Source organism: Bacillus sp. HU-1818, from assembly GCF_022695965.1.
Taxonomy (GTDB): Bacteria; Bacillota; Bacilli; order Bacillales; family Bacillaceae; genus Bacillus; species Bacillus atrophaeus.
On record NZ_JAAPBE010000002.1, the window covers coordinates 1 to 461373 of the forward strand.

At 42.9% G+C, this 461373-nt stretch carries 460 protein-coding genes, 4 tRNA genes, 26 pseudogenes, 4 riboswitches and 1 other annotated feature (1 of these 495 only partly in view); of the genes and pseudogenes, 331 read left to right on the plus strand and 159 right to left on the minus strand.

The annotated features are described in order from the left end of the window. Positions 1–225 precede the first annotated feature (225 nt). From gyrA to dnaA, 7 genes are all read right to left on the minus strand, one after another. Positions 226–2691: a DNA topoisomerase (ATP-hydrolyzing) subunit A gene (gyrA, locus tag GXP75_RS05295; RefSeq protein ID WP_214919273.1), complete on the minus strand. Its 2466-nt coding sequence runs from the start codon at positions 2689–2691 to the stop codon at positions 226–228. Between the two features lie 227 nt (positions 2692–2918). Then, positions 2919–4835: a DNA topoisomerase (ATP-hydrolyzing) subunit B gene (gene gyrB, locus GXP75_RS05300; RefSeq protein ID WP_061571948.1), complete on the minus strand. Its 1917-nt coding sequence runs from the start codon at positions 4833–4835 to the stop codon at positions 2919–2921. 56 nt (positions 4836–4891) lie between these two features. After that, positions 4892–5137 carry an extracellular matrix regulator RemB gene (gene remB / locus GXP75_RS05305; RefSeq protein WP_061668866.1) on the minus strand — a complete coding sequence of 82 codons (246 nt, stop codon included), beginning with the start codon at positions 5135–5137 and terminating at the stop codon, positions 4892–4894. Positions 5138–5154: 17 nt separating this feature from the next. After that, entirely contained in the window at positions 5155–6267 is a 1113-nt protein-coding gene (gene recF, locus GXP75_RS05310) for a DNA replication/repair protein RecF (protein WP_061571949.1), read from the minus strand. 15 nt (positions 6268–6282) lie between these two features. Next, positions 6283–6498, minus strand: coding sequence for a ribosome maturation protein RlbA (gene rlbA, locus GXP75_RS05315; protein ID WP_003326035.1), 216 nt, complete (start codon positions 6496–6498; stop codon positions 6283–6285). 135 nt (positions 6499–6633) lie between these two features. Continuing rightward, positions 6634–7770, minus strand: coding sequence for a DNA polymerase III subunit beta (gene dnaN, locus GXP75_RS05320; protein WP_010790563.1), 1137 nt, complete (start codon positions 7768–7770; stop codon positions 6634–6636). Positions 7771–7951: 181 nt separating this feature from the next. Next, positions 7952–9292 carry a chromosomal replication initiator protein DnaA gene (gene dnaA / locus GXP75_RS05325; protein WP_003326038.1) on the minus strand — a complete coding sequence of 447 codons (1341 nt, stop codon included), beginning with the start codon at positions 9290–9292 and terminating at the stop codon, positions 7952–7954. A 629-nt stretch (positions 9293–9921) separates the two neighbouring features. Here dnaA and rpmH point away from each other — a divergent pair. The 8 genes from rpmH to noc all read left to right on the plus strand — a co-directional run bounded on the left by rpmH (position 9922) and on the right by noc (position 17427). Next, positions 9922–10056 (plus strand): 50S ribosomal protein L34, encoded by a 135-nt coding sequence (rpmH, locus tag GXP75_RS05330; RefSeq protein ID WP_003178075.1) that lies wholly within the window; start codon positions 9922–9924, stop codon positions 10054–10056. A 159-nt stretch (positions 10057–10215) separates the two neighbouring features. Beyond that, positions 10216–10563, plus strand: a complete 348-nt coding sequence (gene rnpA / locus GXP75_RS05335; protein ID WP_061571950.1) for a ribonuclease P protein component — start codon at positions 10216–10218, stop codon at positions 10561–10563. Between the two features lie 154 nt (positions 10564–10717). Further along, positions 10718–11503, plus strand: coding sequence for a YidC family membrane integrase SpoIIIJ (gene spoIIIJ / locus GXP75_RS05340; protein WP_072053271.1), 786 nt, complete (start codon positions 10718–10720; stop codon positions 11501–11503). Next, a complete protein-coding gene (jag, locus tag GXP75_RS05345; protein ID WP_242556289.1) occupies positions 11500–12123 on the plus strand; it encodes an RNA-binding cell elongation regulator Jag/EloR in 624 nt (207 codons plus the stop codon). Before spoIIIJ ends, jag begins: the two co-directional genes overlap by 4 nt. A 313-nt stretch (positions 12124–12436) precedes the next feature. Then, positions 12437–13816 carry a tRNA uridine-5-carboxymethylaminomethyl(34) synthesis GTPase MnmE gene (mnmE, locus tag GXP75_RS05350; RefSeq protein ID WP_013390720.1) on the plus strand — a complete coding sequence of 460 codons (1380 nt, stop codon included), beginning with the start codon at positions 12437–12439 and terminating at the stop codon, positions 13814–13816. Between the two features lie 18 nt (positions 13817–13834). After that, entirely contained in the window at positions 13835–15721 is a 1887-nt protein-coding gene (gene mnmG / locus GXP75_RS05355) for a tRNA uridine-5-carboxymethylaminomethyl(34) synthesis enzyme MnmG (protein WP_061571951.1), read from the plus strand. A 13-nt stretch (positions 15722–15734) separates the two neighbouring features. Next, a complete protein-coding gene (gene rsmG, locus GXP75_RS05360; protein ID WP_003326045.1) occupies positions 15735–16454 on the plus strand; it encodes a 16S rRNA (guanine(527)-N(7))-methyltransferase RsmG in 720 nt (239 codons plus the stop codon). A 121-nt stretch (positions 16455–16575) separates the two neighbouring features. Further along, positions 16576–17427 (plus strand): nucleoid occlusion protein, encoded by an 852-nt coding sequence (gene noc / locus GXP75_RS05365; protein WP_061571952.1) that lies wholly within the window; start codon positions 16576–16578, stop codon positions 17425–17427. Between the two features lie 48 nt (positions 17428–17475). Here the strand turns inward: noc and GXP75_RS05370 are convergent, their stop codons facing one another. Beyond that, complete coding sequence (locus GXP75_RS05370) at positions 17476–17916, minus strand: PH domain-containing protein (protein ID WP_242556290.1); 441 nt, start codon at positions 17914–17916, stop codon at positions 17476–17478. Between the two features lie 241 nt (positions 17917–18157). On the opposite strand from GXP75_RS05370, the gene soj reads away from it, so the two are divergent. Together soj and GXP75_RS05380 are read left to right on the plus strand one after the other, a co-directional pair. Further along, positions 18158–18919, plus strand: a complete 762-nt coding sequence (soj, locus tag GXP75_RS05375) for a sporulation initiation inhibitor protein Soj (protein WP_003326048.1) — start codon at positions 18158–18160, stop codon at positions 18917–18919. Further along, the gene (locus tag GXP75_RS05380; RefSeq protein WP_003326050.1) at positions 18912–19751 is read left to right on the plus strand and encodes a ParB/RepB/Spo0J family partition protein; all 840 of its coding nucleotides are present in this window, start codon (positions 18912–18914) and stop codon (positions 19749–19751) included. Before soj ends, GXP75_RS05380 begins: the two co-directional genes overlap by 8 nt. Positions 19752–19786: 35 nt before the next feature. Here the strand turns inward: GXP75_RS05380 and yyaC are convergent, their stop codons facing one another. Continuing rightward, positions 19787–20401 carry a spore protease YyaC gene (gene yyaC / locus GXP75_RS05385; RefSeq protein WP_010790554.1) on the minus strand — a complete coding sequence of 205 codons (615 nt, stop codon included), beginning with the start codon at positions 20399–20401 and terminating at the stop codon, positions 19787–19789. Positions 20402–20490: 89 nt separating this feature from the next. Between yyaC and GXP75_RS05390 the strand changes: the two genes are divergently transcribed. From GXP75_RS05390 to GXP75_RS05425, 8 genes are all read left to right on the plus strand, one after another. After that, entirely contained in the window at positions 20491–21495 is a 1005-nt protein-coding gene (locus GXP75_RS05390) for a YkvI family membrane protein (RefSeq protein WP_106044823.1), read from the plus strand. Between the two features lie 131 nt (positions 21496–21626). Continuing rightward, entirely contained in the window at positions 21627–21833 is a 207-nt protein-coding gene (locus tag GXP75_RS05395) for a DUF951 domain-containing protein (RefSeq protein WP_003326053.1), read from the plus strand. A 49-nt stretch (positions 21834–21882) separates the two neighbouring features. Next, the gene (locus tag GXP75_RS05400; RefSeq protein ID WP_242556291.1) at positions 21883–23886 is read left to right on the plus strand and encodes a molybdopterin-dependent oxidoreductase; all 2004 of its coding nucleotides are present in this window, start codon (positions 21883–21885) and stop codon (positions 23884–23886) included. 126 nt (positions 23887–24012) lie between these two features. Then, positions 24013–25113 (plus strand): redox-regulated ATPase YchF, encoded by a 1101-nt coding sequence (ychF, locus tag GXP75_RS05405; protein ID WP_214919279.1) that lies wholly within the window; start codon positions 24013–24015, stop codon positions 25111–25113. Positions 25114–25225: 112 nt separating this feature from the next. Next, positions 25226–25513 carry a 30S ribosomal protein S6 gene (rpsF, locus tag GXP75_RS05410; RefSeq protein ID WP_003326056.1) on the plus strand — a complete coding sequence of 96 codons (288 nt, stop codon included), beginning with the start codon at positions 25226–25228 and terminating at the stop codon, positions 25511–25513. A 39-nt stretch (positions 25514–25552) separates the two neighbouring features. After that, on the plus strand, positions 25553–26068 hold the full coding sequence (gene ssbA, locus GXP75_RS05415) for a single-stranded DNA-binding protein SsbA (RefSeq protein ID WP_003326057.1): 516 nt from the start codon (positions 25553–25555) through the stop codon (positions 26066–26068). A gap of 43 nt (positions 26069–26111) precedes the next feature. Beyond that, entirely contained in the window at positions 26112–26351 is a 240-nt protein-coding gene (rpsR, locus tag GXP75_RS05420; RefSeq protein WP_003326058.1) for a 30S ribosomal protein S18, read from the plus strand. Positions 26352–26481: 130 nt separating this feature from the next. Next, positions 26482–27321 carry an MBL fold metallo-hydrolase gene (locus GXP75_RS05425; RefSeq protein WP_242556292.1) on the plus strand — a complete coding sequence of 280 codons (840 nt, stop codon included), beginning with the start codon at positions 26482–26484 and terminating at the stop codon, positions 27319–27321. Positions 27322–27419: 98 nt separating this feature from the next. On the opposite strand, the gene GXP75_RS05430 is transcribed toward GXP75_RS05425, so the two are convergent. Together GXP75_RS05430 and GXP75_RS05435 are read right to left on the minus strand one after the other, a co-directional pair. Beyond that, a complete protein-coding gene (locus GXP75_RS05430; protein ID WP_396022445.1) occupies positions 27420–28088 on the minus strand; it encodes a GntR family transcriptional regulator in 669 nt (222 codons plus the stop codon). 88 nt (positions 28089–28176) lie between these two features. Next, a complete protein-coding gene (locus GXP75_RS05435) occupies positions 28177–29097 on the minus strand; it encodes a DMT family transporter (RefSeq protein WP_242556293.1) in 921 nt (306 codons plus the stop codon). 188 nt (positions 29098–29285) lie between these two features. On the opposite strand from GXP75_RS05435, the gene GXP75_RS05440 reads away from it, so the two are divergent. The 5 genes from GXP75_RS05440 (at position 29286) to GXP75_RS05460 (ending at position 32831) form a co-directional block, all read left to right on the plus strand. Continuing rightward, the gene (locus tag GXP75_RS05440; RefSeq protein WP_242556294.1) at positions 29286–30044 is read left to right on the plus strand and encodes an exodeoxyribonuclease III; all 759 of its coding nucleotides are present in this window, start codon (positions 29286–29288) and stop codon (positions 30042–30044) included. A gap of 118 nt (positions 30045–30162) precedes the next feature. After that, the gene (locus GXP75_RS05445) at positions 30163–30729 is read left to right on the plus strand and encodes a bifunctional transcriptional activator/DNA repair enzyme AdaA (RefSeq protein ID WP_242556295.1); all 567 of its coding nucleotides are present in this window, start codon (positions 30163–30165) and stop codon (positions 30727–30729) included. Next, complete coding sequence (locus GXP75_RS05450; protein WP_242556296.1) at positions 30729–31247, plus strand: methylated-DNA--[protein]-cysteine S-methyltransferase; 519 nt, start codon at positions 30729–30731, stop codon at positions 31245–31247. Before GXP75_RS05445 ends, GXP75_RS05450 begins: the two co-directional genes overlap by 1 nt. Before the next feature lie 193 nt (positions 31248–31440). After that, positions 31441–32391, plus strand: a complete 951-nt coding sequence (locus tag GXP75_RS05455) for a transcriptional regulator CcpB (RefSeq protein ID WP_242556297.1) — start codon at positions 31441–31443, stop codon at positions 32389–32391. Between the two features lie 59 nt (positions 32392–32450). Next, entirely contained in the window at positions 32451–32831 is a 381-nt protein-coding gene (locus GXP75_RS05460; RefSeq protein ID WP_214919290.1) for a VOC family protein, read from the plus strand. A gap of 43 nt (positions 32832–32874) precedes the next feature. Here the strand turns inward: GXP75_RS05460 and GXP75_RS05465 are convergent, their stop codons facing one another. Continuing rightward, the gene (locus GXP75_RS05465; RefSeq protein WP_242556298.1) at positions 32875–34221 is read right to left on the minus strand and encodes an MFS transporter; all 1347 of its coding nucleotides are present in this window, start codon (positions 34219–34221) and stop codon (positions 32875–32877) included. A gap of 202 nt (positions 34222–34423) precedes the next feature. Further along, positions 34424–36487, minus strand: a complete 2064-nt coding sequence (locus tag GXP75_RS05470; protein ID WP_242556299.1) for a thioredoxin domain-containing protein — start codon at positions 36485–36487, stop codon at positions 34424–34426. A 413-nt stretch (positions 36488–36900) separates the two neighbouring features. Between GXP75_RS05470 and GXP75_RS05475 the strand changes: the two genes are divergently transcribed. After that, a complete protein-coding gene (locus tag GXP75_RS05475; RefSeq protein ID WP_061669410.1) occupies positions 36901–37212 on the plus strand; it encodes a magnetosome magnetite crystal formation protein family in 312 nt (103 codons plus the stop codon). A 124-nt stretch (positions 37213–37336) separates the two neighbouring features. On the opposite strand, the gene GXP75_RS05480 is transcribed toward GXP75_RS05475, so the two are convergent. The 3 genes and pseudogenes from GXP75_RS05480 to GXP75_RS21480 form a co-directional block, all read right to left on the minus strand. After that, complete coding sequence (locus tag GXP75_RS05480; protein WP_242556300.1) at positions 37337–38746, minus strand: HAMP domain-containing sensor histidine kinase; 1410 nt, start codon at positions 38744–38746, stop codon at positions 37337–37339. 1 nt (position 38747) lies between these two features. Next, positions 38748–39458, minus strand: coding sequence for a response regulator transcription factor (locus GXP75_RS05485; protein WP_214919340.1), 711 nt, complete (start codon positions 39456–39458; stop codon positions 38748–38750). A gap of 256 nt (positions 39459–39714) precedes the next feature. Further along, a pseudogene (locus GXP75_RS21480) lies at positions 39715–39919 on the minus strand (DUF255 domain-containing protein); the annotation flags it as partial. Between the two features lie 75 nt (positions 39920–39994). On the opposite strand from GXP75_RS21480, the pseudogene GXP75_RS21585 reads away from it, so the two are divergent. The 4 genes and pseudogenes from GXP75_RS21585 to GXP75_RS05505 all read left to right on the plus strand — a co-directional run. Continuing rightward, positions 39995–40066: pseudogene (locus GXP75_RS21585) on the plus strand (hypothetical protein); the annotation flags it as partial. Positions 40067–40319: 253 nt separating this feature from the next. Then, positions 40320–40970 (plus strand): ArsR/SmtB family transcription factor, encoded by a 651-nt coding sequence (locus tag GXP75_RS05495; protein WP_214919342.1) that lies wholly within the window; start codon positions 40320–40322, stop codon positions 40968–40970. A 165-nt stretch (positions 40971–41135) separates the two neighbouring features. Then, entirely contained in the window at positions 41136–42419 is a 1284-nt protein-coding gene (locus GXP75_RS05500; protein ID WP_214919362.1) for an MFS transporter, read from the plus strand. 273 nt (positions 42420–42692) lie between these two features. After that, complete coding sequence (locus GXP75_RS05505) at positions 42693–43571, plus strand: YitT family protein (protein ID WP_242556302.1); 879 nt, start codon at positions 42693–42695, stop codon at positions 43569–43571. Between the two features lie 151 nt (positions 43572–43722). On the opposite strand, the pseudogene GXP75_RS21590 reads toward GXP75_RS05505, so the two are convergent. The 9 genes and pseudogenes from GXP75_RS21590 to GXP75_RS05550 form a co-directional block, all read right to left on the minus strand. Further along, a pseudogene (locus GXP75_RS21590) lies at positions 43723–43896 on the minus strand (DUF255 domain-containing protein); the annotation flags it as partial. Positions 43897–43973: 77 nt separating this feature from the next. Continuing rightward, positions 43974–44711 carry a MerR family transcriptional regulator gene (locus tag GXP75_RS05515; RefSeq protein WP_214919344.1) on the minus strand — a complete coding sequence of 246 codons (738 nt, stop codon included), beginning with the start codon at positions 44709–44711 and terminating at the stop codon, positions 43974–43976. 198 nt (positions 44712–44909) lie between these two features. Beyond that, positions 44910–45575, minus strand: a complete 666-nt coding sequence (locus GXP75_RS05520) for a GntR family transcriptional regulator (protein WP_242556303.1) — start codon at positions 45573–45575, stop codon at positions 44910–44912. A gap of 134 nt (positions 45576–45709) precedes the next feature. Then, positions 45710–46765 (minus strand): tartrate dehydrogenase, encoded by a 1056-nt coding sequence (locus tag GXP75_RS05525; protein ID WP_242556304.1) that lies wholly within the window; start codon positions 46763–46765, stop codon positions 45710–45712. Positions 46766–47060: 295 nt separating this feature from the next. Then, positions 47061–47864: a hypothetical protein gene (locus tag GXP75_RS05530; protein WP_242556305.1), complete on the minus strand. Its 804-nt coding sequence runs from the start codon at positions 47862–47864 to the stop codon at positions 47061–47063. Positions 47865–47887: 23 nt separating this feature from the next. Next, positions 47888–48295 carry a hypothetical protein gene (locus GXP75_RS05535; RefSeq protein WP_242556306.1) on the minus strand — a complete coding sequence of 136 codons (408 nt, stop codon included), beginning with the start codon at positions 48293–48295 and terminating at the stop codon, positions 47888–47890. Continuing rightward, a complete protein-coding gene (locus GXP75_RS05540) occupies positions 48243–49868 on the minus strand; it encodes a ribonuclease YeeF family protein (RefSeq protein ID WP_242556307.1) in 1626 nt (541 codons plus the stop codon). Before GXP75_RS05540 ends, GXP75_RS05535 begins: the two co-directional genes overlap by 53 nt. Before the next feature lie 17 nt (positions 49869–49885). Then, positions 49886–50164 carry a YwqI/YxiC family protein gene (locus GXP75_RS05545; protein WP_242556308.1) on the minus strand — a complete coding sequence of 93 codons (279 nt, stop codon included), beginning with the start codon at positions 50162–50164 and terminating at the stop codon, positions 49886–49888. A 15-nt stretch (positions 50165–50179) separates the two neighbouring features. Further along, positions 50180–50566 (minus strand): YwqH-like family protein, encoded by a 387-nt coding sequence (locus tag GXP75_RS05550; protein WP_223254995.1) that lies wholly within the window; start codon positions 50564–50566, stop codon positions 50180–50182. 510 nt (positions 50567–51076) lie between these two features. On the opposite strand from GXP75_RS05550, the gene GXP75_RS05555 reads away from it, so the two are divergent. Both GXP75_RS05555 and GXP75_RS05560 read left to right on the plus strand, forming a co-directional pair. Beyond that, on the plus strand, positions 51077–51820 hold the full coding sequence (locus tag GXP75_RS05555) for a VCBS repeat-containing protein (RefSeq protein WP_242556745.1): 744 nt from the start codon (positions 51077–51079) through the stop codon (positions 51818–51820). Positions 51821–51976: 156 nt separating this feature from the next. Then, positions 51977–52471: a GNAT family N-acetyltransferase gene (locus tag GXP75_RS05560; RefSeq protein ID WP_242556309.1), complete on the plus strand. Its 495-nt coding sequence runs from the start codon at positions 51977–51979 to the stop codon at positions 52469–52471. A gap of 127 nt (positions 52472–52598) precedes the next feature. Here GXP75_RS05560 and GXP75_RS05565 read toward each other — a convergent pair whose 3' ends face one another. Beyond that, the gene (locus GXP75_RS05565) at positions 52599–53909 is read right to left on the minus strand and encodes an MFS transporter (protein ID WP_214919364.1); all 1311 of its coding nucleotides are present in this window, start codon (positions 53907–53909) and stop codon (positions 52599–52601) included. Between the two features lie 457 nt (positions 53910–54366). Between GXP75_RS05565 and GXP75_RS05570 the strand changes: the two genes are divergently transcribed. Then, complete coding sequence (locus tag GXP75_RS05570; RefSeq protein WP_003326091.1) at positions 54367–54813, plus strand: DUF6376 family protein; 447 nt, start codon at positions 54367–54369, stop codon at positions 54811–54813. 45 nt (positions 54814–54858) lie between these two features. Here GXP75_RS05570 and GXP75_RS05575 read toward each other — a convergent pair whose 3' ends face one another. After that, positions 54859–55788 (minus strand): manganese-dependent inorganic pyrophosphatase, encoded by a 930-nt coding sequence (locus GXP75_RS05575; protein ID WP_242556310.1) that lies wholly within the window; start codon positions 55786–55788, stop codon positions 54859–54861. 209 nt (positions 55789–55997) lie between these two features. Between GXP75_RS05575 and GXP75_RS05580 the strand changes: the two genes are divergently transcribed. Next, entirely contained in the window at positions 55998–56381 is a 384-nt protein-coding gene (locus GXP75_RS05580; RefSeq protein ID WP_003326094.1) for a winged helix-turn-helix transcriptional regulator, read from the plus strand. A 30-nt stretch (positions 56382–56411) separates the two neighbouring features. Here GXP75_RS05580 and GXP75_RS05585 read toward each other — a convergent pair whose 3' ends face one another. Then, positions 56412–56900, minus strand: a complete 489-nt coding sequence (locus GXP75_RS05585) for a spore coat protein (RefSeq protein ID WP_061571978.1) — start codon at positions 56898–56900, stop codon at positions 56412–56414. 144 nt (positions 56901–57044) lie between these two features. On the opposite strand from GXP75_RS05585, the gene GXP75_RS05590 reads away from it, so the two are divergent. The 4 genes from GXP75_RS05590 (at position 57045) to rplI (ending at position 60853) form a co-directional block, all read left to right on the plus strand. After that, a complete protein-coding gene (locus tag GXP75_RS05590) occupies positions 57045–57197 on the plus strand; it encodes a hypothetical protein (RefSeq protein ID WP_242556311.1) in 153 nt (50 codons plus the stop codon). A 262-nt stretch (positions 57198–57459) separates the two neighbouring features. Then, a complete protein-coding gene (locus GXP75_RS05595; protein WP_242556312.1) occupies positions 57460–58389 on the plus strand; it encodes a YybS family protein in 930 nt (309 codons plus the stop codon). A gap of 38 nt (positions 58390–58427) precedes the next feature. Continuing rightward, entirely contained in the window at positions 58428–60407 is a 1980-nt protein-coding gene (gdpP, locus tag GXP75_RS05600) for a cyclic-di-AMP phosphodiesterase GdpP (protein WP_214919355.1), read from the plus strand. Continuing rightward, positions 60404–60853, plus strand: a complete 450-nt coding sequence (rplI, locus tag GXP75_RS05605; RefSeq protein ID WP_003326099.1) for a 50S ribosomal protein L9 — start codon at positions 60404–60406, stop codon at positions 60851–60853. The genes gdpP and rplI overlap by 4 nt, the downstream gene beginning before the upstream one ends. A 45-nt stretch (positions 60854–60898) precedes the next feature. On the opposite strand, the pseudogene GXP75_RS05610 reads toward rplI, so the two are convergent. Next, a pseudogene (locus tag GXP75_RS05610) lies at positions 60899–61710 on the minus strand (mannosyltransferase YkcB-related protein); the annotation flags it as partial. Between GXP75_RS05610 and GXP75_RS05615 the strand changes: the two are divergent. Further along, positions 61692–62054, plus strand: coding sequence for a hypothetical protein (locus GXP75_RS05615; protein ID WP_242556313.1), 363 nt, complete (start codon positions 61692–61694; stop codon positions 62052–62054). The pseudogene GXP75_RS05610 and the gene GXP75_RS05615 sit on opposite strands and share 19 nt — an antisense overlap. A 372-nt stretch (positions 62055–62426) precedes the next feature. On the opposite strand, the gene GXP75_RS05620 is transcribed toward GXP75_RS05615, so the two are convergent. Together GXP75_RS05620 and GXP75_RS05625 are read right to left on the minus strand one after the other, a co-directional pair. Next, on the minus strand, positions 62427–63641 hold the full coding sequence (locus GXP75_RS05620; RefSeq protein ID WP_242556314.1) for a CynX/NimT family MFS transporter: 1215 nt from the start codon (positions 63639–63641) through the stop codon (positions 62427–62429). Between the two features lie 78 nt (positions 63642–63719). Further along, the gene (locus tag GXP75_RS05625) at positions 63720–63854 is read right to left on the minus strand and encodes a YycC family protein (RefSeq protein ID WP_003326103.1); all 135 of its coding nucleotides are present in this window, start codon (positions 63852–63854) and stop codon (positions 63720–63722) included. A 118-nt stretch (positions 63855–63972) separates the two neighbouring features. Here GXP75_RS05625 and GXP75_RS05630 point away from each other — a divergent pair, with 118 nt between their 5' ends. Further along, entirely contained in the window at positions 63973–64182 is a 210-nt protein-coding gene (locus GXP75_RS05630) for a hypothetical protein (protein WP_242556315.1), read from the plus strand. Between the two features lie 63 nt (positions 64183–64245). On the opposite strand, the gene GXP75_RS05635 is transcribed toward GXP75_RS05630, so the two are convergent. Beyond that, on the minus strand, positions 64246–64446 hold the full coding sequence (locus GXP75_RS05635) for a DUF2188 domain-containing protein (protein WP_087941851.1): 201 nt from the start codon (positions 64444–64446) through the stop codon (positions 64246–64248). A 163-nt stretch (positions 64447–64609) separates the two neighbouring features. On the opposite strand from GXP75_RS05635, the gene dnaB reads away from it, so the two are divergent. From dnaB to GXP75_RS05700, 14 genes are all read left to right on the plus strand, one after another. Further along, positions 64610–65974 (plus strand): replicative DNA helicase, encoded by a 1365-nt coding sequence (dnaB, locus tag GXP75_RS05640; RefSeq protein ID WP_010790516.1) that lies wholly within the window; start codon positions 64610–64612, stop codon positions 65972–65974. A gap of 112 nt (positions 65975–66086) precedes the next feature. After that, positions 66087–66500, plus strand: a complete 414-nt coding sequence (locus GXP75_RS05645) for a VOC family protein (RefSeq protein ID WP_242556316.1) — start codon at positions 66087–66089, stop codon at positions 66498–66500. A gap of 232 nt (positions 66501–66732) precedes the next feature. After that, a complete protein-coding gene (purA, locus tag GXP75_RS05650; RefSeq protein ID WP_003326108.1) occupies positions 66733–68025 on the plus strand; it encodes an adenylosuccinate synthase in 1293 nt (430 codons plus the stop codon). A 219-nt stretch (positions 68026–68244) separates the two neighbouring features. Next, positions 68245–68320, plus strand: a tRNA-Lys gene (locus tag GXP75_RS05655). Between the two features lie 7 nt (positions 68321–68327). After that, positions 68328–68399 (plus strand) — tRNA-Glu (locus GXP75_RS05660). An 82-nt stretch (positions 68400–68481) separates the two neighbouring features. Beyond that, positions 68482–68558, plus strand: a tRNA-Asp gene (locus GXP75_RS05665). A 35-nt stretch (positions 68559–68593) separates the two neighbouring features. Further along, positions 68594–68666, plus strand: a tRNA-Phe gene (locus GXP75_RS05670). Positions 68667–68705: 39 nt separating this feature from the next. Next, entirely contained in the window at positions 68706–68840 is a 135-nt protein-coding gene (locus GXP75_RS21375; protein WP_262982895.1) for a hypothetical protein, read from the plus strand. Between the two features lie 206 nt (positions 68841–69046). Next, a complete protein-coding gene (gene walR, locus GXP75_RS05675; RefSeq protein ID WP_003326111.1) occupies positions 69047–69754 on the plus strand; it encodes a cell wall metabolism DNA-binding response regulator WalR in 708 nt (235 codons plus the stop codon). A 6-nt stretch (positions 69755–69760) separates the two neighbouring features. Beyond that, the gene (walK, locus tag GXP75_RS05680) at positions 69761–71596 is read left to right on the plus strand and encodes a cell wall metabolism sensor histidine kinase WalK (RefSeq protein WP_214915412.1); all 1836 of its coding nucleotides are present in this window, start codon (positions 69761–69763) and stop codon (positions 71594–71596) included. Continuing rightward, positions 71586–72950 (plus strand): two-component system activity regulator YycH, encoded by a 1365-nt coding sequence (yycH, locus tag GXP75_RS05685; protein WP_242556317.1) that lies wholly within the window; start codon positions 71586–71588, stop codon positions 72948–72950. The genes walK and yycH overlap by 11 nt, the downstream gene beginning before the upstream one ends. Continuing rightward, positions 72937–73782, plus strand: a complete 846-nt coding sequence (locus tag GXP75_RS05690; protein ID WP_150224003.1) for a two-component system regulatory protein YycI — start codon at positions 72937–72939, stop codon at positions 73780–73782. Before yycH ends, GXP75_RS05690 begins: the two co-directional genes overlap by 14 nt. 14 nt (positions 73783–73796) lie before the next feature. After that, the gene (locus GXP75_RS05695; protein ID WP_003326116.1) at positions 73797–74591 is read left to right on the plus strand and encodes an MBL fold metallo-hydrolase; all 795 of its coding nucleotides are present in this window, start codon (positions 73797–73799) and stop codon (positions 74589–74591) included. An 81-nt stretch (positions 74592–74672) separates the two neighbouring features. Further along, positions 74673–75869, plus strand: coding sequence for a S1C family serine protease (locus GXP75_RS05700; RefSeq protein ID WP_242556318.1), 1197 nt, complete (start codon positions 74673–74675; stop codon positions 75867–75869). A 140-nt stretch (positions 75870–76009) separates the two neighbouring features. Here GXP75_RS05700 and GXP75_RS21485 read toward each other — a convergent pair. Further along, a pseudogene (locus GXP75_RS21485) lies at positions 76010–76111 on the minus strand (PepSY domain-containing protein); the annotation flags it as partial. Between the two features lie 78 nt (positions 76112–76189). On the opposite strand from GXP75_RS21485, the gene GXP75_RS05705 reads away from it, so the two are divergent. From GXP75_RS05705 to GXP75_RS05730, 6 genes are read left to right on the plus strand one after another with little or no spacing between them, the layout of a single operon-like run. After that, positions 76190–76393, plus strand: coding sequence for a hypothetical protein (locus tag GXP75_RS05705; RefSeq protein WP_242556319.1), 204 nt, complete (start codon positions 76190–76192; stop codon positions 76391–76393). A 57-nt stretch (positions 76394–76450) separates the two neighbouring features. Next, the gene (locus GXP75_RS05710) at positions 76451–77455 is read left to right on the plus strand and encodes a ThiF family adenylyltransferase (protein WP_242556320.1); all 1005 of its coding nucleotides are present in this window, start codon (positions 76451–76453) and stop codon (positions 77453–77455) included. Next, complete coding sequence (locus GXP75_RS05715) at positions 77452–78771, plus strand: periplasmic substrate-binding domain-containing protein (protein ID WP_242556321.1); 1320 nt, start codon at positions 77452–77454, stop codon at positions 78769–78771. Before GXP75_RS05710 ends, GXP75_RS05715 begins: the two co-directional genes overlap by 4 nt. Positions 78772–78789: 18 nt before the next feature. Further along, the gene (locus GXP75_RS05720; protein ID WP_214915420.1) at positions 78790–79983 is read left to right on the plus strand and encodes an MFS transporter; all 1194 of its coding nucleotides are present in this window, start codon (positions 78790–78792) and stop codon (positions 79981–79983) included. A 24-nt stretch (positions 79984–80007) separates the two neighbouring features. After that, positions 80008–81633 carry an ABC-F family ATP-binding cassette domain-containing protein gene (locus GXP75_RS05725; protein WP_242556322.1) on the plus strand — a complete coding sequence of 542 codons (1626 nt, stop codon included), beginning with the start codon at positions 80008–80010 and terminating at the stop codon, positions 81631–81633. Between the two features lie 13 nt (positions 81634–81646). Beyond that, positions 81647–82366 (plus strand): cupin-like domain-containing protein, encoded by a 720-nt coding sequence (locus tag GXP75_RS05730; RefSeq protein WP_214915424.1) that lies wholly within the window; start codon positions 81647–81649, stop codon positions 82364–82366. Positions 82367–82432: 66 nt separating this feature from the next. Here the strand turns inward: GXP75_RS05730 and GXP75_RS05735 are convergent, their stop codons facing one another. Continuing rightward, a complete protein-coding gene (locus GXP75_RS05735) occupies positions 82433–83818 on the minus strand; it encodes a sigma-54 interaction domain-containing protein (protein ID WP_061571995.1) in 1386 nt (461 codons plus the stop codon). A 228-nt stretch (positions 83819–84046) separates the two neighbouring features. Here GXP75_RS05735 and rocD point away from each other — a divergent pair, with 228 nt between their 5' ends. From rocD to GXP75_RS05805, 14 genes are all read left to right on the plus strand, one after another. Continuing rightward, positions 84047–85252 carry an ornithine aminotransferase gene (gene rocD / locus GXP75_RS05740; RefSeq protein ID WP_061571997.1) on the plus strand — a complete coding sequence of 402 codons (1206 nt, stop codon included), beginning with the start codon at positions 84047–84049 and terminating at the stop codon, positions 85250–85252. A 233-nt stretch (positions 85253–85485) separates the two neighbouring features. Further along, the gene (locus tag GXP75_RS05745; RefSeq protein ID WP_242556323.1) at positions 85486–86889 is read left to right on the plus strand and encodes an amino acid permease; all 1404 of its coding nucleotides are present in this window, start codon (positions 85486–85488) and stop codon (positions 86887–86889) included. A gap of 73 nt (positions 86890–86962) precedes the next feature. Next, entirely contained in the window at positions 86963–87853 is an 891-nt protein-coding gene (gene rocF, locus GXP75_RS05750; protein WP_010790498.1) for an arginase, read from the plus strand. A 53-nt stretch (positions 87854–87906) separates the two neighbouring features. Beyond that, positions 87907–88377: a GNAT family N-acetyltransferase gene (locus GXP75_RS05755; RefSeq protein WP_242556324.1), complete on the plus strand. Its 471-nt coding sequence runs from the start codon at positions 87907–87909 to the stop codon at positions 88375–88377. A 221-nt stretch (positions 88378–88598) separates the two neighbouring features. Next, positions 88599–89348: a hypothetical protein gene (locus GXP75_RS05760; RefSeq protein WP_242556325.1), complete on the plus strand. Its 750-nt coding sequence runs from the start codon at positions 88599–88601 to the stop codon at positions 89346–89348. Positions 89349–89410: 62 nt separating this feature from the next. Beyond that, positions 89411–90586, plus strand: coding sequence for a hypothetical protein (locus GXP75_RS05765; protein ID WP_242556326.1), 1176 nt, complete (start codon positions 89411–89413; stop codon positions 90584–90586). 50 nt (positions 90587–90636) lie between these two features. Then, entirely contained in the window at positions 90637–90813 is a 177-nt protein-coding gene (locus GXP75_RS05770) for a hypothetical protein (RefSeq protein WP_242556327.1), read from the plus strand. A 107-nt stretch (positions 90814–90920) separates the two neighbouring features. After that, positions 90921–92138: a formaldehyde dehydrogenase, glutathione-independent gene (gene fdhA, locus GXP75_RS05775; protein WP_242556328.1), complete on the plus strand. Its 1218-nt coding sequence runs from the start codon at positions 90921–90923 to the stop codon at positions 92136–92138. Positions 92139–92323: 185 nt separating this feature from the next. Then, entirely contained in the window at positions 92324–92494 is a 171-nt protein-coding gene (locus tag GXP75_RS05780) for a CxxH/CxxC protein (protein WP_063638403.1), read from the plus strand. A gap of 80 nt (positions 92495–92574) precedes the next feature. After that, complete coding sequence (gene rlmH / locus GXP75_RS05785) at positions 92575–93054, plus strand: 23S rRNA (pseudouridine(1915)-N(3))-methyltransferase RlmH (protein WP_242556329.1); 480 nt, start codon at positions 92575–92577, stop codon at positions 93052–93054. 163 nt (positions 93055–93217) lie between these two features. Beyond that, positions 93218–95152, plus strand: coding sequence for a hypothetical protein (locus GXP75_RS05790; RefSeq protein WP_242556330.1), 1935 nt, complete (start codon positions 93218–93220; stop codon positions 95150–95152). Between the two features lie 75 nt (positions 95153–95227). Next, entirely contained in the window at positions 95228–96124 is an 897-nt protein-coding gene (locus GXP75_RS05795) for a pentapeptide repeat-containing protein (RefSeq protein ID WP_242556331.1), read from the plus strand. After that, positions 96121–96843: a hypothetical protein gene (locus GXP75_RS05800; protein WP_242556332.1), complete on the plus strand. Its 723-nt coding sequence runs from the start codon at positions 96121–96123 to the stop codon at positions 96841–96843. Before GXP75_RS05795 ends, GXP75_RS05800 begins: the two co-directional genes overlap by 4 nt. Further along, entirely contained in the window at positions 96830–97225 is a 396-nt protein-coding gene (locus GXP75_RS05805) for a hypothetical protein (protein ID WP_242556333.1), read from the plus strand. The genes GXP75_RS05800 and GXP75_RS05805 overlap by 14 nt, the downstream gene beginning before the upstream one ends. A 670-nt stretch (positions 97226–97895) precedes the next feature. On the opposite strand, the gene fbp is transcribed toward GXP75_RS05805, so the two are convergent. Further along, positions 97896–99821, minus strand: coding sequence for a fructose-1,6-bisphosphatase (gene fbp / locus GXP75_RS05810; RefSeq protein ID WP_242556334.1), 1926 nt, complete (start codon positions 99819–99821; stop codon positions 97896–97898). Positions 99822–100340: 519 nt separating this feature from the next. Here fbp and GXP75_RS05815 point away from each other — a divergent pair. Both GXP75_RS05815 and GXP75_RS05820 read left to right on the plus strand, forming a co-directional pair. Next, positions 100341–100970, plus strand: a complete 630-nt coding sequence (locus GXP75_RS05815; protein ID WP_242556335.1) for an ATP-binding cassette domain-containing protein — start codon at positions 100341–100343, stop codon at positions 100968–100970. A 20-nt stretch (positions 100971–100990) separates the two neighbouring features. Continuing rightward, the gene (locus GXP75_RS05820) at positions 100991–101713 is read left to right on the plus strand and encodes a peptide ABC transporter permease (protein WP_242556336.1); all 723 of its coding nucleotides are present in this window, start codon (positions 100991–100993) and stop codon (positions 101711–101713) included. Between the two features lie 108 nt (positions 101714–101821). Here the strand turns inward: GXP75_RS05820 and GXP75_RS05825 are convergent, their stop codons facing one another. Beyond that, positions 101822–101983 (minus strand): hypothetical protein, encoded by a 162-nt coding sequence (locus GXP75_RS05825; RefSeq protein WP_242556746.1) that lies wholly within the window; start codon positions 101981–101983, stop codon positions 101822–101824. Positions 101984–101991: 8 nt separating this feature from the next. Then, positions 101992–102264, minus strand: a pseudogene (locus tag GXP75_RS05830) (Pathogenicity island protein); the annotation flags it as partial. Positions 102265–102641: 377 nt separating this feature from the next. Next, a riboswitch (glycine riboswitch) is annotated at positions 102642–102722 on the plus strand. A 149-nt stretch (positions 102723–102871) separates the two neighbouring features. Here GXP75_RS05830 and GXP75_RS05835 point away from each other — a divergent pair. Continuing rightward, positions 102872–104224: an amino acid permease gene (locus tag GXP75_RS05835; RefSeq protein ID WP_242556338.1), complete on the plus strand. Its 1353-nt coding sequence runs from the start codon at positions 102872–102874 to the stop codon at positions 104222–104224. A 394-nt stretch (positions 104225–104618) separates the two neighbouring features. Here GXP75_RS05835 and ahpF read toward each other — a convergent pair whose 3' ends face one another. From ahpF to GXP75_RS05865, 6 genes are all read right to left on the minus strand, one after another. Beyond that, positions 104619–106148 carry an alkyl hydroperoxide reductase subunit F gene (gene ahpF / locus GXP75_RS05840; protein ID WP_242556339.1) on the minus strand — a complete coding sequence of 510 codons (1530 nt, stop codon included), beginning with the start codon at positions 106146–106148 and terminating at the stop codon, positions 104619–104621. A gap of 13 nt (positions 106149–106161) precedes the next feature. Then, entirely contained in the window at positions 106162–106725 is a 564-nt protein-coding gene (gene ahpC / locus GXP75_RS05845) for an alkyl hydroperoxide reductase subunit C (RefSeq protein ID WP_003326173.1), read from the minus strand. A gap of 424 nt (positions 106726–107149) precedes the next feature. Next, complete coding sequence (gene gnd, locus GXP75_RS05850; protein WP_242556340.1) at positions 107150–108553, minus strand: decarboxylating NADP(+)-dependent phosphogluconate dehydrogenase; 1404 nt, start codon at positions 108551–108553, stop codon at positions 107150–107152. Positions 108554–108576: 23 nt separating this feature from the next. After that, positions 108577–109923 carry a gluconate permease GntP gene (gene gntP / locus GXP75_RS05855; protein WP_242556341.1) on the minus strand — a complete coding sequence of 449 codons (1347 nt, stop codon included), beginning with the start codon at positions 109921–109923 and terminating at the stop codon, positions 108577–108579. 23 nt (positions 109924–109946) lie between these two features. Further along, positions 109947–111488 carry a gluconokinase gene (gene gntK, locus GXP75_RS05860; RefSeq protein WP_242556342.1) on the minus strand — a complete coding sequence of 514 codons (1542 nt, stop codon included), beginning with the start codon at positions 111486–111488 and terminating at the stop codon, positions 109947–109949. Next, positions 111481–112212: a GntR family transcriptional regulator gene (locus GXP75_RS05865; RefSeq protein ID WP_150224029.1), complete on the minus strand. Its 732-nt coding sequence runs from the start codon at positions 112210–112212 to the stop codon at positions 111481–111483. Before GXP75_RS05865 ends, gntK begins: the two co-directional genes overlap by 8 nt. Positions 112213–112481: 269 nt before the next feature. Here GXP75_RS05865 and GXP75_RS05870 point away from each other — a divergent pair, with 269 nt between their 5' ends. From GXP75_RS05870 to GXP75_RS05885, 4 genes are all read left to right on the plus strand, one after another. Next, positions 112482–113597, plus strand: a complete 1116-nt coding sequence (locus GXP75_RS05870; RefSeq protein ID WP_242556343.1) for a CdaR family transcriptional regulator — start codon at positions 112482–112484, stop codon at positions 113595–113597. A gap of 120 nt (positions 113598–113717) precedes the next feature. Further along, a complete protein-coding gene (locus tag GXP75_RS05875; protein ID WP_242556344.1) occupies positions 113718–114983 on the plus strand; it encodes a GntP family permease in 1266 nt (421 codons plus the stop codon). Between the two features lie 32 nt (positions 114984–115015). Further along, positions 115016–116164: a glycerate kinase gene (locus GXP75_RS05880; protein WP_242556345.1), complete on the plus strand. Its 1149-nt coding sequence runs from the start codon at positions 115016–115018 to the stop codon at positions 116162–116164. A gap of 109 nt (positions 116165–116273) precedes the next feature. Then, positions 116274–117305 (plus strand): polysaccharide pyruvyl transferase family protein, encoded by a 1032-nt coding sequence (locus tag GXP75_RS05885; protein WP_242556346.1) that lies wholly within the window; start codon positions 116274–116276, stop codon positions 117303–117305. Between the two features lie 56 nt (positions 117306–117361). Here GXP75_RS05885 and GXP75_RS05890 read toward each other — a convergent pair whose 3' ends face one another. Together GXP75_RS05890 and GXP75_RS05895 are read right to left on the minus strand one after the other, a co-directional pair. Continuing rightward, positions 117362–117772, minus strand: a complete 411-nt coding sequence (locus GXP75_RS05890; RefSeq protein WP_242556347.1) for a hypothetical protein — start codon at positions 117770–117772, stop codon at positions 117362–117364. 14 nt (positions 117773–117786) lie between these two features. Continuing rightward, complete coding sequence (locus GXP75_RS05895) at positions 117787–119250, minus strand: lipase (protein WP_242556348.1); 1464 nt, start codon at positions 119248–119250, stop codon at positions 117787–117789. A 61-nt stretch (positions 119251–119311) separates the two neighbouring features. Between GXP75_RS05895 and GXP75_RS05900 the strand changes: the two genes are divergently transcribed. Both GXP75_RS05900 and GXP75_RS05905 read left to right on the plus strand, forming a co-directional pair. After that, positions 119312–119812, plus strand: coding sequence for a DUF1433 domain-containing protein (locus GXP75_RS05900; protein WP_242556349.1), 501 nt, complete (start codon positions 119312–119314; stop codon positions 119810–119812). Positions 119813–119839: 27 nt separating this feature from the next. After that, positions 119840–120343, plus strand: coding sequence for a DUF1433 domain-containing protein (locus GXP75_RS05905; RefSeq protein WP_242556350.1), 504 nt, complete (start codon positions 119840–119842; stop codon positions 120341–120343). 36 nt (positions 120344–120379) lie between these two features. Here the strand turns inward: GXP75_RS05905 and GXP75_RS21380 are convergent, their stop codons facing one another. Further along, the gene (locus GXP75_RS21380; protein WP_277990685.1) at positions 120380–120514 is read right to left on the minus strand and encodes a hypothetical protein; all 135 of its coding nucleotides are present in this window, start codon (positions 120512–120514) and stop codon (positions 120380–120382) included. Between the two features lie 184 nt (positions 120515–120698). Here GXP75_RS21380 and GXP75_RS05910 point away from each other — a divergent pair, with 184 nt between their 5' ends. The 4 genes from GXP75_RS05910 to GXP75_RS05925 all read left to right on the plus strand — a co-directional run bounded on the left by GXP75_RS05910 (position 120699) and on the right by GXP75_RS05925 (position 124692). Continuing rightward, positions 120699–121394, plus strand: coding sequence for a glyoxalase (locus tag GXP75_RS05910; protein ID WP_242556351.1), 696 nt, complete (start codon positions 120699–120701; stop codon positions 121392–121394). Positions 121395–121685: 291 nt separating this feature from the next. Continuing rightward, positions 121686–122261: a transcriptional regulator YxaF gene (gene yxaF / locus GXP75_RS05915; RefSeq protein ID WP_061572024.1), complete on the plus strand. Its 576-nt coding sequence runs from the start codon at positions 121686–121688 to the stop codon at positions 122259–122261. 90 nt (positions 122262–122351) lie between these two features. Beyond that, positions 122352–123365: a quercetin 2,3-dioxygenase gene (locus tag GXP75_RS05920; protein WP_242556352.1), complete on the plus strand. Its 1014-nt coding sequence runs from the start codon at positions 122352–122354 to the stop codon at positions 123363–123365. 109 nt (positions 123366–123474) lie between these two features. Beyond that, on the plus strand, positions 123475–124692 hold the full coding sequence (locus GXP75_RS05925; RefSeq protein ID WP_242556353.1) for a DUF418 domain-containing protein: 1218 nt from the start codon (positions 123475–123477) through the stop codon (positions 124690–124692). 67 nt (positions 124693–124759) lie between these two features. On the opposite strand, the gene GXP75_RS05930 is transcribed toward GXP75_RS05925, so the two are convergent. After that, positions 124760–125218 (minus strand): RDD family protein, encoded by a 459-nt coding sequence (locus GXP75_RS05930; protein ID WP_061572027.1) that lies wholly within the window; start codon positions 125216–125218, stop codon positions 124760–124762. A gap of 428 nt (positions 125219–125646) precedes the next feature. Between GXP75_RS05930 and GXP75_RS05935 the strand changes: the two genes are divergently transcribed. Beyond that, positions 125647–126066 (plus strand): DUF5391 family protein, encoded by a 420-nt coding sequence (locus GXP75_RS05935; RefSeq protein ID WP_242556354.1) that lies wholly within the window; start codon positions 125647–125649, stop codon positions 126064–126066. A gap of 160 nt (positions 126067–126226) precedes the next feature. Here the strand turns inward: GXP75_RS05935 and GXP75_RS05940 are convergent, their stop codons facing one another. Next, entirely contained in the window at positions 126227–127564 is a 1338-nt protein-coding gene (locus GXP75_RS05940) for an aldehyde dehydrogenase family protein (RefSeq protein ID WP_214915580.1), read from the minus strand. 142 nt (positions 127565–127706) lie between these two features. On the opposite strand from GXP75_RS05940, the gene GXP75_RS05945 reads away from it, so the two are divergent. Next, complete coding sequence (locus GXP75_RS05945) at positions 127707–128867, plus strand: TetR/AcrR family transcriptional regulator (RefSeq protein WP_242556355.1); 1161 nt, start codon at positions 127707–127709, stop codon at positions 128865–128867. 80 nt (positions 128868–128947) lie between these two features. Here the strand turns inward: GXP75_RS05945 and GXP75_RS05950 are convergent, their stop codons facing one another. Continuing rightward, positions 128948–129769 (minus strand): SDR family oxidoreductase, encoded by an 822-nt coding sequence (locus tag GXP75_RS05950; protein ID WP_242556356.1) that lies wholly within the window; start codon positions 129767–129769, stop codon positions 128948–128950. Positions 129770–129886: 117 nt separating this feature from the next. Between GXP75_RS05950 and GXP75_RS05955 the strand changes: the two genes are divergently transcribed. After that, positions 129887–130138: a hypothetical protein gene (locus GXP75_RS05955; protein ID WP_242556357.1), complete on the plus strand. Its 252-nt coding sequence runs from the start codon at positions 129887–129889 to the stop codon at positions 130136–130138. Between the two features lie 193 nt (positions 130139–130331). Continuing rightward, on the plus strand, positions 130332–132212 hold the full coding sequence (gene htpG / locus GXP75_RS05960) for a molecular chaperone HtpG (RefSeq protein ID WP_214915590.1): 1881 nt from the start codon (positions 130332–130334) through the stop codon (positions 132210–132212). Positions 132213–132252: 40 nt separating this feature from the next. Here htpG and GXP75_RS05965 read toward each other — a convergent pair whose 3' ends face one another. The 5 genes from GXP75_RS05965 to GXP75_RS05985 form a co-directional block, all read right to left on the minus strand. After that, on the minus strand, positions 132253–133641 hold the full coding sequence (locus tag GXP75_RS05965) for a sugar porter family MFS transporter (RefSeq protein ID WP_242556358.1): 1389 nt from the start codon (positions 133639–133641) through the stop codon (positions 132253–132255). A 135-nt stretch (positions 133642–133776) separates the two neighbouring features. Beyond that, entirely contained in the window at positions 133777–134265 is a 489-nt protein-coding gene (locus tag GXP75_RS05970) for an HPP family protein (RefSeq protein WP_223827886.1), read from the minus strand. Positions 134266–134418: 153 nt separating this feature from the next. Continuing rightward, the gene (locus GXP75_RS05975; RefSeq protein WP_242556747.1) at positions 134419–135003 is read right to left on the minus strand and encodes a CGNR zinc finger domain-containing protein; all 585 of its coding nucleotides are present in this window, start codon (positions 135001–135003) and stop codon (positions 134419–134421) included. A 324-nt stretch (positions 135004–135327) separates the two neighbouring features. Next, the gene (locus GXP75_RS05980) at positions 135328–136260 is read right to left on the minus strand and encodes an aldo/keto reductase (RefSeq protein ID WP_061572035.1); all 933 of its coding nucleotides are present in this window, start codon (positions 136258–136260) and stop codon (positions 135328–135330) included. A 92-nt stretch (positions 136261–136352) separates the two neighbouring features. After that, positions 136353–137114, minus strand: a complete 762-nt coding sequence (locus GXP75_RS05985) for a DeoR/GlpR family DNA-binding transcription regulator (RefSeq protein ID WP_214915598.1) — start codon at positions 137112–137114, stop codon at positions 136353–136355. 429 nt (positions 137115–137543) lie between these two features. On the opposite strand from GXP75_RS05985, the gene iolA reads away from it, so the two are divergent. The 10 genes from iolA to fba all read left to right on the plus strand — a co-directional run bounded on the left by iolA (position 137544) and on the right by fba (position 148852). Next, on the plus strand, positions 137544–139007 hold the full coding sequence (iolA, locus tag GXP75_RS05990) for a methylmalonate-semialdehyde dehydrogenase (protein ID WP_214915622.1): 1464 nt from the start codon (positions 137544–137546) through the stop codon (positions 139005–139007). Between the two features lie 72 nt (positions 139008–139079). Continuing rightward, entirely contained in the window at positions 139080–139895 is an 816-nt protein-coding gene (gene iolB / locus GXP75_RS05995) for a 5-deoxy-glucuronate isomerase (protein WP_214915625.1), read from the plus strand. 26 nt (positions 139896–139921) lie between these two features. Continuing rightward, on the plus strand, positions 139922–140905 hold the full coding sequence (gene iolC, locus GXP75_RS06000) for a 5-dehydro-2-deoxygluconokinase (RefSeq protein WP_242556748.1): 984 nt from the start codon (positions 139922–139924) through the stop codon (positions 140903–140905). A 27-nt stretch (positions 140906–140932) separates the two neighbouring features. Continuing rightward, entirely contained in the window at positions 140933–142846 is a 1914-nt protein-coding gene (gene iolD / locus GXP75_RS06005; RefSeq protein WP_242556359.1) for a 3D-(3,5/4)-trihydroxycyclohexane-1,2-dione acylhydrolase (decyclizing), read from the plus strand. 16 nt (positions 142847–142862) lie between these two features. After that, on the plus strand, positions 142863–143759 hold the full coding sequence (iolE, locus tag GXP75_RS06010; protein ID WP_214915634.1) for a myo-inosose-2 dehydratase: 897 nt from the start codon (positions 142863–142865) through the stop codon (positions 143757–143759). Between the two features lie 17 nt (positions 143760–143776). Continuing rightward, positions 143777–145081 carry an MFS transporter gene (locus GXP75_RS06015; protein WP_242556360.1) on the plus strand — a complete coding sequence of 435 codons (1305 nt, stop codon included), beginning with the start codon at positions 143777–143779 and terminating at the stop codon, positions 145079–145081. Positions 145082–145106: 25 nt separating this feature from the next. Continuing rightward, positions 145107–146141, plus strand: coding sequence for a bifunctional inositol 2-dehydrogenase/D-chiro-inositol 1-dehydrogenase (iolG, locus tag GXP75_RS06020; protein ID WP_242556361.1), 1035 nt, complete (start codon positions 145107–145109; stop codon positions 146139–146141). Positions 146142–146163: 22 nt separating this feature from the next. Next, positions 146164–147033 (plus strand): sugar phosphate isomerase/epimerase family protein, encoded by an 870-nt coding sequence (locus tag GXP75_RS06025; RefSeq protein ID WP_242556362.1) that lies wholly within the window; start codon positions 146164–146166, stop codon positions 147031–147033. A gap of 88 nt (positions 147034–147121) precedes the next feature. Next, positions 147122–147958 carry a 2-keto-myo-inositol isomerase gene (iolI, locus tag GXP75_RS06030; protein ID WP_242556363.1) on the plus strand — a complete coding sequence of 279 codons (837 nt, stop codon included), beginning with the start codon at positions 147122–147124 and terminating at the stop codon, positions 147956–147958. A 21-nt stretch (positions 147959–147979) separates the two neighbouring features. Next, entirely contained in the window at positions 147980–148852 is an 873-nt protein-coding gene (gene fba, locus GXP75_RS06035) for a class II fructose-1,6-bisphosphate aldolase (protein ID WP_219946874.1), read from the plus strand. Between the two features lie 122 nt (positions 148853–148974). On the opposite strand, the gene GXP75_RS06040 is transcribed toward fba, so the two are convergent. Further along, positions 148975–149946, minus strand: coding sequence for an iron-hydroxamate ABC transporter substrate-binding protein (locus GXP75_RS06040; RefSeq protein ID WP_242556364.1), 972 nt, complete (start codon positions 149944–149946; stop codon positions 148975–148977). A 189-nt stretch (positions 149947–150135) separates the two neighbouring features. Here GXP75_RS06040 and GXP75_RS06045 point away from each other — a divergent pair, with 189 nt between their 5' ends. The 6 genes from GXP75_RS06045 to GXP75_RS06070 all read left to right on the plus strand — a co-directional run bounded on the left by GXP75_RS06045 (position 150136) and on the right by GXP75_RS06070 (position 155466). Continuing rightward, entirely contained in the window at positions 150136–150537 is a 402-nt protein-coding gene (locus tag GXP75_RS06045; RefSeq protein ID WP_106035113.1) for a hypothetical protein, read from the plus strand. 142 nt (positions 150538–150679) lie between these two features. Further along, entirely contained in the window at positions 150680–151369 is a 690-nt protein-coding gene (locus GXP75_RS06050; protein WP_106044494.1) for a response regulator transcription factor, read from the plus strand. After that, positions 151366–152343, plus strand: coding sequence for a sensor histidine kinase (locus GXP75_RS06055; protein ID WP_242556365.1), 978 nt, complete (start codon positions 151366–151368; stop codon positions 152341–152343). Before GXP75_RS06050 ends, GXP75_RS06055 begins: the two co-directional genes overlap by 4 nt. 127 nt (positions 152344–152470) lie before the next feature. Continuing rightward, the gene (locus tag GXP75_RS06060) at positions 152471–153244 is read left to right on the plus strand and encodes an ABC transporter ATP-binding protein (protein ID WP_003326221.1); all 774 of its coding nucleotides are present in this window, start codon (positions 152471–152473) and stop codon (positions 153242–153244) included. Continuing rightward, complete coding sequence (locus GXP75_RS06065) at positions 153219–155102, plus strand: FtsX-like permease family protein (protein WP_242556366.1); 1884 nt, start codon at positions 153219–153221, stop codon at positions 155100–155102. Before GXP75_RS06060 ends, GXP75_RS06065 begins: the two co-directional genes overlap by 26 nt. A 13-nt stretch (positions 155103–155115) precedes the next feature. Beyond that, positions 155116–155466, plus strand: coding sequence for a YxeA family protein (locus GXP75_RS06070; protein WP_242556367.1), 351 nt, complete (start codon positions 155116–155118; stop codon positions 155464–155466). Between the two features lie 47 nt (positions 155467–155513). Here the strand turns inward: GXP75_RS06070 and GXP75_RS06075 are convergent, their stop codons facing one another. Together GXP75_RS06075 and cotNE are read right to left on the minus strand one after the other, a co-directional pair. Further along, complete coding sequence (locus GXP75_RS06075; RefSeq protein ID WP_242556368.1) at positions 155514–155867, minus strand: hypothetical protein; 354 nt, start codon at positions 155865–155867, stop codon at positions 155514–155516. Between the two features lie 321 nt (positions 155868–156188). Continuing rightward, positions 156189–156554, minus strand: a complete 366-nt coding sequence (gene cotNE / locus GXP75_RS06080) for an inner spore coat protein CotNE (protein WP_214915690.1) — start codon at positions 156552–156554, stop codon at positions 156189–156191. Positions 156555–156682: 128 nt separating this feature from the next. On the opposite strand from cotNE, the gene GXP75_RS06085 reads away from it, so the two are divergent. From GXP75_RS06085 to yidA, 3 genes are all read left to right on the plus strand, one after another. Next, complete coding sequence (locus tag GXP75_RS06085) at positions 156683–157111, plus strand: DUF3255 family protein (RefSeq protein ID WP_214915692.1); 429 nt, start codon at positions 156683–156685, stop codon at positions 157109–157111. Beyond that, entirely contained in the window at positions 157108–157638 is a 531-nt protein-coding gene (locus tag GXP75_RS06090) for a hypothetical protein (protein ID WP_214915694.1), read from the plus strand. The genes GXP75_RS06085 and GXP75_RS06090 overlap by 4 nt, the downstream gene beginning before the upstream one ends. 69 nt (positions 157639–157707) lie before the next feature. Then, positions 157708–158520 (plus strand): sugar-phosphatase, encoded by an 813-nt coding sequence (gene yidA, locus GXP75_RS06095; protein WP_214915702.1) that lies wholly within the window; start codon positions 157708–157710, stop codon positions 158518–158520. Between the two features lie 108 nt (positions 158521–158628). Here the strand turns inward: yidA and GXP75_RS21385 are convergent, their stop codons facing one another. After that, entirely contained in the window at positions 158629–158754 is a 126-nt protein-coding gene (locus GXP75_RS21385; RefSeq protein WP_277990686.1) for a hypothetical protein, read from the minus strand. Between the two features lie 259 nt (positions 158755–159013). Between GXP75_RS21385 and GXP75_RS06100 the strand changes: the two genes are divergently transcribed. From GXP75_RS06100 to GXP75_RS06135, 8 genes are all read left to right on the plus strand, one after another. Further along, complete coding sequence (locus GXP75_RS06100) at positions 159014–160000, plus strand: choloylglycine hydrolase family protein (RefSeq protein ID WP_214915704.1); 987 nt, start codon at positions 159014–159016, stop codon at positions 159998–160000. A gap of 118 nt (positions 160001–160118) precedes the next feature. Then, a complete protein-coding gene (locus tag GXP75_RS06105; protein ID WP_214915706.1) occupies positions 160119–161027 on the plus strand; it encodes an ROK family protein in 909 nt (302 codons plus the stop codon). A gap of 12 nt (positions 161028–161039) precedes the next feature. Further along, positions 161040–162161: an ethanolamine utilization protein EutH gene (eutH, locus tag GXP75_RS06110; protein ID WP_242556369.1), complete on the plus strand. Its 1122-nt coding sequence runs from the start codon at positions 161040–161042 to the stop codon at positions 162159–162161. 181 nt (positions 162162–162342) lie between these two features. Next, the gene (locus tag GXP75_RS06115; RefSeq protein ID WP_214915710.1) at positions 162343–163188 is read left to right on the plus strand and encodes a DUF1206 domain-containing protein; all 846 of its coding nucleotides are present in this window, start codon (positions 162343–162345) and stop codon (positions 163186–163188) included. Positions 163189–163330: 142 nt separating this feature from the next. Further along, positions 163331–164269: a DNA-binding transcriptional repressor DeoR gene (locus GXP75_RS06120; RefSeq protein ID WP_061668958.1), complete on the plus strand. Its 939-nt coding sequence runs from the start codon at positions 163331–163333 to the stop codon at positions 164267–164269. Positions 164270–164371: 102 nt separating this feature from the next. Then, complete coding sequence (deoC, locus tag GXP75_RS06125; protein ID WP_214915712.1) at positions 164372–165049, plus strand: deoxyribose-phosphate aldolase; 678 nt, start codon at positions 164372–164374, stop codon at positions 165047–165049. A 103-nt stretch (positions 165050–165152) separates the two neighbouring features. After that, on the plus strand, positions 165153–166334 hold the full coding sequence (locus GXP75_RS06130; protein ID WP_010790428.1) for a NupC/NupG family nucleoside CNT transporter: 1182 nt from the start codon (positions 165153–165155) through the stop codon (positions 166332–166334). 28 nt (positions 166335–166362) lie between these two features. Further along, positions 166363–167664, plus strand: coding sequence for a pyrimidine-nucleoside phosphorylase (locus tag GXP75_RS06135; protein ID WP_150224065.1), 1302 nt, complete (start codon positions 166363–166365; stop codon positions 167662–167664). 47 nt (positions 167665–167711) lie between these two features. On the opposite strand, the gene GXP75_RS06140 is transcribed toward GXP75_RS06135, so the two are convergent. From GXP75_RS06140 to hutP, 6 genes are all read right to left on the minus strand, one after another. Then, the gene (locus GXP75_RS06140; protein WP_277990714.1) at positions 167712–169100 is read right to left on the minus strand and encodes an amino acid permease; all 1389 of its coding nucleotides are present in this window, start codon (positions 169098–169100) and stop codon (positions 167712–167714) included. Between the two features lie 101 nt (positions 169101–169201). Continuing rightward, positions 169202–170176 (minus strand): formimidoylglutamase, encoded by a 975-nt coding sequence (gene hutG, locus GXP75_RS06145; protein ID WP_242556371.1) that lies wholly within the window; start codon positions 170174–170176, stop codon positions 169202–169204. Beyond that, the gene (gene hutI / locus GXP75_RS06150) at positions 170169–171434 is read right to left on the minus strand and encodes an imidazolonepropionase (RefSeq protein WP_003326243.1); all 1266 of its coding nucleotides are present in this window, start codon (positions 171432–171434) and stop codon (positions 170169–170171) included. The genes hutG and hutI overlap by 8 nt, the downstream gene beginning before the upstream one ends. 12 nt (positions 171435–171446) lie before the next feature. Then, positions 171447–173105 carry a urocanate hydratase gene (gene hutU, locus GXP75_RS06155; protein ID WP_242556372.1) on the minus strand — a complete coding sequence of 553 codons (1659 nt, stop codon included), beginning with the start codon at positions 173103–173105 and terminating at the stop codon, positions 171447–171449. A gap of 13 nt (positions 173106–173118) precedes the next feature. Next, positions 173119–174639: a histidine ammonia-lyase gene (gene hutH / locus GXP75_RS06160; RefSeq protein ID WP_214915721.1), complete on the minus strand. Its 1521-nt coding sequence runs from the start codon at positions 174637–174639 to the stop codon at positions 173119–173121. A 112-nt stretch (positions 174640–174751) separates the two neighbouring features. After that, the gene (gene hutP / locus GXP75_RS06165) at positions 174752–175198 is read right to left on the minus strand and encodes a histidine utilization transcription antiterminator HutP (RefSeq protein ID WP_242556373.1); all 447 of its coding nucleotides are present in this window, start codon (positions 175196–175198) and stop codon (positions 174752–174754) included. A gap of 101 nt (positions 175199–175299) precedes the next feature. Between hutP and GXP75_RS06170 the strand changes: the two genes are divergently transcribed. From GXP75_RS06170 to GXP75_RS06255, 18 genes and pseudogenes are all read left to right on the plus strand, one after another. After that, positions 175300–175584 carry a hypothetical protein gene (locus tag GXP75_RS06170; protein ID WP_242556374.1) on the plus strand — a complete coding sequence of 95 codons (285 nt, stop codon included), beginning with the start codon at positions 175300–175302 and terminating at the stop codon, positions 175582–175584. A 5-nt stretch (positions 175585–175589) separates the two neighbouring features. Next, a pseudogene (gene deoA / locus GXP75_RS06175) lies at positions 175590–175736 on the plus strand (pyrimidine-nucleoside phosphorylase); the annotation flags it as partial. A gap of 97 nt (positions 175737–175833) precedes the next feature. Continuing rightward, positions 175834–176964, plus strand: a complete 1131-nt coding sequence (locus tag GXP75_RS06180; protein ID WP_242556375.1) for a hypothetical protein — start codon at positions 175834–175836, stop codon at positions 176962–176964. Positions 176965–177035: 71 nt separating this feature from the next. Continuing rightward, positions 177036–177266, plus strand: coding sequence for a hypothetical protein (locus GXP75_RS06185; RefSeq protein WP_199679966.1), 231 nt, complete (start codon positions 177036–177038; stop codon positions 177264–177266). A 70-nt stretch (positions 177267–177336) separates the two neighbouring features. Beyond that, positions 177337–178755, plus strand: coding sequence for an arabinan endo-1,5-alpha-L-arabinosidase AbnB (gene abnB, locus GXP75_RS06190; protein WP_242556376.1), 1419 nt, complete (start codon positions 177337–177339; stop codon positions 178753–178755). A 343-nt stretch (positions 178756–179098) separates the two neighbouring features. Next, positions 179099–179464, plus strand: a complete 366-nt coding sequence (locus GXP75_RS06195) for a YwqH-like family protein (RefSeq protein WP_061572069.1) — start codon at positions 179099–179101, stop codon at positions 179462–179464. 11 nt (positions 179465–179475) lie between these two features. Further along, complete coding sequence (locus GXP75_RS06200; RefSeq protein ID WP_214915736.1) at positions 179476–179745, plus strand: YwqI/YxiC family protein; 270 nt, start codon at positions 179476–179478, stop codon at positions 179743–179745. Positions 179746–179764: 19 nt separating this feature from the next. Then, a complete protein-coding gene (locus GXP75_RS06205) occupies positions 179765–181465 on the plus strand; it encodes a ribonuclease YeeF family protein (RefSeq protein ID WP_242556377.1) in 1701 nt (566 codons plus the stop codon). A gap of 9 nt (positions 181466–181474) precedes the next feature. Continuing rightward, positions 181475–181756, plus strand: a complete 282-nt coding sequence (locus tag GXP75_RS06210) for a hypothetical protein (protein ID WP_242556378.1) — start codon at positions 181475–181477, stop codon at positions 181754–181756. A gap of 510 nt (positions 181757–182266) precedes the next feature. Next, positions 182267–182498 (plus strand): annotated as a pseudogene (locus GXP75_RS06215) (T7SS effector LXG polymorphic toxin); the annotation flags it as partial. Between the two features lie 446 nt (positions 182499–182944). After that, positions 182945–183877: a DMT family transporter gene (locus GXP75_RS06220; RefSeq protein WP_242556379.1), complete on the plus strand. Its 933-nt coding sequence runs from the start codon at positions 182945–182947 to the stop codon at positions 183875–183877. After that, positions 183834–185084 carry an ATP-grasp domain-containing protein gene (locus GXP75_RS06225; RefSeq protein ID WP_313897117.1) on the plus strand — a complete coding sequence of 417 codons (1251 nt, stop codon included), beginning with the start codon at positions 183834–183836 and terminating at the stop codon, positions 185082–185084. Before GXP75_RS06220 ends, GXP75_RS06225 begins: the two co-directional genes overlap by 44 nt. A 9-nt stretch (positions 185085–185093) precedes the next feature. Beyond that, the gene (locus tag GXP75_RS06230) at positions 185094–185690 is read left to right on the plus strand and encodes a type 2 periplasmic-binding domain-containing protein (RefSeq protein WP_214915757.1); all 597 of its coding nucleotides are present in this window, start codon (positions 185094–185096) and stop codon (positions 185688–185690) included. Then, positions 185671–186897, plus strand: a complete 1227-nt coding sequence (locus GXP75_RS06235) for a DUF6421 family protein (RefSeq protein ID WP_214915759.1) — start codon at positions 185671–185673, stop codon at positions 186895–186897. Before GXP75_RS06230 ends, GXP75_RS06235 begins: the two co-directional genes overlap by 20 nt. Positions 186898–186911: 14 nt before the next feature. Next, positions 186912–188219, plus strand: coding sequence for a valine--pyruvate transaminase (locus GXP75_RS06240; protein WP_242556381.1), 1308 nt, complete (start codon positions 186912–186914; stop codon positions 188217–188219). 290 nt (positions 188220–188509) lie between these two features. Further along, positions 188510–189573 (plus strand): annotated as a pseudogene (locus GXP75_RS06245) (PTS transporter subunit EIIB). Positions 189574–189590: 17 nt separating this feature from the next. After that, the gene (gene bglH / locus GXP75_RS06250; protein ID WP_242556382.1) at positions 189591–191000 is read left to right on the plus strand and encodes an aryl-phospho-beta-d-glucosidase; all 1410 of its coding nucleotides are present in this window, start codon (positions 189591–189593) and stop codon (positions 190998–191000) included. 102 nt (positions 191001–191102) lie between these two features. Next, complete coding sequence (locus tag GXP75_RS06255; protein WP_242556383.1) at positions 191103–191549, plus strand: universal stress protein; 447 nt, start codon at positions 191103–191105, stop codon at positions 191547–191549. Positions 191550–193029: 1480 nt separating this feature from the next. Here GXP75_RS06255 and GXP75_RS06260 read toward each other — a convergent pair. Beyond that, positions 193030–193761, minus strand: a complete 732-nt coding sequence (locus GXP75_RS06260) for a 2OG-Fe dioxygenase family protein (protein WP_214915781.1) — start codon at positions 193759–193761, stop codon at positions 193030–193032. Between the two features lie 174 nt (positions 193762–193935). Between GXP75_RS06260 and GXP75_RS06265 the strand changes: the two genes are divergently transcribed. From GXP75_RS06265 to GXP75_RS06325, 13 genes and pseudogenes are all read left to right on the plus strand, one after another. After that, on the plus strand, positions 193936–194679 hold the full coding sequence (locus GXP75_RS06265) for an SDR family NAD(P)-dependent oxidoreductase (protein ID WP_214915784.1): 744 nt from the start codon (positions 193936–193938) through the stop codon (positions 194677–194679). A gap of 66 nt (positions 194680–194745) precedes the next feature. Then, entirely contained in the window at positions 194746–195672 is a 927-nt protein-coding gene (locus GXP75_RS06270) for a DMT family transporter (protein WP_214916625.1), read from the plus strand. Positions 195673–195859: 187 nt separating this feature from the next. Next, positions 195860–196924 (plus strand): pectate lyase family protein, encoded by a 1065-nt coding sequence (locus GXP75_RS06275; RefSeq protein ID WP_242556384.1) that lies wholly within the window; start codon positions 195860–195862, stop codon positions 196922–196924. A gap of 160 nt (positions 196925–197084) precedes the next feature. Continuing rightward, positions 197085–197347, plus strand: a pseudogene (locus GXP75_RS21595) (hypothetical protein); the annotation flags it as partial. 227 nt (positions 197348–197574) lie between these two features. Then, positions 197575–198174 carry a hypothetical protein gene (locus GXP75_RS06285; protein ID WP_242556386.1) on the plus strand — a complete coding sequence of 200 codons (600 nt, stop codon included), beginning with the start codon at positions 197575–197577 and terminating at the stop codon, positions 198172–198174. Between the two features lie 396 nt (positions 198175–198570). After that, positions 198571–199320, plus strand: coding sequence for a hypothetical protein (locus tag GXP75_RS06290; RefSeq protein ID WP_242556387.1), 750 nt, complete (start codon positions 198571–198573; stop codon positions 199318–199320). 16 nt (positions 199321–199336) lie between these two features. Beyond that, positions 199337–199623: pseudogene (locus GXP75_RS06295) on the plus strand (DNA-binding protein). A gap of 86 nt (positions 199624–199709) precedes the next feature. Next, positions 199710–200126, plus strand: coding sequence for a YxiG family protein (locus GXP75_RS06300; protein WP_242556388.1), 417 nt, complete (start codon positions 199710–199712; stop codon positions 200124–200126). Further along, positions 200123–200449 (plus strand): annotated as a pseudogene (locus GXP75_RS06305) (DNA-binding protein); the annotation flags it as partial. The gene GXP75_RS06300 and the pseudogene GXP75_RS06305, both read left to right, overlap by 4 nt. Before the next feature lie 39 nt (positions 200450–200488). Continuing rightward, positions 200489–200974 carry a hypothetical protein gene (locus tag GXP75_RS06310; protein WP_242556749.1) on the plus strand — a complete coding sequence of 162 codons (486 nt, stop codon included), beginning with the start codon at positions 200489–200491 and terminating at the stop codon, positions 200972–200974. Positions 200975–200991: 17 nt separating this feature from the next. Continuing rightward, positions 200992–201480 carry a DUF2716 domain-containing protein gene (locus GXP75_RS06315; RefSeq protein WP_242556389.1) on the plus strand — a complete coding sequence of 163 codons (489 nt, stop codon included), beginning with the start codon at positions 200992–200994 and terminating at the stop codon, positions 201478–201480. Positions 201481–201508: 28 nt separating this feature from the next. Further along, positions 201509–201805 (plus strand): YxiJ-like family protein, encoded by a 297-nt coding sequence (locus tag GXP75_RS06320; RefSeq protein ID WP_242556390.1) that lies wholly within the window; start codon positions 201509–201511, stop codon positions 201803–201805. 15 nt (positions 201806–201820) lie between these two features. Continuing rightward, positions 201821–201949: pseudogene (locus GXP75_RS06325) on the plus strand (hypothetical protein); the annotation flags it as partial. 213 nt (positions 201950–202162) lie between these two features. Here the strand turns inward: GXP75_RS06325 and GXP75_RS06330 are convergent. Together GXP75_RS06330 and GXP75_RS06335 are read right to left on the minus strand one after the other, a co-directional pair. Continuing rightward, on the minus strand, positions 202163–202684 hold the full coding sequence (locus tag GXP75_RS06330) for a DUF2812 domain-containing protein (protein ID WP_242556391.1): 522 nt from the start codon (positions 202682–202684) through the stop codon (positions 202163–202165). Further along, positions 202681–203022, minus strand: coding sequence for a PadR family transcriptional regulator (locus GXP75_RS06335; protein ID WP_242556392.1), 342 nt, complete (start codon positions 203020–203022; stop codon positions 202681–202683). Before GXP75_RS06335 ends, GXP75_RS06330 begins: the two co-directional genes overlap by 4 nt. Positions 203023–203187: 165 nt before the next feature. Here GXP75_RS06335 and GXP75_RS06340 point away from each other — a divergent pair, with 165 nt between their 5' ends. Further along, positions 203188–204330: a rhamnogalacturonan acetylesterase gene (locus tag GXP75_RS06340; protein WP_242556393.1), complete on the plus strand. Its 1143-nt coding sequence runs from the start codon at positions 203188–203190 to the stop codon at positions 204328–204330. Between the two features lie 35 nt (positions 204331–204365). Here the strand turns inward: GXP75_RS06340 and GXP75_RS06345 are convergent, their stop codons facing one another. Beyond that, positions 204366–205178, minus strand: a complete 813-nt coding sequence (locus GXP75_RS06345) for a pentapeptide repeat-containing protein (protein WP_242556394.1) — start codon at positions 205176–205178, stop codon at positions 204366–204368. A gap of 208 nt (positions 205179–205386) precedes the next feature. Here GXP75_RS06345 and mce point away from each other — a divergent pair, with 208 nt between their 5' ends. Further along, complete coding sequence (gene mce, locus GXP75_RS06350; RefSeq protein WP_214915813.1) at positions 205387–205803, plus strand: methylmalonyl-CoA epimerase; 417 nt, start codon at positions 205387–205389, stop codon at positions 205801–205803. A 78-nt stretch (positions 205804–205881) separates the two neighbouring features. Then, positions 205882–207327: a DEAD/DEAH box helicase gene (locus GXP75_RS06355; protein WP_242556395.1), complete on the plus strand. Its 1446-nt coding sequence runs from the start codon at positions 205882–205884 to the stop codon at positions 207325–207327. 165 nt (positions 207328–207492) lie between these two features. On the opposite strand, the gene GXP75_RS06360 is transcribed toward GXP75_RS06355, so the two are convergent. Further along, on the minus strand, positions 207493–208737 hold the full coding sequence (locus GXP75_RS06360) for an MFS transporter (protein ID WP_106044548.1): 1245 nt from the start codon (positions 208735–208737) through the stop codon (positions 207493–207495). A 249-nt stretch (positions 208738–208986) separates the two neighbouring features. Here GXP75_RS06360 and GXP75_RS06365 point away from each other — a divergent pair, with 249 nt between their 5' ends. The 3 genes and pseudogenes from GXP75_RS06365 to GXP75_RS06375 all read left to right on the plus strand — a co-directional run bounded on the left by GXP75_RS06365 (position 208987) and on the right by GXP75_RS06375 (position 211559). Next, the gene (locus tag GXP75_RS06365; RefSeq protein ID WP_106044549.1) at positions 208987–209670 is read left to right on the plus strand and encodes a hypothetical protein; all 684 of its coding nucleotides are present in this window, start codon (positions 208987–208989) and stop codon (positions 209668–209670) included. Between the two features lie 77 nt (positions 209671–209747). Beyond that, positions 209748–210003: pseudogene (locus GXP75_RS06370) on the plus strand (PRD domain-containing protein); the annotation flags it as partial. A gap of 449 nt (positions 210004–210452) precedes the next feature. Beyond that, positions 210453–211559, plus strand: coding sequence for a hypothetical protein (locus GXP75_RS06375; protein ID WP_242556396.1), 1107 nt, complete (start codon positions 210453–210455; stop codon positions 211557–211559). A gap of 62 nt (positions 211560–211621) precedes the next feature. On the opposite strand, the gene citH is transcribed toward GXP75_RS06375, so the two are convergent. Next, the gene (citH, locus tag GXP75_RS06380; RefSeq protein WP_061572097.1) at positions 211622–212908 is read right to left on the minus strand and encodes a citrate transporter CitH; all 1287 of its coding nucleotides are present in this window, start codon (positions 212906–212908) and stop codon (positions 211622–211624) included. Positions 212909–213182: 274 nt separating this feature from the next. Here citH and GXP75_RS06385 point away from each other — a divergent pair, with 274 nt between their 5' ends. The 3 genes from GXP75_RS06385 to GXP75_RS06395 all read left to right on the plus strand — a co-directional run bounded on the left by GXP75_RS06385 (position 213183) and on the right by GXP75_RS06395 (position 216455). Further along, a complete protein-coding gene (locus GXP75_RS06385; protein WP_242556397.1) occupies positions 213183–215252 on the plus strand; it encodes a catalase in 2070 nt (689 codons plus the stop codon). 87 nt (positions 215253–215339) lie between these two features. Continuing rightward, positions 215340–215627: a hypothetical protein gene (locus GXP75_RS06390; protein ID WP_242556398.1), complete on the plus strand. Its 288-nt coding sequence runs from the start codon at positions 215340–215342 to the stop codon at positions 215625–215627. A gap of 150 nt (positions 215628–215777) precedes the next feature. Continuing rightward, complete coding sequence (locus GXP75_RS06395; protein WP_061572099.1) at positions 215778–216455, plus strand: DUF3298 and DUF4163 domain-containing protein; 678 nt, start codon at positions 215778–215780, stop codon at positions 216453–216455. A gap of 55 nt (positions 216456–216510) precedes the next feature. Here GXP75_RS06395 and GXP75_RS06400 read toward each other — a convergent pair whose 3' ends face one another. Then, positions 216511–217704 (minus strand): NupC/NupG family nucleoside CNT transporter, encoded by a 1194-nt coding sequence (locus tag GXP75_RS06400; RefSeq protein WP_106044554.1) that lies wholly within the window; start codon positions 217702–217704, stop codon positions 216511–216513. Positions 217705–217831: 127 nt separating this feature from the next. Next, positions 217832–217933: riboswitch (purine riboswitch) on the minus strand. A 532-nt stretch (positions 217934–218465) separates the two neighbouring features. On the opposite strand from GXP75_RS06400, the gene GXP75_RS06405 reads away from it, so the two are divergent. The 6 genes from GXP75_RS06405 (at position 218466) to GXP75_RS06430 (ending at position 224789) form a co-directional block, all read left to right on the plus strand. Further along, the gene (locus GXP75_RS06405) at positions 218466–219350 is read left to right on the plus strand and encodes a methyltransferase domain-containing protein (protein ID WP_396022454.1); all 885 of its coding nucleotides are present in this window, start codon (positions 218466–218468) and stop codon (positions 219348–219350) included. Positions 219351–219613: 263 nt separating this feature from the next. Further along, the gene (locus tag GXP75_RS06410; protein WP_242556400.1) at positions 219614–221059 is read left to right on the plus strand and encodes a GntP family permease; all 1446 of its coding nucleotides are present in this window, start codon (positions 219614–219616) and stop codon (positions 221057–221059) included. 24 nt (positions 221060–221083) lie between these two features. Further along, positions 221084–221785: a CoA transferase subunit A gene (locus GXP75_RS06415; protein WP_242556401.1), complete on the plus strand. Its 702-nt coding sequence runs from the start codon at positions 221084–221086 to the stop codon at positions 221783–221785. A gap of 17 nt (positions 221786–221802) precedes the next feature. Continuing rightward, positions 221803–222465: a 3-oxoacid CoA-transferase subunit B gene (locus GXP75_RS06420; protein ID WP_242556402.1), complete on the plus strand. Its 663-nt coding sequence runs from the start codon at positions 221803–221805 to the stop codon at positions 222463–222465. Positions 222466–222476: 11 nt separating this feature from the next. After that, positions 222477–223262, plus strand: a complete 786-nt coding sequence (locus tag GXP75_RS06425; protein ID WP_214915839.1) for a 3-hydroxybutyrate dehydrogenase — start codon at positions 222477–222479, stop codon at positions 223260–223262. A gap of 129 nt (positions 223263–223391) precedes the next feature. Beyond that, positions 223392–224789 carry a sigma-54 interaction domain-containing protein gene (locus tag GXP75_RS06430; protein ID WP_242556403.1) on the plus strand — a complete coding sequence of 466 codons (1398 nt, stop codon included), beginning with the start codon at positions 223392–223394 and terminating at the stop codon, positions 224787–224789. Positions 224790–224843: 54 nt separating this feature from the next. Here the strand turns inward: GXP75_RS06430 and GXP75_RS06435 are convergent, their stop codons facing one another. The 5 genes and pseudogenes from GXP75_RS06435 to GXP75_RS06455 form a co-directional block, all read right to left on the minus strand. Continuing rightward, positions 224844–225983 carry a 5-methyltetrahydropteroyltriglutamate--homocysteine S-methyltransferase gene (locus GXP75_RS06435; RefSeq protein ID WP_242556404.1) on the minus strand — a complete coding sequence of 380 codons (1140 nt, stop codon included), beginning with the start codon at positions 225981–225983 and terminating at the stop codon, positions 224844–224846. 74 nt (positions 225984–226057) lie between these two features. Next, positions 226058–226144, minus strand: a riboswitch (SAM riboswitch). A gap of 81 nt (positions 226145–226225) precedes the next feature. Continuing rightward, entirely contained in the window at positions 226226–226702 is a 477-nt protein-coding gene (locus GXP75_RS06440; RefSeq protein ID WP_242556750.1) for an LURP-one-related/scramblase family protein, read from the minus strand. Between the two features lie 158 nt (positions 226703–226860). Further along, positions 226861–227102: pseudogene (locus tag GXP75_RS06445) on the minus strand (hypothetical protein). Between the two features lie 1063 nt (positions 227103–228165). Continuing rightward, a complete protein-coding gene (gene pepT, locus GXP75_RS06450; protein ID WP_061572111.1) occupies positions 228166–229398 on the minus strand; it encodes a peptidase T in 1233 nt (410 codons plus the stop codon). Positions 229399–229447: 49 nt separating this feature from the next. Further along, a pseudogene (locus GXP75_RS06455) lies at positions 229448–229549 on the minus strand (LuxR C-terminal-related transcriptional regulator); the annotation flags it as partial. A gap of 130 nt (positions 229550–229679) precedes the next feature. On the opposite strand from GXP75_RS06455, the gene galE reads away from it, so the two are divergent. Further along, positions 229680–230699 carry a UDP-glucose 4-epimerase GalE gene (galE, locus tag GXP75_RS06460; protein ID WP_214915845.1) on the plus strand — a complete coding sequence of 340 codons (1020 nt, stop codon included), beginning with the start codon at positions 229680–229682 and terminating at the stop codon, positions 230697–230699. Between the two features lie 72 nt (positions 230700–230771). Here the strand turns inward: galE and GXP75_RS06465 are convergent, their stop codons facing one another. Continuing rightward, positions 230772–231311 (minus strand): DUF4352 domain-containing protein, encoded by a 540-nt coding sequence (locus tag GXP75_RS06465; protein WP_141292156.1) that lies wholly within the window; start codon positions 231309–231311, stop codon positions 230772–230774. A 410-nt stretch (positions 231312–231721) separates the two neighbouring features. After that, a riboswitch (guanidine-I (ykkC/yxkD leader) is annotated at positions 231722–231824 on the plus strand. Between the two features lie 69 nt (positions 231825–231893). Here GXP75_RS06465 and GXP75_RS06470 point away from each other — a divergent pair. The 5 genes from GXP75_RS06470 (at position 231894) to GXP75_RS06490 (ending at position 236024) form a co-directional block, all read left to right on the plus strand. Beyond that, positions 231894–232730: a YitT family protein gene (locus GXP75_RS06470; protein WP_003326319.1), complete on the plus strand. Its 837-nt coding sequence runs from the start codon at positions 231894–231896 to the stop codon at positions 232728–232730. Between the two features lie 34 nt (positions 232731–232764). Further along, positions 232765–232956, plus strand: a complete 192-nt coding sequence (locus tag GXP75_RS06475) for a hypothetical protein (protein ID WP_242556405.1) — start codon at positions 232765–232767, stop codon at positions 232954–232956. Beyond that, positions 232953–233846 (plus strand): PucR family transcriptional regulator, encoded by an 894-nt coding sequence (locus GXP75_RS06480; protein WP_214915848.1) that lies wholly within the window; start codon positions 232953–232955, stop codon positions 233844–233846. The genes GXP75_RS06475 and GXP75_RS06480 overlap by 4 nt, the downstream gene beginning before the upstream one ends. A 117-nt stretch (positions 233847–233963) precedes the next feature. Then, on the plus strand, positions 233964–235064 hold the full coding sequence (gene msmX, locus GXP75_RS06485) for a maltodextrin ABC transporter ATP-binding protein MsmX (protein ID WP_242556406.1): 1101 nt from the start codon (positions 233964–233966) through the stop codon (positions 235062–235064). Positions 235065–235175: 111 nt separating this feature from the next. Next, positions 235176–236024 carry a polysaccharide deacetylase family protein gene (locus GXP75_RS06490; protein WP_242556407.1) on the plus strand — a complete coding sequence of 283 codons (849 nt, stop codon included), beginning with the start codon at positions 235176–235178 and terminating at the stop codon, positions 236022–236024. Between the two features lie 13 nt (positions 236025–236037). Here the strand turns inward: GXP75_RS06490 and GXP75_RS06495 are convergent, their stop codons facing one another. Both GXP75_RS06495 and cimH read right to left on the minus strand, forming a co-directional pair. Continuing rightward, positions 236038–236238 (minus strand): hypothetical protein, encoded by a 201-nt coding sequence (locus GXP75_RS06495; protein WP_003326324.1) that lies wholly within the window; start codon positions 236236–236238, stop codon positions 236038–236040. Positions 236239–236368: 130 nt separating this feature from the next. Beyond that, positions 236369–237706, minus strand: coding sequence for a citrate/malate transporter CimH (gene cimH / locus GXP75_RS06500; RefSeq protein ID WP_242556408.1), 1338 nt, complete (start codon positions 237704–237706; stop codon positions 236369–236371). Positions 237707–238292: 586 nt separating this feature from the next. On the opposite strand from cimH, the gene cydA reads away from it, so the two are divergent. The 5 genes from cydA (at position 238293) to GXP75_RS06525 (ending at position 245063) form a co-directional block, all read left to right on the plus strand. Further along, the gene (gene cydA, locus GXP75_RS06505; protein WP_242556409.1) at positions 238293–239699 is read left to right on the plus strand and encodes a cytochrome ubiquinol oxidase subunit I; all 1407 of its coding nucleotides are present in this window, start codon (positions 238293–238295) and stop codon (positions 239697–239699) included. Continuing rightward, positions 239683–240699, plus strand: coding sequence for a cytochrome d ubiquinol oxidase subunit II (cydB, locus tag GXP75_RS06510; protein WP_242556410.1), 1017 nt, complete (start codon positions 239683–239685; stop codon positions 240697–240699). Before cydA ends, cydB begins: the two co-directional genes overlap by 17 nt. Then, positions 240699–242402 carry a thiol reductant ABC exporter subunit CydD gene (cydD, locus tag GXP75_RS06515; protein ID WP_242556411.1) on the plus strand — a complete coding sequence of 568 codons (1704 nt, stop codon included), beginning with the start codon at positions 240699–240701 and terminating at the stop codon, positions 242400–242402. The genes cydB and cydD overlap by 1 nt, the downstream gene beginning before the upstream one ends. Further along, positions 242399–244126, plus strand: coding sequence for a thiol reductant ABC exporter subunit CydC (cydC, locus tag GXP75_RS06520; protein ID WP_242556412.1), 1728 nt, complete (start codon positions 242399–242401; stop codon positions 244124–244126). Before cydD ends, cydC begins: the two co-directional genes overlap by 4 nt. Positions 244127–244220: 94 nt before the next feature. Further along, on the plus strand, positions 244221–245063 hold the full coding sequence (locus tag GXP75_RS06525) for an NAD(P)H-hydrate dehydratase (protein ID WP_061572122.1): 843 nt from the start codon (positions 244221–244223) through the stop codon (positions 245061–245063). A 33-nt stretch (positions 245064–245096) separates the two neighbouring features. Here GXP75_RS06525 and GXP75_RS06530 read toward each other — a convergent pair whose 3' ends face one another. After that, positions 245097–246449 carry a purine-cytosine permease family protein gene (locus GXP75_RS06530; protein WP_088118246.1) on the minus strand — a complete coding sequence of 451 codons (1353 nt, stop codon included), beginning with the start codon at positions 246447–246449 and terminating at the stop codon, positions 245097–245099. A 244-nt stretch (positions 246450–246693) separates the two neighbouring features. Here GXP75_RS06530 and sigY point away from each other — a divergent pair, with 244 nt between their 5' ends. From sigY to GXP75_RS06560, 6 genes are read left to right on the plus strand one after another with little or no spacing between them, the layout of a single operon-like run. After that, positions 246694–247230 (plus strand): RNA polymerase sigma factor SigY, encoded by a 537-nt coding sequence (sigY, locus tag GXP75_RS06535; protein ID WP_061572124.1) that lies wholly within the window; start codon positions 246694–246696, stop codon positions 247228–247230. Beyond that, positions 247223–247543: a YxlC family protein gene (locus GXP75_RS06540; RefSeq protein ID WP_061572125.1), complete on the plus strand. Its 321-nt coding sequence runs from the start codon at positions 247223–247225 to the stop codon at positions 247541–247543. The genes sigY and GXP75_RS06540 overlap by 8 nt, the downstream gene beginning before the upstream one ends. Then, the gene (locus GXP75_RS06545; protein ID WP_010790347.1) at positions 247540–247728 is read left to right on the plus strand and encodes a hypothetical protein; all 189 of its coding nucleotides are present in this window, start codon (positions 247540–247542) and stop codon (positions 247726–247728) included. Before GXP75_RS06540 ends, GXP75_RS06545 begins: the two co-directional genes overlap by 4 nt. Before the next feature lie 2 nt (positions 247729–247730). Next, on the plus strand, positions 247731–247919 hold the full coding sequence (locus GXP75_RS06550; protein WP_150224125.1) for a PLD nuclease N-terminal domain-containing protein: 189 nt from the start codon (positions 247731–247733) through the stop codon (positions 247917–247919). A 9-nt stretch (positions 247920–247928) separates the two neighbouring features. Next, positions 247929–248819 (plus strand): ABC transporter ATP-binding protein, encoded by an 891-nt coding sequence (locus tag GXP75_RS06555; protein ID WP_242556413.1) that lies wholly within the window; start codon positions 247929–247931, stop codon positions 248817–248819. Beyond that, on the plus strand, positions 248816–249592 hold the full coding sequence (locus GXP75_RS06560; protein ID WP_214915879.1) for an ABC transporter permease: 777 nt from the start codon (positions 248816–248818) through the stop codon (positions 249590–249592). Before GXP75_RS06555 ends, GXP75_RS06560 begins: the two co-directional genes overlap by 4 nt. On the opposite strand, the pseudogene GXP75_RS06565 reads toward GXP75_RS06560, so the two are convergent. Continuing rightward, positions 249589–250242, minus strand: a pseudogene (locus GXP75_RS06565) (MFS transporter); the annotation flags it as partial. The gene GXP75_RS06560 and the pseudogene GXP75_RS06565 sit on opposite strands and share 4 nt — an antisense overlap. A 60-nt stretch (positions 250243–250302) precedes the next feature. Continuing rightward, positions 250303–251946 carry a catalase KatX gene (gene katX / locus GXP75_RS06570; protein ID WP_242556415.1) on the minus strand — a complete coding sequence of 548 codons (1644 nt, stop codon included), beginning with the start codon at positions 251944–251946 and terminating at the stop codon, positions 250303–250305. A 129-nt stretch (positions 251947–252075) separates the two neighbouring features. On the opposite strand from katX, the gene GXP75_RS06575 reads away from it, so the two are divergent. From GXP75_RS06575 to licH, 7 genes and pseudogenes are all read left to right on the plus strand, one after another. Then, positions 252076–252666 (plus strand): DNA-3-methyladenine glycosylase, encoded by a 591-nt coding sequence (locus tag GXP75_RS06575; RefSeq protein WP_242556416.1) that lies wholly within the window; start codon positions 252076–252078, stop codon positions 252664–252666. Between the two features lie 31 nt (positions 252667–252697). After that, positions 252698–252855, plus strand: a pseudogene (locus tag GXP75_RS06580) (hypothetical protein). 173 nt (positions 252856–253028) lie between these two features. Then, on the plus strand, positions 253029–254960 hold the full coding sequence (gene licR, locus GXP75_RS06585) for a transcriptional regulator LicR (RefSeq protein ID WP_242556417.1): 1932 nt from the start codon (positions 253029–253031) through the stop codon (positions 254958–254960). 127 nt (positions 254961–255087) lie between these two features. Beyond that, a complete protein-coding gene (gene licB / locus GXP75_RS06590; protein ID WP_003326349.1) occupies positions 255088–255396 on the plus strand; it encodes a PTS lichenan transporter subunit IIB in 309 nt (102 codons plus the stop codon). Between the two features lie 15 nt (positions 255397–255411). Beyond that, positions 255412–256770: a PTS lichenan transporter subunit IIC gene (gene licC, locus GXP75_RS06595; protein WP_150224129.1), complete on the plus strand. Its 1359-nt coding sequence runs from the start codon at positions 255412–255414 to the stop codon at positions 256768–256770. A gap of 18 nt (positions 256771–256788) precedes the next feature. After that, positions 256789–257121: a PTS lichenan transporter subunit IIA gene (gene licA / locus GXP75_RS06600; protein WP_242556418.1), complete on the plus strand. Its 333-nt coding sequence runs from the start codon at positions 256789–256791 to the stop codon at positions 257119–257121. Continuing rightward, positions 257118–258446 carry a 6-phospho-beta-glucosidase LicH gene (gene licH / locus GXP75_RS06605; protein ID WP_242556419.1) on the plus strand — a complete coding sequence of 443 codons (1329 nt, stop codon included), beginning with the start codon at positions 257118–257120 and terminating at the stop codon, positions 258444–258446. Before licA ends, licH begins: the two co-directional genes overlap by 4 nt. Before the next feature lie 142 nt (positions 258447–258588). On the opposite strand, the gene GXP75_RS06610 is transcribed toward licH, so the two are convergent. From GXP75_RS06610 to GXP75_RS06635, 6 genes are all read right to left on the minus strand, one after another. Beyond that, the gene (locus GXP75_RS06610; RefSeq protein WP_242556420.1) at positions 258589–259680 is read right to left on the minus strand and encodes a branched-chain amino acid aminotransferase; all 1092 of its coding nucleotides are present in this window, start codon (positions 259678–259680) and stop codon (positions 258589–258591) included. 220 nt (positions 259681–259900) lie between these two features. Beyond that, a complete protein-coding gene (gene dltD, locus GXP75_RS06615; protein ID WP_214915893.1) occupies positions 259901–261079 on the minus strand; it encodes a D-alanyl-lipoteichoic acid biosynthesis protein DltD in 1179 nt (392 codons plus the stop codon). Continuing rightward, on the minus strand, positions 261079–261315 hold the full coding sequence (gene dltC / locus GXP75_RS06620; protein WP_010790335.1) for a D-alanine--poly(phosphoribitol) ligase subunit 2: 237 nt from the start codon (positions 261313–261315) through the stop codon (positions 261079–261081). Before dltC ends, dltD begins: the two co-directional genes overlap by 1 nt. Before the next feature lie 17 nt (positions 261316–261332). Further along, positions 261333–262520 carry a D-alanyl-lipoteichoic acid biosynthesis protein DltB gene (dltB, locus tag GXP75_RS06625; RefSeq protein ID WP_242556421.1) on the minus strand — a complete coding sequence of 396 codons (1188 nt, stop codon included), beginning with the start codon at positions 262518–262520 and terminating at the stop codon, positions 261333–261335. Further along, on the minus strand, positions 262517–264028 hold the full coding sequence (dltA, locus tag GXP75_RS06630; protein ID WP_214915895.1) for a D-alanine--poly(phosphoribitol) ligase subunit DltA: 1512 nt from the start codon (positions 264026–264028) through the stop codon (positions 262517–262519). Before dltA ends, dltB begins: the two co-directional genes overlap by 4 nt. 15 nt (positions 264029–264043) lie before the next feature. Then, positions 264044–264193: a teichoic acid D-Ala incorporation-associated protein DltX gene (locus GXP75_RS06635; RefSeq protein ID WP_003326361.1), complete on the minus strand. Its 150-nt coding sequence runs from the start codon at positions 264191–264193 to the stop codon at positions 264044–264046. Positions 264194–264438: 245 nt separating this feature from the next. Between GXP75_RS06635 and GXP75_RS06640 the strand changes: the two genes are divergently transcribed. From GXP75_RS06640 to ywaC, 4 genes are all read left to right on the plus strand, one after another. Next, complete coding sequence (locus tag GXP75_RS06640) at positions 264439–265104, plus strand: potassium channel family protein (RefSeq protein WP_214915898.1); 666 nt, start codon at positions 264439–264441, stop codon at positions 265102–265104. 157 nt (positions 265105–265261) lie between these two features. Then, a complete protein-coding gene (locus GXP75_RS06645) occupies positions 265262–265411 on the plus strand; it encodes a hypothetical protein (RefSeq protein ID WP_242556422.1) in 150 nt (49 codons plus the stop codon). Then, the gene (locus GXP75_RS06650; protein ID WP_106044584.1) at positions 265395–266330 is read left to right on the plus strand and encodes a 1,4-dihydroxy-2-naphthoate polyprenyltransferase; all 936 of its coding nucleotides are present in this window, start codon (positions 265395–265397) and stop codon (positions 266328–266330) included. The genes GXP75_RS06645 and GXP75_RS06650 overlap by 17 nt, the downstream gene beginning before the upstream one ends. 219 nt (positions 266331–266549) lie before the next feature. Next, entirely contained in the window at positions 266550–267182 is a 633-nt protein-coding gene (gene ywaC / locus GXP75_RS06655) for a GTP pyrophosphokinase YwaC (RefSeq protein ID WP_010790330.1), read from the plus strand. A gap of 89 nt (positions 267183–267271) precedes the next feature. On the opposite strand, the gene tyrS is transcribed toward ywaC, so the two are convergent. Together tyrS and GXP75_RS06665 are read right to left on the minus strand one after the other, a co-directional pair. Continuing rightward, a complete protein-coding gene (gene tyrS, locus GXP75_RS06660; RefSeq protein ID WP_214915903.1) occupies positions 267272–268516 on the minus strand; it encodes a tyrosine--tRNA ligase in 1245 nt (414 codons plus the stop codon). A 47-nt stretch (positions 268517–268563) separates the two neighbouring features. Then, positions 268564–268778: a binding site (T-box leader), on the minus strand. Next, entirely contained in the window at positions 268775–269218 is a 444-nt protein-coding gene (locus GXP75_RS06665) for a MarR family winged helix-turn-helix transcriptional regulator (RefSeq protein ID WP_396022455.1), read from the minus strand. It overlaps the preceding feature by 4 nt. Positions 269219–269441: 223 nt before the next feature. On the opposite strand from GXP75_RS06665, the gene GXP75_RS06670 reads away from it, so the two are divergent. Beyond that, positions 269442–270581 carry a response regulator aspartate phosphatase gene (locus GXP75_RS06670; protein ID WP_242556424.1) on the plus strand — a complete coding sequence of 380 codons (1140 nt, stop codon included), beginning with the start codon at positions 269442–269444 and terminating at the stop codon, positions 270579–270581. A gap of 38 nt (positions 270582–270619) precedes the next feature. Here GXP75_RS06670 and GXP75_RS06675 read toward each other — a convergent pair whose 3' ends face one another. Continuing rightward, the gene (locus GXP75_RS06675; protein WP_242556425.1) at positions 270620–271996 is read right to left on the minus strand and encodes a M28 family peptidase; all 1377 of its coding nucleotides are present in this window, start codon (positions 271994–271996) and stop codon (positions 270620–270622) included. A 165-nt stretch (positions 271997–272161) separates the two neighbouring features. Between GXP75_RS06675 and GXP75_RS06680 the strand changes: the two genes are divergently transcribed. Together GXP75_RS06680 and GXP75_RS06685 are read left to right on the plus strand one after the other, a co-directional pair. After that, entirely contained in the window at positions 272162–272881 is a 720-nt protein-coding gene (locus tag GXP75_RS06680; protein ID WP_242556426.1) for a YwaF family protein, read from the plus strand. Positions 272882–272996: 115 nt separating this feature from the next. Further along, complete coding sequence (locus tag GXP75_RS06685) at positions 272997–273857, plus strand: glycosyltransferase family 8 protein (RefSeq protein WP_242556427.1); 861 nt, start codon at positions 272997–272999, stop codon at positions 273855–273857. A 112-nt stretch (positions 273858–273969) separates the two neighbouring features. Here GXP75_RS06685 and GXP75_RS06690 read toward each other — a convergent pair whose 3' ends face one another. The 3 genes from GXP75_RS06690 to GXP75_RS06700 form a co-directional block, all read right to left on the minus strand. After that, the gene (locus GXP75_RS06690; RefSeq protein ID WP_010790321.1) at positions 273970–274812 is read right to left on the minus strand and encodes a PRD domain-containing protein; all 843 of its coding nucleotides are present in this window, start codon (positions 274810–274812) and stop codon (positions 273970–273972) included. A gap of 51 nt (positions 274813–274863) precedes the next feature. Next, the gene (locus GXP75_RS06695) at positions 274864–276234 is read right to left on the minus strand and encodes a sucrose-specific PTS transporter subunit IIBC (RefSeq protein WP_214915917.1); all 1371 of its coding nucleotides are present in this window, start codon (positions 276232–276234) and stop codon (positions 274864–274866) included. A gap of 551 nt (positions 276235–276785) precedes the next feature. Next, the gene (locus GXP75_RS06700; protein ID WP_242556428.1) at positions 276786–278735 is read right to left on the minus strand and encodes a minor protease Epr; all 1950 of its coding nucleotides are present in this window, start codon (positions 278733–278735) and stop codon (positions 276786–276788) included. Between the two features lie 262 nt (positions 278736–278997). On the opposite strand from GXP75_RS06700, the gene celB reads away from it, so the two are divergent. Beyond that, complete coding sequence (celB, locus tag GXP75_RS06705; protein WP_013390690.1) at positions 278998–280350, plus strand: PTS cellobiose transporter subunit IIC; 1353 nt, start codon at positions 278998–279000, stop codon at positions 280348–280350. A gap of 57 nt (positions 280351–280407) precedes the next feature. Here the strand turns inward: celB and GXP75_RS06710 are convergent, their stop codons facing one another. Further along, positions 280408–280791, minus strand: a complete 384-nt coding sequence (locus GXP75_RS06710) for a glyoxalase GlxA (protein ID WP_003326381.1) — start codon at positions 280789–280791, stop codon at positions 280408–280410. Between the two features lie 122 nt (positions 280792–280913). Between GXP75_RS06710 and GXP75_RS06715 the strand changes: the two genes are divergently transcribed. Then, positions 280914–282101 (plus strand): class I SAM-dependent rRNA methyltransferase, encoded by a 1188-nt coding sequence (locus GXP75_RS06715; protein ID WP_003326382.1) that lies wholly within the window; start codon positions 280914–280916, stop codon positions 282099–282101. A gap of 38 nt (positions 282102–282139) precedes the next feature. Here GXP75_RS06715 and GXP75_RS06720 read toward each other — a convergent pair whose 3' ends face one another. Both GXP75_RS06720 and GXP75_RS06725 read right to left on the minus strand, forming a co-directional pair. Then, positions 282140–282337 (minus strand): YwbE family protein, encoded by a 198-nt coding sequence (locus GXP75_RS06720; RefSeq protein WP_003326383.1) that lies wholly within the window; start codon positions 282335–282337, stop codon positions 282140–282142. A gap of 153 nt (positions 282338–282490) precedes the next feature. Further along, positions 282491–282683, minus strand: a pseudogene (locus tag GXP75_RS06725) (LrgB family protein); the annotation flags it as partial. A gap of 491 nt (positions 282684–283174) precedes the next feature. On the opposite strand from GXP75_RS06725, the gene GXP75_RS06730 reads away from it, so the two are divergent. From GXP75_RS06730 to GXP75_RS06740, 3 genes are all read left to right on the plus strand, one after another. Beyond that, positions 283175–283972 carry an ABC transporter permease gene (locus GXP75_RS06730; protein WP_242556429.1) on the plus strand — a complete coding sequence of 266 codons (798 nt, stop codon included), beginning with the start codon at positions 283175–283177 and terminating at the stop codon, positions 283970–283972. Positions 283973–284678: 706 nt separating this feature from the next. Beyond that, positions 284679–285374, plus strand: a complete 696-nt coding sequence (locus GXP75_RS06735; protein WP_242556430.1) for an ABC transporter permease — start codon at positions 284679–284681, stop codon at positions 285372–285374. Positions 285375–285386: 12 nt separating this feature from the next. Then, a complete protein-coding gene (locus GXP75_RS06740) occupies positions 285387–286028 on the plus strand; it encodes an ATP-binding cassette domain-containing protein (protein WP_242556431.1) in 642 nt (213 codons plus the stop codon). A gap of 84 nt (positions 286029–286112) precedes the next feature. Here the strand turns inward: GXP75_RS06740 and GXP75_RS06745 are convergent, their stop codons facing one another. After that, positions 286113–286790, minus strand: a complete 678-nt coding sequence (locus GXP75_RS06745; protein WP_242556432.1) for a CidB/LrgB family autolysis modulator — start codon at positions 286788–286790, stop codon at positions 286113–286115. Beyond that, complete coding sequence (locus GXP75_RS06750; RefSeq protein ID WP_003326391.1) at positions 286772–287158, minus strand: CidA/LrgA family holin-like protein; 387 nt, start codon at positions 287156–287158, stop codon at positions 286772–286774. The genes GXP75_RS06745 and GXP75_RS06750 overlap by 19 nt, the downstream gene beginning before the upstream one ends. Positions 287159–287265: 107 nt before the next feature. Between GXP75_RS06750 and cidR the strand changes: the two genes are divergently transcribed. From cidR to GXP75_RS06770, 4 genes are all read left to right on the plus strand, one after another. Further along, a complete protein-coding gene (gene cidR / locus GXP75_RS06755) occupies positions 287266–288171 on the plus strand; it encodes a cidABC operon transcriptional activator CidR (RefSeq protein ID WP_242556433.1) in 906 nt (301 codons plus the stop codon). Between the two features lie 6 nt (positions 288172–288177). Further along, positions 288178–288993, plus strand: coding sequence for a hydroxyethylthiazole kinase (gene thiM, locus GXP75_RS06760; RefSeq protein ID WP_242556434.1), 816 nt, complete (start codon positions 288178–288180; stop codon positions 288991–288993). Beyond that, positions 288993–289661: a thiamine phosphate synthase gene (gene thiE / locus GXP75_RS06765; RefSeq protein ID WP_214915930.1), complete on the plus strand. Its 669-nt coding sequence runs from the start codon at positions 288993–288995 to the stop codon at positions 289659–289661. The genes thiM and thiE overlap by 1 nt, the downstream gene beginning before the upstream one ends. 202 nt (positions 289662–289863) lie before the next feature. Next, positions 289864–290469: a DsbA family oxidoreductase gene (locus GXP75_RS06770; RefSeq protein WP_003326397.1), complete on the plus strand. Its 606-nt coding sequence runs from the start codon at positions 289864–289866 to the stop codon at positions 290467–290469. 51 nt (positions 290470–290520) lie between these two features. Here the strand turns inward: GXP75_RS06770 and GXP75_RS06775 are convergent, their stop codons facing one another. From GXP75_RS06775 to GXP75_RS06790, 4 genes are all read right to left on the minus strand, one after another. Then, a complete protein-coding gene (locus GXP75_RS06775) occupies positions 290521–292062 on the minus strand; it encodes a solute symporter family protein (protein ID WP_242556435.1) in 1542 nt (513 codons plus the stop codon). Further along, positions 292059–292373 (minus strand): DUF485 domain-containing protein, encoded by a 315-nt coding sequence (locus tag GXP75_RS06780; RefSeq protein ID WP_214915935.1) that lies wholly within the window; start codon positions 292371–292373, stop codon positions 292059–292061. The genes GXP75_RS06775 and GXP75_RS06780 overlap by 4 nt, the downstream gene beginning before the upstream one ends. 116 nt (positions 292374–292489) lie before the next feature. Continuing rightward, positions 292490–293167 (minus strand): glycosyltransferase family protein, encoded by a 678-nt coding sequence (locus GXP75_RS06785; RefSeq protein WP_214915937.1) that lies wholly within the window; start codon positions 293165–293167, stop codon positions 292490–292492. Beyond that, positions 293164–293853 (minus strand): class I SAM-dependent methyltransferase, encoded by a 690-nt coding sequence (locus GXP75_RS06790; RefSeq protein WP_214915940.1) that lies wholly within the window; start codon positions 293851–293853, stop codon positions 293164–293166. The genes GXP75_RS06785 and GXP75_RS06790 overlap by 4 nt, the downstream gene beginning before the upstream one ends. A gap of 18 nt (positions 293854–293871) precedes the next feature. Here GXP75_RS06790 and GXP75_RS06795 point away from each other — a divergent pair, with 18 nt between their 5' ends. Next, complete coding sequence (locus tag GXP75_RS06795) at positions 293872–294033, plus strand: hypothetical protein (protein ID WP_242556436.1); 162 nt, start codon at positions 293872–293874, stop codon at positions 294031–294033. A gap of 101 nt (positions 294034–294134) precedes the next feature. Here GXP75_RS06795 and GXP75_RS06800 read toward each other — a convergent pair whose 3' ends face one another. Further along, complete coding sequence (locus tag GXP75_RS06800; RefSeq protein WP_214915943.1) at positions 294135–294296, minus strand: anti-repressor SinI family protein; 162 nt, start codon at positions 294294–294296, stop codon at positions 294135–294137. Between the two features lie 370 nt (positions 294297–294666). On the opposite strand from GXP75_RS06800, the gene GXP75_RS06805 reads away from it, so the two are divergent. The 4 genes from GXP75_RS06805 to galT all read left to right on the plus strand — a co-directional run bounded on the left by GXP75_RS06805 (position 294667) and on the right by galT (position 298576). Continuing rightward, entirely contained in the window at positions 294667–295311 is a 645-nt protein-coding gene (locus tag GXP75_RS06805) for a TetR/AcrR family transcriptional regulator (protein WP_214915946.1), read from the plus strand. An 84-nt stretch (positions 295312–295395) separates the two neighbouring features. Then, positions 295396–295779 carry a GtrA family protein gene (locus GXP75_RS06810; RefSeq protein WP_242556751.1) on the plus strand — a complete coding sequence of 128 codons (384 nt, stop codon included), beginning with the start codon at positions 295396–295398 and terminating at the stop codon, positions 295777–295779. A gap of 77 nt (positions 295780–295856) precedes the next feature. Beyond that, complete coding sequence (locus GXP75_RS06815; protein ID WP_242556437.1) at positions 295857–297029, plus strand: galactokinase; 1173 nt, start codon at positions 295857–295859, stop codon at positions 297027–297029. 2 nt (positions 297030–297031) lie between these two features. Further along, entirely contained in the window at positions 297032–298576 is a 1545-nt protein-coding gene (galT, locus tag GXP75_RS06820) for a UDP-glucose--hexose-1-phosphate uridylyltransferase (RefSeq protein WP_242556438.1), read from the plus strand. A gap of 121 nt (positions 298577–298697) precedes the next feature. On the opposite strand, the gene GXP75_RS06825 is transcribed toward galT, so the two are convergent. After that, positions 298698–298943 carry a GlsB/YeaQ/YmgE family stress response membrane protein gene (locus GXP75_RS06825; RefSeq protein ID WP_003326408.1) on the minus strand — a complete coding sequence of 82 codons (246 nt, stop codon included), beginning with the start codon at positions 298941–298943 and terminating at the stop codon, positions 298698–298700. Positions 298944–299452: 509 nt separating this feature from the next. On the opposite strand from GXP75_RS06825, the gene qoxA reads away from it, so the two are divergent. Genes qoxA through qoxD form a run of 4 tightly spaced genes read left to right on the plus strand, consistent with a single transcriptional unit; the run spans position 299453 to position 303394 of the window. Next, on the plus strand, positions 299453–300418 hold the full coding sequence (gene qoxA, locus GXP75_RS06830; RefSeq protein WP_088118530.1) for a cytochrome aa3 quinol oxidase subunit II: 966 nt from the start codon (positions 299453–299455) through the stop codon (positions 300416–300418). 27 nt (positions 300419–300445) lie between these two features. Further along, positions 300446–302395 (plus strand): cytochrome aa3 quinol oxidase subunit I, encoded by a 1950-nt coding sequence (gene qoxB / locus GXP75_RS06835; protein ID WP_061572167.1) that lies wholly within the window; start codon positions 300446–300448, stop codon positions 302393–302395. 14 nt (positions 302396–302409) lie between these two features. After that, positions 302410–303024, plus strand: a complete 615-nt coding sequence (gene qoxC, locus GXP75_RS06840) for a cytochrome aa3 quinol oxidase subunit III (RefSeq protein ID WP_003326411.1) — start codon at positions 302410–302412, stop codon at positions 303022–303024. A 1-nt stretch (position 303025) separates the two neighbouring features. Next, entirely contained in the window at positions 303026–303394 is a 369-nt protein-coding gene (qoxD, locus tag GXP75_RS06845; protein WP_010790299.1) for a cytochrome aa3 quinol oxidase subunit IV, read from the plus strand. A gap of 49 nt (positions 303395–303443) precedes the next feature. Here the strand turns inward: qoxD and ywcE are convergent, their stop codons facing one another. Then, positions 303444–303704 carry a spore morphogenesis/germination protein YwcE gene (ywcE, locus tag GXP75_RS06850; RefSeq protein WP_150224151.1) on the minus strand — a complete coding sequence of 87 codons (261 nt, stop codon included), beginning with the start codon at positions 303702–303704 and terminating at the stop codon, positions 303444–303446. A gap of 253 nt (positions 303705–303957) precedes the next feature. Here ywcE and GXP75_RS06855 point away from each other — a divergent pair, with 253 nt between their 5' ends. The 4 genes from GXP75_RS06855 to GXP75_RS06870 all read left to right on the plus strand — a co-directional run bounded on the left by GXP75_RS06855 (position 303958) and on the right by GXP75_RS06870 (position 308716). Further along, the gene (locus GXP75_RS06855) at positions 303958–305115 is read left to right on the plus strand and encodes a GNAT family N-acetyltransferase (RefSeq protein ID WP_242556439.1); all 1158 of its coding nucleotides are present in this window, start codon (positions 303958–303960) and stop codon (positions 305113–305115) included. 219 nt (positions 305116–305334) lie between these two features. Further along, positions 305335–306519 (plus strand): FtsW/RodA/SpoVE family cell cycle protein, encoded by a 1185-nt coding sequence (locus tag GXP75_RS06860; protein WP_214915957.1) that lies wholly within the window; start codon positions 305335–305337, stop codon positions 306517–306519. A 102-nt stretch (positions 306520–306621) separates the two neighbouring features. Then, a complete protein-coding gene (nfsA, locus tag GXP75_RS06865) occupies positions 306622–307371 on the plus strand; it encodes an oxygen-insensitive NADPH nitroreductase (RefSeq protein WP_003326417.1) in 750 nt (249 codons plus the stop codon). A gap of 343 nt (positions 307372–307714) precedes the next feature. Next, positions 307715–308716 (plus strand): LLM class flavin-dependent oxidoreductase, encoded by a 1002-nt coding sequence (locus GXP75_RS06870; RefSeq protein WP_010790294.1) that lies wholly within the window; start codon positions 307715–307717, stop codon positions 308714–308716. Between the two features lie 3 nt (positions 308717–308719). Here GXP75_RS06870 and GXP75_RS06875 read toward each other — a convergent pair whose 3' ends face one another. Next, positions 308720–309016, minus strand: coding sequence for a hypothetical protein (locus tag GXP75_RS06875; protein ID WP_239813961.1), 297 nt, complete (start codon positions 309014–309016; stop codon positions 308720–308722). A 55-nt stretch (positions 309017–309071) separates the two neighbouring features. Next, complete coding sequence (locus tag GXP75_RS06880; RefSeq protein WP_242556440.1) at positions 309072–311492, minus strand: S8 family peptidase; 2421 nt, start codon at positions 311490–311492, stop codon at positions 309072–309074. A gap of 520 nt (positions 311493–312012) precedes the next feature. On the opposite strand from GXP75_RS06880, the gene GXP75_RS06885 reads away from it, so the two are divergent. Further along, a complete protein-coding gene (locus GXP75_RS06885) occupies positions 312013–312333 on the plus strand; it encodes a hypothetical protein (protein WP_214915966.1) in 321 nt (106 codons plus the stop codon). Positions 312334–312361: 28 nt separating this feature from the next. Next, positions 312362–313192 carry a PRD domain-containing protein gene (locus tag GXP75_RS06890; protein ID WP_242556441.1) on the plus strand — a complete coding sequence of 277 codons (831 nt, stop codon included), beginning with the start codon at positions 312362–312364 and terminating at the stop codon, positions 313190–313192. A 43-nt stretch (positions 313193–313235) separates the two neighbouring features. On the opposite strand, the pseudogene GXP75_RS06895 reads toward GXP75_RS06890, so the two are convergent. After that, positions 313236–313481: pseudogene (locus tag GXP75_RS06895) on the minus strand (formate/nitrite transporter family protein); the annotation flags it as partial. A 28-nt stretch (positions 313482–313509) separates the two neighbouring features. Here GXP75_RS06895 and GXP75_RS06900 point away from each other — a divergent pair. The 5 genes and pseudogenes from GXP75_RS06900 (at position 313510) to GXP75_RS06920 (ending at position 317307) form a co-directional block, all read left to right on the plus strand. Then, entirely contained in the window at positions 313510–313662 is a 153-nt protein-coding gene (locus tag GXP75_RS06900; RefSeq protein WP_242556442.1) for a hypothetical protein, read from the plus strand. A gap of 91 nt (positions 313663–313753) precedes the next feature. Beyond that, positions 313754–315139 (plus strand): sucrose-specific PTS transporter subunit IIBC, encoded by a 1386-nt coding sequence (locus GXP75_RS06905; protein WP_242556443.1) that lies wholly within the window; start codon positions 313754–313756, stop codon positions 315137–315139. Then, positions 315136–316575 (plus strand): sucrose-6-phosphate hydrolase, encoded by a 1440-nt coding sequence (locus tag GXP75_RS06910; RefSeq protein ID WP_242556444.1) that lies wholly within the window; start codon positions 315136–315138, stop codon positions 316573–316575. The genes GXP75_RS06905 and GXP75_RS06910 overlap by 4 nt, the downstream gene beginning before the upstream one ends. A gap of 12 nt (positions 316576–316587) precedes the next feature. Continuing rightward, a pseudogene (locus GXP75_RS06915) lies at positions 316588–316701 on the plus strand (acetyltransferase); the annotation flags it as partial. Between the two features lie 357 nt (positions 316702–317058). Beyond that, positions 317059–317307, plus strand: a complete 249-nt coding sequence (locus GXP75_RS06920; RefSeq protein WP_061572178.1) for a hypothetical protein — start codon at positions 317059–317061, stop codon at positions 317305–317307. Between the two features lie 30 nt (positions 317308–317337). Here the strand turns inward: GXP75_RS06920 and GXP75_RS06925 are convergent, their stop codons facing one another. Further along, entirely contained in the window at positions 317338–318150 is an 813-nt protein-coding gene (locus GXP75_RS06925) for a bifunctional hydroxymethylpyrimidine kinase/phosphomethylpyrimidine kinase (protein WP_242556445.1), read from the minus strand. 143 nt (positions 318151–318293) lie between these two features. On the opposite strand from GXP75_RS06925, the gene GXP75_RS06930 reads away from it, so the two are divergent. From GXP75_RS06930 to GXP75_RS06950, 5 genes are all read left to right on the plus strand, one after another. Beyond that, positions 318294–318632, plus strand: a complete 339-nt coding sequence (locus GXP75_RS06930) for a PadR family transcriptional regulator (RefSeq protein WP_061572180.1) — start codon at positions 318294–318296, stop codon at positions 318630–318632. Then, positions 318625–319260 (plus strand): hypothetical protein, encoded by a 636-nt coding sequence (locus tag GXP75_RS06935; protein WP_214915975.1) that lies wholly within the window; start codon positions 318625–318627, stop codon positions 319258–319260. Before GXP75_RS06930 ends, GXP75_RS06935 begins: the two co-directional genes overlap by 8 nt. A gap of 54 nt (positions 319261–319314) precedes the next feature. Beyond that, positions 319315–319851 (plus strand): hypothetical protein, encoded by a 537-nt coding sequence (locus GXP75_RS06940; RefSeq protein WP_242556446.1) that lies wholly within the window; start codon positions 319315–319317, stop codon positions 319849–319851. Between the two features lie 72 nt (positions 319852–319923). Continuing rightward, the gene (locus tag GXP75_RS06945; RefSeq protein ID WP_214915977.1) at positions 319924–320730 is read left to right on the plus strand and encodes a glycosyltransferase family 2 protein; all 807 of its coding nucleotides are present in this window, start codon (positions 319924–319926) and stop codon (positions 320728–320730) included. Positions 320731–320745: 15 nt separating this feature from the next. Next, positions 320746–321426, plus strand: coding sequence for a uracil-DNA glycosylase (locus tag GXP75_RS06950; protein ID WP_242556447.1), 681 nt, complete (start codon positions 320746–320748; stop codon positions 321424–321426). A gap of 30 nt (positions 321427–321456) precedes the next feature. On the opposite strand, the gene GXP75_RS06955 is transcribed toward GXP75_RS06950, so the two are convergent. Then, on the minus strand, positions 321457–322827 hold the full coding sequence (locus GXP75_RS06955) for an aldehyde dehydrogenase (RefSeq protein ID WP_242556448.1): 1371 nt from the start codon (positions 322825–322827) through the stop codon (positions 321457–321459). Between the two features lie 45 nt (positions 322828–322872). Between GXP75_RS06955 and GXP75_RS06960 the strand changes: the two genes are divergently transcribed. From GXP75_RS06960 to GXP75_RS06970, 3 genes are all read left to right on the plus strand, one after another. After that, the gene (locus GXP75_RS06960; RefSeq protein ID WP_242556449.1) at positions 322873–323313 is read left to right on the plus strand and encodes a YwdI family protein; all 441 of its coding nucleotides are present in this window, start codon (positions 322873–322875) and stop codon (positions 323311–323313) included. An 18-nt stretch (positions 323314–323331) separates the two neighbouring features. Then, positions 323332–324651: a purine/pyrimidine permease gene (locus GXP75_RS06965; protein ID WP_061572187.1), complete on the plus strand. Its 1320-nt coding sequence runs from the start codon at positions 323332–323334 to the stop codon at positions 324649–324651. Positions 324652–324713: 62 nt separating this feature from the next. Further along, the gene (locus GXP75_RS06970) at positions 324714–325085 is read left to right on the plus strand and encodes a DUF423 domain-containing protein (protein ID WP_003326444.1); all 372 of its coding nucleotides are present in this window, start codon (positions 324714–324716) and stop codon (positions 325083–325085) included. A 44-nt stretch (positions 325086–325129) separates the two neighbouring features. Here the strand turns inward: GXP75_RS06970 and gerQ are convergent, their stop codons facing one another. Then, entirely contained in the window at positions 325130–325681 is a 552-nt protein-coding gene (gene gerQ / locus GXP75_RS06975; RefSeq protein WP_242556450.1) for a spore coat protein GerQ, read from the minus strand. A 377-nt stretch (positions 325682–326058) separates the two neighbouring features. Here gerQ and GXP75_RS06980 point away from each other — a divergent pair, with 377 nt between their 5' ends. From GXP75_RS06980 to bslB, 8 genes are all read left to right on the plus strand, one after another. Then, on the plus strand, positions 326059–326829 hold the full coding sequence (locus tag GXP75_RS06980; protein WP_242556451.1) for a glycosyltransferase family 2 protein: 771 nt from the start codon (positions 326059–326061) through the stop codon (positions 326827–326829). Positions 326830–326833: 4 nt separating this feature from the next. After that, positions 326834–328261: a capsular polysaccharide export protein, LipB/KpsS family gene (locus GXP75_RS06985; RefSeq protein ID WP_242556452.1), complete on the plus strand. Its 1428-nt coding sequence runs from the start codon at positions 326834–326836 to the stop codon at positions 328259–328261. Positions 328262–328310: 49 nt separating this feature from the next. After that, the gene (locus tag GXP75_RS06990; RefSeq protein WP_242556453.1) at positions 328311–329177 is read left to right on the plus strand and encodes a GNAT family N-acetyltransferase; all 867 of its coding nucleotides are present in this window, start codon (positions 328311–328313) and stop codon (positions 329175–329177) included. A 105-nt stretch (positions 329178–329282) separates the two neighbouring features. After that, complete coding sequence (locus GXP75_RS06995) at positions 329283–330020, plus strand: sugar phosphate nucleotidyltransferase (protein WP_063638182.1); 738 nt, start codon at positions 329283–329285, stop codon at positions 330018–330020. 2 nt (positions 330021–330022) lie between these two features. Then, positions 330023–330973, plus strand: a complete 951-nt coding sequence (gene rfbB, locus GXP75_RS07000) for a dTDP-glucose 4,6-dehydratase (RefSeq protein WP_242556454.1) — start codon at positions 330023–330025, stop codon at positions 330971–330973. A 19-nt stretch (positions 330974–330992) separates the two neighbouring features. Continuing rightward, on the plus strand, positions 330993–331841 hold the full coding sequence (rfbD, locus tag GXP75_RS07005; protein WP_242556455.1) for a dTDP-4-dehydrorhamnose reductase: 849 nt from the start codon (positions 330993–330995) through the stop codon (positions 331839–331841). After that, on the plus strand, positions 331838–332293 hold the full coding sequence (locus GXP75_RS07010; RefSeq protein ID WP_214916002.1) for a dTDP-4-dehydrorhamnose 3,5-epimerase family protein: 456 nt from the start codon (positions 331838–331840) through the stop codon (positions 332291–332293). Before rfbD ends, GXP75_RS07010 begins: the two co-directional genes overlap by 4 nt. Positions 332294–332630: 337 nt before the next feature. Beyond that, positions 332631–333092, plus strand: a complete 462-nt coding sequence (gene bslB, locus GXP75_RS07015) for a biofilm surface layer hydrophobin BslB (protein WP_239813981.1) — start codon at positions 332631–332633, stop codon at positions 333090–333092. A 37-nt stretch (positions 333093–333129) separates the two neighbouring features. On the opposite strand, the gene GXP75_RS07020 is transcribed toward bslB, so the two are convergent. Next, on the minus strand, positions 333130–334335 hold the full coding sequence (locus GXP75_RS07020; RefSeq protein ID WP_242556456.1) for a multidrug effflux MFS transporter: 1206 nt from the start codon (positions 334333–334335) through the stop codon (positions 333130–333132). A gap of 236 nt (positions 334336–334571) precedes the next feature. Here GXP75_RS07020 and GXP75_RS07025 point away from each other — a divergent pair, with 236 nt between their 5' ends. After that, positions 334572–335801 carry an MFS transporter gene (locus GXP75_RS07025; protein WP_277990691.1) on the plus strand — a complete coding sequence of 410 codons (1230 nt, stop codon included), beginning with the start codon at positions 334572–334574 and terminating at the stop codon, positions 335799–335801. Positions 335802–335831: 30 nt separating this feature from the next. Here the strand turns inward: GXP75_RS07025 and hemQ are convergent, their stop codons facing one another. Next, on the minus strand, positions 335832–336596 hold the full coding sequence (gene hemQ / locus GXP75_RS07030) for a hydrogen peroxide-dependent heme synthase (RefSeq protein ID WP_003326461.1): 765 nt from the start codon (positions 336594–336596) through the stop codon (positions 335832–335834). A 266-nt stretch (positions 336597–336862) separates the two neighbouring features. Between hemQ and pta the strand changes: the two genes are divergently transcribed. Then, positions 336863–337834 carry a phosphate acetyltransferase gene (gene pta / locus GXP75_RS07035; protein ID WP_010790267.1) on the plus strand — a complete coding sequence of 324 codons (972 nt, stop codon included), beginning with the start codon at positions 336863–336865 and terminating at the stop codon, positions 337832–337834. On the opposite strand, the gene GXP75_RS21390 is transcribed toward pta, so the two are convergent. Together GXP75_RS21390 and GXP75_RS07040 are read right to left on the minus strand one after the other, a co-directional pair. Next, positions 337812–337940, minus strand: coding sequence for a hypothetical protein (locus tag GXP75_RS21390; protein WP_277990692.1), 129 nt, complete (start codon positions 337938–337940; stop codon positions 337812–337814). The genes pta and GXP75_RS21390 overlap by 23 nt on opposite strands. Positions 337941–338045: 105 nt before the next feature. Continuing rightward, on the minus strand, positions 338046–339035 hold the full coding sequence (locus GXP75_RS07040; RefSeq protein WP_242556457.1) for a YeiH family protein: 990 nt from the start codon (positions 339033–339035) through the stop codon (positions 338046–338048). A gap of 112 nt (positions 339036–339147) precedes the next feature. On the opposite strand from GXP75_RS07040, the gene cysL reads away from it, so the two are divergent. The 3 genes from cysL to GXP75_RS07055 all read left to right on the plus strand — a co-directional run bounded on the left by cysL (position 339148) and on the right by GXP75_RS07055 (position 342077). Beyond that, positions 339148–340035, plus strand: coding sequence for a cysJI operon transcriptional regulator CysL (gene cysL, locus GXP75_RS07045; RefSeq protein WP_035175337.1), 888 nt, complete (start codon positions 339148–339150; stop codon positions 340033–340035). Positions 340036–340093: 58 nt separating this feature from the next. Then, a complete protein-coding gene (gene lipL / locus GXP75_RS07050; protein ID WP_242556458.1) occupies positions 340094–340939 on the plus strand; it encodes an octanoyl-[GcvH]:protein N-octanoyltransferase in 846 nt (281 codons plus the stop codon). A gap of 247 nt (positions 340940–341186) precedes the next feature. Next, complete coding sequence (locus GXP75_RS07055; protein ID WP_242556459.1) at positions 341187–342077, plus strand: carboxylate/amino acid/amine transporter; 891 nt, start codon at positions 341187–341189, stop codon at positions 342075–342077. Positions 342078–342161: 84 nt separating this feature from the next. On the opposite strand, the gene zapB is transcribed toward GXP75_RS07055, so the two are convergent. Next, on the minus strand, positions 342162–342941 hold the full coding sequence (zapB, locus tag GXP75_RS07060) for a cell division protein ZapB (protein WP_013390682.1): 780 nt from the start codon (positions 342939–342941) through the stop codon (positions 342162–342164). 237 nt (positions 342942–343178) lie between these two features. Between zapB and GXP75_RS07065 the strand changes: the two genes are divergently transcribed. The 3 genes from GXP75_RS07065 to GXP75_RS07075 all read left to right on the plus strand — a co-directional run bounded on the left by GXP75_RS07065 (position 343179) and on the right by GXP75_RS07075 (position 345402). Next, complete coding sequence (locus GXP75_RS07065; RefSeq protein WP_003326475.1) at positions 343179–343400, plus strand: YuzB family protein; 222 nt, start codon at positions 343179–343181, stop codon at positions 343398–343400. Positions 343401–343565: 165 nt separating this feature from the next. Then, positions 343566–344867 carry an HD domain-containing protein gene (locus tag GXP75_RS07070; RefSeq protein ID WP_150224175.1) on the plus strand — a complete coding sequence of 434 codons (1302 nt, stop codon included), beginning with the start codon at positions 343566–343568 and terminating at the stop codon, positions 344865–344867. A gap of 34 nt (positions 344868–344901) precedes the next feature. Then, positions 344902–345402 carry a YwgA family protein gene (locus tag GXP75_RS07075; protein ID WP_003326477.1) on the plus strand — a complete coding sequence of 167 codons (501 nt, stop codon included), beginning with the start codon at positions 344902–344904 and terminating at the stop codon, positions 345400–345402. Between the two features lie 102 nt (positions 345403–345504). On the opposite strand, the gene GXP75_RS07080 is transcribed toward GXP75_RS07075, so the two are convergent. Continuing rightward, positions 345505–346884 carry an amino acid permease gene (locus GXP75_RS07080; protein ID WP_242556460.1) on the minus strand — a complete coding sequence of 460 codons (1380 nt, stop codon included), beginning with the start codon at positions 346882–346884 and terminating at the stop codon, positions 345505–345507. 582 nt (positions 346885–347466) lie between these two features. Here GXP75_RS07080 and GXP75_RS07085 point away from each other — a divergent pair. Further along, positions 347467–347883 (plus strand): MarR family transcriptional regulator, encoded by a 417-nt coding sequence (locus GXP75_RS07085; protein ID WP_061572205.1) that lies wholly within the window; start codon positions 347467–347469, stop codon positions 347881–347883. A 52-nt stretch (positions 347884–347935) separates the two neighbouring features. Here the strand turns inward: GXP75_RS07085 and GXP75_RS07090 are convergent, their stop codons facing one another. After that, positions 347936–348124 (minus strand): 2-hydroxymuconate tautomerase, encoded by a 189-nt coding sequence (locus tag GXP75_RS07090; RefSeq protein WP_003326481.1) that lies wholly within the window; start codon positions 348122–348124, stop codon positions 347936–347938. 108 nt (positions 348125–348232) lie between these two features. On the opposite strand from GXP75_RS07090, the gene GXP75_RS07095 reads away from it, so the two are divergent. The 3 genes from GXP75_RS07095 to GXP75_RS07105 all read left to right on the plus strand — a co-directional run bounded on the left by GXP75_RS07095 (position 348233) and on the right by GXP75_RS07105 (position 349757). Beyond that, complete coding sequence (locus tag GXP75_RS07095) at positions 348233–348892, plus strand: site-2 protease family protein (RefSeq protein ID WP_003326482.1); 660 nt, start codon at positions 348233–348235, stop codon at positions 348890–348892. 12 nt (positions 348893–348904) lie between these two features. Then, the gene (locus GXP75_RS07100) at positions 348905–349426 is read left to right on the plus strand and encodes a YwhD family protein (RefSeq protein WP_242556461.1); all 522 of its coding nucleotides are present in this window, start codon (positions 348905–348907) and stop codon (positions 349424–349426) included. Positions 349427–349508: 82 nt separating this feature from the next. After that, positions 349509–349757: a hypothetical protein gene (locus GXP75_RS07105; RefSeq protein ID WP_242556462.1), complete on the plus strand. Its 249-nt coding sequence runs from the start codon at positions 349509–349511 to the stop codon at positions 349755–349757. Between the two features lie 40 nt (positions 349758–349797). Here GXP75_RS07105 and GXP75_RS07110 read toward each other — a convergent pair whose 3' ends face one another. Beyond that, positions 349798–351873 carry a transglycosylase domain-containing protein gene (locus GXP75_RS07110; RefSeq protein ID WP_214916018.1) on the minus strand — a complete coding sequence of 692 codons (2076 nt, stop codon included), beginning with the start codon at positions 351871–351873 and terminating at the stop codon, positions 349798–349800. 204 nt (positions 351874–352077) lie between these two features. On the opposite strand from GXP75_RS07110, the gene speE reads away from it, so the two are divergent. Continuing rightward, on the plus strand, positions 352078–352908 hold the full coding sequence (speE, locus tag GXP75_RS07115; protein ID WP_003326486.1) for a spermidine synthase: 831 nt from the start codon (positions 352078–352080) through the stop codon (positions 352906–352908). 60 nt (positions 352909–352968) lie between these two features. After that, on the plus strand, positions 352969–353841 hold the full coding sequence (gene speB, locus GXP75_RS07120) for an agmatinase (RefSeq protein ID WP_214916641.1): 873 nt from the start codon (positions 352969–352971) through the stop codon (positions 353839–353841). A 44-nt stretch (positions 353842–353885) separates the two neighbouring features. On the opposite strand, the gene GXP75_RS07125 is transcribed toward speB, so the two are convergent. The 9 genes from GXP75_RS07125 to GXP75_RS07165 all read right to left on the minus strand — a co-directional run bounded on the left by GXP75_RS07125 (position 353886) and on the right by GXP75_RS07165 (position 360241). Next, positions 353886–354443 (minus strand): hypothetical protein, encoded by a 558-nt coding sequence (locus tag GXP75_RS07125; protein ID WP_242556463.1) that lies wholly within the window; start codon positions 354441–354443, stop codon positions 353886–353888. Next, positions 354436–355083, minus strand: coding sequence for an ABC transporter ATP-binding protein (locus GXP75_RS07130; protein WP_242556464.1), 648 nt, complete (start codon positions 355081–355083; stop codon positions 354436–354438). Before GXP75_RS07130 ends, GXP75_RS07125 begins: the two co-directional genes overlap by 8 nt. 2 nt (positions 355084–355085) lie before the next feature. Continuing rightward, positions 355086–355883: a hypothetical protein gene (locus GXP75_RS07135; protein ID WP_242556465.1), complete on the minus strand. Its 798-nt coding sequence runs from the start codon at positions 355881–355883 to the stop codon at positions 355086–355088. 9 nt (positions 355884–355892) lie between these two features. Beyond that, positions 355893–356567 (minus strand): hypothetical protein, encoded by a 675-nt coding sequence (locus GXP75_RS07140; RefSeq protein WP_035175329.1) that lies wholly within the window; start codon positions 356565–356567, stop codon positions 355893–355895. Then, positions 356554–357342: a hypothetical protein gene (locus GXP75_RS07145; protein WP_214916026.1), complete on the minus strand. Its 789-nt coding sequence runs from the start codon at positions 357340–357342 to the stop codon at positions 356554–356556. Before GXP75_RS07145 ends, GXP75_RS07140 begins: the two co-directional genes overlap by 14 nt. Before the next feature lie 149 nt (positions 357343–357491). After that, a complete protein-coding gene (locus GXP75_RS07150; protein ID WP_061572213.1) occupies positions 357492–357971 on the minus strand; it encodes a hypothetical protein in 480 nt (159 codons plus the stop codon). 255 nt (positions 357972–358226) lie between these two features. Beyond that, entirely contained in the window at positions 358227–358346 is a 120-nt protein-coding gene (locus GXP75_RS07155) for a PhrC/PhrF family phosphatase-inhibitory pheromone (RefSeq protein ID WP_242556466.1), read from the minus strand. Next, positions 358330–359472: a response regulator aspartate phosphatase gene (locus GXP75_RS07160; protein WP_150224182.1), complete on the minus strand. Its 1143-nt coding sequence runs from the start codon at positions 359470–359472 to the stop codon at positions 358330–358332. The genes GXP75_RS07155 and GXP75_RS07160 overlap by 17 nt, the downstream gene beginning before the upstream one ends. A gap of 214 nt (positions 359473–359686) precedes the next feature. Beyond that, positions 359687–360241 (minus strand): YdhK family protein, encoded by a 555-nt coding sequence (locus tag GXP75_RS07165; protein ID WP_242556467.1) that lies wholly within the window; start codon positions 360239–360241, stop codon positions 359687–359689. A 283-nt stretch (positions 360242–360524) separates the two neighbouring features. Between GXP75_RS07165 and GXP75_RS07170 the strand changes: the two genes are divergently transcribed. Together GXP75_RS07170 and GXP75_RS07175 are read left to right on the plus strand one after the other, a co-directional pair. Next, positions 360525–361880, plus strand: a complete 1356-nt coding sequence (locus tag GXP75_RS07170) for a YncE family protein (RefSeq protein WP_242556468.1) — start codon at positions 360525–360527, stop codon at positions 361878–361880. Between the two features lie 39 nt (positions 361881–361919). Then, positions 361920–363296: a YncE family protein gene (locus GXP75_RS07175; protein ID WP_242556469.1), complete on the plus strand. Its 1377-nt coding sequence runs from the start codon at positions 361920–361922 to the stop codon at positions 363294–363296. 6 nt (positions 363297–363302) lie between these two features. Here GXP75_RS07175 and GXP75_RS07180 read toward each other — a convergent pair. The 5 genes and pseudogenes from GXP75_RS07180 to sboA form a co-directional block, all read right to left on the minus strand. Next, positions 363303–364003 (minus strand): annotated as a pseudogene (locus tag GXP75_RS07180) (bacteriocin biosynthesis protein AlbG). Further along, positions 364000–364530: pseudogene (locus GXP75_RS07185) on the minus strand (M16 family metallopeptidase); the annotation flags it as partial. The pseudogenes GXP75_RS07185 and GXP75_RS07180, both read right to left, overlap by 4 nt. Further along, positions 364530–365191 (minus strand): annotated as a pseudogene (locus GXP75_RS07190) (bacteriocin biosynthesis protein AlbD); the annotation flags it as partial. The pseudogenes GXP75_RS07190 and GXP75_RS07185, both read right to left, overlap by 1 nt. 18 nt (positions 365192–365209) lie before the next feature. Continuing rightward, a pseudogene (gene albA, locus GXP75_RS07195) lies at positions 365210–366427 on the minus strand (subtilosin maturase AlbA); the annotation flags it as partial. A 131-nt stretch (positions 366428–366558) separates the two neighbouring features. Continuing rightward, complete coding sequence (sboA, locus tag GXP75_RS07200) at positions 366559–366690, minus strand: subtilosin A (RefSeq protein WP_003222002.1); 132 nt, start codon at positions 366688–366690, stop codon at positions 366559–366561. 312 nt (positions 366691–367002) lie between these two features. Between sboA and GXP75_RS07205 the strand changes: the two genes are divergently transcribed. The 4 genes from GXP75_RS07205 (at position 367003) to GXP75_RS07220 (ending at position 371246) form a co-directional block, all read left to right on the plus strand. Next, positions 367003–367431: a YwiB family protein gene (locus GXP75_RS07205; protein WP_214916036.1), complete on the plus strand. Its 429-nt coding sequence runs from the start codon at positions 367003–367005 to the stop codon at positions 367429–367431. Beyond that, positions 367428–369098 carry an arginine--tRNA ligase gene (gene argS / locus GXP75_RS07210; RefSeq protein ID WP_061669076.1) on the plus strand — a complete coding sequence of 557 codons (1671 nt, stop codon included), beginning with the start codon at positions 367428–367430 and terminating at the stop codon, positions 369096–369098. Before GXP75_RS07205 ends, argS begins: the two co-directional genes overlap by 4 nt. 132 nt (positions 369099–369230) lie before the next feature. Continuing rightward, positions 369231–370418 (plus strand): nitrate/nitrite transporter, encoded by a 1188-nt coding sequence (locus GXP75_RS07215; protein WP_242556470.1) that lies wholly within the window; start codon positions 369231–369233, stop codon positions 370416–370418. A gap of 111 nt (positions 370419–370529) precedes the next feature. Then, on the plus strand, positions 370530–371246 hold the full coding sequence (locus GXP75_RS07220; protein ID WP_214916042.1) for a fumarate/nitrate reduction transcriptional regulator Fnr: 717 nt from the start codon (positions 370530–370532) through the stop codon (positions 371244–371246). Positions 371247–371285: 39 nt separating this feature from the next. On the opposite strand, the gene GXP75_RS07225 is transcribed toward GXP75_RS07220, so the two are convergent. Continuing rightward, positions 371286–372005, minus strand: a complete 720-nt coding sequence (locus GXP75_RS07225) for a YwiC-like family protein (RefSeq protein ID WP_242556471.1) — start codon at positions 372003–372005, stop codon at positions 371286–371288. Between the two features lie 142 nt (positions 372006–372147). Between GXP75_RS07225 and GXP75_RS07230 the strand changes: the two genes are divergently transcribed. The 8 genes from GXP75_RS07230 (at position 372148) to GXP75_RS07265 (ending at position 383402) form a co-directional block, all read left to right on the plus strand. Further along, positions 372148–372624 (plus strand): cyclic nucleotide-binding domain-containing protein, encoded by a 477-nt coding sequence (locus tag GXP75_RS07230; protein ID WP_242556472.1) that lies wholly within the window; start codon positions 372148–372150, stop codon positions 372622–372624. Between the two features lie 139 nt (positions 372625–372763). Next, positions 372764–376450 (plus strand): nitrate reductase subunit alpha, encoded by a 3687-nt coding sequence (locus GXP75_RS07235; RefSeq protein WP_242556473.1) that lies wholly within the window; start codon positions 372764–372766, stop codon positions 376448–376450. Beyond that, positions 376440–377903 (plus strand): nitrate reductase subunit beta, encoded by a 1464-nt coding sequence (gene narH / locus GXP75_RS07240; RefSeq protein WP_242556474.1) that lies wholly within the window; start codon positions 376440–376442, stop codon positions 377901–377903. The genes GXP75_RS07235 and narH overlap by 11 nt, the downstream gene beginning before the upstream one ends. 25 nt (positions 377904–377928) lie before the next feature. After that, entirely contained in the window at positions 377929–378483 is a 555-nt protein-coding gene (gene narJ, locus GXP75_RS07245) for a nitrate reductase molybdenum cofactor assembly chaperone (RefSeq protein WP_242556475.1), read from the plus strand. Continuing rightward, positions 378480–379172 (plus strand): respiratory nitrate reductase subunit gamma, encoded by a 693-nt coding sequence (gene narI, locus GXP75_RS07250; protein ID WP_242556476.1) that lies wholly within the window; start codon positions 378480–378482, stop codon positions 379170–379172. The genes narJ and narI overlap by 4 nt, the downstream gene beginning before the upstream one ends. Before the next feature lie 316 nt (positions 379173–379488). After that, positions 379489–380991, plus strand: coding sequence for a cardiolipin synthase (cls, locus tag GXP75_RS07255; protein WP_242556477.1), 1503 nt, complete (start codon positions 379489–379491; stop codon positions 380989–380991). A 90-nt stretch (positions 380992–381081) separates the two neighbouring features. Beyond that, complete coding sequence (locus GXP75_RS07260) at positions 381082–382806, plus strand: ABC transporter ATP-binding protein (RefSeq protein ID WP_242556478.1); 1725 nt, start codon at positions 381082–381084, stop codon at positions 382804–382806. A 71-nt stretch (positions 382807–382877) separates the two neighbouring features. Further along, positions 382878–383402, plus strand: a complete 525-nt coding sequence (locus GXP75_RS07265) for a dihydrofolate reductase family protein (RefSeq protein ID WP_242556479.1) — start codon at positions 382878–382880, stop codon at positions 383400–383402. Positions 383403–383465: 63 nt separating this feature from the next. On the opposite strand, the gene GXP75_RS07270 is transcribed toward GXP75_RS07265, so the two are convergent. From GXP75_RS07270 to cls (GXP75_RS07280), 3 genes are all read right to left on the minus strand, one after another. Further along, entirely contained in the window at positions 383466–383738 is a 273-nt protein-coding gene (locus GXP75_RS07270) for a hypothetical protein (protein ID WP_003326516.1), read from the minus strand. 106 nt (positions 383739–383844) lie between these two features. Further along, positions 383845–384807, minus strand: coding sequence for a UV DNA damage repair endonuclease UvsE (uvsE, locus tag GXP75_RS07275; protein WP_242556480.1), 963 nt, complete (start codon positions 384805–384807; stop codon positions 383845–383847). Between the two features lie 12 nt (positions 384808–384819). Beyond that, positions 384820–386019, minus strand: coding sequence for a cardiolipin synthase (cls, locus tag GXP75_RS07280; RefSeq protein WP_242556481.1), 1200 nt, complete (start codon positions 386017–386019; stop codon positions 384820–384822). A 153-nt stretch (positions 386020–386172) separates the two neighbouring features. Here cls (GXP75_RS07280) and GXP75_RS07285 point away from each other — a divergent pair, with 153 nt between their 5' ends. From GXP75_RS07285 to pyrG, 4 genes are all read left to right on the plus strand, one after another. After that, positions 386173–388302: a (Fe-S)-binding protein gene (locus GXP75_RS07285; RefSeq protein WP_242556482.1), complete on the plus strand. Its 2130-nt coding sequence runs from the start codon at positions 386173–386175 to the stop codon at positions 388300–388302. Next, entirely contained in the window at positions 388299–389438 is a 1140-nt protein-coding gene (locus GXP75_RS07290) for an acyl-CoA dehydrogenase (RefSeq protein WP_214916072.1), read from the plus strand. Before GXP75_RS07285 ends, GXP75_RS07290 begins: the two co-directional genes overlap by 4 nt. Positions 389439–389637: 199 nt before the next feature. Then, positions 389638–390171 carry a DNA-directed RNA polymerase subunit delta gene (rpoE, locus tag GXP75_RS07295; protein ID WP_214916074.1) on the plus strand — a complete coding sequence of 178 codons (534 nt, stop codon included), beginning with the start codon at positions 389638–389640 and terminating at the stop codon, positions 390169–390171. A gap of 272 nt (positions 390172–390443) precedes the next feature. After that, positions 390444–392051, plus strand: coding sequence for a glutamine hydrolyzing CTP synthase (gene pyrG, locus GXP75_RS07300; RefSeq protein WP_003326522.1), 1608 nt, complete (start codon positions 390444–390446; stop codon positions 392049–392051). A 78-nt stretch (positions 392052–392129) separates the two neighbouring features. Here pyrG and GXP75_RS07305 read toward each other — a convergent pair whose 3' ends face one another. Further along, entirely contained in the window at positions 392130–392651 is a 522-nt protein-coding gene (locus GXP75_RS07305; protein ID WP_242556483.1) for a DUF2529 domain-containing protein, read from the minus strand. Between the two features lie 164 nt (positions 392652–392815). On the opposite strand from GXP75_RS07305, the gene spo0F reads away from it, so the two are divergent. The 11 genes and pseudogenes from spo0F to GXP75_RS07360 all read left to right on the plus strand — a co-directional run bounded on the left by spo0F (position 392816) and on the right by GXP75_RS07360 (position 403354). Next, a complete protein-coding gene (gene spo0F, locus GXP75_RS07310; protein WP_010790218.1) occupies positions 392816–393190 on the plus strand; it encodes a sporulation initiation phosphotransferase Spo0F in 375 nt (124 codons plus the stop codon). A 180-nt stretch (positions 393191–393370) separates the two neighbouring features. Further along, entirely contained in the window at positions 393371–394228 is an 858-nt protein-coding gene (locus GXP75_RS07315; RefSeq protein ID WP_003326525.1) for a class II fructose-bisphosphate aldolase, read from the plus strand. A 110-nt stretch (positions 394229–394338) separates the two neighbouring features. Further along, positions 394339–394977 (plus strand): fructose-6-phosphate aldolase, encoded by a 639-nt coding sequence (gene fsa / locus GXP75_RS07320; RefSeq protein WP_003326526.1) that lies wholly within the window; start codon positions 394339–394341, stop codon positions 394975–394977. A 356-nt stretch (positions 394978–395333) separates the two neighbouring features. Next, entirely contained in the window at positions 395334–396623 is a 1290-nt protein-coding gene (locus GXP75_RS07325; protein ID WP_242556484.1) for a UDP-N-acetylglucosamine 1-carboxyvinyltransferase, read from the plus strand. A gap of 32 nt (positions 396624–396655) precedes the next feature. After that, complete coding sequence (glpX, locus tag GXP75_RS07330; protein WP_061572235.1) at positions 396656–397621, plus strand: class II fructose-bisphosphatase; 966 nt, start codon at positions 396656–396658, stop codon at positions 397619–397621. A 214-nt stretch (positions 397622–397835) separates the two neighbouring features. Next, positions 397836–398011, plus strand: a pseudogene (locus GXP75_RS07335) (hypothetical protein). A 22-nt stretch (positions 398012–398033) separates the two neighbouring features. Beyond that, positions 398034–399317, plus strand: a complete 1284-nt coding sequence (gene rho / locus GXP75_RS07340; protein WP_003326529.1) for a transcription termination factor Rho — start codon at positions 398034–398036, stop codon at positions 399315–399317. Positions 399318–399445: 128 nt separating this feature from the next. Further along, positions 399446–399646, plus strand: a complete 201-nt coding sequence (gene rpmE / locus GXP75_RS07345) for a 50S ribosomal protein L31 (protein ID WP_003326530.1) — start codon at positions 399446–399448, stop codon at positions 399644–399646. A 91-nt stretch (positions 399647–399737) separates the two neighbouring features. Next, positions 399738–400334 carry a thymidine kinase gene (locus GXP75_RS07350; protein WP_061572236.1) on the plus strand — a complete coding sequence of 199 codons (597 nt, stop codon included), beginning with the start codon at positions 399738–399740 and terminating at the stop codon, positions 400332–400334. A gap of 278 nt (positions 400335–400612) precedes the next feature. Then, entirely contained in the window at positions 400613–402310 is a 1698-nt protein-coding gene (gene malS, locus GXP75_RS07355) for an oxaloacetate-decarboxylating malate dehydrogenase (protein WP_061572237.1), read from the plus strand. An 84-nt stretch (positions 402311–402394) separates the two neighbouring features. Beyond that, positions 402395–403354, plus strand: a complete 960-nt coding sequence (locus GXP75_RS07360; RefSeq protein ID WP_061572238.1) for an AEC family transporter — start codon at positions 402395–402397, stop codon at positions 403352–403354. 34 nt (positions 403355–403388) lie between these two features. Here GXP75_RS07360 and racA read toward each other — a convergent pair whose 3' ends face one another. Beyond that, positions 403389–403949 (minus strand): chromosome-anchoring protein RacA, encoded by a 561-nt coding sequence (gene racA, locus GXP75_RS07365; RefSeq protein WP_242556485.1) that lies wholly within the window; start codon positions 403947–403949, stop codon positions 403389–403391. A gap of 122 nt (positions 403950–404071) precedes the next feature. Beyond that, positions 404072–404455: an SMU1112c/YaeR family gloxylase I-like metalloprotein gene (gloA2, locus tag GXP75_RS07370; RefSeq protein ID WP_214916082.1), complete on the minus strand. Its 384-nt coding sequence runs from the start codon at positions 404453–404455 to the stop codon at positions 404072–404074. 128 nt (positions 404456–404583) lie between these two features. On the opposite strand from gloA2, the gene prfA reads away from it, so the two are divergent. The 3 genes from prfA (at position 404584) to GXP75_RS07385 (ending at position 406997) form a co-directional block, all read left to right on the plus strand. Then, positions 404584–405654 (plus strand): peptide chain release factor 1, encoded by a 1071-nt coding sequence (gene prfA / locus GXP75_RS07375; RefSeq protein WP_061570932.1) that lies wholly within the window; start codon positions 404584–404586, stop codon positions 405652–405654. 1 nt (position 405655) lies between these two features. Next, positions 405656–406522 (plus strand): peptide chain release factor N(5)-glutamine methyltransferase, encoded by an 867-nt coding sequence (gene prmC, locus GXP75_RS07380; RefSeq protein ID WP_242556486.1) that lies wholly within the window; start codon positions 405656–405658, stop codon positions 406520–406522. A 187-nt stretch (positions 406523–406709) separates the two neighbouring features. Next, a complete protein-coding gene (locus tag GXP75_RS07385; protein ID WP_061570930.1) occupies positions 406710–406997 on the plus strand; it encodes a DUF5316 family protein in 288 nt (95 codons plus the stop codon). A 29-nt stretch (positions 406998–407026) separates the two neighbouring features. Here the strand turns inward: GXP75_RS07385 and GXP75_RS07390 are convergent, their stop codons facing one another. Then, a complete protein-coding gene (locus GXP75_RS07390; RefSeq protein ID WP_003326540.1) occupies positions 407027–407392 on the minus strand; it encodes a UPF0715 family protein in 366 nt (121 codons plus the stop codon). A gap of 164 nt (positions 407393–407556) precedes the next feature. On the opposite strand from GXP75_RS07390, the gene spoIIR reads away from it, so the two are divergent. The 18 genes from spoIIR to GXP75_RS07480 all read left to right on the plus strand — a co-directional run bounded on the left by spoIIR (position 407557) and on the right by GXP75_RS07480 (position 421756). Continuing rightward, the gene (spoIIR, locus tag GXP75_RS07395; RefSeq protein ID WP_242556487.1) at positions 407557–408243 is read left to right on the plus strand and encodes a stage II sporulation protein R; all 687 of its coding nucleotides are present in this window, start codon (positions 407557–407559) and stop codon (positions 408241–408243) included. Positions 408244–408312: 69 nt separating this feature from the next. After that, positions 408313–408756 (plus strand): GNAT family N-acetyltransferase, encoded by a 444-nt coding sequence (locus tag GXP75_RS07400; protein ID WP_214916093.1) that lies wholly within the window; start codon positions 408313–408315, stop codon positions 408754–408756. A gap of 155 nt (positions 408757–408911) precedes the next feature. Then, entirely contained in the window at positions 408912–409952 is a 1041-nt protein-coding gene (locus GXP75_RS07405; protein ID WP_242556488.1) for an L-threonylcarbamoyladenylate synthase, read from the plus strand. Positions 409953–410029: 77 nt separating this feature from the next. Further along, positions 410030–410587, plus strand: a complete 558-nt coding sequence (locus tag GXP75_RS07410; RefSeq protein WP_242556489.1) for a manganese efflux pump MntP — start codon at positions 410030–410032, stop codon at positions 410585–410587. 76 nt (positions 410588–410663) lie between these two features. Continuing rightward, positions 410664–411119 (plus strand): low molecular weight protein arginine phosphatase, encoded by a 456-nt coding sequence (locus GXP75_RS07415; protein WP_214916099.1) that lies wholly within the window; start codon positions 410664–410666, stop codon positions 411117–411119. An 89-nt stretch (positions 411120–411208) separates the two neighbouring features. Further along, the gene (gene rpiB / locus GXP75_RS07420; RefSeq protein WP_003326546.1) at positions 411209–411658 is read left to right on the plus strand and encodes a ribose 5-phosphate isomerase B; all 450 of its coding nucleotides are present in this window, start codon (positions 411209–411211) and stop codon (positions 411656–411658) included. A 12-nt stretch (positions 411659–411670) separates the two neighbouring features. Then, positions 411671–412213, plus strand: coding sequence for a TIGR01440 family protein (locus GXP75_RS07425; RefSeq protein WP_106044659.1), 543 nt, complete (start codon positions 411671–411673; stop codon positions 412211–412213). Between the two features lie 192 nt (positions 412214–412405). Next, complete coding sequence (gene glyA / locus GXP75_RS07430) at positions 412406–413653, plus strand: serine hydroxymethyltransferase (protein ID WP_003326549.1); 1248 nt, start codon at positions 412406–412408, stop codon at positions 413651–413653. Between the two features lie 134 nt (positions 413654–413787). Beyond that, positions 413788–414417, plus strand: a complete 630-nt coding sequence (upp, locus tag GXP75_RS07435) for a uracil phosphoribosyltransferase (protein ID WP_003326550.1) — start codon at positions 413788–413790, stop codon at positions 414415–414417. Positions 414418–414848: 431 nt separating this feature from the next. Then, the gene (gene atpI / locus GXP75_RS07440; protein WP_003326551.1) at positions 414849–415232 is read left to right on the plus strand and encodes an ATP synthase subunit I; all 384 of its coding nucleotides are present in this window, start codon (positions 414849–414851) and stop codon (positions 415230–415232) included. A 7-nt stretch (positions 415233–415239) separates the two neighbouring features. After that, positions 415240–415974 carry a F0F1 ATP synthase subunit A gene (gene atpB, locus GXP75_RS07445; protein ID WP_010790202.1) on the plus strand — a complete coding sequence of 245 codons (735 nt, stop codon included), beginning with the start codon at positions 415240–415242 and terminating at the stop codon, positions 415972–415974. Between the two features lie 45 nt (positions 415975–416019). Further along, entirely contained in the window at positions 416020–416232 is a 213-nt protein-coding gene (gene atpE, locus GXP75_RS07450) for a F0F1 ATP synthase subunit C (RefSeq protein ID WP_003151167.1), read from the plus strand. A gap of 134 nt (positions 416233–416366) precedes the next feature. Further along, positions 416367–416885, plus strand: a complete 519-nt coding sequence (gene atpF, locus GXP75_RS07455) for a F0F1 ATP synthase subunit B (protein WP_061570923.1) — start codon at positions 416367–416369, stop codon at positions 416883–416885. Continuing rightward, the gene (locus GXP75_RS07460; protein WP_150224625.1) at positions 416882–417427 is read left to right on the plus strand and encodes a F0F1 ATP synthase subunit delta; all 546 of its coding nucleotides are present in this window, start codon (positions 416882–416884) and stop codon (positions 417425–417427) included. The genes atpF and GXP75_RS07460 overlap by 4 nt, the downstream gene beginning before the upstream one ends. A 16-nt stretch (positions 417428–417443) precedes the next feature. Continuing rightward, positions 417444–418952: a F0F1 ATP synthase subunit alpha gene (atpA, locus tag GXP75_RS07465; protein ID WP_003326555.1), complete on the plus strand. Its 1509-nt coding sequence runs from the start codon at positions 417444–417446 to the stop codon at positions 418950–418952. 76 nt (positions 418953–419028) lie between these two features. Then, positions 419029–419889 (plus strand): ATP synthase F1 subunit gamma, encoded by an 861-nt coding sequence (atpG, locus tag GXP75_RS07470; protein WP_003326556.1) that lies wholly within the window; start codon positions 419029–419031, stop codon positions 419887–419889. 23 nt (positions 419890–419912) lie between these two features. Next, positions 419913–421334, plus strand: a complete 1422-nt coding sequence (atpD, locus tag GXP75_RS07475) for a F0F1 ATP synthase subunit beta (RefSeq protein WP_003326557.1) — start codon at positions 419913–419915, stop codon at positions 421332–421334. 23 nt (positions 421335–421357) lie between these two features. Then, positions 421358–421756, plus strand: coding sequence for a F0F1 ATP synthase subunit epsilon (locus GXP75_RS07480; protein ID WP_003326558.1), 399 nt, complete (start codon positions 421358–421360; stop codon positions 421754–421756). A 37-nt stretch (positions 421757–421793) separates the two neighbouring features. Here GXP75_RS07480 and GXP75_RS07485 read toward each other — a convergent pair whose 3' ends face one another. Continuing rightward, positions 421794–422264, minus strand: coding sequence for a hypothetical protein (locus GXP75_RS07485; RefSeq protein ID WP_061570921.1), 471 nt, complete (start codon positions 422262–422264; stop codon positions 421794–421796). A 193-nt stretch (positions 422265–422457) separates the two neighbouring features. On the opposite strand from GXP75_RS07485, the gene GXP75_RS07490 reads away from it, so the two are divergent. The 18 genes from GXP75_RS07490 to GXP75_RS07575 all read left to right on the plus strand — a co-directional run bounded on the left by GXP75_RS07490 (position 422458) and on the right by GXP75_RS07575 (position 437289). Continuing rightward, a complete protein-coding gene (locus tag GXP75_RS07490) occupies positions 422458–422688 on the plus strand; it encodes a DUF1146 family protein (protein ID WP_003326561.1) in 231 nt (76 codons plus the stop codon). Positions 422689–422820: 132 nt separating this feature from the next. Beyond that, positions 422821–423561 carry a YwmB family TATA-box binding protein gene (locus GXP75_RS07495; protein ID WP_214916105.1) on the plus strand — a complete coding sequence of 247 codons (741 nt, stop codon included), beginning with the start codon at positions 422821–422823 and terminating at the stop codon, positions 423559–423561. Between the two features lie 33 nt (positions 423562–423594). After that, on the plus strand, positions 423595–424905 hold the full coding sequence (gene murA, locus GXP75_RS07500) for a UDP-N-acetylglucosamine 1-carboxyvinyltransferase (protein ID WP_003326563.1): 1311 nt from the start codon (positions 423595–423597) through the stop codon (positions 424903–424905). A gap of 212 nt (positions 424906–425117) precedes the next feature. Continuing rightward, positions 425118–426149, plus strand: a complete 1032-nt coding sequence (gene spoIID / locus GXP75_RS07505; RefSeq protein WP_214916107.1) for a stage II sporulation protein D — start codon at positions 425118–425120, stop codon at positions 426147–426149. Between the two features lie 456 nt (positions 426150–426605). Beyond that, complete coding sequence (locus tag GXP75_RS07510; protein WP_242556490.1) at positions 426606–427289, plus strand: vWA domain-containing protein; 684 nt, start codon at positions 426606–426608, stop codon at positions 427287–427289. Positions 427290–427618: 329 nt separating this feature from the next. Further along, positions 427619–428299: a vWA domain-containing protein gene (locus GXP75_RS07515; RefSeq protein WP_061570917.1), complete on the plus strand. Its 681-nt coding sequence runs from the start codon at positions 427619–427621 to the stop codon at positions 428297–428299. A 111-nt stretch (positions 428300–428410) separates the two neighbouring features. After that, positions 428411–428581: a hypothetical protein gene (locus tag GXP75_RS07520; RefSeq protein ID WP_003326568.1), complete on the plus strand. Its 171-nt coding sequence runs from the start codon at positions 428411–428413 to the stop codon at positions 428579–428581. A gap of 101 nt (positions 428582–428682) precedes the next feature. After that, on the plus strand, positions 428683–429471 hold the full coding sequence (gene fdhD / locus GXP75_RS07525; RefSeq protein ID WP_242556491.1) for a formate dehydrogenase accessory sulfurtransferase FdhD: 789 nt from the start codon (positions 428683–428685) through the stop codon (positions 429469–429471). Positions 429472–429488: 17 nt separating this feature from the next. After that, positions 429489–430514, plus strand: coding sequence for a GTP 3',8-cyclase MoaA (moaA, locus tag GXP75_RS07530; RefSeq protein ID WP_242556492.1), 1026 nt, complete (start codon positions 429489–429491; stop codon positions 430512–430514). Positions 430515–430754: 240 nt separating this feature from the next. Then, positions 430755–431888, plus strand: a complete 1134-nt coding sequence (locus GXP75_RS07535; RefSeq protein ID WP_150224617.1) for a response regulator aspartate phosphatase — start codon at positions 430755–430757, stop codon at positions 431886–431888. 246 nt (positions 431889–432134) lie between these two features. Then, positions 432135–432614: a hypothetical protein gene (locus GXP75_RS07540; protein ID WP_242556493.1), complete on the plus strand. Its 480-nt coding sequence runs from the start codon at positions 432135–432137 to the stop codon at positions 432612–432614. 73 nt (positions 432615–432687) lie between these two features. After that, positions 432688–432879, plus strand: a complete 192-nt coding sequence (locus GXP75_RS07545) for a CsbD family protein (RefSeq protein ID WP_214916117.1) — start codon at positions 432688–432690, stop codon at positions 432877–432879. 312 nt (positions 432880–433191) lie between these two features. Beyond that, positions 433192–433362, plus strand: coding sequence for a P-loop NTPase family protein (locus GXP75_RS07550; protein WP_242556494.1), 171 nt, complete (start codon positions 433192–433194; stop codon positions 433360–433362). 276 nt (positions 433363–433638) lie between these two features. Continuing rightward, positions 433639–433956 (plus strand): urease subunit gamma, encoded by a 318-nt coding sequence (ureA, locus tag GXP75_RS07555; RefSeq protein ID WP_242556495.1) that lies wholly within the window; start codon positions 433639–433641, stop codon positions 433954–433956. Further along, a complete protein-coding gene (ureB, locus tag GXP75_RS07560) occupies positions 433953–434327 on the plus strand; it encodes an urease subunit beta (protein ID WP_061570912.1) in 375 nt (124 codons plus the stop codon). Before ureA ends, ureB begins: the two co-directional genes overlap by 4 nt. After that, positions 434324–436033 carry an urease subunit alpha gene (ureC, locus tag GXP75_RS07565; protein WP_242556496.1) on the plus strand — a complete coding sequence of 570 codons (1710 nt, stop codon included), beginning with the start codon at positions 434324–434326 and terminating at the stop codon, positions 436031–436033. Before ureB ends, ureC begins: the two co-directional genes overlap by 4 nt. A gap of 141 nt (positions 436034–436174) precedes the next feature. Further along, positions 436175–436579, plus strand: coding sequence for an Rrf2 family transcriptional regulator (locus tag GXP75_RS07570; protein WP_242556497.1), 405 nt, complete (start codon positions 436175–436177; stop codon positions 436577–436579). A gap of 68 nt (positions 436580–436647) precedes the next feature. Then, positions 436648–437289, plus strand: coding sequence for an NAD(P)-dependent oxidoreductase (locus GXP75_RS07575; protein WP_242556498.1), 642 nt, complete (start codon positions 436648–436650; stop codon positions 437287–437289). 47 nt (positions 437290–437336) lie between these two features. Here GXP75_RS07575 and GXP75_RS07580 read toward each other — a convergent pair whose 3' ends face one another. After that, the gene (locus tag GXP75_RS07580; protein WP_003326579.1) at positions 437337–437726 is read right to left on the minus strand and encodes a DUF5362 family protein; all 390 of its coding nucleotides are present in this window, start codon (positions 437724–437726) and stop codon (positions 437337–437339) included. Between the two features lie 140 nt (positions 437727–437866). On the opposite strand from GXP75_RS07580, the gene GXP75_RS07585 reads away from it, so the two are divergent. Next, the gene (locus GXP75_RS07585) at positions 437867–438631 is read left to right on the plus strand and encodes a MerR family transcriptional regulator (RefSeq protein ID WP_061570908.1); all 765 of its coding nucleotides are present in this window, start codon (positions 437867–437869) and stop codon (positions 438629–438631) included. 53 nt (positions 438632–438684) lie between these two features. Here the strand turns inward: GXP75_RS07585 and cls (GXP75_RS07590) are convergent, their stop codons facing one another. Then, positions 438685–440133 carry a cardiolipin synthase gene (gene cls / locus GXP75_RS07590; RefSeq protein ID WP_106044670.1) on the minus strand — a complete coding sequence of 483 codons (1449 nt, stop codon included), beginning with the start codon at positions 440131–440133 and terminating at the stop codon, positions 438685–438687. A gap of 243 nt (positions 440134–440376) precedes the next feature. Between cls (GXP75_RS07590) and GXP75_RS07595 the strand changes: the two genes are divergently transcribed. Then, positions 440377–440823 carry a DUF5392 family protein gene (locus GXP75_RS07595; protein ID WP_239814051.1) on the plus strand — a complete coding sequence of 149 codons (447 nt, stop codon included), beginning with the start codon at positions 440377–440379 and terminating at the stop codon, positions 440821–440823. Between the two features lie 373 nt (positions 440824–441196). On the opposite strand, the gene pseI is transcribed toward GXP75_RS07595, so the two are convergent. From pseI to GXP75_RS07640, 9 genes are all read right to left on the minus strand, one after another. After that, positions 441197–442246 (minus strand): pseudaminic acid synthase, encoded by a 1050-nt coding sequence (gene pseI, locus GXP75_RS07600; protein WP_242556499.1) that lies wholly within the window; start codon positions 442244–442246, stop codon positions 441197–441199. Between the two features lie 84 nt (positions 442247–442330). Continuing rightward, entirely contained in the window at positions 442331–442915 is a 585-nt protein-coding gene (pseH, locus tag GXP75_RS07605; protein ID WP_106044672.1) for a UDP-4-amino-4,6-dideoxy-N-acetyl-beta-L-altrosamine N-acetyltransferase, read from the minus strand. Positions 442916–442930: 15 nt separating this feature from the next. Continuing rightward, positions 442931–444019: a UDP-2,4-diacetamido-2,4,6-trideoxy-beta-L-altropyranose hydrolase gene (pseG, locus tag GXP75_RS07610; RefSeq protein WP_242556500.1), complete on the minus strand. Its 1089-nt coding sequence runs from the start codon at positions 444017–444019 to the stop codon at positions 442931–442933. A gap of 15 nt (positions 444020–444034) precedes the next feature. Continuing rightward, positions 444035–444793: a glycosyltransferase family protein gene (locus tag GXP75_RS07615; RefSeq protein WP_242556501.1), complete on the minus strand. Its 759-nt coding sequence runs from the start codon at positions 444791–444793 to the stop codon at positions 444035–444037. Positions 444794–444804: 11 nt separating this feature from the next. After that, positions 444805–446001 carry a UDP-4-amino-4,6-dideoxy-N-acetyl-beta-L-altrosamine transaminase gene (pseC, locus tag GXP75_RS07620; RefSeq protein ID WP_242556502.1) on the minus strand — a complete coding sequence of 399 codons (1197 nt, stop codon included), beginning with the start codon at positions 445999–446001 and terminating at the stop codon, positions 444805–444807. Positions 446002–446015: 14 nt separating this feature from the next. Continuing rightward, positions 446016–446960, minus strand: a complete 945-nt coding sequence (locus GXP75_RS07625; RefSeq protein WP_242556503.1) for a dTDP-glucose 4,6-dehydratase — start codon at positions 446958–446960, stop codon at positions 446016–446018. A 19-nt stretch (positions 446961–446979) separates the two neighbouring features. Further along, positions 446980–447984: an SDR family NAD(P)-dependent oxidoreductase gene (locus GXP75_RS07630; protein ID WP_061570899.1), complete on the minus strand. Its 1005-nt coding sequence runs from the start codon at positions 447982–447984 to the stop codon at positions 446980–446982. A 455-nt stretch (positions 447985–448439) separates the two neighbouring features. Next, positions 448440–448970 carry a DUF5362 family protein gene (locus GXP75_RS07635; RefSeq protein WP_242556504.1) on the minus strand — a complete coding sequence of 177 codons (531 nt, stop codon included), beginning with the start codon at positions 448968–448970 and terminating at the stop codon, positions 448440–448442. After that, entirely contained in the window at positions 448967–449458 is a 492-nt protein-coding gene (locus GXP75_RS07640) for a GNAT family N-acetyltransferase (protein ID WP_087941775.1), read from the minus strand. Before GXP75_RS07640 ends, GXP75_RS07635 begins: the two co-directional genes overlap by 4 nt. Positions 449459–449603: 145 nt before the next feature. Here GXP75_RS07640 and spoIIQ point away from each other — a divergent pair, with 145 nt between their 5' ends. Together spoIIQ and GXP75_RS07650 are read left to right on the plus strand one after the other, a co-directional pair. Continuing rightward, complete coding sequence (spoIIQ, locus tag GXP75_RS07645; RefSeq protein ID WP_061669117.1) at positions 449604–450512, plus strand: stage II sporulation protein SpoIIQ; 909 nt, start codon at positions 449604–449606, stop codon at positions 450510–450512. A gap of 144 nt (positions 450513–450656) precedes the next feature. Next, entirely contained in the window at positions 450657–451079 is a 423-nt protein-coding gene (locus tag GXP75_RS07650; RefSeq protein ID WP_003326595.1) for a VanZ family protein, read from the plus strand. A gap of 39 nt (positions 451080–451118) precedes the next feature. On the opposite strand, the gene GXP75_RS07655 is transcribed toward GXP75_RS07650, so the two are convergent. After that, positions 451119–451700, minus strand: coding sequence for an undecaprenyl-diphosphatase (locus GXP75_RS07655; RefSeq protein WP_003326596.1), 582 nt, complete (start codon positions 451698–451700; stop codon positions 451119–451121). A gap of 192 nt (positions 451701–451892) precedes the next feature. Between GXP75_RS07655 and ftsW the strand changes: the two genes are divergently transcribed. Continuing rightward, entirely contained in the window at positions 451893–453047 is a 1155-nt protein-coding gene (ftsW, locus tag GXP75_RS07660; RefSeq protein ID WP_214916648.1) for a putative lipid II flippase FtsW, read from the plus strand. Between the two features lie 45 nt (positions 453048–453092). Here ftsW and GXP75_RS07665 read toward each other — a convergent pair whose 3' ends face one another. After that, entirely contained in the window at positions 453093–453443 is a 351-nt protein-coding gene (locus GXP75_RS07665) for a P-II family nitrogen regulator (RefSeq protein ID WP_003326598.1), read from the minus strand. A gap of 18 nt (positions 453444–453461) precedes the next feature. Continuing rightward, a complete protein-coding gene (locus GXP75_RS07670) occupies positions 453462–454670 on the minus strand; it encodes an ammonium transporter (protein WP_242556505.1) in 1209 nt (402 codons plus the stop codon). Positions 454671–454991: 321 nt separating this feature from the next. On the opposite strand from GXP75_RS07670, the gene GXP75_RS07675 reads away from it, so the two are divergent. The 4 genes from GXP75_RS07675 (at position 454992) to GXP75_RS07690 (ending at position 459182) form a co-directional block, all read left to right on the plus strand. Beyond that, the gene (locus tag GXP75_RS07675; RefSeq protein WP_214916162.1) at positions 454992–455450 is read left to right on the plus strand and encodes a hypothetical protein; all 459 of its coding nucleotides are present in this window, start codon (positions 454992–454994) and stop codon (positions 455448–455450) included. Positions 455451–455668: 218 nt separating this feature from the next. Next, entirely contained in the window at positions 455669–456190 is a 522-nt protein-coding gene (locus tag GXP75_RS07680; protein WP_242556753.1) for an isochorismatase family protein, read from the plus strand. Beyond that, the gene (locus tag GXP75_RS07685; protein ID WP_242556506.1) at positions 456190–457551 is read left to right on the plus strand and encodes an MFS transporter; all 1362 of its coding nucleotides are present in this window, start codon (positions 456190–456192) and stop codon (positions 457549–457551) included. Before GXP75_RS07680 ends, GXP75_RS07685 begins: the two co-directional genes overlap by 1 nt. Before the next feature lie 158 nt (positions 457552–457709). Then, positions 457710–459182 (plus strand): NCS1 family nucleobase:cation symporter-1, encoded by a 1473-nt coding sequence (locus tag GXP75_RS07690; RefSeq protein ID WP_242556507.1) that lies wholly within the window; start codon positions 457710–457712, stop codon positions 459180–459182. A 40-nt stretch (positions 459183–459222) separates the two neighbouring features. Here the strand turns inward: GXP75_RS07690 and GXP75_RS07695 are convergent, their stop codons facing one another. Together GXP75_RS07695 and GXP75_RS07700 are read right to left on the minus strand one after the other, a co-directional pair. Continuing rightward, positions 459223–460419, minus strand: a complete 1197-nt coding sequence (locus GXP75_RS07695) for an MFS transporter (RefSeq protein WP_061570890.1) — start codon at positions 460417–460419, stop codon at positions 459223–459225. A 20-nt stretch (positions 460420–460439) separates the two neighbouring features. Further along, positions 460440–460856: a MarR family winged helix-turn-helix transcriptional regulator gene (locus GXP75_RS07700; protein WP_061570889.1), complete on the minus strand. Its 417-nt coding sequence runs from the start codon at positions 460854–460856 to the stop codon at positions 460440–460442. 225 nt (positions 460857–461081) lie between these two features. On the opposite strand from GXP75_RS07700, the gene GXP75_RS21495 reads away from it, so the two are divergent. After that, positions 461082–461192 (plus strand): protein usd, encoded by a 111-nt coding sequence (locus GXP75_RS21495; protein WP_072053239.1) that lies wholly within the window; start codon positions 461082–461084, stop codon positions 461190–461192. A gap of 14 nt (positions 461193–461206) precedes the next feature. Then, positions 461207–461373 carry the 5' portion of a sporulation transcriptional regulator SpoIIID gene (gene spoIIID / locus GXP75_RS07710; RefSeq protein WP_003221804.1) on the plus strand. It continues 115 nt past the right edge of the window, so only the first 167 of its 282 coding nucleotides appear in the window; its start codon is at positions 461207–461209; its stop codon lies off the right edge, out of view.

Below are 461373 nucleotides of genomic sequence, written 5' to 3' on the forward strand. Positions count from 1 at the left end.
TGCCGCTCTTGAAGCGACCATTTAATCATAACATTTTGAGCTGTCTGGGTCAATACTTTTTTTAAAAAAGTTTTTGACGTTTTTGACGTTTGTGCCTTTCTTAAAAGACAACAGAATGAATTATATCATACTTATTCAGACTGTCAAAGACTTTTTTTATTTCTTTTAGAATCTTGTATATCTTTTTATAAAAAAAGAGGCAGCCTTTGATCGGCTGCCTCTTTTTTATTCTTCTTCCGTCTCATCTTCTTCTTGAGTCTCGTCATTCTTTTCTACTAATGCTACTGTGGCCACATGTTCTTGTTCGCCCATACGGATGAGACGAACCCCTTGGGTTACACGGCCTGTAATAGAGATATCTTCAATATCCATTCTGATCAGCACGCCGCTTGCTGTGATGATCATCAGGTCTTCTTCCCCTTTAGTCGCCTTCACCGTAACCAATCGGCCATTGTTTTCTGTAATCTTACATGTTTTAAGTCCCTTGCCTCCGCGGCTCTGGGTTCTGTAATCTTCAGCCGGAGTACGTTTACCGTATCCGTTTTCTGTCACGATGAGGACATGGGAGTCATCTTCTAATATTTCCATTCCGACAACTATATCATCATCAGTCAGTGTTATTCCTTTAACGCCTGCCGCAGTACGTCCCATCTCTCTTACGTCAGATTCCGGGAATCGAATAAGCAAGCCATTCTTCGTACCGATAATGATTTGTTTTGTGCCGTCTGTGAGACGGACAGCCATCAGCTCATCGTCTTCACGGAGTCCTAAAGCGATAAGACCGTTGTTTCGAATATTAGCGAATTGAGAAAGAGTTGTGCGTTTTGAAATCCCGTGTTTTGTAGTGAAGAATAAGTAAAGCTTCTCATCAAATTCACTTACCGGGATAATTGCGTTAATCCATTCGCCCTTCTCCACTTCAAGCAGGTTAATAATCGGAATTCCTTTTGCAGTTCGTCCGAATTCAGGGATTTCATACCCTTTTGAGCGATAGACTTTCCCCTTATTGGAGAAGAAGAGTATCGTATCATGGGTAGAAGTCGAAATCAGATGCTCTACAAAGTCATCTCCATTCGTCCCCATTCCCTGCACACCTTTACCTCCGCGTTTTTGACTGCGGTAGGTTGAAGCTGGGAGTCGTTTAATATAGCCATTATGTGTCAGCGTAACGACTATATTTTCTCTTTCTATCAGATCTTCATCTTCAATTGTTTCAAGACCTGCTGTCACAATTTCTGTACGTCTCTTATCATTGAAACGCTCTTTTATCTCTGTCAGCTCTTCACGGATAATCTCTAGCACTTTTTCTTCGTTAGCTAAGATTTCTTTTAGCTCTGCAATTAGTTTAACAAGTGATTGATATTCCTCTTCAATCTTTTCACGTTCCAAGCCGGTTAAACGCTGCAATCTCATATCGAGAATGGCTTGAGCCTGCTTTTCGGTCAGTGAGAACTGTTCGATTAAGCCATTTCTTGCAATCTCAGCCGTTTGAGAATTCCGGATGAGGGAAATGACTGCATCAAGGTGATCAAGGGCTATTCTTAACCCTTCTAAGATATGGGCTCTTGCTTCTGCTTTTCTAAGTTCGTAAGCAGTTCTTCGTCTGATTACCACTTTTTGATGATCAAGATAATGCACCAGACACTGCTTTAAATTTAATACCTTCGGCTCGCCGTCAACAAGTGCCAGCAGGTTAATCCCGAAGGAAGTTTGCAGGGCCGTTTGTTTGTACAGATTGTTCAGGATAACATGCGCGTTGGCATCTCGTCTGATTTCAATGACAATCCGCATACCGTTACGGTCAGACTCATCACGCAAATCAGTTATTCCTTCAATTTTCTTATCCCTGACAAGATCAGCAATCTTCTCAATTAGACGCGCTTTATTCACCTGATAAGGGAGTTCTGTTACTAAAATTCTTTCTTTCCCTGACGGAGTTTCTTCAATTTCTGCTTTTGCTCGAATCGTAATAGAACCTCTTCCGGATTCATATGCCTTGCGGATTCCGCTTCTGCCTAAAATTTGTCCGGCAGTCGGGAAATCCGGTCCAGGAATGAATTCCATCAGCTCTTGGATTGTTATGTCCTTGTTCTCGCTTACGGCAAGCACTCCGTCAATAATTTCTCCAAGCTGGTGCGGCGGTATATTTGTAGCCATTCCGACTGCAATACCGGCTGCTCCGTTTACAAGCAAGTTTGGGAATCTTGACGGCATGACAACAGGTTCTCTCTCTGAACCATCATAGTTATCTTGATAATCAATCGTGTCTTTTGTAATGTCTCGCAGAATTTCCATGGCGATCTTAGACATTCTGGCTTCGGTGTACCGCATCGCAGCGGCTGAGTCTCCGTCTACAGAACCAAAGTTTCCATGACCGTCGACAAGCATATAACGGTAGTTGAAGTCCTGCGCCATCCTGACCATGGATTCATATACTGCGGAATCCCCGTGAGGGTGGTACTTACCGATAACTTCTCCGACAATACGCGCAGATTTTTTATACGCCTTGTCACTGGTCATTCCCAGATCATTCATCGCATACAAAATCCGTCTGTGAACCGGTTTTAAACCGTCACGGACATCCGGAAGAGCCCGGGATACGATAACGCTCATTGCATAATCCAAGAAGGATGTACGCATTTCCTGACTGATATTTATTTCACGAACTTGCGGTGTATTTTGTTCACTCATTAAAAAAACCTCCCTGAAGTATCACATGAAATTATGTGGGAGTAGATCGTCCATTATGATCTTCAATACGATTTCACTATTCTCCATTATATCAATAAACTTATGTTTATACACATTAAATTGCTAGAATATACGGGTTTTGCAAGAATTGCCTGAATATATGTCCCTACCAGAGGGCCTCTTGAGAAAAAAGCCTTATTTCTTATTGGAAACAAGGCTTTCTCATATTAGATATCAAGATTTTTCACGTATCTTGCATTGGCTTCAATGAAGTTTCTGCGCGGTTCTACTTTATCACCCATCAGCATCTCAAACGTTTCGTCCGCATCCATCGCATCTTCCAATGTGACTTGCAGAAGCGTTCTTGTATCAGGGTCCATCGTTGTTTCCCAAAGCTGAGTCGCATTCATTTCTCCAAGACCTTTATAACGCTGCAATCCCGGCTTCGGTGTTTGGGGAAGTGTGCTTAACACTTCCTCAAGCTGCTTATCATTGTAAGCATATTCAACTCTTTTCCCTTGCTGAACTTTATAGAGCGGCGGCTGTGCGATATAAATATAGCCGTTCTCAATAATTTGACGCATATATCTATAAAAGAAAGTCAATAACAATGTTCTGATATGCGCGCCGTCAACATCGGCATCTGTCATAATGACGACTTTATGGTAACGGGCTTTTTCAAGATTGAAATCTTCGCCTATGCCGGTTCCGAGCGCGGTGATCATCGAACGAACCTCATTATTTGAGAGAATTTTATCAAGTCTCGCTTTTTCTACATTCAGAATTTTACCTCTGAGCGGCAGAATCGCTTGGAAATGACGGTCGCGTCCTTGTTTTGCTGAACCGCCCGCAGAGTCTCCCTCTACGATGTACAGTTCAGAAATACTCGGATCTTTTGATGAACAGTCTGCCAATTTACCCGGCAAGTTTGAAATTTCAAGCGCACTTTTTCTTCGTGTCAGCTCACGTGCTTTTTTTGCCGCCATACGTGCTCTGGCAGCCATAAGGCCTTTATCAATCACTTTTCGTGCAGAATCAGGGTTTTCAAACAAAAATGTTTCGAGCGCTTCTGAGAATAGCGCATCTGTAATTGTCCGAGCTTCAGAGTTGCCAAGCTTCGTTTTGGTTTGGCCCTCAAACTGCGGGTCGGGATGTTTGATGGAAATAATCGCTGTTAAGCCTTCCCTAACATCATCTCCGCTTAAATTCGGATCACTTTCTTTGAAAATACCTTTTTTTCTGGCATAGTCATTGATTACACGGGTCAGACCTGTTTTAAAGCCTGCTTCATGTGTACCGCCTTCGTATGTGTTGATATTGTTGGCGAATGAATAGATGTTGCTTGTATAGCTGTCGTTGTATTGCAAAGCGACTTCAACCGTAATTCCGTCCTTCGTGCCCTCAATGTAAATTGGTTCCTCATGAACGACTTCTTTCGAACGGTTTAAATACTCAACATAGCTTTTAATTCCGCCTTCATAGCAGTATTCATTTTTTCGCTCTTTTTCTTCGCGTTTATCTTCAATCGTGATCTTAACGCCCTTTGTTAAGAATGCAAGCTCACGGACACGGTTAGAAAGCAAATCATAATCATATTCCGTCGTTTCGGTAAAAATCTCAGGATCCGGAACAAAGTGAGTAATGGTTCCGGTTGTATCTGTATCACCAATCACTTCAACATCAGCCATAGGAACCCCGCGTTCATATGCCTGGTAATGAATTTTTCCGTCACGGTGAACGGTCACATCCAAGGTCGTTGAAAGTGCGTTTACAACAGAGGCACCCACACCATGCAATCCTCCGGACACTTTATAACCGCTTCCGTCAAATTTACCGCCGGCGTGCAGCACCGTCATGATAACTTCAACCGCAGGACGGCCCATTTTTTCCTGAATGCCGACCGGAATACCGCGGCCATTATCTCTTACAGTAATGCTGTTATCTTTCTCAATCTCAATATTAATTTCTGAACAATAACCGGCCAGGGCTTCGTCTATACTGTTATCGACAATTTCCCATACCAAATGGTGAAGGCCTTTGCTGTTTGTTGACCCGATATACATTCCCGGTCTTTTACGAACAGCTTCCAATCCTTCTAATACCTGTATCTGATTTTCATCATAACTATTTTGCTGCTGTTCCATAGCCACGCACATTCACCTACACTTTTCTTAAACAATATATTTATTTTAAAGATCCGCTAAGAATCTATTTCTAACATAAATTGCGCACGTTTTTTCAGTGTGCTGGAAGATAAGGGGGAGTAATATATATTCTGTATTGTGACTACAATAGACTTTGGTGTGCCGTTTACGGACGGCACTACTTTTTGTTTCTGTTTAGCAAGAAACTCTTCGACAATCGGCGACATGTTTACTTTATAATCAAAAATGCCGACGATGTCCCGTGTGGAAACGACAAAGTCATCACCCAGATGAATATACAATTGCTCACCTCATTTCTTCACTTCACTAACGCACCGTTTTGCACACGGAACATTCCTGCTTGATGTAAGGTTTCGTGATCAATGCCATCTACACTTGTCGTAGTGACAAACGTTTGAACACGGCCTTGAATCGTATGAAGCAAATGCGACTGCCGATAGTCATCCAGCTCACTCAGCACATCATCCAAAAGTAAGATAGGGTATTCTCCGATTTCTTCATGAATCAAGTCAATTTCCGCCAGCTTGAGTGACAATGCCGTTGTCCGCTGCTGCCCCTGAGAACCATATGTTTGCACATCGCGTCCGTTCACATAAAAAAGAACATCATCCCGATGAGGTCCCGACAGCGTTACACCACGCTCAATTTCTTTTTCTCTTAGCTTTGAAAACGCCCTTTGGTAACTATCTCCTATTTTCGACAAGTCTTCGGGATCTGATACCTCAAGAGCCGTCTGATACTTCAGCGTCAGTTCTTCAAGCCCTCTTGAAATCCCCGAATGGATCGGCTGCGCCCATTTTTCAAGCTGCGCTGTAAATTGCAGGCGTTTTACGACAACCTTTGCTGCTGCCTCGATCAGCTGTTCAGTCAGAACGTCGAGCATTGTCCGATCAGTCTGTTTCCTGCTTTGCAGCTGTTTCAAAAAATGATTTCTTTGCGTAAGAATTTTCTGGTACAGAGAAAGATCGTACAAATAAACTGGAGATACCTGGCCGATTTCCATGTCAAGAAACCGCCGTCTTACTTGCGGACTGCCCTTTACGAGATTTAAGTCCTCGGGCGCGAACATAATTGTATTCAGCGCTCCTACATACCGGCTCAGTTTTTGCTGTTCGATATGATTGACCTTGCCCTTTTTCCCCTTCTTGGAAATGACAAGCTGCATTGGGATCGGCCCGTTTTGCTTCATCACTCTTCCTTCTATTTTAGCATAGTCTTTGTCCCACCGTATAAGTTCTTTGTCATTTGACGTGCGATGTGATTTCGCCATCGACAAAACATAGATCGCTTCCATGAGATTTGTCTTCCCTTGAGCATTCTCACCAATGATGACATTCACTTTATTTTCAAATTGTAGTTCGGCACGCTCGTAATTACGATAAGACGTTAATTCCAAATTTTGGATATACAAACAATGTCACCTGCTTTAATTGACGACTTGAAATGAACCAAATCCTTCAATCGCCACCACATCTCCAACATACAGTTTTCTGCCGCGGCGGTTATCGGGTTCATTGTTAACGAATACCTCATGCTCGCTCAAAAACCATTTTGCCATGCCGCCTGACTGAATAACATCAGCTAATTTCAAGAATTGGCCAAGCGTGATCATTTCTGTATCAATGGAAATTGGATTTGCCATTATATCGACCTCTTTCAAATATCACTAATATCTAATTGTACTAAAAAATAACGAAATAGGGAAAGGGAAAACTTGTAGGAGCAGGTTCTGAATAGAAAAGCTGCCGGATCGGACCGGCAGCGGGATTGTTTTGAATTAATAGGTTCTGACTGGCAGGATAAGCTGTACGATCGTTTCATCATTCGGCGTGCGAATCAGAAACGGTCTCATAGCTCCTGTAAAGCTTACACGAATTTCTGCTCCTTCAAGCACCTTTAATGCATCCAACATATATTTTGGGCTAAAAGAAATATTTAATTCTTCACCCTCGATTTGATCTGCCAAAACGGCCTCAACCACTTTACCGATCTCAGGAGAGTTAGATGAAATCTCGATGGATTCAGCAGGTTTTGCAGAAAGCTTAACCACGTTGTTCCGTCCTTCTCTTGCCAAAAGGGATGCACGATCAATCGCTTGGAGAAATTCTTTTGTATTCACAATGATTTCTGTTTTGCTCTCTTGCGGAATCAGACTTGTCGTGTCGGGATAGTTTCCGTCAAGAAGTCTTGAGAAAAACAAGACATTTTTCGCTTTAAACAGCACTTGCGTTTCTGTGATCACGATATCTACAAGTTCTTGATTGTCGTCCAGAATTTTACTTAATTCAGTTAAGCTTTTTCCCGGGATGACTACGTTGTATGAGCTGTCTTCAGGAATATCGAGCTTCGCTTTTCTTAATGCAAGGCGGTGGCTATCCGTAGCGATGCATAATAATTCACTGTTTTCAACTTTCCAGTTTACACCTGTCAAGATTGGGCGTGTTTCTGAGGTGGACACTGCGAATACCGTTTGACGAATCAGGTTTTTTAATAAATCAGTCGGAATTTGAATGGCATGATGTTCTTCGATCTGCGGAAGATGAGGATATTCATCTGCATCCAGACCATTTAGGTTAAATTCAGCTTTTCCAGAACGGATAATGGTTAAATACTGATTTTGCACTTCAATCTCCACAGTGGACATCGGTAGTTTCTTTACAATTTCACTGAAAAAACGGGCTTGCAGCACAATACTGCCGGGCTGTTCTATCGTGATGATTTCTTTATCCCCTTCTTCTTTCGGGATAAAGGATTCGATTGAGATATCGGAATCACTTCCTGTGAAGGATACTCCTTCATCGGATGCAACAATCTTAATTCCTGTAAGAATGGGAATCGTCGTTCTGGATGATACTGCTTTTAATACATCCTGGACACTTTCAACTAAACGATCTTTTTGAATCGTGAACTTCATGTTTATCCTCCTAACGGATAATAATATATATATTTTAAAAATAGTAGAAGTACTAGTAGGGCCTGTGGATTTGTGGATAAGTTGTGAAAAAGACAGGAAACACAGCCTATCCACATGTGGACAGACTGTGTATGACTTAAGAAAAGTTATTCACACTTTCCCGGGTTTATCCTCGGGCCTATTATTTAAGCTGCTCTTTAATTTCTTTTACATGCTGCTGAAGCTGCTCATCATCAAGCATCATTTTTGATATTTTTTCATGTGCATGAATGACAGTTGTGTGATCACGCCCGCCAAATTCTTCCCCGATTTTAGGCAAGGAAGAGTCGGTCATCTCCCTTGAGAGATACATTGCGATTTGCCTTGGGAACGCAACGGACTTTGTACGTTTTTTTGCTTTAAAATCTTCGAGCTTTATATTAAATTGCTGACCTACGATCCGCTGAATTTCTTTTATGGTAATCACTTTCGGTTTTGACGATGGAATGATATCTTTCAATGCCTCCGCAGCCAGATCAGCGTTTATATCTTTATTGATTAAGGACGAATACGCTACAACCCGTATAAGCGCCCCTTCAAGTTCCCGAATGTTGCTGTCGATTTGATTAGCGATGTAAAGCATCACCTCATTCGGAATATCAAGCCCCTCAGCTTTCGCTTTTTTTCTCAAAATGGCAATCCTTGTTTCAAGATCAGGCGGCGTAATATCCGTAATCAGTCCCCATTCAAAACGAGAGCGTAAGCGATCTTCAAGTGTCGGGATCTCTTTTGGCGGTCTGTCACTGGAAATAACGATTTGTTTGCTTTCTTCGTGCAGCGTGTTAAACGTATGGAAAAACTCTTCTTGGGTTTGTTCTTTTCCCGCTAAAAACTGAATATCATCTATCAAAAGTACATCGACATTTCGATAGCGGTTGCGGAAATCGACAGCTTTATTATCACGAATAGAGTTGATGAATTCGTTTGTAAATTTCTCAGAAGACAGATAAACCACTTTGGCAGAAGGATTATGATCTATGACATAATGGCCGATCGCATGCATTAAGTGCGTTTTTCCCAATCCGACGCCCCCATATATAAATAAGGGGTTGTACGCTTTGGCAGGTGCTTCAGCTACAGCTAGAGAAGCGGCATGAGCGAAACGGTTTCCAGATCCGATGACGAATGTGTCAAATGTATATTTAGGGTTGAGCATATTTTGAGGAAAATCAGACGGTTCTTCTTTTGCCACCTTTTTTATTGGAGGTTTTGGCATAAAGTCTTCTTCGTCTTGATTTTGAGGTATGACAAACTTAATGCTCAATTCTTCCCCGGTTAATTCATATATAGTATCTGCAATGAGATGCAAGTATCTGGACTCAAGCCAGTCTCTGGCAAATTCATTTGGAGCGGTGATTGTCAGTGTATCTCCTTGCAGTGCGTGTGCTTTAGTAGATTTCATCCAAGTCTCAAAACTTGGCTTGCTTAATTTTTTTTCAATTTGAACCAAGGCTTGATTCCAAAGGTCTAATATATTCTCCATTTTCCGGCACGTCCCTCCTTTTCTTTGAATTGGGCCAGCTGATTTCTGTTATAGAACACAAAAAAAGAGCAAATGGCGCATACCATTCGTACACATTAAATGTTGAAAACATATAATATAGTAGATAAATAGCTTTTCGACAATTTTCACAGCTTGTGGACAACATTCTACACACCCTGTGTGAAAACAGTCCACATCTTATCCACAGTTTGTGGATAACGGAAAAAGCTGAGTTCAATAATTAAGAGTTAAAACACAAATATAATATCAAAATAAACGAGAGCTTGCAATGGGTCTCATAATCTTATCCACAAACTGTACAAGTTGTTGAAAAATTATTGTCCACAACAGTTAGCAATGTGAAAATGTTGTCGATAACACCTGTGGATATTAAAAATGCGTCAAAAAGATATCCACATAGGGTTTTGAGCCTCAAAAAAGTTGGAGATTCATATTTTTTTCGCTAAATTAAGGAATATGAAAAATAAGGTTTCGAAAGTTAGAAAGGTGTGTTATCCTATTATGGTTGCAAGAAACAAAAGTATTAGTGAAGTTGACAATGAGTAGGTAACGCAAATATAATAAGTAAGACTGTCTTTAACAGCTATTCCTCGAGGGAGGTGTCATAAATGAAAAGAACATTTCAACCGAATAACCGTAAACGCAGTAAAGTTCATGGCTTCAGAAGCCGTATGAGTTCTAAAAACGGACGTCTAGTATTAGCACGCCGCCGCCGTAAAGGCAGAAAAGTATTATCAGCTTAGGCCACTGAATAATGTCAGTGGTCTTTTTTCACGTTAAGAGGGAAAGAAGTTCTATGCGGCGCTGTCAGCTGGAGATATTTTTCTCTGGCTTTCAGACGGCCCATATTCTAAATACAGAAATAAAAGTTTTCCGCCAGCCAGTATCGGAGTGAGTCAAAAATGAAGAAGCGAAATCGTTTAAAGAAAAATGAAGATTTTCAAAAGGTGTTTAAGCATGGAACGTCAATGGCAAATCGCCAGTTTGTTTTATATGTGCTTAATCAGCCGGAGGCCGATGAGTTTCGGGCGGGGCTTTCAGTTAGTAAAAAAATCGGAAACGCAGTCGTTCGCAATCGTGTGAAACGTTTAATCCGGCAAGTTTTACAGGATGAGAAAGACAAACTGAAGCAAAAAGACTATATCATTATTGCGAGAAAACCTGCGAGTCAGCTGACCTTTGAGGAAACTAAAAAAAGTTTGCAGCACTTGTTCAGAAAATCCTCTTTATACAAGAAATCTTCAAAATAGTTATTTCCACTGTTATTTGTAGTGTTTTAAAAGCGCTTCCTTCTGGTTGGACTGAAAAATCAACACCATTTAAAACTGAAAGATGCTAAAATACATACAAGTGTGTATTTTTTAGGAGAGTACCTTTGTTATTAAAGATTGATTATAGGAGGAAATGTTGTTGAAAAGGAGAATATGGTTACTACTTAGTATGGTCGGCATGTTAGTGCTTTTAGCTGGGTGTTCGAGTGTAAAAGAGCCGATCACTGCAAATAGTCCGCATTTCTGGGACAAGTACGTTGTGTATCCATTGTCTGAGGTCATCACGTATGTTGCTAAACTGACAGGAGACAACTATGGACTTTCAATTATCATTGTCACAGTTTTAATCCGTTTATTAATTTTGCCGCTGATGATCAAGCAGCTCAGAAGCTCAAAAGCCATGCAGGCATTACAGCCTGAAATGCAGAAGCTTAAAGAAAAATACAGCTCAAAAGATCAAAAAACGCAGCAGCAGCTTCAGCAGGAAACAATGGCTCTTTTTTCTAAGCATGGAGTAAATCCATTAGCGGGTTGTTTCCCAATTTTAATTCAAATGCCGATTTTAATTGGTTTCTATCATGCAATTATGAGAACACAGGCAATATCAGAGCATAGCTTCCTATGGTTTGACTTAGGAGAAAAAGATCCTTATTATATTCTCCCGATCGTAGCAGGTGTTGCCACATTTGTGCAGCAAAAGCTTATGATGGCTGGCAATGCGACGCAAAATCCGCAAATGGCGATGATGCTTTGGATTATGCCGATTATGATCATCGTATTTGCTATCAGCTTCCCGGCAGCTCTATCTCTTTATTGGGTAGTCGGAAACCTGTTTATGATTGCGCAAACTTTCCTCATTAAAGGACCGGATCTTAAAAAAGAACCGGAACCGCAAAAAGCGGGAGGAAAGAAAAAGTGAGGAAGGTGACTGCTGCTGGGCAAAATGTCGATGAAGCAGTACAATCCGGCCTTAAAGAGCTTCAATTAACAAAAGATCAAGTTGAGATCACCGTTATAGATGAAGGAAGTAAAGGCTTTTTAGGGATTTTCGGGAAAAAGCAGGCACTGGTGGAGCTTACTGAAAAACTGGACCCTGTTCAGGAGACGAAGGCTTATCTGGAACAGGTTTGCGAAACCATTGCCGGTCCGTCACATGTTATGATCAACGAAAGCAAGAAGACAATTACCTTTCAGATAAAGGGTGATAAAGCTGCGCTGCTGATAGGGAAAAGAGGCCAAACCTTAAATGCCCTTGAAACACTGACACAGCTTGTTTTAAACCGCTATTCAGATCAATACTGGCATGTGGTGGTTGATGCGGAAAATTACCGGTTAAAAAGAAAAGATACTTTGCGCCAGTTGGCGGTTCGTTTGGCCGATCAAGTGCTCAAAACGAAAAAGGCGGTTTATTTAGAGCCAATGCCGTCCAGCGAAAGGAAAATCATTCATGACGCCCTTTCAGGTTATGCAAAGCAGATTCATACGTACTCAACAGGTGAAGGCCAGTATCGCCACCTCGTTATTTCCCATAAAAAATAGCATAAAACCGAAGCCCGGACAAAACTGGGACTTCGGTTTTTTTGCGTTGAAAAACTTGTTTTTCCTATATAATATCACGTTTTTGCCGTTTAAGTTTTTCCTTTTTAGGTGTATGCTGTTGATAAAAAGGAAAGTTAGGAAATAAAATTAATTGTTATTCACATGTGGATAAGTTAAAGTAGTAAGGGATGAATTTCTTTGTCTGTGGATAACGAAATCTTCCACTTCAAACCAAACTATGTTATCTTTAAGTTTTGGCATAATAATATATTTTTTATATAGATGATAGAAAAGATAAAGAGAGGTGAACAGCATGGATACGATTGCGGCGATATCGACACCAATGGGAGAAGGCGCAATTGCGATTGTTCGATTGAGCGGACCGGAAGCTATACAAATCGCTGACAGAATGTATAAGGGACCGAAGGGGAAAACGATCAGTTCGGCAGAATCTCATACCATTCATTATGGTCATATTGTTGACAGAAGTACGCAGCGGGTCGTTGAAGAGGTCATGGTATCGGTTTTAAGAGCGCCGAGAACATTTACACGAGAAGATGTAATTGAGATCAACTGCCATGGAGGAATTGTTACGGTCAATCAGGTTCTTCAGCTCGCTTTAAGAGAGGGAGCAAGATTAGCCGAGCCTGGTGAATTTACAAAACGGGCGTTTTTAAACGGACGAATTGACCTTTCACAGGCTGAAGCCGTTATGGACTTGATCAGAGCAAAAACAGACCGGGCCATGAATGTCGCCATGAATCAAATGGAAGGCCGGCTGTCTGCACTCGTCCGCCGTTTGCGCAATGAGCTTTTGGAAACTCTCGCCCATGTTGAGGTAAATATAGATTATCCAGAATACGATGATGTTGAAGAAATGACGCATCAGCTTTTAATTGAGAAGGCAAGCTCCGTCAAGAAGGAAATTGACGCATTGCTGACGACTTCCGAGCAAGGAAAAATTTTGAGAGAAGGACTCTCTACTGTCATTATTGGCCGTCCGAATGTAGGGAAATCATCACTTCTCAACAGCTTGGTCCATGAAACCAAAGCGATTGTCACAGATATCCCGGGAACCACAAGGGATGTTATTGAGGAATATGTCAATGTAAGAGGAGTTCCTCTTCGCCTAGTTGATACCGCAGGAATTCGTGAGACTGAGGATATTGTTGAAAAAATAGGTGTTGAGCGTTCACGACAGGTTTTGAAGGAAGCAGACCTGATTTTACTTGTGCTTAATTATAGTGAAGAACTTTCTGAAGAAGACGTGAAGCTGTTTGAAGCGGTAAAAGGAATGGATGTTATTGTTATTCTGAATAAGACGGACCTTGAGCCTAAGATTGATGCAGATCGTGTTAAGGAGCTGGCAAACGGCCGTCCTGTCGTCACGACATCTCTTTTGAAGGAAGAGGGAATTACCGATTTAGAAGAAGCGATCCAATCACTGTTCTTTACCGGAACGATTGAAAGCGGCGATCTCACCTATGTCAGCAATACCCGCCATATTTCTATTTTGCATGAGGCGAAACGTGCAATTGAAGATGCACTTAATGGCATTGAACAGGATGTTCCTATCGACATGGTGCAAATTGATCTTACAAGATGCTGGGAGCTGCTGGGCGAAATCATTGGTGATGCCGTCCACGAAAGCTTAATTGACCAGCTCTTTTCACAATTTTGTTTAGGGAAATAAAAAGGAGGAACAAAAATCATGGGGTATGAAGCAGGCCAATACGATGTGATCGTTATTGGCGCCGGGCATGCCGGTGTTGAGGCTGCCCTCGCATCAGCGCGCCAAGGTGCCAAAACGCTTGTGTTAACCATCAACCTTGATATGGTTGCTTTTATGCCATGTAACCCGTCTGTCGGCGGCCCCGCGAAAGGGATTGTCGTCCGCGAAATTGATGCGCTTGGCGGAGAAATGGCTAGAAATATAGATAAAACGCATATTCAAATGAGAATGCTGAATACGGGAAAAGGTCCGGCTGTCCGCGCTTTGCGTGCGCAAGCGGATAAATTCCAATATCAGCATGAAATGAAAAATACGCTTGAAAAAGAACCAAATTTAACACTGCTTCAGGGAATTGCGGAACGTTTAATCATTGAAGACGGAGAATGCCGCGGAGTTGTAACGCAAACCGGTGCGCATTATCGGTCTAAAGCTGTTGTGCTGACAACTGGAACATATTTAAGAGGAAGAATTATTTTAGGTGATTTGTCTTACTCAAGCGGTCCGAATAATCAACAGCCTTCTATTAAACTTTCTGAGCATTTGGAAGAGCTGGGATTTGATCTTGTTCGTTTTAAAACAGGAACACCGCCGCGTGTCAAAGGCGACTCGATTGATTACAGCAAAACTGAGATACAGCCGGGAGACGAAGTGCCCCGCGCTTTCTCATATGAAACTGTGGAGTATATTACAGACCAACTGCCATGCTGGCTGACATATACAAGTCCTGAGACTCATGAGATTATTGACAACAACCTGCATCGTTCACCGATGTATTCCGGTATGATTAAAGGAACAGGTCCGAGATATTGCCCGTCAATTGAAGATAAAGTGGTTCGGTTTAATGATAAGCCGCGTCACCAGATCTTCCTTGAGCCAGAAGGCAGAAATACGCAAGAAGTCTATGTCCAAGGTTTATCGACAAGTCTTCCGGAGGACGTGCAGCAAAGAATGCTTTCAACGATTCCGGGACTGGAAAAGGTTCAAATGATGAGAGCGGGCTATGCAATCGAGTATGACGCGATTGTACCGACACAGCTGTGGCCGACGCTTGAAACGAAAAAAATCCCTAATCTGTTCACGGCAGGACAAATCAATGGAACGTCTGGTTACGAGGAGGCGGCAGGCCAAGGAATCATGGCAGGCATAAATGCAGGACGGAAGGCTCTTGATCGAGAAGAAGTCATTCTCAGCCGTTCTGATGCGTATATTGGCGTTTTAATTGATGACCTTGTGACAAAAGGAACAAATGAACCTTACCGTCTTTTGACATCCCGCGCTGAATACAGACTGCTGCTGCGTCATGATAATGCCGACCTTCGTTTAACAGAAATCGGCCATCGCATTGGATTGATTTCAGATGAGCGGTTCCAGTCGTTCCAAACGAAAAAAGCGGCAATCGAAGCAGAGAAAAAGCGTTTGTATTCTGTGATCATCAAGCCGTCTGAAGAAAATCAAAAGTATATCCGTTCTCTTGGCGGAAGCGAATTGAAAGACGGAGTGCGCGGCACAGACTTGATGAAGCGTCCTGAAATGAACTACGAATCTGTCACCAAACTTGCGCCGGCTGAAACACCGGTAGCGCCGGAAGTGGCAGAACAAGTAGAAATTCAAGTGAAATATGAAGGATATATTGAAAAGTCACTTCAACAGGTTGAAAAGCTTAAAAAGATGGAAAATAAAAAAATTCCGGATCGAATTGATTATGATGCGATTAAGGGAATTGCAACCGAAGCCCGTCAAAAACTGAAAGAAGTAAGACCTCTATCTGTTGCTCAGGCTTCCCGTATTTCTGGTGTAAATCCAGCGGATATTTCAATTCTTTTGGTCTATTTAGAGCAAGGACGCATTGCGAAGGTAGCCGAATAGAAAGGATGACGGCATGAATATTGAAGAATTCACGTCTGGCTTGGCGGAAAAAGGGATTTCCCTTTCTTCCCGTCAGCTGGAACAATTTGAGTTGTATTATGAGATGCTTGTCGAGTGGAATGAAAAAATCAATCTGACTTCCATAACAGAGAAAAAAGAAGTGTACTTGAAGCATTTTTATGATTCGATTACAGCGGCTTTTTATGTTGATTTTAAACAAGTAAACACAATTTGTGATGTCGGCGCGGGAGCGGGTTTTCCGAGCTTGCCGATTAAAATTTGTTTTCCGCATCTCCAAGTATCCATCGTTGATTCATTAAACAAGAGAATTACGTTTTTGGAAAAGCTGGCTGAAGCTTTACAACTAGAGAATACATCATTTTATCACGACAGAGCGGAAACTTTCGGACAGCGCCAAGATCTTCGAGAAAGCTATGATATCGTGACGGCTCGGGCTGTAGCGAGGCTTTCCGTATTAAGCGAACTTTGTCTTCCTCTTGTAAAGAAGAATGGTTTGTTTGTTGCGTTAAAGGCGGCTTCTGCTGAAGAAGAGCTGAAGGCGGGGAAAAAAGCAATCACAACGCTCGGAGGAGAACTTGAGCAAGTCCATTCCTTTAAGCTTCCGTTGGAAGAAAGCGACCGGAACATCATCGTAATGAGAAAGAAAAAAAATACACCTAAGAAATACCCAAGAAAACCCGGGACTCCTAATAAATCGCCAATTGAAGGGTAGTTTAGACAGCATAATGTGACAATACCCTCATCATTTCTTCAAAATTGATGAACATACAGCAGGAAAAGCCATGAGAAAATAGAATTATAAAAATGGTAGTTTTTAAAGGTGGTGTAGGTACATGAAGCATTCATTCTCTCGTCTCTTCGGGCTTGGTGAGAAAGAAGAGGAACCGGAGATTGCTGACCATGATACAAACAAAGAAGAGATTCTGGAAATACCGGTAGATGCTATCGTTCCCAACCGTTTTCAACCACGCACCATTTTCTCAGATGAAAAAATCCAAGAATTAGCTATGACTATTCATACACACGGCATTATTCAGCCGATCGTCGTCAGGCATACAGAAGAGGAAGGCCAATATGAACTCATTGCGGGTGAACGCCGCTGGAGAGCGGTACAAACCCTTGAATGGGTGAAAATTCCCGCTATTATCAAGGATTTTTCTGATACGGAAACAGCATCTGTTGCACTGATTGAAAACTTGCAAAGGGAAGAATTGTCTTCTATTGAGGAAGCGCACGCCTATGCAAGGCTTTTAGAGCTTCATGATTTAACACAGGAAGCATTAGCGCAGCGTCTGGGAAAAGGACAGTCTACGATTGCAAATAAACTTCGGTTATTGAAGCTGCCTGAACCGGTTCAGGATGCGATCATGCAGAAGAAAATTACGGAGCGCCATGCCAGAGCGATGATTCCGCTGAAACAGCCTGAGCTCCAAGTCACACTGCTCTCAGAAATTATTGAAAAAAGCCTGAATGTTAAGCAGACGGAAGACCGAGTGGTTAAAATGCTTGAACAAGACCAGCGAAAACCAAAACCGAGACGCAAAGCGTTCAGCAGAGATACAAGAATCGCAATGAATACAATTCGCCAATCGTTGTCTATGGTTGAGGACAGCGGAGTGAAATTAAATACCGAAGAAGAAGAATTTGAAGAATACATCCAATTGACGATCCGAATTCCAAAGTAAAAAACTCTCCTGGTTAACAGGAGAGTTTTTTTAGTAAAAGGAAGTAAATTACTTTTTGTGATATTCTACAATAATATCAGGATTCTTTTCTATGAGCTTTTCTATAAATTGATTTTGTACCATAGGGGAAATGACCAAGTGTCCAAAACCCCCTCTGTAATAAATGGTGATAGCCTTCCGAGAGCCAATAAGGCGAAATCCGGAAAACAGCTTGTTTTTTTGAATCACCCTATCAATCAAATGATAAGGAATTTTACTCCTGATGAGCCCGGCTTTAATATAAAGATGATGTTCGTCCAGTACATATTTTAAATCAATAAAACTCCAAAGAATGATCACGTTGAGGAATGTCATTATGCTAAAAATCGTCCAGCTCCATCCGCCGGAATTTCCAAGTATAAAAGGGACAAAAGCATCCGCTTGAATCAGCAAGACAAGAAAAGCCATAATGAGCGATACAGGCAGATCACGTTTTGTTTTAAAAACCATATATACACCGCCTATCTGTCTTCTATGTAACTTCTTCTTTTTAAATCATCAAAATCCCTTTTTCAGGTCAAAAAAACTTAGAAATGAAAGAATGTATAAGAGGGAGCATAGTGTTTATAATGAAATTTCCGAATATATCCTTTCGGAAGAAACAAAAAAATGAAAAAAGTGAAACGCTTTATTCTTTTTTTGTTAAAATAGAGACATGACAGTACATGTTCATGTGAAAGTAGGTGACATCGTGGGGAAAATCATAGCAATTACGAACCAAAAAGGCGGGGTCGGTAAAACAACGACTTCAGTCAACCTTGGAGCGTGTCTAGCTTACATAGGAAAAAGGGTTCTGCTAGTAGATATTGATCCGCAAGGGAATGCAACAAGCGGATTAGGGATTGAGAAAGCCGATGTAGATCATTGTGTGTACGATATTTTAGTAGATGATGCAGATGTAATAGATATAATTAAACCGACTTCAGTGGAGAACTTGGATGTAATTCCCGCGACAATACAGCTTGCGGGGGCAGAAATTGAATTAGTCCCGACCATCTCAAGAGAGGTCAGATTAAAAAGAGCGTTAGAAGCAGTGAAGCAAAACTATGACTATATTATTATTGATTGCCCGCCGTCATTAGGTTTGCTGACAATTAATGCGCTAACCGCTTCAGATTCGGTCGTTATTCCTGTTCAATGCGAATACTATGCTCTTGAAGGTTTAAGCCAGTTATTAAATACAGTACGGCTGGTGCAAAAGCACTTAAATACTGATTTAATGATTGAAGGCGTGTTACTGACGATGCTTGATGCCAGAACAAACCTGGGTATTCAAGTTATAGAAGAGGTTAAGAAGTATTTTAGAGATAAAGTATATCAGACGGTAATTCCTCGAAATGTCCGCCTGAGCGAGGCACCGAGTCACGGTAAGCCCATCATTTTATACGATCCGCGATCAAGAGGTGCGGAAGTATATTTAGATTTAGCAAAGGAAGTGGCTGCGAATGGCTAAGGGTCTTGGAAAAGGGTTTAACGCGTTGTTTAATGTGTCTGAAGAGACGGTTGAGGAAATCAAAATTAGCGAATTGCGTCCTAATCCTTATCAGCCCAGAAAAACCTTTGACGATGAATCATTAGCTGAATTAAAGGAGTCTGTATTGCAGCATGGAATCCTTCAGCCTATCATTGTCAGAAAATCTTTAAAAGGCTATGATATTGTCGCTGGAGAACGGCGCTTCCGTGCGGCAAAGCTTGCCGGTTTAGATACAGTGCCTGCCATTGTACGCGAATTATCAGAGTCATTGATGAGAGAAATCGCGTTACTGGAAAATCTTCAGCGTGAGGACTTGTCACCGTTGGAAGAAGCTCTTGCTTACGATTCTCTGCTTAAGCATTTAGATGTAACGCAAGAACAACTGGCGAAACGTCTTGGAAAAAGCAGACCTCATATTGCCAACCATTTACGATTGCTGACCCTGCCAGAGGAAATTCAGCAGCTCATTGCCGATGGGACACTTTCAATGGGGCACGGCAGAACATTATTGGGACTGAAAAATAAAAATAAGCTTCAACCATTAGTTCAAAAAGTGATAGCAGAACAGCTCAATGTCCGCCAGCTTGAACAGATCATTCAACAACTAAACCAGGATGTTTCACGTGAAACAAAGAAAAAGGAACCTCCGAAAGATGCTGTTTTAAAAGAAAGAGAATCTTATTTACAAGATTATTTTGGAACGACAGTCAATATAAAAAGACAAAAGAAAAAAGGCAAAATAGAAATTGAATTTTTCTCTAATGAAGATCTTGACCGCATTCTTGATCTTTTGGCAGAAAAAGATTCTTGAGCAAAGAAACCATCTTCATATAGAGATGGTTTTTTTTATAGCCGTCCTGTAAGCTTCTGAAACGGATTGAGCCGCTCTTGTCTCCACTCTGTCCGGTCTGTTAAACTCAGTCCTTCAGCAAGCACTGTTGCCATACTCATGACCAAATGGAGACGGGTGTTTTGCAGGACAAAGTACTCCATAAATCCGCTCACATTGACTATTCCGTTGATATGAAGATGCCCAACCTCAGGTAAATCTTTTTGCACACCCGCTCCGGGTTTCAAAGGCCCCTCTCCAATTTGGAATGAACCAACGCTTTTTACACGGCCCAAACACGCATCGACCGCGATAACGAATGGATTTTTATGTAGTTTATGAATCTCACTGAGTTTGTCTTTCATGTTAACAGCATGAACAGGATCGGATAGTGTTCCGTAAACGTGTAATCTGTTCAATTGCAGTTGTCTCAGCTTCATCCCCACAAGCGGGCCTAATGAATCGCCGGTGGAACGGTCTGTCCCTATACATACCACAACAATGGGTCTGCCGGCAGCTTTGCGTAAGGCCGCGGCGAGAATGGTTTGAATTTGTTTTGCTGCTGTTGAATCCGTATGTGAAACATATTGCTTTACTCGTTCCTGAGAAAAAAGCCCGCCTTTTCGATTCATAGGTTTCACTTCCTTGTCATAGTAGTAACAGTATACGGAAACAAGCTGAAATCTATACCTATGAGGTGATAAAGTTGTGGAAGGCCGGGATGAGGTGGATGCTGCTCATTTTAGGAAGCTTAATCGGCGCCGGATACGCTAGCGGTCAAGAAATATGGCAGTTTTTCGGCGTGGAAAGCGGACTTGCTATTTTTTTATTTACAGTGATGTTCAGTCTCTCGGCTTACGTCGTTATGAAAATAAGCTATAAGGTTCAATCGACGCATTTTCTGCCCGTTCTCGAACATTTAATGGGCCCGCTGCTGGCCAAGATTTATGATGTGCTTATTGTGTTCTATTTATTTTCGACTACAACCGTGATGATTGCGGGCGGCGGAGTTACGCTTCAAATGTACAAGCTTCCCTTTTGGGCGGGTGTCGCATTGCTTTGCGGCGTAACTGTTTGTTTGTTTTTTTGGGATATTAATGGGATCTTATCTGTGAACACAGTTCTCATCCCCATCCTCGTGGCTGGTTTGCTGTATGCGTTATTTTCTTTTCAGACAACCCATCATCATACGTGGACGATTGATTTGACCCGGCAATATAATTGGCCGGCAAGTATCACCTTTACGTCTCTGAACATTCTTTCGGTTGTAGCCATCTTATCTTCTGTAGGCAAGGACATGAAAGGGTTGGGAGAAGCGAAGATCGCTAGTGTGGCAAGCGGTCTGATTTTTGGGATTATTTCATTTGTGTATAATGAAACGTTAGTCGAGCTTGCCGGAAGTCTTTCACAATATGAAATTCCGCTTTTTGCTGTGCTTGAGGGCGCACCTTATCCCTTATTTTTATGTATGACTGCGGTATTGTGTTTAGCGATCTATACGACGACAGTTGCGGGAGTATTTGGGCTGTCGAGCCGGCTGCTTGCATTTGTCAGGCTTCCGAGATGGATGGTTGTCTTTCTTCTCTTAGCCGCGATGGTTCCTTTTACATCTTTCGGTTTTTCTGACTTAATTGCTTTTTTATACCCGATTTATGGATTATTGAACCTTTATTTATTAGTTTGTCTATTATTATACCCTATTTTAAGTAAGTGGAAAAAAATATAAAATTATATTAAAAATGTGAAATAGTTATCGTATCCTACAGGGATTTTTTTCTTTTCAATGATGATGATTGCTCTTATCATCTGTTTTTTTGTACAATAGAAAAAGCAGTCTATGAAAAGAGGTGAATGGTCTTGGCGGATAAAGACTTTGGCCTGAATGATGTTGTTGAAATGAAAAAACCTCACCCGTGCGGAGCGAACAGATGGAAAATTATACGGATGGGGATGGATATTCGAATTAAGTGTGAGGGATGCTCCCACAGTGTAATGATTCCGAGAAAAGAATTCGAAAGAAAATTAAAAAAAGTATTAGTCAAGCATGAGGAGCCTACTTCATAGAAAGGCTGTCACTCATGCTTTTTCATATAGTACGTAAGGAGAGACGCCGATGAGCAAAGTGCATCAATCAGCTTGTCCGCTGAATTGCTGGGATAGCTGCGGATTTTTGGTGACTGTCGAGAATGAAAAGGTGAAAAAAGTGGACGGAGATCCTCATCACCCGATAACCGAAGGGAAAATCTGCGGACGCGGGAGAATGCTTGAAACGAAAACGAATGCGCCTGAACGGCTCCGTTATCCGATGAAAAAGCAAAACGGTGAGTTTGTGCGCATCTCTTGGTACCAGGCATTGGATGAAATTGCGGACAGGATGCAAAAGATTAAGGAGACAGCGGGAACAACGGCAGTTTTGCATAGTCATGATTATGCAAATAACGGACTTTTAAAAGCGCTGGATCAGCGTTTTTTTAATGGTTACGGCGGTGTAACCGAAATTGTCGGAAGTATTTGCTGGGGCTCGGGGATAGAGGCGCAGAGCTGGGATTTTGGCCGCTCTTACGGCCATGGCCCTCTGGATATATACAATAGTAAGCATGTCATTGTTTGGGGGAGAAATGTGTCCCGAACCAATATGCACTTATATCATCATTTGCAGCAGGTCAAAAAACAGGGCTCGACTCTCACGGTAATTGATCCGATTTTCAACCCGACTGCTAAGCTTGCAGACCGGTACATTTCTGTAAAACCCGGTATGGACGGGTGGCTTGCGGCTGGTGTATTGAAAATTCTAATTCAATCAGGGAAAACAAATGAGGATTTCATTCGTAATCATTCATTCGGTTTTGATGAGGTGGCATCCTTGCTGGCATCTGTTTCTTTGGAAGAGATTATTATAAAAACTGAAACATCAATAGAAGAGCTTCAGTATTTGGCGGATATTTATGCCGATGGACCGACGGCCACGTTTATGGGGCTCGGAATGCAGCGTTATAAAAACGGCGGCGGAACGATCCGTTGGATTGATGCCCTTGTTGCGGCTAGCGGTAATGTCGGAATTAAGGGAGGCGGCGCAAATTTCGGAAATGTCCAAATTGGAGAAAGCTTTGCGAAGCCGAAGTTGACTCTTCCGGAATTAAAAACTCAATCCCGAACGTTTTCAATGATGACACAGGCAGAAGAGATCTTGACGGCAGCCGATCCTGCAATCGAAATGATAATCGTAACGTGCGGCAATCCGCTTACACAGGTGCCAAATACCAATAAGGTGAAGGAAGCTTTTGAAAAAGTGCCGATGTCGGTAGCCATTGATTCGATTTTGACTGATACCGCGAAGCTTTGTGACTACGTCCTGCCGACGGCAACCGTGTTTGAGGAAGAGGATATTTATTATTCAAGTATGTACCATCATTTTGTGCAGTATGGAAAAAAGCTTGTTGAACCGCAGGGAGAAGCAAAGTCTGACAGCTGGATCTGGGCCGAGCTTGCCAAGCGACTTGGATTTGGAGAGCTTTTTGAGTATAGCACGGAAGAATTTTTGCAAATGGGCTTGTCCTCTTTAGAAAAAGAGGGCGTGGCACTTGAGCGGTTGAAAGAGAAAGGGCATCTTCCCCTCCCTGTGAAAGAAGTGCCGTGGGATGATTATAAGTTTTTGACTCCGAGTGGAAAGTTTGAATTTGTTTCATCTGCGGCAGAGAAAAAAGGCTATAGCGGTCTGCCTAAATTGGACGTGCCTGAAGAATCTGCATTTCATGACAGCCGGCTTGCTGAAAAATACCCTTATACCCTTTTGTCGATTCATCCGCAGCGTTCAAACCATTCCCAACACGTACCGTTTATTGAAAAGATGCAGCATATACAGGTTGATATTTCTCCTGATATTGCTGACGAACAGGCGGTGCAGGATGGTGATGTTGTAGTGGTATTTAATGAGCGGGGACATTTGGAAGGAAAGGCTAAGATTATGAAACAGGCCCACCCGAAAACAATCAATATAGATGAAGGCATGTGGTCGGCATTCGGAGGCTCGGTCAATACGCTCACTAAGGATACAAATTCTGATAATGGAATGGGAAGTACGCTTTTTGACTGTCTTGTAGGCATGAAAAAAGCGTAATCAGAGGAATTGAGGGGGTCAAAAGGCTTTTTTGCCAGCTTGTCTTTTCCAGTGAACCTCCTTATAATTGCTCTAGGTTCAAAAAACGTTAACACAATGATGGTTTTATATAGAGGAGATGAAAGAATGGCTTTAACAGCTGGAATTGTTGGTTTGCCTAACGTCGGGAAATCAACGTTGTTTAATGCGATTACACAGGCCGGCGCAGAATCTGCCAACTACCCGTTCTGTACGATTGACCCGAACGTCGGGATTGTAGAAGTGCCGGATGAACGCCTTCAAAAGCTGACAGAACTGGTTAACCCGAAAAAAACAGTGCCTACTGCTTTTGAATTCACGGACATTGCCGGGATTGTAAAAGGTGCATCTAAAGGTGAAGGATTGGGAAATAAATTTCTTTCTCATATTCGCCAGGTTGACGCGATCTGCCACGTTGTACGCGCTTTTGCGGATGATAATATTACACACGTTTCAGGAAAGGTAGATCCGATTGATGATATCGAAACGATCAACCTTGAATTGATTCTGGCTGACATGGAGACGGTTGAGAAACGAATCGTTCGCGTCAGCAAACTTGCAAAGCAAAAAGACAAAGATGCGGTTATTGAATTTGATATTTTAACAAAGCTGAAGGAAGCGTTTGAGCAGGAAAAACCGGCGCGCTCAGTGGAATTCACGGAAGAACAGAATAAACTTGTGAAGCAGCTTCACCTTCTTACATCTAAACCGGTACTATATGTGGCGAACGTCAGTGAAGATGAAGTAGCTGATCCGTCCGGAAATGAATATGTTGCTAAAATCCGTGAATATGCTTCAGGAGAAAAAGCAGAAGTCATCGTGGTTTGTGCAAAGATCGAGTCTGAAATTGCAGAACTTGAAGGCGATGAAAAGCAAATGTTCCTTGAAGAGCTTGGAATTGAGGAGTCAGGCCTTGATCAGCTGATTAAAGCGTCATACTCATTGCTTGGCTTGGCAACGTATTTTACAGCAGGCGAGCAGGAAGTAAGAGCCTGGACGTTCAAAAGAGGTATGAAGGCGCCTGAGTGTGCAGGAATCATCCATACTGACTTTGAACGGGGATTTATCCGCGCTGAAACGGTGGCGTATGATGACCTTCTTGACGGAGGCAGCATGGCAGCTGCGAAGGAAGCAGGAAAAGTCCGTCTTGAGGGGAAAGAATACACTGTGAAAGACGGAGATGTCATTCATTTCCGATTTAATGTATAAGCCAGAGTTGTAATAGGACAAGAGCTTTGGTATAATATAAAATTGTGAGTAATAGAATTATTGCTCCTTGCCCATTTAATGGGCCGCTTAGTCCAAAAGGAGGTGCAAACAGATGAGAAAGTACGAAGTTATGTACATTATCCGTCCAAACGTTGATGATGAGTCTAAAAAAGCAGTTGTTGAACGTTTCAACAATGTTTTGACTTCTAACGGTGCGGAGATCACTGGAACAAAAGATTGGGGTAAACGCCGTCTTGCTTACGAAATCAATGATTTCCGTGAGGGTTTTTACCAAATCGTAAATGTTCAGTCTGATGCTGCGGCAGTTCAAGAATTTGACCGTCTAGCTAAGATCAGTGACGATATCATTCGCCACGTTGTTGTAAAAGAAGAAGAATAAGCTAATTGAAATATATAATGTTAAAGGGTGGTCTTTCTTATGCTTAACCGAGTTGTATTAGTCGGAAGACTGACAAAAGACCCAGAGCTTCGTTATACGCCTAACGGTGCGGCTGTTGCCACGTTTACTCTTGCGGTGAATCGTACGTTTACGAATCAGTCAGGAGAACGTGAGGCCGATTTCATTAATTGTGTCACTTGGAGAAGACAAGCCGAAAACGTTGCAAACTTCCTTAAAAAAGGAAGCCTTGCAGGCGTGGATGGCCGTTTACAAACAAGAAATTACGAAAACCAGCAGGGACAGCGCGTCTTCGTGACCGAAGTTCAGGCTGAAAGTGTTCAGTTTCTTGAGCCGAAAAGCGGCGGCGGTTCTGGTTCAGGTGGATACAACGAAGGAAATAGCGGAGGCCAGTACTTTGGCGGAGGCCAAAATGATAATCCATTTGGCGGAAATCAAAACAATCAGAAACGAAATCAAGGGAACAGCTTCAATGATGACCCATTTGCCAACGACGGCAAACCGATTGACATCTCAGATGATGATCTTCCGTTCTAATGTGAATATCGCTTAATTTCAAAAGGAAAGGAGGGAAATGACAATGGCAGGAGGACGCAGAGGCGGTCGCGCGAAACGCCGTAAGGTTTGTTACTTCACTTCTAACGGCATTACGCACATCGACTACAAAGACGTAGATCTTCTTAGAAAGTTCGTTTCTGAGCGAGGTAAAATTTTACCACGTCGTGTAACTGGAACAAACGCTAAGTATCAACGTAAACTTACAGCAGCAATCAAACTTTCTCGTCAAATGGCATTACTACCATACGTAACTGGTGAGTAAGCTGAGACGTTTAAAGAGCAAGGACCTTAGGGTTCTTGCTCTTTTTTTCAAAAGAAAAACAACAGATCTTCACAGATAATATGTTTTAAAGGAATGAAAGCAATCTGATGTAGAAAGGTGCTATGATTTCATGAAACTATCTGTATTAGTGGATAATAATACTTTTATTGATCGATATTTTTTAGGGGAACCGGCATTATCTTTCTTTATTGAAGAGGGTAATAAGCGTATTCTATTTGATACTGGATATTCTGATATCTTTATTAAGAATGCTGAAAAAATGAATATTGATTTATCGGATTTAGATTTTGTTGCCTTATCACATGGACATGTAGACCACACTTGGGGATTAACTCATTTAATTAGACTGTACATGGAAGCTAAAAATGAGAATATGATACATAAAACGCCTGCAGTTATAGGACACCCATTAGTGTTCGAAAGTAAATTATTTGATTCTATAGGTGAGATAGGAAGTATCTTATCTCATGAAAAGGTAAATAAACACTTTCCTGTCCGTTTATCTAAAGAACCAGTATGGCTGACTGATCAATTGGTATTTTTAGGAGAAGTTAAAAGGAAATTTGATTTTGAAGGCAAAGGTGCGATAGGGAAAATTGTGACTGAACAAGGTGAAGTTGAGGATCTTGTACAGGATGATACAGCCTTAGTATATAAGTCATCCGAAGGGCTGGTTATTATTGTAGGCTGTGCGCATTCCGGAATTTGTAACATTATTGAATATGCTAAAGAAGTATGCCAGGAAGAAAGAATAGCTGATATTATTGGAGGATTTCATTTGTTGGATCCTCCAAAAGAACAGTTGGAGAAAACGGTACAATACATAAAAGAAATTAAACCTGCAGATCTTCATCCTTGTCATTGTACTGATTTAGCCTCTAAAGTAGCACTTTCAACAGTAGCCGATATAAAAGAAGTTGGAGCAGGATTAAAATTGGAGTATTTGTAGCTTTTTGAAAAGCTCGATGATTTTATTTAAGATCCGCAAAAGCAGCATGTGTTCAATCCCATGCTGCTTATTTGAATGAGAGCACCTTATCAAAATTCTTATTGCTCATTATTCAATTGAATGTGGTCTAAGCTGTTCTTCCAGTTCGCTTTGATTGCTTTGATGGCGAGATTTATTTTTTGGTTTCTAATGGCATCTATTATTTGCAGATGTTCATTATAGGATGTATGCATGGCATCATTTTGGCTGAAATAATACATTTCGATTCTTTGTATTTTCGTTTTGAGGCTGATCAGCATCTTTTGCAGCTCTGAGTTATTGGATAGTTGAATGATTTTATCATGAAAAGCATTATCTGCCTCAAGTGCAGTAAACCTATCTCCTGATTCCATGGCATGATGCAAATGTTCATTAAGCTGTTCCAGCTCTTCTAAATCTGCTGATGTCATGTGAGGAAATGCTTTCTCCATAGCCAAGCTCTCTAGTGTCCATACAATTGAATAGATATTATATGCATCATTTAAGTCAATTGGAGATACTAATGTCCATCTATTGGCTTTAGTCACCACAAGTCCATCATTTTCTAATTTAAGTAAAGCTTCTCGAATGGGGGTACGGCTGATTCCCAGCGTCTCTGATAAATCTTGATCTCTTAATTTTGCCCCGGGTTCAAGTTTGCCTGTGATGATCCAATCTCGCAGCGTGTTGTATACTTCATCCTTCATAAACGTCCGTTTTAATTTTGGCTCATTCTTATTAATAGTCAATGTTCAGCACCTCTTCAAAAGGGAGAATTAATATGTAATATACCACATTGAGCCTGAGTTGACAGCGCCGGGTGGAAAGGGTAAAAGCTTATTTAAGTTTTCTTTCTTTGATAGATAAGATCATGATTGTACTTAGAATACAGCATGTTCCTAACCACTCTGATATTCCAAAGGTTACATGCAGCCATATAACTGATAAAAAGGCTGCCGATAATGGTTCTGCACATGCTATGAGACTAGTTTCAGAAGCCGTTAGATATTTTAAGCTTTCTAAGTAACAATAAAAAGCTGTGAGTGTTCCAAATAGGACAATAAATATAACTGTGGCATACGCTGACACAGACCATTGCCCTTCAAACTTCCAAGGCGGATGAATCAAACTTAAACCTAATCCCCCTATTAACATCCCCCATCCTACTACAATAGCAGCTCCCCATTTCGCAAGCAGTTTGTGCGGGTGGAGTGTATAAAAAGCAAGTGCAAACGCTGAGCTAAGGCCCCAAAAAAGCGCCCATCCAGAAATGGAAAGACTATGAATATCGCCATGGGTAACAAGAAAAAATGTTCCTATAATAGCTAAAAATACAGCGATTAACTCTTTTACAGTAGGGAGGCGCTTTGAACGAATAGCCACATAACATGTAATGAGGGCAGGAGCTAAGTATTGGAGCACAGTAGCTGTCGCTGCATTTCCATGCTGGATGGCGGCGAAGTAGGTATATTGAACAGACAACATGCCTAGAATACCAAATAAAACTAGATTTAGCCCATCCGTTTTATCCTTCCATACTGCCCATATTCGTTGTTTTTCTTTTCGATAAGCAAGCCCTAATAATAGAATGCCTGATAATAATAAACGTACGACAGTTAACCACTCTACATTAAAGTGTTGTTGTTGGAAGAGATATTGAGCGACAGTTCCTGATACTCCCCATAAAATGGAGCCTGTAAGTACAAGTGCAATTCCTTTTGTTCGTGAGTGCGATAGTGCTGCGTGTTCACCATTCATATTTTTCCCTCGCCAATCTTGTTTTTTTATCGATGTCTATTAGAAAATCTGCAATAAGATTGAATGATTAGTAAAGTGTAATATATTATATACTATATTATAAATGTCAGTCAAAGACAGATTGATTTCACTGTGATAATTTTAAAGATAACGATTTTGCAGCAGCGAATCAGCCAGGGGGAGTACAAATGAAACTGATGTCATGGAACGTAAACGGGCTGCGTGCCCTTTTGACAAAAATGAATTTTAACAGCTATCTGGAAGAAGAGAACGTTGATATTTTCTGCCTGCAGGAAATCAAATTACAAGATGGACAGATTAAGTTAGAACCAGAGGGCTATCATGTGTATTGGAATTACGCTGAGAAAAAAGGATATTCCGGAACAGCGATTTTTACCAAAAAAAAGCCGCTTGCTGTTACGTACGGCTTAGGAATAAAAGAGCACGATCAAGAGGGCAGATTGATCACGTTGGAATTTGAGAACATGTATGTCATTACGGTATATACACCGAATGCAAAACGCGGATTAGAGCGTATCGACTATCGCATGGAATGGGAAGATGCTTTTTTATCCTATATAAAAGCATTAGATGTGAAGAAGCCTGTCGTGTTATGCGGTGATTTGAATGTTGCGCATCAAGAAATCGATTTGAAAAACCCTAAAGCAAACCGAAAAAATGCCGGTTTTTCTGATCAGGAAAGAGAAAGATTCAGTCAGATGTTAGAGGAAGGATTCATTGATACATTCCGCTACTTACACCCCAATCAGGAAGGGGCATATTCTTGGTGGTCCTACCGCATGAATGCGCGGGCCAAAAACGTTGGCTGGCGTCTAGATTATTTCATAGTGTCAGAAAGGCTCAAAAAGCAGATCAGGGGCGCAAAGATCTGCAATGAAGTGATGGGTTCCGACCATTGCCCGGTTGAGCTGACGATTGATCTTTAATCCGGAAGACCCTTTCAAGATAAAGGGTCTTTTTTTCATCTTTGTAATCTTGCTCATACATCCCAAAATCCGTACATACGTGCTGATTTTGTCTATACTGAAGGTGGAGGTGATTCATATGGCAGAAAAAACGAACCTGCCGGATGAGAAGTGGAACGCCATTGTAAACAATGATTCGTCCTATGATGGAGCATTTTATTATGCTGTAAAAACAACCGGCATTTTTTGCCGCCCATCTTGCAAGTCCAGAGTTCCCAACAAGGAAAATGTCCGGATTTTTCAAACGGCTGAGCAGGCATTGGCGAAAAAATTCAGACCTTGTAAGCGGTGTAAACCAAACGGATTGCGTTTACCGGATGAAGATTGGGTCACACAAATAAAAGAGTTCATAGACCGCAGCTATAGTGAATCACTGACATTAGATAAGCTAGCCGATATGTGCCATGGCAGCCCTTATCATTTACAGAGGACTTTTAAGAAAGTGGAAGGGATCACCCCTATAGAATATATACAAAAAAAGCGCATAGCAACGGCTGCTCAATATCTGGAGCTTACTGACCAGTCAATCATGGAGATCGGATTAGCAGTAGGCATACCTAACACAGCCCATTTTGCAACCTTGTTTAAAAAAAGGACGGGGTACACGCCGACTACATACAGGCAGATCTCTAAGGAGGTAACATAATGCAAGCGAAGCAACACACAATCATTTATTGGAAGTTATTTGTATGTAATCAATGGAATTTATACATGGCAGCTACATCAAAAGGGCTTTGCTTCGTCGGATCACACAACAAAGACTTTGACGAACTTGCGCTTTGGGCTGAGAAAAAATTCCCCCAGCACACACTGGTGCAAGACGATAAAGTATTACATCCCTATGTGGCAGAGCTGGAAGAGTATATAAAGGGTGGCAGAAAAGAATTTACGATGCCGATTGATGTGCAGGGAACGCCGTTTCAATTGGCGGTATGGAATGCCTTGCGTGAGATTCCTTATGGTGAAACTTACTCGTATTCAGACATCGCTGAACGCATACAAAAACGGGATTCAGTACGCGCAGTCGGAACAGCTATCGGCGCCAATCCCGTACTGATTACGGTCCCCTGCCATAGAGTCATAGGGAAAAACGGAAAATTAACCGGCTTCAGAGGCGGTTTGGAGATGAAAAAACAATTGCTGAGTTTGGAAAAAGGAGGATAATGGTAAGAGTGAGAGAATAATATAAAACCAAACGTGTTTATGTGAGCCAGAATAGTTTTTCACCTTAATATTTTTCCTGTGAAGGCAGATCCGAATGGGTCTGCCTTAATCTAATTGCCATTCTTCTTCAGCGGCAGGAGAACCCAAGGCGATCAAGGAATAATTACATAACCAATGTTTTGGAGGAGTCGAGTTGGCGAATATAAAAGATATTGCGAAAATGGCGAATGTATCCGTATCTACTGTTTCAAGAGTGTTAAATCAACATCCGTATGTGGCTGAAGAGAAAAGGCTTGCTGTCCGGCAGGCGATGGAAGAATTAGATTATACACCGAACCGGACCGCTATTGACTTGATTCGCGGAAAAACGAATACCATCGGTGTCATCCTGCCTTATAGCGACCATCCTTGTTTCGATAAAATAGTGAACGGTATAACAAAAACAGCTTTTGAACATCAATATGCTACGACGCTTTTGCCGACAAAATATAATGCCGGGATTGAAAAAAAGTATCTGGAGATGGTGAGAACAAAAAAAATAGACGGATTAATCATCACCTCCAAAGCAAACACATGGGAAGAGATTTTACCTTATGCAGAATATGGCCGTATTATTGCTTGTGAATATACTAATCAAGCAGAAATTCCGTGTGCTTACAATGATAGAAAATCTGCTTATATAGAAGGTTTTCAATACTTGAAAAAACGGGGTCACGAAAATATTGCTTTTACTTGTGTTCGGGAGGCTTCACAGAGCCCAAGCACAGCTGATAAAGTAAGTGCTTTTGAGTCTGTTTACGGGCCGTTGGAAGAGCACAATATACTGGCTGGCTGCAATCATATGACGGACGGAGAAAAGGCCGGAGGTTATTTTCATAATCTGAATAGAAAACCGACTGCGATTTATGCAAATAGTGATGAAATTGCAGCCGGAATTCACTTATATGCACAGAAACACAATTGGTCTATCCCTGAAGAGCTTGAGATTATCGGAGAAGGCAACCTCTCCGTCAGCCAGGTGCTGCATTTTTCATCACTGGATTTGAATCTTGAGCAGTTAGGAGAAGCTGCATTTTCCTTATTTCTGAAAGATACTCCCGCAAAAATAAAAATCCCGCACCAGCTTGTTGGAAATAAAACTTGAACTGAAATGCTTTTCATACCTTATAACTAAATAGAGACCATCAAATAAGGAGGGACAACATGCATATTGAACATGTGGCCATATGGGTCAGAGACTTAGAGCGTATGAAGGCGTTTTACGAGAAGTACTTTAAGGCAAAATCAAATTCGCTTTATCATAATGAGAAAAAGGATTTCAAATCATATTTTTTAACGTTTGATAATGGGGCAAGGCTGGAGATTATGAAGAAAGGCAATATTGATTCAAAACCTTCGGAAACAGCATTAGGATGGGCTCATCTTGCATTTTCAACTGGCAGTGAAGCAGAAGTGGACAACCTTACCCAAACCCTGACAAAGGACGGCTATCGACTCGTAAGCGGCCCTCGCGTGACGGGTGACGGCTACTATGAAAGTGTGATTGAAGACCATGAAGGGAATCTGATCGAAATTACAACATAAAATCTCGAAAAAACAGCACGGCTTTTGCCTGTGCTGTTTTTTATTACACTTGCTGTGAATTCGTTTTGGGACCAAAGAAGATTAATAAGACGGAGCAAGCCAGCCAGCAGCCGCCAATAAATAAAAAGACGCTCACATAGCCGAGCTGTACAGCAATAAAACCAACGAGTAACGAGCCGAATATATTGGAAAAACGGCCAAGCCCATAAGCTAACCCGCTTCCTGAAGAGCGGAACTCCGTCGGATAAGGTTCAGATGTATAGGCATATAAATTCGAGGTGAAAACCCGTTCGGTAATGTTTACAACAAAACCAAATATGATAATCATCAGCGGAATAAATGTCATGCCATACAACAATCCCGCTATAGCGGTCAGGAATGCGCTGGCGGCTAAAATCCATTTTCGCTGAAAGGTTTCTGATATCATCGAACCAATGAGTGCGCCTAGCGGGGCGCCGACGGAGTGAAGCACGTTGTACCACAGCGTTTTTTCCATTGTGATGCCATTGCTTTTCAGCAAGCTTGGAACCCATGATGCAAATCCATAGAAGCCAAACGTTTCGAAAATCCATACAGCGGATAAGACGATCGTGATTTTTAAATTTCTCCCTTTAAATAAGCCTAAGTAGCCCGCTTTTTGAACGGTCTGAACAGGTGCTGCTTCTTTTGGCACAGGCAACGGGCCTTTTTCTTGTTCAACACGTGCTTCGATTCGTTTCATAATCGTATCTGCTTTGCCATATTCGCCGCGATTCTCGTGCCAGCGGGGCGACTCTTCCAGCCTGCGGGTGGATAAAAAATAAATAAGTCCAGCTGCTCCCCACACAAACACAAGTCTCCATCCCCACGGTCCTAAGGGGATGACAAATGCTGATACGACGTTAGTAATCGGAACCCCTATTAAACCGATCATAGCGCAAAAAGAGATGTACTTTCCCCGCACATCGGAAGGGAAAAACTCAGCTAAATAACTGTTCGTCACAATCATAGCCGAAGCAACGCCAAGCCCTGTCAGAAAGCGGAAAGCAATGAGGGACGGTATGTCCCATGCAAGGGCATTTAACAAAGATGAGACAGAAAAGATGAATACGAACCAATTTAATGCTTTCTTCCTTCCGATTCGATCCGCCAAGCGCCCGCCTAATGAAGCGCCTAAAAACATGCCTAAGAACGAAGCCGCTGTCACGTTGGCAATCGTGCTTAATTTGATTCCCCAATGCTCAATCAGCGCCGGTGCCACATTACTGAGTGTAAATAAGTCGGCCAGATCAAAGAAATACACAATGCCGAGAGCGGTAAGCACTTGATAATGGACACGTGAAATCGGGAGACGATCTAGACGATTCGCTACATTTGAAAATGGTTGAGTGTGATTTTGACCGAAATTCATAGTAAACCCCCTTTGTATAAGAAAAAAGTTAGAAAAAACAGAAAATAATCCGCCTAGCTATATTATAAATGTCTTTTTTTATCTGAAACAGAGTTTAAATCACTAGATAAAAGGCATTTTTAAAAAGAGTCTATTTCAAATACTCCGGGGCGGGGAGCCTGTTACTGTTGCAGTCAATAGAACAAAGAAAGCAGCAAGGAAATTAATCCTTGCTGCTTAATGTTTTTATAGCTTCTTCTATATCTGTTGTCGGCTGCTGGCAAGCGAAATTTTCACAAATATAGACGGTCGTTTTTCCGTCGATGATGCGATAATCAGATGCAAATGGTGCAATGTCTTTACATTGATCCGGATGTTCTGCCACTAAGACTGAAAAATTCGGTTGAAACGCCTGCTGCAGAGCGGATATGATGTGCTGGCGCTGGCTGTCGTCTTTACGGCCGAAAATAACAATCTCTTTTTTAGGCATCATATGGGTTAGCACACTTTGCATAAAGAAGGAGTGGCCGCTTGGATACGCCTCGACATCCCGTTTGAAAGCGGAGAACATTTTTTCTGCTTTTTCAATCAGGGATAATTCGCCTGTCAGATGGCCAAGCCGCAAAAGCTGTACGGCCGCGACGCTATTTCCGGAAGGCACAGCGCCATCGTACACTTCTTTTTCTCTGACAAGTAACGCTTCCGCATCGTGCCCTGTAAAATAAAAACCGCCATGCTTCTGATCCCAAAACAAATCAAGCATTTTTGCCGATAGGTCTTTTGCTTTTTGCAGATAGGCCAGGTCATAGCCGGCTTCATAAAGCTCAATGTAGGCCCATAATAAAAAGGCATAATCATCAATAAATCCTTTATTTTTCACTTCGCCGTCACGATAGCGAACCATGACGCGCCCGTCTATGATTAATTCTTTTTCAATAAAGGCAGCGGCTGCCTGAGCCATATTGAGGTATTCCGGTGCTTGGAATACTTTTGCCGCTTTTGCAAGACCCGCAATCATAAGCGCGTTCCACGAGGTCAGCACTTTATCATCAACGTGGGGATACGTTCTTGTTTCTCGCTTTTTCAATAGTTTTTGCCTTGCTTCCCCGAGTTGTTTATTGATTTCTTGTTCATTTAAATCAAATTCTGCTTTTACCCTGTCTAATTTCGTATGAATCAAATTGGGAATATTGTGGCTTTCGAAATTACCTGATGAGGTGATATTGTAAACGGCACAATACAGCTCGCCAAGCTCATCTCCTAATGTTTCGATGATTTCATCCTTAGACCACACGTAATATTTCCCTTCTACTCCCTCTGTGTCCGCATCTAAAGCTGAGTAAAAGCTTCCGTCCTCATGCGTCATTTCCCGTTGAATAAACGAGATGATCTGCTCGACAATGTGTTGATAGCGGCTGTTTTGTGTAACTTGATACGCTTCTGTATAAGCTGTCAGCAATAACGCATTGTCATACAGCATTTTTTCAAAATGGGGAACAAGCCATTCGTCATCGGTCGAGTAGCGGGCAAACCCATAGCCTACATGGTCATAAATTCCTCCATTCGCCATACTGTCCAGCGTCTTGGTGACGTTATAGAGGGCGTTTTCCTGACCGGTGTATTGATGATAGCGAAGAAGATACATGAGCATATGGGGCATCGGAAACTTAGGAGCTTGGCCGAACCCGCCATAAACGGTATCAAACCCGCTCATCAGCTGCTGGAACGTACGATGGAGCGCCTCTTTCGTCAACGTTCCATGTCCCTCGGGCGTTTTGATTTGCAAATGGCTGGAAGCATTCTCAGCAATCTCTTCTACGTGCTCGCGATCATTGGCAAACGTGTTTGAAAGATGTTCGAGAACGTCAATAAATCCAGGACGGTTGAACTTGCTCGTCTTCGGAAAATAAGTTCCGGCATAAAACGGCTTCTGATCAGGCGTAATAAACACATTTAACGGCCAGCCGCCCTGTCCGGTCATCAACTGACAAATTCTCATATAAACAGAATCAACATCCGGACGCTCTTCCCGGTCTACTTTAATGGCAACAAACCGCTCATTTAACAGGCGGGCAATTTCCTCGTCTTCAAAGCTTTCGTGGGCCATCACGTGGCACCAATGGCAAGTCGAATAGCCGATGCTGACCAGAACCGGCTTGTTTTCACGTTTTGCTTTTTCGAAGGCTTCTTCTCCCCAAGGGAACCAGTTTACTGGGTTGTGGGCGTGTTGAAGTAAGTATGGTGATTTTTCATTGATTAATCTATTGGGTTTACTTTTGTTTGGCATGGGATCACCTTCTTTCGATTCGATTTCTTTTAACTCCTAATTAATTTATACAAAATTATAAAGAAATATTAGTAATGAAATCTTAACTTCCGATGTTGAATTCATTCAAAAATTCACAATTTTAATTTTCGATATTCTCTTCGATTGTATTATTTATTTTTAGTTTCTTCAAGAAAGTGCAATTTCACTTGAGGTTCGCAACTAATATCATGTCAAAGGCCACGAAAATATTAATGATATAGTATTTTTAAGGTTTATGTAAGGTTACTATTAAAATGGGGTAAGGTTTGGGTTGTACAATATGATTGTAGAGCTTAGAAAGGGGAATTATTCGATCCTTAAGCTTTCAATGACGTTATATTATGAGAAAACTAGGGGACTATTACCTGAATAAAAAGATAGAGGTGAGACATTTGAAAGAAAATAGAGTTTTATCTTCACTATGTTATTTTAGTATATTTTTTGCGCCGTTTTTATTTCCAATTATCGTATACTTTCTGAGCCAGGGAGATGTGAAATATCATGCAAAAAAATCTTTATGGACTCATCTAATACCTTATATTATTTTTGCCATTGGTATTGCTGGATCGGGATTACTGGGAATAAACGGTTGGAATCATAGCGGACCTGTTCTTGTAGCTACTTATGTTATTTCTCTTATTATTGGGATCTATTTTTTCGTATGGAATATAGTCAAAGGAATAAAGGTATTAGCAGAACGCTAAAGGTATAAATAAAAGCAAACAACGGTTCTGTTTTAAACCAGAACCGTTTCTTTGTGTTGTCCTACAATAAGATGTTGTATCTACGAAAATCATTCTAATTATAATTTGATATTGTTCATACTGCTTATAATTTTATATTTATACTTGTGCCTTTACCAACGGTACTGTTAATAACAATTTCTCCGTCATGTTTCTGTATAATATCTTTGGCTATAGCCATTCCAAGACCAGATCCTTTATGCAACGTTCCAGTGTTTGTTCCTCTAAAGTAGCGGTCGAAAATTTTATCAACTTCTTTCTTTTCAATACCTTTGCCATTATCTTTTATTGTAATATGAGTCCGTTCTTTCTTTTCAAGGTGTACAACTATTTTTACATTACTATCATTATGAACAAGAGCATTCAGAATTAAATTACTAATTGCTCTCCTCATCAAAATAATGTCGAGACTTATTGGTATATTCTCTTGACTAGCATTAAATTCAATGGTCTTATCAGCATATCTGGAATCATTTAAAATATCTATTAAAGTGTCTCGTATCAATGATACAAGATTGATGTTTTTTCTATTTAAGGTTAAATCATTATTTTTCAATCTTGTCGTTAGGTTTAAGTCTTCCATTACTTCTTTAATATAAAGTGATTTGCTTTCAATAATTTGTGCGTAATCTCTTATCACATCTAACGAAAGATCGTAATCTTTATCTTTTATTATTTCAGCATAACCTTGTATAGATGCTAAGGGGGTCTTAATATCATGAGAAATATTGCTAATCCACTCTTCCCTCATTTGATCTAATTTATTTTTTTCCCTTTTATTTATTGTTAGTTGATGTGATAAGTGATTTACATTATAGAAAACATCTTTATAGAGCCCTTTCGGTTCATAATTAATATTGTAATCTTTATTTGCCAGCCTTTGGATCCCATCAATTATTGTATTTAGTGGACGTGTAAGTTGTCTGCTAAAAAGATACCCAATGATTAAAGCAATAGCCCCATCAATCAATAATATAGTCATTGTTTTTGTTTTAATATTCTGTATAACTTGCTTGGTTTCGTAGGAGATAATAACTTTCCTAATTGAAGGATCCTTGAAGCCAATAAAGTAACTATATTCTTGTTCGGAAATTTTTTTTCCACCTGCAAAAATAGTCGATAATAATTTTTTATCCATATATTTGTGCATATCCACAATTTCTATAGGAGTGTATTCTTTTTTTAAGCCTTGAGGCTGTCTGTAGCTATATAGTTCTTCGCCTTTTTTATCTAAAATTTGAACCCATGCATTACGATCTTTTAGAGCTTGTTTACCTTCCCTGCTGATTGTCACCTCACCATTTGTCACTGTTAAATATTTCTGAAATGATCGTGTAAAGGTTTCGGCAGAATTTTCATTCTCATGGCCAATTGAGGTATTAAAATTCGCCTGGGCAAATAGCCATACCAAAAGGGCAGACAAATTAATTAAAACAATGAGTATAGCAACTACTATGACGGAAACCATGTATCTCCCCGTTAATCGCCATTTCATATTATGCATCCTTTTCAACAAATTTGTAGCCCAAACCTTTCACAGTTACTAAATAGTCTGGTTTTGAAGGTATTGTTTCTATTTTCTCTCGGAGCCTGCGGATGTGTACCATGATCGTATTATCAGATCCAAAAAAATCCTCTCCCCATACAGCATTATAGAGTGTTTCTTTACTAATCACCATATTAGGATTTTGTAAGAAATACTTCATTAACCTTAACTCCTTAGGTTTTAATTCAACAGGTTCACCATTCTTTGTTAGTTCGGCTTTTCGTTCACTTAACTGAAACGGCCCCACTTTTATTATGTTATCTGTTATTCCTTTAGACTGTGAGTAATTGGCTCTTCGTAATTGTGCTTTTACACGATAAGCCACTTCTTTAGGACTAAACGGCTTGGTAATATAATCATCCCCGCCAATGGCAAGCCCTACAATTTTGTCGGTTTCTTCCCCTTTTGCCGACAAAAAAATAATAGGTATATTAGATAGTTCTCTTATTTGCTTACATACATCGTAGCCTTCTCCATCTGGCAGCATTATATCTAATAAAACAATATCAGGTTGTTTTTGTTGAAATTGAGTAAAGCCATCTTTCGCAGTTGAAGACGTAATCACGTTTTCAATTCCCTCTTTTACTAAGACTGTCTTTATAAGCCTCAAAATTTCTTGTTCATCATCAATAATTAAAACTTTATTGTTATTTAGTGACATTACATTATCACCTCTCAAAAATAAATATATCTGCACATTGATTATACCGAAACGTACTTAGTATGGAAAAATTAATCCTCTATATTCATCAATTTAAGTATTCATTGGTTGGGTACTTCAATAGGTATTTTTTGGGGGTAGGTGGAACAGCAGTAATTAATAGTGAAACCGAATAACCAATTAATTTGTTAGGCCTGTTGATATTTGATATTAGACTCAATTGTTTAGAGTGTGTATATAATTTTTTGTAATGGGTGAAGTTGTTATGTACTTGGTATAAACAGGAGATCTTACGCCACCAATGGCATGTCGAATAGCCGATGCTGACCTGAACCGGCTTGTTTTCGCGTTTTGCTTTTTCGAAGGCTGCTTCTCCCTGGGGGTACCAATTCACAGGGTTATGGGCGTGTTGAAGTAGACTTCTCGGCGATTAATCTATTGGGTTTATTGTGAGTGGGCATGGGATCACCAAATAAATTCAACTTTGTTGTTCTCAAATGCTCTGTCACTTACTCCCAGCTTCTTTATAAGCCTGTGGAGGAACTCATGTGAAAAATAATTCCAAAATTGGAGATTTTTCAATTATAAAAATACAAAAAAGGTGCTAATAAGAGAAGATTGAAAATAAAGTTAACATAACTTCTTTTATTAAGTAGGCAAGAAAAACATAAAAACAATACTTTGGAATGTTTTGTTTTTTATGTGAAACTAAATATAAAAAAATGCAGTGGCACTCAGACTAAATGAGGTTTAATGTAATATAAGCGAAAAATGGCTCTGTTTCACTGTTGACAATTTATTTTTCCAACTATACAATTCAACTATTCAATAAAACACTTGAATAGTTTGGGGTGGATTTTCATGAACGAAAGAAATTTAAAGGATTTATTATATCAAGAATTCTCCAGAATAGGGAAAAGCCTTTCCAGTCCAAGACGTTTGGAAATTCTTGATGTATTGTCTCAAGGCCCAAAGTCTGTAGAAGCTTTAGCAAAAAGTACAAATATGTCTATCGCTAATGTGTCTCAACATTTAAAAACGCTTTTCAATTCAAGAATGGTGAAATATAAGAAGGAAGGCAATTATGTCATATATGAACTGGCTGACGAAATAATTGCTGATTTTTTAACATCACTCCATGCTTTATCAGAGAAACAACTTGTTCAGGTTCAGCAGATCAAACAAGAATTCTTAAATGACAAGCTTGGCATGGAAGGGGTAACTCTTTCAGAATTAAAAGAACGAATGGAAAAGGGCGAGGTTTTATTGTTGGATGTAAGACCGGCTGAAGAATATGAAAAAGCCCACATACCCGGTGCTATTTCTATTCCGATTGAAGAATTAGAAAATAAACTTTCTTCTTTACCGCCTAATTGTGAAGTCGTTGCATATTGCAGGGGACCTTACTGTTTAATGTCGGCAGAAGCAGTGGAAATTCTGAAGGCTAATGGTATTCATGCATTTCGCTTGGAGGAAGGCGTTAGAGATATAACTGAACAGTGGAATAGATAACTTTTACTAATGGAGCATTAGTAAGACTGCATGCAATCCTATCGTTATTCATTTCTAAAATGATTTCTAATGTCCGATTTCTACTATGAATCTTGTAGTGTTCTGACAAAGTGGTTAGTTTTAATCAACAAGATAGACAAATACTCAAATGAAGGGTGTTTAATAATGATAAGTGGGTCAGAGGATACAATTAAGAGTTACATAGATTCTCCAAGCAAATTAAAAAAACTATATAAACAAGTATTGATCGTAGTAAGTATATCACAAATTTTTGGTGGTGCAGGTCTGGCCGCTGGGATTACTGTAGGTGCCCTTATTGCTCAGCAAATGCTCGGAACTGATGCTTATGCGGGGGTACCGACAGCTTTATTTACTTTAGGATCAGCGGGAGCAGCCTTATTTGTAGGCAGACTTTCTCAGCGTTATGGACGCCGTACAGGACTAGCGACTGGTTTTATATTAGGTGGACTCGGTGCAATAGGCGTTGTTATTGCAGCCATGGTGAATAGTGTGATTCTTCTATTTGCTTCTCTGCTGATTTATGGTGCGGGTACAGCAACAAATTTACAAGCCCGTTATGCGGGAACTGATTTAGCAAATGAGAAACAGCGAGCAACTGCTGTTAGTATGACGATGGTTATGACAACATTTGGGGCAGTTGCAGGTCCGAATCTAGTAAATGTAATGGGTGAATTTGCTGCTCTTATTGGTGTTCCTTCGCTTGCAGGCCCATTCATTTTAGCGGCAGCAGCATATATCTTAGCGGGCATTGTGCTTTTTATTATGCTGCGCCCAGATCCATTAGATATTGCAAAACGGATCGCAGCTTATAAACAACAAAATGGGCATGAAAATGATTCAAATCCAGCAGATCAAAAAAACAATAAAAGAGGCCTTGCGGTCGGTGCCACAGTTATGGTTCTGACACAAATCGTTATGGTTGCCATAATGACGATGACACCTGTTCATATGAAACACCATGGTCATGGTCTAGGTGAAGTAGGGATCGTAATTGGTTTTCATATCGGTTCAATGTATCTGCCTTCACTTGTAACAGGAGTCCTTGTTGATAAAATTGGTCGTACAGCTATGAGTATTGCCTCAGGTTTTACACTATTATTAGCTGGTTTGGTCGCCGCATTAGCTCCAAGTGATTCAATGATTCTTTTAGTGATTGCTCTTTCTTTACTTGGATTGGGATGGAACTTTGGCTTAATCAGCGGTACTGCTCAAATTGTGGATTCTACAGAGTCTTCAACTCGGGCAAAGGTTCAAGGTACACTTGATGTTTTGATTGCATTAGCAGGGGCTTCTGGCGGAGCTCTTTCGGGGATGATGATGGCTAATACAAGTTATGCTGCACTATCTCTGACCGGGGGGTTATTATCCTTAGTTCTTATACCAGTTGTCATTTGGTCCACAAGTAATAAAGTGAAAAATAAAGGATAGTCGAAAGGCTATTCTTTTTTTGTATTTATGGTAAATACATAAGCTTAATCACTTTCAAGAGATCAGAAATTTTTACTCTATTTGCAGAACTGAATCATCAGGTACAATTTGAATGTTCAGAGCCATAAATGGTTACCTTATCTTTAAGATCTGCAAATCCTCGGTTCAATATGTATCAGCAGCTTTTGATAACTAAATAAAAGTTTGTTTTTAATTGAAAATATCTATTATGGTATATTTAAATAAGATAAAAAATTTGAGATGAGGAATGATATGAATACAATCGAAAAGCAAAAACGCAAGAAATTTAAAGTAAAAAAGATCGTACAAGTCATAATGGTCATTATTGGCGGGATTATAGCGGCCTATGGATTAGAAACAGTATTGATTCCAAACAGTGTATCTGATGGAGGGGTGACCGGTCTTAGTATTGTCGGTTCACAACTATTTAATTTGCCGCTTGGCATCTTGATTGCAGCGATAAACATTCCGTTTGTCTGGTTAGGATATAAGCAAATTGGGAAAAGCTTTGCATTATTATCAATTATCGGAATTGCATCACTTGCCGTTGGCACCATTTTTTTTCACCACACTCCAGCTATCATAGAGGGCGATACCTTGCTAATAACCGTTGTTGGCGGGATTATCCTTGGATTGGGAATGGGGTTGGCGTTGCGAAATGGCGGCGCATTAGATGGAATTGATATGCTTGCCGTGCTGTTATCCCGAAAATTACCGTTTGGAACGAGCGATCTCATTCTATTTTTAAACATTTTTGTGTTTATTTTTGTTTCTACTGTATTCGGCTTACAAGGAGCATTACTTTCAGTCATTGCTTACTACATTGCGTCCAAAGTCATTCATGTTGTTGAGGAAGGCTTAAGCGGTTCTAAAACCTTTCAAATCATTACAACCCAGCCTGAATTAATGGTAGAAACAATACGTGATGAATTAGGCCGAAGCGCCACATATAAAGAAGCTTACGGGGGTTTTTCCCACGAGAAATTTAAAGAGATCACATGTGTCATCAATCGTTTAGAAGAAACCAAACTAAAGGAAATTATTAATGATATTGATAAAGAAGCCTTTGTTACCGTATATGACGTAGCTGAGGTGAAGGGCGGCAATTTTAAAAAGCATAATATTCATTAGAAAAAATACAATTTATAACTAAAATCAGAGTTACCGTTTTAACGGTAACTCTTTATCTTTTAAAGAGTGCGGTGTAAGAAATGTAAGATATCTGATTGTAATTCTTTCGCCTTCCAATCGGCCCACCTATAAGACTATCAACCGGCTACTCTAACACCTGCCACCAGTGACAAATCGAATAGCCGATGGACGGAATTGTTTTCTCGTTTTGCTTTTTCGAATGCTTCTTCTCTCCAAAGGTGCCAGTCTACGGGGGTGTGGGCGTATTGGAGTGAATATGCAGATTCTCAGCGATTAATCTATTGGATTTACTGTTATTTGGCATGGGATCGTCTTTTTTTATGACATTCAATTTGGAATAAAACGAAGAGTGGCAATGAAACCACCCTCAATTTTAATCATCTAAAGATTCTCTGAAACGAAAACCAAGTAATAGGCTAATCCTCTTTGTTGTTCTTCTAACATTCCTCTATGAAAATCGTCTTGCGTGAAAAACTTTGTTTGCTGTACGTAATCTTCTTTAGTAATCGGATGTCCGTTATGATTTAGGAACTTGAGATGTTGTTTTACATGTTCCTGCACAGCAGGGTCATTATACGTAACTCCGTTTTTTAAGAAATTCGCCATACCATCTAGAAAATGTTTTGCTTCTATAGCCATTTTGTTCATTTCATCAGCATTGATGGAATCGGTATTTAATTCAAAATCATATTTTTCTTTTAAATAGTTATTTTGCTCACCTAATGATTGTTTCCATTCTTCTGCGGTTTCGAATCCTTTGAACATTAACTTATTGTCCATGCGCTCACCTCTTCTTGTGTAATCTACAGACGTTTTGACTGTTTCAATTAATTGCTGATACTTTTCAATCTTCTTATCGAACAATCTTTTCTGTTTTTCCAAAGTACTGGATCTGTCGGAGTCTTCATCTAATAACGTTTTTATTTCTAACAAAGGGATATCTAATTCTCTGTAAAAAAGTATTTCTTGTAACCTTTTTAGTTCGTCTGCTCCGTAATACCGATAGCCGGCATCGCTTATTTCTTTAGGGATAAGTAATCCAATTTTGTGATAGTGATAAAGAGTTTTAATGGTAACATTTGCGATGTGGGATAGTTCTTTTACAGTTAATCTCATCATGTCCTCCTTTCATGTTTCACTATGAGGGGTGACCTTAGGGCAGAGTCAAGGTTATTTGATCTAAGGGAAAAGGAGACTTTCATGGGCAGGGGAGTTTAACAAAAAACCTAATATACCTATACATAAGAAGAATGGATGGCTAATAATCATGACAGATAAAAAAAGGCCATCCGAAAATCGGAAGGCCTTTTGTGAAAATTATTCTTCATGATTGTGAGATAAAACTTCAACTAAATGATCTAGATCTAATTGCAGATGGTGAACCATTGCTTTTGAGGCCTGTTCCTCATTTCTCTGTTTCATGTGATGAAAGATTTGTTGATGTTGTTCAAGGATATGTTCTGCTCGTTTTTCTCCTTCAAAATTCAATATACGGAAATAATAAATTAACCCTTTTAAATCATTAAGTTGTTTTCGTAAAAGGTTATTTTGAGTATATTGTATGATTAATTCATGGAACCTCTCATTTAATTCTATAATGACGTTTTGTTCCATTGATTGGAGAATCGCTTCTTCTGTTTTTTGAAGTATATTTTCGATATTTTCTAATTCTTCAGCGGATGCAATTCTTGTCGTTAATCCTGCAGCGAATGATTCCAATGCCATGCGGCAAAAATAGATTTCTTCCACGTCTTTTATTGTCGGTTTATAAACCATGACTCTTGTGTCGATGACTACAAGTCCTTCTTTCTCCAGGACCCTAATCGCTTCCCTTAAAGGACTTTTACTGACACCAAGTTCCTTGGCCATTTTTGCTTCAACAATTCGTTCTCCAGGTTTTAATTTTCCTTCAAATATCATTCGCTTAATAGCGTGATAAGATTGTTCATAAAACGGTTTTGGTTTTTCAAGCACGTTTCTCATCCTCTGTCCATTCTCTTATCGTATATATTATCACACACGATGCTGCATTGATAAAGGTGGGTAAGAGAACAGTTTGGTTGCTTTCGTAGGTTTTGAGAGAGAATAACTCATCCGCATAATTATTCCCCTATTTCTTACTTTGCTTTCAGTCTTGTCATCATTTCTTGTGTGACTTCCTTTGTAGTACACTTCCCGCCAATGTCTGGGGTGACATATCCATCTTTCAATAAGCTCTCCATTACATCCAACAATACGCTTCCCAATTCTTCTTCACCAAAGTGATCCAAAAGCATTTTGGCTGTCCAAATTTGTCCCAGCGGATTAGCTATACCTTTACCGATAATATCTGGAGCTGAGCCATGAACTGGTTCAAACATAGAAGGATACTTTCCATTCACGTTAATGTTAGCTGCTGGAGCGATCCCAATGCTTCCCATAATGGCTGCGCCTATATCAGTTAAAACATCGCCAAATAAATTACTGGCCACGATAACATCAAATCTTTCCGGATGGGTAACGAAAAAGGCTGCTAAAGCATCGATATGCTGGGAATCAGAGTTAACCTCGGGGTAATCCTTTGAAACAAATTCGAAAACCTCATCCCAAAAAGGCATGGAGTGGAAGATTCCGTTTGACTTGGTTGCACTGGTAACATGTTTTTTGCGTTTTTTAGCCAATTCAAAGGCGAAACGCATCGCTCGTTCTGTTGCTTTTCGTGAGAATACAGCATTTTGGATGGCAATTTGGTCTTCTCCTTGATAAATCCTTCCGCCAATAGAGCTGTATTCTCCCTCACTATTTTCTCTAACGACAATTAAGTCAAAATCTTTTGGATTGACCAAGGGAGACTTTAATCCGCTAAATATTTTGGCAGGACGAATATTAATAACCTGTTCAAACTCACGGCGGATTTTAATTAATAATCCCCAAAGTGAAATATGATCGGGAACAAGCTTTTTATTTCCTACAGCACCAAGAAAAATAGCATCGAATTGGGACAACGTGTCCAAGCCATCTTCCGGCATCATCGTCCCATTTTCCAAGTAATATTCGCAACTCCATGGAAAATCAGTAAACTCGAATGTTAAACCGCCATGAATTTCTGCTAAAGTGTCTAAAACTTCTTTGGCTGCTGGTACTACTTCTCTTCCTATCCCATCTCCTGGAAGTGACGCAATGTTTAATTTCAATGTGAAGACCCCTTTGTCATTTTTTAAACGGTATCCGGTCGACCGTATACTTTTTAATTATCTCAGGAACTATATGGCATGACAAGTCTTACTAAATTGAAGGTTGGATCCAAAAAAAATTATATATTTTATGAGCGAAATTCAAGTGTTAACTCAAAGCGTCAATGCCAGAAAGAATGGTGTTAGATATAGTAACTTCGGTAATATCGCCCCGCTTATTTAACTTTTAAACTTGCACAAAAAAAGAAAGCACCTTTATTGTAGATGCTTTTGATCAATTCTTCTTACTCCAGTATTAAGTATTTTGAATAGAGGGAATATTCCCGATATCTTTTAGCAAGGCGTACCACTGTTCAAGCGTTTGTAATGAAATATGGACGGGCTTTTCCATATCTTCCTTGTACTCAGCAACCCAAATACCATGAGTAGATGGAATAAAGAACATAACATTTTGTAAAAATGGATTATCATCTAAATGAGGAATGTAAAAGTTCGATATATTATTTAGCGCCCATTCATTTGATTCAAGATCTGTTATCAATTGATTGAAACTTTCTTCTTCATCAATTGAAAAAGAGCTTTTTTTCCGAACTTTTTCTGTCATATCTTTATTACTTAGCCAGTCAAAACACTTATCTGAGAGACGTAATTCTAGAGGGAGAAGCTCTTCATTAACCGAAAAATGATAATAGTCTTTGATCAGGTCAGCAATTTCATGTTGCTCAGCATAGGCAAATTCATGGATTATATCGCGGTCAATAATATGGAAAAGCCATATTTCTTTTTCGAGATAATGCAGCATTAGAACATTTTTGTTTTTAAGATTAGAGCAACGGATCATTTGTTTTGAATTCACATAGGAATTAATAAATTTTTGCATTTCTTCACTTAAAGGATTCTCATCCTTTGCGCTTTTTTCTTCATCCCAATATTGTTTTAAAATGAGTTGGTTAACAGTTGCATCTGCTACTGCATCCCATTCTTTTTTTGATTTCTTTCCTAATGAAGCTTCTGCAATTCCTTTGGCTACACCGGGAAAATCACATAAAGTTACAAGTATCGCAAGTTCTTCAGATGTACAAGTCATTAGATGTTTCATTTTTGTTCACATCCTTGATAGGTTTAAACTCTAAAAATAGTATGTAGAATAAAAGATAAAATATAATAAATGATAATACTTAAAATTCCACCGCCAACAAGGAAAATCAAAAAATATAGTTTTCTAAGAAACCAATTATATTTGTAAAGTCGCTTGTAAACAAAGTATCCAGAGCCCATGAAAAGACCAGTACCAAAATTCACAACTTTTTGGAATAGTTTTGAGGGGTCTCTGAAAGTTCCCCATTCATAATAATTCATCATGATATTACCTAGTAGTAATATAGAAAGTCCATAGGCAAATTGAATACTAAAGATGCCTAGCATTAGGTATTCTGCATATTTCACAAAAATTTCGGCAGACATAGTTCCTCCAATCCTAATTAAACCAACTTTTAATAGAGTTATAGCTACTTTTAATTCCTTTTTCAATAGAGCCAGCAACTTTTCCACCGGCATCTTTAATTGTGTCACCATATTTAGAACTGATTACAGCCCCTGCTACTCCACCTATAGCTCCGCCTACAATTACTCCAACAGGACCACCAACACTTCCTATTGTTGCTCCAATTTCAGCTCCAGCAGCAATAGTCGTGAAATCAGTGAGCGCACCGGCTACAGCCCGTCCCGTTTTTTCAACCTTAGTTTTTTTGGAATTTCCCGGGTCTGTAAACTCAGTTAAATTAGAACCAACGGTTATTACATTACCAATAATAGGAACTCCCTTTCCTAAAGATGTAAGCCCCTTAGCTTTGGCTGCAGACTCCATTATACCAGTTGTACCTACTGATGTCCTTGTCGCAATCCTTCCGCTAAATTCTTTCCCGTCTATAAAGCCGTGCTGATTTTTTGGGAACCCAACAAGATGTTTGAACAACATAGATGGACTATCATACGAAGCTACAATTTTTTGTGTTTTTTTCATTAAATAGTTTCTTGGATTAGAATTTGAGATGTCTTTAAGCTTACTAGCAATTTTTGAACTGTGATTTCCCTGAGATGTCCATGAGGAATGGGTCATAATTTGAAATTTGTATTGGCCTTTGATTTTCTGCCATTTAGTTGGTGTTTTTCCCGGATAATATATTTTAAGTTTTCTTGACCAAGCAATTGATGCTGCTGCATTTGTAACGTGAAATCCAAGTAATGCTTTGTCGCCAATATCTAATGGTGTTCCGATTGTTTCAAAATAACTGAGGATTTCATGCACTGTGCTTGATTTGCTGGTATCCTGCTTATCCGGTTTGGTTAATGACTCTTCCGCTTTTTCTTCTAACCGCCCAAGCATTTTCCCCATCGGCGTGTCGCCGGGACTTTGCAGGTTGCTCTGCAATACGCTGTTGGTTTGGTTGATATTTGTAAAGTTCTGAGGTTCCAATATCGCGCCGCTCTTATACCCGGAAATCCCAATCTTCGGCCCGGTATACATCTGTTCCAGCTGCTCAATGTACTGCTTCATCGTGTCCAAATCCTGTTCCGCTGTTTTGAGTGCATTTGTTTGTTCGCGGTCAAAGGTGTGTAATTTTTCTAACGTTTCGCTGATTTGTCTTGTTGCTTTTTTAGCGTTGTCGTTTACAGCGGTATCGTCAAGGGCGGGCAGGGTGACGATGTGACCAACGGTATCGGCTGTTTGGTTGGCCTTTTCGGTGAGTCTTGCTGTTAACGATTCGGCTTGGCTGACCCCGTCTGTTAGTTCGTTTTCGAGAAAGCTTTGTGAGATAAAGCCGTTTTGGGCCGGTTCCAGGGATTCAAGAGCGTTTTTCATCTTTTCTAAAATTCCTTTATAGTCGGAGATAAAAGATTCATAAAAAAGAAGAAAAGTGGTGTGGCATTCTTCGTAAAAGGAGCGGATTGCCTCACCGCCTTTTCCTTCTAAAGCATCATCGAGTGCGGTAACGCCTTTGACGCTTTCTTTGACTTTGTTGATGTCTTCAGACTGGCTTTTTAATTCAGTCAATGTTTTGTCAATGCCATTATGAAATGCTTGAACATCAAGTGTTTTCAATATGCAGAACCTCCCTTTTATTTGGATTTTATAGACGCTGACAGCTTTTCGTCTGCGTCTTTCATCATATTGACGGCCTGTTCAGTTTGGGCAATTTGTTTTGAAAGAGCCGATGCGTAAGCTTTTGTCAGGTTTTGCAAATCAGTATTCATATTTTCGATTTTTTTGATGACGTCGAGATGGTTCTGGCCGTTGATAGCTGTCGGTATGTTCGGCTTGATCGCATGTGAGGATTGATTGAGCTTAGAGAGTGCTTGTTTGACTTTACTGGTATTGACTTTAATTTCTTGGCTCATTGATTTGACTCCTTTTTAATGACGGGCTTCTTTCTCCTCTTTTTCCAATCTTTCAATTGTTTTTTTTAGTGAACTGATATCTTGGCTGAGTGACTGAATTTCGTCTTCTATCGAGGAAATGCGCTCATTTATCTTGTCTAATAGATGATCAAATTGTTTGCCTTCAATATCGTCGTAGGCTGATTTCATATCGTTTCTGATGTTTTTAAACGAATCGGCTAGACTGCCCTGCCATGTATTCGTTGAGAATTCAGGTTTTTTTATGGTGCTTTTTGAATCGGTAAATTCCTCTTTTATACTTTTTAACTCGGATTTGCAGGCCTTCAGTTGGGTTATCTGCTCTTTTTTTGCGCTTAATGTGCCTTGCATTGCATATAATGAAGCCTTTTCCATCAACAACATGTGCCGGCACCTCCTATAATTTTGGTTCAAATGACCTGTTGGTAATCGGATTTATACAGACTATATTAATGTTACAACATGGAATAAATGAGTTAAATAGGATAAATGTACCGAAAAGAGGAATGGGTTGCCAGTGATAGTGTTTGATAACAAATAGTATGTCGAAGATTCGGTTACTTATAAGTTACTGCCTAGTTCAATGAGATCGGTTCTTAAAACCTTTTTTAGAGGTTATGCTTTTCGACGTTAATCCTCGACTTCATCCATCTAAACTTAGCTCTCAAGGTTATTCCTGACAATCAATGCATATATTCTTATATTGAGACTAACAAAGGTAGGTGATCTGAATTGGACCCGTATTTTCACAGAAAAGCGATTCAAGAGGCGAATGATCTTGATTATTGGTCTTATCTGGCTGATGCGCAGGTAAGAGCGGGAATCATCGGTCCATCATTGCAAACGGTTGATAAAGCGTTGTGGTATCCCAATCCGTATGCTTCAAGGCATGTACTGCAATCGAATCTCCAGTCTGTTTCCTCACCCTCAAGAGTCCCGTATAGATCTTCAATTGTGGCTGCAAAGCGTGGTGACATTAATGGTGATGGTGTCATTGACAATGTTTTTCTTACCGCAAATAAAACGCCTGACAGTCCTTTTTGGAAAAATGTCACGTTGGTTATCCGGGATGGAAGGACAAATCGCGATCAGCAAATCTCTTTTAAAAATAACGCCGGATACAATCCGACACTCTTTCTTGGTGATTTTACAGGAAACAAGGCGGATGATATTTTAGTGGCCATTGATACGGGGGGAAGCGGCGGTGCTGTTTATGCGTATGTCTTTTCTTCTATTAATGGTCAAATGAGGCAAATTTTTAATTCGGACGCATTTAATGAAGACTTCAAGTACAATGTGGCTTATCAAAATCAATACAAAGCGGCTGTGATCAGTTATAAACTAAATGAAACGTATATTCTCGATCTTACTTACAAAGGCAGGGAATATCTAACTGAAATTTATAACAAGAATGGCGTTTTGAAAACGCCGATAGAAGGCTGGGTCAATCCTTTGTCCGGCTTGTATCCGGTTGATTTCAACAGAGACGGCACATACGATCTCGAAGCGTACCAGAGGATCGCGGGAAGGTACAATGCGGATTCACTTGGGTTTGTACAGACCGTGCTGAAATGGAACGGGCGGGCATTTAGTGTTGATCGGCAGAATGTGTCAATCCTTGGCGGTGACGTTAGCTAATAGATCGTCTGTTTACATTTGTAACCATTCTGGCAAAAGGACCGACTAAAAATATAGCTAGAAACCAGGCTGACATCAGCCTATTCCAAACCGCATGATTACTCCTCATATGAAAGTTTCTTTTTTATCATTCGACTTGCCAAAGGAGGCAAATGAGTGCAGCTTGAAACAGATCGCTTATTATTGAAAACACTTGACCTTAACCTGATCGAGGCTGCAGCTAAGCGTGACTTATTGGGAATCGAAGCATTGGGATACAAAACCAATGGTGAATGGCCTGAGCCCGATTTCTTCGAAGCTTTACCTTTTTTTCGAGAGCTTCTTCTGAAAAATAACGGGACAAAAGGGTTCGACTCCTGGATTATTGTGATGAAGGATACGAAAGAGATAGTCGGCGGTATAGGCTTTTTAGGCAATCCAGACTCTAACGGTATGATTGAAATGGGTTTTGCTATTAATAAAAGCCACCGTCGCAAAGGTTATTGTATTGAAGCTGCCCAAACATTGTTAAAGTGGGCTTTGAACCAGATTGAGGTAACAGCTATCAAGGCTAGATGTGAAATTGAAAATACCGCTTCTGAAAATGCACTTGAAAAGTTAGGATTTAAAATTGAGCGCAATGATTCTGAATTTCTTTACTGGAAATATTGAAGGCAGATGTTGATGGAATTCAATTAATGGGTGGTTATATGAATCTTCCATCGTATTATTGTTTCCTTACGGTTAGCTTTTTTGTTCAATTTGTACCAAAAAGAGAGCCGCTTATTAAGCGGGCTCTCTATTTCAACTGAATTCTTTTCACTTCACCGAGTACAAACACATAAAATACCAATCCGATCAAGAGGACAGCTCCGGCCACAAGAAAACTGAGCGTGAAGGAGCCGGTTACATCTAATAAATAACCTGTCAGTGATGCGGCGATGATTCCGCCGAATAAATTGTTTGCCAAGTTGACCATGGAGCTCAGCATGGAGACAGATCCGATAGGGGCAAGTTCTGCCGATATGGACCAGCCGATCGGAGCCGTTGCCGAAATTCCCGCAAGGCCGATGGAAATACAAACAATGGCGATCGTAATGTTATCTGTAAAAAGGGCGCCTAAAAAGAAGAAGCCTAAGCCCATGCCGATCACAATAATGGTTTGATACACTTTTGTATTCTGATATCCCTTTTTGATGAAATAGTCGACAAGCCAGCCGCCGACCGCAATACCGGAAATGGTTGAAATCAGCCATGGAACGGCGGTGAATAAGCCGGATGACATCAGATCCATGCCATAAGTGTGCTTGAAAAATGTCGGCAGCCACGTAAGTAACAGGTTAAATGTATAGCCGTAACCTGTAAAACCAATCATCAGGCCCCATACTTTTCGATTCGTAAACAATGCTTTCAAAAGGGGTCCTGTTTTATAAGGAATTTGCTCGGATGTAATGGTATTGTGCTTTTGTATATAATTTAACTCGCCGCTGGAAATGCGTTTATGCCGTTCTGGCTGCTCATAATACCACCAGAACAGCATCGTAAACAGCACATTCACGATACCAATTGTTAAAAAGGCGACTCTCCAATCAAAGGTCGTGACGAGAAAGGCAACTAATGGAGCGCCGAGCACATTTGAAAATTTGGCGGCTGAATCAAACAATGAATTCGCCAGTCCTCGTTCACTTGGAGGAAACCATAATGCGGTGGCCTTGGATGCAGCGGGAAAGGCAGAAGCACTTGTCAGTCCGATAAGAAAACGGACAATATACAAAAGCAGCTTTCCCTGCAAAAAAGCAAGAAATATCGTTAAAATGCTCCAAATTGTCATTCCCACGCGTGTGACCCACGCAACGCCAAACTTGTCTAATAAACTCCCGACGGGAAGCTGCATGACTGTGTATGAATAAGTGTAGATCGAAAAGACAATGCCAAGTTCGGTTGCCGATAAATGAAATGAATCTTGTATAGCAGGCGCGGCAACGGATATGGCCACACGGTCAAAGTAATTTAGAATAATAATGCCGCTGAGTAATGATGAAATATACCATCTGGTATGACCAGGCCGTTTCACATGCTCCTGACTCATGTTGAAAACCTCCTCTGCAATAGCATGTTCTCCGCGAGTGAATTACATTCAGATGAAAGACTCCTTAGTTTCCTTACCACATGCCTTAAAAGAATAAACAGAGCCGGAATTTGACGCAGGATGCTCTGTCCCTTACAATGAAAGTAATAAAAATGAATACTCCAAAGGGGAGTAGCTGTTACAGTAAAGTCGTCATTACAGGATGGAAGTCCTCGGCTTTGCTGGCAATTCTATTGTTAGCGAGACCTTTGCCAAATATGATTTGGTGAAGGTCTTTTTGTTTAAAAACTTCACCAAATCGGTGGAGTTTTTTTCATTTTTAAAAGGGAGAGGAGAATGTTGATGTCTAAACTGTCAAAATTGATGAAAAGCGATTTGGTGAAAAAAGGCCTGCCTTTAGCGAAGGAAAAACTGATTCCGTTATTAAAAGAAAAGCTGAAAGATAAAAATAAAAAGAAGTAATAAGGAGGCTGAAGCGATGAAAGCTGTACTGACCGTTTTGGCGGGAGTATCCCTTTTAGGAGCCGGCGGCTGCGGAGCGCTGGACAATTTGAATGATGGACTGTCTTATGCGAATGAGGCGGCCGGATATGTCACAGAAGTCAAAACGCTTGCTGAAGAAGCACCTGCGCTTGCAGAACAAGCCGTAACTGATGCAGATGCCAAAAAGGAACTCGAAACGCAGCTAGAGTCCATACAAAAAGCGGCAGCCGAGTTTGATAAACTAACACCGCCTGATGCGGCGGCTGATATTCATGACACCATCACACAGCAGAATGAAAAACTGCAAGAAAGTGCGGCCGAGCTGTTGAGCATGACGGAGGAAGGCAAAATAACAGTTGAAAAATTGGAAGAGACAGAACTGGTGCAAAGCGCGCAGCAAATCAGCGGTGTGATGAATCAGATCGAAAAACTTGGTGAATAGAACGTAAAAAAGCATCCCGGTTAATCTTACCGGGATGCTTATCAATTATTCGGAAATGGCGTCTGTTAAAACAGGTACGACTTGTTTTTTTCGGGAAACGACGCCTTTTAGTAAGGCCGTATTGTTTTCTAATGTCACGTTAAAAGCTTTTTCCACTTTATCCGTCTGATCACCGATAGCAAGAGCAAGTGAATCATTTTCCAAAATGTCTGTAATGACTAAAAGGAAGAGATCCAAGTTTTTCTCAGCGATGACTTTAGAAAGGGCAGCTTCTAATTCCGGCTGGCGCTTTTTGACATCTTCAATATCAACTGTATTGACCTGTGCGATTTCAACTTTTTTGCCGCCAAGATTGAATTCTTTCGCATCAAGAGTGATGAGTTCTTCTACTGTTTTCTTGCTTAAATCAGCGCCCGCTTTAAGCATGTTAAGGCCGTATTCTTCTGCATTTACTCCTGCGATTTCCGCAAGCTCTTTAGCCGCAGCTACATCTTGCTCCGTGCAGGTAGGAGATTTGAATAGAAGCGAGTCTGAAATGATTGCTGACAGCATAAGTCCTGCGATTTCTTTTTCGATTGTTACGTTATTTTCTTTATATAACTTGTTCAAAATGGTTGCCGTACATCCGACAGGCTCCGCTCTGTAGTAAACGGGTTCGCTTGTTTCAAAATTCGCAATGCGGTGATGGTCGATGACCTCAAGAATTTGAACGTCTTCAATATCCTTGATGCTTTGCTGGCGTTCGTTATGGTCTACCAAAATGACGCCGTTCACTTCATTAGCCGCTGTTTCAACAAGACGAGGGCTTTCTTTCTTGAAATAATCAAGCGCGTATTTTGTTTCTTCATTGACTTGGCCGAGTCTGACAGGCTCAGTGTTGAAACCTAGCTTGTTTTTTAAGTCTGCGTACGCAATGGCTGAACAAATTGTATCTGTGTCTGGGTTCTGGTGTCCGAAAATAAGTATTTTTTCCATGATAGCTCCTTATCCTTTTTAAGTAGTGTAAACATTCTTTATATAGTTTAACACGGATGGCAGTAGGTGTAAGCATTGAAAACCTCAAAAATTGATGCGAAAAAGGAGCTTTTTGATTGTATGCGGAATGAAACATGTGTAAAATATTGGGCAGTTAAGTCACTAAATCGTATGTAGTATCAAAAAAGGTACTATGGGAGGGTGCGGGAATGAGTTCAGAAAACAAAATATACCCGAACAAAGAAGGCTGCCCGGTTGAATTTACACTTGATGTAATTGGAGGTAAGTGGAAGGGAATTCTTTTTTATCACATGATAGATGGGAAGAAACGCTTTAACGAATTCCGAAGAATTTGCCCCAATATTACGCAGAGAATGCTTACACTTCAGCTTCGGGAGCTTGAAGCGGACGGAATTGTGCATCGAGAGGTGTATCATCAGGTGCCTCCTAAGGTGGAATACTCACTTACAGAATTCGGGAGGACCTTGGAGCCGATTGTGTTACAAATGAAAAAATGGGGCGACACCAACAGAGAGGCGCTTGAAGCGTATCGCTCAGCTGGAATGCTCAAGGACAATACAAGTCAGAAGTAAGCAGCAAAGGGAAATCCTTTGCTGCTGTTTTTATTTCATAGAAATGGCTCTTCGTGCATTCTTTACATCATTTTTCAATAAATCTGCCAGGTTGTACGCGGGGTAATAACCGTGCTCATACATATAATTGAACACCTGCTCATGCCATTTAATGGCCGCGTTTAATTGTTTTACAAGCACGATTCTTAACTGAGGTGTAGCGGTTTCTGTAATCGCGATCGCATAGCTGCGAACGGAGGTTTTGGCAAAACCGAGCAAATCTCCGCTGTAAAACGGTGTATCTGCTCGCTCTTCCTCTTCATCATCCCGATTGTAAATAGGTGCTTGGGGAAAGAAAGCAAGCAGTTCTTTTAAATTCTGTTCAATTGCTTGAATAGAAAAGCTGTAAAGCTGTTTTAAACGGGAATCCGTCACTTCTCGAATCATTTTTTTCAGTTTTATAAGGCCGTTTGTTTGAAAAGCCACCAATTCATGAATTTCCAACGTTTCGTGCCAAGCCAGTGTTCTGCGTTCATCCATGTAAGTATCTCCTTCATCAGTTAATTTCTATATCAGCATATGCCCCGGGTATGATGTGGTTACTGATGTTTCGAAGTTTATAAAAAGGGAATTTACATTGATATAGGAAACCACTTGTGAAAATCATAATAGAGGTGATCATATATGTTGGAGATGATAAAGAACTTTTTCTTGTTTACAGGCGGTATTCTTCAAGCAACCACTCTTCTAGTCGTCATTCTAATCTTCATATACGTTAGAAAAACGAAAAAGAAAAACAAAGATAGTTCCGGATTTATGGATGATAAACATTTATAATATTGGTTCAGCGGGCATTCTTCATGAGAGGATGTCTTTTATTTTTAATCGGCTATAAATGTTTCACATGAAACATGAGGAAGACCTGGCCTGATTTTACTTGCCTTTTCAACTTATGTTAAAATGTAAAGGTGATTTTAGAGATGATATGAAAAAGAAACTTGGTGCGAAAAAGAAATTTTGCGGCGTCAAAAAGAGCAGTCGTTTAAGCTGCTCTTTTCTATTCGTATGTTCATGATTAATCGAGGTATGAGGTGACTAAGTGAAACAAACAAGAGCATTAATGGAAGGTGCTATCCTAATCAGTCTTTTTACTATCATCACGTTAATGGTCGTTTATATTCCAATCATCGGATCCATTCTTCTGTTTGCATTGCCGCTGCCCGTTATTCTCTACACTATTCGGCATGGGTTGAAATTGGGGTTGTGGATGGGCGTTGTCAGTCTTCCGGTGGTATTTATTGTCGGTTCATTTAACGGGCTTATCGTTGCTTTTATGTCAGCGTTTGCCGGGATTGCCATGGGATACTTTTTTAAAAAGAAAGAGCCAGGGCATGCTATTGTATCCGGCGCCCTCATTTACATGCTGTGCATTGTCTTCTATTTTGTGATAAGCATTCAGTTTTTGGGGATCAATATGATTGATGAAGCTATGTCTCAATATCGCCAATCATTGTCTATGACCGAATCGTTCTTAAAGAATACCGGTAATGGGGATCAGCTGGAGCAGCAAATGAAACTGATGGAAGAACAATTAGGTACGGTCCAATATCTTTTTCCAACAGCTATTGTCATGTTAGGGGCTATTTTTTCTTTCCTCAGTTATCTTATCGCTAAGCCGCTCTTAAGGAGATTTTCCCCCGATATTCCCAAGTTAAAGCCTTTTAGAGAGTTGAAACTCCCGCAAAGTATCATGTGGCTGTATCTTTTAATCATTATTTTGTCTTTTATGCCTTTAGAAAAGGGCCAAATGCTGTATTCTGTCGCTTTGAACGGGGGATTTATACTAGGCATATTAGTCTTTATTCAGGGCTTGTCGTTTATATTTTTCTATTGCCATATGAAAAAATATCCTAAAGCAGTTGGGATCATTGTGATCATCTTGGGGCTGCTGTCGCCGATTTTTATGGCGGTGATTCGCCTGTTGGGCATTATTGACATAGGCTTTAACATAAGGAATAAGGTGAAGTGAAAAATGAGTTTTACTCACATGGTGGGGAGTTGATAGAAATGCCAAGCTTTTACGAAAAACCGTTATTTCGGTATCCCATCTATGCGTTGATTGCTTTGACAATCATCACAATCCTCATCAGCTTTTATTTTAACTGGATGATCGGAGCCGCCGGTATTTTGCTGCTCGCAGTCATTTTGTTTTTTATAAAACGCGCGGATTCTCTTATCAGAAAAGAGATTGACGGTTATATTTCCACGCTATCTTATAGGTTGAAAAAAGTCGGTGAAGAAGCATTGATGGAAATGCCCATCGGGATCATGCTTTTTAATGATCAATATTACATTGAATGGGCGAATCCGTTTCTTTCTTCTTGTTTTAATGAAAGCACTCTTGTGGGGAGATCGCTTTATGATACGTGCGAATCCGTCGTGCCGCTTATTAAACAAGAGGTTGATTCGGAAACGGTTACACTAAATGACCGGAAATTTAAAGTGGTAATCAAACGAGACGAGCGCCTGCTGTATTTCTTTGATGTGACTGAGCAGATACAGATCGAAAAACAATACGAAAATGAAAGAACTGTATTGGCATACATTTTTCTCGATAATTACGATGATGTCACACAGGGCTTGGATGATCAAACGAGAAGTACGATGAACAGCCAAGTGACTTCACTGCTGAACAACTGGGCGCAAGAGTACGGTATTTTCTTAAAGAGAACGTCTTCTGAACGATTTATCGGTGTGTTGAATGAACATATTTTAACCGAGCTTGAGGGAGCTAAGTTTTCCATTCTTGATGAGATTCGCGAGAAGACATCGGTGCACAGTGTTTCACTGACATTAAGCATCGGGGTCGGGGCTTCGGTCTCTTCTTTGAAAGAACTTGGTGACTTGGCGCAGTCGAGTCTGGATCTGGCGCTGGGACGCGGCGGAGATCAGGTAGCGATTAAGATGCCGAATGGCAAGGTGAAATTTTACGGCGGCAAGACCAATCCGATGGAGAAGCGTACAAGGGTGCGCGCCCGTGTGATTTCCCATGCGTTAAAGGAAATCGTATCTGAAAGCAGCAATGTGATTATTATGGGCCACAAGTTCCCGGATATGGATTCAATCGGCGCTGCCATCGGCATATTAAAGGTGGCTCAAGCGAACAGTAAAGACGGTTTTATTGTGATTGATCCAAATCAAATCGGTGCAAGTGTTCAGCGTTTGATAGAAGAAATTAAAAAATATGAAGAGCTTTGGTCGAGATTTATTACGACTGAGGAAGCGATGGAGCTTGCTAATGATGATACGCTGCTTGTGATTGTTGATACGCATAAACCTTCGCTAGTCATGGAGGAGCGACTGGTCAACAAGATTGAGCATATCGTGGTCATCGACCATCATCGCAGAGGGGAAGAGTTCATAAAGGATCCTCTGCTCGTTTATATGGAACCGTACGCTTCCTCTACTGCTGAATTGGTGACTGAGCTTCTTGAATATCAGCCGAAGCGTTTAAAAATCAATATGATTGAAGCAACAGCCCTATTAGCTGGTATAATAGTGGATACAAAGAGCTTTTCGCTTCGCACTGGCTCCCGTACATTTGACGCCGCTTCTTACTTAAGGGCGAAAGGCGCGGACACGGTGCTCGTGCAGAAGTTCCTCAAGGAGACCGTTGATTCTTATATTAAACGGGCGAAGCTGATTCAGCATACATCTCTTTATAAAGACAGCATTGCCATTGCGTCTCTTCCTGAGAATGCGGAGGAGTATTTTGATCAAGTGCTTATTGCGCAGACGGCTGATTCGCTGTTGTCCATGAGTGAGGTTGAGGCTTCATTTGCGGTAGCAAGGCGGGATGAGCAAACGGTGTGTATCAGTGCGAGATCGCTTGGCGAAGTCAATGTTCAAATTATTATGGAGGCTTTGGAAGGCGGAGGACATTTAACAAATGCGGCGACCCAGTTGTCCGGCATTTCTGTGTCAGAAGCGCTGGAGCGGCTGCGAAGTGCAATTGATGAATATTTTGAAGGAGGCGTTCAGAGATGAAGGTTATTTTCTTACAAGATGTAAAAGGTAAAGGCAAAAAAGGCGAAGTGAAAAATGTAGCAGACGGTTATGCTCATAACTTTCTCCTTAAAAAAGGCCTCGCTGTAGAAGCTAACGCATCAAACATCAGCGTATTGAACGGACAGAAACAAAAAGAGAAAAAAGAAGCGATTGCAGAGCTTGAACAGGCGAAGGATTTAAAAGAAAAGCTAGAAAACCTGACTGTTGAGCTTAGCGCTAAATCAGGAGAAGGCGGCCGTTTGTTTGGATCTGTAACAAGCAAACAAATCGCTGAACAGCTTCAAAAAGACCACCAAATCAAAGTGGATAAACGAAAGCTGGAATTAAGCGATGGTATCCGCGCTTTAGGATATACAAATGTTCCGGTGAAACTGCATCCAGAGGTGCAGGCTGTACTAAAGGTACATGTAAAAGAGCTAGTATAATAGATAAAGAGGCTTGGGATAACTCCAAGCCTCTTTTTTATGTCATCAAGATGTCACTTCATATAGTGTTTGCTGATTTTGGCTGCCGCCAGGACCGCCAATCATGCCTTGCTGTATTGACCTGCTTGTACTGCTTGAAGAACTGCTGTAATCATCGGAAGAAATCATGGTTCCGTTTTTCTTGATCCATGAGACAAGTTCACTATTGCCTGAGTTGTCGCTGCTCAGAAGGAAGTATTTCACTTTGCCTTCTTTTAGAAGTTTTTTCAGTTCAGACACCGTCAAAATCGGGTCTGTGCCGTTAAAGCCGCCGAGTGCCATGACAGATTCGTCTGTATTAATAATGTATGGCGCGGCGGTTACCGTCGTCAGCGTGGCGAATAAGTATTCTTCGCCTGTATTATTCTCCTGAAGGTAGGAAAGCAGCCCGGTGTCGACCTCGGAGGTGAACATGCCGCCTCCGCCTGAAGAGTTTTTCAGCTGCGGTCCAGATTCAGGAAGGACGCTGTTGCCTCCGTATAGGAGCGGAGTTGTAGACCAGTAAATCGGTGCGAGCAGCAGAACGCATAAGCTGATGATGGTCAGCTGCTTACCGAATGGATGATTTCGTTTGAGCAAGGGGAGCGCAATGGTTAATCCAACCCCCAGGAGTCGTTGCTGTTTGTACAAGTGATACATTGCATACCAGCCGATTCCGGAAAGTACGGCAATCGGAGGAGCCAGCATAATCAAGTAATACTGGTGGAAAAATCCTGCGATGCTGAAGAAACCGGCAACAGGCACGAGCCATGCAGACCGATTAATGCGAATGGAAGCATCCAGCTGATCTGCCCGGAAAGTGCTGACTGGAAGAGACGGAAGCGAGTATGTTGAGGAGTTAACTAAAAGTGAAGTAAATAAACCTGTGGAACAAATGATAACAACAATGGGTTTAGGTATAAACTATAAAACATATAAAATTAGTAATTCGAAAATAAAGAAATTGAGTAATGCTGTGGGCATAAATTCTGGATTTTGGGCTACATCTGCAGCTATAGCTAAAATTTTTGCTAAAAGTCCAACTGCACTTACATTAATGTTGGGTGCAGTACCACTGTTGGGTATGGGTGCTATAAATGCTTGTAATTCTAAAGGAAAAGGTATTATTATTACAAAAATGGGTTCAGGAGCGACAAATACATACTCCTGTAGATCTCAATAAAAAAACAGTGTGGGCGTAAGCTCACACTGTTTTTTATTGTTTTTTTGATTTGTTTTTTTTGATATATTTCGATATGAATTCACTAACAAAAAAAACTATTAATCCTGTTATTAATAACAAAAGTGAATTTATCTTTATACCCTTGTTAAAAAAATCAAGAATACTATTTATTAATAAAAATCCAGACCAGTAAATAAATGAACAATAAAAAGCTATATTAGTACTCGTTTTATCTTTATTTTCACTTGGCTTAAAAAACAATAAACTATTCTCCCTTTTTATATTCAAAGAAAGTTTCTCACGTTCTTTTACTTTGTTTGGTTTTTAGCATAACACTTTATAGAGTGTATCTGTGCCCAAAAACTGTTTGCTCTAAGCTGAATGTCTCTGTTGTTCTTTTTGAAGGATGTATTTATTGCGTCCCGCACCCAGTCCTGCGGCTCCCATTACTGCCAAAATGATCATCAAAAGAATAATCGGCAGTGTCCATGAATGGGTTTGGTCATAAAGGAATCCGATGAAGATGGGACCGATTGCTGCTAATAAGTAGCCCAATGACTGTGACATGCCTGATAATGCGGCCGCCTGATGGGCATTTTCACTGCGCAGCCCGATCAGCGTAAGCGCCAAACTGATGCTTGAACCTTGCCCGATCCCAATGATAATCATCCATATGACAAGCATCACATGGTTTCCGCCCGTCAGCAGTCCGCATAAGCCAATAAAGTAAACTGACGTCAGCCCTGCAACGATTCCCCGCTGCTGTTTCACGCGGTCTGCCAAAATAGGGGTTAAGAATGTGGTTGGCAGACTGGCGAATTGCATAAGAGACACCATCCATCCGGAGGTTGCCGGGTCCATGCCGTGCGAACGAAGAATTTCCGGAAACCAAGCGATGCTGCTATAAAATAAAAAAGACTGTAAGCCCATAAAAATCGTGACATTCCAAGCCATTTTAGATGTCCAGATCGGCTGCTGATTTGGTTGGAGCGAAATGGTCTGATTCGCCGTATCCCGGTGGCGAAGCTGCGGTATCCAAATGAGAAGCGCAAGAAAAGCAAGGCCGCCCCAAAGCAAAAATGATTGTTTCCAGCCGCCTGAAAGCTGGCTTGCAAGAGGCACACTGACCCCAGAAGCCAAGCCCGCAAAAATGCTCATGGAGGTTGTATAAAGGCTGATCATAAGCCCCGACTTTTCCGGGTATTTATGCTTGATTAAGCTTGGCAATAGAACATTGCCGATTGCGATGCCCACGCCGATCAGGATCGTCCCCGCGAATAATGCGGAGGTCATGCTGGCGGACCGTATGATAATACCGATGAAAAGCGTCAACATGCCTATCCATAAGGTGCGTTCATTGCCAAACCGCTGACCTAGTTTAGGGGCAAGCGGAGACAGAATCGCAAAAGACAGCAAAGGCAGAGCTGTCAAAAAACCGGCCAGTCCATTCGACAAGTGTAACTCTGTCCGGATCGAACTGATGACCGGTCCGACAGACGTAATAGCCGGTCTTAGGTTAAACGCTATAAAAATAATGCCTGAGATCAGCCAAAAGTTTCGGATGGTATGTGTTGTTGTATTTGGCAAAATAGCTGCTCCTCTTTATACATATAAAAAATATAATTTCGTAAAATGAAAGTGATCATACATTGTTATGTCTTGTTATTATTCCTTTTCCTGTAACTCGGCCAATTTCGCAAGCAGTATATGCTGAGGCATATGCATGATTTGCTCCAGCGGCAGATTCAAGGATTCTGCGAGCTTTTGCGCGGTATCAGCTGAAATTTGCAAAGGCTTCATACGATCACTCCTCTCTTTTGTCCATTGTACTAGAATAGGGGACTGTACGTAAGAATATATCACAGATGAATGGAGTATAAGAAAGCTGCCCTTTATAACTGAATGAAGGAGGATTCTTATGCATTTGCCATTATCATTATTAAAACAAACGCTTTATGAACATCAACAGAAAGCAGAGAGCCCATGTACGTGTGAGGATTATGTTGTCATGAGGCATAAGCTTCTGGAGCTGAGGCGAAAATTCGCATCCTATGAGGAATGGGAGCTTTATCAAAAAGCTTCTGATCTTGTGCTGCGGGCAGATTTAGACAAACATTTTATCGAATAATGAGCCCGGTAAACTGAAAACCCTTCGCGCTGGGAAGGCGAAGGGTTTTCAGCTCATGACAGATTAAAATGAGCGTTCTTCTTCTACATTTTTGTGTTGATCGTAGATGACAAGCTTTGCCGGACTGTTGTCTTTTGCCATTTGTGATGCTTTTTCAATCGCGGCATCCTTTGAAGTATACAAAGCTGTAGGCGCCACATTTTCTACTTTGATAAACCAGCCATCTACATCGACATTTGGTGTAACCGCATATTCTTTCATGATGATCCCTCCATTATCATTTATTTTTTGATTTCCCATAGGCGCTTCTGCTGAAACATCCCAGCATGCAGTTGACAAAAAAAGGAGTATGAGATAGTTCTATTTTTTTTTTGTATAAATGGTAAAATGGAGTTTGGATATTTTTTATGAAAGGACGGTGCTTAGCATGACAGACCTTCTGAATGATCGGCTGCCGCCGCAAAATATAGAAGCCGAACAAGCCGTGTTAGGTGCTGTTTTTTTGCAGCCATCTGCTTTAACACAGGCTTCTGAAGTATTAATTCCAGATGATTTCTATAGAATGTCTCACCAGAAAATATATAATGCCATGCTCGTGCTCGGAGACCGCGGTGAACCGGTTGACTTGGTTACGGTGACCTCAGAGCTTGCGAATACGGATTTATTAGAAGAGGTTGGAGGCATTTCCTATCTCACGGATATCGCAAACTCGGTTCCGACAGCGGCTAACATAGAATACTACGCGAAAATCGTTGAGGAAAAATCGATTCTCCGCAGACTGATCAGAACGGCGACAACCATCGCGCAAGACGGCTATACGCGTGAGGACGAAGTCGAGGATTTATTAAGCGAAGCTGAAAAAACGATTATGGAAGTGGCGCAGCGCAAAAATACGAGCGCCTTCCAAAATATTAAGGACGTGCTTGTCCAAACGTATGATAATATCGAGCAGCTTCACAATCGCAAAGGTGATATTACCGGCATTCCTACAGGGTTTGCGGAGCTTGACCGGATGACAGCGGGATTTCAGCGAAATGACTTGATTATTGTTGCCGCGCGTCCGTCGGTGGGGAAAACCGCTTTTGCTTTGAATATCGCCCAAAACGTGGCCACCAAGACCGATGAGAGCGTTGCGATCTTCAGTCTTGAGATGGGAGCCGAGCAGCTGGTTATGCGTATGCTCTGTGCGGAAGGCAACATCAATGCCCAAAACCTTCGGACAGGAAATCTGACTGAAGAGGATTGGGGCAAGCTGACGATGGCGATGGGAAGTCTGTCCAACAGCGGAATATACATTGACGATACGCCGGGTATCCGGGTCAGTGAAATTCGCGCCAAATGCAGACGTTTGAAGCAGGAAAACGGTCTTGGCATGATCCTGATCGACTATTTGCAGCTCATTCAAGGGAGCGGCCGTTCAAAGGATAACCGCCAGCAAGAGGTATCTGAAATCTCCCGTGAGCTGAAATCAATTGCCAGGGAGCTGCAAGTCCCTGTTATCGCACTGTCTCAGCTTTCAAGGGGAGTGGAACAGCGTCAGGATAAACGCCCGATGATGTCTGATATTCGTGAATCGGGGAGTATCGAGCAGGATGCTGATATCGTCGCATTCTTATACCGTGATGACTATTATGATAAAGAGTCAGAGAACAAAAATATTATTGAAATCATTATCGCAAAACAACGTAACGGCCCGGTAGGCACGGTTTCGCTTGCATTTGTAAAAGAGTATAATAAGTTCGTCAATTTGGAACGGCGCTTTGATGACGCCGGAGTTCCGCCTGGCGCGTAAACCCCAAGAGTTAATCTTGGGGTCTTTTTCATTCAAAAGTCTGAAAGAAATAAAGCCGTTCTACCGATGGGGGATTCAAGCCCATTCCATATAATGAAATGAAAGGAGTGATGTGGGGATGGAATTTTCCCAGTTTAATGCGGCGCAAATTCGCATCGCAAGACCAACCGGCCAGATTAATCAAATGAATCGTTTTTACGAAGAGGGACTTGGTTTGAAAAGAATTGGCGGTTTTTCTAAGCATAACGGTTATGATGGCGTCATGTTCGGGCTGCCCCATGCCCAATATCATTTGGAATTCACTCAACATACTGAAGAAGCAAGCACCGCTCCTGTTCCTCATGCAGACAGCTTACTTGTGTTTTATCTCCCCAACCTTGAGGAAGTCACTGGCATCACCTCAAAATTAAAGAAAATGGGCTATCGGGAGGTTGAATCTGAAAATCCTTACTGGAGCAACGGCGGCGTGACAATTGAAGACCCGGATGGCTGGCCAATTGTCTTTATGAATACAGAAGGTATTTGATAACAAAGAGTCCGGTCGATCCGGACTCTTTTTATATGAAGATATAAATATTTCATGAGCTTTTGTTCATAATTTCACGAGAAAACGCTTTTAAAAGCATTTAAAGCGAACAAATATAGATTCTTTATAATATAACGTTCGGATTTACAATTGACTTTCTGTTTCTTCACTGATAAACTTAATTTGTTTGAATAAGGATATCGTTTTGAAAGGTTAACGGAGGTGCACGGATATGTCTTCAGTAGTTGTAGTAGGTACGCAATGGGGCGATGAAGGAAAAGGTAAAATTACGGATTTCCTCTCAGAAAATGCAGAAGTGATCGCACGTTATCAAGGCGGAAACAATGCAGGACATACAATTAAGTTTGATGGAATTACGTATAAGCTTCACTTAATCCCGTCAGGAATTTTTTATAAGGATAAAACGTGTGTGATCGGAAACGGAATGGTTGTTGATCCAAAAGCATTGGTCACAGAACTTGCGTATCTTCACGAGCGTAACGTCAGTACAGATAACCTGAGAATCAGCAACAGAGCTCACGTCATTCTGCCATATCATTTAAAACTTGATGAAGTGGAAGAAGAACGAAAAGGAGCAAACAAAATCGGTACGACGAAAAAAGGGATCGGTCCCGCTTATATGGATAAAGCCGCCAGAGTCGGCATTCGTATCGCAGACCTTTTGGATCGTGACGTATTTGCAGAAAAACTGGAACGGAATCTTGCGGAGAAAAACCGTCTGCTTGAAAAAATGTATGAAGCGGAAGGCTTTAAAATAGAAGATATTTTAGATGAGTATTATGAATATGGCCAGCAAATTAAGCATTACGTTTGTGATACGTCTGTCGTTTTAAATGACGCGCTTGACGAAGGCCGCCGCGTTTTATTCGAAGGCGCACAAGGGGTCATGCTTGATATTGACCAAGGTACGTATCCATTTGTTACATCTTCTAATCCTGTTGCCGGGGGAGTTACAATCGGTTCAGGTGTAGGCCCGACAAAAATTCAGCACGTCGTCGGTGTTTCAAAAGCTTATACAACCCGTGTCGGCGATGGTCCATTCCCGACTGAGCTGAAAGATGAAATTGGTGATCAAATCCGTGAAGTCGGCCGTGAATACGGAACAACGACAGGCCGCGCCCGCCGCGTCGGCTGGTTTGACAGTGTAGTTGTCCGCCACGCGCGCCGTGTCAGCGGAATCACAGACCTTTCACTGAACTCAATCGACGTATTAACAGGAATTGAAACGTTGAAAATCTGTGTGGCATACCGCTACAAAGGCGAAGTCATTGAGGAATTCCCTGCAAGTCTGAAAGCTCTTGCAGAATGTGAGCCGGTTTATGAAGAAATGCCGGGCTGGACGGAAGATATTACAGGAGTGAAAAATCTCAGCGAGCTTCCTGAGAATGCGCGCCATTACCTTGAGCGTGTATCACAGCTCACAGGGATCCCGCTTTCCATTTTCTCTGTCGGACCGGATCGTTCACAGACAAATGTGATCCGCAGCGTATATCGCGCCAACTAATTGCCAAAAAGCCTCTCTTACGAGAGGCTTTTTTTCTTGGGAAATTGAGTTGTTTTTTGTCTTGAAAAAAAATAATAGAATAAAAAATAAAAAAGTTATTGCCACTTCTATTTATTCTGTGATATTATAAATCTCGTTGTTACGGGAATTGCTTCAATAGAGTACAGTGAAGAATTTGATTCAAGTTGAATGCTCTATGGTAAAACTCCGACGTATCAAGAGCCATTAGCTCAGTTGGTAGAGCATCTGACTTTTAATCAGAGGGTCGAAGGTTCGAGTCCTTCATGGCTCACCATTTGTAAGGCCCGTTGGTCAAGCGGTTAAGACACCGCCCTTTCACGGCGGTAACACGGGTTCGAATCCCGTACGGGTCATTGATTTACTTTAGCGTTATTGCTAAACTCCTTATTTGTCCATGAGGGCTGACACGACAGCTCTCGGGGCAAATTACTGTAAGGTCCGGTAGTTCAGTTGGTTAGAATGCCTGCCTGTCACGCAGGAGGTCGCGGGTTCGAGTCCCGTCCGGACCGCCATTTTACTTTACATAGTAGAGAAAAATAAAACATTTGGCTCGGTAGCTCAGTTGGTAGAGCAACGGACTGAAAATCCGTGTGTCGGCGGTTCGATTCCGTCCCGAGCCACTTACCAAACGCATCTGCAATTGCAGGTGCGTTTTTTCTGTGAGTTTAAGAAAAGAAATACGAGCGGATGATATAATAGAAGAAAAAGGGAGAACCGGCCTTTCAGCCGGTCCAAAAGAAGAAGACGTCAATAATTTAGACGGTGACTCTTCTGTTGAGGTTTCATTTAAATGAGAAATTTTAAATGAAAATAAAAAACGTGACAAAAGATATACATCTGTTGAAGAATGTGTTTTTTTCTTAAACCTTTAATTTTTTTATCTTTTGACCTTAAACCGTTATAATAGACAAGGACCCGGTCTTTCTTAGCGGGCTTATGTAATGAAACGATTGTTATACAGATGAAATGAAGTTAATTCGGCAGGAGGAAAATCAAGATGATGGATAAAAAGATCCTTGTAGTGGATGATGAAAAACCGATTGCAGATATATTAGAGTTTAATTTAAGAAAAGAGGGCTATGAAGTACATTGTGCCTATGACGGAAATGAAGCCGTTGAAATGGTCGAAGAAATTCAGCCTGATTTGATTCTTTTAGATATTATGCTTCCGAATAAAGACGGCGTAGAAGTGTGCCGGGAAGTGAGAAAGAAATATGACATGCCGATCATTATGCTGACGGCAAAGGATTCAGAAATTGACAAGGTCATCGGGCTAGAACTCGGGGCTGATGATTATGTGACAAAGCCGTTCAGCACACGTGAACTTTTGGCGCGGGTAAAAGCGAATCTGCGACGTCAGCTGACGACTGCACCGGCAGAGGAAGAATCCTCTTCCAATGATATTCACATCGGTTCTCTGGTGATTTTCCCTGATGCATATGTGGTGTCAAAAAGAGAAGAAACGATTGAATTGACTCACCGTGAGTTTGAGCTGCTGCACTACTTAGCGAAGCACATCGGTCAAGTAATGACCCGTGAGCATTTGCTTCAAACGGTTTGGGGCTACGATTACTTTGGCGATGTCAGAACGGTTGATGTGACAGTCCGGCGTCTTCGTGAAAAAATTGAGGACAACCCAAGCCATCCAAATTGGATCGTGACAAGACGTGGCGTGGGTTATTACTTAAGAAACCCAGAACAGGACTAATACTCCATGAATAAGGTTGGTTTTTTTCGGTCGATCCAATTTAAGATTACATTGATGTATGTACTCCTAATTATCGTAGCTATGCAAATTATTGGTGTGTACTTTGTTAAGCAGGTAGAGAAGTCACTGATTGATTCCTATGAAACCTCTCTTAATCAGCGGATTGATAACCTCTCCTATTATATAGAGCAGGAATATAAGAGTGACAATGACAGCACAGTTATTAAAGATGATGTCAACCGTATCTTGAACGATTTTACAAAGAGTAATGAGATAAGGGAAATCAGTTTTGTCGACAAAAGCTATGAAGTTTTGGCTTCCTCTAAACCGTATGGAGAGGAAGTAGCGGGCAAACAAACGACAGACCCGATATATAAAAGAATTTTTTCTATGAAACAGTCTTACAGCAGAAAATACTATGACCCGAAAAGCAAAATCAGGGTTCTTATTTCGGCAAAGCCGGTGATGACAGAGAATCAGGAAGTTGTCGGAGCGATATATGTAGTAGCCAGTATGGAAGATGTCTTTAATCAAATGAAGACGATAAACAAAATACTGGCATCCGGTACAGGACTGGCTCTTGTTCTGACGGCTCTGCTCGGCATTTTTCTGGCAAGGACCATTACCCATCCGCTTTCAGACATGCGAAGACAGGCAATGGAGCTTGCGAAAGGGAACTTCTCCCGAAAGGTCAGAAAGTATGGACATGATGAGATTGGGCAGCTTGCGACGACATTTAATCATCTGACAAGAGAATTGGAAGATGCTCAAGCGATGACTGAGGGTGAGAGGAGAAAGCTGTCTTCTGTTATTGCTTATATGACAGACGGCGTCATTGCGACAAATCGAAATGGAGCTATTATTCTCTTAAACAGTCCGGCTTTGGAGCTTTTAAATGTTTCACGTGAAACAGCCTTAGAAATGCCAATCACGTCCCTGTTGGGGATTCATGAGAATTTCACTTTTGAGGATCTGGTAGAACAGCAGGAATCTATGCTGCTTGAAATTGAGCGTGAAGAACAAACGACTGTGCTTCGCGTGAATTTCTCTGTTATTGAACGGGAGCATGGCAAAATTGATGGATTAATCGCTGTTATTTATGATGTAACCGAGCAGGAAAAAATTGATCAGGAGCGCAGAGAATTTGTGGCGAATGTGTCCCATGAACTGCGTACGCCGCTGACGACGATGCGGAGTTATTTAGAGGCGCTTGCAGAAGGCGCATGGGAAAATAAAGACATTGCGCCGCGCTTCTTGATGGTGACCCAGAACGAAACAGAGCGCATGATCAGACTCGTAAATGATCTGCTTCAGCTTTCTAAGTTTGACAGTAAGGACTATCAATTTAATCGCGAATGGATTCATTTCATCCGATTTATTTCTCTGATTATTGACCGTTTTGAAATGACAAAAGAGCAGCATGTTGAATTTATCCGCCAGCTGCCGGATAGAAGCCTATATGTAGAGATAGACCAAGATAAAATTACGCAGGTACTCGATAATATTATTTCGAATGCCTTGAAATATTCACCAGAAGGCGGACATGTGGCGTTTTCTGTAAATGTGAATGAAGAGGAAGAATTGCTCTATATCAGTGTCAAAGATGAAGGAATCGGTATACCGAAGAAAGACATGGAAAAAATCTTTGAACGTTTTTACAGAGTGGATAAAGCGAGAACGAGAAAGCTTGGCGGAACCGGCTTGGGGCTTGCCATTGCGAAGGAAATGGTTCAGGCGCATGGCGGCGACATTTGGGCCGACAGCATAGAGGGTAAAGGAACGACTGTGACATTTACTCTTCCATATAAAGAAGAACAAGAGGATGATTGGGATGAAGCGTGAAAATATAAAAACCATAATACTTTCCATACTCGTGATCATCAGTCTTGTTTTTACGTGGAGCATCTGGACGTTTCAGCCAAACTTTATGGAAGGCTCGACATCGACAAAATCTACGGTGCGTGAGAAATATAAGATCGAGAAGGTTAGCCAAAAACTGTCTGAAGTAGTGAAGCCGCGGGAAATATTCATCCATGATAACGGTGCCCACTACAAAGTGGATGATTCAGATCTCTATAATGAAATCTGGAACGACTTGCCTCGCTGGGATGTAAAGGCAATTAAAGATATTTCAGACCAATATGATAAGCCAGGATTTAAAAACTGGCTTTATGGGAGAAATGGCTCAGCTTCTAAGCTGGACCTCCAATTCAGCGATACGATACCTATTGATATTTTTCAGCAATTGTTTAAATGGTCGAATCAGACTTTTGAGTATAGTTCCTTTGACCATATCGTTATTCCTTTTAATGAAAATAAAACGAACAAGAAAATATATCTTGCGTCCTACAGCAAGCAGCTGATTCTTGAAATCACCGTCGATTCGGCTAATTATCGCAACATTATGAGTGACCTTTACAGTAAGAAATCAAGCATGCCTTCATACAGTTTGTTTTCACTCGGAACGAAGAAGGAATTTTTACTGCCGAACAAATCAATTGAAGTGGAAAGTAAAGAATTTATAACAGAGACGATTGATACGAACATCTTTAAGCAAGTGCTGTTCAGTGAACCGAATACGGTTAGGAAGGATTCAAATTACAACCGTAATGTGCTGACAGACGGAGTCAGCCGTTTAGAAGTAAGCACCAGCCAGCGGCAAATTCAATTCCAGCATCGCAATCTGACGCAAAGCACCTCCTTCCAAACAGGGGAGTTAATCAAAAAGAGTCATAAATACTTAGAAGATACAGGCAGCTGGACGGATGATTATCAGTTTTTTAATATCAACGACAGCCAGCAGCTGACCTTCTATATGTTTATGAACCAGCTGCCGATTATTAATAGTGAGTCCAAACCGTTCGGCGCAGCGCCGGTAATGACGCTGCAATGGGCCAGTGATGATATTCTCAGCTATAAACGGCCGAATTATATTCTTGGCACCAATCCTATTAAAACGGGCACAGCTGATCTGATGAGCGGCAGCGAAGTGAAAAATTTGCTGGAGAAACAACACGTATATGATATCGACGATATTGATCAAATTTTCCCTGCGTACCAACTAGTTGCGGCCTCCTCAAATGATGAACCGATTGTAGAGCTGAAGCCGGTGTGGTGTATGAAAATTAACGGGAAAACTGTGCCGATAACGAAAGACTTATTAACGAAGGAGGGGGCAACTAGTGGAGTGGAATAAGACAAAGTCAATCTTCATCATTGCCTTCCTCGTTCTCGATATTTTTTTGGGCTACCAGTTTTTTGAAAAGCGTTCAAGCAGTGAGTACGACGTGATTAAAAACTCAAGTGTGCAAACTGACATGAATGAAGATCATATTACCTATGGCACACTATCTGACAACGCAAAGGAAGGTTCTCGCATTACAGCGAATCAGAAATCTTTTACTAAAGAAGAGATAGAATCGCTTAAAGGCCAAAAACCTAAGATGGACATGCCGAGTGACAAGCATAAAGTGACGAAATTAAAAATGGAGTTTACCAGCCCTATCGCTCTCTCAAAGGATAGTGTGGAAGATGATGCAAAGGCGCTTGTCTCCTCAGAAATTCAAGATGGGGAAGAATATAAGCTTTGGAAAGTAGATAAGGATAAAAAACAAGTGGTTTTCTTCCAAACATATCAAGGGAAATATGTTTATCAGGAAAACGATGACGCTTCAGAAATGATTGGACAAGTGATTTTGCACTTAAATGACAAAAATGAAGTCGTTTCCTATGAACAATCAACCCTCGATACGTTTAAAGAGATCCAGAAGGAAAGCCTGATCTCTGAATTGGATGCTGTTGAATCATTGTATTATCAAAATCTGTTAAAGGCCCACAGTACGGTAAAAACGGTGAAGTTCGGATATATCGCCCAATACCCGCTGACAAGTACGCAAGTGTTGGCGCCGGTTTGGAGAATTACAGTGGAATACGAAAAGACCGTAGATGGAACGAAGAAGAAGGTTCAAGAGAATTTTACGGTGAATGCAATGGACAGCAGAGTGTTTGATTCTAGTCAAATAAAGTAATGGAGTGAGATATAATGAGCTTGCAATTTAGCGTACTTGCGAGCGGGAGTACGGGAAACGCGTTTTACTTGGAAACAGACGATCACGCGTTTTTGGTAGATGCCGGATTGAGCGGGAAAGCCATGGACGGCTTGATGGCGCAAATCGGACGGAACATGGATGATTTGGACGGAATTTTTGTCACTCATGAGCATAGCGACCATATTAAAGGGCTCGGCGTTGTAGCCAGAAAGTACAAGCTCCCCGTCTATGCAAATGAGAAGACATGGAAAGCAATGGAGAATCAGATTGGCAAATTAGACAACGGGCAAAAGTTCGTCTTTCCGATGGAAACGGTGAAATCGTTCGGCGGACTTGATGTAGAATCGTTTGGTGTTTCTCATGATGCTGCGGAGCCGATGTTCTATGTGTTTCATTATAATGGCCGAAAACTTGCTTTAATGACAGATACGGGGTACGTCAGCGACAGAATGAAGGGCATTATCCGCTCGGCGAACGCGTTTGTGTTTGAAAGCAACCATGACGTCGGCATGCTGCAAATGGGAAGGTACCCGTGGAGCATTAAACGCAGGATATTAAGCGATGTCGGGCATGTGTCCAATGAAGACGCGGCGCTCGCCATGACGGACGTTATTGGAGACGAGACATCGCGTATCTATTTGGCGCATTTGAGTCAGGACAACAACATGAAAGAACTCGCCAGAATGTCAGTCCAGCAGACATTGGCGTCTAAAGGGTATGTCACAGGCGAAACCTTTGAATTATTTGATACTGATCCAAAAAAACCGACACCGCTATGCGCTGTGTAATTTTTCATCAGAATCATGATTATTATGATCCGTTCTAACCTACACTATAACCATATTTATGTTCTCTGAAAGGATTTGAATATGGTGGATTATAATCGTGACGATGAAAATTATGTTCCCGATCGGCCAAGGAGAGGCAAAAGAGGATATTTCCTTTCAAGCCTGATCGGCGTCATTGTCGGAGCTGTTTTGATGGCGCTTATGATGCCGTACCTGTCAAATTGGGGTTCTGAAACAGGAGAAACAAATCTCGGCGAGAACACCCAAGAACCGGTCCGAACAGTAAATGTAAGTGTGAATAATGCTGTCACAAAGGTTGTCAGCAATGTGTCTGAGGCTGTCGTCGGCGTAGTGAATATCCAGAAAACCGACTTTTGGGGAAAAAGCGGCGAGGCAGGCAGCGGTTCAGGCGTCATTTATAAGAAAAATGGGAATACCGCTTATGTAGTGACCAACCACCATGTGATAGAAGGCGCTTCTCAAATCGAAATCAGCCTGAAAGACGGATCGCGGGTGGCAGCAGAGCTTATCGGCAGCGACCAGCTGATGGATCTTGCGGTATTAAAGGTGAATAGCAATAAAATCAAGGCGGTCGCGCAGTTTGGCAACTCGGATAAAGTGAAGTCTGGAGAACCTGTCATCGCGATTGGAAACCCGTTAGGCCTTGAATTTGCCGGTTCGGTGACACAGGGTGTCATTTCAGGAACTGAGCGTGCTGTGCCGGTAGATTCTAATGGCGACGGCCAGGCGGATTGGAATGCGGAGGTTCTGCAAACCGATGCTGCGATTAACCCGGGAAACAGCGGTGGCGCTTTACTGAATATCGACGGGAAAGTGATCGGCATTAATTCAATGAAAATCGCTGAGTCAGCGGTAGAGGGCATCGGCCTTTCCATTCCTTCAAAGCTTGCCATACCTGTGATCGAGGATTTAGAGAAATACGGAGAAGTGAGGCGTCCTTATCTCGGAATTGAAATGAAATCACTGAGCGACATTGCCAGCTACCATTGGGAGGAAACGCTGAAGCTTCCTGAACAGGTAACGTCAGGCGCAGTGGTAATGGGCGTATCCACATTATCGCCTGCCGGTAAAGCCGGGCTTAAGGAGCTTGATGTGATTACTGAGTTTGACGGTGAAAAGATAAGCGACATTGTCGATCTTCGTAAGCAGTTGTATCAGAAAAAAATCGGTGATCGGGTAAAGGTGAAGTTTTACCGGGCCGGTAAAGAAAAATCTGCGGAAATTCAGCTAACTGAAGCGGATAAATTAGGACGATAAAAAAACAGTCTGGCGAAAACGCCAGGCTGTTTTGCTGTTTTATGAAAAGAACTGAACACGGGTCACACGTATTCAGGTAAAGAGGTATTTCAAAGCAGACATGGAGTATTTGAGTAAATGTTACACGTGAAACGGCTGATTTAGCTACAAATGCTTCCGTTCTCAGCGTTTACTTTGACTATTTGCTCTTTATGGTTTTGCGCAGTGATTTTAATGATGTAGATGTATGTTCCATTTTGTTTTGATGCCCAGTGACAGACCAAACAGGCCTTTCCCTTACATAGGAAAGAAACGTTCCAGACGATCTTATATAGTAAATTATGAGTATAAATAAAGAGGGTAAAAAGATAGGAAACAAGCTCTTGAGTCTTTCATATTATATTTTAAAAATTCTGAAAAGTGTGTTGATAATCCCTTCATTTGATATTATTATGAAATTGTTGGAAGCGGGGAGGTGTAAAACGATGAAGATTGAAGAACTTGATCTTGATACTGAAACTGCAAACTTGGTGCACCGTTGCTAGTTGAAAGCGACTCCCCTCTTTCTGGGGAGTTATTATCTTTTTGGGAGGTATAAAAAGATGCTAACCGACAGCAAACGAATGACATTCAAAGATGGCGTGCTGGTTTTAACCTATTCTACTCATATCATCATTCAATATCAAAAGGCGATTAAGCTTGAACCTTCGGATAACATTCTGAAAGTAATCGATAAGTTAAAAACCGGATGCTATGAAAAAGAGATATGTGAATTGCTGGGAGAAGCTGATGGGATTCGGCTGGTCAGTGTATTACAGGGAATGGGTGCGCTGATAGAGGTGTGGGAGAACCAATATAAGGACCGCATAGTAGAGAAGCAGCTTTATTATTTGGAGCAATTCGGAGAAAATCCTAATGACATCCAAAAGAAACTGGATCATAGTACTGTTGTGATCTTGGGGCTTGGCGGAGTAGGTTCTGTCATTCTCCAGCATTTGGTTTCAGCCGGGGTGCAGCGTTTTATATTAATTGATTATGATGATGTATCTATACATAATTTGAACAGACAATTTGTTTATAACCGCTCTTCTGTCCGGAAGCCGAAAGTGGCCGAATGTCAGCAGTATATCTCTGGCATCAACAGCAAAGCAGAAGTGTCAGTATTTCATAAAGAGATCAAAGCAATGCCAGATCTCGATTTTCTGAACACATATGGCATTGATATATTTGTAAATGCTGCCGACAAACCAATTGAAATATCAGAATGGGTGTATGGTTATTGCAAAAAGCGAAACATCGCATTTATAACTGGAGGTGTCGGTATTTCCAGCGGACAATGGGGACCGCTTTTGACACCTGAATCATATCAGGCAGGCATAAGTTATGAAAAACATAAACACAAAGATCTTATCAGTATTTTTCCGTCTGAACCAATAAAGGGGTCATTGGGTGCGACAAATAGTATTATTTCATCATTCATGTCACATGATATTATTTCCTATTTGGCAGGAAACGCCCCTAAATCGGTCAATACAAACATCAGTTTACACTTTGATGAATTGAAAATTATAGAGACAAAACTGAATACAAAGGAAAGCGTTTCATGAAAAGGCTGAATCGTGCAGCAAGAAATGCTGACGAGCCGCTTAAAATAGAAATCGACAGCCTGCCCATTCAATTAAATCCTTTGATCACAAGCGATTATACCAGCAAGTTTATTTCCAGCATAATGTATGAATCCTTGCGCCACGGTTATAATTGCCGCATTACACACCAGCAGCATCAAATATATACTGTAAAGCTTCATCCTCATTATATCGGAGATGCAGAAAAACTCATTCACACCATAACATTTCATTTGATAAAAGAGAACCAAAGCCCGCATCTCACAAGTTTCCTATGCATTAAAAACGCGATACCTTTTGTCAAAGGGCTTATGCCGTTTGAGGAATTGGGACTGAAAGTGATGAACAAAAGAGAGTTTGAAGTCACCTTGGATGAACCATTTGAAGCTTTTCAAACCGTTTTGCAAAGCAGTTTTCTTATCCCTTCGGAACAAAATGGCGACGCTGTGGCAAACGGGCCCTACCGGCTGATTCATAAAGATGAAAAGAGGCTTGAATTTGAACGAAATCCGGAATATCAAATAACCCCGGCGGATCAAAATACCATCCGGTCCATTCATTTTGTCTTCAATGACAATTTAACAAAAAGCATTGAACTCTATGAAAACTGTAAAATTGACGTCACCTGCCATACTCAGTTCCACCATACAAATATGGATTATCGGACTTATATTGATTTTAAAGAAAGCAGTCTGCCCATGCTGTTCACGTTAAAGGTGAAAGACGGCATGCTGCTGCGATTCATTAAAAATAATCTGAACAAGCAGCAGTTGGCGCAAGACTTGAGGCACATTGTCATTCCGACAGACTCGCTGCTGGGAGTGAGCAGCAATATAAGAGAGAAACCTGAAGAAATAGAGATCGTAAGAAAAGAACCTGTCCGTATCGTATATGCTGATTATTATCCGAACGGTGAAATCATGGAGAAAGTCGCTGATATTGTAAGGCAAAGCGGAATTGATGTTGTGATTCAAAAAGTCTCAACATTTCATGAGTATTATCATTTGGATAAAAAGATATTTGATATTGAGCTTCACCTTTTTCTTCCAAACTATCTGCATTATATGAGTTATTTGAAATATTTTATTCATGATATTCCAGAAAAAAAGGTGAAGATGGACATCATTGAGTTCGCCAAACATAAAAAAAAGAAGGAACTTTATGGTTTATTCGAGAATACAACACAATATTACCCAATTTGTTTTGGGAAAAGTCTGTATTTGCAAGATCCATGCATAGAAGGTTTTTATTTGAATCCGGACGGCCTCCTTTCTGTTCATGATTTGAAATGCAGATAGCTGGAAAGGGGTATTGAATTGAGAAATCGCAACTTGTTATACTTCTCAGGTTTTTTTGGGAACTTTTTTTTTGAAAGAGGAATATGGATTTTATATTTAACAAGCTTACATTATTCATTATTTCTCGTTGGCATTTTGCAGTCCGTATTAAATCTGGCTATGTTCTTATCGGAGATTCCGACCGGTATCATATCAGATAAAATCGGCAGGAAAAAATCGCTGCTGCTGGGACATTCCTTCATTATTATTTATTTAGCCATGTTTTTGCTGTTCCATGATTTTTGGATTTTATTATTGGCACACATTATATATGGTGTAGGATTAACCTTTATTTCCGGGACTGACCATGCTTTTTTATATGATTCCTTAAAAACAAATGGAAAAGAAAAGTTTTATGGCAAGTCGATCGGAACCTATAACGGTTTAGTTATTGTCGGATTGGCTATCGCCATGGGCGCCGGCGGATATTTGCAAGAACATTCATGGTCCTATGTCTTTATCGCGGGTATTCTGACACAGCTGATTGCAATGGCTGTTATTACTCAATTAAAGGAAATCCAATTTACGGACAGCGATGATCAGATGCAATCGGTAGGATCCATTGTGAATGAAGTGAGAGACTTTTTCAGACTCAACCGGGCTTTTAAATATTTGGTTACGTCTGTCTCCGTCTTTTTTGCCATTACGTCTGTTTTTTATATGTACGGGCAAGATTTATTAAGCCAAGAAGGCATCTCCGTACGTGATATATCTATTATTTTTGCGGGCTTATCTCTATTGCAGGCGATGTTTTCATTTTTATCGTCCAAGCCGGCAGAGAAATTCACTCCGAGACGTGTGTTAATCACGACATTTTGTATCATCGGAGTCCTGTATCTCTTTATTCCATTGAGCAGCATCTATATTACTGTAGCGGCTTTTGTTCTGATTAATGCGTTGTATGACATTATCGATCCTGTATCGAGCCAAGTGATTAATAATGAAATCCCATCCAAAACAAGGGCTACGCTGCTTTCCATTATCAGCTTAATGACATCGTTCATTATGTTTATCGCGTTCCCGCTTATCGGTTTCTTATCAGATTACTTCGATACTGTGTTGCTGCTGACTGTTATCGGTGTGTTATCCATCTTATTGTCGCTGTTTATGCTTATCAGCTTTTATAAACAAAAAGCCAATATTTCCGTCCAACAAGAAAAAGTGGAGCTTTAGCGCTTCACTAAAGGATGATGATCATTGTTAAATGTCCATAATCTTACGGTAAATCTTGCGGGAGATTGTATTTTTCAAAACGTTTCATTTTTTATTAATGAAGGAGAAAAAATACTCATCGCCGGTCCAAACGGTTCAGGAAAAAGCACTCTTTTCAACGTACTTGCCGGGAATCTGGAGCCGGAGGAAGGGAATATCGCCATCAACAAAGGGGCGACTGTCGGTTTATTAAAGCAAATTGCAGAGCCGAAGGAAGACATGACGCTGTATCAATATCTGGAGACGTCATTTGAATCTCTCATGGAGATACAAAACGAGATGAAAGCCATTGAAGTGAAATTATCTGAGGCGCTGAGCGACCGCGAACTGACGAATCTCCTGGAGAAATACAGTAAATTAACAGAAATTTTTGAAAGAAATAACGGATACCAAATGCATACCATCATTGATGATGTTTGTAACGGGCTCAGCATAAGCCACTTGAAGGATCAGCCTTTCTCGAGTTTAAGCGGAGGCGAAAAAACAAAGGCAGGGCTAGCAGAGATCTTAATCCGCAATGATGACATCATTTTATTAGATGAACCGACCAACCATTTAGATGTACATGCGATTGAATGGCTGGAGAGTTTTATTAAAAAATCGGACAAAACCATTCTTTTTACAACCCATGATAAGACATTTGCGAATCAGGCAGCCATGAAGGTGCTGGAATTAGATGACAAAGAACTGAGGATTTGGCCGTATGGCTTTAATGAATTTTTGAAAAAGAAAGAGGAATTCATTGTTGCACAATTTGAAAAATACGAAGAACAGCAGAAGAAAATTCAAAAAATGAAAGAATCAATTGCACAGCTAAGAGACTGGGCTAACCGTTCCAATCCGCCATCGGTCGGTCTTCACAGACGGGCAAATAACATGGAAAAAGCATTAAAACGCATAGAAATAATTAATAAACCGGTAAAAACAGAGCAAAAGCTGAAAAATGCCTTTCAAGAAGCCGGCATCGGATCAAAAGACATTGTGTTCATTGAAAACGGCACCGTCGCGCAAGGATCTGCCATGTTATATGAGAATCTGAACCTGAATATTAAACATAAGGACAGAGTCGGAATTGTCGGCAGAAACGGTGTCGGGAAAACCACACTCATCAGATGCATCATCGGTGAGAAACAACTGGCGGACGGCACGATAAAGATAGGTGAGAATTTAAAGATAGGATATATTGACCAAAAGAGCCATGTAGGCGATTCTAACCAAACGATCGTTCAGTTCTTCAAAGAAAATCTGATGTCTGAGGAGGGGATGGCCCGGAATATTCTCGCGAAATACGGATTTTACGGTTCGTCTGTTTTTAAAAAGCTGTCCGTATTATCAGGCGGAGAAAGAATACGGTTAAAGCTGTCGATTTTAATGGAGAAGAAGTTAAATGTATTAATCTTGGACGAGCCGACCAACCATCTGGACATTGAATCTCAGGAAATTCTGGAAAACAGCCTGCAGCAGTTTCAAGGCACGGTTATTTGTGTATCTCATGATCGGCATTTATTGGAGAATTTCAATAAAATTTTATGGCTTGAAGACAAAAAAGTCACGGTATTTGTCGGTCCGTATAGCTATGCGAAAAACAAAAGGCGGTGTGCTGCCGAATAAAAGGGGTGTTTTGATGTTAATTGACAAGATCAGAATCGAAGACTTATCGTATGACCGGTTTTTAAGTGAATATGCTGACAAAAAACCTTTTATCTTGCTGGGTGCGATGGAAAATTGGGAGTGCAGGCAATGGACGTTAGACTTTATTAAAGAAAAGTATGGCGACAGAATCGTAACCATCAGAAAATCTGATATTGAAGGAGTCAAAACGTTTAAACAAGTCAGGCTCGCCAATTACATTGAGCATATTCACGACAATGAGGATCGTTGGTACTGTGATTGGAACTTTACGGCTCTTAATCAAAAGGATCTCGATCTTGTCTATTCATCCCCTGATTACTTTACTAAAGATACGTTAAGAGTAGATGATGAGACAGGCCAGGATTTTAAATGGTTTTTTCTCGGATCTGAACAAACAGGCACGCCGCTTCACCAAGACTTTAACAAAACGCATGCTTGGAATGCCGTCATCTTCGGCCAAAAGGATTGGGTGTTTTTCCATCCGGACGATACGCCGTATTTATATGAAGGGAATATCAACGTCTTTGATCAAGAGGATATGGAGCGGAAAACGCTCGTAAAGCAGGCAACACCGATATACTTTTCTCAAAAGCCGGGGGAAATCATTTATGCGCCCCGCAATTGGTGGCACCAGGTTGTAAATGCAGAACACACGTTAGCTGTGAGTGAGAATTTCTGGTTTAAACAAGAGCAGCTCATTCAACAGGGCTGATAAAGGATGAAAGGGCTGTGAATACTATGCAGCCCTTTTTTTGCGGGATAAAAGCGGTTTTGAATGCTACTCTTTGCCGTGCAGAGCAAATTTTTTCAGGCGGTATTGCAGGCTTTGTCTGCTGACGCCCAGCTCATTGGCCGTTTGCGAAATGTTGTAACTGTGTTTTCTTAAAATTTTCTCAATAATATATTTTTCAAAGCTTTCCATCTTCCCTTTCAGATCTGCCCCAGGCTGCGGATCAGCGGTATTTTCTGATGGCTTATCAGCGGGCTGGATTTTCATGCGGTATTGATACGGCAGATGGGCAAACGTAATCATTTCTTCGTCTGTTATAAAATTCATCGCCCCTTCGATCATATGCTCAAGCTCGCGAATATTTCCCGGCCAATCATATGAAAGGAAAAATTGTTTTACCTCTTCACTCAGGTCTTTTACATTCATTTGAAATAAGTGATTGTTCATCTGTATGAATTCCGAAGCGAGCAGCAAAATATCCTCTTTCCGTTCACGAAGCGGCGGGATAATCAGTGTGACCACACTCAGCCTGTAATACAAATCTTTACGAAGCCGCTCTCCGGCAATGGCGTCAATCGGATCTTCATTCATCGTGGCGATAATCCGGACATCAATCGGCGTATCCTGGACAGAGCCGATACGTCTGATTTTCTTTTCTTGAATGGCGCGAAGTAATTTCGCCTGCAAACTGAGATTCAGAGAATTGATTTCATCTAATAGAAGTGTTCCTCCATTGGCTTGTTCAAACAGGCCGGGCTGGTCAACCGCTCCTGTAAATGCCCCTTTTTTCGTTCCGAATAAAATGCTCTCGACAAGACTGTCAGGCAAGGCCGCGCAGTTTTGTGAAATGAACGGGCGGCCCGATCGCTGGCTGCCGTTATGTATGCTCTGGGCAAATAATTCTTTTCCGGTGCCTGTTTCGCCTGCAAGCAGCACAGACGAGGAGGTGCGGGTCGCGCGTTTCGCATTTTCGATGACCTCCTGAATCGCCGGGCTGTCGCCGAGAATGCTGTCAAACGTGTAGCTGTTCTGTTCTTTTCTGTGCATGTTCTCTCTGATCAGACGCTCCAGCTTCGTCACATCCTTTGCGATCTCTACCGCGCCTTTGATTTCGCCGTCCTTCACAATCGGGAAGGTGTGGTTGATCGTCGTAATTTCCTGGCCTTTATTATTGAAATAGCTTTGTTTCACGTTTTTAATCGTTTTTCCTTCCTGTAGAGCCTGTACAAGGGTGCTGTCCTGCTGATTCGAAAACATAAATACATCAGTCAGGTTTTTATGCAGGACGTCCTGTTCGTCCATATCTTCAATCTGCATCATTTTCTTATTGTAAATGACGGTGCTGCCCTTCTCGTCCACCACATGCAGACCGACATCGATTTCCTCCAGAATGCTTTCTAAAACCAGTGTGAAAAATTTGCTGTTTGTGTGCAGAAGAATCCCCCCTTATAATCGTCTTAACATTCATTATTTTAAAATAAATAATGAAGGAAATGCAAAAAAATTTTGCACTTATCCTTTCTACTGCCTGAAATTTTTGCAGGAAAACCGAGAATTTTGACGAAAAACCTCGTTCTTTCGGTTTGGCACGGAACTTGCATTTATAAAAAAGGGAAAGCAGCATAACATGTTGAATCACACATTACAGGGGGAATGAGTATTATGTCAGCTTTATCAAAATCTCAAGAAATCATCAGCCAAACTTCACATTTTGGGGCAAACAACTATCATCCGCTTCCGATTGTTATTTCTGAAGCACTCGGTGCATGGGTGAAGGACCCTGAGGGTAATGAATATATGGATATGTTAAGCGCTTATTCGGCTGTCAATCAGGGGCACAGACATCCGAAAATCATTCAGGCATTAAAGGATCAAGCCGATAAAATCACGCTCACTTCACGTGCGTTTCACAATGATCAGCTGGGACCGTTTTATGAAAAGACAGCCAAGCTGACGGGTAAAGACATGATATTGCCAATGAATACAGGAGCAGAAGCTGTTGAATCTGCCATCAAAGCGGCAAGACGCTGGGCTTATGAGGTAAAAGGGGTTGCGGACAATCAGGCGGAAATTATCGCGTGTGTCGGAAACTTCCACGGCCGGACAATGCTGGCGGTTTCTCTTTCTTCTGAAGAGGAATATAAACGGGGATTCGGCCCGATGCTTCCTGGGATTAAGCTGATTCCATACGGAGACGCAGAAGCGCTGCGACAAGCGATTACGCCGAATACAGCAGCCTTCCTATTTGAACCGATTCAAGGAGAAGCGGGGATTGTCATACCGCCTGAAGGCTTTTTACAAGAAGCGGCGGCTATTTGTAAGGAGGAGCAAGTGCTGTTTATTGCTGACGAAATTCAGACAGGGCTCGGCCGTACCGGCAAAACCTTCGCCTGTGACTGGGAAAACATTGTGCCGGATATGTATATCTTGGGGAAAGCGCTTGGCGGCGGCGTATTTCCAATCTCGTGCATTGCGGCGAACCGTGATATTCTGAATGTGTTCAACCCAGGCTCACACGGCTCTACTTTTGGCGGCAATCCGCTCGCTTGCGCTGTATCAATCGCCTCTCTTGAAGTTCTGGAGGATGAGAAGCTTGCTCAGCGTTCACTGGAGCTGGGAGACTATTTTAAAGCTGAGCTAGAGCAAATTGATAATCCGATGATAAAAGAAATCCGCGGAAGAGGACTTTTTATCGGGGTGGAACTGACAGAAGCTGCGCGCCCTTATTGTGAGCGATTGAAAGAAGAAGGATTATTATGCAAGGAAACGCATGAAACCGTTATCCGATTCGCTCCGCCGTTAATCATTTCTAAAGAGGATTTGGACTGGGCGATCGAAAAAATTAAACACGTGCTGAAAAAAGCATAAATCCGCTTAAGCTCGCGATATTCACAGCATCTGTATAAATTTTCAACGACAAATTAGCCACTCACTATTTGCGCAGCTTCAGTATTTTAGTATAATGTATCTTTATGTATTAAAATGAATTTGATATTAAATAGATAACAGATAGAGGCTCTTTGGACAGCAAACTGACATCAGCACGATAGGCGGGTGTTACAGCTTAGATCCAATACAAGTTGCTGAAAGGGTGCAGATATGTGAATACGAAACAACAAGAAGCAAATCAACTCAAAAGGACGATGAAATCACGGCATTTGTTCATGATTTCATTGGGAGGAGTCATAGGGACCGGTTTTTTCCTTGGAACCGGTTATACCATAAATGAAGCGGGGCCGCTCGGTGCGGTTCTGTCTTATTTAACAGGCGGTTTTATCATGTACCTGACGATGCTCTGTTTAGGAGAGCTCGCGGTCGCCTTGCCGGTATCAGGATCGTTTCAGACCTACGCGACAAAATTTATCAGCCCGGCCTTTGGTTTTGCGGTGGGATGGATTTATTGGCTCGGCTGGGCGGTTACGGTCGCTTTGGAGTTTCTGTCGGCGGGCCAGTTAATGCTCCGCTGGTTTCCGCATGTCGATGTGTGGGTGTGGTGCCTCGTATTCGGAGGATTGCTGTTCCTGCTGAATGCGTTGACCGCTAAAGCATTTGGTGAATCGGAATTTTGGTTCTCAGGCATTAAAATTCTCGTCATTTTACTCTTCATTTTTCTTGGCGGAGCTGCGATGTTTGGCCTTATCGACTTGAAAGGCGGACAAGAAGCGCCTTTATTCTCTCATTTTTATGAGGACGGGTTATTTCCTAACGGAATCCAGGCTATGCTGATTACAATGATTACCGTGAATTTCGCCTTCCAAGGGACCGAATTAATCGGGATCGCCGCGGGAGAAAGTGAAAATCCGGAAAAAACCGTTCCCCGGTCTATCAGACAGACCGTTTGGAGAACCCTGATCTTTTTCGTATTATCGGTTGCGATTATTGCCGGAATGATTCCATGGAAACAAGCCGGTGTCGTGGAAAGTCCGTTTGTCGCAGTATTTGACCAAATCGGAATTCCGTACGCGGCTGATATGATGAACTTTGTCATTTTAATCGCCCTGCTTTCAGTGGCCAATTCCGGGTTATTTGCATCCACGCGAATCATGTACTCCATGGCGAATGACGGACAGGCATTTGCGTTTTTAGGAAGAGCCAATAAACGGGGGATTCCGATGAACGCGCTTTTGGTGACATTGCTATTCGCCAGTCTTTCTCTGCTTTCAAGCGTTGCGGCTAAGGATACTTTATATATCTGGCTGTTGTCGATGGCGGGAATGAGTGCGCAGGTCGGATGGATCACCATTACGCTGTCCCAATTGATGTTCAGACGGAAATATATCCGTGACGGCGGAAAAGTAGAAGACTTAAAGTTTAAAACGCCGCTTTACCCGATTGTGCCGATTGTCGGTTTAACATTAAACACGATTGTTCTCATAAGCCTCGCTTTTGACTCAGAACAGCGTATGGCTCTGTATTGCGGCGTTCCTTTTATGGTGATATGTGTGGTTATTTATCATCTATTTATCAAAAAACGCCAGCAGGCAAATAAACAACTAGAAATCTAAATCATTTTTGTCCAAGTCATCTTTGCTGTTACCCGCACAGGACAACATCATATATGTTGAGGTGGAATTACAGATGAATAAGCAAATTTCAATTATTGGAATGCCAATGGATTTAGGACAAGCACGACGCGGAGTTGACATGGGGCCGAGTGCGATACGATATGCCCATCTTATCGAACGGTTATCAGAAATGGGTTATTCGGTTGAAGACCTCGGCGACATCCCGATCAACCGCGAAAACATTAAAAATGACCAAGAACTGAAAAACTTACATTCCGTACTGGCGGGAAATGAAAAGCTCGCCCAAATGGTCAACAATGTCATTGAAGAACAAAAATTTCCGATGGTCCTAGGCGGCGACCACAGCATCGCCATCGGCACGCTGGCAGGTACGGCAAAGCATTATGATAAGCTCGGCGTCATTTGGTATGACGCACACGGCGACTTGAATACGCTTGAAACATCACCGTCAGGCAACATTCACGGGATGCCGCTTGCTGTCAGCCTTGGCATCGGCCATGAGTCTTTGGTGAACCTGGAAGGCTACGCGCCGAAGATCAAACCGGAAAACGTCGTCATTATCGGAGCCCGTTCCCTAGATGAAGGAGAGCGCAAGTATATCAAGGAAAGCGGTATGAAGGTATACACCATGCATGAAATTGACCGCCTCGGCATGACAAAGGTCATCGAAGAAACCCTTGATTACCTGTCAGACTGTGACGGCGTCCACCTCAGCCTTGATTTAGACGGACTCGATCCAAGCGATGCGCCGGGTGTCGGCACCCCTGTCGTCGGCGGCATCAGCTACAGAGAGAGCCACCTGGCCATGGAAATGCTGTACGATGCGGGGATCATTACTTCCGCTGAATTTGTAGAAGTGAATCCGATCCTGGATCACAAAAACAAAACTGGAAATGCAGCAGTTGAGCTTGCTGAATCATTGCTGGGCAAAAAATTGCTATAAAAAGAAAACCTCCGTCTGCACGGAGGTTTTTTTACGAAATAGGAGGAGGAAGTATGCCGATCACATTGAAACCGATGGAGGAAAGAGAATTCCAGGCTTTCTGCGCGTATTCAAATCAACACTATGCGAAAGAAAAAGTAACAGCAGGTACATGGACAGAAGAGGAAGCAGATGAGAAAGCAAAGGCCGCCCTCCGCCAGCTTTTGCCGGACGGCTTACAAACCCGGCATCACCGCCACTGGACCATCACAAGCGATGAGACGGAATCCATCGGCTGGCTGTGGCTGTATATTGATCCGACTCATCCGCAGCGAGCAGCCTTTATCTACGGCTTTGGCTTGTATGAGCCATACAGGGGACAGGGCTTAGCCAAACAAGCGTTGGCCGCATTAGACGTCAAGGCGAAGGAGCTGGGCGTCAAAAAACTGTCTTTGCATGTGTTTGCCCATAATGAAACGGCACGGCGGCTTTACGAACATACCGGCTATACCGAAACAGATATCAGCATGAGCAAGGAACTATGATGGGAAGAGAGGGCTGCGTCAGAACAGTCCTCTCTTTTCTTTATGTCCTTTGTCAGACTATCTCTAAAGAATCATTTTTTGATTAGCCCATCTCGATTTATCCTGTGTACAAGAAATATTTTTAAAAAATTGTAAATTTAATAGACTATTTGTAATAATCTGATATTATAATGAATATATGGAACTTAATTTCCATTAAAACAATGAAAAGAGGCGATGTAATGAAAAGAAAATCGAAGGTTTATGGCGTGATTCTATCCTTCACTCTGGCTCTCACTCTCACCACACCACTGTCAAACGCGCAAGCCGCAAAAACGTCAGCAGACTTTCCTTATGCCGAAGAAATAGCTGCACTCCAGCCAGGCACCACTCCTGAAGAAGTCATCCAATCTGCAAAACAGCTCGCAAAACAAGAGAACGTAAAAACAGAAGCCATCCTCAAACAATTCCATCAAGAGATCACCGCTGACAAAGCCGAAGGAGACAAAATCGCCAAAAAAAGCTACTCGACCATGGGCGGCTCCTCAGGCTCGAAAAAACTGCCGAAAAGCTCCAAAGGGAACATTTATTATACCAACTCTTACACAGCCTACTATAACCACGGACATGTCGGAATGTATTCCGCCGCGGACAAAATTGTTGAATCTGTACCCGGTGACGGAGTCAGACAGATTGCCTACAACGCCAGAGATGTAGAGGATAACTCCATCGTGCAAAGCGTCAGCGTCACATCCTCCCAAAAAACAGCCGCAGCCGACTGGGCGGTATCCAAGGTCGGAGATGCGTACTCTTTTAACTTTATCAACAACAGAAACACAGGACATGACGGCGCGAAAAACTGTTCCAAATTATTATGGTCCGCCTTCTTGCTGAAAGCGGGTATTGATATTGACAGCAACGGAGGAGCCGGGGTGTATCCGCGTGACATCACAAGCTCCTCATATACAACAACCATTGCGACCATTAACTAAATAAACAGATGGAAAGCCTGAAAAGCGGTTCTTTTTGGGCTTTCCATCTTAAGGAGAGGGCAATGAAGAAAAAATCATGGTGGATCATCTTGCTCAGCATTGTCATCGCCGCGTCTGCCGCAGTCGCCATATACGCATCATCAGCCGAAAAAGGCTATATCGCCGTGAATAAAAAGGATCTGAAGCAGAAGGACTTTCTGGATGATAAGGACGCACTGCTTTACTTTTCAACCGCTGCTGATCAGGATACATTTGGCGGCGGAAAAAGCTATGCCCTATTTGCCGGCCAAAACGGCAGCCTGTCTTCTTTTAAGATGAGGGGGCTTGAACAAGGCTCTGCCGGCGTAAATGGCGAGAGTGTCATGCTGGAGGATAAAAAAACGATTTTCACAATTAAAAACGGGCTTACAGCCTATGACAGAACGTATCAGCATACAGGAGACAGCGCCGGTTATGTTGGAGACCAAAACGGCTTCTACACCCTGTATAACTCCGGATTTGACAAAGACGGCAATCACTACCGCTCAGAACTCTACCGCCAATTCAACGGGAAATGGAAAAAGGACGTCATCCCCTACTACATCCGCGCTTCCGGATTTGACGGCGATTCCATCTATGCGCTGATTCCGACGGATGATGAAAAAGGATACAAGATACTGAAAATACGAACTGACCAAAAAGACCTTACCTATGAAACGATAGCGGAATGGACCTACAAAGAAGGAACTTCGGTCGAATCCCAGCTCGCGGCTGATCAGGAATCGGTCCATTTTGTCGTACGGGGTGAAAAAGCGGACAATATCTATCAAATGGTCAAAGTCGATAAAAAAAGCGGCAAAGTTGAACTTTACGACATCGCCACATACAAAAACGACGAACAAGTTCTATACGACTCCATGCCGTTCAGCTTCAAAAAAAGCTTTTTCTCCTATCAAAAGCATCTTTATTTCATCGACGGCTTCGGCAAAGTCTATCAAATCAACTCCCAAACAGGTAAAAGCAAACCCGCCTTTACGCTTTCTCAAGAAAAAATGAAAGCCGATTTCAAAGAGGTTCACAGAAAAGGCGACAAACTCTATTTCTTCACATACACCTACAACAAACCCGCAAGCATTGAACAATATAGCTTGAAAACAGGGAAGAAGCTTAATGATAAAGAAATTGAAGATGTAAAAAAAGTCGTGACCTCGAAAAGCCATTTGAAGCTTTATGATTTTCAGGTGTTGAAGGGTTTTTGATAGAAAAAAGGAAATATAGAAAAAAGGAGATGATGGGAAGGAGAAATAACATGAGCAAAAAACGTGTCATACTGCTGGCAGCCATGATCACTCTGACCTCAACAGCCACCGTGTTTCTTTTAAATAGAGGAAAAACCGATTGGTTTGACATCATCGGCACAATTGTCGAATGTTTGGCATGCGTTTTGATTGCTTTGAAGATAGAGAAAAAAGAGAAAAAGCAGTGATGATAAAGGGAAAACGTGATCCCGGACCGAAAGCATCTGAAAAGCGGGATTGCCGATTTGGCAGAAATCCAAGCGAATTCTATTTTATATAAGTTCTAAAGGGAGGAATGGCGTTGTCAGCGAACAAAGCGGTTGTGTATAAAGGAAATGGAAACGTGGCGGTGGAAGACATCGGATATCCGGAATTAATTCTGAGGGACGGGCCCGGCGTTCCGAAAGCAAATGTCAATCGAAAATGTGAGCACGGCGTGATCCTGAAGGTCATCACCACCAACATCTGCGGAAGCGATCAGCACATGGTGAGAGGACGGACGACAGCGCCGGAAGGCTTAGTGCTCGGGCATGAAATCACCGGTGAGGTTATCGAAGCCGGCCGGGATGTTGAATTTATCAAAAAAGGCGACATCGTATCCGTTCCTTTCAATATTGCCTGCGGCCGATGTGTCATGTGCAAGACGCAGAAAACGCATGTCTGCCTCAACGTAAATCCGGATCGGCCGGGATCGGCTTACGGCTACGTTGATATGGGCGGATGGGTCGGCGGACAGTCGGAATACGTCATGGTGCCGTACGCCGATTTTCAGCTTTTGGTATTCCCGGATAAAGAACAGGCGTTAGAGAAAATTCTCGATTTAACGATGCTGTCCGATATTTTCCCAACCGGATTTCACGGCGCTTATACAGCGGGTGTCCAAACCGGATCAACAGTCTATATCGCGGGAGCGGGACCTGTCGGCTTAGCCGCCGCGCACTCCGCCCAGCTTCTCGGCGCTTCTACAGTCATTGTCGGCGATTTGAACGAAGATAGGCTGGCACAGGCGAGAAGCTTTGGCTGTGAAACCGTCAACGTGCAAAAACACGACCGCCTCGGTGAGCAAATTGAACAGATACTCGGCGAACCGACCGTTGATGCCGCCGTCGATTGCGTTGGATTTGAAGCATCGGGACACGGCAATCAAGGGGAAGCTCCCGCCGCGGTGCTGAACTCCATCATGGACGTCACCCAGGTCGGCGGAAGCCTTGGCATTCCGGGCTTATACGTGACCGAAGACCCCGGTGCAAAGGAAGCGGACGCCCAAAAAGGCTCATTAAAAATCCGATTTGGCCTAGGCTGGGCCAAAGCCCACACCTTCGTCACCGGGCAAACACCTGCCATGAAGTATAACCGCAATCTCATGAAAGCGATTCTGAGCGGCAGAGCGCAAATCGCAAAAGCCGTCAACGCCACCGTCATTTCACTGGACAACGCACCAAAAGGATACAGCGACTTTGACAAAGGAGCGGCGAAGAAATTTGTGATTGATCCGCATGGAACATTAAACTAAATCAAGAGGGAAAGCCGGACGTTCTGGGAACGCCGGCTTTTTTGTGAGAAAACGAATTCATCAACAGCTTTGCTTGTCGAATTGTGGATAAAACTCAGCCCGAAGCACTACTAACATGTGAATAAATAGGTTATATTGGGAAGAGAACATTTGCAGAATGCAAGAAAACATCGGAGGACTCAAAAATGAAAAATGCTTATTATTCTTGTGAAGAACACATCGAAACCGTGCTGGATATGTACATAGACGACCACGAACTCCCGCCCGAAATCAGAAAAATCGAACATACTAACAGTTTATCCACAGCCTGTGAATTATGTGGGGAGCCCGCAGTATATATAGTGGGGAACGAATGATCTTACACAAAATACAGAAAAGATATCCACAAATGTGGACAACATATATGAATAACTTGTTTCTAAGGTGGGGATGACCTGTGAATATCAATATTGTGACGATCGGAAAACTAAAAGAAAAATACCTCAAGCAAGGCATTGAAGAATACACAAAACGACTTTCGGCCTACGCAAAAATCGACATCATCGAACTACCGGACGAAAAAGCGCCGGAAAATCTAAGCGACCAGGACATGAAAATCATAAAAGAAAAAGAAGGCGACCGCATTCTATCAAAAATCAGCCCCGACGCCCACATCATCGCCCTCGCCATCGAAGGAAAAATGAAAACATCCGAAGAACTAGCCGATACAATAGATAAGCTGGCTACTTATGGAAAGAGCAAGGTCACCTTCGTCATCGGCGGATCACTCGGATTGAGTGACGCGGTGATGAAGCGAGCGGATGAAAAGCTGTCGTTCTCGAAAATGACGTTTCCTCATCAGTTGATGCGTCTCATACTAGTTGAGCAGATTTATCGGGCTTTTCGGATTAATCGTGGGGAGCCTTATCATAAGTAGATGGATATCGTCTGGGATTAAAACAGAATTATTAGATTAATATCAAAAACTTCAAATATAGTCCTAAGACGGCCTGGATTTTTAAGGGGAAAATACAAATTAGTAATAGATTTGATGAGTGTAATATAAATTTTAATATTTTTATTATGTGAGGGACCATTTAATGAATACTGACGTAGCTGGTGCCATCAGTGGATATTATAAGCAAATTTATGTGGCTATAAAAGAATTACTAAGTCTTAAGTTTGAAAATTCAGTTGTAGGAATAGAATGTGGTGCAGATGTTAGGGTTTTTCATTCGAATAAGAAAAGTGAATCTGTAGAAGTGAAATTTCATAAAAATAAAATTCCTTTATACTCCTATGAAATTTCAAAGACCATTTATAATTTTTACTGGCAGTCTTATGATGATATTAAACTAATTTTTTATTCGAATACTGAAAAGCCACGTTCAAATATATTAGAGAAAAATGGTGTTTTAAAAAAAACCTTTATATTACACTCTCTAATTAAGTACCATTTTAGTCTCAATAAACAAAATAAAGAAAAGGTCAGCAAGCACTTTAAACGGTGCGGCATCTCTTGTAATGAATGCACTACTTTCTATTGTAATAATTGTATTAATAACTTCGTGCGACAAAATATAGACTTTTATCCTTCAGCGTTTAAAGAACTAATAGATATAAATGAGAATGTAAATATTGATGAGTTTACATACAAAATACAATTTGTATTTGAAGATAAGGGTAAAATTGAATCTATCGCTTTTATAAAAGGTGAACTTTTAAAACTTCTTAAAGACAATTTCAAAAGATATACTCAAGGTCTTGATGATTTTATCTTAGAAGCTATTATTCAAAAAATAGCAATAAGTTTTTTTGATACAACTGTTTTTAATTCAATTATTAAAAATAAAGAAACACTAGATTATCATAATCACAAAAAGTTATCTAGAGAGAACGTAATTGAATTTATTAATAATTATACAGATTTTTTATACGAATACAAAACTGACGTTCTAGAGTTTAAAATTTTAGATCTAGTTGAAGAAGCGAATTTAGACAAAGAAAAAATATTATTTAAATTTAAACAAGAATATAATGAATATCTTATATCTAAAAAATTTATCCACATTTATAATTCATCATCAATTAAAGAATATTTAAAGAAAATTGGAATGAGATTTAAAACTGAAGCTAAAGGAAATGAAGTTGTTAAACGGTTTATCTTATACAATGAGGGCCTTGGATTAATCGCTTATCTAATGACATTAAAGATAAACCAACTATCAATTTTTGAAGACAAATTGTTTATTAGAGCAAATTTTGATAAGTTTTTATTCATTAAGAATGAGGGATACTATGAATATAAGTTTATATCTAAATATGTTAACAAAAACAAAAAAAGTGAAAATGAATTTTATCGATATGCACAGATCGGTGATATTTCTTTACTAGAGACTATATCAGAAAATTGTTTAACACCATCTATTAAAATAGATAGATTAGGTGATTTAATCACTTTAGATGAATACCAAAAAATAAATAAAATTCCCTCTGGTACTATTAGTAAACTTAAAGATGTAGTTTCAACAAATGCTAATATCTTAATAATATGTAATCCTAGTATTAATAAGAAACCATTTTTAAATGCTTTAATATCGTCTATTCCACATAATTTAAGTTCCTTAATTATAGCTGAAAATATAACTACGTTACCGGAAGTCGGATTGCAAAATCAATTTGTAATTGTTGATAGTCTCAAAGAAGACTATGAATCAAATATCGTCAAGTTATCTTCAATGGTAGGTATTAATGATAAATGTATTGCTTTAATTGATAATTACGAACTGGATCAAAATATTATTCACAAACATCAAGTTTTACTATTAAATAAAGCTAAATCTTTAATTACTATGTTGTATAGGAACCCTAAAAATTTTAGAGGGAAAATGACCTTTGAAGAAATAAATAAAGAATTATCGCTATTCAAAAAAAAGGATTTTAGCATGTTTGATTACTTCATTATTCTTGATAACTATTATGTGCAAAAAAACAAACAAGATGTTATTAGAATAATAGGTAAAAAAAAATACTAACTCAATTGAAGACAACTATTAGATGAGAGAGGTAAATTAAAAACTGAAAGATTTTTAATAAGGAGAGTTATTATAGTGTCGAGTTATAATTCTATATTGAGTTTACATGAATTAACACAAAGTCCAATTAACAGAAAAATAGAAATCTCAAATGAGGAGCAAGATGAATTAAAGTTAACTAACATAGAATTATTTAAAAGTAAACTTTTTAATTTAGGTTTAAAAAACTCTATTATTTCATCTAGCTCTATAAAACAAACTGAATTAGAAAAGTGTTATTTTAGGTATGCTAAGTTTGTAAATGTTGATTTTACTGGGTCTGAATTTATAAGTTGTGATTTATCAAATGCTAATTTTAATTCTTGTAATTTACGTTATGTATCTTTTAGAGATTGTAAACTAAATCTAAAGGAAATTATGGGATGCCTACCTTCTGAACCAAATTTAAAGGTGAGTTTACTTAAAGAGTTAAGAATGAATCAATTAGGATTGGGTGATAATAAATCTGCAGATGATTTGTTGATCAAAATAAATGATGCTGAAAAAGAGTTTTTATTAGAAAGAGTAAAGAGCAGCACAAGTTATTTTAGAGAAAGAGAAGATTTTAGTTCTAGAACAATTGCATTTTTTAAATATATTATGTTGCAATTAAATGATTTTATATGGGGTTATGGATTAAAAATAACACGATTATTTAGGTCAGCCCTAATTATATTGATATTTTTTGGATTATTTATATATTATGGAACAGGAAAAGAATATATTGGAGTCTATCCAGACGGAAATAAACTAATCAAATTAAACTTTTGGCAGTCAATTTACGCCAGTTACACTAACTTTACGACTGTTGGGTACGGGCAATTTACACCTTTAAAGTTCAATAGTATATTAATTTTTGCAATTGAAAATTTACTGGGTTTGATTTTTTTAGGTTTTCTTGTTTCAGGAGTTTATAGGAGGATAGCTAAGTGATTGAAAAAAATTTTTATTCTGGAATAACTGATTTGTTAAGTATTATACTTTTCGGTTCTAAAGCTAGGGAAGATGAAGATCAGTTTTCGGATGTGGATATTTTCTTGTTAGTAGAAGATATATGCAAAAAAAAAATGCAAGATATTATTACTATAGTTAAAGAGGAGTTGCCCTTTGAAAACATAGGAATATCTATTTATAAAAAAAGTATTTACAATAAAATGTTACAAGAAGGATCGATGTTTTTATGGCATTTAAAACTAGAAGGGAAAATTATTTATCAAAAAAATAATATAAATCTATATGGGGACTTAAAACCATTTAAGAAATTTGATGACAACTTGAATATATATAAGAATATTTATGAAAACACTAAAAGTAGTTTAGAGAAAAATGGGATAAACATTTTTGATTTATCTCAGTTATTTTTTGTATGTAGAAATTTGTGTTTATTAACATGTTTTAAGTTAGATGAACCTACGTTTGGTCGAACTAGTGTATATTTTAAACTCTCGGAATATATTGGATCACTACCATTAACATTTGAAAATTATAATTTTTTATCAAAGTGCAGATTAAATTACACAAGAGGCACCGGATTGGATTTTGAATATCCTGATAATAAAAAACTCTTAGTTATTTTAAAGCAGATAGAAACTTTATTAAAAGTTTGCGAAAAAATCATTAAAAATGGAGGAAACTATAGTGAACATAGATAAAATGGAGTGTTTTCTAAAAGAAATTAAAAAAGATAAATCAGTTATTTTTGAGTTTGAAAAAATCAGTAGCTTTGAAAGAGAGTTATTTTTGTCTATACAGTTAATTTTATTTGAAAGATACAATTACCACTTAGATGGGTTAACAAACACACACTTTAATACATTTTTTGACCATTTAAAAAAACGAGATATTGTTCTTGATACAAAAATAAAGGAAATAATTCATTATGCATTGAGTGTTTATTTAATATTGACAGATAGAAACGTTAGTCTTGGTTATAATGTTTTGCCTACTGACAATACTATCGAAGATGATGATTGGGAAAAAATAATTGTAAATATTGAGAGATATATTGAAAAATATAAATCTATAAAAATCTAATATAAGATTTAAATAGGTATTTTCTTAAATTGTATTTATTTTTTAAAAACCCAATTATTTTATATATTACATCATCGGTTGACATAAGGATGATCCGTAATAGTATCCAGAGGACAAAGATTGCTAGTATTGCAGGAATGATGATTTTTATACATTTCGGCCACCTTCCATAGTTAGTAACAATAGAGGGGAGTGGTCACCCTTTTCTTTATGAGAAGTAAGGTTTTTCTAATGAAACTTCTTCCGTTTGGTCATAAAATAAATCCTTCCTCTCCAGCAATCCTTTAACGTTTTATGACCATTATAAAGCTCAGCCCATTTGTTCAGCACAAATTTACTGGAAATTTGGTATTTTCTTGTGACTTCTCTTTGAGAATAGCGTCTGGATAAGAGTCCTTTACGGTAGCGTGTTTTAGTTTCGCAGTAACTTATGGTGTTTAGAACGTTCCTAGCTCTCAACGCTGGCTATGTCGTGCAATGTTCTCCATTCACAAATTGTTTCGGTGTGAATGCCGAATTATTACCCTAGTCACAGTCTGAAAGAATGTTTAGTTTTTCTCCTTCTGAATGCCATTGTCCATGAAAAAACTCCCCCAAGGCAAACAGATTTTTTAAATTCATCTGTCTACCTTTAGAGGAGCATATCATCATCTCTGAACTCTACATTCCCTCACTTCATATACCGATACTCCCGCAAACTTTCCAAAATAGCAACTTCCTGCAGCAATTCCTCACCAACATTCGTTTCCTTCACTTTCTTCCGCTCAAGCTCTTTATCCACCAATCGTTTCACCGTTAAGACGTCGGTTCCGGTGCTTAGGACTTCTGCCTTGGAGTTGAAGTGTTTATGGGCGACGAGCTGCATGCCGTAGGAGTTGTATAGCAGCGTGTAGCCTGCGATGCCTGTTGTGGATTGGTAGGCTTTGGAGAAGCCGCCGTCGATAACGATCATTTTTCCGTTTGCTTTGATTGGATCTTCTCCTTCGATTTCTTTTACGGGTGTGTGGCCGTTGATGATATGGCCATGATCTGGATTGAGGCCGAATTCTGCCAGGATGTTTCGGCAGGTTGCCTCGTCCTCACGTAAATAGTAATACGGGTTTTTCTTCTCTTTATGTGTTTCTTTTTCTTTAATGAAATACCGCTCAAATGTCGTCATGGCGCGTTTTCCGAAGAGGGAGGAGTACTCGCCTGTCCATAAATACCAAGCCATGTCTGTCGCAAGATCATCGGTTTCTTCCGGTTGGGCAAACGCTTCCCGTAAGAACCGCTCAAATACATCGAGCAGCTCACGGCCCGCATACGGTTTATCCTCAATCATCATCGTTTCCATATTGCCGTTTTCATCGACTGGAATACAGCCATGAATTAACAGGTTGCCGTTATATTTTAAATAAAGGCTGCCTTTTTTCATCATAAAATTCATATGGCGGCCCAGCTTTTCGGAATGCTGGACAGAGAATAGCAGCTTGTCTATAACTTCTGCTTCTTCTTCTAATAGCTGATCTGGCTGTTCCGGATTGATTGTCGCAAAGCAGGTGTTTTCCAGTTGATATGTTTTTCCATTCAGTGTAATTTCATTTTTATCATAATCAATCTTTTCCAGTAACAGCCGTTCCTCCATATTAAAGTTCGGCCGTCTCTTGATAATCGGGCTCTCAAGCTTGAATTGGATCATCGCAATCGCTTGATGAATTTTTGTGATTTGCTTAATTTCAGCTTCTGGTCTGTTTTCGTCTGCTTTTGGACGGAAAGATGGATTATCACCGTAATATTTTTCGGCAAGGTTAAGCAGCGGTCTCAGATTGATGCCGTAGACGTCTTCAATAATATCCAAGTTGTCATAGCGGGCACAGATGCGGATAATATTGGCCAGGCATACTTTGGAACCGGAATAGGCGCCTATCCAAAGGACATCGTGATTTCCCCACTGAATATCCACAGAATGATAGTTGATCAGTTCTTCCATAATCTTATCCGGCTGCGGTCCGCGGTCGTAAATATCGCCGACAACATGCAGATGGTCGACCACCAATCGCTGAATGCTGTAAGCAAGACCGGTGACCAGCTTATCGGCCTGGCCAAGTGCAATGATCTGATCTGCGATTTCAGAGTAATATTGTTCCTTGTTGGTGGATTCTTCTGTTTTGTATAACAGCTCCTCAGTAATATAAGCAAACTGAGTGGGCAGTGCTTTGCGTAATTTGGAGCGGGTATACTTGGAGGAGCAATTAGAAACGAGCTTAATCATTCTATTAATCGTTTCTTTATACCACTCGTTTAATGCTTTCTTCGTTTCAAAGTTATGTTTCATTAACTTCAGTTTGTCTTCCGGATAATAGACCAATGCTGCTAATTCATCAATTTCTCTATCATAAATGACACCGCTGAAAATATCGCGTATCTTCTCTTTTACTCTTCCTGAACCATTACGCAGCACGTGCTGGAATGCCTGGTACTCCCCGTGCAAATCACTGACAAAATGCTCAGTGCCTTTTGGCAGGTTCAGTATCGCTTTCAAATTAATGATTTCCGTTACCACTTTTTCTTCACAATCGTATTTTTGTGCGAGTAGATCTAAGTACTTGCTTTCCAAAATCGTCCATCCCCTTTTTAGAATAAACCCCTATTTATGAGCATTTGCATGATAAGGTGAATTTAAAAGTATGACATTATTTTTAATCATTGGACCCTTATACGATAGTAACGCATAACTCCTTTTAGAGACAATCAAAACGAGGGAAAGAGGCGCCGGGATGAGCGGGGATAAAGAAAAAGCAGAAAAAAGAGAGAAAGATTAAGGCAGCTAGAGCTAAAACAGTCTACGGAGGAGGTTATTTAGTCAAGGGCTTAGGCTGAAAGGTTCAGTATCCTCTTTATTCTTGTTATCAATATGTATTGATATGGTATTGACGATCCGTTTATTTGGCTTGTTTGTCAATTATCTTGTAAGGAGTTGCCTTGAGGAAACTGCCATTGTTGTACTTTGAATGTTATATATTGTAAACTAGAGTAAAAGATCTCCAAATTAATCATCAAAAAACATTTCTTACAGTTTCGAACCGGAAACGAAAGAGGCAACTTGAAAATTCAAATATTTCCTAGGAGTATGTATATGAATATAGCGAATTATACTTTAAAAGTGAAAGGTAAAACGTTACTTCAGGACACGGACTTACATTTTTCGAATGGGAAAATCAATCATATATTCGGAAAAAATGGAGTCGGTAAATCACAGCTTGCTAAAGACTTTTTATTAAATAATAGCAAACGAATCGGTAGAGATATTCGTCAAAATGTTTCTTTAATCTCTAGCTCGTCGAATATACCTCATGATGTTTCTAAGGACTTTTTATTACACTTTTTGAGCGAAAAGTTTGATTCAGAAAAGATAAATAAGATTGCGAGTTTACTTAATCTTGATAATATCGATGGTAAAGTTCTTATCAAAAACTTAAGTGATGGACAAAAGCAAAAGTTGAAATTGCTTAGCTTTTTGCTGGAGGACAAAAATATTATTGTTTTAGATGAAATAACGAATTCATTAGACAAAAAAACGGTTATGGAAATTCATCGTTTTCTGAAAAAGTATATCCAGGAGAACCCAGAGAAGATTATCATTAATATTACACACGATTTGTCTGATTTAAAGGCGATAGATGGGGATAATTATATATTTCATGATCAAAAAATCCATAAATATGATTCAGTGGAAAAGTTAATTGAAGTGTATATAAATGAGTAATGGAACAGTGGGGGCATAAGATGAAATTAGAGTTGAAAAAAAGTATGAGCAACAAAGTTTTTATTATATTAGGATCTATGGTCGTTTTTTTATTTTTACTGGGGTATTTTTTACTGGTTGGAATCGATAAAGTCAGCAATGTTACATCTGAGATGTTTTTCTTTAGCTCCTATACCGTTGCCACTCAATTTGGTTTGATGTTATTTTCATTTGTTATCGCTTTCTTTATTAATCGAGAGTATTCAAATAAAAATATTCTCTTTTATAAATTAATTGGAGAAAACATCTATACCTTCTTTTATAAAAAGATAGCTGTTTTATTCTTGGAATGTTTTGTGTTTATAGCGCTTGGTCTGCTCATCATATCGTTGATGTACCATGATTTTTCCCATTTTACATTAATGCTATTCTTATTTTCTGCAGTTATATTGCAGTATATTTTAATTATTGGAACCATAAGTATGTTATGTTCTAATATTTTAACTAGTATAGGTGTTAGTATCGTTTATTGGATTACTACAGTTATTTTAGTAGCAATAAGTAATAAAACGTTTGGTTTTTTTGCTCCTTTTGAGGCAGGTAACACTATGTACCACCGAATAGAAAAAGTGTTGCATTCTGATCATATGACACTTGGGATTAATGATATTGTATACATTATTTTATATTTAATATCAATCATTATCATAAACGTAATTATTCTTCGTTTTTCTAAAACTAGATGGGTCAAAATGGGTATTTAACAAAAGGAAGCTACTTCAAGTTGAAGTAGCTTTTTGTGTATACGATATCATCCAGATGACGTGCTGTGTGTTTGAGTTTTGTTAAGGTGGGGTGTCTTTTAGCTTTCATCAATTGTCTTTCCCCATCTTCATAAAGAGAAAGAAGATAATGAATACGATAAAGTAATTCATTGGATTCATAAAGATGCTCATATCGAGTGAAATCTGTAATAAAATCCATAGGACAAATATGGCTATTATTGAAGGAATGATAATTTTGTATAATTTGATCACCTTCTAGGGTCACCATTTTTGTCAGTTGAGCTTTTAGGGAGAACTTGCTCTTCGCCCGTTACGTGATCTTTTAGTGTAGCATTTCCATCAGCGTCAATATGAACATCTGCATGAACGAACGTCATCTTCAGCAGACTATCGTTGAGGTTTTCAACTTTGTATGTAGCTTGGGATTCTGCGGCATCTGCAGCATTAGGTAAAACCGGGAGGGCTAAGGCACCTACTAGGAATACCAAGGCTGCCAGTTTACCTGTGGTTAGCTTCATTATGCTTTGCATAATTTAGCCTTCTCCTTTGGTTGCCATACTAACAGAGACAATCCGCTTGTTAAACCCTTAAATTATTAAATAATGAAAAATGTGCTCATTCACGAATTGTTTCGGTGTGAATGCTATATTTTCTTTCTGAAAATATGTTTCGTTTTTCTTCTTTTGAGTCCCAATTTCTAGCCATGAAAAAACTCCCCCAAGGCAACAGATTTTTTTCGTTCATCTAAAACTATTTTTTGATTAAATACTTCTAATTATGAAATAAAAATCACCATTGACAAACCACCCAATCCCTATTAGAATAAAAAGTTATCTGATAGTTGTTGTTTCTATCGGAAAAATTCAATATGTAGCAAGCTATGATTGCTGTGGGTCACACTATAGCAGGAGCAGCTTCTGGAGAGACCGCGGAGATTCCGCGGCGCCGAAGGGTTCACAATCTCAGGCAAAAGGACAGAAGAGTACCGAATATGTATTTGGCATGCTGGATTGTCAGCTGCGCAAATATGATTTGTTATTCTTATGACCACGAGATTGGAGGACATCCAATCTCTTTTTTTATGGGCTTTTTTCATTGCTCGTCGTTTCACAATAAAGAGGTAAGGAGGAGTTTGATTTGGAACAGCGAGAATTAAAGAGGGACTTGTCCAATCGGCATGTGCAGCTCATCGCCATTGGCGGGACGATTGGCACCGGCTTATTTTTAGGCTCCGGTAAGGCGATTCAATTGGCGGGTCCTTCTATCATCCTTGCGTATTTCATTGTAGGTATTGCGCTTTTTTTCGTGATGCGGGCGCTGGGAGAACTGCTTTTATCTAAAGCGGGGTATCAATCGTTAACAGATATTGCCGAGGAGTATCTGGGACCGCGGGCATCGTTTGTCACCGGCTGGACGTATTGGTTTTGCTGGATTATGACGGCTATGGCGGATGTGATTGCCGTCGGTGTATATGTGAAATATTGGTTTGATATTCCGCAGTGGATCCCTGCACTTATCTGTCTACTCATTTTATTAGGACTCAATCTATTGACTGTCAAGATTTTTGGAGAATTGGAATTTTGGTTTGCTTTAATAAAGGTCATTACGATTCTCGCATTAATTGTGATTGGGGTTATTTTGCTGGTGATCGGCTTCAAGACGCATACAGGAACGGTTTCGGTTACAAATCTTTGGGAGCATGGCGGATTGTTTCCAAATGGATTTTCAGGCTTTTTGCTTTCTTTCCAAATGGTGATCTTTGCATATGTCGGTGTGGAATTAGTAGGTGTATCGGCAGCGGAAACATCGAATCCGAAAAAAAATATTCCATCGGCTATTAATAAAATTCCTTTGCGGATTCTATTTTTCTATGTCGGCGCGCTTATCGTCCTATTATGTATTAACCCATGGACGGAGTTGAATGCTGCAGAAAGTCCTTTTGTGAAAACCTTCAGCTTAGTCGGTATTCCGCTTGCTGCGGGAATCATTAATTTTGTCGTATTAACATCAGCGGCTTCTGCTTGTAACAGCGGGATGTTTTCAACAAGCCGGATTCTGTACAATTTAAGCAAAACGAAACAGGGCCCGGCCAATTTTGCGAAGCTGAATAAAAATCATGTGCCGAGTAACGCGTTATGGGTATCGGTTATTGTCCTCTCAGCGGGAGCTCTTTTAAGCAAACTGATACCGGAACAAGCTTTTGGCATCGTGACAACCATTAGCGCGATTTGTTTTATTTGGGTGTGGGGTGTGATTCTTGTTTGTCATATCAGATACAAGAAAACCCGTCCGCAATTACACTCAAGATCAACATTCAAAGCGCCATTTGCGCCGTTTATCAATTACGTTGTTCTGGCGCTGTTTGCTGTCATTCTCATAATTATGCTGTTTGCGGATGCAACTCGCCCGGCCTTGCTGCTGACTCCTCTATGGTTTGTTTTATTATTTATTTTATATTGGACTAGAGGGAGCAAAAAAAGAAGAACCTGATGAGTCATATTAAATGGTGATTCCATAAATCTCTAATCATTAACAAGCCGGTGTACTGCATGCAGTATGCCGGCTTTATCTTTGGTTAACCGCTTCTTTTTATAGGGATATATCTAATGTAGGGGATTATTGAGGACCTTGAACTTAATTTAATGAAACTGCAACGAATTAGAACCTATATTGATAGCGACCAATGGGCTGATTATAAGGATGAACGTGATATTTTTAAAAAGTAATGGATTACTTAGAACAGCAAGGATTTGTTAAGCTGGTGAGCAGAAGGCCAAAAGCTTATAAAATCAGCGAGGATTGTTTAGAAGCAATATTGGCTTCTTAATTCAACGCAGACATATCAAAAAAGCCGCCAATCAGGTAATATGGCGGCTTTTTTGTATTAGTTCCGGATCAAATAATCAAACGCTCCTAAAGCAGCACTTGCACCTGATCCCATCGAAATAATAATTTGGTTATAAGGACCGTCTGTACAGTCGCCGGCAGCGAATAAACCAGGAACGCTTGTTGCGCCGCGTTTGTCGACTACGATTTCGCCGATGCGGTTGCGTTCAACGGTTTCGTCTAACCATTCAGTGTTTGGCACGAGACCGATTTGGACGAATACACCTTGGAGTTCAACGTGTTTTTCTTCGCCTGTTTCGCGGTCTACGTATGTGATGCCATTTACGCTCTGGTCGCCTGTGATTTCTTTTGTTTGTGCATTTTTGAGTACAGTGACGTTTGGCAGGCTGTAGAGACGTTTTTGCAAGACTTCGTCTGCCTTCAGTTCCGGCGCGAACTCTAGCACAGTGACGTGATTGACAATACCTGCAAGATCAATCGCTGCTTCGATACCAGAGTTTCCGCCGCCGATAACGGCTACGTCTTTGCCTTCAAACAATGGGCCATCACAGTGCGGGCAGTAAGCGACACCTTTGTTTTTAAACTCTTGTTCACCAGGTACGTTGACATTGCGCCAGCGGGCACCTGTTGAAAGGATGACTGTTTTACTTTTCAGGACAGCACCGTTTTCGAGTTCAAGTTCGAACAGATCTTTTTTCTCAAGTCGTTTTGCGCGCTGAAGGTTCATGACATCAATATCATATTCCTTCACGTGCTCTTCAAGACTTGCAGCAAGCTTCGGTCCTTCAGTTGCTTTTACGCTGATGAAGTTTTCGATGCTCATGGTGTCGAGAACCTGTCCGCCGAAGCGTTCAGCGACAACACCTGTGCGGATACCTTTACGCGCCGTGTAAATGGCTGCACTTGCGCCGGCAGGTCCGCCGCCGACAACAAGAACATCGTAAGGATCTTTGTCAGCAAACTCAGATGCATCTGCGCCGCTGCCCATTTTCGCAAGAATCTCTTCGAGGGTCATACGGCCGCTTCCGAAAGTTTCGCCATTCAAGTAAACAGTTGGCACTGCCATGACGTTTTTGCTTTCGACTTCTTCTTTAAACGCCGCACCGTCAATCATGGTGTGTGTGATGTTCGGATTCAGCACGCTCATCATGTTTAATGCTTGTACAACATCAGGGCAGTTGTGGCACGTCAGGCTAATATAAGATTCAAAGCGGTATTCACCGCTAATATTCTTAATCTGATCAATGACTTTTTGATCAACCTTAGGTGCTCTTCCGCTCACTTGCAGCAATGCCAACACTAAAGAAGTGAATTCGTGTCCAAGAGGAATACCGGCGAAAGTGACACCAGTGTCTTCCCCGACGCGATTCACACTGAAGCTTGGCGTTCTGTTCAATTCAGCTTTTTCAACAGTGATTTTCGATGACATGGAAGCCAGCTCATCAATAAGAGCCAGCATATCCTTAGAAGTGTCATCTTCACCTGCGCTCACTTTGAGAACAATGTCATTCTCAATTAGCTGCATGTATTGATTTAATTGTGCTTTGATATTTGCTTCAAGTACCAATGGAATGCACTCCTTAGATTTTACCTACTAGGTCAAGGCTTGGTGTAAGTGTTTCAGAACCTTCTTCCCATTTAGCCGGGCAAACTTCACCTGGGTTTTGACGAACATATTGAGCTGCTTTTACTTTGTTTACTAGGTTGCTTGCGTCACGGCCGATACCGCCTGCATTGATTTCAACAGTTTGGATTACGCCATCCGGATCGATGATGAATGTACCGCGGTCAGCAAGACCTTCTTCTTCGTTAAGTACATCAAAGTTACGAGAGATCGTTTGAGATGGGTCACCGATCATAGCGTAAGTGATTTTGCCGATTTTTTCAGAGCTGTCATGCCAGCCTTTGTGTACGAAGTGAGTATCTGTAGAAACAGAGTATACTTCAACACCAAGTTCTTTTAGGGCTGCGTATTGGTTTTGAAGATCTTCAAGTTCAGTCGGACATACGAAAGAGAAATCTGCTGGGTAGAAGCAGAATACGCTCCATTGACCTTTTAGGCTTTCGTTTGTTACATCGATGAATTCACCGTTTTTGTAAGCTTTCGCTGCGAATGGTTGTACTTCTTTTCCAATTAGAGACATAATTTATGTTCCTCCTAAATGTGATTTTGAGAATATTAAAAAGCATAAAGTATAAACTTTAGCTTTCAATAATAATTCTAATTATATATGAATTATTAAATAACATTTATTTTTTGTCAAGGGGAAACACCTAGATTATTTTTGCTTTTTGTACTTATGATGGGGAAATGCTGGTAATGATTGGTCTATTTTGTTCTATTAAGGGTGATGAAATTAATCATGGCGTATTCTCAATTAGAAGTGATGTTGGGGTGTGAAATTGCAGTTTGATCACTCTCGACGTACTTGAAAATAAGAAAAAATGATCGAACGTGTCTTTGTCGAAGTGAAGTTTGGAAGAGAATTTTTTTTACCGTCATGAATTCAAAAAATCTGGAAAACTGGACCTTCAAAGTCCGGTTTTCCAGATTTTGTTACATGCTCTTCATGACCATTCCGTATGAAAAAAACCATCCATATCCGTCCGTTCATACGTATGAGCACCAAAGTAATCACGCTGAGCCTGCAATATATTCGCGTTGGAACGCCCTGTGCGGTAACCGTCGTAATAAGATAGAGCCGTACTCAAGCATGGGAACGAGATGCCGGCGTTGATTCCTTCACACACCACTTTTCTCAGGCCTGTTTGGTAGGCTTTGAGCTTTTCTGAGAAATATGGTGCGATGAGAAGGTTTGATAGGTCCGGCTGTTCTTGGAATGCTTCGCTGATGATATTTAGAAATTCTGCACGTATGATGCAGCCGCCGCGGAAAATAAGGGCGATGTCTTTTAACGGCAAGTCATATCCGTAAAGCTCGGACGTCATTTTGTATTGGGCAAAGCCTTGTGCGTAGGCGCATATTTTCCCCATGTATAAGGCTTGTCTCACGTAATCAATCCACAGGTTTTTATCGAAGTGCTTTTCTTCGGTCTCTGGACCGGCTAAGATTTGTTCTGCCGCAACCCGTTCATCTTTTAATGCAGATAGGTAACGGGCGAACAGTGACTCCGTGATAATGGATGACGGAATGCCGTTATCAATGGCTTGCATGCTCGTCCATTTGCCTGTGCCTTTTTGGCCTGCTTTATCAAGAATGACATCGATCAGCGGGGCGTCTGTCCGTTCATCTTTTTTCCTTAAAATCTCTGCTGTGATTTCGATTAAATAGCTTTTCAGTTCACCTTGATTCCATTCTTCAAAAATGTCAGCGATTTCATTAAGCGGCAGACGCAATGTGTCTCTTAGAAATGTATAGGCTTCTGCGATCAGCTGCATGTCTGCATACTCAATCCCGTTGTGCACCATCTTTACGAAATGTCCCGATCCTTTTGGTCCGATATACACACAGCAAGGGTCATCTCCTACTTGTGCTGCGATTTTAGTCAGGATGGGAGCGGCTTTTTCATAGACATCTTGATCTCCGCCAGGCATGATGGATGGGCCTTTTAAAGCGCCGACCTCGCCGCCGGAAATGCCAATTCCTAAATAGCCGATTCCCTTCTCTTTCAACTGATCATATCTTTGTTCCGTTTCGTTGTAGTGAGAGTTTCCGCCATCCATGATGACATCGCCTTTTTCAAGCAAAGGAATCAACGAATGGATCACGGAATCCACCGGTTTGCCCGCAGTCACCATCAGGAAGATTTTTCTTGGTGTTTCTAACGATTGAACAAAATCCTGAAGCTCATAGTACGGATTGACCGACTGTCCATCAAGCTTCTGTATGAGCCGGTCCGTTAAATCCCTCGTGTAATTATAGACGGCGACCCGTTCCCCTTTACTGGCCATGTTTAAGGCGATATTGCTGCCCATCACGCCTAAGCCTATGACACCAATTGTATTGAACATGTATTACATCTCCTTCATCAATTTCATACAAATACACTGAGTAATAGAATAAACCCTAATCCTGCAACTGAAATAATCGTTTCCAGTAATGTCCATGTTGCGAATGTTTCTTTCATGTTTAAACCAAAATATTCTTTGAACATCCAGAAGCCGGCGTCATTGACGTGTGAAGCGATGACGCTTCCCGCGCCGGTTGCAAGCACCACTAATGCAAGATTGGCATCGGACTGTCCCAGCAATGGAATCACAAGTCCCGTTGTGCTTAATGCGGCCACGGTGGCTGATCCTAAGGAAATACGCAGGATCGCCGCGATAAGCCAGGCAAGTAAGATAGGCGATAAAGCCGTTTCTTTGAATAAATCGGCTACGTAGTCGCCGACACCGCCGTTAATTAATACTTGTTTGAAGGCGCCGCCGCCTCCGATGATCAAGAGCATCATTCCAATTTGTGTGATGGCTGTTGAACATGAGTCCATCACGGTTTTGATTGGAATGTTACGCGCAATTCCCATCGTATAGACAGCTACTAATAAGGAGATGACCATGGCAGTCGATGCATTCCCAATCAAACGGATGAATGCCAGTGCGCCGTTATCCGCAAATCCTATTGTTTCTTGAAGCAAATCGATAATCGTAGCGATTGACATGATGATAATTGGAAGCATCGCTGTAAATACACTGATTCCAAAGCTTGGTGTCTCCTCAAGCTTGAATGTTTTTTGTGTGCCTAGTGACGAAATATTTCCGGTTTTTGCAAATGATTCAGGGACTAGCTTTTTAGCGAGCTTTGTAAACAAAGGCCCTGCGATAAGCACCGTCGGAACAGCAACGATGAAGCCGTACAATAACACCTCACCGATGTTTGCACCGTACTCTCCGGCGATTGCCGTCGGTCCTGGATGCGGAGGCAGGAAGCCATGTGTGACGGATAATGCTGCGACCATCGGAATACCGAGGAATAGAATAGAAATCTTTAATTCTCTTGAAATCGCAAATACAATCGGAATTAATAGAACCAAACCAACTTCAAAGAATAAAGCAATACCGATAATGAATGAGGCAATGACGACCGCCCATTGAATATTTTTTTCGCCGAATTTGTTGACGAGCGTCATCGCAATACGCTGTGCGCCGCCTGAATCTGCGATCAGCTTGCCCAGCATGGCGCCGAGTCCGAAGATTAATGCGATATGTCCAAGTGTTCCGCCTATTCCTTCTTCGATGGAGCTGACAATTTTATCAAATGGCATTCCAAGTGTTAACGCAACGCCGAACGAAACGACAATTAAGGAAATAAACGTATTTAATTTTAAGCCCATAATCAAAAATAGTAATGCTAAGATTCCAATTGCGACAATTATTAACGGCATGAATGACGCCTCCCCTTCATTATCTATTTGTGTGTGATTAAGCTTCTTTGATAATTTGCAATTTGTGTATATTCATTTTCTAATGCCCTAGATAAGTTAATGAATATCGGCATTAATGTTCTATACTCTTTGGCTGATTCTTCTTTTGGCGTATGTCTGTAAGTGCTGCCGACCATGTCAGACACGACATCAAACGACTCGATTTTTCCTGTGGCATACAGACCCAGGAGGCAGGCACCGAGACATGAGCTTTCGTAGCTTTCCGGAACGACTACTTCTGATTCGAATATATCCGACATCATTTGACGCCAAACCTCAGATCTTGCAAAGCCCCCAGTTGCTTGAATCCGTGTAACAGGACCGTCCATGCATTCTGTTAACGCTAAAAACACAGTGTATAAGTTGTAAATGACGCCTTCCAATGCCGCCCGTATCATATGTTCTTTTTTATGTGACATAGTCAGGCCGAAAAATGAGCCGCGTACATCAGGATTCCATAACGGAGCACGTTCACCGGCAAGATACGGGTGGAACAGCAGGCCGTCAGAACCCGGTCTGACGCGTTCAGCAATCTTAGTCAGCACATCATACGGATCAATTCCGAGTCTTGTCGCTGTTTCGATTTCTGAAGAAGCAAATTCATCCCTGATCCAGCGAAGAACGATTCCGCCATTGTTAACGGGTCCGCCGATGACCCAATGATTTTCCGTTAAGGCGTAGCAGAAAATTCTCCCCTTTTCATCCGTTTGCGGCTGGTCAATAATTGTCCGAATCGCACCGCTTGTCCCGATTGTGACGGCAATTTCGCCTTTTTTAATCGCGTTGACGCCGAGGTTAGACAACACGCCGTCGCTTGCGCCAATGATAAAAGGTGTTTTCGGGTCGATTCCCATCTGTTTCGCTAATTCCGGGTTGCAGTTATGAAAGATCTCGGTTGTTGGCACTAGTTTAGATAAATGATCCGTTGTAATGCCTGCGATTTTTAATGCTTCTTCGTCCCAATCCAAGTCTTTGAGATTCATCATCCCCATCGCTGAAGCTAGAGAATAATCCACGACATATTCATCAAATAGCTTTTTAAAAATATATTCTTTAATCCCTATATATTTTTTGGCTTTGGAAGCGATTTCAGGTCGGTCATTCGTGATCCAGGCAATTTTGCTTAACGGTGCCATGGGGTGAATGGGTGTCCCTGTCCGTTTGTAGACTTCATGCCCGTTCAATTCATCTTTAATCTTATGCGCCCAGCCTTCACTTCGGTTATCCGCCCACGTGATGCACGGCGTCAGCGGCTGATCGTTTTCATCCATGGCAATGACGCTGTGCATGGCGCTGCTGAATGAAATAAATGAGATCTTTTTTTGTGAATGCTGTTGCATGATTTTTGCGGTTGAGAGTATCACAGCCTGAAAAATCTCTTCCGGGTTTTGTTCAGCTGTCGATATGTCGGGTGTATGAAGCGGGTATCCGATACTTTCTTTTTGTATCACTACTCCATTTTCATTGAATAACACAGCCTTCGTACTTGTCGTACCGATATCTATTCCTAACATATAACTAGTCATTTTTTTGTTCAGCTCCTTCAGCCAGCATTTGTTGGGACAACCAAAGGTCGTCTACTTTCTCTTGAACATCATCAAAGTTCTGGTGCAGAGATTGAATCATCAGCGCCCTATCCTTTGTTTTGATCGCTTGAATATAAAGCTCATGGTTATCTAAAATCCTTGAGAAGTCTTCATATTTTTCCTTTAATCGCATGCGCATCGATAAAAGAATGAAGCTTTCCATCACAGGTTTTAGATTGTTCCATATCATCAGAATGTATGAATGGTCAATGGCGCGAACAATCGTTTCGTGAAATAAAACATCTTGATAAGAGAACTCATCCGCGTCCTCATATTTTATAGAGACTTTCATCATTTCAAGAATTTTACTAAGGTCTTTTACCAATAGATCCGTGTCTATTTTGACAAGCCGTTCAAATACAAACGTTTCTATGAGTAAACGCACATCATAAATTTCTGCTATTTCTTTTTCAGTTAAACCAATCACAACCGCTCCCATTCGTTCTAAACGGATGATTTTTTCAGATGCCAGTATTTTTAAAGCCTCGCGAACGGGCGACCGGCTCACTGAAAAGTCTGCGGCGATTGTATTTTCCGATAGAATGGTACCGCTTTCAATCAAGCCGGAAATAATACGCATCCTAAGCTCGCAAGCTACACGAACACCGGTTGAAGCTTTTGAGAGCCACTTTTCGGGATACAACAGATCCTTGGAGTCGAGCATAAACTCACCTTCCTACTAAAGGAGTATACTTGTATACAAGTATGATAACTTGAATTTTTCTATTATGCAAACACTTTCATTTCTAATTTTTCTTAAAAATTTTCCCATTTCATCATAGGTGGAGTGATGAAATTTGAAGGCAGAGGTCATTAAAAAGGCAGGCGTTTATTCAAGCTGTGATCTTCCATACATTCCGCGCCGCCTTATTTATTGTGCAACTTCACTATGGTAAATTGGAGAAAAGATGAAAAAGGAGGCGGGAAAGCAGCATGCAGTTTTTAACGTATGAGCTGGCTCAGGATATCGTTGAGCGTACAATGAACATTTTGAATAGAAATATAAATGTCATGGACGATAAGGGGGTTATCATAGGCTCGGGCGACAGCGAAAGGATTAATCAGCTCCATGATGGTGCTCTTCTCGTTCTTGAAAACGGTGAAGATATTGAAATAGATGAATCGAGGGCGGCCAAAATGAAGGGGGCAAGGCCTGGAATCAATTTACCTATACGATTTAGCAGCCAAATCGTTGGTGTTGTAGGTATTACAGGGGAGCCTGAGCAAATCCAGAACTATGCCCAGCTTGTAAAAATGGCGGCCGAACTGGTATTGGAGCAATCGTTTTTGCTGGAGAGAGTGCAATGGAAACAAAGGATACAGAGTGAGATTGTGAATCAGCTAATTTCAGAAGAAGGTTTGAATGAAGAATGGGTAAAAGAACGGGCCGGATTTCTTGGAATGAATCTAGAACAGCCTAGAATGGCCATCGTCCTGAAACCATTAAATTATACAGAAATAACGATTCAAAACATAATGAGGTCTATTCAATATGAAATCAGTAAATCTGATTTAATTGGAGTTACGTTTAATAATGAAATCGTCGTTCTGAAAACGGCAGCGGGTAAAGAAATCAAAAGAGAGTTATTGCCATTGGTAAAGCGGTTGTTAACAACATTGGATGGCGTGCGTATCGGAAGCGGAAACTTGGCTAAAGGCTTAAAAGAATTACGTTCTTCATTTTATCAAGCCAAAAGAGCAATTCTCATCGGAAGCAAACTTCAGCCTGAGGCGGGCTTTTACCATTACGAGGATTACAGATTAGAAGTTATACTGGCACAACTGGCTCAGGAAGAGCAGGACAAAAATGCCTTCTCCTTTTACCATCAGCTGTTGGATCAAGGTAAGAAGGGCGAACTGGTTAATACGCTTGAAGCCTATATAAAAGAGGGCGGAGAGTTAAACAAAATTGCAGAAAGTCTGTTTATCCATCGAAATACCCTAAGGTACCGCCTTGAGAAAATAAAAGAATTGACAGGCAAAGATCCGCGAAATATAAAGGACTTGATTGAATTGTACATAGCAAAGCTCTTGTATGATATTAGCTGATTGTGCATATGCACAATGACACATCCTTATTTCATTCACTTATTTCATCACCTTTCACAATGTATTCATTTAAGTAAACGCTTACAATAAATACACAACAAACACGGTGGGGGAATGAGCATGGATGTTACCGTAAGTGCTTTAGGGGCCGTCAGTGCCTTACTCATTGCGATCATACTCATCTTGAAAAAAGTGCCGCCTGCATATGGGATGGTTGCGGGCGCTTTAATCGGCGGGTTGATTGGCGGTGTGGATATTACAAATACTGTTGCCTTCATGATGGAAGGCGCGAAAGATATCATCCCGGCGGTTTTGAGAATCATGGCTGCAGGTGTTCTGGCGGGCGTCCTGATTGAGTCAGGAGCGGCTTTATCGATTGCGGAAACGATTATCAAAAAACTTGGAGAATCACGTGCTCTGCTGGCATTATCGATAGCTGTGATGATATTAACGACTGTCGGAGTCTTCATAGACGTAGCCGTCATTACAGTGTCACCGATTGCTTTGGCTATTGCCAAACGCGCAAAGCTTTCTAAAACGGCTATTTTACTGGCCATGATTGGCGGCGGTAAAGCGGGAAATATCATGTCACCGAACCCGAATGCCATTGCTGCTTCTGATGCTTTTGGGGTTCCCCTTACATCTATGATGGCTGCGGGAATTATCCCCGCCATTTTCGGGCTGGCCGTTACATATTTCTTAGCGAAAAGGCTTGTTAATAAAGGCTCTTCAGTGGGGAACCAAGATACGGAAATGAAGGATCAAAAGATTCCATTATTCATAACAGCATTGATTGCGCCGCTTGTCACGATCATTTTGCTCGCATTGCGGCCATTATGTAATATCAGCATTGATCCGATGGTTGCCCTGCCAGCAGGCGGAATCATAGGAGCAATTGCCATGAAAAAGACGAAGAACATCAATGAATATGCCATTTCCGGTTTAAGTAAAATGTCCGGTGTCGCCATTATGCTGTTAGGGACTGGGACATTGGCCGGCATCATTTCCAACTCTGCATTGAAGGATGTCTTTATCAGTGCATTAAACTCGTCAGGACTGCCAGCATTTTTATTGGCTCCTGTGTCAGGCATATTTATGTCTGCCGCAACAGCTTCCACAACAGCGGGAACAGCGGTAGCAAGCGGTGTTTTCAGCAGCACCATCTTAGGATTGGGGATATCAGCGTTGGCTGGAGCGGCAATGATACATGCGGGCTCAACCGTGCTTGATCACCTGCCGCACGGAAGCTTTTTCCATGCTACAGCCGGAAGCGTTAATATGGACATAAAGGAACGCTTAAAACTGATGCCATATGAGTCTATAGTTGGTTTAACGCTCGCAATTATTTCAACTCTCATATTTGGCGTTTTTAAACTATTCGGTTAACGTGTCCTGCGACTATAGAGAGAGGTGATCGTATGAAGATAGTGATTGCACCAGATTCTTTTAAGGAAAGTTTATCAGCGTTGGAGGCTGCTCACGCCATAGAAAGAGGATTCAAATCGGTTTTTCCGGATGCTGTATACAGTAAGCTGCCGATGGCCGATGGCGGTGAAGGAACGGTTCAGTCACTGGTAGATGCGACAAACGGAAGCATGAAAGAACAGTTTGTCACGGGTCCGCTGGGTGAAACAGTGAAAGCATTTTATGGATTACTAGGAGACGGGAAGACAGCCGTTATCGAAATGGCTGCTGCATCGGGTTTGCATCTTGTGCCCGAAGAAAACAGAAATCCGTTAGTCACCTCCACAAGGGGAACGGGAGAATTAATATTAGCTGCCCTAGATTCAGGCGTAAAGCATTTGATTATTGGGGTTGGTGGAAGCGCTACGAATGATGGGGGAGCTGGAATGGTTCAGGCGTTGGGCGGAAGGCTTCTGGATCAATCAGGAAACAATATCGGTCCCGGAGGCGGTGCACTCTCGCAACTCGTTTCAATAGACGTGACCGGTCTTGATGCCAGATTAAAAGACGTGAAAATTGAGGTGGCCTGCGACGTAGATAACCCTTTAACAGGACCTAGAGGGGCTTCAGCTATTTTCGGTCCTCAAAAAGGCGCCACACCTGAAATGGTACATTTACTTGATCAGAATCTGTCCCGCTTTGCTGATATCGCAGAAAGAGCCCTTGGAAAATCCTGCAGAGATATAGAGGGCGCTGGCGCAGCAGGCGGTCTTGGGGCAAGCTTGCTGGCTTTCCTGGACGCTGACCTCAAAAGAGGAATTGATATCGTCCTTGAATTTGTCGGTTTTGAGGATGCAGTCAAAGATGCAGACCTTGTTATCACGGGTGAAGGGCGGATCGATAGTCAAACCATTTATGGAAAAACTCCGATCGGCGTGGCCAAAGCGGCTAAGAAATATGATGTGCCTGTCATTGGGCTTGCGGGATCATTATCCTTAGACAGCGATGTCGTGTATGAACACGGAATTGACGCCCTTTTCAGCATCGTTCCAGGAGTGATTACACTTTCTGATGCATTTGAACACGCCGCACATTATATGGAAAGAACAGCAAGGAACATTGCAGCATCTATGAAAACTGTCAGAAATGCAAATCGTATATAAAGCCCTTTATCCTTTATGCGTTTTTTAGTCAAACACACACACGCGCATACCGCTCCTCCTTTCGGGGTACAGAACAATAAGAGAATCAGCCCAGAAGGAGGACATCAGTATGACCGTACAAGAAATCAAAGGCATAAAACTAGTGAAAGGTATCGGTCCGAATGTTGAGCCGAAAGCCTTATTAAATGATAAACGAAAAGTGTTTCTGTTTGGTTCGCCAAGTTATACCAACATTGGGGATCAGGCAATTGCGTATGCAGAAGAGAAATTTATTAAGAACCATTTTCCTTACTATGAGTACATTGAAATTATGGATTATGCAACAGATGAAGGCATTGAATTGGTAAAGGAAATCATTCGTAAAGACGATATTGTCTGTTTTACTGGCGGGGGTAATTTAGGAAACCTTTACCTCGATATTGAGGAAGACAGAAGAAAGGTCTTTGCGGCTTTTAAAGATTATAAATCTATCTCTCTTCCGCAATCAGTGTACTTTGAAGATACGGAAGAAGGAAATAAAGAGAAGAAGAAAACGCAGAATGCTTATCATCAAAATTCGAATTTAACGATTGCCGCTCGTGAGACACAAACACTAGATGTGGTAAAAGAAACTTTCAATTCAGATGTGATTTTCACTCCGGATATGGTGCTGTCTTTAGATATAGAGCCGAGAGAGCTTGAACGGGACGGCGTTCTCTTTATTTTAAGAGCGGATAAAGAGAAAGTAACCGATGAAGATTTTGTATCTCAAATGATGAAATGGGCAGAGAAAACGACCTATGTGGAGCGAACGGATACCGTGCTGGATACTGTAGACACGATTGATTATGCCGAGCGCGAGAAACATTTTCTGGAGATGCTTGACCGCATTAGTTCTAGTAAATTAGTGATCACAGACCGCTTGCATGCGATGATTTTCTCGATTATTACGAAAACGCCTTGCCTTGTCTTTGGGAATAGCTATGGGAAAGCAAAACATTCTTATCGAGATTGGCTAGAGGGCTTAAACTTTATTGAATATACAGATAAGCAGGATATTGAGAAATTGGAACAGATGATAGATCGTTTGCTTCAAGCAGAGCCGAATGGCGTTGATGTAGCTCAGGACTTTCAACCGTTGATTGATTTTTTTAAAGAGTGATATGAAACATATAAAAAAGCAGACTGATTAGAGTCTGCTTTTTTCCAGTGAATTTTCTATAACCCAATCGAATTCACCAAACTCGATACATCAGAACGAACTTTATCGAATGAAAGGTGATCTTTCATTTTATGAGTGACACTGTCTATTGCTTTTCCAGACATATTGCCTTCAAGCGTTTCTCGTTTTGTTTTTATAGTGTGTCCGGTATCTGAAATATCTTCAAGTATAGAACCCAAACTCTTACGGTCTTCCGCAAATGCATATCTTAGTTGTTTATTTATTGAATTCATCATGGCTGTTTTTTGTTCTTGTCTTTTCTTCTCTTTAAAAGCGGCCAATTGTTCTGGTGTCATTTCAGATGTATCTGCATGAGCATTCGAAAAAATTGATGTCCTTAAGTGTTGACTCGTCACTCTTTGCATAAAACGATCTGCATCTGTAGGTTTTCTTTTCATAAAATCCATGTCTCTTTCTCTCCTTATGAAATCCCCATCCGACTGGCTGCTGCCAAATCTGCATCATGATACGCATGTCCCATATGCCCGAGATCATCTGCGACCATCCGAAGAAAGTGTTGTAAATTCAAGGCTGCATCCAATGCCTGATCATACTTTTCTTTTGAATAAAAAAGGTGGTGTGGTTTATTCAATTTGATCTTATTGATCAGATCATCAACATCAGAAACTGATAATTCATCGTAGTCACCAAAACCAATCATTCGTGTGTGCATGGTTCGGACTTCCTCAATCGAATCCTTGACTTTGTCATCAATTCTTTCAATCTGCCGTATAATTTTAGACCATTCCGTTTCAGCAATATGTTTCAACTGCGTGCTTGTATTCATCAATACATGTGATTTAATAAGAATAGAAACGCCTGTACTGGCTTTCAGGTTTGTTGATTTCATTTGCTTGAGCATTGCTAATGCAAAATCAGGATTGTTTTTTAAAACATCATCGACAGTTTGGACAGAGCCGTCTGAATTGAAGCTGTATCGGTCTAACCCGTGACTGCCAAGCAAAGCTTCAGCAAATAGTATGACATCAAGAGACTTATTTCCATATTGCTTTAGGCCATCTTCTAAAAATATAAATTGTTCAGGGAGACTCTTGCCTTGTATACCCTTGGGCAAAGCTTCATCGTACATCACTTTTACGTTCCCTATTTCAGAAGCATCCCGATTCAGCAAAGATAATCCATCATTTAGGTTAATATATTCTGTTAAACGGTTGCGGAATTCGCCTTTTAACGCTCTGGCCTTTACATCGTCAGGCAGGTTTTCGTATATGTTGGGATTCTCAAAAGTGACACCGCGTTCAATAAAGTCATTCATCACTACGGCGTAGCTTGCATTAGAACCGCCTAATGAGTGACCCGTTACTTGAATGTCTGCATTTTTAAAATCCTTATGTATTTTTTTTGCATATTGATCTGCCTGAATGACCTGGTTCTCTGTTCCGTCATTAAAAGGCTTTTTGCCCACCAAATAACTGGTGTCCATATGAAGCCAATCTTGGAGGATTTCATTTGAATATTCAGAAAGGCCTTTTGCTGAGTCATAGAAAGAACCATCTTCATCTTCAGGAATGTTGATTCCCTTTTTCTCTAATTCTTTAATGAGCTGTTCCCGCTTATCACGATATTGTTTTATTGTGTCTTGAAATTGGCCTAGGCTGATGGGTTCTGAACCGCGATATGCGATGATGGCGTTTTGGATTTTTTCAGGGTGTTTGCCTTGATGAGAATTACGATAATCCTCTCTAGTGACAAGGGTGAGCGCGTTAAGGCCTTTTTTTGTTTTTTTATAATCGATAACGTATAGCTTTTGCCTATTGCTAGTATAAATAATTTCACCAATATGATAGTTTTGAATATCGTAGGCAGCACTCGATATACGGTTGTAATCCTCATCCGTAATTTTAATAGACTTATTTTTAGCCAATTATGCCACTCCTAATCTTTATACATATCTTGTATAATAAAATAAAAAGGATGAATTGCCAATGATAACCATAAAGAAAATGTTATTTGCAGGAGTGATTGTAATAATCTTAATCGCAGGCGCCCTATATTTTAATTTTAATAAAGCCACTACAAAAGATACAACTGGAGGCAACAAAAATATGAACAGTGAAGAAAAAAGCGATCGAGAAAAAGCGGAAGAATATGCAGAAAAAATGAAACCGAAAGTAGAAGAGACATTAAGGAAAGAAGACATTCATCATTTTATAAAAACGATAACCTTTGAAAAAGATATAGAAATAAACCCGATGGGGAGAATCATTATAGATGGCTATGTAAACGGGGACCCGGAAAAGTTTCATTTTTCTGCTGATTTAATCTATAACTCAAACAAGGTTGATGGCATGAGTTTCTCTAAAGACTTAGGCGATCGTTTTGAAAACTGGGATGATTTTGATAGAGAGGTTAAAGAAGACTTTTTAAATAGTTTATCAAAAGAAGAGCGAGAACAATATTTAAAAGACATTGGAGAAATAAAATAAGTTTGCACATTTGGAAGGTCATAAAATATGAAAAAGCCAATGCCATCTAAATTACTTGCTTTTGCTATCGTGTTGTTAATCGTAATGATTAGCTCCATTTTTGAAATAGTAAAAACTTCAGACACTTCTGTAGATAAAAAATACATAACTAATAAAGAAAAAAGTGAACAAGTAAAAGCTGAAGCATACGTCGAGGAAATGAAACCAAAAATAGAAGAAGAGTTACGAAAAGAGGATATTCATCATTTTATAAAGGCTGTAACTTTTGAAGATAAAGTAAATATAAATCCGATGGGAAGAATTGTAGTGAACGGCTATATAAATGACAATCCAGATAAGTTTGACTTTTCCGCAGCCTTGATATACGAGTCAAATAAAGTTGATGGTATAAGCTATTCTCAAGATGTATCAGATCGCTTTAGAGATTGGAGCGAATACAGCAAAGAAGTAAAAGATAAATATATCAAAACTGCTTACCCTGATAAAAAAGAGCGTGAACAATACTTAAGAGACATAGGAGAATTAAAATAAACAGGCGAAATGCCTGTTTATTTTTATAATTACAGCTTATTTCTTCCGCTTCGCTAAACCCCAATCCGCCAGTCCGGCAACTACAGGCGCAGTAACAACCGGATGTTTCGCAGCCTTGACATAAAAACTCTTGGATCTGATCCCTCCTTTATTCGGCCCTACTTTGTTCAAGGGTTGGTATTTGCTGTTTTTCTATTATTCTTCTTATGTTAAAGCCTTTTAGTGTTAAGTGAATTGGAAATAAGAAGGGACTATATAAAGTCGCCTTCTTTTTTTCATTTGCAAAGCCGATCAATTGGATGGATATCTTAACCAGTGATATGATGGAAAAAAGAAGCAAATGGGAGGGGTATGAATGTTAATAAGCAAGGTGACTCTGTACAGTAATGATGTAGATCAAATGAGACATTTTTATGTTCATGAACTTGGATTTCCTTTAATAGAAAGCAGTGAAGACGCTTTTTCAATTAAAGCCGGCTGCAGTGAATTGGAAATCAGGAAAAGCCATTCTGATGAGGAACCTTTCTATCATTTTGCTTTTAATATCCCTCAGAATAAGTTTAAAGAAGCCAAAACATGGGCGAAAAGCAAAGTAACGTTACATAAAGAAGATGATGAGGATGAAGTTTACTTTGAACATTCAGATGCCTATTCACTTTATTTCTCAGATCCGTCTCATAATATAGTAGAATTTATAGCTAGAAATTCATCAGCGGCGAGTGAAGAACATTTTTCAGTTCAGTCTGTTCTCAATATTAGTGAAATTAATATCACAACAAATGATGTGATGTCAGCAGGGAAGGGTCTCATTCAGTTTGGGGTCCCGGTCAGATATGAAGAATCGCTTAAAGAAGATGGGTTGAATTTTATGGGAGAGTATGAGGAAGGGGCGTTTTTACTGTTAGGGCCTAGAGGACGCCGCTGGATTTTTTCAGACAAAAAAGCTGAAGTTTATCCGCTTTCCATTACCATCAATCAAGTGAAGAATATTGAAATAGACAGTGAGGGTGAGATAAGATTTACAGACTGCCGAGACATCCCGACAGCCTAAAAGGAGTAGTGTGGAGGTATCTCATACGGTTAAAAAAGAGTAGAGCATGGCGGTTTTCCATTTATCATCTTACCTGTTGTGCATGGGTCTTATCCCTGTCGAGCAGACAGATAAAAATCAGTGTGTTTCGGTACTCTATTGGAGCACACTGGTTTAATTTTTTCTGCAATCGTTCGTGATTTTAAAAACAAATATACCATCGACGAGGTTTTTATCTCTTTTTGACATTCACACGGTTCTTTTTTATATTATATAAGTCGCTCTTCACCATACCTAGGAGGGAATGTTTCAATGAGTAGCAGAGGAGATTCACGTGAGAAAATTCTTCATACGGCGTCACGCCTGTTTCAGCTGCAAGGATATCACGCGACCGGTTTAAATCAGATTGTAAAAGAAAGCGGTGCTCCGAAAGGGTCCCTTTATCACTTTTTTCCGAACGGAAAAGAAGAATTAGCGATTGAAGCGGTTACATATACAGGAAAGTGTATTGAAGATATCATTCGGCATAGTATGGACAAGATCACTGATCCTGTCGAAGCGATTCAGCTATTTATAAAAGAAACAGCGAGTCAGTTTGATAGTAAGGAGAGCATTCAGGGCATTCCAGTCGGTTTATTGGCAAGTGAGACAGCGTTAATCAGTGAACCGCTGCGTACGGTTTGCATGAAGGTTTTTAAAAGCTGGGAAGCGGTTTTCGCCGGAAAATTAATGCAAAACGGATTTGACGAAGAAGAAGCAAGCAAGCTGGGAACGCTGATTAATTCTATGATTGAGGGCGGTATTATGCTTTCCTTAACGAATAAAAACAAAGCCCCCCTTCTTCTCATTGCGGAGCAAATTCCCGTGCTGGTGAGAAAAAAAGGGTAGCATTTTGTTATCCTTCCCCCTACAATTATATAGAACGGTCTAGTCGTTTATATTTAAATATATAGACTGGTCTAAATTGGAGGAAACAAGATGAAAACTTTATTAAAACATTCATTACCTGAAGAAAAAATGCCTTATTTGCTTCGAAGCGGTGAAGGAGAGCGTTATCTGTTCGGCAGACAGGTTGCAACCATTATGGCAAATGGAAAGAGTACAGGCGATCTGTTCGAGATCGTGCTGCTTTCTGGAGGAAAAGGAGATCATTTTCCGCTGCACATGCACAAGGATACGCATGAAGGAATTTTTGTTCTTGATGGAAAACTTGAGCTTACACTTGATGGAGAAAACCATCTCTTGCTGTCCGGGGATTATGCGCAAATCCCAGCAGGAACGCCCCACAGCTATCGGATGCAGAGCCACAGAACCCGGTTTGTGTCTTACACGATGAAAGGGAATGCGGCGCGTATGTATTCTGTGATCGGAACGCCATATGACAAGGCTGAGCATCCGCCGCACGTGAGCGAAGAGGTGTCGAATGAGCGTTTGGCAGAAGCGGCTGCTGTTGCGGACATTACATTTATTGATGGTGAAAAGCCAGCCGGTGCGGCGAAGCTAGTGGAAAATAAGAAGGTTCCTGATGGAGCTGTCCCATATGTGATTGAGTCTGGCGAAGGAGAGCGCCTATTGACGGGTGATCAGCTACACCGTATTGTGGCGGCTCAAAGGAATACAGATGGGCAATTTATCGTTGTTTCATCTGAAGGGCCAAAAGGCGATCGCATCGTAGATCACTATCATGAACATCACACAGAGACCTTCTACTGCCTTGAAGGGCAATTGACGATGTGGGCGGATGGCGAAGAAATTCAGTTAAACCCTGGCGATTTCTTGCATGTTCCTGCCCATACGGTTCACTCCTACCGACTGGATTCGCATTATACGAAGATGGTGGGCGTATTGGTTCCAGGCTTGTTTGAGCCGTTTTTCCGTACGTTAGGTGAACCGTATGAAGATCACATTTTCCCAAGTGAACCTCAAGCTTTGCGATTTGATCGTGTCATGCAGAATATCGAAAAATTGGATTTGAAGGTTGTTAAACCATAAAAATGACAGTATTGTAAGGTTTAACTCCCAAACTGCCACCTAAATCGATTTTTCAGCACGCCTTTTTTTCATAACCTAAATGTATAGAAAAAAAGGAGCGTGTTGCAATTTGACTTCATTACAGCCAATCCTGAAAGATGAACGTATTCAGGTGCTTGATGTCTTAAGAGGAATAGCAATTTTCGGTATCTTATTTGTTAATTTGGCTCATTTCAGTTATCCGGATATATATTTATCTGTGCTTGGAAAAAATAACTTTTTTACAGAAAAGTGGTCTGATTTAGATTTCAGTGTCAGGATGATATTAGATTTATTGATCCAAACCAAGTTCATTTTATTGTTTTCGTTTTTATTTGGATTTGGCATGGTGGTGATGATGGAGAGATCGTTAAGAAAAGGACAGCGTTTTGTCCCGCTTTATATTAGAAGATTATTAGTATTGCTGATCCTTGGAACAATTCATGCGTTTTTGGTGTGGGACGGAGATATATTAACGCAGTACACCCTGCTTGGCTTTATCTTACTCTTATTTAGAAAAGCAAAGCCGAAAACGCTGGTGATATGGGCGGCCGCTTTGTATCTCATGTTTTCGATTCCTTTCTTGTTGTCGAGCTTTTCTCCTTCAGACGGACAGGAATGGAAGCAAGAGACGATTCAACAAATTGAACAAGAAGCGAAGCAAACGTTGCAGGTTTACAGCAGCGGCAGCTTTAAGGAAGTTGCTCAACAGCGGATTCATGATCGCATGGCCTATATGTCAATGAACGGCATGTTAACATATAACCCGCTTGTATTCTTTCTAGCTTCCATTCCGTATTTCAGTATGTTTTTGCTCGGGGCAGCAGCGGCGAAGGCAGGATTGCTGCATCAGCCTGAAAAGCATCGTCAGCCTTTAAAAAGAGTGTGGCTTGCAGGACTGGTAATAGGAGTTGGCAGCCATGTCTTGTACGGGCTGACCGAGAAGGAAGTCTTTATGCTGATCGGCGCGCCTTTTCTGATGTTTTTCTATGTCACAATGATCGTATATCTTTATCATATGACAAGATTCGCTAAGCCCTTGCAGTACTTTTCCGCCGTTGGAAGAACAGCGTTCACCAACTATCTCATGCAATCTGTCATCGGAACGTGGATTTTCTATCATTTCGGATTGGGTTTATACGGAAAAGTATATCCTGCTGCCGGTATCCTCGTGACAATAGCCATATGTTCTCTCCAAATGATTGTCAGCCATCTTTGGCTGCGAACATTCCGGATGGGGCCGTTTGAATGGTTGTGGAGAAGCGCCACGTATTTAAAATGGCAGCCGATTTTCAAGGAATCAAAATAATAGTTTAGTTACGTAAACACACAAAAGTCTAGACTCTTTTTGATGTCTAGACTTTTTATGTATTCCTTTATTTATAGACAACACGTGTTTGACAAATGATATCATGCAGCCCTTTTTTCTGTCCGAAGGCAACCATGATAAAACCGATATAAAAAATAATTCCAGATAATATGTATGCAAAGTAACGGCCGATTCCCTGTCCGATAGAAACCCGTCCGCCTTGTTCATTGACTACTTTAAGACCGAGGATTTTCTTACCGAGTGTACCTTGCATTTTGGAAGCTGTTAACAGGCCGTAATATAAGATTCCTAAAATGACAGAAATAATAATCATAGGCATTACTCCGAAGATCAAGTAGCTGATTGTATATTCTTCCTCTGTCATTCCGCCTGGGTTTGCTGATACCGCACCAACCACAAAAATGGAAGTAATGATAAATTGAATGATATAAGTTGGTATTCCAACTATAATAAAATCAATAATATAAGCTAAAAAACGAATCCAAAATCCTGCTGGTTTTTCCATGTATATTTTTCTCTCCTTTGAAGTAATCTGGAATAGTATACTTTGCAAAAAAGGTATTGGCAATATGATATGGTGATAAAATCCTAACATTCTTAAAAATGAGTCTTTTATCCTTGTTTTTCTACAATATAAATCTACCAGGGGTCGGTGATAGAAAATGTCTTTTACAACATTAAAAGAAATGATGGAACAGTGCCAGATGACGAGATGCTGTTTTTTAGATTCATATTTTACCAACCGAGCAGGGTTTTTACTGTTCGGTTTTCTTTTCTATAAATGTGATTTACCAAGGAGCATTGTGGTTAATATAGGAAAAATAATATAGATTATAATCCTTTTTTGTTTTATTATAACAGTAGTAAACTAATAGAATTTCAAATCATAAAAAGCTGACAGATTGATTTGAAGTCGAGAAAGGAAAGCAAAATATGAAAACAAAGAAAAACGGTATAATCGTGATGACCTTGGTTTCTGCGTTACTCTTCTGCTTGCTGATTGTCACCGCCTCACTCTCTCCTGTAGCGGATACAGGGCCTAAGGCTAATCAATTTAACACTTTAGGGATGTGGATGGCAGTGGGCACTATTCTTGTCTTTTATCTTTTCCCATTAATCGTTTACATGCTGGGTGTAAAGGCTATGAAGATTGTAATGGCAGTATTTTGCGCGATTGGACTGCTGATCAGTCTGTCGGTGATGGCCGTTATGATCGTGATGGGAGCTGTTGGAGATTATTCAATTTCTTCCTTAATGGGGGTCACTGTTTTTTGCATCGCAAGTTTAATTGTGAATGTGGTTTGGTTTTTTATCGCTTTCCGTTCACCATCAACACTCCAAAAAGCGCTATAACGAAAGCAGGCTATATCAGAGCCTGCTTTTAATTATGAAAGTTCCACAAATAAGGGACAGGTCAATTGGTCAAGATCAGAGTAACGCTTTTGGTCCGGCAAAATAGTAAAAAAGGCGCTCCCCGTTTAAAAAGGAGTGCCTTGTGTGATCGACTTATAAACTACTTAGCTGCTTGAATAAATACGCCTTTTTCATGTGAAAACTCTTTGAAACCGTACACGCCATGATAAGAGCCGATTCCGCTTGTATTGACACCGCCAAATGGCAGGTTCACGTCACTGAAATGAACGACGACATCATTCACAGCGGCATTTCCGGAAGTTGTATGCTGTAAGACGTTATCAATAAGTTCTTGATTGTGGCTGAATACGTACAAAGCAAGGGGTTTATCGCGGTCAGTAATGTAATCAATGACCTCGTCTATGTCTTCATAGTTGATCATCGGCAGGATCGGTGCAAAGATCTCTTCCTGCATGATCTTCATATCAGGCGTAACGTTTTTTAAAACGGTTGGTGAAATGGTGCGGTCGCTTGCATCAAATGTGCCGCCGAACACGACTTCCGCGCCTTTACTGATGGCATCGTCGAACAAGTCTTTCACGCGATGAAAGTTGCGGTCATTGACAATTTGCGTGAACTTATTTCGATCAACGGTATGATCATCCTCCATAAATCCGGCGTTGACAATCGTTTGTAAAAGGCCGGCAAATTGGTCTTGTACGTCCTTTTTAATGAAAATATAATCCGGCGCGATACATGTTTGGCCTGCATTCACAAATTTGCCGACCGCGATTTTTTTCGCCGCGTCCAGCATATCGTATTCACTGTCAATAATGGTCGGACTTTTTCCGCCAAGCTCCAGTGTGACGGATGCCAAATGCTTCGCCGCGGCTGTCATGACGATTTTTCCTACATTTGTGCTTCCTGTGAAGAAAATGTGGTCGAACGGCTGATCTAGCAGCTCAGTTGCAACCTCAACCTCCCCTTCAAATATCGCGACTTCTTTTTCATCAAACGCTTCACGAATCACTTTTGCGGCGATATGGCTTGTGTTCATCGTGAAGTCTGACAGCTTCACAATCGCGCTGTTTCCTGCTGCGATAGAAGCGGCAAGCGGCGCCATCGTCAGCATAAACGGGTAGTTCCACGGACCGAGGATTAACGTAACCCCTTTTGGTTCGTACATTAAAAGGCCGTTTGCATCCGGATGTAAAGAGGAACCAACTTCTTTTGGCGCCATCCATTTTTCCAGGTTGTCCATATTATCTTTAATGGCTTTTATCGTTCCTGCGGTTTCCGCTTTTTTGACCTCGTGATATGGTTTCCGTACGTCTTTGCGGATGGCTTCAATGATGTCTTCCTCGTGTGCGACAACCGCTTCGAGTAAACGGTTCAGTTTTTCTCTGCGCTGCTCAGCTGTTGAGGCACGCAACGCTTTTTGGTTATTTTTCTGTAATTGAAAGACACGTTGAATGTCGGTTTTTATTTGTTGATCCATCGTATATCCTCCTCTATTTGCTTTCTTATTGTCTCGCAACTATTATAAAGTGGTGTCATTTCTTAATGAAAGACAGTGGAAAAGCATTTATACGTTACCGTACATTTATAGAACATCTGTCTAATGAGAGGAGGTGTCTCTTATGCCGGATTCTGTGACGGCTGACATCAAAAAAGCACTGCTGGTTTTATTGAAGGAAAGAGATATTCGCCAAATCACAATGAAAGAAATAGCCGGGCACGCCAATGTGAGCCGAGGGACACTTTACCTTTATTACGGGGATAAATTTTCGATTTTTGAAGACATTGCAGAGGAAATGAAGGAAGGGCTGAGTCAAGCTCTGTATGATTCGCTGAAGAATAAGGATTACTTGAATTTGAACCGCAAGTGGCAAAAGGTGCACCCGACGTTATCGTTTGTCGATCAGCACAGGTCTTTTTTTCAGACGATGATGGACAGGGACAAAATGCCTTATCTCAATTTTCATCGATTCTTTAGAGATGTATTCCATCAGGATGTCATGCTGTCTCCGATCAATGCGAATCTGACGCCGATTGAGCAAGATATTTACGGGCACTACCGGGCTCTTTATACGTACGCGATCATTTTGTATTGGCTGAAAGAGGATCCTGCTGCTTCTGCGGAGGACGTCAGCCAACAAGTGTGGGACCTCGTTTCTCAAAAACGATTTTATTGGCTGTTTGGAAATCCCGCTGCGGTCAAGCAGAAGGAAGAAAAGCACACAGACCGGCGTATTGTCCGGACGAGACAAGCCTTACAAGAGGCCTTACTCGAGTTAATTGTGGAGAAAAAAGAGTATGCGGCGGTAACCATTTCAGACATTACCCGCAAAAGTAATATCCGCCGGGCAACCTTTTATGACCACTATGCGAATAAAGAGGAATTGTTAAAAACGATGATTCATCAATCATGCTCTGAGCTGGTTGAGATGTTTACGATTACAGCCAATCCGGAAACCTATTCCATGGCAGAAGCGGAAATGGCGCTTGTCCGGTTGTTTTCTGCTTTATCTGATCAGATGTCCATCATGCATTTTCTCGATACGGACTATGGAATTCCTGATTTGATACCTGAGATCTTCAGAGCATTAGAATCGTTTTACTTACACCAACAGGTCGATATTCATGCGGGCAAGAAACTCTATGCCTATTATGTCGCCGCTATGATAATCGGGCTGATCTTGTATCGGCTTCATGAAGGGAAAGAACATGCGCCGGAAGTGCTGGCTAGGGAGTTTCTGCAGTTTTTGGATGTGAAGAAATATAAGGTAATCCTGCTATAGTTCGCTGTGATCATATGCGAAATACAAGGAATAAAAAAAGACACCTGCAATCGGTGTCTTTTTCGCACTTTTTCTGCATCTTATTCCGTTTCTTCCTTCCATTTCTCATCAATCAGCATCTTCCCAGGCCATGTATACGCCATAATGCCGCCGTCTGCCGTAATGTCTTCCCCAGTTACATAAGAACTGTCATCTGAAGCGAGGAACAGCGCCACGGTGGCCATTTCCTTCGGCTTTCCTAAACGGCCGAGCGGTGTGATCCATTTGTTGGCTTCGCGGAATTTTTCGCCCATTTCTTGTTCCTTTGTGCCTGCCAGTTTGTCAATCAGCGGTGTTTCAATCGTGCCCGGCGAAATAGAATTGACGCGAATACCGTTTCTTGCATAGTCAATGGCCATCGCTTTTGTGAAATTGGTGATTCCGCCTTTTGCGGCATTGTAGCCGGAACGGTCAAGGTCCGCCGCCCTGCCTGACATGGAGGAGGTGTTGATGATGGAGCCTCCTTTTTCGAGCATAAGCGGAATTAAGTATTTGCTGCATAAAAACGTTCCGCGCAGGTCGACTGCGATAATACGGTCGAACAGTTCAACCGGGTATTCGTGCACTTTTCCGCCTTCCTGATCGACGCCGGCGTTGTTAAAGAGAATATCGATCGTGCCGTATGTGTCTTTCATTTGTTCGGCAAACGATTTTACATTGTCTTCATCTGACACATCGAGATGAAAGGCCTCTGCCTGCCCGCCATTTTTTCTGATGCTCTCGGCTGTTTCTTTCATTTGATCTTCATTGACATCCGCACAAATCACACGCGCGCCCTCATTGGCAAAAACCTGCACCGTTGCTTGTCCAATGCCTGTTGCAGCGCCTGTGATCACAGCGGTTTTGTTTTTAAGCCTTCCCATAAAGCAAGTCCTCCTTTTTCTATATGTCTTCCCGCTGTGTACAGTGATAAACATGCATGAAAAGAAATTCCAGCATATGTTAAGATGAACTAGGAATTGTTGGGAGGTTTATGTGTTTTGAAGGTACCGCATAAGAAGGAGCTCAAGTTTTATTGCTTCGTCATGATTCCGGTCGTGTTTGTTGTGCTGACTGTCATCTCTTTTTTATTGCAAGAGATTACATTTCCGGTTACAGCAAGCGCATTTCTGAATGCTTCATGGCATAATCTATTGTTTTTAGTGCCGTTTGGTTTGTTTTTCTACCCGGTCCATATATGGATGAAGCAGGAGTTTGGCCGATGGAATGACGCAGAAAAAAAGAGAGGATGATACACCCTCTCTTTTTTATCAGAATGATTGAGAAAAATTAGTGAAATCACATCCAACTAATGTTAAATTTACATATATAAGCATCTTCCCATGTATAAGAATAACATGATTGACAGTTGACACTATATGTGGTAAATAGATGGTGAAAAGAGTTTACATAACATCAAAGCAAGAATTAAAGGAGCGATCTATAGTGGCCAAAAAAGAATTTAAAGCGGAGTCCAAAAGACTGCTTGATATGATGATTAACTCCATTTACACCCAAAAAGAAATCTTCCTGCGTGAGTTAATCTCCAATGCGAGTGATGCGATTGATAAAATTTACTACAGAGCGCTGACGGATGATGCATTAACTTTCGATAAAGACAATTACTACATAAAAGTAGCGGCTGACAAAGGCGCGAGAACGCTGACCATCTCTGATACAGGGATTGGCATGACGAAAGATGAGCTTGAACAGCATCTCGGAATCATTGCGAAAAGCGGTTCTCTTGCGTTTAAAAAGGAAAATGAACTGAAGGACGGACATGATATCATCGGCCAATTCGGTGTCGGATTTTATGCGGCGTTTATGGTCGCCGATGTGGTGACGGTCGTCAGTAAGGCGCTTGGCAGTGAAGAGGCGTATAAATGGGAGTCTGCGGGTGCGGACGGCTACACGATTGAGCAGTGTGAGAAGGATTCCGTCGGAACAGACATTATCCTGAAGATTAAAGAGAATACAGAAGACGATAGCTATGATGAGTTTTTAGAAAACTACCGTTTAAAAGCCATTATCAAAAAGTATTCTGACTTCATTCGCTATCCGATCAAAATGGATGAGACTGTTAATAAGCCAAAAGAAGACAGTGACAATGAGTTTGAAGAGGTTCAGGAAGAACAGACGGTCAACAGCATGGTGCCGATCTGGAGAAAAAACAAGAGCGAGCTGACAGATGAGGACTATGAAACGTTTTATTCCGAAAAGCATTACGGCTTTGATAAACCGCTCACTCATGTGCACATCAGTGTTGATGGCGCCGTTCGCTATAACGCGATTTTATTTATTCCTGAAAATATGCCGTTTGACTATTATTCTAAGGAATATGAGAAGGGGCTGGAGCTGTATTCCAATGGCGTACTGATCATGAACAAATGCGCGGATCTGCTTCCGGACCATTTCAGCTTTGTGAAGGGTATGGTTGATTCAGAGGACCTGTCGCTGAACATTTCAAGAGAAATGCTGCAGCATGACCGCCAGCTGAAGCTGATTGCGAAAAACATCAACAAAAAAATCAAAAGCGAACTGCAAAGCCTGCTGAAAAATGACAGAGAAAAATATGAATCATTCTATCAATCTTTCGGCAGACAATTGAAATTCGGCGTGTACAATGAGTTCGGCGCTCATAAAGATGTATTGAAGGATCTCTTATTATTCTACTCTTCTAAGGAGAAAAAACTGGTCAGCTTAGATGAGTACGTATCCAGAATGCCGGAGGATCAGAAATATATTTATTACGCGTCCGGTGATTCGTATGAGCGAATTGAGAAATTGCCGCAAACAGAAATGGTAGCTGACAAAGGTTATGAAATTCTGTACTTTACAGAGGATATAGACGAGTTTGCGATCAAGATGCTGACCACTTATAAGGAAAAAGAGTTCAAATCCGTATCAAGCGGTGATTTGGGAATCGATACGGAAGAGGATCAAAAACAGTCCGAAGAAGAAGAGAACAAGTATAAAGATCTGTTTGAGGAAATGAAAAGCATTCTGTCTGGCAAAGTCAACAACGTCAGAGTGTCAAAACGCCTCAAATCCCATCCGGTCTGCCTTGCCGCTGACGGCGAAGTGACAATCGAGATGGAAAAAATCCTAAACGCGATGCCGGACAATCAAAATGTAAAGGCTGAAAAAGTGTTGGAAATCAACCCGAATCACGAAGTATTCAAAACACTGCAAGATGCATTTGAACAGGATAAAGACAAATTGAGCTTGTACACAAATCTTTTATATAACCAAGCGCTTCTGATTGAAGGTCTGCCGATCCAAGACCCGGTGGAGTTTACGAACAATATGTGCAAGGTTATGGTGTGACCATAAAAAAGGAATCGTCCAGAGACGATTCCTTTTTTGTTTACGATGTTCGCTCGTTAAGCATTTGATTTTGTCTGTTTTTCTTCTTATTAAAACGTTTTTTCAGACTTTCTTCAATTTCTTCTAGGCTTTTTCCTTTGGTTTCAGGAACCATGTAGAGGGCGAAGAAAAATGAGAGAAGACAAATGACTGAAAAGATGGCAAAGACCCATGCGATGCCCATTGCGCTGAGCATCAGCGGGAAGACCAGCGACACGATAAGGTTGGTTGCGGATAACACCAAAGTGGTGAAGCCCGTCGCGGCTCCGCGGGCTTTGGACGGGAAGAGTTCAGGCATCAGAACCCATACAACCGGACCCCATGTCGCCTGGTAAAACACGATATAAACCCCGAGAAATACGACGGTCAGCCAGGCTGTTGATGTAGAGAGTCCCAAAGACAGGAGCACAGCCGATAGTGCGGCCAGGCTCAGCGTAATCCCGATGCTTCCCCAGATCAGCAGTTTTTTGCGGCCGATGCGGTCTATTAGTATCATCGCTGTGATGCACATGATGACGTTAAGTACGCCGATTCCCATCGTGCCGAGCACTGATGCCGATGTGCCGAGACCAGCCTCAGTGAAAATGGTCGGCGCATAGTAGATTACCGTGTTAATCCCGACAGCCTGTTGGAAAACGGCAAGCCCGACGCCAATCAGAAGCATGGGGCGAATCCATTTTGCTTTCAGCAAGTCTAGTGTCGTTTCTTTTTTCTCTGACTCGCCTTGTTTCATTTCTGCCAGTTCCATTTCAATATCTTCTTGATGATCATGAGTGATTTCCATGATTTTTTTTGCTTCATCTTCACGCCCGCGCTTTACCAGCCATCTTGGCGATTCCGGCATAAATGCGATACCGATTAATAAAAGAACGGCCGGCACCGCAGCCAGACCGACCATCCAGCGCCATGCTTCAAACGGTGTGAAAAGATAATTCACGATATATGCGAGTAAAATACCCGTTACAATCATTAAATTGTTCATGGTTCCAAGTGTTCCGCGGATTTTCGTCGGCGCCATTTCAGAAAGGTACACGGGTACAAGTGCCGTTGAACCTCCCACAGCCAAACCGAGAATCACCCGAGACGCAATCAGCATGGTTATGTTTTGAGAAAATGCACAAACCAGCGCTCCAATGATAAAAATAATGGATAGAACAAATACAACCTTTCTCCTGCCCCAGCGATCTGAGCATGTGCCGCTTAAGGCAGCACCGAAAATCGCGCCAAGGAGAAGCATGCTGACAACCAATCCTTCTGTTAATGTCGTTAAAGGAATGTCATTGTTGATAAACAGCAGCGCTCCAGAGATGACGCCCGTATCGTATCCGTAAAGCAGCCCCCCTAAAGCACCGAAAAAGTAAATCATATATTTCCTTGTGTTTGTGTTCACAAATGTTCCTCCTCAGTCTTGAACCAATAGATAAATGTCTAATTTTATAAGTAATTGTTTAGTACCCTTTACCTATTAGACTCGAAACATTTGCAATTGAAAAAGTTTAATTTGTTTAATATTGCAGGGCCTTATTCATATCCAAAATGTAGGGTATTGTCGGTTCTCGCGCAAGTTATTCAGTAAGAGAGCGATAATCACGATGATGAAAGACCCTATCAGCACCGGAAAAACCAAATAACTCCAACTATACGCTCCCTGAATGACAACAATCGGATCTGCACCGGCGGGAGGATGAGTGGTTTTGGTCAGCATCATAAAGAAAATAGCGAGCCCTGCTCCTAATGCGAATGTCCATGGATGAGCACCGAATAAATGAAATACAATAAGGCCTGTCAGTGCAGAAATGAAGTGGCCGCCAATCACATTTCTGGGTTGTGATAAAGGTGCATTCCAAGCGCCAAATGCTAACACACAACTCGCTCCAAAAGGCGCCATTAACCATAGGCTTGATGTATAAGACGTTAATGAGGCTAATGCCAAAATGGTGATAAATCCGCCTATTAGACCTGTAGCAGCGTCCTTACCGTTTATCTTTAAAGGCGTTTTTCCTTTTCCTTTCATTTTCAAAAAATAGTTTGTTTCCAAAATTATCCCCTCCTGTATCTATAGAATAATCATTGAGAAATAACCTGTCAATTATTATTTTAGTGGTTAGTTTGATGCGTGAATATAAAAAAACTGTCCGATTGAAGGACAGCTTTCTGCTCGTTTATGTCATTTATTTGTTTTTTTCTGATGGCGTGAGACCTTTTGTCTGTTTCCGCATATCTTCATGGAGCACCATTTTCGTCTTCCGGTCTTATCGAGAAAAAGCAAAATACACTTTTCATTGGCGCATCGCTTCAACTGCTTTATTTCTTTTGTATGAATAAGCCATAATGCATCGTAAGCGATAAGAGAAAGAATCGCATCATCAATGTTTCCGGCAGGAATGCGCGCGAGCTTGTCATCAATGATTTCATAAGTAAAAGGAGCAGCTGCGATTTGGTCTTGCAGGAAAGAGACAAAAGACGGTGCAGGCTCCCCGCCCTCGGCAATGTTCTCGAAATGTTCTCTCAGTACGGAGCGGAATTGGAGAATCTTTTGTGATACATTTGAAAAATCTTCTTGGACTTTTTTTAACGCAGAGCGGTTTAGAAAAGGAGCTGCTTCTCCCATTTTGCCTAACCATTTCATTAGATCTTCTTCTGAATGGATAAGATCGTGCCGTTTATCATAGCTTATGATTTCGGTATTCACTAGATCGAGAGAAAGGTTGTGAGAGATAAGGGGAAATTCTATCTTTGCCAAAGTGATCATTCCTTTCTGAACCATTTTAAGTGCCAAAACCACACTCACGCAAGAAAATGTTCATGAAGGGAGCTCCGACAGACAAGAAGAAAGCTTTGATTTGTTGCTTGAGAGAGGGGAGTATGTTGCTGTAGACAGGCAGATTGAATTTGGTTTTTATTGATTCAGATCGTCGGTGCTTACGAGAAAAAGATCAGCGGCTAATAGCACGGGCAGCCTGCCGAAGTCCGCTCCGATGCCCCTCTTTCAAGGGTCTTCAATCACGCTGAAAAGAAAACAGAATGCCAAAACATAAAACCGTTTTGGCATTCTGTCATCAATCTGTTTTATGTCTTAAGCAAACAATTCATCAATAAATGAAATATCTTCTTTCGTCAGCTCAACGTTTGCTGTTTTCATATTATCTTTCAGCTGTTCTGCACGTTTTGCCCCCGGGATTAAAATATTAATTTCAGGTCTTGCAAGGTACCAAGCCAGTACCACATGGGCAATGCCGACATTGTGCTTTTCGGCAATTGGCGCCAGTTGATTGACTTTCTTGATATTTTCTTTGAAAAGGTCACCTTGGAAGTTCTCCTGTTCTCTCCGAAGGTCGCCCTCTGGGAACGTTGTGTCTTCTGTGTATTTCCCTGCCAGCAGTCCTGACACTAGAGGGAAGAACGGAACGAATGAAATGTTGTTTTCCATAATATACGGGAAGAATGTTGACTCTGCTTCACGGTTTAACAGATTGTACTCGCCTTGCAGCACATCGACATATCCGTCTTTATTGGCTTCCTTTAATTGCTCCAAAGAGAAGTTAGATACGCCGATCGCGCGGATTTTCCCTTCTTTTTTTAACTCATGCAGGGCTTTCACTGCTTCATCTTTCGGTGTATGGTCATCAGGAAAATGAATGTAGAAAAGGTCAATGTAATCGGTCTGAAGGCGTTTAAGCGCGTCTTCAACAGATTGTTTCAAAAATGCCGGTGAGTTATCAAAGACAAAGTCGTCACCTTCTTTTCTGTGGGCGGCTTTTGTTGCGATGATGACATCTTCTCGGTTATATTCACGAAGGACCTCGCCGATTAATTCTTCAGAGCGGCCTACCCCGTAAATGTAAGCGGTATCTAATAAATTCACGCCGTTACGAAGCGCTTCACGAATCAGTTCTTTCCCTGTTTCCTCATTTAAATCCGGATAAAGGTTGTGCCCTCCAACAGCATTTGTTCCTAAACCAATTGGAAATACTTGCAGGTCTGATTTGCCGATTCTTGTTTTTTGCATGGTTAAGCCTCCTAGAAAAATGAATGGATATATATGAAACTTTTCCGATGCGGCACTTTTATATTTATGCCCGGTCAAGTTCCCTTCTAATGTTAACTCTGTGCCAGATGAATATCAATTTGATGCTCTTTGCAAAACTTGTTATATTCCTCATCCAGCGGTTTCGATGTTACAATGCAATCCGCTCGCTTAAACGGTGCGTACGTCAGCAGAGTTGACTTGCCGAATTTAGAGTGATCAGCGAGTAAATACACTTCTTTTGCTTTTTCGGAGATTTTCTTTTTGATTTCATATTCCATCAAATCGGAATTGGTTAAACCGTGTGTGAGCGTGATTCCGGTTGATGACATAAAGGCTTTATTAATGTTGTATTTGTCTAATGTACCGGGATCATCAATTCCAACAAAGGATCTTGTTTTTCTCTTATAATTGCTTCCGATGATAAGCAAATTTACATTATTTAATGATGATGCAGCATTAATTACGTCTAAGCTATTGGTCAGAATCGTCACGTTTCTGCCCTGATCAAGCGTATCCATAATTGATTTGGTTGTTGTGCCCGAGTCGATGAAAATGAGATCTTGGTCTTCTATAAATCGTGAAGCGTAATGGCCGATCTTTGTTTTTTCATCTTGGTTTTGGATTGTACGGTTTTCAAAAGGAACGAGCGCTGATTTCTCAATTGACGTTACACCGCCGTATACTTTTTGGATGGCACCCTTTTCAGTTAATTTGTTGATATCGCGTCTGACCGTGTTTTTAGAGACATTGAAGACCTGGCATAGTTCATCTAACGAAACGGTGCCATTCGTTAAAATGTATTCCTCCATCTCCTGTATCCGCATCAGTTTCATACAAAAGTCTCCTTCTAATCTTAAATTAATTCAAATATATAACATAACCAAAAGTTAATCAATATTTACTTAAAAAATGGTAACACTCGTATATGTCTTTTGCAAGGACTCGTCTTACAGCCAAGTTTGGACTCAAAAAGTGTGATATAAAGAAATAATAAAAATAATGAAAAAATTAAGATAATATGGTTGACTTATGGGTATGGTGCAATTAGAATATAACCAAGAAATGATCAAAAAATACCCTGTTATTCTGGTTTCTTATAAGGTTTAATCCATGAGCAGCTAAGGGGTCTTTATGAAAGCGGTTAAATTAAGTTTTTTGGAAGAACGGGTAATGAATGAAAGATAATAGCAATCAATCATTTATACCATCCTCGCATCATTTATATAAGCGTTTGATGTTTACTATTTAAGGAGGCAATAAAGATGGCTGAAATTAGAAAACTAAAAAACTACATTAATGGTGAATGGGTTGAAAGTAAAACAGATAAATATGAAGACGTTGTCAATCCGGCAACAAAAGAAGTTCTGTGCCAAGTACCGATTTCTACTAAAGAAGATATAGATTACGCGGTTGAAAAAGCATCTCAAGCCTTTAAGAAGTGGTCAAAAGTAGCCGTGCCGCGCCGTGCAAGAATTCTATTTAACTACCAGCAGCTCCTCCAGCAAAATAAAGAAGAGCTCGCTCGTCTGATCACATTAGAAAACGGTAAAAACACAACTGAAGCGTTAGGCGAAGTCGGACGCGGTATCGAAAACGTTGAGTTTGCCGCAGGAGCGCCATCCTTGATGATGGGAGATTCCCTCGCATCAATCGCAACTGATGTAGAAGCTGCAAACTACCGCTACCCAATCGGAGTTGTCGGCGGAATCGCGCCATTTAACTTCCCGATGATGGTTCCTTGCTGGATGTTCCCGATGGCGATTGCATTAGGAAACTCATTCATTCTAAAACCGTCTGAGCGCACGCCGCTGTTAACCGAGAAGCTGGTCGAGCTTTTCGAACAAGCCGGACTTCCAAAAGGGGTCTTCAACGTAGTGCACGGGGCTCATGACGTAGTGAACGGCGTACTCGAACATCCGGAAATTAAAGCGATTTCATTTGTCGGGTCTAAACCGGTCGGCGAATATGTATTTAAAAAAGGAAGCGAAAACTTAAAACGCGTTCAAGCTTTGACCGGCGCGAAAAACCACACGATTGTCTTGAATGACGCTCATATGGAAGATACGATCACAAACATTATCGGCGCTGCATTCGGTTCAGCCGGAGAACGCTGCATGGCTTGTGCGGTTGTAACGGTTGAAGAAGGAATCGCTGATGAATTCATGGCGAAATTACAAGAAAAAGCGGCAAGTGTGAAAATGGGGAACGGACTTGATGACGGTGTGTTCTTAGGACCTGTCATTCGTGAAGATAATAAAAAACGCACGCTCAGTTATATTGAAAAGGGCCTTGAAGAGGGCGCGAGACTGGTTTGTGACGGCCGTGAAAACGTATCTGACGAGGGCTACTTTGTCGGACCGACGATCTTTGATAATGTGACAACGGATATGACAATCTGGAAGGACGAAATTTTCGCCCCTGTCTTATCTGTCATCCGTGTGAAAAATCTGAAAGAAGCAGTTGAGATTGCCAACGAGTCTGAATTTGCAAACGGCGCGTGCTTGTTCACATCTAATGCCAACGCCATTCGTTACTTCCGTGAGAACATTGATGCGGGAATGCTTGGCATCAACTTGGGCGTACCGGCGCCAATGGCATTCTTCCCATTCTCCGGCTGGAAGTCTTCATTCTTTGGCACATTACATGCGAACGGAAAAGACAGCGTAGACTTCTATACTCGTAAAAAAGTAGTGACAGCAAGATATCCGTCTCCTGATTTCATCTAATATATGAAGAGACCGAACAGCGCGGCTGCGCTGTTCGGGCCTATTTGAAAACCAATGAGGAGGTCACTTTATATGAGTTATTTATTGCGAAAGCCTCAAGCGAATGAGCTTTCTCAAGGCGTGAAGGTTGTACATGAAGTAACTACATCAAATTCAGATCTCGAATATGTTGAATTTAAAGTTGTGGACCTTGCACCGGGTTCCCGCTATACAGAGGAATTACAAAAAATAGAATGCTGCATTGTTGCGGTTACAGGCAAAATCACAGTCACTGATCACGATCAAACATTTGAAAGCATCGGCACACGCGACAGTGTATTTGAAAGAATACCGACGGACAGCGTCTATGTGTCAAACGATCAATCCTTTGAGATTACAGCGGTCAGCCAAGCCAGAGTGGCGCTTTGCTATTCTCCGTCTGAAAAGCGGCTGCCGACAAAGCTGATTAAAGCTGAAGATAACGGTGTTGAACACCGCGGAAAACGCTCAAACAAACGGATTGTGCATAACATTTTGCCTGATTCAGACCCGTCAGCAAACAGTCTGTTAGTTGTTGAAGTATATACAGACAGCGGAAACTGGTCGAGCTACCCGCCTCATAAACATGACCAAGACAATTTACCAGCAGAATCCTTTTTAGAAGAAACTTATTATCACGAAATGGACCCACCGCAAGGCTTTGTATTCCAGCGTGTGTATACGGATGACCGTTCAATTGACGAGACGATGACTGTAGAAAATGAAAACGTTGTCATCGTGCCGGCGGGCTATCACCCGGTTGGGGTTCCGGATGGATATACATCGTACTATTTAAATGTAATGGCAGGACCGGCAAGAAAGTGGAAGTTTCATAATGATCCCGATCATGAATGGATTCTGGAACGCTAACAATCAGTGAGGAGTGGCTGTTTACGATGAAGTATACGTTTAATGAAGATAAGGACTTTGATATTGTTGCCATCGGACGCGCATGTATTGATTTAAATGCGGTGGAGTACAATCGGCCAATGGAAGAAACGATGACGTTTTCAAAATATGTCGGTGGCTCACCGGCCAACATTGCGATCGGAAGTTCCAAGCTGGGCCTTAAAGCGGGTTTTATCGGCAAAATTCCTGATGACCAGCATGGAAGATTTATAGAATCCTATATGAGAAACACGGGCATTGATACGACACAAATGATTGTCGACCAAGAGGGACATAAAGCCGGCCTTGCCTTTACGGAAATCAAAAGCCCGGAAGAATGCAGCATTTTAATGTACCGGGATGATGTGGCTGACCTATACCTGAAGCCATCTGAAGTTGATGAAGCGTATATCGCAAAAGCAAAGATGCTGCTTGTCTCAGGGACGGCTCTTGCGAAAAGCCCTTCTCGTGAAGCTGTCTTAAAAGCTGTGAATCTGGCGAAAAAGCATCAGGTGAAAGTCGTATTTGAACTCGATTATCGCCCTTATACATGGAAATCAACTGAAGAAACGTCCGTTTATTATACATTGATTGCTGAACAATCCGACATCGTGATCGGCACACGTGATGAATTCGACATGATGGAAAACCGCATCGGAGGCAGCAACGGCGACACGATAAAATACTTATTTGAACATTCCGCAGACCTGGTCGTCATCAAGCATGGTGTCGAAGGGTCATACGCATATAGCAAATCTGGAGAAGTATTCCGCGCGAAAGCATACAAGACGAATGTCTTGAAAACATTTGGAGCTGGCGATTCGTATGCTTCAGCCTTTATCTATGGCCTTGTTTCAGGTAAAGATATCGAAACGGCATTGAAATACGGAAGCGCTTCTGCATCCATCGTTGTCAGCAAACATAGCTCATCAGAAGCAATGCCGACTGTAGCAGAAATCGAACAGCTTGTTGAGACTCAGCCATCATTTTAAAAAGAACGAATAAAGGTGGGATCGTTTGTGGGGAAGAAAATTCGCTTAACAACAGCACAAGCGCTGATAAAATTCTTAAACCAGCAGTATATCCATGTTGACGGGAAGGAAGAGCCTTTCGTTGAAGGAATCTTCACCATTTTCGGCCATGGAAATGTGGTAGGAATCGGTCAAGCGCTGGAACAAGATGCCGGCCATTTAAAAGTATTTCAAGGTAAAAATGAACAAGGGATGGCACACGCTGCCATGGCATACAGCAAGCAAATGCTGAGAAGAAAAATTTATGCAGTGTCGACATCTGTCGGACCGGGAGCGGCCAACTTAACGGCTGCCGCAGGTACGGCGCTGGCAAATAATATTCCTGTGCTTTTGATTCCGGCAGACACGTTTGCGACAAGACAGCCTGACCCAGTGCTGCAGCAAGTGGAACAAGAATACAGCGCGGCGATTACGACAAACGATGCATTGAAGCCGGTATCAAGGTATTGGGACCGCATTACGCGTCCTGAACAGCTTATGAGCAGCTTGATCCGCGCATTTGAAGTCATGACTGATCCTGCAAAAGCCGGTCCTGCAACGATTTGTATTTCACAAGATGTTGAAGGGGAAGCGTATGATTTCGATGAAAGTTTCTTCGTCAAACGGGTTCATTATATTGACCGGATGCAGCCGAGCGAGCGTGAATTGCAGGGAGCGGCGGAGCTGATCAAATCAAGCAAAAACCCTGTGATTTTAGTGGGCGGAGGCGCTAAATATTCTGATGCACGCGACGAATTAATCGCCATCTCTGAAGCATACAACATTCCATTGGTTGAAACGCAGGCAGGTAAATCCACCGTTGAAGCCGATTTTGCCAATAACTTAGGCGGGATGGGAATCACGGGAACACTCGCAGCCAATAAAGCGGCCCGCCAGTCAGATCTGATCATCGGAATCGGCACCAGATATACCGACTTTGCGACTTCCTCTAAGACTGCATTTGATTTTGATAAAGCGAAATTTTTGAATATCAATGTCAGCAGAATGCAAGCGTACAAACTGGATGCGTTCCAAGTGGTAGCGGATGCGAAAGTAACGCTCGGCAAGCTGCACAGCTTATTGGAAGGGTACAAAAGCGAATTTGGTTCAACCATTCAGGATCTTAAAGAAGAGTGGCTGGCTGAACGTGACCGGCTCAGCAAGGTGACATTTAAACGCGAAGAATTTGTGCCGGAAATTAAAAATCATTTTAATCAAGACGTGCTGAATGAGTACGCTGACGCTTTGGATACCGAGCTTCCGCAAACAACAGCGCTGCTAACGATTAATGAGACGATTCCCGAAGACAGCGTTGTCATCAGTTCAGCAGGCTCCCTCCCAGGAGATTTACAGCGCTTATGGCATTCTAATGTACCGAATACGTATCATCTGGAATATGGCTATTCATGCATGGGATATGAAGTGTCCGGCACACTCGGACTCAAATTAGCCCATCCGGACAGAGAAGTGTATTCGCTTGTCGGAGACGGCAGCTTCTTGATGCTTCACTCCGAATTAATCACGGCAATTCAGTACAATAAGAAAATCAATGTCCTGCTCTTTGACAACTCAGGATTCGGCTGTATCAACAATCTGCAAATGGATCACGGAAGCGGCAGCTATTATTGTGAGTTCCGCACAGACGACAATCAAATTTTGAACGTGGACTATGCAAAAGTGGCTGAGGGCTACGGAGCCAAAACCTACCGCGCCAACACGGCAGAAGAGCTGAAAGCAGCGTTAGAGGATGCGAAGAATCAAGACGTGTCAACTTTGATAGAAATGAAAGTGCTTCCGAAAACAATGACAGACGGCTATGACAGTTGGTGGCATGTCGGTGTTGCTGAAGTTTCTGAGCAAGAAAGCGTCCAGAAGGCATATGAAGCCAAAGAGAAAATGCTGGGGTCTGCGAAGCAGTACTAGAGGGGAGGACATCACGATGGGCAAAAAAGAGATTATATGGGGCATCGCTCCCATAGGATGGCGTAATGATGATATTCCTGAGATCGGAGCGGGAAATACATTGCAGCATTTGTTAAGTGATATCGTTGTCGCACGCTTCCAAGGTACGGAAGTAGGAGGGTTTTTCCCTGAACCCTCCATCCTCAATAAGGAGCTTGAGCTTCGAAACTTACGGATTGCCGGGAAATGGTTCAGCAGCTTTATCCTGCGCGACGGGCTTGATGAAACGGAGAAGGAATTTACCGCACATTGTGAATATTTGAATCAGGTGCACGCGGATGTCGCTGTCGTTTCTGAACAAACCTACAGTGTGCAAGGGTTGGAAAAAGACGTGTTTAAAGAGAAGCCTTACTTTACAGATGAGGAATGGGAGAGGCTTTGTGAGGGATTAAACCACCTTGGCAAAATCGCTGAAAAGTATGACCTAAAGCTTGTCTATCACCATCATCTCGGCACCGGAGTCCAAACAGCGGAAGAAGTAGACCGCCTTATGGACGGAACGGACGCAAAGCATGTACACCTTCTCTATGATACAGGCCACGCTTATATTTCGGACGGCAATTACATGACAATACTTGAAAAGCATATTGACCGGATTAAACATGTCCACTTCAAAGACGCAAGGGTAAACGTCATGGAGCAATGCAAAAAAGAGGGAAAATCTTTTCAGCAGTCCTTTTTACAAGGCATGTTCACTGTTCCCGGAGATGGATGCATCAATTTTGTAGAAGTATATCAAACCTTATTGAACAACGATTATTCCGGATGGATCGTGATTGAAGCTGAGCAAGATCCGGCTGTTGCAAATCCGCTTGAATATGCGCTTTTGGCCAGAAAGTATATTGATCGTCAGCTGCTCGATCTTGCAAACTGACTAGAGGGGGACCAAATATGAATAGTGCGAAGGCGGATTCGGCTTTTAATAAAAGGACCATCGCCGCAGCATTAGCAAACTATATTGATGCGGGTTCCATCGTGGCAGGATCAGCAGGTTTGTCAATGTGGGTCAGCTACCTGAAGCTGTCAGACAGCCAAATCGGATTGCTCGGCGCGTTTAGCGCAAACGCCATTTCAGCGGCAGTCGGCGCTTTGCTCGGCGGATATCTTGCGGACAAAGTGGGACGAAAAGCGGTCTACACAAACAGCATGTTAGTGTACGCGTTAGGGATTTGTTTGGTGCTGTTTGGAATGAATTTTCCCATGCTGTTAAGCGGTTACATGATTATCGGTATCTCCGTAGGTGCGGATATCACGGCATCGTGGACCATCATTGCGGAAAACGCGCCAAAGAGAAACCGAGCCAGGCATTGCGGTGTTGCACAGGTGGCTTGGGCTGCCGGAGCAGTAGTCGTCCTGATGCTGTCAGTGCTGGTCGGCGATTTAGGCCTGTTGGGAAATAAAATTGTGTTTGCTCATTTATTAGTGATTGCGTTGATCACTTATATATTAAGAATTCGATTGCCTGAATCTGAAGCTTGGAAAGGTCAATCAAAACAACCACAGGCTGAAGGTGCGGTCTTGGTGAATAAAACGTCTTATCTGAACTTACTCAAGCCTACATTCTTAAAGAAAATTATGTTCCTAATGGGTGTTTATCTGCTTTGGAATTTAGCAGCCGGGGTCATGGGATTTTTCATGCCTTATATATACCAGCAAGTCGGGGGCGTTTCTGCCAATATGGCAAATCTGCTGCAAATGGGTCTGTTTATTTTCACCGGACTGGGTGTTGCTTTTATCTTCATGCCTTTTGCAGATAAATACAGAAAAACTGTTTTTGGTATTTGCGCCTTTATGGCGGTCATCGGCTGGTCGCTGTTTCTGATGCCGGTTCAAGGCATACCTATTCTGCTCCTGTTTATCGTGGCTATGGGAATCAATAACGGAGCCGGGCAGCAAGCGAACTACCAATTATGGGCCAGCGAGCTGTTTCCAACCGAATACCGTGCTTCAGCGCAAGGATTGATGTTCTTTCTTGTTCGTATTTCGATAGGAGTTTGGAGCTTGTTTGTACCGATGATTATGACGAACTTCGGCATTGGCTTTATGGCTGCGATTCTCCTTGGATGTGTGACGGCTAGTATGATCATAGGGCTTGTTTTCGCACCGAATACGTCTGGCAAGTCGCTTGAAGAAATTCAAGAAGACCTTTATGGAACTCCTCCTGCCAAGCAAGGTAACGATAGAAAAATCATGTAATGACTATTAGAAGGAGTGACGATCAATGATTTTACGTATTGGTGTTATCGGAACTGGGGCAATCGGAAAAGAGCACATTAACCGCATCACGAACAAACTGGCTGGCGCGGAGATTGTGGCTGTAACGGATGTCAATCAAGAAGCGGCACAACAGGTCGTTCAAGACTATCAATTAAACGCAACTGTTTATCCTGATGATGACAGCCTCGTTGCTGATGAAAATGTAGACGCTGTCTTGGTCACAAGCTGGGGACCGGCTCACGAGTCCAGTGTTTTGAAAGCGATTAAAGCCAAGAAATATGTATTCTGTGAAAAGCCTCTCGCGACAACCGCTGAAGGATGCATGCGCATCGTCGAAGAAGAAATCAAAGTGGGCAAACGCCTTGTTCAAGTCGGCTTCATGCGCCGTTATGACAGCGGTTACGTAAAGTTGAAAGAAGCGATTGACAACCGTGTCATCGGTGAACCGCTGATGATCCACTGCGCGCACCGCAACCCGGCTGTAGCTGAAAATTATACGACTGATATGGCAGTGGTCGATACGCTCGTTCATGAAATTGATGTCCTTCACTGGCTCGTCAATGATGACTACGAGTCTGTTCAAGTCATCTATCCGAAAAAATCGAAAAATGCCCTGCCGCACTTAAAAGATCCGCAAATCGTAGTCATTGAAACAAAAGGCGGTATCGTCATCAATGCTGAAATCTTTGTGAACTGTAAATACGGCTATGACATTCAATGTGAGATTGTTGGAGAAGACGGCATCATTAAACTTCCTGAACCATCAAGCATCAGCTTGAGACAAGAAGGAAAATTCAGCACAGATATTCTGATGGATTGGCAGAGACGCTTTGTGGATGCGTACGATGTGGAAATCCAAGACTTCATTGATTCCATCCAGAAAAAAGGCGAAGTCAGCGGGCCGACGGCATGGGACGGCTATATTGCTGCCGTTACGACTGACGCGTGTGTAAAAGCCCAGGAATCTGGACAAAAAGAAAAGGTTGAATTGAAGGAAAAACCGGAATTCTATCAATCTTTTACAACGGTTGAAAACTAGAAATATTGAGGAGTGAAAAAATATGAAATTAGCATTGGATCCATCGATGTATCGAGATGATTTAACGTTGGAGGAAATGGTCTATAAAACGGCTGAGCTTGGTTATGAATATATCGAACTGTCGCCGCGCGAGGATTTTTGTCCATTCTATAAATATCCGAAAGTCGATTCAGCAAAGATCAAACAATTAAAGCGGCTTTTAAGAGATACAGGCGTTAAGCTTTCATCACTCCTTCCGCTTTACCACTGGGCGGGTCCTGAAGAAGACCGCCGCCAGGCTGCGGTGCGCAATTGGAAAAGGGCGATCGAAATTGCGGTTGAATTGGAAGTGGATTTAATGAACAGCGAATTCAGCGGTTCAAAATATGATCCTTTAACAAGTGAAGAAAAATTTATTAAATCCATGGATGAGCTCCTGCCCATCTTTGAAAAAGAAGGCATTAAACTCAATCTTCAAGCCCATCCATACGATTTTATCGAAACGCACAAAGGGGCAATGGATATGATCCGCGCGCTTGACCGGGTTTGGATCAACCTTGTCTACTCGACTGCGCATACGTTCTTCTATGATGACGGCAAAGGCGATATCGCGACCATGTTTGACGAAGCCGGCGACCGCCTCACACATGTTTTATTTGCAGATACTTTTAATCATAAAGCGGCTCATGGCCTGCGCTACATCGTCAATCCGCCTGACGCGAAAGTAACGGTTCACCAGCATTTGGACATTGGTCAGGGCGAGGTTGATTTTGATACGATTTTCAGAAAGCTGAGAGAGATGAAGTTCGACGGAATTGCGACGAATGCCGTGTTTGCTTGGGTCGACGAAAGAGCGGATGAATCAAGCCGATTGATGCTTCGGAAAATGAAAGAAGAATTAGGTCTGGCATAAGCTGAGCATTGGAGTTCGGCGGGGTGAGGCGAACAGCCATCCTGCCGAACTTCCTTCATATATCAACCAAGATAGGAGAATTGCAAAAATGAAACTATGCTTTAATGAAGCCACGACATTAGAGAACTCAAATCTCGCACAAGACTTAGAGCTATGCGAAAAGCATGGCTATGATTATATTGAAATCCGTACGATGGATAAGCTGCCGGAGTACTTAAAAGATCATTCATTATCAGATCTGGCTGAATTTTTCCAAACACATCATATCAAACCGCTTGCGTTAAACGCTCTAGTCTTCTTCAACAACCGTGATGAAAAGGGCTACAAAGACATCATTGAGGAATTTAAGGGCATGATGGAAACGTGCAAAACCCTCGGTGTGAAATATGTAGTGGCCGTTCCGCTTGTGACAGAGCAGAAAATCTTAAAAGAAGAGATCAAAAAGAGCTGTGTAGAGGTTCTGACTGAGCTTTCTGATATCGCCGAACCGTACGGCGTTAAAATCGCCCTTGAGTTTGTCGGACATCCGCAATGTACAGTCAATACGTTTGAACAGGCGTATGACATCATCAATACTGTCAGCCGCGACAATGTCGGGCTTGTCCTTGACAGCTTCCACTTCCATGCGATGGGTTCAAATATCGAAAGCTTAAAGCAAGCAGACGGCAAGAAAATCTTTATTTATCATATTGACGATACGGAAGATTTCCCGATCGGTTTCTTAACGGATGAAGATCGCGTATGGCCGGGCCAAGGGGCTATTGATCTGGACGCCCACTTATCCGCTTTAAAAGAAATCGGCTTTTCAGACGTTGTATCTGTTGAGCTGTTCAGACCGGAATATTATAAGCTAAGTGCAGAGGAAACCATTAAGATGGCAAAAGAAACAACGGTTGGTGCCGTGTCAAAATACTTCAAGATGTAAAGTGAGATAGGAGGGGTGAACGTGGCTTTAGTACCCATGAAGAACCTGCTGGCAGAAGCAAAGCGCAGCCAGTACGCAGTCGGGCAATTTAATATCAACGGCCTTCAATGGACAAAGGCGATTTTACAAGCGGCGGAAGAAGAACAATCTCCTGTGATCGCTGCGGCGTCTGATCGGTTAGTAGATTACTTAGGCGGATTTCATACGATTTCCGCTATGGTCCATGCGTTAATGGAAGAGTTGTCGATAACGGTCCCTGTTGCATTGCATCTTGATCACGGAAGCAGTGCGGAGCGGTGTAAAAAAGCGATTGACGCCGGTTTTAGTTCGGTGATGATTGACGGCTCTCATTCTTCAATTGATGAGAATATCGCCATGACAAGAGAAGTCGTTGAGTATGCCCGCCTGCACAATGTGTCGGTTGAAGCAGAGGTCGGTACGGTCGGCGGTATGGAAGACGGTCTCATTGGCGGGGTGAAATACGCAGATATCCATGAATGTGAGCGACTTGTGAAAGAAACCAATATCGATGCATTGGCAGCGGCGCTCGGCTCCGTGCATGGAAAGTATCAGGGAGAGCCGAAGCTTGGATTTAAGGAAATGGAGGAGATCGCCAAGGTAACGGACGTTCCGCTTGTTCTTCATGGAGCATCCGGCATTCCAAGAGATCAAATCACAAAAGCCATCCAGCTCGGACATGCAAAGATTAATATTAATACTGAATGTATGGTGGCTTGGACGGAAGAGACACGTAACATGTTTAACAAGAACACGGACTTTTACGAACCGCGTGTCATTCTGGCTCCCGGGGTTCATGCCGTTATGGAAACAGTCAAAAGCAAAATGAGAGAATTTGGCTCTTCAAATAAAGCGGCAAAGCAACAAGTGGGTTAAAACATTAAAAAAACGAACAGCGTCGCTATACATCGCACTCACTATGAATTGGTGAGTGTTTTCTTTTTACGAAAAAAACACCTTCTCAGCAATATCATCTGAGAAGGTGCGTGCCCTCTTTTTTACTTCTGATTTTCCTTCTCGCGCTTCACAAGCATATCAGCAATTAAATCAACCTGTTTGCTGACCGAAATCGGATCGTACGGGTAGTACGTATCAAAATCATTAATAAACACTCGATTCTTTTTCACGGCATCGAGGTTTTTCCAAATGGACGATTCTTTTAGCTTGTCGAGTGTTTTGCTTTCGCCTTTCGGATTGTAGTCCGTGATAAACATATAATCAGCGGCGTATTCAGGGATGACTTCTTGAGAGAGCTGTTTCATTTCTCCCGTTTTCATGATATCTTGTTCAATCTTTTTAGGGGCTTTTAAGCCAAGCGCATTGTATATCGCTTGTCCGCCTCGCCCGGCGTTGTCGTTGAAGGCCCAGAATTCGCCTTTATCTGTGTTTTCGTAAAGGCCGAACGTGGCATCTTTGTCAATCACGCCTGCGATCTTCTTCTTGGCAGCCGCCGCCTTTTTGTTGAAATCGGCCATAAATGACTTGGCTTCATTCTTTGCTCCGGCAATATCACCGAACAGCTCGACTGTATCTTCTACATTTTTGGCGGTGTTATAAGGAACGACCACAGTTGGAGCGATTTTCTTTAATTTATCAACATTCTTATCATTCATAACGACAATCAAGTCCGGCTGAAGCTCCATCACCTTTTCAACACTGATCGGATCACCGATATCTTTTACATCTTTCATCTGAGTTTTCAAAAATGGATTATCAAATGACCAAGACCCGGACCCGACGACATTTGCGCCGACTGAGAAAAATTCGCCAGCATAAAAATCAGTGACGATACGCTTCGGATGTACGGGGATTTTGACGTTCTCTTTTGTTGATTTATATGTTCTCATTTCTGTCTTTTCTTTGCCGGAAGCTGAACCGCCCGTGCTTTCTTTTGAAGCTGAGCCGCTACAAGCGCTGACAAACAAAAGCAGAAGAACCAGCATGCCTATAACTAATGTGTTCTTTCTCATAAAGAACCTCCCTATTATGTATTCCGATTGAGTAATAATGATAATCATTATCAACTATTAATATAGCAAGAAACCCCTTCTCCGTCTATCACTATTTTTAAGGCGGCGGGAACTTTTCCAGTTACGCAAGAAATGAAGATGACGTGCTTTGTTCTTTCCATTATTATAGGAAGAAAGGAGGAGTAAAATATGGGGATAACCAAACGAGGAGCAACGTGGGAATGGCTGAATAGCTGGTGGATGCTGTTTATTTTTATGCCTTTTGCCATTACCAGTTTTTTCGCCTTTTTATTTATTGGCATTAAGGTGAGAAATAGAAACTGGATTATGTATGGAATCATTTATTTTTTACTATTTGCGTTTGGCTTTGTGCTTCCCGATACCCCGGGGCTTATCATTGTGCTCCCTTTGTGGGCGGTGACAATTATTCACGGGTTCAAAGCGCGCCCGCTGTACTTAATTCAGCTCGACGTGTATAAAGATCATGTGGAGGCGCGGGAATTTGCGGCGGCAAGAAGTGAAGCCGAGAGCAAATTTAATGCACCAAAACAGCCTATTGAAGATATACATATTCGACATGACCATCATTAACAATAAGAAGCGGGTCCTTACTTGTGAAGGCCCGCTTACTTTGTGTTGCTTCAACAGTCCTTGAACCATTATGATGGGATCATTAATAGAAGTACTTCGGCGTCTCTGACAAGGCCGTCTATACAGGTTGGGAGTGTGTCATATGAAGAAAGTGATGATTGTAGAAGACAGTGAAGACATTCGGTCGCTATTGCAGAATTATCTGGAGAAATACGGATATCAAACGGTGGTGACATCTGATTTCACATCTGTCTTGGACCTGTTTTTGCGGGAAAAACCGGACGTGGTGCTGCTTGATATCAATTTGCCATCGTATGACGGATATTACTGGTGCCGCCAGATCCGCCAGCATTCGACCAGTCCGATTATTTTTATATCGGCCAGAAGCGGAGAGATGGATCAGGTGATGGCGATTGAAAATGGCGGAGATGATTATATAGAAAAACCGTTTTCCTATGATATTGTTTTGGCGAAAATCAAAAGCCAGATTCGCAGGGCTTACGGAGAGTACGCGGCAAAACAAGGGGAAAAAGTGTTGGAATACGAGGGCGTACAGCTCTTTGTAGAACGGTTTGAATTGCGTTATCAAGACCAAAAATGCGAGCTGTCAAAAAAGGAAAGCAAGCTGCTTGAGGTGCTGTTGGAAAGAGGAGAAAAGGTAACGGGAAGAGACCGGTTAATGGAAAAAACATGGGACACTGACATTTTTGTTGATGACAATACACTAAATGTGTACATTACCCGGCTGCGTAAAAAACTGCGCGATCTCCATGTGCCGATTTCTATAGAATCCGTGCGCGGCGAAGGGTATCAGCTGAGGGCTGGATCATGAAGTTGTTTTTACATGCACACGCGGTGTTAATCCTGCTTTTTCTCGTTCAAGGCTTCTTTGTGTTTTTTTACTATTGGTTTGCGGGTCTTCATTCTTTTTCTCATCTTTTTTATATATTAGGCGTGCAGCTGCTGATTTTGGCAGGGTATTTGGTGTATCGCTGGTACCAAGACCGGGGCGTCTATCAATGGATCGGCACTCATCAAAAGGATACAGACGTTCCTTATCTCGGTTCATCGGTGTTTTGTGCAGAGCTTTATGAAAAGCAGATGGAGATGAGCCATTTGCAGCATCAGAAGCTTCATGAAACAGAAGCCAAGCTGGAAGCACGGGTGACGTATATGAACCAATGGGTGCATCAAGTGAAAACGCCGCTTTCTGTCATTAATTTAATCATTCAGGAAGAGGACGAGCCTATTTTTGAGCAAATTAAAAAAGAGGTCCGGCAGATTGAGTATGGGCTGGAAACGCTGCTCTACTCGTCTAGGCTTGATCTGTTCGAAAGGGATTTCAAAATAGAGGCGGTCTCGTTATCCGACATTCTCCAATCCGTCATTCAAAACTATAAAAGGTATTTTATTCAGCATCGTGTTTATCCTAAAACCCATATACAGGCGGATGACATGATTTATACGGATGCCAAATGGCTGAGGTTCGCAATCGGCCAGGTGATTACAAACGCGGTGAAATATTCGTCGGGAGTGAGTGACCGGCTGGAGCTGAAGATCTTCCGGCGTGAAGACAAAACGGTATTGGAGATTAGAGATCATGGTGTCGGGATTCCTTCTCAGGATCTAAAGCGGGTGTTTGATCCCTACTATACCGGCGAAAACGGACGGCGCTTCCAAGAATCAACGGGCATAGGGCTTTACCTTGTCAAAGAGATTACAGGGAAACTGAATCATGAAGTGGAGATCAGCTCTGCTCCCGGAAAGGGAACGGCGGTTCAATTTATATTCCTTACAAAAGTGTAAGGTTACATTAAGAAAACGACATAGCACATTTTCATCCCCCTTGATAAGATTTGTTTACGAAACAGCTTAGCAGGGGGATTTTTTATGATGCCGCTGCACACTAAGAATAAACATAAGGAGGATTCTCATGGCGAATATGCTCGAGGTCAAACATATAAATAAAACCTATAAAGGACAAGTGTCCCATCAAGCTTTAAAACAAATATCGTTTTCAGTTGAAGAAGGGGGTTTCACGGCGGTTATGGGGCCATCAGGTTCCGGGAAAACAACACTCTTAAACATCATTTCAACGATTGACCGTCCGGATTCCGGTGATATCCTGATTCAGGGCGAGAACCCGCATCTTCTGAAACGGACAAAGCTTGCCCATTTCCGCCGCAGGCAATTGGGATTTGTATTCCAAGATTTCAACCTTCTTGATACGTTAACGATAGGCGAAAATATTATGCTGCCGTTAACGCTTGAAAAAGAAGCGCCGTCCGTCATGGAAAAGAAATTGCAGGAAATTGCTGAAAAACTGGGAATTGAAACGCTTTTGAATAAGCGCTCTTTTGAAGTATCGGGAGGACAGCGCCAGCGGGCAGCCATTGCGAGAGCGGTCATTCATAAACCGTCCCTGATTCTGGCTGATGAGCCGACAGGGAACCTTGATTCCAAAGCTTCAAAGGATGTTATGGAGACGATGCAAAGCCTGAATCAAAACGACAATATCACAGCCTTACTGGTCACCCATGACCCTGTAGCGGCAAGCTATTGCCAGCGCGTGATTTTTATTAAAGACGGAGCACTATTTAACGAAATTTACCGCGGCGAAAACCGCCAAGTATTTTATGAACAAATCCTAGATGTGCTGTCTATGCTGGGAGGAAACGCAAATGACCTTTCTTCAGTTCGCTTATAAAAATGTCACACGGAACAAAAGGGCTTATCTGGCGTTCTTTTTGAGCAGTGCCTTTTCCGTATTGATATTCTTTACCTTTGCCATGTTTCTTTTCCATCCGGCTCTAAAAGAAGGATATCTGAATAACATTGCCAAAAAGGGCTTAACCGCAGCCGAATGGATGATTTTTGTTTTTTCTATCTTATTTGTTCTGTATTCCATAAACGCCTTTTTGAAATCAAGAAATAAAGAATTCGGCATCCTGTTGATTCAGGGTATCACGCCGGGGCAGCTCAGAGTGCTGGTTACAGCGGAAAACATGATCATCGGCGCCCTGTCGGTCATTGCCGGAATTATCGGCGGTCTGATCTTCTCAAAAACGTTTTTTACAATCGGTGCTTATATTTTAGAAATGGAAGCTTTGCCGTTATATATGCCTTGGAAAGCACTGGGCATTACGGTTGGTGTATTTCTGCCCTTGTTTTTCCTTTTATCGCAAATCACGATCTTTTTCATCAGATCAAAAACGATTATTAAACTGATTAAGGGTACCGAAAAGATCAAACCTGAGCCAAAGCCGTCTATCATCTTGTCGATTTTTGGCATCGCGTGTCTTGGTGCCGGATACGGCATGGTGGTAAAAGGTAATGTTCACGGTCTCGAGCCTGTAATTATTTTGCTGCTAACCATCATTGGCACTTATTTTTTCTTCAGCCAGAGCAGCATTTGGATTTTACGCGCTTTGAAAAAGTGGAAAACCTTTTATTTGCGCGGGAAAAATGTCATTTGGATTTCTGATCTTGTATACCGGTTAAAAGATAATGCCCGCCTGTTTTTTATGGTGAGTATCATCTCAGCTGTTGCGTTTACAGCCACAGGGGTTTTGGTGAAGTACAAATCCACTGTCGGCTCAATGGATTCAGCTTATGAAATGGAGTATTTATCTTTTGGCGGCAATAAGAAAGAACAAACCCATCTGCAAGAGATTGAACATAATCTGGAAAAGGGCCATTTTCAATATGCAAGAGAAGATATAAAATCCTCTTACATTCGTTATAAGCAAGGGGATAGCTTTCCTCCAGTCATCATGATGGATGAAACGAAGTTAGCAAAACACTTCAACATCAGTTTGGACAAACTGAAAGACGGCGAGGGTATTTATTTCCCGAACACTTACGAGGCGAATTCGAAAAACGAAGTGCCGCATCAATTGAACCTGCTCAATCAGAAGCAGAAGCTTTCGAATCAAAAGCTGACGGTAAAAGAGGTGAAAGACCCTCTTATCTCAATTAACAGCATCATTGCAGTAAACGAAAAAACCTACAATGATCTGGAAAAACTAGGGGAGAGCACAAAGTTATTCGGTTACAAATTTGACGGCTGGAAAGACAGTCTGGGTATCAGCCAATCAATGAAAAACAGGTTTTACGGAGATTATTCGGATGTTAACTTTGATTTTGCAACAAAGGCCGAGACGTATTATGTCACAGTGCAGCTGCCAAGCTTGAGTTTATTTATCGGACTGTTCATCGCTATTGTCTTCTTTACTGCGGCTGGAAGCTTTTTGTACTTCCGCTTGTTTACTGACTTAGAGGAAGACCAGCAGCGTTATCGTTCATTGGCGAAAATCGGTCTGAGTGAAAAAGAGATGTCACAGAGCGTAACGATTCAATTAGCGATCTTATTCTTTTTCCCGTTTGCTGTCGCTGTTCTCCATACGCTGTTTGCCATGAAAACGTTGGAGGTAGATGGCTTCTCTGATGTGATGAAGCCGCTGTTTATGACGATCGGAGGATTCTTGGCTTTTCAAATTTTATTCTTCCTGATGGTTCGGACAAGCTACCTGAAAAAAATAAAAGGATTTTTAACGATAAAGTAAAGGTGATCATAAAATGAAAAAAGTACTGACGATCGTTGTGGCCTTGGGGGCTGTTGCGGCAATCTGCGGCTTTCTCTTCGTCCATAATGAGTTTACAGACAGATACAATCCACTCATTTCAAAACAAGATATGTATGTACAGATTAACCGAGATGGCAAACATCTTAGCCAAGGCGGTACTGAATATACGTTAGATGGATACAACAAGTCCGGCAAAAAAGATGAAGTCACCTTCTTTGCCGGAGGAGATCTTCGTAAGAACGCCTATTTAAAAGTAGATACAAAAGGAAAATATGTAAAGACTTGGGAAGAAGTTCAGCTTGATGACATGCCAAAAGAAGTAAAGTCAAAATTTGAAAAGTAAATAGGAAAAAGCGGCATAGTGATATCTATGCCGCTTTTTTGTATGTGCTACTGTTGGAAAGACTGCTGCTGAAATGGCGTGTTTTGCCCGAATGGAAGTGATGATACATTTGTATGCATCACAGATTTTTGTCCGTTCAGCTCCTGCTGCATTTGGTTGCACATGTTGACGATCTGCTGGCATTTTTGAATGGCCAAGTCATGGCCTTGCAGCGCTTGCTGAATGGTGTGGGCAGCTTGTTGTTCATGTGTTAGGATTTGCTGCAGCATTTGAATGTTTTGCTGCTCCTGATGAAGCATTTGACGATATTGATTGCTGCTTTGCTGTGTTTGCTGGATGAGCTGCTGTGCCGTTTGGCGGCACTGGTTAAGCTGTTGTAAACCATGTTGTGTATTATGCATAAGAAAAAAATCCTCCAATTGATCAATTGACATTTATCTTGTAATTGTCAATATTATGATGTGACTTGATCGGAAAGAAATTCGCTTAAAGAGTAAATTCAATTATTTCCCTTTTGTTGATCTGTCCCCTTCTTCTTTTGAAGGAATTAGTAAAAGATTGTATACTTGTAAACATCCTTTTTATACAACATGAGCGGCAGAAATGTATGTAACCGATCCGTCAGCATACGTATCGGCGATTGGTCCTTTTCATCAAAAACGATTTTGGAATACGACGCTCACAACGGGTTTGGAGAATCGTATTCCTCTTTTACATCATATTTAGAACCCGCCTTCACCCGGAGTGAATGGGATATTCAGTCTGTTTTCGACTGCGCGCAGACGCTGATTGAGTCTGTTTAAGCGGCGTGTATGGCGTTCAATGCCTTGGCTCAATTGGCTGATCTGCTCGTTCATCCGCGCAATTTCCCGATTTTGGCGACGGTCCTCATTTGTCAGGCGGGTTAATTCTCTTGTCTGCTGTTGGTTCTGCCTTTCCAGCGCAGCCACTCTTCTTTCCAGCGCTGACGGCTGTCTGTCGCTTTGAAATGGCTCATAAAGGTCTTGCTGTTCGTGAGGATTGTATTCATATTGGCCGTAGTAATTTTCCTGGGGGAACTGCGGGCCGTAATATTGATAAGGGTTCATGTAATCATTCTCCTTGGGAATTAAAATGTGGGTGATTTCCTTATACCTTATGTAGTCATTGGCATAGTGCCACGGCATTCGCCCAAAAACTGGGGTGTAATAAAGTTTTTTTAGAGGATGGTGATAAATTGAGGAATCAAAATAAGCATGGCAAAGGACTTGCCATCCTGCTGTTGATTGTTGCATGTGTGTTGGTGTCAGGCTGCCAGCAGAAGAAAGAGGACGAGACGCCTTTTTATTATGGAACTTGGGATGAGGGGCTGGAGCCGGGACCTATGGACGGTGTGAAAGCAGCCACTGTCACATTTACGAAAGACCAAGTGCTTGAAAAAGAAGTCATTGAAGGAAGAGGAGAGGTGCAATTGCCCTTCATGGCATACAAGGTGATCTCCCAAAGCACAGACGGTTCTATCGAGATCCAATACCTCGGTGCTTATTATCCTCTCAAAAGCACTTTGAAAAGGGGAGAAAACGACACGTTAATTTGGATTCAAAATGGAGAAACAAAAACGATGAAAAGAGTCAAATCGCCTGACGGCAAGGAGGGACAAAAATGAGAAATAAAGCAGCTGACCGACTGGTTTTAACAGGCGTTATTCTACATATTATTCAGTGGTTTTCTGTATTATGGGCATTTTTAAAAATTGAAAATTCATTCGGGCACTTTACAATCTATAATCCGAATGTCATCAACGGTTCGATGCAGTCTTTTTCGTTTATGCAGATGATGCGCTCATTGGTTTATTCGGGTGCAATGGTTAATTACGTGCTGTTTTTTATGTTTGCATTCCTAATCTTTTATTTATCGCTTAATGCTGTATTTATCGTTTTAGAGATCGCGGCTTATGTGATGATCAGGCGGAATCCATATTCATCATGGGCTTACTTTATAACGGCGATGGGCGTTAAGCTTGCGTGTATGAATATAACGGGAATCCCTTTCTTGGCTGGCGGTTTTATGCTGATGAAACAGAAAAAAGCAGACAGCAGCGAAACGGAGACAGGCAGAAAGAGGAGAAACCGCATACCTGTCAGAAAACAAGTCAGGCAAATGAAGAAAAGACGGAGAAAGTCATTTGTTTAAGTTGAATATCAAAAAGAAAAAGAGATATGATGAGACTATGGTCTGAAAAAGACACAAAGGAGATGCAAGATGTACAAATTAATCGCAATTGATATGGATGGAACATTACTGAATGATCATCATGAAGTGTCAGCGGAAGTCTGTGACGCATTACAGGCTGCAAAAGCCGAAGGGGTAAAAATTGTACTTTGCACCGGCCGGCCTATCGGAGGCGTACGCAGATACCTGGATGAATTGAATTTAATTGAAGAAGGCGACTACGTGATTGCCTATAACGGAGCGCTTGTGCAAAATACGCATACAAATGAAGTCGTAAATGAGCTGTCTCTGGGATATGATGATCTCAAATCCTTATATGAGCTTAGCTTAGAGCTGAATACACCGATGCATTTCTTTGACTCATCTCGCTTGTATACACCTAACCGTGATATCAGCGAATATACGGTATATGAGTCATATGTGACACAGGTGCCGCTTCATTATCGCAAGATCGAGGAAATATCAGAAGATATCGTCATCCCGAAAGTGATGTATATTGATAAGCCTGAGAATCTAAGTCATGTGATTTCATCTATACCGGAAGATGTGAAAGAAAAATATACAATGGTCAAAAGCGCGCCGTTCTTCTATGAAATTCTTCACCCTGAAGCCAGCAAAGGAAATGCCGTTCGGCAGCTGGCGAAACTGCTGGGCATTGAGCAGCAAGAGGTCATGAGTATAGGGGACAACGGCAATGATTTAACGATGATTGAATGGGCCGGCTGCGGCGTTGCCATGGCAAACGCGATTCCGGAAGTGAGAGAGGCTGCGGACTTTCAAACTCGTTCCAATAATGAACATGGCGTGGCGTATGCGATACATGAACTCGTTCTCAAAAAATAATGAAATGAAAAATCCAGCCGCGTGAAGGGCTGGATTTTTTTCGTTATCTTGGTTTCATTGTCCCTGTTCGATCAGTAATGACCTGCAAGCCTCTTTGGGGAATGGAGACTAATATTTCTTTCTCAGCTGCTCCGTCAATTTGAACGGAAGGACCAAGTGATTGATCACATAAATGCCATTAAATGGAGCCGCTTCGCTTTTTGCCAAAATGAATAAAACACTCGTTTTTCTCATAAATGAGTCTCCTTGTCCTTTCATTTTTGGAAAACAATTCAGAGCAGTACATTCGCCATTGAAGCTTGAATCTTCTTCTGTCTCTTCAAGTCAGCACATAAATATAGAATCAGCAGCATTGATATTTTTGCAGAATGTGCCAATGTCTGACTGAATCTTTTGACTAAAATGCCCGACATTCGTTATGCTGGTAAAATAATTAGTTTACCAAGTGTAGTATTGCAAGCCGAAAACATTACGCAAAAAGGGGATGGATCATATGTGTACAAGTCTTACATTGAAAACTGCTGACGGGAACCACTTATTAGCCAGAACGATGGATTTTGCCTTTCAGCTTGGCACAGACGTGATGCTTTATCCGCGTCAATACAGCTGGAAAAGTGAAGCTGATGGCAAGCAGCATAAGACGCAATACGCGTTTATCGGTATGGGGAGAAATCTTGGGAATATCTTATTTGCAGACGGTGTGAATGAAAAGGGTTTATCATGTGCGACGCTTTATTTTCCGGGTTATGCGGAATACGGGGAAATGACTCAGGAAGGTTCCTCACATATTGCACCGCATGAGTTCGTTACATGGGTGTTATCAAGCTGTGCGTCTTTGGAAGAGGTAAAAGAAAAGATAGCCACATTGACAATCGTTAAAAAGAAATTAGATTTATTGGGTATCGTTTTACCGCTTCACTGGATTTTATCAGACCGTACGGGACGCAGCCTGACAATCGAACCGACAGCAGATGGAATACAAGTCCATGACAATAAGCCGGGTGTGATGACCAACAGCCCTGACTTTCCATGGCATGTGACCAACCTGCGCCATTATATCGGAGTCAGACCGAAACAATTAGAAAGCAAAGTGATGGGCGGAATGACGTTGTCCGCGTTTGGCCAAGGGTCAGGAACTTCAGGGCTGCCTGGTGATTACACACCGCCTTCCCGTTTTGTCAGAGCCGTTTTTCTGAAAGAGCATTTGGAGCCGGCAGCCAGTGAAACGGAGGGGGTATCATCTGCTTTTCACATCTTGGCGAATATGAATATTCCAAAAGGCGCGGTTATTACCGATGATGGCGAAATAGATTACACACAATATACTTCTGTGATGTGTAATGACACAGGGAATTATTACTTTCATCACTATGACAATCGCCAAATCCATAAAGTATGTTTATATCATGAGGACCTCGACCGTGCTGAACCAAAAGTGTTTTCAGCTAAAGCGGAGGAGAGTATTCAAGAGCTTAATTAAAAAGCTGACTCCCGTATGTATGCGGGGTCAGCTTTTTTTAAGGAGCAAATTTGCAGGCTATTTTCTGTAGCTGTCGAATGTTTAACATACAAAAATACGACTTTAGGAGCATCCGGTTATGTACCTAGTATTCGATATTGGCGGAACATTTATCAAACACGCGGTGATGGATTCAGCCGGAACCATTATCTCAAAAGCAAAGCGCCCGACACCGAAAAAAAGCCTGAATGATCTTTTAACATGCTTATTTTCGGTCATTGAACCGCTGAAAAAACAAATCAAAGGGATTGCGGTAAGCTGTCCCGGCATGGTCGATACAAAGAAAGGCATGATTTATTATGGCGGTTTAGTGCCATGTCTGCACGAGGTAAATTTGGCGGAAACGCTAGAAAGCAAATTCGGCATCTCCGCGGCAGTTGAGAATGACGGAAAATGTGCGGCGCTGGCGGAGCTCTGGCTCGGAAGTGTAAAGCACGCGGGCAATGCTGTTGTGTTGGTCCTCGGCAGCGGTGTCGGCGGCGGCATCATCATCGGGGGAGAATTATATAGGGGTAGCCATCTGCTGGCGGGGGAAGTGAGCTATATCATGAACCAGTTCCATTCCCATCATCAGAAAGCGGTTTTTCTCGGACAGACGTGCTCTGCTGTCTCCATGATTCAGCGGATCGCGGCAAAGAAAGGCATTGCCAAAGAGGATTCTGACGGTGAGCAGGTGTTTGCCGATATCCTTGCCGGAGATCAAGAGGCTCTTGCGATATTTGAGACGTACTGTCTGGAGCTTGCAGCGCAAATATACAACCTGCAATATATCATTGATCCGTCGGTTGTGGCTATCGGCGGCGGCATCAGCGCCCAGCCTGCTCTTATTGAGAAACTGAACTGGGCGTTACAAGAAATCGCAGCCCAAAACCCCATGCACACGATCATTCCGAAAATCGTGCCATGCCGCTTTCAAAACGATGCGAACTTGTATGGTGCGCTGTACCATTTCTTCACCTTGCATGATAAAACGAACCAGTCGTATTAAAAAGGAGAAACCATGACTGTTAATGATGTGGTGATATTCATTCTGGCTGTATTTCTTTTTCTCGGAGCCGCCGATCATTGTTTGGACAACAAATGGGGACTTGGAAAACCGTTTGCAGAAGGGTTTATGGCAATGGGGCCGCTTGCGCTGTCCATGGTCGGGATCGTGTCGCTGGCGCCCGTGCTTGCCGCTGTGCTGATTCCTGTTGTGTCTCCAGTCTATTTAGCCATTGGGGCAGACCCGGCATCCTTCGCCAACACGATTTTGGCCATTGATATGGGAGGCTATGCGCTGGCAGAAGAAATGGCGAAAGATCCGGACGCAGGCGTGTTTTCATGGGTATTTCTAGGGACGATGATGGGGCCGGCGATTGTATTCACGATCCCGGTTGCCCTCGGTATCATAGAAAAAGAGGACCATCCGTACTTTGCGAAAGGAATTTTGATTGGGATAAGTACAGTACCGATTGGGTGCTTCATCGGCGGATTAGCGGCCGGTTTTGATATCGGTTTGATTCTAAAAAATTTGATCATCCCGATTGCTTTTTCTGCTGTCATTGCTTTCGGGTTATGGCGGTTTCCTGAATACGTGATCCGGATATTTCATGTATTCGGCAAGGCCGTTGGCATCGCGGCGATCATCGGACTTGCTGCAATCTCGATTGAGACATTGACGGGTATTGTATTGATTCCCCATATGACAAAAATCGAGACCGGCATACATACTGTAGGCACCATCGCCATTGTTCTGTCAGGGGCTTTCCCGATGGTTGCCTTTATAACGAAAACGTTCGACAAGCCGCTTGGGAAAATGGGGAGTCTTTTGAAACTGGATCAGGCGGCAACTGCGGGTCTGGTCGCTTCTCTGGCCCATCATATTCCGATGCTGATGCTAGTAAAAAAGATGAGTCCGAGAGGAAAAGTCATCAATGTGGCTTTCGCCGTGAGCGGCGCATTTGTACTGGGCAGCCATCTTGGTTTTGTGGCGGCGATGAAGAAAGAAATGGCAATTGCAATGATCATTGGAAAATTAGCCGGAGGTATATCGGCGGTCGCAGCCGCAGCCTGGGCGACCCCGTCATATCCAGCTCAAAAGAATGAAAATAGAAGCGGTGCCTCTCTCGGTCAAAGGTGAGACTGTCAGCCATTCCGGGACAGTCTTTTTGTTTTTAACAAGTGAAAGCGCACAAAAACCAGAGAAATCAGACACGTCTGGATTAAGACGCTGCGGGCCAGTGCGAAAAACGGTTTCAACTCCGGTCAATCGGGAATGAATAAGTAACTTAGTAAGCAAGTTTCCGAGAAAAGAGGGTTGGATGATCATGAATGCGAAAGAAAAAACAAAGCAGGGCGCTTCGAAAGTGAAGGATGAGTCAAAGCCTTGGGTAATGCGTTTTGGAAGGATTGGCTATTTTTCATTCGGAGGTGTATTTATCTTGCTCGGCATTCTGGCCTTTATGGCTGCCATCGGTGCCGGCGGTGACACGGAGGATTCCGCCGGAGCGCTTCAATCTTTGGCGCGTATGCCGTTTGGATCGGTCTTGCTTTGGCTGATCGGTATTGGATTGATTGGGTTTGTCATCTGGATGCTGCTGAGCGCATTTAAAGATTCGGAAGGCCACGGTAAAGGGAAACGCGGTCTTTCCCGGCGAACCGGAAATATCATCAGCGCCGTCATATACGGGTCCATTGCCTGGAATGCCCTGCGATTTGCGTTTGACCGAGGTGACGGCAGCAGTTCAGAACAAACATGGTCTGCCTATCTATTAGCCCAGCCGTTTGGTCAATGGCTTGTCGGCCTGGCAGGTGCGGGGTTTATCATTTATGGCATTGTCCAGTTTGTGAATGGCGTCCGTGCCGGTTTTATGCGTGATTTCCAAACCTCAAAAATGAATGAACAAGAAAAACGGATTGCCAGAAATACAGGGCGTGCCGGCAATATGGCGCGCGGTATCATTTTTAGCGCGATAGGCTTCTTCCTTATCAAAACAGCCATCACTTCTGACCCCGACGATACAAAAGGATTCGACGGGGCACTTGCTGAGCTGGCGTCGCAGCCGCATGGCAGAGTGATCCTCGGACTTCTTGCCGGCGGGCTTATTTTATACGGAATTTACGGAATGATGAAAGGGAGATATCAATATATGGACTTCAATCAATAAGAACAAAACCTCTCCGCTTCGGCTGAGGTTTTTTTTATATGGATGATTTGCTATGATGACTGCAGACATTAAACTTCTACAAAAAAGATCAGCTGGAATACTGACATGCGTAACTATACAATAGGAGTAGAGGAGGTGCGGAATGGACCGGGATAAACAACAATTAAGCATAGAAGCGGCCCGGCTCTACTATCAGTCGGATTATAGCCAGCAGCAAATCGCCGAGCAGCTTAACATTTCAAGGCCTACTGTCTCCCGATTGCTGCAATATGCGAAAGAAAAAGGATACGTCCAAATTCGTGTATTGGACCCGTTTGAGGACCTGGACGCGCTCGGCACGATGCTGGAGGAGAAGTATGGATTGCTGGAAGCGCATGTTGTGTTTTCTCCTACGGCTGACTACAGGACCATTACACATTACCTGAGCCATTACGGTGCAGAATATATGCATGACGTGATTAAAGACGGCGACATCGTCGGCGTCAGCTGGGGAACCACCATGTATCAGATCGCGCAAAACATGCAGCCTAAGCATGTGAAAGGTGTTGAGGTCGTTCAGCTGAAAGGCGGAATCAGCCATTCCCGTGTGAATACATACTCATCTGAAACGATTCAGCTCTTTGCCGAGGCTTTGCAGACGATGCCGAGATATTTGCCGCTGCCGGTTGTGTTTGATAACGCCGAGGTCAAAAAAATGGTGGAAAAAGACCGCCATATTGAACGGATTATTGAAATGGGCAAGCAGGCGAACGTCGCCCTGTTTACAGTGGGAACCGTTCGGGATGAGGCCTTGTTATTCAGGCTCGGCTATTTTAATGAAGAGGAAAAAGCGCTTCTCAAAAAGCTTGGCGTCGGAGATATTTGTTCTCGTTTCTTTGACGCGAACGGGGACATTTGCAGCAGCGCCATAAATGACAGGACAATCGGTGTACAATTGGCTGACTTGAGGCTCAAGGAACGATCCATTCTTGTAGCGGGCGGAAATAGAAAAATCGCCGCGATTCACGGGGCTTTGACAGGCAAATATGCCAATGTGCTGATCATCGACCAACACACAGCAAAGGCGCTGGCAGACCAATAATGCGTCCGTTTTGTGAAATATGAACAAAATTTCATTTACCAATTTACATATGTTCAAAAGTCAGTTATGCTAAAAATATCTTAAACAAAGGAAGTGCGATAAATGACTGCAAATCTAATTGATCATACAGCTTTGAAACCGCATACACAAAAAGCGGATATTGTGAAATTGATAGAAGAAGCAAAGAAATATCAATTCGCCTCCGTCTGCGTGAACCCGACGTGGGTGCAGTTAGCTGCAAAAGAACTCGCAGGAACCGGCGTTGATGTTTGTACGGTTATCGGATTTCCGCTTGGCGCCAATACAACAGAAACAAAAGCGTTTGAAACAAAGGATGCCATTTCAAAAGGAGCCACAGAAGTGGACATGGTGATTAACATCGCCGCATTAAAAGATGGGGAAAACGACTTTGTTGAAGCAGATATCCGCGGTGTCGTCGAAGCGGCTGCCGGAAAAGCTCTCGTAAAAGTTATCATTGAAACATGCCTTCTTACTGATGAAGAAAAAGAGCGCGCGTGCCGTTTAGCGGTAAAAGCAGGAGCGGATTTCGTGAAGACGTCAACAGGCTTCTCCACAGGCGGTGCAACTGCAGAGGATATCGCTTTGATGCGTAAAACAGTCGGCCCTGATATCGGCGTAAAAGCCTCAGGAGGAATCAGAACAAAAGCCGACGTTGACCAAATGACCGCAGCCGGAGCAAGCCGAATCGGTGCGAGTGCAGGTGTGTCCATTGTGAGCGGAGAGAACGGAAATAACGGAAATAACGGAGACAACTATTAATTCAAGCTGCGATGAGCGGAAAGCGGCAAGCTTTCCGCCATATCCTTTAGCTTCATTCTGAGCATTCATTTTTGTAAGCGAATACAAATAAAGGAGAAAACATATGAAGTACTTAATTGGGATCGTCGGCTTAATTGTGATTTTGGGGATTGCCTGGCTTGCAAGCAGCGGGAAAAAAAGAGTGAAATATCGTCCGATTATCGTCATGATTATTCTTCAATTTATATTAGGCTACATTCTCCTGAATACGGGTGTCGGAAACTTTCTCGTAGGAGGCTTTGCAAAAGGGTTTGGTTACCTGTTGTTATATGCTGCTGAAGGGGTTAACTTCGTATTCGGCGGTCTCGTGAATGTGAAGGAATACTCGTTCTTCATGAGTGTTCTCCTCCCGATCGTGTTTATTTCGGCTTTGATCGGAATTCTTCAGCACTGGAGAATCCTTCCGTTTATCGTAAAATATATCGGGCTCGCTCTGAGCAAGGTTAACGGAATGGGGAAGCTTGAATCCTATAATGCTGTCGCTTCAGCGATTTTGGGTCAATCGGAAGTTTTTATTTCCTTGAAAAAACAACTGGGCCTGCTGCCAAAGCAACGTCTTTACACACTGTGTGCATCAGCAATGTCGACCGTGTCGATGTCGATTGTCGGCTCTTACATGACCCTGCTTAAACCGGAATATGTGGTGACGGCGCTTGTATTGAATTTATTTGGCGGATTTATCATTGCGTCAATCATTAATCCTTATGAAGTAACGGATGAAGAGGATATGCTTGAGGTACAGGAAGAAGAAAAACAATCCTTCTTCGAAGTGCTCGGCGAGTACATTATGGATGGATTCAAGGTAGCGGTTGTCGTAGCGGCGATGCTCATCGGATTTGTAGCCATTATTGCGTTGATCAACGGCATTTTCAGCGCTGTGCTCGGTATTTCTTTCCAAGAATTGCTCGGATATGTGTTTGCGCCGTTCGCTTTCCTCGTCGGTATCCCATGGAATGAAGCCGTTAATGCCGGAAGCATTATGGCGACCAAAATGGTATCGAATGAGTTTGTTGCCATGCAGGCTCTTGCGCAGGATGGCTTAAACTTCAGCGGCCGTACACAGGCGATTGTGTCCGTGTTCCTTGTGTCATTCGCGAACTTCTCATCCATCGGAATTATCGCCGGAGCTGTAAAGGGTCTCCATGAAAAACAAGGAAATGTCGTGGCGCGCTTCGGCCTGAAATTATTATTTGGCGCTACACTCGTCAGCTTCTTAACAGCAACCGTTGTCGGACTGATTTACTGAACTTAATAGAAAAGGACTGGTGATTACAATGAGAATGGTAGATATCATCATAAAAAAACAAAACGGAAAAGAACTCACTTCGGAAGAAATTCAATTCTTCGTCAATGGTTACACGGACGGAAGCATTCCTGATTATCAGGCAAGCGCGCTCGCCATGGCGATCTTCTTCCAAGACATGACAGACCGGGAACGCGCCGATTTAACAATGGCGATGGTTAACTCTGGCGAAACGATTGATCTCTCAGCCATTGAAGGCATTAAAGTCGACAAGCACTCTACAGGAGGCGTCGGCGACACGACAACACTTGTGCTTGCACCGCTTGTCGCGGCGCTCGATGTGCCAGTCGCAAAAATGTCTGGCCGCGGTCTTGGACATACCGGAGGAACAATTGACAAACTGGAAGCCATTGAAGGGTTTCACGTGGAACTTTCGAAACAAGACTTTATCAATCTTGTGAATCGCGACAAGGTTGCCGTCATCGGCCAAAGCGGCAATTTAACACCTGCTGATAAAAAACTATATGCCCTTCGAGATGTGACTGGAACAGTTAATTCCATTCCTTTAATTGCCAGCTCAATCATGAGTAAAAAAATCGCTGCCGGAGCTGATGCCATCGTTCTTGATGTCAAAACTGGCGCAGGCGCATTCATGAAAACGGATGAAGATGCGGTGAACCTCGCAAAAGCGATGGTGCGGATCGGTAACAATGTCGGCCGCCAAACCATGGCTGTTATCTCTGATATGTCTCAGCCGCTCGGACTTGCGATCGGAAACGCGCTCGAAGTCAAAGAGGCAATCGACACGCTTAAAGGCGAAGGACCGGAGGATTTGAACGAGCTTGTCTTAACACTCGGAAGCCAAATGGTCGTCTTGGCGAAAAAAGCCGCTACGTTGGATGAAGCAAGAGAAAAACTGATAGAAGTCATGAAAAATGGCAAAGCCCTTGAAAAATTCAAAGACTTTCTCAAAAACCAAGGCGGTGACAGCTCAGTTGTTGATGATCCGTCAAAACTGCCGCAGGCTGCTTACAAAATTGACGTTCCTGCGAAAGAAGCGGGCGTTGTCTCCGAAATTGTCGCAGATGAGATTGGTGTCGCAGCGATGCTGTTAGGTGCAGGACGCGCCACAAAAGAAGACGAAATCGACCTGGCCGTCGGTATTATGCTCCGCAAAAAAGTTGGCGACAAGGTTGAAAAAGGCGAAGCGCTGGTAACACTCTATGCCAACCGCGAGAACGTCGATCAAGTGACGGAGAAAATCTATGAAAACATACGGATTTCGGAAAAAGGAGAGGCACCGAAGCTGATCCATACGTTGATTACAGAATAAGAGTGACAAACAGCACATCCCGGTTAGAAAGGGATGTGCTGTTTTTATTAAAGAATTTCATCAACCGGATATTCTTCTTGTCCGGCTTTTTTTGTTTGATTGAGAGTTCTTTTTCTGAAAAAGTGGATGAGATAGCATAGGAGAATACACGGGATTCCGCAAAAGAGTGCGATTCTCTGGTTGGGATCAAAAGCGAGACCTATACAAGAAGCAAAACATAAAATAAGAGCGGCGATGGGAACGAGAGGATAAAGCGGTGTGCGAAAGATTAAATCGTTTACATTCCCCCCTTTTTTAAGGAAGTTTTTCCGGAATAATATTTGCGACATCGCGATGCTCATCCATACAACGACACCTGCAAATCCGGCAATCGCTACCAGCACCACATATACCGTTCCGGGCGCCACAATACTTGAAATCAGAGATAAACAGGATACGGCCATGCTGATCATTAGGGCATTAAGAGGAATGCCTTTCTTTGTGATTTTTTTAAAACGGGAGCTGATCATGTTTTCATTAGCTAAAGACCACAGCATACGGGTTGAGGCGTACAGGCCTGAATTTGCCACGGACAGTAAGGCTGTTAGAATAACAAAGTTCATAATATCTGCGGCGTAAGGTATGCCGATTTCCGAAAATACTGCCACAAACGGGCTTTCAATCACTCCGGCTTCTTTCCATGAAATCAGCCCGGATAAGACGAAGATGGCGCCTATGAAAAAAATAACTGTTCTCCAAGCAACATTTCGAATCGATCGCGGTATGTCTTTTTCTGGGTTTGCGGTTTCTCCTGCCGTGATCCCGATCAATTCTGTTCCTGAAAAGGCAAAGCTCACGGATATCATGGCGATAAATACAGCGAGAAAGCCATTCGGAAACAATCCCCCATGACCTGTGAAATTTGAAAACATAGGAGCTTCAGCCGTCCCGTTTAATGAGATCAAGCCAAACATGGCGGCTCCTCCTAAAATGATAAATAAAAGGATGGTGACGATTTTTACACTGGAAAACCAAAATTCTGTTTCAGCGAATAATTTGACTGAAAACGCATTGGCTGCGAAAAGAATAGCCGCAAAAATCGTACTCCACATCCAAACGCTGCTATCAGGAAACCAGCGCTGCATGAGGATACCGGAAGCGGTAAACTCTGAACCTACCGTGACCACCCAATTCACCCAGTACATGATGCCGACCATAAAGCCTGTAGAAGGCCCGATGAATGTTGTGGCGTACTTTTGAAAGGAACCGGTCACCGGCATGGCAACCGATAATTCACCGAGACACTGCATGACAAGGTACATCATCAAGCCGCCGATTAAGTAAGCGAGGATCGTACCGCCGGGACCGGCTTGGCTTAACGTATACCCCGTACTGAGAAAAAGCCCTGTCCCAATGACACCTCCCAATGAAATCATAAATAAGTGCCTGCTTTTCATTGTGCGTTTCAACTGCTGGCCGCTGCTTTTATGAAGATCCACTATTCGGATTCCTCCTTTTGAATGAAATTTGTCTTACAGAAGAATGCTCCGGCAGCCATTTATATCTGCCGGAGATCAAGTTGACGGGCGAGCTTAATTCCTTTTAATGCGTGCAGCATCACGTGCGCTGCGGCTCTGCTGGTCATGTCTCGAAAATCGAGGGTAGGATCGACCTCAACAATTTCAATCCCGGCGACACGCGGATCTTGTGCTATATACCTGACAGCTTGAAGTAATTCGTCGGTATATAAGCCCCCGGGACCGATTGCCGGACAGCCTGGTGCATGGGATTGGTCCAAGACATCCATATCAACCGATATAAAAATTGAGTCTGTTCTTCTTTTAACGGTGTCCAAGACGTCTTTAATGGTTGGGACAAGCCCTTTTTCACGAATCATTCCCATCGTATGTATGTCCACGTTATGTTTCTTGGCGTATTCTTCATACGACAAGCTGTTGCTGAATTCTCTGATGCCCAGCTGAATCAGGTTTTGGCCTTCAATGATGTCTTCATCCAACAGCCGGCGGAAGGGAGTGCCGTTTGTCGGCCCTCCATCTTCTGTATTACGAACGTCATGGTGGGCATCAAATTGAAAAACGGCTGTTGTCCCTTTCAATTGTGCGATTGCTTTTATGGTGGAATAGCTGATGGAATTATCTCCCCCAAGTATAAGCGGCACCCAATCAGGGTGATCAGTAAGCAGTTCACTCATGGTGTGATAGATTTGCTCGTGTGATTTTACAATATCAGTCACATGAATATCGATATCCCCCAGGTCATAAAGAAGGTCTGATATGACATGTTCTCCAAGCTCCGCAGAATAGGCGGATGTACTGCCTAGAGCCTGGCGGATTGTGCCGGGGGCAAAAGAAGCTCCGGAATGGCTGATGGATGATTTAGAAAGAGGGACGCCTATCAGCGCCGGTCCCTTAATGACCTGGCCGTCCCATTTTTTCGTCAGGTCACTCATTTTGGTTACATCTCGATCTTTGAACGGTGAGCCGGCCTCTTTGAGAAAAGGATATTTATCCAAGAACCGCTCCCTCCCTGCTGATAACCAATTTGCCGTCTTTTATGACTTGATGCACGTGATTTACTCCATAGTGATACGGGATGTACATGTAATTCGGCGCTTCCCAGATGACGAGATCGGCTGTGCGTCCGGGTTTGAGCTGTCCCGCTTCTTCTCCTTTTCCAATGGCATATGCGGCATTAACTGTTACCGCATGCCATATTTCTTCAGCGGTCATTTTCAGATGAAGCGCGGCAATCGACATGATCAGCTGGATATTCTCAGTCGGTGAGCTGCCCGGGTTAAAGTCCGTTGCCAAGCTGACACGTACACCCGCATCAATCATGTCTCTTGCCCTGGCATATGTGTGTTTGCCAAGGTAAAACGTTGTGCCCGGCAAGAGGACGGCGATGGTTCCTGATTCAGCCATTTGCTGTATGCCTTCATCTGAGGCGCCCACCAAATGATCGGCTGAGACAGCTCTAAGCTCAGCTGCCAATTCAGCGCCGCCCAGCGGATCAATTTCATCAGCGTGGATTTTTAATCCAAATCCTTCTTCAGCCGCTTTTTTTAAATAACGGCGGGACTGGCTGACTGTAAAAACGCCCGTTTCTGTAAAAATATCAGCAAATGCAGCGAGCTCTTTCTCTTTTATTTCCGGCAAGAGCTCCAGCATCCGATCCAAAAATTCATCAGGGCTGTCCTTATCTTCAGGAGGAATGGCATGAGCACCCATGAACGTGGAAACAAGGTCAATGGGCTGGCTCTCATGCAGTTTTTTTGCCACGCGCAATTGTTTGAACTCTGTTTCTTTCTCCAAGCCGTAGCCGCTTTTCACTTCAGCCGTCGTTGTGCCGTAGGACAGCATTCTTTTCAGGTGAAAATGCCCTTTTTGCAGCAGCTCTTCCTCCGAAGCCTCCCGGGTGTGTTTGACAGTGGACAAAATACCGCCGCCCTGCGCCAGAATGTCCAAATAAGACATGCCCTGAATCTTAAGATTCAACTCTTTTTCGCGAGACCCTCCAAACACAAGGTGGGTATGCGGATCGACAAGCCCCGGTGTAACAAGCCTTCCCCCGCAGTCAATGATGTCGGCTGCCGCGTATTCAGCTTCAGCCCCTTTTTTTCCGGCAAATACAATTTTCTGATTGTCGATGCCGACGACAGCGTCTTCTATCACATGAAGATCCTGCATGCTCTTACCCGTGCGGGGACCGCTGCTTTCCATCGTTAAAAGCTGTCCAATGTTGATGAGAATCGTATCAATTTGTTTTGCCATGTCATCACTCCTTTATTTTTGCATCGGCACGATAATGTCCTGTTTTTTCGCTACTTCCACGGCACGCTCATATCCAGCGTCCGCATGGCGGATAATGCCCATTCCAGGATCACTTGTTAAGACCCGGGCGAGCCGTTCGTCGGCGAGCTCACTTCCATCGGCTACCGCCACCATACCGGCGTGAAGAGAATAGCCCATTCCAACGCCGCCGCCATGATGGAAGGAAACCCAGCTTGCACCTGCAGCCGTGTTTACAAGCGCATTGAGAACAGCCCAATCGCCGACAGCGTCACTCCCGTCTTTCATCGCTTCTGTTTCTCGGTTTGGAGAGGCAACAGACCCGCAGTCCAAATGGTCTCTTCCGATGACGACAGGCGCTTTTAGTTCCCCATTTCGAACCAATTCGTTAATGGCAAGGCCCATCTTTTTCCGTTCTCCGTATCCAAGCCAGCAAATACGCGACGGTAAGCCTTGGAATGCGACTTTTTCCTGCGCCATATTGATCCAGCGGTGCAGGGCTTCATTTTGCGGGAACAGTTCTTTCAATAACGCATCAGTACGGTAAATGTCTTCCGGGTCGCCGGAAAGTGCCGCCCAGCGGAACGGTCCTTTCCCCTCACAAAATAAGGGGCGGATGTATGCCGGAACAAACCCCGGAAAATCAAAAGCCTGATCCAGTCCTTCATCTTTTGCCACTTGCCGGATATTGTTGCCGTAATCAAACACAATGGAGCCCTTTTGTTGAAATGCCAGCATGGCTTCTACATGTTTTTTCATACTTTGCTTAGAGAGGCGCACGTAAAGGTCTGGATTTTCTTGCCGCAAGTGATCGGCGTCATCAAGCGAATAACCTTCAGGGACATAACCGATTAACGGATCATGGGCAGATGTCTGATCGGTGACGATATCAATGGTGACACCGCGGTTCAGAAGGGTATGGTGAACCTCTGCCGCGTTTCCGAGAAGGGCGATGGATAGAGGCTTACCTGCTTGCTTTGCCTCTTCTGCCCACGCCAGGGCTTCTTCAATGGAGGCTGTTTTTCGATCACAATATTTAGTTTCGATTCGCTTGTCGATGCGTTTTTCATCAACCTCGACAGCGATCACAACTCCGTCATTCATCGTGACAGACAGCGGCTGGGCGCCTCCCATCCCGCCAAGTCCGGCTGTCAGCGTCAACGTCCCTTTCAAGCTTCCTCCGAAATGCTGTCTCGCAAGCTCTGCAAAAGTTTCATAGGTTCCTTGCAAAATGCCTTGTGAGCCAATGTAAATCCAGCTTCCTGCCGTCATCTGTCCGTACATCATTAAGCCCTTTTTCTCAAGCTCATGAAAATGCTCCCAATTCGCCCATTTCGGGACAAGAACTGAATTAGCCAAAAGCACGCGCGGGGCCTGCGGATGGGTACGGAACATGCCGACGGGCTTTCCGGATTGAACGAGCAGTGTTTCGTCATTTTTTAACGTTTTCAAAGACCGTTCTATCGCGTGAAAAGCGTCCCAATCCCGCGCGGCTTTGCCGATCCCGCCATAAACAATGAGGTCTTCTGGTTTCTCAGCGACATCCGGATCGAGATTGTTTCGAAGCATGCGCAGCACCGCTTCTTGTTCCCATCCTAAACATTCAAGCTCTGTTCCCCGGTTGGACCGGATTGTTTTTTTTACATCAGTCATAAGTTTGTCCCCCTTAGTTTGTCATCAGTTCTTGATTCTGTTGATCCGGCAAAAAAGATTCCTTCTTCAGCCAATCATTCAAATGCTCAATGTCATAAGCAAAGACACGGTCTTGCTGAATGGATGGCACGACTTTTCTCATTTCGTGAAAAAGCTGTTTTGTGTAAGAGGCGGCGTTTTCTATGCCTCTGTATTCGACAGCCTGCATTGCGCAAATCGCTTCAATCGCAATCACTCTTCTCGTATTGGCAATGACTTGATAAGCATGCCTTGAAGCGATGGTTCCCATGCTGACGTGGTCTTCTTGATTGGCGGACGACGGAATAGAATCCACACTCGCGGGATGGGCCAGTGTTTTATTTTCAGAAACAAGCGAGGCCGCGGCATACTGCATGATCATCGCGCCGGATTGCAAGCCCGGCTGAGGACTTAAGAATGGCGGCAGGTCATTCAGCTGCGGATTCACAAGCCGTTCTATTCTGCGCTCCGCGATATTAGCGAGCTCTGCTGTTGCAATCTTTAGAAAATCCATTGCAAAGGCGATCGGCTGTCCGTGAAAGTTTCCGCCTGAAATGATTTTGTCACCGTCATTGAAAATGAGCGGGTTATCTGTGGCCGCGTTCATCTCAATCTCTAATTTTTCTTTGACATAGCCTAACGTCTGCCATGTCGCACCGTGCACCTGCGGAATACAGCGCAGTGAATATGCGTCCTGCACCCGCAATTCGCCTTGAGATGTCGTCAGTTTGCTGTCTGACAGGTAAAAGCGGATTCGTTCTGCCACATCAATCTGTTCCTGATAGCCGCGGGCTAAGTGAATATCTTCATCAAACGCATCCATAATTCCGCGAAGGCCTTCGATCGTTAAACTGGCAATCCGCTCTGATTGAAAGGCTAGTTTTTCAGCTTCAATGTAAGAGACGACACCCATAGCGGTCATGGCCTGTGTGCCGTTAATCAAGGCAAGCCCTTCTTTTGACGTCAGCGTGAGCGGCTGAATACCAGCTTTTTTCAACGCCTGCATCGTCGGCATCTGTTCTCCTTCAAAAAAGACCTCTCCTTGCCCGATCAGCGCAAGCGCCAGATGAGAAAGCGGAGCCAAATCCCCGCTCGCTCCAAGTGATCCCTGCTGGGGAATGACCGGATGGACACGTTTATTTAAAAACGCAAGCAAATGTTCAATCAGCTCAGCACGTACACCGGAAAACCCTTTTAACAGTGCATTGGCGCGTAAAAGCAGCATCGCCCTTGAAACAGACTCTGGAAAAGGATCGCCGACTCCGCAGGCATGAGAAAGGATTAAATTCAGCTGCAGGGCCGCCACGTCTTCTTTTTGAATCAGTACATCACTGAATTTGCCAAAACCAGTGGTAATGCCATAGATTGTCTTTTCTTTCTGAACAATCCGTTCCACCGCTGCTCTGCTTTTTTTCACACGTTCCATGCTTTCTGCGGAAGCCGCTGCCTCTTCAAAATCAAACAGCACACGAGATACGTCTGCCGTTGTCAGTGAGGAACCGTCTAATGTCACCATAAACCCAACTCCTTTGTCTTTACTTTGATAAAGCGCCCATACAAAAAGGGGCTATGCTGTGAAAATCTGATTTCACGCATAGCCCCCTATCGTCTAAGATCTATGGGCTGTTTCATATGTGATTAATTCCTACGCCGAATGTCTCATGCTCAAGTCCCTTAATAGGCGCTCCGATCGTTCCGTAAAGCGAGACGGCAATCCAATCGCCTTCCGCTTCACTTTCATAAGGATTTCCTCTCAGAACGGCGAATCTCAAACCAACCGTCCGAAGCAGCGATCCAAGCAGCATCTCACCCCTTGTCACACCATGTAAGGCCTCCATCGTCGCATGATAAAGCGCATGCGATTCACGATAACCCTCTGACTGAATGACACCGCCTTTTTTGGAAGCGGTTTCAATTGCGGCTACTACCTTATGCGCATCCATTGAGCCTACCTTCCCGAGACAGACTTTCCAGCCATCTAGCTCAAGCTCCCCGACCCGCTTACTTTCTTCAGACTCATTGAGCAGAAGAAGAACAGACAGGCGGCCGATGCGGCGTTCTTTGTGTAATGTCATATATGAATCACTCAATTCTGAAATATTCTGATAACTAGTAACTGAGTTTTATATTAAGTGTTTATGTCGCAGAAGTCAAAAGGTTTTTTACATTCTTTAGCATGGCAGATTGGTATCGTGATATAGAATCTTCACCATACAACATTCCAAAAGACAGCAGCATCAATGAACTGATCCATCACCCCGAGATTAATATCATTTTGAATCTGACCGTTCCTGAAATTCATGCGAAGCTTACAATAGCCGCGATGGAATCACCTATCCGTTTGAATGCGAAAACATCCGGCCGCGGTCTTGGACATATGGGAGGAACAATTGGCAAACTGGAAGCTATTGAAGGGTTTCTTTCACGTGGAACTTTCGAAACAAGACTATCAATCTTGTGAATAGCGACAAGGTTGAAAAAGGCGAACCTCTCGTTACGCTCTATGCCAACCGGGAAAAAGTCGTTGAAGTCATCTCGAAAGTATATGACAATATCCGTATCGCAGCGAAGGCGAAGGCGCCGAAGCTGATTCATACATTAATTAAGGAATAAAAAGATAAGACTAAAAAACAGATCGTGATTTGTAACGGTCTGTTTTTATTTTATTGTATAATTATGTTATTAATAAGGGTTAAAGGAGTTTTTTTGTTTGAATAGTTTAGACAGAATATTAACAATAGTCTCAGATCTTCGATTTTTCTATATTTTATTTATACCAGTGATAATTGAAAATTATTTTGCGCCTGATTTTCAGAGCAACTTTTTTGAGGCTCTCTTAAAATTATTTATTAATGTAATATTAATCCTGATTGTTTGTTTATTAATTTTTTTTCGTTGTAAATATATCTATACTATGTATACAACAAGTAACAAATTACTTGATTATTATTTTATTGATAACACTAAGGAGTACCAAAAAAAATTTAAAGAAATTAAACTTTCTATTACGACAACCTTTTTGGTTATTATTAATGTAATTATATTATATTTTCATCAAGATCATATATTTATGAAATACATTGAAGGCTTTTTGTGTTTCTATTTATTAATTACTTTTTTTAGGCACTTACAAAAAAGAAGTGAAAGTAATATTGAAAGAATAATAATTATTTTATTTAGACTAATATTCGAGCCACTGCTTCGGCTTTTATTAGTTCTGCAATTTTTTGAATACTTAGGTCAAATATCGGAAAAACTAAAAAATTCTATTCTTCCTTTTGTAATAGAAAATTTAAAAATTCACAATGGAAATCTGGTTATTTCAATCGAGGTTCTTATAAACACAATATTTTTTACATCAATACTTTTAGTTTTTTTGCTTGTATATATAGTTATCTTTCAACCGTCAATTAATTTGAATAAATACATAAATATTCTTAGCATGTTTAATTCAATTATTGTACTTGTTAATTTAGCTAATATGACTGTTAATATATTTGAATTTAATAAAATTCACTTAGAAGGGCTTTCAGTGCATGTTGCGATTATTAGTTTCCCTATAGTTACAAGTATTATGATAGTAAGGAATGTACTAGACCAACAAAAAAGAAAAAGAGAAAAAGTTGCAAAAAAATTGTTTATAAATGTGCTTAGAAAAATAAGTGACAAGCAAAAAAAGTCTAGTTTTAATATTGATACCTTAGTTTTAGAAATGAAAAAATGCTGTGTATTTGGTGGGGATAATTATATATTGTTGTTTTACAGTAATCCTAAAACAGAAAGTATTGTAAAAAGGCTAGAACATCAAAAGGAAGGAAATTCTTATATAAGAAACAAATAAAACTAATATATACCTCTCTTTAGATTGTGTCACTCGTTGAGAGTCAGAAGCATCTATGCTATTAATCCAGAATGTTTGGCCAAAGGATTCATTACGCCAATGGAAAAACAGAGGTGATTGAAGAAGGAGAAACCTCAAAAGGGTTGAACTATGAAGTAGAGGATATGCAAAATGCAGTCCTGCATCAAACAGGCAGCCAGACCATCAGTCTCTCCCTGGATGTCATGAGCATCATGGACAATGTAAGACAACAGTGGGGAATCACCTACCCGTTTGAATATGAAAACATCCGGCCTTCCTAAAGGGCCGGGTGTTCCTTCATAAAATGTAAACGCTTAAAAATTTTAAGAAAAAGAGAGGCGAACTGTTTAGATGTTGAACCGATTGTTCCGTGTATGTTTTCTTGGAGCCCTTATCATGGCTTTAACTCTGCCAAACCACGTCTATGCAAAAAAGGCTGAAAAACCAATTTTTAAAGAAGTAAGCGTCCATGACCCTTCAGTGATTCAGACAGATGGGATCTTTTACGTATTCGGCTCCCATTTAGCCTCCGCCAAATCAAAGAACCTCATGCAATGGCAGCAGTTGACCACAAGTGTAACGAACAAGAATCCTCTCATCCCGAATGTGTATGAAGAATTAAAAGAAACCTTCGAATGGGCGCAATCCGACACCTTGTGGGCCGCAGATGTCACACAGCTGGCAGACGGCAAATACTACATGTACTACAACGCCTGCCGCGGAGATTCACCACGATCGGCAATGGGTGTTGCCGTCGCTGACAACATCGAAGGCCCCTACAAAAACAAAGGCGTCTTTCTGAAATCAGGCATGGAAGGCACAAGCAATGACGGTACTCCATATGACGCAACCAAACATCCAAATGTCGTCGACCCCCATACCTTTTTCGACAAGGACGGCAAGCTATGGATGGTCTACGGCTCCTACTCAGGCGGTATTTTCATCTTAGAAATGAATCCAAAAACAGGCTTCCCGCTTCCGAACCAAGGCTACGGGAAGAAACTGCTCGGCGGTAACCACAGCCGAATCGAAGGCCCGTACATTCTCTACAACCCAGACACAAAATACTACTACATGTATCTATCATTTGGAGGACTTGACGCAACAGGCGGCTACAACATGCGCGTCGTCCGCTCCAAAAAACCAGACGGTCCGTACTACGATGCAGAAGGCCATAACATGATTGACGTTAAAGGAAAAGACGGCACCTTCTTCGACGACAAATCCATCGAACCGTACGGCGTTAAACTCATGGGCAGCTACTCATTCGCCACACAAAACGAAAAAGGAACCGGATACGTCTCGCCAGGCCACAACTCAGCGTACTACGATGAAAAAACCGGAAACTCCTATTTAATCTTCCACACGCGAGTCCCGGACAGAGGCGAAGAACACGAAGTCAGAGTCCACCAACTGTTCATGAACAAAGACGGCTGGCCGATTGCAGCACCGTATCGGTATGCGGGAGAAAAGCTGGAGAAAGTAAAGAAAAAGGATATCACAGGAAAATACCAAATCATTCAGCACGGAAAAGACATCTCAGCCGACATCAAAAAAACCATCAACATCCAGCTCAACAAAAACCACACCATTTCCGGGGAAATGACCGGGACTTGGGAGAAGACCGGGAAGAATGAAGCGGAAATCACGTTAGACGGCGTGAAATATGATGGATTGTTTGTGCGTCAGTGGGATTCTGTGAGAGAGAAGAATGTGATGACGTTTAGTGTGTTGAGTGGCAGCGGTGAGGCTGTTTGGGGATCTAAATAAGATGGAGAAGGCGCCTTCTATGGAAAGGCGCTTTTTTCAATTCGCACAAAACGTTTCCAGATTATAAATGTTTTATCACCTATATTGACTAGAAGAAACGGGGAAGGCAGAAAGCGAGAGAGAAGGGAGAAAGGGTATAAGACCTATATCTATAGTCCTTTTTTGTTGAATATCACTTCCGTTTATAGAGAATTGGCAGGTTTATGGAGATTTAGACCCTTTATATTTCTGTTTAACACAAACCCTTTTCCCTATTTATCCAATCTGACCCATCATGTAATATGAAAATAGTCTGTATTGTTAAGAATTAACACAGTTTGATAGAAACATGAGGGGTTGCGGCATGCATAGTGAAATGTTGTTACATTCGGTAAAAGCCGACTTACATGAAAAACAGGAACAGATCCATCAGTTAAAACGAGTGCTTCACGAAATCAGGCAAATCAAACATGATTTTTCTGAGGCTCAGCATCTCGTTCATCAGCCTCATCTTAACCGGAATGTATGGAGAGGAACACATGCTGAGCGGTTTGATGATATTCGTGAAGGAATGAGCAAATCGTATCAGCAAATCAAAAGCGAACAAGTCAGCGGAATCATCGAAAGCATAGAAGGAAAAATTCAGTCATTAGAGGGAGATATTTATTCCATAAGACGCCAAATCACAAGGATAGAGCATGAGATTGAGGAAGAAAAACATAAAAAGTGAGGTGATCGCAAATGGCACAGGAAATCAAAATGGTCTATGGAACCGTCACACAGGGACTCTCTCAGCTTAAGAACTCAGCTGAACTCAAGTCCTCCTTGCCCGGCCATATCTCAGGCAGAAACCATTTAGATGTTGTGAAATCAATCGAACAATTGAATGAGGACATCAAGAAACTCACTGAAACGTATGCGTCCGTTCTGGCCAAGCATATCGCACAAACGGAAAGTGCTGTAAACGCCATGAAGGAAACAGACGAGAACCTATCATCTTCCATGAAATAAAGCACGGGAGGACACAAGATTGAAAACATTAGATGTCCACGCTCTTCACGAGGGCATTCAGCATACCATTGAAAAACTAGACAAGCAAAAACAGCAGCTAGAGAAATTGGAAAAAAGCGTAGAGCATCTTGCTGGCATGAAGGATGCGTTAAAAGGAAAAGGCGGGGACGCTATCAGGACCTTCTATGAGGAGTGCCACAAGCCTTTTTTGCTTTTCTTCGGCATGTTTATTGACGAATACAAAAAAGTGCTGAAACAAACTCAGCATCGGATTTCCTCTGTAGAATCCGATTCCAATGGCATGATTGCGGAGGCTTTTCTATCGCACGATGCCAGACACGGGATCAAGCATGCTCGAGAAGTGACAGAGCAGCTGACAGACGCAGTAAATCGCCAGACATCAGCCATCGATCACATCGTCAGCCTGCCGACAGTCAATGACACCTTTTTTCGGATGGAAACAGAGCAGGCGGAACGGCACATCACAGACACCTTACATAAGCTCTTTCAATTTGACGGCCAGCAAACACAAGCACTAGAAACCGCAAAAACAGATTTTCAAACGATGAAAAAGTACATGGACCAGCTGCAAACGATGTACACAGGGCCAAAGATTGAGATCACAGGATACAAAAGCGGCTCCATTTTGAAATCACAGGAAGAAGAAAACATCAACCAAACCTTCGGCGCCATCAATCCGCAAATGAAACAGCCTGATGATTCACCGATGGAGTTGATGCTGAAGAAACTGGAGAAACATAAGCAATCAAACGTCGATACTGTGATAAAGGATGATAAACAACAGAAGATCGAGCGTGAGATTTATGGTGATGACAGTAACTTGACGGTACTGCAGAAAGAAGCAGCAGCCCACCCTAAAGTCTATGGAGACATCCGCGTGATAAATGATAAACTATATAATCATAAAGGGTTAAAAAAGATAGATACGATAGAAGTGATTGACGAGCTAGAAAGTGATACTGCAAGCATCGACTACGTCGGCGGCAAATATTATGTATATGAAACCGGTCAAATCGTACGAGAGTTCTACGCTGGAGGGAAAAAGCGGTTAGAAGAAGTTTCTTACATTCCAGAGGATAAAGTAGGCGGAGCTAAGCCACTTGATTCGTTTCTTGCCGGAACGCAGTACGAATTTATTGAGTGGGTAAGTCCTCAGGGTGCTGTTAAAAAGTTGGCTATTCGAGGCGGAAAACGTGTTGTCAAAACAGTTGCAAAGAATGAAATTAAGGGAGACGTTAAGAAGGTTGCTTCTAAGGGGACAGGTAAAAAATTTAGTAAAGATTATTCAACACGAATCGACAACAAGGTCAAAGAGGTCGAGAAAGTACCATTACCCGCCAGCCTTGCCAGTACGTTCAAAGATTCTCAATATAGAACTGTAATTACAAAAGAAAATATTAAAGTTTATAGAGCATTTGGTGGTTATGCAGATGCTGGAGGGACATTCGTTACTACAATCCCAGCTGGAAATAAAATCCAAACAAAAATTGATCTAGCGTTACTTCCAGAATGGAAAAATACGAGGAATTACGAAGCAGTAATAGAGGTACCTAAAGGAACAACATTGAATATCGGTAGAGCGGAAAAGCAGTATACTAAGTCAGGTAGTATATTACAAGGTGACGAAGACCAAGTTCTACTACCGTTAGATTATTCTTTAAAATGGATAAAAGAAATAAAACAAATACCTTCAAGATAGGAGTTTGTCATGAATAGCGAAACAGTCCAAAATCAAATCAAAAAAGTTATAGAATTAGTTTTAGAGAAAAAGAGACAGTGCGATCATAAATTCTTAGATACATTATTAAAAAGGCTAAGAGATACAAATAAAGCTTTAAATAATGAAAAATCTTTAGAAGTTATCAAAAAAAACAATACGATTAATGGGGCATTACGTGCTTACTTTGATACTAGCCTAGTTAAAAGTTATCAAGAACCTCTTGTAATTGAATTAGATAAATTAGAAGTTATGTTAAAGGAAAATGTATAGTGTTTTTAAATTAGCTGGGCAAGATATCTTTACATCTACTTCTTAGAAATTAGCTCTGTTAAAAAACTTAAACAAAATAACGAGAAAAATGAATATTATATAGAATTGCATGAAGAAATGATAGAAAAAGAATTTATGAGAGATATACAGATAATGAAGATCAAATTGTAAGAGATAAGTTAAATGAAATAGTAGAAGAGGAAAAATAGATGGAGGAATTCTGGAAGAAGTTTAGAAAAAAAGTTATGATTTTTTTCTCCCTATTTTTACTTTTTTCATGGACTCTGGCTATTTTCTTAATAGAAGGTTTTTCTTTACAAGAGAAATTAATAATGTATACAATTGGATTAATTATGATAATTTTTTGTTTAATGTTAGGTTTTATAGTAACAAATAAAATGCTCAATCGAAATTGAATTTTTCACCTCCAAAGGAGTGCCTTTGGAGTTTTTTTTATAAGTTCGTATCTACATTTTGAAATGAAAAGAATATCGAGAAACTCGCCAACGTATGCACCATCTGGCCAAGAAAAAACAGCAGCTGAAGAAATTAGAAAAAAGCGTAGAGCATCTTGCCGGCATGAAGGATTCGTTAAAAGGAAAAGGTGGGGACGCCATCCGGACCTTCTACGAGGAGTGCCACAAGCCTTTTTTTGCTTTTCTTCGGCATGTTTATCGACGAATACAAAAAAGTGCTGAAACAAACGCAGCATCGGGTTTCCTCTGTAGAGTCTGACTCCCATGATTCAAAATATACAGTAAAAGAACTAATTGAAGAATTTCTGGAAGATGTGAAGCAAATAGTTCTAAATTAAGTACGATTGAAAAATACCATCGTCTTGCTTGTGTTGATGCCATCCAACGCTAATTAAGAAATAGCAATATGTTTGAATGGGGTCTCAATCTATCAAAATGTAAAGGTTAAAAGATGTTTGATCATTGGTTGTTAAACACAAAGCACCTCAGGATTCGAAGGTAAGCCTGAACTTATTTAGTAAAAGAACGGCACTCAATCCGTTCTTTTTTCTTTTTCTGACATCTATGTAAAATTTATATTGACTGAATGTTGTAAAAAAGTTATAGTATTGCTTATTAATAATAGGTGGAAAATTAATTATTTTCTGATAAATATTACTTGCTTTTGAGTGTGGTTGACTACACAATCAGGGTGAAAAGGTGAAGGGGTCTTATGTCTAATCTCTTAAAGTATCGTGTGTATTTGCTTTTTTGTCTTGCGTGTTTAATAGGAGGAACGACGTGGGCTGTGCAGAAGGCGGGGTTGCAGGACAGTTTGCCGTTTTGGTCGGCGGGGATGCGGTTTTTGATCGCGAGTGTCTTGATTGCCGCTTTTCTTTTGATTCGCAAGCAATTTGTCGTGACGAAGGAATTGGTTGTTTTAGCGGTATTAAACGGCATTATGTATTTTTCTATCCCTTTTGGTTCAGTTTACTGGGCTTCTCAGTATTTGCCAAGCGGCTTAGTATCTATTTTAGCTGCAAGTATTTCTGTTTTTGCTCTGGTGATCAATCGAATTGTGAAGGGAACGCCCGCGACAGCCTTGCAGAAGTGGGGCATAGTGCTGGCCGTTATCGGGATGACAATTGTGTTTGGAAATCAGTTGTTTATTCAAGTGAATGTCATTGAAATTGTAGCGATGGCTGTGATTTTGTGTGCGATGGTCGGTTCTGCGTTTATTACCATTCAAGTTCAAAAAAGGATTCGGTCGCTCCCAGTTCTGAGTTTTAATTCAGTATCGATGTTAAGCGGGGGGCTTATTTTATTAATCAGCAGTTTATTGATAGAAGATGGCACTCGGACGTTTTCAAGCGTCAGTTTGTATGCTGTTCTGTATTTGGCTGTTGTGGGCTCTGTTTTAGGTTTTTGGATCAATATCTACCTCTTGAAGCATTGGCATATCTCAAAAGCAACGTCGCATTTATTTATTTCGCCAGTCATTGCTTTATATATCGGTTTTATCTTTTTACAAGAAGCCTTAAATCTGAATATCTATATCGGAACGTTTTTTGTCATAACTGGTGTGATGTGTATCAACCTGAGAAGAGAAAGGATTAAGAAGGATGACAACGTTACAAAAACACTTAGCAATCATGTGTCAAAATAAACAATTGCCTTTTATCTTTGAAGAAGCCGAAAACTTAGGTGTAAGGATCACTTTTTTTTATCCTGAGGATGAGGAGCATCCGGGACATCTCCCGGCAGTTGAGCGGTGTATTCCTCTTCCTATCTTTCAAGACGAAGCGTCTTCCATGGAAATCGTCAAAAAAGCAAATGAAGACGACCATTTTGACGGAGTCTTAACGCTTTTTGAACCGGCCTTAAACTTCACGGCAAAGGCGGCCGAGGAGCTCGGGCTTCGCCATTTGCCTTCACAGGTCATTGAAATTTGCCGTAATAAATATGCGACACGTCAAGTATTGAAGCGGCATCAGCTGAACACCCCTTTCTTTTATGAAATAAGTTCAGCGGCTGATATTGATGCAGGCGGGCTGACATTCCCTGTCGTTGTCAAACCGATTAACGGTTTTTCAAGCCAAGGGGTTGTCAGAGTAAATGACCAGGGCCAATTGAAGGAAGCGATCAGCAAGGTAGAAGCGATTAATCAAGGAGACTTAGGAAAATTTATTCAAGGCAATAGCGGCATCATTGTCGAGCAATTTATTGACGGGCCTGAATTTGTGATTGAAACGATGTCCATTCAGGGGAAAGTTCATGTGCTTTCCATTGGTTATAAAGGAGATTGTAAGGGGCCGTTCTTTGAAGAGGGTGTCTATATTGCGCCCGCCCGTTTAGAAGAGGAAAGCCGTCTTGCGATCACAGAAGAGGTGCGGAAGGCGGTATCCGCTCTTGGCATAGACAATGGCGCGGCTCATACAGAACTTCGTCTCGATCAAAGCGGGAAGCCTTTTGTGATTGAAGTAGCCCCCCGCATAGGCGGTTCGGGCATTTCCCACTTTATTGTGAAAGAGAGCACAGGCGTTAATTTTATGGAACTGATCATTCGAAACGCGTTTGGGCTGTTGTTTGAGGATGTGTTGGGCGGTCCGATTACGGCGTCAAAAACAGTCGGCAACTACATTATTCCTGTGCAGGGATCAGGTACGTTTGTGGAGGTTTCCGGTCTGGAAGACATTAAGCGCCAGTCTGAGGTGAAACGAGTATTCCAGTTCATTGAATCAGGCGCAGACATTTTGCCGTATCCGCATTTTTCCGGTTATCCGGGATTTATATTGACGAGCCATGATTCATATGAGGACTGTGACCGGTATTATCAAATGTTGGATAAAGAACTAACGATTCTTTATCAATAGGAGGCCAAAATGATTGTAACCGCGGAAGAAAAGAAATCAGTTACGCTGCAAAAGACAATTGTCCATACGTTAGGTCCCGAAGGCACTAATTGTGAAAAGGCCGGTTATCTTTGGCTTGAAAATCAGGGTCTGAAGGGTGAGGTACGGCTGTACGGCACTCTTGAGGAAGCGCTGATGCATGTGAAGGAGACGGAACATTCAGTACTTTTGGGGTGTGCTGTCTATCCGCTTTTACACAATGTCGTTTTTGAAAATCTGCTTGATATGGAAATTATCGATAGTTTTGTGATGCCTACCTATAGTATGGTTCTTGCCGCCAAACAGGGCATCGGCCATAAGGATATCGGAACAATTGCTTCCCACCCTGCGCCGGCTCATTTGGCGAAGCTTTTCAGCGATAATGTCCAATTAGTCAACAGCAATTCACAAGCCGCGCTGGATTGTTCGTCGGGCCATACAGATGCCTGCATTACCACACTCAAAGCCGCTGCGGAGAACCACTTACATGTTGTAAAAGACTTCGGCGAAGTGCCGATGTGCTTTACGATTCACGGGTTAAAGAATAAACCTGATATGGAGGATGACTATGCTGACAGTCACGAATGATCTAATTGAAACGGTAAAAACAAAAATTGTTCCTCTTGTACACGAAATTCAGCAGTACCAGCATTTCAAAGGACAGATTGAAAAACATGAGGACCGGGCAAAGCAGCTTCTTGTTGAACTGGTAAAAGACGCGAAAACGATCTGGCAATCGCTGCAGCTGGAAGAGGTCGGGGAAGCGTTTGAACAGGATGTATCTGATTGGATCAGCCGCGGTCTGAACGAAATGCCGTATTTTGACCGTACACTGACAGCATACCGTCCGCCAAATAATCATGAGACGACCTTTTTTCTGGCGCCGATTGTGACGCCAAACGGACCGCATAAGAAAGGCAGTTTTTTTGAAGCCTTTTTAGCGAGCCGAGAGGAGCCGGATATGATGATCCCGATTGAAGAAGAGCTGCCGCATCCGCAAAATGGCTGCCAATCATTAAAGCTCTTAGCAGGGTCAAAGGGATTCACCGAAGAAAAATGTATCGTATTTTTCCCGGAGAACGTCAAAACACGCGAGAAAATTACTTCTCAAACGTTTGCGATTTTCTATTTTAATAAATTTTATCAAATTTACAATGATGATACGCTGATCAGAGCACGTAATATATTTGAAAACATGACATTCAAGTCATCTGATATTAATCCTGAAGATACATATGAAGCGAGGGTGCTGTGGGGCTATCTGCATGACTATTATCACCACTGCGGAAATAAGCCTTTTAACAAACATATCCAAGCGAAAATGAACTTTTTTGCTGGAATATTAGAAGAAATTAAAGTAGATTGCCAGACGATCATCACTTTATTTGAGCGCAAATTTCCGTATTGGGAAGAAATCATTGAATTTGTCTTATTTGAACGGCTTCTGCGTTATCCGAGCCAGCATAATGCCGCGCAAAACTTTGATTCTGGCACAGGGTTTTTCTTATTCAGCTGGCTGATGGATAACAGCCAGTCGATTCAAAAAGGGCAAACCAAGCCTCTGTCTCTCGATCTTGAGCTATGTATCAATGATCTGAAAACACTGGTTGCCGAAATAGAAGAGCTGGAAGAAATTGAGGATGATTTGGACTATAAAAAGCAGGCCGAGCAATTTGTGAGACACTTCCTGCCTCCGGGCGCTGAGGGCGACCGCTTCAGCATTCCTGAACAGTATGTCATTTACAGCCGCAATGCCGCGATTGAGACGCCTTACTTAGTATTTAACCAAGATTAATAAAGAAAGCTGGAATGGAATTGAATCTAAAACTAAGTCAAATCGGACAAAAAATGAGCCGGAAAGTCGGAGTCAGGGCCATTATGGGAGACATACAGGAGGTGCTCGCCTCCGGCTCTGACCAATATACGAATCTGAGTGTGGGAAACCCAAGCATTCTGCCGGAAGTGACGGCAGTGTGGGAGTCTAAGCTGAAAGAGCTGCTTCTGGATGAAGCATTTTCTTCAATTATCAGCCAGTATGGGTCAAGCTACGGAACAGATGAGCTGATTGAGAGTGTCGTTCGATTCTTTAATAACGAATACGGCCTCACACTTGATCGGTCAAACGTGCTGATCACCGCCGGCAGCCAGAATTTGTTTTTTCTTGCCATTAATGCTTTTTGCGGAGTTGGAACAGACTCTAAATTGAAAAAGGCATTGATTCCGATGCTTCCTGATTACTCCGGTTATAGCGGTGTGGCGTTGGACGAGACGATGATAGAGGGCATTCCGCCAATCGTGTCTAAGCTGGATGACCACACATTTCGTTATGAATTAGACAAAGAGGCGTTTTTGGAAAAAATGTACAACGACCCGGATATCGGGGCTGTGGTTCTGTCACGGCCAAACAATCCATGCGGAAATATCCTTTCAGAGGAGGATATTGAAGCGATATCAAAGGTCTGCGGAGAGCTGAACATTCCGTGCCTTATTGATTCCGCTTATGCACCTCCATTTCCGGCTATCAATTTTGTTGAGATGGAGCCGGTGTTTCATGAATCTATTATTCACTGCCTGAGTATTTCCAAGACAGGCCTCGCCGGGGAAAGGGTTGGGATTGCGATTGGATCTGCCGCTTTTATTCAAGTTATGGAAGCTTTTCAATCGAATGCCTCCATTCATTCATCTAGGCTGGGCCAATGCATGGTGGCCGCCGCCATTAATGACGGAAGCCTTATGTCAGTATCCAAGACATCTATCAGGCCCTATTATAAGAAAAAATTTGCGGTGCTCGAAGAAGCGCTGATGAACGCCATGCCTCATGATAAAAAGTGGTTTTTACACAAAGGAGAAGGATCGCTATTCGCATGGATCTGGTTTGAAGACTTGCCGGTCGGTGACATGGAGTTATATGAAACATTGAAAGCGCATTATGTCATTGTTGTTCCGGGCTCTTCTTTTTTCCATAATAATACAAGCAAGCGAACAGACCATGAGCAGCGCTGTATCAGAATCAGCCTGACTGTTTCAGACGAAGAAATGAGAAAAGGAATTGAGACGTTAGCCGCTGTGGTATCAAGTATATATGACGCTCATAAAGAAAGCTTGAACATGATTTGACAGGAACAGATGATGTGAGAAACGTCATCTTTTTTGCTATGAAAGCGCTTACATAGTCAAACCCGCTACAAACCAATACAGCAATTCTCTAGGATTGCTACTGTGTAAACAGGCAAAACCTAAATTATGTCAGTGTGAGGGGCGACTCTCGTAAACTGCGTAATTTAGGTTTTTTTTATTTCAATGTTGGAGGTGATGCGGCATTTTATGTACTGACTCATATCAAAAAACCTGGAGAAAGGCGGCCACCTTCCATCCAGGTTATTCCCCAAAAAATAGGAGGTATACACATGGACTATCATAAAGTATCAAAAGAATATTACAACTTGTCGGCGGTGAGGAAAACATCCAGAGTGTGATCCATTGTATGACAAGGCTGCGTTTCAACCTTCATGACAATGCCAAAGCGGACCGGGGCCGTTTGGAGCAGATGGACGGCGTCATGGGCACGAACATCAGCGCGAACAATTCCAAATCATTATCGGACATAACGTGCCAAAGGTGTATAAAGCGTTATTAGAAAACAGCGGGCTCAGCGAGGAAAACACGAAGCGAGCATCAGGACAAAAAAAAGAATGTGCTGAGTGCCCTTTTTGATGTCGTTTCCGGAGTCTTTACACCGATTTTGCCGGCAGTTGCCAGAGCGGGGATGATTAAAGGGCTTCTCGCGTTAGCGGTGACATTTGGATGGATGGCGGAGACAAGCCAGGCTCACACCATTCTCACAGCTATAGGGGAACATTCTACTTCTTGCCGATGCTGCTTGCGGTGAGTGCGGCGAGAAAATTCGGAAGCAATCCGTATGTGGCGGCTGCCCGACAAACATTACTACTTTAATGGACATCACGGAGCCTGCGATGTACGGGGTAAATATGAGTCTGAAAAGACCGTTTGCGGCTGCTTTAATAGGCGGAGCATTTTACGGTGTGACGGGCGTTGCTTCTTATATTGTCGGCGGAAATGCGGGTTTCCAAGCATTCCGGTATTCATCGGATCAACGTTTTTGTATGCGGTGATAGGACTTGTGATTTCCTTCGCAGCGGGTACGGCTGCGGCGTATCTTATCGGCTTTGAGGATGTACAGGCGGATGGAAGCAATGAAACGGCACCGGAAATGAAAGTAGACGGTGAGATGATTCACAGTCCGATTAAAGGAGAAGTCAAAGCGTTAAGCGAAGTCAATGATAGTGTGTTTTCTGCAGAAATTATGGAAAAGGGCTTGCGATTGCCGGAAGAAGGGCTAGCCGCAGCTCCGGTGTCCGGCATTATCACCAACACAGATCAATATGCTGTCACAGCAGTGAAAGAAAGCGGCACAGTCAAAACAAATGAAGCGCTACTGGCGTTATCCTAAATATGAGGTGAAAAAACATGAGTGCACATGAAAAAAGATTTCCGGAAGGATTTTTATGGGGCGGCGCAGTTGCTGCCAACCAAGTTGAGGGAGCCTATAACCAAGGCGGCAAGGGACTTTCCACGGCGGACGTCTCCCCAAAAGGCATCATGTCCCCGTTTGATGAATCTAAGGATGCATTAAACCTTTATCATGCCGGCATTGATTTTTACCATCGCTATAAAGAGGATATCGCATTATTCGCTGAGATGGGTTTTAAAGCTTTCCGTACCTCCATTGCCTGGACAAGAATTTTTCCAAACGGTGATGAAGAAGAACCAAATGAAGAAGGACTGCAATTTTACGACAATGTCTTTGATGAACTGAAAAAACACAATATCGAACCTGTCATCACCATTTCTCACTATGAAATGCCGCTTGGCCTTGTGAAAAACTACGGCGGCTGGAAAAACCGTAAAGTGGTTGAGTTTTATGAGCGCTATGCCCGAACGGTTTTGAATCGTTATAAAGACAAAGTGAAGTATTGGATGACGTTTAATGAAATCAACGTTGTGCTTCATGCTCCGTTCACAGGCGGCGGTCTTGTGTTTCAAGAAGGAGGAAATAAGAAAAACGCAATGTACCAAGCGGCTCACCACCAATTCGTGGCAAGCGCGCTGGCGGTTAAGGCGGGACATGAAATTATCCCTGATTCACAAATCGGCTGTATGATTGCCGCCACAACAACCTATCCGATGACGCCAAAGCCGGAGGATGTGCTGGCTGCGCTTGAAAAGGAAAGAAGCACACTTTTCTTCTCTGACGTACAAGCAAGAGGCGCTTACCCAGGCTATATGAAACGCTTCTTTAAAGAGAATGATATCTCAATAGAGATGCATCCCGGGGATGAGAGGCTTCTGAAGGAACATACGGTTGATTACATCGGCTTCAGCTATTACATGTCCATGACAGCAAGCACCGACCCTGAGGATGTCGCGAAATCTGAAGGCAACCTGCTGGGCGGCGTCAAAAACCCTTATTTAAAATCATCAGAATGGGGCTGGCAGATTGACCCGAAAGGACTCAGAATTACGCTGAATACGTTATATGACCGTTACCAAAAACCGCTTTTCATCGTTGAAAACGGACTGGGCGCTGTTGATCAGATCGAAGAAGACGGTACCATTCAGGATGACTACCGAATCAACTATTTGCGCGATCATTTAATGGAAGCGAGAGAAGCCATCGCAGACGGCGTGGAATTAATCGGTTATACGTCATGGGGCCCGATTGATCTGATCAGTGCCTCAACTGCTGAGATGAAAAAACGGTACGGCTATATCTATGTCGATCGTGACAATGACGGAAATGGCACATGTAAGCGAATCAAAAAGAAGAGCTTCAACTGGTATCAGCAGGTCATCGCAACGAACGGAGAAAGTCTCTGACAACTTTATGAAAAAACATACACGGCAATTGACAATAACAGACAGCAGGCGGACAATAAAAGAGAAAGATGAACCACCCACAGTCCGAAAGGCGGGAAGCGTATGTTTAACAAAATGTTAGTTGCGATTGACGGGTCAGAAATGAGTGTAAAAGCCCTTGATGCCGCAGTGCATCTGGCAAAAGAACATCAGGCAGAATTAAGCATCCTTCATGTGGGGAGAGAAGCCGTCGTAGCGACTTCTTCTCTGACCGGGATTGTCTATGTACCAGAACATTTTATTGATGAAATCAGGCAAGAAGTCAAAAAAGAAGGCTTACACATCCTTGAGAACGCAAAAGCGAAAGCAGCCGAGAGCGGCGTTCAAGCCGAAATCATCTACGCGCAGGGAGAGCCGGCGCACGAGATTTTAACTAACGCAAAAGAGAAAGGCGTCAGCCTGATCATCGTCGGAAGCCGGGGCATCAGTGGACTGAAAGAAATGATGCTCGGAAGCGTCAGCCATAAAGTGTCTCAATTATCACCTTGTCCGGTTCTAATTGTTCGTTAGAAAAAGTGATTGGGTTTAATTTTTAAAATTGAGTAAAATCCGATTGCAATCTTTAAATTAAGATATCTTATAACCATCGATATAGAAGAGTGGACGATTTGTAATAATTAATCAGGAAAAAGCTGTAGAAGTTTAAGTAAGGAAATTAAATTCTAATTAGAGGGAGCTAATAAGCTCTCTTTTTTATTTCAAAACTATATATAATGAGTAAGACTAGTTACTATTATAAATTATATGAAAAATAGTAATCATGATAATAATACCAAGAGCTTTAAAATAATTTAAAGTCTAAATCATAATTAAAGTCACAAGTGAAATAACCAAAAAAATACAGTGTAAATTTACCTTTTTACCTGATGTAAATATATGTATAATAGGCATTGGCAAATATACAGGAGATTCGATATGAATAATAGTTCGATCTCCAAATATTGATGAACAAAGTTTCACACAACTTTAGATTGGTTAAATTTGATAAGCTATCTTGATGATATTGAAGAGGCAGATGATAATCATCCAATTATGAAGTTAATTATGGAAAATGAGCATTATTTGTAAATTTTTAAGAAGAACAATTATGATTTTGTTAATAAAATAATTAAAAAGATCCTGAATTATTTTAACAACAACAATAATGAGATTAGTAAAAAATGTAAATGAAATGAAGAGTTTAAAGAGAATTTCATTAAACAAGTAAGTAAATTTAGTAATATGTTATATAAAATAAGTTCAAAGTATAAGATTTTTTTAGACAATCAAACAGAAATAAAAAAACAAGCCGATACAGAGTTAGGATTTGATTCAAAACAATTTTTAGAAACTATTATAAAGGGTGAAAGAGATTGATAAACTATATGATTGGCGGGATTATATGTTTATTATTCGCGTATTTAATTGGTGTGAAAAAAATATTATTCCTATTAATAAATTACAATGACTTCACTTTTTTAGGTGATAAGGAAAAGTTATCAAAACGAATGGGAATTATACTATTTATAATTGGAGTATTCACTATATTCATGCCTTTGTTACTTATGGTTTTTGGTGTTTTAGTAAAAAGCATATATATAGCCATAATTATTGCTTTGGTCTTACTGGCATCTTTATTTATTGTAGTTCCATACTTTCAAATCAAATAAATGATTTCATTCGCTATAATATAGTTCAAGGGAGCTTAGAATTTATGCACAATCGGCATTGTAATGATCTTTGCGGGTATGGCTGCTGAAGAAAAGGATTTAGAAGAAGAATTTCAATCATAAAAGAAAAAAAGTAAAGGCCATAAAGGGCGCTAAGGCCGAGAAACTCTCGACAGCCTTTTTTGAATTTCAACCACACAATATAATGGATTAATTTCACCGTTTAAATCCCATATATTGTGTCTTGAGACAATAATAAATAAGAAAATGAGGGTTTCTTTGACATACATCTTCAAAACCCCCACTTTCTCTTTAAGCTGAGCACCTCTCGGGCGCTTTTTTTATCTATTAGAAAATGTAACCAATAATATATCACGATGTGCGCCATCTTCGTTGGCAGTGCCGACCGGTGTTACCGCATGAAAGACTTTTTGCCCGAGAGCGATCGTTTCAAGAGGGTTCGTCAGCCGCAGCACTTTATCAATTTGCTTGACAGACGGAGCAATCAAGTTATCCCCGCCGATGGCATCCTCGCTCAGTTTAAACAAATGGACGAATACAAGCGGTTCATCATCGCGGTGCAGCCAAATGGGAGAACTGTATGACGGCGCGTCAGGTGTCACATGATATCTGATTTGATGGAGCCCGACAATCACTTCTTTCTCCCAATCTACTAAATCGGTTTGGTGGGCAATTTCTACATTTGTATTAATCATATACTGCGTCACTGGATGCAGCAGAAATTCATTTGATATTTTCTCGAATTGTCTGACGGTTCCTCCGTCATCATAGTTATATTCTTTTGATTGAAAATATCCATTATCGGGGTCTAATTCAAGGGTGTCGGAGTTAGGGGCCAGAATATACCGGGAGTGCGCTCTATAACGGCCTCCTCCTTTAGGATCTGCTTTCAAAGCATCATATGTAAGCTGTAATTCGCGGACTGCGGTGTTTTCCGTTTTCTGCTGGTAGAAATCTGCTGGAATATACGAATAACCGTTTTCCGATAAAAAAGAAGCGTAGTTAAAAATGTCGTTTTTCACCTGTTTTTGCACGTCTGAAACCTGAACCATACTGATCTCTCCTTAAAAAGTAGATGATTTTTTCTGCAAAATCCTGTATGATAGAAAATGTGGAAAATAGAGGGTTAAATATAACTTTAAAATACTTGTAAAACATTGTCAAACTATAATTATAGTATTCAGATTATTGCAAATTGACAAAATGAAAAAAGGGTAGAATGTAAAATGGCGAAAAAAAAGAATATAATGATTACTGGGGCAAACAGCGGAATCGGCTTTGCGGCGGTGAAGCAATTTCTAGCAGATGGCTTTCAGGTTGTTGGAGCAGATATTCATACGAATAAAATGTCAGAATTTATTGTAAACAGCGGCTTTCACATGGAAGAAGCTGACTTGTCTGATGTTCAGCAGGCGGAATCTTTGATACCAAAGCTTGAACAAAGCCAACTGATTCCGGACATCTTAATCAATGCGGCAGGGATAAGGGAAATTACCCCTGTTCTTGAGTTATCAGCAGAATCATTCAAAAAAGTCATAGACATTAATCTGACGGCAGCCTTTATTCTTTCCCGGGATGCGGCAAGGCTGTGGTCCAAGTTTGGAAAACAAGGCTGTATTATCAATATCGCCTCTGTGTCCGGGCTGATGGCAGAGCCTGCGCGGGCTGCCTATGTGTCTTCCAAGCATGCGATCATCGGATTGACGAAGCAGCTCGCTATGGAATTTGGATCAAAGGGAATAAGGGTGAACAGCATATCACCGGGTGTCATCCAGACAGAGCTGACGGAAGAGTATTTTCAAGACGATGAAATGGTTCAGCTAATCAAAGATAACCATGCCCTCCATACGTGGGGGCAGCCGAGTGATATCGTTTCCTGTATGAAGTATTTAGCTTCTGATGAGGCGCACTTTATTACAGGTTCTAACTTTGTTATTGACGGCGGCTGGACGGCCGGCAAGAAACTATAATAAAAGGAAAAGCACCTTGCAGTTGGGGTGCTTTTCCAATACGTAACTGGAGGTAGAATACGTTTGATGCAGCAAGATCTCTCAATCACACCAAAACAAAAATCAACAGCCGTGCTGAAAATGGTCATCTCCATGGTGATTTTCGGTTCTATCGGCTTTTTTTCTGAACATACCAATCTGCCATCTTTTGAATTGGTCTTTGTCCGATGCCTGTGCGCAACCCTGTTTTTAGGCGTATGCTGGCTTGTTACGGGGCAGTTTAAAACCGAAAAGTGGAGCAGGAGAGAAGTGATTCAAACGCTGGCCTGCGGCTTCTTCCTCGTGTTTAACTGGGTATTTTTATTTAAATCATTTGAAGAAACGTCCGTTACCATTGCCATTTCGGTTTATCATCTGGCGCCGGTGCTGGTCCTGCTGCTCGGAAGCGTCATCTACCGGGAAAAATTAAATGTTATTTCTGTCAGCTCGATTATCATCTGTTTTTTCGGAACCGCATTAATTTCAGGCATCAATAAGGATATGTCATTCAGCCAGATGATGGGGTCCGGAATTATTTGGGCGGTACTTGCCGCGTTATTTTACGCTTTTACGACATTACTTGGGAAGGGCATTAACAATCTCAGTCCCTATGCCACGACCTTTTTGCAAACGGGATTGGGCGTTGTGCTGTTAATTCCGTTTATACACTTTGGACTCTTTTCCCATCTATCACAAGGTAATTGGACCATGGTGGTGTCGACGGGAATTATTCATACCGGGATCGTCTACTTGCTGTTTTTTGACAGCCTGCGGTTTCTGTCTACCAAATTTATTTCGGTTATCGTCTTTCTTGATCCGGCTGTCGCTATTATTTTGGACACCGCGTTCACCGGTTTTCGCCCTGATCTTTTCCAAACACTTGGCATTGTCCTGATCTTTGCCGGAATGGCGCTGACCCTTGTCAGAAAGCAGCGGCCGGCAAAAGCAGAAGCTAAGGCAGAGAACTCAATATAAAAAAGTTTGCAGCCAGCATGTGATGACAATCCGCTGGCTTTTTTGTGCTGCTTCAGATGCAAAGAGCAACTCTTACCTTCTATTATCATAATGTAAAATGACACCATTAGATCATGTAGTTAATATGATGTGAATGTATAATTTTCTTGTTGTATCATTTTCAAAATGACGGAAGGAGTTATTTATAGTGACAAAAAAAATGCGTTATCTTACTTTCTTTTTATCTGTGGGACTTGCACTTTGTTTGGCCTTCACAAGTTCCGCTCCGCAGCCGGCAAAAGCGGCAGCAAATTACCCCGATGTGATGCAGGGACTCACAGGGTTTGCCGGAAACGCAAAAGACCATAATGGCAAGTCGAAATCCGCAGTATCAGGAGGCCAGGGCGGTTCTGTCGTCTACGTCAATAACCTCAACGACTTAAGAACCCATGTCTCCGGCACTGACCGCAAGACAATCGTCATTACCGGCGATATCTCCTCATCTGGAAAAGCCACTGTGACGGTCGGCGCAAACAAAACCATTGTCGGCTCATACGTCAGCCATAGATTGACCAATATTTATATAACAACAGGCTCTAGCTCGAATAATGTCATATTCAAAAATCTCATTATCGGACATAGTGCTTCAATTACCGGAAATAACGACATTCCTATGTACATAGCGCATGGGCAAAATTACTGGATTGACCATGTAACCTTTGAAGGGCACAGCTACAATCCCAACAGCCACGATGATTTAGGGAAACTGCTTTATGTAGGGGCAAAAGCTGATTTTGTCACGCTGTCCAACTCTAAATTCACGGACCATCTGTACGGGCTTATCCTCGGTTATCCAAACGATGACAGCCAAGGAAAAAATTATATCGGGTACCCCCACATGACGATCGCCAACAACTACTTTAATAACGTCTATGTACGCGCGCCGGGACTCATGAGATATGGCTACTTTCATGCCAAAAATAATTATATGACCAACTTCAACCTAGGCTTCACCATTCACACAAAGGCAACCGTATATTCGGAAGCCAACTACTTCGGAAATGGGAACGAAAAAGGCGGAATGATTGATGACTACGGCACGGCGCAATTCAAAGACGTCGGCTCATTCCCAGCCCTCACAGCCCCAAAATCCCCGCTGACCGGCTGGAACCCGAGGACAAACTACAGCTACTCAGCCATGACAGCCCAAAACGCGAAAAACTACGCGCAATCTTATGCAGGGGCACAGAACTCAGCATTGGTTTATCCATAAAATAAGCAAGCCGGCACCTTATGGGGTGTCGGTTTTTTTGTGGGAAAGTTAGGTTTCAATACAGAATGATATTAATGAATATAGGTCTAATAACCCCCTTTCTTTAAATTAACCTTAAATAAATAGAAGAATATTGAATAAATATTTCAATAATATTACTGTTACAAAGGTGAACGATGAAAGCATGTCATACGATAAAAACGGCAACCGCACATCCAACGGCAGATTCACATATACGTGGGATGCGGAAGATAACCTAACCGCCGTTACGAAAAAAGGCGAAGAAAAGCCTTTCGCAACATACAAGTATGACCGAAGTATAATCCAAAAACTGTAAACGGAAAGGTCACAAACTACTTCTACGACGGAGACAGCCTGAACGTCTTGTACGACACTGACGCAGACAACAAACCTCTAAATTCAACAATTATTCTATAATGTAAGAAGAGCTTGTGAAAAAAATTTAAGAAGACAAGGATGGAAAAAATCAGTTCATCATGGTGGTGTTATTAGCATGAAGAAAAATGGGAATAAGTATTCTATAAGAAAACATGCTAATTCAAGGTCCTTATTCAACCGCAGAATATACGCCTAAAGGAAGAAAAAAATTCACACATAAAATCAGAATGCGACATTAAAGGAGAAATCAGATGAACCACTATTTTATTGATCATCCTAAGGAGTTAAAAGTCTATCAATCCATGATTAATTCCTTATGTCACGTAGATCTAACATTGCCCGAACAAGTTTTTAAACAAAGGAAAAAATATTATTTATTCGAGGAATTCCATTGGGTATTATCTGATGAAAGCTGGGAAATGTTACGAAGTTTAGCTCATCACTATCAGGATGAGTTTATATTAATGGCGGTGCTAGATAATCCTGATCAAATAAACCAGTTTTACGATGATTTTGAATACTTCAATTGGATAAAGATTCCCTTGCATATAACTGCAGAAGAATACCTTTCAATCTTAACAGATTATCCAAAACACAGTAAAAATGATTGTATCATGAATATTGCCTCTCGCGTTGTTTGGGCTTCACCGACTTTGAAGTGGGCGATTTATGGAGAGAGAGAATTTGAAATCTGTATTTTAGAGATCGATCATCCGGATGTAGGAAAACCGTTAGCATCTTGGAGACCGTTAGATGACGTTGTCTTAGATTGGATATCCGTTGTATTTTATGACCAAATCATACCGGATGAATTTAAGAATAAATTGATAAACAATTATGCATCATATTGAATCGGACTGTAAGTATATCCTAACAATATTATCATAAAAGCGTCATCGTCATTTCTAACAGTGGGAAAAACAGTTGCCAAATATCAATACGACACATGGGGAACGCGACAAAAACAGAAACAAGCGATGAAGTAAAAGACAAACCCGCTTTGCAAGTTATCAATATGATGAAGAGACCGATTTTTACGATTAATGGTCCGCTACTATGAGCCTGAAAATCGGCGTGTTTTTATCCTTGATCTAAAGTCCGGAGACCCAAAAGAACAAAAAGAACAAAATCTGGATTGAGGAAATAAAGGAGGACGATTCAAGTTGAAAAATAATTTCTTTATAGAAGATAAATATCAATTGAAACAGTTCAAACAATGAGTAAATCAAACATTTAAAACAAGTGAAATGTTTCCTGATCAAGTCTTTCATGAACAATACAAATATTTTTGGTTTCAAGAATTTTCCGCATTGTGGGGCGACGACATTTGGGACACTTTAAAGTTGCTGGCAAACTATTATTCTGATAATCAAATTCTTACAGCAGTTCTTGAAACGCCACCGGAAACTTACCGGACCTTTTCAGATTACTACAATTGGATATGGACTCCTTCTTCTTTAACAAAAGAAGAGTATTCTGAATTATTATGGACTGAACCCAATGGTGTCCGCCCAGGAGAAATAGGGTCCATTCAATTTACGACAACGACGGTTGTATGGTTATCTCCTTCTCAAAAGTGGGCTATATGGGGAAATATAGATCAAGAAATATGTATTCTTGGGCTTACGGACAGACAAGGAGAATTGGTGGGAGAGAATAACTGGAAAACATTAGATGATGATGTTTTAGAATTGCAAGAGCAGATTTATGAAGATGATATTATTCCTAATGAAGTGAAAAACAAAATTATCCAAAATTATCCAAAATTATCAAATGAGATAGCGTTTTTATGTAATAGAAAAGGGAAAAGAAAATTAGCTAAAAAACTCATGGAAAATATGAGGCATTTTTTAATAAAAGAAGTGAATGAAAAACTAAAAAGATGTGAGGAAAAAGGATTTACTTATCAGTCTGTTGAGGTAGAACAACGCGTGCAACCTATACATGTGCAATCTGTTTATTTCACACCAAATATGGTTGTGAACTCTTTTATGTAAAAAAACCTGTAAACTAATAACAAACTATTTAGTACTTTGAATACGGTGGAGATCATTTTGACAGAGCCAAAGCTAATAGAATGCATAAATAAAATTAAAATTGTCTTAAATGGACAAACAGCAAGAGAAGAAGTGTCAGATTGGGCGGGCACTTATGTTTATGCGGATGATCCAGAAGTAGAAGATGATAGAGTCTGGGATATGTTAATCCTTCTAAGCGGGATTGATTTGAAAGATTCTCCTGAAACTTATTTGCATTCAACAGATGATATAAATGATTGGATAAAACAATATATGGAGTAATGTTTTTGTTTTTTTCGGCTTGTTGGTTGTGCTTATAAAGGAGTTGCATTGGTAAATAGAATTCAGAGATTAGTTAGGAGATGGCAATGTACAATACGATTGAACAATGGATAGATTATATTGACGGGGGATGCAATGTTTTAAAGGTTGATTATCAGTTCTTTAAAAAAGAACTCTCACTCGATATTCAAGTTTTTGAAAACAACAATAAATATACTCATAACATTCTCTTTCAAAATGTAGCTTCTGTTTATTTTAATGGAGGTGATGGGGATATTCGATTGGAAAAGGTTATTCCGGAGGAGTTCAATTGGCAAATTTTCGAGATTAGTTATCACCCGGAAGGAATCGGAAACCTATCCAATCCTGTAATACCAGAGTATCAATCAAATGCTAATTTTCTCATTGACATAAACAGAAGATTGATAGCTGTAGAGGCTGAGACTGTTTCTTTTGATTCAAAACAATTTTATGCGCATAAAGTTTGGGAGCATGAACAATGAAAAAATTAAAAATGAATAAAATCATCAACAGGGACACCCAAGATTGTTTTTTCCATGCCGATGCACAGGGGCGTGTATACATTGGAAAAGGTGTGAAAGGTGATATGACCATTTCAATCTATGATCCTTCCGGTGATGTTCGGGATTTTAAAGTGAAAGAGCAGGTGGCTTACAACGATATTCAGCTCTTTCAACAATATGAAAATGGCTATGTCTTTGTTTATTACGAATCGTATGAGCCGAAGGTAAAGGTTTTTTCAGAAGAGGGAAGAGTGAAAAGTGATTTTCGCTTGCCTTCAGGAGTTTCCTGCTGTCTTTTGGATGAAAAACAACAGCTTTGGGTCGGTTTATGTGATGAAGGGATTTATCATGATGAAAATCCCAATGGACATAGTGTATGGTGTTTTTCGTTAGATGGTCAGCAGAAGGAAATACACATTGATAGAAAGCTCGAAGAAATGGATGCGCCGGCTGTAGATGATTGTTATGGGCTTGCAGAAAAAAACGGCTTGATTTACATGCTGTATTACGGAGATGCAGTCATTGCCGCATTTGATGAAACGGTCGTGAGACGGGTGTGGATTCTGTCGGATAAAGAGCCGGACTCAGAAGCATTTGATCAGCTCGCGATATCTGAAGAAGGTTTTTTGGTTGGGACGTTCAATTGTTACAGTGCAGACCTTAAGTCGTCTCTTTATTTGATTTCTACCGATGTGAGTCAAGAGATGAAAGAGATAACATGCTGTGACTCGAACGATGAAGCCCTAGACGTTCAACAGCTGAAACTGACAAGTAATGCTGTTTACGCAGTGACCTCTTCAGGTGTTTATAAGCAGGATATCCAATAAGGTGTAGGGATGATATTATGATGAATTGGCACGCTTTAAGTCAGACAAAACAAGACCGCATCTGGTCAGAAGTGAACAAACTTATAAAATGGAAGCCCGGAAGCAGATTTCACCACATCATCCCGCCTGAACCATATCGAGTGTTTGATATCTCAAGCGGGATGAGCAGTAAAGCCGGTTATGAAGATGTGAGCAGAGTGCTGAGTGATTTAGAGACTTCTATTTTAAAAGCATTTCAATTATGTACTGGAAAGAACGATGTAATGTACGCATTAGATTGGCAGCATGACGGGTATACCTTTAGTCCTCATCAGGCAATACCTAAGGATGAATTTGGCGACTGGCCCGTTCCGATATTTCCAGATGGAGACTATTATTTCTTTTTTCATCAGGGCTTTTCTTGGGGGCTTTTGGGTGATCCGTGGAAATGTACAATCACTGTGTTTGGTGAAGAGCTGTTGAAGGTGATAGATAAATATCCGCCTATCCTGTTTCAAAATAGATGAGTTCATGTGTCGGAGGGAGGTAATCAGCATGTTTCAAAAACTGAGAAAGAGGCAGCGAGAGCTTGAAGAACAGCCGTATCCTGATGAATTGTATGACTTTGAAGCGGAATTATATGAGTTTTTTATGCTTGTAGCAGGCAGTTTGGATTATATGCTGGCAAATCAAAAACTGCCTCGGCATCAACGGCGTTCGTTGGAGAAAAGCTTTTTTGAGTTGTATCCTGAAATACCGCCGGATATGATCAAAAACGATACCGATCTGTATCGACACATTTTATTGTATGAACAAGTTAGACAAGAGATTTGCAGTTCGCTATCTAACTAATAAAGGGGAATCCATATGAATATCAAACAATACGAGAAAATGAAACAGCATCTTTCTCACACGGATACAGGTCCATTTACATTAAAAGAGTTTTCTTTCTACACGAAAGAAGATGATCGTTATATTCATATTCCTGTGTTTGAATTAAAACTCTCAGCTCAAACCTGTGAAATCCATTTACGGTTTGAAGACATCAGTGCATCGAGACTGGATGATCTTGAATCCATCAATGAGGTTGAATTGGAGATTTTACCAACTGATGATCAATGGGAAAGACTCCGCTATTATGTGTATGATCAAGAAGACCAAATGAGTTTCTATTGCGGAGGATGGGATGTAATCAAGTGTGACAAGAAGTCACACTGATTTTCCCCACTTTCCAAGCTTTCTTGCTTTTGTTGCGGCATATGTCATGAGAAACGGGATAGTCACAATCAGGAAAAACAAAGGCACCCAATTTAATAATCCGGTTACATAATGGAGTGTAATGGACAAGAGAGTCAGGAAACTCAAGGTACAGGTGACGTTTCGAACGTCTTTTTCGCTTCTTTTATATTTCTCTCTCATGGTGGATTGATCACTGTATATCGGCGAAGTCCCGGGCTCAGCCGAAAAGATATGCATACCTTGTGAAGAGCAAACACGCTCCCATCCGGCCGCTTCAAACATCTCAGTGTATTCCGCCAAGCTTTCTTCCCCAATATCACGATAATCAATACTGTACGTCACATTTTGCGGCGCAGCTTTTCTAAGCTTATACCCCATAAACGCAAAAGAATCGAGCACCCAGCCCTTGCTGGCCATATCACTGAGTTTCTTCATATCTTTTTCTTCTGAAAAAGCCAAGCCGTCGGACATCATATATTTTTTCTGTTTCATGACTGATCCCCTTTCAATTGTTGAAAAGCGCGTTCACCGTGTTCCGCCATCACTTTTCTGCGCTGCATTTCTTTTTTGAGTAATTCTTGGCCGTGCAGGGTTGTCTGGTACACTTTTCGGCGCGGGTTGTCATTGTTGACAAGCTCAATGATCTCTTCCTGCAACAGTTTCTTTAACAATGTATACAGGGTAGCTGGGCCGATCGTAAAGGAGTCATCGGTCATGTCCTCAATCTCCTGCATGATCGAATATCCGTGTTTTGGTTCCAGCAATGTTAAGACAATATAATAGGCTGGATCGGTAAGCTGATTCATTTCCTGTGGACGTTGCTTTGGCAAGCGGTCACCTCATTTCTTATATCAATTAATGATATATCACTTATTGATATAATAAAATCTTCCTTTTCTTTTGTCAATGCAATTTTTTTCTGCATTCAGTCATCATAAAGAAACACTCACCGAGTATGCATTAATGAATGCGTTGTCATAGAGGGGGGATTCTTAATGAAAAAATGGATAGCGGCGGGTTTTGTGTTGATGTTGTGTTTCAGCGGGGCGGAGAGTTTGAAGGCGTCAGAGCCGAAGGTATATCAGTTTGACTTTGGAAGCGGTTCGGTTGAGCCTGATTACATTGGGGTAAGGGCGTCTGACCGTTATAACCCGTCAAAGGGCTACGGTTTTCAAACACCGGAGAATATGAAGAATGTGGCGGCATCCGGGACTGGTGTGAAGAGTGATGCGGTTCAGTTTTTGGCGTATGGGTCGAAAAGCGATAATACGTTTAATGTGGATCTCCCGAATGGCCTTTATGAGGTGAAGGTGACGCTAGGCAATACGGCGAGGGCAAGCGTGGCGGCGGAGGGTGTGTTTCAGGTCATCAATATGACGGGAGACGGTGCGGAGGATACGTTCCAAATTCCTGTCACCGACGGGCAGCTGAATCTGCTGGTGACAGAGGGAAAAGCAGGCACCGCTTTTACGCTGAGCGCCCTGAAAATCAAGAAATTGTCTGATCAGCCGGTGACGAACCGAACCATTTATGTCGGCGGCGATTCGACGGTGTGCAATTATTATCCGCTCAACAGCAGCAAGCAGGCGGGCTGGGGGCAGATGCTGCCGCAATTCATTAACAAGAATGCTTTTCAGGTGAGGAATATGGCGTCCGGCGGTCAGTTTGCCAGAGGTTTTCGGGATGACGGGCAATTAGAGGCCATTCTGAAATATATCAAACCGGGTGATTATTTTATTCTGCAGCTTGGCATTAATGACACGAATCCAAAAAACAATGAAACAGAAGCGGAATTTAAAGAAATCATGCGGGACATGGTGCGGCAGGTGAAGGCAAAAGGGGCTGAGGTCATTTTATCGGCGCCGCAGGGCAGAGCGACTGATTTCAACGCGGCAGGTGAACATACCGCCTTAAACAGGTGGTACAGAGCGTCTATTTTAGCATTGGCAAAAGAAGAACAGACAGCGCTGATTGATCTCAACGTTCTCAGCTCCTCCTATTTTACATCCATAGGGCCGGAAAAAACGCTCGCGCTTTATATGGACGGAGATACGCTGCATCCGAACCGCGCAGGCGCCGGTGAACTTGCGCGCATTGTTGCTCAGGAATTGAAAAAACTAGGAGTGAACGGATTTTAGTGTGTTTGTCAATCAATCCAATACGATCCTATCCATTAACTCAGCCAATGCTCCGGGGTATTTATATAAAAAGGCAGTTTAGTTTGTCTATTGCCTTTTGCTGAATTGATTTGAGACTGAGTAAGAAATATAGCGCCAGTTAAGTTTGCGCCGCTTAAATCTGCATCTCGTAAATCTGCACCTATAAAATCAGCTTTCCTTAGATCGGCATTTCTTAGATTTGTTGCAATGAAAAGTACGCCTCTTAAATTCGCACCCTGCAGGTTTACACCCTTTAAATTAGCCCCTAAATAATCTAATCCTTTTAGGGTCTTTGTATTTTGCTGATTCTGAATAAAGTCTTTACGGACTAATTCACTTGTCATAACGAGTACTTTATTGACAATGTCTCTATGTGAAGGTATGTCTAGCTCTAGTATTTCTTTAGGAGGAAGATTTGTCATCGTTATTGTTTTATGATAAATGTTTTTCATTTCAGTCTGGATCAATTGAGTTTCTTTTAAATCTAAAGCTTGACTGAGATAGCTGAGCATCTCATGTAATTGCTGGACAATAGGATATACAGCGAATATTTCACTTGCTTGTTTTGAGTTATGACGCCAGCCATCTCCGTGATATATGTGTTGTGAAACATGTTGGCCGGCTCCAAAGCACTCATAGGAAACACAGCCGCGAAAACCCTTTTCTCTTAGCTGGTCATGTATGTTGCATCGATAATCTGAGAGCAAATTACGGCATGGTTCCCCGCCATCTTTATTAAACGCGAAGTCAGCAGACTTTGCATACGGCAAAACGACACAACATAAACCAAAACAATTGTCACAGTCAGACTGTAAAAAGCTTTCCACAGTAAAACACTTCCCTTTGGCATTTTAGCTATACTTTTTTATCGTATAATTATAACTCATATATCTATGAGGCCCTATTGTTATTTCACAAACCTGCCGCGTCATTTGATAAAGGGAAACAACGAATTTTACATTTTTAAAGAAAGCAGCATTTTATATCACTAACTCCTTTATAATAAACAGTAATACAAATCGCCAGGGGGACAACATGCAAATTGACCATATTGGAATTGCGGTAAGAGATCTTGACGGAGCCATCTCATTTTACACAGATATTCTCGGCGCCGAATTAACAGATAGGTATTCCAATCCGGCATCGGGTGTAGAAACACATGTCGCCGTGATAAAGGCCGGCCAGGATGTGATTGAGCTTCTTTCACCGACAAGTCCAACCAGTCCGATTGCCGCTTTTTTAAAGCAAAAAGGAAAAGGCGTTCATCACATCGCCTATCGTGTGCCTGATTTGGACACGGCTATTTCCGAGCTGAAAGAAAAAGGGATGACTTTTTTAGAACATACCTATCGGACAACCCATCTCGGAAGACGGCTGATTTATATGAATCCGAGACATTCAGAAGGCGTGATCACTGAATTCTGTGATTATCCGGAAAAAACAAGCTTTTAACATCAAACACATACCCAACAGCCAATTAGAGTATAATGAAAATATGTGTCATAGAAGCACCATAGAGGGAGTTAATCAATGAGTAAAATCAGTTTTAAAGACTATACATTAAGCGCTGAAATTATAAGGGCGTTGGAAGGCTTAGGCTACATGAGCCCGACAGAAGTACAGCAAAAGGTAATGCCTCAAGCCCTTGAAAAAAAGGATCTTGTCGTGAAATCACAGACGGGAAGCGGGAAGACGGCGGCGTTTGGCATTCCGATTTGTGAAATGGCGGATTGGGACGAGAATAAGCCGCAAGCGCTGATCTTGACGCCGACCCGTGAACTCGCGGTTCAAGTGAAGGAGGATATCACAAATATCGGCCGTTTTAAGCGAATGAAGGCGGCGGCTGTTTTTGGGAAATCCCCTTTTGACAAACAAAAAGCCGAACTGAAGCAAAAAACCCATATCGTCGTCGGGACGCCGGGACGTGTGCTGGACCATATAGAAAAAGGAACGTTTCCTTTAGAACGTCTGAAGTATCTGGTGATTGATGAAGCCGATGAAATGCTGAATATGGGATTCATTGAGCAGGTAGAGGCGATTATTAAGCATTTGCCGCGCGACCGAATGACCATGCTGTTTTCAGCCACACTTCCTGAGGACGTAGAACAGCTTTCACGCAAGTACATGAAGAACCCGGAGCACATTGAAATCAAAGCCGCCGGCCTGACCACCAAACATATTGAACATTCGGTTATTGAAGTCAGAGAAGATCATAAATTCTCCCTTCTCAAAGACGTTCTCGTGACAGAGAATCCGGACAGCTGCATCATATTCTGCCGGACAAAAGAGAATGTGGACAAGCTGTCTGAAGAATTGGATGCTTTGGACTACCCTTGCGATAAAATTCACGGCGGCATGGTGCAGGAAGACCGATTTGATGTCATGAACGAATTCAAAAGAGGCGAGTTCAGATATTTAGCGGCGACTGATGTGGCAGCAAGAGGCATTGACATTGAAAATATCACACACGTCATCAACTATGATCTGCCTCTTGAGAAAGAAAGTTATGTACACCGGACGGGAAGAACGGGACGCGCAGGCAACCAAGGAAAAGCGATCACATTTGTCACGCCGTATGAAAAGAGATTTTTAGCTGAAATTGAGGCCTATATCGGATTTGAAATTCCGCAAGCCGAGGCTCCTTCCAGAGAAGAAGTCTCCAGAAAGAAACCGGCATTTCTTGAAAAATTAAATGACCGGCCGACGGTTAAAAAGGATAAGAGTGAGCAGCTAAATAAGGATATTATGAAGCTGTATTTTAACGGCGGAAAGAAAAAGAAAATCAGAGCGGTTGATTTTGTGGGAACGATTGCCAAAATTGATGGTGTGACAGCTGATGACATCGGGATTATAACGATACAGGACAATGTCTCCTATGTTGATATCTTAAACGGCAAAGGCCCGCTTGTCTTAAAGGTCATGAAAAAAACGACTGTAAAAGGGAAATTGTTGAAAGTCAATAAAGCGAATAAATAAAAGGAAATGGCCTGGACCCAAGGGGGAACAGGCCATTTTTAAATCAATTAGTAAATTCTCCGTCGTAATCCGCCAGCTTGTCTCTGTAAGCGACACCTTCCTGGGCGATAAATTCAAACCAGACACGCGGTCCGTCAATCGACATAGGTCTGGCTTAAAGCTTCGTCACGCATTCTCAGGGACAAACGCCAGAATGATAATCCCAATCACAAACAAAACAATCAAGCTGAATACCGCGCTGGATGAGTCGCCGGTTAACTGGGCGGTAATGGCAACGAGCAGCGGACCCATAATGGAGGCAAACTTTCCGAAGATGTTATAAAAGCCGAAGAATTCGTTGGCGTGTTTTTTCGGGACGAGCTTTGCGAAATAGGAGCGGCTTAATGCTTGGATTCCACCTTGCGATGTGGCGACAAGCATGGCTAATATCCAGAAATCAAGCGTCGTTTCCAGATAATAAGCGTAAATACAGACGATCATATAGACAACAATGCCGGCATACAGCATCGTTTTACCTGTGAATATCTCTGCAAGCCTTCCATATAAAATGGCAAAAGGCGCTGCGACAACCTGAGTGACGAATAGGATGATCAGCAAGTTGGCTGAACTGATACCCAAATCTGATCCATATGAGGTGGACATGGTAATAATTGTTCCCACGCCGTCAATATAGAAAAAATAGGCGAGAAGGAATAGAAATAGCGCCCTGTATTGCTTGATATGCTTTAATGTTTTGCCGAGGCGCTTGAAGCTGTTCGCAATGAGATGAGGTTCTCTTTCTATGTAATATCGCTGGTGTACATTTTTTAGTAAAGGAATGGAAAAGAGGCCCCACCATACAGCTGTAATCAGGAAGGCAATTTGGCTAGCGGCTGAGGCGGAGAGGGGAATCATCCCTGTCTGTGCACACAAGATCACCGCAATGCTGAGAATGAACGGGATCGCGCTGCCGATATATCCTAAACCGAAGCCGCGGGCGGATACGAGATTCATCCGTTCCTCCGGCGTCACATCGACAAGAAACGCATCATAAAACACATTGGCACCGGCAAAGCCAATTGTGGAAACGGTGTAACATAATAATAAAAGCAGCCAGTGTTCACTTGGAATAAAAGCAAGGAGAGCAGTGCATGAAACACCTAACGTGAAAAAGAAAATAAAAAACTGTTTTTTACATTCTTTGTAATCAGCAATGGCTCCTAAAATGGGTCCGAGCATAGCCAAAATAAATGTTGAAATGGCGATTGTATAGCCTAAATACGCAGTAGAATGAGCGGAGCTGACTCCTGAGCCCTCGGCAGCCGCTTTATAAAATAACGGAAACACGGCAGTTGTGATAATAATAGAATAAGCAGAATTTGCCCAGTCATATAGAACCCAGCTGTTCTCTTCTTTCGTAAAACGCTTCATAAACCAGCATCCTCTCCTGATAACGATAGTCTTATTGTACGAGAAAACGAGTTTTGTATATGGGATATTCATGATGTTTTACAAAATATTTACCGTTTTCTCATCATATGCTTGTTTCAGGCTGTTTACTCCCGCAATGTTAAAGGGCCAAATGATTCTTTTTGTCATTGCTCCTATAAGATATATTTGGTACGATTTAACTATAATTTTACAAAAAATTCTTCTGGCAAGCAGAGAGGAGACACGATCATGAAGCAATTGGGCTTAATAGTGAGCCTGCTGATCGCTGTCCTTGTGATAAGCGCTAGTGAAAACCATACGCAGGAACCAAAGAAGCAGGTTCAGACAACATCAGAAAAACACCTCATAAAACCGCTGGGACATAAGAAAAAGCGGGAATTTGACGAATATGACAGCGAGATGCAGCTGGCGATCATCTTCAGCTCCATCATGCAAGTGACGGAGAAGTTTGATTACGGCATCGGCAACCCGGAGTACTTTGTCCGCCGCACCATGACAAAGGAAGAATCAAAAAGCGCCAAGAAAAGCCTTGAAACTATTAAATTAGAAAAAGACGAATTACATAAGCGAAACAAAGAGGCTGTTGCTCTCCTTGAAAAATCCCGGCTTAGTGAGAAAAGCCGCAAAGAAAATGAGCAGCTTATCCAAAAGAGAGAAGCCTTTTTCGATATCACAGACCAAATGATTGCTTTAATGAACAATGTCACGTCAAAAAACGCCCGGAAAACGAGAAAACAGCTTGATCAGCTAAAGAAACAGTACACCCAAAACAGTATCGATACGGAAAACATAATGGACAAAATTGCCGATAAACAGGGAGTCGATGATACATCGTTCCGCAAGCATCTCGATCACCTCCTTCGTACGAACGGCGGCCGGCAGACGATGACGATGTTGACTGATATCTACTAAAGTACCAGAGCTGAGGGTATCCTCAGTTTTTTTATGAAAACAGGTGCCAATATTAAGTATGTTAAATACCATTTTAATATGACGAGGAATCTTTGTATTATTATCGCTTCGTCACCCATTTGAAGTTTTTCGCGCAACGGCTGTTTAACGGAACATACATGGAAAACAGTGATGATTTCTTATCCGAAATAGTAAAGGAAAAAGTAACATCGCGCTTATACATGCACCGCGAAAATTAAGCAATATATACAAAAAGAATATGATCATGAGCTGACAAGTGAGGAATTGCTGTACCTGGCGATTCATATTGAAAGAGTCGTGAAACAAACGTAGTGAAAAAAGAGAGGAGTAATTTTATTTATAAAATGAAACCGTTGATATCAAAAGGCTTGTATGCCAGTTTTTCAATCTGAATATCTCGATGTTAGGATTGTTACTGATAAGCAGGCAAAACCTAAATGACTATTAGCGCAGGTGTTCGTTGCTGTCCTTGTAGTGGTTTAGGTTTTTTTATTTTGAGATGAATTATCATTAAACGCGCGGCCTTTCCAGATTTGGGGCGCTTCCACTCCCACTTATAAGGTCCCTGAACAAGAATCATACAGGATGCGTGAATCCAAAGAAACTCGAATTTTAGAGCAATTTAATCGATGAGCTGCCCAAATATAACATTGAACCGATCGTCACTCTATATTTTTTGGAAAATAATCCATAAAAGGTATGCAATTCTAGTTGTTAACCGATATACTTCATATAAAAGGAGAAGGAGATGGAGTATATTGGTGAAGAAGAGAAGGAATTTATGGAAGCTGGCATTGATCTGGACCCTATTATTATCAGTTTCTAGTCTTTTTATATGGACAGACGCTGCCTCTGCCAAAAGCTTGTTACATGAAAAGTCTATTTTAAAGAAACAAGAACAATTGAAAAAGGAAAATGAAACAGAAGACATCTCTTTAAATCAAACAGAAACTCTCGAACTTAACACGGGGGAAAAACCGTTAAAAGTAACTAAACCTTCTAAAGAAAAAAACTTTGCAGCCAGTTCAGTAAATAGCTCTGATGATCAAGTTTTTAATAATGAATCTTCTCTTAGTGACAGCAACCCGGATGATTTATGGCTTTTTAGCACAACATCTGATAACACGCTCCTGACTAGGGTGCTGTCAGATAATACCGATTATTATTTGCAGTTGTATGTTGTAGACTGGGATACCGGCCAAGCAACTCCATCCAACATTATAAAGTCTGCAGGAGACTTAGTCGTTTTGAAAGAGCTGCCTGCAGGTGATTATTTAATCAGAGTGGCTTCTAATGGCAACACGGGAGACAAGTATCATATTCAGCTGAATGCCAAAAATCCGGCAAATTTCACATCAGTAAAGTCAGTGACTTCGACTTTACAGCAATTTGTAGCAGGATATGAAGATGGCTCAATTTATGCGAACGGAACATATATGTATAATGAGGAAACAAAAACAGCTTCATTCAGCTGGGAAAGAGTATTCTATTTTTCTTATGGCGATGGTTATAATCAGCGCACTCACTCTATTTCCAGTGTGAAAGTTAAGAATATCTCCGCCCCCATCACCTACAGTTCAAGCTATGCGAGTTCTAGTTCAGCCATCATGGTCTATTTAGATGTAAATACATTATTTATGCACCACGTATCAGCTTATAAGACAGGCCAGGGGTATCAAGATTCGTTTTCAGATACACTTGGAAAAACAACCCCAAGGCGGCTTGACACTGATGATTTGAATAATTATGGTGATCATATTCTCATAGTAGATTTGAAAACGGGGAAAGCCATTGACTTCTTTAGTGTGTTAAATTACTACTATGCTTCAGGTGTGGAGAGGATACCGACAATTCAATACATGAACTAGGAAACTAACAATGTAAAGAGGCTGTTCAACGGATATTAATACCTGTTGAACAGCCTCTTTTTTTATAGCGAAATGATGCCAATCACCAATGCGGCAATCGTCATGACAACAGTTGTGCCGATTGCCCATTTTAAAGTGAATTTTTGATGATCGCCGAAACTCACGCCCGCCATTCCCACCAAGAGATAAGTAGATGGAACGAGCGGGCTCAGCAGGTGAACAGGCTGCCCAAGCAAGGAAGCCCTTCCGATTTCAGCGGCATCTATTCCATAAGCGGACGCCGCTTCAGCAATAATTGGGAGAACCCCAAAATAGTAAGCGTCATTAGACATGAAAAAAGTAAACGGCATACTTGTGATGGCGGTAATCAAAGGCAGGTGCGGCCCCATGGAATCCGGGATGAGTGAAACAAGAGAATGCGCCATAGCGTCTACCATTTCTGTGCCCGAAAGGATCCCGGTAAAAATCCCGGCAGCAAAAACCATGGAAACAACAGCCAAGGCATTTCCAGCGTGAGCGGCGATACGTTCCTGCTGTAATTTCAGATTTGGATAATTGATCATGAGAGCGACAGCGAATGCAGTCATAAAAAGGATGGGAAGCGGAAGCAGGTTTGTCAATAAAGCGACCATTAAACCGATCGTCAGCAAGAGATTAAACCACAATAATCCCGGCCGTTTGAATGGAGATAACTCGATGCCCGCTGCTGCGTCTGGCTGATGGTCCAGCTCAATAATACCAAGCCTGTTCCGCTCCTTTTTCCCAAGGTAATAAGCAACGGCCAAAACCCATATTAAACCGGCGATCATGGCCGGAATCAGAGGAGTGAAGACTTCTGATGTTTCCAGCTTAAGAGAGGTCAATACCCTCGCGGTCGGTCCGCCCCACGGAATAATATTCATCACGCCGGAGCCAAGCATCGCGACCCCCGCTAAAATAAGCCGATTCATGCCAAGCCGTTTATAAAGAGGAAGCATCGCGGCGATTGTGATCATATATGTCGTCGTTCCGTCGCCGTCTAACGAAATCGCCATTGTCAAAACGGCTGTGCCGACCACAATTTTTAAAGGGTCACCTTTTACAACTGTTAAGATTTTAGTAATCAGAGGGTCAAACAATCCTGAATCAATCATGATGCCAAAATATAAAATCGCAAATAATAGCATAATACCTGTCGGCGCAATGGATGTAACCCCATCCAGCATCATATCGCCAAGGTCTTTGGCAAATCCGCCGATAAGCGCAAAAACAATCGGAACCGTAATCAGAGCGATAAGAGCTGAGACCCGATTAGACATAATCAAATACATAAAGACGAAAATCATTAAAAATCCTAAAATCGCAAGCATGGACAATCCCCCCTGATCATGTTTTCCAGAAAAAGAAAGCGCTTACCATAATGTGGTCAATCAGACTTCAGGTGCTTGGTCTCTTTAACATGTCATTCAAAAACATGTTGTCCTATTTATGTATGAATCAAATGATGTATATATGCCAGTGAATCAGGATGGCTGGATATATCCCAGAAATGAGTCTGGAAGTAGTTTATATGAAGCGATGAAAGGGTAATCGTACAGTAGATATTTTTGAATATGGAATGATGAAAATCAGGGGGAACAAAACATGAGCAAAGACCACGAACGTAAGGGCGTCAATGAACATAGCAAGGACGAGCAGTTAGAGCAGTACCGAATGGATAACAGAGGGAAAAAAATGACCACAAACCAGGGGCTGCGTGTATCCGAGGATGAACATTCCTTAAAAGCGGGTGTCCGCGGTCCTACTCTGATGGAGGATTTTCATTTTCGGGAAAAGATGACCCACTTTGACCATGAACGGATTCCTGAGCGTATTGTGCACGCGCGCGGGTATGGCGTACATGGTTATTTTCAGGTATACGAGCCGATGACAGAATTCACACGGGCAAAATTTCTTCAGGACCCTTCGGTGAAAACGCCAGTATTTGTCCGGTTTTCTACGGTTGCGGGCTCAAAGGGTTCAGGCGACACAGTTCGTGACGCCAGAGGCTTTGCGACGAAATTTTATACAGAGGAAGGCAACTACGACCTGGTAGGAAACAACATTCCGGTTTTCTTCATTCAGGATGCCATTAAGTTTCCGGATTTGGTGCACGCATTTAAGCCTGAACCTCACAATGAGATGCCGCAGGCCGCGACAGCCCATGATACGTTTTGGGATTTTGTCGCCAATAACCCGGAATCCGCCCACATGGTAATGTGGACGATGTCAGACAGAGGAATTCCCCGCAGCTACCGAATGATGGAGGGCTTCGGCGTTCACACATTCCGTTTTGTAAATGAGCAAGGGAAAGCGCGTTTTGTGAAATTCCATTGGAAGCCTGTGCTCGGTGTCCACTCTCTCGTTTGGGATGAGGCACAGAAAATTGCCGGAAAAGACACGGATTTCCATCGCCGTGATCTTTGGGAAACAATTGAAAACGGAGGCATTGTTGAATACGAGCTTGGCGTGCAAATGATCGACGAAGAGGATGAATTTAAGTTTGACTTTGATATTCTCGATCCGACTAAGCTCTGGCCTGAAGAAATTGTGCCGGTGAAGCTCATTGGTAAAATGACGCTGAACCGCAACCAAGACAATGTGTTTGCAGAAACAGAGCAGGTAGCGTTCCATCCGGGCAATGTCGTGCCGGGCATCGACTTTTCGAACGATCCGCTCCTGCAGGGACGACTTTTCTCATATACGGATACACAGCTGATCCGTCTTGGCGGGCCGAACTTCCATGAGATTCCGATCAATCGCCCTGTATGTCCGTTCCATAACAATCAGTATGACGGCTATCACCGAATGACGATTAACAAAGGGCCAGTCGCTTACCATAAAAACTCTCTTCAAAACAATGATCCGTCGCCGGCGACAGAGGAAGAAGGCGGATACGTCCATTATCAAGAGAAAGTGGAAGGCAGAAAAGTCCGCCAGCGCAGTGAGAGTTTCGAAGATTATTTCTCACAGGCGAAGCTGTTCTGGAACAGCATGTCCCCGGTTGAGAAGCAGCATATCGTTTCTGCATTTCGTTTTGAAGTCGGAAAGGTGAAGAGCAAGGATGTGCAGCAGCAGGTTGTAGACTTGTTCGCCAATGTCGACGCCGCGCTTGCAGAACAAATCGCGGAAGGCCTTGGTGCAACGATGCCAGATAAAAACAAGGAATCAAACGAATCGTTCAACTCTCCCGCTTTAAGTCAGGCCAATACAGTGAAAACGCCGGTATCCAGACAGGTTGCCGTTCTCGTGGAAAATGGCTTCCGTGGCGATGAAGTGCAGCAAGTATTGGATGGGCTGAAACAGGCGGGTATCCGAACGGATATCATCAGCCAAACCTTAGGATCAGTCACAAGCGAAGACGGCCGGGAACTCGAAGTCACCGCGACCTTCCTGACAACTGATTCGGTCTTGTATGACGCGGTCTATGTCGCAGGCGGCAAGCAAAGCACCGCCCAAACACAAAAAGCGGCAAAAGGTTTCATTAATGAAGCCTACAGCCACTACAAAGCAATCGGAGCGGCGAACGAGGGAGTGAACCTGCTTGCCCTTGCGGCTGGTTCAACGGAAGAACCGGGTCTCGTAACAGCCAAAGACGAAAAAGATCTGACACGCTTCAATCAGGCGTTTATTGAGGCGATTGCTGAGCATCGTCATTGGAATAGACAGGTATAATCCCAATCTCGGATGCATTCATATTTACACTGCACTCAGGCTAAGGTATCTTTAGAACAAGATACTTTTGTGTAAGGAGCAGAGAAAATGAACGAAAAACAGCTCGCCGAGTATTACGAACGCGATGAAAATATGATGATTTTAGTATTTGCCCAATGGTGTGTAAATAACGACCTTGATCCCTTGGAGCTATACCGAAAAGCGTATCCGCAGCAAAAATTGAATGAAAGCCTGAAAAAAACCGTTGATGAACTGGTCGTGCCGAAAGCTGAATCAGAACGCATTCCGGATCAGTCCGTCCTCGCCGTTCTTGAAATGTTCGGCAACTCTGATTTGGCTGAGGCTGTTCAAGAAGCGATTGCCGCAAGACCATAAAGAGACACGGAGTCATCTGTGTCTCTTTTTTGTGCGAAAAATTACGCATTTAGACCTAGAAACTTCTTTTCAGCTTCGCGGGTCTATAAAGTGTACCTTTTCTAAAAAAGGGAAACATAAAAAGGAAAAAAATAAAGGAGGCAAAAGAAAATGAACAAATGTTTGAAAGCATCCGCCGCAGTGATTACGGTTATGCTGTTCATGGCGATGTTCGCAGGCGGGGCAGCCCCTTCGGCACAAGCGGCGCAAGCGAAAAAACCGTCCGTCACCAGCCATACGTACAAAAACATCAAGGAATTAACGTATCCCCAGGTGAAAAACACAGGCAATGCGTCTTTCGAAAAGAAAATCAATCAAGAGTTTAAAAACTATATCCAAGCCTCACATCAAGAATATGTAAAAAATAAAAAAGACGGGGAAAAACAAGGCTACAAAACCGAATACCAAACTGCTTTTGAAGTGAAATATAACAATGCCGGCAAGCTGAGCATCCAGACGGAAAATTATATTTATTCAGGAGGCGCCCACGGTTTAACCGCGGTTCAATCTTTCAACTATGACCTTCAAGCCGGTAAACGAGTAACACTGAACGGTGTGCTGAATTCAAAAGCCAAAATGGATAAAACGAAAGAGTATCTGTATCACTATATCAAAAACCATGATACCCTTTTTGATCCGAACGTGAAGAAGAAGGATATCGTTCTTACGAAAGATACTCCGTTTTACTTCACAACAGAGGGAATCGCCATTGTATTCCAACAGTATGAATTAGGGCCATACGCGGCCGGAATCCGGGACGTGCGAGTGCCTTACTCTGTTTTTCAATAAAGCATTCATATAAAAAAAGCCATATCCCCGTATAGGTGATATGGCTTTTCATCATTTACCACACAAACAATCCGACAATCGCAGCGCTTAATAAGGATACCGCGATTCCGCTGACGAGCAGCTTCCATACGTTTTTTCCGATAACGGTGGATTTTTCACCGTCAAGGATAGAGTTGTATGTTCCGTAAATCATACCGACAGTGCTGAAGTTGGCAAATGACGTCAGGAATGTCGTCGCTACCGCAATGGTATGAGGCGGAAGCGTATCGAGATTCTGTTTCAGGTCAATCATCGCGACAAACTCATTCGTTGCCAATTTCATCCCCATCAGCTGGGCGACATACATCGCGTCGTGTACTGGCAATCCAAATAGAAACGCGAAAGGACTGAAGAGATAAGCAAAAATCGTCTGGATCGTCAGGCCGTGAACAAAAACGCCGAGAATTCCATTTACCGCCGAAGTTAAGGCCACATACCCGATGACCATTGCCAAGATCACGATGACCATGTTCATTCCGACTAGCATGCTGTTAGAAATCGTAGAGAAAAAGTCTTTCTTCTCTTCTTTTGGCGGCGTATAGATGATGTCCTCATCTTCAGGAACATGCACAGGATTCAGCAGGTTTGCGATAACCAATGCGTTTAAGCAGTTCAAAGGAATCGCTGTAAACACATATGTCGCGGGCACCATGGAAAGGTAAGATCCAATAATGGAGCCGCTGATGCTGCTCATGCTCATTAATCCGAATGTGAGCAGGCGGTTGCCGTTTAAGACGGCGAGCTGCTGGCGAATAACCGCCAGTGCTTCTGTATTTCCTAAAAACATCATTTGAATGGAGAAAAAGCTTTCTAATTTCGGCAAGCGAGAAGCTTTGGATATCACCCAGCCAATTTTATCAATCAGCCAAGGCAAAATGCCGAAGTATGTTAAAATATCAAAAAATGTCACAATGAAAATAATTGGAAGAAGTGCGCTGAAGAAAAAGTCTACCGTTTCATTTGCCATCACAGAAGGGAAGGCAAATGCGATCCCGTCACTGGCGCAGGAGATCAGCCACGTGAAGAAATTTCCAATTTGTCCGATGGCCCAGCTGCCGATTTTTGTTCCTAGCATAAACCAAGTAATGAGAAATTCCAGAACAATCAGTGTAATGATCGGACGCCACTTGATTTTCTTTTTCTGCGGGGAACATAGGAAAACGACTGCCATAATCACAATAAGACCGACAAGATTTAATAAAAAGTACATGATAGCAACTCCTATGAAGTTTATTATGGAAACAAAAAAAGCTCTTATTCATCACAAATTCTGGAAATGCAGAAAGTGTGAAAAATAAGAGCAAACAGAAAAGAACTTGTCCTTTTCAACTCGTTCGAATTTATTCAAACTCCCTTGTAGTCTAGTTTTTTACGGTTACTAGGTAGAAACAATCAGACCTTATTACTGATTATATACAAGAATGTCTTTTTTCTAAGATGATAGCAGTATTTTATCCTTTCAATTTTTGAAAATCAACCTTTTTAGGTATTTTCAAAATAATAAATTATTAATCCGTATCCGGAGAAAATAAAGGGAAAACGTTTGAGATTGTTATGCTGAAATGACTTTGTGATCAAGTGAAAATCTGTTCAGTCAAAAAAGAAAACTTTCCGTATGTTTACCAATTCATTCAATTGGCGGAAGACGGCAGATTGCAAACACCTGATGGCACGGCCGAGTGATTAATCGACCTGCTTCTCAGTGAAGAGTTTAGAAGGATCTTGTTCCTGTTCCTTGATCAATTGCGTTCAATTCAAGGGCTTGCTATGATAAAACGGGGCTTAGCGCCTAACTTTAAAATGCAAAGGAGCACCTCTCTATGATTATCCAATTCATTCGTTACAGATAGTAAGAGGTATAGATGATTTTCATCCGAGTCATATTTTTTTTCACGATATGGCGCGGGTTTATTTGTCTATGCCTTTTTCATTTATCTAAAAACGAATGAATGAGGTGTTTTTTTGTCTCCAATCAGTAAAAAATTAAAACGAGCGGCATATATAAGTAAATGTGAATCTATATTTAAATGTCCAATATGCAGTTCTCCAATGAAGCTATGGGAATGTAAGAGTTTAGTATGTACCCATCACAGCCATACGTTTGATTTGACGAAGCAAGGGTATGTCAATTTCCTGAAGAAACCGGTAAAAAGCCGTTATGGAACGGAACTTTTCGAAGCGAGAAGGAAGCTGATGTCAGAAAGCGATTTTTTTGCTCCTCTTCTTCAGGCGATAGCCAATATCATCATCAGCCGGCAAGCCCGTAAAGAGTCATTAACGATCTTGGATATGGGATGCGGAGAAGGCTCGCATTTATCTGCGCTGTCCGACCGCATAAGTTTTGAACTCGGGAAATCCGTGACAGCAGCCGGTATTGATATCTCGAAGGAAGGGATCCTGACGGCCTCCAAGAATTTAGATGATAAGATTTGGGCGGTAGCTGATTTGGCTGATACGCCGTTTCAAGACAGGCAATTTGATGTGATCCTTTCCATTTTTTCGCCCTCCAATTATGCGGAATGCAGCAGGCTCCTGAATGAAGGCGGACTCATGATAAAGGTTTTGCCTCAACGTGATTATTTAAAAGAGCTCAGGCAATATTTCTTTGCGGATACAGAGAAGCATACGTACTCGAATACAGGAATGATTGACCGTTTCATTCAGAATCATCATGTTGTGAATCGAGAGAGGCTGCGTTTTACAAAGAACCTCAGCCAACCAGCCATTGAATCACTCGTTCAAATGACTCCTTTAACATGGTCAAGTTCTAAGGAGAAAATCAATCAGTTCCTGCAAAAAGAATCAGCCGATATAACGGTTGATGCAGATATCCTAGTCGGAAGCAAACAGGTGTAGGTGAAAAAGAGGCAGTCCATAGAACGGGGCTGCCTTTTCTTTCCGTAAATACGGAAAATTCCGGTATTCCGGAATGGTTTTCGCCCATTTTCCGAAAAGGCGGAATAAACAGCGGAATAAAGATCGCATCACAACCCGATAAAGCTGTGAAAATAGTAAACGTTTGGCCATTGACGTAAAACTGGCACAGTTTTTGCTTTAATATTAGGCGAAAAAAGTTATTGTAAGCGCTTACTATCCATATACAGAAAAGAGGGGTGTCTGTGGACATTATTATTATTCTTTTGGCATTAGGCTTGCTGATGTTTGTGGCTTATCGGGGTTTTTCCGTGATTTTGTTTGCTCCGATTTGTGCGCTGTTTGCTGTGCTGCTGACAGATCCAAGCTTCGTACTTCCTTTCTTCTCGAATATATTTATGGAGAAAATGGTAGGATTCATTAAGCTGTATTTTCCAGTCTTTCTGCTTGGGGCCATTTTTGGAAAGGTTGTTGAAATGTCCGGGCTGGCTGAGTCGATTGCAAAAACGATCGTCAGACTTGTAGGGGCGAAAAGGGCCATTCTTGCCATCGTCTTAATGGGTGCGATTTTAACGTACAGCGGTGTCAGCCTCTTCGTAGTGGTTTTTGCCGTCTATCCATTCGCCAAGAACTTATTTAAGGAGGCTGATATCCCGAAGCGCCTAATACCGGGAACGATTGCTCTGGGCGCATTCACCTTTACGATGGATGCGCTGCCGGGTACGCCGCAGATTCAGAATGTCATCCCGACGACGTTTTTTAAAATAGATATTTATGCGGCTCCCTGGCTCGGACTGATTGGCGCTGCATTTGTGTTGGCTGCTGGGATGCTTTATTTAGAATCCCGGCGCAAAAAAGCTGAAAAAACAGGGGAGGGCTATGCAGGATTCCAATCGGAAATCTCTGCTGCAAAGGAATCCTCAGATCTGGCTGCTGAGAAAAACACGCCAGCTTTGTCGCCAAAGACAGAAACCTGTATCACGAGACAAGTTCTCGCCTTTGTTCCGCTTATCCTTGTCGGGGTAATGAACAAATGCTTCACCATGTGGTTTCCTCAATGGTATCCCAATGGATTTGATTTTGCTTCCATCGGATTGGAGGCGTTCGGGAAAATTGAGCTTTTCTCCGTGGTTGCCATCTGGTCAGTGGAACTGGCGCTGCTGATCGGCATTATCACAACGATTTTGTTCGATTGGAAAAAAGTGCTCGCCAATTTGAAGGAAGGGCTGAATGAGGGGATCGGGGGCGCCTTGCTGGCTTCGATGAATACAGGAGCTGAGTACGGATTTGGCGGCATCATTGCGGCGCTGCCGGGTTTCAAAATGGTCAGCAATGGAATATCGCAGACGTTTACTGATCCGCTTGTCAATGGAGCGGTGACGACCACAACGCTGGCTGGGATTACAGGATCGGCATCAGGCGGAATGGGCATTGCTTTAAGCGCGATGTCGGAAAAATATGTGGAAGCGATCAATACATTTCACATTCCGCCGGAGGTCATGCACAGGGTGATCTCAATGGCGTCCGGCGGGATGGACACTCTTCCGCATAATGGCGCTGTCATTACGCTGCTGGCGGTTACCGGATTAACCCACCGCCAATCATACAAGGATATCTTTGCGATCACCATCATCAAAACAATCGCAGTGTTTGTGATCATCGCCATTTACAGTCTGACGGGCCTTGTGTAAACAAAATAGAAAGGGGAAGTGAGTATGGGGAAGGGAAAAGTAATGGAGTCGTATAAGGAAGCTGCCGAATTGATCAAGGATGGAGACACTCTCATCGCAGGAGGCTTCGGCCTGTGCGGAATCCCAGAGCAATTAATTCTTGCGATCAGGGACAGCGGGGTAAAAGACTTAACCGTTGTCAGCAATAACTGCGGCGTCGATGACTGGGGATTAGGCCTTCTGCTGGCGAATCAGCAGATCAAAAAAATGGTCGCATCCTATGTGGGAGAAAACAAAATCTTTGAACGGCAATTTTTAAGCGGAGAGCTGGAAGTCGAATTGGTTCCCCAAGGAACGCTGGCCGAAAGAATTCGGGCGGGCGGTGCGGGCATCCCGGGATTTTATACTGCTGCGGGAGTCGGAACAACGGTCGCCGAGGGAAAGGAACATAAAACATTTGACGGACGAACCTATCTATTGGAGAAAGGGATCACAGGGGAGGCCGCCATTGTAAAAGCGTGGAAAGCCGATCCGCTGGGCAACCTTGTGTTCAGGAAGACGGCGAGAAACTTCAATCCGCTCGCTGCAATGGCAGGAAAGATAACGATTGCAGAAGCAGAAGAAATCGTTGATGTCGGAGAGCTTGATCCGGATCATATTCATACGCCAGGTATCTTTGTGCAGCACGTGCTGCTCGGCACGACTGATGAAAAGCGGATTGAGCGCCGCACCGTTCAACAAGCATGATAAAGGAGGCTGATAAAATGAGAGATGCCAGAAAACGAATGATAAAACGGGCTGTAATGGAGATTAAGGACGGAATGAATGTGAACCTGGGGATCGGGATGCCGACGCTTGTGGCCAATGAGATACCGAGTGATTATAACGTTTTGCTTCAGTCAGAAAATGGTTTGCTTGGGATCGGGCCTTACCCGTTGGAAGGAACGGAGGACCCGGATCTGATCAATGCGGGGAAAGAAACCATTACTGAGGTGAAGGGGGCATCGTATTTTGACAGCGCCGAATCCTTTGCCATGATTCGAGGCGGTCATATTGATTTAGCGATCCTCGGCGGGATGGAGGTATCCGAACAAGGGGATTTGGCGAACTGGATGATTCCTGGGAAAATGATCAAAGGAATGGGCGGCGCCATGGATTTGGTCAACGGAGCAAAACGGATTGTTGTCATCATGGAGCACGTCAATAAATATGGAGAATCCAAAGTCAAAAAGGAATGTACACTGCCGCTGACAGGCAAACAAGTTGTCCATCGGCTGATCACAGATTTGGCTGTATTCGATTTTCACGATGGACGAATGACACTGGCCGAACTGCAGGACGGCGTGTCTATGGAGGAGGTTTATGAAAAAACGGGAGCTGAATTTACCGTCAGCCAGTCGTTCAAGAATGGTGTCCGACAAGAATAAGGAGGCGCGTGATGAAGTCATTACTTACTGAAAAAGTGGCTCTTGTGACAGGAGCCGCCGGAGGAATTGGATTTGAAATAGCGAAGGAATTTGCCCGCGAAGGAGCCGCCGTCATCATATCTGATGTAAATGAACAGGCTGGAGAAGAGGCGGCTGCGAAGCTGAAAGAGGAAGGCTTTGAAGCGGTAAGCAAGCCATGCGATGTGACAAATGAAGAGCAAATAGCCGATACACTGCAAACGATTGAGAAACAATTCGGGCGTCTGGATATTCTGGTTAATAATGCGGGCATTCAGCACGTCGCCCCCATTGAGGAATTTCCCACAGACCGTTTTGAAGGGCTCATTCGTGTCATGTTGACCGCGCCTTTTATCGCAATGAAGCATGCTTTTCCCATTATGAAGAAACAGCAATTCGGAAGAATCCTTAATATGGCATCCGTTAACGGATTGATCGGTTTTTCCGGCAAAGCAGCCTACAACAGCGCGAAGCATGGCGTAATCGGCTTAACGAAGGTGGGGGCCCTTGAAGGTGCGTCTGACGGAATCACGGTCAATGCGCTTTGTCCGGGATATGTGGACACCCAGCTTGTCCGCAGCCAACTGAAGGACCTTTCAGAAACAAGGAATGTTCCGTATGAACGCGTACTGGAGGATGTCATTTTCCCGCTAGTGCCGCAAAAACGTCTTCTTTCAGTTAAGGAAATTGCTGATTATGCGGTATTTTTGGCCAGCGACAAAGCGAAAGGAGTAACCGGCCAGGCCGTTGTGCTTGATGGCGGTTATACCGCTCAATAAACATAAGCTTCTCTTGATTTCATGGAAAGACCTCGTTTATGATAACAATATATGAAAGTGCTTACATTTTCTTCTTCCGGCAGACGGCGGAAAAAATACAGTTCTCTGATGTAAAAGGGACGGGGTGCGATGAAACATACTATTAAAACATTGCCTTATGAATGGCTCGATGAAATCATCAATCTTGCAGCGGAATGCATCGTTGTGGTGGATCATGAGGGGAAAATCCTCTACATCAATGCGGCGTACTGCGAATTTCTCAAAACAAGAGAGCAAGAAGCACTCGGAAAACCTGTTCAGGATATCATTGAAAATTCAAGAATGCACATTGTGGCGAAAACGGGGCAGACAGAGGTAGCGGCCATTCATCCGATTAACGGAAGCGAAATGATTGCGAACAGATACCCGCTGTATGTGAATCAGCAGCTTGTTGGAGCGGTTGGTACAGTCATGTTCCGCAATCCTCAAGAATGGATGGACTACTCCAAGAAAATCAAGCCTCTTTTGGAGGAGCTCAAATATTATAAAAACAAATATGAAAAAGAGCTGTACAGCAAATATCATTTTGGTGATTTAATCGGGAACAGCCGTCCATTTATGGAAGCAAAAACGCTTGCGGAGCGGGTTTCTGACAGCCAGTCAGCCGTCTTGCTTTTGGGAGAATCCGGGACCGGGAAAGAGCTTTTTGCCCACGCCATTCACCAAAACAGCCGTCGCCGGTACGCTCCCTTCCTGCGAGTAAACTGTGCTTCTATCCCTGAACACTTATTTGAATCGGAAATTTTCGGCTATGAAGAAGGCTCATTTACGGGAGCGAAAAAAGGCGGGAAAAAAGGAAAGTTTGAACTGGCTCATCAAGGGAGCATTTTTCTCGATGAAATCGGGGATCTGCCGTTACAAATGCAAAGCAAGCTGCTGCGTGTCTTGCAAGAGAAGGAAATTGAACGAATCGGCGGCAGAAGTCCGATACCGATCGATGTGCGCGTAATTGCGGCGACACATCGCGATCTTGAGCAAATGGTGCAAGAAGGGAAGTTTCGTCAGGATCTATATTACCGGCTGAATGTGATTAACATCCAGATTCCCTCTTTAAGAGAACGGTTAGAGGATATCGTTCCGATCGCCAGACTGTTAGTCAAGAAACTGGAGCGGAAGTTTGACCGTTATGGACTAGAGCTTTCCGACGGAGCTATAGAAGAATTGCAGTGCTATTCCTGGCCGGGGAATATAAGGGAATTAGAAAATGTGCTGGAACGGGCGGTCAACGTACTGGATGGGAGGCTGATTGGTCCGGAACACCTGAATCTGCCACGCAAACCGGACGGAGAAGAAAGGCAGCGCCGTCCATTGAAAACAGGCAAAAATCAAGCGGTCAAACCTTTAAAGGAGGCAATCGCAGAGGCGGAAAAGAAGGCGATAACAGAAGCGCTTGTGATAAGCTGCGGAAATAAAGCGGAGGCTGCAAAGCTGTTGCGGATTGGGAAAACAGGTCTGTACGAGAAATGCAAAGCATATCAGATTGATTAGTTTGATACCCTCAAAAAAAGACACACAATTGATGTGTGTCTTTTTCACTTGATATTACTTCCAAACATCCTTTGCAATCTCCACTACATGGCGCAATTTAGCCCATTGCTGCTCTTCCGTCAGCAGGTTTCCTTCTTCTGTCGAGGCAAAACCGCACTGCGGGCTGAGAGAGAGCTGATTTAAACTGACATAGCGTGACGCTTCTTCAATGCGGCGTTTGATATCATCCGGGTTTTCCAATTCTCCATATTTCGAAGTCACCAAGCCTAAGACAAGCTGAAGGTCAGGACGCTTTACATAACGGAGCGGTTCAAAGCCGCCAGAGCGGGAATCATCATATTCTAAGAAAAGCCCGTCAAGATTCAAACCGTCAAAAATCGTTTCTGCCGCTGCGTCATAACCGCCTTCAGCCGTCCAAGTTGATTGGAAGTTACCGCGGCAAATGTGCATGGTGACAGTCAAATCATCCGGACGGTCGGCAACTGCATCATTAATTGATTTTGCAAACAACTGTCGCAGCTCGTCAGGTGTTTTGCCGAATGCTTCAATTTGCTTTTTCCCTTGTTCCGATAAGAAGACCGCCCACGCCGTGTCATCAAGCTGAAGATAACGGCAGCCCGCATCGTAAAAAGCTTGAATCGCTTTTTTATAGGCGAGCGACAAATCATGCTGGAACGCTTCGTAATCATTTTGATATGAATCTTTTTCCACTTTCCCTCTAAAAAACAGCATATTCGGACTTGGAATTGTCATTTTCGGTGTCGCGTCGCCGGCGATACTGTGCAGAAATTTATAATCTTCCAGCATCGGATGGTTCGTAAAGTCAATATCTCCGGTCACTTTGATCCCGCGGGGCTTTGTTTTGACATTGTGGAACTGGATGCCGCTTTCCGGCTTAAAGCCTTCTACGCCGTCCAAGTTCTCAAGAAAATCGAAATGCCACCACGCACGGCGGAATTCACCGTCCGTCACAACCTTAATCCCGGTTTCTTTTTGTTTTTCAACGATTCGGATAATTTCATCGTTTTCGATTTGGCGAAGCTGTTCTGCGGTAATATCACCGGCTGCCTTTTGGAGACGCGCTTTCTTCACTGGCTCTGAACGCAAAAGGCTTCCGACTTGATCCGCACGAAATGGCGGCTTTTTCCGTTGAAGAGATTGATGTTGTTCTGTTGAAGCTGCTTGCTGTGACATAGATTATTCCTTCTTTCCGTTTTAAAGTAAAAAGCTCTCCCTTTGGTAAGGAAGAGCTTGAGTTCACAATCTCAACCTTATCTTCAGGATTTAGCACCATTCTGTTAAACAGCGGTTGCCGGGTATCATCGGGCCAGTCCCTCCACCTCTCTTGATAAGGAAAATCGTTATATGAAATTGTTTTCAATAATCTTAATATTATTATTTTTTATTAAATTGTCAATGTTTTTTTGGGGGATTTCTTAATTTTCATCTTCAAATAACACCATATCCAGCACAATTGCAATTGCGAGACAAAGAACGTGATCCTCTTCATTCGGAATCTGCAAATGGTAGGAATCACCCCAGCTTAGCCACTTTTTACTGACTGACATCCGACTATCTTTACCGTCCGTCACTTGAAAGTCCTGATTCCACAAATCGCCGTCAATGATCCAATCGAGCTTTGATATCTCAAACTTCGGCTTGAAAAACGTTAATTTTTTCGTCACCTCGCAAACCGTTTCACCGTTTATTAAAATCTCATACCGAGGCAGAAAAGACATAAGCTTTTGATTAATTTCAGCCAGCAGGTTTCCGTCCATATCTGTAATCTGTAACTGATCTCCAAAAGAGAAAAAACTTCCTTCGATCCGGTACACCTCATTCTCCTTTTGGTCATATACCTTAAATTGATCCTTAAACGAAAAAATCCGTTCTTTCATATATAAGTCCATTATAAGAAGTCTCCTTTTTGATGATCTTGTATCTTTACGGAAGCTGGCGGTGAAAAGTTTCATTTCAGAAGGAGAAAAAAGCAAGGAAGCGGAGCCAAGGGAGAACGGTATAAAAAAGGATCAAGGCTGCGGAAATGTCCCCGCAGCCTTGAATATATGTTTTATGAAAGCGGAAGCTGCCGTTTTTGACGGATGGCGTCCAAGTCGATTAAATTGTTAGGCGCAGAAGCAGATACAGGAGCAGGTGCTGTGGCCAGAGGGCTTGTCTTTTGTGTTTTGCGTCGATTGTCCTTGCTGAATGAATAAAGCAGATAACCGCATAACGCAATGATAATAGATAGAATCATGTTACATACCTCCCAAAAAAGTTTTGGTGTTACTTATTGTACGGATAGAAGAGCAAAAAGTATTCAAAAAATTACAATTTTTCTAAAAAAATAATTGCGTGAAAAATAATTTGGAAATAAAATGCTGAAATTTCCTGTGTGTTGAGATAAAAGTCTTGTGTCATATTGTCTATATAGATTCTATCGACTGGAAAATAAATAAGTTTATATGACTTTTACCCTGTTTTTAAATAATACAAATTAACCACTTTTGATCGGAGGACCGATGGGACACGCTTGATTGGTTTATACCCCAATTTCTAGGCCGGTATGCAAAAAAACCCGATTTGGAGAACATCCGCATTGTTTCCAAGTTTCAGGCCGTTATACATATATAGCTGAGGTTTTTGACATTGAATGTTGTTTCGCAGAATATGGGGATGCATCGCGTTGCAAAATCTATTTATATTATGATTTATTGCATTACACAAAAAATGATCAGAAAACTAATCATTGTAACCATACAAACTTTAAGCCCTGCAAAGACGTTTCTGTTTTATTTAAAAGATAAAAGAGAGCTTGAATTCCTAGGAGCTAATTCAAAGCCGCGAAAAGCAAATTGCGTGAATAACCCAACGCCAATAAGATAAAACCTGCCAATTCGCCTCATCAGTTGAAGAAATAGAAACTGCTTCTGCAGCCAATTCTCTCTTTAAAAGTGAAAAAAACGGCAGGTAGAATAAATGACCCCAACATGAATAAAGTAACAGCGTCAAACATATGATTTCCTCCGTTTAAAATGTAGATATATGTAATGATGCTTGCTTACAAAGTGGTATAGTTCAGCGGGAATAGGAGGGATTCAATAAGCCTAAGAACTTTTTTCGATAATAAGACTTTAGAATAATCGTTTAAACAGTCTCCTGATTTTTTTAAATGGGTTTCCTTTTGTTTTCATCTTGAATGTTTTGGCTATTATCATCCTTTTCTTAAAGTCTTTTGCGACAGTGCCTCTTGTCATCGTCCTTCACTCCTCTTATATTGTTGATACTTTATTTACGGAAGGATACCGATACAAGTTTCATTTTTTTGCAATAAAAAACCAAAACGAATAAATCGCTTTGGTTTTTCGAGACACACTTATGCTTGTTCTTCAAACAGCTTTACAATTTCCACAATGACATTTACAGCCTTCACCATGTTTTCAGCAGAAATATATTCGAATTTCCCGTGGAAATTTTCTCCGCCTGTGAAGATATTAGGTGTCGGGAGGCCCATGTAGGAAAGCTGAGACCCGTCTGTCCCGCCTCGGATCGGGGAGATTTTCGGCTCGATGCCCAAGTTTTCCATCGCTTGCCGGGCGGTGTCAACGATTTCTTTGACGGGTTCGATTTTTTCCCTCATGTTGTAGTATTGGTCCTTCATGTCGAGAATGATTCGATCTTTTCCGTATTGGTTTCTCAAATCACTGACAATGCGTTCCATCTCTGCTTTTCTATTGTTGAAGCCTTCCTTGTCGAAGTCTCTGATGATGTAATGAAGTTTTGTTTCTTCTACGTCACCTTGGATAGAAAGCAGGTGATAGAAGCCCTCGTAGCCTTCTGTTGATTCTGGCGCTTCTTCTTCAGGAAGCATCCGGTTCAGCTCCATTGCAATTTTAGCGGAGTTTATCATTTTTCCTTTGGCCGTGCCGGGGTGGACGTTGTTGCCTTTCACGGTAATTTTCGCAGCTGCTGCGTTAAAGCTTTCGTATTCCAATTCACCAAGCGGGCCGCCGTCTACTGTGTAGGCGAAGGCCGCATTGAACCGTTTGACGTCAAATTTATGCGGGCCTCTGCCGATCTCTTCGTCAGGCGTGAAGGCGACTCTGATGGTTCCGTGTTTGATTTCCGGGTGTTTGATGAGGTAATCCATGGCAGTCATAATTTCGGCAATGCCGGCTTTGTTGTCGGCGCCGAGAAGTGTTGTGCCGTCTGTTGTGATCAATGTATGGCCTTTATAGCCGGGGAGCTCCGGAAATTGATCGGGTGACAGGATGACTTGCAGCTTTTCATTGAGCGTGATGTCTTTTCCATCGTAGCTTTCAACGATTTGCGGATTCACATTTTTGCCGGTAAAGTCTGTGGCGGTGTCGACGTGGGCGAGAAAACCGATTGTCGGCACGTCTTTGTCAGTATTGGAAGGAAGAGTCGCCATGACATAGCCGTTTTCATCAATGGCTGCGTCTTCCATGCCGATTGACTTTAATTCCTCAACAAGCATGTTTCCTAACGTCAATTGGCCGGGTGTGGAAGGGCAGGTGTCGACTGATTCATCTGACTGCGTGTCGACCTTTACGTATGTAGTAAACCGTTCAATGATGTCTTGTTTCATTTCCAATCATCTCCTTTGTCTTATTCTATCATGACGAGATCAGAGATTTCTATTTCACAATGCCGTTTCGAATGGCAAAAACTACTGCCTGTGTCCGGTCTTGGGCATTGCATTTTTGCAGAATTCGATGCACGTGGGTTTTGACGGTGGAAAAGTATAGGGTCAGGTTGTGAAATGTGAAGAAACCATGAAGAAACTATTAAACTTTTGGAAAAGCGATGTGACCTGTTTCGAAAAACTATATAATGATTACAATTCATCCAATAGGGAGGCTATAAATCATGGCGATACTTGTAACAGGCGGAGCAGGCTATATCGGCAGTCATACATGTGTGGAATTATTGAATAGCGGCTATGATATCGTTGTTTTGGACAACCTTTCAAATAGCTCGGCGGAAGCGTTGAATCGGGTGCGGGAGATTACCGGAAAAGATTTGACTTTCTATGAAGCGGATCTGCTTGATCGTGAAGCGGTAGACACTGTTTTTGCAGAAAATCATATTGAAGCCGTTATCCATTTTGCGGGATTAAAAGCTGTCGGGGAATCTGTTGCGATCCCGCTCAAATACTATCATAACAATTTGACCGGAACTTTTATTTTATGCGAAGTCATGGAGAAATACGGAGTAAAGAAAATCGTGTTCAGTTCGTCAGCGACAGTTTACGGTGTGCCGGAAACCTCACCGATTACTGAAGATTTCCCATTGAGTGCGACGAATCCTTACGGGCAGACAAAGTTAATGCTGGAACAGATTTTGCGTGATGTGTATAAGGCTGACGCGGAATGGAGCGTTGCTTTGCTGCGTTACTTTAACCCATTTGGCGCGCATCCAAGCGGACGTATCGGGGAGGACCCTAACGGCATCCCGAATAACTTAATGCCTTATGTGGCGCAGGTAGCCGTCGGCAATCTGGATCAATTAAGCGTATTCGGCAACGACTATCCGACCAAAGACGGCACGGGCGTGCGGGATTACATCCATGTAGTCGATCTAGCGGAAGGCCATGTCAAAGCGCTTGAAAAAGTATTGAACTCCACAGGCGCCGACGCCTACAACCTAGGTACGGGAACAGGCTACAGCGTGCTTGAAATGGTCAAAGCTTTTGAAAAGGTGTCAGGGAAAGACGTGCCGTACCGATTCGCCGACCGTCGCCCGGGAGACATCGCGACATGCTTTGCAGACCCGTCAAAAGCCAAGAAAGAATTAGATTGGGAAGCGAAAAGAGGATTGGAAGAAATGTGTGCCGATTCATGGAGATGGCAGTCTTTGAATGTGAATGGGTACAAGGTGGTTAAATAAGATGGAGGCCTTCTCTTTTGAGAAGGTCTTTTTTAATAAAAATAGGGTGCCTTTTTGGCACCCTATTTGTCATTATTTAATTTTAACTACAACGTCATTGCTGAATTTAAGTGACCATGTTCCTTTTGAATAGGCGTCCTTGTCAATTTCAAATGCTTTGACACCAGTCTCTTTAATATTTGGATTTAATTTGCTAAGGATTTTGGAGTTATTCACTTTTGTTTCTGCAGCGTAACTTCCAGTAGCGTCAATATCTGAATCATACTCTGTTCCTTCTGAATCGACTAGTTTAATAGTTGGGATCGAAAATGAGCTTAACGGCTTTTTGGATACGTTTTTGATCGTGTATTGAACGGCAACTAAAACTCCGCCATCGGTTGCTTTTTTTTCAATAAACTGTGAACCTACTGAATCACGTTCTTCTACTTTAGTCACTGATACTTCAGTTTTTTCTGTTTTTACTGTATCGCCAACATTATAAGTTTTCTCTTTTTCTTCCTGACTGCTGCTACCTGTTTTAGTTGATGCTTCAGAGCTTCCGCCGCCTCCCAGGTTTGAAATAATAATAATGACGACAACTGCAAGAATAAACGTAATAATTTTATGTCTCATAAAAAAGTTACGCTGATCCTTACCGCAATTCGGACACTTCTTTACTCCCTTTGCAATCTCTTGACTGCAAGCTTTACAAGGTGCTAGTTTACCTGCCATGATTTTTCCTCCTATGTAAGTAACTGTTTAAAACATATGTACTATAATGCCTATATATTTACACCTAGTCAATACAAAAATATAAAATTATATATTTTTTCGTCATTTTATAGATCTTTTTTCTTGTAAAGTGAAGACTTTTTATAGTATCGGATTTGTCATCTATTTGTTTAATAAATAATACTTTTTTCTATTTTTAGCGTACATGTCTCAATTTGTTTAAGTGATTGTCATTCTTTTGCAAATAACACTTGATTGAAGGCGGTAAGTCCCTTATAATGCTGGAAGGTGAACAAGAATATATACTGAAAAAAGTGGTTTTCTAGGGTTCCGCAATGCAAAATTGGTCTGGACCGAGAGAAAACACATAACAGTCTGGCTGTTATGACACGGTGGGATAAAAGCCCAGGAGTTTCTGCTCTTTTGTGAGAGCGTACTCCTGGGCTTTTTTGTTGATACTATCTGAAGGAGGAGTGTTTTGTGATGAAAAAGAAAATGCTTGATGTGCTGATGCTTGTGATTGGCGCTTTTTTCTTCGCGCTTGCTGTGAATTTATTCGCGATTCCCAATGACCTTGGGGAAGGCGGCGTTACTGGGATTACGCTGATTTTGTACTATGTGTTTCAATGGTCTCCCGGGGTGACAAACTTTATATTAAACGCTTTTCTGCTATTGATCGGATATAAATTTCTCGACGGGAAAACTACGGTTTATACGATTATCGCCGTGGCAGCAAACTCGCTTTTTCTGCATTTGACACACGGGTGGAGCACACCGTCTGATGAGCTGATCATTAACACAATTTTCGCAGGAGTGTTTGCGGGTGTCGGGATCGGCATGATCATTCGGGTCGGCGGCACAACAGCCGGTTCTGCGATTCTGGCCAGAATTGCTAATAAATATTTAGATTGGAATATCAGTTACGCGCTGCTCTTTTTCGATTTAATCGTTGTCTTCAGCTCTTATTTTATTATTGGTGCGGAAAAAATGATGTTTACGATTGTGATGCTGTACATCGGAACGAAAGTGATGGACTTCATTATTGAAGGCCTGAATACAAAAAAAGCGATTACTGTCATTTCGGAAAATAAAGGTGAAATAGCAGAGCAGGTCAATAAGCTGATGGACCGGGGCGTCACTATTTTGTCAGGAAAGGGGAACTATACGGGCCAGTCAAAAGAAATTTTGTACATCGTCATTAACAAACAGGAGCTTTCTATGCTGAAGAAAATCATCAGAAGCTGTGACAAAAAAGCGTTTGTGATCGTTCATGACGTGCGCGATGTGTTTGGTGAAGGGTTTGTGGATATTTCAAAATAAGGAGGTCCCTCTGCGCAGATGCAGAGGGATCTATTTGTTTAGAACGGATATGTGCGGTATTGCTTCTGTATCGAAATCCATTACGTCTCAATTCATGCATATCCTCTTTATTGCCGTTGCAGTAAACGAAAGAGGGCCATCTCATGCGAAAAAGAAGCTGGAGAACATGTGTATTTCGCCTTATACTGAAAATACATATCCTTACATAGGAGAGGAGACCATATGAAGTCGCTGCTGGCTATTTATCCCGGTTCGATTGTGTCTGACAAGCTTTGTACAAAGGAAGACTGCCTATGTTTTTTTGATGAAAACAGTCAGAAATATATCTCGATCCCAAAAACGGAGATCAGCCAAAAGGAGACGTTGCTGCTCCAGTCATTTTTAACGCTAGCGGAAGAGGCGGATCACATGTCGTTCAAATCGCCAGAAGAAAACAAGTGGTTTGCGTTTCTATTCTCGAAAGGAGAAGTGCCCCCGAATATCACAAAGAGGACAAGGTTCATTCATTTTCATTTGATTGGCAAAACAGAACGGGCGTCATTTGCGGAAGCGATGCGCCACTTTTGGCCGGTGTCTTTTGTGATCGTTTGGATGCATGAGGACAGAGGCGTGATTGTCGAGCAGGAAAGTGAAGCGGCGGCCGGGAAAGACGAACTGGAGTCGCTCGCCAGGGTTCTTGAAAGTGATTTCTACTTCAGTGTCCGTTTTTACGCCGGAAGGTTTTATGAAACAGATGAGCGCTTACGAAAACATTATGCCCGTGAACAAACGTATTTTCTATTTGCTGAAAAGCGGCTGCCGCAGGTTCAGAGTGTGACGTTTGATATCATGTTCCCTTTTTTATTATTAGAAGAAGAAAAGGAACAACTGAAATCACTGCTTTGTGAAGAAGCCGAGCTATTATTTGAAAATGAACCTGAGCTGAGAAAAACGATCAAGCTGTTTATTGAAAACAACTCAAACGTGACATTAACAGCGAAAAAACTGCATCTGCACCGCAACAGCCTGCAGTACCGGATTGATAAATTTATCGAGCGGTCAGGAATAGACATTAAAACGTATACAGGCGCTCTGCTTGCGTATTTTATCTGCCTGCAAAGCGAAGGTTCAGAATAAACTGGAAATATGCACGAAAACGGCCGTGTGATTTTATGAATGCTGCCCATTTCAGTGTTGGATAAATGCTGATACACTTGATTTAAGAAAGCGTTTACAACAATAGGGGGATGTTAGATGGCTGAATTGCGGATGGACCACATTTATAAATATTATGATCAGAAGGAAGCGGCGGTAGACGACTTTAATCTTCACATTGCGGATAAGGAATTTATCGTATTTGTCGGCCCGTCCGGCTGCGGTAAATCAACAACACTGCGGATGGTCGCAGGACTTGAGGAAATTTCGAAAGGCGATTTTTATATTGAAGGAAAACGGGTAAATGATGTGGCGCCAAAGGACAGGGATATCGCGATGGTGTTCCAAAACTACGCGCTCTATCCGCATATGACGGTATACGATAATATCGCATTCGGGCTGAAGCTCCGCAAAATGCCAAAGCCTGAAATTAAAAAAAGAGTGGAGGAAGCCGCTAAAATTCTCGGGCTGGAAGAATATTTGCACCGCAAGCCAAAAGCGCTCTCAGGCGGGCAGAGACAGCGGGTTGCGCTGGGAAGGGCGATCGTGCGGGATGCGAAGGTATTCCTGATGGATGAGCCTTTGTCGAACCTGGATGCAAAGCTTCGGGTGCAAATGAGAGCCGAAATCATTAAACTCCACCAGAGACTGCAGACCACCACGATTTACGTCACGCATGATCAGACAGAAGCACTGACGATGGCGACTCGGATTGTGGTCATGAAGGACGGCAAAATCCAGCAGATCGGGACGCCGAAGGATGTTTACGAATTCCCTGAAAACGTATTCGTGGGCGGTTTTATCGGATCGCCAGCCATGAACTTTTTCAAAGGAAAGCTGTCTGACGGCACAATCAAAATCGGTTCTTACGTGTTGAGCGTGCCGGAGGGGAAAATGAAGGTGCTTCGTGAAAAAGGCTACATTGGCAAAGAAGTCATTTTCGGCATCCGCCCTGAGGATATTCATGATGAATTGATTGTCGTGGAATCGTATAAGAGCTCTTCAATTAAAGCTAAAATCAATGTTGCGGAGCTGCTGGGGTCTGAGATCATGATTTATTCGCAAATTGATAACCAGGACTTTATTGCGAGGATCGACGCCCGTCTCGATATTCAGTCAGGTGATGAGCTGACAGTTGCGTTTGATATGAATAAGGCGCATTTTTTTGACGGTGAGACCGAAGTCAGAATTCGGTTATAGCGTTTGCAAAACCAGACATGAAAAACATGTCTGGTTTTTTGATATGAACCTAAAAACCTATAAAAACAAACCGATAAGAAGAGTAAGAAATAGACAGAAAGCAGGAAAGAAATGAAGCGGTTGGTTTTGAGCTTGTGGCTTTTTGCCGGAGTGTTTGTTCTTGCGGCTTGTTCAGAACAAGAGGCAAATGCTGAGCAATCTGCGCCAAAAGCTGTACAGAAAACATCAGAAGCAATGAAAGAAACAGAGGATATTCCACAAGGGAAAAGGGATACGTCCGATTGGTTGAAAACAAAAGGAAAGGCGCAATTGCCAATTTTGATGTATCACAGTATTTCAACAGGAAACAGTCTCCGGGTGCCGCACGAGGAATTCCAAGCCCATATGAAATGGCTGCATGACAACGGCTATCAAACGCTGTCGCCTGAAGAAGCGTATATCATGCTGACTGAGGATAAGAAACCGAGTGAAAAATGTGTGCTGATTACATTTGATGACGGGTATACGGATAATTACACGAAGGCGTATCCGGTGTTGAAAAAATACGGAATGAGGGCCACGATTTTTATGATCGGCACATCCATCGGGCATAAGCATCACCTTACAGAAGGCCAAATGAAGGAAATGGCGGAAAACGGCGTGTCCATAGAAAGCCATACCATTCATCATTTAGAGCTGAACGGGCTGACTGCTGAACAGCAGCACAGTGAGATGGCTGATTCAAAGAAGTTGTTTGATCACATGTTTCATCAGAAAACGTCGATCATCAGCTATCCTGTAGGGCGCTATAATGAAGATACGTTGAAAAAAGCTGAAGAAGCCGGCTATCAAATGGGTGTAACGACAGAGCCAGGTGCAGCATCAAGAGATCAGGGACTGTACTCGCTTCATCGTGTGCGTATTTCCCCGGGAATGTCAGGGGAAGCTTTTGGATCGCTTCTTGAACAAGCTGTGAAGTAGTAAAAGACGATGTTTAATCACATCCGCCGCCCCCGTCACAGCCGGAATCGCTTGAAAAACCACCCCCGTCACAGCCGGAATGGTGTGTATAACCGCTGGATGTGTCCCAAAATCCATTGTCTGCTCGGCGTGTTTTCGTTTTTGAAGGTTTTGGATTAACGAGGCAATAGATGATGTAACTGATTAATAAACTGGATATGATGATATAAATCATACAGGAACCTCCTTTTATGTGGTTTCTGTAATACGAAGCGCGGACCAAAAAGTTTCAGCCGCAACGAACATAAAAAGAAGCAAGTTCCTCTACATGCAGAAGAACTTGCTTCTTTATTTTCTAGGAAATATCAATAAAATTGGTGCAGCAGCAATAAGGTCAGAGACACGGTGATCGCTCCGCCGATCCGGGTCGAGACTTGGGCGAACGGCATGAGTTCAAGACGTTCGGCCGCGCTGAGTATCGCTACGTCACCGGTTCCGCCTTGTCCTGAATGGCAAGCATTAATAATAGCGGTTTCGATTGGATACATATTCAGCCATTTGCCGGTGAAAAACCCAACAGTCATCATCGTGACGACAACTGATAAGATTGTAATGATATTGCTGAGATTGAAGGCGGCAACCAGCTTGTCCCACGGTGTCATTGAAACGCCGATCGCGAATAATAACGGGTAGGTGACGGCGGTTGAAAAAAAGCGGGAAACGCCAAAGGCTCCATTTTCTATCGATGCCGGAACCAGTTTAAAAAGTTTAATCAAAACGGTTAACACCAGCATAGCGACCGGAGCGGGAAACCCGAAGAAGTCATGAGCCAGCATTCCGACCAGATATAAAGAAACAGCAAGAATACCGCCTGACGCAACGAGAGAAAGGCTAAAAAGCTGTTCGCCTTTGTCCTCTTGATCAAAGTTGGTTGACTGTTGATCAGATCGGTCTACTTTTCCATTTCCCGTCCATTCCGGTTTTTTCTTACCGATGACATTTAACAATCCGGCTAAGATAATCGCGCAAAGGCTTCCGAGCATGATAGAAGGCAGGACGAGTGCAAACGCTTCCCCTTGAGACATCGGCATGATATCTGAATATCCGATTGATAGGGGAATAGCGCCTTCTCCGACACCGCCCGCCATAATCGGAATAACGACATACAGCAGCGTATGCTGAAATCCAAGGCCGAGCAGTGTTCCGACAGCTAATCCTACGCAAGCAGCGACAATAGAGCCGGCAATAAGCGGAATAAAGATTTTGACGAAAGCTTTGATTAAGACCTCCCTTTTCATACCCAGAATACTTCCGACAACGATGCCGGCAATAAATAAATAAAGGAAGTTTGAGTTTTCAGTAAATTCTGTTGTTGAAGAAATAATATCTTTTGGAAGCAGATGATAGTAGACGACAGCGGACGGTATAAAAGTAGCGAGAATTGCCGGGCCTCCTATTGATCGGACAATCGGGATAGATTTTCCGATTTGGGCGAAAGTGAATCCGAAAAAACTCATGATGGCGATAGACGATAAAATATCGCTTTTCACATTATGAGTCATGACAAACACAGTAATTAAAATCAATAGCAAGACATAAACCGGCAATGGTATAATACCGATTTTTATATTCATTGCTCTGGCAAAGTGATTTTCTTTTTGCACCCCTTGTAGTGAATCCGTTTGCAACTTTGGAACTCCCATCATAATCCCCCATTCTCTTTGCAGAAAAAATGTTAACTATATTAAGTATACTGAAAAATTTAAATTATTCATATAATAGAAATTTACTATCCCTGTTAAAAGTGTTTGGATGGATAAAAGTAAAGGGGCGGCCGACTCAAATTGGATGATACGAAAAAACAGAGGCTGCCGCTGTTCAATGAGAAAGCGGAAAACATCATCGGAAAGCTGTTTACCAACACTTTTTCAGTGAAAGGAGCATTTTATTCGCGTGATTTTCTGAGTTGGTGTACGATAATAGAGGGTCATTTTTCCTAGCCTTAGTCATAAATCAGCTACAAATTAGACAATAATCAGTCACAAAATAAACTGTTTTTTAGGTATATTGGTCTTTTTTTTTGAAGCAAATCGTTGTAAAGTACTTATTATGAACCATGTGAAGATTGCTTAAACTATTACATTAGCAATTAATGGGAACATGATTTGACGTATTTGTGAAATATTGAACAATATTTTAGTCTATTTTGTGAAATGGTGATCAATATCATAACCTGATTTGTGAAACATTGAGCAATACTATTTTAAAACAGGAATGGAGGATTACCGCATGAGTGAATTAGTTTTGGCCCGTTTTCAATTTGCATCAACGACTTTGTTTCACTTCTTGTTTGTGCCAATGTCAATCGGGCTTGTTTTCATGGTTGCATTAATGGAGACTCTTTATGTTGTGAAAAAACAAGAGATCTACCTCAAAATGGCTAAGTTTTGGGGACATCTGTTTTTAATAAATTTTGCAGTCGGTGTTGTGACGGGGATTTTGCAAGAATTTCAGTTCGGATTAAACTGGTCTGATTATTCCCGTTTTGTCGGGGATGTCTTTGGCGCACCGCTTGCGATTGAAGCGTTATTAGCGTTTTTTATGGAATCTATCTTTATCGGTTTGTGGATTTTCGGCTGGGATCGTTTATCTAAAAAGGTACACCTTCTCTGTATTTGGCTTGTGTCCTTCGGTACGATCATGTCATCTTTTTGGATTTTGACAGCCAACTCCTTTATGCAGGAGCCGGTCGGCTTTACGATTAAAAATGGCCGTGCGGAGATGAATGATTTTGGTGCGCTGATTACAAACCCGCAGCTTTGGGTTGAATTCCCGCACGTGATTTTCGGCGCGCTTGCGACAGGCGCTTTCTTTATCGCAGGTGTGAGTGCTTTTAAACTATTAAAGAAAAAAGAAGTGCCATTCTTTAAACAATCTTTCAAACTTGCAATGATTGTCGGCCTTTGCGCAGGACTTGGCGTCTCCTTAAGCGGACACATGCAGGCTGAACATTTGATGGAGTCTCAGCCAATGAAAATGGCTGCCAGTGAAGGGCTTTGGGAAGACAGCGGCGATCCTGCTGCTTGGACGGCCTTTGCCACAATTGATACGAAAAATGAAAAGAGCTCAAATGAAATCAAAGTTCCTTACGCATTGAGCTATCTGGCTTATCAAAAATTCAGCGGCAGTGTCAAAGGAATGAAAACACTTCAGGCAGAGTACGAAAAAGTGTACGGAAAAGGCGACTATATTCCGCCGGTCAAAACGACGTTCTGGAGTTTCCGCATCATGGTTGGAGCAGGTGTTGTCATGATTCTTGCTACGTTGGGCGGCCTTTGGCTAAACCGGCGCAAAAAGCTAGAAAACAGCAAATGGTATTTGCGCATCATGATCGCATTGATTTCCTTCCCGTTTATTGCGAATTCAGCGGGCTGGATTATGACAGAAATCGGACGTCAGCCTTGGACGGTCATGGGATTAATGACGACGGCTCAATCCGTGTCGCCTAATGTAACGTCAGGCTCTCTATTATTCTCTATCATTTCGTTCGGTTTGATGTACTTGATTCTTGGGGCTTTACTTGTATTTTTGTTTGTTCGTGAAATTAAAAAAGGTGCGGAGCATGATGATCATAAAGATGTTCCGGTAACCACAGATCCATTTAGTCAGGAGGTATACCATGGCATCTCTTCATGATCTTTGGTTTATACTGGTTGCCGTATTGTTTGTCGGATTTTTCTTTCTGGAAGGTTTTGATTTTGGTGTCGGCATGTCTACCCGTTTTCTAGGGAATAATGAAATAGAGCGCAGAGTGCTGATTAACACGATAGGCCCGTTCTGGGACGCGAATGAAGTGTGGCTTTTGACAGGTGCGGGAGCAATCTTTGCAGCGTTTCCTAACTGGTATGCCACAATGCTGAGCGGTTATTACATTCCGTTTGTGATTGTCCTGCTTGCTTTGATGGGCCGCGGTGTTGCATTTGAATTCCGCGGCAAGGTCGATCATCCGAAATGGGTGAAGGTCTGGGACTGGGTTGTTTTCTTTGGCAGTCTGATCCCGCCGTTTGTGTTAGGTGTTTTATTTACAAGCTTATTCCGAGGTATGCCGATCGATGCGGATATGAATATGCATGCTGGATTTTCAGATTATATTAATGTGTATTCAGTTCTTGGCGGTGTGACTGTGACGCTTCTTTGCTTCCTGCACGGATTGATGTTTATCACGCTGCGCACGGTAAGTGATTTGCAAGACCGGGCGCGCCAAATGGCGAAAAAGGTAATGGGCGCGGTACTTGTCGCGGTGCTTGCCTTTGCAGCGCTGTCCGCCTACGAAACTGATATGTTTACACGCCGGGGCGAAATAACCGTGCCTCTTGTCGTGCTGGTTGTGATCTGCCACATGCTTGCGGCGGTATTTATCCGCAAGAAAAAGGATGGCTGGACATTTGCGATGACTGGTGCCGGGCTTGCCATAACGGTAGCCATGATATTTATCTCCTTGTTCCCGCGTGTCATGGTCAGCTCTCTGCAAAGCACGTATGATTTAACAGTAGCTAACGCTTCTTCCGGTGATTACTCGCTTAAAGTCATGACATTTGCAGCTTTAACCCTTTTGCCGTTTGTCATCGGCAGTCAGATCTGGAGCTATTATGTTTTCCGGAAGCGCGTCAGTCATAAGGAGCCTATGATTTATTAATGGGAAAAGACCTGTTTCTTTATAAAGGAATGAAGCGGATTCTCACAATGATTACAGTTTTGACTCTGATTCAAACAGCCGCCATTATTATGCAGGCAGTATGGCTGAGTGAAGCGATAACCGGACTGTTTAACGGAAAGCGGATTACCGCTTTGTACCCGGTTATCGGTTTCTTCCTGTTGGCGTTTCTGGCTCGTCATGCCATGACCCTTGTCCGTCAGAAAATCGTGTATCAATATGCGGCGCAGACAGGTGCTGATCTCAGAAAAAGCTTTCTCGACCAATTGTTCCGCCTAGGCCCTCGGTTTGTGAGGAAAGAAGGGACAGGGCAAATGGTGACGTTAGCGATGGAGGGAATCAGCCAATTTCGCCGTTATCTTGAGCTGTTTTTGCCGAAAATGGTCAGCATGGCTGTCGTGCCTGCGGCTGTTGTGATTTATGTTTTTTTTCAAGACAGGACGTCTGCCATTATTTTAATCCTCGCCCTGCCGATTTTGATCATCTTCATGATTCTTCTCGGCCTTGTGGCGCAAAAGAAAGCAGACCGGCAGTGGAAATCGTATCAGACCTTATCCAATCACTTTGTTGATTCGCTTCGCGGATTAGAGACTTTGCGGTTTTTAGGACTGAGCAGGTCGCATAGCAAAAACATTTTCCATGTCAGTGAACGGTATCGAAAAGCAACGATGAGCACGCTTCGGGTGGCGTTTTTATCCTCTTTTGCCCTTGATTTTTTTACAATGCTGTCGGTGGCGACAGTGGCTGTGTTTCTCGGCCTGCGTCTCATTGAAGGGCACATTCTTCTCGGTCCCGCGCTGACTGCTTTAATCCTCGCGCCGGAATACTTTCTTCCTGTGCGAGAGGTAGGAAATGATTATCATGCAACCTTAAACGGGCAAGAAGCCGGCAAGGCGATTCAAGCCGTTTTGGCGCAGACCGGGTTTAAACAAGAGGCGCCTCTTGAGCTTGGTAAATGGTCTGATCAAGATGAACTGGTCCTGTCTGGCGTGTCTGTTCATCAGACATTATCGGATATCAATTTTTCTATTAAAGGGAAAAAGAAAATTGGGATCATTGGAGCGAGCGGTGCGGGGAAATCAACACTGATTGATGTTTTAGGCGGCTTTTTGGAGACCGATGGCGGCACAATTGAGGTCAATGGGTCACCACGTTCCCATTTGCAGGCGGACGATTGGCAGAAGAATCTCTTATACATTCCGCAGCACCCGTACATTTTTGACGATACATTAATGAACAATATCCGGTTTTATCATCCTGATGCTTCTTCAGGGGAGGTGGCGCGTGCCGCCGGCTTAGCAGGGCTTTCTGAGCTTGCCGGTCTTCTTCCTGGCGGGCTTGAGGGACGTATCGGTGAAGGCGGCAGATCACTCAGCGGCGGCCAGGCTCAGCGGGTTGCACTGGCCCGGGCCTTTTTAGGAAACCGTCCGATTCTGTTATTAGATGAACCGACCGCTCACCTTGATATCGAAACAGAGTATGAAATCAAAGAAACAATGCTTGATTTGTTTGAGGGTAAGCTTGTGTTTCTGGCGACGCACAGGCTCCACTGGATGCTCGATATGGATGAAATTATCGTACTGGACGGCGGTGCCGTGGCGGAAATCGGAACTCATGATGAATTGTTAGCGAAAAATGGTGTGTACGCAAAACTTGTAGAGGCACAACTGGGGGAAAGAGCATGAAGAACGAAGAATGGATTCGGCCGTATATCAAACAAAATGCCCGCTTGTTTGTCCTTGTGGTATGTTTGGGCGCGGTTACGATTTTTTCCGCCGCTTTTCTCATGTTCACATCAGGATTTTTAATCTCTAAAGCCGCAACAAGGCCTGAGAATATCCTGCTCATTTATGTGCCAATCGTAGCCGTGCGCACCTTTGGCATTGCGCGTTCTGTCTCCCGTTATGCGGAACGGCTTGTCGGCCATCACATCATTTTGAAAATCGTGTCTGATATGCGAGTCCGCCTTTACAACATGCTTGAGCCGGGTGCTTTGATGCTGCGTTCACGCTTTCGCACGGGTGACATGCTCGGGATATTGGCTGAGGATATTGAACATTTGCAGGACGCTTTTTTGAAAACCGTTTTCCCCGCGATTTCAGCCTTGCTGTTATACGCTGTGTCTATTATGGCGCTCGGGTTCTTTTCTTGGCCTTTTGCAGCACTGATGGCCATTTATTTATTTGTGCTTGTCGTGCTGTTTCCGGTTGTGTCGCTGCTTGTGACAAAAGCAAAAAACACAAGGCTGAAGAGCGGCCGAAATGCGCTGTACAGCCGGCTTACCGATGCTGTCTTGGGTGTAAGCGACTGGATGTTCAGCGGCCGTCAGCATTCATTTGTTGAGTCATATGAAAAAGAAGAAAACGCATGGTTTGAGGTAGATCAGAAAAGGCAGCGCTTTACGAGATGGCGGGATTTTGCCGCCCAATGTCTTGTCGCGGGCCTCATTTTGGTCATGCTGTTTTGGACGGCCGGACAGAATGCGGACGGGGAGCTTGCCAGAACAATGATTGCGGCCTTTGTGCTTGTCATTTTTCCGCTGACGGAAGCCTTTTTGCCGCTTTCCGATGCGCTGACGGAAGTGCCCGGTTATCAAGACTCTGTTAGAAGGATGAACAAGACGGGGCCTCAGACAGAAACAGCGCGAATTGCACCGGCAGCGGAGAAACTTGATCTGAACGATGTGACACTCCGCTTTGATCATGTGGCGTTTTCTTATGATGACAGCTCACAGGTGCTGAACCAATTCTCCTTTACGCTTCGCCAAGGCGAAAAAATGGCGCTGCTTGGCAGAAGCGGGTCAGGCAAATCAACCTCGCTGGCACTTATTGAAGGGGCTTTGATCCCCGCTTCTGGCAAGGTGACGCTAAATGGAATGGAAACAGCGTCGCTTGATGACCAGATCGCGGAAGCCGTTGCCGTGTTAAATCAAAAGCCTCACCTGTTTGATACCAGCATCTTGAACAATATCAGGCTTGGAAACGGACAGGCGAGTGATGAGGATGTCCGGCGGGCCGCACGTCAGGTGCAGCTTCACGATTACATTGAATCGCTGCCTGATGGCTACGAAACCTCTGTCCAAGAAACGGGAATCCGCTTTTCCGGAGGAGAACGCCAGCGGATTGCACTCGCCCGTATATTGCTTCAGGACACGCCGATTATTATTCTTGATGAGCCGACTGTCGGCCTCGATCCAATTACGGAGAGAGAGCTCCTTGATACGATATTTAACGTGCTTAAGGGTAAAACCATTCTGTGGATTACTCACCACTTGGCAGGTGTTGAAGCGGCTGATAAGGTTGTATTTCTTGAAAACGGCAAAGCAGAAATGGAAGGGACGCATGAGGAACTGCTGGAGGGTAATGAACGGTACCGCAGACTTTATCACCTTGATGTTCCTGTAAGATAGAGACAGCTTCTTTTGGAGAGGTTGTCTTTTTTTTTTTGTTTAAAAAGTGACGTTGTTTGGAATATATGTAGTAGATGCCAGAGGAGGTATGAAGATGAGTAATCAAGAGCAGGTACGTGAATGGACGGAAGAACACGTGAGGGAGACACTGCCAAAAAGAGATGCTTCAAGCCACAAAGGCACGTTTGGAACGGCTTTGCTGCTGGCGGGAAGCGATGACATGCCGGGCGCGGCTCTTCTCTCAGGGCTGGGGGCCATGCGCAGCGGTCTCGGCAAGCTTGTCATCGGCACGTCAGAAAGTGTGATTCCGCTGATTGTTCCGGTTTTGCCCGAGGCGACATATTGGCGTAACGGATGGGAAAAAGCCGCACAATCGCCGCTCGAGGAATCTTATCGGGCAGCGGCGATTGGATCGGGCCTGCCGCAAACGAAAGACGTTCAGCGGGCCGTTGATCATGTGATCGCTGCGGATTGCCCCGTTATTCTTGACGCCGGCGCCCTCACAAAGCGTTCTTATCCAAAGCGCAAAGCTCCGATCATTGTAACACCGCATCCCGGAGAATTCTCCAGAATGACAGGTGTTTCAATAGAAGATTTGGAAAAAGACAGAGCGGGTTATGCGAAAGAATGGGCGCATCAGCTGCAAACAACAATTGTTTTAAAAGGCAGACATACCATTGTGGCGTTTCCTGACGGAGAATGCTGGTACAACACGGCGGGAAATGCGGCGCTGGCTAAAGGCGGAACAGGCGACACGCTGACAGGAATGATGCTGGGAATGCTGTGCTGCCACCGGGAGGCAAAACACGCCGTATTGAATGCGGTATACCTTCACGGTATATGCGCCGAACTATGGACCGAAGAGCACTCGCCTCATACGCTGCTGGCGCATGAACTGTCCGCCCTATTGCCTCGTGTATGGAAACGATTTGAATAAAAAAAGCTGTCTTCCAATAAAGACAGCTTTTTTTTAATAAGCGGCTTGTTTTTTCAACCGGGATTTCATGAGAACATAATAAAGAACAGAAGGCACGGCTAAGCCGACAACCCAAGCGATATCTCCTCCGCCAAACATTTCCGCCAGCGGGCCGATGTAAAAGGATGTATTGATAAATGGAATTTCAAGCAAGATCGACAGAACAAAGGCTGACGATGTGATCCAGTTCACTTTTCCGTACTGTCCGTTTACATCAAACATCGCTTTGACATGGTATTTCCCGTGACGGACGAAGTAATAATCAACCAAGTTGATCGCCGTCCACGGGATTAGGAAATAACTAATAAAAAAGATGAAATTCAAGAACAGCTCCATGAAATTGCTTTGCCCGAGCAGACTTAACACCGTACCTGCGATTGTCACACACAGGATCATGATAATCCTGGTTTTTGGGGTGACCTTCATTTTGAGAAACGGCTCAAGTGTTGTGGTAGTAGACATAAATGCGCCGTACAGGTTAAAGACATTGATCGCCATTTGCCCAAACAAAACGATAATCAGCATAATGAATGAAAAAGGTCCGAACAGCTGAACAATCTGGTTTCCTGAGTTTGTGGTGAAGTCAGGAAGCGACGTTGTCAGCAGCGCGCCGAGAACCATCATCCAGATCGAACTCACCGAGGTGCCGGCATAGCTGTACCAAAACGTTTTGGAGGCTGGCGTTTTCACGGGCAGATATCGCGAATAATCAGCGACATAAGGTGCGTATGCGAGCTGCCATGTGGCCACAGCGCTGATTGCGACCAAAAAAACTGGCAGGTTTAAAGCACCGGGAACCCAGCTGCCTGCAGGAATCGGCAATTGAAAAATAATGATAGTCGCAGCGAGAAATACGGCAAAAGAAGTCCAGGAGAGAATTTTTTGCATTTTGTGAATCAGATCATGGCCGTAAATGGTGAGTAAAAAGCAAACGGCACTTAAACCGATAATACTCCATGTTCCGGGAATCGGTACAAAGCTGCTTAAAGTGCTGGCTGCGAGGATCGTGCTGCTCGCAAAGAAACCTAAGTAGATAAACATAACTAAAAAGAGAGGAAGAATTGCTCCGATCACCCCAAATTGGGCACGGCTTTGAATCATTTGCGGGATGCCGAGCTGAGGGCCTTGCGCAGAATGGGAAGCCATAAAGATAGCGCCGATCAAGGTTCCGCAAATAATGGCAGCGACACTCCAAAATAGATTAAGCCCCATCGCCACGGGCAGAGTGCCGGTTACTAATGTTGTAATATGCATATTTGCCCCGAACCAAACGGGAAATAAATCTTTGGCCTTTCCATGTCTTTCTTCTTTCGGAATGTGTTCAATCGTTCGCCTTTCAACTTTCACTAGACAGTCCCCCATATGTTTTTAAAAATATTGTTTTGCTTAATTTGATATATCAATAGGTAAGTTGTTTGACATAAAGTCTTAGCTTAACAGACTGCCCCGCCGTTTACAAATAACGGTCTGCGGAAAATACCGGTAAAATTATAAATGGCGATACTAAGAAATAAATGATAAAAAAATGAACGATCTGATAATTGATGTCGTCTCATAAGACAGAACGACAAGAAAAGGGGGCCGGCAACCTTTGGAGCTACCAGATGAGCAGCAATTGATTCAGCAGGCTAAAGAGGGGGATGACGCTGCATTTACAACCCTTTTCCAGCACCATTACACATTTTTATATAAGTATCTATTGAAGCTTTCACTCAATCCCGATGTCAGTGAAGATTTGCTTCAAGAAACCTTTCTGAAAGGGTATATGCATTTGCACAGCTTTCAGGGAAGGTCAAAATTTTCTACATGGCTGATTTCCATTGCCACACGGCTGTACCTTGATCATCAAAAAAAGAGAAAGAGAGAAAAGCGGCGGCAGCAAACCTTTACAGACGAAACGGTACGCAAACTGAAATGGGATATTTCTGCTAAAGGAAATGAGTGGAGCGAGACGCTAGAGGCATTCTCAAGGCTTGCCCCCGAGCTTCGCACACCGGTTTTGTTGAGGCATTATTACGGTTATACCTATTCGGAGATCGCAGTGATTCTTCACATAAAGGAAGGGACAGTGAAGTCAAGGGTGCATAAAGGATTACACAGAATCAGAAAGGAGTGGGCCGATGAATAAAGAGAAGCTTTCCGCACATTTACAAACAGAGCTCGATAAAATTGACCAGAGTGCAGAACCCGCCGTTCCCGATCAGAAAGAATTGCTTCAGCAGTTATCGCATTTTAAAGAAGTCCGAAGAAAATCCATTCTCAAAGAAGGTATCGCGTTTCTATTTTGTGCGCTGGCTGTGGTGAGTATCTTTGCCTTAGCCGTTTCTCAAATTCCGGCAGTCTTTATTTTCTTACAAGCATGTGCGTTTCTCAGCCTTCCGGTTCTGGTCATGGCTGAGAAAAAAAGACAGCCCCCTGTAATAGAGGTGAAGCGCAGATGAGCCAAAATGAGATATTCATTGTTGTGTTTGTTTTGTCTCAGGGAATCTTTTTATTTGTTGATGCGAAGAAAAGAGGGCGATTGGCATGGATGTGGGGACTTATCGGACTTATTCAAGCACCGCTGCCTATTCTTTGTTATTACTTTTTTGTTATCAAACCTGATCGAAAAAAAAGGAGGCTGTAACGATGAGTATTTCTTGGGAAATGATTCTTCCGCTGATCATATTGCAGGCTGTTCTGGCAGTGTTTGCGCTCATTACTTGTGTAAAGGAAAAAGAAACAAATGGGCCGAAGTGGATGTGGGCTGCAGTCATTATTTGTCTCAATATTATCGGCCCGATTTTATTTTTTACTGTAGGAAGAAAACAGAGATAGGAGAATGGCATGCTGACAATTAACCGTCTTACAAAAACATATAAGCAGCATCAAGCTGTGCGGAATATCAGCTTTGGCGTAAAAGAAAATGAATGTGTTGCTCTGCTTGGTCCGAATGGGGCGGGGAAAACGACAACGCTGCAAATGCTGGCGGGGCTTTTAACTCCAAACTCAGGAGACATTGAAATGTTGGGCAAGCACAGGATAGATCGGCGCCAGATCGGCTATCTTCCTCAATATCCATCTTTTTATTCGTGGATGACCGCAAAAGAGTTTTTATCCTTTGCCGGGAAGCTCTCCGGCCTTTCAAAAGAAGAGTGTCTTAAGGAAATAGCCCCTATGCTGGAATTTGTCGGTCTTGAGGAAGCGGCAGACAAAAAAATCGGCGGGTTTTCAGGAGGAATGAAGCAAAGACTTGGACTTGCACAGGCTCTCCTTCATAAACCGAAGCTTTTGATTTTGGATGAGCCGGTGTCCGCCTTGGACCCGACAGGCCGCATGGAGGTTCTTGAGATGATGAAGGAGCTGAAGAAGCATATGGCTGTTTTATTTTCTACACATGTTCTTCATGACGCAGAGCAGGTTTGCGATCAAGTTGTAATTTTAAAAGAGGGCTCGATTTCTTGGCAAGGCGCCTTGCAGCAACTGAAAGATCAGTATCAAACGAACGTTTACGTCCTAGCCGTTAAAGAAGAACTTAAAGGCTGGCTTGAGGACCTGCCTTTTGTTTCAGATGTTGTCTACAAAAATGGGTCCCAAGCTGTTTTTGAACTTCAAGATACAGCTTTCAGCGGTACGCTGCTGCGGAATTGTTTAGACCGGGGAATGACGGTTACTCATTTTGAACAAAAATCGGAATCGCTTGAAGACGTATACATCAAGGTGGTGCATTCGCAATGAAGACATGTATGGTTCTTTTAAAAAAGGAATGGTTTGAAGCGCTGAAAAGCGGCAGGCTGGTATGGCTTCCAATCGCCATGATGATTGTCGGATTAACGCAGCCGCTCAGCTTATATTATATGCCTGAAATCATCGAAAACGCGGGGAATTTACCCGACGGCGTAGCCATAAACTTTACCATGCCGTCGGGAAATGAAGTGATGATCAGCACGCTGTCCCAATTCAGCGTACTTGGAACGGCTTTATTGATTTTCAGCGTGATGGGCAGCGTGGCGAATGAGCGAAATCAAGGCGTCCTCGCTCTCATCATGTCTCGGCCTGTACCGGCTGTCTACTATATACTAAGCAAATGGATCGTTCATAGTGTGATCGGGGCAGGGTCTTTTGCAGCTGGATATGGCCTCGCCTATTACTACGTACATATGCTGTTTGACGGTACGGACTCCGCCAGGTTTTTATCCAGTCTTGGCGTGTATTCCCTCTGGGTTGTCTTCGTCATGACCGCCGGTTTGTTAGCCAGTACCGTATTTCGTTCAATCGGAGCAGCCGCCGCGGCCGGAATAGGATTGGTGGCTGCAGTGTCTTTGGCAGTGTCCCTCTCTCCAGATCATACGGTTTGGCTGCCGTCTGTATTGAGAACGCAGGCGGATCATATGCTGATGCACGGTGAATGGGGCGACTTCTTTGGCTGGACACTTGCGGCTTCCGTCTTGTGTATTGTAGTGCTCGCCGCTTTATCCGTCTTGTGTTTTCGGAAATATAAAACATATTAATCTATCATATGATTTCTTTTTATGAGTATTATACCAAGGGCAGCGAACGCCAAGATGCCGGCAGCGATGAACACATCATTCAAACCGAATGTTTGTGCAATTTTTCCGGCAAGCATCGGACCGATAAAAATACCGAGTGCGTAAAATGATTGATAAAACCCCATGACTGACATCTTTAAACGAGCTGAACTGATATCCACGGCCTGACCCAGCAGCAAAGGAAACACGAAACCCAGCGCCAGCCCGATGACAGCGTGGGTGAAACAAATCGAAAGTAATGAGGCCGAGAGGGGAATGCAGCATAAGCAGATCCCCGTAACGGCAAAACAGGTAATCAGCGTTCGGCGAATGTTATGTTTGGTAAAATGAAAGACTGCAAGACTTAATGTCGCAGCTGCATGTGGGAGGAAAAAGGAGCTCATCACCCATAGCAGCTCGATATCGTTCATCCCGAGCCGATTTGTATAGATTGGGGTAAAACCAAAAACAGTCATAAATAGAATAGCGTGAGACGTTAAAGAAAGCATTGTGAGCGTTTTTAGCTTCGGCAGAACCAGCGTTTCTTTGATAGATTGCGAGATGGAAATGGTTTCTCGTGTTCCCGGCGAAGATGAGGGGTCTTTTATAAAACAGCAGATGATAAGCCCTGCCCTTAAGGTACAAAACAGGTATAAAAAAACAGGGCCGGTGACGGTCCTGTTTTTAGGTTATTAATATGGATCAGACGGATGGCTTTCTTTTTCAGCCTGCTGAGCGGCTTGAGCGGCTTCTGTCGTGCCGATCGGCCCGTTGCTGTTGTTTTCCGCGGCTTTTTTCAGCCCTTCAGCAACTCGCTTTCCGTAATCAGGATCGGCTTTTGTGAAATTCTCGATCATTTGGTCCTGAATGTCTTTCTTGCATGTCGATAAGGTATTGACCAGATTTGTAATCAATTCATTCCGTTCAAATTCAGAAAATCTCCGGTACGTTTCCCCGGCCTGTCCGAAATTGTTGGTTCTGTCGATTGCTTCCCGCTTTAAGTCGCCTTCGACATGAGGCGTATGGTCTTTCGCCTGCTTCGGCGCTTCGTTCAATCCGCCCATGATGGATGGCTCGTAGTTGACGTGCGGGTTTTGTCCTTCGCCGATGTCCACCCGATATTGCATTTGACCGCCTTGCTGATTGGTCGCGACGTGTTTTTTCGGTGAGTTGATCGGCAGCTGCAAGTAGTTTGCGCCAACCCGATAACGCTGGGTGTCCGAATAGGCAAACGTCCGTCCTTGAAGCAATTTATCATCAGAAAAATCAAGGCCGTCCACAAGCACGCCTGTTCCAAATGATACCTGCTCTACTTCAGCATGGTAGTTTTCAGGATTTTTGTTTAACACCAATTTGCCGATCGGCTTCCATGGGAAGTCGTCTTTATACCACAGCTTTGTCGGATCAAGCGGATCAAAGTCAAGCTCCGGATGCTCATCATCGCTCATGATTTGGGCGTAAACTTCCCATTCTGGATAATCGCCATTTTCAATGGCTTCATACAAGTCCTGTGTCGCATGGTTGAAGTTTTTCCCTTGAATCTCTTCTGCTTCTTTCTGCGTCAGATTGCGAATGCCCTGCTTCGGTTCAAAGTGGTATTTGACGAGAACGGCCTTGCCTTCTTCATTCACCCATTTGTATGCATGAACGCCTGAGCCTTGCATATGCCGGTAGTTAGCGGGAATGCCCCAAGGTGAGAATAAGAATGTGATCATATGTGTCGCTTCAGGAGATTGAGAAATAAAGTCGAAAATACGTTCACCATCTTGGATGTTGGTCACGGGATCAGGCTGAAAGGCGTGAACAAGATCCGGGAATTTGAGCGGATCACGGATAAAAAAGATTTTTAAGTTGTTCCCGACCAGATCCCAGTTTCCGTCTTCGGTATACAGCTTAACGGCAAAACCACGCGGATCCCGTAATGTCTCAGGTGAGTGTTTTCCATGATTGACTGTTGAAAAACGAACAAATGCCGGCGTTTTCTTACCCTTTTCTTGAAAAAGCTTTGCCCGTGTGTACTTCGAAATCGGCTCGTCTCCAAAACTTCCGTAAGCTTCAAAATAACCGTGAGCGCCCGCGCCTCTTGCATGAACGACACGTTCAGGAATGCGTTCCCGATCAAAGTGGCTGATTTTTTCTAGAAAATCGTAATTTTCCAGCGTTGTCGGGCCTCTGTTGCCGACTGTTCTGACATTTTGATTGTCAGTGACGGGATGCCCCTGTCTGTTCGTCAAGGTTTCTTCAGACTCGCTTTTTCCAGTGGTCTTGTGAGAAAGCTCATCTTCACTGCCTTCGACATTTGTACCGTGATACTCATACTGATTGTCATCTTTCATTGGTTGACCCCTCCTTTTAGAACGGTAACAATATGCCCTATATGGAAAGTTTTTAAAACTGTTCGTTTTTTTTCATCTGTTTCGGGAATGGTACAGTGTACAGCAAAATGGGAAAAGGAGACGTAACTTGTGAATAGAGAAAGACATCCGATGCCTATCGAGTTTTATCAAAAAACAGCGCTTGAGCTTGCCCCGTCTCTTCTCGGCTGTTTATTAGTGAAGGAAACAGACGAAGGCATAGCTTCAGGTTATATTGTGGAAACAGAGGCCTATATGGGCGCAGAAGACAGAGCGGCCCACAGCTTTAACAATCGGCGGACGAAACGTACCGAGATCATGTTCGGGGAAGCGGGGCGGGTGTATACGTATGTCATGCATACCCATACATTAATGAATGTTGTCGCCGCAACATCGGATATTCCCCAAGCTGTGTTAATTAGAGCCATTGAGCCTCATGAAGGCCAGTTTTTAATGGAGCAAAGAAGGCCTGGCCGGCGTCCAAGGGAGTGGACTAACGGTCCCGGAAAGCTGACAAAAGCGATCGGGGTGACCATGAATGACTACGGCCGCCTGATCACTGAACAGCCTCTCTATATTGAAAAAGGGTATACGCCGGAGGAGATATCGACAGGTCCGCGTATCGGGATTGAAAACAGCGGTGAGGCGAGGGACTACCCGTGGCGTTTTTGGGTAACGGGAAACCGCTACGTCTCGCGATGATGCCATGTTTAGCCACTAGGCAATGCGGGGAATTATTAATAAAAAGGAAGGGAGAGTCCAAACGTGAAAAAATTGTTCAAAAACGTTGTGAAATGGGCGCCGATCATTTATCCGATCGTCAGAAAAATCATGAAAGATCGAAAAGCGTCTAAACAAAAGCATATGTCCGCATCCCATACAGCCGGCTGATCCGGCTGTTTTTTTATGGGTCTGTCCTCCTTCATCACCATCCCGGTATTTCCTCTGTTCATTGACTTGCATCCATCCCCATTATAGAATTTATGTACATTTACTCGTTTTCCTTCACCATTCTTTCTGCCTATTCTCCATGCCCGCATCTACTCTGATAGGAGGTTTTTCTCATGCTTCATGGGCGGCTTCGTGAAATATTACGCTTGCTTATGGCTGCTGATGCTCCGGTTACAAGCTCAGTCATCGCGGCAAATCTCAAAGTGACATCGCGGACGGTCCGCAATGACATAAAGGAATTACAAGACATCCTTGCCCAACAGGGTGCCGTTGTTCATTCAGTCAGAGGTTCAGGCTATCAGCTGCATATCCAAAACGAACAGAAATTCAGAGGGCTTCTTCAGGACGTATTTCAGCAAAATAAAGGCCTTCCCGTCTTTCCAGAGGAGAGAATCAGCTACTTAATGAAACGGCTGCTGTTGACAGAGCACTATCTTAAGCTCGACAGTCTTGCAGAAGAGCTGTTCATCAGCAAATCGACCTTGCAAACGGATCTCAAAGAAGTCAAGAAACGGCTGCTTCCTTACGACATTGTTTTGGAAACACGCCCGAATTACGGTTTTAAGCTTCGCGGCGATGAAGTCCGGATGCGATACTGTATGGCCGAATACATTGTAGATGAAAGAGAAACTGAGATTGATTATCTGAATGAAAAGGCTGATATTTTGCCAAAAGAAGAAATCACCGCCATCCGATCAGTCATCATGAAAAAAGTGAACAATGTTCAAATCCCATTGTCCAATCTCGGGCTGAACAACCTTATCATTCATATCGCCATTGCATGTAAACGGATACGAACAGGAAACTATGTATCTCTTTTTCCGGAAGATATGGAAAATATCTTGCTTCAAAAAGAATACAAAGCTGCTCAAACAATTGTGGAAGAGCTTGAATCAGAGCTGTCTGTAACTTTCCCGGAAAGTGAAACAGCCTATATCGCCATTCACCTGTTGGGAACAAAACGAATGACACAGTCTCAAAATGGAGATACAGAGTATACAGGATTCATAGATCAAGAAACAAGTAAACTGGCTGCCTCTATCATTGAAACGGTTGAGGAAGAGTTAACTTTAGGTATCATGCACGATCAGGAGCTGAGGATGGGGCTGGCGCTGCATTTAAAACCGGCAGTCAACCGTAATCGGTATGGGATGAATCTGCGGAATCCAATGCTATCAGCCATCAAAGAGAATTATCCTCTTGCTTTTGAAGCTGGAATTATCGCAGGGGTGGTCATCAAGGATAAAACGGGGATTGAGATCCACGAAAATGAAATCGGTTATTTGGCCCTCCACTTTGGGGCTGCGATAGAACGAAGAAAAACCGAAAGCCCGCCAAAGCGCTGTATCATCGTCTGTGCATCAGGAGCCGGCAGCGCCCAGCTTCTGAGAGAAAAGCTTCGTTCGCACTTTGGGAAAAGGCTCGATATTCTCGGGACGGCAGAATACTATAGTCTTGATCAAATATCCTATGAATCAGTTGATTTTGTCGTCAGTACGATTCCGATCAAAAGGGAACTGCCCGTCCCCGTTCTGAAAGTAAACACGATACTAGGCGGCAATGACTTTGCCAAAATTGAGTCCGAACTGGACGGCGATAAAGAACCGGATAGCCGGTATATCAAAAAAGAGCTTGTCTTTTTACATCAGAACCTTCAATCAAAGGAAGACGTGATTCGATTCTTGGGGCAAAAAGCAGTTGAACATGGCTTTGCGGAGGACGGAATCATAGATTCGATTTTTGAAAGAGAAGCCATTTCTCCAACGTGCTTCGGAAATCTTGTCGCCATTCCGCATCCTCTAATCCCGCAGACCGAATCTACATTCTGGGTTGTCTGCACGCTGAAAAAACCGATTGACTGGGAAAATAAACGTGTGCAATTTGTCTGCCTGCTGTGTGTGGAAAAAGAGAATAAAGCGGATTTGCAAAGCATGTATAAGCTGCTCGGCAGCATCCTGGATGATCCAGCGGCTGTCAGCCAGTTATTAAAAAGCCGTACATACAAGGAGTTTTCGGACATATTTCGTAAAAAAACGATCCGATAAAGGCCTGGAAATAACATTTTTCCGCTGTCAGCGGAAAAAGCCTGAGTGTATATGAAAGCGATTTCATAATATGATGATATCAACAGCAAGACAATACAAACCATCAAACTCTTAGGGGGCCTTTTACATGAATATATTACTAGTTTGTGCAGCAGGTATGTCTACTAGCTTGCTTGTGAGCAAAATGGAGAAAAGTGCAAAGGAACAAGGAAAAGAGTATACAATTTGGGCTGTTTCAGGTGACTCTGTAAAAAATCATATTGATAAAGCGGATGTTTTGCTGCTTGGTCCGCAAGTCCGTTACATGCTTCCGCAGCTGAAAAAACTAGGAGAATCGAAAGGAGTTCCGGTAGATGTCATTAATACCGTCCATTATGGCACATGCAACGGGGCTGAGGTGCTGAAATCGGCAGAACAGCTTGGAAATGCGTCATAGAGAGGGGCGGAACATGTGAATAAAGTCAACCAATTATTAGAAGAAAAGGTCATGCCAATTGCCGGAAGAATCGCAGCACAGCGCCACTTGCAAGCGCTTCGTGACGGAATCATTCTTACGATGCCGCTGATTATCATTGGTTCTTTCTTCCTCATCATCGGCAACCTGCCGATACCGGGATACGCGGAATTCATGACGAAAACGTTCGGCAGTTCTTGGACTGAGAAATTATCCTACCCGGTTGACGCCACATTTGAAATCATGGGCCTTGTCGCCGCGTTCGGGATTGCCTACCGGCTGGCTGAAAAGTATGGTGTCGATGCCTTGTCGGCGGGAGCGATATCCCTGGCGGCTTTTCTTTTAGCGACACCGTACCAAGTGCCGTTCATACCGGACGGATCGACAAAAGAAATACTGGTCAGCGGCGGTATTCCTTTATCCTTGATGGGAAGTAAAGGGCTGTTCGTCGCGATGATTATCGCGATGGTCTCAACAGAGATTTACCGTCTGATCATTCAGCGCAATATGGTATTTAAAATGCCGGATGGCGTTCCTCCGGCGGTCAGCAAATCATTTATCGCTTTGATTCCGGGATTTGCTGTTATCTTCCTCATTTGGGGAGCGCGTCTGATTGTTGAAGCGACACCGTTTGAAAGCCTTCATAATGTTGTAAGCGTTTTACTTGGGACGCCGCTTTCCATTCTTGGGGGCAGCCTCGGCGGAAGCCTTGTCGCTGAAGCCGTCAAAATGCTCTTGTGGGCTTGCGGCCTGCACGGAGCGAATATTGTCGGGGGCGTCATGGCGCCAATTTGGTACGGTGCCATGGATGCCAACCGGGTCGCATTTCAGGCAGGGGAAGCGCTTCCGAACATCTTCACTCAGCAATTTTTCGAAATTTGGATTAATATCGGCGGAAGCGGCGCCACGCTCGCTCTTGTCATCACGATGTTTTTGCGGGCCCGAAGTAAGCAAATGAAGCAGCTCGGCAAGCTTGCAGTCGGTCCGGCCATCTTTAATATTAATGAACCGATCATCTTCGGAATGCCGATTGTCATGAATCCGATGCTTCTCATTCCGTTTATCATCACCCCTCTGGTCACACTGACACTCACATACATCGGCATGAGCACAGGCCTTGTCGCTAAACCGGCCGGAATTGCCGTTCCTTGGACCATGCCGCCGATCTTCTCAGGCTATCTGGCAACCGGCGGAAAAATCTCGGGTGCGGTCATGCAGGCCATTAACATTGCCGTTTCGTTTGTCGTCTATTACCCATTCTTCAGAATGTGGGATAAACAAAAGCTGAGAGAAGAAAGTGAGCTCGAGCAGGCTCAAGCATCTTCAATCCCGGAAGACAAAGAAGCGGTTTTGTAAAGAAAGGAAGTGAAACGTGTGAATGAAAATATGGAACAAATCATCTTTCAAATTATTCTTCATGGAGGCAACGGCAGAAGCTCGGCAATGGAAGCGATAGCCGCCGCTAAAAACGGTGACAGAGCAGAAGCGCTGAAAAAGCTTCATGAGTCAGCTGATGAATTGCAAAAAGCCCATCATTTTCAAACCGAATTAATTCAAAATGAAGCGGGTGGGAAAAAAACAGAGATGTCGCTGCTGATGGTTCATGCGCAGGATCATTTAATGAACGCCATGACTGTGAAGGATTTGGCCGCTGAAATGATTGATCTTTATGAGAAAATCACCGTACAAAGGGGAGCGAGTATATGACAAAAGGATTGAAAATCGTAACGATAGGCGGAGGATCAAGCTATACACCCGAGCTTGTGGAAGGATTAATCAAGCGGTATGATGAGCTTCCGGTCAGAGAATTGTGGCTCGTTGATATACCGGCAGGAGAAGAAAAACTGAACATTGTCGGCACGCTCGCAAAGCGAATGATTGAAAAAGCAGGAGTGCCGATTGACATTCATCTGACACTTGATCGAAGAGAAGCGCTGAAAGATGCCGACTTTGTCACCACTCAGTTCCGCGTCGGTTTGTTGCAGGCGCGTGCCAAGGATGAACGAATCCCATTGAAATACGGCGTCATCGGACAGGAAACAAATGGCCCGGGCGGATTATTTAAAGGATTGCGCACCATCCCAGTGATTCTTGAGATCGCAAAGGATATCGAAGAGCTTTGCCCGAATGCCTGGCTTGTTAACTTTACAAATCCGGCTGGTATGGTGACTGAAGCGCTCCTTCGCTACTCGAATCTCAAAAAAGTCGTCGGCTTATGTAATGTTCCGATCGGCATGAAAATGGGCGTTGCCAAAGCATTGGATGTAGATGTCAGCCGAATTGAAGTCCAATTTGCGGGATTGAACCACATGGTCTTCGGATTAGATGTCTTCTTGGATGGTGTCAGTGTGAAGGATCAGGTCATCGAAGCGATGGGAGATCCGAAAAATGCGATGACAATGAAAAATATTTCCGGCGCCAACTGGGAGCCTGAGTTTATTAAAGCGCTTAATTTGATTCCATGCGGGTACCACCGTTACTACTTCAAAACGAAGGAAATGCTTGAGCATGAAGTGGAAGCGTCCCAAACAGAAGGAACCAGGGCGGAAGTTGTGCAGCAGGTAGAAAAAGAGCTGTTTGAACTTTATAAAGATCCAAACCTTGCGATTAAACCGCCGCAGCTGGAAAAACGGGGAGGCGCTTATTATAGCGATGCTGCCTGCAACTTGATCAGCTCCATTTATAATGATAAACACGACATTCAGCCTGTGAATACGATCAATAATGGGGCAATCGCAAGCATTCCTGACGATTCAGCCGTTGAAGTGAACTGCGTCATGACGAAAAACGGACCGAAGCCAATTGCAGTCGGCGATTTGCCGGTTTCCGTCAGAGGACTGGTTCAGCAAATTAAATCATTTGAACGCGTCGCCGCAGAAGCCGCTGTGACAGGAGACTACCAAACAGCGCTCCTCGCCATGACGATCAACCCGCTTGTTCCGTCGGACACTGTGGCGAAAGAGATTCTGGATGAAATGCTTGAGGCTCATAAAGAGCACCTGCCTCAGTTCTTTAGATCAATTGAAGCGTAATGAGAAAAGGTCCGGCGCACAGCCGGACCTTTTTAAAGGATACCCCGCCGGAGTTTTCTCTAAGGAACGAACACGCGGATGTTTCCAGGCAAACAAAAACCCAAAAATGAACGGGATGTTCATTTCTGGGTCATGCAGCATGTTATTTGCTTTCACTTAGTGACGCGACTTCTGTTGTCCAGCCAAATGGATCAGGCTCAGTGCCTTTTTGAATGCCTGTGATCGTGTCATATAATTTTTTGGCGATTTCTCCTGTTTCACCGTGATTGATAACGAGGTTTTCATCCTGCCAGATCAATTCGCCTACCGGAGAAATAACGGCAGCCGTTCCTGTGCCGAACGCTTCTTCAAGAATGCCGTCTTTGTGTGCCTGGATCACTTCATCAACGGAGATTTTCCGTTCTGTTACCGGCATTCCCCAATGCTCAAGCAGGTTGAGGACGGAATTGCGGGTGATTCCCTCCAAAATGCTTCCGTTCAGCATAGGCGTGATGATTTCGCCGTTAATTTTGAAGAAGATGTTCATGCTGCCGACTTCTTCAATGTATTTTTTCTCAATGCCATCCAGCCAAAGAACCTGTGAAAAGCCTTTTTCCTCCGCGATCTGCTGTGCTTTTAAGCTTGAGGCATAGTTTCCGGCTGTTTTTGCGTTTCCTGTTCCGCCTCTTACCGCGCGGACAAATTCGCTTTCCACGGCAATTTTGACAGGCTTGATGCCTTCTTTGTAATAAGAGCCGACCGGAGACAGAATGATAAACAGCTTGTACGTATGGGACGCCGCCACGCCAAGGAAAGGTTCGGTTGCAATGATAAACGGACGGATATACAAGGACGTGCCTTCTGCTTTCGGAATCCAGTCTTTATCAATTGCGATGAGCTGTTTTAAGCCTTCAAGGACCTGTTCTTCATCAATTTGAGGAATGCAAATTCGATCGTTTGATTTATTGAGCCGTTCCATATTTTTATCCGGTCTGAAAAGCAAGACCTGATCACTATTTGTCACATAAGCCTTTAAGCCTTCAAAAACCGTTTGGCCATAGTGATATACCATAGCGGCCGGGTCCAGTGAAACGGCTTGATAAGGAATAATTCTCGGGTCGAACCAGCCTTGATCAGCAGCATAATCCATTACAAACATATGGTCAGTAAATACTCTTCCGAATGCAAGCTGATTGGGGTCTGGTTTTGGTTTTTTGGCTGAAGTTAATTCAACACGAATTGTTTGTTTAGTCATGGTCAATCTCCCTGCATTTATATTGTTTGTAAAGTCAAACTTGTTTGAAAATAATTTATATTCTATTGTATACCTTCACCAAATATTCGCAATAGGTTTACTCAAATTTGTGAAAAGTTATCAAAAAAAGCAGGAGAAATGTTCCTCTCCTGCATGTTCATTTGCCTGCCATTTCGTTTTACTATCTCAAATCCAGCATGAAAATATGCAGTGTGGATTCTTATAAAGTAGAGACTTTTCCGGTTTTGTAAAACTCTTCAATCGCTTTATCGACGTAAACCCAGCCCTTCCAGCCGATATGGATGGTATCTTTCATAAAATATGGGTCATATTCGTGGCCTGATAAGTCTGCGACCTGAAAGCCCTTCGCTTCGATTTGTTTTTTCACCTTTTTATAATAATCGGTGCGGCCGTTTTTCGGGAAGCCGGTATAGTCATACCACTTGCCGTTTACCGGAATCGAAACAAACATCGGTTCAGCGCCGGCGTCTTTCAAGATATCGAGCATCAGTTCAAAATCACCGAATTCCGGCGATTTTGCATAGGTTCTGTGCTTGTTTCTGTCTTTAACTTTCAGAACCTTATGCTTTAATTTCCGGTATGACGGATCATCTATATGGAACACATTTGAACGTGAATGATCCTCACCCATTTTATCAGCCTCTTGTTTCAGCACAGACCATGGCTTATCCTTCACTGATTGTGATACCTGCCGTTTTGGACCCTCTGATTCGGCCATCGAATAATAAAGGTCTTTCTTTTGAAGGAGGCTGTAATACGATTTAGCAGCCGGCTTCAGAAGATTCACCTTCCATGTTTGGCCTTGCAGCATGGCTTGGTACAGCTCAGAAAGAACAGCATCGTTTGTGACGGCTTTATAGTGCAGCATACGTTTCATCATTTGCTTCTTGACGGCAGGGTCGATCGTATCATTAAACGCCAAATCAAGGCCTTGCAGCGCTGAATAGTTTGGCGCAAAATGCTGTTCATCGGACCCATGTTTGGTAAACCATTGCGGAGATACGATAAACACGAGTTTTTTACCCTTCAGCTGGTCAGCATGCGCGGCGAAATTTATAGCGTGAATCAAGGATTGTGAGCCGCCTTTCCCTACAAGGTAGGGAGTGAATCCTTGGTTGTTCACTTGAAAATAATTAGACGGATGAAACTTATCCAGCCGTGAAAGTTCAGAAGATCCGTAAATCGGCAAATACTTCTGTTCTTCAAGCATTTTATTTTGCAGATAAAGGCCTTGAAACATATTCGGATTCAAGGCAGTTGCTGATTCTTCGACACGTTTGTCCGGGATGAAACGCGTGAGCCATGAAGCCGGAACTGCAACGGCTCCCACGAATAGGATAAACGCCAAAATAATTGGCCCAAAAAAACGCTTTTTCATTATCTCAACTCAGTCAGCTTGTTCACAATATTGTTCGGCGTATTCCATTCGTCACGGTCAAACTCAGTGATCGGCACGGTAATCTCAAAACGGTTTTCAATCGCAAGCAGCAGTTCAACTGTTCCGAAAGAATCAAGCAGGCCTTCTTCAAAAATTTCAATATCAGGATTCTCTTTTACGATATCCTCTTGGCAAACCTCAGCTATAACGTCTAATACCTCTTGTTTAAAATCCATGTCTACATCAGTCTCCTTTAATGGTGGTGAAGAAATAATTTTCCTGAAAAGATATAAAATCCAAAGCAAACAAAATGGAATGTGATGACAATGGCTAAAGCGGTTGTCCAGCGGTTGGACGGAAGCCACTTGTATTTTTTATTCCATTTCTCAAAAAAGTTATAACAAGTCATAAGCAGGGCATGATAAAGCCCGTAGATTAAGTATTGCGGCGCGAGGCCATGCCAAATTCCCATCAGCATAAACAGCAGGAAGTACCCGATGTTCGAGATGGCCATTCGGTTTTTAATCCATTTTTTCTTTGTCATCCAAAATACAAATCTCATAAAGACATAATCTCTGAACCAGAAAGACAATGACATGTGCCAGCGGTTCCAGAAATCTTTAATGTTTTTGCTGAGAAACGGTTTGTTGAAGTTCTCCGGTGACTTGATGCCCATTATATAGCTTACACCAACGGCAAACATCGTGTAACCTGCAAAATCAAAGAATAAGTACAGGCTGTAGCCATACATGTATAACAGGTTTCCGAGAATCTTATTATGCGTGATCGCGGGCAGGTTCATAATGAAATACGTGTTAATGGCATACCCGATAATAAATTTGTACAGAAACCCGATAAAAATTTTGTGAATCCCAATATACAATAAGTCCGCGTATTCTTCTTTCGTCCATGCTTTCTGTTCATCCTTTGCAAATCTGCGGTACCTGTCAATCGGACCGGAAGAAATGGTCGGGAAAAACAGAATGAAATAAAGCAGCCGGTGGAGCGGCGGTTTTTCCTTAATTAATCCGTCGCGCGTCTCCATAATCAGCTGGACGCCTTTAAAGGTTAAATAAGAAATCCCTAAAAAGCTGATCACATTGTGCGGCGGATGGTGGCCGTGCGGTTCCGAGAAAAACGGTATCACCTTCGATAAGAACAGCGGCAGAATCGAAGCGATGACAGCCATACAAAAGACAAAGCCGCTGTTTGCTTTCATTCTATAAGCCAAGTAGCCTCTGATCAGAAGCACCTGCCATAAGGTAAACAGACACAACGCGATAACGCCGTGTAAGTCGTGAGAAAAAATCAAAGCCAATACAAGAATCGATATCAACATGTTGTAAGCTTGGAACCTTTTTCCGTTGAGACCTAAGATGATGGTCGGCAGAAGAAGGATTCCAAGAATAATAAAGAACAAAAACGAACTGTAAGGCGTCATACAAGAACCTCTTCGCCAATGCGCTTCCGGTCAATTTTTCCGTTTGCCGTCATGTGTATATGATCTTGATAGATGAATTTTCTCGGAATCATATAAGCCGGCAAAAACGTTGCAAGCTCTTTTTTAATGGCGCTTGTCAGCTGGAATTCTTTCTGGAATTCGTGATCATCCGGCACAATCGCGGCAATGAGATATTCAACTGTTCCGTTAGGCTGATACGGGATGACGACAGCGGAACGCACATATTGAGACTGCCGTACATGGAACTCAATTTCCTCCAGCTCCATTCTATAGCCATGAAGTTTGATCTGGAAATCAAGGCGTCCTTGACAGAAAATCTGACCATTTTCTTTATAACCGGCGTCTCCAGTCCGGTATGCCGGCTGTCCTTCATGGAAAAAGAACACGTTGTCCGTCAGTTCAGGTTCACCAAGATAGCCTTTGCTTACACTCGGCCCGGAAATGATGATTTCTCCTTTTTCTCCGTCTGGAACCTTATTCCCTTGGTCATCCATAATGAGAATGTCCATATCAGGTTTTTCAAAGCCGACAGGAAGAAATTCATTTTGTTCAATGACCTCAGGGGTAATTTCCACGGAAGTCACTGCGACAGTCGCTTCAGTCGGTCCGTACGTATTAAAGACCTTTGCCTGAGGGAAACGTTCCAGCAGTGCTTGGGCCACAGACGTCGGAAGGGCTTCTCCGCAAAACATGAAAACCCTTGCTTCAGGCAGAAGCTCCTCTGTAAACGCAGGGTCCATCAAGCACACTTGGGCAAAGGAAGGAGTTGATGTCCAAACGTTCAGGCCTGACTGCTTCAGCTCTTCAAACAGTATCTTAGGCTTATTGACGGCATCCTTCGTTACACAGTGTAATGTTCCTCCGGATTGCAGGCACGGATATAAGTCCATTACAGATAAATCAAACGAAAATGGTGCTTGATTTAAAAACGTTTTCCCCTCTCCAATCGGAAAATCGGCACAAATCCAATCGGTGAAGCTTTGCAGGTTTCTGGCAGAAATCTGCACACCCTTTGGATTCCCTGTACTGCCAGAGGTATAAATAATATAGAACGTTTCATGTTCTTTGACCCAATGGTCAGGGCTGATCGGGCCTTCTCCGTTTGACAGCAGCTCTTCCGGCGACACTGTTTTGATCAAATGGCTGCCGGTATCAAGCGGGAGTCCTGAAACGTTAATCAACAGTTCAGCGCCCGAGCTTTCGATTATTTTTAAAATCCGATCAGCAGGAATAGACGTGTCCACGGGGATATATGGGTGCCCCGCTTTTACGCTTCCTAAAAAGGAAACAATCATTTCTGGTTCCATATGGCCGTACACCAAGACAGGTGCTTCTGGTTGGCCTGCCATGCTTTGCTGGATGGAGGCGGCTGCCCGGTCAGATGACTCCCACAATTCCTGATAAGTGAGAGACCGTCCTTGGGAATGGAAAGCAGCATTTTGCGGCTGAAGTTCCGCATGTTTCTGAATAGCATTTAATAATTTCATCATTATTCTCTCCAATTAGAAGTCGTTGTAAATATAAGAACCGGTATTCGCGGTGTGAAAACCATAAATGAAAAATAAAAGCAACAGTATCAGCAAATAAAAACACGTATAACCAATCCACTTTACGGCTGTGTTTTCATACAGCTTTTTCATCAATTGCATCATATAAAAATCCTTTCCCGTTTTTTCAACAATCACAACAGTATATGACGAGCGGATAAGCAAAAAGTTTCATAAATTTAATAAAATCCCTTTCTATTTTACCTTAACATTTGCTTAACACGAATCGGTCATTTTTTTAAAGTTGAAGCCAGACGAATGTAATATCGCCGCCTGCACCATAATAATGAAAAAAGGCGGTAAATTCAAGGTCACATACACCCGATTCGCCGAAAGTAAGGAGAAGATGCATGGGGAAAAAGAAAAAGCAGTTTGCCATCATCGGGCTGGGGCGTTTTGGCGGAAGCATCTGCAAGGAGCTTCATGAGATGGGGCATGAAGTTCTTGCAGTCGATATGAATGAGGACAAGGTAAAAGCGTATGCGCCATACTCTACCCAGACTATCCACGCAAACGCAGCTGAAGACAATGTACTGAAAGCGCTCGGCATCCGCAACTTTGAATATGTAATCGTGGCAATCGGAGCTGATATCCAAACCAGTATTTTAACAACCTTGTTTTTAAAAGAAATGAACATTAAAAATGTGTGGGTAAAAGCGCAAAACCACTATCATCATAAAGTGTTGGAAAAGGTAGGCGCAGATCGTATCATTCATCCGGAAAAAGATATGGGCGTTCGAGTCGCACAGCGCCTTGCCGACGAAAAAATTCTTGATTACATCGAGCTGTCCGAGGATTATAGCGTTGTCGAATTGAGGGCGACGCGCAAGCTTCATGACAAAACCATTTTGGAGCTTGATGTCCGTGCGAAATATGGCTGCACGATTTTAGCCGTTAATAAGGAAGGCAAGGTAGAAGTTGCTCCGAAACCGGAAACAAGGATAGAAGAAAACAATTGCTTTGTGGTCTTAGGGCGTAAACGTGATATTCAGCGGTTTGAGGACGAAGGAATGTAAGCGCAGCTTTTTAACTTATAGAAAAAGTATTGTATTTAAAAAAATTCTTTTTGCTTTCCGGACGCGGGAGGCTTAATAAAGAGGGAGCGGGCGGTCTGCCGCTGCTTTTCATCGCAAAATAGAGCTCTTTATCATGCCCTTTAGCGTCTTGTGAAATATGAAAGAAGTTATTATGATAGATAAGGGAGCAGAAACATCATATAACCTGCCATTTGATGGCATCCATGTCTCATTTTCATCACGACTGACGGCTGGAAAACGTAAGCCTTTTAATAGAAAGGAAGAGGAAGATGAACGAAAAAAATAAGGGTGGAGGCCGGAAAGCGCCGGAAAAAGAAAGTCTGGGGCACATTCTCTGGCAATTAACCCGTCCTCATACATTAACGGCATCGTTTGTACCCGTGTTGCTCGGAACGGTATTGGCGATGTTTTATGTGAAGGTTGATATATTGCTGTTTATCGCAATGCTGTTTTCTTGTTTATGGATTCAGATTGCCACGAACTTATTTAATGAATACTACGATTTTAAACGAGGATTAGACACAGAGGATTCTGTCGGGATCGGTGGAGCGATTGTAAGACACGGAATGAAACCGAAGACGATTTTGCAGTTAGCCTTGGGATCATATGGAATCGCCATTCTGCTCGGAGTGTATATCTGTATGAGCAGCAGCTGGTGGCTGGCTGTTATCGGACTTGTCGGTATGGCTGTCGGTTATTTGTACACAGGAGGGCCGCTTCCGATTGCGTACACCCCGTTCGGCGAATTGTTTTCAGGCATATGTATGGGATCTGTTTTTGTCCTTATCTCTTTTTTCATTCAGACTGATATGATTAACACACAAAGCATTCTGATCTCGATTCCTATCGCTATTCTTGTCGGTGCGATCAACCTGTCAAACAACATCCGCGATATAGAAGAAGACAAAAAAGGCGGCCGTAAAACATTGGCCATCCTGATGGGGCATAAGGGGGCCGTAACCCTATTAGCCGCTTCCTTTGCTGTCGCTTATATTTGGATTGTCGGATTGGTTATTATGGGAGACACAAGCCCATGGCTCTTTTTGGTCTTTCTAAGTGTGCCAAAACCAGTTCAGGCGATTAAAGGCTTTGTTAAGAAAGAACTGCCGATGAACATGATCGTGGCAATGAAATCAACGGCGCAGACGAATACATTCTTCGGATTTCTGCTGTCTATCGGATTACTGATCAGCTATTTTAAATAAAAAGGGAAAAAGCTTACAGGAAAAGGGTGTTCTTGTAAGCTTTTTTCTTTAATTACCGGAGCTGAGTGCAAACAGACAAGTGTTAAAAAGGCGGATATCTTGTTCAGCAATCTGTCATATTCGAAGTCATTTTGTAAAAAAATTCATAAAACCCCGCTGCCGGTAAGTCCGTCTAGTACATGGACAGGATGATGCATCCGTTCAAAGGAGATGACAATGATGGATTTAACTACGACAAATATGGATGATTTAAAAACAGTTATGGAAGATTGGAAAAATGAATTATTAGTATATAAATTTGCGTTAGATGAACTTGATACAAAGTTCTCAATCATCAGCCAGGAATATAACCTGATTCACGGGCATAACCCGATTGAACATACCAAATCACGTGTGAAAAGCTTTGAGAGCATTGTGAATAAGCTGATGCGCAAAGGATGCGAGATTACGACGCATGAAATGAAGGAGCATATCCATGATATCGCCGGCGTGCGTATTATTTGTTCATTTATTTCCGATATTTATAATATTGCCGAAGTGCTGAAGCAGCATGAGGATTTAAACATTGTAAAAGTAAAAGATTATATTAAACATCCGAAAGCGAACGGCTATCGAAGCCTGCATTTAATCATTGAAATTCCGGTGTATTTAACCAATCGGGTGGAATATGTGAAGGCTGAAATTCAGATTCGCACGATTGCCATGGATTTCTGGGCCAGTCTTGAACATAAAATTTACTATAAATTAAATAACGATGTCCCGAAGCATTTGACAGATGAGCTGAAAGAAGCGGCGGAAATTGCTCATTATTTAGATGAAAAGATGCTTGGGATTAAGAATGAAGTGGATTAACGGGGCGCTTGGCTTGGACACGGGCTGTCCGCTGGCCCAGCATGAAATGGCAAAAAAGGCCGGAGGTACGGCTCCAGGCCTTTTTTGGGTTATTCACTGACTGTTAATCTTACAAATTTTCGTTTGCCGACTTGGATGGTCATCTGAGGCAGAACTTGAATGTCTGCATGAATATTTTCTGCTTTTTCTCCGTTTATTTTAACCCCGCCGTTTTGAATCATGCGGCGCGCCTCACTCTTGGACGGAAGAAGTTCTAATGTCACAAGTAAATCTATAATAGGTGTTGTTTGATCACCTTTCCAACGTACCGTTGCGATGTCTTCGGGCAGGCTGTTTTGCTGAAAGACCCGTTTGAATTGCTGCTCGGCCGCTTCGGCTGCTTCTTCTCCGTGATACATTCTGACAATGGTTTTTCCTAAGAACATTTTTGCGTCTCTTGGATGGAGGGTTCCGGTCTCTAAGTCTTTCACCAGCCGTTTTTTATCTTCAAGCTCTAAATCGGTTGCCAGATGGATGTATTTTTTCATCAAACTGTCCGGCAGTGACATTGTTTTTCCGTACATATCATTCGGATTCTCGTCAATGCCGATGTAGTTGTGCTTGGATTTAGACATTTTTTCGACGCCGTCTAATCCTTCCAAAAGCGGCATAAGGATGACGACTTGTTTTTCTTTTTTATAGCGTTCTTGAAAATGCCGGCCCATTAGAACGTTAAAATGCTGGTCGGTACCGCCGAGTTCAATATCGCTTTCTAAGACGACTGAATCGTAGCCTTGCATTAATGGGTAGAAAAATTCGTGCAGAGAGATCGGTTTTTGCATAGCGATTCTTTCTTCAAAATCATCCCGCTCCATGAGGCGGGCGACAGTTATTTTCCCCGCTAACTCAATGACGTCTTCTAAATTCAGCTCTTTCAGCCATTTCGAATTGTAATGCAGCTCTACTTTTTCTTTGTCCAGCACTTTTCCGAACTGTTCAAAGTATGTTTTGGCATTATGCTGAACCTCTTCATCTGTCAGTTGTTTTCTAGCGGTTGATTTCCCCGTCGGATCACCGATTTTCCCCGTGAAGTCTCCGATCAGGAGCTGCACGATATGGCCGTTTTCTTGAAATTGGCGCAGTTTGTTTAAAACGACAGTATGCCCTAAGTGGACGTCAGGCGCCGATGGGTCTAACCCAAGCTTGATTTTTAAAGGCATGCCTGTTGCTACCGATTTTGCGATTTTTGTTCTTAATTCTTCCGGCGGGATGACTTCCTGAGCTCCTGTCATATATAAATCCAGCTGCCGTTCTACCTCTTTTTGCTGTGATGCTGTCAAGTGTATCGTTTCCATAGCTGTTCCTCCTCTTATTTTATTCAACACAAAAAAGCCGCATCCCGAAAAGGGACGTGGCTGTATGCACGCGGTACCACCCTAATTGAAGACATCAGTCTTCCGCTCAAACCAGATAACGGTTTCCCGTCCTTTGCTACTTCTGTTCACAAAGAAAGCTCAGGGAGGTAATTCACAGCTGCCTTTGTACCGGCTCGCACCTTCCGCCGGCTCTCTGTTACAGGGAGGCAATCTGCTACTGGGTTCCCATCGTTGCTGTTATGTTGTTAGATTGTCGGCTACTTTTTTTAGCAGCACAGAAAGCGTTTTTTGCTCGTCTTTGCTTAAACCCGCAACCAGCTCTATTTCTCCTTTATGAAAGTCGGGATAAAGCTCTTCAATCGCTTTTTTGCCCTCTTCCGTAATGGTCACAAACACAAGTCTGCGGTCTCTTTTGTCCGTGCTTCTAAAGCAAAGCTTCTTTTTCTCGAGTGTGTTGGTGACATTGCTTGCTGTGGCTGTTGAAATGCCTGACAGCTGCGCAAGCTTTCTCGTTTCAAGCTTATCCCACACCCATAAATCATAAAGAATCGAAAAAGCTGTCCAGGAAAGTTTATAAGAGGAAAGGACTTCCTTTTCCATTTTTAAACGAAGCTGCTGAGCTGAACGGTAAAGAGTCGTGGCAACTGAGGCCGCTTCCGTATGAAGAGACGCAATCGGCATTTGTTTAAGCTGTTTCAGCGTGTCTTGTTCTGCTTCATTCAGATGGAAATTCTTATGTTTTCTTTCCAATAGTATGCTGCTCCTTTAAATGTCAGAATCATTAGCTATGAAACGAATTGTAACAGACATTCAAGTTGCCTGCAAGCACTTCATTTGATTCGCTAACATTTTACTGAATGTGTTAATATAGAATAAAAATGTAAGATGAAGGGTGGGGTGGGTCTTGCATGAACAAAAGATTCCGTCTGCAATTATAGGTAATAAGCTGAACCAATGGTATAGGTTGATTCGTGAATTTGAGGTCTCGGAAGCAGAGGCATTAAAGCTTGCCGTCAAAGAAGAGCTTGATGTGATGGAAGAAAATCAAGACCTCCTTCTCTATTTTTCCTTGCTTGAATTCAGGCATGAATTGATGCTTAGCGTTTTTTTGCCGGAAGGATCGATAGAAGCCGATCGTTCGTTATCTGAGCTTTTAGAGCAAATCGAGGCAAATCAGCAAAAACTCACAGGTCTCCTTGATTATTATTATTATTTCTTTCGAGGGATGTACGAGTATAGAAACAGAGAAATTATGGATGCGATTGCTTCTTATCAAAAGGCAGAGTCTATGCTTTATGTAGTAGAGGATAAAATTGAGAAAGCTGAATTTTATTATAAATTGGCCGAGATCTATTGTGATTTGCATCAAACGTTTTTTTCGATGAACTATGCCAATCAAGCCATGGACATTTATAAACAGTTTGAATTATATGGAATAAGAAGGGCGGAATGTGCGTTTATTTTCGCGAGAAATTTGATGCGTGTCTCTCAGTTTGACAAAGCGGTGGAGCACCTTCAAAGCGTCTTGCGTCAAGCGGATGAATTGGGTAAATCGTGCTTGAAGTCTGCTTCGTTTTATTATCTGGGGAAATGCTCTGCCAAAGAAAACAAGCTGGAGGAAGCGGTGTCATTTTTTCAGCAGGCAGCCGCAGTTTCTGATGACGGCCAGACGTCGTCTTTTAAACTAAAATCAATTCTTGGCCTGACCCATATACGTTTTAGACAGGGATTGGTTCAAGAGGCAGCCGTTCTGTTTGAACAAGGGATGCAGCTTGCTGCGGACACACATAATCAGGCAGCGCTCTCTGCTTTTCAAACGATGAATGGTCTTTATATAAAAAATGATCCCATACTGGTAGTCAATGCTTTTCATGAACTTGAATTAAGGAAATTATACGCTGTTCTGGAGGAGCTTGCATGGGAAACCGCGGCTGTTTATCATGAACGTGAACAGCATCAAGACGCTGTTTTTTTCTATAACAAAGCCATTGAAGTGCAAAAATTGATGCAGGAAAATATCGTTTTTAAAACCACAGCGTTATAAATGGTGGTCGGGCGGCGCATTTCGCGCCGCCCGATCTTTTATTTAAAGTCTTCAAACTTGTCTTTCGCCTCCACCTGTTTTTTCTTCTTGGTCTCACTGTGCTTTGTCCCTTTTTTTATAACGTGATAAAGAGAGGCTGTGACGATTTCCCCCGCCTGCTGAAGCCGTTCTTTGCTGACGTGTTTAATGCTGTCATTTGGTGTGTGATACCACGGTTCCACTTCGCCTGTTTCAGGATCGCCCCATATGAAGTTTGCCGAGTCGATGCCAGCTCCGTGGAATGGTACATGGTCAGAGGAGCCGCCTTTCTTCAGAGATAAATGATTAAAGCCTAGTTTTCCGGCGGCAGTTTTACTTGATTGCCACACTAGATTTGACGCCCCGTCAACCGTGTTGACATAAAGCTCGGTCGCACTTTCCCAGCTGGTGCCGACCATGTCCAAATTGAAATTAACGATACTGCGTCCGGCCTCTTGTTCTGACAGACGATTTACATATTCGTTTGAGCCGAGCAGCCCGAGTTCTTCAGCTCCGAAAGCGATGAAACGTATTTCTTTATCAGACGGAATCTTCTTTAAAATACGGGCCGTTTCCAGCATCACGGATGTTCCTGACGCGTTATCATTTGCGCCGGGTGAAGACGGAACACTGTCGTAGTGGGCGGTTACATACACAATGCCCGGATTTTTCACATGTTTTGGCTTTCTGACACCGATGATGTTTTGGGAGGTTTGGTTTGTGAATGCCTTTAGCTGAAGGGTCGCTTCTTTTTGGGCTAAAAGAGCGGTTCCATCTTCTTTTTTAATGCCGACCACGGGAATATCAACAGTATGGCCGCTTAAATTTGGAGTGAACGGAACAGTGCTGTCCGCGTTATTGTAAATAATCACAGCTTTGGCTCCCGCGGCGGCTGCGTTTTTCGCTTTTTCATAAAAGGTCAGCTCTCCTCTGGAAATGAGTGCAATTTTCCCTTCAGAATCAGCCGGAAAATCTTCGGGGTATCCCAGCCCGGCATCAAACAGAGGTGCAGTCAGTCCCTCATTTGGAGTAGGCACAGAACCTGAGGCGGCGCGAAGTGGGATGTCATGGCCGTTGGCGGTGAGGGCGCCCTCAAGGCGATCGGGTATACCAAATGTTTGAACACTGACATCAAGCTTTTGTTTTTTGAAAGCAGCGGCAAGCAAAAGGGCGCTCTTTTTTTCTGCCGCTGTGCCCGCAACCCTTGGGCCGATCTTCTCGCTAAGCTGTGAAACCGTTGCATAGGCGCGCTCTGATTTAAAAGAATGCGCTATGTTGTGTTCCTTTTTCACCGTATCTGCCGCTTGCGCAGTGCGGGCAGCAGGGGTGATCGGTGAAATGACTGTGCCGACAGTCAGAAAAGCGGTTAAAGCCAATGGAAGAAACTTCATTTTCATATTGGTGCCTCCCTTTTTATTCGAATGACAAACTATTCGGGACACGAAGGTAATCTCCTGCAAGATGAAAGAGAAATCATCCGAAAGACTTAATTCGTTTTATAAGGTATATGTAGTTCCGAAGGACCACAGAATAAAGAAAAATGGAGGAAATGGGGTGTCCACTTGCAAACATATATTCAGCCTTCATACAAGCACGATCCCTTTCATCTTTTCTCAATCGAACATCTGGTGACCCTGTTGATAATAGCGGGGCTGGGAGTCTGCCTTTTTTTTGTCAGCCGAAGACTTAAACGGCCTTCTCCAGGCAGAGTGATTCGTTATTTGCTTGCGTTTCTTCTGCTTGCATCACAAATCAGCTACCACATATGGAGGCTTTATTACGGAACCTGGTCTGTGCGGACTTCTCTGCCTCTCGAGCTCAGTGACTTATCGGTATATCTTTGCGCGGCCATGCTGCTCACAAGAAGCAAAAAGATGTTTTCGTTTTTGATTTTTGCCGGCCTAGGGAGCTCGCTGCAAGCCATGCTGACGCCGAATCTCGGTATGTATTCATTTCCGCACTTCCGTTACCTCATCTTTTTTATATCTCATGGGTCTGTTTTTTTATCCTGTTTATTTATGGCCTTTGTTGAAAATTGGAAACTGAAGATGCGCTCTCTATGGATAACGGTCCTCATTGTGAATGTGTACGGGGTTTGCGTTTACTTCATCAATCGCTGGATTGGCTCCAATTATTTGTATCTCATGAAAAAACCCAGTGAGTCATCTCTTTTGGACGTACTTGGTCCTTGGCCGTGGTATATTGCGTCAGCAGAGGCCGTGATGATCATCAGTTTTTTAATTATCTATTGGCTCTATCACAGGCTCAAAACAATCAAATAATTGTATGTCTCGCTTTTTGTATAGCACATTCTCTTTCAAAATTTTTCAGGGAATTGTGTTTAAACTTTTAAAAAAGGGAATGTAACCTATACAAAACAAAGGGAGATGAATACCATTGAAGAAAGATGAAACCATGCATATCGTATCATGCGCTGATGATAATTATGCTCGTCATTTAAGTGGGATGTTCGTTTCTTTATTGACTAATATGAATCAAAACAGAGACGTGAAATTATATGTGATAGATGGCGGGATCGAACCCGGCAATAAAAAAAGACTAGAACAAACAACAATGAAATTCGGAGTGCCAATTGAATTTTTAGAGGTTGATGCCAACCAGTATCAGCATGCGGTGGAAAGCAGCCATATTACAAAGGCGGCTTATTATCGAATCTCGATTCCCGATTTAATTCAGGATGAAAGCGTGAAACGGATGATTTATGTTGATTGTGACGCAATTGTATTAGAGGATATTTCAGTTCTGTGGGACATGGATTTTTCCCCGGCAATTGTGGCCGCTGTAGAGGACGCGGGTCAGCATGAGCGCCTGAAAAAAATGAATATCAGCGACACTGCTAAGTATTTCAATTCAGGTATTATGATTATTGATTTTGAACCGTGGAGAAAGCAGAATATTTCTGAAAAAGTGATCAATTTTATTAATGAAAACAGTTCGGAAGATTTTCTCGTCTTCCATGACCAAGATGCACTTAATGCGATTTTATGTGATCAGTGGCAAGAACTTCATCCGCGGTGGAACGCGCAAACTCATATCCTATTAAAAGAAAAAACCCCGCCGACTCTTCTCGACCGAAAACGTTACATGGAAACGAGAGCGAACCCGGCCATCGTGCACTTTTGCGGAGGAAACAAGCCATGGAACTCCAATACAACGCATCCTTATCGTGATCTGTACTTCCATTATATGTCCTATACGAAGTGGAGCACTGTAAGCCAGACAGCAATGAATCAATAAGATTTTCAATATTGGAAAAATATACTATGAATACGATAGTACGACAAGCTGATACAAATAACAAAACGCTTTTGAGGCTAAAACTTGGCTTCAAAAGCGTTTTGTTTGTGCTTTACAACGAAACAGATCGATTATAGTATCTTTGGATATGCATTGCGATATAGCATAATTCTTTTTCGGGAAATTCAAACCCATACTCGCTTTTGATAAATTCCCCTGCCTGCCGGGCGCATAAAAAAGCTTTCTTGAATTTCTTTTTAATGAGAGCCATCATTTCTGAATCTAATTCATAAAATGTTTCGCCCGCTTTTATATGCTGGATCGCAAAGCGAAGATGGGTGACAAGCCGCTCGTATGAGATGGTATCCTCTACAATGCTGATGTCTAGTTTTGCTTCAATCATTCCAATAATATCCCGTATCATCGTCGTAATATCAAGTGTTTGTGTCATACTCCCGGCACTCGTTCTCGCCGTATGAAGATGCAGGGCGATGTTGCCGACTTCGTCTTCAGGAATGTCAATGTTGAGCTTTTCTTTAATTAAAGCCTGAGCCCAGAGGCCGATTTGGAATTCTTTAGTGTAAAGAACTTTAATTTCATTAAGCAGCGGATTTTTAATGACCATTCCTTTGCTCAAACGCTCGATGGCAAATGATAAGTGATCAGAGAAAGCGACATGAATCCGTTCATTGATTTTGATATCGAGTTCTTTTTCCGCGTGCGAAATGATGTCCTCAGAGACTTGAATATGATCTTCAGGCAATGTTTCTAAAATCTCTTCAAACTGTTGGGATTCTGATGAGTTTTTCATGACGAATGTTTTTTCAATCTTGGATTTATCTACAATATCATTTTTTCTTTTTTCAAAGGCGATTCCAGATCCGAGGAGGATTTTTTCTCCGTCTTGATCTTTGACCACTAACGCATTATTATTTAAGATTCTTTTGATTTTCATAGCTGCCTTCCTTTCATCCCCCGTTTTATGAATGAAAATGGAATAGAATGCTCATTCTTTCTCTTCTTTAAACCCCAGAATTAAAGTAGCAATGAAAGCTGAGACCGCTGCAATCGAAAAACCGATCATATAATGAACGAAATTCGTTACGCCGAGCGGCAGAATAATCGAAATCATCGGGATGCCGGTTAAGCCGTATGAATTTGAAACGACATGCATAGCGGCAACATACGCGCCGCCCAGCGCCCCGCCGATGGATGCCCCGATAAACGGCCTGACCAGCTTTAAGTTAACGCCAAACACGATGGGTTCAATTATACCCAAGAAAGCTGAAAGGGAAGCTGGAATTGATATTTTTTTTAAGTTGGCATTTTTGGTTTTGAAAAAAACCGCTAATCCTGCTCCGCCCTGAGCCACATTCGCCATAGACCAGATTGGCAGCAAAAAGTTAACGCCGATTTTAGGATCTGCAAGCAAAGATGCCTCAAATACATAGAAACTGTGATGTAAACCGGAGAGAACAATTAATGAATATAGCCCTCCGAATAAAAACCCGGCCGCAGTTCCGGCATATTGATACACGAAATCTAAAAGAAAAGTAATGATATGACCGATGAATGTTGCCGCAGGCCCCATCACCGTGAGTGCGATAAACCCTGTCACCATTACCGTAATAAAAGGGATAATCACAAGATCAAGAGAGTCCGGTATCAGCTTTTTTAATAGTTTCTCAATTTTACTCATGATATAAACAGATAAAAGAATGGGGATGATTGTCCCCTGATAGCCCATTAAAGGAACATGCATGCCAAACAAATGTAAAGCCTCGGGCGTTTGACTGCCAAGCATCGAAGGGTCAAGCAAGTCAGGGTGAGTAAGGATTCCTCCTATGACCGCTCCTACAAATGGGTTGCTTCCGAACTGTTTTGCCGCGCTGAAACCAACCAATATCGGCAATATAATAAAAGCCGAGCTCGAAAAGATGTCGAGCATATTGAGAAATGGGCTATGCGGAGAAATCCAGTTGAACACTTTGATCATCCCGATAAGCCCCATAAGCAAACCGCTTGCTACGATCGCGGGAATAATGGGGACAAAGATGTCGGATAACGTCTTGGCAAACCTCGTGATCACATTCATTTCGTGATTTGATGCAATAGGCTGCTCCGTCTGATCCTCTTGGCATAGCTGGATGACTTCTTTATAGATTTTATTAACAATCCCCGCTCCGAAAATAATTTGGAATAATCCATATCTGAAAAACGTCCCTTGTACACTCTGCATGTTCTCAATCGCAGCGATATCTATTTTAGTCTCGTCTCGGACTTCGAAGCGCAGCCGAGTTGTACAATGGGTGATATTGATAATATTTTCTTTTCCTCCTGCCAGAGGTAATAATTCTTTTGCAATGTCTTTATGCAACAATTATAACCTCCTATTATGCAAAACTGTTACTATGCATTTCACCTGTTATATCCTATCAAATGAAAAGAAGACAGGCAAAATGATTTTCGCGTTTTCTCTTCTTGCATGCTTAGCCTAAAAATACCCGCGTCAGTGACTCGGGCGGCAAAACATCGTAAAGAGAGCCGCTTTTAAAGGATTTCGCCTGCCGGCGGCTGAAACAGTGTGTTTTTGATAGAGCCGAAATTCAAGAAAGATTTTACAGATTTCGGATTGCGTTGTGTTCTTCAAAGCAGGAAGAGAGATATAATAAAAAAAGACCTAAAATATGCAAAGGACAGCAGCCGAAAAGCGCGTAAACAGCGCTAAATGGGCATACGTCTCCCTTTTACACATTTTAGGTCTTGCCTGCTTCACCAGTAACAATCCCAGCCTATTTTATGATCTCTATCTCCCATTCTATTCTGTTCGTGACTTCATATCAATAGTATAAAAAACCTATATATCAATCATGAAACAAGAGGAAAAATCCTTTAAGGCTGTCAGGCCGGCCCTAAAGGATTTTTGTTTTATTTCTTTGGTTTAATATGGTTCAGCCGCTTTTGCAGCTTTGTTTTTTCATTGGATGCTTTTAATTGATTGACCGCAGATTGAGCTGATGTCTTTGATTTTTTCGTTTTGTCTTTTTCGGCTTTTTTAACTTTGGCTTTTGCGTTTTCGACTTTTTTCGCTTCGGTTGCGGCCACTTTTTGCTTCACTTTGTCTAATCGTTTTTGTAACGACGTTTTGTCTTTGCCTGATTGGAGTTCGTTGACTGCTTTTTGGGCTTTATTTGCGTTTGAATCAGTTTCTTTCTTTTCAGCTGCTGCTACCGTTTGCTGAGCTGTTTTCAGAAGGCTGTTTTTTACGTTGTTGAGCCTTTTTTGCAGAGATGTCTTTTCAGAACCGGCAGGCAGTTTGTTGACTGCGGACTGAGCGCTGTCAATATCTGTTTTCTTTTTGTTTTTTTCAGCCTTCGACACTTTGTCTTTTGCCTGCTTTGCTGTGATATATCGTTTCACCTGATCAAGGCGTTTTTGCAGGTTCGTTTTTTCTGTTCCCTTCGGCAGTTTGTTGATGGCTGCTTGCGCGGTATCAACGGTTTTCTGTGTCTTATATTTTTCCGCCTGAACGGCCTTGTCCTTCGCCTCTTTTACGTTTAGGGCTGCTTGGACTTTGTCTAATCTGTTTTTCAGCGCTGTCTTTGCTTCTGAATTTGAAAGCCGGCTAACAAGTCCTCTTGCTTTGTTGATATCGGTTTGTTTTTTTGTCTGTTCGGCTGTTTTCACGGCTTGTTCAGCCGCGGTCAAGGCTATGTCCTCTTGCTGTGCTTGATACTGAATGAGACCGTAGCCGAATTGCTGATCTCGTCCGGTTTCTCCGAGATCCTCGATGTTTTTCTGCATTTGCGTACGAAGCTGTGCATTCGTGTCGGACGGATATCGCTGCTTTAAGATCGCAAACATGGCAGCCGCATGCGGTGTCGCTTGAGAGGTGCCGCTTCCCGTCGCATAATATTGGTTCAAATAAGTGCTCGTGATCTCTGTGCCGGGAGCTGAAAATTCGATTTCGTTTCCTGTGGTGGAAAAAGATGCGAGCTGATTATTATGATCTGTCGCTGACACTGCAATGACACTGCTGTATGCCGCCGGGTAATTGACAGGCTGATGATTTCCTTCGTTGCCGCTGGCCGCGACGAGAAGCACACCTTGTTTATATGCTCTGTTCATGGCGTCATGAAGAATCTGGCTGTCTGAAGACGTGCCAAGGCTCATATTGACGATATCCATTCCATTCGCTATCGACCAGTCGATCCCTTTGAGAAGACCTTGAAGATCTCCCGAGCCGTTCTGATCAAGCGCTTTAACCGCATATATTTGTGCTTCCGGTGCGATGCCGTCAATTCCGTAGCCGTTATGCTTGGCTCCGATAATCCCGGCGACATGTGTTCCGTGGCCGTTATCATCTTTGTAAGAAGAGGTGTAACTGACAGTTGAGTACCCGCCGGCAAGCGACAGGTCGTCGTGGGGAGAGATCCCGCTGTCAATGACAGCGATTTTGACGTTTTTGCCTGTCAGCCCATCCTTCCAAGCCTGTTTGACCTGAATCGGTTCAAGGCTCCATTGTTCGAAGTTGTCAGAAGTGGCGGTGTCCTCTGACAGCACCTTTGACAGCACCTTGAGGTCTGTATTGTCCGCTGCGGTGAACGTGACATTGTTTTCGACATACAAAATATCAGGGTCCTGTTTGAATTCTTTTACTGTCTCTTGATCTGCTGTGACAGCTACCGCCGGAAGATGCTTATACTGCTGCTCAACCTCAGCATCACTGTCCAGGACGGTTTCCTTGCCGTCTTTGTTTTTATAGACCACAATGATCTCTTTCTTGTTGCTGTTTTCTGCATGTGCAAGAGGCCCTAGGGCGAGAAAACTGAAAAACAGAGTGACTGATACAACAAGTTTGCAAAACGTGTTTTTCATGGCTCTTCTCCTTTTTCTATGATGTTTGATATATATATCGGAGGAAAATGTGATTTTGAAAGGAAAGAAGAGACTTTCTATGAAAAATGTTGAGTCACTGCTCATGAAAAAAGAGGAGTTCACTTTACTCCGAAAGCTCATATGTATTTTTTTTCCGTTAAAAGTGGAAAAAATCCATATGCAATTGTAAGCGTTTTCAAAATATGATAAAGAAAATACAGCAAGGCTGTTCACACAGAAAAATGAAAAGGGGGCTTTTAACATGAGTGGATTTAATGAGTTTATGGAAGAAAAAGTCATGCCTGTGGCAGGGAAAATTGCCGGGCAGCGACATTTAAGCGCCTTGCGTGACGGAATTGTTCTTACGATGCCGCTGATAATTATCGGATCAGTCTTTTTAATCCTAACAAGCCTTCCCATTCCGGGTTACGCCGATTTTATGGCGAGTATATTCGGGGATCAGTGGGCGGTTAAACTCGCCTATCCGGTAAACGCCTCATTTGATATTATGGCGATGATTGCCGCCTTTGGCATTGCTTATCGGCTGGCGGAAAGCTACGGGGTGGATGCCCTTTCGTCCGGGGCGATTTCTATTGCGGCTTTTTTATTAGCAACACCGTTTGAAGTGCCGTTTACGCCGGACGGTTCAACGGAATCCATTCTCGTTGGAGGCGGAATTCCGATTACATTGCTTGGCAGTAAGGGACTGTTTGTCGCCATGATTATTGCCTTATTTTCCACCGAAGTATATCGGTACATCATTCAAAAAAATATCGTATTTAATATGCCTGACGGTGTACCGCCTGCTGTCAGCAAATCATTTGTCGCGCTGATTCCAGGCTTTATCATCATTTTTCTTGTGTGGCTTGCGCGCCTTCTGATTGAAATGACGCCGTTTGAAAGCCTGCACAATGTCGTAGGCGATCTGCTTGGAACACCGCTCTCAATCCTTGGCGGCAGTCTTGGAGGAAGCCTTGTCGCAGAATTGGTGCAAATGCTTCTCTGGTCATGCGGAATTCACGGCGCTTCCATTATTGGCGGCGTCATGGCGCCGATTTGGTACGGGGCAATGGATGTCAACCGCCTTGCTTTTCAGGCAGGAGAAGCGCTGCCGAGCATTTTTACCACGCAGTTTTTCCAAATCTGGATCAATGTCGGCGGAAGCGGCGCCACGCTGGCACTGGTGCTGACAATGCTTGTTCGGTCCCGCAGCAAACAGATGAAGCAGCTTGGCAGATTGGGAATCGGCCCCGCCTTATTTAATATCAATGAACCGATTATATTTGGAATGCCGATTGTCATGAACCCTCTGTTAATTGTGCCTTTCATCGTCACGCCGCTGATAACAATTACAGCGACTTATATCGGCATGAGCACCGGCTTGGTGGCAAAGCCCGCGGGAATTGCCGTTCCATGGACAATGCCGCCGCTTATATCGGGATATCTTGCGACAGGAGGCAAAATTTCCGGCTCCGTCATGCAGCTTGTGAATCTGCTGATTACCTTTGTCATCTACTATCCGTTCTTTAGAATGTGGGATTTTCAAAAATGGAAAGAAGAAAGTGAGGCCGACCAAACCGCTTCTGAAACAAAAGAAACGCCCCTTGATATGTAAGCGCTTAGAAAAAGACAGGCAAAAGCAAGCGGATCACTTGCTTTACCTGTCTTTTCTTTATCTTTGGAAAAACTCAATCCACTCGCGGTCGGGTCCTTCGATATAAAAATAACGGTATCCGTTTGGAAGTGTAGTAATCTCTTCATCAATGAATGTGGCTTCCATTCTCTGCGCTTTTGTAAATTCCGCTGCGATGTCATCCGTTAATAAGGCGATATGATGCACCTTTCCTTCAGATGGAAGCTCGCTGCTGTAGCCTTGGATCAACTCGATTTCTGTTTCAGGGCCATCTTGAAATCCTAGAAAGGCGAGTTCAATTACACCGTTTGTGTGGGTGATACGATCCTTCAATTTCATGCCGAGTACTTCTTCATAAAACGAAATGGATGTATTGATGTCCTTTACCATGATGCCCGTGTGGTCAATTCTTTTTGTCGCCATGATGATCCTCCTGAGTATCTCTTTTTGTCTATCGTAGAAAAACCTTTCCTTTCTGTTAATGCAGACATCTTGAGGTTTTGTGGTACGATAAGAAAAAGCAAACAGAAAGAGGAAGGACATATATGAAGCTACTCACTCTAAAAAAAGCATTCGCTGAAAAAATAAAAAAAGGCTATCCGCTCATTGAAAAAGAAGCCCTCGCCGGCAGCGCGGCGCACCTAAAAGAAGGCGATCTTGTTGATATCGTAACGGAAAGCGGCGAGTTTCTCGCACGGGGCTATTATGGCCTGCAAAATAAGGGAGTCGGCTGGGTGCTGTCCCGCAATAAAGAGGAACAAACCGACCGGGCTTTTTTTCTGCGTAAATTAACAAAGGCCGTACAGGAAAGGGACCATCTCTTTGCTGCATCTGATACGACGGCTTTTCGCATCTTCAATGGCGAAGGCGACGGGGTCGGCGGTGTCACCATTGACTATTATGACGGATACTTGCTGCTTCAATGGTACAGCCAAGGCGTTTATACTTTTAAACAAATGCTGATTGCCGCTTTGGATGAGCTGGATATTGATTATAAGGCAATTTACGAGAAAAAACGCTTTGATACGGCAGGACAATATGTCGAGGATGATGACTTTGTCAAAGGCGAAAAAGGCGAGTTTCCAATTATAGTGAAGGAAAACGGCATTCAATTTGCGGTCGATTTAAACGATGGCGCCATGACCGGCATCTTTTTAGACCAGAGGCATGTGCGGAAGGCGATCAGAGACCGCTATGCAGACGGGAAGACCGTTTTAAACACGTTTTCTTATACAGGGGCATTTTCAGTCGCGGCGGCGCTTGGCGGAGCGGACAAAACAACAAGCGTTGATGTCGCCAACCGCAGTTTGGCGAAAACGATTGAGCAATTCAGTGTGAACAAACTCGATTATGAGGCCCACGACATTAAAGTAATGGACGTCTTTAAATATTTCTCCTATGCGGCAAAAAAACAACTGCGCTTTGATCTGATTATTCTCGATCCGCCTTCCTTTGCCCGTACAAAAAAGCATACATTCAGCGCGGCTAAGGATTACAAAAATCTTCTGAAAGAAACGATAGCGATCACGGCTGATAAGGGCGTAATTGTGGCATCCACGAACAGCAGCGCCTTCGGAATGAAGAAATTTAAAGGCTTTATCGACGCCGCGTTCAAAGAAACAAATGAACGCTATACCATTTTAGAAGAGTATACGCTGCCTGAGGACTTCAAAACGATTCCAGCGTTTAAAGAAGGAAATTACTTGAAGGTTGTCTTTCTTCAAAAAAAATAAAGATATAAAAAAGCTGCTCGGTTCAAGAGCAGCTTTTTTTAGGTTGAAATAATATGCTGGACGCGGCCGACACTGCCATCTTCAAGCCGAACTTTAATCCCATGCGGGTGAAAGCTTGATTTCGTCAATATGTCTTTCACTACGCCCCTTGTCAGCTTTCCGGTTCTTTGGTCCGCTTTTAGGACGATATCAACCTCCAAGCCTTTGGAGATATTGCTTCGCTGCTGGCCGTTCATAAAACACATCCGTTCTTCTGCGCTGCATTGCGCTTTTTTTCTTCGTATTCATTATAGTATATCAATGCTTATAAAGATAATGATGAAAAATAGCGAAGCACATGACGGAAAGCTAAAAAACGACTGTCTCATTAAAAGCGGACAGTCGTTTTTCTACATAAATGAAAGCAAAAACGGCGCAGCACAAAGCGTCATAATCGCCGCAAGAATCATTGATACGCTGGAAATCGTGCCGGACACAGAGCTGAGCTCAAATGCTTTTGACGTTCCGGCTCCGTGCGCTTGTGCCAAGCAGCACGCCCCGCGCGATTTCGTTATCAAAGCGGAAATAGTGAATGATCCTCGGCAATCTATCATCTGGGGAAGGGATTTCTTTGAAAAAAGCAAAAAAAATACAAATGACTATTTGACTAATGGAAACTATTTGTATATAATCCTTATCTATCTAATAAAAAGGAGTTATTAGGGTACCATGTTAATGCATATACGTCAGCAAGAACCAAGTATAATGATTCTTTGGTGTATCAAAAAAACTCTTGGATAGGTAAAGATCGCACATTACGTTTATGAGTTGTTGATAAAGATAAAAAAGATACTGTATCAGGCGGTCACTACATAGATATTACGAGCGGTCAACATAAGAACATTCCAAATGTTGCATACGAGAAAAATGGTAAGACTTCTGTGAGAGTAGCTGGAGAAGTAAGAGGTACTTCAAACGCAGTAGTTATTTCTGCAAAAGGAGTTTGGAGTCCTGATAGTCACAGATAGATAGAATTTTCCTAATAACTAGAAAGGATTTTATTCTTTCTGGTTATTTGAATTGGAGGTTTTTTTTTGTTTTATCAACTGTTAAAAAATAATATCAAAGATGTTTTAGGGTCGAATAAATACAAATTCTCCTTATTAATTATGATTATCCTTTTTGCAATAGATATTTTTGTGTCTGTCTATCAAAAATTTACTCTTCCTTTTTTTGATAAAGCGCATTTGAGCTTTTCGCTATATTTCTGGCTAGGTACAAATGATTGGGCTATTAGTGGGATGTTAATCTTTTTATTTGCTTTAATTTCTTGTTTGCCGTATAGCACAAGTGTATTAGAAGAAAAGAAAAGCGGTTATTTTCAATTTGTTATAACTCGCAGTTCTGTAATCAAGTATTTTGGAGCAAAATTGATAACAGCATTTGTTAGTGGTGGTTTCTTGTTTGTTTTTCCATTTATATTATCGTTTGTACTAATGACAGTAATGTTTGGGGATAATTTAACAAGTGGACAATTTGTTGAAAACTATCATATGTTCCATCAGCTTGTGAAGTATCATCCAAATATGTACATGTTAATATATATATTAATTTTGTTTTATTATGCAGGTTCTTTTGCAATTCTGGGAGTATGTCTGTCCAGTTTCTTAAAGAATAGGTATCTAGCATATTTGGCTCCATTTTTAATTGTTTTAGTTTTAGAACCTGTATTTGAAATTTTTTATCCGCAGTTATCACCGATATTATTAATGAATCCTATTCAATCGATTACAGGAATTTCAGTATTTTATGTTTTTGTAGTACCATCTTTCGTTTTAATATTATCTTTAATAGGCTGTTTTATTGGAATGAAAAAATATGCTCAGTCATAATTTTTTGTATTACTTGCTAAAAATAAATCATACAAGGATTTTATTTACTCTTATAGCTCTGATGTTGTTGAATATGAGTGTATTTTATAATAATACATTAAACGAAGTAACAAACATTAGCTTTATAAGGATTCTTTCAAATATATTGGGCTCACCTACGAGTTTCATGACAGTGTGTATTTTTTTATTAAATATGAATAGCTGGCATTTTTCAAATTATGTTGTTTCCCGTTTCAATAACAGAAAGATTTTTTTTCGATTTCTATCAATGCTTGTTTTGTTAAGAACTATTGTGTTTTTAGTATTATCAATATTAACCACAATCCTTACGGCATTGATTTTAAAACCTGGTATGTTTATGAATAGTCTTCAGATTGTTAATGTGGATGAAGTGATGCAAATAATATATTTGCTTTTAGGATGGTTAATGATCTTAATTATTGTGCAATTAATTATTTTAATGTTCGAATTAAAGCTCCCTGTTTATGGAACTTTAATTGGTTCAATTATTGTACTTATGATTTTATTCAATGATATGTACGACTCTTTTTCTATTTTATTCATTCAAGCTATATCTTCTACCATTGATTATTCACTTTATAAGTTGTTTTATGACAGATTGTATCTTTTGTTTGTAATTGTTTTTCTGACTTTAATTTGCGTGAAATTAACAAAATCTTTTCAAATGTTGAGGAGATAACAACGAATGTATTTATATGATATGAAAAATGTTTGGAGACAAAATAAATGGGCATGGATAATTTGGATTGTTGTTAATATTTTGTTGCTGCTTCTGATTGTCCATAGCCTGCAAATGATTAATATTAATTCAGTTTGGGAGTCAATAATGGGAAATAGAGTTTTTTCTTTACCTTTCCCTTATTTCTTTATTTGCGGTTTTTACTTGTTATTAAACGGTAATTATTTATATTATCAACGAAGTAACATGCTTTCTCTTACCCTTACTAGATGTTCATCAAGAGAACGTTGGTTATTTGGTAAACTACTTTACACTATATTATTAAGTTGCAGTTATTGTCTGTTACTGATTTTATTAGTGCATATAGCAGTTTTTATTGGACATGGAAGTTTTAACTACAACAATGATACAATCTACACATTTTTTACAGTCTTCTTAACATTTGTGATTTGTGGTATATGTCAGTCTGTATTTACTTTAAGAGTAAAACCCATTCTGTCCTTCATCATAGTATATGGATTGTTGATACTGCCTGTGTGGGTAAACATTCCTTTTATTCCAGGCAGCTATTCTTTTGTCAGTTATGCGTTTCAACTACATGCAGATTATGTTCATAGTAGTTATTTGCTTTTCTTTTTTCTTATTATGATTTTTTGGGTAATTTTAGCGATAAGGAGAATTAGTCGTCAAAACTTTTTCTAAAGGGAGAACAATATGTCTTTTACAATAAAATTAGAGAATGTAACAAAAACGCTGAACTCCAACATGGTAGTAAACAATGTTTCGCTGCAGTTGGAATCAGGAAACATTTATGGGTTTAGAGGCGCTAACGGTTCAGGAAAATCAATGCTTTTCAGAGTTATTTCAGGGCTCCTGGTGCCTGAAAAAGGGGTTATAACTGTAAATCAAAGTATTTTACATAAGGATATTTCGTTTCCAGAGAGCATGGGAATTGTTATTGAAAATCCAGAATTTATCCCTCATTTAACTGGTAAACAAAACTTAAAAGTACTTGCTTCTATCAAAAAGCAAGCGACAGACATGGATATAAATCATGCCTTAAATGTTGTGGGTTTGGACAAGAATGACTCAAGAAAATATAAGAAGTTCTCATTGGGGATGAAACAACGATTAGCTATAGGGCAAGCTATAATGGAAAATCCAGATTTGTTGATACTTGATGAACCAACAAATGCACTGGATGAAGCAACGATTGATAGAATTAAGATATTTTTGAATGAATATAAAAAAAGAAACAAGTTAATTCTTATTTCAAGTCACGATAAATATTTTCTAGAATTAATTAGTGATCAAATATATGAAGTGAAAGAGGGGCGCGTAACTATTCCTAAGTAATATTGATTAATTATAAATAATATAAAAACACCACTTCTCTTATTAACTCAGAAATGGTGTTTTTTATATTTATTTATGAATCTCTTACATAAATGAAAGCAAAAACGGCGCAGCACAAAGCGTCATAATCGCCGCAAGAATCATTGATACGCTGGAAATCGTGCCGGACACAGAGCTGAGCTCAAATGCTTTTGACGTTCCGGCTCCATGGGCGCTTGTGCCAAGCAAAACGCCTCTTGCGATTTCATTGTCGATGCGGAAATAGCGGATGACCATCGGGCCGATGATGGTTCCCAACAAGGCTGTCAAAATGACAAACACAGCGGTTACCGCGGGCATTCCGCCGATCATTTCCGAAACATTCATCGCAATCGGCGTTGTCACTGATCTCGGGACAAGACTGTCAATTAAGCCTGTGCCGAGGTGAAGCCATTTTGCAATGAGAGCTGTTGAAATAATGGCGATGCAAGAACCGATTGCCACGTTCAAAATGATTTCAACGGCGTATTTTTTTAAAATCGGGAAATATTTATAAAGCGGAATAGCGAACGCGACAGTTGCCGGCTGAAGCATATCGGTCAGCATTTCACCGCCAAGATTATATGTCTCGTACGGGACATTCACAAGCAGCAGCAATCCGACTAAAACAGCGGGCGTCACTAACAACGGTGATGTATAAACTTTCGGATGGCGGGCATATACCTTTTTCGCCCCCATATACACCAAAACCGTTAAAAACAAACTTATAATTCCGATGAACACGTATTTTTTCTCTCCTTTCTTTTTGCGATAAGCTGTGTAAGCGTTCCTGTAGACACCATCACGACAAACGTGCTGATCACCACAACAAGCAAAATACTTACACCGAATTTTGACATGATGTCTCCGTATTCAATCACTCCGACGGCAGAGGGGATAAAAAATAAAAGCAGCTCCCCAAGAAGCCACACTGCACCAAGCTCTATCCATTCAAGTTTGATGATTTTAAAATGAAGCAATGTGAAAAGAATCACAATCCCGATTATACTGCCGGGAATATTTATATGCAGAACCGCTGTCAGCAAGTTCATCAGGCGCGCAAATATAAATAACAGAGCGATTTGAATAACGGTAAGCAACATTTTTTTCATATTGATGCCTCCCTTTATATAATGAGTATACACGAGGCTATACTATAGGTAAAATACATATGTTGAATACTAACTATTCCTTTTGTCTATAGAAAGGACTGAAGCAAATGGATATCCGCCATCTGACATATTTCTTGGAGGTTGCACGGTTTAAGAGCTTTACGAAGGCTTCGCAGTCATTATACGTATCCCAGCCGACCATCTCAAAAATGATTAAAAATCTTGAAGCGGAGCTTGGAATCGAGCTTTTCTATCGGAACGGCAGACAGGTTGAATTGACTGATGCAGGCCAAAGTATGTATATACAAGCTCAAGAAATCATTAAATCATTTCAAAACTTAACGTCAGAGCTTAATGATATTATGGAGGTCAAGAAGGGGCATGTGCGCATCGGTTTGCCGCCGATGATCGGATCAGGGTTTTTTCCGAGAGTACTCGGCGATTTTCGTGTGAATTATCCTAACGTGACCTTTCAGCTTGTCGAGGACGGATCAATTAAAGTGCAGGAAGGGGTAGGGGACGGCTCTCTCGATATTGGGGTCGTAGTTCTTCCCGCAAGCGAGGATATGTTCCATTCCTTTACCATTGTAAAGGAAACCTTGATGCTTGTCGTTCATCCGACTCACCGCTTGGCGTCTGAGGAAGAAAGCAGTTTAAGCGATCTGAAGGATGAGCACTTCATCTTCTTTAGGGAGGATTTTGTCCTTCATAACCGAATTATGATGGAATGTATAAAGGCCGGTTTCCGTCCCCATATCATTTATGAAACATCACAATGGGACTTTATCAGCGAAATGGTGTCCGCTAATCTTGGTATTGGGCTGCTGCCGGAACGAATCTGCCGGGGCCTTGATCCTGAGAAGGTGAAAGTAATACCGCTTGTTGATCCGGTCATTCCTTGGCACCTCGCGATTATCTGGAGAAAGGACCGCTATTTGCCCTTTGCGGCAAGAGCTTGGCTTGAGCACACGAAATCATATTTATGGGGCCCTAAAAAAGAGAGAAAAGGATGATGTAAATTGGATGCAAAAACAGCAGCGAAACACTTAGTAACCGTTAAGCAAACAAGCCCGCTTGTCCACAGCATAACCAACAATGTCGTTACGAATTTCACCGCCAACGGCCTGCTGGCTCTGGGCGCGTCTCCCGTTATGGCCTACGCTAAAGAAGAGGCGGCAGACATGGCGAAAATCGCTGGAGCTCTCGTCTTAAATATTGGCACGCTCAGTAAGGAATCGGTGGAAGCGATGATACTTGCAGGGAAGTCAGCGAACGAACATGGCGTGCCGGTTATTCTTGATCCCGTCGGAGCGGGAGCCACGTCGTTTCGCACCAAATCTGCCCGTGACATCATCAGTGAGGTCCGTCTTTCCGCCATTAGAGGGAATGCGGCCGAAATAGCAAATACCGTCGGTGTTGAGAATTGGATGATAAAAGGCGTAGACACCGGAGAAGGCGGAGGCGACACGATCGGGCTGGCTAAAACAGCGGCCCAAGAGCTGAATACAGTCATCGCCATTACCGGTGAAATAGATACGATCGCAGACACATCAAACGTATATACCGTTCGTAACGGCCACAGGCTGTTAACGAAAGTGACAGGGGCAGGCTGTCTGCTCACATCGGTCATCGGCGCTTTTTGTGCGGTGGAAAAAGACACATTGGAGGCAGCGGTATCGGCCATTGCCTCATATGGCGCCGCGGCCGAGCTGGCTGCAAGGCATACATCACATCAAGGGCCGGGAAGCTTCCAGATTGAACTGCTGAACCAGCTCTATTCACTTTCAGAAAAAGAGATCATTGAGCTTGCATCAATAGAAAGGGTGACAGAATGATGAGACGTATTTCTCGGGAAATGATGAAGGATTTATTATCGGTTTACTTCATTATGGGATCTAATAATACAGAGGCTGAACCGCTGTCAGTTGTGCAAAAAGCATTAAAAGGCGGTGTCACTCTGTTTCAATTTCGGGAAAAAGGCAGTAATGCGCTAATCGGCGCCGATCAGCTTGTATTTGCTGAAAAGGTGCAGGCCGTATGCCGAAAAGCCGGTGTCCCGTTTATCGTAAACGATGATGTCGAACTAGCAGTAAAACTCAAGGCGGACGGCGTTCATATCGGGCAGGATGACGCAGACGCAAAAGAGGTCAGGGCCGCCATAGGCGATATGATTCTTGGCGTTTCCGCCCATACGATGTCTGAGGTCAAGCAGGCCGAGGCAGACGGCGCAGACTATGTCGGTATGGGACCGGTATACCAGACAGAAACGAAAAAGGATACAAAAGCAGTGCAGGGCGTTTCTCTGATTGAAGCGGTTCGGCGGCAAGGAATCAGCATCCCGATAGTCGGCATTGGGGGCATCACGTTAGAAAACGCCGCTCCTGTCATTGAAGCGGGCGCAGATGGTGTGAGCATGATCAGCGCCATCAGTATGGCCCAAGATCCGGAAGAGTCCGCGCGGCATTTTTATCAAGTGATTCAAAAGCAGAAGCCAACCAGCTAAGCAAAGTTATAAAGGACGAGCCGGAAAAATTCGGCCGCCTATTTTTGAAATCTGAGGGCTGCCGCCTTACAAGCAGCCCTTTTTTGCATGCCATAAAAACCGCCTGAAAAAAAGGAAGTTTCTTTAGCTTCTTTTTTAAAAAAACTAGTTGTAACTTTTTAAGTTACAGTTTATGATAGATATAAATTGAAAGGAGACAACTATGACCGTACACATTAAAGTATATTCAGATTATGTATGCCCATTCTGTTACGTAGGGAAGGCTTCCTTTGAAGAAGCCATAAAAGGAAAGGATGTCGAAGTGGAGTGGCTCCCGTTTGAACTGCGTCCAAGCCCGGCCCCTCAATTAGACCCGGTAAATGATCCTGCCAAGCAGCAGATGTGGAAAACGTCTATTGAACCGATGGCGCAAAAGCTGGGAGTAGACATCAAGTTCCCGAATGTATCACCGCATCCATACACAGATTTGGCATTTGAAGGGTTTCACTTTGCTAAGGAACACAATAAAGGGCATGAATATAACACAAGAGTGTTTACCGCATTTTTTCAGGAAGAACAAAATATCGGGGACATTGAAGTTCTCACGAAGCTTGCTGAGGAAGTCGGGTTAGACGGCGAAAGGTTCAAAGCCGCACTCGAATCGAGAACATATCAGGGCACACAACAAAAAGCCCTTCAGCACGCTTACGAAGAAGCTGACATCACAGCTGTCCCCACGTTTATCATTGGGGACGAAAAAATTCCAGGCGCCGCAAGTAAAGAAATGTTTGAAAAAATAATTGAGCAAGAATCAAATAAAATGAGCTGAGGCTGTCCTATGGAAAAAAGCTCTCTAAACAACCGTTTAGAGAGCTTTTTGCTATTTCTGATTCATATGAATTCCGGTGTGGGCCTTCACCTGAATTTCTGCAAACGTATCTTCATCTGTTTTGTTTTTAGACGAAAGCAACGTTCCGAGCCACGCACCGAGGAAGCCGAGCGGAATGGAGATGATTCCCGGATTAGAAAGCGGAATCAGCGGGTCGCCGATAAAAATCGCTCCTCCCGCCGGGTCCCATATACTCGGACTCATTGATACAAGGATGAGCGCACTCAAAAGTCCTGTAAGGCTTCCCCATAAAGCGCCTGCCGCGTTGAATCGTTTCCAGAAGACAGTGAACACAATCAGCGGAAGATTCGCGCTTGCGGCGACCGCAAAAGCCAGGGCGACAAGAAATGCGACATTCAGCGACTGTGCGAAAATCGCAAGAATGATAGAGAGAACAGACACGGCTACAGAAGCCCATCTGGCCGCTTTCATCTGCTCTTTCTCAGTCGCGTTTCCTTTTCTGATGATTTGGCTGTAGATATCGTGGGCGAAGGCTGAGGCCGCAGACAGCACAAGCCCTGTTACCACTGCCAGAATGGTGGCGAAGGCGATCGCTGAGACAAACGCAAACAAAAAGTCTCCTCCAAGCGCCTTGGCGAGAAGCGGAGCGGCCATGTTACCGGCTTGATCCGCCGCTGTAATGGCGTCAAATCCGACAAAAGCGGCCGACCCAAACCCGAGAAAGACTGTCATGATATAAAAAATGCCAATGATCCATGTTGCCGATACCACAGACGTACGTGCGGTTTTGGCATCCTTGACGGTATAAAACCGTATCAAGATATGGGGCAGCCCAGCCGTTCCCAAAACGAGTGCCAAATTTAAAGACAATGTCTCAAGCGGCACTTTATACTTGTTGCCGGGATTTAAAAAGTCGGCGCCGAGCGGTGTGGCGGTCTTCATTTGTTCAAACATTGTATTGAGATTAAAGCCGAATTTAGAAAAAACGATGATCGAAATGACAAGTGTTCCAGCCATGAGCAAAACGGCTTTAATAATTTGCACCCAGCTTGTGGCAATCATCCCGCCAAACACGACGTAAATGGTCATGAGCACTCCGACAATCAGTACAGCGACCGTATAATCAATTCCAAGCAGCAACTTGATCAGCGCGCCCGCTCCCACCAGCTGGGCGATCATATAGAGTGTTGAGATCGCAATCGTATTAAGGGCGGCAACACCGCGGATTTTTTTCTGTTTAAACCGTGCCGCGATCATATCGGCCATCGTGTATTTGCCGAGATTTCGAAGCGGCTCGGCGACAATATACAGTACGACGAGGTAAGCGACAAGAAACCCGATGCTGTAAAAAAATCCATCAAAGCCATTCAGCGCAATCATTCCGGCAATACCGAGAAAAGACGCAGCCGACATATAATCCCCGGCAATCGCCAGTCCATTTTGAATACCGGACAGCCCGCCTCCCGCGGTATAAAACTCACTTGTCGTTTTCGTCTGCTTCGCGGCAAAATACGTAATGACAAGCGTCAGCCCTACAATCAGCAAAAACAAAATAAAAGCGGTCGGATTCATGATTTTTCACCTCTCAGCTCTGATTGTAATGCGCTTGCAAAACGATCGAACTGAGCTGCCTTTCTGGAATACAATGTGCTGAGTGTCCAGGTCATGACAAACTGAGCCATGGCAAACAGCCAAGCCCAAGATACAGCCCCTATTGCCGGTTTGTTCAAAAAAGTAAAATAAGACGTTAAGACAGGCAGAAAGAAGTAAAATGCAAAAAAGAAGATCGTAACGGGTACAATAAATGCGTGTTTCTGTTTTAAAAAGGTTTGAAAAGACGGCGATTCAGCAATTTGCTTGTAATTGATTTCCCGGTCAGACATGGCTTTCCTCCTTTTAATGGGGATGAAGCAAGGACAAAGGTACATCAATAGGTATGAGCTGAAAGTTTGATTTATTCGTCAATATCACCGCCGAAAAACAAAAAATCAACAGTCTGCTAGCGGGGACTGTTTGTGATATAATGCCTGACAAATATCTTTCTGTCTTTTTCATACGCTTCTGCGTCAAATGAATCGCCGCAGTAATGAAGGCACCAAGGTTCTTCCTGCCGGGCAATGCCGATTTGAAAACCATGTTTTTGAAACTCAATGGATTGGGAGGAATCGTAAAAATGAAACCCCTCAAACAGGTCATCCCGCCATTTTAGATCATATTGGGTAGCGATTAATAAACCGTCAACAGCTTCAGCCGGCGTAAACGAATGGTTTTCGCTGCCGCTGCTTTCGAATTGCAGCGTAGAAAAGCAGCCCGCTCTATATTCAATCACTTTTCCGGCCTTCCGCTCACTTTCCCACCATATTCCGTTTGAAGGCATTGTCTCACATCCGGCCACACCAAGCAGCCCCAGCTCTTTATTTTGTTGAAAAAGCTGGAGCACATCATTCAGGAAATTCCGATGGATAATAAATGTATCTTGATGCAGGTAAACTTTGTATTTGGAAGGATGATCCAAAGCGAGATTATAAGAGGATGCCATACTAGTTGAACCGCGTACAGGCAGAATATCATAGGAGTAAGAAGGAGGCACGGCAAGATGCAGAATATGGCGGATGCATTGGCTGTAAAGCGCCTCATCGTTTACGCAGACAACAAATAAGACAGACGATTGGTTCATTCTCCTTTTCTCCCGGCTTCAATGACATATTGGTAAGCAGACGCCTCAGTCAAAAAATCTTGCCGAATGCCGAGCTGAACGCACACCCTATGCAAAGCCTCAACTGCATTGTGATAAGAAGGGTGATTAACGCGAATCGTTTCAATTGATTTGATGGTATAGCCGCTCTCCGTAAATAAAGCGTAAAGCTCATGAAGCGTGAAAAAGCGTAAATGAGTTTGATCCATCAAGCCGGCTTTTGTATACGTCCATTTTCCCGCCAACAGTTCCAACACTACAGAGATGTGCCCGACATTCGGCACACAGGCAAGCACAGTGCCATCTTTTTTTAAGTGAAGGCGAAGATTTTCCAGCACTGACCACGGATTGACAAGGTGCTCCAAAACATCGCCGAATAATATGCAGTCAAATTGCTCCGGCTCATAAGGAAGCGCCAGTCTTTCAATATCTCCGCATAAGACATGTGCCAGCTTGTTCCCCGCTTGTTGGGCTGCATCGGGAAATGCCTCAATACCATAAACCGTAATGCCTTGATCTTGCAGCGCTTCACCTAAATTTCCCGTGCCGCAACCGACATCCAGCACCGTCTTCCAATGGCGGTTTATTTTTTTCAGCAGATAGGGGTTCAGCCCCTCGTAATAGTTCTTTTTCTTTTGGTCATAAAAGGGAAGGAAATCTGAATTCATTTGGGTATCACCTCTTAAATGGCAGTTATTGCTCATGATATGTGCCAAGAGGTGATCGTATACCCGGCTGTCAGCCTGACGGAGGTACACAAACAAGCGGGGCGTCTATTAAAGATATTATGGGGAGCTGCTCCGAGAATAACCAATGCTTGTCCATCAAGCCGGTTCATTCATAGATGAATCAGAACCTTGCCGAAGGAAGGGCTTATGTGAAAACTCAGATCGGCTAATAGAGTAGAAATCATATATTAGATCATGGATAAAAGATCCGCCTTTTAACGTTAGTCGTGGCGGATGTATGTGTGCAGTGCCGAGTTCTTCTTCACCACTTTTTCTGATTCTAAAAATTGTCTGACATCATCAATGCATAAACCCATGGTTCTGGCTTCTTGAATTAACCTATGCCAATCTTTGTCTAAATCCTTCTCTACATGAGTTTTCATAAGACCCTCCAATTGAATAAAATGTTTTCCCGCAACATTTGTGCAATAAGATAGAGACCAAGCCGGCGCGCCGATTTAGCGTCTGTGCAACAAATTTCACACATTGCTGTCCTGCTATCGCAAACAGAAGGGAAATTCACCTACCTAATCCCTAAAAAACTGACTAAAATAACCAAAAAACATAAAAGATCCTTAACCCTAATAATAAACAATTAAATACTGACTGGGTAGTATGTAAATTAAAATAAATCATATTCCCTATTAACATTTACCCTCTATATCCGAATATCATCTTCTGTCCGAGAAAAAAATACCGCTAAAGAATTATCCGGTGTAAGATAAGATTATGATCAAACGGCTGGAGTAAAAAATGAAAAAAAACAAATTTCAGATAAAGAGAGAAGAAACGTTTGAGCGTTTTCTTGACGCAGGCCTTACTTTATTAATTGATAAAGCATATGACATGGTGTCTATAGAGGAAATCAGCAAAGCGGCGGGGTTTAGTAAGGGAGCATTTTATGTTCATTTTGAAGGAAAAGAAGACTACTTAAAGCATCTCTTAGACCGTCGGAAGATAAGGAAAAGGATCATCACTGATTATCTTAATGAAATTGAAAGGATATCAGCGCGGCCTTTGACTTTGCAGGATGCAGCCGGCAGAGCGGCTGAATTGCTGTTTTGCCACCTCAACAGCAAACCATCTTGGGACATTGCATCATTTGCGTTAAATATGCCCACTTATAAAGTGCTGCAGGAGTACAAAGCCTATTACATGCTGTACGAACTTTGGATAGAAGAAAATATCTTTTATATTCAATGGCTGAAAGAGAGAAACCTCGTTGAAGACAGTATTGATACAGAATATACGGCTAAACTAATGTGTGCCGCGATCGACGGAATTGTTAAGCAATCAAATGTGTTAGGGACTTCTGTGTCATTTCGCAGTTTATTTGATGCACTTTCCGTCTTTTTAAAAGCAGATAAGAATTCAGATGATAAAACCCCATTATGCTAGTCAGATTTTAAGGCAAAATGATATGCTAAATAGAAAAGATTTCAAGAAAGCGAGGAACATATGAAGCAGTACAGAGAGATGATCATGTACATCATTATGGGCATTTTTACAACCGCGGTGAATATCTCGAGCTTTTATATCCTGGTAGAGATTCTTGATACGGATTACAAAACCGCGACGGTAATCGCATGGATTTTGTCTGTTCTTTTCGCTTATATAACGAATAAGATTTATGTGTTTCAGCAAAAAACAAGCGACATGCGGAGCCTCCTAAAGGAGCTTACGGCGTTTTTCAGCGTGCGTTTGCTGTCTCTCGGGATTGATTTAGGAATGATGATTTTACTTGTCAGCCAATTTCACACAAATGAAACGTTAGCCAAAATACTGGATAACGTAGTGATTGTCGTAGTGAATTATATTGCAAGCAAATGGCTGGTGTTTAAAAAAACGACAGAAGAGGGTGTGTAAAGCCAAAGCAGCAGCTTATCGGTTTCACAGGGGATTTTCCGGGAAATAAACAATAAAAGTCATGAAAGGTGATGCACATGCGGGAAGCGGTTAAGGGGACGTTTGCAAGTGTTTTCGGGAAGCAAGACGGATTAAGGTTTTTTTTCGCACCGGGAAGAGTGAATATCATCGGAGAGCATACTGACTATAATGGCGGGCACGTATTTCCATGCGCTCTGACAATCGGTACATTTGCTGCTGTTTCTCAAAGAAAGGACCGGCTGGTTAGGATGTTTTCGGAGAATTTTAAGGAAACAGGCGTAAAAGAATTCAAGCTTGATGACCTCCGTTATACCAAAGATGACGATTGGGCTAATTATCCAAAAGGCGTTATTTTTGAATTTCAGCAAAGAGGATATGCAATTCCCAATGGCTTTGATATTGCTTTTTCGGGAAATATTCCAAACGGTGCCGGGCTTTCTTCTTCTGCTTCTATTGAACTGCTGATGGCTGTTGTGCTTCAAACCTATTTTCATCCTGAGTTGAATGCGCTTCATTTGGTGGAAATGGCTCAGCATGCGGAAAACACGTTTATCGGAGTAAACTGCGGGATTATGGATCAGTTTGCAATCGGGATGGGGAAGAAAGGCCACGCCATGCTCCTTAATTGTGACACGCTGTCCTATGAATATAGCAAGCTTGATGTTTCAGGACTTTCTTTAGTCATCGCCAATACGAACAAAAAAAGATCACTTGCGGGATCAAGCTATAATGCGAGACGGCAGGAATGCCAAGAAGCACTCCGAGACCTCAAGACAGAACTGGAGATTGCATCATTGGGTGAGCTCAGCCCCTCTGATTTTGATTCGTATGCCCATCTCATCCAAAATGAAACGAACAGGCGCAGGGCAAAGCACGCGGTCTATGAAAATGACCGTACGATCAGAACCGCTGAGATGTTCAAGAAAAACCAACTTGATGAAATTGGGTCATTAATGAAAGAATCCCATCTTTCTCTGAAAAACGATTATGAAGTCACAAGCCCCGAACTTGATGAATTGGCGTATGCGGCATGGTCCCATGAAGGAGTTATCGGCTCAAGAATGACGGGGGCAGGATTTGGCGGCTGTACGATCAGTATCGTGAAGGACCAGGCGGTTGAAGACTTTATTGAAAAAGCGGGAGCTGCCTACAAAGAAAGAACAGGAATTAAAGCTGATTTTTACGTCGCGGACATAGGAGAAGGCGCGGGAGAACTGAAGGGGGATTGATCATGACGATTTTTGAACAGATTGAGGAACTCATTCAATATGGTCTGCGAAAGAAACTGATCTCGATTTTGGATGTTGATTATACGAGAAACCGTCTGTTTGAAGCGCTGGAAATACAGAACGCTGAACTTGTACATAATCAAAACAAAAAACAGGCGCCGCACAGCCTTCCTGAACTGCTTTCTCCCATTTATGAGTGGGCGGCGGAAAATGGGCGCATTGAAAACAACACTGACACTTACCGCGATCTCCTGAGCGCCAAGCTCATGGGCTGCTTTGTTCCCCCTCCTTCTGCCGTAATCCGCCAATTTGAAGAAACGAAGTTATTGAACGGGCCTGAACAGGCCACCAAAGAATTTTATCAATTTTCTGAGGACGTGTACTATATTCGGTCTGACAGAGTCGCCAACAATCTCCATTGGCCGGTTTCGTCAACGTATGGCGTGCTGGAGCTGACAATTAATTTATCAAAACCCGAAAAGGACCCAAAAGCGATTGCAGAAGCAAAAGAACAGAAGCAATCCCATTATCCGCCATGTGTTCTTTGTAAAGAAAATGTCGGGTTTCAAGGCAGTTTAAACCAAGCCGCCCGTCAAAACCACAGAATCATTCCTGTCATACTCGGTGACGAACAGTGGTATTTGCAATTTTCGCCATATGTCTATTATCAAGAGCATTGCATTGTATTAAAGGATAAACATGAACCGATGCAGATCAGCAAAAAAACATTTGAAAGGCTGCTTTCGTTTATCAGCCAATTTCCGCACTATTTTATCGGTTCAAATGCCGATCTCCCGATAGTCGGCGGCAGTATTTTAAGCCACGACCACTTTCAGGGCGGAGCCCATGATTTTCCGATGGCGCAAGCTGAAATGGAGGAAGTGTACACCCTGCAAAATCACCCCGGCGTTACAATGGGCATCGTGAAATGGCCGATGTCTGTGCTGCGGCTTCAGAGCAGTGATCCGGCCATGATCGCTGAAGCGGCTGACAGCATTTTGGATGCTTGGCGGGGCTATTCTGATGAAACGGCGGATATTATAGCCTATACAGACGACACGCCGCACAATACAGTCACACCGATCGCAAGACGAAGAGGGGAGCTGTATGAGCTGGATATCGTGCTGAGAAATAACCGCACAAACGCAGAGCATCCGCTTGGTATTTTTCACCCCCACCAGGAAGTTCATCATATAAAAAAAGAAAATATCGGATTGATCGAAGTGATGGGCCTTGCCATATTACCGGGACGTTTAGAACAAGAAATGAAAGAAACGGCGGCAGCATTGTGTTCTGCCGATCCTGAAACGGCGATAAAAAACAATCCGTTAATCGTAAAACACCTTGACTGGTCATTGGAGCTCCTTGAAAAGCGAACGATAACCAATGAAAATGCGGAACAAATCATAAGAGAAGAGCTGGGTAATGTGTTTGCGAGCATTTTGGAACACGCCGGAGTATTTAAGCAGACTCCTGAAGGGAAAAAAGCGTTTAAACGATTTATCAGCTGCTTGGGAGTTGTACCTGAAAAAAGCCTCAATCCATAGGATTGAGGCTTTTTCATGCTGATTCGGCAGGCATTCCCGATGAGAAAGTCTCTGCTTCACTTGTTGTCTTTTCAAAGCAACATAAAAGCCAGATCATCTGTCATGATCTGGCTCTTCATTATTATCCTCTGCGTCTGGCTAATAAGCTGACAAGGAAAACAACAATCGCTGCGCCGATCACCGCAGGAATGATGGCGAAGCCGGCAAGGCTGGGACCCCATGTGCCAAGCAGACCGTGTCCGATCCAGGCACCGATAAGTCCAGCGATCATAGACCCGATAATTCCGCCGGGCATACTGCCTTTTACAAATAGGCTTCCGAGCCAACCGATAATAATAGCAACAATTAAAGAAACAATAATACTCATCATTAACACTTCCTATTTTTTTATTTACCTATATCCTTCCTCAAGTTTGTCTATACTAAACATTTGAATATGCTGGGCGAAATCTGAACTGCTGACAGCATATCCCGACTGTTTTCGACCTTTTCTTTCAGAATATCTTACGCTAAAATGGTAAACGTGCGAATTTATTCAAACAGTGGGAAAATTATTTCCAAGGCGAAAAGATTAACAAAATGAAATTTATGATTGACCAAAGTTTTTTATTGTGGTAAACCTTTATTTGACAGAATAAGTTTTTCATCATCTTTCTGTACCTATATGCTGAAATATCTAAAAACTTCTTATGTTAAGTGATAAGTGTGAAAATAGTAGGAGCAATTTATGTCGAATTTATGACATTTACTCGAAAAAAGGATGAACTTTAGAAAAAAATAAAGCTAATAAGAGAAGATTTTGATAGCATAACTAAGGTAGAGAAAAGATTTTGAGGAAGCATGCATTTCAGCTTTATTATATCAATAGGAAGGATGGTGATCTTCTTGTTCAGAGCATTTAAACCGATACTTTTATTTGCGATGTTGGCTGCAGTTTTTGTCCTTGGAGGATGCAGCAATATTTCCGTGTTAGATCCGAAAGGTCCTGTCGCTGATCAGCAAAGCGATTTAATCCTGTTATCAATCGGATTCATGTTATTTATTGTCGGGGTCGTATTCGTACTCTTTACCATTATCTTAGTAAAATACCGCGACCGTAAAGACAAAGACAACGGAAATTACAAGCCGGATATGCACGGCAACACGTTTTTAGAAGTAGTCTGGACAGTGATCCCAATTTTAATCGTTATCGCACTTTCTGTGCCTACCGTACAGACGATATATTCGTTAGAAAAGGCTCCTGAAGCAACAAAGGATAAAGAGCCTCTTGTTGTGTACGCTACTTCGGTAGACTGGAAATGGGTATTCAGTTACCCTGAACAGGATATTGAAACGGTCAACTACTTAAATATCCCTGTAGACCGTCCGGTATTGTTCAAAATTTCATCGGCAGATTCAATGGCTTCGCTATGGATTCCTCAGCTTGGAGGACAAAAATACGCGATGGCGGGAATGCTGATGGATCAGTACTTACAGGCTGACGAAGTGGGAACTTACGAAGGCCGTAACGCGAACTTCACGGGTGAACACTTTGCCGATCAGAAGTTCGATGTAAAAGCAGTAACTGAAAAAGACTTTAACAGTTGGGTGAAAAAGACTCAAAGCGATTCTCCTAAGCTGACAAAAGAGAAGTATGATGAACTTATGCTTCCGGAGAATGTTGATAAATTAACGTTCTCATCAACACACCTAAAATACGTCGATCACGGGCAGGATGCCGAGTATGCGATGGAGGCACGCAAACGCCTGGGCTATCAAGCCGTTTCACCGCACTCTAAAACAGATCCGTTTGAAAACGTAAAGAAAAATGAGTTCAAAACGTCTAAAGATACAGAAGAATGATATTGATCAAGAAAGGAGGAAGCTCGCATGAAATTCAAATGGGATGAATTTTTCGTAACAGGTGACCCATTAATCCTGGGCGCACAAGTGTCCATCGGACTTACAACCATCGCTCTTATTTTCGTGCTCACTTACTTTAAAAAGTGGAAGTGGCTTTGGTCTGAATGGATAACGACTGTTGACCATAAAAAACTCGGAATCATGTATATTATCGCTGCGGTGGTTATGCTGTTCCGGGGCGGGGTCGACGGCTTGATGATGCGTGCCCAGTTAGCGCTTCCTAATAACAGTTTTTTAGACTCTAACCACTATAATGAAATTTTCACGACTCACGGTACGATCATGATCATCTTCATGGCGATGCCGTTCTTAATCGGGCTTATTAACGTTGTTGTGCCACTTCAAATTGGTGCGCGCGACGTAGCATTTCCTTATTTGAACAACCTAAGCTTCTGGACATTCTTTGTCGGAGCGATGCTATTCAACATCTCTTTCGTTATCGGAGGATCTCCGAACGCAGGCTGGACCAGTTATATGCCGCTTGCAAGTAATGATATGAGCCCTGGGCCGGGTGAGAACTACTACCTGCTCGGACTTCAGATTGCCGGTATCGGTACGCTGATGACGGGTATCAACTTCATGGTAACGATACTGAAAATGCGTACAAAAGGCATGACGCTTATGCGTATGCCGATGTTCACCTGGACGACGCTGATCACAATGATTATTATCGTTTTTGCTTTCCCTGTACTTACAGTAGCATTAGCACTTTTATCATTTGACCGTTTGTTCGGAGCACACTTTTTCACACTGGAAGCTGGCGGTATGCCGATGCTTTGGGCGAACCTGTTCTGGATTTGGGGACATCCTGAAGTATACATTGTTATTTTGCCGGCATTCGGTATTTTCTCAGAGATTATTTCTCAGTTTTCAAGAAAACAATTATTTGGTTACAAAGCGATGGTTGGTTCCATCATTGCCATTTCCGTATTGAGTTTCCTAGTATGGACTCACCATTTCTTCACAATGGGGAACAGTGCGTCTGTTAACTCTTTCTTCTCGATAACGACAATGGCGATCTCGATTCCGACCGGGGTTAAAATATTCAACTGGCTGTTTACGATGTATAAAGGCCGGATCAGCTTTACAACGCCGATGCTGTGGGCGCTTGCGTTTATTCCGAACTTCGTTATCGGCGGGGTTACAGGGGTTATGCTTGCGATGGCGGCAGCGGATTATCAGTACCATAATACGTACTTCCTTGTATCTCACTTCCACTATGTGCTGATCGCTGGTACTGTATTTGCATGTTTTGCCGGATTTATTTTCTGGTATCCGAAAATGTTCGGCCACAAGCTGAACGAAAGAATCGGAAAATGGTTCTTCTGGATCTTTATGATCGGGTTCAATATTTGTTTCTTCCCGCAATATTTCTTGGGGCTTCAAGGAATGCCTCGCCGTATTTACACATACGGACCGAATGATGGCTGGACAACATTGAACTTTATCTCAACTGTGGGTGCCTTCATGATGGGTGTCGGATTCTTAATCCTTTGCTATAACATCTATTACAGTTTCCGTTACTCTTCTCGCGAGATCAGCGGAGATGCATGGGGCGGAGGACGTTCACTTGAGTGGGCGACTTCATCTGCAATTCCGCCGCATTACAACTTTGCGGTGCTTCCTGAAGTCAAATCTCAGGATGCGTTCTTACAAATGAAAGAAGACAAAGTTGATATTCATCCGGAAAGCAAATTCAAGAAAATCCATATGCCTAGCAACTCAGGCAGACCGTTTATTATGTCGGTTGCATTCGGAATAGCCGGTTTTGGACTTGTGTTTGAATGGTACTGGATGGGCATCATCGGCCTGATCGGAGTTCTGCTCTGTATGGTTCTTCGTTCATTCGAATATGACAATGGCTACTATGTAAGTGTTGACGAAATAAAAGAGACGGAAAGAAAGATTTCCGAGTAAAGGAGGCGTGACTTATGGAACATGCAGAACACGGCAATTCTAACGCGCCTATGGAATACCAATCTGAAACCGGCAGGCTGAATATCCTCGGGTTTTGGATCTTTTTAGGGGCAGAAATTGTGTTGTTCTCAACACTATTTGCAACCTTCTTCGTTCTTCAAAACAGAACAGCAGGAGGGGTCTTGCCAGAAGAACTATTTGAAGTCAACCTGGTAATGATTATGACATTCTTGCTGCTTATCAGCAGCTTTACCTGCGGGATCGCTGTTCATGAAATGCGCCGCGGCAGCTTAAAAGGCGTCGTCATTTGGACAATTATCACACTTCTTCTTGGCGCCGGCTTCGTCGGTTGTGAGATCAATGAGTTTGTCCACTATGTACATGAAGGAGCATCTCTCGGTACAAGTGCGTTCTGGTCTGGATTCTTTGTTCTGCTTGGAACTCACGGAACTCACGTAACGATCGGTATTTTCTGGATTGCAGGAATTTTACTTCAGTTGAAGAAACGCGGACTTACTCCGCAGACTTCATCTAAAATCTTTATCTCAAGCTTATACTGGCACTTCTTAGATGTTGTATGGATCTTCATCTTTACCGGTGTCTATCTCATGGGATTGGGGGGTCTGTAAGATGGCGACTAACGAACACAATCACTTTCCATGGAAGCACATTGTAGGTTTTGCGTTGTCTATTGTCCTGACCCTGCTTGCCCTTTGGGTTGCTGTGTATACGGACTTGAGCTCATCAGCAAAACTTTGGATTATTTTCGGATTTGCATTTATTCAGGCAGCCTTGCAGCTCCTCATGTTTATGCACATGAGAGAGAGCGAAAACGGTACGATACAGGTCGGAAACACGTTGTTCGGATTCTTCGGCGCAATCGTTATTGTGCTTGGATCTGTATGGATTTTCGCTGCCCATTATCACCACGGTGATCATATGGATGGAAATCCTCCCGGAGGCGCTGAACACTCAGAGCATTCCGGACACAATAAATAAAGACGAATTGAAAAAACCCTCTTCACATGAAGAGGGTTTTTTGCTGCAGTCAGGTGCTTCTTTTTCTGCGGAGATATGGAAGTCCGTAAATGATAAAGGCCGCAATATGGGCAACAATGACGTTGACAGCAAACAGTACGATCATGAGAGTGTGTCCGAGTGGAGAAAGGCTTTCTGTTGCATAAAAGTAGAAGAAAACCCACATTAAAATGATTGGCGGAATAGCTGAGAGTGCGACTTTTTTGTTATCAAGCCAAATAAAAAGAGGAGTGGCGGTAGCAACCAGTAAATAAGCAAAAAACATGTCCATTTTACCCGTCTCCTTTCATTTTGTGGTAGCGTTTACAAAAATGAAATAGAGGAAAGAAATTGTGTCTGTTTTGTGGTCGTTTTTTGAACATTTTGTTACATTTATTATACCATGTTTTCCAGAAATTGATACATGTTTTGTACGGATTGTGTTGCAACTATAGCCTTATTTTTAAAAGCTCGATGGATAGGAGTTTGTATACAGTTAGGCGAATATAACTGCGGAGAAGACTTTTGAATCAGGAGGAATATAAATGAGCAGAGTCGTTAAGCTAAAAACAGATGATGATTTAGACGAAGCCTTGCGCATGTCAGAGTATGCATTCCATTACCCGCTTTCAAACGAGGAACGGAAGAAGAAAAAAAAGATATTAGATCAGCATCATATTATCGGAGTGAAGGAACAAGGCAAGCTGGCGGCAAAGCTCCACATTATTCCTTTCACCGTGATGGTGGAACAGCGTGAGCTCAAGATGGGAGGAATCGCTGGTGTAGCCGCGTGGCCTGAAAAAAGAAGAAAAGGTGCGGTAAAGGAGCTGATCATCGAATCGCTGTCTATTATGAAAGAGCAGAAGCAAACAATCAGCTTTCTGCACCCGTTCCTCATATCCTTTTACAGAAAATTTGGCTGGGAGCTTTCTTTTTATCAAAAGCTATTCACGATAAAAAAAGAACACCTTCATCAGCTTGAGGAGGCCCCAGGAACAATTCAAAGACTAGACAGGGAAAATGGGGCTTTAAGGGCGGAAGGAATCTACAGCGAGTTCAGAAAGCGGTATAATGGATTGCTAGAACGCTCACGGGAGCATTGGTTAACGAAGCTGTCCAAAAACCAGTTTATTGCCGTGTATCACTCGGCAGATGAAGTTCCTTGTGGATATCTTGTGTACAGAATGGAGAAAAGAATCATGCATGTGGAAGAAATGATTTTTCTCAATCAGGAGGCACAGAAAGGCCTGTGGAACTTTATTTGCCAGCACGATTCGATGCTCGATGAGGCCGTCATAACCGCAGAGCCCCGTAGTGAGCTTGATTTCTTAATAGCCGAACCGCGAATCAAGCAGGAGCTTTATCCATACAGTATGGCACGAATTGTTGATGTGGAGGGCTTTTTGCAGCAATATCCGAAACAGGCGATCAAAGAACCGTTTTTCTTTCAGGTAAAGGACCCTTGGGCTGATTGGAATGAGCGGCTCTTTTGCTTGAATTCGCAAGGTGTCTCCATTGTTGAGGAAAAAGCGCCGGAGAACACATTGTACTGCGGCATATCAGCCTTCAGCGCCTTTTTCCTTGGCGCCCGCTCTGGCCAATTTTTGTATGAAGCCGGCCAATTGTCAGGCCCGCTTTCTGAAATAGAAAAACTGGATGCAGCGATCCGTCCGCGCTCTCCGCTGCTAATGGACTTTTTTTAAGCCAAAGCCCCTTCAACAAAGAAGGGGTTATTTCGTTTGAAAACTTTTGTGGCAGCCGAAACATTTCTGTTCCTTACACGTCATATTTCGTGTAGCATAAAAAGCCGTCAACGAATGGGCAAAAATCAAAAAAGGAAACAACCTTCTCGTATTATCTTGAAGGAGGTTCATGTATAATAAACAATAGTGATTTCCGATGAAAATGTAAGGCGGGATAGAATGAGTCGATACAAGAAACAGCAAAACCCCTTTTACCAGGGGGATTTGATTTTTATATTTGGTATGTTTTTTATTATTAGTGTGGTAGCCATTTATGCTGCCGGTCAGTTTGGACAATATGGCAGCAATGCTTGGACGAGACAAATTGTTTATTATGTACTGGGCGCAATTGTGATTGGCGTACTTCTATATTTTGATTTAGAACAGTTAGAGAAGCTTAGTTTGTATATATATTTATTAGGCATATTATCTCTTATTGTATTAAGAATAAGCCCGGAATCCATTGCTCCAGTAAAAAACGGCGCAAAAAGCTGGTTTCAATTTGGATCAGTAACCTTGCAGCCGTCTGAATTTATGAAAATCGGGTTAATGATGATGCTGGCTTCAGTCATTTCTAAGGCTAATCCAAAAGGTATACGCACTCTTAGGGACGATATGATTCTTTTAGCGAAAATTGCAGGGGTTGCTGTTATTCCGATTGGTCTAATTCTTCTGCAGGATGCAGGAACTGCTGGAATCTGTATGTTTATTGTTTTGGTCATGGTATTTATGTCAGGTGTAAACTGGAAACTGATCTCTGTTATTGGCGGATCCGGTGTTATTTTAGTTTCACTCATTTTATTAGTTATGATTAATTTTCCGGATGCTGCGAAGTCAATAGGGATTCAGGATTACCAAATCAATAGGGTGACATCTTGGGTTGCTGACTCTGGTTCGTCAGCTGAAACTGACAGTGATAACCATTGGCAGGTTAATCAAGCAGTAATGGCAATTGGCTCAGGCGGTATTACCGGTAACGGAGTCAATAATCTAAAGGTTTATGTTCCAGAGGGACAGACCGATTTTATCTTCGCTATTTTGGGCGAGAGTTTTGGTTTTTTGGGCTGTGCCATTGTCGTGATTATGTATTTCTTTTTAATATATAGACTTGTCGTTCTCATTGATAAAATAAGTTCTTTTAACCGTTTTGCTTCTTTCTTTTGCGTAGGGTTTACAGCTCTAATTGTCATCCATACCTTTCAAAACATCGGAATGAACATCGGCATTATGCCTGTTACCGGGATTCCGTTGCTGTTTATCAGCTATGGGGGAAGCTCGACGCTTGCCACATTGATCGGTTTCGGCATCGTCTACAATGCCAGTGTTCAGCTTACAAAATATAAGAGTTATCTATTCAATTCGTAAATGTAAAGACAGCCGTCAGCAGGCTGTCTTTTTTTCGCGGAGCATTTCACTTTTGGCATGGCTCTGTTTCGGATATGATAAAAAGAGAAGGAGGTTCTTTTGATGAACAATACAATCGAAACCATTTTAAATCACCGCTCCATCCGGTCTTTTACCGATCAGCTTCTGTCTTCAGAAGAGATTCATACATTAGTCGAAAGCGCACAGGCGGCGTCTACGTCCAGCTATGTACAGGCTTACTCTATTATTGGGGTTTCCGATCAGGACAAGAAGCGTGAGCTGTCGGTTCTTGCTGGCAATCAGCCATATGTTGAACATAACGGGCATTTGTTTGTTTTTTGTGCTGATTTGTACCGCCATAAAGCATTGGCTGAACAAAAAGGGGAAGATATCACCGAGCTGCTGGAAAATACGGAGATGTTTATGGTCAGTATAATTGATGCAGCGCTTGCCGCTCAGAATATGAGCATTGCGGCAGAATCAATGGGGCTTGGCATTTGTTACATCGGCGGCATACGAAATGAGCTGGACAAAGTAACGAAGGTGTTAGAGACACCGGATCATGTTCTTCCGCTATTTGGACTTGTTGTCGGGCACCCGGCAAACACTTCAGGGAAAAAGCCAAGGCTGCCGAAGCAAGCTGTATATCACGAGAATGTGTATGATTCGAGTGAGGAGAATTTCCGTAAAAACATGAATGAGTATGATCAAACCATTTCGAATTATTACAAGGAAAGAACGAATGGCCAGCGGGTTGAAACGTGGTCGGATCAGATTCTGCAATTCATGAAGCAAAAACCGCGTACGTATTTAAATCAATATGTGAAAGACAAAGGCTTTAATAAACAATAATCATAAGACCTCTCCAAAAAGCTGGGGAGGTTTTTTGTGTTTCACGTGTAACATATTCCGACAAATTAAGACATGTCCATCATATATTTGATGAACAAATAAATGACAATCCACAGGGGGACGCTAAAGAGGATTCCGAATAGCAGACTTTGAACAAATTTCTGTCATTTCTTAAGGCACTGGGATTTTGGCGCGGGGTTTGTTGATTCTTCATTCTGGATTGGCTCCTCCTATTGATGGCATGATGTTCATTTTATTATGTCCATGTTAAAAGGTGAAAGTGTGAGCGTCCTATGAGAAAAAAAGGCCGGGCAGTGATACGATGATGGTGAGGTGGTAGGGAATGATTTCATTAAGTATATTAGATCAATCTCCTGTATCAGAAGGTCAGTCGGCGGAAACGGCTTTACAGCAGACTGTCGAACTTGCGCAAGCGGCGGATGACCTTGGATATAAGAGATTTTGGGTTTCTGAGCATCATTTTTCCAAACGGCTGGCCGGCTCTAGTCCGGAGGTTTTGATCAGCCATATTGCGGCCAGAACGAAGCGTATTCGTGTCGGGTCAGGCGGTGTGATGCTGCCGCATTACAGTGCTTATAAAGTTGCTGAAAACTTCCGTGTGCTTGAGGGGCTTACGCCTGGGAGAATAGATCTCGGACTTGGCAGAGCGCCGGGCGGTATGCCGATTGCTTCATGGGCGCTGAATGATGGCGGAAAACGCAATGCAGATCAGTATCCTCAGCAAATTCGCGAGCTGACAATGTATTTGCATGACTTAGCTGATGACAATCACCGTTTTCCAAATCTGACGGCGGCGCCTCATATTTCCACTGCGCCGGATGTGTGGCTGCTTGGCTCCTCAGGAGAAAGCGCGCTGCTTGCTGCTGAAACGGGAGCGGGATACATGTTTGCGCATTTTATCAACGGAGAAGGCGGAGAAGACACCGTCAGACAGTATAAAAGAAGGTTTAAGCCATCTGTCTTGGGAAAAGAGCCGCGAGCGGCAGTCGCTATTTTCGTCATTTGCGCCGATACAGAGGAAAAAGCGGAAGAGCTTGCAGCGGTGCTTGATTTTACACTGCTTGCAGGGGAGCAGGGTATACCTTTAGATGGCGTGCCTTCTTACGAGAAGGTCCGCGGGAATACATACTCGCCCTATGAGCAGAGACGGATTGATGATAACAGAAGCCGGATGATCGTTGGCACGAAAGAGCAGGTGAAGGAACAGCTTTTGGCCCTCAGCCAGGCTTATGGGACAGAGGAGATTATGGCAGTGACGATCACCAACCAATTTGCGGATAAGCTAAAGTCTTACCGTCTGCTTCGTGACGCGTTTGTTGAATAAGAGTCAGCGCCTTGTTTGCATGTAGCGTCTGAGCTGATAAAGAGGAGCGATGATGAGAAGCGCCATAAAGTAGACAGCAGTCACGGCCCAGCTCAGAGGCTGAATAAGCAGAGTGTCCACCGTGTCTTCTGCCGCTTTTTGAAACGGGCGGCGGCTGCCTTTTTTGTGATGGGATAAGCAGTAGAGCGCAGTGAAAACAATAAAACAGACAAAAAGCATAGTGAGTGATAATAAGATGAAGAAAGAAAGCATGGCTTGTACGCCCTCCAAATCTTTTTTCAGACACTTATGTATGATCATTCATTAGTGTAGCACAAAAAAAGCCCTGCCGAGTCTTTCTCGGCAAGGCTTCTTATTATTCGACAGTAAAAGGTTCCTGCGTCAGAACCTGACTTGATTTGCCTTTGTTAGCCGCATAGGCGAGCATGTAATATTCTCCGGCCGGGAGCTTGCTTTCACCGTTGATTTTACCGTCCCAATCAAAGTACTGATAGCCTTTATCTTGGTTTTTGTAGATGCCTGCCTGGCCCATGAACTCAAAATTTTGGTCATATACGAGAAATGCCAGCTCTTCTGCTCCAGCAGGAAGATAAGTCTCAATCTCGTAGGTGCCTTGTACAGAACCTTCACTTACATCAATTGAAGTGACTCGCGGATAGTCAGGTTCCTTTACGATTAACAATGTAGGAATCTTGGCGACCGTTTTTCCGCCTTCTCTTACTGTAACCGTTCCTTCATAGGTACCGGCCTTTGCTTTTTTTGTATCCACTTTTACTTTGGCAACGGCTTTTCCGGTTTGGTGGGCAGGAATCACAACACGGCTTGTTCCTGACGTTGTAATGCCGTTACCGTTAAATGAATACTCAAGCTGGTACGACTTTCTGATGGAGGATTGGTTTTCAATTGTAAAGGTTTCTTTTTTCGTTTCTTTTCCTTTTTCCTTCAAAAATGTGCCGTATGAATAGCTTCCCGGAGAAACGATGGAGTCGGCTTTAAGGGTGTTTATAATTCTTGCGCTGCCCGCTCCTTGGGTATTATGCGGATACACATTGCCATCTCCGTCTTTTAATGTCACAGCTGTATTCATGATGGCGGATTTAATTTGTTCGACGCTCCATTTAGGCTTGGCCTGCTTTATTACCGCAACCGCACCGGCAATATGAGGCGATGCCATACTTGTTCCTTGCTTAGATCCGTATCCGTACGGGTTGTCAGAGTCATGTGTCGGAATGGTGCTGACAATGTTGACGCCGGGTGCGGAAATATCCGGTTTAATCATCCATGTATCCATGACGGGACCGCGGGAAGAGAAATCAGCGACCTGTTCGCCCAGTGCTTTAGAAATAGTCAATTCGAATGTTGCCTTTTTATCGCCTTTTTGGATATTTTTAACGAGTGTTTCACCGTCTTCCAGTGAAAGCTTCATTGTCGGTACAGACATACCCGGCACATTGGCTTCAATTTCTCCTGCATAATTGTTATACACAATCATACCGATTGCACCGGCTTTTTTTGCATTGTCCGCTTTTTCCACAAACGCAATATTTCCTCTTTTGACAACAGCGATTTTTCCTGTCAGATCTTTTCCTTCAAAATCCTTTGCTTCGCCGAGTCCCGCCTCCACAAGTTCTACTTCTTTGTTATTTAGCGCTTTCATGTCGTTTTCCTTGTCATATCCCAATACTTTGGCAGAGGCGAAAGATCCGAATGTGACGGCGTATTCATTGAGCGGCAGCTGGGTTGCTCCGACTGAAATTGCCTCTCTCGAAGTACCCGGCGATCCGACTGTCCAGCCATTTGGCCCGCTGTTTCCATTTGAGGTAACGGCGACGACTCCTTCTGACATCGCCCAATCTAGTGCGGTGCTTGTAGCCCAGTCCGGGCTATTCACTGTATCTCCAAGAGAGAGGTTCATCACATCAGCGCCGTCTTGTACGGCGCGTTCCACACCGGCGATCACATTTTCAGTCGTGCCGCTTCCTCCCGGCCCAAGAACACGATACGCAAGGAGAGTGGCATCCGGCGCAACACCTTTAATCGTTCCGTTGGCGGCAACTGTCCCAGCTACGTGTGTTCCGTGATCGGTCGCTTCACCTCTAGGATCGCCGACCGGCGTTTCTTTAGGCGTGTAATCATTGTCTACAAAATCATATCCTTTATATGGCCCAAAATTCTTCTTCAGATCAGGGTGGTTATATTCGACGCCTGTATCAATAACAGCGACTTTCACTCCTTTGCCTGTGTAGCCTAGATCCCATGCATCATTGGCCCCAATGTAAGGCGCGCTTTCATCCATCTGCGGAGAAATGGCGTCTTGGGCGATAGTGATGTCCTTCTTCTTCAGATGATCGGTCGTATAGGTTACATTCGGATAAACGGCCTTTACATCCTCAACGGCAAGGAGTTTTGGAATCTCATTGGCAGGAAGTTTCATAGAGAAGCCTGAAAATACCTGCTCATATTCTCGATTAACCTTCCCGTTTTTCACCGCTTTTGCCACTTTACTTTTCGCTTTTGAGCGTGCGTTTTTCAGTTTGTTTTTCGACTGGCTTTCGCCTGCATCCTTCGCTTCGGCTAAAGATTTTTCTTTTAACTCAACAATAACGGTCGTTTGCTTTTTGGTCGTCATATCAATGTCACCGAATACTTCGGCTTTTTCCAGGTCAGGCGACGTTTCGTTCGAAGCCGGAACGGCCTGAACACGTGTAATACTTGTGGATAACGTAAAGAATAATACAAAACTCAAGAGCAAAAAGCGAATCATCCCGTTTTTCAAAGTGTTTCCCCCTTTTGATAGTTAACAATATCTAGTATATATTTCTTGAAAATTCAAAAAAATCCTTGTGACAAATGGCTCATTTATGGATGTTTTTGTGTATAAAGAAGGAGTTATACACAGAACCCTGTGAATAACTTAATAAATCTGTGTATATATATAGGTGGGAATATATGTTCCTATACAAAATATTGATAGAGAATGTGGATATGTGGATATACCCTGTGATTAAGTTGTTCTTATCTTTGGGATAACGTGTGAATAATTTTTTTGATCGGTTCCCTAATTTTCATTCCGTTTCGTGCAACATTCAACAAAACTTCTTAAAACTAGTTTGTTTTTTCACTCATATTGTGACAAAGAATTCCTTTCATTCGGTCTATCATAGAGTCATGAGTTTGCTAGAGCCGCTAGTTTGCCAGAAAAGAAATCGGCCGTCTTTTCCGGTGACAGCGTCAAGAAAGAAAAACAGGCTGGCTGCAAAGGCCGCCTGCAATAAGAAGCGGAGGGATGTTTTGCGATGAAACGTTTACTTGTATCTTTAAAGGTGTGGATGGTCTTTCTGATGAACTGGGCTGCGCCGGCGGAACGAAAAATGGTTGCGACAGCGGTCAATATGATTCAAGGTACATATCAGCGGAATGCGGCAGTACAAGCCGGAGGGGGATTCTCGTTATCGGATTCGCCGGGGGCGCTTTATAATAGAGAAACAGAAAAACTGCAAGCAGCAGCCGGCTATAAGAATCGATGGCTGAATGCATTCAAGGAATCGCCAAAGCGGGAGAGAGCGGGTCCGGGTATCTTTACACAAAGAATAAAAGGAGGTACAATCCGCTCATAAAGGCTAATTTGGCGGGAGAGAGGACCTCTTGAAAATAGATAAGGTATTAAACAACAATGCGGCTGTCATAAAAGAGAATGGCGAGGAAAAAATTGTGATGGGCCCGGGAATTGCGTTTCAAAAAGGGAAAAATGATATCATTCCCACTAATAGAGTCGAGAAGATCTTTGTCGTGCACGACAAGAATGAAAAGTTCAAACAGATTCTTCAAACGCTGCCCGAGGTGCACATAGAAGCGGCTGAAAACATTATCAGCTACGCGGAAGGAAAGCTCGCTGCACCGTTGAACGACCACATTCATATCGCGCTTTTGGATCATTTGTCCTTTGCGATCGAAAGGATTCAAGATGGTTTGTTTGTGCAGAATAAATTGCTGCATGAGATTAAAGCGCTCTATAAAAATGAGTATGAGATCGGTCTATGGGCCATCGCTCATGTAAAAGAAACATTGGGTGTGTCTTTGCCTGATGATGAGGCAGGATACATTGCCCTTCACATCCATACCGCGAAGATGGATGCGCAAAGTATGCATTCAGCGCTGAAGCATACGACAATGATTAAAGAAATGATAGAGAAAATAGAAACCTATTTTAATCGAAAGGTGGACGAAAACAGTATTTCCTATCAACGCCTCGTCACGCATTTACGATATGCAGTCAGCCGGTTGGAATCAAATGAAGCGCTTCATGTCATGGACGATGAGATGCTTTGTTTCATCCAAAAAAAGTATTCTTTTGCTTATCAGTGTGCGCTTGAGCTGGCGGAGTTTTTAAAAAATGAATATCAATTGAATCTGCCGGAGTCCGAGGCCGGTTATATCACGCTGCATGTCCAGCGTCTTCAAAATATCTCGGAATAACTGCCCCTGAGCTTGCAGAGAGCCTGATCTCTGGAAGTTTTTTTTATTTGTCTGCATTTAATATCACGGCGGCGCCCGCGGTTAGATTTCCGAGCGTCACGGGAATCAGGTTTCTAGCAGTTCCCATCAATGTTACTGTATCTGGATGGTCGATGAAAAGTGTGATCGCGAAGGAGCACATATTTGCGATACTTTGTTCATAACCGGAAGCGAAAAAACAGAAAACAAAAAGCATCATGGCAAGCAGCTTTGCCTCTTCTCCTTTTAGAGACATCGGGATGAAAAAAGCTTTCCATAGCATGTCTCCTGCCTTCTGTGTGGGTAATGTCAATTATTGTCCATTGCTCTTCAACCTCGACTGGTGGTATTTTAAAAAACTGTTGACGAAAACGCTATCATATTTTATGATGAAAGCGCATTCTAAAATGAAATCAAGCGGGATTGTGACTGGTAAAGCAGGCAAGACCTAAAATTTGCGTAAATGAAAAAGGATCGCTGTGTCCTTTATTCGTTGGCGAATTTTAGGTCTTTTTTGTTTTTAAAAAGGGGGAGAAATAAAAGATGGATTACAGAGAGACTGCAAAACGCCTTATTATGCTTCTCGGAGGAAAAGAAAATGTCATCAGCGCCGCTCATTGTGCCACAAGACTGCGTTTGGTGATAAAAGATGAACAAAAAATAGATCAAGCGCAAGTGGAAGAGCTTGAAGACGTTAAAGGCGCTTTCAGCAGTTCAGGGCAATATCAGATTATTTTTGGAACAGGCCTTGTGAATAAGGTGTATGATGCTTTTTCTAAAGAAGCTGATTTAGAACGTGAAGAGGATGTGAATCACCAGGACGCCGCAAAACAGAAACTGAATCCTGCGGCGAGATTTGCGAAAACGCTTTCTAATATATTTGTTCCGATCATCCCGGCTATCGTAGCCAGCGGACTCTTAATGGGATTACTGGGGATGATAAATGCTTTTCATTGGATGAGTGAAGATTCCGCGCTGTTACAGCTGCTCGATATGTTTTCAAACGCGGCCTTCATCTTTCTGCCGATTTTGATCGGAGTCAGCGCTTCGAAAGAGTTTGGCAGCAACCCGTATCTGGGAGCGGTGATCGGGGGGATCATGATTCACCCTAATCTTCTGAATCCATGGGGATTGGCGGAAGCGTCACCTGATTATATGCATCTTTTCGGGCTTGATATCGCGCTTCTCGGTTATCAGGGAACAGTTATACCCGTTCTTTTAGCGGTTTACGTCATGAGCAAGGTGGAGAGATGGACAAGAAAAGTCGTTCCTCATGCAGTGGATCTGCTTGTTACGCCGTTTGTGACGGTGATTGTCACCGGATTTGTCGCCTTTATTGCGATTGGTCCTTTCGGAAGAGCGCTTGGCTCCGGCATTACTGTTGTTTTAACCTTTGTTTATGACCATGCCGGATTTATGGCGGGCCTTCTTTTTGGAGGGGCTTATTCACTTATCGTGCTGACAGGCGTTCATCACAGCTTCCATGCGATTGAGGCCGGCCTCATTTCAGACCTTGGAAAGAACTATTTGCTGCCGATCTGGTCAATGGCCAATGTCGCGCAAGGCGGCGCAGGCCTAGCAGTATTCTTTTTGGCGAAAAAGGCAAAAACGAAAGAAATTGCTCTTCCCGCTGCGTTTTCTGCTTTTCTCGGAATTACAGAGCCTGTCATTTTCGGCGTCAACCTCCGTTACCGAAAGCCGTTTATTGCTGCGATGATCGGGGGTGCATTGGGAGGAGCTTATGTAGTCCTTACTCATGTGGCTGCTAACGCTTACGGATTAACCGGAATACCGATGATCGCGATTGCGGCGCCGTTCGGATTTGGGAATTTGGCTAACTATCTCATTGGCATGACCATTGCTGGCGCAACTGCATTTATTGCGGCATTTGTAATGAAGATTAATGAGAATGAGGAGAGGAAAAAATGACAAAACATGATCAAGAACTGCGTCGCCGGGCTTATGAAGAGATGGAGAGAAAAGAGCATATTGTCAAAATGGATCCGTACCGCCAGCATTTTCATCTTATGCCGCCGGTAGGTTTGTTGAATGATCCGAATGGGGTGATTTATTGGAAGGGGATGTATCACTTGTTTTTTCAGTGGCAGCCGTTTCATACGGGGCATGGCGCTAAATTTTGGGGGCACTATTCGACGACGGATCTGGTGAATTGGGTGTGGGAAGAGATTGCGCTTGCACCAAGCGAATGGTATGACAAAAATGGCTGTTACTCTGGCAGCGCGGTCGGAAAGGATGGTCGTCTCTATCTTTTTTACACAGGGAATGTCAGGGATCAGGACGGGAATCGGGAAACCTACCAATGCCTTGCTGTGTCTGATGATGGGCGGACCTTTGAAAAGAAGGGGGTCGTCGCCCGCCTTCCTGAAGGATATACGGCTCATTTTCGCGATCCAAAGGTGTGGGAGCATGACGGCAAGTGGTATATGGTCATTGGCGCACAAACGGAGAACCTTAAAGGCAGTGCGGTTCTGTTTACTTCTGACAATTTGACGGAATGGACATTTCTTGGTCCGATTACTGGTCCCGGATTCAATGGACTTAAAGATTTCGGGTATATGTGGGAATGCCCTGATTTGTTTTCTCTTCAGGGGCATGATGTGCTGCTTGTTTCACCGCAAGGGCTTTACGCGGAAGGCATTCGTTTTCAAAATGTGAATCAATCAGGATACTTTGTCGGACGGCTTGATTATGATAAGCCCGAGATGAAGCATGGCGGTTTTACCGAGCTTGACCGCGGTTTTGATTTTTATGCACACCAAACCCTTGAAGATGAACGGGGTCGGCGGATCATGTTTGCGTGGATGGGTGTTCCTGGCCAGGATGAAACATCTCATCCGACAATTGAGTATCATTGGATTCACTGTATGACGCTGCCGAGGCTGCTGACCTTATCAGGGGAGAAGCTGATACAACAGCCGCTGCCTGAACTGAAGGCAATGCGGACCAATGAGCAAACAATCGATGTGAAATTGCATCAATCAACCGAAGCGCTTCCTGTGGAGAACGTAGAAAGAACAGAGATTTTGATTGAGAATATCCAGACTCTCTCAGGGTTTGAATTCGACATTCGAGGAGCGGCACGTTTTATATTTCGGCAGGATGAAGGGCTTGTAACATTGAAGCGGGTAAGCTTTGACGGCGAAAAAACGGAAGAAAGGCATTGCCATATCAATCGTTTGCATACGCTGCACATGTTTATAGATGCGTCTTCTTTTGAAATCTTTATCAACGAAGGGGAAGAGGTATTCAGTGCAAGATATTTTCCTTCCCTTGAAAACCATGAGGTGACAGTGAAGTCAAATGGAAATACGGGGATGAAGGTTTCCGTTTGGGCATTGAATTAGAATAAAATCTCTATCACTTTTGGACATAACGCTGTAATCGCATCTGGTGCTGTGGTAATAAAAGACGTTCCTGATAATACGGTGGTAGGCGGTAATCCGGCAAGAGCCATTAGACAAATTGCTTAAGGATCATTGATCAAAATAATAATATGACAATAGGTAAGTTGTTCAACCTGAAGTAATGCTTAAGTTTCCATGGTGTCTCCTGCCTTCTGTGCAGGGAATGCCCATATTATATATTGTGATTGTTTTCACATAATGATTTGCAATTTTTTCTCTAAAAGATGAAGAAGAAGTGCTTAGCCCAAGATATTTTCCTTTCCCGGGAAATGAGGAGGTCTCTGTCAATTCCGCTGGGAAAACGGAGAGAACGTGTCGATATGGCCACTTGGTCAATAAAAATAATCCTTTTTTCTTATGTGAAATCTATGCCATCTGTGCTATTCTTCAACGATAGACTACTATTTTTAAGGAGTTGTTTTCTTGAATTTGAATGAACAGAAGATAACGCCGGAATGTTTAGAAAAGGCAGCAGATCAAGTAGAGGATAAGAGAGAAGAATATAAAGAGGTCTTGCTTCAGCTCAAAAAGATGCTGGGAGGTTCCATGCCTCATAGTGAAATGAGAGAAAAGCTTACTGATACATACGAACAAATGAAGGAGTACGCGTTGTTTGTTCAATCTATTGAAGCGTTTCTGAGATCATCGGCGAGAAATCTTAAAGTGAAATAATCCCCCTCTTGAATAGAGGGGGATATTTGTTTATTTTTCAGCGAAGCGCATCGCAGAATGCTTCGTCGGTCCGATATATTGGTTCAGCGGGAACGATTCTTTAATCGCTGCTGTAATAAACTCTTTTGCCGCGTAAATCGCCTCTTTCACTTCAGTTCCTTTCGCAAGCTCTGCTGTGACGGCGGCGGAGAATGTGCAGCCTGCCCCGTGTGTGTAAGGCGTGTCGATCATTTCGCTTTCAAGAACTTCAGCCGTTTTTCCATCATACAAAACATCTACGGCTTTCTCGTGTTTGAGTTTGCCGCCTCCTGTAATTAAGACATATTGGGCGCCGAGCGCGTGAATTTTTTTCGCGGCTTCCTTCATGTCTTCCACTGTTTTTAATTCATCCATTCCGCTTAGCTGGCTTGCTTCGAATAGGTTTGGTGTAATGACTGTCGCAAGCGGTGCCAATTGCTCACGCAATGCTTCAGCGTGCTCAGGATAGAGAACTTCGTTTGCCCCTTTACATACCATAACGGGATCTATGACGACATTTTTTAATTGTTTTTCTTTAATCGTTTTTGCAGCAAGCTCGATAATCTCAACGGTTGGGAGCATGCCTGTTTTCATCGCATCAACGCCAATCCCGTCAACAATCGTTGCCAGCTGGGCGCGGATGGTGTCCGGATCAATCGGGAATACCTGATGATCCCAGCTATTTTCGGGGTCCATCGCCACGATAACCGTTAAAGCTGTCATTCCGTAGACGTTTTTTTCTTGAAACGTTTTTAAATCAGCCTGAATTCCCGCGCCGCCGCTGGAATCCGAGCCTGCAATAGTGAGTGCTTTGTGCATTGACATAAGTAAACCTCCATCATGTTTTATACCTCATTATAGTTAGATTTTCTCTTGATCACAATATTGAAGCCTATCAGGAATGAATTGACAATGACATTGAGGTTTCGTAAAATGCTACATAAGAATACTAGGTAGGGGTTTTGAATATGTTTAATCGTGAGCTTGTAAAGGGCAGTACCGTCATCTTACTTTTAACGCTGCTTAACGAACGGCCGATGTATGGCTATGAGCTTGTCAAAGAAATGGAGCAAAGAAGCGGGAATGAACTGCAAATGAAGGAAGGCACCCTTTATCCGTCGCTACATAAGCTTGAACGCCAAGGTTATATTTCTTCTTATTGGGAGAAGCAGTCAAAGGGGCCTGATCGGAAATATTACCGCATAACAGATGAAGGACAAGCGGTTCTGCTTGAGCGGACGAAGGAGTGGAGTCTGTTTTCGACGATGATGGACCGCATGCTGAAACGGGGCGGCCAGAATGGATAAAGACGCTTACGTAAACGAGATCAAAAAAGGGCTGCAAGATCTGCCGGACAGTGATGAATGGATGGAGGAATTGGAAAGCCATATCAGCCAGGCATTTGCTCATTACCTGAATGAAGGGAAAACCGAAAAGGAAGCGATGATGCGTATTTGGCACGAGGTTGGATCGCCGGCTGACATTATTCATTCCATTAAAAAAGAAACATCCGTATCTCCCCGCGGGTTTTTATTATTTCATTTCTTTTGCAACCTATCACTCTTTGCTGCGGGTGCGGCCTTAACCATGATCCATGTATGGTCCGTTCATCCGCTTGTGAAAGCAGTGTGGAGCGGAATTTCCGTGTCTGTTTGGCTGATATTAGGCGGTTATCTGCTTTATTGGATTTTTATTGGGTATCAGGCGGGAAGGGAATTTGGTTTTAGCGGGAAGAGGCTTGTACATCATACGGTATCGGTTTCCATGGCGCCGAATGTGTGTTTTATGCTTGTCTTTCTGTTCGGCCTTGTGCCGGCTGATCTGTTTCAGGCTATGCTCACACCGGGTTTTGTATTGGCCTGTGCCGTTGCGACCATGCTTTTTCCGGCATGCAGCCGGCTGGGCTGTTATGTAGGCAGGCGCCGTCTTGCCTAATTTTTTTCACCAAACTACATAGAAATACTATATACCGAGAGGAATATAATTAAAATGAAAATACAATCGTTTCTATACGGATTAATCGTTCATATAGCTATCTTCTTTTTTGTTGTATTTGGCATGTTTGCCGCTATGGCTGCGGCTGTTCTTCCTGCCTTTTTGTTTGACTGGCTCCCGGATGCTTTTTTTATGTTTTTCGGTGTTTTTCTGATGCTTTTTTTGTATGCGTTTGGCTGGTTTTGGGCCGCGAAATTTGCGTTTGATCAAAAGCTGCGATGGATTGATTTTCAAATCGGGTCGCTGGTGCCGCTGGTTTTAATGTTAGCTCTCTTTTTTATAGATGGCGCAAGCGTAGCGGACATTGTTTATGATTGGGATGATGCGGGATGCGGTTTTGTTCCTCCGGCGTTTGTTTTTTTGTGCTCTTTTTATGCGTTTGTATTGCTCCCTGTTTATCAATATAAATTGCGGCATCAAGTATTTGCTGACGGGGCTGATATGAAAAGAAAACTGTATCGCGTCTGGGGAGATCTCGTTCTCTTGCTTTTGCTGCTGATCGGAATTACGCTGCTCTTTGTCGATCGGTAGGAAATGCCCACTGTTCTCTTGTTGAATTTGTGTTTTAATAATACATGACAATAAATTAAGAAGGAGAGCATCATGAAGATATCCATTGTAATTGTGACGTATAATCGAATTCCAGCTTTATGCGAATTGCTTGAGTCGATCTCTAGACAAACGATGAATCCATATGAAATCATTATCGTAAATGACGCGGGGGAATCGGTTGATCATGTAAAAGAACTGTATGCCGAACTTCCGATTGCTGTTCTCCATTTAGAAAAGAACGCGGGGCATGTATTAGCCAGAAATGCCGGTGTCAAACAGGCGTCGGGCGATTGTATTATGCTTTGTGATGATGACGATTTCTTTACGCCCGGCCATCTTGAGAGAATGGCGGAAGAGTTGGAAACGGCGGATCTGGTCCATTCTGATGCGGAAATTGTTTCATTTGAAGAAAGAAACGGTACGAGATATCCGCTGTCACGTAAGTTATTCGCCTATACGGCCGACTATGAAGACATGAGAGTTTTCTCCACATATGTGCCGTCCGGCAGTATGTACAGACGTTTTTTGCACGATGAATTAGGGTATTTTGATCCTGAGGTTCATAACTATTGGGATTGGGATTTTTATTTACGAGCGGCGAAAGAGCACCGGGTCAAGCGTGTTGCTTGCGCAAGTGTGATTTATGCGTTTTCTGACGCAGGCGACAATCAGTCCAGCGACCTTGGCGCCAAACGGAAACAATATTTAGACCGGCTGAGCGAGAAGCATGGGCTCGGGGAGCTTCCGACAAAAAATTTCGCCGTCTTGTTAGAAGAGCCTGACATGAAAAGGCGTGAAGCAGCAAGCGACATCGTTTGGGACGGGCAGCCCGTTTATTCCAGACTTCACCGCTCATAAGGGAGGATCACAGCCTTGAAGCAGCTTTTAGAAAACAGCTGGTGGGATCAGCTTAAAGATGAATTTGAAAAACCATATTATCAACAACTGAGAGAAATGCTGAAACAGGAATATGCAAATGAAACGATTTTCCCGGAAAGCAATGATATTTATAATGCTTTGCACTATACTGCTTACGATCACGTAAAAGTAGTGATTCTTGGCCAAGATCCTTATCACGGTCCCGGCCAAGCCCACGGTTTAAGCTTTTCTGTGAAGCCGGGCGTAAAGCAGCCGCCTTCACTAAAAAATATCTTTCTGGAGCTTCAGAATGACCTGGGATGCAGCATACCGAATCATGGTTCGCTCGTCAGTTGGGCGAAGCAGGGAGTCCTGCTTTTAAATACGGTGTTAACGGTGCGGCGCGGCCAAGCCAACTCCCATAAGGGAAAAGGCTGGGAGCAGCTGACAGACCGGGTCATTGACGTGCTGAATGAGAGAGAGCAGCCGGTTATTTTTATTCTATGGGGCCGGCATGCGCAAATGAAAAAAGAACGGATCGACACGTCTAAGCATTTCATCATTGAGTCGACTCACCCAAGCCCATTCTCGGCGAGGAACGGATTCTTCGGAAGCAAGCCGTTTTCACGGGCGAATGCTTTTTTAGAAGAAATGGGTCAAGAGCCGATTCAATGGTGCATTCAAGATTTATCATAGGAAAAAAGCGCAGGCGTGTTCTGCGCTTTTTTATTTCAATAATTTACGTATCAAACGCAGCCCGTTTTTTGAGGAAGGGTAACGGAAAGCAAGATCGAAGCGGTTTGTTTGCTTCAAAACGCTTTTTTTATGTGTAAACGTGTTGAAACTGTCGAACCCATGATAGCGTCCGATTCCGCTTTCTCCGACACCGCCGAATGGCAAATATGGTGTAGCCGCATGCATTAATGTATCGTTTATACATCCGCCGCCGAACGATATATTTTCTAAGATGTGTTGTTCGACCGTTTTATGATTTGTAAATAAATAAAGGGCAAGCGGCTTCGGACGTGCGTTCACCATCGCAATGACTTCGTCGGTGCTGCGATAGGTAAACAGCGGAAAAATCGGCCCGAAGATCTCTTCTTGCATCACAGGCGCTTCATCCTTGACTTGATCAAGAACCGTCGGGGCGATTTTGTGATGCTTATGATCCGCTTTGCCTCCGGTCAGAGGAATGCCGTCATTCAGAAAACCGATAAGCCGCTGAAAGTGGCGCTCACTTACGATTTTGCCGTAGGCCGGGTTCAGCTCCGGCTGGTGACCGAAAAATTCGCCGATTATATGCTTCATTTCTTTCACGAATTCCGATTTTATCTCCTCGTGAACGACTAAATAGTCAGGCGCAATGCATGTTTGGCCTGCATTTGTAAATTTCCCGAAGACGATCCGTTTGGCGGCGAGCTTGATATCAGCATCCTTATGGACGATGCAGGGGCTTTTGCCGCCAAGCTCCAATGTCACGGGAATTAATTGTTTAGCAGCTGCTTCCATCACGATTTTTCCTACGGAGACGCTTCCGGTGAAAAAAATATAGTCGAAGGGCTGTTTTAATAATGCTGTGCTGGTATCAGGCCCGCCTTCAACTAAGGTGACATAGCCAGGCGGAAACACGTCGCGAATGATGCTGGAAAGAACCGCTGAAACGGCGGGTGTATATTCTGACGGCTTTACGATGACGGTATTTCCGGCCGCAATAGCCCCGATGAGCGGAGAAAGAGCCAGTTGAAATGGATAATTCCATGGCGCAATCACCAAAACCGTTCCATACGGCTCGGGTATCATCACACTTTGTGAGCCGATATGGGTTAATGGCGTTTTTACCTTTTTTGGCTTGGCCCATTTTCTCAGACGTTTCATGACAAAGCTTATTTCTTTAAGAACAATCCCGATTTCTGTCGTGTAAGCCTCGTGCTCTGATTTGTGGAGATCCTGGTAGAGAGCGGATAATACATCAGCTTCATAGGTTTTGATGGCTTGTTTTACGTTACGTAAAGCGTCAAGCCGCGCTTTAATTGGTCTTGTATGCCCTGCTGTGAAAAACGCTTGATGCCGGCTGATGATAGAGGGAATGCTGTTCATTCCGACTCTCCTTTCTGTATGTGACAGTCAGTTCATTATGGAAGAATGATTTTTCGATTGTCAAATGCGCAAAGCTTGTCAGAAAAAATAACAAACTCGCATCTGCATTGGTGTCAGGAATTTGATAAAATGCAGGTAGTACGAAATTTTAAGATGGAGGATTCTTTCATGAATATTCATATATCCGCGTTACTTCAGAAGATGGAAGAGGAGCTGAAAAAGGCCAAAACGGCACAGCGGGATGAGGAGCTGAAACAGCATATAGCAGTCGTCCGTTCTTTGTGCGACGTCGTCATGGACAATTCAGATACGCCTCGTTCGCCAGAAGCTTCACCAACTATAACCGCGTCTCCTGTTGCGGCGCCTGCGGCAGACCCGATGCTGCTGGAAAAAATGATGGGCAGCGCCGGGCTGAGCCAGTATCGCAAGAAGGAAAAAGAGAAGAGCGAAGAAGATGGAAATGGCGATTCATTATTCGATTTTTAACAGGAAAGGTTGATTGATTTGAAATTGGTTCTTGGCGCCTTGCAATGGACGGCTTTTATGATTGCGGCGGCGATTGTGGTCCCGGTGGCGGTGGCGCAATCGTTTCAATTAGATCACTCTGATTCAGCCAGATTGATTCAAAGCACTTTTTTTGTGCTGGGGGTTGCTGCAATCATTCAGTGTCTCAAGGGACACCGCCTGCCTATAAATGAAAGCCCGGCCGGCCTGTGGTGGGGTGTTTATACAATTTACGGCGGTTTGACGGGCACGGTCTTTGCCACGTTTGGAGATACACTCCGGGCATTGCAGGGCGCGCTGCTGTTAAGCGCGGTATTCTTCTTTATATTTAGTGTATGTAAAGTCATTGAAAGACTTGCGGTTCTATTTACACCTGTTGTAACGGGTGTGTACTTGCTGCTTCTAGTTATGCAGCTGAGTCAGCCGATTATAAAGGGGCTGCTTGGGATCGGCTATTTAAAGGACAGTGTCGACGGTCTCGTATTCGGCCTCGCCATGGTTGTGGTAGCAGCCACTTTTATGATGAGCAATTCAAAGGTTTCTTTTTTAAAGCAATATTCAATCTTACTGGCGTTATTCGGCGGCTGGGTGCTGTTTGCTATCGCGGGTGCCGCCAAACCGATTCAAATGCCTGACCGTCTGTTTCAGCTTCCGACGCTGTTTCCGTTCGGTAAGCCGATCTTTGACAGCGGCCTTGTGATTACGTCACTGTTTATTACGATTTTGCTGATTGTTAATATGCTCGCGAGCATACGAGTCGTCGAGCTGGCTGTGAAAAAGTTCGGAGGAAAGCCGGAGCGGCATCATGAAAGACCCGCCGGATTCGCAGCTTCATTCAGCCATTTGCTCAGCGGTTTGACCGGGGCAATTGCGCCGGTGCCGATTTCAGGCGCGGCTGGTTTTATTGAAACAACGAAAATGCCTTCTAAAAAACCATTTTTATTAGGAAACGCTATTATTATTATCATCAGTATCATCCCTTTCTTTATGAATGCGTTTGCGAGCCTGCCGTCACCTGTCGGGTTTGCGGTGAATTTTGTCGTGTTTTCAACAATGGCGGGTTTGGCTTTCGCCGAATTCGATTCATATGAGAACACGGAGACAAAGCGGGTCCGTACCGTGATCGGTCTTTCTCTGCTCACCGGCGTTGGTGTGATGTTCATTCCTGAAAGCGCATTAACGGGCATGCACCCGATTTTTATTTCGTTATTGAGCAACGGGCTTGTCCTGGGCACTTTAGTTGCGATAGGGGCAGATCAATTACAGCTTTGGAGAAAGAGGAAATCTGACAATCTCGTGTCATCGACGGACGATCGTTGAATTTTGGTTCATGTGCGTTATGATAAACATATCAATTTAACGAAAAGGCAGGAGAGGAATAGATGAAATTATTTTTAATATTAGGCGCGATTAATGCATTGGTCGCAGTGGGGCTGGGCGCATTCGGCGCGCACGGTCTTGAAGGGAAAATTCCTGATAAATATCTTCAGGTCTGGCATACAGGCGTGCAATATCATATGTACCATGCGCTTGGGCTGCTGGCTGTCGCGTTTCTTGCTGATAAGCTCTCAGGTGTCGGCAGCGTCACTGCGGCGGGCTGGCTGATGTTTGCAGGTATCGTGCTGTTTTCCGGAAGCTTATACATTCTGAGCGTGACGCAGGTTTCCATACTCGGCGCCATTACACCGCTTGGCGGCGTGGCGTTTATCGTTTCTTGGATTATGATCGTCGTTGCGGCTGTTAAATATTTATAAAGAAAAAAAGCCAATCCTCACAGAGTGAGAGATTGGCTTTTTATTTATCTAGGCGAATAGGAGGCCATCGAATATGGATAGGTGTAAGCAATTTCTTCATCAAACGTGACGTAATCAAGATAAATTGTCAAGAGAAGGTAGCGGGTCCCTGTTTTCGGGTCGCTTATGATAATGTGGTCACGCCCAGCCGCTTGTATCACACCGCGGAATATTTTTGAGTTCCACTCCTTGCTGTTTTCAAATGTCATATAAATCGTGGCGGTTTTTCCCCGATTCAGCCTCAGGATATTCTCGATATACGATTCTTCAATAGGCAGCATGCCGGGTACGTTTTGAGATGAAGAACCGCCCGTTTGCTGAGACGGTATTTGAAACCCTCCGCCTTGCTGCTGAGTCGGAAACCCTCCGCCCTGTTGCTGGGTCGGAAACCCTCCGCCTTGCTGCTGTTGGGATGGAAAGCCGAATCCTTGCTGTCCCTGCTGCATTTGCGTCCCCTGTCCTTGTTGCTGCGGATAAGGATTGGGGCCGTATTGCGGCTGATACCCCTGCATATCAAATCCTTGCATTTGCTGATACTGATTCTTTTTCGGTTTCATTTCGTTCCTCCTTTTTATAAAAACCATTAAGGATCATCTCCCGCCTCGAATCTTATCGAATATCGGTTTTGATTGTATGGAATGACCGCTTTAGATGACTCACCTCCGATGAAAAAACGATCTGGGTCGCTGTTACAATTTTCATCTCTTCAACCATATGTAAACGGCACAAAGTTTATGCGCAAAATGAACAGGGGACAGCCATGAATCCTAAAATGACATGAGGAAGCGGAAAATAGCCTGATTTGCATTAGGCTGTTTGCTGTTTTTTTTGTCGTTTTCGCATTATAGTCTGTATTCCTAGCGCAACTTGAGCATATGGAACATATCATAACGTTAGTTTCAGGAGTGAATGTTTTCAAGAAGGAGGTGAGGATGTGCCAAAAGTTTCTGTGATTATGACGAGCTACAATAAAAGTGATTATGTGGCAAAGTCCATTAAAAGTATCCTTGCTCAGACCTTTCCGGATTTTGAATTGCTGATTATGGATGACAATTCAAACGAAGAAACCCTGAATGAAATCCGGCCTTTTTTGGAGGATTCTCGTGTCCGTTTTTACAAAAGCGATGTATCCGGAGTGAAAGAAAGAACAGAGAAAACAAGGTATTCAGCACTTATTAATCAAGCAATTGAATTAGCCGAGGGCGAATACATCACATATGCGACAGACGATAACATCTATATGCCGGACCGTTTGAAGAAAATGGCGCATGAGCTTGATGTTCATCCTGAGAAAGATGTCATTTATTCAAGTTCTAAAACCTATCATTTGAATCAGCAGCAGGAAGTCGTGAAAGAGACCGTCAGACCGGCCAATCAAGTGATGTGGAACGCACCATGCGCGGTCGATCATTGTTCGGTGATGCACAGATTTTCAGTATTGGAGAAGGTCAAGGATACGTTTGGCTCCTATTGGGATGAAAGCCCGGAGTATTACCGGATTGGAGATGCCCGTTTCTTTTGGAGGGTCAATCATTTTTACCCGCTCTATCCGATAACCGAAGAGCTTGATCTTAACTATATTACGGATCAGTCCATTCATTTTCAGTTATTTGAAGAAGAAAAAAATGAATTCGTTCGCAATCTCCCGCCTCAGCAAAACTGCCGGGGTCTGCGTGAATCATTAAGAAAACTTAGAAAGGGGTGAGAACTTGTCGGCTTACTTAGCTAATTACTGGGTGCTGTATCGGCAGTTTGTCATGTTTTTTGACAATCTTCGCTATAAGGATATTCCGCTTGCATTGCTCAGTAATTTTTACCAATATATCAGCCCTGAACTGAGAGAGCGCATGGAAACTGATGCGGAGCTTTTTGGACCGGCTGAGCAGCACATAGCTGAAGAGCAGATTCAGGCTTTTTTTGACATCAAAAAACAAAGCATAAAAAAAGCGGCTGATGAAGCACCTGCTCCGGGAAAGGTCATTTTGCATTTCGATCATTTGCGGTTTATCGACGAAAATTATTATCAATTTGACCCTGAAACAACGGTTGTTTTGGCGAGATGGAGCCTGCCGCATCATTGCGATTTGCCTGTGATTTCTAAACTAGATCTTGCGGCATCGGACAAAAAAGGAGACCCTCAGCCGTATATCGAAAAGGCTTCCTCCATACTTTCCGCCTTGGAGGCACACACGGCATTCGGAGATGAAGCATTTCAAAACCGGCTTTATAAGGACATTCCTTTATTTATAGAAGCGATTGATGCAGTGGACGCTTTATTTGAGACTGAAAAGATTTCCGCCGTTGTGGTAGGGACCACTGAAGACATCTACAGCAGAGTGCTCGCATTGACATGTGAAAAGAAAAAGGCTGTAAGCATTTGTCTCCAGCATGGCGCACTCATGGGGGATGAGGCGTTTCTGCCTGTTTTCACCTCGTATCAAGCTGTATTTGGCGCTTATGAAGCAGAGTGGTACAAACAGAAAGGATGCCGCCCGGAGCAAATCATCATAACCGGACACCCTCGTTTTGACCAAATTTTTCATAGAAAACCGATAGAATCGGATACCTTTCATCGAAAACTGTCCTTTCACCCATCTAAACAAACAATTCTGATCGCTACACAGCCTTTTTCAGATGATTTCTATTCCGGTGTGATAAATGAGCTGATGAACCATCAGCATCTTCAGCTTGTCATCAAGCCTCACCCGTGGGAAATCGGCAAAAATAAGCTCAGCGTGTATCAAGCGGCGATGAAAAAACATAAAGCCTGTAAAGTGATTAAAAAAGAAATGGGCTTGTATGATATTCTCCCGTACGTTGATGCGGCGATCACCCAAACCTCCACTGTCGGCCTTGAAGCCATGCTGTTTCAAAAGCCCGCTTTCATCGGAAGATCAAATGGGAGCCGCTCTTACCCCTACTACGAATCACTCGGAGAATTCATCTTTGAACAGCCGGAAAACCTGGTTAAAACGTTGGTTGAGGTTCTGGAAAAACCTGATATGCATAAGAAAGCCGAGCAGGCCCGCCTTCAATTTGTGGCTGCCAATTATCCGGTTGAACAGTCAGCGGACGCTTTATTTACATTTTTAAAAGAAAAAACGGGGGTTGATTACAGGCGGGATCACCTTGCATAAAAAGATGGGAGTTAAGAAAATAGGTGCAAATATGGAAAGTGTTGATTGATTGTACACCATAAAAGACAATTTGCCGCATGATATGATTTCAGCGTTTCTTCAAAGCAAACAGCTTGCCTCTGACGACAAATATGAGTTCTCGCTCTGCCTTTTGGAGAACAGCCAGATTCAAGGGGTCATTTTATATAAATACTCTCTTTGGGAAAGCCAAATGCTCAATAAACAAGTGATGAACGTTAAACAGCTGGCCGCAAACAGCAGAGGACAGCTGAAACAGCTGTTTCAAGCCTTTTATACGGCCCGGCAGGCGGAGGGGACTGATTTTATTTTCGTTCGGATTCCGGCGGAGGATATAGGAGCGATGCAAGTCATGCAGCAGCTTCCCTCCTCTTATTTTGTCGGCAGTCTGATTAAGCTGACGAAACCAGCTTGTCTATATGGGGAAGACGCTCCGTTTGAACTTTCCACCCCTGAGCCTGGCGACACGGATGAGATTTGCCAGTTATCCCAGGGCGCATTTACAAAAAGCAGATATTTTCAAGATCCTTATCTCAGTCATGAAGAGGCGAACCGGATCTTTCATGAATGGACACGGAATAATGTAAACGGCAGAGCGGATATAAACATTGTGGCGAAGCAAAAAGGCGAGATCATCGGCTATCTTCAAGGCCTTTCAAGGGGCGAAGAGTTTGTTCTCGATCTGATGGCTGTAAAACCCGGATTTGAAGGCAAAGGAATCGGTTTTCATTTATTGGCGGACATCATAGAACAATCGGAACGCCTTCAGCATAAAACAATAACAGCAGGGACGCAGCTTCACAACGTAAGGGCGATCCGACTTTACGAAAGAATGGGCTTTACCGCGGCGCAATCGTTCTACCATTACCATTTGTGGCCGGGCCGGAAGGCGAAATAATGGCAGGTTTTCATATTGAACATAAGCCAGGGACACGGCGTTTCTTCGAGATGTGCTATCTGGCCATTAATACAGGTACAAAAACGCACGTAAGGATGTGTTAACGTGAAAGGTGTTATTTTAGCTGGAGGAACCGGCTCGCGCCTTATGCCGCTCACCAAAGCGGTCAATAAACATTTGCTTCCCGTAGGTCCGTATCCTATGATCTATTGGTCGATTATGAAGCTTGAAGAAGCCGGAATTAAAGACATTTTACTCATCACTCAAAAAGAATATTTACCGCAGTTTCATAAACTCATTGGAACCGGAGAAGAGCTTGGTGTTTCCGTTACGTATCAGGTTCAGCCCGCCGCTTCAGGGATTTCAGACGGTTTATCCTATGCAAAACGCTTTACCGGAAAAGAGCCTTTCATCTTATTATTAGGTGATAATGTATTTGAAGATTCATTGCGGCCTTTTACAGAGCGTTTTGAGAAACAGGGAAAAGGGGCGAAGGTGCTGTTAAAAGAAGTCAATGACCCTGAACGCTTCGGGATTGCCGAAATTGATGAACAGCATAACAAGATTCGTTCCATTATTGAAAAGCCTGAAAAACCGCCGACCAACCTTTGCGTAACCGGTATTTATATGTATGATGCGGAAGTGTTTTCCTATATTGAACAAATCTCTCCCTCAAAGCGCGGCGAGCTTGAAATCACTGATGTGAATAATTTATACATTGAACACAGCCAGCTCACGTATGATGTGTTAACGGGCTGGTGGGTGGATGCCGGCACTCATGAATCGCTTCACCTTGCTTCCACATTGGCATATCAGGCATTGCAGAAAGGACAGGAAAAATAAACATGGCACAATCATTTTTGATTACAGGCGGAGCCGGCTTTATCGGGCTCACATTTACAAAACTGATGCTGAAGGAGACAGACGCCCGCATTACGGTCTTTGATAAACTCACTTATGCGAGCCATCCGAAAGAAATGGAAAAGCTGAAGGGAAACAGCCGGTTTCGGTTTATCAAAGGAGATATCAGCAGTCAGGCGGATATCGACCGGGCATTTGATGAGAGCTATGACGCTGTGATTCATTTCGCGGCTGAATCCCATGTAGACAGAAGCATTTCGCAGGCGGAGCCTTTCATCACAACCAATGTCATGGGGACGTATCGGCTGGCGGAGGCTGTGCTGCACGGAAAGGCAAAAAAACTGATCCACATTTCAACAGATGAAGTATACGGAGATTTAGAAGCGGATGACCCGGCATTTACGGAAACGACACCGCTTTCACCTAATAATCCTTATTCCGCCAGCAAGGCCAGCTCAGATCTCCTCGTGCAGTCCTATGTTAAAACCCATCAGCTTCCGGCCATTATCACAAGGTGCAGCAACAATTACGGTCCTTATCAGCACCGGGAAAAAATGATTCCGACCATCATCCGCCACGCGGCAAAAGGCCAGCCGGTTCCGCTGTACGGTGACGGATTGCAGATCAGAGACTGGCTGTTCGCCGAGGATCATTGCCGCGCGATTAAACTGATTTTGGATAAAGGAACGAACGGTGAGGTTTATAATATCGGCGGCGGCAATGAACGGACGAATAAAGAGCTTGCCAGTGCCATTTTGAAGCATCTTGGCTGCGATCAGGAGCTGTTTGCTCATGTGGAAGACAGGAAAGGGCACGACCGGCGCTACGCGATCAATGCCTCTAAGCTGAAAAACGAGCTGGGCTGGCGTCAGGAAGTTACGTTTGAAGAGGGGATTAAGCGGACCGTTCGCTGGTATACAGATAACGGCCAATGATGAGAAGAAGGTGATCCGATTGACAAAGGTTTTAGTGACCGGTGCCGGCGGACAGCTCGGAATAGAACTGTGCCGCCAGTTGAAGCAAGCCGGATATGAGGTCATCGCGTTAACGAAGTCGATGATGAATATTTCTGATCAACGGTCAGTGCGGCATTCCTTTCGCCATTATCGGCCGGACATTGTCGTCAACACAGCGGCGTTTACGTCTGTTGACAAATGTGAAACAGAGCTGGAGAAAGCATATTTAATCAATGGAATCGGAGCCTATTATACAGCGCTGGAGGCAGAAGGCATCGGTGCGGCGTATTTTCATATCAGCACGGATTATGTGTTTAACGGAAAAGGCACAAGTCCTTACAAAGAAGACGATACCCCCGAACCAAGCACAATATACGGTAAAAGCAAAAAACTCGGGGAAGAGCTGATTCGATTAGCCGGCAAGGGCAGCACCATTATCAGGACCTCCTGGGTTTATGGAAGCGGCGGCCATAATTTCGTCAATACCATGCTTGAGCTTGCTGAAACAAAAGATGAGCTGCGCGTCGTCAATGATCAAATCGGTTCGCCGACTTATACAAAGGATTTAGCAGAAGCGGTCATTACGCTGTTTGGCCATCCCCCGGGCATGTACCATGTCAGTAACTCAGGTATGTGCAGCTGGCATGAATTCGCCGCGGCCATTATGGAAGAAAGCGGACTGGACACAACGATTCTGCCAGTCAGCACCAAGGAATACGGAAATCTCACACCGCGCCCTGCTTACTCTGTTTTAAGCCACCAGGCGATAAATGAACGCGGAATACGGCCGCGGCATTGGCGTGATGCACTGCGTGATTATTTACAGGAGAGGAGTGAAGTGAAGTGATTAAAGGAGTCAAAGTCAAAAAGCTGACGAAGCATAGTGATGACAGAGGTTTTTTCGCCGAGCTTGTTCGGGATGACGAGAATCTTCTTGAACATTTCGGGCAGGCCTCATGGTCAAAAAGCTATCCAGGCGTAATTAAAGCGTTTCATTATCATGAAAAGCAGGATGATCTCTGGTTTTTCCCGACAGGCCACGCCCAAGTTGTCCTTTATGACCTGCGTGACGATTCTGAAACGAAAGGAAAAACGGATGTCTACTTTATGGGAGAAGACAATCCGATGCTTCTGTTGATCCCAAAAGGAGTCGCCCACGGTTATAGGGTGCTTGGAGAAACACCGCTGACGATTATCTATTTCACTACAACCTCGTATAACCCTGATCAGCCTGATGAAAAAAGAATCCCTTGGAATGACGAGACAATCGGTTTTAACTGGAACACAACTTTTCGATAACATACAGCAAAATAGCCGGACGCAAATCGAAGATCAAGAGGTATCTTCGGTTTTTTTTGTCCCTTTAATTTAATAGGAAAATAGTATTGATCAAGACTGTATATTTTACTAGCGGGAGGGTGAAAATCTTTCGTTTGGCCCTTGTCCGGCTAAGCTGATTGTCTCAAACAATATCAAGTTGTCATATCCCTAAAAAAGCATTTACTTCCATGGAAAATGGTGTTAGATTTATCTCAAGAAAAAGGAAAAGTAATTCGCGAATTTACGAGATTCACGCTCTTTTTCTTCAGAGGACGCTCTGACCAACTTTAATAGTAATCATGAGGAGGAAAATGTCATGCTAAAAAGAACATCATTATCTTCATTATTCATCAGTTCAGCTTTCCTGCTATCCATCTTGCTTCCTTCAGTCCATGCGAATGCGCAATCTGCATCAATCGAAGCAAAAACTATTAACAGTACGAAAGAATACGCGACTTCAGATATTGAAGTGACATACAAACCAAACGCCGTTCTTTCTCTCGGAACGATAGAATTTAATTTCCCGGACGGTTTTCATGCCAATACGAGAGACTCGATCAATGGAAAAACGCTGAAAGAAACACAGATTTTAAATGACGGGAAAAAAGTCAGACTTCCGCTCACACTTGATTTGTTAGGCGCATCGGAATTTGAACTAGTCATGGTTCGCAAAAACCTTCCGCGCGCAGGAACTTACACGATTAAAGGTGATACGGTAAACGGTTTAGGAATCGGCAGCTTTTACGCTGAAACTCAATTGGTAATTGATCCGCGCTAAATATTAAGAGCCCTCCAATAAAAATTGGAGGGCTTTATCATGTCTGCGTGTTTCTTTTTACAAGGAAAACGTAAGAAAGAACTGCCAGAAGATCGAAGCCGAAGATGCTCAGAGCCATCGGCCATGCATTTTCTTCTCCGGCGATGCCGACTAACGGAGCGGCAAGCGCGCCGCCGATAAATGGCAAGAGGCCGAGAAGCGCGGCTGCGCTGCCGGCGCCTTTCTCCTGTTTTTGCATCGCTAATGCGAAACCTGTGGTTGTGACGATCCCGACGCAGGACACAATCACAAACAGGGCAATGCAGACTGCGATGATGCCCAAATTCAGAGCAAGCGCAGCAAGAAGTGCGATACTTCCGATAATGGATAATATCAGGCCGAATGTGAATAGTGTCCGCTCATCACGTTTTGCGGCAAGTCTCCCGGTGATCTGGGTGGCGGCGATAATTCCCGCGCCGTTTACCGCAAATAAAAAGCTGAACATTTGCGCCGAAACCCCGAAGATATTTTGCAGCACAAACGGCGAACCGGAAATATAAGCGAACATGCCGGTTAGAATGAAAGCCTGGCTGAAAGCAAATCCCATAAAAGAACGGTCGCCAAGCAAGAGCCGAAAGGTTTGCAAGGTTTCTTTCAGGCCTCCCGTTGTCCGTTTTTCGATAGGCAGTGATTCAGGCAAAGTGGCCGTCACGGCAATAAAAATGAAAAAACCGATAATCGCTAAAATGATAAAGACCGTCGGCCATTCAGAAAATTGAAGGACAAATCCCCCGGTGATCGGCGCCAATATCGGAGCCGCCCCGTTCACCAGCATCAGCATGGAGAAGAAAGCCGTTAATTCTTTCCCCGAATACATATCACGAGCGGACGCACGGGCAATGACAATGCCGGCCGCTCCGGTGAAGCCTTGGATAAATCTCATGATAATCAAAAAAGTGACGGAAGGGCTGTAAGCGCACAAAATGGAAGAGAGCGCATAAAAAACCATCGAAACGATCAGCGGTTTCCTGCGGCCTTTCATATCACTGAGCGGTCCGACGACAATTTGTCCTAAAGCCAGCCCCAGCAGGCAGAAGGTTAGGCTTAGCTGTGCGAGAGAAGCTGTTGTATGAAGATCATTTGCGACCTGCGGAAGAGCGGGGAGATACATATCGAGCGAAAGGGGCCCGAAAGACGCCAGCGTTCCGAGGAGCAAAACCATGCCGAGCTTAATTGGTTTTGCTTGTGTATAAACTTTGTCCATGAAACGATCCACCTCATATTACATTTGATTTCTATCACTATACCATAATGCTCATTGATGTTTAACGAGCGGAGAAGAAGTCTGTTTAAGTAAGAATTTTCGAATGAAAAATATTATCGCAGTCAAGTATACATTTGAAAATTATAAATGGATTTACTTTATCAAACAGAATACAAAAAGAAATTTTACAATGCTAAACTATATGGAAATCAGTATTTGAAGAGGTGTCCATACATATGAAAACCAATAATATGATTGAAACGAAACGCCATTTTCCGATTTTATTAGCACTCGCTCTGACATTGGGCGTGTTTGCGGCCGGATCTGAAGAACTAGTGATGTCACCGCTGCTGCCAGATTTGGCACAAACCTTTCATTCAAGTATTGATGTGCTGGCACTTTCTATCAGTATGTACGGGATCATGATTTTGGTTGGCGCGCCGCTGTTAGTTCCTCTAGGCGATAAATATTCGAGAGAGCTATGCTTGATGATTGGCCTCTCTTTATTTATCATCGGAACGGTCATATGCGCCGCGGCGCAGGATCTATACACATTCTTTTTAGGGCGCGCGCTTTCCGGTCTGGCGGCAGGCGCGTTTGTGCCGACCGCTTATGCGGTTGTAGGAGACCGCGTTCCTTATCAATATCGCGGAAAGGTGATGGGGCTGATTGTTTCAAGCTGGTCGCTCGCGCTGATTTTTGGCGTGCCATTAGGAGCTTTTATCGGCGGCTCTCTGAATTGGAGATGGACATTTTGGATTTTTGTTTTTATGGGTCTGCTCGTATTGGCTTTGGTTTTATATGAGGCGCGCACCTCTGCCAATGGAAAAGCCGGGCAAGAAAACGGAGAGCAGCCGGCCGGTACGTTCCTTCAGGCGCTTCGTGTGCCGCGGGTGCCGGTCTACATTACGATTACCTTTTGCAACATGACGGGCTTTTATGGAATGTATTCTTATTTAGGGACATATCTCCAGCACGTATTTTCGGGAGGGAATACTGTGGCGGGGCTGTTTATCATGATATATGGCATCGGCTTTTCCATGAGTGTTTTTTCCGGTAGGGCAGCGGACCGTTTCGGGAAAATGCGGTCTCTTGTTATCGCTATGGCTGTCCTCAGTATACTATTGGCGTGTTTGCCATATGCACCGAAATCACTGCCGCTATTATGTATCGGTTTATTGATTTGGGGCGTGATGCAAAGCCTGACGGTAACGCTGCTCAGTACGATTCTGAGCGACTGTTCCCAACATCACCGCGGGAAAATCATGGCATTTTACAGTCTGGCATCAAATTTGGCAGTGACCTTAGGCTCGGCGGTTATGGGACCTGTTTACATCCGGTACGGTTATTCCTTCGTCGGTTTGATTTGTGCCGCCATCACCCTATGCGGATTTGTGCTCAGTGTGTATGGATATAAACGGTACAGCACTCATGATCAGAACATGGAAGAGACGCTGCACCAATAAAAAACTCCCGCCGTACGACGGGAGAGCTGATTATACATATAAAAATTTAGGCAATGATTCTTTTGGCAGGTAGTTGCCGACAAAGAACGAACCGAATTCTCCATAACGGGCGCTGACTTCGTCAAAGCGCATTTCGTATACAAGTTTTTTAAATTGAAGAACATCGTCGCTAAACAGTGTAACGCCCCACTCATAATCGTCAAAGCCGACAGATCCTGTGATAATTTGTTTCACTTTCCCTGCATAGCTGCGTCCGATTAAACCGTGGCTTCTCATTAAGTTTCTGCGTTCGTCCATTGATAGCATATACCAGTTGTCGTTGCCTGATCTTCTTTTATCCATCGGATAGAAGCATACATGCTTTGATTCAGGCAGTTCAGGATAAAGGCGCGCACGCACATGTGGATTCTCGTAAGGATCGCCCTCTCCGCTTGCCAAGTAGTTGCTCAGTTCGACGACTGACACGTAGGAGTATGCCGGAATGGTGAATTCAGCGAGTCTTGATTTATTGAATTCAAGCTCAATCTCATTTAATTCTTCCATTGTCGGGCGAAGAACCATCAGCATGAAATCAGCTTTTTGGCCGACGATGCTGTACAGAGTCTGCGAACCTTTTCCTTCTTTTTGGGCAACGCCCCATTTTTCAAGCAATCCCGTAAATTCATATGTAATGGATTCGCGTTCATCACTTGAAAGCAGTTTCCAGGAAGCCCAGTCCATCGTACGGAAATCATGCAGGGCGTACCAGCCGTCAAGCGTTTTTGCTGCTTCATTTGTCAATTGCTGTTCACTCATTTATCTTCACTCCTATATCTCTTCATTATGCCTACACTATACCATAGTTTATCCGATTCTTCTGTGTAGAAACCTTGAATATCTCTTCGTATAATCTTTGAAAATCAGAGGGACACTATAAGAAGTTTTTCAGTTGATTAAATTAGTTAGAAAAATAAGATTTTTAAATGAAAGCGCTATAATAAAAGTTGCTTATTTGAATTTAGCTGGAAGAAGAGTATGCTAATAAAAGAAAGCGTTTTTTGCAAATTCAAGGAGGGTATATTGTGGCAGATTTATTTACAACAGTGCAAGAAAAAGTAGCAGGAAAAGGCGTGAAAATCGTATTTCCTGAAGGTTTAGATGAACGTATTTTAATAGCGGTAAACAACCTTGCCGGAAACAAAGTGCTTCAGCCAATCGTGATCGGCAGTGAAAATGAGATTCAAGCTAAAGCGAAAGAATTGAATTTAACGCTTGAAGGCGTTGATATTTATGATCCACATACATATGAAGGCATGGAAGACCTTGTACAGGCTTTCGTTGAACGCCGAAAAGGGAAAGCAACGGAAGAACAAGCTCGTAAAGCTCTTTTAGATGAAAACTACTTCGGCACGATGCTTGTGTACAAAGGTCTTGCGCACGGGCTTGTCAGCGGAGCGGCTCATTCAACAGCAGACACAGTGCGCCCTGCTCTTCAAATTATCAAAACAAAAGAAGGCGTGAAAAAAACCTCCGGCGTATTCATCATGGCGCGCGGCGACGAACAATATGTATTTGCGGATTGCGCGATTAACATTGCGCCTGACAGCCAGGACCTTGCTGAAATTGCAATCGAAAGCGCCAATACGGCTAAAATGTTCAACATCGAGCCTCGGGTAGCCATGCTAAGCTTTTCTACAAAAGGCTCAGCGAAGTCAGATGAGACTGAAAAAGTAGCAGAAGCGGTGAAAATCGCAAAAGAAAAAGCGCCTGAGCTTACTCTTGACGGCGAATTCCAGTTTGACGCGGCATTTGTGCCTTCTGTCGCTGAGAAAAAAGCGCCGGATTCTGAAATCAAAGGTGATGCGAACGTATTCGTATTCCCAAGCCTTGAAGCAGGAAACATCGGCTATAAAATCGCACAGCGTCTGGGCAACTTTGAAGCGGTAGGACCAATTTTACAAGGCTTAAACATGCCTGTTAACGACCTTTCAAGAGGCTGTAACGCAGAGGATGTTTACAACCTTGCCCTTATTACGGCGGTTCAAGCGCTGTAATAATAGAAAGCAGCAGCTCCCGCATGGCGGGGGCTGCTTTTTTATGATTGCAGCTTTTTTGATAGGCGGTTGCATAATGGTTGGCGCCTGACTTCGAATCAAGCACATCATCCGGGGGGAGGGCGATCTCTGCTTTCTCCTTCTTTAACGTTTCGTGTCACCACGAGACAAAGTGGAAAACCTCTTACACCTAAAAACGAAAGCGGTTTCATTATATAAGGAGGAAAACAATCACATAACCAAACAATGATAACAGAACCGAGCCGATGAGACCGGCTGTCAGCGCCCTCCCTCCATTTTCTTGAAACTCGGTAACATGTACCTTTAAACCAAGCCCGGCCATGGCCATACCGATCAGAAAATAAGAAACGCTCACAATCTGCTCCGCCTGCGCTTCCGGAATCATATCAGACGTATGAAAAGCACTCATCGCCAGAAAACCAAGAATAAACCAAGGAATAGGCAAAGATGTAAATGAAAGCTTCCCGGCTCCCTTTTTCCTCTGCGTCATCATGCCGAGTATCAGCGCGACAGGAACCAGTAAGGCGACTCTTGTGAGCTTTACGATAATCGACATATCGACAGCATCGCTGCCGCCGGCGGCAGCGGCAGCCACAACATGTGCGACCTCATGAAGAGTTCCGCCGGCAAATGCGCCGAAAGCGCCGGGTGCCAACCCGATGATTGAATAAATCACTGTATAGATGACGGTAAACAGGGTGCCTAATAAAGAAACGGCGGCTGCGCTTATTGCCGTCTCATTATCATTTGCTTTAATCTGCGGGGCGATGGCAACGACAGCGGCAGCTCCGCAAATGGCAGTCCCGCAAGCTGTCAAGATGCTGAGTTTTTGATCAACGCGAAACCAGCGGGACAGGATATACACTGCGGCTAATGAAAAAGCCATACTAAAGAACGCGACAAAGAATACGTTTGCACCCGCATGATAAATATCCGTCAGGTCCAGCCTCATGCCGAGCAATATAATGCCCAACCTCAGAACATGCTTACTGGAGAAAGAAATCCCAGGCTGTAATGTTTTCTTTGTGCCGAAAATAGAACGAAACATGATGCCGAGCATCATCGCGATCACAAGGGGCCCCAGCATGGATAAGAAAGGCAGCTGGACGGCCCAAACACTTGAGAGGGCAAGGGCGGCGGTAAGCGTCAGCCCGTGTATAAGAGAAAATGAGGTACGCATAGATTACACTTCCTTCATTGGTATAGCTTCACTTTACAGGGGTTTATATCATTAGTAAAATACAGTTAAATGATTGTAATGATAAAAAATATTAATGATTGAGGTGGAAGCTTTGTATTATGGCGAACTGAAAACGTTCATCGCTGTTGTGGAAGAAAAAAATTTCACAAAAGCGGCGCAAAAACTGATGATTTCCCAGCCGAGTGTCAGTCTGCATATCAAAAACCTGGAAAAAGAGTTTCAGACCGCGCTGCTCAACCGGTCGCCGAAGCATTTTACCACGACGCCGACAGGAGACATCTTGTATCAGAGGGCAAAGCAAATGGTTTTTCTATATGATCAGGCCAAATCAGAGATATATGCGCACCATCACTATGTGAAAGGCGAGTTGAAAATCGCTGCCAGCTTCACCATCGGAGAGTATATTTTGCCGCCGATTCTTGCCCAGCTGCTTAAGGCGTATCCAGAGCTGAATGTGGACGTAATGATCGGAAATACAGAAGAAGTGAGTGAACGTGTAAGGATGCTTCAAGCGGATATTGGGCTGATTGAGGGACATACGGGAGAGAATGAACTGGAGATTCAGCCTTTTATGGAGGATGAACTATGTATCGCCGCGCCGAACCAGCACCCATTGGCCGGGAGAAAAAACATCCCCATCAATGATTTGCAAAACGAAGCATGGATCACAAGAGAAAAGGGCTCAGGCACGCGGGAATACTTGGATCATGTGCTTGCCTCAAATGGTCTGCGGCCGAAGTCCATGATGACCATCAGCAGCAACCAAGGCGTAAAAGAAGCTGTGATCAGCGGAATGGGGCTGTCCGTTTTATCAAGAAGCGTACTGCAAAAGGACCTGGCATATCACAGCATTTCGGTGCTCAACGTCAAAGGCTTTGCTTTAAAACGCAAGCTTTCATACATCCAATCTCCTATTATGGAGAATACGAAGAACAAAGAAATCTTTATCACCCTGCTCAAAAGCAATTTTCAATCATAACGGCTGAAATGATATAATAGTCTTATTCATAAACCTATAACGAAAGGGTTTTACATAGATGGCAAAGCAACCGATTGATCTATTGATGCAGCCGAAGTGGAGAATAATTGACCAATCCAGTCTCGGCCCATATTTCGACGCAAAGCAGTCATTTGCGATGGACGACACGCTGTGCGCGTCTGTCGGCAAAGGACTATCGCCGGCGACAGCCCGTTCTTGGGTGCACCACCAAACCATTGTTCTCGGCATTCAGGACACAAGGCTGCCGTATTTGGAAGACGGCGTAAGATTATTAGAAAACGAGGGTTATCGCGTCATTGTCCGAAACTCAGGCGGTCTCGCAGTCGTTTTGGATGAGGGCGTTCTGAACATTTCACTCATATTTGAAGACCAAAAAAAGGGGATCGACATAGACAGAGGCTACGAAGCGATGGTCGAGCTGATGAAACGTATGCTGAAATCATATGAGGCGAAGATTGAGGCGTACGAAATTGAAGGCTCATACTGCCCGGGAAGCTATGACCTCAGCATCGGCGGAAAAAAATTTGCCGGCATTTCCCAACGGCGCCTGCGCGGCGGGGTTGCTGTCCAGATTTACCTTTGCGCTGATAAAAGCGGAAGCGAACGGGCTGATCTGATCAGGCAATTCTATCAAGCCGCCCTGAAAGATAAATCAAATGACGTAAAAGGAGTCTATCCCGATATACGCCCGGAAACAATGGCTTCCTTAAGCGAACTGCTGCAAACGGATATCACCGTTCAGGATTTAATGCTGTCTTTACTCACAGAGTTAAAACAACTGGGCAGCCACCTCTATTCGGCAGGATTAACAATAGATGAAGAGCTGGAGTTTGAGAAAAACCTTGTCCGGATGGTCGAGCGGAATGAAAAAGTGTTTAGTTAAGTAAATAGAGAAATGCTGAAAGCTTGGAATGGTTCCAGGCTTTTTTATGAATTTTTGGATGACCTTCTTTCTGCGAGAGCATATATCCTGATAAAGCGTCTTTTCATCATTAGATGGTTGCATTCCCGATAGTGATTCAATGCCTTTCCTTCCTTTGGATAACTATTTCTTGCAAACGGACAAAAATGCAAACCGGAAAAGCGATAAAATAAAAGAACCAATCTCAGGATAAAAAGGGGAGATACGTATGAAAGGCAATCTTTATAGTTTGTTTGTGCTTGCGGCGGCTTTCTTTTGGGGCACAACAGGCACTGTGCAGGCTTTGGCCCCTGAAGAGTCAACTCCGCTGGCCTTTGGGGCAATCAGACTGTTGATAGGAGGAAGCGTTATGCTTCTGGTCGTTTTTATAAGCGGAAAGCTTGATTTGAAGAACTGGTCGTGGCGCTTAGTTTTTCTTGCCGCAGTCTGCATGGCTTGTTATCAGCCGTTTTTTTTCACCGCCGTTAAGGAGACGGGAATCGCCGTGGGCACTGTCATTGCGATCGGGAGCGCTCCTATTATAGCCGGAAGTTTGGAATGGGCTGTTTTTAAAAAACGTCCGCAAAAGTCATGGTGGGCCGCTACGGTTCTGGCTCTTGCCGGATGCTGGCTGTTGTTCGCCGACAGTTCTGCTGTTCATGTTGAACTTACTGGTGTCATTCTGGCTCTGGGTGCGGGCGCGTCTTTTGCGGGCTACACGTTAATCAGTAAGTCGCTGATAAAAACCCAGCCTCCCGAAGCCTCGGCAGCCGTTATCTTTATGATCAGCGCGTTGTTGCTTTCACCGCTTTTATTGCAGGAAGATACGGCTTGGATACTCACAGGGCGCGGAGCCGGCGTAAGCCTTTATATAGGGATCATCGCGACATGTGCGGCTTACTTCATGTTTACAAAAGGGCTGACGGCCGTCCCCGCTTCCGCTGCGGTCACGTTATCCTTGGCAGAGCCGCTGACAGCGTCGTTATTGGGGGTTTTCTTTATCGGTGAGATGCTGACGCTTTCCTCATGGATTGGAATCGCCCTTATGCTGTTAGGGTTACTGGTGATCTCCGCGTCACCGCGTAAACATGAGCCGGCGGGAAGCGTTCATGTGTCTTAATAGATTCACGTGTACCTTAATATAAAACAATAAAGAACACAAAAGGTAAAAACCCCCTTTTCACAATATAAAAGGGGGTTTTTGCTATTCGGCCATTTTTTCTAGATTTCCGTTCCGATCCATCTTAAATGATGGTGAGGCATGTTCATCTTCTTCAAATAAAACTAGTTTTCTGGCTCTATTCATAATTCTGACAAGGGTTTCGTAATCTTCCTGGATTGTTGTGTGATCCTTTTCAAGCTTTTGAACCTCTGTTTCAAGCTGTTCGATTTTGTTTTGTAATTCTTGGTTTTCCTGTTTTAAACGATCATTTTCCATCTTAAAAGCCGCTGATTGTTCACTGTTGCCTTGATAACCCTGTAAAAAGCGGATGACATCGTCCATCGTCATCGTCATCTCCGGCGCCGCTGATTGAGGAGACAATAAGTGTGATAGACTAGCTAACTCTTCCTTAAAACTTTCATCTACATAAGGCATATGTTCACCTGTCATAACAGGAACCTGAGTCTCTTCTGGCGCCGCTGCCTCGGTTTGAACGGGTTCTTGTACGGCTGGTTCATTTATCGCCTCAGTCTCAACTGCCGGCGGCTGATATAATAAACGTTTTTTCGCAGGCTGGCCGTTTCCGAGAGCCCTCATTCGCTGTTTTCGCTGTTTTTTGGCAAGCTGAAGAGCTTTTTCATATTGATGCCGGACGACGGCGTTCCACCTGAACCCGCAGGCCGCAGATGTTCGGTTTAATTTATCACCGACTTCTTCAAAGGCGTTCAACTGAGTGCTTCCTTCTCGTACATGCCGCAGCACGGTTTCGGCAAGCAGCAAATCATTTTCTTCTGACCAAGCGTCTTGACGTTGTTTTGTCATTGGATCTCAACCCCCAAATATTCTTTTGATGATATTAGAATGTCCAGATTGGAAAATATTTATACAAGGTTGATGAAAGAATAGGAGATACGGAGGGAAAACGCGATCAGGCGGGATTTTACTAAGACTGCTTGCGGGAATTGGCGAATCCTTGTACAATTAAGAGTGATGTTATTTTTTAAAAGCGTATTTAAATGTTTGACATAGATGAACATAGAATGAAGGGAAGCGTACGTCATGGCTAATGAATTTCGAGTGTGTGATGATTGCCAAGCCACAAATATCAAAACATTGCTGCCGCGTTTAAAAGAAGTGGACCCGGATGCCAAAGTGGAAGTAGGCTGCCAATCTTATTGCGGTCCCGGGCGGAAAAAATCGTTTGCTTTCGTGAACAATCGTCCGCTGTCAGCTCCGAATGAGGATGAGCTGCTTGAAAAAGTAAAAAAGAAAATAAAATAACGAAAAGTTGTTTTTTTAACAGCCTCGGCCCATGGGTCAGGCTTTTTTGCTTCATAAAAAGCGTTTTTCGGTAAACTGGAACAAAACGCCGGACAAATTCAAGGATGTTTTCAAAGAATAGAGCCGATATAATAGAAGCATGGCTAAAAAAAAGAGGGAATGACGATGGCGTATCCAAATGGAAAATTATCAGAAGAAAAAGTGTTTAAAGATCCGGTGCACCGCTATGTGCATGTCCGGGACAAGCTGATATGGGATTTAATCGGAACCCGTGAATTTCAGCGGCTGCGCCGGATTAAACAGCTCGGCACGACCTATTTGACGTTTCATGGAGCTGAACACAGCCGTTTTAACCATTCTCTCGGTGTCTATGAGATTGTCAGAAGAATGGTTGACGATGTCTTTAAAGGCCGGCCGGAATGGGACGACAGTGAGCGTGAACTCTGCCTGAGCGCCGCGCTGCTCCACGATTTGGGGCACGGACCGTTTTCACATTCATTTGAGAAAGTCTTTCATCTTGACCATGAAGATTTTACAAGGGACATCATTTTGGGAGATACGGAGGTCAACCAGGTTCTCAAAAAAGTAAGTCCCGATTTCCCGCGGGATGTCGCTGAAGTCATTGCCAAAACATATAAGAATAAGCAAGTGGTCAGCCTGATTTCGAGTCAGATTGACGCGGACCGCATGGATTATCTTCAGCGGGACGCCTATTACACGGGTGTGAGCTATGGCCACTTTGATATGGAGCGGATTCTTCGGGTCATGCGCCCTCGCGAGGATCAGATTGTGATTAAACAGAGCGGGATGCATGCTGTCGAAGACTATATTATGAGCCGTTATCAAATGTACTGGCAGGTCTATTTCCACCCGGTCACCCGGAGTGCCGAAGTCATCTTGACAAAAATCCTGCACAGAGCAAAGCAGCTGCATGAGGAAGGCTATATCTTCACGCATGCTCCGGTTCATTTTTACTCGATTTTTGAAGGGAATTTGACGCTTGAGGATTATCTGAAGCTGGATGAGTCGATTATCCTGTACTATTTTCAGGCTTGGGAAGAAGAAGAGGACGCGATTCTGTCGGACCTTTGCCGCAGATTTATTAACCGCCAGCTGTTCCAATACGTTGAATTTAATCCAAATGAAGAAATGACTGCTTACTTTGAGTTGACAGCTTTGTTCAAAGAGGCGGGGATTGACCCGGGCTATTATTTGGTTGTCGATTCTTCGTCCGACCTGCCGTATGATTTTTACCGGCCGGGAGAGGAAGAAGAGCGTCTGCCGATTCACCTCTTAACGCAAAGCGGGCAAATTAAAGAATTGTCCAGACAGTCAGCCATCGTTGACTCGATTTCTGGGAAAAGACGGACCGACCATAAGCTGTATTTTCCGATGGACCTTATTACCGGCGGAGCAGAAAACAGGGAAGCGAAAATGAAAATCCAGCAGCTGCTGGGACTGACATAGAGATGTAATGAAGGAAAAAGGAGATGTCGGGGATTTGTTGAAAGAACATGCAAAACTGATGAAGGTGTTCTCGGATTCTGGAGAAATCGTCGGGCGGAAGAAGCTGCAAAAGATGATTTATATCGCTAAGAAAATGCAGTACCCCTTTTATGAAAAATACGATTTTCACTTTTACGGCCCTTATTCTGAGGAACTGACACTTCAAATAGAAGAGCTGTGCAACCTCGGATTTCTGCATGAGGTCAAAGAGAAAAAGGGTGGTTATTTTCAATACCGCTATTCGCTGACGGACACGGGGGCGGAGTTCTTGCATCACGCCGAACTTGATATGCCCGATATGAAAGAGTATATCGACCGCGTCAACAGCCGTTCATCACGGTTTCTGGAGCTTGTCTCCACGATTATGTACTTTGACGGGCTTGAGGCTGAGGAGAAGAAAAATAAGGTGTTCACCATTAAAAGCAAGCTGAAATATACAAACGAAGAATATGACGAAGCGCTTCAATACATAGAGGAACTGAAGCAGATTTGTTAGCGGAAAGGCAAAAGAACAGGGAATGCGCCCGTTTCTTTTGCCTTTTTTATTTCTCTCTGACAAGAAAAAAACCAGTCCGCTGGTAAGCGGGCTGGTTTTCATTTATTTTCTTAATAAGCTGTGCTTGTACGAATACAAAAAGTAAACGGCCGCGCCTACGATGATCCAGATCAGGAAATACAGCCACGTTTTCCCCGGCAGGTTGATCATTAAGAACAAACAGCAGACAATGGAGAGGATAGGCAGCACCGGAACAAACGGGACACGAAATCCGCGTTTCAGATTCTTATGAGTGCGGCGCAGAATCAAAACGGATAAGCTGACCATGGCAAAGGTGAGCAGCGCGCCGATATTGGCGAGGTTAGACAGCTCTTTCAGGTCAATGAATCCAGCCACAAGGGCGCTTAATGTTCCGATCAGCCAAGTATTCCAGACCGGCGCTTCTGACTTTCGGCCGACAATATTGAAAACTTTCGGCAGCATTCCATCTCTTGCCATCGCGAAGGAAATCCGCGATGCGGCGTATGTATTGGCAAGAATAACAGCCATCAGGCCAATGATAGCCCCCACTGAAATAATACCCGCAACAGCGTTTTGGTGTACGGCTTCTAATACGTAAGACATGGCTTCCGGCACATTCAGCTCGGAATAAGGAACCATTCCCGTCATGACAAGGCAGACCAATACATAGATCATTGTGCAAACCAGCAATGATCCGATAATGCCGATTGGCAAATTACGCTGCGGTTTTTTGACTTCTTCAGCAGACGCTGAGATGGCGTCAAACCCTAAAAATGCAAAAAAGACCGCAGAAGCCCCGGTGATAATGCCTTGCACACCGTAAGGCATAAAAGGATGCCAGTTGTCAGGCTTTACATAAAAGCTTCCGGTTACTATAAATAATAATACAATACTTATTTTCACAAGCACCATTACATTATTGAAGGTTTTGCTTTCCTTTGAACCTCTCGAAAGCACAGCCGTAATCAGCAATGTAATGATAATGGCAGGAAGATTGACGGTTCCTCCTTGGCTCGGTACGGTCAGCAGGGTATCCGGTATAGATAAATGGAAACCGCCTAACAAATTATTAAAGTAGCTGGACCAGCCGCTCGCCACCGCAGAAGTTGTCACCATGTATACGGATAACAATGTCCATCCCATAAGGTGGCCGATGATTTCTCCCATTGTCGTGTACGAATAAATATATGCACTTCCGTATACAGGAAGGCAGGAAGCAATTTCCGCATAACAAAGCGCTGCCAGACTGCACACGACAGCGGCTATAATAAATGAAAAAATTACGGAAGGACCAGCATCATTTGCGGCTGTGATACCTGTGAGCACCATTACGCCCGTTCCGATTACAGCGCCGATTCCCATTAAGGTTAAGTCGAAGGCGCCCATTGTTTTAGCCGTTTTTCGGCTGCGGCTTTGTTCAAGCAGTTGACCAATGTCTTTCTTTTGCAGGATATTCCGCAACACGCATCCCTCCATCCAAGAAGCAAAAGCTATGAGGAATTCTTTGGCTTTTGCCCGTGTTACATAGTTTTTAAATCATTTTTTTGTATGTTGCCCGAATGTTTGGGGCAGCCGCTTTTTGAAATGATTTCCTAAAAGGTATGAAATTCAGTCTTCGAACATTGCCGGCACCAGTTACTTTCTGCCGTATGTACACTATCTTGTCTCCGCCGAACACGCTGATATCCTTGCAGATGTCAGCGATAAAAAGCCATACTTATTGATTTTACCTGAATCCCTCCTATAAAACCAGCATCACTGGCTAAGATGTCAGCCATAACGTTTGAAAGCGTCAGGGGATAAAAGCGGCCGAATAAATACCATTTTAGAATAAATTATAAACTTTGTAAAATAGATTAGTTTGTGAATAATTCGATTTTAGAATTAAATATTGGAATAAAAGGGAATTTATTTCCCTGGACTAGTTAAAAAGTTGTGCTGCATCAGCTTGCTTTTTTGACTTTACCAGGAGGATATCAGTAAAATATGTAGTAAAAGCATTCAGATGTTCTGATGAATGGATCTGGAAATGAGGAACCTCACATGAATTACGATAAAATGGAAGCCAATCTGCTTGACCACGCCCTCACGAAGTATTTGAAAACAACGAAACAATTAGATGAAGCAACCGTCCCGAAACCTGTGAATAATATTCGCGGATTTATTCTCCGCATTATTTATAGACACGGAAGTTGCACCATTAAAGATATTTTACAGGAAGTGACGCTGTCTCCATCTGCGACGACGACTGCGCTTAATCATTTAGAACAGGCAGGTTTGATCGAAAGGTCCAGAAATAACGATGACCGCCGCACTGTGTGGATCACGCTTTCTGAATCTGGCAGGCAGGCCGCTGTTCAAATGATTGAAAACAGGCAAAGCCTGATTGATGATATGTTTGGCCGATTAACGGAAGAAGAGAAGCAGACATTTTTTTCACTCATAAAGAAAATCATGTAATAGGAAAAGAAAAAGCCGGCGCGTGTATGACGCACTGGCCTTTATAAGGAGATTATTCCATATCGCTTAAGCGTTTGCCGGCGATGGCATAATGATCCTTTCTCATTTCCTCTATCATGACGACAATTTTTTCTTCAGCCGCTCCGGTTGTTTCTTTTACTGCTTCTGTCACTTTCTCGACAAGGTTGCGCTTTTGCTCATCTGTGCGGCCTTCGAGCATTTTGACGGTTACGTATGGCATGGGTGCTGAATCCTCCTTAAAATCGTTTCCTCTCTTTAGGTAGAGAGGCTTCTTATAGTATACTGAATAAAGTAAATTCTTGCATTTTAGAAAGAGGGATTTCAGCCTTTGGACCGTTTTTTATATTATCCGTTAGAACTGATGCCATATCTTGTGATCACATTGATTGTTGCATTTACGATGCACGAGCTTGCCCATGCCTATGTAGCGTATTTATTCGGTGATGATACAGCGAAAAAGCAAGGCCGGCTGACACTGAATCCGATCAAACATCTTGATCCGTTCGGCACGATTTTAATTTTAGTCATGGGCTTTGGATGGGCGCGGCCGGTGCCGGTGAATCGCAATCTCTTGAAAAAACCCCGTCTGGCGGGAATTCTGGTCTCTATTGCAGGACCTGTCAGCAACCTGATTCTTGCGTTTATCGGTTTCCTTTTGTTAGTGTTGATGCATGCTTACGGAGCCGAGCTGCTATCGGCTTTCAGTACGGGTTTGGACCAATTTTTTAACATTTGGATCAATTTAAATCTTGTCTTGTTTTTATTTAACCTGCTGCCGCTGCCGCCTCTGGACGGCTATCGGATTATTGAAGATCTCGTCTCGCCGCGTCTGCGCGTCAAGCTCTCTCAATATGAAAGTTACGGCGTTATTGTGTTTTTAATTTTATTTATTACCCCGCTCGGATCTTACGTGCTCTGGCCTATGCTAGGTAAGGGCAGGGATTCGATTATTGAGTTGTTTACAACGATATTTCAACCGCTTTTGTAGGAGGTATGACTCATGGAAGAAGGAAAGAAGAAAAAATCAATCGGATTTAATATTATCAAAAGTGATCCGACGGATGGACATGGCGGTTTTGGCGTGGGGGCGCTCAGCCTCGATAACATTTCTCCCGTATTTGTAGATGTGGAGGAAAAGGAAGCATTCGTTGATATCGGCGCGATGCACGCCCGCAGTGTTGTTGAAAAAGGAATTAAGTTCTTGCCGAATAAAGAGGATGTGCCGAACGGAAAGCCGTACTGGCTTGTATGGGTCACCATCGACAGAAGAGAAGAGGGCCCTTATTATGCCGGTGTCACCGCTTGTGAAATGACAGTGGACAGAAGCATCAGAAGAGGTTACAAATCCTTGCCGGAGCACGTAAATCTCATGGATAAATCAATGAAGCGGCACATTATCATTGATAAAATGGATGACAGCTCGAAGCAAGTGCTCGCAGCCTTTTTGAAAAATCACGATCAAGGCTTGTGGGATCGCTCTTCATCAGAATTGAAGGCGGGATTGCTTCATGAAGAAAAGTAGTTTGTGAACTTTTTGTGAACTTTATGAATATTTGCACTTTTTTCACGGTCATTTGAGTAAACTGATGACATAGAACTAGGACATGGAAAATCCCGAGCCGAACCAAGACTCGGGGTTTTTCATTTTTTTTGCTGTTGATAAGGGAGATATTATGTATCAAACAATTAAAGTCGGCGATTGGGTTATTGAAGCGGACATGGAAGAGACGAGAAAGCAGTATGAGAAAGATATTGATGATATGTGCGGATGCGGCAACTGGCTTAATTTCCATGCAGCAGTGAGAATAGCTCAAGTTTTAGAAGGTTTAGGTCTAGTGTCGTCCAATAGATGAATCATACGAATAACCCGGCATACAAGCAGCCGGGTTATTCTCAATGATTCCGCCCCAGCCATTTGTCCCACCATTTTTTCGGAGAAGCGGGCTTTTCTTTGACTGGATTTTGATCTTTTGTTTGTTTTACAGGTTCTGATCCGAAGCATACATTGGACGGCTCCGTGCCTTCAATAAAATACGTATAGTGCTTGGCTGCACAGCCCGGCCCTGATGTGTAGCCTGTTGTCGGATCGATATAAACGCCGGTTACTCCTTTCGGCGGTTTGAATGCTGTTTCCGGTTCTCCTTTGAGCGCATCCTCCATAAACTCCGCCCAAATCGTTTTGGCGTAGCTTTTTTCCTCCACCGCGTCGATGGTGCTGTTTTTGTCATAGCCGGTCCAGATACCGGCTGCCAGCTTCGGATTGAAGCCGATCATCCAGCTGTCTGCACTTGTCGTGCCTGATTTTCCCGCATAGGTTCTTGTCAGGCGATCGGTGATTGTTCGGCCCGTCACCGAGGTATAACCGTTTAAATCCTTGTCGAACATGCCTGTCATCATACTAGCCGTGACAAAGGCGGCTTTTTCATCCAGCACCTGTTTATGCTGAGGCGGGTTTTCGTAAAGCACATTTCCGGCTGCGTCAGTTACCTTCGTGATAAAGGTCGGTTCGATTTGTTTCCCGCCGTTTGCCAGCATCGCATAAGCATTGACCATCTCAATCGGGCGCACGGGTTCTGTGCCGAGGGCCAAAGATGGAAGCGCTTGAAGAGGCGCGGTAATGCCGAATTCCTTGGCTGCGGAAACAAGCTTGTTCATACCGAGAAAAAGATGTGTTTTCACGGCATAAATGTTGTCAGAAAGCGCCAGCGCCTGAAGAAGCGTAATCGGTTTGTTTGCATAATACCCGTTGTAGTTGCTTGGGGAATAGGTTTCTCCTTTTGCGTCAATTTGAAATTCGGTTTCTTCGCTTTTCATCAATGTCACGGGTGTAAACCCGCTCTGGATCGCTTTATAATACAGTAAAGGCTTGATCGTTGAAGCCGGCTGGCGCTTTGCTTGTGTCGTCCGGTCAAACGGGCTTTTTTGATAGTCCCGGCCGCCGACCAGGGCGAGAACTTTACCTGTGTCCGGATCAATTGCCGAAAATCCGATTTGTATGTCCGACCCTGCGTTGACCGTTTCGGTAATGGTCTCCTCGGCGATGCGCTGAAGCCGTTTATTCACCGTTGTATACACGTTTAACCCGCTCGTTTCAATTTGCTCCCGCGTCATGCCAAGTTTTTTCTCAAGCTCTCTCATCGCATTATCATAGAAATATGGCGCTTTTTTGCTGGATGCTTGTTTGTTTAAAGGCTGATAGGAGAGAGGCTCTTTGATCAGTTCGTCTGCTTTTTTGCGGCTGATCATCCGCTGCTTTTCCATCATCCGCAGTATCGTTTTCTGTCGCTCCTTTGCCTTCGTTTCATTCACATATGGCGAATAATCGGATGGGCCTTTCGGAATGCCTGCCAAAAGAGCAGCCTCCGCATCGGTAATGTCTTTTGCATGCTTCCCGAAATACAGACGGGACGCCGCTTCGATGCCATATGCGCCGTGGCCGTAATAGATGGTATTTAAATAGCCTTCTAATATGTCGTCCTTGGAATAGTTTTGTTCCAGACGAATTGTATAGAATGCCTCATTCCATTTGCGTTTCCATGTTTTATCATGCTCAAGGTACAAGTTTCTCGCATATTGCTGGGTAATGGTGCTTGCGCCCTGAACCTTTGCCATTGCTTTAATATCGGCAAGCGCTGCGCCGGCCATTCGCTTATAATCAAAACCGTGGTGATCATAGAAATTCTGGTCTTCAATCGCCACGGTTGCCTGAAGAATCGCGGGATTCATATTTTTCAGCGGAACCCAGTAGCGTTTTTCGCCATAGTCTGTTTCTCCGAGTTTCGACCCGTCACTCGCAAACAGAATCGTGGATTGCGGCACTTGAACAGAGGGGGCGCCCTGCCACTTGGCAATCAAAATTACAGTCAAAAACACAGTGGCGGCGAAAAGCCCCGACAGCACCGCGATAAACACGCAGGCGCGAACGGTTTTGATGGTCAGCCGCAGCCGTTTATTTGTCATTGCATCCATTAGCGGAACCCCCCTTTTCTCATGTTTCTACTATTATGAGAAAAAAAGATTGGTTTTAAACATAGACGACGGGACGCATCTTTACTTTTTCCCCGCCATCCTCTATACTTTTTCCTTAGGTGAAATTGAGAAATTCAACCGAGAATAAAAGCGGAAAAGACGCTTACAATAAATCAAATACGAGTCTTGAAAGGGAGATGACACTTGAGCGAACTTTGGTATACAGAGAAGCAGACGAAAAACTTTGGAATTACAATGAGAGTCAATAAAACATTACATACAGAACAAACTGAGTTTCAGCATTTGGAAATGGTAGAAACTGAAGAGTTCGGCAACATGCTTTATCTTGACGGAATGGTAATGACTTCTGAAAAAGATGAATTCGTGTATCATGAAATGGTGGCGCACGTACCGCTTTTCACTCACCCGAATCCTGAAAACGTACTTGTTGTCGGCGGCGGCGATGGCGGTGTCATCAGAGAAATTCTCAAGCACCCAAGCGTAAAGAAAGCGACGCTTGTAGACATCGACGGCAAGGTCATCGAATACTCGAAAAAATTCCTTCCTTCCATTGCGGGCAAGCTTGAAGATCCCCGCGTTGATGTACAGGTGGATGACGGTTTTATGCATATCGCCAAATCAGAAAATGAATATGACGTGATTATGGTAGATTCTACTGAGCCTGTGGGGCCTGCTGTGAATCTATTTTCCAAAGGCTTTTATGCCGGAATCGCAAAGGCGTTAAAAGAGGACGGCATTTTCGTCGCTCAGACGGACAACCCTTGGTTTACGCCTGAGCTGATTACAAACGTACAGCGTGATGTAAAAGAAATTTTCCCGATTACAAAGCTGTATCTTGCGAACATCCCGACATATCCAAGCGGCTTGTGGACATTTACGATCGGTTCAAAAAAACACGATCCGCTTGCAGTGGAAGAGAGCCGTTTCTTTGATATTGACACGAAATATTACACAAAAGAGATTCATAAAGCGGCGTTTGTTCTGCCGAAATTTGTGAGTGATCTGATTAAATAATGATACGAATTGCGCAGGAGCGAATCTTGCGCTTTTTTACAGGAAAGCGAGGTCTTTATGATGAGATTTGATGAAGCTTATTCAGGAAAAGTATTTATCGCGAGCCGCCCGGACTGGGAAGAGGCGGACGCCATCCTTTACGGCATGCCGATGGATTGGACGGTCAGCTATCGTCCCGGATCAAGATTCGGTCCGGGGAGAATCCGCGAGGTGTCAATCGGTCTTGAAGAGTACAGCCCGTATTTGGACCGCGACCTTGCCGACCTCAATTTCTTTGACGCCGGCGACATCCCGCTTCCGTTCGGCAACCCGCAAAAGAGCCTTGATTTGATTGAGGAATATGTGGACAGCATTTTGGAAAAAGACAAATTCCCGCTCGGCATGGGAGGGGAACATCTTGTGTCTTGGCCCGTTATCAAAGCGATGTACAAGAAATATCCGGACCTTGCGATTATCCATTTTGACGCACATACAGATCTTCGCGTTGATTATGAGGGAGAACCGCTTTCTCATTCTACGCCGATCCGCAAAGCGGCAGAATTGATCGGACCGCAAAATGTGTATTCATTCGGAATTCGTTCCGGTATGAAAGAAGAGTTCGAATGGGCAAAGGAAAACGGCATGCACATCTCTAAGTTTGAAGTGCTTGAGCCGCTGAAAGAGGTTCTTCCGAAGCTGGCAGGCCGTCCGGTATATGTCACCATCGACATTGACGTATTAGACCCTGCTCACGCACCGGGAACAGGAACCGTTGACGCAGGCGGCATCACATCTAAAGAACTGCTTGCATCCGTGCATGAAATCGCGCGTTCAGAAGTAAACGTGAAGGGCGCTGATTTAGTGGAAGTAGCTCCGATTTACGATCATTCAGAACAAACCGCTAACACGGCGAGCAAAATGATCCGTGAAATGCTGTTGGGCTTTGTGAAATAGTTTAGAAAAAGGGCCTGAATTACATTCAGGCCCTTTTTAATCTTTTAATTATTTAAAGACATTTTATATGAAATTCTTTTATTTGATTCGTCTATTACAGTATAATAAGCAGATACTTTTGATGATTCAGGATTGAAATTTTTGTAATTTACTCTTTCATCCGTATACAAACTTAATCCTACATATCCGTGTACTGTTTTTCCTGATGGGATCTCTGTATTGAATTGATACTCGTCCGGCAAATCATAATTATAAGGCATCAATTGTTTATTATATTGATACTGACCAAAAAATAAATAGTTTTTTCCGTCCGGAGAAAGTTCCTCTAAAGTAATTTTATGATTGGAGGTATTTTCAGCATTAAAAGGTAAAATGTATAAATATCTTATGGAATTTGTTTCTTTATCAACTGACTTGACTGGCTTTAATGGTTTTAGAATATGAAATTTTATTCCTTTTTTTGTATCAATCGTTTGGTTTGCGGCAATGTTAATATTTTTTGGAGTGTATTTATCATTTTGGGCGTTCACTGTATAGTAACGAAAACAGCTGAATGTTACTATCATTAATAAAATAATAAAGAAAATCCAACGCTTATTCATCTGCATCCTCCAGTTTACCTTCACTAATATCGATAATTCTGTCGACAATACTATTTTCACATAGTGTATCATCATGACTAGCCACTACAATTGTTGTGCCGTTTTCTTTTTCGGATTTTAGGATATCCAGTATAAGATTAATCCCTTTTTTGTCTAAGGCATTCGTCGGTTCATCTAATAGGAGTAATTTAGGTTTTTCCATTATTGCCTGAGCAATTCCTAAGCGTTGCTTCATCCCTAAAGAATACCGTTTGACTTTACGCTTATCTTCGGGATCTAATCCAACTTTTCTTATTACTTCTTTTATTTCTTCAACAGAAACCTTTTTCTTAATAGAGGCTAAGAATTTCAAATTTTGCAATCCTGAATAGACAGGAATGAAGCTGGGGTATTCAATTAACAGACCTGTATGCTCCGAGAAATCTGTATCTCTACCGATAACGAGACCGTTAACAGAAACTTCGCCTTTTGTTAATGTTAACAGTCCGGCAATGGCTCTTAAAATCATTGTCTTTCCAGAGCCATTATGGCCTCTTAACACAACAAATTCGTTTTCTTTAATTGAAAAACTGATATCATTTAATACATGATTTCCCTTTAATTTTTTGACCATATGTTTACATTCAATAAATGACGTCATAATTATTCTCCTAAAATATCTGTTTTTTTAATAAAAAATAAGCTGATGAAGGTGCAAGCTGCACAGAAAATGAGTGCTATGATTAAAAAATCGGAGGCATGAAAAAAACGGCCATCTGAGTAGTTAACGTTCATGCGTGAATAATCAATAAAAGCCCACTTTCCAGCCATAGCAAATGAAGCAATGAACAAAGAGCTGTGAAAAAAAATAGATATTACAATATAAACAACAATAATCATAAATGCTGATATAAAAGATATCATGAAAGTTAAAGTTTCTAGCAAAACTGCATACATAAACGAAACTAAGATTTGAATTAACATAAATAATACTACCTTGCTGTTCAGTTCTGCTGTAAAGCCTTTAAATGAGGTAAATAACATAATGTATATAAAAAGCCATATGCACCAAATAGATACAATCAGAACAAACAGTGACAAAAGTTTGCTGAATATAAATACTCCTTTTTTAGGGAGTTTCGGGAGGATATAAGCTCCAGAAATTTGAATGTCACGAAACATAAAATTACCCACAATCATCAAAGGCAGCACTTGAAAACTAATCCATTGTAGAGGGATAGATAATCTATGCTGTGTATATAAGATATGTAGATCAAAGAAATTCATCGAATGAAATAGTGTGGTCAGGCTGTCGGAAAAACTTTGATGGCCTAGCTGTCCCGTCTTCTTGCTATTCCAGAGGAAGCATAAAAGAAGGAGGGCAATAGCTAAGCTTATGACAAAGTATGTAATCTTACTTTCATTGAAACGCATTACAATATCACGTTTCAGCATATTCATAAAAGACAATCAGTTTGCTCCTTTCTCCTCAACCTGCTGTAGATAATTACGTCGCTTTATAGATTCTATAGAAATCCCAAATAATAACAACATAATCCCTAATCTAATCAATAAAAATTCAGCCAAATCACTAAATTCCAGCACAAAACCATTTAAAAAGAGCATACCATTACATACAAGGTTATCAATCAAAAATAAAAGAATGAATAGAAAAACTACAATGACTTGATTCAAATACAGTAAAGTAAATGAAACAACATAACAAATGAAAATAAATGCAAAAACATGAGTGATAAAAGATATAGGGGTCAAATACAATAGTCCCGTATTATTGAATACACATAAAGTATACAATTCACCTATAATGATAATCCCGTATGCTGCTGAAAATAAAAGTGTTTTGAACTGGTATATCAATGTTAGATAAGGTGCATTGTTTACTCGGATTACAGTATAAATTGAAAAGTAATCGGATGAGATCAAAACAGAAAATACAACGGCAGCAGGGCATAAAATAGAAACGAGATGCCAATAGGAAAAAATATTTTCCAGTACAAAACCATTACTACTACCATTTTCTTGATAAAAAAAGAAATAAACAGCAATTAACTGTAACAGTAAAGCGGCGATGATACCCGGCCACTTCATTCTTAATGTTGATTTTAGAGTATTATAATAAAACACGGCGTTTTTTTCCCCACATATAAAGTAAAGTAGTTGCAATGAACACGCTAAGGTTCAAATAAATAAACTTATTTAAACTCAAAAATCCTCCATCGTTAACGATATATTTCATTGGATTGTAATTGTTGTTGAGTAAAGTAAAGCCTATTAAATTGATTAAGAAAGGTGTGATATAAACAAAATATTTCTTTTTAATAAAAAATGATAAAGCCAATCCAATGGAAGAAAGAACAGCTCCATACATCCCATTTAATGCAAAAAGAATAAGAGTATATATTAATGAGTGTTCGTAATACAGGTTTGCTAAGTCTGTTCCGCCTGTAACGATTGGGTCCATGTAATTGACGATCCCGTCTGGGTTTACCGAAGGATATGTCATCGATAGCAAATAAAGATTTAATAATAATGGTAAGATAATGACGAAAAACGAAATTACAAAGTTCAATCCGAATAATGCTGTGAAGTATTTCTTTTTAGTTGTTTTTGTTATAACGTTCATAAAAAATCCAGTATTTTTATCTTCACGGTACATACCTGACATTGGAAGTGATGCTAATAACGGAAGAATGAGAATCCAGACAGTCTGAGCTGAGGTTGTGTTTCCTTCTGCAATATTCGATAAAAACGGTGAGTTATGGATTTCATAAGGAAGATTGATCTTCTTATGAAAGAAGAGAATACCTAGATAACTGACGAGCATAAGAACGATACTAATGAATAAAGAGAAATAAACCTCTTTATTTTTTAATAAACGCTTTAAAAAGAAAGAAATCATGTGCAAGGCTCCTGTTTATTTTATTAAAACTCTGTGTGAGTTTTGGATAGTTTTATTTTAATAAAAAATTTTGAAGAGTGGATATTATTTTTACCTTAAAAAGCGATCTTACATGTTTAATGTAAGATCGCTTTGTTTTGAGAAAGGTATTAATAGATTGTGTAATTTCCCTTAGGTTTTACGCTGTCAGGACTCCAATCAGTTGAGAAGGAATCATTGCTGCGGCTGTAACCGCCAAACCTTACGGGTACATTTCTGCCGTAATCTTCAACAGCAGTGTTGGAAAATAAGTATGTATGACCCGGGTGTACTGTTCCTTCGTGAGTTCCACCACCGGATACATTGTGCCAGTCACGCCCGCCAGAGTGAACGTTTTTATCTGCCTCTGCCCATACATCAAATTTACCTCCGTCATCTTTCTTTAGGAGATGCATATACATGTAGCTTCTATTTTGTTTTCTTCGAGCAGTTGTATAGTCGTAAGGGCTGTACCATCTGAAAGTAAAATGCACCCTTGAATCGCTCGTATTGGCTTTTGCATGAACCGCCTGTGTAACACCCAGTGAGGAAACTGCGAGCCCAAACATGATGATGAGTAAACTAATCCTTTTTTTGAATTGAACTTTCAAAATAAATCCTCCATTTTTAACCTTCAATTGAAGTGATACTGAACTTAAGTCTTATATATATTAGTTCAAAAAAAAGGAAAAGTAAACAGGTTTTTATTTATATATAATAAAAGTTATCTTGTTTCTTATGTTTCTGGGTTAGGAAAACAATTTTAAAATTAGTTAGTAATAATATTTTTAGATTTAAAAAACAAAACTTTTGTCCTGATTGTTTATTTAACAAAAAAAACAACCGGTGAAAACCGGTTGTATTCATTAAATCATTCCTCGCTGAGCAACTTCCATTTGATGTGCAGGTACAGTTTCAATACTCGTTGCGACAAACACTGTGCTTAGGGCCAGACAAGAGAGTAATATTTTAGACTTCAATTTCATACAACTTCACTCCTCCTTGAATAAGCTGTCTTACTCGTTCCACCTTCAGAAAATAAGCGGAAGCTTTTTGGAAATTTTCACGTCCATGATAATATTTTGCCACATCAAGCGCAAAATCTTCAAGATCAGCATACATCATTTTACTTTCGAGAAAATCGAAGAATTTCTGAATTGCCTCTTCATCCGGGCCAGATGAGTATAAAGATTTCAAAAATTCAAACTCCGATAAGTAAATGATATCTCCGGCCTCTTTAGAATAAGCAATTCCTTTACTATGATATTCATGAGCTTTATCCATTTTTCCTAATTTATAATGAATTTGTGTAATCAAAAAATAAGCTTGAGGCAGAGAAGGAAGAATATTAGCTTCTTCAAAAACAGATATGGCTCTTTTGAAATATGTGATTGCTGACTCATACTGGTCTTGGCTGTTTTTGCAAAGCCCAATGTTATACAGCGTTCTTCCCATTAATTGGGGCTGTTTTTCGGATTCTGCCATTGTATAAGCTTTTTTGAAATGTGATATGGCGTCCTCATATTGCTTGAGATCTAAGAAATTGGTAGCAAACAAAGAATGGCATTGAAGCAATCTAATATTATATGCCGTGTGCTCTTTGTATATTTCATATGCCTGCCGTGCATAGTCCATGGAAAAATACGTTTGTTTCATATAGTAATAAGATTCAGACATTTTAAAGAAAAACTCAGCTTTTTCTATTCGATCCTTTACAAAAATCAGCTTACTTTCGGCTTTTTTGAAAAATTTAATAGCAGACAAGTACTCCCGCTGGTCCAGTTCGTACATGCCCCTGAAGAAATTAAAGTAATAATCAAGGACTCCGGTTAAACGAGCCTGTTTTTTATCGATTTCAAGCAGCAAATCGGACAGTCGCGGCTGTTCCTCTATCCGCATTTTTTCTAACGGTTCAAGATACTCAAGCATCAGATTATGCCGGAATTCCATCAGTGAATAATACAAATGAATATCCTGATCTTCTTCCATTTGATCCAGCTCTTGTTTGATTTCTCTTCGTAAATATTCCGCATCCGGTATGCTGAATCGGCGTATGTACATGTACCATTCATTAATCTTTTCTCCAACGGAAGAAGATATGACGCCTGTCACGTTTGAAAACCCCTCCCTTCCTCATTCTATATATGTCATATTTTATCATTTTTGTTTTGTTTGGAAGCGCAAAAAAACCGCAAATTTTTTTGCGTGACCGAATAGTGGAAACGCGCGCTCTCTCTTCCGGCCATATCAAAGCACAATAAAAAGAAACTGTTAAACATATTGGATAGGGCCAATTTGTTTAACAGTTCATCATCATGTTCTTCCTTTATTTTGAAGATAGTTCGCTTTCTGTTACCCACTTGTGATTTTTCACTTTTTCTCCGCCCGTTGTCGGGGTGTAATCAACCGTATAGACAGTTGTTTTCTCAGCTGAATCGATTTTTCCTGTTGCACCCTTCATGCCCTTCATATGATCCGCTTCTATAATCACGTCCGTTCCGGGTTTTAATGTTTCATCACTGGCGTTTTTTATTTCTTCTTGAATCACCCATTTATGATTTTCCACTCTTGTTCCGCCGGTTGTCGGTGTATAGGAAACAGCATAGGCTGTCGTATCATAGGCACCTGTAATGGTTGCTTCGGCACCCTTCATGCCTTTCATGTGATCCGCCTTGATGATGGCTTGGCTTCCGACTTTATAAGTTGGGTGCTGTGATGCTGTCAGGCCTTCAGGAATCTCACTGGACTCAGAATGAGTATGTGTGTCGTCCGAATTCATCGTTTCATCTGATTTTTTGTCTTGAGTATCACTGCCGCATGCAGACAGCATTAATAGTAATAGCAAAGAAACGATTCCGATCAAGGTTGTATTCTTTTTCATTATGATCCTCCTTTTATTTACCCAGAGAAGCTTGGGAACTTATATAAGTAGTGTAATAAGGCTGCTTGTATAAATAAATCCTCCTTAGGAAGTCTTTTTTTATTTTATATAACCTGCATTCCTGCTATAAAACATAATTTGTAAATAACACTTTTTCTTTTTACCCGTTTTCAGTTTTAAAAAAACACTTTTGGCTTAGAGCTTTTGTACAAGCAAAACCTTTTTGTCCCCATACTCTAATACTGCTGCGCTTAGCAGCTATTTCTGAGAAGGAAGTGAGCATGTGAAGAAGATTGAGCGTTCCTTTAAAGAAAAAGCCGTCAGACAGCAAGAGGAGTGTTTATGTTTTTGTGATGAAGCGGTCAGCCGTGAAGCCATGTTTCAAGCGCCGATAGAAGTGCCGGATGGGTTTGTTGTTGATCCTGCTGAAGCTGTTGCAAACGTAGCGTGGAACGCAGACAGCCTATCCTGTGTCAGTGAACGCTGCTTCATTCAGACCGGACCCGGGCCTGATGAGATCGAAATCCATTTTGCAGTCCGCCTGCAGGGAACCGTCACGCTTCTTGTCAGTGTCTCACCTGTGCGAAACCAATATGGACAAGGGGAGGGGGCTGTTTCTGTCATTCATAATGCAGAGATCGATCAAGTCGTCTATTATTCTGATGAACCCGATGATTGTCCGGATTTCAGTGACATCACGATCGAAAACCTTGTTGTCGTCCCGCCGTTTTACGGCAGTCCTTTATCGGTGACCGGAACGATTGTGCTTGTACCGGGACCGGAGCCTGTTTATGCGTTTACAGCGAATCCAGATGATCAGTCGGTTTCTGTGATTGATACCAATACTCATACCGTGGTGACAACGATTGCTCTTCCGTACGAGCCGACAGGTATTGAGATGACCCCGGATAAAAGCTCTGTGTTTGTCTTGCATTTTAACAATAATATGATGTCTGTCATCGATAATGGCACATTGACTGTTACTGGATCCATTCCGCTAGATCAGCCGCCTGAAACAATTAAATTTATGCCTGAACATGATTTCGCATATGTTCTCGCCGGTAATGCCATTTATGTGATCAGAATTGAAACGTCTGCCGTAGAAAGGTCTATTCCTGTTGAAGGGTATGATATTGCAATTGATCCCAATGGAATGTTCGCCTATGTTCTTGATTTTGGTTTTGTGCAAAAAGTGGATTTATCTACCGGTGAAGTTACAGGAATGATTGAACGAGAGCTTATTGTCAATTCTATAGAAACAAAGCCGCCGGAGCGGTATGCCTATGTATTAGAACAAGATCACTTCTTAAATTATTTGACGATTATTGATTTAGATACGTTTACGATCAGTAGCACCCAAGAGCTGGAGTATGAGGGTGAATATCGAATGTTTAAGAGCGGATCAGGGTTGTATTTGTTTGATGATTTCACTCACAATCTATATTCCGTCAGTCCAAGTGGTGCAGGCGTAATAGGAAATCTTCCGCAATCGGCAAGAGATTTTGCGTTTACCCCGAATGGCGGCTTTCTGTATGCAACAAATTTTATAGAGCAAAGCATCACTGTTTACAACACGGATGATTATTCTGTGGAAACTGTCATATCGCTTGGCGTTTCACCGAGTGACATTGCGATTTAACCAAATGCATGTTGTGCATTTTTAAAAGGACGTGACATTATGAAAAAAAATGATCTTTCTGCTTTTCAGGAAAATTGTTTCTGTTTTTGTGATGAGGAGATCAGCCGAGAAGCGCTGTTTCAAGTGCCGATTGACATTCCGGAGGGATTCACTATTGATTCTGCCGAAGCAGCTGCAGCGGTTACGTGGAGTACAGACAATTTGTCCTGTATCAGTGAGCCTTGCTTAATCCAGACTGGGCCGGAACCAGAAGATATCGGTGTTCAATATGCTGTGCGTCTGCAAGGGACCGTTACGCTTCTTGTCAGTGTCTCACCTGTGCGAAATCAATATGGACAAGGGGAGGGGGCTGTTTCTGTCATTCACAATGCAGAGATCGATCAAGTCGTCTATTATTCTGATGAACCCGATGATTGTCCGGATTTCAGTGACATCACGATCGAGAACCTTGTTGTCGTCCCGCCGTTTTACGGCAGCCCTTTATCGGTGACAGGAACGATTGTGCTTGTACCAGCGCCGGAACAGCGATCTTACGTGTTTACTGCCAACACTGGAGACAGCACAGTTTCGGTCATTGATGCTGAAGTGAATACTCTTGTAAGTAATATTTCTTTAACTGATGTGCCGACTGATCTGGGTGTTACATTGGATAAAGCGTATACGTATGTTCTCCATAGGAATGCGAACCTTGTATCGATCATTAACAACGCGACATTAACGGTTAAACAAACCATTCCTCTTTCAGGAGCACCAAGGAAAATCCAGTTTGAAACTGGGGGCGAATTTGCTTATATTCTCGCAGGGGGCGGCTCCATTTATGAAATTAACACTTCCTCACAAACCATTACCAATACAATCTCGGTATCACCCGCTGCGGACGATTTTGCGCTAGACCCTAACGGACAGTTTTTCTATACGACAAACTCTGGATTTTGGGTCGTTAATAAATATGACATAAATACAGGGCAGCTGATTGATAGTTTAAGTAACTTTGAAACACCAAATCTTATTGAAACCCCGTTAATAGGGGATTTTGCTTATCTGGAAAATGGTGAACTAAGGCCGAATGGCGTTTCTGTGATAGATTTGACAACATTTAGCGAATCTTCACAAATTAACAGACTGTTTGACGGTTTAATAACAATTGTTTTTTCTGCTGACGGGACTCGTGCATTTTTCCTTGAGCCATATTATGATTCATTTCCGGAGAATCTGACTGTCGTTGATACGACGCTGCATACCTTTATAACAACTGCCTCCCTCCCCGGTGCCATTGACCTCACAGTAACACCGGACAATCAATATATCTATGTTGCACAGCCTGCAGCCAATACAGTGACGGTATATCGCACGAGTGATTATACAGCCGTAGCGGTCATTCCGGTTGGCGCTGGCCCGTCTGCGATTTCGATGTAGATGCTTTCACAGGTCGAGAGAAGCGGAGCTGCGATAAGAGAATCGTTTATAAATAAAAGATCCGAGCTGCTGGATGGCAGCCAAGAGGATCAGAAAGAGCAGTTCGCTAATGGTAAAACTGAACATCCACCATATCCCGGCTCCTGCTAATATCAGAACGACAGCCTTTTAGCCGTTTGCCCATTCTGGAGAAGCTGGAGCAGGTATGACCTCATATAAAACAATAAATAGATGATGAGAACAATCGCAATCCCCTTCGTGACAGCAGGGGGCGTGTGAAAGCTGAAGGGAACGGCTTTGACCACTTCAAACATGTAACCGAACACGATCACTTGGCATAATACAGCCCCCATCACGTATGTTTGACGGATGCCCTTGTAGCTGTCGCGCAATGATTTCACATCGCCTGCATAACGGCTGCACAGCTTGCGATGCTGAAAATCACAGCAGCTTTGATGAGATTGCGTTATCTTCTGAAAAGCTGCTGTCATGCTTTTGACGGATCGGGTGACATAGTGAAGATACAAAAATGCCGGCAGCATCAGCAAAGAAGCGGCACAAGAAAGCAAGCCGAGCCGCCCATAATCATTTTTGATCAGCTGTACATATTGCCCTGCGGCTTCAGCGCTGGCTTGAAACCAGCCAAATGAATAGGCCGTCATGACCATAAGCAGCAATAACACAGTGAAGACAGCGCTTTTTTTCATTGTCCAACCACCTCTGGCTGAGAGACATGAATGGTTGCTTTTTTAGCAGAAGCCACTGTATCAATAAGATATAAAAAATCCTGTACAGTCATGTTTTGAATCAGCCGATAAAGCTCGAAAAAAGAGCAATCATACCGCTCACATTCAGCCGCCCATTCAAAGCATTTACGCACATAATCACTGTCATAGATAATCGCGTTCAGCAAAGATTCCTTGCCGTACTCAAGCCAAGCTTCCGCCTGACATTTCTGCTGCATCACATAGTACGCCGCTACATCGATATAGGCTGAAGAATGTGCCCCTTTACTGTCAAGGATCAAAAAGCCGCCATCTTCTGACATGTGACTTTCCGCTGATATGCTTTGGATATTAAGGAGGCGCGTTTGCCGGATTTCTTGAAACAACGGCGAATCTATATGAAAAAGAACGAGGGAGACGATGTCCCAATACATTTGCAATGTAAAAAGATCGTTTTTATCGGGGAGTGCTCCTATATGTAATCCGGTCCATGTTTCCCCCGAACACTCCGCATGAATGAATGCATCTTGTTCTGCTGATGAGGCACCTGCAGAAAGGAGGAAAAATCAAAGAAAACGCCCCATACCATGTGAACCGCGCATAATGGGATCGTCACAGCGGGCATAAAAACCACGCTGTCGCAGATACAGGCAAATGCCGCCGCATGCAGCAGGAACACAGATCTCTTCTTTTTGACGAAAAGGTTGCTTAACAGAACGCCTAATAGAATGGAGTAGACTGTGAAAAACGAAAACTTGCCGAGCCAAAATAACGTTTCCGTCCCTGACAGCGTGCCGGTTCCAAATAAAAACAACGGTAAAAAAAAAGAATAACGTTCTTCTCAAACAAGTATCCACAAACAAAACGACACTTTGAGCCAGCCAAAAGCTCCGTGACGAGATTGGCAAAAGACAGCTCAGCTTCATGTAAGATTCTTTCCATTGTGAAGAAACGGAAATAAATACCATATACACATTCATAAAAAGAAGTGCGAGTGTGACATATGTTTTTCCTAAAATCGACTCATCAATGCCCGCCTGCCGGATCAGCCCGATTTCAAACAAAGCCAGAACAGCAAGTCCGGCGGTGATGCGAATGGCATCCTTTGTCCCTTGCCGTCCGTAAAGCTGTTTGAACAGCAGGGTAAGGGATCCGGAACACATTATTCATGGCCGATCACCTCAAAAAATTCTCGGCGCAGATCTGTGTCATCCTTGGCGCCTGCGCTTTCCATAGTTTATGGACGAGAGCGGAATCAAAGATGCTTTCATATGAATCATGAAATATATTTCCCAATGAAAATTCCTTCGGGAAGAGCGCGCACGGGCGTACTTCTCCGAACGGGCTGATCACAATTGATTTCCAGCCGGCGCCGCAGTTCGCCGCGCGTTTTCTTTCATACGGAATGATCGGGATCAAATCTTTAAATTCATCAATGACATTTTGCTCGTACTCCATAAATTTGCAGTGCTGTTCGGCATCTTTCGTCGGATGGACAATATCTCTGCCTCTTCCGAAATCATCAACCCAATTGTAAGAGAACGCTTTCGCACCAAGTCCCCGTACCTTTTGGGCCATATCGTGGATTTCCCACATGTTTTTTTCGAAAACCGACATGGCGACTCTGACAAAAATACCGTGATCACTCAATAATTTTATCGTTTTACAGGTTTGGGCAAAAGAGCCTTTTCTCCCTCTAAAGGAATCGTGGACTTCAGAATGGACACTGTCCAGTGAAATACCGACGATGATCTTTTGCTTGTATGCTTTTAAAATCTCCAGGCTTTCTTTTCGCATCAGCGTCCCGTTTGTTAAGACGGCAACCTTTTTAAATTTCTTTAATACATACTCAAGAAGTTCATTGGCGTTCGGGTGGACAAAAATCTCTCCGCCCGTTATTTCACATGTTAAGACACCTTTTTCGTACAGCATATCCGCTGTTTTCTTGAATTGTTCAAGAGATACCGTTCCCAGCGCTTCAGGCGAGCTTTCTAAATAACAGTGGGCGCATTTTAAATTACAGCGGTGGGTCAGCTCAAAGGTCGCATGCAGCGGCATCGGGAAGTTGCTGCTCCCGCTTGTGGTGATGCGCTGATATTCGGGCTGGTCTGTAAGCCGAATAACCTGCTTGTTCAGCAGCATGTCGAGCATTTCATAATACCAATCCTTGTGGTCTTCGGGGGATTCATTGTACGTCGCGCATTGGTATTCTAATATTTGTTCTGCCGTTTTTTGCCCGTCCATCAGCATACAAAGCTCGTAAGCCGTTTTATTGAGATCCAAGTATTCAAAATCAGAGATTGAGACATTATCACGCATATAATCAATTTCTAATACTCCGCCCTCAGGAAGCTGGTGAACTCTTACACTTTCATTGATAAATGGAAACATCCGCTCTATAAGCAAAAATACCATCTCCTATACATATGATCCAAATAATGAGAAAACATGTATGTATAACTAAGGAGTAGTTAGAAAGTAAAAATACTTTCCTAAAAGAGGCACAGTAATTTACTATGCCTCTTTTAGGAAATGCTTTATCCCCATAAACCGAATAGCCCTGTTGCACCTGCGATTTCAAAGTCTGGAATAGGTCCGTCCACTAAACAAGCAGCTCCGATTGAACATGTTGCACAACCTTTGTTTTCTACAATGACAGCTTTTTTCATAATAGAAATCCTCCGTTGTTTAATTTCTCCAGCAGATCTCTGATGTAATTTAATCTTAAAACTATCAAATTACCTTTTCAATATGTATATTTTGAAGAAAATGTGAAAAATATTAGATAGATTACAGAAAAATTCAACAATCAAAACGGCATTAATTTCTATTTAAATGCTCTTCTTTTCATTAATTGCTTTTTATGAGGTTTATCTTCAAATCTGATGAGTAATGATGGTAAGATAGAAGCAGTTGAACTTTAAATAGCGAATGATTATACTATTCAAGTCAAAGTGGAATGATGAAAAGGACGTGTCAGCATGAAACAAGAGACACCGATAACGCTCCATGTAAAATCTGTGATTGCGGATGACGGGAAAGAAGAGGTCATTGAGTTCCGCACCTCCGGATCTTATCATGTGAAACAAAATAAAGTGTATCTTTCTTATTATGAAGAACACGATTTGGGCAAAGTGAAAACGATTGTGAAAGTAAGCGAGGGCGAAGTGTTTGTCATGAGGTCAGGCGCAGTGAAAATGAATCAGCGGTTTGTGCCGGGAGCCTCTACCATTGCCAAATATAAAATGTCATTTGGCGAACTTGAGCTGACTACAAGCACAAAATCAATTCAGTCTGACATCGGCAAAGAAAGAGGCCGTATCAGCATAGCTTATGATATGCATGTTGGAGACGAACAGCAGCATTTACATAATATGACGATCACGTATGAGGGAGGACTTGACGCATGAATATTGCGGAACAAATGAAGGACGTGCTGAAAGAGGAAATTAAAGCAGCCGTTCTGAAAGCGGGATTGGCTGAAGAAAACCAGATTCCAAATGTCATTTTAGAGACACCGAAAGATAAAACACATGGTGATTATTCAACGAACATGGCGATGCAGCTGGCAAGAATCGCAAAAAAAGCCCCGCGCCAAATCGCTGAGGATATTGTAGCTTCTTTTGATAAAGGAAAGGCTTCAATTGAAAAGCTTGATATCGCAGGCCCTGGATTTATCAATTTCTATATGGATAATCAATATTTAACGAAGCTGATCCCATCTGTATTGGAAGCGGGGGAAGCATACGGGGAAACAAATATCGGAAACGGCGAGCGCATCCAAGTGGAATTCGTATCTGCGAATCCGACGGGCGATCTTCATTTAGGCCATGCGCGCGGAGCAGCCGTCGGCGATTCTCTGTGCAATGTGCTGGCTAAAGCCGGATATGATGTAAGCCGCGAATATTATATCAATGACGCGGGAAATCAAATTAACAACTTGGCGCTTTCTGTCGAAGTCCGTTACTTTGAAGCGCTCGGCCTTGAAAAAGAAATGCCTGAGGACGGATACCGCGGCGAGGATATTATCGCAATCGGAAAGCGTCTCGCTGAAGAATACGGAGATCGCTTTGTCAAAGAAGAAGAGAGCGAAAGACAGAAGTTCTTCCGCGAATACGGCTTGAAGTATGAGTTGGAAAAGCTTCGTGTAGACTTAGAAAATTTCCGCGTGCCGTTTAATGTCTGGTATTCTGAAACGTCACTGTACGAAAACGGAAAAATCGACAAGGCGCTCGAAGCACTGCGCAAACAAGGCCACGTGTATGAAGAAGACGGCGCAACATGGTTCCGCTCAACAACATTCGGCGATGACAAAGACCGTGTTTTGATTAAAAAAGACGGCACTTACACTTATTTGCTGCCTGATATCGCTTACCATAAGGACAAGCTAGACCGCGGATTCGATAAGCTGATCAACGTTTGGGGCGCAGATCACCACGGCTATATTCCGCGGATGAAAGCGGCCATTGAGGCGCTTGGCTATCAAAAAGGAACGTTAGAAGTAGAAATCATTCAGCTCGTGCATCTATATAAAAACGGCGAGAAAATGAAAATGAGCAAGCGTACAGGAAAAGCGGTAACGATGCGCGACTTGATTGAAGAAGTCGGCTTAGACGCCGTCCGTTATTTCTTCGCGATGCGCAGTGCCGATACACATATGGATTTTGACTTGGATCTTGCGGTGTCCACTTCAAATGACAATCCGGTGTATTACGCGCAATACGCTCACGCGAGAATCTGCAGTATGCTTCGCCAAGGAGAAGAGCAGGGATTAACGCCTGCGGCTGATCTTGACTTTAGCGCCGTCAATTCTGAAAAAGAATACGATTTGCTGAAAACGATCGGCGGCTTCCCTGAAGCAGTGGCGGAAGCGGCGGAAAAACGCATTCCGCACCGCGTGACGAACTATATTTATGACTTGGCATCTTCTCTTCACAGCTTCTATAATGCGGAAAAGGTAATCGATCCTGAAAATGAAGAGAAAAGCCGCGCACGCTTAGCTTTAATGAAAGCAACCCAAATCACGCTGAATAATGCGCTTCAGTTGATTGGCGTTTCGGCTCCTGAAAAAATGTAATGAAGATGAAAGGACAAAGCCTTGGGCTTTGTCCTTTTTTGTTAAAAAAACGTGTGATGTACTTCACAATCCTATTCACCGAGTTTTTGTATGATAAGACTGATTATTGAATCATTGAAAGGGGCAAGGCGAATGCTTAAACGTCAAAACATTCAATTATCGTTACAGTCATGCAGTTTGGTGGCAGGATTTATGGTTTGGGTTTTGATTTCTTCATTAATTTCTCAAATGTCATCTGATATTCATTTGAGCGCCGGCGATATTTCGCTAGTTACGGCCATACCTGTCATTCTGGGATCGCTTCTCCGCATTCCTTTGGGATATTACACAAACAGGTTTGGCGCGCGGATGACTTTTATGATCAGCTTTCTATTGCTTTTGTTTCCTGTGTTTTGGATCAGTATCGCAGATTCTGTGTTTGATTTGGCCGTGGGCGGTTTTTTCTTGGGGATTGGAGGAGCGGTTTTCTCCATTGGGGTGACATCTCTTCCGAAGTATTATCCTAAGGAAAAACACGGTTTTATAAACGGCATTTATGGCGCTGGCAATATCGGAACCGCCATCACAACGTTTGCAGCTCCTGTTGTAGCTCAATCTGTGGGATGGAAGAGTACGGTGCAAATGTATATGGTCTTGCTGGCTTTATTTGCTTTGCTGCACTTTTTCCTGGGCGATCGAAACGAGAAGAAAGTCAAAGTTTCCGTAAAGGTTCAAATAAAAGCCGTTTACCGAAATCATCTGTTGTGGTTCTTAAGCCTTTTTTATTTTATAACATTTGGCGCGTTCGTTGCCTTTACCATTTATCTTCCTAACTTTCTTGTTCAGCACTTTGGTCTTAGTCCTGTGGATGCCGGGTTTAGAACGGCAGGTTTTATTGCTGTATCCACGCTTCTCAGACCTGTTGGCGGATATTTGGCAGATAAGGTGAGCCCGCTTAGAATGTTAATGTACGTCTTCGCGGGTCTGACATTATCGGGCATTATCTTGTCGTTTTCTCCGAGTCTCGGCATTTACGCTTTTGGGGCGTTAACGGTTGCTGTCTGTTCAGGAATTGGAAACGGAACAGTTTTTAAATTGGTGCCTTTTTATTTCTCAAAACAAGCGGGGATTGCAAACGGTATTGTTTCTGCCATGGGGGGATTAGGAGGATTCTTTCCGCCGCTGATCCTGGCAAGCGTATTTCAAGCGACAGGACAATATGCAATCGGATTTATGGCGCTCTCGGAAGCTGCTTTAGCCAGCTTTGTCATTGTCATCTGGATGTATTGGCAGGAAAGGATGAAAACGCACACTGAGAGAAATGGGCACAGCGTAAACTAATGGGAAGCCGGCGTTTGGGGAATTCACGAGATTGTAAGTTTTTTTAAAATGATGCAAATCGATTCACGTTACAATAGAAATACACAACGTGACTATCTTCGAGGTGAGCTCATGAATTTTCTCTCTGTTCGAAAATCTGATAAGGATCTTCTCTCACAAGATCTGCATCAATTGCTGGAATCAATCAGTACAAAAAGAAGAATTGAAAAAAACACGTTTCTGTTTCAAGAAGGAATGGATGCAAAAGAGCTTTATCTGATTCAATCAGGACTCATTGAAATTGGCAAACTGACGTCTGACGGCAAGGATCTGACGCTCAGGATATGCCAAAAAAATGATATTGTCGGGGAATTAACACTTTTTACAGAAGAGCCGAGATATATGCTGAGTGCAAAAGTGTTAGCAGACGGTGAAGTGTTCGTCATCAATAAAAACAAACTGGAAAAGGAATTGGTTCAAAACGGTGCTTTGACATTTGAATTTATGAAATGGATGAGCACCCACCTGCGAAAAATTCAGTCCAAAATCCGTGACCTTCTTCTTCATGGCAAAAAAGGGGCGCTTTATTCCACACTCATTCGTTTGTCAAATAGCTATGGGGTGAAACGAAGCGACGGAATTCTTATAAACATTGCACTGACGAACCATGATTTGGCGAAGTTTTGTGCGGCTGCAAGAGAGAGTGTCAATCGCATGCTGGGTGATCTTCGTAAACAAGGAATCATTTCAATTGAGGAATCCGGAAAGATTGTATTGCATCAGCGGGACTACTTAAGATGTGAAATTGAGTGCGAAAATTGCCCGCTGGATATCTGCAATATCGATTAATCAAGAAATAAACAAGGACTGCAAACTTCAGTCCTTGTTTTATCTTGTTAAAAAAATACACATGACTGCGAAAAAGAAGCACGCGTTCACGATTTCAAGAATGCCGATCGTCTTAATAGATCGCTCCTTTCCGTGTAAGAACCATGCTCTCAAACTGCTTGGAATAAAAGCGAGAGCCCCCCAGCTTGCTCCGAGAAATATAGAAAGAAAGGGAAGAAGCAGGTGATATCCCCATGAACAGTATGCAAATGTTTTGTTGTTTTTCTCCCGGATCATAGACTTCACATAAAAGGAACTTCCGATAAAAAATAAGCTGGATTGCGCGAAAATAAACCATGCCCAGCCGTCAAGGCTTCCCGCCCCCAGCCAGCAGCTGGCAAATCCGCCTGTACTAAAGAACAAGACTCCCGCAATATCATTCAGAAGCGCTCTTTCGTTTTTTCGGCGGGCATAATAGACATGAACGAAGAACAGCGGAAACAAAGAGAAGCCGAGCCAGATGAACGCAGGATTATGGATGACAACGGCAATGATAGAGCAGCAGGCTGCAATGCCGTAATAAAAAATCCATTTTTGATAATCTTTTGTTTTTTTCTTTTTCACCGCCAAGGTAATGGGGTAAACGGTCAAATAGAGAAATAGCCAGCCCGTAAATAGCGGGATATGCCATAGAACGGGACCTCCCTTCACCATACCGAGGCAAAACGGAATCAACAGCATAGCCCATGCACCGTGCTGCTTCGGAATGAGCATCTTCATTGAAACACCCCTTTCTGTATCATTATAAAAGCAATCATTCTTCCGATAAGTGACATTTATCATAATTTCTGTGAATTACATCACTGCTGTATTGTTTCAATCAATATACACTAAAGCTATCCTTATCACAGGAGGCATTCCTATGAATCAGTGTGACTATTTATTATTTCTGAAACGTCTTCCAATGTTTAAACAAGTATCTCTTCCCATTGTCGAAACATTACTGAATAACGGGAAGTTCATCCGTTGCTCATCTGATCAGTCTCCATCTTTTTTGCATTCACAATCAGTTTATTTTGTATTAAAAGGCAGCATTCGTTTTATTGACAGCAGACTGCCTGAAGGATCGCGCGCCATAGCATTTTGGAAAAAAGGTGATGTGTTCCCCATTGATCAAAATGGCGAGCTGCTTTTATCTCCTTTCATTTCAGTCAAAACATCTGAAGACACACTCGTGTTGGAAATTCCTTTTTACATATTTAAAAAAATAATGACCTATCATCCGCAGCTGCAGACGAATTTTCTGGTCATGCTTCAGGAGAATCTCTTTTTTTCCTACCAGTTATTTTTACGTTATCTGCATACATCTCAGGATGAAAACATCACTCCCGATTCCTAACCAGGAACCGGGTTTTTTTGAATCTTGAATGTGAAAAATTTGTGAAATAAGGGGTGTATGTGACAAAGTTCACAAGGGAAGATGCTGCCTCTGTATATAGTGAAATGAGAATCACCTGACTCAAAGGAGTGAAGCATCGATGAAAAAGAAGAAAATGAGTCCGCTGTTCAGGAGACTAAACTATTTTTCTCCTATTGAGCATCATTCTAATAAACATAGTCAAACAACATACGAAGATCGCGATTGGGAGAATGTATATAGAAACAGATGGCAGTACGATAAAGTTGTCCGCTCCACCCACGGAGTCAACTGCACGGGATCTTGCAGCTGGAATATTTATGTGAAAAACGGCATCGTCACGTGGGAAGGGCAAAATTTGAATTATCCTTCAACCGGTCCTGATATGCCTGACTTCGAGCCAAGGGGCTGTCCCCGCGGGGCAAGTTTTTCCTGGTATATCTACAGCCCGCTGCGTGTCAAATATCCATACGTTCGCGGTGTGCTGATTACTATGTGGCGGGAAGCATTGCAAACACACAAAAATCCATTGGAAGCATGGAAATCTATCGTTGAGCATCCGGAAAAAGCGAAGTCCTATAAACAGGCGAGAGGAAAAGGCGGTTTTGTGCGAGCTGAGTGGCCGGAGGTGCTGAAACTGATTTCTGCTTCTCTATTATATACAGTTATGAAATACGGCCCTGACCGCAACGTCGGGTTTTCTCCGATTCCCGCCATGTCAATGATCAGCCACGCGTCAGGCTCGCGGTTTATGTCTTTAATAGGCGGTCCTATGCTGAGTTTTTATGATTGGTATGCGGATCTTCCTCCAGCGTCTCCGCAAATCTGGGGAGACCAGACAGACGTGCCGGAAAGCAGTGACTGGTACAATTCGGGCTATATCATCACATGGGGCTCCAATGTCCCGCTCACAAGGACGCCTGATGCGCACTTTTTGGCAGAAGCCCGCTATAAAGGAGCAAAAGTCATCTCAATCAGTCCGGATTTTGCGGAATCGTCAAAATTTGCGGATGACTGGCTGAGCATCCGACAGGGAACAGACGGCGCGCTTGCGATGGCAATGGGGCATGTCATCCTGCAAGAATTTTACGTGAACCAAGAAACAGAGCGTTTCATCGATTATGCGAAGCAATACACAGATTTCCCGTTTTTTGTCACCTTGTCAAAAGAAGATGGCGCTTATACAGCCGGACGTTTTCTCCATGCGAAGGACATCGGACGGCAAACAGAGCATGATCAGTGGAAGCCTGCTGTGTGGAATGAACGTACAAACGCATTTGCGATACCGCAAGGAACAATGGGATCACGATGGGACGGCCAAAAGAAATGGAATCTGCACATGGCAGATGAAGAAACAGGGGAACAAATTGAACCGAGGCTGTCAGTGCTCGGAATAGAAGACGAAATCGGCACAGTTCGAATCCCTTATTTCTCAAATGAGGGAAACAGAGTGCTTGAGCGCGATCTTCCCATTAAGAAACTAAACCTGAATAATGAAGACGTATATGTCACAACCGTTTTTGATTTAATTCTGGCAAACTATGGCGTCAATCGGGGAATCGGGCAGAAATCAGCCGCCTCTTTTGATGATGCTGAGCCGTTTACACCCGCTTGGCAAGAACAGGTAACAGGGATCAAAAGGGAGATGGTCGTTAACATTGCCAGAGAATTTGCCCAAAATGCGATCGATACAGACGGACGGTCAATGATTATCGTAGGGGCGGGAATTAACCATTGGTTCAACTCTGACACGATTTACCGGGCGGTTTTAAATCTTGTTTTATTAGTCGGCGCCCAAGGTGTAAACGGGGGCGGATGGGCTCACTATGTGGGGCAGGAAAAGCTTCGCCCGGCTGAAGGCTGGCAGACGATTGCCAATGCAAAGGACTGGGAGGGGGCGCCAAAGCTGCAAAACGGCACATCATTCTTCTACTTTGCGACAGACCAGTGGCGCTACGAGGATCAGCCGATCAGTGACTTGGCTTCTCCGATCGCAACATCCTCCCGCTACAAGCATCACGCCGACTACAATGTGCTGGCGGCAAGATTAGGGTGGCTCCCGTCTTACCCGACGTTTAATAAAAACGGAATTGATCTTTACAAGGAAGCTGAAAAAGCGGGTGCAAAAACGCCTGAAGATGTTGGTGCTTATGTGGCCGGTCAGCTCCAAGACAAAAAACTGAAATTTGCCATTGAAGATCCTGACGATGAAGCCAATTTCCCGAGAAATCTCTTTGTATGGAGAGCGAATCTGATCTCAAGTTCGGGAAAAGGACATGAATATTTTCTTAAGCATCTCTTGGGGACGACAAACGGATTGATGAATGACGACAGCGACAGCATCCGTCCGGAAGAAATCAAATGGCATGATCAAGCACCGGAAGGAAAGCTCGACCTATTAATCAATCTCGATTTTCGAATGGCTGGAACGGCATTGTATTCCGATATCGTGCTTCCGGCGGCGACTTGGTATGAAAAACATGATCTCAGCAGTACGGATATGCATCCGTTTATTCATCCTTTTGCTCCGGCCATCTCAGCGCCTTGGGAATCCAAGTCAGACTGGGATATTTTTAAAGCATTATCAAAAGCCATATCCGACTTGGCTGAAGAAGTGGAGATGGAGTCGGTTAAAGAAGCTGTCGCGACGCCGCTCCTCCACGACACTATGCAGGAAATGGCGCAGCCTTTCGGAAAAATCAATGACTGGAGCAAAGGCGAATGCGACGCCGTTCCGGGGAAAACGATGCCGAACATTCATGTTGTTGAACGGGACTATAAACAAATCTTTCATAAAATGACCGCACTCGGCCCTAATGCCGCCCTAAAACCGAGTGGAACAAAAGGGATGAGGTGGTCGATAGCCGAAGAATATGAATCACTCAAAAAAAGATTGGGAAAAATTACTTCAGACAGCGTCGCAAAGGGATGTCCGAATATAAGTGAGGCGAAGCAGACGGCAGAAGCCATTTTAACCCTTTCTTCCACTTCGAATGGAAAAGTTGCGGTGAAAGCATGGGAATCACTTGAAGACATAACAAACCTGAAGTTAAAAGACCTGGCTGAAGAGCGGGAAGAAGAATGCTTTACGTTCGAACAAATTACCGCTCAGCCAAAAACGGTCATCACGTCTCCGGCATTTACAGGCTCAGAAAAAGGGGGACGCAGGTACTCGCCGTTTACGACAAATGTGGAAAAATTAATCCCTTGGCGGACGCTGACGGGCAGACAGTCTTACTATGTCGATCATGAACTGATGATGGAGTTCGGAGAAACGATGGCGACATTTAAACCGATCCTTCAGCATCGCCCGTTTCTGAGTAAACGGCCTGATCAAGAGGGGAAAGAAATCGTTCTCAATTATTTAACGCCGCATAACAAATGGTCCGTCCACAGCATGTACTTTGATTCATTACCGATGCTGACGCTATTCCGCGGAGGGCCGACAGTGTGGATGAATAAAGATGATGCAGAGGACACAGATATCAGAGATAACGATTGGATTGAATGCTTCAACCGAAATGGCGTTGTCGTAGCGAGAGCCGTTCTTTCTCACCGTATTCCTAAAGGGATGGCGTTTATGCACCATGCACAAGACCGCCACATCAACGTACCCGGCACAAAACTGACGAATAACCGCGGCGGCACCCATAACAGTCCGACTAGGATTCATGTTAAACCGACACAAATGATCGGCGGCTATGCTCAGCTTAGCTACGGATTTAATTACTACGGCCCAACTGGGAACCAGCGTGATCTGAATGTGGTCATCCGCAAGCTGAAGGAGGTCGATTGGCTTGAAGATTAAAGCGCAAATCGGAATGGTCATGAATTTAGATAAATGCATCGGCTGCCACACATGCAGCGTGACCTGCAAAAACACGTGGACAAACCGTTCCGGAGCGGAATATATGTACTTCAATAATGTAGAAACAAAACCTGGCATCGGCTATCCGAAGCAATGGGAGGACCAAGACAAATATAAAGGCGGATGGACATTAAAAAAAGGAAAGCTTGAGCTGAAATCAGGACCGAAAACCAACCGTCTTGCCAGCCTTTTCTATAACCCGAATCAGCCTACAATTGATGATTACTATGAACCTTGGAACTATGATTATGAAACATTAACGAACAGCCCGCAGAAAAAACACCAGCCCGTGGCGCGTCCTAAATCGGCATTGACGGGAGACTTTATGAATATCGAGTGGGGGCCAAACTGGGAGGATGATCTGGCGGGCGGACATATTACGGGACTTGAAGATCCGAATGTTCAAAAGATGGAGGAGTCTATCAAAACAGAATTCGATGAAGTTTTTATGATGTATCTTCCGCGCATCTGTGAACACTGCATCAACCCGGCGTGTGTCTCATCTTGTCCGTCAGGCGCCATGTATAAACGCGAGGAAGACGGTATCGTGCTGGTGGATCAAAACGCATGCCGTTCATGGAGATACTGTGTCTCTTCCTGTCCTTATAAAAAAGTATATTTTAACTGGCAGACGAATAAAGCCGAAAAATGCACCCTCTGCTTTCCGCGATTAGAAGCGGGGCTGCCGACCATTTGTTCCGAGACATGTGTGGGCAGAATCCGTTATCTGGGCGTTATGCTTTATGACGCGGATAAGGTGGAGGAAGCGGCATCGACTGAAAATGAGAAGGATCTCTATCAATCTCAGCTGGAAGTGTTCCTTGATCCGAATGACCCTGCTGTCGCTGAACAAGCGAAGGAACAGGGCATCCCGGCTGAATGGATTGAAGCTGCGCAGCAATCGCCAATCTATAAAATGATCATCGACTGGAAAATAGCGCTGCCGCTTCACCCCGAATACCGCACATTGCCGATGGTTTGGTACATTCCGCCACTGAGTCCAATCATGAATGTCTTTGAAGGAAAAGGAAGCCGTCAAACAGCGGAAGACATTTTTCCGGCCATCAATCAAATGAGAATTCCGATTGAATACTTGGCTCAATTATTAACAGCGGGCGACACGGATCATATTCGAACAACATTAAAGAAAATGTCTGTCATGCGCCAGTACATGAGAGCGGTACAAACGAAAAAGCCGATCGACCCGGCATTGATCTCCAGTGTCGGACTAACAGAAGAACAAATCGAAGACATGTATCGGCTGCTTGCGATTGCCAAATATGATGACCGCTTTGTGATTCCAAGCAGCCACCGTGAAGAAGTTGCAGACTTATATGCTGAACAAGGCAGCTGCGGCTTGTCATTTTCAGGCGGCCCAGGCTCTTGTTTATAACCTATGAAAAATGAGGTGTAACACGATGAACACCACAGACCGGCAAATGATTTTCTCAGCGCTTTCCTATTTTCTCTCTTATCCTGATGAAGAGTGGAGAACCGAACATTCTGAATGGCAAGATCTTATCCGCGAGATCGAAAATCAGCAAATCCGGGAGAAGCTGTTTCACTTTTTAAAGACATCGGCCGGCTTTTCTCAAGAAGCGCTGATTGAACATTATGTATACACGTTCGATTTTGGGAAAAAAACGAATATGTACGTCACCTACTTCAATTCAGGTGAACAAAGGGAACGCGGCATTGAATTGCTTCATTTGAAAAACACATATCAGCAATCCGGCTTCCTCCCGACAGAGAAAGAACTTCCCGATTATCTGCCGCTTATGCTGGAATTCGCGGCCATTGCGGAGATCGAGGCGGCGAGGAGTGTGTTTGAGAAATATCTGTCTAATTTGCAGGAGCTCACATCCCGTCTAAATGAAAACCATAGTATATATGCTTCACTGTTAGATGTGCTGCTGACCGCGCTGCAAGACATCGGCGTGTATGAAAGCAGTGAAGGGACTGTCCGAACATGAGCGGGCAGATCCTCTGGGTCATCATGCCGTACATTGTGTTTACGATATTTATAGGCGGGCATATTTATCGTTATCAACATGACCAGTTTGGCTGGACCGCCAAATCAAGCGAGCTGTTAGAAAAGAAAAAGCTAGCGGTAGGCAGCACTCTCTTTCATTGGGGGATGTTATTTGTCATTGGCGGACATATCATGGGAATTTTAATCCCTGAAGGCTTTTACCATGCTATTGGCGTCACAGAACATATTTATCACAAAATGGCGATTGCGGTAGGGTTGCCAGCGGGGATCACTGCATTGACTGGACTCTTCATTTTGACATTTAGAAGGCTGTTCGACAAAAGAATCCGGAAAACAAGCTCTGCATCAGATATTCTCACGCTGTTCCTGTTATTATTTGTGATGATTTCAGGTGTAGCGGCGACGTTTTTAAACATAGATTCTAAAGGATTTGATTACAGGACAACAGTCGGGCCGTGGTTCAGGCAAATCTTTTTGTTCCGGGCTGACGCTTCCCTGATGGAGAGTGTCCCCCTATGGTTTAAGCTTCATATCATCATGGGATACATTGTTTTTATCATGTGGCCATTTACGAGATTGGTTCATGTGTTCAGCCTGCCGATCAAGTATCTGACCCGCAGCTATGTTGTGTATCGCAAACGTTCAAAACGAAACATGCAGCATATGTAAAAGAACCCCCCTTAGTCAGATAAAGGGGGGGTTCGGTGTAAGGATGCACCGAAGCGAAATGTTATATAGAAAAATAAAAATGTAAGACATTTGCTGAGAAGGTGTTTGCTTGTCAGTAAAAAAACTGTTATTTTTATATATTAAAATAGTAATATTTCCTGGACCTTGCTTAAAAACATAAGTCCGGGCCAGTCGCAGGAAGCCTCATCATAAGCCTTTTCGCCCAGAGCGAGGGGGCTTTTTTTCATAGAAAGGTTTAAAAGTTAGAAATAAGAGGAAATACGGAGGTAATCGGATCAGATTGGAGAGAATACAGATGCTCAAAAGGAGACTGGAATTTTTCTTTTTATACATTATGCTCATCGGGGCGTACATCATATGGTTTTTTCCGGTTTCCAGGCTGGAGTTTTACGGAGGTTTGCTATGTTATGTCAGCATCATTCTTTTCAGTATTTATTCCTTAATTCTTGAAAACCGAACATCTCAGCATACGCTGTTATGGATACATATCCTCGTCTTTTTTCCGATCGCAGGCTACATGTTCTATCTGTTTTCCGGACAGCTCTATGTGAAGGGCAAGCTTTTTAAAACAAAGCGAATGTACAATAGAGAAAAGCTCCGCATGCTGTTTGATATGGAGGAAACGCCTGAAGTGACGGGTCTTAAGGACAATCAAGAAAGATTCTTTACTTATTCGATCAGGGCCGCACATATGAATATCAATACGAAAAGTAATATAAAAGTGCTGAAAAACGGGGAAGAAACTTTTCCCGAGATTTTCAAAGCGATGCGTGAAGCGGAGTCTTATATACATATTGAATACTACATGTTTAAGTCAGATATGCTTGGCCATGGCATGATGGATATTATGATCGAAAAAGCGCGCCAGGGTGTAGAGGTGCGGTTTTTATACGACGCGGCGGGAAGCATCAAATTGGCGGGGAAGGACATCGTCAAACTGAAAGAAGCGGGTGTAGACATCGTTCCGTTTTCCCCGTTGAAGTACGGATTTTTCAACCAGAAACTCAACTTCAGAAATCACCGGAAAATCGTGGTCATAGACGGCAAGGTCGGTTTTGTCGGCGGATTGAATGTCGGAAAAGAATATATCGGCAGTGATCAGGGCATCGGGTTTTGGAGAGATACACACCTGCGGCTGGAAGGAGAAATTGTGCAAACGCTTCACGCCATCTTTATGCTTGATTGGGAATACATATCAAATGAAGTGCTGATCGATCAAAAAGCATACAATACGCCGGTCCCTACGGAGGGCGGCGGCATTTATCAAATTGTCGCGACAGGTCCTGACATGAAGGAAAGCATGAGCGACCTCTATTATGAAATGATATCATCTGCGTCGAAATCAGTGTGGATTGCAACGCCTTATTTTGTTCCGAATGAACCGATCCGCACCGCTCTGAAGGCCGCCGCAACAAAAGGCGTGCAGGTTCGTGTCATGGTGCCGGAGACCAATGACAGCTTTTTAACACAATACGCGTCGAGATCATATTTTCCGGAGCTTCTTCTCGAGGGAATTGAAGTGTATTCGTACCAAAAAGGCTTTATGCATCAAAAAGTCTTGATTATTGATGGAGATCTCGCATCAGTCGGCACCGCGAACATGGACATGCGCAGCTTTCAGCTCAATTTTGAAGTGAACGTCTTTTTCACGGATGACGAAGCGATCCGGGAGCTCGAAACCCATTTCCAAGAGGATATGCTGGAAAGTGAGAAAATCAGCCCTGTCGGCTTTTATAAAAGAGGAATGGCCGATCGGACAAAAGAATCGTTTGCCCGCTTATTTTCAGGTGTCCTGTAAGAAAAAGAAAATCTATCTTTCAAAACAACCAGTGTATAGTATAATTGAGAAATCTTATCAACGATTATTCGTGCATTGGGGGAAGATTGTGTGCTGCGTCAATTTTTTGCGTACTATAAACCATATAAAACATTGTTCTTTCTCGACTTTTTCTCGGCGATTGCAGGCGGGTTAATGGAGCTGAGTTTTCCTTTGATCGTCAATTATTTCATTGATACATTGCTTCCGGGAAGAGATTGGGGGCTGATCATCGCGACCTCTATCGCGTTGTTTGCGGTATACGCAATCAGCTCAGGCCTCCAATATATCGTCACCTACTGGGGGCATATGCTCGGTATCAATATCGAAACAGATATGAGAAAATCACTTTTTGACCATCTTCAAAAGCTGTCTTTTAAATTTTATGACAACAATAAGACGGGAAAATTAATGTCCAAGCTGACGAACGATTTAATGTACATCGGAGAAGTCGCGCATCACGGGCCTGAAGATTTGTTCATCGCCATTATGACGATTCTCGGAGCGTTCGGGGTTATGCTGTTTATTAACTGGCAGCTCGCTTTATTAACGTTCATCATCATGCCGGTCGTCATTTGGCTTGCGCTTTATTTCAACAAAAAGATGACCAAAGCGTTCACAATGCTGAACAAGGACATCGGAGATTTCAGTGCGCGGGTGGAAAATAATATCGGCGGCATCCGGCTCGTTCAAGCGTTCGCCAACGAAGAGTTTGAAAAAGAGCGCTTCGCTGTAAATAATCAGCGCTTCCGCCTGACTAAGCTGTCCTCATACAAAATCATGGCGAAAAACGGCTCAATCAGCTATATGCTGACACGGTTTGTCACGCTGTTTGTCCTTCTGTGCGGAACGTGGTTTGTCATTCGCGGATCATTAACGTACGGGGAATTTGTGGCATTTGTTCTGTTAACGAATGTGCTGTTCCGGCCGATTGACAAAATCAACGCCATCATTGAAATGTATCCGAGGGGAATTGCGGGCTTTAAAAGCTATATGGAGCTGATGGAGACAGAGCCTGATATTCAGGATTCACCCCAAGCAAGAGAGGTGTCTGCGTTAAAAGGAGATATCAGATATCAAAATGTATCATTTGGATATGAAGAAAACAGCAATGTTTTGAAAAATGTCAGCCTGTCGATCAAAGCAGGAGAAACAGTGGCGTTCGTAGGCCCGTCCGGTGCCGGGAAATCAACGCTGTGCAGTTTGCTCCCGCGTTTTTATGAGACCGTTGAAGGAGACATTACGATAGACGGGATCAATATTAAAGAGATAAAAGTGCCGTCTCTCCGCGGGCAGATCGGCATCGTCCAGCAGGATGTCTTCTTGTTTGCCGGAACACTGAGGGAAAATATCGCCTACGGCCGATTGGGAGCATCAGAAGAGGAGATTTGGAAGGCAGTCAAACAAGCCCATCTGGAAGAGCTTGTGAACAGCTATCCAGAAGGCTTGGACACGCTTATCGGCGAGCGCGGCGTTAAGCTGTCGGGAGGCCAAAAGCAGCGTTTGTCGATTGCCAGAATGTTTCTGAAAAACCCATCTATTCTTATTCTTGACGAAGCGACATCCGCACTTGATACAGAAACAGAAGCCGCCATCCAAAAGGCGCTGCAAGAGCTGTCAAAAGGACGGACAACGCTTGTCATCGCCCACAGGCTGGCGACGATTAAACACGCCGACCGGATCGTTGTCGTCACTAAGGACGGAATCGCCGAGCAAGGCCACCACAGTGAATTGATCGCATCAGGAGGCATTTACAGCAGGCTGCATCAAGCGCAGTTCGGGGAAATGGTGCATTAGCAGAGTATGTTTAAGGCGTATCACAGATCATGTGATACGCTTTTTATATCTGCACATTTAGGAGGGAAAAGATGAACCGAAAAACGATTCTCTACATTGCCGCTTCACTAGACGGTTTTATCGCAAGAGAAGATGGAAGCATTGACTGGCTGGATGACTTTGAAGGAGAGGGCGACAATGGGTACGGAGATTTTTATCAAACGATTGATACTGTCATTTTAGGGCGCAGTACATATGAACATATTAAAGTCCTCGCGGCTGATTTTCCTTACAAGGATAAAACATGTTATGTTCTGACGAAAACGCCTGACCGTTTTTCAGATGAACATGTCCTATTCATTCATGATGATATGAAAGATTTTATTCAGCGGTTAAAAAAACAGAGAGGCTCCAACATCTGGATCGCAGGCGGGGCGGAGCTGGCTCATACGCTGATAAAAGAAGGGGCAATAGACGAGTTTATCATCACCATGATTCCGGTCATGCTGGGAAGCGGCATTCCGCTGTTCCATGAGCATCAGACTGAGACAAAGCTTCGTTTAACGGATATGCGGCGTTTCGGACAGGCGGCGCAGCTTCATTATGAAACAACCTAAGATTAAAAAAGAATAGATAAAAGCGTTGATTGGCGCTTTTATCTATTCTTATATATGTAAATATTAATGAACTTGTTTTTCTGCCGGCTCAATCAAGCCTTGGAACTTTTCGATCATATGATCCGCTTTTTTTCCTTCGATTACAATTAAATACTCATTTTCTTTATGAGCCATTCTAAATGTTTCCAGCTCAATCAAATCTCTAATTTTACACATGGTTTTTTTAGAGTAAATATATAGTTCATGGCTTCCTGAATGGCAAAGCTGATAAAGCTGAATCAAATTTTTTAAAGTAAAAGCCTGTGCGGCGATTTTGAGAGATTTTATGTTTTTCATGGTTTTTTTCCTCCATCTATTGTTCTGTTCGATTGATGACGCTTGTTACAGGGAATATTCCCGTTTTGTCCAGGCGCTAAACCTGCATGACCATATCCAAGATTTATCACGATTTCCATTGCAATGTTCCGCCCCCAATCCGCTTGACTCCGCGAATTGCGCTTAATTCGTCGAGAAGCCGGAGAAGCGCGCGGTCTTTTTGCTTGGCCTCAATCATAAAATCAATGTTTGTTCCCCATTGTCTGAAACGCTCCAATAACGGCAGCAAAAAATTAGCATCGACATAATCGGCGTGGCTGCGAATGGCGTTATCTGATTTGGGAGATGAGAGATGGACCTTCGGCTGCAACCCGATTCTTTTCCACGTTTCAATCATCCTGGGCAGCGCTTCATTCAGGTCGGCTTCATCCGTTGGATTTGCGTAAAAGTGATGATAATCAAAGACGAACGGAACTCCCTCTTGCTCACAGACAGCCAAGGTCTCTTCGGTTGTGTACGTTTTATCATCGTTTTCAAGCGTCATCCGCTGTTTTATTTCCTCCGGAAGCTGTTTTATATTTTCATGAAAACGGTCAATCGCGCCGGCTTTATCTCCATAAGCTCCGCCGATGTGAATATTAATGACCGAACGATCAGCAATTTCCATCGCTTCGAGCATATGATAATGATAAGCCATATCGGTCACGGCGTTTTTTGTAATGGTTTCTTTCGGGCTGGTAAACAGCGTAAATTGGTTGGGATGAAAGCTTGTTCTTAGATTGTGCTTTTTCACAAGCTCCCCGATCTCCCGAAACTCCTTCTGAAAAGGAGTGACAAAATCCCACATGACGTCGGGATGGGTGGCCAGCGGTACGATTGAGCTTGAAAAACGGTATAACGGGATGTCATGGCCGATTGTATAATAGATGGTCCGCAGGGTATTGTTCAGATTGGCCTTTGTTGTATAAAGAAGCGCTTCCTTTCTTTCTGTTTTCGAAAGCGCAGCGTAACGGGTGAATGTCAGCGTTTTTGCCGGAGACGCATCCCACAGGTTCATCGCATTTGACACGTACCCAAATCTGAAAATCATAGGATCTCTCCTTCACAAAAAATAAGATAGCGCTTTGCCGAGCCATTCTGCCGGTCTTTGCCGAATTGAACGCTTTTTATAATGTTCTTTCGTCAGCAGATCAGATTTTTTGATATCCAGCTCAATGGTTTCCAACACTGTTTTTGTAAATGCATCATCATCAATGACAACATTCATCTCTTCATTCAAAAAAAAGCTGCGCTTATCAAAATTAGCCGTGCCGATAATGCTGATGATGCCATCTATAACCATTGCTTTCACATGATAAAATCCTTGATAAAAACGATAAATCATGCAGCCTGCATCCAACAGCTCAGCATAGTAAGTGAAGCCGGCCTCTCTGACCAGCGGGTGATCCGATTTCATAGGGACAATAAGCGTAACCGATACGCCGTTTTTTCTTGCTTCTAACAACGCCTGCTGAAGCCGCTTGCTCGGAATATAATAAGGCGTGCATATGATAATGCTCTGCTTGGCAAGACGGATGTGTGACAAATAGCTTTCCTCAAGAGAAAAACCATCACTCGCATAGATGGTATGAGAGAGATTCCCTTGCGGAAGCTGAGGGAAGACATCTGAGGCTGTTTCAGCAGGACCGCCATTTCGCTTGAGATCCTCTAAAAAAACGGTTTGAAGGTCGGCTACGCCCTTTCCCGTCATTCGCAGGTGATAGTCTTCCCAATTACCGAATTTTGCTTTTTTGCCAAGGTATTCACCCGCGATATTAAATCCGCCGACATAGCCGATTTTCCCGTCAATCACCGAGATCTTTCTATGATTGCGTTTTTGCATACGAAAGAAAAAATAAGGGAAGGCGGGCCGATTAAGTAAATAAACCCGGACACCGGCGCTTTTCATCGTTTTCAGAGTGTCTTTTTTTATCGTGCGTCCGACGGCCCAGTCCAGCAGCAAATATACGGGCATTCCGGTTTTGGCTTTTTCCTTCAGCAAAGCATACATATCATGGCTGACCTCATCGTTTTTCATGATAAAAAACAACACATGAATAGAAGATGAGGCTTGGCGGATGTCATCCATAAGACGCTGGAAAAGAACATTTCCGTTATCTATCAGTTCGATATCGCTTTTTTTCTTTGAAAAAACAGGCTCATATGCTTTTTTTCTGTAAGCCGCCCGTCCGAGAAATATATCAAGCAGCAACAAGGCGAACAGGAGGATTAGAATAATAAGAATTGCGAAAAAGACCTTCATCAAGACACTCCTTTCCTGAAGTAACTGTAGTGTGCCCAGAGAAAGGAAATTTAATTATTGACTGAACACTCATTCATTATTTATGATAAAGATAACCTTATACAGATTCGGAATGGGGATCAGAGTCTGAAGGAGAATAAAGGGGGAATCGGAATGAGCGGCTTTCTCGTCGTGAATACACTGGCATTTTTGCTTGTAACCGCTTACGCTGTCTATCTGTTTTTTTATTTGATCAAAACAAGGCTGGCTTATATCAGACTCGGCCAAAGGGAGCAATTTGACAAACGGCTGAAAGAACGGCTTCAACGCATTTGGGTGAATGTGTTCGGCCAGAAAAAACTGCTCAAGGATAAAAAAAGCGGGATCATCCACGTTTTATTTTTCTATGGATTCATTCTCGTCCAGTTCGGAGCAATGGATTTTATTATAAAAGGACTGCTTCCGGACAGGCGATTGCCGCTTGGGCCGGTATATCCTGTATTTACCTTCTTTCAGGAAATCGTCACCTTTCTTATCTTAATTGCGGTTTTCTGGGCGTTTCACAGGCGCTACATTGAGAAGCTTGTCAGACTCAAACGCGGGTTTAAATCAGGGCTTGTCCTCATTTTCATTGGCGGGCTGATGCTGACTGTTTTACTTGGAAACGGAATGAATCTCATCTGGCACCATCACAGCCTTTCTTGGAGCGAACCGATCGCATCGGCCATTGCGTTTCTGCTTGGAGGAATAGGAGAGACCGGAGCGGCCGCGGTGTTTTATGTTGCTTGGTGGGCGCATCTATTGATTTTGCTGAGCTTTTTAGTATATGTGCCTCAATCTAAGCATGCGCATTTAATCGCCGGACCCGCCAATGTCTTTTTCAGCAGACTGACAACGCCGGGCAAGCTTGAGAAGATTGATTTCACTGATGAAACAAAAGAAAGTTTCGGCGTGGGAAATATTGAGGACTTCCGTCAGTCCCAGCTTATTGACTTATATGCGTGCGTGGAATGCGGCCGCTGCACCAATATGTGCCCGGCTTCCGGCACCGGAAAGATGCTGTCGCCGATGGATTTAATCTTACGTTTGAGAGACCATCTGACTGAAAAAGGCGCTGCCGTCACATCGAGATCGCCGTGGGTGCCTGCGGTTGCGTTTCAGCACACGAAAGGCAATCAGCTTGCAGCCGCTTCTGCCGCAAGCGGATCAAAGGAAGCCGCCGCCGCCGCTGAATACAGTCCGGACTTAATCGGAGACGTCATTACAGAGGAAGAAATTTGGGCCTGCACCACGTGCCGAAATTGTGAGGACCAGTGCCCTGTCATGAACGAGCATGTGGATAAAATTATCGACCTCCGCCGTTATCTGGTTCTTACTGAAGGAAAAATGGACAGTGACGCGCAGCGGGCGATGACAAGCATTGAAAGGCAAGGAAATCCGTGGGGCTTGAACCGCAAAGAACGCGAAAACTGGCGGGACGCAGCTTCAGACGTAGAAATACCTACTGTGAAAGAAATGAAAAAAGCAGAAAAAGAATTCGAGTATTTATTCTGGGTCGGTTCCATGGGTTCATATGATAACCGGAGCCAAAAAATCGCCGTTACCTTCGCCAAGCTGCTGAACGAAGCCGGCGTTTCATTTGCCATTCTCGGCAATAAAGAAAAAAACTCAGGAGATACGCCGCGCCGCCTCGGAAATGAATTTTTATTTCAAGAGCTGGCCGAAAAAAATATTTCTGAATTTGAAAAAAATGAAGTGAAAAAAATTGTGACCATCGACCCGCACGCATACAATTTATTTAAAAATGAATATCCTGATTTCGGATTTCAAGGCGAGGTCTTTCATCATACCGAAGTGCTGGCCGACTTGGTGAAGAACGGAAAACTCAAACCGAAGCATCCGGTAAATGAAACCATCACTTTCCATGATTCATGCTATTTGGGCAGGTACAATGAAGTGTATGAACCGCCGAGAACCATTTTAAAAGCAATCCCGGGCGTCCGGCTGACAGAAATGGAGCGCAGCCGGGAAAACGGAATGTGCTGCGGAGCCGGAGGGGGATTAATGTGGATGGAGGAAGAAACGGGCAACAGAATCAATGTCGCCAGGACAGAACAGGCGCTATCCGTTAACCCGTCAATCATCAGTTCAGGCTGTCCGTATTGCCTCACGATGCTTGGCGACGGCACAAAAGCAAAAGAAGCAGAAGACCGCGTCGGAACTTACGATGTCGCTGAACTTCTGGCTCAATCTGTCTTTGGCAGTCATCAAGGTGAACCAGTGAATGCGGAGGAGAAGCTATGAATTTCAATTTATCAGATGAACATGAAATGATTAGAAAATTGGTCCGCGACTTTGCGAAGAATGAAGTAGCCCCGTCAGCAGCAGAGCGTGACGAACAAGAACGCTTCGACAGAGGGCTGTTTCAAGAGATGGCTGATCTGGGGCTGACGGGCATACCTTGGCCTGAACAATACGGAGGGATCGGAAGCGACTATCTTGCCTATGTCATTGCGGTGGAGGAGCTTTCTAAGGTATGCGCTTCAACGGGGGTGACGCTCTCCGCCCATACCTCTCTTTGCGGCTGGCCGCTTTATGCTTATGGGACGGAGGAACAAAAACAGACGTATCTTACACCGCTTGCCCTCGGAGAGAAGATCGGCGCTTACGGCTTAACGGAAGCGGGATCGGGATCAGATGCCGGCGGAATGAAAACCGTCGCTGAAAGAATCGGAGATGACTATTTATTAAACGGTTCGAAAATCTTTATAACGAACGGCGGGGCGGCTGATATTTACATTGTCTTTGCCGTCACTGACCCTGAACAAAGGAAAAAAAGTGTTACTGCTTTTATCGTTGAGAAAGGATTCGAAGGCTTTTCCATAGGCAAAAAAGAAAAAAAACTCGGCATCCGTTCCTCACCGACAACAGAAATTATCTTTGAAGACTGCCTCGTGCCTGCCAAAAACCGCCTCGGCGAGGAAGGGGAAGGGTTCAAGATCGCGATGAGCACGCTTGACGGCGGACGGAACGGCATTGCGGCGCAAGCTGTCGGTATTGCTCAAGGCGCCTTAGATGCGGCGCTTCAGTATGCAAAGGAAAGAAAACAGTTCGGTAAGCCTGTTGCAGAGCAGCAGGCCATCGCCTTTAAGCTTGCCGACATGGCGACAATGATAGAAGCCTCGAGACTTCTGACTTATCAGGCTGCGTGGCTGGAATCCTCGGGGCTTCCGTATGGAAAAGCTTCCGCGATGTCTAAACTGTTAGCGGGGGATACGGCGATGACGGTTACAACAGAAGCCGTGCAAATCTTCGGAGGTTACGGCTATACAAAGGATTACCCGGTTGAACGCTACATGCGAGACGCGAAAATCACTCAAATCTATGAAGGAACCCAAGAAATTCAAAGGCTGGTGATTTCAAGGATGCTCGCGAATTAAAGCAGGTTTCTATCATTCCAGTTCAGCCCAAAGGCGGCACTCCGCTAAAAAATCTTAAATTAACACTGTTTAGGGTAGCATAATCTGTTTTATTTTGTTTATAATGAGAGGTATGGTTTGTCTTAAGAACAATACAAAATCGCTTTTATTATAGGATAAAAACAGATACATATAAGTAATAGAAAGGGAGTGTCTGACCTTGGGTATCAAACAATATTCACAGGAACAGCTAAAGGAAATGGCTTTAGTTGAAATCGCTTATGAAATGTTTTCAGACAGTAAAAAACCAGTTCCTTTTCAGGAGCTTTTAAATGAAATTGCTTCATTGCTCGGTGTAAAAAAAGAAGATTTGGGAGACCGGATCGCACAGTTTTATACAGACTTAAATATAGACGGCCGATTCTTGGCTTTGTCTGACCAGACTTGGGGCCTTCGCAGCTGGTATCCTTATGATCAGCTGGATGAAGAAACGCAGCCGACCGTTAAGGCGAAAAAGAAAAAAGCGAAGAAGGCTGTCGAAGAAGATCTTGACCTTGATGAATTTGAAGTGGTCGATGAAGATGATATCGATTTGAATGAAGTTGAGGAAGAGCTGGATCTTGAGGCTGACGAATTTGATGATATTGATGAAGACGATGACGAAGAAGAAGACTTAGACATCGATGAAGATCTAATTGACGATGAAGAAGATGAAGAAGAAGACTTAGATGAAGATGAGGAGAAAAAAGAGTAGAAGGCGGATTCTTTTTTCCGAAATAAAACCATCTTGACTTTCATAGTCGAACTATGTAGTATGTATTTTGGGCTCTTCAAAAAGAAGAGGAATTCATACGAATACTACGCTCCCTTTCAAGAAATTGAAAGGGAGCTTTCTTATTTTCACCCCTATATAACGGTATTTTCTTTGCATAATCATTTAGAAATAGAAGCAAAAAACTAAATGATTTTTTATAAAACGGTACATTTTAAAGAATGTAGCTTAGACCGAAGAGAGGAGCAATCGAAATGACTAAATATATTTTTGTAACCGGGGGAGTTGTATCCTCGCTTGGAAAGGGTATTGTTGCCGCATCATTGGGACGTTTGCTGAAAAACAGAGGACTGAATGTGACAATCCAAAAATTCGACCCGTATATCAACGTTGACCCGGGAACAATGAGCCCATACCAGCACGGTGAGGTTTTCGTTACAGATGACGGAGCTGAGACAGACTTAGACTTAGGCCACTATGAGCGTTTTATCGACATTAACTTAAACAAATTCAGCAACGTAACAACAGGTAAAATCTACTCCACGGTTCTGAAAAAAGAGCGCAGAGGAGACTATCTGGGCGGAACGGTTCAAGTTATTCCCCATATTACTAATGAACTGAAAGACCGTGTTTACCGCGCAGGAAAAGAAACAAAAGCGGATGTTGTCATTACAGAAATCGGAGGTACAGTAGGAGATATTGAATCCCTGCCGTTCCTTGAAGCGATCCGCCAAATGAAAAGTGACATCGGACGAGAAAACGTAATGTACATTCACTGTACACTCGTCCCTTATATTAAAGCTGCGGGAGAATTGAAAACAAAGCCGACCCAGCACAGCGTGAAAGAATTAAGAAGCTTAGGCATTCAGCCTAATATCATTGTAGTCCGCACTGAAATGCCGATCTCACAAGATATGAAAGACAAGATCGCTCTTTTCTGTGACATCGACACGAAAGCGGTTATTGAATGTGAAGATGCGGACAACCTGTACTCCATTCCCCTTGAACTGCAAAAACAAGGACTTGATAAACTTGTCTGCAATCATATGAACTTAGAATGTAAGGATGCAGAAATGTCAGAGTGGAAAGAGCTTGTCAACAGAGTAAGCAATTTGTCTAAAACCGTGACAATCGGTCTCGTGGGCAAATATGTAGAGCTTCAAGATGCTTATATTTCTGTTGTTGAGTCACTTCGCCACGCGGGTTACGCGTTTGACGCTGATGTGAAAGTGAAATGGATCAATGCCGAAGAAGTGACAGAAAGCAATATCCATGAGCTGACAAGCGGCACAGACGGCATCATCGTTCCCGGCGGATTCGGCGATCGCGGCGTGGAAGGAAAAATCATTGCGACAAAATACGCGCGTGAAAACAAAGTTCCTTTCTTCGGTATTTGCTTGGGTATGCAAGTGGCATCCATCGAATATGCGAGAAACGTGTTAGGACTTGAAGGTGCTCATTCAGCTGAAATTGATCCATCAACGCCATATCCGATCATTGATCTTCTGCCTGAACAGAAGGATGTGGAAGACCTTGGAGGAACGCTCCGCTTAGGCCTTTACCCTTGTAAGCTAATAGAAGGAACAAAAGCCTTTGAAGCGTATCAAGATGAAGTGGTTTACGAACGCCATCGCCACCGCTACGAGTTCAACAACGAATTCAGACAGCAGATGGAAGCAAACGGTTTTGTATTCTCAGGCACAAGCCCGGACGGACGTCTTGTGGAAATCATCGAACTGAAGGATCACCCATGGTTCGTGGCATCCCAGTTCCATCCTGAATTTAAATCAAGACCGACAAAACCTCAATCTTTATTCAAAGACTTTATCGGAGCCTCTGTAGAAGCTTCAGACCAGAAATAATAAAAAAAGACTTGCCGTTTTTTCAAAACGCGCAAGTCTTTTTTATTTGGTCTTTCTGTATCCGGCCTGTACAATGGATTAAGCATACTCTTGAAGAATCTCCTTTAATGTAAAAGACACCGCGTGGTACACGTAAAGACCTACCATCAAAGAAGGAAATCCGTACCTTGTGCCATCTTCATCAGGTACGAGGGGCATTTTTAATTTTGTATCAATATGAACATCGCAATATTGTTCAATTCCGTTTTGATCCTTCGCAACGGGTGACACACATACAACACCGGCGCCTTTTTCATACAGCTCTTTCGCAAGCGCCTGTTCTTCCTCTGTTCCCGGACTCGAACAAAACATGAGCACCCTGTCGCTTTCAGTTATATGTTCAATGCTGTCAGGAAAGACTTTTATTGAAGGGAATGGTTCTCTGCCGGCTGATGCTTCCCAGTGAATGCCCTGCAATTCATTCGCTCCATATAAATAAATGGAATGTCCGCTGACCACGGCCTGCGCAAGCAACCGGGCCCCATCTTCAATTGCTTCTGATTCCTTATCCTGAATGCGTGAAAAAATGCCTGTCAATTGCGTTGTGAATATTTTCAACATAGGTGAAGCCTCCTTTATAACGTACAATATAGTATATAACAAAAGAGAAATTGCTCAGAAAATGTCGGAAAGTAGACTATTATAATTAAAGGAAATGAGAAAATCAAACAGAATACATTAACTACTGCTTACTTTTGACGAAAATCATAACATTGGGGTGTAAAATGATGAATGAGAAAATTTTAATCGTTGATGATCAATACGGAATTCGTATTTTGCTTAATGAAGTATTCAATAAAGAAGGCTATCAGACGTTTCAGGCTGCGAACGGCCTTCAGGCGCTCGACATCGTAACAAAGGAGCGCCCTGATCTTGTTCTCCTGGATATGAAGATACCAGGTATGGATGGAATTGAGATTCTGAAACGAATGAAGGTTATCGACGAAAGCATCCGTGTGATCATCATGACCGCATACGGCGAGCTGGATATGATTCAGGAATCAAAAGACTTGGGTGCGCTTACACATTTCGCTAAGCCTTTTGATATTGACGAAATCCGGGACGCGGTAAAAAAATATTTGCCGCTGAAATCAAACTGACAAAAATAAGAAACAAATTGAATCAGGCCATTATGTTGCCGATTTGTCGAAAAGTTGGTATCCTAGAGGTGGAGAAAAAGCGATCTGAGAATTTACATATGACGAGAATTTATGGTCATGCTAGGGTGGAAAGCTTTTTTCGCTAGAAGCAAATCAGGCTACATAAGGAGGACTTTCGACATGCCTTTAGTTTCAATGACGGAAATGTTGAATACAGCTAAAGAAAAAGGATATGCTGTTGGACAATTTAATTTAAACAACCTGGAGTTTACTCAAGCAATTTTACAAGCTGCTCAAGAGGAAAAATCTCCAGTCATTCTTGGTGTATCAGAAGGTGCGGGACGCTACATGGGCGGCTTCAAAACAGTCGTAGCTATGGTGAAAGCACTTATCGAAGAATATAATGTGACAGTTCCTGTTGCGATTCACTTAGACCACGGTTCAAGCTTTGAATCTTGTGCAAAAGCGATTCATGCAGGTTTCACATCTGTTATGATCGACGCTTCTCATCACCCGTTTGAAGAGAACGTAGAAACAACTTCAAAAGTGGTTGAGCTTGCTCATTTCCACGGCGTATCTGTTGAAGCTGAGCTTGGAACAGTCGGCGGACAAGAAGATGACGTTATCGCAGAAGGCGTAATCTACGCTGACCCTAAAGAGTGCCAAGAGCTTGTTGAACGCACTGGCATCGACTGCCTTGCACCTGCATTGGGTTCTGTTCACGGTCCTTACAAAGGTGAACCAAACCTTGGTTTCGAAGAAATGGAAGCGATCGGTAAATCAACTGGTCTTCCGCTAGTTCTTCACGGCGGTACTGGAATTCCGACTGACGACATTAAAAAATCAATTTCACTTGGCACAGCCAAAATCAACGTAAACACTGAAAACCAAATTGCTTCTGCAAAAGCTGTTCGCGAAACACTAGCAGAAAAGCCAAACGAATACGATCCGCGTAAATACCTCGGACCTGCTCGCGAAGCGATTAAAGCAACGGTTATCGGTAAAATGCGTGAATTTGGTTCTTCAAACCAAGCTTAATTCAATTCATAACCGCCTGACAGCTTTGACAGGCGGTTTTATGTCTATCGTTAGAAAGCGCAAACATGTTCCACAGTTCAGAAATTTCTTAACCAGGGAGGTTCTTCAAAATGTTGTTTTTTATTGATACAGCAAATATTGATGAAATTAAAGAAGCGTATGAATTAGGAGTTCTTGCGGGTGTTACGACAAATCCTAGTTTAGTAGCGAAGGAAGCGAACGTATCATTCCACGACCGCCTGCGCGAAATCACTGAAGTGGTGCCGGGTTCAGTAAGCGCAGAGGTTATTTCCCTCAACGCTGAAGAGATGATTGAAGAAGGAAAAGAATTGGCGAAGATCGCCCCTAATATCACAGTGAAAATCCCAATGACTTCTGACGGTTTAAAAGCGGTCAAAGCGTTGAGTGATCTGAACATAAAAACGAACGTCACGCTGATTTTCAGTGCGAATCAGGCGCTTCTTGCGGCTAGAGCCGGCGCAACCTATGTCTCTCCTTTCTTAGGCCGTCTTGACGATATCGGCCACAATGGCCTTGAACTGATCTCTGAAATCAAACAAATCTTTGACGTGCACGGATTAGATACGCAGATCATTGCGGCATCCATCCGCCATGCCCAGCACGTAACTGAGGCTGCGTTAAGAGGGGCTCATATCGGCACAATGCCGCTTAAAGTCATTCATCAGCTGACAAAGCACCCATTGACAGACAAAGGTATCGAACAATTCTTGGCTGATTGGAATAAGTAATGAAGATTGCGGCAAACGGCGGGCTATTGTCTGTTTGCCGCAGCCTTCGTTTTTATAAGCTCATACAGCGGACCTTTGGGCGCTAAGGTATGATTCTTGCTCTTGCGCATCGCCGGGATTGAAGGGTGTACGTGCTGCGTTTTGCCGGATTTCTAAAAGACGGCCGGGTCTCTGTACAACATGTGAAACCAATACCCCGCAAAGCTTCGCTATTTTCTTCTTGATAATTCACATTGTGTTGTATTCTTTCTCTTCGAATTGGCTAGATTTTGGACATGGGCTTTTATTTGCAGAGACAGAATAAAATGCCATTTTATTTACGCTCCGCAGCTATCTTCTTAAGGAAGGAGACTATCATGGAAAAGTTGAATATTGCCGGCGGCGACTCGTTAAATGGAACAGTACATATTAGCGGCGCAAAAAACAGCGCTGTCGCTTTGATACCTGCAACCATCTTGGCAAATTCCGAAGTGACCATAGAAGGGCTTCCGGAGATTTCAGATATTGAAACCCTGCGTGATCTGTTAAAAGAAATCGGCGGCAGCGTCCATTTTGAAAATGGAGAAATGATTGTTGACCCCACTTCGATGATCAGCATGCCGCTCCCTAACGGAAAAGTGAAAAAACTGCGCGCCTCGTATTATTTAATGGGTGCGATGCTCGGACGCTTCAAACAAGCGGTGATCGGTCTGCCGGGAGGCTGCCATCTAGGTCCGAGGCCGATTGACCAGCATATAAAAGGCTTTGAAGCGCTTGGAGCCGAAGTGACAAATGAACAGGGCGCGATTTATCTGCGGGCTGAAAAGCTGAGAGGCGCCCGGATCTACCTGGATGTCGTCAGTGTGGGGGCTACCATTAATATTATGCTTGCCGCCGTTCTCGCTGAAGGAAAAACATTGATAGAAAACGCGGCGAAGGAGCCTGAGATTATAGATGTCGCCACACTACTGACCAGCATGGGCGCAAAAATTAAAGGCGCCGGAACCAATGTCATACGGATAGACGGCGTAAAAGAGCTTCATGGCTGCAAACATACGATTATCCCAGACAGAATAGAAGCCGGAACATTTATGATCGCCGGTGCGTCAATGGGCAAGGAAGTCATTATCGACAATGTGATTCCGACTCATCTTGAATCCTTAACGGCAAAGCTGAGAGAAATGGGTTTTCATATTGAAACAAGTGACGATCAAATATTGATTGTCGGCGGCCAGAAAGAATTAAAGCCTGTAGATGTTAAAACACTTGTATACCCGGGATTTCCGACAGACCTGCAGCAGCCGATGACATCGCTTTTGACAAAGGCGAGAGGGACAAGTGTCGTGACGGACACCATTTACTCGGCAAGGTTCAAGCATATTGACGAGCTGAGACGAATGGGAGCCAATATGAAGGTGGAAGGAAGATCCGCCATTATTACCGGTCCTGTGGAGCTGCAAGGCGCCAAAGTCAAGGCCAGTGATTTGAGGGCGGGCGCCTGTCTTGTCGTCGCCGGGCTGATGGCCGACGGCGTAACGGAAATTACCGGTTTAGAGCATTTGGACAGAGGCTACAGCAATCTGGAAAAGAAACTGGAAGGTCTTGGAGCCACAATCTGGCGGGAAAGACTGACAGACGAAGAGATAGAACAGTTGCAAAATTCTTAGAATGTGTAATTGTGAGAGGAGATCGTGCTGAGATGGAAAGAAGTTTATCAATGGAATTGGTACGTGTAACAGAAGCGGCCGCATTGGCATCAGCAAGATGGATGGGCCGGGGGAAAAAAGACGAAGCGGATGACGCTGCGACAAGCGCAATGAGAGATGTATTTGATACGGTTCCTATGAAAGGAACCGTGGTAATCGGTGAAGGCGAGATGGACGAGGCGCCAATGCTTTATATCGGCGAGAAGCTCGGCAACGGCTACGGCCCGCGCGTCGATGTGGCAGTTGATCCTCTCGAAGGCACGAACATCTTAGCGAGCGGCGGCTGGAACGCGCTGACGGTTATTGCGGTTGCTGATCACGGAACCCTGCTGAACGCTCCCGATATGTATATGGAAAAGATTGCAGTCGGTCCTGAAGCGGTAGGCTGCATTGATATCGAAGCACCTGTCATTGATAACTTAAAAGCGGTGGCGAAAGCAAAGAACAAAGATATTGAGGATGTCGTTGCTACCATCTTAAACCGTGAAAGACACGAAAAAATCATTTCTGAGCTTCGTGAGGCCGGTGCCAGAATCAAGCTCATCAACGACGGAGATGTCGCCGGCGCCATCAACACTGCCTTTGACCATACAGGTGTTGATATCTTGTTTGGATCAGGCGGCGCCCCAGAAGGTGTGCTTTCCGCTGTCGCTCTGAAAGCTCTTGGAGGAGAGATCATCGGCAAGCTGCTTCCCCAAAGCGATGAAGAAAGAACGCGTTGTGAAGCAATGGGCTTAGATGTAAACAAAGTCCTCCGTATGGAAGACCTTGTAAAAGGCGACGATGCCATTTTCGCGGCTACGGGCGTCACGGACGGCGAGCTGTTAAAAGGCGTTCAATTCAAAGGCTCTGTCGGTACGACAGAAAGCTTGGTTATAAGAGCAAAATCCGGCACAGTCCGATTTGTTGATGGAAGACACAGCCTTAAGAAAAAACCAAATTTGGTCATCCGTCCATAAGAGAGAGAAAAAGCGGGGAGATGATCCCGCTTTTCTTTTGCAAACAAGAGTCAACCCTATCATTTATATGTCAAAGTGTTATTTAAGTTGAATATTCCTTTGAAATGAGGTAAAAATAAAGAGTGCTGCGATTTTTCTGCGTATTAACTTCTTTTAAGCACTAGGAAAGTTTTAATTTCTACCGCATACAGACGATATAAATATTGATCTTCTCATGTTTTTGTCCTCGCTTCCTTCAAAACTCATAAAGATAATCCTTTTAAAAAAGCGCCGATAATGGGTGGAAGTGTTACCGATAGAAGTTCCTTTACGTTAAAAAAAGAAAGTGCTTTGGCGGATGATGCAACAAGCAGCCAAACGAACATGTACGGCAATCAAGCAATACATTGACTATGAAAAGCGTGGTGTTTTTATGAAAGACGTATCTATTTCCTCTTTGGAAAACATGAAGTTAAAAGAACTTTATGAACTTGCAAGACATTATAAAATCTCCTATTACAGCAAACTGACAAAAAAAGAATTGATCTTTGCCATTCTGAAAGCCAATGCCGAGCAGGAAGATCTTCTGTTCATGGAAGGTGTGCTTGAGATTATCCAATCCGAGGGCTTTGGCTTCCTGAGACCGATTAATTATTCTCCAAGCTCGGAAGATATTTATATTTCTGCCTCTCAAATCCGCCGTTTTGATTTGAGAAACGGAGACAAAGTATCGGGCAAGGTTCGTCCTCCGAAAGAAAATGAACGGTATTATGGACTTTTGCACGTTGAAGCAGTAAACGGAGATGATCCGGAATCCGCGAAAGAACGCGTACATTTCCCTGCTCTTACGCCGCTTTATCCTGACCGTCATATGGTCCTTGAAACAAAACCGAATTATTTATCTACGAGAATTATGGATATGATGGCGCCTGTAGGTTTTGGACAGCGCGGATTAATTGTAGCGCCGCCAAAAGCCGGTAAAACGATGCTGTTAAAAGAAATCGCCAACAGCATCACAGCGAATCAGCCGGAAGCAGAGCTGATTGTGCTGTTAATCGACGAAAGACCGGAGGAAGTAACGGATATTGAACGTTCAGTGGCAGGCGATGTCGTCAGCTCAACGTTTGATGAAGTTCCGGAAAATCATATTAAGGTGGCTGAGCTTGTGCTTGAGCGCGCTATGCGCCTCGTTGAGCACAAAAAAGATGTTGTTATCCTTATGGACAGCATCACACGGCTTGCCCGCGCCTACAACTTAGTGATCCCGCCAAGCGGAAGAACGCTTTCCGGAGGGATTGACCCTGCGGCGTTCCACCGTCCGAAGCGTTTCTTCGGAGCTGCGAGAAATATCGAAGAGGGCGGAAGCTTAACCATCCTGGCGACGGCTCTTGTTGACACAGGCTCCCGTATGGACGATGTCATTTACGAAGAGTTCAAGGGAACAGGAAACATGGAGCTTCACCTTGACCGTTCACTCGCGGAAAGACGGATCTTCCCTGCAATTGATATCCGCCGTTCCGGAACACGTAAGGAAGAGCTTCTTGTGCCTAAAGAGCATCTTGACCGTTTGTGGTCGATTCGAAAAACAATGTCTGATTCTCCTGATTTCGCAGAGAAATTCATGAGAAAAATGAGAAAAACAAAAACAAATCAAGAGTTTTTTGATATTTTGAATCAAGAATGGAAACAGGCGAATCTATCATCTGCAAGACGCTGAGAAAACAAAAAATCATTTGCAAAAAAAGTCATTCACTGATATAATTTTCTCATGTGCGTTTCGGACAAATGCTCCGAAATAATAACTCTGTTTCCACACGGGATTCAGGGCGGAAGGAGATGGACACATTGAAAACAGGAATTCATCCTAATTTCAAAAAAGCAACAGTTAAATGTGCTTGCGGAAATGAATTTGAAACAGGCTCAGTAAAAGAAGAGGTACGCGTTGAGATTTGCTCTGAATGCCACCCATTCTACACTGGCCGCCAAAAATTCGCTTCTGCTGATGGTCGTGTTGATCGCTTTAACAAAAAATACGGTCTTAAGTAATAATAGATTTTATCAACAGGCAAGAAGCAATTCTTGCCTGTTTTTATGTTGTCTAAAATAGACGCTGGTGATGAAAGGGGAGCAGAAGCCTATGTACATAATGAAGCAAAGCGGGTGGCTGGAGCTGATTTGCGGCAGTATGTTCTCTGGGAAATCGGAAGAGCTGATCCGAAGAGTGAAGAGAGCGACTTATGCAAAACAGGAAGTCAGAGTATTTAAGCCCGCTATAGATAACCGTTACAGTGAGGAAGCCGTTGTCTCCCACAACGGTACGTCGATGACAAGCCATGTTATTGCCGCGCCTTCTGAAATATGGAACCACATCAGTGAAACGACAGATGTGATCGCAGTTGATGAAGTGCAATTTTTTGACCGGATGATTATAGAAGTCTTGTCGTCACTCGCAGATAAAGGATATCGTGTCATTGCGGCGGGTCTTGATATGGATTTCAGAGGAGAACCGTTCGGCGTGGTGCCTGATTTGATGGCAATGGCTGAAACAGTTACAAAGCTTCAAGCCGTCTGTTCTGTCTGCGGATCACCCGCAAGCCGCACTCAGCGCCTTATTAATGGTAAGCCTGCTTCTTATGATGATCCTATCATTTTGGTCGGGGCGTCAGAATCATATGAAGCAAGATGCAGACACCATCACGAGGTCCCGGAGAAAGCAGGAAATGCAGGAAAGTAGTTCATATATAAATTGGAAAACACCGGCAGGAAAAAGCCGGTGTTTTTTATTTTTCACAAATATTGTAGTTAAAAAACTTAATTAAGAGTAATAAAAAATTAAGTAATTTTCATCACTTGAATTTTGATTATAGCAGGCATAAAATGTCTTACGTAGTGTAAATAGTTTTTAGACATTGTTCGAATAATTGTCAAAAAATCGTTTAACGATCATGATCGATTTTATTGTAGATGACTTATTATTTAACCAGATTAACAATTAGAAAGAAGGAGATTTGCTTGAATAACATTAAAAAAACACAGGAAGGTCATTTGGAAACGACTCTCAGAGGAAAAGAAGTATTGTCCATTCCTACTTTGAATAAAGGTGTAGCTTTTTCACTTGAAGAAAGACAAGAACTTGGTTTAGACGGACTTCTTCCGCCGACTGTACTTTCTCTTGACCAACAGGCGAAACGCGCGTATGAGCAATTTTTAGCACAGCCTGACCGTCTTCGTCAAAATGTTTATTTAAATGACTTGCAAAACCGTAATGAAGTTCTTTTCTATAAATTGTTACAAAATCATCTTCGTGAAATGCTTCCGGTTGTTTATACACCGACAGTTGGTGAAGCGATTCAAGAATACAGCCATGAATACAGAAGACCGCAGGGGATTTACCTTTCAATTGACAACATTGACGGAATTGAAAAGGCGTTTGAAAATCTTCATGCAACGGCGGGCGATATTGACTTGATCGTGGCAACAGATTCTGAAAGTATCCTTGGTATCGGTGACTGGGGTGTAGGCGGAATTAATATTGCGATCGGTAAACTGGCTGTTTACACTGCGGCGGCGGGTATTGATCCAAGCCGGGTTATTCCTGTTGTGCTTGATGTTGGAACAAACAATGAAAAACTGCTTAATGATCCATTATATATCGGTAACCATCATGAGCGTATTCAAGGTGAACGTTATGAAGCGTTCGTTGATGCGTATATCAAGGCTGCATTGAAGTTCTTCCCTAAAGCGCTTCTTCACTGGGAAGATTTCGGAAACAAAAATGCGCGCAATATCATGAAAAAATATAACCATGAAATCCTGACTTTTAACGATGATATTCAAGGTACAGGTGCGATTACTCTTGCGGGTGTGCTTGCAGCTATGAAGAAAACAGGCGCTTCTATTAAAGATCAGCGCGTTGTTATCTTTGGTGCGGGTTCAGCGGGTATCGGTATCGCTGACCAAATCCGTGACACAATGGTTCTTGCTGGATTGTCTGAAGAAGAAGCCAACAAAGCGTTCTATACACTTGATTACAGAGGCCTATTGACAGACGATATGGAAGGCATTCTTGATTTCCAAAAACCTTACCTTCGCAGCACTGAAGAAGTGAAAGATTGGAAACATAATGAAAAAGGCGAAATTCCATTCGACGAAGTGGTTCGCCAAGCGAAACCGACAATTCTAATCGGTACATCAGGGGTTTCAGGTGCGTTTACAGAGGATATTGTAAAAGAAATGGCTTCTCATGTAGACCGCCCTGTTATTATGCCTATGTCAAATCCGACTCATCTTGCTGAAGCAGTGCCTGAAGATCTGTTCAAATGGACGGACGGAAAAGTGCTTGTTGCAACGGGAAGCCCGTTTGACAATGTTGAATACAACGGCGTTTCTTATGAAATCGGACAATCTAACAACGCATTTGCGTTCCCTGGCCTTGGACTTGGTTCAATTGTAGTCGAAGCAAGCGTCATTACACCTGCAATGTTTGCTGCAACAGCAAACGCGATTGCGGAAATGGTCGACTTAGAAACACCTGGAGCAGGATTGCTTCCAAGTATTGATGATCTTCAAGAGGTTTCAATCCGAGTTGCGATTGACGTGGCAGAAGCAGCCATCAAAGACGGCGTAGCTAATGTACATCCGGAAGATGTAAGACAAGCAGTGCTTGATGCAATGTGGTCCCCGCAATACAAAAAAGTAATTGCAAAATAATTTTTTGAGTAATATTTCTGTCCGAGGGAAAGCTTTTTAGTAAAGCTGCAGTATACGGACATCAAGGATACGGAGGAGAAAATCTTGAGCTTCTTAGATATTTTAATCCTCCTGGCGCCGATATTTTTCGTTATCGTGCTGGGATGGTTCGCTGGTCATTTCGGAAGTTATGATGCTAAGTCTGCAAAAGGGGTAAGTACGTTAGTCACAAAATACGCACTTCCGGCTCACTTTATAGCTGGTATTTTAACAACTTCCAGAAGTGAATTTTTATCACAAATACCTTTAATGGTATCATTGATTATTGGAATCGTCGGCTTTTATATTGTTATTCTTTTAGTATGTAAATTTGTTTTTAAATATGATTTAACAAATTCATCAGTTTTCTCACTGAACTCAGCCCAGCCAACTTTCGCCTTTATGGGTATTCCTGTATTGGGAAGTTTGTTCGGCGCTCAAGAGGTTGCGATTCCGATCGCGGTGACGGGTATCGTGGTTAACGCGATGCTTGACCCGCTTGCCATCATCATTGCAACTGTCGGTGAGTCATCGAAGAAGAAGAAAGATGCGAACAGCGAAAGTTTCTGGAAAATGACAGGAAAATCAATTTTGCACGGTCTTTCTGAACCGCTTGCTGCAGCTCCGCTGGCTAGTATGATTCTGGTCCTTTGCGGTGTTTCGCTTCCTGAACTAGGCGTGAAGATGCTTGATCAGCTTGGAAGCACGACTTCGGGCGTGGCGCTCTTTGCAGTAGGTGTAACAGTTGGTATCCGCAAAATTAAACTCAGCGTGCCGGCCTTTGGCATTGCCTTGCTGAAAGTTGCTGTTCAGCCTGCGTTAATGTTCTTGATCGCTCTTGCTGTCGGTTTGCCTGCTGACCAAACAACAAAAGCCATCCTGCTAGTTGCGTTCCCGGGTTCAGCTGTAGCAGCTATGATTGCGACACGATTCGAGAAACAAGAAGAAGAAACGGCTTCGGCGTTTGTGATCAGTGCGATTCTGTCACTGATTTCACTGCCGATCATTATCGCGCTTACTGCGTAGAAAAAAAGCTCCCTGTCAAAAGGGAGCTTTTTTATTAGGTCTGAAACTTAAAAAGTGATAGGAGCGGTTTTTTTCTGGTTTTTGTCTTTTCAGAGGAAACAGCCGTTTCGGGGATTGGCTCGGCACCGGATAGATGCTTTGTTTGTGAGGCGAGAGATTGCAGATCTGCGTGTAAGTCATCGATCTCTCTTCTGTGCTGGAGCAGCTGATACGACACACCTTCGTCAGCCTTCTGTTTGAGCTGCCGTTCAAGCTCATCCAGCCTTGCCAGAAGCTTGTCCTCTGACTGCTTTTGCTGTAAAAGGGCAGAGAGCTTCTGTTCCAGCTGCTCTATTCTTTGTTCGGATGCACCTCTGTTCGTTTTTTGCAGGATAAATCCCGAACGCTTTTTATGCTGCCGCGGAACGTTTACTTCCTGGAGCGCGACACCCTCAGAAATTTGTTTTTGAACCGATTTCAGCACGTTCACATCATCTTCTGTAAAGGAATAGTGTCCAAGTTCATTCCGTTCTGCCGGAAGATTCAGCTGCTTGACCCACCGCTGGACAGTTTTGGTTGATACACCGAGTTCTCTTGCCACCACATTGGTATTCATAATCGCATACCTCCTTTTCAGGTAGGTATTCGACTAAGTGATCCGGTTCCCTTCATGTTAGACAAAACAAGAAAAGATTCGTCAAAGAAAGTGGTGATTTCCCTTTTTTCTTCAATTAATCGTTACCGCTCATACAGTTCCAAAGGGAGCCCGTCAGGATCGGAAAAGAAAGTAAATCGTTTGCCTGTCAAAGGATCAATTCTGACCGGCTCCGTAACAATGCCTTTTTCACCAAGCTTCTTTACAGCTTGATCAAGATCTCTGACTGTGAAAGCGAGGTGGCGCAACCCTGCCGCTTCCGGATGCGTCTGGCGCGCGGGTGGATCATTGAAAGAAAACAGTTCAATGGCATACGTGCCGCCAAGGGATAGATCAAGCTTATATGAATCCCGTTCTTTCCGGTACGTTTCTTGAACGATATCAAACCCAAGTTTCTCTGTGTAAAAGGTTTTCGACTTTTCATAATCGGAACATATTATAGCGATATGGTGAATGGATTCGAACACTGGAAACCCTCCTCTTTTTTTACAGTATATCAAAGCGGATGTTTTGATCGGATAGAATTGCTTTTGACTGGCGGTAAGCCCTATACTATAATGAGAATGTTACGCACAGGAAAACAGAGGTGAAGACCGTGTTAGACCGTTTAAAGTCAATCGAAGAACGATATGAGAAATTAAATGAACTGTTATCTGATCCAGAGGTCGTCAATGACCCGAATAAACTCAGAGAATATTCAAAAGAACAATCCGACATTTCAGAGACAGTTGAAGTATATAGACGCTACAGAGATGCATCAGAACAGCTGGCTGATGCAAAGGCGATGCTTGAAGATAAGCTCGATGCCGAAATGCGGGAAATGGTGAAAGAAGAGATTTCTGAGCTTCAGGATGAAACGGAAGCCATGACAGACCAGCTCAAACTATTGCTTGTACCTAAAGATCCGAATGATGATAAAAACGTCATCATGGAGATCCGAGGAGCAGCAGGCGGTGAAGAAGCTGCGTTATTTGCTGGTAACTTATACCGCATGTACAGCCGTTATGCCGAGCTTCAAGGCTGGAAAACTGAAATCATGGAAGCGAGCGTAACGGGAACCGGCGGTTATAAAGAAATCATTATTATGATCAACGGAAAAGGCGCTTACTCGAAACTAAAGTATGAAAACGGCGCACACCGTGTGCAGCGTGTCCCTGAAACAGAATCAGGCGGGCGCATCCATACATCTACGGCAACAGTAGCCTGTCTTCCGGAAGCGGAAGAGGTTGAAGTGGACATTCATGAAAAAGATATTCGTGTCGATACGTTTACTTCAAGCGGACCGGGGGGACAAAGTGTAAATACGACAATGTCTGCCGTCCGTCTGACTCATTTGCCGACTGGTGTCGTGGTGTCTTGCCAAGACGAGAAATCACAGATTAAAAACAAAGAAAAAGCCATGAAAGTGCTTCGCGCGCGTGTTTACGATAAGTTCCAGCAGGAAGCGCAGGCGGAATACGATCAAACACGTAAGTCTGCAGTCGGTACAGGCGACCGTTCAGAGCGGATCCGCACGTACAATTTTCCGCAGAACCGTGTGACGGACCACCGTATCGGACTCACCATTCAAAAGCTTGATCAAATCCTTGAAGGTAAGCTCGATGAGTTTGTTGATGCTCTGATCATGGAAGATCAGTCCAGCAAGCTGCAAAAGGCGGAAGAATAGGATGAAGAAGATATTTGAAGCCCTGAATTGGGCTTCTTCTTATTTAACTGAAGCGGGCAGAGACCGGAATGCGGCGGAGCTATTGTTAATGAATGATATCGGAATGGATCGCAGCAAGCTTTTCGCCAGTCTGCAGGACCCGATCAGCGAAGACGAGCTGTACCGATTCAAACGACACGTGGAGATGCATAAAGAAGGCGTTCCCGTTCAATATATCATAGGGAAAGAATCCTTTTATGGCAGAGTGTTTATCGTAAACGATGATGTACTGATTCCCCGTCCTGAAACTGAGGAAGTTGTCCTTCATCTTCTTGAAAAACAGAAGCAGGTATTTCCGGAAGGCGAACCGTTACGTGTCATTGATGTAGGCACCGGGAGCGGGGCGATTGCCGTCACACTCGCACTTGAAAATAAACACTTTTCCGTTTCAGCAATTGATATATCAAAAGAAGCATTGCAGATTGCAGCCGAGAATGCAGAACGGCTGGGGGCGAAAGTCGACTTTTTTGAAGGTGATTTACTGGAGCCTTTTATTAAAGAGGGAAAAAAAGCGGACATCATCGTATCAAACCCGCCATATATTTCGGAAGAAGAAATGGCGGACTTATCGAATGTCGTTCGTTTCCATGAACCTCTTCATGCGTTGACAGACGGGGGAGACGGATTGAGATTCTACAAGCGCTTTATGGAAGATATTCCACGCGTGATGAATGAGAAAGCACTCGTCGTCTTTGAGATCGGCTGGAAACAGGGAGATGCGGTCAAAGAGATGTTTCTGCGCACCTTCCCGAATGCGGAAGTGGAAGTGTTGAAAGACATTAATGGAAAAGACAGAACAGTATGCGCGTTGATTCAGAAGTCTGAGTAAAACTGATTTTGAAAGCTTGCCGGCTATGTCCAATAAACGGATGCAGCCTGTAAGCTTTTTTTAATAAGTGAAGTTTGTTTACAGAAAAAACAAGGAATGTAAAGTAGAGCAGGGGGGATTGTGGTTTTTTGCCAATCAGTTTCATAGGATAAAATGAAACCTTTCTTAGTGAAAGGAGAAATGCGGAATGAAGAAGGCCTTTGCGGCGGGTATTGTTCTTGCGGGCATTGAGGGGATCATCGGTTTTATATGTAGGGACAGCATGTCATATCAATCTATATTCGGAACGGGAGCTATTATTTTCATTGCAATAAGTATCATAACATCCGGATTGGCTGTCAGCGGAATGCAGCAAAGAGCCAATTATCACTCAGAAACAAAAGAAGGCCGGGATGCGCGTTTTAAGATCGCTCTCACTTTTTTAGGGATAGCGGTGCCTACTATCATCTGCTATCTCATTTTTCTCCTCATATAACTGCGGGTGAGCAGGGAAGCCTGTCATACTCAGGCTTCTTTTTTCTCTCCCAACACAGAATCCCAAAACCAATAAACAACAGCCGTTAAAACCCCGAATAGATAGAATGCTTTATTTTGCAGCAGGGGCGGCTGGTCGGCTGATTGCAAGACGGAAAAGATGATGCCGTTGGCCACGAAAGCCGCTGCGAGATAATACAGCAAATATAAGGGACTGAACCGCTTCGGCTTTTTATTCAGCACAACTTGAAGCGGAAGCGCAAAAACCAAATAAGGAAATAAAAAATAAAATGCCATCGTCACAAGAGCGGCGATCACAAACGCTTGAACATAAACGACAGAATAGATAACGGACATTGTAAAAGCCGACAGAAGCAGCACGTAACTAAATTTCATCATAAACCTCCTATTAAAACTATATCGTACCATATTTGATCATAAACGAAGAAAAAGCAGATTAAAAGCTTACTAGATTTTTTCTTCCCGTTTGTTTAAACTCTCTCCTTCTTGACCATAATAAAGCTAGAAGAACAAAGTACGGAGAGGAACGGTGGGGACCGATGAAGAAAACAATTATGATCTGTGTATATATATTTCTCTTATTAACAGGAGCACTTGTGAATTTGGGGAAAGAAGAAACCGCACAAGCATCCAGTAATGAACCAGTTGTAATACCGGATGAAGCGATCCGGCTGAGAATATTGGCAAACAGTGACAAAGACAAAGACCAAGAATTAAAACGGCATATTCGAGACGCTGTGAATAAAGAGATAACGAAATGGGTAAAGGATATTACATCTATAGAAGAAGCGCGGAGACTCATCCGCTCAAAGCTGCCTGAAATCAAAAACATTGCTAAAGAGGTGATGAAAAAAGAAGGCGCCCATCAACAGCTATCGGTCGATTTTGATAAAATCTCGTTTCCGACCAAGCTTTACGGCAATATGGTTTATCCGGCAGGCGAATATGAGGCCATCTTGATTACTCTTGGCGAGGGAGAGGGCGCCAATTGGTGGTGTGTTCTATTCCCGCCGCTATGTTTCCTTGACTTTTCAAACGGGGAAGCCGTCAAAGAACAAGAGGATAAGAAAGCTGAGGAAGAAGCTTCAAAAGAACAGACAGAAAAGGCCCTTGATGATTTGACAGCGAAAGCGGAAAAAGCAGAAAAATCGCAGGATGACAAAAAAGAAGATGATACAGAAGTGAAGTTTTTCCTTGTTGAATGGTTTTCTGATCTATTTTCTTGATGGAACAGGCATAAAATCATTTTCACCTCATAGATTGAAAGAAAGAGACGTAATAAACGGGGTGAGAGCATGTTTTATCAATTACGGGCAGCGAGAGAAAAGGACGGGGAAACGATTGAGGCGTTTTTAAAGCAGGCGGGTACTAATCACGCAGGTGTGAATAGAAGCAAAACGCGGTTTATCATCTTAGAAGACAGCGCGAAACAAATTGCCGCCTGTCTGGGAATGGAAAACTTCAGCAAGGGGAAAGGCCTGCTTCGCTCACTCGTCATATCGGACAAGCTCAGCCAAAGCCATATTGTGACTCTGTTTCAAAGCATGGAGGTACTTTGTGAAAAACACGAAATCAAAACCGTATACCTGATCGCTAATCAGCATTCATCAGTGGATTTCCTGCAGGTTATGGGGTTTGCACAAGCCGACAGTGTACCGGAAGAGCTCTATGACTCAGAGCATTTTCGTGAATCTCTGCAAACAGAGGGATCAATTTTAATGAAAAAAACATCAGCATAAGCCGATTTATACACATACTTATCCACTTCTTCCTCAGCGTTGTCCACAATTTGTGGATAACGCTTGTTTTATTGAAGGACATCTTTTATACTTTCAAAAGGATTAAACGAGTGATAATAAAGTTTTATTGTTGTGAATAAGGAGTTTGGTTATATATGGAAACAAAAAGATGGACTGTGGATGTACATGATAAGTTATCCACAAAAGACCCACAGATTGCACAGGCAGCTGATTTACTGCGGCAAAATGAGGTTGTGGCATTTCCGACAGAGACCGTCTACGGACTTGGAGCAAATGCAGAAAGCACAGAAGCGGTCATGAAGATTTATGAGGCGAAAGGACGGCCGAGTGATAATCCCCTGATCGTTCATATTGCAGACATCAGCCAGCTTGATCGCATAGCCGGACCTGCATCGGAAAAAGCAAAGAAACTGATGAAACAGTTTTGGCCGGGAGCGCTTACTCTTGTATTGCCGTGTAAACCCGGCGTGCTTTCTCCGCGTGTGACGGCAGGCCTTGAAACAGTGGCGGTGAGAATGCCGGACCATCCGCTTGCGCTTGCTCTCATTCGCTCATCGGGGCTGCCGATTGCGGCACCGAGCGCCAATTTATCCGGGAAGCCAAGTCCGACAAGAGCGGAACATGTTGAGCATGATTTAAACGGGCGGATTGCCGGAATTATAGATGGAGGAGCCACCGGTCTTGGCGTGGAATCTACCGTGATTTCGTGCTCGGATGATCAGCCGGTTTTGCTTCGGCCGGGCGGAATTACCAAGGAGCAGATTGAAGAAGAAATCGGTGAGGTTCTTGTGGATAAAGGGCTTGCTGAAAAAAATGAGACACCGATTTCTCCCGGCATGAAATATACGCACTATGCGCCATCTGCGCCGCTTGCGGTCACCGAAGGAAGTGCAGAGCGCATTCAGGCTCTTGTCAGGGAATATCAGAAAAGCGGAAAACGAGTCGGCGTGCTTACCACAGAAGAACGCGCGGATATCTATGAAGCTGATTTTGTGAAGAGCTGCGGCAGGAGAGATCGGCTTGAAACAGTAGCCGCCTCGTTATATGACGCGCTGCGGAGCTTTGATGATGTAAAGGTTGATTTTATTATAGCTGAAGCATTTCCAAATACAGGCGTTGGCCACGCCATCATGAACAGGCTGATGAAAGCTGCAGGAGGAAAAGTCATTCACTAATACAGACAAGGGTTCTATCCTCTTTTGGACACGCATAAGCTAAACAAGCGGGCATGTCCGAGGGGGTTATGTATGTAATGGCGGGTATCTTTGTAGGGGAACTGCTCACCTTAAGCATGATGGCATTTGCGCTGGGTATGGATGCTTTTTCAGTCGGTCTCGGGATGGGCATGATCAAACTTAGAAAACAGCAAATTTTTCATATCGGGCTGATCATCGGCCTCTTTCACGTCATCATGCCGCTCGTTGGAATGGCGACGGGCAGGTTCTTATCCGGTGCTCTGGGCGTGCTGGCTATCTATATCGGAGGCGCCCTGCTGTTAATGCTGGGAATCCAGATGATGCTGGCATCTTTTAAGCAGTCGGAAGAACGGCTGATTTCACCTGAGGGGCCGGGATTATTGATATTTGCAATCGGTGTCAGTCTCGACAGTTTTTCAGTCGGTCTGAGCCTGGGGATATATGGATCGAAACCGATCGTGACCATTACGCTGTTTGGCTTGTTCAGCATGGTTCTGACATGGGTTGGGCTGCTGGTCGGAAAAAAAGTGCAGTCATGGCTCGGCTCCTACAGTGAAGCGCTTGGGGGAGCGATATTAATCGGATTTGGCCTTAAGCTGCTTTTACCAATTTAATATACATAAAAAAAAGAAACGAAATCGCCGTTTCTTTTTTTCTTCATTTATAATAGTAGAATAAGGGGTGACTGAGATGAACATCATATTTGTTTGTACAGGAAACACGTGCCGCAGTCCGATGGCTGAGGCGCTTTTTAAATCAATTGCAGAAAAAAAGGGTCTGGATGTCACCGTCCGTTCAGCCGGCGTCTTCGCTTCGCCAAACGGAAAAGCATCACCCTATGCGATAGAGGCGCTGTTTGAAAAACACATAGCGCTCAATCACGTGTCCTCACAGTTAACGGAAGAAAATGTGGGAGCGGCTGATCTCATTTTGACGATGACCAATCAGCACAAACAACTGATCATCAATCAATTCGGTTCACACAGTGACAAAGTATTTACCATTAAAGAGTATGCGGCGGGTGTTGACGAAGATGTAACGGACCCTTTCGGAGGAACACTTGAAGTTTATCGGCGGACAAGAGATGAGCTGGAAGATTTATTGAATCTCCTGGCTGAACAATTGCAGAAAAACAAAGACAGATAATTTGTCAGAAAATCTGCAAACAAGTCATTTGCAAAACCTCCGTGAAAGAGTAGAATAAAGGCAATATCACACGCTGGGAGGAAAAGCTGATGAAAGTAGCCATAGCATCAGATCATGGCGGCGTTCAAATTCGAACTGAAATTATAAATCTAATGCAAGAAATGCAAATTGATTATATTGATATGGGATGTGACTGCGGCAGCGGATCAGTCGATTACCCGGATTATGCTTTTCCGGTAGCGGAAAAAGTTGTAAACGGTGAAGTTGACAGAGGCATCCTGATTTGCGGTACGGGGATTGGAATGAGCATCTCCGCCAACAAGGTCAAAGGCATCCGCTGTGCTTTGGCGCACGATACATTCAGTGCGAAAGCGACGAGAGAACATAATGATACAAATGTACTCGCCATGGGGGAGCGTGTTATCGGCCCTGGCTTAGCGCGCGACATTGCGAAAGTTTGGCTTACGACTGAATTTACCGCAGGACGCCATCAGACTCGGATCGGCAAAATCTCAGATTACGAAGAGAAAAACCTGTAGGGGTGCAGCTTAATGAGTGAGATGAAGCAAACATGGACGGCGATGCTCTCTGAATTTCAGGAAAAAGCAATGCTGAAAAAGAATCAGCTTCTTGTGCTGGGCTGCAGTACAAGCGAAGTGGCGGGCAGGCATATCGGCACCTCCGGAAGCGAAGGCATTGCTGAGGATATTTACAGCGGCCTTTATGAGCTTCAGCAAAACACGGGAATCCGCCTCGCTTTTCAATGCTGTGAGCATTTAAACAGAGCGCTTGTAGTGGAAGAGGAAACGGCTGAGCTGTACAGGCTTCCCGCTGTTTCTGCCGTGCCCGTTCCGAAAGCCGGCGGAGCAATGGCTTCCTATGCCTTTAAACAGATGGCATCTCCAGTCTTGGTGGAAACCATTCAAGCTGATGCCGGAATAGACGTCGGCGACACATTCATCGGCATGCATCTCAAGCCTGTGGCCGTACCCATTCGCATCTCGAAAAACCAGCTCGGCGCAGCTCATGTGACACTGGCGCGTTCAAGACCGAAGCTGATCGGCGGTGTTCGGGCCGTTTATGAATGTGAATAACACGAAGTGTTTCACAATTCTAAAAATGGTCGGGTTTCGAACTATAATAAGGATTTGAAGTAATAATATTCGGTTTTGCCAGAAATAAATTGTGTTTTTTCAAAATAATCTTTTACATTCACCTGAAAAACCATGTACAATAGTGGTGGCAAAACATAAAGAAATGGAAACGGATAGGAGAGGATCTCGCTGATGAAACATTTACCTGCGCAAGATGAACAAGTTTTTAGCGCTATTAAAGATGAGCGTAAACGTCAACAGACAAAGATCGAATTGATTGCTTCTGAAAACTTTGTAAGTGAAGCAGTAATGGAAGCACAAGGATCTGTCTTAACTAATAAATATGCGGAAGGCTATCCAGGCAAACGCTACTACGGAGGCTGTGAGCACGTAGATGTCGTTGAGGACATTGCACGTGACCGCGCGAAAGAGATCTTTGGAGCGGAACACGTAAATGTTCAGCCGCATTCAGGCGCACAAGCAAACATGGCTGTTTACTTCACGATTTTGGAGCATGGCGATACTGTACTTGGGATGAACCTCTCCCATGGCGGTCATTTAACTCACGGAAGCCCTGTGAACTTCAGCGGCGTTCAATACAACTTTGTAGAGTACGGTGTAGATAAAGAAACTCAATACATTGATTACGAAGATGTACGCCAAAAAGCTCTTGAGCATAAGCCTAAACTTATCGTAGCCGGTGCGAGCGCTTATCCTCGCACGATCGACTTTAAGAAATTCCGTGAGATCGCAGATGAAGTCGGCGCTTACGTGATGGTAGACATGGCTCACATCGCAGGACTTGTAGCTGCAGGCCTTCATCCGAACCCGGTTCCTTACGCTGATTTCGTAACGACAACGACTCATAAAACACTTCGCGGACCTCGCGGAGGAATGATCCTATGCCGCGAAGAGTTCGGCAAAAAGATTGATAAGTCGATCTTCCCGGGAATCCAAGGCGGACCGCTTATGCACGTTATTGCTGCGAAAGCCGTTTCTTTCGGTGAAGTATTAAAAGACGATTTCAAAACATACGCTGAAAACGTCATCTCTAACGCAAAGCGTCTTGCTGATTCATTAAATAAAGAAGGCGTGCAATTGGTATCGGGCGGAACTGACAACCACTTGGTGCTTGTTGATCTTCGTTCCCTTGGCCTAACCGGTAAGGTTGCGGAGCATGTGCTTGACGAAATCGGCATTACATCAAATAAAAACGCGATTCCGTATGATCCGGAAAAACCTTTCGTAACAAGCGGTATCCGTCTTGGAACAGCAGCTGTAACAAGCCGCGGTTTTGACGGAGAAGCATTGGATGAAGTCGGAGCCATCATCGCGCTTGCATTGAAAAACCACGAAGATGAAGGAAAACTGGAAGAAGCAAGACAGCGCGTCTCCGCTTTGACAGAAAAATTCCCTCTATATAAAGAGTTAGACTACTAAAATGCAAAAACCCGCCGGCAATGAGCCGGACGGGTTTTTTTACGATGTTCTTGAAACTCGCTGTCTTTTTTTGTAGAATCAATAGAAGTGTGAAATTGTCACTCGGGACAATAAAAAAGGAGCTGAAACACAGCATGGGAAAGGTTTATGTATTTGATCATCCTTTAATTCAGCATAAGCTGACATATATTCGAAACGTAGAGACTGGCACAAAGGATTTCAGAGAGCTTGTGGATGAAGTTGCCACTCTTATGGCCTTTGAAATTACACGTGATCTTCCTCTTCAGGAAGTGGACGTTAGAACACCGGTTCAAGCTGCAAGATCGAACGTCATCGCAGGGAAAAAGCTTGGAATCGTCCCTATACTGAGAGCTGGGCTTGGAATGGTTGACGGTATATTGAAGCTTATTCCTGCCGCAAAAGTGGGACATGTCGGTTTATACCGCGATCCAGAAACCTTAAAACCTGTTGAATACTATGTGAAGCTTCCTTCAGATGTGGAAGAGCGTGAGTTTATCGTTGTTGACCCGATGCTTGCCACAGGAGGTTCTGCCGTAGAAGCAATCAACAGCCTCAAAAAGCGCGGGGCGAAAAATCTTCGCTTTATGTGTCTGGTTGCAGCGCCTGAGGGTGTTGAAGAATTGCAAAAGCATCATTCGGATGTGGACATTTACATAGCCGCCCTTGATGAAAAATTGAACGAAAAAGGATACATTGTCCCTGGTCTAGGTGATGCGGGAGACAGAATGTTCGGAACGAAGTAATGAAAGGAAACCCAAATGGGTTTTCTTTTTTTTATCCATTTTTTTGATATTCGGGTAGCTCTTATACATTTATAGGTGAAATTGTGAACATTCTGTGTAGGCTGTTGTTATAAAAAGTTTTTTAACTTTAAACAGATTGACACATGTTGGGGGCTATTGTATGCTAAACGAGGGTATTATGAGAAGGTTTTCATAGCTTTCATTATAGTATTCGTCCTCAATATAAATCCTCCTAGAAACCCTTGTTAATGAGGATTTATAAAAGCGAACGAAACAGCATCCTTGCAAGACTTCAGGTCATGCTGGCGGATGAATGATTTTTTCGAACAGGACCGTTTTTTCCGAGCGGAAAAGGGTCTTCTACTAGGGTTAACCGCTGATATTGCCGTATCCAAGATACACATTACTTTTCATCAGGAGACAGATAGTCGATGGACGATCCAAATCTTACATTCAGCAGACAACGAAAATATCTATTCATCATGTTAGCAGTCTATGTACTGGGTTACGGTTTTACAGCATATAAAACCATATTCTTAGGCTTGATTCTCGGGACTGGTTTCAGTTTGTTTAACCTTTGGCTTCTCATCAGAAGAATGAATGCTTTTGATAAAGCCGTCGCAAAAGGAAAGACCATACGATCTCTTGGGAGCGCAGCGCGGTGGTGCAATGCGATTCTCGCTGTGGCCATTGCTTACAAGTATCCCCAAAATGTTCATATGGCAAGCGTAATTATTGGATTAATGACGATTTACCCTGTCATTATGATAGATTCCTTTATCCAGCTTAAACGTTCATCAATGGAAGAGAGGTGAAAACCCTTTGAATCATGAATACAGAACTTATGAGTTTCTCGGTTTAACTTTCAATTTAACAAACGTTCTTATGATTACTGTGGCGAGTGTGATCGTGTTTTTAATCGCTTTGCTTACGACACGCGCGCTTTCAATCCGGCCAGGAAAAGCCCAGAATTTTATGGAATGGATTGTTGATTTTGTCCGTAATATTATTGGCAGTACAATGGATTTGAAAACAGGAGCTAACTTCTTGGCCCTCGGTGTCACTTTGCTGATGTACATATTTGTATCAAATATGCTGGGGCTGCCGTTCTCTGTTACAATCGGACACGAGTTATGGTGGAAATCACCGACAGCAGATCCGGCCATTACACTGACTCTTGCCGTTATGGTTGTTTCATTAACCCATTATTATGGGGTTAAGATGAAGGGATTAAAGGAATACAGCAAGGATTACTTAAGACCGGTTCCGCTTTTATTCCCGATGAAGATTATTGAAGAGTTTGCAAACACGCTGACTCTCGGCTTGCGTCTTTACGGTAACATTTTTGCCGGTGAAATACTTCTCGGACTGCTTGCGAGTATGGCAACGAGCTTCTACTCGAACAGTGTGTTGCTCGGCTTGGTTGGAACAATCGGAGCGATTATTCCAATGCTTGCATGGCAGGCGTTCAGCTTGTTCATTGGTGCCATTCAGGCGTTTATCTTCACGATGCTGACAATGGTATACATGTCTCACAAAATTAGTCACGATCACTAAAACATTATATCCAAATGGATAACATTTTAAAGGAGGAACTTTTTCATGAATTTAATAGCAGCTGCGATTGCAATTGGTTTAGGCGCACTTGGTGCAGGTATTGGTAACGGTTTGATTGTTTCACGTACGGTAGAGGGAATTGCCCGTCAGCCGGAAGCAGGTAAAGAACTTAGAACTCTTATGTTCATGGGTATCGCTTTAGTTGAAGCCCTTCCTATTATCGCTGTCGTTATCGCATTCTTAGCGTTCTTTGGCTAAGCATGAAAGCCTTATATGAACTAAAAATGGCGAAGATCATTCCAAGAGAACCTTCGCCATTGCTTTATGTCTGATAAGCGCCGACTGGCTGCCGTCAGCAAAGAAAAACCTGCAGAAGGGAGTTGCCGTAGTAGATGTCTCAATTACCACTTGTGTTAGGAGCCGGTATTTCGTTTAACGGCGGAGATATCCTGTTCCAACTGATCGCAATGTTAATTCTATTAGCGCTCTTAAAGAAATTCGCTTTAGGGCCGCTTTTAAACATAATGAAACAACGTGAAGACCATATTGCGGGAGAAATTACGTCCGCTGAACAAAAAAATGAAGAAGCGAAGCAGCTTATTGATGAGCAGCGCGTTCTTCTAAAAGAAGCGAGACAAGAATCCCAAACGCTAATCGAAAATGCGAAGAAACTTGGAGAGCAGCAGAAAGAAGCCATTATTTTGGCTGCCCGCGAAGAATCTGAGCGTTTGAAAGAAGCAGCAAGAACGGAGATCGTAAAAGAAAAAGAACAAGCGGTCGCCGCTCTTCGTGAGCAAGTCGCGTCACTTTCTGTCATGATTGCATCGAAAGTCATTGAAAAAGAACTTGACGAACAAGCTCAAGACCAATTGATTCAGGATTATCTTAAAGAGGTAGGAGAAAGCCGATGAGTGGATCTGCTGTCTCTAAACGCTATGCATCAGCTCTTTTCGACATTGCGCTTGAGTCCTCTCAAATCAATGAAATAGAAGAAGAGCTTAAAGTTGTAAAAGAAGTGTTCCAAAACGAAAAAGAATTAAATGATGTATTAAACCATCCGAAAGTGCCGGCTGCGAAGAAAAAAGAGCTGATTCAAAATGCTTTTGGTTCTGTCGCCCAGCCTGTGCTGCATACAATCTTTCTTCTGATTGACCGTCACCGGACTTCGATTGTGCCTGATCTCACAGACGAGTTTGTGAAGCTGGCGAACAAGGTCCGCCAGACTGAAGATGCGATTGTATACTCGGTAAAACCGCTGACAGATGCGGAAACTGCATCATTATCTCAAGTATTTGCAAAAAAAGCCGGAGTCGCTTCACTCAGAATCAGAAATGAAGTGCAGACGGATTTAATAGGCGGCGTAAAAGTCCGCATTGGAAACCGGATTTTTGACGGCAGTGTAAGCGGAAAGCTTGAACGCATTGAACGTCAACTTGCCGGTGAAATTCGATAGAAGGGGTGAAACCTAAGTGAGCATCAAAGCTGAAGAGATTAGCACGCTGATAAAGCAGCAAATTCAAAATTATCAATCTGAGATTGAAGTTCATGACGTAGGTACTGTCATCCAAATCGGTGACGGTATTGCCCGCGTACATGGCCTTGACAATTGTATGGCCGGTGAACTTGTCGAATTTTCAAACGGTGTTTTGGGAATGGCTCAGAACCTTGAAGAATCAAACGTAGGTATCGTTATCTTAGGACCTTACACAGAAATCCGTGAAGGAGATGAGGTCAAAAGAACGGGCCGCATCATGGAAGTTCCGGTAGGGGAAGAATTAATCGGACGTATTGTGAATCCATTAGGACAGCCTGTTGACGGACTTGGTCCGATTTTAACAAGCAAGACTCGTCCGATTGAAAGCCAGGCTCCTGGTGTAATGGATCGTAAATCCGTTCATGAACCGCTTCAAACCGGTATTAAAGCGATAGATGCTCTTATTCCGATCGGCCGCGGCCAGCGTGAGCTTATCATTGGAGACCGCCAAACAGGTAAAACATCTGTAGCGATTGATACGATTTTAAATCAAAAAGATCAAGACATGATCTGTGTGTATGTTGCGATCGGACAAAAAGAATCAACAGTCCGCGGCGTTGTAGAAACATTGCGTAAACACGGCGCTCTTGATTATACAATCGTTGTAACGGCTTCTGCGTCACAGCCGGCTCCGCTTCTGTACCTCGCACCGTATGCAGGGGTTACAATGGGAGAAGAGTTCATGTATAACGGCAAGCACGTTTTGGTTGTATATGATGATCTTTCTAAACAAGCGGCTGCTTACCGTGAGCTGTCCTTGCTTCTTCGCCGTCCTCCGGGCCGTGAAGCGTTCCCTGGAGATGTATTCTATCTTCATTCACGTCTGCTTGAACGTGCAGCGAAGCTTAGTGACGCGAAAGGCGCGGGTTCAATTACAGCTTTGCCATTCGTAGAAACGCAAGCCGGAGATATTTCAGCTTACATTCCTACGAACGTTATTTCTATTACAGACGGACAAATCTTCCTGCAATCCGATTTGTTCTTCTCGGGTGTTCGCCCGGCAATCAACGCCGGATTGTCTGTATCACGTGTCGGCGGTTCAGCTCAAATCAAAGCGATGAAAAAGGTTGCAGGTACATTGCGTCTTGATCTAGCTTCTTATCGTGAGCTGGAAGCATTCGCTCAATTCGGATCAGACCTTGATCAAGCGACTCAGGCTAAACTGAACCGCGGCGCGCGTACAGTTGAAGTTCTGAAGCAGGATCTAAACAAACCGCTTCCGGTTGAGAAGCAGGTTGCAATTCTTTATGCGCTCACAAAAGGGTATCTTGATGATATTCCTGTAGCGGATATCCGCCGTTTTGAAGAAGAGTACTACATGTACCTTGATCAAAACCATAAAGAACTGCTTAACGGCATTTCCCAAACAGGAAATCTTCCGGCAGATGAAGAATTCTCTGCCGCAATCGAAGGTTTCAAACGTACATTCGCACCAAGCAACTAACAGGCATGTTTATGAGAGAAAAAGGTTCTCTTTTTCTCTCTTTTTACGCAGATGAAGAAAAAAGGTGGTGAAATCTTTGGCCTCATTACGCGATATAAAGTCAAGGATCACGTCAACGAAAAAAACAAGCCAGATTACAAAAGCCATGCAAATGGTATCTGCTGCAAAGTTGAATCGTGCTGAAAACAATGCAAAATCGTTTGTTCCTTATATGGATAAGATCCAGGAGGTTGTTTCAAACGTTGGGCAGGGATCCGGAAGTGTAAATCATCCGATGCTTGTCAGCAGAGAAGTGAAGCGGACTGCGTATTTGGTCATCACATCTGACCGGGGACTCGCAGGAGCATTTAACAGCTCTGTTTTGCGTAACGCATACCAGGCGATTCAAGAGCGCCATCAGTCAAAGGATGAATATACGGTTATCGTGATCGGAAGAGTAGGCCGCGATTTCTTTAAGAACCGCGGAGTTCCGATTATTTCTGAATTAACCGGACTTGGTGATGAAGTCACATTCACTGAAATTAAAGATTTGGCGCGTCAAACGGTGCAAATGTTTATTGATGAAGCATTTGATGAACTGCATTTGTTCTACAACCATTATGTCAGTGCGATTTCCCAAGAAGTGACGGAGAAAAAGCTTTTGCCGTTAACTGATTTAGGCGGCGGAGGCAAAAGAACGGCTTCATACGAATTTGAACCGTCTGAAGAGGAGATTCTGGAGGTTTTGCTTCCTCAATATGCAGAAAGCTTAATTTTCGGAGCGCTTCTTGACAGTAAAGCAAGTGAGCATGCTGCGAGAATGACGGCGATGAAAAGCGCGACTGATAATGCGAAGGATCTTATTGATTCGCTTTCACTGTCATATAACCGTGCACGCCAAGCAGCCATCACTCAAGAGATTACGGAAATTGTCGGCGGTGCATCTGCCTTAGAATAGAGATTTTGTCAGGAGGGATAGCGATGAAGAAAGGACGCGTTAGCCAAGTAATGGGACCTGTCGTTGACGTACGTTTTGAAGACGGTCACTTACCTGAAATATATAATGCGATTAAAGTTTCACAACCAGCAACAGGTGAAAATGAAGTAGGCATCGATTTAACGCTAGAGGTCGCACTTCATTTAGGCGACGATACTGTACGTACGATTGCGATGGCATCTACAGACGGTATTCAGCGCGGAATGGAAGCGGTGGACCAAGGTTCTCCTATTTCAGTGCCGGTTGGTAATGTAACATTGGGACGTGTATTTAACGTACTCGGAGAAAATATTGATTTGAATGAACCGCTTGCGGCAAACACGGAGAAAGATCCGATTCACAGACAAGCTCCGTCATTTGATCAGCTTTCTACAGAAGTGGAAATCCTTGAAACAGGTATTAAAGTTGTTGATTTGCTTGCTCCTTATATTAAGGGCGGTAAGATCGGATTGTTCGGTGGAGCCGGTGTAGGTAAAACCGTATTGATCCAGGAATTGATCAACAACATCGCGCAAGAGCACGGCGGTATCTCTGTATTCGCCGGTGTCGGAGAGCGTACTCGTGAAGGAAACGACCTTTTCTACGAGATGAGCGATTCTGGCGTTATTAATAAAACAGCCATGGTATTCGGACAAATGAACGAACCGCCTGGCGCACGTATGCGTGTTGCACTTACAGGTCTTACAATGGCAGAGCACTTCCGTGATGTCCAAGGACAGGACGTATTGTTCTTTATTGATAACATCTACCGCTTTACACAAGCAGGTTCTGAAGTATCAGCCCTTCTCGGCCGTATGCCGTCAGCGGTTGGTTACCAGCCTACGCTTGCAACAGAAATGGGTCAGCTTCAAGAGCGGATCACGTCTACAAATGTTGGATCGGTTACATCTATCCAGGCGATCTACGTGCCTGCCGATGACTACACTGACCCGGCGCCTGCAACGACGTTCGCCCACTTGGATGCGACAACGAACCTTGAGCGTAAGTTAACTGAAATGGGTATCTACCCTGCGGTGGATCCGTTGGCTTCTACATCACGCGCCCTTGCTCCTGAAATTGTCGGAGAAGAGCATTATGCGGTTGCCCGTGAAGTGCAATCAACGCTTCAGCGTTACAAAGAGCTTCAGGATATCATTGCGATCCTCGGTATGGATGAATTGAGTGACGAAGACAAGCTTGTCGTTCAGCGCGCACGCCGCATTCAATTCTTCCTATCTCAAAACTTCCACGTGGCTGAACAGTTCACAGGGCAGAAAGGATCTTACGTGCCTGTTAAAGAAACCGTACAAGGTTTTAAAGAAATTTTAGCAGGTAAGTACGACCACCTTCCTGAAGATGCGTTCCGTCTTGTCGGACGTATTGAAGAAGTCATTGAGAAAGCGAAAGAAATGGGTGTAGAAGTTTAATCTGGTCCTAGGAGGGTAAAAGCATGAAGACCGTTAAAGTCAATATCGTTACTCCCGACGGCCCAGTGTATGATGCGGATATTGAAATGGTGAGTGTAAGAGCGGAGAGCGGAGAGCTCGGTATTTTACCCGGACATATTCCGACTGTCGCTCCGCTTAAAATCGGCGCTGTCCGTTTGAAAAAAGACGGTCAGACTGAATTGGTTGCTGTCAGCGGCGGATTTGTTGAAGTCCGTCCGGATCATGTTACCATTCTTGCTCAATCTGCGGAGACAGCGGAAGGTATCGACACAGAGCGTGCCCAGGCTGCGAAACAGCGGGCACAAGACCGTTTGAATACACGATCAGATGATACTGACATTCGTCGGGCTGAGCTTGCTTTACAGCGAGCCTTGAACAGATTGGATGTTGTAGGGAAATAAACGAAAAAATCCTTCTCAGTTTGAGAAGGATTTTTTTCTATCGTATCAGAGAGTCAAATAAAGCAAGCAGCGGTTGATGTTCTTTTTTACGCAAATATAAGTTCTCACAGCAATTGGCTGTGTGCCATGTTTTGTTCCCTCTTCTGTATCCCATTGTGTACGCGCCGTCTGTATACGGATATGGGGCTACAACCCATTCCGCGTCGTGATGATGCTTAATGGCGCAATCTATGATGTAAATGCTGATCATTTTTTCGAATTCTTCAATTGGAAGCTCCCAATCAGCGAGCAGCAGCTCTTGTATACTTTGAAAATAGAGATGTTCCAGCTCTTCAAGGCTTTCTCTTGTATAAGTCAGAGAAATGTTATGAAACTGACACAATTCACTCAGTTCTTCAAGCTGTGACTGTCTATAATCGTAGTAGAATGCGATTGCTTCCCACTCCTGCTCAAATGTCGGCAGGCCTTCACCGTATTGCTTTTCCGGCTGAAAAAAGGAATGATTCACATTATCAGCTCCTCTCGGGAGACATTATATCATGCACAAGAACCGCCGGATAAGCGGTGATTACTCCTAGATATGGATAAAAATTCTGACAGAACATTCTGAAATGATAAAAGTTATCATCTTTATCTCTGCTTCCTATATAATAAGAAAGGATATACGGAGTGCGGAAATGAATGAAAGGAGATGGGAAACGATGGGCGCATTGGGTCAGCAGGCCGCCATCAGCATTTTGACACATTTGCTGTTTATTGCGATTACTTGGTGGGCGCTGCAAGCCGTTAATTTTGATCCGATGATCCGAAAAGGGAAAGTGGTTCAGGCCAGACTTCTGATCATTCTTCTGACGATTGCGATCGGAACGACAGTCGGCAACTTCTTTTTAGATTATCTCAATTACTCAAAACAGCTGCCATACCTTTTTTAATGGTTTTGAATGTCGAAATACCGGGTATAAATGGAGAGTGCTCTCCTGATTTTCCGCGAGTTTTGACGAGTTTTTCCACGTATGCCGCTCCTTATCTCCGGTAACAATGGAGGATAAGGGGAGAGATGCGAAATGAAGAAAAAACAAGTGATTCACGCCATTATTTTATCCGTTTTTTTAAGCTTTATGATTGCAGTATTTCACTCGATTCAAGCCAGCGAGTTAAGCCCGCTTGCCCAAATCGCCGAGGGTTTGACACGCCATGATGTATCAGTTGACGAATGGACATTGCATGCGAAAAAAAATATGGCGCTGTCTGAAAAAGAATTTTATAAAAAAGTGCAACATTTAAAAACCCAATACCGTCAATATCATTGGGAACTGGCAAAGGAAGAGCAAATTGTAAAGGCTGTTGGCACATATACTGACCAAAAAAATAACACAACTTTTAAACTGCAGCTTGTTACTACCCTCAAAAACTTCAACCCGACATCGTATTTACTATATGAGCAAAAGAGTCTTGATACACCGGAAAGCTGGAATGATACATATGAACAGTTTGAACGGCAGGCACTCGACATATTCCAAGAAAAAGTATTTATTTTCACTTGTCTTAAGGGTCATTTAGATGGTAAGATGAATATTGTTTTGCAAAAAAATGCAAATCAATTAGTTAAGGAATTTAAAGCAAAACCTGTTGAACATGTAGTTGAGCCAAATTTCGTCTCTATTTCTGCATACACCGATGAGTGGAATGATTCCATCATGACACCAGAACACAAAATGAATTTGCAAGTTGCACTTAGAAGTGCGGGAATGGGCGAAAAACATACCGTTACGGTTGGCACACCAATCGTTACGACTGAATATTAATATAGAGAATATTGGGACGCGGAGGGGAATACCTTGGAAAAAATCATCGTCCGCGGCGGTCAAAAGCTAAACGGCACAGTTAAAGTTGAAGGAGCAAAAAATGCCGTTTTACCTGTTATCGCTGCATCTTTGTTAGCAAGTGAAGAAAAAAGCGTAATTTGTGATGTACCTACGCTCTCCGATGTATATACAATTAATGAAGTGTTGCGTCATTTAGGAGCAGATGTGCATTTTGAAAATAATGAAGTCACTGTGAATGCTTCATACGCTTTACAAACTGAAGCACCTTTTGAATATGTGCGTAAAATGCGAGCATCTGTGCTTGTCATGGGTCCGCTTCTTGCGCGTACAGGTCATTCAAGAGTAGCGCTGCCCGGCGGATGCGCGATTGGTTCAAGACCGATAGATCAGCATCTAAAAGGCTTTGAAGCAATGGGCGCTAAAATCAAAGTAGGCAATGGCTTTATTGAAGCTGAAGTAGAAGGCCGTCTGCAAGGCGCAAAAATCTATCTTGATTTCCCAAGTGTGGGAGCGACAGAAAACTTGATTATGGCAGCCGCTTTAGCCAAAGGAACCACAACGCTTGAAAACGTGGCAAAAGAGCCTGAAATCGTTGACTTAGCGAACTACATCAACGCCATGGGCGGCAAAATCCGCGGAGCTGGCACCGGCACCATCAAAATTGAAGGGGTCGACAAGCTTCACGGCGTGAAACATCATATTATTCCTGATCGTATTGAAGCCGGAACCTTTATGGTTGCAGCTGCAATCACAGAAGGAAATGTTTTGGTAAAAGGAGCAGTTCCTGAGCACCTTACTTCTTTAATTGCAAAAATGGAAGAGATGGGTGTGAAAATTCAGGATGAAGGAGAAGGCCTGCGTGTTATCGGTCCGGCTAAGCTGAAACCGATTGACATTAAGACAATGCCTCACCCTGGATTCCCGACGGATATGCAGTCGCAAATGATGGCGCTGCTGCTTCGTGCCAACGGAACAAGCATGATTACGGAAACTGTTTTTGAAAACCGTTTTATGCATGCTGAAGAATTCCGCCGTATGAATGGTGATATTAAAATTGAAGGACGTTCTGTAATTATTAACGGTCCTGTTCAGCTTCAAGGAGCTGAAGTTGCCGCTACTGACTTGCGTGCGGGTGCAGCTTTAATTCTTGCGGGGTTAGTGGCTGAAGGCCATACTCGTGTAACTGAATTGAAACATTTGGATCGCGGCTATGTAAACTTCCACCAAAAGCTTGCAGGTATTGGAGCGGATATCGAACGTGTAACGGACGAATCAGCCGCTGAACAAGAAAGCCAAGAAGCAGTATCGGACTTAAATGCATAAATGATCAGAGTCAGTATGTCAGCAGTGGCATACTGGCTTTTTTATTCTTTTATAAAATGAGTTTATTATCATCATTATGCACAAATGCTGAAAAAAGAATACATGAAAACTATAAAAACAAATAAAGTTCATGTCCAAAAGGAGAGTCATATTAGCTTGTCCCTGCCCATAAGATGAAGTAGAGTCGAATCTCAAGCAGGAGGCCGCTAAATATGAAACCTTTCGTAATTACACTTTCCGGACTATGTGTATTGATTCTCTTAATCCCGACGCTCCTTGTCATACCGTTTCAAAATGAAAGAGGGGCAGCGGTATCAGAAGAAGTCAAACACCCAACAGCAGGCTCACAGAGGGAGTCAAAAGGAGCGGAAACATTGAAAAAGTCACCGGTTTCTATTCCTGTCTATCGAACGGCGCATCAATCTGTAGAAGATATTCCTCTTGAAGAGTATGTCATCGGAGTTGTCGCCTCGGAAATGCCGATAAAATTTGAAATGGAAGCATTGAAGGCTCAGTCTCTCGCAGCCAGAACCTTTATTGTAAGACTGATGGTTTCAAACTCAGCGGTAAAAGCGCCAAAAGGCTCGCTTGTGGACGATACGCAAATGTTTCAAGTCTATAAAAGCAAGGACGAGCTGAAAAAGCAATGGGGATCAAGCTACACGCAAAACCTGAAGAAAATTACAGAGGCTGTTGCCGGCACGCAAGGCAAGATTTTAACGTATGATGATAAACCGATTGAAGCGTCTTTTTTTTCCACAAGCAACGGTTATACTGAAAATGCTGAGGCTTATTGGACAAGTGCGATCCCTTATTTAAAAAGTGTGAAAAGCTCTTGGGACAAAAAGTCGCCTAAGTATCTTGCCAGCAAAACTTTTACTGTTGCCGAATTTCAGCAAAAGCTTGGTGTTCAGCTAACGGGGCAAAACACGGTGGGGCAGATTACCGAGGTGACCCCGGGGCACCAGGTGGCTTCAGCAGTGATTAATGGCAAGAAGCTGAAGGGAAGAGACATACGGGAGAAGCTCGGCCTCAATTCCGCTGATTTTGAATGGAAGCGGAGCGGAGACAAGATTACCGTGACAACCAAAGGCTTCGGGCACGGAGTCGGCATGAGCCAGTATGGCGCCAATTACATGGCTAAAGAAGGAAAGACGGCCGATGAAATCGTAAAGTACTATTATCAGGGTACGGCCATTTCTGAAGCTGACGGGTTTTTAAATAAGTATATGGCTAAGAAATAAAGACGCTTGCTTTAAGCGTCTTTTTTTCATATGGGAAAACTCATATCTTTTGCGGCTTGACAAAGATTTACAGGGGCTTCGGCTATTCTATGGCAGACATATAACATGCCGTATGTGAGATAAATCTTTGAGCTGATTTCTTTTTGCGTAAGAAGAATGAAAGAACCTGCCGAACTGCTGTTACTTTAAAGTGGAAAAGACATCCACATACCGTGTTTTTTTCTGATCGAGCGTCGAGGGACTCATATAACGAAAGCCTAAAGGCGGACAAACTCGTTTTTTAGCCCTTTCATTAGGCGGAAATCACTAATAGAAGCGCCCATATCTATGTGAAAGTAAACAGCGGGAATGGGGAAGCCCGCCCTATTTATTTCTGTGTGTGTGTCGATTACGATTAGGTTGTTGTGTTTAACGTTGAACGCCTTCACAGAATGAAAGATGATAAGGAGCATAGATATGAAAAAAAGATTTTCTCTACTAATGATGGTCGGTTTGGTTTTATCAGTAGCTTCACCTGCTTTCGCGGCAGAACAAAAAGTGCCGGCTGCAAAACCGGATACAAATGTGGCAGTCTTACTTGATGCGAGCGGCAGCATGGCGAAAAGAATAGATGGTGTATCAAAATTTAATTTGGCGAAAAAGGAAATTTTTCAGTTTGCCAAATCTCTTCCGACAGACTCTCAATTGAAAATGAGTGTATTTGGATCAGAAGGTAACAATAAAAACTCTGGAAAAGTCCAATCATGTGAAGCCATTCGCAACGTATACGGCTTTCAAGGATTTAACGAGCAAAGCTTCCGTAATTCTCTCAACACAATCGGGCCGACTGGCTGGACACCGATTGCAAAAGCGTTGAACGAGGCGAAGTCTTCTTTCGATCAGCTTGATAAAAAAGGCGAGAATGTTGTCTATCTTTTAACAGATGGTGAAGAAACTTGCGGAGGCAATCCTATTAAAACAGCAAAAGAGCTTCATAAGCATAATATTACTGTCAATGTCATCGGATTTGACTTTAAGGAAGGTTACAAAGGTCAGCTTAACGCCATTGCAAAAGTGGGCGGCGGAGAGTACTTCCCGGCATCCAGCCAAAGTGACATTCAGCAAATTTTCAAGGCGGAATCTATTAAATTAGCGAAATAAGCAAAATGGGAGCCGAAAAAGGCTCCTTTTTTCAGGGTTTTTTAACAAAATATTCAAAAACGAAAAGCCGGCGACCTGTATTATAGAATCAGTTTAACGCTGACTTGACAGCACATAAACGTAAAAAGCATCAATCTTGTCATTTCCTGTCTATACTTTTTAGGTTGAAACGTCCAAAAAACAGCTCTATCAATACGTTTTTGAAATTAGATATGAACATACATAAGAGGCAGCTAGCCCTATATCTTTTTACTTTTTCGTACTCTAGCATAAAGGAGAATCCAAAATGTTTTTGGATACTAAATATGAAAAAGAAAGGAAGATGCGTGATGAAAAAAATGTTAACCGCTGGAATTGTTGGTCTTTTGACAGTCTCACTGGCTTCTCCGTCGTTTGCGGCTGAGAAGAAAACCCCTGACACAAATGTAGCTGTTTTATTTGATGGAAGCGGGAGCATGGTCCAAAAAACAGGAGGAGAACGCAAAATAGACGTAGCGAAAAAATCGGTGAAGTCTTTTGCGGAATTGCTTCCTGAAAATACAAATCTGATGCTTCGCGTCTTTGGCCATGAAGGTAACAATAAGCTGTCAGGCAAGGCTCTTTCATGCAGCACAACGGAAACCATTTACGGCTTGCATCCTTATGAAGGCTCGCTATTTAACAATGCCCTCAGCCAAATCAATCCTACAGGATGGACGCCGATTGCAAAAGCGCTTTCTGATACGAGAGAAGAATTTCAAAAAGTGAACGCTGAAGGGAAAAATGTCGTTTACTTGATCACTGACGGTGAAGAAACATGCGGCGGAGATCCGGCGAAAGAAATTGAAAAGCTTCGTGAAGCGAATGTGGACACGATCGTGAACATTATCGGCTTCAACTTTGACGTAAAAGGAAATCAAGAAATGAAACAAGCGGCCGTTGCGGGCGGCGGAGAATATATCTCAGCTAAAAACGCAGAAGAATTCGAACAGGCTTGGGAAAACGAAGCTCAAAAATTCACAGAAGAATAAAGTTAAAAAAGGCGCCGTGGCGGCGCTTTTTTTTATAGATAATGAAGGTTTTCAGACATTGTTTTAAAAAGGGATTGCGGGGGAATGATAGGACAAAAAGGGGATGACAGTATGGGATTATTAAAACCGATAGGACTTATTCTTATTCTCGCCACCGTGGCATTTGTATTGCTCGGTATCTTTTTAAAACTTGCGGCATTTCTTTTCGTCAGCGTTCTGACTCTGATAGCCGCAGTCATTTTATTCACAATGATCAGCAAAAACCGCCATAAACAAACGTAAAGAGTCCTTTTAGGGGGCTCTTTTTTCTTTGGATCGGACATTCGACAAAATGGAATGAGTGTGAAAAAATATAGAGGAAGGATCATGTGGAGGGGAAGAAGTTGAAAGATAGGGTAACAGCGGTCAGGGAGATTATGCGTTATGAAAATGGGGGAATGAAAAGGCGGACAGATCAAATGGTCACGGAGTATCCATTAACTGTGATGCTCAACGGCCGTGAATTTGTCACGCTGGTCTGCACGCCGGATCATGTAAAGGAACTTGTTATCGGATTTTTGGCGTCAGAAGGGGTCATCCGATTTGAAAAAGAGATTAAACGGTTTACAATAGATGAAAGTCTCGGATTTGCATATGTTGATCTCACTCATCCGGAGACGTTAGAGCAAAAGGACTATACGAAGCGGGTGATTGGCTCATGCTGCGGGAAAGGGCGACATTTTTACTTTCAGCAGGATGTCAAAACCGCGAAAACGGCGGTCAGCCAAATCAAAATATCCCCTGAGGCATGTTTGGCGTTAATGAAGGAAATGCAAAGCGGAAGCGGAACCTTCCAGGAGACAGGCGGCGTCCATAATGCCGCGCTTTGTGATACGGATCAGCTGCTATTGATGCGTACGGATATCGGAAGGCATAACGCGCTTGATAAATTATACGGCTATTGCTTACTAAATGGAATGTCCGTCCGTGACAAGCTTATTGTGTTCAGCGGCAGAATATCATCAGAAGTATTATTGAAAGCCGCCAAAATTGGCGTATCCATTGTGATTTCCAAATCCGCTCCGACTGAACTCGCGCTGCAAATGGCGGAAGAACTAAACATCACGGCGATTGGATTTGTCCGAAACGGATCGTTTAATGTATATACTCATCCTGAGCGAGTCGGGATATAGAAAGGGGTTTGGGGCTAATGAATACAGAAACGCGCCAGGTGTTAGACAAAAGAGACAGGCCGCTCAGAGATCTTCGTATTTCTGTCACCGACCGCTGCAACTTCAGATGCACGTACTGTATGCCTGCTGAATTGTTTGGACCGGATTATCCGTTTTTAAAAAAAGAGGAGCTGCTTTCTTTTGAAGAATTGGAACGGCTTGCGAAGCTGTTTGTCAGCCGGTTCGGGGTGGAAAAAATCCGCCTAACCGGAGGAGAGCCTCTCATGAGAAAGGATATGCCGGAACTCATCAAAAAACTTGCGCGGATTCCAGGGGTCCGGGATATTGCCATGACAACAAATGGCTCGCTGCTTCCGGTCTATGCGGAAAAGCTGAAAAACGCGGGACTGCACAGAGTCACCGTCAGCCTCGATTCTTTAGAGGATGAGCGTTTCAAAGCGATTAACGGCCGCGGCGTCTCGGTCAGCAAGGTGCTTGAAGGCATAGAGGCGGCGAAACAGGCCGGTCTGGGCATTAAGGTGAATATGGTCGTCCAAAAAGGCGTGAATGAAAAGGATATTCTGCCGATGGCCCGCTATTTTAAAGAAAAGGGCCACATCCTTCGGTTTATTGAATTTATGGATGTCGGCAATACGAACCAATGGAACAAAAAAGACGTTATCACGAAGGCTGAAATTATTGATATCATTCACCAAAACATGCCCGTGGAACCGATCGAAGCCAATTACACGGGAGAAGTCGCTTCAAGATTCCGTTATCTCGACGGTTCAGGCGAGATAGGCGTGATTTCATCTGTGTCAGACGCGTTCTGCGCTTCCTGCAACCGGGCGCGGCTGTCCGCAAGAGGAGAGTTGTTTACATGCTTATTTGCGGCAAGCGGCTACGATATCCGGGAGCTAGTGCGAAATGGCTTGTCTGATGAAGAGCTAACGGATGCGATCGGTTCTGTATGGAGAAATCGAACTGATCAATATTCAATCGACCGCACGCTTTCAAAACCGAACGGCAAAAGGAAAGTGGAAATGTCTTATATCGGCGGTTAAAAGAACACTTGCATCATGAGAAAAAAGCTTACCGGCAGTCCGTCAGCGGACACTGCCGGCAAGCTTTTTTATTTAACAAAGGAATGAATAAATGATATCAAGCAGAAAAACAGGAGACATAACGAAATCTATAGATAAAGTAGGATTGATTCGTCGAATATGTGAGGATCACATGATTCTAAAGCCATACAATATGATAAAATAGTACTAACAGAAAATAGAAAAGGTTGTGAAAGGGGCATGGCCACGAAAGAGATTCCGTCGTCTCAAGTAGGAGTGAAAATCAATAAGTGGTATAAGGATATATTAACATTCAATGTGGCAGATGCCATCAGACTGAAGGAAGAGATCGATCAGGATATACAGAACATGGAGGAAGATCAGCTTTTATTGCTTTATTATCAGCTGATCAGCTATCGCCATCAAATCATGCTGGATTATGTAGAGCCGGACTTAAGTGAGGAATCTGAGGGCCAATACTGTGAACTGCTGAAAACAATAGAAAGCAGGTCAGACGGCATTTCAGGTTTGTCCGAATACTACTTTAATTTGTTCAGGGGAATGTACGAATTTGAGCAGAATAATTACGTATCGGCCATATCCTTTTATCGGAAAGCGGAAAAGCTGCTTGCGTATGTAGAGGATGAAATTGAAAGAGCGGAATTCCATTTTAAAGTGGCAGAAGTTTTTTATATGATGAAACAGACGCACTTCTCTATGAATCATGCCATTCAGGCGCTCGAAACCTATCAATCCAACGAGTTCTACAGAGTGCGGAGAATTCAATGCCATTTTGTCATTTCAGGCAACTACATCGATTATAAAAAACATGAAAAAGCGCTGGAGCACTTAGATGATGCTTTGCGTCTGGCGCAATTGGAAGGACAGCCGCGTTTGATCGGCTCCGCACTTTTCAATATCGGCAATTGTTATTTTGACAAAGAAGAGCTTGACCGCTCTGCCGAATATTTTAAAAAGGCGCTTCCTGTGTTTGAAGAAAACCAGCTGGAGCAGTTTCCTAAATTATTATTCAGCTTGACGCACGTCCTCTTTAAGAAAAAAGACACTCCAAATGCGATGCTATATTATGAAAAAGGAGTTGCCATCGCACAGGAAAGAAACGACCGATTCAGCTTGGAGAAATATAAATTTTTGCAAGCATTATACATAGAATCGGTAAACCATGATATGCTCCAAGACGTGTTTGACTATATGGAAGATAAATTATTGTACGTGTATATAGAAGAATTTGCGTTGGAGGCGGCAAAATACCACAGCCAGCGTAACAACTATAAAGAAGCGATGTTATTTTATGAAAAAGCCGTCAGCACCAGAGTGCAAATCCAAAAGGGAGAATGTTTGTATGAAGTGTAAAGTGTAACCGGCATCTGAATCAGTATAGACTTTGGCAAACCATCTGAATCCGGGTGGTTATTTTTTTTTGGCGCATCGGGACGTTTAAATTTGGGGGGAACAGGAATAAAACCGCTAAAAGCAGTATTTCAAATCAATGTATGCTAAAGGATGTGACGCCGCGGTTTCTGTTTTCGATTCAAGCATGAAATGGCGGAAGCTGTGTGCGGCCGATTCTCATAGGATAGTTGGGCAAGGAGGAATTTCATGTTTGGTTTTAATGATATGTTGAAGTTTTTTTGGTCTTTCTTGATTGTTCTGCCGCTTGTTTCTGTCACTCATGTTGCGGGGCACAGCTTTATGGCATTTATTTTTGGCGGCAAAGCGTCTTTGGATATTGGCATGGGAAAGAAATTATTTAAAATAGGGCCGATTCGGGTACGGCGTATCTATTTTGTAGATTCTTTCTGCCAATTTGGAAACCTCAAAATAGATAATCGCTTCTCGAACGCGCTCGTGTACGGAGGGGGCTGTCTATTTAATTTCATCTCAATTTTCACGGTCAACTTGCTCATCTTAAACAGTGTATTAGAGCCGAATATGTTTTTTTATCAATTTGTCTACTTTTCCACTTATTATATATTTTTCGCTCTGCTGCCGGTCAGGTATTCAGAAAAAAAACTGTCTGACGGGCTGGCTATCTATAAGGTCCTCCGTTACGGAGAACGATATGAAATACACAATTAACATTGAAATGTTTAGTTCAGATAGGACCGGGAACATAACAAGTACACAAATAAAAGATAGGAGATGAAAAAAAATGAGTAAAGACAACGGTTTAAAAGATAAAGTAAAAGGCGGAGCAAACAAAGCCAAAGGTGAAATGAAGGACAAAGCCGGCGACATGACAAACAAAGCAGACATGCAGGCTGAAGGGAAAAAGGATAAAGCCAAAGGCAGCATTCAAAAAGGCGTCGGTGAGACAAAGGATAAACTCAGCGAAGATAAGTAATCGATTAAGACTGGAAACTTAGGTTTCCAGTCTTTTTTGTGCATTTCAACAAGTGGTAGTAAATGTAACAAAAATTATTGTTCATTTGGTTAATATATCTAAATTTTTTTAAAATTCATTGAATTTCTATCTTTGTCGTATATAATAGTTACATAATTTTATAACATAGGCAGTATCCAGGTTGGCCCAAGGCGGATCGCAGCTTGTTGAAGGAGAAACGGCATCGGCAAATCTACATTGCTGAAAACGATTATGGGACTGTCCACCCGCCAGACATGGAAAGGTCCGCTTTAATCAAACGTTTGTTCAACATTGAAAACAGAAAAAAGGGCAAAAGCAGGAATCGCGTATATTCCGCAGTGGAGAGCTATATTCACCTCTTTAACCGTTCGGTACAACCTCTTATTAGGAGAAGGACCGCTGTCAAGGAAAGACCGGACGGAACAGGTAAGGGAAGACATCTTTCAATATTTCCTGTTTTGAAAGAGTTGATTGATCGGAAAGTCGGCGATATAAACGGAGGGCAGTAACCGCGGTTATAATTGCCAGAGCGCTGATAGGCAGCCCGAAAATGATTTTAGTTGATGAACCAAGGAAGGAATTCAGGTGCAGCTGATGAAGACACGGCAAAGCGCTTTGAGCGCTATCTTATCGTATGAGTCAGGTTTCACGAAAGGAAGGTGATGCCCCGTCTGCATGGTTCCGGAGATTCATTCCTGCGACAGCCGCTTTATGAATAATCAATAAGGAGGACAACAGATGAAATTAACACCGATTGAACAAGAGAAATTGCTTATTTTTGCAGCGGGGGAGCTGGCAAAACAGCGTAAGGCGCGAGGGGTGCTGCTGAATTATCCTGAAGCGGCCGCGTATTTGACCTGTTATATCATGGAAGGCGCGCGTGACGGCAGAGGAGTGTCGGAGCTGATGGAAGCCGGCCGGCATGTGTTAACGGAAAAAGACGTCATGGAAGGCGTGCCGGACATGCTTGAGAGCATTCAGGTGGAAGCAACATTCCCGGACGGCGTAAAACTTGTCACTGTGCATCAGCCGATTGCTGCGGAGGTGAAGTCATGAAGCCGGGTGCTTTTCAGATTGCAGAAGGAACCATCACCATTAATGAAGGGCGGGATACACAAGAGCTGTTAGTGAAAAATAACGGATCACGTTCGATTCAGGTCGGTTCACATTTTCACTTTGCCGAAGCAAACGGGGCCTTGTCGTTTAACCGGGAACAAGCCATCGGCATGCGTCTTGATATCCCTTCAGGAACGTCGGTCCGCATAGAGCCGGGGGAAGAAAAAACCGTCACCCTCGTTTCGATTGGCGGACGAAAAACGGTGCGGGGCCTAAACGGAATGGCTGATACGTATATGGATGAAAGAGGAAAGGAAAAAACCTTATCAAACCTTAATAAAGCCGGCTGGCTGGAGGGGGTTATCCGATGAAAATGACACGCAGGCAATACGCTGAGCTGTTCGGTCCGACAACGGGGGATAAAATAAGACTCGGAGATACGGATTTATGGATAGAAGTAGAAAAGGATTTCACCATTTACGGGGAAGAAATGGTTTTCGGGGGCGGAAAAACGATTCGTGACGGCATGGGGCAAAACGGCCGGATAACCGCAAAAGACGGCGCTCTTGATTTGGTCATTACAAACGTTGTCGTCTTGGATTATACCGGCATTGTCAAAGCGGATGTCGGCATAAAGGACGGGCGTATTATAGGCGTTGGAAAAAGCGGCAACCCTGATATCATGGACGGTGTCGATCCCCATATGATCATCGGAGCCGGCACCGAAGTCATTTCAGGTGAAGGAAAGATTTTAACGGCCGGAGGAGTCGATACTCATATTCACTTTATTTGTCCGCAGCAAATGGAAGTCGCCCTATCTTCAGGTGTGACAACACTTCTCGGGGGCGGAACAGGTCCGGCAACGGGCAGCAAGGCGACAACCTGTACCTCCGGAGCCTGGTATATGGCGCGTATGCTGGAAGCCGCTGAGGAATTTCCGATTAATGTCGGGTTTTTAGGAAAAGGGAATGCTTCCAGCAAAGCACCGCTTGTCGAGCAGGTTGAAGCGGGTGCTATCGGCCTGAAGCTTCATGAAGACTGGGGCACGACGCCGAGCGCCATCAAAACCTGCATGGAGGTGGTCGAGGACGCCGATATTCAGGTGGCGATTCATACTGACACGATTAACGAAGCGGGTTTCTTAGAAAATACACTTGAGGCGATCGGGGACCGTGTCATTCATACATACCATATTGAAGGGGCGGGAGGAGGACACGCGCCTGATATTATGAAACTCGCTTCCTATGCGAATATCCTTCCGTCATCCACCACACCGACCATACCTTACACGGTCAATACGATGGATGAGCATCTGGATATGATGATGGTTTGTCATCATTTAGACGCCAAAGTGCCTGAGGATGTGGCATTCAGCCATTCGAGAATAAGAGCCGCCACAATTGCCGCGGAAGATATTCTGCACGATATCGGCGCGATCAGTATGACGTCCTCCGATTCGCAAGCGATGGGACGGATCGGCGAAGTCATTATCCGGACATGGCAGGTAGCGGATAAAATGAAAAAACAGCGCGGGGCCCTGGCCGGAGAAAACGGCAATGACAACGTCCGCGCCAAACGTTATATTGCGAAATACACAGTAAATCCGGCCATTACCCACGGCCTCAGCCATGAAGTCGGGTCAGTCGAAAAAGGAAAGCTAGCCGACCTTGTGCTTTGGGACCCGGTATTCTTCGGAGTAAAGCCTGAATTAGTTTTAAAGGGCGGCATGATCGCCCGCGCGCAAATGGGTGATCCGAATGCATCCATTCCGACTCCGGAGCCAGTGTTTATGCGCCAGATGTACGCTTCTTACGGAAAAGCCAACCGCTCCACGTCAATTACTTTTATGTCTCAAGCAGGGATTGATAAAGGAGTGCCGGAAAGCCTCGGTTTAGAAAAAATGATTTCCCCGGTTCGAAACATTCGTAAGCTGAGCAAGATGGACATGAAGCTCAATGCCGCTATGCCTAAAATCGAAGTCGATCCGAAAACCTATCAAGTGTTCGCTGACGGAAAAGAGCTGTCATGCCAGCCTGTCGATTATGTTCCGCTCGGGCAAAGATATTTCTTATTTTAATCACAACGAACGGCCGGGCTCTCTTCGGCCGTGTTATTTGATTTCTAAAAACGTTGCACGTTCGGCTGTCTTTTGGTGTATATTATATGTTGACAAATGAATTAAATGTAACTACAATGGTTACAACGGTGGTGAAAAAACATGATTAACAGCCGTCTTGCCGTTGCCATCCATATTTTATCCATTATTTCTATGGATGAAAAAGCATCTTCAGAGATCATTGCAGATAGTGTGAATACCAATCCGGTTGTTGTCCGAAGAATGATCAGCCTGCTGAAAAAAGCTGATATTCTCACATCGCGCGCAGGCGTGCCCGGGGCAAGCCTCAAGAAGGACCCGGCAGACATTTCCCTATTGGAAGTGTATCGCGCCGTTCAGAAACAGGAAGAATTATTTGCGGTTCATGATAATCCGAATCCAAACTGCCCAGTCGGCAAAAGGATTCAATGCGCATTAGATGAAACCTTTGAAAGCGTGCAAAAAGCAATGGAGGATGAACTGGCAAGCAAGTCATTAAATGATGTAATGAATCATCTCTTTTTATAAAGGGATGACTTCACACCGCTAACGTGTAACTAATTTTGTTACAGTTTAATCTATAGGAGGAATCAGTTATGAAAATTGGAATTATCGGAGCAAGCGGAAAAGCAGGAAGCCTTATTTTAAAAGAAGCGAAAGACCGGGGCCATGACGTAACGGCAATTGTAAGAAACGCATCAAAGGTGAAAGAACAAGGAATCGCTGTATTGGAAAAAGACGTGTTCGATTTAACGGCTGCTGATATAAAGCCATTTGACGTTATTGTGAATGCTTTCGGCGCAGCGCCGGGGCAGGAGCATCTTCATGTGGAAGCAGGAAAAGCGTTAATCAGCATAAGTAAAGACGCTCAAGATACAAGATTATTTGTCGTTGGAGGCGCGGGAAGCCTTTTTGTGGATGAAGCTAAAACAACACGCCTGATTGACACACCGGAATTTCCGAAAGAATATGTTCCGACAGCCGCTAACCAAGGAGAAAATCTGGAAGATCTCCAAAACACAGATTCTATTTCCTGGACATTCTTCAGCCCGGCAGCGATATTTGACGCTGAAGGAAAACGCACAGGATCATATAAAAAAGGGAAAGACCATTTGATCGTGAACTCAAAAGGCGACAGCTACATCAGCTATGCCGACTATGCGATTGCCGTTCTTGATGAGCTTGAACATCCTTCCCATCAAAACGAGCGCTTCACAGCAGTAGGAGAAGCGGAATAAAGAAAAAACCGGACACGGCTTCAAGCCGCGATCCGGTTTTTTTCATTTTACTCATAATATTGATAATCGTACTCATTAAACAATCCGTCAGCAACCCCGAGCATCATAAATACGAATACCGCAACCATCACAAGAATGGAAAGCACGATGCTGACAATTAAATAAATCCCTTGCATTTTCACAAATTTTGCGTAATTTTCAAGCATGATTTCCTCGGCATTATCGTCAAGCTGCTCAAGCATTTTGGCAGCTTCTTTTGCTGAACGCAAGAGAAAGATTCCCGCAATGATTTGCAAAACGCCCGGCGCTGCGCCAATAATGAAAAAGAAAGCTCCTGACAGAGCGGCTAAAGCGCCCATAATAATAAATAGAATTCCTGTCGCCTTTCCCCATTTGGCGATGATAGAAAGGGATTTGTTCACCAGCTCAGACTTCAATCAATTCACACACCTTTACAAAAATTCGTTACTTTTCTTTTATACACTATTTGTGACAGCTTTTGTATAAAGAATGTGGTTTTTTCTCATTGACTTTCACGCAACGTAATAGTTTAGGATTTATTAAGGAGGTGAGGAAATTGCTTTATCAAGTTAAGGAAGTGGCCGATATGACCGGTATCAGCATTCGGACACTTCATCATTATGATCATATTCAGCTGTTAAAGCCCGCGTCGGTTACTGAATCAGGGTATCGCCAGTACAGTGATGCCGATTTAGAACGGCTGCAGCAAATTTTATTTTTCAGAGAAATTGGTTTTCGCTTAGAGGAAATCAAAAAAATGATAGACCATCCGGAATTTAATCGGGAGGCTGCGCTCCGATCTCAAAAGGAGATTCTTTTAAAGAAGAAACTAAGGCTTGAGAATATGATTCAAACGGTGGAAAGAACCATGGCGGCAATTGAAGGCAGAGAAATCATGAGTAAGCAGGACCTGTTTGCCGGCCTCAGCATGAAGGACATTGAAGACCATCAAAAGAAATATACGGAAGAAGCAAGAGCGTTATACGGCACAGAGATTGTAGATCAAACAGAGAAAAAAATGGCCGCTTATACGAAAGACGAGTGGGCGATGATGATGTCAGAATGGAATGGAATTTATGAGCGGATCGCCGAGACTATGGCTGCCGGACCGGGTGATCCGCAAGCACAGGCGGCAGTAGAAGATTTCCGGAATCATATTAGTAAGCACTTTTATGAATGCACACTGGATATTTTCAGAGGACTGGGCAATCTGTATGTAAGCGATCAGCGATTTACTGACAATATTAACAAATATAGCCCGGGCCTCGCCGCTTTTCTTCGCGAGGCGATTATCATTTATTGCGACAATGCGGAAAAATAGGCTCAGTGTGAGTACAAAAAATCCCCGGACACAAAGTCCGGGGAATGCGCCGCTTATAAAATAGGAGATAACAGGCGTGATACTGCCTCTTTGATGCGGATCCATAAGGAACGCTGCTGGTACTCCTCGTACGTTAATTTTCTGGAGACAAGCAGATCCTCTTTGAAAGAAGCGATCAAATTTTTTGCGATCGTGACGTCATAAATGAAGGCGTTCACCTCGAAATTCAGCCTGAAGCTTCGCACATCGATGTTAGCCGTGCCGACTGAAGCGACCTCATCATCCACTACAATCGTTTTTGCGTGTATAAAGCCATTATCATAAATATATACGGAAGCCCCGGCTTTTAAGAGATCGCCGACATTTGAAAGAGTGGCCCAGTAAACAAACGCGTGATCAGGTTTATTCGGAATCATGATTTTGACGTCAATGCCTGAAAGACAGGCGATTTTTAAAGCGTCCAACAAGCTTGCGTCTGGAATAAAATAGGGCGTTTGAATCAGAATGGAATGTTTAGCGGTTGAAATCATTTTGATATAACCGTATTTAATTTGCTCCCATTCAGAATCAGGCCCGCTTGTCACAATTTGCATTCCGACGTTCCCTTTCGGCTCACATTCCGGAAAGTGGTTTGGCATATAGGTAATAGTATGACGATGAGACGCCTGATTCCAGTCTAAAATAAAGCGTGTCTGGATGGCGTGTACAGCGGTTCCCTGCAGCCTGATATGCGTATCGCGCCAATAGCCGAATTTAGGATTCAGCCCGAGATATTCATCACCCACATTAAAACCCCCGACATAGCCTGTTATCCCGTCTATAATTACAAGCTTTCGGTGGTTCCGGTAATTCAGCCGCAAATTAATCGGTCTCAGCCTTGAAGGGAAAAAGACCTCCACATGTCCGCCCGCTTCGCGCAGCTCTTTAAAAAACTTCTTTCGCAATGTTCTGGAGCCCAGCTCATCGTATAACACCTTGACCTGAACCCCTTCCTTTGCTTTTTGCACAAGGGCATCCCGCAATTTTTTTCCTAATTCATCACCTTTATAAATATAATATTGTAAATGGATATGATCTTTTGCTTTTGAAATGTCGTTTAAGAGGCGTTTAAACTTATCTCGCCCGTCTGTTAAGACTTCAACCGAATTATCCTCTGTGAACACGGCATGGTTATTCATCACAAGCATATAGATCAGATCTTTATTATCAAAGGTTGCCCGGTTGTTGAATTGAAATTGCCTGGAGTTTAAATCTTCAAGCTGATGCTTCAGCAGCTGTTCGATCCCGATCTTTTTCCGATCCTCCCATTGAAACAAATGCTTCCGTCTGAGATTATGACCGAATAATAGGTATAGTATAAAGCCTAAAACGGGAATAAAGAAAAGAACAAGCAGCCAAGCCCATGACGCGCTGGCATCCCGCCGTTCTTTGAAAATGACAATGATGGCCAAAAGAATATTCAAAATGAAAAAAAGCCCTAAAAGGATGGAAGAAATACTCACTTTGTAACCCCGCTAATTCATATTTATCAAGATGATTGCCATTAGTATTCCATGAATAACAACAATCTGATTCTCATTACAAATTATAACACTGACATTTTAAAAGAATAAAGAGCGATGACGCAGATTCTTCATCGAAAGTACGGGCAGATTTCTTTAAAACCAGTTTGCACCTGCGTTAAAATAAACACATATGATAACGTTCGTGAAATCATGCAAGACAAAATAAAGGGGGAGAATTACATGAACTTTCAAAGAATTGAACAAATGCCGGGGTTCATCAAAACTGAAATGCAAAAAATTCAAAATGCTGTACAGCCTTTAATGAAGAAAACCGTCATCTACCGTTTTCTTGCTTTTCCGCTTGCCGCATTCTCTCTCTTTAATTTGGCGGCTTTCCTTTTTCATGCTTCAGCAGACCGGAAGTCTCTAATCAGCGCAGGCATCTTTGCGCTATTGGCTGCGCTAGGCTTGGCGTTTTTTAAAGAAGCAGGCTACCAGCATAAACAAATCCAAAAAACTATCCATATTTATATGCTGAACAGAATCAAAAAGAGCAATATCCTTTCAGAAGAACGCAAAAACACATATACACGCGAAATCAAGGAAGAACCGTTTGCAATGAAAAGTTTTGTTGAATTTTTGACAGAGGAAGACAGACGCAAGAAAATGCTGTATGAAAAGAGCTGAACACCTGAACTGCAACCCGATTTGTTGGACATATTAGGGTGCAGTTTTTTTATGATCATATAGTTTTAAGAAACGAAAATGAGAGGTTTATTAAAGTGAAAAGAGACCGACTCATTTAATCGATAGAGTGTTATGCGAAGGAAATTGGATATTATAGAGAACTTGAGCAAAATGAAAAGGCATGAGTCGGGTCCATTCCGAACTCATGCACAGTAAGCTGTTATATTTGTGTTTAAACTTGAAGGTACTGGAGAAGTAAAGGCGTCAGTGAACTTTCTCCAACTCGCAATATTCGGCTTATTCGATTTAAATTAGAGATTAGAGTTCCGCTCTAGAACAGTTGGTGATGATACAAGAAAAAGCGATATATAGACTATATAGAATCCCATTCCAGCGGTGTTCCTGCTGAAATATGTTTCTTTGCTGTTCTGCCGATAATTAAATCAAAGTACTTTGGTTCCAAGCCATAACCAGGCCGTACCACCTTAATATTTTCTTTGGTGAACATGTCCCCGGCTTTTATATCGTTTGTTACATATATAGAGCGGCGAAATTTAAGCGAGGCTTTTTCTTTGTCAGTTGGTCCATAAGTGATCTGTCCTAACGCTTGCCACGCCCTTTCAGTTTCAATGACAAGTTCTTTCAATTCAGGTGGTTCCAGTGAAAAGGCAGAATCTACGCCGCCATCAGCTCTTGATAAAGTGAAATGTTTCTCAATCACAGTCGCGCCTAAGGCGACACTGGCGACAGCAACCCCGGTTCCCATCGTGTGATCTGATAGGCCAACTTGGCAATTAAATAATTCTTTCATATGAGGGATCGTAGAAATATTGGTGTTTTCCGGTGATGCCGGGTAGGTGCTTGTGCATTTTAGAAGGATTAATTCTTTACAGCCTGCTTCCTTGGCAGCCCTTATTGTTTCATCAATTTCTGCTACTGTAGCCATTCCAGTGGAAATGATAATCGGTTTACCTGTAGCAGCGACCTTTTTGATAAGAGGGATATCAGTATTTTCAAAAGAGGCTATTTTATATATAGGCACACCCAGGTCTTCCAAAAAGTCGACAGCCGATTCATCAAATGGCGTACTCAAAGGAATCATTCCAAGCTCCCGGCATTTATCGAAAATGGGTTTATGCCATTCCCATGGGGTATACGCCTGCTGATATAATGTATAGAGCGTACTGCCAGACCACAGACTATTGTTATCCTCAATTGTAAAATCTTTCGTATTCATATTTAATGTCATCGTGTCAGCGGTATATGTTTGTATTTTCAAAGCATGTGCACCTGCTTTGGCAGCTGCTTCTATAATCTTAAAAGCACGTTCTAACGATTGGTTATGGTTCCCGGACATTTCAGCAATAATAAATGGGGGATGGTGCGGGCCAATACTTCTTCCGTCTATATTGATTTCGTTCATATTTGCACTCCCTTCTATTCACAGTAATACCAGCCGTAAAACAACAGACTTTGATGTCATCTATATGAAATGATTGTTCAGATTCTAAAGTTCATTAAAATCTGTATCAATGTCCTTGATATCTATTCCTCTTTCAGCCAATTTCTTGATCACTTTCGGCTTTTCAGCAATCCATTCTTCTTTTAAGAGACCATATCTGATCACATCAAGATATTTATGATTTCTTACTATATGGTTTCGAAAATGGCCTTCTTTACAAAAACCGAATGTTTGGTGAAATGATAAGCTTTTTTCGTTATTCAACAGGACTTCTCCGTATACCTTCTCAATCCCCAACTGTTGAAACGCCCATTCTAACGCTAAAAACCCCATGACAGAGCCAGAGCCTCTTGGACTCTCGGCCTCTCCAATATAAAAACCCCAATAGCAGTGGTTATGTTTATCATCAACATCTTTAAAACTTACAAAGCCAGTTTCTTTATGATCAATTGTAAATATAAAATAATGTTCTGTTTTGGATGAATTTATTTTCTTAAACCATTGATGATGCTGTTTTTCATTTATCATTTCGTCATGATACATTGATTTTCTGATTCTATCATCGTTACGCCAACGGAGAACTGTATCTAAGTCTTTTTCTTTTAATGGTCTAAGGGAATATTTGAACATAGATTTATCCCTTCCTCACGTTAAAATTTCTAATAAGAGGTTTTGGCGATGATCAATATTTCCTTCTAGCAGCAGTCGGGCTTTTCTTGACATTTGTTTTAATGGCAAAGGGTTATTCATCATTTCTTGAATGGCTGAGACGACATCTGATTCATTGACTGATTCTTTAGGTCCCAAATATTTAATCGCGCCTAATTGATCAAGCGTTTGTGCAATCGATTCTTGATTTTCTGCGACGGTGATTACGATGGCTGGAAGGCCGAGATAGCAGCGCTCCCAAGTAGTTGATCCGCCAGCACCTATTGCCAGGTCGGCATTGTACATTAATTCAGCCATATGATTCACTTGGCAGTGAAAGCTGCAAAAGGCATGTTTCTTACAAATAGTTTCAATTTCATTCTTATGAGTATTGGTATTTCCAATCACGATATCAAGCTCAATATCCTGGGAGGGAAGCTGCTGAAAGGCTTTCATCACCTTTTTCGTTTCATTAGTGGGATCACTGCCCCCAAAAAAGACAAGAATCTTTTTTACACTTCCATCGCGGTTTATGTGATGGGGTAAAAATGAATAAAACTCGTCTCGCAATAAGACATATTCTGGTCCTAAGAATTGTTTGCAGCTTTTGGGGACTAGATTGACATAACGGTCTTTATAATGATGATAAAGATTCTGATCCAATAATATATCACAATCGTGTAAACGATCAGCCAAGTCATCAATCACCATCATTTTTTTTACATGTTTTTTCACATTCATCTCCCAATTGATATCAATTGCGTAGTGATCAATGATAAGGAGGGAGATGTCCATGTTCATGTCTTTCATCGCGCTAATGGTTTCAGCTGCGTCCACATACCAAGGGACACCAAGCCAATCAGAATGGGGAGTTATTTTAGGAATGAAAACATTCTTAGGTTCTGGCAGCATAATGAGATCAAAATGCTTCTCTCGGATGACCTCCGCTAGATGACCTTGTAAGTTTCGGCAAACAAATATAATATTTGCCCCCTTTTTACGCAGCGCATTAGCAAGCGTGAGGCACCTCATGACATGGCCTGTTCCTATTTCAATTGAAGCATCTGTTCTGAAAAGAATGTTCATCACAGCACCTCATTATCACTTGGATTTATTGTCGGTTTCATTCATGATTTCTTTTTGTTCAATTCGGGCGTTGAGCAATGACCATTCCGGAAACGTGTTCAATAATGTTAAGGTATCCTCTAGGCTGAAGTCAGGTTTAGCTGGGTATAGTTTTTCAATAATTTTTTTGATTAATAAAAAATCCTCGAGTGTATCTACAGTCCATCTATGCTGTTTCTGATTTTCGGTATAGGTGATATTAGCTAAGTTGAAACGATCGGGGTTCAAATAAATAAAGGGTGTTACGTGTTCCCGTTCGTAGTCAAGGCTGGACTCGAGATAAGCTTTTTCTAACAAAGAAGCAGAAAAAACCTCTATATCCATTCCGCGGGGATACGTTCGTTGTAAGGTGTTAGACACATAATCATATTGGCCATTTGAATCCAGGTAACATTTTATTACTTTATCAATCACACGATAATCAATAATAGGGCAGTCGGAGGTTAGCCGGACGACAGTTTCGGCGTTGCTTATTTTTGCTGCTTCGTAATACCTTGATAAAACATCGGTTTCTGACCCGCAATAATAAGTAAGAGACAATCTCTTACTTAATTCAACAATGGGTTGATCTATCGCATTTGTTGTCGTGGCGATCACAATATCATCAATAAGTGCTGCCCTTTTGATTCTTTCAATTTGATATTCCAGCAAAGGTCTATTCAACACTTTTTTCAACACTTTACCCGGCAATCTGCTGGAACCCATCCGTGCTTGGATAATAGCCGTTACCTTCAACAAACCACCTCCTACGAATAATAATTCACTACTTTTTTTAATGCCTTTATAACATCGTCTGCATCTTTTTTGTTCATCGATTGAAACAGTGGCAAGGTGATCATTCCTTTATACAGCTTTTCGGCATTTGGGCATAAGCCCTCCTGGTAACCTAAACGTTGATAATAAGGGTGTAAATAAACAGGTATATAGTGAACGTTAACACCTATATTTTCTTTTTGCATAGCGTTGAAAATATCATCGCGATTTCCTTTAAGCGAATCTAGCTTTAAGTCAATAACGTAAAGGTGCCAGCTTGAAGTTGAGGCTTCATCTTGAATTGGGAGATGAATGTGGGAGACCGTTTTTAATTTTTCGTTATAGGTCGTAGCAAGATGTCTTCGTTTTTCAATAAAATCATCTAATTTTTGCAATTGGCTGATGCCTAATGAAGCTTGGATATCTGTCATCCGATAATTGAATCCAAGAAAGTGCATTTCATAGTACCACGATCCATGGTTTTGGCTTAGCTTTTTAGGATCACGGGTAATTCCGTGACTGCGGAATTGGAGCAGCTTCTCATAATATTCTCTATTATTAGTTGTTATCATTCCGCCCTCGCCGGTTGTAATATGTTTAACAGGGTGGAAACTAAACATCGTCATATCACTGATTGAACCGATTGTTTCCCCTTTATACGAAGCGCCTAATGCATGGGCAGCATCTTCAATAACGACCAAGTTATTGGCTTTTGCAATTTTTCGAATCTGATCATGATTCACCGGCTGCCCTGTAAAATCTACCGGTATAATGGCCTTTGTTTTTGGAGTGATCAGCTTTTCAATAGAATCAGGGTCAATATTGTATGTTAGCGGGTTAATATCTGCGAAAACCGGTTTGGCTCCCATGTACAGAATGCAATTGGCACTCGCCGCAAATGTGATGGGTGTCGTAATGACTTCGTCTCCCTGTGAAATTCCTGCAGCAAAGCAAGCCGCATGCAAAGCAGCTGTTCCGCTGGAAAATGCAACAGCATAGCTGCTGCCAGCATATTCAGCGACTTTTTGTTCGAATAAGTCAATTGTTGGTCCCGTCGTCAAATAGTCTCCTCGTAAAACATCGACTACCGATTGGATATCTTCTTCATCCAGCCATTGTCTGCCGTATGGAAGATAAGAATCTCTGACAGGCTTACCGCCTGTAATTGCCAATTTATTCTCATCTGTCATCTTCAATTCTCCTATTAAATAAGATTCGTGCCCTTAATCCATTCTTCTGTTTTTCTTATTCCTTCCTCCAAACTGACCTGCGGGCTCCAATTAAGAATTTTCTTTGCTTTTTCGTAGTTACATAACAATTTTGGAATTTCACTTTGAGGATGTATATGCTCTACATGGTGAATGTTTTGTTTATCGCCTGCAATTAATTCTGCTAAATCATTAATAGATATATCTCTTCCAAGGCCTGCATTTATAATTTCACCGTTTGCTTTTTGTGAATAACCAGCCTGCACGACGAAATCAGCACAATCCTCTACATATAAAAGATCACGGGTTTGTGTGCCGTCACCATATATATGCAGTTTTTTACCGTCCAATTTGTTTTTTATGAAAATAGCTATTACTCCGCCTTCACCGCCTGTTTTTTGGTAAGGTCCATACGTATTAAACGGACGTATAACCACCGCAGGAAGACCATATGCGTGATAATAGGAGAGCACCATATTTTCAGCCGCGATTTTTGATCCTGCATAAGGAGAAGCGGGTTTAATAGGATCTGTTTCTTTAATACCTTCAGCAAATGCAGCCCGGTCGTATACCATACAGGTACTCATAAAAACAACTTTCACATTATGCTTCTTACATAATTCTAAAATGTTAAAAGTACCAATTGTGTCATTTTCAAATGTGGTTTTCGGATCGTCAATGCTATCTTGTACGTTTATGCTTGCACCTAAATGGTAGCAAATATCAAATTTTTTCAAGAAAAGATCTTCTAATGTTTTTACATCCTTTATATCCCCATGGATAAATTCGATAAAACCTGGGTCGTTTTTCAGGTCTTCTATATTTTCTAAACGCCCATTCGATAAATCATCCAGTACCCATACTTGATGACGGTCTTCTAATAATTTTTTCACAACCCATCTGCCGATAAAACCTGCTCCTCCAGTGACGAGAACATTCATGATCATCTTCCTTCCCGAATTAAATTAATGTTTGCGATTTTAATAATGTAAAGACCTCTTCTTTTGAAATTTGCTTTTGATCATTTGAACTATAAGTCCCTTCAGTTGCTTTTTTCGCTTGGGTATAATGATTTTTCTCCCCATAACTTGAAGGTATAACAAACATGTCAGGAAGCTCCAAAGCCATTGTGGATTCGTCATAAGTCATCAGTTCTTCATACATTTTTTCTCCGGGCCGCAACCCGATTTCTTGTATTTCTATTTCATCAATATTCATATTGTGTTTTTTGCATGTTTCTTCAACGACGACTGACACTAAGTCATGCAGTGATATGACCGGCATTTTTAATATGAAGATTTCGCCGCCCTGAGATTCCTTTAGTGCGCTAATTAATAATGACGTCGCCTGATCCAGTGTCATCATAAAGCGATTCATCTGTAAATCCGTAACAGTCACCTTTTTTTGCGTTAGGATTTGTTCTATAAACAAGGGAACCACGGAACCCCTTGAACCAATTACATTTCCAAACCGCACACAAGAAAAAACCGTCGCAGCTTTTCCCTTGCTGTATTCTGCTGCGGAAATTAATCTTTCAGCTGTGAGTTTTGTTGCTCCATATGCATTCGTTGGAGATATTGCTTTATCTGAACTTGTGAAAACTACTTTTTTTACGTTTTGGGCAACTGCCGCTTTAATGACATTATTGGTTCCTATAATATTGGTAAGGACCGCTTCATAGGGATTGTATTCGCAAGCGGGAACATGCTTCATGGCAGCAGTATGGAAGACGTAGTCAATGCTGTCCATTGCATTTAACACCCGGTCATAATCTCGCACATCTCCTATTAAAAATCTAATATCCTTTCTGGGACCGATTTCATTTTCCAACATAAATTGTTTATATTCATCTCTGCTAAATATACGAACAACCTTTGGCTGATCCTTAAGAATTTGTTTTAGAAGGCTTTTTCCAATCGTACCTGTTCCGCCAATTATGAGTATTTTTTTATCTTTGAAAAACACTAGTATATCCACTTCCTTTTTCTTAAATGGATGAAAAAATGTCGGTTATTGAAGTATATGCTTGTTACAAAACTCTGTGTTTGCTCTAGCCTAATCGGATTCAACTATTATTTTTTAAAACCATAAAAAAAAGAAATGAAAGGCATTGTTGTAACAGGACATCTGTGGGGCGGGGGAGGAATAGCTGCTTCAAATACTTGTCATCATAGAAATCATATAACAGTCTGTCTCTTATGATTTAAATAGAGAGATGGCTATGGCAAATGTCCCGATTGTTTCTAACATGTAAGATAGCGATGCTATACAAAATATGTCACACGGAAGAGCGTGCCTGGATGAATGACGATAATGCAGAGAATTGAGGAGAACATAATAAAAAGGCATGAATCCGGTTCAATACCGAACTCATACCTCTGCTGGTCGTGTCTATCTTTTTTTAGGTCAGATCCACACCTTTATTCAAACACCGGCTCATCTTCATAATAATAGGAATCCGGATCTTCATAAGTATCCAAGTTCTCGAAAGCGGCGATACCGACAAACACCATGAAGAAAACGAATAAAATGATCCCTATAATGCCTGCGGCGATACTGGAAGCGGCGTAAAACAACTGCATTTTGATGAATTTTCCGTAATTCTCAAGCATACTTTCGCCTGCGCTGCCGCTAAGGGTGCTGCCTGCATCTGCGGCTGCTTTTGCCGAACGCATTAAAAACACACCTGAAATAATGAGCAATACGCCCGGAATAGCGCCTATGATTGTAATCAGTGCTGATAAGGCGGACAATGCGCCCATGACAATCAGTAAAATCCCCGTAATCTTGCCCCACTTCGCAATGTCCGAAAGTGAATTTACAGCAACGGCGCTTAGCTGACGGCTCTCACCCTCTACTTTATCGCTATCCTGTTCAGTGACGGTGTTATCTTCAACAATTGTGCTGTTTTGATTCTCAATATGGTTATCATCTTTATCAATATCAATCATGATAGCTCTCTCCCTAAAATTTTTAAATCATATCGTTTTCCATCCATCTCGGCAATTCCGGGGAACAATCCCCACTCTTCGAATCCGAACTTCTCGAACAATTTGATGCTCGGTAGATTATGGGCGAAGATAAAAGCCATAAGAGACCGGATGTCGAGTTCCCGAGCGAGGCGGAGAGCTTCTTGAAGCAAATAAGACCCGGCCCCTTTTCCGCGGAAACCTTCATGAATGTATATGCTGATCTCGGCTGTCTTATTATAGGCGGGCCGGCCGTAGAATGTTTCAAAGCTTATCCAGGCTGATATCGTCCCGTTCTCATCCTGGGCAACATACAGCGGCCGCTTTTCAGTATGGGCTAAAAACCACTCCATCCGGTCTTCCGGCGTAACCGGTTCAGTATCTGCGGTCACCATACGTGAGGCGACAGTCGAGTTATAAATCGCTACCACAGCGTCTAAATCTTTTTTGGCCGCACGGCGCAATGTCATAGTCATCTTCGTTGAAACCCCCCAAAATTTTCAATGATGCATACATATTTTTAAATTTGCTTGCGCAAACTACTTCTAAAAAAGTTTTTTCATCGTGTATATATTTTCAGAAAAGTGTTCAGAATGTTGCTGAGGTGATGAAACAATGAGAGAGGAAGAAAAGAAAACTTCTCAAGTCAAAAAACTTCAGCAGTTCTTTCGTAAACGCTGGGTGTTCCCTGCAATTTACTTAGTCAGCGCGGCCGTCATTTTAACAGCTGTCCTTTGGTATCAATCCGTTTCAAATGATGTGAAGGATAATTTGGCTGATAACGGCGGAAATTCCGCATATGACAACAACAAGGACGACGCAGTTGAAGTAGGCAAGCCAATGGAAAATGTCGCAATGCCGGTTGTTGATTCTGAAAATGTATCTGTTGTGAAAAAGTTCTATGAAACTGATGCCGCGAAAGAAGAGAAAGAAGCAGCACTCGTTAACTATAATAACACGTACAGCCTAAGCAAAGGAATTGACTTAGCTGAGAAAGACGGAAAAGCATTTGACGTTTCCGCTTCTCTGAGCGGTACGGTTGTGAAAGCTGCAAAAGATCCGGTCTTGGGACATGTGGTTGAAATTGAACATGCAGACGGATTATCAACGGTATATCAATCTCTTTCTGAAGTAGGCGTTGAGCAAGGTGACAAGGTTAAACAAAACCAAGTCATCGGAAAATCAGGTGAAAACCTGTACAGTGAAAAAAGCGGAAACCATGTTCATTTTGAAATCCGTAAAGACGGTGTGGCAATGAACCCGTTAAACTTCATGGACAAGCCGGTTTCTTCTATTGAAAAAGCGGCAGCTGAAGAAGAAAACGCAGTCACTGAAGAAACAGAAGAATCCATTCAGCAGTCTTCAGAAAAAAAGAATGATTCTTCGACGGAAGAAAAAACAGAAGAAAAATCCGGCGAACAAACGGATGATTCAACTGAAAAATCCGGTGATAAATCGGATGGCTCATCAGACAAATCAGGTTCAAAAGAAAGCAGTACGACAGAAGACACTGAACAATCTTAAAGAAGCAGCGCCTATCAATTCCGATAGGCGTTTTTCTTTTTTATGTTACTTTTCTCTCTTTTCCTTCGTCTATGTATATCAAATACGCATTTTCCCTTTTATACTGGAAGAATGAGAAGATGCCGAGAAAGGGAGGACGATGGAATGAACGCTTTCATTCTCGCAGGATGGACTATTTTTATCTTGATCTCTACTTGTACAGAAAGCTTCCATGACATGGTTGTTTCACAAACAGTGGCATTTCGCTTTCGTCCGAATCCCGATCCATCAGACTTTCTGGCCTTTGATATTACGGAATTAGCCGATCCTGAAGCTGCAATCCAAAAGCTGGGCCACGCGTTTTCCTTCTTTGTTCTGACTTATTTGCTGATGAAACAGTGGGGCAGTGTAAAAACGGCCGCCGCCGGTTCGCTGGCTTTTGCTTTCTTTACGGAAATCGTCCAACTTTTCTTCAGCAGAAATGGCTGCATTCGCGATGTTCTGATTGACAGCATCGGGATTGCCCTCTTTTGGCTGCTGTTGGTGTTCGCTAGGCGGAGGAAACATGAAGTGTATGAAAAATATTAAAAGCCGGCTGTCTGGATGCCAGACGCCGGCTTTTTTTCTCTAAAAATTTTGGTCAGTAGGTTTTCCCGTGACCTTATTGATCAAAGCTTCATAGATCCGTACAATCAAATCGACAAGCGGCCGAAGGATGTCCGAGAATCTAAACAGTAGGAATCCGATGACGATCGAGACGACAAGACTGCCCAGAACATCCACCGGGTAATGATGGCCAACCCAAATTCTTGAGAATCCGGTTAACAGCCCGAAGATGACCAGCGGCCAGCCAAGCTTTTTGCTTCTGAAAAGCATCGCGATAGATATGGCCAAAGCACCCGTTGTGTGGTCACTTGGGAAAGAAGCGTCCGCCGCGTGCGGAATCAAAGTATGAACCGTGTGTGCAACGAAAGGACGCGGTTCAAAATAGACAAGGGTAATCAGATAATTGACGATCAGAGCCGCAATTCCCGTAAATCCTGCGTACAGAACGTTTTTTCTTCCTTTTGTGTTTCCGAAGAGCCAGACCGCCAATAAAATAAGCGCGTAAGCAATAATAGCGTATTCCGTTATGAAGACCATAATGGAATCGAGAACAGCGCTATGATGGGATAAACCATGGATGGACTTAAAAATTTCGTAATTCAAATAATCACCTTTTATCATTATTTATATCAACAGTGTAAAGCTTTTTCTCGAAAGACTCAATTGGGAACTAAAATTATAATAAAAAAGTAAAGATATTGAAACGAGTCTGTCTTACAATGCGTCAAATGTAGCGGGGGAAAAATATCTGAAGGATCTTTTTTGAATAAATCAATACATAAGGAGTTTTGTCAGTTGCTGGGGCATTTTAAAAAAACCAATCTGCTGCTGATATTTGTTATCTTGCTATTGTGCGGATTTGGCCTTGTTATGGTGTATAGCGCAAGTGATGTCATCGGGGCTCAAAAATTTGGAGACTCGGCTTATTTTTTTCATAAGCAAAGAACGTCAATCGTGCTCGGCTTATGTATATTTGTCATCGCAGCCTGCACGCCCTATAAAAAATATGAACGGCTGGCGCCGATTCTTGTTGCTGGTTCTTTGTTCTTATTAGTGCTCGTTTTCATTCCGGGAATAGGAGTCGAGCGCAATTTTTCACGCAGGTGGATCGGCGTCGGCCCATTAGTCGTTCAGCCGTCTGAATTGTGCAAGATTGCGATGATCATTTACTTTGCTGCCATTTATACAAGAAAGCAGCCTTATATCCACCAGTTTTTTAAAGGAGTACTGCCGCCGCTTCTCATTTTAGGCGCTGTTTTTTTACTGACTTTACTAGAGCCGGATTTAGGAACGGCCTCTTTAATGTTAGCCGCCTGCGGAGCTATTTTGCTTTGCGCGGGGCTGAAAAAGCGGCACTTGCTTCTGCTTGGGTTGACGGCTTTTTCTGCCGTCGGGTACCTTGCGTTTTCCGCCTCGTACCGGCTGAAGCGTCTGGTTTCCTTTACAAATCCGTTCAGTGACGCAAACGGTGACGGATATCAGCTTATTCAATCTTACTATGCTATTTCATCTGGCGGCTTTTTTGGAAAAGGTCTTGGAAACAGTGTTGAAAAAATGAATTATCTTCCCGAGGCCCAAACTGATTTTATCATGGCCGTTATTTCGGAAGAGCTGGGGATATTCGGAGTGCTGATCGTCCTTGGTTTATACTTTTCATTTATGCTGCTGGGCGTAAGGACTGCTGTCCGCACGCCAGGCCTGTTTGGCAAACTGCTTGCTGTCGGCATCACTTTTCAACTGATGTTTCAAGCCGTCCTAAATCTAGGGGCGATGAGCGGGCTTTTGCCTGTTACAGGTGTTCCTCTGCCGTTTATCAGCTACGGCGGTTCATCTCTTATGATGAACTTGTTCCTATGCGGAGTCTTAGTGAATATCAGCGGATTTATTCCGAAACATCAATTTAATGGAAAAGCAGCTTTTGCGGGCCGCCATAAAAAAGAGACCTTTTAGACAGGTCTCTTTTGTAATATTGGAATTGTGTTTTATCAATAACTTTTACAAAGCGGAGGGCCCTTCTTCACCGGTGCGGATGTTGATTGTATTACTGATTTCATAGACAAAGATTTTCCCGTCACCCGGTTCTCCCGTTTTCAGAACCTTTTTAGCGGTCTCAGTCACTTGATCAACCGGAACCTTGCTGACCACAATTTCGACCTTCAAACGCTCATATACATTGCTTTCGATCTTGACTCCGCGATAAAGCTCCGTGTGCGCTTTTTGGAGGCCGCAGCCGTGGACGTTGGAGAATGTCAGGGACGTTACACCGATTTTTCCCAGCTCCTGCTTCAGCTTCTCAAAATTTGCCGGACGCGTTACAATTTCCACTTTGAACATTTGACCGCTCATACTGTCACTCCTCACAAATTAGTCTTGATATGCTTTTTCCCCATGCATCGTTAAATCAAGCCCAAGTGACTCTTCTTCATCACTTGCGCGAAGGGGAAGGAAGAGACCTACAACTTTTATAATAACGAAAGTGACAATAAATACAAATACATAGGTTGCCGCTATCGCTACAATCTGCTTCCAAAGCAAGCTCGGATCACCGTAAAACAGACCGTCCGCTCCCGTTGAATTGACTGAGGTTGTGGCGAATAATCCCGTTGCGATACCGCCCCATGTTCCGCCGATTCCGTGTAACCCGAAGGCGTCGAGCGCATCGTCGTATCCGAATCTCTGTTTAAGTGAATATACTCCCCAGAAACAAACCGCTCCGCCAATAAACCCGATAAGAATGGAAACGAAAGGTGTTACAAAGCCGGCTGCAGGCGTGATGGCGACAAGTCCGGCAATTGCTCCGGATACCGCGCCGAGCATGGTCGGTTTTTTATTAAGAATCCACTCAACTAAAATCCAACCGAAGATTCCAGCCGCCGCCGCTGTGTTTGTATTCATAAAAGCGAACATTGCTACGCTGTCAAGGGTCAGCGCACTGCCGACATTAAAGCCGAACCAGCCGAACCAGATCAGTGCGCCGCCTAAAAAGGTGTAAATTAAATTATGCGGAGAAGAGACAGTGCCGTCTTTCCGTTTGCCCAGCACAATGGCCAGAACAAGACCGGCTACACCGGAAGAAATATGCACAACATTTCCGCCGGCAAAGTCAAGAGCGCCAAGCTGGCCGATCCAGCCGCCGCCCCAAACCCAGTGAGCAACCGGTGTATAAACAAGCGACACCCACAAAAATGAGAATACGAGGAAAGCGCCGAATCGCATCCGTTCTGCGAAACCTCCTGAAATAATCGCGGTCGTCAGGACGGCAAATGTCATTTGAAACATCATAAATAATGAATGAGGAATTGTTTCGCTATAATCCCCCGGTTCAAATCCGACTCCTTTTAACCCTATCCAATCCAGACCGCCGATGAGTGAGTTGCCTGGAGAAAACGCAAGTGTATATCCGAACAGCACCCAAACAATAGAGACGATGGCAAGGGAAGAAAAACTGTGCATCACTGTGCTGAGCACATTCTTGCTTTTTACCATTCCTCCATAGAATAATGCTAAACCCGGGGTCATCAGCCACACGAGTAAAGCACAAAAGAACATAAATACTGTATCGCCCATTTGCATGTCTCATACCTCCGTATCTTTCAGAAAATTATTATATTTCTTCATTATAGAGAAAAAAGAATGATAAAACATTTTCATGTAAGGTTTCCTAACATGTTTTTTAAGTGAATGTTATGAGTGACTGATGGGGATGGAAAAGAGGCGCTTTTAGAAGTGAATCTTTATGTCTATAGAAAATGATGTGGATTACAGCCATCAGAAAAAAGAGGTATATTTTACATAATTCGGTACTGTTTTTTGAAGATTGACAATATATAGAATTCCTTGTAGTGTATTAAATGTATTAATTGGGATAGTACACTCTGGGAGGGGAATGTAAGGATGGAGACAAATAGCAGGCTGATGAGAACGCTGAAGCAATCTGTTCCTGCGACATTTCGATTGTTTTTGGCGTTAAACTTTTTGTTGTACGGACTGGCGAAATTAGTGATCGGACAATTTGGTGTACCGTCTGCTGAATCAGTAATGGCGAACGGAGAGGGGTTTGGCATGGTATGGGAATTTTTTGGCTATTCCCGTCTGTATGAAATATTTATTGGAGTTGGGGAAACGGCTGCGGCCATTTTATTATTAATTCCGAGAACATATACATTGGGCGCGGTTGTGTTTTTGCCCATTATTGCAAACGTTGCAATGGTTAACTATTGTTTTAACATTGGTGTGCAAGATCTCAGTACGGTTCTTTTGATAATGTGCCTCATCTTGCTGTGGATTGACCGGGGCAAGCTGTTTCCTGTCTTTTTTCAGTATCCGGCAGAAAAGAGGGTGACGAAGTTATGACAAACTTTATGATATTGATGCTCGCCGGAAGCTTTTTTTGTACAACCATTTATTTTTATATAAAGGAATATAAAAAAGAAAAATCATAAGAACAGCTCCGTTTGTCCGGCTGTTTTATGTGTGAAGATGTCTGATGTGTGATAAAAGAATTTATTGCAGGGTGAAGAGTAAAATAAACAATGAGAGAAACAATAATCGCATCAGGAGGAGACATCGTTATGAATACCTCACTCAATATAAATTTTCGAAAAACAGCGTTAGTTCTGATTGATTTGCAAAAAGGAATCGTGCCGGTAGACCGGAGCGGGAAAGTGGTTCCGAATGGTTTTGTAAAGGTCGCGTTTCATGATGGGACAGACGCGCTGAAGCCGGAAACGGACGCGCCGCAGCAGGCTTCCGGTGAACAGCCGCCAGACTGGGCCGAGTTTGTTCCTGAAATAGGAGTGACAGAAAACGATTATACCGTAACAAAGCGGCAATGGGGCGCGTTTTTTGGAACAGATTTAGATATGCAGCTTAGAAGACGGGGGATTGATACCATTGTTCTTTGCGGGATCGCGACAAATATCGGTGTGGAAAGCACGGCGCGAGAGGCTTTTCAGCTTGGGTATCAGCAGATTTTTATTACCGATGCGATGGCTGCATTCAGTGAGGAACAGCATGAATCCACACTTCGGTTCATCTTTCCGAGGATCGGCAAATCTCGTACAACGGAAGCGTTTTTAACTCAAGTCAGATGATGATTTCGAAAAAAAGCCGCGTTGTTTTTTTAACAGCTGTTGCTTCGGGAACCATGCTGAATCCGCTGAATTCGTCAATGATTTCTCTTGCGCTTCACAGCATTCAGAATGAATTTGATCTGTCGTTTACGACGGTTTCCTGGCTGATTTCTTCTTTTTACCTGGCAAGTGCCGTCGCGCAGCCGGTGACAGGGAAGCTGGGAGATTTGCTCGGCCGGAAAAATATGTTTCTGTTCGGACTGATTCTTGTCGCGATATCGGCGATCGGAGCGCCTTTTGCGCCGACTTTTATGGCCTTATTGTTCATGCGGCTGTTTCAATCTATCGGAAGCAGCGCCATCTACCCATCAGGAGTAGGGCTGATCCGAAGCCATATTCATGAACGGCAGGCTTCGGCTTTAGCGGTATTGTCGATTTTCGCGTCAGCGATGACGGCTTTAGGGCCGACAGTGGGCGGTTTTTTAATTGTGTGGGGCGGATGGCCGGCGATTTTTATCGTCAATCTGCCGTTTATTTTGATCAGCTTTCTTCTTGGAATGTATATGTTTCCGAAAGATAAGAAAAGAGAAGGAGCCGGCTGGAAAGTGATATTCCGCAGGCTCGATGTGCCGGGAATTCTCTTGTTTGCTGGAGGAATTATTTTTTTGCTGTCTTTTTTGCTATCTTTCAGCACAACGCCGCATTATGCAGAAGGCGTTATAGGGCTTTTGCTTCTTGGCGGATTTATATGGCGGGAGTTGAAAGTGCAGCATCCATTTATTGATATCCGATTATTCAAAACGCAGCGGAGCCTGTCGGCTGTATATGTACAATTTATCATTTTAAATGTATTTTTCTATTGCTTATTTTTTGGGCTGCCGAGTTATTTTCAGGATGAAATGCATCTATCTGTTCAAGCCAGCGGATTGATCATGCTGTTTATGTCAGGAATGAGTATTGTAGTTTCGCCGATTACGGGTAAATGGATTGATAAATCGGGCGAAATTCTGCCAATCCTTACGGGAGCGTTCCTGATGACAGCCGGGGCCGTGCTTTTAACCGCCTTTTTCATTCAGGCTCCGATGATAGGGAAAGGCTTGATCTTGTCTGTATTGGGAGTAGGCTACGGGTTGGGGAATGTCGCGCTTCAGGCTGCCATGCTGAAAACAAGTCCGCCGGATATGACAGGAACCTCTTCTGGGCTGTTTCAAACCTGCCGCTACTTAGGTTCCATTCTTTCATCGGTGATTCTTGGCATTTTGTTTGGAAAAGAAATTACCGCCGGCCATTTCAGCATGCTGGGAACCATCCTTATCCTTGTGGGAGCGGCAAGTCTTTTGATGGCGTTCCGATTTGCAAAACTAATGAAAGCTGCAAGCTAAAGAAGAGACAGGCGATTCAGTCTGTCTCTTTTTCTTGTTCAAGCTGTTCAAAACCGAAGAGAAGGTTTGTGTACCATGTCCAATGTTATTGTCTCAATTTTCAGTTATATTAGTTGACATGTGATGTCAGAAAAAGAGACATAAATGGGAGGGGACATATGAGTATAGAAAAGATAAAGCAGCCGGCCGTCGGTCTGAGCAATAAAGATCTGCTGCCTTTAGAACAGGAACAGCGAACGTGGAAAGCGGTGAATTTTGCCTCGATTTGGATGGGGTGCATTCATAATATACCGACGTACGCCACAGTAGGCGGATTAATAGCGATCGGCCTTTCGCCTTGGCAGGTGCTTGCCATCATTATTACAGCTTCTCTTATCTTATTTGGCGCACTGGCGTTAAACGGTCACGCCGGGGCGAAATACGGACTGCCGTTTCCTGTCATCATCAGAGCGTCTTACGGGGTGTACGGTGCGAATATACCGGCCCTTCTGCGGGGCTTTGTTGCCATCATGTGGCTGGGCATCCAAACCTTTGCGGGGAGCACAGCTTTGCATATATTGCTCTTAAATATATGGCCGGGATGGGGGAGCCTCGGCGGTGATTGGAATGTGCTCGGTCTTCATGCATCCGGTTTACTTTCTTTTGTTTTCTTTTGGGCCATCCATTTGCTCGTTCTGAATCACGGCATGGAGTCTATTAAAAAATTTGAAGTGTGGGCCGGTCCTTTAGTCTATCTTGTGTTCGGCGGTATGGTATGGTGGGCTGTAGATATTGCGGGAGGGCTTGGACCGATTTATTCGCAGCCTGGAAAATTTCATTCCTTTGCAGAAACATTTTGGCCGTTTGCCGCCGGAGTCACCGGCATTATGGGCATTTGGGCCACCTTAATATTGAATATTCCCGACTTCACAAGGTTTGCTAAAACGCAAAAGGAACAAGTGAAGGGCCAATTCTATGGGCTTCCCGGCACATTTGCTCTTTTTGCCTTCGCGAGCATTACTGTAACGTCGGGTTCGCAGGTTGCATTCGGCGAGCCGATTTGGGATGTAGTTGATATTTTAGCCAGATTCGATAACCCGTATGTTATTGCTTTGTCTGTCATTACTCTCTGCATTGCCACAATCTCCGTAAACGTGGCAGCTAATATTGTGTCTCCGGCTTATGATCTGGCGAATGTATGGCCGAAGTATATTAATTTTAGGCGGGGTAGCTATTTGACGGCGGTTCTTGCTTTGTTCACGATCCCTTGGAAACTGATGGAGAGCGCAACAAGTGTATATGCGTTTCTCGGATTGATCGGAGGCATGCTCGGCCCGGTCGCCGGCGTCATGATGGCTGATTATTTCATCATTCGAAAACGGCAGCTTTTTATTGATGAACTTTATTCTGAAACCGGACGATACACATATTACAAAGGGTATAATTATCGGGCGTTTCTTGCGACATTTCTGGGCGCCCTGATTTCTTTAATTGGGATGTACGTTCCGGCGCTCGCCGGTTTATATGACATTTCATGGTTTGTCGGCGTTCTGATATCCTTTCTGTCCTATATCACTCTCATGCGCCTTCATCCGCCTTATCCCGCGACGGTTCCTGTGCCATATTCTGTGAACGATAGACAAGTAAAATGATATAAAAAAAGAAGCCGGCTGGAATCGGCTTCTTTTTTGATTAATCTGCTATTGAAACGTTTCCTTCGGCTTCTAAGCTCAAAGGCTTTCTCCGGCTCCACGTGTAAAGAGCCAAGGAGACGAGGACGAACAGCCCCGCTGATAAATAAATGGCATGGAAACCGGCGGAAGCAACAAATAGCCCGAATACATACGATCCTGCAGCGATCCCGGTATCAAAGAAAGTAAAGAATGTTGCCGTTGCAAAACCTGAGCGATGGGCGGGCGAATTTTGGATAGCTAACGTCTGCATACAAGGGACGATGGAGCCGTATCCAAGCCCAATTACAGCGCCTGATAATAAAAGCATCCATCCGCTGTTTGTGAAGGACAGCAGGCATAAACCGACTGAGAAAATCAAGATTGACGGATAAATCACAATCCCCGGTCCGACTCTGTCAAAAAGTTTGCCGGTAAATGGGCGAGCAAGCATCATCGTGACAGCGAAACACACGAAGAAATAACCGCTGATATTAAGCAGGTCGATTGATTTCGCGTAGACTGACAAAAATGACGTCACACTTGAATAGCAAAAGGAAATAAACAACCCGACAATCGCGATCTTTAGCGCGCCTTTCTCAAACATGTCAGAAAAGGAAAAGCGGAATACGGTCGTTCCTGTCTCTGTTCCCTTCGGAACTTTAATGAGCAGCGTAACAAAAAAGCCCAGAGAAATAAACACTGCAAAGATCGTGAAGAAAACAGGGAAGGATATCACTTTGACCAGACTAAGCCCGAGAAAAGGGCCGATAGCCATGGCGAGGTTCATTGACATCGCAAAATAGCCTAATCCTTCTCCACGCCGTTTCATCGGGATGATGTCAGCCGCAATCGCACCGGTTACCGTCGTTAATATACTGAACCAAATGCCTTGGAAAAACCGTAAGGCGAGCAGTAAATAAAAATCATGAATCGGCATATAAAGAAAAGAAGAGAGTGCAAAGACAGCCAAGGCAATAACGGCCATTCTTTTCTTTCCGAACCGCTCAATAATCGGCCCGGAAAACGGGCGGGTGATAATGGCGGATAGCAGGAACAGACTGATCAAGAGTCCTCCTTGAGATTCGGTGCCGCCAAGCTCCTGAATCATATATATCGGCAGCACGGCTAAAAACGTATAAAAGAAAACAAAAACAAATAAGTTCACAAGCACAACCATAATAAAGTCTTTGGTCCAAATAGGTTCAGCTTTTTTCAAATGTATGGCACTTCCTTTTCTTAACCTTTATTTAAAAACAACTTCAAAAAATGAGAAAAAGCTTCTTTCTCTTTATCTTCGTACTCCGCAAGCAGCTGTTCCTCAAACTCAAGCATTTTTACATTAATTTCGTCGTATTTTTTCTCGGCTTCATGAGTCAGGACAACGAGTTTTTCCCGTTTGTCTTCGCCCTGTTCACGCTGTATCCAGCCGTTTTCTTCAAGGCGTTTGATCGTACGCGTAACCGTTGGTGCTTCCACGTTTAAATAGGACCAGATCTCTTTTTGAGTCATCGGTCCGATTGTTCGCAAACAATATAGAATCGTCCACTGGGATGAGTAAAGGCCGAATGGTTCCAGCTGTTCATTGGCTTTTTTTGTAATCAGGCGGGCGCTTTGATTGATTTGGTGGATGAGGTGTCTGTTGACGTAGGACATTTTTTTCTCCTTTTGAAAAAAACTTACCTAAGTAAGTAAATACATTTTCTTATTTTACAGCAGCGTTGGCCGGATGTAAAGAAAAAATGTAGAGAGGCGAAATAGTTTGGAGAGTGAAAAAAGTTCCATAAACCCCTTGTCCGCATTGAGTTTTTAGCATATTCCCCAATGAATGCTAATACACTGTTACAAACCTAACAAAGAGAGTGTTTGAGGTGAGGGATCGTGGGCATATTTCAAAAATCTACTTATAATATCATACAACGAAGAAGCGACATCATCAGTGTATCTTTACAGAATACGGATCTCATTTCACACTTCTCACATCCATTTTAGGGAGGTCGAGTGGTGTGCACGATTACATCAAAGAGCGAACAATCAAGATAGGGAAGTATATCGTGGAGACGAAGAAAACCGTTCGTGTCATTGCGAAGGAGTTTGGTGTTTCCAAAAGTACAGTACACAAAGATTTAACAGAGCGTCTGCCGGAAATCAATCCTGACTTGGCAAACGAAGT

Bases quoted from the DNA above. Each gene is read 5' to 3' on its own strand.
- gyrA (WP_214919273.1), bottom strand. From the start codon at position 2,691: ATGAGTGAACAAAATACACCGCAAGTTCGTGAAATAAATATCAGTCAG.
- gyrB (WP_061571948.1), bottom strand. From the start codon at position 4,835: ATGGAACAGCAGCAAAATAGTTATGATGAAAATCAGATACAGGTATTA.
- rlbA (WP_003326035.1), bottom strand. From the start codon at position 6,498: ATGGCAAATCCAATTTCCATTGATACAGAAATGATCACGCTTGGCCAA.
- dnaN (WP_010790563.1), bottom strand. From the start codon at position 7,770: ATGAAGTTCACGATTCAAAAAGATCGTTTAGTTGAAAGTGTCCAGGAT.
- dnaA (WP_003326038.1), bottom strand. From the start codon at position 9,292: ATGGAGAATATATTAGACCTTTGGAATCAAGCCTTGGTTCAAATTGAA.
- rpmH (WP_003178075.1), top strand. From the start codon at position 9,922: ATGAAAAGAACATTTCAACCGAATAACCGTAAACGCAGTAAAGTTCAT.
- rnpA (WP_061571950.1), top strand. From the start codon at position 10,216: ATGAAGAAGCGAAATCGTTTAAAGAAAAATGAAGATTTTCAAAAGGTG.
- spoIIIJ (WP_072053271.1), top strand. From the start codon at position 10,718: ATGTTGTTGAAAAGGAGAATATGGTTACTACTTAGTATGGTCGGCATG.
- mnmE (WP_013390720.1), top strand. From the start codon at position 12,437: ATGGATACGATTGCGGCGATATCGACACCAATGGGAGAAGGCGCAATT.
- mnmG (WP_061571951.1), top strand. From the start codon at position 13,835: ATGGGGTATGAAGCAGGCCAATACGATGTGATCGTTATTGGCGCCGGG.
- rsmG (WP_003326045.1), top strand. From the start codon at position 15,735: ATGAATATTGAAGAATTCACGTCTGGCTTGGCGGAAAAAGGGATTTCC.
- noc (WP_061571952.1), top strand. From the start codon at position 16,576: ATGAAGCATTCATTCTCTCGTCTCTTCGGGCTTGGTGAGAAAGAAGAG.
- GXP75_RS05370 (WP_242556290.1), bottom strand. From the start codon at position 17,916: ATGGTTTTTAAAACAAAACGTGATCTGCCTGTATCGCTCATTATGGCT.
- GXP75_RS05380 (WP_003326050.1), top strand. From the start codon at position 18,912: ATGGCTAAGGGTCTTGGAAAAGGGTTTAACGCGTTGTTTAATGTGTCT.
- yyaC (WP_010790554.1), bottom strand. From the start codon at position 20,401: ATGAATCGAAAAGGCGGGCTTTTTTCTCAGGAACGAGTAAAGCAATAT.
- GXP75_RS05390 (WP_106044823.1), top strand. From the start codon at position 20,491: ATGAGGTGGATGCTGCTCATTTTAGGAAGCTTAATCGGCGCCGGATAC.
- GXP75_RS05400 (WP_242556291.1), top strand. From the start codon at position 21,883: ATGAGCAAAGTGCATCAATCAGCTTGTCCGCTGAATTGCTGGGATAGC.
- ychF (WP_214919279.1), top strand. From the start codon at position 24,013: ATGGCTTTAACAGCTGGAATTGTTGGTTTGCCTAACGTCGGGAAATCA.
- rpsF (WP_003326056.1), top strand. From the start codon at position 25,226: ATGAGAAAGTACGAAGTTATGTACATTATCCGTCCAAACGTTGATGAT.
- ssbA (WP_003326057.1), top strand. From the start codon at position 25,553: ATGCTTAACCGAGTTGTATTAGTCGGAAGACTGACAAAAGACCCAGAG.
- rpsR (WP_003326058.1), top strand. From the start codon at position 26,112: ATGGCAGGAGGACGCAGAGGCGGTCGCGCGAAACGCCGTAAGGTTTGT.
- GXP75_RS05425 (WP_242556292.1), top strand. From the start codon at position 26,482: ATGAAACTATCTGTATTAGTGGATAATAATACTTTTATTGATCGATAT.
- GXP75_RS05435 (WP_242556293.1), bottom strand. From the start codon at position 29,097: ATGAATGGTGAACACGCAGCACTATCGCACTCACGAACAAAAGGAATT.
- GXP75_RS05440 (WP_242556294.1), top strand. From the start codon at position 29,286: ATGAAACTGATGTCATGGAACGTAAACGGGCTGCGTGCCCTTTTGACA.
- GXP75_RS05445 (WP_242556295.1), top strand. From the start codon at position 30,163: ATGGCAGAAAAAACGAACCTGCCGGATGAGAAGTGGAACGCCATTGTA.
- GXP75_RS05450 (WP_242556296.1), top strand. From the start codon at position 30,729: ATGCAAGCGAAGCAACACACAATCATTTATTGGAAGTTATTTGTATGT.
- GXP75_RS05460 (WP_214919290.1), top strand. From the start codon at position 32,451: ATGCATATTGAACATGTGGCCATATGGGTCAGAGACTTAGAGCGTATG.
- GXP75_RS05465 (WP_242556298.1), bottom strand. From the start codon at position 34,221: ATGAATTTCGGTCAAAATCACACTCAACCATTTTCAAATGTAGCGAAT.
- GXP75_RS05470 (WP_242556299.1), bottom strand. From the start codon at position 36,487: ATGCCAAACAAAAGTAAACCCAATAGATTAATCAATGAAAAATCACCA.
- GXP75_RS05480 (WP_242556300.1), bottom strand. From the start codon at position 38,746: ATGAAATGGCGATTAACGGGGAGATACATGGTTTCCGTCATAGTAGTT.
- GXP75_RS05485 (WP_214919340.1), bottom strand. From the start codon at position 39,458: ATGTCACTAAATAACAATAAAGTTTTAATTATTGATGATGAACAAGAA.
- GXP75_RS05495 (WP_214919342.1), top strand. From the start codon at position 40,320: ATGAACGAAAGAAATTTAAAGGATTTATTATATCAAGAATTCTCCAGA.
- GXP75_RS05500 (WP_214919362.1), top strand. From the start codon at position 41,136: ATGATAAGTGGGTCAGAGGATACAATTAAGAGTTACATAGATTCTCCA.
- GXP75_RS05505 (WP_242556302.1), top strand. From the start codon at position 42,693: ATGAATACAATCGAAAAGCAAAAACGCAAGAAATTTAAAGTAAAAAAG.
- GXP75_RS05515 (WP_214919344.1), bottom strand. From the start codon at position 44,711: ATGATGAGATTAACTGTAAAAGAACTATCCCACATCGCAAATGTTACC.
- GXP75_RS05520 (WP_242556303.1), bottom strand. From the start codon at position 45,575: ATGAGAAACGTGCTTGAAAAACCAAAACCGTTTTATGAACAATCTTAT.
- GXP75_RS05530 (WP_242556305.1), bottom strand. From the start codon at position 47,864: ATGAAACATCTAATGACTTGTACATCTGAAGAACTTGCGATACTTGTA.
- GXP75_RS05545 (WP_242556308.1), bottom strand. From the start codon at position 50,164: ATGAGCCAAGAAATTAAAGTCAATACCAGTAAAGTCAAACAAGCACTC.
- GXP75_RS05550 (WP_223254995.1), bottom strand. From the start codon at position 50,566: ATGTTGTTGATGGAAAAGGCTTCATTATATGCAATGCAAGGCACATTA.
- GXP75_RS05570 (WP_003326091.1), top strand. From the start codon at position 54,367: ATGAAAGCTGTACTGACCGTTTTGGCGGGAGTATCCCTTTTAGGAGCC.
- GXP75_RS05575 (WP_242556310.1), bottom strand. From the start codon at position 55,788: ATGGAAAAAATACTTATTTTCGGACACCAGAACCCAGACACAGATACA.
- GXP75_RS05580 (WP_003326094.1), top strand. From the start codon at position 55,998: ATGAGTTCAGAAAACAAAATATACCCGAACAAAGAAGGCTGCCCGGTT.
- GXP75_RS05585 (WP_061571978.1), bottom strand. From the start codon at position 56,900: ATGGATGAACGCAGAACACTGGCTTGGCACGAAACGTTGGAAATTCAT.
- GXP75_RS05590 (WP_242556311.1), top strand. From the start codon at position 57,045: ATGTTGGAGATGATAAAGAACTTTTTCTTGTTTACAGGCGGTATTCTT.
- gdpP (WP_214919355.1), top strand. From the start codon at position 58,428: ATGCCAAGCTTTTACGAAAAACCGTTATTTCGGTATCCCATCTATGCG.
- rplI (WP_003326099.1), top strand. From the start codon at position 60,404: ATGAAGGTTATTTTCTTACAAGATGTAAAAGGTAAAGGCAAAAAAGGC.
- GXP75_RS05625 (WP_003326103.1), bottom strand. From the start codon at position 63,854: ATGAAGCCTTTGCAAATTTCAGCTGATACCGCGCAAAAGCTCGCAGAA.
- GXP75_RS05630 (WP_242556315.1), top strand. From the start codon at position 63,973: ATGCATTTGCCATTATCATTATTAAAACAAACGCTTTATGAACATCAA.
- dnaB (WP_010790516.1), top strand. From the start codon at position 64,610: ATGACAGACCTTCTGAATGATCGGCTGCCGCCGCAAAATATAGAAGCC.
- purA (WP_003326108.1), top strand. From the start codon at position 66,733: ATGTCTTCAGTAGTTGTAGTAGGTACGCAATGGGGCGATGAAGGAAAA.
- walR (WP_003326111.1), top strand. From the start codon at position 69,047: ATGGATAAAAAGATCCTTGTAGTGGATGATGAAAAACCGATTGCAGAT.
- walK (WP_214915412.1), top strand. From the start codon at position 69,761: ATGAATAAGGTTGGTTTTTTTCGGTCGATCCAATTTAAGATTACATTG.
- yycH (WP_242556317.1), top strand. From the start codon at position 71,586: ATGAAGCGTGAAAATATAAAAACCATAATACTTTCCATACTCGTGATC.
- GXP75_RS05695 (WP_003326116.1), top strand. From the start codon at position 73,797: ATGAGCTTGCAATTTAGCGTACTTGCGAGCGGGAGTACGGGAAACGCG.
- GXP75_RS05700 (WP_242556318.1), top strand. From the start codon at position 74,673: ATGGTGGATTATAATCGTGACGATGAAAATTATGTTCCCGATCGGCCA.
- GXP75_RS05705 (WP_242556319.1), top strand. From the start codon at position 76,190: ATGAGTATAAATAAAGAGGGTAAAAAGATAGGAAACAAGCTCTTGAGT.
- GXP75_RS05710 (WP_242556320.1), top strand. From the start codon at position 76,451: ATGCTAACCGACAGCAAACGAATGACATTCAAAGATGGCGTGCTGGTT.
- GXP75_RS05715 (WP_242556321.1), top strand. From the start codon at position 77,452: ATGAAAAGGCTGAATCGTGCAGCAAGAAATGCTGACGAGCCGCTTAAA.
- GXP75_RS05730 (WP_214915424.1), top strand. From the start codon at position 81,647: ATGTTAATTGACAAGATCAGAATCGAAGACTTATCGTATGACCGGTTT.
- rocD (WP_061571997.1), top strand. From the start codon at position 84,047: ATGTCAGCTTTATCAAAATCTCAAGAAATCATCAGCCAAACTTCACAT.
- rocF (WP_010790498.1), top strand. From the start codon at position 86,963: ATGAATAAGCAAATTTCAATTATTGGAATGCCAATGGATTTAGGACAA.
- GXP75_RS05755 (WP_242556324.1), top strand. From the start codon at position 87,907: ATGCCGATCACATTGAAACCGATGGAGGAAAGAGAATTCCAGGCTTTC.
- GXP75_RS05760 (WP_242556325.1), top strand. From the start codon at position 88,599: ATGAAAAGAAAATCGAAGGTTTATGGCGTGATTCTATCCTTCACTCTG.
- GXP75_RS05765 (WP_242556326.1), top strand. From the start codon at position 89,411: ATGAAGAAAAAATCATGGTGGATCATCTTGCTCAGCATTGTCATCGCC.
- GXP75_RS05770 (WP_242556327.1), top strand. From the start codon at position 90,637: ATGAGCAAAAAACGTGTCATACTGCTGGCAGCCATGATCACTCTGACC.
- fdhA (WP_242556328.1), top strand. From the start codon at position 90,921: ATGGCGTTGTCAGCGAACAAAGCGGTTGTGTATAAAGGAAATGGAAAC.
- GXP75_RS05780 (WP_063638403.1), top strand. From the start codon at position 92,324: ATGAAAAATGCTTATTATTCTTGTGAAGAACACATCGAAACCGTGCTG.
- GXP75_RS05790 (WP_242556330.1), top strand. From the start codon at position 93,218: ATGAATACTGACGTAGCTGGTGCCATCAGTGGATATTATAAGCAAATT.
- GXP75_RS05815 (WP_242556335.1), top strand. From the start codon at position 100,341: ATGAATATAGCGAATTATACTTTAAAAGTGAAAGGTAAAACGTTACTT.
- GXP75_RS05820 (WP_242556336.1), top strand. From the start codon at position 100,991: ATGAAATTAGAGTTGAAAAAAAGTATGAGCAACAAAGTTTTTATTATA.
- ahpC (WP_003326173.1), bottom strand. From the start codon at position 106,725: ATGTCTCTAATTGGAAAAGAAGTACAACCATTCGCAGCGAAAGCTTAC.
- gnd (WP_242556340.1), bottom strand. From the start codon at position 108,553: ATGTTCAATACAATTGGTGTCATAGGCTTAGGCGTGATGGGCAGCAAT.
- gntP (WP_242556341.1), bottom strand. From the start codon at position 109,923: ATGCCGTTAATAATTGTCGCAATTGGAATCTTAGCATTACTATTTTTG.
- gntK (WP_242556342.1), bottom strand. From the start codon at position 111,488: ATGACTAGTTATATGTTAGGAATAGATATCGGTACGACAAGTACGAAG.
- GXP75_RS05865 (WP_150224029.1), bottom strand. From the start codon at position 112,212: ATGCTCGACTCCAAGGATCTGTTGTATCCCGAAAAGTGGCTCTCAAAA.
- GXP75_RS05870 (WP_242556343.1), top strand. From the start codon at position 112,482: ATGCAGTTTTTAACGTATGAGCTGGCTCAGGATATCGTTGAGCGTACA.
- GXP75_RS05875 (WP_242556344.1), top strand. From the start codon at position 113,718: ATGGATGTTACCGTAAGTGCTTTAGGGGCCGTCAGTGCCTTACTCATT.
- GXP75_RS05880 (WP_242556345.1), top strand. From the start codon at position 115,016: ATGAAGATAGTGATTGCACCAGATTCTTTTAAGGAAAGTTTATCAGCG.
- GXP75_RS05885 (WP_242556346.1), top strand. From the start codon at position 116,274: ATGACCGTACAAGAAATCAAAGGCATAAAACTAGTGAAAGGTATCGGT.
- GXP75_RS05890 (WP_242556347.1), bottom strand. From the start codon at position 117,772: ATGGATTTTATGAAAAGAAAACCTACAGATGCAGATCGTTTTATGCAA.
- GXP75_RS05900 (WP_242556349.1), top strand. From the start codon at position 119,312: ATGATAACCATAAAGAAAATGTTATTTGCAGGAGTGATTGTAATAATC.
- GXP75_RS05905 (WP_242556350.1), top strand. From the start codon at position 119,840: ATGAAAAAGCCAATGCCATCTAAATTACTTGCTTTTGCTATCGTGTTG.
- GXP75_RS05910 (WP_242556351.1), top strand. From the start codon at position 120,699: ATGTTAATAAGCAAGGTGACTCTGTACAGTAATGATGTAGATCAAATG.
- yxaF (WP_061572024.1), top strand. From the start codon at position 121,686: ATGAGTAGCAGAGGAGATTCACGTGAGAAAATTCTTCATACGGCGTCA.
- GXP75_RS05920 (WP_242556352.1), top strand. From the start codon at position 122,352: ATGAAAACTTTATTAAAACATTCATTACCTGAAGAAAAAATGCCTTAT.
- GXP75_RS05930 (WP_061572027.1), bottom strand. From the start codon at position 125,218: ATGGAAAAACCAGCAGGATTTTGGATTCGTTTTTTAGCTTATATTATT.
- GXP75_RS05935 (WP_242556354.1), top strand. From the start codon at position 125,647: ATGAAAACAAAGAAAAACGGTATAATCGTGATGACCTTGGTTTCTGCG.
- GXP75_RS05940 (WP_214915580.1), bottom strand. From the start codon at position 127,564: ATGGATCAACAAATAAAAACCGACATTCAACGTGTCTTTCAATTACAG.
- GXP75_RS05945 (WP_242556355.1), top strand. From the start codon at position 127,707: ATGCCGGATTCTGTGACGGCTGACATCAAAAAAGCACTGCTGGTTTTA.
- GXP75_RS05950 (WP_242556356.1), bottom strand. From the start codon at position 129,769: ATGGGAAGGCTTAAAAACAAAACCGCTGTGATCACAGGCGCTGCAACA.
- GXP75_RS05970 (WP_223827886.1), bottom strand. From the start codon at position 134,265: ATGAAAGGAAAAGGAAAAACGCCTTTAAAGATAAACGGTAAGGACGCT.
- GXP75_RS05975 (WP_242556747.1), bottom strand. From the start codon at position 135,003: ATGATCACTTTGGCAAAGATAGAATTTCCCCTTATCTCTCACAACCTT.
- GXP75_RS05980 (WP_061572035.1), bottom strand. From the start codon at position 136,260: ATGCAAAAAACAAGAATCGGCAAATCAGACCTGCAAGTATTTCCAATT.
- GXP75_RS05985 (WP_214915598.1), bottom strand. From the start codon at position 137,114: ATGAAACTGATGCGGATACAGGAGATGGAGGAATACATTTTAACGAAT.
- iolA (WP_214915622.1), top strand. From the start codon at position 137,544: ATGGCTGAAATTAGAAAACTAAAAAACTACATTAATGGTGAATGGGTT.
- iolB (WP_214915625.1), top strand. From the start codon at position 139,080: ATGAGTTATTTATTGCGAAAGCCTCAAGCGAATGAGCTTTCTCAAGGC.
- iolC (WP_242556748.1), top strand. From the start codon at position 139,922: ATGAAGTATACGTTTAATGAAGATAAGGACTTTGATATTGTTGCCATC.
- iolE (WP_214915634.1), top strand. From the start codon at position 142,863: ATGGGCAAAAAAGAGATTATATGGGGCATCGCTCCCATAGGATGGCGT.
- GXP75_RS06015 (WP_242556360.1), top strand. From the start codon at position 143,777: ATGAATAGTGCGAAGGCGGATTCGGCTTTTAATAAAAGGACCATCGCC.
- iolG (WP_242556361.1), top strand. From the start codon at position 145,107: ATGATTTTACGTATTGGTGTTATCGGAACTGGGGCAATCGGAAAAGAG.
- GXP75_RS06025 (WP_242556362.1), top strand. From the start codon at position 146,164: ATGAAATTAGCATTGGATCCATCGATGTATCGAGATGATTTAACGTTG.
- iolI (WP_242556363.1), top strand. From the start codon at position 147,122: ATGAAACTATGCTTTAATGAAGCCACGACATTAGAGAACTCAAATCTC.
- GXP75_RS06040 (WP_242556364.1), bottom strand. From the start codon at position 149,946: ATGAGAAAGAACACATTAGTTATAGGCATGCTGGTTCTTCTGCTTTTG.
- GXP75_RS06045 (WP_106035113.1), top strand. From the start codon at position 150,136: ATGGGGATAACCAAACGAGGAGCAACGTGGGAATGGCTGAATAGCTGG.
- GXP75_RS06050 (WP_106044494.1), top strand. From the start codon at position 150,680: ATGAAGAAAGTGATGATTGTAGAAGACAGTGAAGACATTCGGTCGCTA.
- GXP75_RS06055 (WP_242556365.1), top strand. From the start codon at position 151,366: ATGAAGTTGTTTTTACATGCACACGCGGTGTTAATCCTGCTTTTTCTC.
- GXP75_RS06060 (WP_003326221.1), top strand. From the start codon at position 152,471: ATGGCGAATATGCTCGAGGTCAAACATATAAATAAAACCTATAAAGGA.
- GXP75_RS06065 (WP_242556366.1), top strand. From the start codon at position 153,219: ATGACCTTTCTTCAGTTCGCTTATAAAAATGTCACACGGAACAAAAGG.
- GXP75_RS06070 (WP_242556367.1), top strand. From the start codon at position 155,116: ATGAAAAAAGTACTGACGATCGTTGTGGCCTTGGGGGCTGTTGCGGCA.
- GXP75_RS06075 (WP_242556368.1), bottom strand. From the start codon at position 155,867: ATGCATAATACACAACATGGTTTACAACAGCTTAACCAGTGCCGCCAA.
- cotNE (WP_214915690.1), bottom strand. From the start codon at position 156,554: ATGAACCCTTATCAATATTACGGCCCGCAGTTCCCCCAGGAAAATTAC.
- GXP75_RS06090 (WP_214915694.1), top strand. From the start codon at position 157,108: ATGAGAAATAAAGCAGCTGACCGACTGGTTTTAACAGGCGTTATTCTA.
- yidA (WP_214915702.1), top strand. From the start codon at position 157,708: ATGTACAAATTAATCGCAATTGATATGGATGGAACATTACTGAATGAT.
- GXP75_RS21385 (WP_277990686.1), bottom strand. From the start codon at position 158,754: ATGAGAAAAACGAGTGTTTTATTCATTTTGGCAAAAAGCGAAGCGGCT.
- GXP75_RS06100 (WP_214915704.1), top strand. From the start codon at position 159,014: ATGTGTACAAGTCTTACATTGAAAACTGCTGACGGGAACCACTTATTA.
- GXP75_RS06105 (WP_214915706.1), top strand. From the start codon at position 160,119: ATGTACCTAGTATTCGATATTGGCGGAACATTTATCAAACACGCGGTG.
- eutH (WP_242556369.1), top strand. From the start codon at position 161,040: ATGACTGTTAATGATGTGGTGATATTCATTCTGGCTGTATTTCTTTTT.
- GXP75_RS06115 (WP_214915710.1), top strand. From the start codon at position 162,343: ATGATCATGAATGCGAAAGAAAAAACAAAGCAGGGCGCTTCGAAAGTG.
- GXP75_RS06120 (WP_061668958.1), top strand. From the start codon at position 163,331: ATGGACCGGGATAAACAACAATTAAGCATAGAAGCGGCCCGGCTCTAC.
- deoC (WP_214915712.1), top strand. From the start codon at position 164,372: ATGACTGCAAATCTAATTGATCATACAGCTTTGAAACCGCATACACAA.
- GXP75_RS06130 (WP_010790428.1), top strand. From the start codon at position 165,153: ATGAAGTACTTAATTGGGATCGTCGGCTTAATTGTGATTTTGGGGATT.
- GXP75_RS06135 (WP_150224065.1), top strand. From the start codon at position 166,363: ATGAGAATGGTAGATATCATCATAAAAAAACAAAACGGAAAAGAACTC.
- GXP75_RS06140 (WP_277990714.1), bottom strand. From the start codon at position 169,100: ATGAAAAGCAGGCACTTATTTATGATTTCATTGGGAGGTGTCATTGGG.
- hutI (WP_003326243.1), bottom strand. From the start codon at position 171,434: ATGGCAAAACAAATTGATACGATTCTCATCAACATTGGACAGCTTTTA.
- hutU (WP_242556372.1), bottom strand. From the start codon at position 173,105: ATGACTGATGTAAAAAAAACAATCCGGTCCAACCGGGGAACAGAGCTT.
- hutH (WP_214915721.1), bottom strand. From the start codon at position 174,639: ATGGTGACATTAGACGGTTCCTCACTGACAACGGCAGACGTATCTCGT.
- hutP (WP_242556373.1), bottom strand. From the start codon at position 175,198: ATGACATTACACAAAGAACGCCGCATCGGCCGCCTGTCTGTTCTTCTT.
- GXP75_RS06170 (WP_242556374.1), top strand. From the start codon at position 175,300: ATGGCAGATTGGTATCGTGATATAGAATCTTCACCATACAACATTCCA.
- GXP75_RS06185 (WP_199679966.1), top strand. From the start codon at position 177,036: ATGTTTGGCCAAAGGATTCATTACGCCAATGGAAAAACAGAGGTGATT.
- abnB (WP_242556376.1), top strand. From the start codon at position 177,337: ATGTTGAACCGATTGTTCCGTGTATGTTTTCTTGGAGCCCTTATCATG.
- GXP75_RS06195 (WP_061572069.1), top strand. From the start codon at position 179,099: ATGCATAGTGAAATGTTGTTACATTCGGTAAAAGCCGACTTACATGAA.
- GXP75_RS06200 (WP_214915736.1), top strand. From the start codon at position 179,476: ATGGCACAGGAAATCAAAATGGTCTATGGAACCGTCACACAGGGACTC.
- GXP75_RS06210 (WP_242556378.1), top strand. From the start codon at position 181,475: ATGAATAGCGAAACAGTCCAAAATCAAATCAAAAAAGTTATAGAATTA.
- GXP75_RS06220 (WP_242556379.1), top strand. From the start codon at position 182,945: ATGTCTAATCTCTTAAAGTATCGTGTGTATTTGCTTTTTTGTCTTGCG.
- GXP75_RS06225 (WP_313897117.1), top strand. From the start codon at position 183,834: ATGACAACGTTACAAAAACACTTAGCAATCATGTGTCAAAATAAACAA.
- GXP75_RS06230 (WP_214915757.1), top strand. From the start codon at position 185,094: ATGATTGTAACCGCGGAAGAAAAGAAATCAGTTACGCTGCAAAAGACA.
- GXP75_RS06235 (WP_214915759.1), top strand. From the start codon at position 185,671: ATGCTGACAGTCACGAATGATCTAATTGAAACGGTAAAAACAAAAATT.
- GXP75_RS06240 (WP_242556381.1), top strand. From the start codon at position 186,912: ATGGAATTGAATCTAAAACTAAGTCAAATCGGACAAAAAATGAGCCGG.
- bglH (WP_242556382.1), top strand. From the start codon at position 189,591: ATGAGTGCACATGAAAAAAGATTTCCGGAAGGATTTTTATGGGGCGGC.
- GXP75_RS06255 (WP_242556383.1), top strand. From the start codon at position 191,103: ATGTTTAACAAAATGTTAGTTGCGATTGACGGGTCAGAAATGAGTGTA.
- GXP75_RS06260 (WP_214915781.1), bottom strand. From the start codon at position 193,761: ATGGTTCAGGTTTCAGACGTGCAAAAACAGGTGAAAAACGACATTTTT.
- GXP75_RS06265 (WP_214915784.1), top strand. From the start codon at position 193,936: ATGGCGAAAAAAAAGAATATAATGATTACTGGGGCAAACAGCGGAATC.
- GXP75_RS06270 (WP_214916625.1), top strand. From the start codon at position 194,746: ATGCAGCAAGATCTCTCAATCACACCAAAACAAAAATCAACAGCCGTG.
- GXP75_RS06285 (WP_242556386.1), top strand. From the start codon at position 197,575: ATGAACCACTATTTTATTGATCATCCTAAGGAGTTAAAAGTCTATCAA.
- GXP75_RS06290 (WP_242556387.1), top strand. From the start codon at position 198,571: ATGTTTCCTGATCAAGTCTTTCATGAACAATACAAATATTTTTGGTTT.
- GXP75_RS06300 (WP_242556388.1), top strand. From the start codon at position 199,710: ATGTACAATACGATTGAACAATGGATAGATTATATTGACGGGGGATGC.
- GXP75_RS06315 (WP_242556389.1), top strand. From the start codon at position 200,992: ATGATGAATTGGCACGCTTTAAGTCAGACAAAACAAGACCGCATCTGG.
- GXP75_RS06320 (WP_242556390.1), top strand. From the start codon at position 201,509: ATGTTTCAAAAACTGAGAAAGAGGCAGCGAGAGCTTGAAGAACAGCCG.
- GXP75_RS06330 (WP_242556391.1), bottom strand. From the start codon at position 202,684: ATGAAACAGAAAAAATATATGATGTCCGACGGCTTGGCTTTTTCAGAA.
- GXP75_RS06340 (WP_242556393.1), top strand. From the start codon at position 203,188: ATGAAAAAATGGATAGCGGCGGGTTTTGTGTTGATGTTGTGTTTCAGC.
- mce (WP_214915813.1), top strand. From the start codon at position 205,387: ATGCAAATTGACCATATTGGAATTGCGGTAAGAGATCTTGACGGAGCC.
- GXP75_RS06355 (WP_242556395.1), top strand. From the start codon at position 205,882: ATGAGTAAAATCAGTTTTAAAGACTATACATTAAGCGCTGAAATTATA.
- GXP75_RS06360 (WP_106044548.1), bottom strand. From the start codon at position 208,737: ATGAAGCGTTTTACGAAAGAAGAGAACAGCTGGGTTCTATATGACTGG.
- GXP75_RS06365 (WP_106044549.1), top strand. From the start codon at position 208,987: ATGAAGCAATTGGGCTTAATAGTGAGCCTGCTGATCGCTGTCCTTGTG.
- citH (WP_061572097.1), bottom strand. From the start codon at position 212,908: ATGCTTGCGATTTTAGGATTTTTAATGATTTTCGTCTTTATGTATTTG.
- GXP75_RS06385 (WP_242556397.1), top strand. From the start codon at position 213,183: ATGAGCAAAGACCACGAACGTAAGGGCGTCAATGAACATAGCAAGGAC.
- GXP75_RS06390 (WP_242556398.1), top strand. From the start codon at position 215,340: ATGAACGAAAAACAGCTCGCCGAGTATTACGAACGCGATGAAAATATG.
- GXP75_RS06395 (WP_061572099.1), top strand. From the start codon at position 215,778: ATGAACAAATGTTTGAAAGCATCCGCCGCAGTGATTACGGTTATGCTG.
- GXP75_RS06400 (WP_106044554.1), bottom strand. From the start codon at position 217,704: ATGTACTTTTTATTAAATCTTGTCGGTCTTATTGTGATTATGGCAGTC.
- GXP75_RS06415 (WP_242556401.1), top strand. From the start codon at position 221,084: ATGGGGAAGGGAAAAGTAATGGAGTCGTATAAGGAAGCTGCCGAATTG.
- GXP75_RS06420 (WP_242556402.1), top strand. From the start codon at position 221,803: ATGAGAGATGCCAGAAAACGAATGATAAAACGGGCTGTAATGGAGATT.
- GXP75_RS06425 (WP_214915839.1), top strand. From the start codon at position 222,477: ATGAAGTCATTACTTACTGAAAAAGTGGCTCTTGTGACAGGAGCCGCC.
- GXP75_RS06430 (WP_242556403.1), top strand. From the start codon at position 223,392: ATGAAACATACTATTAAAACATTGCCTTATGAATGGCTCGATGAAATC.
- GXP75_RS06435 (WP_242556404.1), bottom strand. From the start codon at position 225,983: ATGTCACAGCAAGCAGCTTCAACAGAACAACATCAATCTCTTCAACGG.
- pepT (WP_061572111.1), bottom strand. From the start codon at position 229,398: ATGAAACAAGACATCATTGAACGGTTTACTACATACGTAAAGGTCGAC.
- galE (WP_214915845.1), top strand. From the start codon at position 229,680: ATGGCGATACTTGTAACAGGCGGAGCAGGCTATATCGGCAGTCATACA.
- GXP75_RS06465 (WP_141292156.1), bottom strand. From the start codon at position 231,311: ATGAGACATAAAATTATTACGTTTATTCTTGCAGTTGTCGTCATTATT.
- GXP75_RS06470 (WP_003326319.1), top strand. From the start codon at position 231,894: ATGAAAAAGAAAATGCTTGATGTGCTGATGCTTGTGATTGGCGCTTTT.
- GXP75_RS06480 (WP_214915848.1), top strand. From the start codon at position 232,953: ATGAAGTCGCTGCTGGCTATTTATCCCGGTTCGATTGTGTCTGACAAG.
- msmX (WP_242556406.1), top strand. From the start codon at position 233,964: ATGGCTGAATTGCGGATGGACCACATTTATAAATATTATGATCAGAAG.
- GXP75_RS06490 (WP_242556407.1), top strand. From the start codon at position 235,176: ATGAAGCGGTTGGTTTTGAGCTTGTGGCTTTTTGCCGGAGTGTTTGTT.
- GXP75_RS06495 (WP_003326324.1), bottom strand. From the start codon at position 236,238: ATGATTTATATCATCATATCCAGTTTATTAATCAGTTACATCATCTAT.
- cimH (WP_242556408.1), bottom strand. From the start codon at position 237,706: ATGGGAGTTCCAAAGTTGCAAACGGATTCACTACAAGGGGTGCAAAAA.
- cydA (WP_242556409.1), top strand. From the start codon at position 238,293: ATGAGTGAATTAGTTTTGGCCCGTTTTCAATTTGCATCAACGACTTTG.
- cydB (WP_242556410.1), top strand. From the start codon at position 239,683: ATGGCATCTCTTCATGATCTTTGGTTTATACTGGTTGCCGTATTGTTT.
- cydD (WP_242556411.1), top strand. From the start codon at position 240,699: ATGGGAAAAGACCTGTTTCTTTATAAAGGAATGAAGCGGATTCTCACA.
- cydC (WP_242556412.1), top strand. From the start codon at position 242,399: ATGAAGAACGAAGAATGGATTCGGCCGTATATCAAACAAAATGCCCGC.
- GXP75_RS06525 (WP_061572122.1), top strand. From the start codon at position 244,221: ATGAGTAATCAAGAGCAGGTACGTGAATGGACGGAAGAACACGTGAGG.
- GXP75_RS06540 (WP_061572125.1), top strand. From the start codon at position 247,223: ATGAATAAAGAGAAGCTTTCCGCACATTTACAAACAGAGCTCGATAAA.
- GXP75_RS06545 (WP_010790347.1), top strand. From the start codon at position 247,540: ATGAGCCAAAATGAGATATTCATTGTTGTGTTTGTTTTGTCTCAGGGA.
- GXP75_RS06550 (WP_150224125.1), top strand. From the start codon at position 247,731: ATGAGTATTTCTTGGGAAATGATTCTTCCGCTGATCATATTGCAGGCT.
- GXP75_RS06555 (WP_242556413.1), top strand. From the start codon at position 247,929: ATGCTGACAATTAACCGTCTTACAAAAACATATAAGCAGCATCAAGCT.
- GXP75_RS06560 (WP_214915879.1), top strand. From the start codon at position 248,816: ATGAAGACATGTATGGTTCTTTTAAAAAAGGAATGGTTTGAAGCGCTG.
- katX (WP_242556415.1), bottom strand. From the start codon at position 251,946: ATGAAAGATGACAATCAGTATGAGTATCACGGTACAAATGTCGAAGGC.
- licR (WP_242556417.1), top strand. From the start codon at position 253,029: ATGCTTCATGGGCGGCTTCGTGAAATATTACGCTTGCTTATGGCTGCT.
- licB (WP_003326349.1), top strand. From the start codon at position 255,088: ATGAATATATTACTAGTTTGTGCAGCAGGTATGTCTACTAGCTTGCTT.
- licH (WP_242556419.1), top strand. From the start codon at position 257,118: ATGACAAAAGGATTGAAAATCGTAACGATAGGCGGAGGATCAAGCTAT.
- GXP75_RS06610 (WP_242556420.1), bottom strand. From the start codon at position 259,680: ATGACTAAACAAACAATTCGTGTTGAATTAACTTCAGCCAAAAAACCA.
- dltD (WP_214915893.1), bottom strand. From the start codon at position 261,079: ATGAAAAAGCGTTTTTTTGGGCCAATTATTTTGGCGTTTATCCTATTC.
- dltC (WP_010790335.1), bottom strand. From the start codon at position 261,315: ATGGATTTTAAACAAGAGGTATTAGACGTTATAGCTGAGGTTTGCCAA.
- dltB (WP_242556421.1), bottom strand. From the start codon at position 262,520: ATGACGCCTTACAGTTCGTTTTTGTTCTTTATTATTCTTGGAATCCTT.
- dltA (WP_214915895.1), bottom strand. From the start codon at position 264,028: ATGAAATTATTAAATGCTATTCAGAAACATGCGGAACTTCAGCCGCAA.
- GXP75_RS06635 (WP_003326361.1), bottom strand. From the start codon at position 264,193: ATGATGCAATTGATGAAAAAGCTGTATGAAAACACAGCCGTAAAGTGG.
- GXP75_RS06640 (WP_214915898.1), top strand. From the start codon at position 264,439: ATGGGGAAAAAGAAAAAGCAGTTTGCCATCATCGGGCTGGGGCGTTTT.
- GXP75_RS06645 (WP_242556422.1), top strand. From the start codon at position 265,262: ATGAAAGAAGTTATTATGATAGATAAGGGAGCAGAAACATCATATAAC.
- GXP75_RS06650 (WP_106044584.1), top strand. From the start codon at position 265,395: ATGAACGAAAAAAATAAGGGTGGAGGCCGGAAAGCGCCGGAAAAAGAA.
- ywaC (WP_010790330.1), top strand. From the start codon at position 266,550: ATGGATTTAACTACGACAAATATGGATGATTTAAAAACAGTTATGGAA.
- tyrS (WP_214915903.1), bottom strand. From the start codon at position 268,516: ATGGAAACGATACACTTGACAGCATCACAGCAAAAAGAGGTAGAACGG.
- GXP75_RS06665 (WP_396022455.1), bottom strand. From the start codon at position 269,218: ATGCCGATTGCGTCTCTTCATACGGAAGCGGCCTCAGTTGCCACGACT.
- GXP75_RS06675 (WP_242556425.1), bottom strand. From the start codon at position 271,996: ATGAAAATGAAGTTTCTTCCATTGGCTTTAACCGCTTTTCTGACTGTC.
- GXP75_RS06690 (WP_010790321.1), bottom strand. From the start codon at position 274,812: ATGAAAATCAAAAGAATCTTAAATAATAATGCGTTAGTGGTCAAAGAT.
- GXP75_RS06700 (WP_242556428.1), bottom strand. From the start codon at position 278,735: ATGAAAAACACGTTTTGCAAACTTGTTGTATCAGTCACTCTGTTTTTC.
- celB (WP_013390690.1), top strand. From the start codon at position 278,998: ATGAGTGGATTTAATGAGTTTATGGAAGAAAAAGTCATGCCTGTGGCA.
- GXP75_RS06710 (WP_003326381.1), bottom strand. From the start codon at position 280,791: ATGGCGACAAAAAGAATTGACCACACGGGCATCATGGTAAAGGACATC.
- GXP75_RS06715 (WP_003326382.1), top strand. From the start codon at position 280,914: ATGAAGCTACTCACTCTAAAAAAAGCATTCGCTGAAAAAATAAAAAAA.
- GXP75_RS06720 (WP_003326383.1), bottom strand. From the start codon at position 282,337: ATGAACGGCCAGCAGCGAAGCAATATCTCCAAAGGCTTGGAGGTTGAT.
- GXP75_RS06735 (WP_242556430.1), top strand. From the start codon at position 284,679: ATGTATTTATATGATATGAAAAATGTTTGGAGACAAAATAAATGGGCA.
- GXP75_RS06740 (WP_242556431.1), top strand. From the start codon at position 285,387: ATGTCTTTTACAATAAAATTAGAGAATGTAACAAAAACGCTGAACTCC.
- GXP75_RS06750 (WP_003326391.1), bottom strand. From the start codon at position 287,158: ATGAAAAAAATGTTGCTTACCGTTATTCAAATCGCTCTGTTATTTATA.
- cidR (WP_242556433.1), top strand. From the start codon at position 287,266: ATGGATATCCGCCATCTGACATATTTCTTGGAGGTTGCACGGTTTAAG.
- thiE (WP_214915930.1), top strand. From the start codon at position 288,993: ATGAGACGTATTTCTCGGGAAATGATGAAGGATTTATTATCGGTTTAC.
- GXP75_RS06770 (WP_003326397.1), top strand. From the start codon at position 289,864: ATGACCGTACACATTAAAGTATATTCAGATTATGTATGCCCATTCTGT.
- GXP75_RS06775 (WP_242556435.1), bottom strand. From the start codon at position 292,062: ATGAATCCGACCGCTTTTATTTTGTTTTTGCTGATTGTAGGGCTGACG.
- GXP75_RS06780 (WP_214915935.1), bottom strand. From the start codon at position 292,373: ATGTCTGACCGGGAAATCAATTACAAGCAAATTGCTGAATCGCCGTCT.
- GXP75_RS06785 (WP_214915937.1), bottom strand. From the start codon at position 293,167: ATGAACCAATCGTCTGTCTTATTTGTTGTCTGCGTAAACGATGAGGCG.
- GXP75_RS06790 (WP_214915940.1), bottom strand. From the start codon at position 293,853: ATGAATTCAGATTTCCTTCCCTTTTATGACCAAAAGAAAAAGAACTAT.
- GXP75_RS06795 (WP_242556436.1), top strand. From the start codon at position 293,872: ATGGCAGTTATTGCTCATGATATGTGCCAAGAGGTGATCGTATACCCG.
- GXP75_RS06800 (WP_214915943.1), bottom strand. From the start codon at position 294,296: ATGAAAACTCATGTAGAGAAGGATTTAGACAAAGATTGGCATAGGTTA.
- GXP75_RS06805 (WP_214915946.1), top strand. From the start codon at position 294,667: ATGAAAAAAAACAAATTTCAGATAAAGAGAGAAGAAACGTTTGAGCGT.
- GXP75_RS06810 (WP_242556751.1), top strand. From the start codon at position 295,396: ATGTACATCATTATGGGCATTTTTACAACCGCGGTGAATATCTCGAGC.
- GXP75_RS06815 (WP_242556437.1), top strand. From the start codon at position 295,857: ATGCGGGAAGCGGTTAAGGGGACGTTTGCAAGTGTTTTCGGGAAGCAA.
- galT (WP_242556438.1), top strand. From the start codon at position 297,032: ATGACGATTTTTGAACAGATTGAGGAACTCATTCAATATGGTCTGCGA.
- GXP75_RS06825 (WP_003326408.1), bottom strand. From the start codon at position 298,943: ATGAGTATTATTGTTTCTTTAATTGTTGCTATTATTATCGGTTGGCTC.
- qoxB (WP_061572167.1), top strand. From the start codon at position 300,446: ATGAAATTCAAATGGGATGAATTTTTCGTAACAGGTGACCCATTAATC.
- qoxC (WP_003326411.1), top strand. From the start codon at position 302,410: ATGGAACATGCAGAACACGGCAATTCTAACGCGCCTATGGAATACCAA.
- qoxD (WP_010790299.1), top strand. From the start codon at position 303,026: ATGGCGACTAACGAACACAATCACTTTCCATGGAAGCACATTGTAGGT.
- ywcE (WP_150224151.1), bottom strand. From the start codon at position 303,704: ATGGACATGTTTTTTGCTTATTTACTGGTTGCTACCGCCACTCCTCTT.
- GXP75_RS06855 (WP_242556439.1), top strand. From the start codon at position 303,958: ATGAGCAGAGTCGTTAAGCTAAAAACAGATGATGATTTAGACGAAGCC.
- GXP75_RS06860 (WP_214915957.1), top strand. From the start codon at position 305,335: ATGAGTCGATACAAGAAACAGCAAAACCCCTTTTACCAGGGGGATTTG.
- nfsA (WP_003326417.1), top strand. From the start codon at position 306,622: ATGAACAATACAATCGAAACCATTTTAAATCACCGCTCCATCCGGTCT.
- GXP75_RS06870 (WP_010790294.1), top strand. From the start codon at position 307,715: ATGATTTCATTAAGTATATTAGATCAATCTCCTGTATCAGAAGGTCAG.
- GXP75_RS06875 (WP_239813961.1), bottom strand. From the start codon at position 309,016: ATGATCATACATAAGTGTCTGAAAAAAGATTTGGAGGGCGTACAAGCC.
- GXP75_RS06885 (WP_214915966.1), top strand. From the start codon at position 312,013: ATGAAACGTTTACTTGTATCTTTAAAGGTGTGGATGGTCTTTCTGATG.
- GXP75_RS06905 (WP_242556443.1), top strand. From the start codon at position 313,754: ATGGATTACAGAGAGACTGCAAAACGCCTTATTATGCTTCTCGGAGGA.
- GXP75_RS06910 (WP_242556444.1), top strand. From the start codon at position 315,136: ATGACAAAACATGATCAAGAACTGCGTCGCCGGGCTTATGAAGAGATG.
- GXP75_RS06925 (WP_242556445.1), bottom strand. From the start codon at position 318,150: ATGTCAATGCACAAAGCACTCACTATTGCAGGCTCGGATTCCAGCGGC.
- GXP75_RS06930 (WP_061572180.1), top strand. From the start codon at position 318,294: ATGTTTAATCGTGAGCTTGTAAAGGGCAGTACCGTCATCTTACTTTTA.
- GXP75_RS06935 (WP_214915975.1), top strand. From the start codon at position 318,625: ATGGATAAAGACGCTTACGTAAACGAGATCAAAAAAGGGCTGCAAGAT.
- GXP75_RS06940 (WP_242556446.1), top strand. From the start codon at position 319,315: ATGAAAATACAATCGTTTCTATACGGATTAATCGTTCATATAGCTATC.
- GXP75_RS06945 (WP_214915977.1), top strand. From the start codon at position 319,924: ATGAAGATATCCATTGTAATTGTGACGTATAATCGAATTCCAGCTTTA.
- GXP75_RS06955 (WP_242556448.1), bottom strand. From the start codon at position 322,827: ATGAACAGCATTCCCTCTATCATCAGCCGGCATCAAGCGTTTTTCACA.
- GXP75_RS06960 (WP_242556449.1), top strand. From the start codon at position 322,873: ATGATTTTTCGATTGTCAAATGCGCAAAGCTTGTCAGAAAAAATAACA.
- GXP75_RS06970 (WP_003326444.1), top strand. From the start codon at position 324,714: ATGAAATTATTTTTAATATTAGGCGCGATTAATGCATTGGTCGCAGTG.
- gerQ (WP_242556450.1), bottom strand. From the start codon at position 325,681: ATGAAACCGAAAAAGAATCAGTATCAGCAAATGCAAGGATTTGATATG.
- rfbB (WP_242556454.1), top strand. From the start codon at position 330,023: ATGGCACAATCATTTTTGATTACAGGCGGAGCCGGCTTTATCGGGCTC.
- bslB (WP_239813981.1), top strand. From the start codon at position 332,631: ATGCTAAAAAGAACATCATTATCTTCATTATTCATCAGTTCAGCTTTC.
- GXP75_RS07020 (WP_242556456.1), bottom strand. From the start codon at position 334,335: ATGGACAAAGTTTATACACAAGCAAAACCAATTAAGCTCGGCATGGTT.
- GXP75_RS07025 (WP_277990691.1), top strand. From the start codon at position 334,572: ATGAAAACCAATAATATGATTGAAACGAAACGCCATTTTCCGATTTTA.
- hemQ (WP_003326461.1), bottom strand. From the start codon at position 336,596: ATGAGTGAACAGCAATTGACAAATGAAGCAGCAAAAACGCTTGACGGC.
- GXP75_RS07040 (WP_242556457.1), bottom strand. From the start codon at position 339,035: ATGCGTACCTCATTTTCTCTTATACACGGGCTGACGCTTACCGCCGCC.
- lipL (WP_242556458.1), top strand. From the start codon at position 340,094: ATGGCAAAGCAACCGATTGATCTATTGATGCAGCCGAAGTGGAGAATA.
- GXP75_RS07055 (WP_242556459.1), top strand. From the start codon at position 341,187: ATGAAAGGCAATCTTTATAGTTTGTTTGTGCTTGCGGCGGCTTTCTTT.
- zapB (WP_013390682.1), bottom strand. From the start codon at position 342,941: ATGACAAAACAACGTCAAGACGCTTGGTCAGAAGAAAATGATTTGCTG.
- GXP75_RS07065 (WP_003326475.1), top strand. From the start codon at position 343,179: ATGGCTAATGAATTTCGAGTGTGTGATGATTGCCAAGCCACAAATATC.
- GXP75_RS07070 (WP_150224175.1), top strand. From the start codon at position 343,566: ATGGCGTATCCAAATGGAAAATTATCAGAAGAAAAAGTGTTTAAAGAT.
- GXP75_RS07085 (WP_061572205.1), top strand. From the start codon at position 347,467: ATGAATTACGATAAAATGGAAGCCAATCTGCTTGACCACGCCCTCACG.
- GXP75_RS07090 (WP_003326481.1), bottom strand. From the start codon at position 348,124: ATGCCATACGTAACCGTCAAAATGCTCGAAGGCCGCACAGATGAGCAA.
- GXP75_RS07100 (WP_242556461.1), top strand. From the start codon at position 348,905: ATGGAAGAAGGAAAGAAGAAAAAATCAATCGGATTTAATATTATCAAA.
- GXP75_RS07105 (WP_242556462.1), top strand. From the start codon at position 349,509: ATGGAAAATCCCGAGCCGAACCAAGACTCGGGGTTTTTCATTTTTTTT.
- GXP75_RS07110 (WP_214916018.1), bottom strand. From the start codon at position 351,873: ATGGATGCAATGACAAATAAACGGCTGCGGCTGACCATCAAAACCGTT.
- speB (WP_214916641.1), top strand. From the start codon at position 352,969: ATGAGATTTGATGAAGCTTATTCAGGAAAAGTATTTATCGCGAGCCGC.
- GXP75_RS07125 (WP_242556463.1), bottom strand. From the start codon at position 354,443: ATGAATAAGCGTTGGATTTTCTTTATTATTTTATTAATGATAGTAACA.
- GXP75_RS07130 (WP_242556464.1), bottom strand. From the start codon at position 355,083: ATGACGTCATTTATTGAATGTAAACATATGGTCAAAAAATTAAAGGGA.
- GXP75_RS07135 (WP_242556465.1), bottom strand. From the start codon at position 355,883: ATGAATATGCTGAAACGTGATATTGTAATGCGTTTCAATGAAAGTAAG.
- GXP75_RS07145 (WP_214916026.1), bottom strand. From the start codon at position 357,342: ATGATTTCTTTCTTTTTAAAGCGTTTATTAAAAAATAAAGAGGTTTAT.
- GXP75_RS07155 (WP_242556466.1), bottom strand. From the start codon at position 358,346: ATGAAATTGAAGTCTAAAATATTACTCTCTTGTCTGGCCCTAAGCACA.
- GXP75_RS07165 (WP_242556467.1), bottom strand. From the start codon at position 360,241: ATGAAAAAGAATACAACCTTGATCGGAATCGTTTCTTTGCTATTACTA.
- GXP75_RS07175 (WP_242556469.1), top strand. From the start codon at position 361,920: ATGAAAAAAAATGATCTTTCTGCTTTTCAGGAAAATTGTTTCTGTTTT.
- sboA (WP_003222002.1), bottom strand. From the start codon at position 366,690: ATGAAAAAAGCTGTCATTGTAGAAAACAAAGGTTGTGCAACATGTTCA.
- GXP75_RS07205 (WP_214916036.1), top strand. From the start codon at position 367,003: ATGAAACAAGAGACACCGATAACGCTCCATGTAAAATCTGTGATTGCG.
- argS (WP_061669076.1), top strand. From the start codon at position 367,428: ATGAATATTGCGGAACAAATGAAGGACGTGCTGAAAGAGGAAATTAAA.
- GXP75_RS07215 (WP_242556470.1), top strand. From the start codon at position 369,231: ATGCTTAAACGTCAAAACATTCAATTATCGTTACAGTCATGCAGTTTG.
- GXP75_RS07220 (WP_214916042.1), top strand. From the start codon at position 370,530: ATGAATTTTCTCTCTGTTCGAAAATCTGATAAGGATCTTCTCTCACAA.
- GXP75_RS07225 (WP_242556471.1), bottom strand. From the start codon at position 372,005: ATGAAGATGCTCATTCCGAAGCAGCACGGTGCATGGGCTATGCTGTTG.
- GXP75_RS07230 (WP_242556472.1), top strand. From the start codon at position 372,148: ATGAATCAGTGTGACTATTTATTATTTCTGAAACGTCTTCCAATGTTT.
- GXP75_RS07235 (WP_242556473.1), top strand. From the start codon at position 372,764: ATGAAAAAGAAGAAAATGAGTCCGCTGTTCAGGAGACTAAACTATTTT.
- narJ (WP_242556475.1), top strand. From the start codon at position 377,929: ATGAACACCACAGACCGGCAAATGATTTTCTCAGCGCTTTCCTATTTT.
- narI (WP_242556476.1), top strand. From the start codon at position 378,480: ATGAGCGGGCAGATCCTCTGGGTCATCATGCCGTACATTGTGTTTACG.
- cls (WP_242556477.1), top strand. From the start codon at position 379,489: ATGCTCAAAAGGAGACTGGAATTTTTCTTTTTATACATTATGCTCATC.
- GXP75_RS07265 (WP_242556479.1), top strand. From the start codon at position 382,878: ATGAACCGAAAAACGATTCTCTACATTGCCGCTTCACTAGACGGTTTT.
- GXP75_RS07270 (WP_003326516.1), bottom strand. From the start codon at position 383,738: ATGAAAAACATAAAATCTCTCAAAATCGCCGCACAGGCTTTTACTTTA.
- uvsE (WP_242556480.1), bottom strand. From the start codon at position 384,807: ATGATTTTCAGATTTGGGTACGTGTCAAATGCGATGAACCTGTGGGAT.
- cls (WP_242556481.1), bottom strand. From the start codon at position 386,019: ATGAAGGTCTTTTTCGCAATTCTTATTATTCTAATCCTCCTGTTCGCC.
- GXP75_RS07285 (WP_242556482.1), top strand. From the start codon at position 386,173: ATGAGCGGCTTTCTCGTCGTGAATACACTGGCATTTTTGCTTGTAACC.
- GXP75_RS07290 (WP_214916072.1), top strand. From the start codon at position 388,299: ATGAATTTCAATTTATCAGATGAACATGAAATGATTAGAAAATTGGTC.
- pyrG (WP_003326522.1), top strand. From the start codon at position 390,444: ATGACTAAATATATTTTTGTAACCGGGGGAGTTGTATCCTCGCTTGGA.
- GXP75_RS07305 (WP_242556483.1), bottom strand. From the start codon at position 392,651: ATGTTGAAAATATTCACAACGCAATTGACAGGCATTTTTTCACGCATT.
- spo0F (WP_010790218.1), top strand. From the start codon at position 392,816: ATGATGAATGAGAAAATTTTAATCGTTGATGATCAATACGGAATTCGT.
- GXP75_RS07315 (WP_003326525.1), top strand. From the start codon at position 393,371: ATGCCTTTAGTTTCAATGACGGAAATGTTGAATACAGCTAAAGAAAAA.
- fsa (WP_003326526.1), top strand. From the start codon at position 394,339: ATGTTGTTTTTTATTGATACAGCAAATATTGATGAAATTAAAGAAGCG.
- GXP75_RS07325 (WP_242556484.1), top strand. From the start codon at position 395,334: ATGGAAAAGTTGAATATTGCCGGCGGCGACTCGTTAAATGGAACAGTA.
- glpX (WP_061572235.1), top strand. From the start codon at position 396,656: ATGGAAAGAAGTTTATCAATGGAATTGGTACGTGTAACAGAAGCGGCC.
- rho (WP_003326529.1), top strand. From the start codon at position 398,034: ATGAAAGACGTATCTATTTCCTCTTTGGAAAACATGAAGTTAAAAGAA.
- GXP75_RS07350 (WP_061572236.1), top strand. From the start codon at position 399,738: ATGTACATAATGAAGCAAAGCGGGTGGCTGGAGCTGATTTGCGGCAGT.
- racA (WP_242556485.1), bottom strand. From the start codon at position 403,949: ATGAATACCAATGTGGTGGCAAGAGAACTCGGTGTATCAACCAAAACT.
- prmC (WP_242556486.1), top strand. From the start codon at position 405,656: ATGAAGAAGATATTTGAAGCCCTGAATTGGGCTTCTTCTTATTTAACT.
- GXP75_RS07385 (WP_061570930.1), top strand. From the start codon at position 406,710: ATGAAGAAGGCCTTTGCGGCGGGTATTGTTCTTGCGGGCATTGAGGGG.
- GXP75_RS07390 (WP_003326540.1), bottom strand. From the start codon at position 407,392: ATGAAATTTAGTTACGTGCTGCTTCTGTCGGCTTTTACAATGTCCGTT.
- spoIIR (WP_242556487.1), top strand. From the start codon at position 407,557: ATGAAGAAAACAATTATGATCTGTGTATATATATTTCTCTTATTAACA.
- GXP75_RS07400 (WP_214916093.1), top strand. From the start codon at position 408,313: ATGTTTTATCAATTACGGGCAGCGAGAGAAAAGGACGGGGAAACGATT.
- GXP75_RS07405 (WP_242556488.1), top strand. From the start codon at position 408,912: ATGGAAACAAAAAGATGGACTGTGGATGTACATGATAAGTTATCCACA.
- GXP75_RS07410 (WP_242556489.1), top strand. From the start codon at position 410,030: ATGGCGGGTATCTTTGTAGGGGAACTGCTCACCTTAAGCATGATGGCA.
- GXP75_RS07415 (WP_214916099.1), top strand. From the start codon at position 410,664: ATGAACATCATATTTGTTTGTACAGGAAACACGTGCCGCAGTCCGATG.
- rpiB (WP_003326546.1), top strand. From the start codon at position 411,209: ATGAAAGTAGCCATAGCATCAGATCATGGCGGCGTTCAAATTCGAACT.
- GXP75_RS07425 (WP_106044659.1), top strand. From the start codon at position 411,671: ATGAGTGAGATGAAGCAAACATGGACGGCGATGCTCTCTGAATTTCAG.
- glyA (WP_003326549.1), top strand. From the start codon at position 412,406: ATGAAACATTTACCTGCGCAAGATGAACAAGTTTTTAGCGCTATTAAA.
- upp (WP_003326550.1), top strand. From the start codon at position 413,788: ATGGGAAAGGTTTATGTATTTGATCATCCTTTAATTCAGCATAAGCTG.
- atpI (WP_003326551.1), top strand. From the start codon at position 414,849: ATGGACGATCCAAATCTTACATTCAGCAGACAACGAAAATATCTATTC.
- atpE (WP_003151167.1), top strand. From the start codon at position 416,020: ATGAATTTAATAGCAGCTGCGATTGCAATTGGTTTAGGCGCACTTGGT.
- atpF (WP_061570923.1), top strand. From the start codon at position 416,367: ATGTCTCAATTACCACTTGTGTTAGGAGCCGGTATTTCGTTTAACGGC.
- GXP75_RS07460 (WP_150224625.1), top strand. From the start codon at position 416,882: ATGAGTGGATCTGCTGTCTCTAAACGCTATGCATCAGCTCTTTTCGAC.
- atpD (WP_003326557.1), top strand. From the start codon at position 419,913: ATGAAGAAAGGACGCGTTAGCCAAGTAATGGGACCTGTCGTTGACGTA.
- GXP75_RS07480 (WP_003326558.1), top strand. From the start codon at position 421,358: ATGAAGACCGTTAAAGTCAATATCGTTACTCCCGACGGCCCAGTGTAT.
- GXP75_RS07490 (WP_003326561.1), top strand. From the start codon at position 422,458: ATGGGCGCATTGGGTCAGCAGGCCGCCATCAGCATTTTGACACATTTG.
- GXP75_RS07495 (WP_214916105.1), top strand. From the start codon at position 422,821: ATGAAGAAAAAACAAGTGATTCACGCCATTATTTTATCCGTTTTTTTA.
- spoIID (WP_214916107.1), top strand. From the start codon at position 425,118: ATGAAACCTTTCGTAATTACACTTTCCGGACTATGTGTATTGATTCTC.
- GXP75_RS07510 (WP_242556490.1), top strand. From the start codon at position 426,606: ATGAAAAAAAGATTTTCTCTACTAATGATGGTCGGTTTGGTTTTATCA.
- GXP75_RS07515 (WP_061570917.1), top strand. From the start codon at position 427,619: ATGAAAAAAATGTTAACCGCTGGAATTGTTGGTCTTTTGACAGTCTCA.
- GXP75_RS07520 (WP_003326568.1), top strand. From the start codon at position 428,411: ATGGGATTATTAAAACCGATAGGACTTATTCTTATTCTCGCCACCGTG.
- moaA (WP_242556492.1), top strand. From the start codon at position 429,489: ATGAATACAGAAACGCGCCAGGTGTTAGACAAAAGAGACAGGCCGCTC.
- GXP75_RS07535 (WP_150224617.1), top strand. From the start codon at position 430,755: ATGGCCACGAAAGAGATTCCGTCGTCTCAAGTAGGAGTGAAAATCAAT.
- GXP75_RS07540 (WP_242556493.1), top strand. From the start codon at position 432,135: ATGTTTGGTTTTAATGATATGTTGAAGTTTTTTTGGTCTTTCTTGATT.
- GXP75_RS07545 (WP_214916117.1), top strand. From the start codon at position 432,688: ATGAGTAAAGACAACGGTTTAAAAGATAAAGTAAAAGGCGGAGCAAAC.
- ureA (WP_242556495.1), top strand. From the start codon at position 433,639: ATGAAATTAACACCGATTGAACAAGAGAAATTGCTTATTTTTGCAGCG.
- ureB (WP_061570912.1), top strand. From the start codon at position 433,953: ATGAAGCCGGGTGCTTTTCAGATTGCAGAAGGAACCATCACCATTAAT.
- ureC (WP_242556496.1), top strand. From the start codon at position 434,324: ATGAAAATGACACGCAGGCAATACGCTGAGCTGTTCGGTCCGACAACG.
- GXP75_RS07570 (WP_242556497.1), top strand. From the start codon at position 436,175: ATGATTAACAGCCGTCTTGCCGTTGCCATCCATATTTTATCCATTATT.
- GXP75_RS07575 (WP_242556498.1), top strand. From the start codon at position 436,648: ATGAAAATTGGAATTATCGGAGCAAGCGGAAAAGCAGGAAGCCTTATT.
- GXP75_RS07595 (WP_239814051.1), top strand. From the start codon at position 440,377: ATGAACTTTCAAAGAATTGAACAAATGCCGGGGTTCATCAAAACTGAA.
- pseI (WP_242556499.1), bottom strand. From the start codon at position 442,246: ATGAACGAAATCAATATAGACGGAAGAAGTATTGGCCCGCACCATCCC.
- pseH (WP_106044672.1), bottom strand. From the start codon at position 442,915: ATGTTCAAATATTCCCTTAGACCATTAAAAGAAAAAGACTTAGATACA.
- pseG (WP_242556500.1), bottom strand. From the start codon at position 444,019: ATGAACATTCTTTTCAGAACAGATGCTTCAATTGAAATAGGAACAGGC.
- pseC (WP_242556502.1), bottom strand. From the start codon at position 446,001: ATGACAGATGAGAATAAATTGGCAATTACAGGCGGTAAGCCTGTCAGA.
- GXP75_RS07625 (WP_242556503.1), bottom strand. From the start codon at position 446,960: ATGAATGTTCTCGTCACTGGAGGAGCAGGTTTTATCGGCAGATGGGTT.
- GXP75_RS07635 (WP_242556504.1), bottom strand. From the start codon at position 448,970: ATGATTGATATTGATAAAGATGATAACCATATTGAGAATCAAAACAGC.
- GXP75_RS07640 (WP_087941775.1), bottom strand. From the start codon at position 449,458: ATGACATTGCGCCGTGCGGCCAAAAAAGATTTAGACGCTGTGGTAGCG.
- spoIIQ (WP_061669117.1), top strand. From the start codon at position 449,604: ATGAGAGAGGAAGAAAAGAAAACTTCTCAAGTCAAAAAACTTCAGCAG.
- GXP75_RS07650 (WP_003326595.1), top strand. From the start codon at position 450,657: ATGAACGCTTTCATTCTCGCAGGATGGACTATTTTTATCTTGATCTCT.
- GXP75_RS07665 (WP_003326598.1), bottom strand. From the start codon at position 453,443: ATGAGCGGTCAAATGTTCAAAGTGGAAATTGTAACGCGTCCGGCAAAT.
- GXP75_RS07670 (WP_242556505.1), bottom strand. From the start codon at position 454,670: ATGCAAATGGGCGATACAGTATTTATGTTCTTTTGTGCTTTACTCGTG.
- GXP75_RS07675 (WP_214916162.1), top strand. From the start codon at position 454,992: ATGGAGACAAATAGCAGGCTGATGAGAACGCTGAAGCAATCTGTTCCT.
- GXP75_RS07680 (WP_242556753.1), top strand. From the start codon at position 455,669: ATGAATACCTCACTCAATATAAATTTTCGAAAAACAGCGTTAGTTCTG.
- GXP75_RS07685 (WP_242556506.1), top strand. From the start codon at position 456,190: ATGATTTCGAAAAAAAGCCGCGTTGTTTTTTTAACAGCTGTTGCTTCG.
- GXP75_RS07690 (WP_242556507.1), top strand. From the start codon at position 457,710: ATGAGTATAGAAAAGATAAAGCAGCCGGCCGTCGGTCTGAGCAATAAA.
- GXP75_RS07700 (WP_061570889.1), bottom strand. From the start codon at position 460,856: ATGTCCTACGTCAACAGACACCTCATCCACCAAATCAATCAAAGCGCC.